Here is a 381,700-nt window from a genome sequence, read left to right as displayed (position 1 = left end):
TGGCTCTGGCTCTGGCTCTGGCTCTGGCTCTGGCTCTGGCTCTGGCTCTGGAATTGTGTTCGTTTGCTCGGGTTCTGTCTGGTCTTCGGGCTCATTTTTCTGTTCAAGAACGGCTTCAGGCAGCATCATTTCGGCGACTTCATCGCCAAGCTGCAGCGCTGCGATCTCTTGAGCCTGCGTAACCTCAACCGGCAGCGGAGGCTCTACGACCTGCTCGACGGGCTGCTCGATCTCAACCTTCTCTGCCTTTTCCACCGGCTCTGGCTCGGGTCTGTCAAGTTCGACTGGAGCTTCCCGTTCGGCCTGCTCAACCGGATCTTGCTGAACCTCTTTTTCAACGGGTTCGGGCTTCGGATCAGGCTCCGACTGGCCATCTAAAGGGGCCACTGTCTCATCCTGGCCAGCGATCAGGTCCTCCAGCGAACCGGCAAGCGCGATGGTGATGCCGGATCCCCCGCGCATCAAGACTTCATCACTCTCAACTTTCCAGCGCGAAAGAAGGAGCGCATGCGCACCAACAGACACCATCAGACTTACGGTCAGCACACCCCAGCCGAGCCCACTCCCCTTTTTGTTCATTGGGTTGCTCTCACCGTCACCAGTTCAATCTTCTGAATGCCCGCGGCCTTTAAATCTTTGAGCATCGCTGTGAGTTCAGTGCCCTTGAGTTTTTTATCCGCAATGATCAGAAGAGATTGCTCCTCTCCCTGATCCACGACGGCTGCAAGGTCCTCCGGCGCGATCACCGCGTCCTGAAAATGAAAAATGCCCTCTTCATCAATCACCAGAGCGTTGGCCACACGGTCTCGCTCATCCTCACCAGATACCTGAGGCGGATGAATATCGCGGGCGACATCCGTATCAATGGTGCCTGCCACCATGAAGAAGATGAGCATGAGGAAGACAATATTTATAAGCGGGATGGTGCTCTCAAAGGCACTTTTCTTCTTTGTGGTTTTGAGCCTCATTTCGCCGCCTCCGACGTGCTGGAGCTTCCGACCAGCGTCGGCTTGAAGCCTGCATTTGTAACCAGCTCAAGAACGCTAACGACGTCCTGAACAACCGACTCGCTTTCCGGCAGAACGGCAATCAACTGCGTCTTGGCAAGGTCCATCTCGGCCAGATGCGCGCCAAGACCTTCGGCGGAGACTTCTATGCCATCAACAACTACGAGCTCTGCATTTTGCACCCTGATGATCACCGGTTTTTGCGCTTGTTCACTCTCGCCCGAGGCACCGGAAGACACATCCATCCGCTGATAGATGGAGAATGTTGAGGCCAACATGAAAAACATGAGGAGCAGAAAAATGACGTCAATGAGCGATGTGAGCGACGGCGCACGACTGCGGCGACGGGTGTTTCCGAGCTGCATCTAGGCGACCTCAAGCTTCGCCTTACGTTCGCGCACAGAAACAACCGCATGATCGTCTTCCGTTGCGGCTCCAGTAAACAGGTGTGTCACAACCAATTCCATTGCAGCCTGTTCCCGCTCGACCCGGCTTTCAAAAAAGGTGAGCAAGACAGAAGACGGAATTGCAACAGCCAGGCCAACCGCCGTGGTCAAAAGCGCAACCCAAATACCACTGGCAAGGTCGGCGGGGTTTACCTGCGCTCCGGCATCTGCCATGGCCTGAAATGCATTGATCATGCCGAGCACCGTACCGAACAGGCCAAGAAGAGGTGCGATTTGTGCAATCATTTCCAGCGCACGAAAGTGACTGCGCAGGCTGTTCAAATGCGTCAGGCAAATACGCTCAACATCTTCGCGGATGAGAGCCTTATCGAGCGAAGGGTTGCGGAGACCGCGCATGGTGTGAGCAGCGGCATCAGACACCGGAGACCGGTGGAGCGCTACCATACGATACGCATCATCCATGTATCCCTTGCGCCAAAGCTCTACCGCCGTCTTCGCGCGAGCGTGCCGACCGATACCGGCCCGGACGAACTGAATGAGTTTCGCCACAACGAGAGTCGAGGCGGCCAGACTGAGCACAAGCAATAATCCGACAACCGAGCCACCTTTCTCCAGCAAGGAAACCAGAGGCCCCAAAAACTCGCCGTACCCCGACGCAGCGACAGATGACAGCACGGAATATTCCTTTTCCAATCCCCAGGAAGCGGATGCTTCAACCACCCGCTGATCAACTATCCAAAATTGTCTAGCCCCTGCCAGACGCAGCTAGAGCAGCGCAAGACCTCACGTTCAACACCAAGATGCCCGCAGACAACACCCCTATCATTTATTGGGGTTTTGTGCAGGCCTCTACGGAGATGACCCCGACATTCAGAAAAGTGTAGCTGGCTTGCCGACGAGGGAGGAGCGGGTGGCTGGCTACTGAGTTCGGGCATGACTTTGCCTGCCAGTGTCAGACGCGAATGACACTCATTGGCAAACAGTCGTTGCTTTCTTACTTAAATATGAGTATGAAAGTCAAGTTATAAATATCCGGCAACAACCGGAGGATGCTAACTTGTCGAAGAAACGGGGCTGAGAAATGACTAGGATCGCTCATCAAGGAACTGATAGCGAAAGCACTCAGAAGATTGATAGTAAGGCACTTTTCAAAGGCACGCGTGAGATCAAGATCTCGCACAACGATGATGAGTACCGCCTTACCATCACCAAACTCGGCAAATTGATTCTGACCAAGTAGGCATAAAAACGCCGGCCCTGTGTATCAGGACCGGCGCGCGTTCTTCCACAGCGTAGGACTGCTTACTTCATCTCACCAATAGATTCGAAAGTGTCATTTGAAACCTTGAACATGGCGTAGGCACCGGGGACATCTCCGTTTTCGTCAAAGTCCAGGTCACCTGAGGCACCCTTGTAATCAATTGCCTTACCTTCTGCGATGAGGCCTGTTGCCTTCTTCCATTCACCCGGAAGAATCGGTTCACCTTCACCATTTGAAACTTCACGCAGAGCTGCAGCGACTGCGGCCTTGTCGCCGCCAGCTTTCTCAATAGCCAACGCCATGAGGAAGGCTGCATCATATGACGTGGTCACAAAAATTGCGTTCGGGTCTCCGCCGATACCGGCAAAAGCATCATTGAACAGATCGAGACTGCTGGATGCTGTACCTACCGGTGAGGACGCAACAAATGTCGTCAGGTTCTCGGCCCCAAGTTCGTTGATGATGGCTTCAGACTTCATGCCGTCGCCGCCAACAAAGTTTTCAAAGAAGCCATTCTCAAGCGCTTGGCGCAGAATGGTTAGACCTGTGCCGTCACCATAGTCAAAAATTACAAGGGTGTCGGCGCCATCACGTGTCAACGCTGCAAGGTTTGAGCGGTAGGACGCCTTGCCTTCCTCGTGCGCGGCATATCCAGCAAGCTCGCCACCATTGGCTTCAAACTCAGCCTTAAAAGATTCAGCCAGGCCAGTACCATAGTCGTTGTTCAAATAGGCGACAGCAACCTTCTTGGTTCCCCGCTCCAAAAGCGCCCGCGCAAGCGCCCGGCCCTGATAGTCATCAGATGGCACGGTACGCATAACGGTGTCTTTGTCCTCGATGCTGGTGATTTCCGGAGATGTGCCAGATGGCGTCAACAAAGCAATGCCAGCAGGCACGGAAACAGAGTTGGCGACCGCAATAACCGCGCCGGAGCACTGCGGACCAACCAGGCCAACAACCTGCTCTACGTTTACCAGCTTGGTTGCGCTGTCCACGCCGTTTTGCGGATTACAGCCACTATCGCCAACGACAGCCTCAATCATCTGGCCACCAGCAACGCCACCTTGTTCATTGACCTGCTGGAAGGCAAGCTGCGCGGCATCAAGCATTGGCGGAGCCATTGCTGCAATCGGCCCCGAAACACCGCCAAGCAGGCCAACTTTAACGTCTGCCAGTGCAGTGTGTGACGTAAGGGCGGTAGCTCCTGCAAGAGCTGCCGTGAATGCAAGTGAAGTAAGCTTCATGTTCACAAACCTCCGGTTGGATCTTGTTGTTTTGGCCAGAATCGGGCCACTCGATCGCTAAGTGGTGGGTGCATCGGAAGCTGGGCTTCCCCTTTGCACCTTCTCCTTGTTTGTTTCATCGGTGTATTGCGGTTCCGGCAAAATCCCCTCCGGACGGAACCGCAGCACAAGCTGCAACATCAAGCCAATGATGAACACTCGCATGTACTTGGCTTTGATGGCGTATTCCTGCGGCAGCTGATCGGTAATCATCTCCGACATGGACCAGATGATCCAGACCACTGCAACGCCGAGGATCGCACCGCGATTATTCCCCGACCCACCGAGGATCAGCATGATCCAGATAAGGAATGTGGCGACCATTGGATCAACCGCCTCGGGTGTGATGGACCGGTTGAAGTGGGCGAACAAGGCACCGCCCAGCCCCATGATGGCAGCACCGAAAATGAAGGCTTCGAGGCGACGGCGCTCGATGTTTTTACCCATGGCCGCAGCGGCGGCTTCATTGTCCCTGATAGCGCGCATCATGCGGCCCCATGGCGCATGGATCTGCCGCTCGACGAGGAAGTAAACGATGCCGAGGATTAAGAAGACCATGAGCATGTAGGCGAGCTGAGATTGAAAATACTCCAGGTCTCCAAATGGGCGCGGCACATTGTTGACGCCACGGGCACCGCCCGTCATCCAGCCTTCTGACTTCACGACCAATCGAATGATTTCGGCGATACCGATGGTGGCGATGGCCAGATAGTCCGAGCGAAAACGCAAACAAATTTTGCCAATGGGCCAGGCAATCAGGCCTGCGGCAACCATGGCGCCGATCCATCCCACAACGATGGGCAGATCAAATCCACCAATTCGGTTTGCAACATCGGCCGACGTCAGGATTGCCGAAACGTAAGCGCCGACAGCGAAGAAACCCGCGATACCCGCGTTGAACAAACCTGTGAAGCCCCACTGGATGTTCAGGCCCAGCGCAAGAATGGCGTAGATGCCAATGAAAATCGCCATGTAAACAGCATAGTTGGCAAGTCCGATAAGTTCCATGAGCGACCTCCTTACAGAACCTTGCCCTTGAGCAGCCCGGTAGGACGTACAAGCAGGATGATCAACAAAATGGCGAAGGCGAGCGCGGCCTTGTATTCTGTCGGGATGAACAGCACAGACATCTCTTCAACGATGCCGATGATCAACCCGCCAATGACAGCCCCTTCGACGCGGCCCACGCCGCCCAGAATGGCTGCAGCGAACATGGGCAACAGCATGGTCCAACCCATAAGCGCCTTGAGCTCGGTGTTGAGTCCGAGGAAGAAACCAGCGGCAGCACACAGCATGCCAACGATCATCCAGGTGAGCATGGTAACCTTGCGGTTGTCGACGCCAGAAAGCAAAGCCAGATCAGGGTTGTCAGACATCGCCCGCATGGCCTTGCCCCATTTGGTGTTCTTCAAGAAGAACCAGAGCACTGCCACAATGCCGAGCATGGCAATAACCGTATAAAGCTCTCGATCGCGAATACGGATACCCCAGTAAGTCTCCGGGCGCACAATTCCGCGGGTGTATGTTTCCGTATCAACGCCCCACACCACCTGCACTATGGCACGCAGCATCAAGGCAATGCCGAGAGAGGCCATCACGGTCAGAATCTTCGGCCGTTCTTTGAGGTAGTCGTAGAAATACTTGTCGATGCCAATCGCCGCCGCGCCGCAGATGGCCATGGCAAGTGGCAAGGCAACCCAGACATTGACGCCCCCTACGGCAACCAATGCCAACGCGGCAAACGCCCCGAAAGTCGCAAGGTCCCCGTGGGCCAGGTGCGCGAACCGCAAAATGCCGAAGACCAATGTGATGCCAACAGCGCCCAGTGCGTAAATTGAACCGAGCACAACACCCGGTATGAGATAAAAGTTTATCAGTTCCAGCAGTGTCATTGCCCTACCCGCCCAAGAACATTTCAGCGACCTCCTGATCTGCAAGCAGATCAGCGGCCCGACCCTCATGGCGGTTTTGCCCCGCAGCCAACACATAACCACGGTCCGCAAACGCCAGGGCCTGTTTGGCGTGCTGTTCAACCAGCAAAATGGATACGCCGGAATCCCGCACACCGCGGGTGATCTCGAAAATCTGCTCCATGTACTTTGGCGACAAGCCCGCAGTCGGCTCGTCCAGCAGCAACAGTTTGGGGCTCAGCATCAAGGCTCGCCCCATGGCGACCATTTGACGTTGGCCGCCGGACAGGTTCCCAGCTAGGGCACGGCGGCGCTCTCTAAGATCTGGAAACAAAGCGTAGACACGATCACACGCCTCGGTGAAGTCGCCCTTGTTTAGAAACGCCCCCATCTCAAGGTTTTCATGCACAGTCATCTCGCGAAAGACGTTGTTGACCTGCGGCACGTAACAAACTCCGTGCTGAACAATGCGGTTTGGCGTCCATCCGGCGATGTCTGTGCCATCAACCATGATGGAGCCCCCACGGACTTTCAACAGGCCAAAAATGGCTTTCATGGCCGTTGATTTGCCCGCCCCATTCGGGCCGACAATGACAACAATTTCTTTTTCGGCCACCTCAATGGAAACACCATGGAGAATGTCCGCATCTCCATAGCCTCCGCGAACTTCTTGCATGGCAAGCACGTGGCTCGTCGCCTTTTGCAGCATCAGGCTGTCTCCCCGTAGGCGACTTCGCCAAGATAAGCTTCAAGGACGCGCGGATCAGAACGTACTGTCTGGAAATCTCCCTCAATCAGAACCGAACCTTCAGCCATGCAGATGACTGGAGAACAGAGCTTCTCGATCATCTCCATGTCGTGTTCGATGAGCATGAAAGTAAATCCACGCTCCTTATTTAGGATTTCTATCTTCTCTTCCAGTTTGCGCAGCAGCGTTCTGTTTACACCGGCTGCAGGCTCATCAAGCAGCACCAGCTTGGCATCCGTCATCATGGTACGCCCGAGCTCAAGTAGCTTCTTTTGACCACCGGACAGGTTGCCCGCGCGTTCAAAGGCCACCTGAGTGAGTTCCAAGAACTCAAGCGTTTCCCATGCACGTGCGCGCACCTCTTTTTCCTGCGCTTTCACGGCACCAAATTGCAACCAGTTTGACAGCAGGGTCTCCCCTTTCTGCGCTGGCGGCACCATCATCAGGTTTTCAAGGGCGGAGAGCCGGTGAAACTCGTGAGGGATCTGGAACGTCCGCACCAGCCCCTGGTGGAACAATTGATCCGTCGAAAGCTTCGTTACATCTTTGCCTTGAAAGCGGATTTTGCCTGACGTGGGCTGAAACGCCCCGGCAATCAGGTTGAACAGAGTGGTTTTGCCCGCGCCATTGGGCCCAACAAGACCTGTTATTGTTCCAGCACCAATCGAAAACGAGCACTTGTTGACGGCAGTAAAGCCGCCGAAGTTCATTGTCAGCCCCTCGACCTGAAGCATTCTCTCTCCCCAATAGGGGGCAGGTCAGCTTATGGCGCCAACTCTGCCCCCGTTCCCCATCTGGAGTAAACGCTATGGGCCCGCTTTTTCGCGAACCAAATCGTTTTGTATGCCTGATAAAATCTCTGGTTTTGTTTTTCTTTTTAAAGATCTAGCAGCTTTTCGCAGGATGAACCAGTAAAACCACCTAACCAAACACCCGACAATTTCTCAGCAAGTAGATGACTTTTTTTCGCGCATACGTCGGATATTTAGGTTACGGCAGCTTTCACTTTAAATTCAGGCCGATCCCAACGCCGTTCCTTGAGAATTCTTTCCAAAGCCTCTGCTGCCCCAACGACGTCCTCTGGGCCGATGTAAAGAGGTGTGAAACCGAAGCGAATAATATCAGGCGCTCGAAAATCGCCGATCACGCCATCAGCAATGAGCGCCTGCATGATGGCATAACCTTCTTCAGCATGGAACGAGACCTGAGATCCTCGGTCTTCGGCGTTTCGAGGACTGGCAAGTGTCAACTCCGGGCAGCGGCGTTCCACCTCGGCAATGAACAGCTCGCACAGGTCGACAGAGCGTATGCGTACATCGTCAAGGCTCACCAAATCCCAAAGATCCAGAGCGGCCTCCATGGCCGCCATGGCCAGTACGGAAGGCGTTCCAACCCGCATTTGGTTGATGCCAGAAGCCGGACGATAGTCCAGATCAAATGAGAAAGGGGTTTCGTGTCCCCACCACCCGGCAAGAGGCGTGGTCATGGCTTCGTGATGACGCTTTGCAGCATATACGAAGGCTGGAGCCCCTGGGCCACCGTTGAGGTATTTGTACCCGCAGCCAACTGCGAAATCGGCTTCACATGCATCGAGGTGTACCGGGAATGCACCTGCAGAGTGCGCAAGATCCCAAAGCGTCAACGCGCCCGCTTCATGCGCTTTTGCTGTGAGGCTCTTCATGTTGTGACGGCGACCTGTGCGGTAGTCCACCTCGGTGAGCATCATCACCGCGATCGTCTCATCCAAAGCCGCTTCCACGTCCTCCGGCTCGACGAGCCGCAACTCATGCCCTTGCTCCAACAAGCTTGAAAGGCCTTGAGCCATGTACAAGTCCGTTGGGAAGTTGCCCGTATCAGACAATATGATGTGCCGGTCCGGCCGCATTTTCACAGCCGTGGCGAGCGCTTTAAACACGTTGATGGACGTATTGTCGCCACAAAGCACAGTCCCGTTTTCGGCCCCGATGAGTTTTCCAATGCGATCCCCAATGCTTGAGGGTTTATGAACCCAACCATGGTCATTCCAGCCTCGGATAAGACTCACGCCCCATTGTTCATCCACTGTTTTTTGAACCCGTTCGGAGACGTTTTTCGGCATTGCGCCCAAAGAATTACCGTCGAGGTATATCAAAGAACCCGGAAGCTTGAAGAGGCGTTTCGTTGCCTCAAAGTCTGTGTGTGTTTTTCGCACCATTCCCCCTGAATAACTTCTGCCAGATGCGTTACCTTACGCAATATTACCAATTAGGAACTCAATAAGTTCACCCCGAGATTTGCACTGCTAAGCAATTTCCCGGTATAAGGGAGGTGATACAAGGGATTTTTATGCGCTGATCCGAGAGAAATTTTCACCTTGCCCTTCGGCATTTTTGGATTTATGCGCCTACGAAATTAATCTTTGGCCCATATAGCCGTTGCGGCAGATAGGCCCTTGGTCGACAAAAGCAGTGTTTCACCGCACTTGAGAATTATAATAATAGAGCAAATATCTAGACAAATATCACTGAATGAAATGAAAGGATGGGCTCTTTCGAGCCCAGCACTAGGAATTCACCAGGATGAGCAAACCTATCGTCCATTCCAAACACCCATTCTTTGAGGAGGGCGTGCAATGCGCGGCTCTACCTTTCCGCTTGGGCAAAAAAGGACGTCCGGAGGTCATGCTTATCACTTCGCGCGAAACAAGGCGCTGGGTTATCCCAAAGGGCTGGCCCATGAAGGGCAAAACTGACGCCGAAGCTGCAAAACAAGAAGCTTACGAAGAAGCTGGCATAAAAGGTAACATTGGGTCCAAGAAAATTGGAAAATACCATTATGTGAAGCTGCGCGGTGACAAGGCCCCTGTGCTTTGCGAGGTAAGCGTATACCCCCTCAAGGTCAAAGATGAGATGAAGCGCTGGCCGGAAAAGGATGAAAGAAACCGCAAATGGTTCTCCTTCTCTGATGCTGCTGATCTCGTTGATGAGGACGGCCTGAAAAAGCTTCTCATAGAATGGGAAGCGGAATTGGAACATGCCTGAGGTGAAACTTCACCTCAGGCTCCTAACCACTCTATGAGTTTCCCCATTACACTGCCCTTTGTGACCGGTTTGGAGAGATAATCATCCATACCCGCTTGCAGGCACTTACGTTTGTGCTCTTCCGTTGCGTTGGCGGTCAGCGCTACGATGCAGGTACGCTCGGCACCCGTTTGCAATTCGTTGGTACGGATCATTTCGGTCGCTTCGTAGCCATCCATTTCCGGCATTGAAACATCCATGAAGATGAGGTCTGGCTTTTGTCTCTTGAACTCTTCCACTGCTGAGCGACCATCTTTGGCAAGAACGACATCAAGCGGCTCTGTTTCCAGATAGGCCTTCATCACCATCTGGTTGGTTAACGTATCTTCCACGATCAAAATGCGCATGCCCTCAGGCAGTTTCTTTTCCGGCCCTTTGCGAGCCTCATGTAAACCAGCGTCCAACACACTGTGGTCCCCCTCTGCCGCGCTCAGAGGTAGCTCGACCACAAATGTGGTGCCGACATCCTTCTGCGATGTCACGATGATCTGCCCACCTAGTAACTCAACCAATGACTTTGTGATGGTCAGGCCCAACCCGGTGCCAGCATATTTGCGGCTTGCTCCGCTTTCTACCTGCCGGAACTTTTCAAAGATCGTTGTCAGGTCTTCATTGGCAAGCCCGATACCTGTGTCTGCAACCTCCACTCGAATACCATCCGGAACGAGTTGAGCTTTATCAGAGACGGTAATGTTTACACTGCCCACTTCAGTAAATTTCACCGCGTTGCTCACCAGATTGGAGAAAATCTGACGCACCATCGCCTGATCTGAGATGAAAGTCCGAGGTAGCACGGGGGAGTAGCGGAGCTCCAATTTCAGTTTTTTCCGCATGGCGCGATGGTAGTTGATGCTGAAAACAGCCTGCAGCACGCTTTCGAGGTTGAAGTAGCCGGTGTGTACATTCATATGACCGGCTTCAATCTTGGAAAAATCTAGGATGTCATTGATAATCTCAAGCAATGCGTTGGAGGAGTCCTGAATCATACCGGCGAGCTGACCTTGCTTTTCATCGAGTTCGGTATCGAGAAGCAGTTCACTTATGCCGATGATGCCGTTAAGTGGCGTTCTGATTTCGTGGCTCATGTTGGCAAGGAACTCGGATTTTGCCCGGTTTGCCTCTTCAGCCATGCGGGTTGCTTGCCTCAACTCTTGGGTACGCAAGGAAATGCGTTCTTCAAGGTCTTCCAGCGTCTGTGAAAGGGCCTGGTTGGCCATGTACAGCTCACGCGCCTTGTTTTCCAATAGGCGCTCAGCCTCTTTGCGGGCTTTTCGCTCGCGCTCTAAACGCCTTTGCAGTCGGAAAGCATCCATCGGTCATCACGTCCGCCTGAGGGTAAATGTTGCGGCGCTGCCAGCCTTCTCCTCCGGCATGTCCATATGAACCACAATTTCCTGTCCAAAGTGATCGATACAGCCATGAATAAGGCCATGTGCCAATGGCGCAAATGGGCGTTTGGACTCGTAATGCATGATAAGAACTGCGTCGCTCGGTCGATCGCAATCGAAGCTTGGAAGCTCTGCATGCGGATACAATTTCCGCACTTCGCGGTGGATGTAGTCTTCAATTGTACCGAGGAAGGTGAATGCATCGTCCGCGCCTTGGAAGAACTCTGGGTAGAGCACGGCGAACCGGGCAAAGAGATATCGCCCAAATTTTTCGACCAAGTCCTCGACAGGCACCCCGGTGTCTGCACTGAGTTGACCGATCAACGTTAGAATTTCGCTGTGATGGTACTCCCCTACAGCCGTGTAAGCACCGCCGCTGGGCAACATGTCCTCGACTTGCTCCATGACCCTATCGGCCACGTCAGGCGAAAACTCTTCTTCCACCATTTCCATGAATTCTGAAAAAACGACACCAAGCATGTTCGCCCCTGTTCTTGTTGTTTTAAGGCGTTGCTGCAATCCAATTTCCTACCTTAGGTAAAGAATGAAAAGAAGTGATTAACACGCAAGAAACTGGCACACCCGTTTGAAGCTATAGGCGCTTGGCCGTCGTCAGATCTGCCTTGAAGATCAACAGATCATCGCGGCGCTCTATTTCGCCTTCAAGGGATATGAACAGGGCCGTGAGGTCATACAGATCCTCAGGCACTGGATTGCCCTGCGCATCGGCAAGCAAAAAGAAGCTGCTGCCATCGACGGGACTGGTGCTGACGAAGACAGGCGGAACCCCGCCGATGAGACACAGGTTGGCACAGGCCTTGTGCGCAAGCCCCACGCCGGGGCGCATGGCGCCAACATAGCATTTGCCATCGCAAACCTCACCAGAAAGACGCCACCTTCCAAGATCTTCGGCGGGCTGCGGTTCAAAGCTATTGAGAGGGGTCTCTGCCGCGCGTAACTTCACTTGGCCGCCGACCTGCAGCATTTCGATTGTGCCGCGCTTGAGCAGCACCCCGCCTGCATCGACTTGTTTTCCATCGAGGGGCCCGGCCAATCCCTGAACGCCTCGCTTGCCGACCCCGGACAAAAGAAGTGCCCGCGGTTCGCCTCCCGGTTCACTCGGCGGCAAGCGCAAGACCGGATAGGGTTTGGCTTCAACAACACCGGTCATGGTCTGATAGCCGGCACTCCACAAGAACGTGCCGTTGCCAGGATCAGGGACAGACGCGCCAATGCTGAAAGCAACACCAGCCGCCCCGCCCACGAGAACAGCGGAGACAAAGAATAAAAAGCCCTGCAATAGCTTGGGAGGCTTTTTGGCCCACCCGATAAAAAACGGGTCCGGTTTACCCTTAGGCTTTTTCTGCTGCATGAACGCCTCCCACAACAACTGGCTCAATGTAGGTTCCCGCTGGCAAGGCAATGGGGTCCAATAAAAGGAGATTGCCTTTCAGCTTCAGGCGATATGTGGGGACCTTTTCAGTAAAAGGCGGCGGCGAACAGCCGTCTTCAACCCGATACTGATAGCCATGCCAAGGGCAGGTTACGCAGCCATAGACTATCTTCCCTTCCCCAAGCGGTCCGTTCTGGTGAGCGCACACGTTGGATATGGCGGAGACTTTGTCGCCGTCGCGGAACACGGCAACCCTTTCATCTTCCTTCAGCGCAACGATTTGTGCTCGCTTGTTGGGGATCTGCATTGGATCTCCCACAACCACCCACGGTGTGTCGTCAGCTTCAAGCGGCACGTCGTTTTCCGTTGACCGTTCTTTGCGTGCGGCTAGCAAATGCAACGTGATCACAAGGGACGCTGACGCACCAACCACCAGGGGTATAACCGGACCGGCAGCGCTTTGCAGCGCCCCAAGCGCAACATGGAAGACGACAAGCGCGTAGGCAAAATAGATGCCCATATGAAGCGTCTTCCAAAGGGGAGGCCCCAGAAAATGGAGCCAGAAGTCATGGCTTGTGGTGGCCAGCACCAAGAGGATCAACAGTGCTGCAAGTCCCAACACTTCGAAGGGAAAACCAAGGAACTGAAAATAGCTGGTGTTTGAAGCCAGAACCGCCACGTACCGATCTGTCGGAGAGAAGGCGTAGTACCAATCCAGGATGTACTTTACATGCACTACCGCGAGGCACGCAGTCATCACTCCGAGGTGACGCCTGTTGTAAAGCAGAGGCAAAAAACGCGTGTCTAAGCGGGACAGCGGGCCAATGCACAAAATGACTGTGAGCAGAAAAAAAACACAGGTGCCATAAGCTTGAGCTCGATAAATGAGCGCGTCTATGGGAAGGGTCACGGTCTGAAAAAGCGGTGCTACATACAAGTAGACTCCTAGGTAAGCTGCGATGCAAGCCACCGCGACAATGTCATAGACAATCTTGGTTCGGTTCCAAATGACCGGAATGTACTTGTGGCTCACCCTTGGCCTCCCTCAACCTGTTTGGCTCGGTCATCCAGCGGCTCCGCAGGCTGCTGAGAATTGCCAGTCGGATTACTGAATACTGCGATCGCAACCACCACAGGGATAAGGATGGCTAGGAACCACCAGATGACTTGATGGGCGCGACGTTGTCTGCGTTGCATGGCTAACCCTCCTGCTCAGGTGACTGGGCCAGCTTTCGCCAGCGATAAATCACCACTGGCCACAACAACATGATGCCGGGGATCAATTGTGGCCGGAAGAAGTATGCGCCCTTGGCGGCCCGTTCCACCTTGCCGATGCCAAAGATCAGAAAGACGATGGCAACCATGAAGCCTAAGAGAGCGTAGTAGATCAATATTTCCAACAGCATCTCAGCAACGGCCATTCCACTCCCTCCCCATGTCATCAAAACTCACGCCACTGAATGAAATCCCGGAAAGTTTGGTGATTTCCTCTTTCCAAGTGCAAAGGTCGTCGATGTTGAACTCTGACAAGCGGTGATGCCCGCGCGCCTGGGCAAGTGCCGGAATGGTGGGAACGGAGATGTTATCTCGAAACAAACTTGGTGCTGCCCAAGTACCGCCGCCGCGTTCGTCCAGAATGATGTAGTCCACGCCTACCGCCAACGCCGCATCACTGTCCTTTTCGATGTGCTGAGCTGAGAGTTTGCAACCAATGGGGATCCCTTCGGTTTCCTCACGTACTTCCTCGGCGAACTCGGCAAACTGTTGCGGTTCTATCGCACCTCGGTGCAGGCACCGGCCATACATGACGGAGATCTCATCATCATATTTGACAAGGACAAGATCCACATTTGCAACAAGGGCATGGGAGGGTTTACGATCTTCCAATTCGCTGAACGCGGCTATTTTTTTCTTTTGCATTGGCGGACCTTTTGTTGACGTAACGTCATTGAAGACCGTAGGCCAGCTTTCCGGCAAGGTCAGGCTCTTATTTTTTTGGAAGATACAAATCTAAGTTACTAATTTGTGTTTTGACCAACCCACGTCGGATGCTACGCAACAGGAAAGGTTCTTTTGCAGCAGGAGGGCAGAGGCGTGAAGATTGCAGCCGTTACAATTTCAGACCGGGCGACTTCGGGAGAGTATGTAGATAAAAGCGGCCCAGCAATCATGGCCTATATGCGAGATGCACTCTCCATGCCGTGGGAGCCGGTTACACGCATCATTCCTGACGGTATTGAGAGCGTGAAGGACTGCCTGATCGAGCTTTGTGACGATGTTTGCGCCGACCTGATCCTTACAACAGGCGGCACTGGGCCAGCTCCTAGAGATCTGACGCCGGAAGCCATGGCACTCGTCATGGAAAAAGAATTGGCTGGCTTTGGAGAGCTGATGCGCAAGGTGAGCTTGGAGGAAGTGCCAACCGCCATTCTTTCACGTCAGACCGCAGGTATTCGGGGCAGAAGCTTGATCATCAATTTGCCGGGCAAGCCAGCCGCCATCAAGACATGCCTTGATGCCGTGTTCCCGGCTGTACCCTATTGCCTTGATCTTATTGGCGCTGGACGAATTGACACCAACCCTGACGTGATCAAGGTGTTTCGCCCCAAGAACAAATAGGCCGTTAGAACTCGGAGAGCAGACTTGAAGGTTCAGGTCTGCCTTTCGCTGTCCTTGGCAGCGCCACGTGGCCGAGAGAAACAAAACAGAGAAAGCGCTCGTTCTCCTGTAGCCCCAACCCTTTGTGAAACAAAGGAGATCTGGCGCCCCGCCCACTGGTGACCCGGCTGGCATATCCCATCGCAGTGGCAGCAACCAACAGGTTCTGCAGGGCTGCACCCGCTGTTACAAGCTGCTCATCCTCCGGAATACCCGTTTCCAACTCACTTCGAATACAGCCGATCAGGACGAGGAGACATGGCCCGCGGTAGGCCTTTTGCCGGGCCCGTTCCAACGTCTCCGGCGAGGCATGAAGGTTGCGTTCCTTTTGGGCAGCTTCAAAGAGATCTCCTAAACGCCGACGTCCCTCCATGCTTACCTTCATGAAGCGATAGGGCGTGAGACGTCCATGATCCGGCGCAGTAGCAGCTGCAGCAATCAGCTGCTCCACTTCCTCGTCAGATGGCCCGCTACCGTCCATTGCCTTTAAAGAAGCCGAAACACGGCTTTCCAGGAGTTCGATAAGGTTTTCAGGAGTAACCGCAGTCCGGGACATATGATGGTTTCTCAATGCGTTGCACGAACCACAAGTTACGGCTGAGCGCTTAAAAACACAACAAAAGGGCAGCAAACCGATACGGCCAGCCTGCTTTGAGAATATAGCTTTTTTTGGGGGGAAATGGCGCACCGGGGAAGATTCGAACTCCCGACCCCCAGATTCGTAGTCTGGTGCTCTATCCAGCTGAGCTACCGGTGCATATGAGGCATCGCCTGCATTGAACCATAGAGGCTATGCAATGCTTCAACAAGACGTCTTGAATACTCAAGGAAGGCTTGAAGAAATGGCGCACCGGGGAAGATTCGAACTCCCGACCCCCAGATTCGTAGTCTGGTGCTCTATCCAGCTGAGCTACCGGTGCGTGCCGTGTGTTCCGTTCGGAACGGGGCTCTATCTATCCCTGATGCTGACACTTGGCAAGCGCTTTTGTATCTTTTTTTTGTCAGTCCCTATGTTTTGGGGAAAAAGATATGCAGATGCAATTTAACGTGGACAAAAACAGTAAGCCAGCACCGTTCGTTCAGGGCTTATTCTCTGTTTTTTAAAGTGAATTACGTAACCTCTCTCAGTCGCCACCAGCCGAAATCTGCGTATCCTTCGGGAAAAGGCGAGTGATTGTGCCCCTCTTTTTCGGCTGCTCGCGGTGCGGCAGAGAAATAACGAAGCAGGCTCCTGGGCAACCGTCTTCTTTCAAGGAAAGTGTTCCCTGGTGGGCCTTTACGATTTCAGCGGCGATAGCCAGCCCCAGCCCCGTGCCTCCGGCCTTGCCCGAAGTATGGAAAGCGCGGAACAGGTTTTCGCGCATCTTTTCCGGCACACCCGGCCCCGTATCTGAGATAAGAAGCTCTATCCTGTCACCACGCACTTCGGCATCGACCGTGATGCGCTTGATGACAGATGCATCAACTGTCTTGTCTTCCTGCATGGCCTGAACCGCATTCCGACACAAGTTCATGATCACACGAAAGATCTGCTCAGGGTCTGCGTTGACTTCCAGATCCTCAGAGATATGGCTCTCAAAGCAGATGTCATCATTGCCGCTAAGGCCGAGCACCTCTTCCACATCCGACACAACGTCTGCCAAACGGATTACCCTGATGTTTGGCTCCGCCTCTTGAGCCTTCCCATAGGACATTACGGCCTTGGTGTAGCTTGTGGCGCGATCCAGTGTTGCCAGCAGCTTTGGCGCAATGCGCTGCACGGTTGGGTCCGGCAACCCTTCCAGACGCTCGATGAACAGCTGCGCAGAGGACAAGATGTTTCTCAGGTCATGGTTTATCTTGGAAACAGCAAGGCCCAGATCTGCCAGCTTGCGTTGCTGCTTCAAGGCCTGATTTAGCTTCGTTTCCATTGCCGCGAGCTGTCGCTCCGCCTCTCCAATTTCATCGGCGCGGTTGGAGGGCGATATGATTTCACCCTTGTTTTCGGGGTCGCGGGCAAATCGGTCCATAGAACTGGTGAGGCGCTGCATGGGGCGAAGAAAGAGCCAGCGCAGGGAGGAATACACCAGCGTTGCGGTTATTATCGAGATAACCAGCGACAACTGGAGAATATTCAGGGAGTAAGCCAGCAAGTCCGCACGCATCTTGGCAACCGGGATCACCATGTCCACCTGCCCCGCCCCCATGCGCACATCTCCGATCACACGGATGTTGCCAGCTTTGAGGCCGAGCAGTGTTTCAAAACTGCAGGCGATTGCAGACCATGGCGTTTCTTGTTCCATGCGTATTGTCGCGGCAAACCCATCCGGCTTTTCGCTCATGGCAATCAGGCGCCGCATACCGTCGTGGCTATATGAGATGGCCAGCGCGCCTGTTGCCTCTAGCAGCTCATGCTGCACACTCTCTGAAACGGACCCTGCATCCTCAATGAGGGATGCCGCAACACCAGCAACGGCCAAGTTGTCTTGAAGCCAGTTGTTGCGGTAGTTCGCGATTGAGGGAACAAAGATCAAGACCTCGCTGATCATCACAAAAAGAATGGTCAGAACCAACAGCTTACTGGACAGCCCAAAGCCAGTGCGCCGCCCGCTTGGGCGCTCTGCCCCCTGTTGTGCTTCACCAGTGTTTGAGTTCTTCTTTAGATCCTGCACGCTGCCAACTTTAATTGATCGCCGAAGTCACCTTAGTTTTATCAGATCACCAAGGCACTGCAACGTGCCATATCCTTGTCATTCAACCGAACTTTCGCAAGAATGCCAGAAGACGGCGTACCCATGGGTTTTCGGCCGCGCCAGCGTAGTAAGACAGCGCCGCTCGTTTCAAGACCTCAGTCAATGTCGGGTACGGAAGCATCAGGTCCAAAAGGGCCTTCACATGCATCTTTTTTGAAATCATCAACGCTAACGGGGCCAACAGCTCACCCGCCTGAGGGCCAACGATATCCGCCCCTACGAGCCTGCCGCCCTTTCCCACGATGAGCTTCACCTTGCCGACGGTTTTGCCCTCCGCAAGCGCCCGGTCATTTCCTGAGAAATCCGCCGTGAGCACCTTGAGACCATCACCGTAAACCTGGCGTGCTTCCTGCTCGGTCATGCCGATATGCGCAAGTTCCGGCTCTGTGTAGGTGACAAAGGGAATCACCAGTTTGTGATGGTTTACCGGCATTCGAAACAGCAAGGTACGCACCAGTAACGACGCATGCGCTCCGGCGAGATGGGTGAACTGCAGCCCGCCGATAACATCGCCAATTGCATAGACTTTCTTGTTGCTTGTGCGCAACCCCTTGTCGACTTCTATGCCTTTGCTGTGGGTCTTGATGCCTGCTTCATCCAAACCAAGATTGGTGATGTTGGCCGAGCGACCAGCGGCAACAAGCAGGTGCGTTCCATCAACGTAGTCAATTGTGCCATTGGCCTGCTTGAGCGTCAGTCGAACACCGCTTTCACTCTTCTCGACCTTTTCGACGTTTGCGCCCTCCCTGATCTCAACCCCTTCGGCCCTGAGACGCTCGATAACTATCGCCGCGAACTCGGGATCAGAGTTGGACAGTGCTTTTGACGCCTCAATAACCGTAACTTTGGAGCCCAAACGTTGATGCGCCTGCGCCATCTCCATGCCAATTGGACCACCGCCAATAATCAGCAGATGATCGGGGCGATTGGTTTGATCAAACAACGTCTCGTTGGTCAGATACCGGACTTCATTCAGCCCGGCAATGGGCGGCACGAAGGCTGAAGAGCCGGTCGCGACGACGAAACGGCGTGCCTTGATCAGATAGTGGCCAGCTTGAACGGTTTCAGCATCAACAAAGCGCGCCGCGGATTGGATTACGTTGACACCAAGCCCCTCAAAGCGCTCAACCGAGTCGTGCGGCTCAATTGCTGCAATTACGTTGCGTACATGCGCGTTTGCAGCGGCAAAATCAATTGAGGGTTCGTTTGCTTTCACGCCATACTTGGCAGAATTCCTGTGAGCCTGTGCAGCCTTGCCTGCGGCGATGAGCGCCTTTGAAGGAACACAGCCGTAGTTCAGGCAGTCTCCGCCCATCTTGTCTTTCTCTATGAGCACAACTTCAACACCGAATGCGGCCGCAGCTGCTGCGACAGTCAATCCAGCGGAACCCGCGCCAATCACACAAATGTCGGGCGTTAAAATTGTTTTTTGCATGGATCCCACCTTCAAACGCAGCAACGACTAAAAGCTTAAATTGATAATTGGATTTGGAACTATTTTGCACCGTTTGCGGATCTACGGCGCTTTCTCACGAGCCCAACAACCGGAGCGATCAACGCCACTGCACCGAGTGCGACAAGCGCCCAGATGAGTTCCGGTGTAATGAGCGCACTTAGCTCCACCTCGCAGGTGCCCGCAGCACCGCATCCGGGATTGAGTGCTTCCTGCGCCTCAATCACACTGCCCAAGCCAGCACCCACAAAGGCATAGGCGAAGGTGCCGGGTATGATGCCGATCAATGTCGCCCCCAGATACACTGGCAAGGAGACGTTAAACAATGCGGGCGCGATGTTCACGAGCCAGAACGGAAACACAGGCGTGAGACGCAAGAACAGCAGATAGCTGAACGCATTTTCTCTAAAACCTGACGCCATCTTGTCAACGAAAGGACCAGCCCGCTCTTTCAACGCCGCACCAACCGAAGTGCGCGCGGCCAGAAACAATATGGTGGCTCCAGTTGCTGCTCCCACAACCGCGATCAGCCCACCAGCAAGCCAGCCGAACATGAAGCCGCCGGCGATGGTGATGAAGGATGCCCCGGGAAAGGACACCGCGACAGCACCCACATAGATCACCAAAAAAGCGAGCCCTACCAAAACCGGGTTTGATGCAACCCAGCCCTGCAGCACTTGTTGATTGCGAATGATTTCGCTCAACGACAGATGCTCATGCCAGCCAAAGGACAACCCGACCAGCATGACAACGACAAGCACGAGGATCGGCGCCCAGCGTTTCAGCTTTGCTCCGATGCTGGTGCTTTTCGGCGATGCGTGTTCTTGTTCGTCTCGTGTCACCACGAACCTGCCTTTTGCCCCTGGCTCTAACATGTGCCTTCCGCGTTGCGAGAACCTCGCCAGTGAGACTCAGCGAATCCTTTGCGCCGCTCCATACCCTTCTAAGACCTACAGGTTTTCTGTGATCCGGGATAATCACAGGTTCGTGGGCTTTTGTGAAACGCCAGAGTCCTGAAGAACCTTGGAGGTGGCTTAGGTTTTCTTGAGAGTTAAAGTGCCTTGGAATGGCATTTTCCGGCCCGCCTTATATTGACTTGCCCCGCTGCGGCTAATATAAGCGCCCCCGACTAGGATGCGCATCCCTCGCCGTCATATTTCTATGACCTGACCTGAAAAGGTTCACTTGGGCAGTGCGGTCCAACTTAAAATTCCTTCAAAGCTTAAGCTTTGAACATTGGGTAGAATAAAATGAAGCGTACTTTTCAACCAAGCCGCCTCGTTCGCAAGCGGCGTCACGGGTTCCGCGCACGCATGGCCACCAAGAGCGGTCGCCAGGTGCTTTCACGTCGTCGCGCCAAGGGTCGTAAGCGTCTGAGCGCATAATTACGACGACGCTGTGCGGCGGCGAGACAGTTTTTCACATTTTGTCACAACCGCCGCAGTTAAAATTATGAAAACACTCAAAAAGCGCTCCGAGTTTCTGACCGTCGCCAAAGGCGGAAGGACATCTCGGCGTGCTTTTGTGCTTCAGGCAGCCAAAACACGCGGCTGCGGAGACCCTCGGGTCGGTTACACGGTTACCAAAAAAACCGGAAATGCTGTTGAGCGGAATCGGATCAAACGCCGATTGCGAGCTGCGATTGCCATCGCAGGGGCCCGTGCGGCAGAGGATGGGGCGGACTATGTCCTCATTGGTCGGCGTGGTGCGTTGTCACAACCATTCGATAAATTGGTTCAAGACCTCACCGGCAGCATATATAACGCATTTAAGAAACCTAAACCGCGCAAAAGTGACAGCGAACGTAAAGCCTCAGGTGGGGGCCGTTCTCAAGAACAAACGCGGGTGCAAACATTCACCAGTTCAAACACGAGTGATCTAGTCGATGAACGATAATCGGAATATGATTCTGGCGATTGTGTTGTCGCTGGGCGTGCTGCTGGCATGGCAGTTCTTTTACGCCGGGCCACAACTGGAACGCCAGCAGGCCGAACAGCAGGCTCAGCTTGCACAACAAGAGCAGCAGAGCGGCTCCAACGCGCCGGTCGTTAATCCAGATGGCTCCGCCGCACCGGAAGGCCCGGGCGCGCAGACGGCAGCTCAGACACAGGTCAGCCGCCAAACTGCGATTGCCCAGTCTCCACGCATCGAGCTCAACACCCCTCGCCTCTCTGGCTCCATCAACCTGATTGGCGCCAAGTTTGACGACCTTCACTTGAAGGACTACCGCCAAACGACAGATCCCAACAGCGACACCGTCATCCTGCTGTCGCCGAAGGGCAGCCCAAAGCCATATTATGCTGAGTATGGCTGGGTATCTGATCCGGGCGCAGACGTAAACCTTCCGGGCACAGACACTGAGTGGAGCGTCGAAGGTTCCCGAGAGCTGACCCCATCAACCCCTTTGACCCTGACCTGGGACAACGGCGAAGGCCTGACGTTCAAACGCACTGTGAGCGTTGACGAGAACTACATGTTCACCGTCACACAGTCTGTAGAGAACGCGACTGATACGCCGGTCACCCTTTACCCCTACGGTCTTGTGGTACGCACAGGTGAACCGCAAACCACAGGTTACTTCGTTCTGCATGAAGGCCTCATCGGCGTCATCGGCGAAGAAGGCCTCAAGGAAATCGACTACTCGGATCTCGTTGAAGGTGGTGCGATCCGTCCTGCAAAGGCAAATCAGGGTTGGCTGGGCTTCACCGACAAGTATTGGGCGGCAACGCTGATCCCAACACCTGGCACGAGCTACCAGTCTAGCTTCTCTTACAGTCAGGCTAGTGACAACTTCCAAGCTGACTATCTGGGAGACGCGACCGTCGTTCCTGCAGGCGGCTCCGCAGAAATGACCGGTGACCTCTATGCGGGCGCAAAAGTCTCTAGCCTGATTGACGGCTATGAAGAAACAAAGGGCATCCAGAGTTTCGATCTCATGATCGACTGGGGCTGGTTCTACTTCATCACCAAGCCTATGTTCTGGGTTATCGACGCGCTGTATTCCGTGCTTGGCAACTTCGGCGTGGCTATTCTCGTCGTGACTGTGATCGTCAAGGCCATCTTCTTCCCGCTGGCGAACAAGTCCTACGTCTCCATGAGTAAAATGAAGCTCGTACAGCCGCAGATGAACGAGATCCGCGAGAAGTACAAGGACGACAAGCAAAAGCAGCAGCAGGCGCTGATGGAGCTTTACAAGACCGAGAAGATCAATCCGCTTGCAGGCTGTTTGCCGGTATTGATCCAGATCCCTGTCTTCTTTTCCCTCTACAAGGTGTTGTTTGTTACCATCGAAATGCGTCACGCACCATTCTTTGGCTGGATTCAGGACCTTTCTGCACCGGACCCAACCACCATCTTCAATCTGTTTGGTTTGATCCCTTGGGATCCGCCAGCAATGTTGATGATTGGCATCTGGCCGCTGATCATGGGTGTAACCATGTTCCTGCAAATGAAGATGAACCCGGCACCTGCCGAACCGGCGCAACAGATGATCTTCAACTGGATGCCAGTTCTGTTCACCTTCATGCTGGCGACGTTCCCTGCAGGCTTGGTGATCTACTGGGCATGGAACAACTTCCTCTCTATCCTTCAGCAGGGCGTGATCATGCGCCGTCAAGGAGTGAAGCTGGAGCTCTTCGACAACTTGAAGGGCATGTTCGGTAAGAAGTCTTCTGAAGGTGGCGACGCAAAGTAACGCGAGCCTTTCAGGCAACCCATAGAAGCGCGGCCGCTGAGCCGCGCTTTTTTTGTGCGCCAACGACTTGCGCAAGCAGCTCAAGCGTGCGACACGTGAAGCCACCACCACAACAGGAGTAGGTTCAGTGGACAAGTAAGCTGACAATCGAGAATGATGCATCTCTGTCGAGACGCATTTCCCGCAACTGCAGCTTATTTATGGAGGCACCATGCCTGGTCCGAACCCTACGACGCGGCTTCCGCTTAATGGCGAGCCACATACTGTTTTTCTGAAGAACGTCATCAGCCGGTCAACCATCAAGGTTGGCGACTTCACCTACTACAATGATGATGACAACGCCTCTGACTTTGAGAACAGAAACGTACTCTATCATTTTGACTTTATTGGCGATGAGTTGGTGATTGGCAAGTTCTGCGCGCTGGCAACCGGAACGCAGTTCATCATGAACGGGGCGACCCATGCTCTTGGCGGCTTTTCGACTTATCCCTTCAACATTTTCGGACACGGATGGGAAGAGGGTGTCGATTTTTCAACTTTTACATCCTCCCAGAAGGGCGACACCGTTGTCGGCAATGATGTCTGGATTGGACGTAGGGCCACAATCATGCCGGGCGTTTCCATCGGAAGCGGGGCTATTATTGGCGCTTATGCCGTGGTCACGAAAGATGTACCGCCCTACTGCATTGCAGCAGGTAACCCCGCGCAGGTGATGAAGAAGCGTTTTTGTGACAAAACCATCGAGCAGCTTCTGGAGATTGCGTGGTGGGACTGGCCCATTGATAAAATTTCGCGAAACCTCGCCGCAATTCGTGGTGCAGACCTTGCGGCTTTGGAGAACGCAGTGTAACAGCACTCCAACCAACGCTTTTGCTGTAAGATGACCACGGACCGAACCGGAAGACCTCTCATGACACCTGAAGAAGAAAAACAAAAAGAACTGCTGGAAGCAGGCCGCCTTCTCTTTGCGCGTGAGTGGGATTTCTTGACTTCCGTTGCCCAACTGGAGCAATTGCCACCGCTGAACTTGCCTGAAATCGCCTTCGCAGGGCGATCAAACGTTGGCAAGTCCAGCCTTATCAACGCACTTACCGGGCGCAAGGGTTTGGCGCGCACGTCAAACACGCCCGGTCGCACACAGATGCTGAACTTCTTCACGGCTCCTGAAAGTCCAATCAATCTGGTTGATATGCCGGGCTATGGCTACGCGCAGGCTCCTAAGGGCCTCGTCGATGCTTGGACTGATCTTGTCTTCGACTATCTTCGGGGCCGGGCGACACTGCGCCGCGTGTTTACGCTTATTGATAGCCGGCATGGCCTCAAGAAGAACGACCTCGATGCAATGGAAGTGCTAGACAAGGCGGCTGTACCCTATCAAGTCATCCTGACCAAGGGCGACAAGCTGAAGCCGGGCCAGCTCAAGCGCGTTGAAGAAGAAACCTTGCAAAAGCTGTCGCGCCGCCCTGCCGCTTATCCGGAAGTTATTTCGACATCCTCCGAGAAGGGCTGGGGTCTTCCGGAAGTGCGGGCCGAGGTTTACAAACTCGCTAATCAGTAAGGCTTCCTGATCACGGGGATTTGATTGTCATCTGCTCCACGCATGCGAGCCGAGGCAACCCACTGCGCCGTATGAACCTCTATATTTGCCAATGCTAAATTAAGACCCCGCAAATCTGGCGGGCCAATCGTTACTCCTTGACGGCGAGAGACTAGGCGTGCCCTTATCCTAACGTTATTGATGATATTCCATCACCGGTGTGGCATCGGTGATTTTTTCAAACCGTTACTTTCTGGAAGGCATGGGGGATGCATCCGTATGATTTGCGTCGGAAAACTGATACACCACCTTTCATGAGAAACCATGTGACCGCGAAGAGAGCGAAACCGCGTGGTCTCCTCAGGCTTTTTCAATTCATTCGCAGCACCTGCCATAACGGTGTGCCTTATGCCTCGATTGAAAACGTATCGCCGGCTCATGAAGAACTTCAGGAAGCTTTCCAACACGAGCAGTTTGAGGTCTACTATCAGCCCATCGTGCGGCTAGCGGACAACCGGATCATTGGCGCAGAAGCTCTTACGCGCTGGAACCATCCAACACGGGGCTTGATACCACCCGCCGGTTTCGCCAACATCCTCTATCGAAGCTCACTTGGCCGAGCTGTGAGCTACTGGTGCCTTGATCGCGCCTGCGAGGCGGCTGCGCGTTGGCGGCGCGGCTTTGAGAAAGATTTCAAAATTGCCGTGAACACTTGTGCGCCCCAGCTCGCGGAATCGGAAATGCCACAGTTTGTTTCCGCCATACTGGAACGTCATGCACTGCCGGCCTCCGCACTTGAGCTGGAAATTACCGAGGATGTGGAGCTGGACCGCATCCCCTACCTCAAGTCCACTCTCGAGAATCTCAAGGCTGCCGCGATTTCCGTCGCCGTTGACGATTTTGGAACGGGATTTGCTTCCCTCAAGCACCTGCTGAACTACCCGATCTCACGCATCAAGATCGACCGCGCGTTCGTAAGCTGCTTGGACAAGCCCAGTCATCACATGAGAACATGTACCTCAATTGTTGAGATGGCTATCAAACTTGGTTTGAAAGTGACCGTTGAGGGAGTGGAAACAGAGGGGCAGCTGAAGGTACTGAAAGAACTGGGATGCAGTGAAGCTCAGGGTTTTTTGTTCTCCAAACCAGTTACGCGCACCGAGTTTGAGCGCCTGTTGCAGCATGGTTTCAACGTGATACCGGCATGATGCTCGCCCAAAGTGGTGTGCTGAACTGTTTGAGGTGCCTCAAGAAACACGCTATAAGCGCAAGCTCAGCAGTGCGCCCGTGATTTGCGACACTGCATGTGATGATGAGTGATGCTCATCTCAACAAGGTGATGTTTGCGATGAATTCTGTTGAGTCTGCGACCCGCGCACGGGTTATTGCCCAAGCCCTTCCCTACATGCAACGCTACGACAACACCCGCGTCGTTGTTAAGTACGGCGGCAATGCCATGGGAGATGACGAACTATCCCATGCCTTTGCCAGAGACATCACACTCCTGCGACAATCAGGCGTGCATCCGGTTGTCGTGCATGGTGGTGGCCCGCAGATTGGCGGCATGCTGAAGCGACTTAACATCGAAAGCGAGTTCAAGGGCGGCTTGCGCGTGACAGACCGCGCCACTGTTGAAATCGTCGAGATGGTTCTTTGCGGCTCAATCAACAAGAGCATCGTTCAGAACATCAATGCCGAGGGAGGCCGCGCTATCGGGCTGAGCGGCAAGGATGGCGATATGGTGTTGGCGCGGAAGCTACACCGCAGACACCGCGATCCTGACTCCAAGATTGAGGAAATTCTCGATCTAGGCTTCGTTGGCGAGCCGGATGTCGTCAAGCCGAAGGTTTTGGAACTGATCCTTGAAAAGGACCTCATCCCCGTGGTGGCGCCTGTAGCACCTGGCCGCGACGGTGAGACATATAACATCAACGCCGACACCTTCGCGGGGGCCGTAGCAGGCTCACTGCAGGCAAAACGTCTGCTTTTCCTGACCGATGTTCCTGGTGTTCTGGACAAGGACGGCAAGCTCATCAAGCAGCTTACTGCAGCGGGCGCCCGCGCCTTGATTGCAGATGGCACAATTTCGGGCGGCATGATCCCGAAGGTGGAAACCTGCATGGAAGCGCTGGAGCGCGGCGTGGAGGGCGTTGTGATTGTTGATGGGAAGGTGCCTCACGCAGTGCTTCTGGAGCTCTTCACAGACCACGGGGCAGGCACATTGATCGTGCCATAATTCTTCACAGCCCCAAGAACAAGGTCCTGTTTAGGGCCTTTTTCTTTTGCCACTGCTTCAAACTGTCATCCCACTCTCCTATCTTTCCAATCATGATTAAGCAAAACGGTCGATTAGACTTTTCTTCGTTTGACGAGGTCGATGCATGGATTTTCGATCTCGACAACACGCTGTATCCAGCTCATTCGGATCTGTTCCCGCAGATTATCCAGAAGATCAACACCTATGTTCAGCGGCTGACCGGCAAGCCAAGCGAAGAGGCGCACGAGCTGCAGCGCGAGTACTACAAGACATACGGAACAACCTTGCGCGGGTTGATGACCGAGCATGACATTTCTCCCGATGAGTTTTTGGAGTATGTGCACGACATCGATCATTCCTGCCTTGAGCCAGATGAGCGTCTTGGACAGGCCATACAGAGCCTTCCGGGTCGGCGGTTCATTCTGACTAATGGGACCAAGAAGCATGCTGAAGCCGTGGCAAGCAAGCTCGGCATCACCCATCATTTTGAAGATATCTTCGGGATTGTGGAAGCGGATCTGGTTCCAAAACCAGCTCATGAAACCTACAACAAGTTCATCACGCAAAATAGGATCGATCCTGCCTCTGCAGTGATGTTTGAGGACCTCGCGAGAAATCTGGAAGTACCGCATCTCCTCGGCATGCGAACCGTGTTGGTCGTTCCAGAAGGGACACGTGAAGTTTTCCGCGAGGACTGGGAGCTGGAGGGTGCCGCTGATCCTCATGTGGAATTTGTCACCGACAACCTTGGCGAGTTCCTCGCTCACATACTTTCATTGAAAAGCAGCGGAGGCTAAGTGCCTCTGCGGAAATTATTAATTTCCACCGGACATTTCCAGAATCAGGCCAGATATGCATGAGAACAAAGCAAACTTGGCTGGGTTTTGATCGATGTAGTAGACGAGAAAAAAACAATAGTTTATTGAGGTGAGTTCAATAGCTAACGAAAACTTGTCTGGGTGATAACTAATGGTTTCCTTGCGGGCGTTGCATGCCTTCTCCCTTTTGGCGAAACATGGCCGGGCTGCCCGCGCGGCTGAAGATCTGGGCGTTACGCCGTCAGCGCTAACGCACCTCCTTCGTTCTCTCGAAAGCGAACTTGGCGCTGCGCTTGTCATTCGGGACGGGCGTGGACTGGTATTGACCGAAGAAGGCCAGCGCCTTTCGTCGAACCTTGGCAACTCTTTTGACCAGATTGAACACGCCGTGGAGGCGTTCAGGCGGCGAAGCCGGACCGAGCTGCGCATCTCAACGCTATCGACTGTAGCAACTCGCTGGCTCATTCCACGGCTGCCCGACTTTCAGCAAAAGCACCCAGATATCGAACTGCTCATATCCACGAGCATGCGGGTTGTGGACCTTGACCGGGAGGCTTACGACTGCGCCATTCGCCTTGGAAAAGGCGGCTGGCCGCAGGTAGAGCACCAAAAGCTATGGCAGGAAGACCTTGTGGTCGCTTTTGCCCCACAGCTGAGCCCGGGAAATCCCAATCCGGACATTAGCCTCCTCGACGAGCTCAAGATGCTTCACACCTCCTCCCGCCGCGATGACTGGCCGCTCTGGCTGAAGGCTGCGGGCATCGACCACCTTGACCCTTCTGCAGGCGCGATGTTTGAAAGCCGTAACATGGCAATTCAGGGTGCGGTTGCGGGTATGGGCGCCATTGCCATCGACACCCACTTTGTGGATCAGGAAGTGCAAGCTGGCCATCTTATGGTTCCCGACTGGCCAACAACTTCTCTTGAGACCGGGTACTGGTTCGTCCGCAATGCAAACCGCCCTCTGACCCGTCCGGTAGCTGCGTTCCGTGACTGGCTGCTCGAACAGTCCAGTGAAACACTCAAATCGGAAGCTGCCGAATAAATTAGCAGAGCTAAAGCGCGGGGTTGGTTTGTATTGACTTGCCCTGCCCTTCTGGGTACCTCCTCTAGCGAGCGTTATAACTCGCTATTCATTCGACGAGAGGACCCTCCCGGCATGAGCCAACCAGAACTTTCCGCTCTTGAAGCAACCATCAACGCGGCCTTCGACGACCGCGATGCGATCAACACCGAAACCACTGGCGATATTCGTGAAGCAGTAGAGAAAACACTCGATCTGCTAGACAAAGGTGTTTTGCGTGTTGCTGAAAAATCATCCGGTGACTGGGTCGTCAATCAGTGGGCGAAGAAGGCCGTTCTTCTGTCATTCCGCTTGAACCCGATGGAAATCATCAAGGGTGGCCCTGACGGCGCGACATGGTGGGACAAGGTTCCCTCCAAGTTCCTTGGCTGGGGACCAGAACAGTTCACGGAAGCAGGCTTCCGCGCCGTTCCCGGCAGCATTGTTCGTCGCTCAGCTTTCATTGGCAAATCCGCAGTTCTGATGCCATCCTTTGTCAACCTTGGCGCATATGTTGATGAAGGAACCATGGTCGACACTTGGGTGACCGTTGGCTCCTGCGCGCAGATTGGCAAGAACGTTCACCTTTCAGGCGGCGTCGGCATTGGCGGTGTTCTGGAGCCACTTCAGGCTGGCCCGGTTATCATTGAAGACAACTGCTTCATTGGTGCACGTTCTGAAGTTGTTGAGGGCGTTGTGGTCCGCGAAGGCGCCGTGCTTGCAATGGGCGTGTTCATCTCAGCAACCACGAAGATCGTTGACCGAACAACTGGCGAAGTTTTCGTCGGCGAAGTGCCAGCATACTCCGTGGTTGTTCCAGGAACTCTGCCAGGCAAGCCTCTACCAGATGGCACACCGGGTCCAAACCTAGCCTGTGCCGTTATCGTAAAACGCGTGGACGCCCAGACCCGAGAAAAGACCTCTGTAAACGATCTTCTGCGCGATTGATCGATCAGATCTTACAATGAAAAGCCGGGGCTTCAACGCTCCGGCTTTCTAGTTTGCCGGATAGGTAATGCTAAAAGAACCCGGCTCGAAGTACGCACCAATATTGTCTGCCTGCGCGCTTTCCTGCTCACCAATGGGAATGGTGATGCTGGTGACGTTTTGCGGCTCGCGATCCCGAAGCCTTACGAAAACATCGTAGCTGCCTGCAGCAATGTTTGCTGTCGATCCGAAGCTTGTGATGCCAAACCTTGTCCAGATGATTGAATGACCTTCTTGCGGGGTCAGCCACACCTCTTCAATGGCGTCAGCCTGCTGTCCGTTGATGGTGCAACTCAAATTGGCCATGCGACCTCCTCTCAATACCCATCGCTTTTGCGCGGTATCATAAGGACGCTTGACGACTTGGAGGGTGAAAGTGTTTGCTTCCAAGGGGCAAACAAGCTGTTACTTTGAACCTGAAATTCTTCAGAATTTCATGCTGCGTATTGCACTGCTGTTTCTCACAGTTATAGTGCCGCCACACTAAAACACTTTGCGCCGGATCTCGCTTACCCATGAAGAACAATCATCCCATTACAAAAATGGAAATCAAGCTCAACCCAGATGACTGGCATGGGTTGGTACGAGAGACATTGTTCGTCACTGAACTGGGCAGCAACAGATATCGGCTTGAAAACACACCATTTCTGGCCAAGGGCGTCAGCAACGGGGACGAGGTTGCCGCAGTTCACAGCAAACGTGGCCTCGTTTTTTCAAAGGTGCTAAAGCATTCCGGACACTCGACCTTCCGCATTTTGGTGGAGGAGAGCGTGACGCCAACTGAGTTCCAGCAACAGTGGCTCAAACTTGAGCGTCTTGGTTGCACCTGTGAGGACGTAGAGGGCGACATTCCACTGTTCAGCGTGGATGTGCCGCCGAGCGTCATGCTGGAAAAAGTTCTTTCCATTCTGGATGAAGGCCATGAACGCGGCATCTGGACCTATGAGGAAGGCCACATTGGCCACCCACAGTCAGCCGCGAAGTAACGGAACTCGGCCTTACCACCTCAGCCCAAGCATCTTCAGGTCAGAGCGCAGCTTCTCTGCACCTTCAAAGTGGAGGGCTTGCATGCCAACGGCTTGCGCCCCCAAAACATTTTTGTAGCTATCGTCTATAAAGACGAGGCTTTCTGGCTGTAGCCCGTTCCGCTGTATCAGGGTCTGATAGATCTGCCGATCAGGCTTGATCAGCCCTTCATCTGCAGAGACAACGGTGTCCAGAAAGGATGTAGCCAGAAACGGAAACAGCTGCTTTGCAACTTCAAACTTCTCGGAAGAGAAGTTTGTTATTGCGTAAAGAGGCGCGCCGCTAGCTTTAAGCTCTTCAAGAAGCTGAACTGTCCCGTCAATTTGACCGTCCAACATCTCTTCCCATCGTTCATAGTAGGCACGAATATGCTCTTCATGGTGCGGAAAGGCGGCAATACGCTCGTCCAACGCATCCGACCACGATCGACCCCGGTCTTGCTCGATGTTCCAATCCATCGTGCAAACGGTTGAAAGGAAGTGTTCCCGTTCGGCATCCTCAGGTATCAACTTGCGATACAGATTGTTTGGATCCCAGCGAATGAGCACATTGCCAATATCAAAAACAACAGCATTGATCTGTGAAACCATGAACACGCCTACAGGAATAGCTGATTAAAGAACAATCGGAACCAGATCGGTTCCGCCATGGTACTATGCAGCCGTTTTTAGGCTCATCTTTGTTCGCGCTGAGGCTGCATTTACACAGGCTACACCGCCTCAATGGCGATAGCATGTCAAAGACCAACTACCAGCCAATTTTTTAGCGCAAAACAAAAAAGCCGCCCTCATCTGAGAGCGGCTTTTCCTAAAGTGCATTCAACTGCGGCTTAGAGAGCTTCGCAGATGTCGCGTGTCTGACGCGCAATCATGGCTTCTTCGTTCGTCGGAATTGCCATGACCTTCACGCGGGAACCCGGCTTGGAGATGGTGATTGCTTCCTTCGCACGTGCCTTGTTCGCTTCTTCGTCCAGTTCAACGCCAAGGAATTCCAGACCCTTACACACGCCGGAACGTGTCTTGCTGGAGTTCTCGCCGATGCCGCCGGTGAAGACGATCGCATCAAGGCCACCCATTACAGCAACCAGAGCGCCAAGTTCACGCTTTACGCGGTTGTCGTAGTACTCGAGGGCGCGCTGTGCGTCTGGGCTGTCAGACTGCTCAAGGTCACGCATATCCTGAGAGATCCCGGAAAGACCCTTCATGCCGGACTCTTTGTTCAGCATGTGGGCAACTTCCTGAACCGTCATTCCCTTCTGTTCAACCAGATAGAAGATGACGCCCGGATCAATCAGACCACTACGGGTACCCATCGCAAGACCATCCAGAGGGGTAAAGCCCATGGTGGTGGTCACGCACTTGCCATTTTCGATGGCGCACATGGAGGCACCATTGCCCAGATGGGCAACAACAATCTTGCCGTTAGCAACTTCTGGGGCAACGTTGTGAAGCTCCTCAGAAATGTAATGGAAAGACTGGCCATGCATGCCGTAGCGACGGATGCCTTCCTCATAGTATTTGAGAGGAATGGCGTATGCTTCGTTCTTGAATTCCTGCGTACGGTGGAATGCTGTGTCAAAGCACGCGACGTTTGGCTTGCCTGGGAAGGCTGCCTTTGCGCCGTCGATACCTGCAAGGTTGTGCGGGTTATGCAGTGGAGCGAGGTTGCTGAAGGTTTCCATTTCCTTCCCAACTTCGTCGGTAACCAGCACAGGCGCAGAGTACTTTGCAGAACCATGAACCACGCGGTGGCCAATGGCATCCACTTCCAGGTTTGCGTCAAACTCTTTCAGAAGTGCCAGAATCACCTGCAGTGCAGTGTTGTGGTTCTTGGCTTCTTCTTCAGACAGAGCGCGGTCCATCAGAACCTTGCCCTCAGCGGTCTTGCCTTTAACCCATGCGGAGGCACCCAAACCGTCGATCTGACCAGACAGGACAGACTCGTCCCCCTGGAACAGCTGGAACTTGATGGAGGAAGAACCAGCATTCAGTACGAGAATTGTTTCAATTGTCATTATTCAGCAGCCTCAGCAGATTTTTCGCCGGTAAATGCAACCTTGTTCAGGTTGTAGTAGTCGTACATGCTTGCCAGAGCACAGGAAACGAGACGTGCACGATCGTTGTCGGCACGGCTGGTCAGGATCACTGGTACGCGCGCACCCACGACGAGGCCGGCTGTTTCTGCATGAGCAACGAAGGTCAGTTCTTTCGCGATCATGTTACCTGCTTCCAGGTTCGGCACGATGAGAACTTCTGCGCGACCAGCAACGAGAGAATCGATGCCCTTGGTGCGTGCAGCTTCGAGATCGATAGCGTTATCCATCGCCAAAGGACCGTCAACGATACCACCCTTGATCTGACCGCGGTCAGCCATCTTGGACAGCACAGCTGCGTCGATGGTGGATGGGATTGCTGGGTTTACGGTTTCCAGCGCGGAGAGAATACCAACCTTTGGAGGTTCGATACCGATGGAACGCGCAACGTTGATGGCGTTTTGCGTGATGTCCACCTTGGTTGGCAGATCCGGTGCAATGTTGATTGCAGCATCGGAAATGATAACTGGTGTGGAGCGGCCTGGAACATCCATTACGAAAGCGTGAGAGATGCGGCGCTTGGTGCGCAGACCACCTTCGCGCTTCACCACATGGCGAAGCAAGTCGTCCGTGTGAAGGTGGCCCTTCATTACAGAGCGAACGCGGCCTTCGTGAACCAGCGCAACAGCGCGTGAAGCAGAAGCGTTTTCATCTTCACAGTCGATGAGTTCGTAGCTGGAGATATCAACGCCGATCTTCTCAGCAGCAGCCTGAATACGTGCAGCGGGACCGCACAGGATCGGCACGATAAGACCAGCTTCAGCTGCGAGGACAGTACCACCCAAAGAGTTTGCATCGTCAGGGCAAACAACAGAGGTTGGAATTGCTGGCAGCTGCTTTGCAAGGGCAACCAGACGGTCAAAGTGCTGATGGCGCTTCATCAGAAGGCTTGGCAGCTTTTCAGGATCGTAGCTGATGGTGTTGTCAGGCGCGATAACGACAGCCTCACCTTCAGCAACGAGTGTACCATCGTCAAGCTTTACAACAGTGGACAGACGCACGTGGCGCTCTGGCATCTTTTCCAGAACAGTCACTGTAACATCCAGAACCTGATCAACCTTGACCTTGCTGTGGAACTTCAGCGTCTGGTCGCGGTAAACGGTACCTGGGCCAGGAAGTACGTTGCCAATTACTGCAGAAATCAGCGTGCCACCCCACATGAATGGAGCGGATGGACCTTCACCGGTCTTCTCACCTTCCCACTCAGCGTTTGGCAGGTGCAGAGGGTTGATATTGCCGGAAGCATGAGCAAAGACGAAAAGGTCATTTGCTGTACAAATACGAGAACGGGTTGCAGTATCGCCAACCTGAATTTGGTCGTATGTCCGGTTAGTTGCCATTGGGGCCTCTTGGTTGTGAGGTGCTTCATTCTGAAGAGTCTCAACGCTCCGTCAGGGGAGGAATTGACGTCACGTTTTCATCTCTAGAATTCGGCACTCGAGTGTATACATATCGCCGGGCTTGGAAGTCTTATTCTACTTTTTGGGTAGCCCTGCCATTGATCCTTGTCATTTACAAACTGATTTTTGCTTTTAATTCCCGCTCTGCGGGATTATGCCACACTCGACCAATCTGCCCTACCGGAATGTTACGTATCTCAGCGCTCAAAATCGACTGTATTTGACTGCCTTGATCGGGTGAAATACAGACCGCCCAACTCCATTTTACCGGCGCTGAACGAGTCGCCTGAGCTGAGCCGATGCAGCAAGGTTCCAGTCAAAAAGCGATAGTCAAACTTGGTTTTCGTCACAATCAGGTTGCTGGAAGAACTGGCGAGCTCGTCGGGAATATCTATACCCGATGGCGCCTGCCCAACCGGCCACGGCTGTTGATCAAGATTGGTGTCTTCGCCAAGTGTTTTACCGACACTCCAGACCACTGCCGGATCGAGGTTCGTGCCCACGAACTTAACGACACCGACTTCAATTCTCATACCGTTCCCATCGAACGGTTTCATCAGCTGTTCTGCTGCTGAGAACAAGTCCTCAAGCTGCTTTGCTGTAAGGGTGCTCTCACGGGCAATAAGGTCAGCCAGAGTGATGGACACCTGGTCCACCTTTCGATCGTAGTTCAGCGATGTGGTCATTTCCGTCATAGCGACGAATAGAAACAGCAAGAATGGAAACACGATCGCAAATTCCAGTGCCGCAACTGCTGAACGATCGCGAAGGAACCTTGCGAACATGGCTGGGAGATGCGTGAGGCTCTTAAACATCGAAAGGCTCCCGAGGAATTGCTTTAAAACGGCTCATTCTTGAAAATCACCGTAGAGACCAACAGGCGATCACCATCAGCGGTGTCCTGAAAAGCATCCTTCATCCAGTTTGTCAGCATCGGCCATTCATAGATGACGCGTACCATAACCACCGATGAACTTGACCCCATCTGGAAGTTGCTCGGCGGCGTAAACGTCTTGTCATCTGGATCAATAAGAGGAGGCGTTTCCGAGATCTTTGCGAATGAGTCGTAGGTCCGAACATCAATGTGAAGCTGCTCCGGCTTGCTACACAACAGCCCAGCAGTTCCATCACAGATCATGTTCCTGAAGTCATCCGCCCCTATATTCATTGTTTGGGCTTGGCCGGTTCGGATCATGCGGGCTGCATTCATCGTGGCGTTGTTTAACGCCTGTTCTGCAAAGAACAACAAGCCCAGCTCGACAATTGCGAAAATTATCATGAACAGCGGCACCGCAATCAACGCGAACTCAACTGCTGTCACGCCATCTTTCGCACGCTTGAACCGCACGACCTGATACAGAAACCCAACCAATGCCCGCGTTACCATAAGATGCCCCTCTCAGGTACCGTTCACTTTTACTCCTGAGGAGCATCCTGTGGAAGCGAGCCACCTTTACCAAGTGTATTTCTTGCTTCAATCTGCTTGGTGTACTCATCGAAATGGTCTGTGCCATCGCCAAGTCTGACAACGGGATCACAGTCCGGTTTGCACGAGTAGCTTGAGCGAATGGCGTTTCTTTGAACGGAAACAACCTCTTCAACTGCGGCCCGAACAACAATCTGGTCATCCACGATCGGCTCGGAGTCTTCGTTGAGCACGATGATATTTGTGACCCCACTGGACTTGCCTGTGACAACAATCGTCATGCGGTCATGGAGAGTGACGTCCGCGATGGCGGGGTTCCCGAGGATTATCGTGGAGGCAGGTTCGTCAATCCGAAAAACCTTCGCCTGATCAAGATAGACGGAGACCTCTTTTGCATAGACAGCAGAGGAAACGGAAAGACTTCCCACCGCTAGCGCGGCAGGAATCACGAGCGCAGAAAACAGACGCTTTACAAACTCTTCGAGATGCATGGATCCCTCACGAACCTAAAATCCCGTGTATTCTATTAGGTATTTAGTGAAGGAACCGCTAACGTCAGGCGACGCCGCCTTCTAGGTAGCGGGGGCTTGCAAGCGCCTAACAGCAGTCAGCGCGCCAAACTCATTCTTTGCGATCCGTTCCAACGCAACGTTGAGCGGCTCATAGGCAACTGTCATCGTGTAACCATTGGCATGCAAGAGAGTTTCCGGGTCAGACATAAGTCCAACATGGCCCTTCCAAAACAGCAAGTCGCCTCGCTGCAACGCGGGCAGGCCATCTTCCAATGACAAGGCTTCTCCCGCTGTCGCCTCTTGCATATCGGCATCGCGACGCAACTGATAGCCACCGGACTGCGTGCTAAGCTGAACAAGTCCGGAGCAATCGGTGCCCATGGTTGAGCGGCCACCCCACAAGTAGGGCGTTCCCAGCATGGCCTCTGCCGTTGTTACCCAATCCTCAACACGATGTTCCAAGGGTGCAAGATGCTCGGCAACAACAAAGCTGCCATCCGCCAACTCGGCATAGGTCAGACCTCTGGTCTCCGCATGGCACACTACGTGAACCATTGCCCCCAGAGAAATCAGGCCCTTTGGAGGGCGCTTTAGCTCTGCCTCAGGATACCGATAGGTCCGAAGCACTTTCACGCGATGTGTCGGCGTGAAGTGGGCACCCAAGGTCTCCGTCGGAAGCCAACCAACATATCCATCGGTGTCGTTCTGCCCCCAAGACCAGCCGTCCCTTTCATCAAAAACGGTGAAAGTTTCGCCGTAGAGGAGCTCTGTATCGATGCCAGCAAACTCTGAAGGCTCGCCGCGAAGAGGAACAATGTCGGCTGCAATCGCCATACGGCGACCATCTACAAACCGGTCTGCACTGCATTTCCCCTCATATGCACGAGCGGCGAGATCCGGACGAACGGGATGGAGACGGCGATCAAATTGGGTCATGGCACCTATCCGAATATTGTTTCTTCATCTCGGCAAGGCTGCGGCTTTCTCGACAACCAGATCACCCAGCTTTTCAAGATAGAGCGCGCCTTCCAAGGTCCTTGTGATGATCACGTTTCTTCGATCTGCTTCATCGCGGCGCCGAGACAGTAACTTCTTTTGCCCCAAAGTATCCAGTGCACGGGTGATTGCGGGTTTGGTCACACCGAGCTTGTCCGCAAGACCTCTAACAGTATGCGGCGGCGGTTCCATGTACACGCTCAAAAGCACGGCCATTTGCCGCGCAGACAAGTCCTCGCCCTCGTTGCGCACCAGCGAAAGCGTAACGTCTTGCCACAATCTCAGCGCATGCGAAGGGCGCATCTCTACTGGCATGCTAACGATCCCTGTTTGATTCCAAAGCGAAACCTTAAGATTGACTCGTTTCGGAACCGTTATTGCAAAATGAAGCCGGTTCAACAACCGGCTTCACACCACAATGTTGTTTCTATTGGCTGAAACGGGCCTGCAGCATGTCAAAGAGCGCACGAATGCCCTGAGCTTCTCCTCCTTGGGGCTTGATGTCTTTCTCCATCGGCGTCCAGCCATAGATATCGAAATGTACCCAGGACTCGCTGTTCTCGACAAACTCCTGAAGGAACAGAGCTGCGGTCATGGATCCCGCGAACCCCGATCCAATGGTGTTCATGTTGCAAATGTCTGCCGTCTTCGACCCAATGTACTCGCGATAGGGCTTCCATAACGGCATACGCCACAGAGGGTCCTGAACCGCTTCACTATGAACCGCAATCGTCTCAGCCAGTTCTTCATCATCCGTATAATACGGAGGCAGATCTGGCCCAAGCGCAACACGGGCAGCTCCGGTCAATGTGGCCATGTCGATCAAGAGTTCAGGTTTTTCATCATCTGCATAAGTCAACGCATCGGCCAGAACCAAGCGCCCTTCTGCATCCGTGTTGCCGACCTCTACCGTGAGTCCTTTGCGACTGCGCAACACATCTGATGGTCGGAAGCTACTGCCCGAAATCGCGTTCTCTACAGCTGGGATAAGAACCCTCAGCCTGATTGGCAGTTTGGCCGCCATGATCATTGCCGCCAGCCCTAATACGTTGGCTGCTCCGCCCATGTCTTTCTTCATGAGCAACATGCCGTTGGCTGGCTTGATGTTCAGGCCTCCGCTATCAAACACGACGCCCTTGCCAACAAGCGTAACTTTTGGATGACTCTCATCGCCCCATCGAGCGTCTATGAGACGGGGAGCCCGATCACTCGCCTTGCCCACGGCGTGGATCAGCGGAAAGCCCTCTTCCAGTTGCTTGCCCTCAGTTACTTCAATACTGCCGCCGTGGTTGGTGAACAGTACCTTCGCTTCGTCCGCAAGCTCCGCTGGACCCATATCATTGGCGGGCGCGTTGATCAGGTCACGGGCGATCTGCACTCCGCTCAGAATCGGCGCAAGGGCCTCCTGAACACTACCCTCTGAAACCTTGAGCTGTGATGCGGATTTCTTGTTCTGCTGGTAGCTGGAAAAGCGATAGGACGCCAGAGCAAAGCCAAGAGCAAAGCTGACCGCGTCTTCAATCCCGCTCTCCAGCTCGTATGTTGCCACCGGGGCATTCCGAGCCACTGAGGCACCAAGGTGCATGGCATTCGGTTCCGTGTCACCCAAGCCCAGTAACAGGACGGCTTTTCTGCCCTGCGTGCTGGGAACCAAACACAACATCCCCTCTGCTGCGTTGAAGCCGTTTAGAGCAACCCAATCTTCGGCACCATCACCTAGCTGCTTTACCCGGTCTGCAAGCTGGACCGTTGAAACGGCAACGACTGCAACGGTGTCGTCATTTGCACTGGGAGGCAATATGGCGTTCTGCACTTTCTTACTCCTGAATTGAAGGATTTGACCGCATAACGGGCCATGGAATGGAGGGTTTGCCAGAACCTATCGCTCTGCGCCGACCGTAGCAAGATCGAAGCAAGGCACACCCTGTATTACCCTCATATGAGCAACGCTGCTCCGGGGTGTTAACCGCTAATTAGGGTTAATGCTTCACTAATTATCTGCAGTTCTCACAATCTTGAATTCAGGGGCGAACATGATGGCGCAGCCACTTTCGACAGCACGCACCAAGAGTGCATCTTCAAAGGTGAAGTTTGGCTGCGCGCTGGCTGTAGCCGTTGTTAGCCTTGCGCTTTTGGGTGGTTGCAATACGACACGGAGCGGGCCGGTTGCAGCCAGTCACTCGACGAAAAGCCTTGCTGCTGGGTCTCCTGAACTGGAACGTGCTTTGTCTTATTGGGGCAATAGCTACAAGCGAAACCCCAAGGACAAGCAGTCCGCTATGAACTATGCGGCGGCGCTTCGCATTAACAATCAAGGCGGGCAGGCGGAAGCGATCCTACGAAAAGCTGTTATTGATAACAGCGGGGATCCGACTGTCGCCTCTGCCTACGGAAAAGTGCTGGCGGAAAACGGAAAGCTTCAAGAAGCCTTGGGTGTTCTGGACAATGCCATTGATCCCACCAATCCTGACTGGCGCATGCTGTCCGCCAAAGGCGCGATCTATGATCAGCTGGGCCAACCACAACAAGCGCGGGAGCTCTACAAACAGGCTCTCACGATCGTCCCCAATGAGCCAAGTGTGTTGAACAATCTTGGCATGTCCTACATCCTGACGGATGAGCTGCCCGCTGCTGAGCAGGCATTGAAGCTGGCCATGAACCACCCAAATGCCACCAGTCGTGTGCGCCAAAACCTGGCTCTTGCCATGGGATTGCAGGGCAAATTCGACCAGGCACGATCAGTGGCTGAAGCAGAGCTTGATCCAAAACAGGCAGAAGCCAACATCGCCTATCTGCAATCGATGCTCCAACAGCGCATTTCGAGCCGCCAGTCCGGCTAGAAAGTATCAAGTACCTGTATCACTGCAGGCCCCATGATCACAAAAAAGAGCACTGGCAAGAAAAACACAATCATCGGAACTGTGAGCTTTGGCGGCAATGACGCGGCTTTTTTCTCGGCTGCCTGCATGCGTTGAAGCCGATTTTCATCCGCCATGACGCGCAAGGCAAAGCCAAGCGACGTACCGTATTTTTCCGCCTGATTGAGGGCCAATACCACGTTCTTCACGCCGTCCAAGCCCGTACGCTCCGCCAAGTTGTTGTAGGCGACGGACCGATCCTGAAGAAATGACAACTCCGCATTGGCGAGGGCCAGCTCTTCTGACAGCTCGATGGATTGAATGCCAATCTCTTCGGAGACACGTTTGAAGGCCGCTTCAATTGACATGCCTGATTCAACGCAGATCAGCATCAAATCCAGTGCGTCTGGCCAAGCTTTGCGGATTGATGTTTGGCGTTTTGATATTTTGTTTTGAACATAGATGTTTGGCGCATAAAAGCCGATGGCTCCGATTGCAGCGGATATGCCCAGTCCCATCATTGAGCTTAGCGAACCGCCCAAAAGAACCAACGTATACAATAGAGACGCCAAAGCGAGCACGATTGGCATAACAATGCGCATGAACAGAAATGTATAGAGTGGTCCTGTTCCTCGAAAGCCGGCCATCTTCAGCTTTGCGGAGGTTTGCTCGTTCGACAGAAGTTCTCGCAAGTTGTACTTGTCGACAAAGTCTTTGACGTTTTGCTTCGGCTTGTTTCGTATGTTTGCTCGCTGGGCTTCTTTTTCTGCCGCCAGCCGCGCACGTTCTTTCGCCCGAATGTTTTCGCGCTCGAGCGCGACGGTTTTCATGCGGGACTTCAGGTGATCGCGCTCCAATAAAGGCAATGCAATGGTGATAATCGTGCCAGCAACTGCAACCGCCACACAAAGTGCAATCAACGTTTCCTGATTGAGTAACGAATGAAGTGACACTTGCTTGCTCCTAAGCCTCGAAATTGATCATGTTGCGCATGACAAGAACACCGACAAGCATCCAGAACAAACTACCAGCGAGAATGACGTTTCCCGCGAAAGTATTGAAAAGAATTTTGATATAGTCCGGACTGAGCAGAAAGATTGCCCCACTGACAAATAACGGAAGCGAACCGATGATTGCAGCCGATGATTTGGCCTCTGCGCTCATGGTCTTGATTTTCCCTTTGAGGGCTTTTCGTTCTCTGAGCACCTTGGAGAGATTGCCCAATGCCTCAGATAAACCGCCACCGGCCTGAGACTGGATCGTGATCACGATAGCGAAGAAATTTGCTTCAGCTACTGGCACGCGCTTGGCCAAACCGTGAACCGCTTCAGAAATCGGCACTCCCAGCTGCTGGGCATCAACCATCCGCCCAAACTCCGTTTTCACCGGTTCCTGACCTTCGGCTGCAACCAATCGAATGCAATCTCCAAGAGGCAAGCCGGCTTTTACGCCGCGCACAATTACATCCACGGCATTAGGAAACTCATCTAGAAACATGCGCAAGCGGCGTTTCCGCAAAAATCCAATGTACCAGCGAGGCATACCAAACGTGCCGATAAAACCCAAAGCCAAGACCACAAGAAGGCTCTGCCCCAACATATAGGTGAATGCGGAGAGACCTAGGCCAAACACGATACTGTAGATGTAAAACTTCTTCTTGCTGAGGCTCAGCCCAGCCTGAGCCATCCAGTCGCTAAACGCTGGCTTGTTCGCGTTCTTTTTCTTCTGCTGCAGTTTCTCTTCGTGAACCTTTAGCTGATCCTGAATGGACTTGCGCCGCTGAGCTCCCTCGACCTTGGCCTGTGCCGCGACAGCAGAACGTCCATCTGTCGACATGACGCTTTTTAACCGCTGCTCTCTGCGTTTTTCGCTCCCAAACAACGGGAGCAGCACGACATAAAGCACCCCGCCGACAGCCAAAGTCACCAACAAGGCGATTGTGAAACCAAATACTGCGGGTTGAGCCAGAAGGTCAGCCATTCATTGCCTCTCCCACATCTGAGGCATCAAGACACTGGGCGAGACGCTGCTCTTCGTTGAAGTAGCGTGCACGCTCCCATAGCTGTGGTCGGCCGATGCCAGTGGAACGATGGCGTCCCGCGATCCTGCCATTGGCGTCTTCACCGAGAATGTCGTAGACAAAGATGTCTTGGGTCGTAATCACATCCCCTTCCATGCCCACGACTTCTGTGACGTGCGTAATGCGACGTGAACCATCGCGCAAACGCGCCGCCTGCACGATGACATCAACGGACCCGACGATCATCTCGCGGACAGTGCGCGCGGGGAGTGTATACCCTCCCATAGCGATCATGGATTCCATACGCTTTAAGCATTCGCGCGGCGAGTTGGAGTGGATCGTACCCATCGACCCATCGTGGCCTGTGTTCATGGCCTGCAGCAGGTCGAATACCTCTGGGCCACGGACCTCACCAACAATGATGCGTTCAGGTCGCATACGAAGACAGTTCTTTACCAGATCCGTCATCGTGATCTGCCCTTCACCTTCCAGGTTGGGAGGGCGTGTTTCCAGACGAACCACGTGAGGCTGTTGCAGCTGGAGTTCCGCACTATCTTCGCAGGTGATAATGCGCTCAGTGCTGTCGATATAGCGCGTCAAACAGTTCAGAAGCGTTGTCTTACCCGAACCGGTACCGCCGGAAATGATAACGTTACACCTGACGCGCCCAATAATCTCCAGAAGCCGGGCGCCTTCAGGCGAAATCGATCCAAACTGAACAAGCTGGTCGAGAGTAAGCTTGTCTTTTTTGAACTTACGAATTGTGAGAGATGGCCCATCAAGCGACAATGGCGGAGCGATGACATTGACGCGTGACCCATCTGGCAAGCGCGCATCGCAGATCGGGCTGGATTCATCAACACGCCGCCCAACCTGTGACACGATGCGCTGACAGATGTTCATCAACTGCTTGTTGTCGCGAAACTGAATGCCCGTTTTCTCAACCATACCATTGGTTTCGATAAAGACGGTTTCCGCGCCATTGACCATGATATCTGCAATATCATCCCGAGCCAGCAACGGTTCCAAAGGCCCGTAACCCAAGACATCATTACAAATGTCATCCAGCAAATCTTCCTGCTCGGAGATCGACATAACCACGTTTTTCAGCGCGATAATGTCGTTCACGACATCCCGGATCTCATCGCGTGCGTCTTCCGGACCAAGCCGCGACAGCTGCGAAAGGTCAATGGCCTCAACCAACGCGTTGAAGATGGAAGACTTGGTCGCGTAATACTCGGGCGATCTTCTGGAGCTGTTCTGCTTCGGCGGCTCTGGGGTTGGCTCAGGCTTCTTGACTGGCTCAACTTTTGCCGGAGAAGCTTGTGGCGCTGCATACGCAGGCTTTGGCGGCGCAACAGTCGGACTTGGGGTCACACTGGGCGCGGCCTCGGGTGCGCCCGACATCTGTGACGGTGCTTTGCGAGGCTGATCACCATTGTTACCGCGGCGTCCGAACATTTATACGCGCTCCCTACACTGCCTAGGCTTTGGATTTCTTGAGTTTCGAGAAAATTGAAGACAGGGCAGATTGTTTTTTTCTTCCAACTTCTCCCCTGCCCGTCACAACCCGTGCCATGTCTTCAAACAGGCCGCCAACTGCGTGTTTTTGATCGAACTCGCCGATCATTTGTCCGTTATTGGAAGCTGTGCCAAACAGGCCCGGATCAAACGGAATAGATGCAAGGTTTTGAACATCCAAAGCTTTGCTGAACTCGTCTGGCTTGATCTCCGGGCGTTTTGGAATAGTCACCTTGTTCAGAACCAGATACGGACGAATGTCATTTGGTCGAAGCTGCACCAGCGCATCCACCAAGTTCTTTGCATTGCGCAGATTTGCGAGATCCGGCTCAGCGACAACAATCACGATATCCACGGTTTCCAGCAGGTGCCGAACCCAAGCGTTCCAGGTGTGCGGAAGGTCCAATACCACGGTGGGCGTGCTGGATCGCATGGTCTCGACAAGCTGATCGAAATGCTCCTCTGAGAAGTCGTAGGGCTTGTCCAGTGAAGCAGGTGCAGCAAGGAAACTTAGCCGTTCATTGCACTTGGAAAGCAAGCGATCAAGAAACGTCTGGTCAAGACGTTCTGGCGCGGAAACGGCCTCCCACATTCCTTGAAGCGGGTCTTGATTGAAATCCAGACCCGCAGTCCCAAACGGCAAATCACAATCGGCAAGTGCAACATCCGTTTCGAGCCGCTTGGAAATAACCCAAGACAGATTGTGGGCGATGGTGGACGCTCCACAGCCACCTTTGGCTCCGATAACAGCAATCGTCTTACCGAGGGGCTCGGCTCCGGGCTCTGCATAAAAGCCGCTGATTGTCGCGATGAGCTGGTGGATGCCTATGGGGCCGAGCAGATATTCACTTATGCCACGGGCCATCAACGCGCGGTACAGTTCCACATCGTTGATTTGACCTATCACCATGACACGCGTGCCAGGATCACACACATCTGCAAGCGTATCCAGCTCGCGAAGCAGCGCTTGGCCGTCCAGCGTCGTTTCAATGATCAACAGGTTCGGTGTTGGTGCGTTCTCATACAACGCAACGCATTCCGACAAGGAGCCTTGATTTACACTGGTGTGCGCTTTGGACATCCGCCGATCGGAGGACGCTTTTATCAGCGTTTCATAAGCCGCCTCGGTTTCACAAAACGCGGCGATTGACACGCGAGGAACTGCGGCAGTTTCGTAGCTTTGGTTTGGCTCAAACGCCGGAGTTGAACCAACCTCTGACATATGCAGCTGATCTGATGCATTACTGTTCATTGCGTTGCCTTTTTAGAGACTTTCGCTAACTTGTGCGCCTACGCCCTCTTTGTACTGAGAGGGCGTTTGCTGTCCGGTGCGATACTTGCCGAACATGTCGCGACGCTGCTGGACATCAACTGGTGTCTCAGCCCGCGGCTGCACCAGATCGGCGGGGTTATCAATCATTGCGGCTAGGTTCGCTTGATAGGAGCAGCCGAAGTTGTCGGGTGTGGTGTTCTCCATATCTCCGACCAGGTTTTCCGGCCACTCGCCGCATTTGTGAGGAACCACTGCTTTGGTGCGCGCAAAGGACAACCGGATTGGGGCTGAAGCATAGCTGTCATCTACCGGGTAGGCCCTTGTCACAATCCGAGAGGGTTCAACCCCACCCATTTTTAAGGCGCTACGGATTTGCGGGGTGACTGCTTTTGCAGCCGCCTCATTAGCCGAACCCGAAGGCACAAGCACCTCAACGTACCCATTTCCCTCAGCCTTCGCTTGTTGGCCGAAAGCCATAATCGTGGAACTGAGTTGTCGGTTGATGTTGCGGGTATTCCCGCCCAACGGGATGTCGAAGTTCTCGGAGGCCTCTGTCAAAATTATTGGGTGCTTCTGACGATAGTCAAAATCGGCGAGTGAGACTGGCTGTTGCGGCTGCGCGCTCTGGCAGCCAACAAGCAACGCCGACACCAAGCCAACTACACTAAGTCGTGTCGCCATGGAACTCAGGTTGGAGCCATCTCGTCTCTGTTTATTGAAACTCATCTCTCCGACCCCTACTCGTAAATGTAGCCAATGTCACCGTGGTAGCTGCCTTTGAGGGGCACCTCTCGGTTGTTGTAGATGCGATTGAGTTGATTGAGGAAAATCGTCGAGCTATCATCCGGCTGCACCAGATTGTCAGTAGGACGGGAGAGCTGCGCGCTCGCCACAGGCCGGACCACATAGGGCGTTACAAACACAACAAGTTCGGTCTGCTGGTTGCGGAAGTCACGGCTCTTGAAGAGTGTCCCCAAGATCGGCAGAGCTCTGAGGCCGGGAACTCCATCAATCTCCTGCGCGTAATCCTCTTTCAGCAAGCCTGCCATGACCAGCGTGCCACCTGATGGCAGCTCCACAGTAGACTCGGCACGGCGCACCTTTAGCGCCGAGACGGCAATGCCGCCCGTAATGCTCACTGCACCTTCATTTGACAGCTCGCTCACCTCGGTCTTAACCCGGAGACGGATACGGCCTTCGGACAAAACAACCGGCGTGAAGTCCAACCCGACACCGTAGGGCTTAAACTCCAAGCTCACCTCGTTGTCGTCATAGGCCACTGGAATTGGGAACTCACCACCAGCAAGGAAGCTTGCGTTTTCGCCAGACACAGCAACAAGTGTGGGCTCCGCCAGTGTTTTGGCAACGCCGTCTTTCTGCAAGGCACGGACTTGGGCGGTGACGCTCGCATCACCGGAAATGAAAGACCCGATTGTAGTGGATTGATTTACTACAGATGGATTTACGTTAAAGCCGGGCTGCGAGTTGAAACCGGCACCAAAGTTCCCGGAGGAGACACTCGCTGTCAGGTTAACGCCCAACTGCTTGACCACACTGCGCTCTACTTCTGCAACGGTCACTTTGAGCTGAACCTGATCTCGTTCAGCAACGTTGATCGCGGAAACAAGCTTGTCGTCATCTGAGACGAATTTTGATGCGATATCTGCCGCCATCTGAGCGTCTTGAGCAGATACAGCCAAGCCGGACAGAACAACTGTCCCATTCAACATTTCGACTTCAATGTCCGAGTTGGGCAAGAGGCGATCAATCAAGCTTGCAAGGTCGGAGGCATCCTGCTCTACCCGAATCTTGAAGGACGCAATCTGCCGACCACCAGAACCGAAAAGTACCAAAGTTGCCTGTCCAACCTCGTTACCGAACACGTAGATCTTCTTGTTGGTTCGCACGACAGCGTCGGCAATGCCCGGATTGGAGACGAGGACGTCTCGAACCTCTTCGCTGGAGTTAAGGATGACGGACCGGCCCAAGCCAACAGCCAAGCGCTGTGTCTGGTGGGCCGCTGCTACATCAATGTTAACTTCCGCAGGAAACGCCGTTTGCGCAAAGCTTGCACCACCTTGGGTGCCAGTTAAAACCAGCATCGCGCAGATCAGCACCAACCCGAACTTAGCAGCGGCGACTCTGACGCGGTCGATTGCAGGAAACTTTTTAATCAAATGATTCATGTGACTACTGCCCGCTGGAAGATTGGGAGGAAACACCAAACTTCACGAAATTGATGGCACCACGTTTTTGGGGCGGTTCCTCGCCCTCGCCATAAACGTCACGTGCACTGCGCAGCGCGAGTGACAAGGTTCCAGCCTGCTGCGCCCGCGTGACAATTTCTGCCTGATAGGGCGAAAGCTCCAAGGTCGCTGTGTTATCCGGCGTCATTGCCTTATCATCACGCTCGCCTTCGGTGGTCGTGTCGATCGCCAGAACGCGAATATTCTCCAGAATGGTTTCGCTGAGATACCCATCCGCGCCTTCAGTGGAGCGCGTCAGGATGAGGTCCACCTTGTCACCGGGAAGAATGAAACCGCCCGCGGTGTTGACCGCATCCACGGAGACGGCGACAGCACGCTTTCCTTTGGGCAGGATTGCAGAGAGGAACCCGCTATCGGTATCAATGATCCGCTCTGAGCGGATAGGCTCACCGGCAAAAATCGCGGATCGCGTGATTTGCCCAACCAGCTCCGACGCCGCTTCCGGGCGCGCATCGCGGCGAATAGCGCCATCAGCAATCGCCTCTTCCGGCCATTTGACCCACTCAATGTTTTCGGAGGCTATACGTTGGCCCAGCTGCAAGTCGGCTGTCGCAACAAGTATCTCGCCAGTTTCAATTGGCTCAGCTTCTACAACGACAGGAGCCGGTGGCTCTGAAGACGTCATGCTCAAGACAAGCATGGACGCAATCAAGCCCGCTCCCAACGCGATACCAAGAACAACAACTCGCGCCATATTCATTTTGAGACCAGCCCTCTCGATCAGGGAAATTTCGCAATTGGTTAACCTTAACCTGCTGCAAAATGGTCAAGACATGGTTAATTGTGACTAGTATTTATTTGTAATTGGTGCAGCCAAGATTTCAGAAAACCATAAAACAACTCCACCAACACATGTAAGCCACATGCGTTTTGAGGAATTTACTTTCTGTTAACAAACAAAGTGGATTGGATTAGAGAGCAGACAGTGCGGCGATCTGATCAAACCACGCACTTGTGCCGTAGACCTGCAAAGCCGCAAATGCGATTGCGATTCCATATGGCACACCCGTCTTCTTGTTGTGCAACCGTGAGATCCAAGTTTGCTTTTCCATAAAAAGCGGCAGGACCGGGAAGCTTCTGAAGAGCAGAACTGCGATTGTCAGCACACCGCCGTAAATCGCCATAAGCAGCAAAAACTCAACGGACGCGACAGAAAAACCAAGCCACAAGGCAACGCAGGCCGCAAACTTCGCGTCCCCGCCTCCCATCACACCAAGCGCGAACAGACCGAAGCCCGCACCAAGCACAATGAGTGCCGTTGCGAAGTGAATACCCACGGTTTCGAATGACATGCCGGCAAGCGGAGCCAGAACAGCAAAGCCTGCTATCAAGGCAAGAGAAATGTAGTTGGGGATGGTCATCGTGAAGAGATCACTGATGGCGGCATAAATCATAATGAAAGGAAAGAAAACAAGAAGCGCTGTAGCAAGCATAGAATCCACCGGAGCCGAAAGCATCTCCAATCGCTTATTGGATAAAATTGCAAAGATCGAATTAACGTACCGCCACTTTAAACTGGTTAATCCTGCTAATAGCTCTCATTCGGTTGCCAGTGATTGGGTCGGCATCAACATGGCATCAATGCCGTCTGCCGTAGTGCTTTGAACTTGCTCATTCTCAGGTGCTGCGGGCGCATAGACCTGATTGAGGCCACAGATCGTTATCATGGCCAACGCGACGATGCCGCCTATCAATCCATATTCAACTGAGGTTGTGCCGGAATCTGCTGCAAGAAATCTGGAGAAACGTTGGCCCATACCGCACCTTTTTAGCGTGAAGCATGGGCCAGAGAATTTTCGAAGGTGTAAATCTGCCTCAGACAAAAGCAGAAACTTGCCACTTTGGCTAATAACCGGTTCTTGGATCAACCACATTTTGAAGCGGTCTTCCGGCTTCAAATGCCTTGATCTGTTCCGCAACGTAATCTGACAGAGCTTCTGGATCACTTTCAGCGGCCACATGAGGCGTGATCACGCACCCCGGCGCGTCCCAGAGGGGGCTTTCCGTTGCCAAGGGTTCGTCGGCAAACACATCCAGACTCGCGCCTTTCAATGTTCCCTCCTGCAACATCTTTGCAATGTCAGCTTCAACCTGTGTGGCACCGCGACCCGCGTTGATGTAGACCGGCCCGCCCAGCGCGCCGTCCTGCGCAAGTTTTGAGAGGAGTTCTCCGTCTACCAGCCCGGTTGTTGCCGTTGTGTGGGGCAGGAGATTCACAAGGATATCGGTGTTTGCAAGGAAGGCATCAAGACGCTCGTCACCCGCATAGGACTTTACGCCCTCAATGACTTTTGACCTTCGCGACCATCCTGAGACTTTAAATCCGAGACGGGACAAAGCACGTGCTGCATCTCCGCCCAGCTCACCAAGCCCGAGCAAGCCGACACGAACGTGCTTCGCGGCAGGTTGGCGATGCCCCTTCCAAAGCCGGTCTGCTTGCTGTGCATCATATGTCAGATGACTTCGATGGTGCAAAAGCACTTGCAACACAACCCATTCAGTCATTCGCGCTGTGAGATCAGGATCAACGATGCGCACGACTGGAGCCTCTGGAAGGTTATCGAGTTTCATCAGATGGTCGACACCAGCGCCAAGCGAGAAGATGGCTTTCGGCGCTTTGATCGTTTCAAAAACGGCTTCTTCCGGCTTCCAAGCCAGCACATACTCAACATCTTCAGGGAGGACCGCACCTTCTTGCCAGATGACGACTTCTTTACCCGGCAGACGCTTTCTCATGCGCTCTGCCCATTCTTCTGCATCAAAGTTCCGCACTGCTATGACTAAAGTCATTCACCAATCCCTGTTCCTAGTACTAAATCTGATCAGTCTTCGAATTCGGCCAGCGCTTGCCGCTTTCGATTGACATGGAGCCGTGTCACATCTGGGCGGCTGTAGTGGCCAGCTGGATCAAAATTCTGCCGCTCACCTCGAACCAGAGAGTGGTCCAGAACGGCGGTGATCAGCACCTCATCGCCCACTTGCGGCGGCACAACCCAGCTGCCATCCGGAGCGGCAATACAGGAACCCCCGTTAGCCAGATAAGGCTCGCCTTCAGAGAGGATTTCATCGCGTGCGGGCGTTTTCTCCGGACAATCTTCTGGGCGCATCAGCCCGGACGCCGAAAGGACATAGCTGCGGCTTTCCTTGGCAATGAAACGAGTCGTGTCTTCCGTGTTGTGGAGCCCTCCTGGCCACACTGCCACATGCAGGTCTTCGCCTTGCGCATAGAGCGCTGCACGGGATAACGGCATCCAGTTTTCAAAGCAGTTCAAACCACCCACCTTGAACGGTTCAAGCCCGTGGACGCGCAGACCGTGCCCGTCTCCGGGCGCCCATGCCAAGCGTTCTTCATAGGTGGGCTGGAGCTTGCGGTGAACGGACCCGAATTCACCCTGATTGTTTATGTAAACCAAAGAGCAATAAAGGCTATGTCCGCTTCGATCCGGAGCCCGCTCCATCACACCGAGATACACAGCCATGTCGCCCGCCTTGGCTGCTTCGCAAACACCATCCAGATCACCTCTCTCGATGGTGACGCTTTGATCGACATAGTGTGCATACAACGCTTTTTGCTTGGCATCATTGAACCGCGCACCATCAGTGCGCTCAAGCCAAAATGGATAACCCGGCACCATTGCTTCGCCGAACACCACCAGCTTACATGCCTGCTCAGCCGCCTGATCTATGCAGTCGATCACCTTGTCCAGCGTTTCCGCTCGGTCCAACCAGATGGGCGCAATTTGCGCTATGCCAACCTTGAGGTGTTCTTGCTTGTTGGGAGAGAGGACCGTTCCAGTTGCTTCTACGAGTTTCATAGCCAAGCCCTTCAAACTGCGAATATCTGTTCGTCGCTCTGAAAGCCTTTGAACTCAAGAGCGTTGCCAGATGGGTCGGAAATGAAGAATGTACCCTGTTCGCCCGGCTCTCCTTGGAAGCGTACCTTTGGCTCAAGGATCCAGCTCACCTCGGGAAACTGCTTCAGTCGCTCCGCAAGCGCGTGCCATTGTTCCATGGTCAAAACAACGCCAAAATGGGGAATGGGCACAGCATCTCCATCAACCGCACCAGAGCCCGCATTCAACGCGAAGGATTGAGGCCGCAGATGCGCGGACATTTGATGCCCAAAAAGGTCGAAGTCCACCCATTTTCCGGGACTTTCACGACCCACGGTGCAGCCCAGCACATCGTGGTAAAAACGCTTCGTACTGTCCAAATCGGTAACTGGAAATGCAAGATGAAATGGCCGGCGCATGAGAATCTCCTCTCAACTATGGGTAATACCCTACCCGTTAGATGGCCAAGCCGTCAGCAGCTAATTGCATTATGCGGTTAAGAAAAAACTCGTCGCACCTGAGGTTCACCGACCGGAAAAGAGCGGCGGCAGTTCGTCATCTTCAAGTGTTGTTTGGAGCGGCTCGGGCGGCCTTGTCCCCTCATGGTGCTCAGCACCCAATCCCAAATCAACGATGCGTTGCCCTCTGCGCTGTATCTTGCCGCTGGACGTCTGGATCTGTTCAAGGTCGCGGGCCGTTTGGCTGAAGTGGCTTTGCAGCTTTCCCGTTCGTTCCGTTAGCCGCGCTACATCTTCCATCAGATGCGCTACTTCTTTTTGAATGACGTGGGCCTGCTCACGCATGCGTGCATCTCGCAGGACGGATTGCACGACCTGGACCGACAGCATCAGGAGCGAGGGAGAAACAATCACCACACGGGCCCGATAGGCACGCTGGACGAGGTCTTCGAAATGCTCATAAATGTGCGCAAAAACGCTCTCGGAGGGAACAAACATGAGAGCGGTTTCCTGCGTTTCGCCATTCAGCAGATACTTACTGCTGATGTCGTCAATGTGCCGTGCAATGTCCCGGCGGAAACGCGTCGCTGCCTGTTTCTTTTCATCCGCAGTTTCTGCGGACCGCATGGCCTCAAAAGCTTCCAATGGAAACTTGGCGTCTACAACCAGTGGCGGCGCGCCTGAAGGCATATGGATCAGGCAATCAGGTCGCGAGTTATTGCTCAGCACCGCCTGAAAGGCATAGTTGGACGGAGCCAACGCATCCTCGATAATGGCTTCCATCCGCCCCTGTCCGAACGCACCTCGCGACTGCTTGTCAGAGAGTACCTGTCGCAGGTTCACCACCTCGCCAGCCAAAACTCCCATGGACTTTTGGGCCTGATCCAAAGTTGCGAGCCGCTCATGCACAGCGCGCAAGCTGTCGTGCGTATGCTTTGTGGACTGCATCATTGACGAGCTCAGCGATTTGCCGACGCCCTCAAGCCGCTCGTTCACCACGCGCAGGAGATCCGATTGCCGAGAACCGAAGATCTCTGCCATCGTCTGCATGCGACCTGTCATCTCAGACTGGCTCTTGGCCAGCTGAGACATCATGTGTTCCATCTCTTCGGCCCGGCGCTCTGCCAAAGCTCTTTGTCTTTCAGCAGTTCGCGCATTTTGGCGCATGCGAACACCAAACCAGAGCGTCACCATTCCAGCGAAAAACACAAGTATGGCAACGGCTTGCTGCAACGAGAAGCTGAGAGATCCAAGAGTAATGAGTGGTTCTTGCGACATGAAACAAACATAGAACGATTCTGACGCAAGAACCATTCACTGATCTCGGCAAGCCCTCGCTCGCGCACAGCTCAGAGCACCTTCAAGCTGGCGAGACGCCTAGCGACCGCCAGACACATCGAGAATTGCACCAACACAGTATGAGGATTGATCTGACAGGAACCACATGATGGCCTCTGCAATCTCATGGGGTTCCGCCACGCGCTTGATGGGAACATACGGCGCCAGGTTCACAATGCGCTCTGGATCACCGGTGCTTTCGTGCAGCTCTGTAGCCGTTAGGCCCGGACGCACACAGTTTACACGGATGCCATCTGCCGCCACTTCCTTGGCGAGGCCCTTGGTGAAGGAATCAATGGCGCCCTTGCTGGCTGCATAGTCCACGTTTTCTCCGGGGGCTCCGTGCTGAGAGGCAACTGAGCTGAGGTTCACGATCGCCCCACCATGGCCGCCGTTGGTACGCGACATGCGCCGCACAGCTTCCTTGGCGCACAGAATTGAACCCAGCACGTTGATGCGGAACACGCGCTCAAGCCGTGCGAAGTCCATGGTTTCCAGCCGCATGTTCGGGCTCATGATACCGGCGGAGTTTACCAGCCCGCTGAGATGGCCCAGCTCTTGCTCGCACCGATCGAACATGCGGGCAACTTCATCCTCGCGGCTCACATCCGCTTGAACCTTTATGGCCATGCCGCCATTTTCGGTTACTTTAGCAAGTACTTGGTCAGCAGCCTCTTCATTGGATGTGTAATTCACACACACACTAAATCCACGCTTTGCCGCAAGAACGGCCGTGGCGGCGCCGATTCCCCGACTTGCACCCGTAATGACGACAGATCCTAAAGACATTTGTATCTTTCCTCCTGTATTATTGATTGGGAGCCCTTCGGGCCGCGGCAGTGTGCGTCAACCATATGGTGCATGTCCATGCTTGGAGGGAAGATTTATCCGCTGAGCACCTCCAAATGTCTCGTTGACGTGGGCAAGGTAATCCCATATCTGAAAGCTATGACGACACGCGAGATTGTAATCCTGCCAGACGCAGTTCTGCGCCAAAAGTGCCTCCCGATCACGGAGGTAAACGACGAAATTCGCCAGCTTGCCGATGACATGCTGGAGACCATGTATGCAGCGCCGGGTATTGGCTTGGCAGCCAGCCAGATTGGTGTGCTAAAGCGCATCTTTGTGGTTGATGTTGCAGAGCGTGGCGAGGGTGAAGAAGACAAGAAAGAACCTCGTGTCTTTATCAATCCGGAGATCACTTGGAGCTCAGAGGAAACAGCGCCATACCAGGAAGGCTGTTTGTCTATCCCGGAGATTTACGAGGAAGTTCAGCGTCCAATAGCCATCAAAGTAAGCTACCTGAACCGGGATGGTGAAGCCTGCGAACTGGAAGCTGACGGTTTGCTTGCGACGTGCATTCAGCACGAGCTGGATCACCTCGATGGTGTGCTCTTCATTGATTACTTGTCACGTCTCAAGCGGGACCGCATCATGAAGAAGTTCCAAAAAGCCGCGAAAATGCGGGCCTAGAGAACCTATTTGAAATCCAAGCACGAGCAGTGTGGCGCCTTCGGGCGCCATTTTTGTTTGTTGCCGTTTTTGGGTACTCTTCCAAATTCATAGGTCTGGTTGGTTCCCTTGAACGGCATATGCTTATAAGAGTGCTGCAACATCCATTCAGCCGAGATCAGGATCATCATGTCACTTCGTATCGTTTTCATGGGCACCCCGGAGTTTTCAGTTCCAACCCTGATGGACATCGTCGGGCAAGGGTGGGACGTGGTCGCGTGCTACAGCCAGCCGCCACGAAAGGCTGGACGCGGCATGGAACTGCACAAGACCGCTGTACATGAAGCTGCGGAAAGCCTTGGCATTCCGGTCTACACACCCACGTCCCTCAAGAGCGCTGAAGAACAAGAGTTTTTTCGCTCGCATCAAGCGGACGTTGCAGTGGTTGTGGCCTATGGACTGATCCTTCCGAAGGCCATTCTTGAAGCACCAGAATACGGCTGCCTGAACGGCCATGCTTCCTTGCTGCCACGTTGGCGCGGCGCGGCCCCGATCAACCGCGCCATTATGGCTGGTGACACGGAAACAGGCGTACAGGTGATGAAGATGGAAGCTGGTCTTGATACTGGCCCCGTCTGCATGAGCGAGAGCATCGCCATTACCCCAGACATGACAACGGGCGAGCTCCATGATCGCTTGTCTCCATTGTGCGGTGATGTGATGGTACGCGCACTTTCTGCGTTGTCCCGCGGCGGGCTAACCGAGACCGTTCAGAGCGAGGAAGGCGTCACTTACGCCTCTAAGATCGACAAGGCAGAAACCCGCATTGACTGGAGGAAGCCAGCTGCGGAAGTTCATAATCACATTCGCGGCCTCTCACCTTTCCCAGGGGCGTGGACTGAAATGACTTTCGGCACAAAGAAAGAGCGTGTGAAGGTTCTGCGCTCCTCTGCTGCAGAAGGTTCAGGGACCTCTGGCACGATCTTAAAGGCTGAAGGAGATGAGTTTATTGTCGCCTGCGCTGAGGGTGCCGTAAAACTTGCCTTGCTTCAGCGCGCTGGCAAGAAAAGCATGAGCGCAGAGGAGTTTCTGCGTGGCGGCCATTTGGATACAGCAGTGCCTCTGGTCTGACACGGTGCTTTTTGGGAGACCAGCATGACCTTGGACAGCCCGCAGGCTTGGAGGCCCGCTCTGCAGCGCATCTTTGCGATCACCCAACGCGATCCCAAAACGCTTCAGGAACGCACGCTGAAGCTGAGCGAAGAAGTTGGAGAGGTTGCCCAAGCGGTCCTGAGTGCCACAAAGGCTCCCGGCACTGAATACAAGTCGCTGGATACCTCGGATGTGCGCGAAGAAAGCGTTGATGCGCTCATTGTCTCACTGGCGATACTCGCGCACACTTGTGAATCCGATGCCCAGTTTTTATCTGAGCTGGAACGGCTGATTGCGCTAAAGTGCGCAAAATGGGAAGCAACACTGCAGAAAGACAGGACATGACCGACGCACCTTTTAGTTCCGAGCACGTTGCAACGCTGCGCACCGTTCAGCCAGAGGATCACAGCGCTGTTCGCGCGCTCGTTGAAAAGTGCTTCAAGCGGGATCTGGAAGCAGATCTTGTCGACGACTTGCGTAACTGTGGGATGCTTGTCGTTGAGAAAGTCGCCGTTGACCCGTCTGGCGAGATCGTCGCTCACGTGGCCTATTCGCGCGTGACAGGTGCCGGTCCTGGTCATCGCCTCAACATCACCTGTCTCGCACCTGTCTGCGTGGAACCTGGCATTCAAGGTCGCGGGATCGGTGCCTATCTCATTCGCGAGAGCATTGATGACCTGCAAGGGATGGGTGAAGATCTTGTTCTCGTTCTGGGTGATCCGAACTACTACCCACGCTTCGGGTTTGATGCTGAGGTGGCCAAGAAAGTCAGCGGGCCATTCGCAGGTCCAGTGTTCATGGCGCTGCCTTTGACAGCTCAAGGGCGCGATGGCTTGCCAATTGAAGTCAGCTACGCAACACCTTTTCAAAAGCTTGGTTAGCCAAAGCTGCGCTATAGCGCCTACACCAATGGGAACTACTCGGCTTCGTCTGCACAGCGGGTTGCGCTCGCACACGATTGAGGGTAACAGGCCTCAATCAAAAACGCGCTCCTACTGAAAATACAAAAACGGTTCACCAGCACTCATGCCTCGCTACAAGATTACAGTTGAATATGACGGACGCCCTTTCGTTGGTTGGCAACGGCAGGACAATGGACCGACTGTTCAAGGTGTCATCGAGCGGGCCATCAAGTCTTTCTGTGGTGAAACGGTGACCATTGGCGGAGCGGGGCGCACAGATTCAGGTGTCCATGCTACCGGTCAGGTGGCGCATCTGGACCTTGAAAAAGATTGGCCGGCGGAAACAGTCATGAATGCGCTGAACTTTCATGCGCAGCCGGACCCTGTTGCCATACTTGCCTGCGAAAAAACCGGCGTGGGGTTTGACGCCCGCTTCTCAGCAATACGCCGTTACTACCGCTACCGCATTGTGAACCGGCCCTACCCTTTGACCTACGACAAAGGCTTGGCGTGGCATGTGAAGCCTGAGCTGGATGCAGACGCCATGCATGAGGCAGCGCAAGTGCTCGTTGGCCATCACGATTTCACCACCTTCCGCCATACGCGCTGTCAGGCCAAGAGCCCGTGGAAAACCATGGAACGGATGGCGGTGTACCGCCGAGAAGAAAACGTATTTCTTGAATGCTCGTCACGCTCGTTCTTGCACAATCAGGTGCGCTCCATGGTGGGTACGCTAAAACTGGTTGGCGAAGGGCGATGGACAAAGGAAGATGTAGCACAGGCCCTTGAGGCACGTGACCGCAAAGCCTGCGGTCCTGTCGCCGTAGCGGAAGGCCTTTACCTCACTCAAGTTGACTACCGGTCTCCAGAGGAGGACGCTGCATCGCTGGCCGAGTATCAGGCTAGCCTTGCTGCAAGCGCCACTCCTGCTTCTGAAGAAAAAGCCTAGTTCAGTTTAGGCTTGTCCTCGAACCGAACAGCCTTTCGATAAAGGTGCCAAGTGGTATGACCCAGTATTGGCAATGTCACGATCAAACCGATGAACGCTGGGGCCATTGATGCCAGCAGAATGAGAGTGATGGCCCACCCCCAACCGATCATGACAACGGGGCTTGCGAGCACCACTTTAACGCTCGTAATCATGGCGGTAATGAAATCGTAACTCCGGTCCAGCAACAGGGGAAATGACACCACTGTTAGTGAGAACAGGATCAGGGAGATCAACGCCCCCACAACATTTCCGACCACAAGGAACATGAAACCCTGGGGCGTTGTGAACATTACTTGCAAGAACTCTCCGAAGGTCGAAAAACCGCTAAATCCCAAGAAAAGCGCCAGCAAAAGCCGCACTTCAAACATCCACATGAGCAGAATGAAGATGACTACAAAGGCCATCCAGGCAAGCTCTCGGCGATGTTGGTCCCACATGATGCCCAGTACACCGCGCCATGACAGTTCTTCATTCTTCTCAAGACGCCGGGAGACTTCGTAAAGGCCGACTGCAATGAAGGGACCGATCAGCCAGAAACCAACGGCGAGCGGATAACTCAAGTGGCTTTGATTGTAAAAGAAGCTCATCAGCACGATCATGTTGCCGCCAATGGCAAAAAAGCATCCAAAAAACAAACCGTAGAGCGGTTGCCTTCTGAAGTCTTTCATACCCAACTTAAGCGCATCAACAATATCGGCTATCTCGATCTTGTTAACGACTGGTATTTGTCGCTCAGCGGCATCGTCCAGATGCGTCGCCTGGCCAATATGATCTCTGACCATGTTTAACTCCCTCTACGTTTCTCCCAAACATAGAGTGCCGTTAAACGCGGCCATTTTCCAGCTTACTTAAGGTAAATTTCTTAGTTATTTAGTCACAAGGAAAACAGTTGGTCGACAATCTGCACGATAAACAGGCTCAAGATAAAGTCTAGGACCACAAGGCCAATTGCCAAGCCCGCCCCTACCGAAAGCGCAATACGCGCCACAGTAAAATGGACCCAGAGAACCCAACCCACCACGAACAGGCTGAGTGTCAGCAGCATGTCGGCATTCAGAACACCCGCCAAATAGAGAAGGTTCAGAGCCGCATGGGGGATCACGACCACCAGGGTCGTCCAATTGCGTACAGTCACATAGGCGCCGTAGGTATTTCGAACGGCCAATAGGGAGGCCAGAAACGCGAGGATGATTGGAAAGCCGATCCAATCCAACACTAATGTGAAAAGCTTTGGCAGCGGCAACAAGCCGCCGCCGTTGGCCGATAAAGGCTCACCCAGCTCTTTTCCGAGCTGAGCCTCTGTTACGTTGCCAAGCATGTAGAAAGGCAATACGTACAGCAATACCGTGAACGAACGCCAGAAGCCATCAGCCGACAAGTCGAAATAGCTCATCCCCTCAGAGCGGCCTTTAACAAGCAGCCAGGAGCCTTGGACAGAGTGTCTGACTTCAGTCAGTGATGGCAACATGCAGCAAACCCCCTAAGGCGTTCTAAAATCAGGATGCGAAGTAGTCATTGAGGAACCGGCCATAGATCACGGCCAGCTCTTCCAGATCCTTCACGGCCACTTGCTCATCCACCTTGTGCATGGTCTTGCCTACCAAACCGAATTCGACCACAGCGCAGTAGTTTTTGATGAACCTTGCGTCAGAAGTACCGCCACCTGTCGAAAGCTCCGGACGACGCCCCGTAACCGCCTCAACCGAGGAGGACAGCTTCTCAATCAGAGCCGTATCATGTGTGAGGAAACTATCGCTATTGTCTTGCTTGAACTGCAGTTCCCAGTCCAGCCCACGCGGAGCCACTTCTTTCAGCAAGTCTTGCAGGTGGGTTTGCAGGCTCGCTACAGACCAGGTGTCATTGAAACGAACGTTAAACTTTGCTTCCACCTTGGCCGGAATAATGTTGGAAGCAGCATTGCCCACATCAACGCTTGTGATTTCGAGATTGGAAGGCTGGAAGCGCTCGTTACCACGATCCAGCTCTATGTTGGCAAGTGCGCTCAGCAACTTGAGCATGCCGGGGATCGGGTTCTCCGCAAGATGCTGGTAGGCCACATGACCTTGCACGCCGCGAACGGTGATTGCCCCTGAAAGCGAACCACGGCGGCCAACTTTTATGGCATCTCCCAGCGCGTCCGGATTGGTCGGTTCGCCCACGATACACGCATCGAACTCATACCCCTGTTCTTTGGCCCACTCCAGCAGCTTCACGGTGCCGTTGATGGCAGGGCCTTCTTCATCACCCGTTATGAGGAATGAGATTTGACCGGGAATGCCTTCCGGATGAGCCTTTACATAGGCCAGTGCAGCTGCAGCGAAGGCAGCAACGCCACCCTTCATATCTGCAGTGCCACGACCATGGAGCATGCCATCAACAATCGCCCCCTCAAACGGGCCATGGGACCAAGCAGCTTCATCCCCAACCGGCACAACATCCGTGTGACCGGCAAAAACGAAATGCGGTTTACCGCTGCCAATGGTTGCAAACAGGTTCTCGACGTCAGGAGTACCTTCCTGCGAAAATATTGGGCGGTGCACTTCGAAACCCGCAGGCTTCAGCAAGTCTTCAAGAACTTGCAATGCACCAGCTTCAGCAGGCGTTACAGAGGGACAACGGATAAGGTCGCGGCAGATTTCAACCGCTGGGGAAAGCTGTTCAGTCATACGCCTTCATGTAGACCCAGCCCTACCCGCGGTCAATCTATAGTTCACTGGTCAGAATGAACAATTCTCAACTGCCACAGTATGCTTGCCTATGTTGAGCTCTTGCGCTCCGGCACACTGTTTGGTCTCGGGCCAAATCGGTTGGCGCCGGGCTGGCTTGGTTGCAAGCCCACGAACAGCACTACGGGAATGCTGAGCAGCGGCAAAAACACCAGCAGCGCGAACAGCCCACTCCATCCACGGTCATGCAGGCGCTTTACAACCAAAGCCACCTCAAACCATTTGGAGAGCATCACCATGATCGGCAATATGCCGTTGGAGGCCATGACCATATTGATCAGATCAGCAGTTGGTGTCTGCGCGTCTGCCTGATTGAGCACTGTGCCCGCGCTGACATAAAACGCGAGAAACATAACGCACCACATGAGCGCCATCGCCAGCCAGAACGGCTCGCGAGACACGCGCCCAACCGGGCTGAAAAAAAGCCAAAGAATTCCAAGTTTCCGGCCTGCCGCCTTCGCCATTGCCACTTCACTTACTGTTGGATCACCATGGGCAGTGATGTACGCGCTCTGCCCATGGTATTCAAGAGGCATGAATTAAAGAAACGCAGCATTTTGCGGCATTTTTCAATAGGTTAGCCTAAGAAACATTCGCCCCTACCCGCGGGCATTTGCCTTTGCCTCCAACGCGTTAGCCCTGCTCGAAGCCGGTAAGCACATTCACGCAGTTGATGCCGAGGTCCTCAACCGCATATCCACCTTCCATGACAAACAAACAAGGTAGTTTCAGTTGAGCCAATCTCTCACCGATCCGATTGAACTCGTCGGTCTTCAGCTTGAACTGTGAAATTGGGTCCTTCTCATAGGTATCCATGCCGAGCGACACCACCAGCACGTCTGGCCCATAAGCCTCGATCTTGGAACATGCGGTGTTCAATGCGTCCGACCACGCGTCCCAAGGCGTTCCATGAGGCAAAGGATAGTTGTGGTTGAAGCCTTCACCCGCTCCAACGCCACTTTCATCTGCATAGCCAAGGAAATAGGGAAACTCGACCTTGGGGTCTGCGTGGATTGAAAGAAACTGCACGTCTTGGCGGTCATAAAACAGCGCTTGCGTGCCATTGCCATGGTGATAATCCACGTCGAGCACCGATACTTTTTGGGCTCCGTTGTCCCTTAAGTACTGAGCTGCGACGGCTGCGTTGTTGACGAAACAGTAACCACCGAAAAAACGATGGTGGGCGTGGTGCCCGGGCGGGCGGCACAACGCAAAAGCACTCTTTTCGCCGCCGGATATCATTTTTGCACCAGTAAGAGCCGTTTCAGCGCTTTTGCGGACAGAGGTCCAAGTGTATGGGCCGATCGGAGTACCGGCATCGAAAGAATAGAAACCTAACTTGCCATCAATCTGGTCAGGGACAATATCGGCCCGCAATTGTCGTACTGGCCAAACAAATGGAAATGCTTCTTCTTCGGTGCGGCCTTCGGCTTGCCACATGGACCAGAAGTCACTCAGGAACTCGATATAGTCCGCCGCGTGTACCTTCAAAATCGGGTCCAGGCTGAACGCGTCGGGCTCGCGGATCTCACCAAAAGATACGTCCTTCAAACGGTCCACCACCATTTGCGCGCGCGAGGGAATTTCCTTTGCGGGCTCGAGCTTACCGTCAGAAACCTCGAAGCGCGGCGCATGGAGCATTTGGTCCGGAGAAAAAATTGTCTTCAAATCGGGCTCCCACTAATGACCAGCCACCCCGGCGAGCCGGTCATCGCTCTGAAGCAGCCTTATGAAAATCTGAACTCGGTTCTTTGCTTGTATATCTCACCGGGTCTGAGAATTACATTGGAAAAATCATGCTTCTCAGTACCTTCCGGCCAACCCTGAGGTTCAATGGAAAACCCCTGACGTGTGCGTCGCGACAGAGCATTACCTTTAGATCCTTCGAAAACCTCGCGCCCTTCTTCGTAGAACAGGCCGGGCTCCGTAGACCAGACTTCCATTTTGGTTCCAGTTGTTTCCTCATGCACCACGGCGGACAGTTCCGGCACCTGCAAGCGGTTCAGACGCATGTAGTAATTGGCGTTCAACTGCGTTGCTCTGTGAGGGCGCATTTTATGGATGTCCCTCAGATCATACGGCGTGCCAGCTACATCAGCGATTTGAATGAATGGAACCCGCCCAGATGACAGGGAGGTGTACCCACAGGCCGGGATGGAGATTTCGTGAGCACTGAGTTCATTGTCAGGGTTGAGGTTGAAAACACCATGAAAGCGCGGATTAAAGACGACTTCATGCTCGCATGCCCCCTCCAACTCGATCTGAAGCGTGTTGTTGGGTGTGATCGTGTAACGGCAGGAGATTTCAAGAAAACCTGTATGAGGCACATGTTGAGAGGGGATATTCAGTGACAGTTGAACGCTGTCTGCACTTGCCTCATCAAGCGTCCAGAGGTGACGCGCAAAGCTGGTGGCCTCACTTCTTTTGCCGCTTGCCTCATTCGCTCGTTGCAGCTTTGGCCCATCAGGGCCGATGATGGCTCCAAGCTCAGGCGCATGATGAAGGTAGTCCTCAATGCTATCGAAGCCCACTGCCACGTCTCGGCCTTCAAACCTCAAACGTCGCAACACGGCCCCATAAGTGAGGATGTTTGCCGACAGCTCGCCGCGCCGGATCTTGATCTCCTGTACTTCCTGCTGATCCGCAAGTCGCCCGAAAGACCTGATTGTCATGACCCTACTCCCAGCTTTGAGACCTGCCCTCCTCTCAAGTCTGTTTCAAGTCATGAAAATGGTCGCTCGATTTCTGCACCAAGGCAAGCTGGACATAAGCATAGCCCCTAGTAGAGCAAAAAAGCCAAGGGCTTACCGAGGGTGCCTGATTACAAGACTTCCGTCTTTCAGCTCCACAGTCCCTAGGCGGCTAACAGCTGACATGCCCAGCAATACGGTCGACAGCGCATCATCCGGAACCACACCCGCTTGAACGTTGCGAATGCGCACACCAGCCACGTCCAGCCGATCGATTGTAACAGGTGCGAACTTTATTCGGCCGTTGGCCGTTTCAGCGTCTGCGGTGAAGTCATTCGGCGCCACATTGATGCCTGAGCGCCGAGCGAGCTTCATTGGCATCGCGACAAATGTGGCACCGGTGTCCACCAACGCTTCTGACGGCTTTCCGTTGATGCGAATGGACGCCACAAAATGACCCCGACCATCGGCCTTCAACACGATGGTCTTGCTCATCTGTTTTTGGGGTTTGTCCGCATCGGTTGTCGAAGCTGTTCTGTCTTCAGACCCACGCTCGTTCAGTCCGAGATGCCTCTGCAATAAATCAGGGCCAAAGACTGCGGCAACAACCGCCAACGCAAGGACAATCAGATAGCGTTGCATGTCTTCCTCCCTTAAGCCAAAAACAGCTCCGCAAGAAGTCAGAACTCAGTGGTTGCTTCCAACTGATCTGCAACACGCTTGATCTCTGACCCCGTTGGGGCGCTGGTCTGAGCGCCGGTCCGCGTGCACGCAAGCCCGCCTGCAGCGCTTGCTTCAAACAGCGCGCGCTTCAGATCAGACCCGCGGTCGAGGGCTGCCACCAGCGCGCCAACAAACGCATCTCCAGCACCGGTTGTATCGATTGGCTCTACGGGTGCAGGCGGGATGTGACCAATAAACTTTTCGCCGTCATGGGCAATCGCACCGTCGTTGCCAAGGGTCACAATGATTGCCCGGCCGGGCTGAGCCAGCGCGTTGATGAACTCCTCGGGCTCTTCCGGATAGCCGTTCAAGCGAGACAGTGCCGCTGCTTCCTTGCGGCTCGCCACGATTACGTCAGAGGCTTCCACAAGCTCGGAGACAGCCGGATTGGTCGCGGGGTCTGGGTTCAAGACTACACGCGCGCCTTTCAGCTTTGCAATTTCGATGGCCTTGGCGGTTACATGGGAAGGAACTTCCATCTGCAGAAGCAGCGTATCGCCTTCATGCAGAACATCATCAAGCCATTCAGCTTGTACACGGTTGTTCACGCCGCTTGCCACAATAATCTGGTTCTCACCGGCCGCATCAACACCGATCATGGCAAGACCTGTGGCTCCGTCCAGAACCCGCACGCCGCGCACATCCACACCAGCAGACTTGAGGTTCACCAGTGCGGGCTCGCCAAACAGATCAGACCCAACTGCTCCGACCATACGGGTTTCTGAGCCTGCCATGCGAGCGGCAAAGGCCTGATTTCCGCCCTTTCCGCCGGCAAAATATTGATGATCCGGGCCAACAACCGTTTCACTAGCCACTGGCAAGCGCTCTACAGCAACGACAAGATCAAGATTGATTGAACCCAGAACAACGATCATTCGAATACGCCTTTAAGAGCTTGCATGGCAGAAAACCGCCCCGCACTCCAAAGAGTTGGGGCAGCATTCAGTCTTATTTAAATGATGTGCCGTCCGTTGCAAGCGGCACCTTTCGAATGGGCGCTCGCAGTCAAGCGACAGAGAGGGCCTGATAGAACGCCGCCAGCTTTTCTGGATCCAGCTTGCCGTTGGTACGCACGCCCGAACACACATCGACCGCGAACGGCCCAACCGTTTTGACGGCTTCACCCACGTTCTCGGGCGTCAAACCGCCTGCCAAGAATACAGGGGCTGCTGCGCTCTCCACAATGGCTTTGCTATGGGTCCAGTCATGGATGCGACCTGTTCCGCCTAGCTCATTTTCAGAGGGGTTGCCTGAGTCCAGAAGCAGCGCATCCACATAGGGCGCATAATCTTGGGCCAGCTCCACAGCGTACTCGTCTTCCACATGCACGACCTGAACCACCTTGAGGCCACGCGGCAGCTTCTTGCGCAACCGTTCATGCTCAGAGGGATCGACATGGCTTACGATCTGCACCGTGTTCGCACCAGAATGCACCAGATGATCAGCAATAGAGTCGGCTTTTTCCTCGCTGGTGAGCAGAAACGTTGCGACTGGCGGCGAGATAATCTGCGCTATTTCGTAGATCAGGCTATCGCTGATCACGCCTGGCCCGCTAGGCATCTTTGATACCAAGCCAACAGCATCTGCACCGCAAGCCACGGCCATCTGCGCCTCTTCGAACGACGAAATACAGCAGACCTTCATGCGGGTCCGCCCGGCGTTGGAAATCATGGTTCGCCCCATAAGGTTATCGGAGAGAAGAAGGTACTGCTATGCACCAGGCATGAAAAGCCTAAAAGAAAGCCCGACACTAAGGCCGGGCTTCCATTTCATGATGTTATTTTGTGCCGTACATGCGGTCGCCAGCATCGCCAAGACCTGGAACGATGTAGCCCTTTTCGTCGAGCTTTTCGTCCACTGCAGCCGTATAGATTGGTACATCTGGATGGGCTTCGTTGAACCGCTGAACACCTTCAGGTGCGGCCAGAAGACACACAAAACACATCTTGTTCGCACCGCGCTGCTTCAAGCGCTCAACAGCAGCGATGGCAGAGTTCGCGGTTGCCAGCATCGGGTCAACAACGATCACCAGACGCTCGTCCATATCCGCCGGTGCCTTGAAGTAGTATTCGACCGCATTCAGGGTCTTGGGGTCACGGTAAAGACCAATGTGCGCAACGCGGGCAGACGGGATGAGTTCCAGCATGCCTTCAAGCAGGCCGTTACCTGCACGCAGGATTGACGCAAACACGAGCTTCTTGCCCGCCAGAACTGGCGCGCTCATTTCGGAGACTGGCGTATCGATGGATGCATTGACCAGCTCAAGGTCACGGGTCACTTCATAGCACAGCAGCAGGGAAATCTCACGCAGCAGACGGCGGAAGCCCTGCGTGGAAGTTTCCTTCATGCGCATGTGGGTGAGTTTGTGCTGAACGAGCGGGTGGTCAATTACGGTTGCGCCAGGCATCTTTACCTCATTGTTTTATTCTGCAGGGCGGCGGTGACTTATGAAAGCAGCACATGCAGACTGAATTCTCTTCATTTAGACAGGCTTGTGACTCACCATCACGCCTCTGTCCAGTGCCGTGCCATTAAAAAACGGTGGCATCACTGATTATGGTCAATGGAGGTTCCCCTCCGGGACGTTTTTCCCGAGCAATCTGCCGACCGGCAGCCCACGTGCCACCCTCAAGTACACAGGCCAGGGGCAGTTGCTCAGCGTTGACGCCAAGGTCGGTACGGATCCAGTCGGCCAACTTGTCCAGAAGCGCAACCGTGAGAGCACGCCACTCCACGATGAGCTCACTGTCCACCCCATGGCTCTTCAGAAGGTTGCTTTCATCCTTCAGCTTGAGCACACCGGTATCGATGAACAAACCGCCATTGCGGTATTCTGCAAGGCCGGTCAGTCCATCCAGATCAACCACCTCAACCCCAGCCCAAACCAGCGGCTCCACCAACGAATACGCCATCCATTGGCTCAGCTTGTGGAACGGCATGAGATTATTGGTCTTGTCTTCGGTTACAATTTTGGAATGTCGCCATGTGTCGCCCAAGCCAACTCCGTCGATCTCCTCCCGGCCCGGCCAGATAGGCCCAAGACCATCCAGCAGGACTTCAAGGATACGGGGTGCTGGCAATGGTTTGGCCTGCCCCTCATCAAACAGGACATCAAACAAACCACCCGGGCGGGGCTCGTCCATTGTCCCGAACAAGTCGGGCCTCAGGGATACCGCCTCTCCAAGGCTTTTAAGAAGGGCTGCCCGCTCCTTCAGCCCCACGATCGGGTTCGTTTCAGAGACCTGCAGACCTTCGCGCACTTCATCTTCATCAACACGGAATAACTCACCTGCATCTGCCCGCAACGGATCCAGCGGACTGCCGGAGAACATGCCGCCGGAGAACATCAACAGGGAAGCTATGGCCAAGCCTTCCGAGCGACTATAGTTTTCGTCGGTAACGGCTTCGTGGAAAGACCAATCAGGTCCGGCCCCCGCATCCATCAGAACGGACAGTATCGCCAGATCAAACGCGGCTCTGCCCATGCCCCGCACGTCGGAGAAGCGACGCGCGCCTGCCAGCATCGCCCAGCGGTCAACCCCGCCTGCCTCGAAGTGACGCCACCGAGCGTGAAACGGGATTTGCATATCGGGGTAAGCATTTTCAGTGGCTGCCATCGTGCGTCTGGCCGCTTCTGCCAAGCGGCTCATGTCCACTGTGAAATGCTCCAGCTCCCCCTTTATGCCAAGATCGAAAAGCGTGTGTGCGCGTTGACGTACTGCTCCCGCATTCAACAGGGACAGAGCATCAGACTCTTTACTATCAATAGTCATCGATTGACCGACCGTGGATCTGTTTGAGTTCATCACCAGAAGGTGCAGGCGCATTACTGAAGTAACCTGCGGCCTTCTTGGCCTCCATTTCCACCTGAGCATCGGCTGGAATCAGCTCATCTGGCAATGCGACACGCTCATCGATAGAAATACCGGATTCTATCAGAGCATTGTATTTCATGTCTGACATTGAAATGAACCGGCCAATGCGAGTTATCCCGAGCCAGTGCAACACATCGGGCATCAATTCCTGAAAGCGCGCATCCTGAACGCCTGCCACACACTCCGTGCGAGCGAAATAGGTTGCAGCGGAATCTCCGCCTTCCTGCCGCTTGCGAGCGTTGTAGACGAGGAATTTGGTCACCTCGCCCAGTGCTCTGCCTTCTTTCCGATTGTAGATGATCAGACCCGTACCACCAGCTTGGGCGGTTTGAATGGATTCAACAAGACCGTGCAGCAGATACGGGCGACAGGTGCAAATGTCAGACCCAAAAACGTCTGATCCATTGCATTCGTCATGCACTCTACAGGTGACGGAACCGTCCGTTGCGGTCAGCCCTTCGACATCGCCAATCACATAGAGTGTGGTGCCCCCGATGGGCGGAAGGAACACCTCCAGATCAGAGCGCGTGATGAGGTCGGGATACATGCCGCCTGTCTGCTCAAACAGCGTGCGGCGCAGTACATCTTCTTCAACACCAAACCGCGCTGCAATTCCCGGAAGGTGCCAGACCGGATCAATGGCCGCTTTGGTGACACTCACCTCTCCTCGAGCGTTGACGATAGCGCCATCAACCTTCAAGGCTCCCGCAGCAATCGCTGTTTTCAGCTCCGGCATATCCAGCTTTGCTTTGGTGATGGCGATGGTCGGCCGAATGTCCACACCCTTTGCAATCAGATCGCCGAACAGGTCGGCTGTCATCGCGCCAAACGGATCGAGAGACACGATCTTTCCCGGCTCCGACCATTGCGGGTATGGACCGATTTCGACCATTGGATGGGTGTTGTTGTAGTCCGGCCGACGGTCTGGATCGAGACTCCCGGAGGAAACGGCGAGCGCTTTGTAAAGGGAATACGAGCCCCCGTGAACACCAATGGTGTTTCGGTTTTCCGGCTGGTTTGGGCTGGCGATCACTGGCCCGCGCTGTTGGGGATCAACCTCACCCCACTTAAGCTTGTAGGGCGAAGGATCCTGCGCACCCGGATGGGTTGAGAGCCGAATGTGTGTTGGTCGTTTAACTCCACTTTCCATTTTTGCGCGGCGACAAACCGCTCCCTAACGTTGCGTAAGAGACCAGTTTGCGCCTTTTGCCCACAAATGAAAAGCGTTTTCTAGGTGTTAGTTCGTATCCCGTGTCGCCTCTTCAAGCTGCTGGAACAAACGTGCCTTTGTGTCGTCGTCGCAGAAGGCGGCTTTGATGGCGTTGGCTGTCAGCTCTTTCTGAATGGCGCGATCCCAGCCAAACACCCGTGAGGTCTCAGAGTACTCGTGACCCAGGGTTGTCCGGAAGAACGGCGGATCATCAGAACTCAGCGTGATCTTGACCCCTGCCTGACGCAGAATGTTGACCGGATGGAAGCGCAGGTTCGAGTACACACCAAGCGCAATGTTGGAACCGGGGCATACTTCAAGCGTTACGCCCTCTTCCACGATGCGCTGCACCAACGCCGGATCTTCGACAGAGCGCACGCCATGCCCAATGCGCGTCACATGGAGGAAGTCCAGGACTCCCTTAACGCTTTCAGGACCACCAAACTCACCAGCGTGGGCGGTCAGACCCAAGCCTGCCTCTTGAGCAATCTTGAAGGCCTTCTGGTAATTGGAAGGGTGACCTTCTCTCTCATCACCCGCCAAGCCAAAGCCGGTCAGAAGCGGATGCGGGTTGTTGACGGTCGTCAAAGCCGCCATTTCCACCGCCTTCACCCCGTAATGGCGAACGCCAGTGGAGATCATGCGGCCTTCAATGCCAGTGGCTTCATTGGCCCGCATGATGCCTTCGCCGATCGCGTCCATATAGGCTTTGTAGGTCAAACCCGATTGAACCGCGTGATCGGGAGAGATGAAGACCTCGCCGTATATGGCCCCTTCTGCTGCCAGCATGCCGAAGTATGTCTCGGCAAGAAGGGTGAAGTCTTCAGGCGAGCGAAACAAGGCGCTTGCCACATCATATGTTTTCAAGAAGGTCGTAAAATCATGCCAGCTGTAGTTGCCATTTGCGTCCAGTAGGCCGTCCAGCGCAACGCCATAGCGCTCCGCCAGTTGTATCACCAATGATGGTGGCGCCGCCCCTTCCATATGGCAGTGCAACTCGGCGCGTGGCACAACAGGTGGCTTCGGTATCATTGCTTAAAACCTCTCATCGGGTCTGCCATACGCGGAAACGAAGCCATTTCCTTCGGAATAGGGCTTCGGTTTCAAACGCGGGTAGCGGGCAGCACGGGCACACCCCGGATCAAAATGGAAATGGTGAGCAGAGGGGGTTCCGCGTTCCCCTCCACTCGCTTGTGGGCGGCCTTAAAGGAAGGAGACGCCGACCTTGCCCTGCTCAACGCCAAGGAACTTGGCAATGGTTTCACCAATATCGGCAAAAGAATTGCGCACACCGATCGCGCCGCCCTTTTGACCTTTGACCAACGCCAACAACGGCACGTGTTCACGTGTGTGATCCGTGCCGCGCCAGGTTGGGTCACAGCCATGATCCGCGGTGAGGACAAGCAGGTCGCCCTCTTTCATTGCCTCGATCATTTCCGGCAGACGTCTATCGAAGTGCTCCAGAGCAGCGGCATAACCAGGCACATCACGGCGGTGCCCGTAGAGCATGTCGAAATCAACGAAGTTGGAGAACACCAAGTCACCATCCTTGGCCAGTTCCATGGCTTCCAGTGTCTTTTCGAAGAGTTGATCGTTACCGGCGCCCTTAAGGAGCTTCGTCACACCCTGGTGGGCGAAAATGTCAGAGATCTTGCCAACGCCAATGACTTCGCGGCCAGCGTCTTTCAGACGATCCAGAACGGTTGGAGCCGGTGGCAGAACAGAATAGTCACGGCGGTTCGCGGTACGCTCAAAGCCGCTCTCAACCGAGCCAACGAATGGGCGAGCAATCACACGGCCGATGTTGTAGTCATCCAGCAGCTGACGGACGTCTTCGCACAGTTTCAGCAAACGCTCGAGGCCAAAGGTCTCTTCATGCGCTGCGATCTGGAAAACACTGTCTGCGGATGTATAGAAGATCGGCATGCCGGTCTTGATGTGTTCTTCTGCAAACTCATCAATAACAACCGTTCCGGACCCATGTGCCAAGCACAGAGCCCCCTCAAGGTTGTTGCGCTCGTAAATCTTGTCGAGCAGTTCCTGTGGGAAGCATGGCACTTCATTCGGAAAGTAGCCCCACTCGAACTCTACTGGCACACCGGCGATTTCCCAGTGGCCGGAAGGGGTATCCTTGCCCTTTGAGAGTTCCTGAGCATAGCCCCAGAGCCCCTCTGGCTCTCCGGCAAAATCAAGGCCAGCAACATCTTTGCCGGTGGAGAGCTTGGCTGCGGCTCCCAGACCCATGCGGTCCAGATTTGGCAGTGCTAGCGGCCCTTTGCGAAGGCCCTCCTTGTCGCCCTTGCCTTCCGCACATGCGTCCGCAATATGGCCTAGAGTATCAGAGCCAACATCACCAAATTTCTCTGCATCGTCTGCAGCGCCGATACCAAAGCTGTCTAGTACACACAGTATTGCGCGGGGCATGAGTTTTCCTTCAAATTTCTTATTGCTGTCTGCTGGCAGGCCCCGTTTTTGGGTGGGTGCGGACCCCGCCAGCCACAGCTATTGCCTCTATAAAGCGAACATCATCGACTACTTGGCGATGCGGTCTCGAACAGTGTCAAACTCGGCAACCTCAGAAGCCTCACCGACAGTGTAAGCACTGAGCAGCACTTCTTGCGCACGGCGCACCTGATCTTCGTTTTGCGCGTGGATGATGCCAATCGGGTTGTCGCTGTCGACGGTGGTACCAACGCCTGCGATGTGGATGATGCCAACAGCTGGATCGACTTCATCTTCAGGTGCGGTGCGGCCACCCCCAAGTTCAACAACTGCAACACCTACGGTGCGTGCATCGACCTTGGTCACGATGCCTGCTTCTGGAGCATAAACAGGCACCTCAAGAGGGGCCTTCGGCAGGTACACTTCAGGCTTGTCCATGAAGTCTGCCGGGCCACCAAGGGCGGTTACCATGCGGCCAAACACCTCTGCGGCTTCGCCACTTTCGAAGGCACGAGACATGTTCGCGCGGCCTTCTTCCGGATTGGCTGCAAGACCCGCAGTTGCCAGAGCTTCACCACCGATGGCGACAGTTACATCCCATAGACGGTTGTCGATGTGTGTGCCCTTCAGGAAGTCCACCGCGTTTTGGACTTCAACGGCGTTACCAGCTGCGGAAGCCAGAGACTCGTTCATGTCCGTCAGAAGCGCGGTTGTCTTGAGACCGGCACCGTTAGCCACCAATACGAGGCTTTCAGCCAACGCTTTGGCTTCCTCATAAGAGCCCATGAACGCACCTGTTCCCCACTTCACGTCGAGAACCAGTGTTTCAAGGCCGGCAGCCAGCTTCTTTGACAGAATGGACGCGGTGATGAGGTCAATACTCTCAACTGTCGCGGTCACATCACGGATGCCGTAGAAGCGCTTGTCTGCTGGGGCGAGATTGGCGGTCTGGCCGATGATGGCGCAGCCGACTTCCTTCACCACTTTGCGGAACAGCGTGTTGTCAGGCTTTGCGGTGTAGCCTGGAATGCTCTCCAGCTTGTCGAGGGTGCCACCGGTATGACCAAGGCCGCGGCCGGAGATCATTGGAACTGCGGCACCGCAAACAGCAAGTGCCGGAGCGAGCATCAGGGAAACGTTGTCGCCCACCCCGCCGGTGGAGTGCTTGTCAACGATTGGCGCTTCGATGTCGGACCAGTCCAGAACATCACCGCTGTCTCGCATGGCAAGGGTCAGCGCTACACGCTCGTCAATGCTCAGTCCACGAAAGAAGATGGCCATGGCCAGAGCCGCAACCTGTCCTTCAGTCACACCACCATCGGTGATGCCGTTCACGAACAGCTGAATGTGATCTGGATTGAGAGTTCCACCATCACGTTTTAGGCGGACGATTTCCTGGGGCAGCATACTAGTAGGTCTCCGTGCTCAGATTTGTACGACCTTCGATTTCCGCCAATACAGCATCCAGCAGGCCGCTGGCACCAAAGCGGAAACTTGCAGCAGACACCCAATTTTGACCCATGAGTTTATCTGCCAGATCGAGATAGTTTTTCGCGTCTTCCACGCTGCGAATGCCGCCTGCTGGCTTGAAGCCAACCGGGCGGTGGTTTTCCTTGCCCATTTCGCGGATCACGTTGAGCATGATTTCCGCAGCTTCGAGCGTCGCGTTCACTTTAACCTTGCCGGTGGACGTCTTGATGAAGTCAGCACCCTGCGCGATCGCGATTTCCGACGCGACGTGGATCAGACGGGGATCCTGCATTTCGCCGGTTTCCAGAATGACTTTCAACAAGGCTGGCTCGCCAATCACCTTGCGCACTTCGGAGATCTGGGTTTCAGCAAAACCCCGGCGACCGTCCATGAAGGCGCGATAAGGCATGACCAGATCAATTTCATCAGCGCCATCGGCCAATGCCGCTTCTGTTTCCTTAACCACCGCCAGTGTGTCTTCACCGCCATGAGGGAAGTTTACCACGGTTGCGATGCGAACCGGAGAGCCCTTCAGCAGCTCGGCAGCCTGTTTGATGAATGGCGCATAAATGCAGATTGCAGCAACATGCCCATGTGGTGTGCTCGAGCGCTCAATCAGCTTCTCGATGTCCGCTGGTGTGCAGTCATCATTCAGATTGGTCAGATCAATCAGACCAAGGGCGCGCTTGGCAGCCACTTGCAGTTCTGTCTCACTCATAGGTCCGCTTCCTTTACGCGATGGACTTCATGTAGGCGCGAAGGATCTTCTTGATCTTCGCCGCACCCAGTGGGGCCATTTCCTTGGTTTCATCATGCGACAAACCATGTGCCTGAAGCCCTGCACCCATGTTGGTGATGGTAGAGATGGCAGCAACCTTCATACCGAGGAAGCGCGCCAGAATGACTTCAGGAACAGTGGACATGCCAACGGCGTCGGCACCCAGAACCTGAGACATGCGGATTTCCGCAGGTGTTTCGAAAGAGGGGCCTGAGAACCACATGTAAACGCCCTCTTCCAGATCTTCGCCAACATCCTTGGCAGCGGCCTTCAATGCTTCGCGGATCTCTGGATCGTAGGCGGTGGACATGTCGAGGAAGCGGCTTTCGTCTTCCTCTCCAATCAGAGGGTTAAGGCCGGACCAGTTGATGTGATCGTTGATCAGCATTGGAGAACCGGGCTTGATGTGGTCCCGCAAAGACCCTGCTGCGTTCGTTGCGATGAGAGTATCGCAGCCCAGCTCCTTCAGGGTTTCCAGTGGCGTGCGCATGATGGAAGGGTTGCCACTCTCATAGTAGTGCGCACGGCCGGACAGGATCACCACCGGCACGCCTTCCAGCATACCTGCAACCAATTCACTGGCATGTGCCGTTACGGAGGAAACCGGGAATTCAGGCAACTTTGTATAAGGAATACGGGTTGCATCTTCCACTTCGCTGGCCAGAGAACCAAGGCCGGAACCCAGGATGAGGCCTACCTTATAGGTGCCAGAACGGGCTGCGCGAACAACATCCGCACATTCTTTACCAAATCCGCTCATTTCTTTTCCTTTACTCGCTGCTCACAAGCTCAAACCCGGCAGGCAAAAGCTCACTTACTTTGAACGTCTTTCGCAGGCCCTCGAGGTTGGCCACGTGCACTTGAACATCCCCATCAGCAAATTCTTTGAGTTTTTGGCGGCAGCCGCCACAGGGGGTGCAAAGAGCGGCATCAGCCAGAACAACCACTTCCTTGATGCGGGTGCTCCCGCCTCGGATCATGGCCGCAATAGCCCCAGCCTCGGCGCAGGTTCCTTCCGGGTAGGCCGCGTTTTCTACGTTGCAACCGGAAACAACCTTGCCGTCTTCGGTGAGGAGCGCGGCCCCCACCTTGAAATTTGAGTAGGGTGCATAGGCGGTCGCGTGGGCCGCCTTAGCTTCGTCGAAGAGTTTCTCAAAAGCGCTCATCAGGTCCGCTCCTTCACATAAGGAATACCAGAAGCTTTGGGCGGAATTGCGCGGCCAATGAAGCCTGCCAGCAGTACAACGGTCAGGATGTATGGCAGAGCCTGGAAGAACTGGACCGGCACTTCACCAACGCCCGGAATGGACTGGCCCTGCATCAGGTTGGCAACCGCATCAAGGAAGCCAAAGAGCAAGCATGCGAACATGGCGTTCACGGGTTTCCACTTGGCAAAGATCAGCGCAGCCAGTGCGATAAAGCCTTTACCTGCACTCATGTCCTTGATGAAGCCAGCGGACTGTGCAATCGCCAGATAGGCACCGGCAAAACCACAGAGCGCACCGCAAATGATAACCGCCCGGTAACGCAGCCATGCAACGGAGATACCTGCTGTATCAACCGCTTGAGGGCTCTCACCCACCGCGCGCAGGCGCAGGCCAAAGCGTGTGCGGAACACAACCCACCAGGTCAGAGGCACAGCCACGAAAGCGGCGTAGACCAGAATGTTGTGACCAGAAAGAAGGTCGGCATAGATTGGGCCAATGAATGGCACATTCTGAATGCTCTCCGCAAATGGCAGCGTGATTGGGCTAAAGCGCCAGTCCATATCCAGCTGCGGGGTACGGCCGCCCTGAGCAAACCAGGCCTGTCCCAAAAGAACGGTCAAGCCAGCTGCGAGGAAGTTGATGGCCACACCGGCAACAACCTGGTTGCCGCGGTTTGTGATGGAAGCAAAGCCATGGATCAGCGCCAGCAGAACGGATACGAAAATCGCAGCCAGCAGGCCGAGCCAAGGGTCTTGGGTCCAGTAAGCCACGGCACCTGCAGCGAACGCGCCGCCGAGCATCTTACCTTCCAGACCGATATCAACAATACCGGAGCGTTCGGAGAACAAGCCAGCCAGACATGCAAACAGAAGTGGCGTGGACAGGCGAAGAGTACTATCGAGTACGAGAATGATAACGTCTAACATCTTCGCCTCCTTACGCTACAGCTTTTGCACCGGCGAACCGGTCAAAAAAGGCCACCACAGCCGGACGGAACATGTGCTCCAGAGCCCCCGCAAACAGGATCACCAGAGCCTGAATGACAACGATCATGTCACGGGTGATGGTTGGGATTTCGAAGGCCAGTTCCGCGCCGCCCTGGTAGAGCATGCCGAACAGAATGGAGGCGAGGATGATCCCGATTGGGTGACCGCGCCCCATAAGCGCCACAGCAATGCCCACAAAGCCATAACCGGCGGTGAAGTCGAGCAGCAAACGTGCCTGCGCGCCCATCACTTCGTTGATACCCATGAGACCTGCCAGAGCACCGGAAATCAGCATGGTGACCACGGTGATGCGCACGGGAGAGATCCCTGCGTAAACCGCAGCATTTGGGTTGGCACCGAATGTGCGAATTTCATAGCCCAGCTTGGTGCGCCAGATCAAAACCCAGACCAGCACACAGGCAATGAGGGCAACGAACAGCGCAAGGTTTACTGGAGACTGTCCCAGATCAAAGGCCGGGAACAAGTGACGCAGCAGTGGCAGCTGTCCGCCCTCTTCAAAGCCACGGGTCGATGGCTGCATGGATCCGGTTGGGCGCAAAACGTTGGCCAACAGATACACCATCAAGGATGAGGCGATGAAGTTGAACATGATCGTTGTGATAACGATGTGGGAGCCGCGCTTAGCCTGAAGGTAGGCTGGGATGAAGGCCCAACCGGCACCAAAGGCAGCACCGCCGATAATGGCCATGGGCAGCGTGACGTACCAAGGCACGAACTGGTCCATGGCCAGACAGGCGAGCGCAACGCCGAGGCCGCCCACGTAGGCCTGACCTTCACCACCAATGTTGAAGAGACCCGCATGGAATGCGACCGCCACGGCCAGACCGGTGAAGATGAAGTTTGTTGCATAGAACAGGGTAAAGCCAACGCCTTCCCCATATCCAAGAGCGCCCCAGACAAGCCACTTAACGGCTTCAAGTGGATTCTCCCCGATGAGAATAACCACGAGACCTGAGACCAAAAACGCAGCAATCAAGTTGATCGCGGGAAGAAGACCGAAGTCTACCCAGCGAGGTAGTTGCCCCTTGCTCATTGCTTGCCCCCCTTGAATGGGGCAGGCGCCCCACTGTCACAGTCAATAATTGGCGAGTTCACTTGCTGAACGTCGTAACGAATAGCGATGGTCATGATTACTCTGCCGCCTCGTCCGTTACGCCGGCCATCAGCAGACCCAGCTCTTGTTCAGTTGCGTCTGGTCCGCGTTCGCCGACAACGTTGCCGTCGAACATCACCAGAATCCGGTCGGCCAGTGAGCGAATTTCATCCAGCTCCACGGACACCAGCAGCACGGCCTTTCCGGCGTCCCGCATCTCGATGATCCGCTTGTGAATGTATTCGATCGCGCCAATGTCCACACCGCGTGTTGGCTGGCCAATCAGCAGCACGTCCGGGTCGCATTCGATTTCGCGCGCCAGAACGATTTTCTGCTGGTTACCACCAGAGAACTTGGCGGCCTTGAGCTCAGTGTCACGCGGACGAATGTCATACTTCTCCATCCGCTCCTTGGCTTCCTCGCGGATGCCAGAGACGTTGAGCAACATGCCGTTTGAGTACTTCTGTTCGCGGTGGTAGCCGAGAATTGAGTTTTCGTACTCTGAGAAAGCGTTTACCAAGCCCATGCGGTGGCGATCTTCCGGCACGTGGCTCATGCCCAGCTCGCGAAAGTCGCTGGAGCTGTGGTTCTTGGTCAGGTCGATGGTGTTGCCAACCAACTCCATGGAGCCGGTTTCGGCGCGTGTAATACCGGAAAGCGCCTTGAGCAGCTCAGACTGACCATTGCCGGACACACCTGCAATACCGAGAATTTCCCCTGCCTTGACCTCAAGTGACACGTTCTTGACGCGCATAACGCCACGATCGTCTTTCACGTTCAGGTTTGCAACTTTGAGGAGTGCGTCCTTCGGCTGAGCAGGTTGCTTGTTCACTTCCAGAAGAACGCTGCGGCCAACCATCAGCTCTGCGAGCTCAGACATGGAGGTTTCAGCGGTCTTTCGGCTTGCCACCATTTCACCGCGACGCATGACGGAAACCTGATCGGTCACGTCCATGATTTCGCGCAGTTTATGAGTGATGAGCAGGATGGTCTTGCCCTCATCGCGCAGCACACGGAGAATACGGAACAGGTGATCCGCTTCTGCTGGTGTCAAAACGCCGGTAGGCTCATCCAGAATGAGAATGTCGGCACCGCGATACAGCGCTTTCAGGATTTCGACGCGCTGCTGCAAGCCAACTGGCAGCTCACCGACCACGGCGTCGAGATCAATCTTCATGTCATACTCGTCTGCCAGTCGGCCGAGTTCCTTTCGAACCCGCGCGATGCCTTCCGACAGCATCGCACCGCCTTCGGCGCCAAGCATGACGTTCTCAACGACGGTGAATGGATCAACCAGCATGAAGTGCTGGTGCACCATGCCGATACCCACTTCAATGGCCGTCTTGGAATCCGGAATTTTGACCGTTTTCCCATCGACGATGATGTCACCGGTATCCGCCGTATAGAAACCGTAGAGAATGGACATCAATGTTGATTTGCCAGCACCATTCTCCCCCACGATACCGTGAATGGACCCCTTGCCGACTACCAGATCAATGTCCTTGTTAGCGTGAACCGGGCCAAAGCTCTTGTTGATGCCTTTAAGCTCGATTGCCGCAACGCCATGCGTTGAAGCTTCCCTCACACTTTGATTGTCCAAGCTGATGGTCACCTGCGCAACTCCGCGTTAGTGTTCCTCGTCGAGACTCAGCCCTGCCGCGCAGGTCTGTGGCCAGTGGCCGTCTCTCCCCCTTGACCCCGCGAACCTGACTACTGCCTGGATGAACTTGGAAAAGCGCTGGGTCATGGAATAGCCTCTGCCCGCAAGAGACCCCCGCGGGCAGAGAAGCGTTCTTAGAATGGGCAGGTGTTGTCGACCATGAAGTCGTGCACTTCCACCTTACCGGAAACGATGTCCTGCTTGGCGGCTTCAACAGCTGCCTTCATCTCATCGTTGATCAGATCTGCGTTGTTGTCGTCCAGCGCCCAGGACACACCGTTTTCGGCGAGACCCATAACCTGCACACCAGTTGACCAGTTGCCTTCCTGCGCATCGGTCAGGGTTGCATCAACTGCAACGTCTACCGCCTTCACCATGGAGGTCAGGATCTGACCCGGGTGCAGGTGGTTCTGGTTTGAATCCACGCCAATGCCGAGTTTCCCTTCGTCGGCGGCAGCCTGAAGCACGCCCATGCCAGTAGCGCCAGCAGCGTGGAAGACAACATCGGAGTCACGTGCAAACTGAGAACGTGCCAGTTCGCCGCCCTTTACTGGGTCGGTCCATGCGGCACCGGTGGTGCCGGTCATGTTCTCAATGATTTCGATGTCTGGGTTAACGGCCTTTGCACCCTGCTTGTAACCACAAGAGAATTTGCGGATCAGCGGGATATCCATACCACCCACAAAGCTGATGGTATCGGTTTCAGAAGCCATCGCTGCCAGCATGCCAACGAGGTAGGAGCCCTGCTCTTCGCGGAACACGATTGAGCGCACGTTTGGCAGATCGACAACGGAATCTACAATTGCAAAGCGCGTGTCAGGGAACTCTTTCGCGACTTTCTCAAGAGCGGCTGCCTGCGCAAAGCCGATGGTGATGATTGGGTCCATGCCACGACGCGCAAAGTTACGCAGAGCCTGTTCACGCTGGGATGGGTTCTGAATCTCGAAGTCGCGGTAGTTGATACCGGTGCGCTCCTTGAACTCCTGCGCGCCATTGAACGCAGCTTCGTTGAAGGATCGGTCATTTCGGCCGCCAAAGTCGTAGACAACGGCTGGCTTGATGGTTTCAGCAAGGGCTGCAGTAGACATCAAGCCTGCTAGCAGGGTTGCACAGATCGCAGTTGTTTTCTTCACAGATCAGTCCTCCGCTTTAGGACACTCTTGGTTGGTACAGTTTACTGGCCGCTGACTACTTCGCGACTTCGGCCAGCTCTTTTGATTGGGCGAGAACAAGCAGATCACGCGCCAAGACTTCGTCCATAATCAGATCAGTAATAACGCCGGTGCGCACCGCACCTAACGTGGCTTCGGCCTTGTCTGCCCCACCCACTACGGCCACAACGCGCGAACCACGCGCTTTTTCCGGGTGCAGACCAACGGCCTTGTCGTTCAGGCTCACATCAACTTCGTCGCCATTGCGATCGTAGAAGCGCCCCATCATATCGGTGCAAGCGTCGCTCGCAGCCAGCTCATCAGCCTCTTGCTTGGTCACAAGCTTTCGCTGGAGAAGGTGCCCCTCGGCGCTAACCGAGCCAATCCCGATGACGAAAAGGTCCGCCTGTTCAGCACGGCCGATCAGATCCTGCACAGATCGCTGTGCATGGAACATCTCTTTTTCCTCAACAGTTTCGGCAAGATAGGGAACTGGCAAATAGAAACCCTCCCCCCCGGTTGCGGCCTGCAGTGGCTGTACAACATCATAAGGGTTGGCAGAGAGACGGCGCGTCAGAGAACCGGTAATGGAGACGATTGCCAAATCGGAGCGTTGCAGCTTTGGCATGGCCTCAACAGTGGCGGTCAGCGTCCGCCCCATACCAACGCCCATGCAGGAAACGGATCCATTAGACAGAAGTCCGTGGAGAAACTGGCCTGCGAAAGAAGCCGTTGCGCCAAATGCGTCGCGGTTACCTTGATAACTCAGGTCTGGCGCAATAAAGCAGTTCTTCAGACCAAGGAGTTCACAAAGCTTGCTTTCCAGCTCGATACAATCGATCGGGCGCATCTCGACGAAAAACTTGATCAGCCCTTCACGCTGAGCCTGTGCGATCAGGCGATGCACTTTTGCTGCAGAAACGCCCAGAATCTCAGCAATTTCGCCCTGCGTACGGCGGCCTATGAATGAAAGCCACGCCGCGCGGATCGCTAGAGATGTTGTCCAATCTTCTGCCGCCATTGCTCACCTCGAAGGTATATTCCAGTTTCCTCCCACCCTGCGTCAGCGAATAATTATTCAGGGCGCGTGAAATATTTCACCTTCATGCCTCAGTGGGGCCGCGCGGTCAAGATTTTTCGCGCGCTTTCATAAAATATTTTTGACCATTCCGTGACGTTGAAAACGAGTTTCTGGCGAAAACACTTGAGTCATAAGAAAAAATCGATCTTCTAGAAAAACTATAAAAAACGGCGCACAACAAGAAAAAACTAGAACCAAGAATCAAAAAACTGCGTGATTTCAGCGAATTAGAGTAGATTTACTTATGGTCAGATTGCAACCAAACCGCAACATCACTGGCAAATTCTGCAACTACTTGTAAGCTGAGTTGCTTGAGCCCTCCGGCTCGCACTCATGAAAACCTCCCCCACCAAAACAAATTCTCTACAAATAAATTCAGAGACTTGACCCCAATTACTCTAGGTTAAGTTAGCAAATAAATTGCAGGCCTCGTCTTTAATGCTCTAATATCTACACCAATGATATTGCTAGAGAGCTTATAAACCGCCCTTCAAACTCCCCCAAAAGTTAAAAACCAAGAAGGCAAAAGAGGGGAACATGGGGCGCCAATAAGAAGCAACAGGAGCACATCAACACGTGCTGCCTGCAAAAGGAGGCTCGCCCCATGCGATTTACCCGCTTGTTTAACCGTATTACGTCCCTCGCCATCGGCTCACTTTTCTTGGCCGGCGCCACTTCCTTCGGCTATGCGCAAAGCACCTCAGAGCAGCCTTTCCAACGCGCCAACGTCGATTTGGAGCTTGTGCTGGCGGTAGACATTTCCCAATCGATGGATACGGATGAACAACGGGTACAGCGCGAAGGTTATGTAGCCGCCCTCACCTCCGATGAGGTCATCGAGGCGGTAAAGTATGGCCCGAAAGGACGCATCGCCGTCGCCTATCTGGAATGGGGCGGAAAGGATGAGCATTTCATCGTTGCAGACTGGGCCATCATCTCGGACTTGAAGTCCGCACAGGTTTTTGCCTCCAAGATTGCCGAAGCGCCGTTGCGCCGCGTCCAGCGCACTTCGATCTCCTCCGCCCTTGGCCAAGCCGTCGCGATGGTCATGGAAAATCCATATCATGGCACACGCAGGGTCATTGATATTTCCGGAGACGGCCCCAACAACCAAGGCGGAGCTGTTACCCGTGCGCGCGACGCGGCCTTGTCCTCGGGCGTGACCATCAACGGTCTGCCGCTCATGCTCAAGGCCGAGAGCATTTCATGGCAGTCCATGCTGCATCTCGATCACTACTATGAGGACTGCGTTATTGGCGGCCCTGGTGCGTTTTCGATTCCGGTCCGCTCCAAAAAAACCTTTGGCGACGCTGTCCGCATGAAGCTTGTGCTAGAAATTGCCGGCCTGACTCAGGAAAAACCCCGAGTTGTTCGCGCAAAAACACGTCAACCGGTGAAGTGCTCATTATTCGACTAGCGTCTAATGGGAAGCTCCCTGTAAAGTAATGGGCATCTGGTTCGCGCCTTACCATCGCGGGCCATGCTCACGTCGAGCCGATCCGCTCGCGATCAGGCCGGCACACCGCAATGCCTCATCGGGAGCTATGTATGAGCGCGCGTAAGAAATTAGCACTGATTGCACATGACGCTAAAAAGGACGAGATGGTGGACTTTGCCTTGGCCCACCGAGAAAAGCTCGCCAACTACGACCTTTACACCACGGGCACCACAGGGGGGCGCATTCTTCAGGCCTGCCCTGAGCTCAAGATTCACCGGTTGAAAAGCGGCCCCTTGGGCGGTGATCAGCAAATCGGCGCACTCATTGCTGAGCAAGAACTTAGCGGCCTGTTTTTCTTTGTAGACCCCCTATCTCCAATGCCGCACGATGTCGACGTGAAGGCGCTTATGCGTTTGGCCTTGGTTTATGATCTCCCGATGGCCCTGAACCGCTCTACAGCGCACATCGTGCTGCGTTCATCGAGATTGCAAGGCCTTAGCACCACCTCCGAAACACCAGAATCTCTCGCCTAACTCCGCAGGTACACCTGTCACATGTCACTTTCAGATTTTGAATTTCCCGTCCTGATTGCGGATATCGGCGGCACAAACGCGCGCTTTGCCAGTGTTGCCGATGCCGCAAGCGCGCCACTGTTGCTGGGGCAAGTGGCAACCGCCGACTACCCAAGCCTTGAAGCTGCGGCTCAAGCCTGTATTGAAGCCAGCGGCACCAGCGCAGCACCGCGGTCTGCCGTCATTGCACTTGCCGGTCCTGTTGTTGGCGAAGAGATTGCTCTGACCAACGCACCATGGGTGGTCAAAGCAAAGGATATCATCACCGCGCTGAAGCTGTCTTCGGTTGCGCTGGTCAATGACTTTGAAGCGCAGGCCTTTGCCCTGCCAACCCTGACCGCTGCTCATCTTGACCGGATCGGACCAGAGCTGGCACCGGCGGATGCGGGCAAGTTCGTTCTTGGGCCGGGCACTGGCCTTGGCGCAGCAACGCTGGCCCGTGCCAACCAGACATGGATTCCGCTTCCCGGCGAAGGCGGCCACGTTGAGATTGGCCCCGTATCAGAGGAAGATTACAAAGTCTGGCCTCACATTCAACGGCAAGGTGGGCGCATCGGCGCAGAGCAAATTCTGTCGGGTACGGGCCTACCCAATCTAGGCAACGCCGTTGCAGCCGCAGAAGGCATCGATCGCACATTCAGCAAAGCCTCTGAAATCACTCAGGGCGCCGATGACGGGGATGAGATCTGCATCAAGGCCATCCGCCTATTCTGCCGCGCCCTTGGACGTGTTGCGGGCGACTATGCATTGATCACATTGGCCCGCGGGGGTGTTTATCTGGCAGGCGGCATTCCACCACGCATTGCGGGCTGGCTGAAGGAAGGCGGTTTCCGCGAGAGCTTTGAGGCCAAAGCCCCGCACACTGCCATGATGGCGACCATCCCGACTTACATTGTGACACACGAGAACCCGGCCTTCGAAGGGCTTGCAGCCTTCGCCAAAGCGCCGAAGTCGTATCTGGTCGATCTGACCGGACGCTACTGGACCGCGTAAGCCTGCTGAAGGCATGAAAACGCGATTGCAAATCAGATGGGAAGACCAGTAAACAGCTCTCATGAGCGCATCTGATCTTCCCATTGATGAAATCCTGCCTGAGCTGCTTCAGCATTTGGAGCGCACCGCCAATGCCGTCGTCGTGGCGGAACCGGGCGCGGGCAAGACCACCCGAATTCCGCTTGCTTTGCTCGATGCCCCGTGGCGTGGAGACGGGAAGATCATTGTTCTGGAACCACGCCGTCTTGCTGCTCGTGCAGCGGCTCGGCGCATGGCAGAAACCCTTGGCGAAAAGCCCGGCGAGACCGTGGGATATCGAGTGAGAATGGACTCCGCCGTCTCGAAAAAGACGCGCGTGGAGGTTGTCACAGAAGGCGTCTTTACCCGCCAAATCCTCGATGACCCGGAGCTAGATGACGTTGCTGCCGTTCTGTTTGATGAATACCACGAGCGTTCTCTCGAAGCCGATCTGGGGCTCGCGCTCGCCCTGGATTGCCAACAAGCTCTCCGCGAAGATCTGCGCCTCATCCCTATGTCTGCCACGTTGGATCATGCTGGCGTGTCCGATCTTCTGGGCGGGGCTCCAATCGTCTCCAGCAAAGGGCGGCAATATCCGGTAGAGACACGCTACCTTGGGCGGGACGGCTCCAAGCCACTGGAAGATCAGATGGCCCGCGCCATTCGTCAGGCGATTGCAGAGGAAGAGGGCTCTATCCTCGCCTTTTTGCCCGGGCAAGGCGAAATCTTGCGCACCCTATCCAAACTGGAAGGACGCCTGCCCGCAAACGTAGCACTGTGCCCGCTTTACGGCGCTCTGGGTCCCAGGGAGCAGGATGCCGCGATCAAACCGGCCAAGGACGGCATGCGGAAAGTGGTGTTGGCGACCTCCATTGCGCAGACATCTCTGACCATCGACGGAGTTCGCATCGTCATCGACAGCGGGCTTTCGCGGGTTTCGCAATTTGATCCGCAATTCGGCCTCAGCCGCCTTGTCACGGTGCGCTGTGCACGTTCCACCGCGGATCAGCGGCGGGGTCGAGCGGGGCGAACCGAGCCAGGCATCTGCTATCGGCTTTGGGAAGAAGCACAGACCAAAGCGTTGCCACAGGACGAGAAACCGCAGATCCTTGAAAGTGACCTTTCCGGTCTTGTTCTCGATGTGGCCAATTGGGGCGTCACGGATCCTGCAGAGCTGTCATTCATGACACCACCGCCAAAGGCGGCTTGGAAGGAAGCCCGCGAGCTGCTCATCTCACTTGATGCGCTCAACGCTGATGGCACCCTGACAAAGGACGGCGCGGCGCTGGCCACTCTGCCCCTGCATCCGCGCCTTGGGCACATGCTCCGGGAAGCGGCAAAAGAAGGCAAAGAGGCTTTGGCCGCTCAAATTGCCGCCATCATATCCGAGCCCGGCCTTGGCGGGCGCAGCCCGGACCTTCGTGACCGCCTCGCAGGCTTGAAGCGAGACGGCAGCCCTCGTGCCAAAGCCGCCAAGGCTCAGGCAAAGCGCTGGCGCGCCATGGTTGGCTCCGGCGAAAACATCGACATCAACACTGAAGAAGCTGGCGACATTCTCTCACTGGCCTATCCGGATCGTATTGCTCAGCAACGCGGTGCAACTGGGCGCTACCGCCTTGCCAATGGTCGGGGGGCAGAGCTTTCCAGCGAAGAAGCGCTTTCCACCAACGCCTTTCTTGTGGTTGCCGAGATGCAGGGCAGCGCCGCACGCAGTCGCATTCTATTGGCAGCCCCCTATTCCCGTAGTGAGCTTGAGGCGCGCTATGCAGCACACATCGTGGAAGCGGATCACGCCATCATAACCCCTGAAGGCGCGGTCAAGGCCACACGCCAACGGCGTTTGGACAAACTGGTGCTTGATGAAAAGAAGGTCGCCCACCCTGATCCGGAAGTGGTCACGGATGCGCTGTTGGAGCTTGTGGCTTCCCGAGGTATCGGCCGCCTGAACTGGACGAAGGATCAGATACGGCTCAGGGACCGGGTTGGCTATCTGCGCCGCACCGATGGGCCGGACTGGCCCGATCTTTCAGATGCTGCCCTTTCAGAAGATCTCAGCTGGCTGCGCCCCTTCACTCTTGGCCTCACCTCGCTGGATCAGATATCGGCCAAGGTCCTGGGAGATGCTCTTTCGACGCTGGTGCCGTGGGACAGGACGACCCAGCTTGATGAGCTTGCACCTTCGCATTTTCAAGCACCGACCGGCTCCCGCGTACCAATCGACTACAGTCGCCCAGAGCAGCCCATGCTGTCTATCCGTGTTCAAGAGCTGTTTGGCCTTGCAGAACACCCCTGTGTGTGTGGCGGCAAAATCTCATTGCTTTTGGAGCTGTTGTCGCCTGCGCAGCGCCCCATTCAGGTAACAGGGGACCTGCCCGGTTTCTGGCAAGGGTCTTGGGCGGATGTGAAGGCAGATATGCGCGGGCGCTATCCCAAGCATCATTGGCCAGACAACCCGCTCGAAGCAGAAGCCACCCGCCGGGCAAAGTCACGCCCAGCCAAATAAAAAAGCCGGCCCAAGGACCGGCTTTTCGAAAGGCTTTTTAAAACGCGCTTACTCAGCTTCGTCAGCAGAACCCGCCTGCAGCATGCCGTATTTCTCGATGCCGATCTTCTCGACCAGCTCCAGCTGGGTTTCCAGATAGTCGATGTGGCCTTCTTCGTCAGCCATCAGATCCTGGAAGAGCTGCATGGTCACGTAGTCACCATGGTCGCGGCAGATTTCACGCGCTTCTTTGTAGAGGGTGCGTGCGGAGTACTCGCCAGCGAGATCGCATTCCAGAACTTCTTTCAAAGACTGGCCGATGCGCAGTGCGTCGAGGCTCTGAAGGTTCGGGTGACCTTCAAGGAAAATGATGCGCTCGATAATCTTGTCAGCGTGCTGCATCTCTTCGATGGACTCTTCGCGCTCTTTCTTGGCGAGTTTGGTGAACCCCCAGTCGTCCAACAGGCGATAGTGAAGCCAGTATTGGTTTACGGCGGTGAGCTCATGGCGCAGCGCCTTGTTGAGATACTCAATGACTTTAGGTTCGCCCTTCATGCGGCTTACTCCTTTAGGATAATCGCGTCCTGCACTTATTTAGAACAGTTCTAATTTACTGTCCAGACTCAACGTCCTCTTTATTTTCAAGTGCATATACAACGTCGATTACACGTGGAAAGCAACCACCACAGTTAGGTCTGTGCCCCAGTTTTCGGAAAAGTGCACCGGGCGTTGGCAAGCTGCCGTTGGGTCCGCCTTGCAGTTCTTCTGCGGCTTGGCGGAGATCATCGTCATTGATAACATTGCAGTGGCATACGATCATGGGGAGGCCGCCGAGACTCTTCTTTTTAACTTGAATGATTATGTATATTCTGATGCATATAAAAACTAGACTCAAAAATTCCAGTTTCTTTTCTGACAATCACGGACATGCTTCATGACATCCCCTTCAGTTGCCACTGATGAAAGAAAGACAATTGTCCTGACAGGTGCCAGCCGCGGCATCGGCCACGCAACCGTCAAGAAGTTTTCGTCTGCTGGATATCGCGTCATCACGTGCTCCCGGCACCCGTTCTCCGTGAAGTGCCCGTGGCCATCCGGGCCCGAAGATCATATCGAGGTCGACCTTGGTAACCCGGAGAACTTAGAACAGGCTGTGCTGCAAATCAAAGACCGGTTGATTGCGAATGGGTCGCAGTTGCATGCCCTTGTTAACAACGCCGGAATCAGCCCCAAGGATGAAGAGGGCCAACGCCTTGATTCCCTGACCACTCCCATGGACACGTGGCGGTCGGTTTTTCAGGTGAATTTCTTTGCCCCCATCATGTTGGCACGCGGCTTGTTTGACGAGCTGCGCAACGCACGCGGATCGGTGGTGAATGTCACTTCCATTGCTGGGAGCCGTGTTCATCCGTTTGCAGGAACCGCTTATGCCACCTCCAAGGCCGCGCTCGCGGCCCTCACCCGCGAGATGGCAGCCGACTTTGGCCCTCACGGGATTCGCGTCAATGCGATTGCTCCGGGAGAGATTGATACCTCCATCCTGTCGCCGGGCACAGAGAAGCTGATCGAGAACATTCCGCTTCGCCGATTGGGAACCACCACAGAAGTTGCAGAAACGATCTATTTCCTCTGTTCTTCCCCTTCCACTTACGTAAGCGGCGCGGAGATCCATATTAACGGCGGCCAGCACGTATAGTTGGCTAAAGAAAAAATACCAGGGGTAGTGTTTTACATGCACTTCCCCTGAGATAATTTTAACTATTCTCGTTTTGATACGCCGTTGATGTCCCACAGAAAACCATGGAAAACAGCGGAGTTTCATGGTTTCAGGACACAATTTTAAACACCCTCTTTACGTTTGCTTATGAAAATAACCCCTAGGATCTGACCAGTTCATTTCGGGGGAATTTTAGATGGGCGCTTTAAGCTTCCTCACTAATTTAAAGCTGTCGGTCAAGATTGGCGGCGGCTTTTTCGTGGTACTGTTATTGTCCTTGGCCATCGGCGCCATGGGCATCTTCTCCATCTTCCAGCTTTCCAAGCAGACTGAGATCACAAGCGCAACGACCGGCCTTACTCAGCAGCTGCAGGCGGCATCTTCCGCCCGTGAAGCGTTTCTTCGCGATCTCGACCCGGAAAAGGGTGACATTGCAGCGGCCGCCATCGCCAAGTTGGGCGAAGATGTCGGAGCGGCCATCGCAAAGATGGAAGCTGCAGACCGCGACACCGCGGAGTTTGCAGAAACTCTGACACTGGTTCAGGATTTCTCCGCCACCTTTGATGAAGTTCGTGGCTCGATCAAGCTTCAACAGGGCGCACTGGACGACATGATCACCACGACGGCTGACCTCCTGTTTGCTGGTGATAGTGTTCAGGGCCAGGTGACGCAGATCATGCGCATCGCGGACAACATGGCCAACGAAGCCAACGCCGAGCTGGTACAGGCCGACAAGGCAGGCCGTATTGTTGCCGACCTGCAAAAGCTAGGCCTGACCCTTCAGAACGAATTCCAGATGGCCTACAACTCCTCCAATGAGCAGTTGATGGCAAACGTGCGCATCAACGCCGCAAATGCTGGCGAGCAGATCGAAAAACTCAAGTCCATCTCACTTCAACATCTCGATCGGGAAACCGTTGACAAGCTGGCAGAGGTGAACAGCAACCTCATCGCACAGCTCACCGAGATGGACGGGACGGAAGACTTTACCAAGATCTACACGCTGCGCAGCGACATTCGCACCAGCATCAAGACGCTGAATGATATGACCCGTTTCGTGACGGGCCTTGCCTATCGCTCCATCGACGATGCACGCCTTGTTCAGGAAGAGGCCAGCCAACGTCGCGCAAACCTCGAACAGTTCTCCGAGGCAGCGAACAAGCTCTCCAAGCATGCACTCAACACATCCAATCAGACGCTGGATTTCATTCGCCCTGGCAGCGAAAAGACAGCCAAGGAAGTGGATGATCAGTTCGCATGGCTGCTTGAGGAAGCACAGGCCTTCTCTTCACGCGTTGCGGATCTGGACGGCATCAATCAGGATGCAGCCGTCATGGTGGAACTGATTGCTTCTGCTCAGGCCATCTTCAACACCATGGCCAATGCGACAGACAATCTGGCGGCCCAGCTCACGACCTTGAGCGCGGAAAGCACCGCCGTTCAGAACGCCATCGGTGCCTTTGCTGCGTCTGAAGCGGCCAAGGTCACTGCGGAGAGCGAGGTTGCCATGGTGACCATCGCGACCACTCTTGGCGTCTGTGTTCTCATTGGCGCGATCCTCGCGATTGCCCTTTCCATCGCGATCACCGCACCAACCAATCGCCTTAACGGCATCATGGCACGCCTTGCCGATGGCGATCTGGACGTTGAAGTGACGGGCACCAATCGCAAAGACGAAATCGGCGAAATGAGCCGCACCGTTCAGGTGTTCCGTGACAACGCGCTCGAGCGTCTTGCCTTGCGCCGCGAACAGGAACAGGCCCAGGCCGAGAACCTTGAAAAGCAGCAGGAAGTTGAGCGCCTCATCGCGAACTTCCGTGACACGTCTCAGTCGCTTCTGAACTCTGTTAACAGCAGCATGAGCCAGATGGTGACGACGGCAAATGCCATGTCTGAGACCGCTCAGGCGACCGCAGACGAAACCACAATGGCGCGAGACTCCTCAAACGAGGCAGCCTCCAACGTCCAGATGGTGTCTTCTGCCGCTGAAGAGCTTTCCAGCTCCATTGAAGAGATTGCACGTCAGCTCAGCGCCGCTTCTGAAGTGGTCAGTAAAGCAACCCATGGCGCGCACCAGTCAAACCAGCGCATTACTGAGCTGGCCAGCGCAACCACCAAGATCGGTGAGGTTGTAGGTCTCATTCAGGCGATTGCCGAACAGACCAACCTGCTTGCCCTCAACGCCACCATTGAGGCGGCACGCGCTGGGGAGGCCGGCAAGGGCTTCGCTGTTGTTGCGGCAGAAGTTAAGGAACTGGCGAACCAAACCTCAAAGGCAACTGAAGAGATCAGCGCCCAAATTAGCGCAATTCAGTCATCTACGGACGAGGCGGTAGAAACGATCTCCGGCATCACCCAGACGATGGATGAAGTCTCTCAATACACCTCTGCCATTGCTACCGCAGTTGAGCAGCAGGGCGCGGCAACCACAGAGATCAGCCGTAACGTACAGGAAGCAGCAACTGGCTCCGCAAACGTAAATCAAAACATCTCACGGGTAGCGGATTCCGTACAACAGACGAGCGCGGCCTCCAGTCAGGTACTCAGCTCTTCTTCGGAAGTGATCCAGAAATCTGAAGAACTTCGCAACGAAGTTGATCAGTTCCTTTCAGCGGTCGCCAAGACAGGCTAAGAAAACCATAAGCAAGCTTTGAATAAAGGGCGGTCTCCGCCCTTTATTTATTTCATTAAATAATTTCACTTATCTTTACGTCAAACATATCACTAAATGAAAATCGATAATTCAAAGGACGTGAAGTAAGTTAACCTCATATTGTCATCTAAATTTCATCAATAATTTAACGATTGTTAATCATTGCGGCAGACCATCCCGCCTATCAAACGGGGTGGGTTTTAACTATGTTGCGTGGCGCTTTACAAAAGTCCAATACGCTCAAGACTCAAGTGAGTCTGGGTTTGGTATTGATCATTGTACTAACCGCCGCAATTTCAGCGATTGCCTATTATCAGTCGCAGAAGATTGCAGGCGATATTCAACACATCTCCGTCCAGGAGGACGGAGTGATGCGGGTCAATTATCTTGCAGAAGCTTATGGGCAGCTTGGCGGCGACGTGGCAGCGCTGGAAGCATCCGAGTATGCAAGTGAAGACGACAGCATCATCAACGAAGTTCTGCGAAACACCATCGATGGCACCAATTCTCTCGCCGAGTGGTTGATCGCACGCGGGAACACAGAAACCGCAGAGCAGGTTCAAGCCTTTGCTGCAGAACTTCCGGAAAAGCTTCGTACACTGCTTGCAGCGCACCGCGCCCGTGATGTGGCTCAGGGCTTTCTGGCAGAGAATTCGGCTGCGGTCGCTGGCACAACTTCCGAGCTGCGCCGCCTGCTTTCAACCATGGGACCAGAGCAGACAAAAGCCGCTCAGGAACTGACAGCCATCTCCAATACCACATTGGCAGCCTCATTGAAGTTCGCCCTGTCTCCAACAGAAGAGGCACGCGAAACCTTCCAGGCCAGCGTTAGCGAGATGGGCGCCAAGCTGGACGAGATCAAGGATCTCATGAAGGGCATGAGCCGCAATGATCGCAAAGCGCACCGTTTTGCGGCCCGCGATCGTGATCAGCTTGTACAGAACGCCAACCAGTTTTTCGGCGCACTAAACGGTGCCATTCGAGAAGAAGAGCGTTTTCAGGAAGGCCTGGGCTCTGCCCATGAGGCTGTTCTGGCGCTTCGCGGCGATATCATTACCCAGCAGGACCATCTGATTGAAACGATCCAGCATCGCAGCGCGCAGACTTCCCAATCTGCGATCTTTGCGGGTATCGCCTCACTTGTTCTGGGTAGCGTCATCGCTTTCTGGCTGTCTTGGGGCGTGGTTCGCCCACTGCGCTACGCCATCATGGCCGTGGAGGCACTGGCATCAGGCAAAGATGTTGAAGTCAAGGACTCGCGGTTTGCGACCAGTGAAGTGAAGCATCTGAATCACGCCATCGTTGTGTTCGAAGAGAACGCAGCAGAGCGCGATCGTCTGACGGAAGAACAGGCGCAGGTTCAGGCTGAACAGTCGCGCAAGCAAAAAGAGGTCGAGCAGCTGATCGCAGAGTTCCGCGGCACTGCGCAGTCTCTGTTGAACTCGGTCAACGACAGCATGCAAGACATGCGTTCCACCGCCACAACAATGGCGGAAATGGCAACGGATACGGCTACTCAGACAGATCAGGCCTCTGCGGCCTTCGATGAAGCAACCAACAACGTTCAGGAAGCCTCTGCAGCTGCCGAACAGCTGGCCAAGTCCATCGAGGAAATTGCCGTGCAGGTGGATACAACAACTCAGGTTGTTGACCGCGCTTCCGTCGATGCGACCCGTTCCAACGAGCGCATTGATGAACTCGCACAGTCCATAAGCAAGATCGGCGAAGTGGTAAGCCTTATTCAGGCAATCGCGGAGCAGACCAACCTGCTTGCCTTGAACGCCACCATTGAGGCGGCGCGCGCCGGGGAAGCGGGCAAGGGGTTTGCCGTTGTTGCCGCGGAAGTGAAAGGTCTGGCGAACCAGACCTCCAAGGCAACTGAGGAAATCAGCGCCCAGATCAGCGCAATCCAGAACTCTACCCATGACGCAGTTGAGTCCATTCAGGAAATCACCCGCACCATGGAAGAGGTCACGTCCTACGCCACCGCAATCTCCGCAGCGGTACAGGAGCAAGGCGCTGCGACAACGCAGATCAGCCGAAACGTGCATCTGGCAGCGGAAGGGTCTGCCAGCGCCAACCAGAACATGGCGCAGGTATCCAAGTCCGCACAGAACACCACGGTGGTGTCCAACAGCGTGCTGACCTCTGCCTCTGCAGTAACGGAAAAGTCAGATGCGTTGCGCCGGGAAGTCGACGGCTTCCTGCAATCCGTATCCCGTGTCGGCTAGCACAGACACTTCCAAACGCACTAAAAGGCCGCCGCGTTTGGCGGCCTTTTGTTGTTTCAGGTGCTAGCTGAGTGAGGCAACGGCGCGTTTGGCCATCACCTTCACCAGATTAGCCCGGTATTCAGCCGAACCATGGATGTCTGAAAGCATGTTGTCCGCAGGCACCTCGATACCGGCAATCGCATCGGCAGACCAATTCGCTCCTAACGCCTGCTCCATATCGCCAGCCCTGAACACGCCGTCCTGCCCAGCGCCGGTCACGGCAACGCGAACGCCGTCGTCATCTTTGGCAACAAAGACACCTGCCATGGCATAGCGTGAGGCCGGGTTTGGGAACTTGGCATAAGCCGACTTGGCACAAGCAGGGAACGTGACTGCGATCACGATTTCATCATCCTCCAGAGCAGTTTCAAACATGCCCGTGAAGAAGTCTTCCGCCGCAAGCGTCCGCTTGTTGGTCTCAATGCTGGCACCGAGCGCCATCAAGGCCGCCGGGTAGTCCGCAGCTGGATCATTGTTGGCAATTGAGCCGCCAATGGTGCCCATGTAGCGCACATGCGGATCGCCGATCATGCCTGCGAGCGCCGCAAGCCCCGGCACTGCCGCCTGCACTTCCGGACTTCCCGCCACATCGGCGTGACAGGTTCCCGCACCGATACGAATGGAGCCATCACCCTGCTTGGATATGCCCTTCAGCTCACCAAGGTGGCGCAGGTCCACAAGGTCGGTTGGGGCAGCAAGGCGTTGCTTCATGGTTGGGATCAAGGTCTGACCACCGGCGAGAAACTTTCCGTCCTCAGCCGCTGCGATCGCGCTCTCTGCTTCTGCGAGCGAGCCTGCGCGATGATAGTTGGTTTCGTACATTCAAAGCCCTCCACTTTTCTGTGCTGGGTGGCATCTATCAAACTCGTGAACCGGGAGAACGCAGGTGCGCTCCCCCAGCTTGCTCATCTCACTCGGCAGCTTGCTTCATGCCGCCCTTCTGAAGCGCCGACCAGACCTTGGCGGGTGACGCTGGCATGCTCATGCTGTTGTCGCCAATGGCATCGGTCACTGCATTGATCACCGCAGGCGGCGCGCCGATAGCACCGGCCTCACCGCACCCCTTCATGCCCAGCGGATTGCCCGGACATAGTGTTGTGGTGGTATCGACGATATACGAGGGAACGTCGTCTGCACGCGGCATGGTGTAGTCCATGTAAGACGCCGACAGCAGCTGCCCTTCATCGTCATAGACGGCATTTTCCAGCAATGCCTGACCAATGCCCTGTGTAAGTCCGCCATGCACCTGACCTTCCACGATCATCGGGTTGATGATCTGGCCAAAGTCATCGGCCGCAACGAAGTTCACAACGGTGACCTGGCCGGTTTCGGGATCCACTTCCACTTCGCAGATGTGTGTACCCGCCGGGAAGGTGAAGTTGGTAGGGTCGTAGAATGCCCCTTCCTTGAGGCCCGGTTCCATGCCCTCCGGCAGATTGTGGCCGGTGTACGCGGCCAGCGCCACTTCCGTAAAGCTTAGCTTCTTGTCAGTGCCCGCAACCTTCACTTCGCCATCCTCGATGACAATGTCGCCTTCTGCGGCTTCCATCAGGTGCGCTGCAATGCGCTTCGCCTTGGCCTCCACCTTGTCCAGTGCCTTTACAATGGCCGACATGCCCACAGCCCCTGATCGGGAGCCGTAGGTGCCCATGCCAAACTGCACCTTGTCGGTATCGCCATGTACGATGGACACATTGGCCGTTGGCAGGCCAAACCGATCGGCGATCAGCTGCGCAAAGGTCGTCTCGTGACCCTGACCGTGACTGTGGGACCCGGTCAGCACCTCAACGGTTCCAACGGGGTTTACCCGCACCTCAGCGGACTCCCAAAGCCCGACACCCGCACCCAGGGAGCCCACCGCCTTTGACGGTGCGATCCCACAGGCCTCGATGTAACAGGACATGCCAATGCCGCGCAGCTTGCCCTCTGCCTCAGACTGCGCCCGGCGCGCCGGAAAGCCGTCATAGTCAATTGCTTTCATGGCCAGCTCCAAGGAGGCCTCGTAATCACCAGCGTCGTAACACATGATCACCGGCGTCTGGTGCGGAAACTCGCACACAAAGTTCTTGCGGCGGAACTCTGCTGGCGACAATCCGCGCTCACGGGCCGCGGTCTCGATGATACGTTCAACCAGATAGGTTGCTTCCGGTCGCCCTGCGCCCCGATAGGCATCCACGGGCGTGGTGTTGGTATAAACCGCCTTCACGTTGGCATAGATCGCAGGGATGTTGTACTGCCCGGAAAGCAGCGTGGCATAGAGGTAAGTCGGAACCGAAGAAGAGAACAACGACATGTAAGCGCCAAGGTTCGCCGCCGTGCTGACACGGAACCCGATGATCTTGTCATCTGCATCCAGAGCCAGTTCCGCCGTTGAGTGGTGATCGCGGCCATGGGCGTCGGTCAAAAACGCTTCGGTGCGATCGCTGGTCCACTTCACGGGGCGCCCAACGCGCTTTGACGCCCACAGGCAGACAATCTCTTCCGGGTAGATGTAGATCTTGGAGCCAAAGCCGCCACCCACATCCGGCGCGACCACGCGCAGCTTGTGCTCCGGTGCCACGTTGTAAAACGCGGAAAGAACAAGGCGCGCCACATGCGGGTTCTGCGATGTGGTGTAGAGGGTGTAGTGCTCCTCTGCCTTGTCATAGCTGGCAAGAGCCGAGCGCGGCTCCATTGGGTTTGGCACCAGACGGTTGTTGTCGATCTCAAGACGGGTGATGTGTTTGGCCTTAGCAAAGGCGTCGTTGGTGGCTGCCTCATCTCCGATCTCCCAATCAAAGATAAGATTGCCTTCCGCCTCCGGGTGGATCTGCGGCGCGCCGTCCGCCAGCGCATCCAGACTGTCCACCACTGCTGGCAGCTCTTCGTAGTCCACCATCACCGCCTCGGCGGCGTCACGGGCTTGTTGCTGCGTATCGGCCACAACAACGGCCACGGCCTGCCCAACGTGGCGAACCACCTCGGATTCAAGTGCGCGCCATGCACCCATTTTCATGGGCGTTCCGTCTTTGGAGTGGATCATCCATCCGCAGATGATGTTGCCAATTCCATCGCCCACCAGCTGGTGGCCATCAAGTACCGCGTCCACGCCGGGCATTTCCAGCGCCGCAGAAGCATCAATGCTTTTCACTTTGGCATGCGCATGAGGTGACCGGACAAAGGCCGCATATCCCATGCGCGGCAGTGCCATATCATCGGTGTAGCGGCCGGCACCGGTAATGAACCGCTTGTCTTCCTTGCGTAAAACGCGTGCGCCAATTCCTTCACTGGACATAGGCTTTCCTCCCAGAAAGTCTGTAGCCTGCGCTCCTTGACCCTGTTCCCCTGTTTTTCTGTGTTAGGGCAAGAAACGAAAGGGCTTGTGGTGCGTTACTCGGCCGCTTGTGGCAGGGCAGCCATTTCATCTGCTGCAGCTTTGATCGCCTTCACGATGTTGTGGTAGCCGGTGCAACGACAGATGTTGCCTTCCAGCTCGTGGCGAATGGTTGCCTCATCCAGATTGGGCCCAAGGCGGTCAATCATATCGACGGCTGCCATCACCATACCAGGCGTGCAGAACCCACACTGCAATCCGTGGTGCTCGCGGAATGCCTTCTGCACAGGGTGCAGTTCATCCCCGGGAGCAAGACCCTCGATGGTTGTCAGAGTAGAACCAGAGGCCTGAACGGCCAGCGTGGTACATGACTTGATGGCCTTGCCATCCATGTGAATGACACAGACGCCGCATTGCGAAGTATCGCAGCCCACGTGCGTGCCAGTGAGTTCAAGATTTTCCCGCAAAAACTGTACGAGTAGGGTGCGGTCTTCCACCTCACCAGAGACAGTCTTACCGTTGACTGTCATGGAGACAGTTGTCATAGATTTCTTCCTCCCTCTGAAACTTTCAGCCATCGCGTCATGGCGTCAAGCAAAGGTTACAGTGCCCCATAACCGGGCTTCACCGTAACCTATAACTTAGATTACCTCTAGGTCATTTCCAGAAGGAGCCACGTGCACATTCCCAATTACTCTGCAGCGCAAGTTTAGAACATGAGATAGAGCGCAATAAGGATTAGAAGCGCGCCAAACCCCCACATCATGGGGCCTCCCAAAACGTTCTTCGCGGCTGCAACTTCGACTTTTTCTTCTACGTTCTTAACAACTTCCTCGACTTCATGGACCGCTTCCTCCACCACATGCTCGGTGGCAATGGTCTTGGCTTCTTCCATTACGCCCGCATCCAGTTCCACGTCCTGAACAGCTGGCCCGGTCGTCGGGGTGGCCGGTCCGGCCACGATCTCCGTGAACTTGGAGAAGAACTCTTCTGCCATTTTCTTTGCGGTCGAATCGACAAGTCGGCTGCCGAGCTGAGCCAGCTTGCCGCCCACCTTGGCATCCACGTTGTAAGACAGCAGCGTGCCGCCTTCGGCCTCGCTGAGGGTTACGTGCGCGCCCCCTTTGGCAAAGCCCGCGACACCGCCCTTGCCTTCCCCAACAATTTTGTAGGAGTTGGGCGGATCCAGATCCTGAAGCTTTACCTCACCGTTGAACTTGGCTTTGACAGGGCCGACCTTGGCCATAACAACGGCGCTAAGCTCGGTTTCGGATTTCTTCTCCAGCGTCTCGCAGCCCGGAATGCACTGCTTGAGAACTTCTGGATCGTTCAACGCCTCCCACACCTTCTCGCGGCTGGCAGGAATGTGCTGTTCACCCGTCATTTCCATTGTTGTTGTCCTCTCCTCGCCGTTGGGTCCATGCCTCGCCTGAGGCGTGCAAGGCCCAAACCCCATAAACAAGAGATTGTCAGAGATATCACAGAGTTGGCAAGCGGCCGTTGCGTAAAAACTGAAAATTTGCAGCAACCTGCCTGCCTTCCCCCCGCATGAGACCGTCAATTTCCGCTGCTGGCCGTTCTTTGCCGCAGAAAATGTTGACCCCAAGCCCGACCCGCCTTAATCCGGTGGCCAACAGATGCCGCAACCAGCGCAGGAGAACGCCTGCTGCAGGTGCGGCCACACAAAGAACTGCCAAAGGCGAAAAAGCGTGACACGTCCAACACCCGCAAGCCCGCGATCAGACGGGCGAACACCACACTCTATCCTGCCCACCCTGTTGGAAATGAATGGCTGGGAGGATTACGCCCTTCTGGACATGGGCAACGGCCTCAAGCTGGAACGCTACGGCCGGTTCACCATTGTCCGTCCTGAGCCACAGGCCATGGGCCAGCCACGCCTTCCTCAAGCGCAATGGGACCGCGCCGACGCCATCTTCACTGGCGACGTTGAAGAAGAGGGGCCGGGCCGCTGGCGTTTCAACAAACAACTGCCTGAGACCTGGCAGATGAAGTATGGTCCGGTCACCTTCAACGGCCGATTCATGTCCTTCCGCCATGTGGGCGTTTTCCCGGAGCAAGCCGCGCATTGGGATTGGGTTCAGGAACAAATCAAGCAGTCCAGCCGTCAGCTCAAGATCCTCAATCTTTTTGGCTACACCGGCATGGCCTCCCTTTTGCCAGCAGCTGCAGGGGCGCAGGTCACCCATGTGGATGCTTCCAAAAAGGCCATAGGCTGGGCCCGTGAGAACCAGGAGATGTCGGGCCTTGGCGACAAGCCGGTTCGCTGGATTTGCGAGGACGCGCTCAAGTTCGTCCAGCGCGAGGTTCGCCGCGGCAACACCTATGACGGCATCATCCTTGACCCGCCCAAATACGGGCGCGGCACAAAAGGCGAGGTCTGGGACTTTTTCACCAGCATGCCCGAGATGATGGCCTGTCTGCGTCAGTTGCTTACCGAGGAATCCCGCTTTCTCATCCTGACCTCTTACGCCATTCGCGCCTCTTTCCTTGCTTCCCACGAGTTGATGCAGGAGCATCTGGACGGACTGCCGGGCACCATTGAGTCTGGCGAGTTGGCAATCCGCGAGAAGGACAGCCCACGCTTCCTCTCCACATCACTATTCAGCCGTTGGTGCAATCCTGAAGGGGCTTCAAAGTAATGAGCACAGATTTCAAGCCTCAGCGTCAGGGCTCCGTCAAGCAGATCACCTCGCATTCGAACCCGATCGTCAAAGAAATCAAAGGGCTTGTCGCGCAGCGCAAACATCGCCGTGATAGCGGCCTGTTTGTGGCTGAGGGGTTGAAGCTGGCCACCGACGCCATGGAAGCGGGCTGGGGTGTGCGCTACCTTGCCATTGGCCCTGAAGGCCGTGAGAACAAGATGGCGCTGGAAGCTGCGGCCAAGGCCAAGGCACGCGGCGCTCTCATTCTGGAAGTGAACAACGCGATCCTGTCCGGCCTCACCCGCCGCGACAACCCACAGATGGTTGTTGGTGTTTACGAGCAGAAGACCTTGCCCCTGCGGGCGGTTGATCCAGACCAGTCCAAGACGTGGGTGTGCCTTGACCGGGTCCGAGATCCGGGCAACCTCGGCACCATCATCCGCACCGCCGATGCAGTTGGCGCAAGCGGCATCATCCTGATTGGCGAGACCACCGACCCGTTCGCCGTTGAAGCCGTGCGCGCCACAATGGGCTCCCTGTTTCACATGCCGCTGGTGCGCTGTTCAGAGCAGGAGTTCATCTCCTTCCGCAAGAGCTGGCCGGGGCCGGTTGTGGGCACCCACCTGCGCGGCGACAAGGATTATCGCGACGTGGACTACAAGGAACCCGTGCTCCTGATGATGGGCAACGAGCAGGCTGGCCTTTCCGACGAACTGGCGGATGCATGTTCCGATCTTGTTAAAATTCCTCAGGAAGGTCAGGCGGACAGCTTGAATCTCGCCATTGCAACCGCAGTTATGTTGTTTGAGGTGCGGCGCGCGCACCTAAAGCTCTAAACCACAAAATCAGACGGGGTTTCCATGCGGCTCTTCATCTTCGGAGTGGGTTTTTCCTCCAAAGCCTTTGTCGAGGCAGCACGCGATCAGTTCGACTGGATCGGCGGCACCACGCGCTCCGAAGAAAAGGCCGCGCAGTTGAAGGAGATGGGCGTTGAGCCGTTTCTGTTCGATGGAGAGGCCGCAACAGATGCCATTCGCGAAGCCTTGCGCACGGCAACCCATGTCCTTGTTTCCATTGCGCCCAATGACGGCGGCGACCCGGTTCTGAATGCCTTTCTGGCCGACCTAGCCAAGGCTCAGCCCCAATGGATCGCCTACCTTTCCACGGTCGGCGTCTATGGCGATCATGATGGCGCATGGGTTACTGAAGAGACCGAGTGCAAGCCTGTGTCGCTGCGCTCTCGTCAGCGTGTTGCAGCTGAAAGCCAGTGGCTTCAGTTTGCGCACGACACCGACACCCGCCTTTTGATCCTGCGCCTTTCAGGCATCTACGGCAAAGGGCGCAACGGCTTCGTCAATCTGGAACGCGGCACCGCCAAGCGCGTCATCAAGCCGGGGCAGGTATTCAACCGCATTCACGCAGAGGACATTGCGGGCGTCCTGAAGGCATCCCTTAGCACCTCTGCAGCGGGCATCTACAACGTCAGCGATGATGAACCGGCCCCGCCGCAGGACGTGGTCACCTACGCAGCAGAGCTGATGGGTGTTGCCCCGCCGCCGGAAATTCCTTTCGAAGAGGCCAACATGTCGCCCATGGGCCGATCCTTTTACGGCGAGACCAAACGCGTGGACAATGCCAAGGTCAAACGCGACATGAACTACACGTTCGCCTACCCCACCTACCGGGTGGCGCTGGATGCGCTTTGGCGCGATGGCTACAAGTAGCCACTTTCATCGTGCCTATCCGTCCTCTGGAAATTGCGTCAGATCATCGGTGATTTCGTAGTAGTCGCCGTTGTGCGCGCAAAAAATGTGTTTGGTTAGCACGGTGTTGGTAGGTTCATCCAGCGTGCCCGCTGAAACGGCAATGAACTGCGACCATTCCGGATGCCGGTCCGCCTGCCAAAACAGATTGGTCCCGCACTCCTGACAGAACCCGCGACGGGCGACATCAGAGGACAAATACCATTTGATCAGCTCTTCACCACTGGTGATGGTGAGGTTCGCGTGCTTCAGCCCCAGTGAATCGAAGGCACCACCCCACTGGCGGCACTGCTTGCAATGGCATCGGCTCAGGTCCTGCCGATCCGTATTGGCGGTGTAGCGCACTTTTCCGCAGAGGCATCCCCCTTGATAAGCCATCTCTCCTCCTCTTAAACTGCTTGCCTGTCTAACATGACCAACCCGTTCAGGTTGAGTTCATCCACTCCCCGCTAGGTTGCCGTCAACCTAACCCACCGCCGCATGTTTCAAAACTCTCGCTTCTTCTCAGGTCATTTTACCATGTCTACACTTCGCGTGCTTTCCGCCACCTTTGTGCTCTCTGTGCTTCTTGCAGGGTGCGCGTCCCTCTCCAAAGACGAATGCACGGCGGGCGACTGGAAGGGCATTGGCGTGCAGGACGGCATGGCGGGCAAGCCTGCCAGCCGCATTGAAGACCACAAGAAGGCTTGCAGCAAATACGGTGTATCGCCGGACCTTGCCTCCTATCAGGCCGGGCGTTCCATTGGCCTGAAATCCTACTGCACCATTCCCTCGGGTTTCCAACAGGGGCGCATGGGCCGCTCCTATTCCGATGCCTGCCCCAGCGCGACGGCCCCCGCATTCCAGAAGGGTTATTCCCTCGGTTTCGAGCTGCGCAACGCCCACAGTAAGCTGGATGATGTGGAAAGCCGCATTTCCTATGCCGAAAATCGCATTGATGACCTGCGCTACGAAATTGCCAGCACCAGCTGCGCCTCCGGAAAGGAGGGCAAGAACTGCCGCCGCGTTCTCAGGGACAAACGCGATGAAATCAGAGACCTGCGCTCGGACGTCACCTTCGCCCGGCTCGAAATTCTTCAGGCGCAAGCAAATTTAGAACTTGTTCGAGAACGTGTTATATCCGAAATGAGTTACATCGCACCGGGCTTTGTGATTGAAGCCCAGTACCAATAATTCAAGCGGGTATTCACCCATGGAACGACCTATGAAGACTTGGAAAATCTATCTGTCTGGTGAAATTCACACGGATTGGCGTGAACAGATCGAAGAAGGCGCAAAGGCCGCGAACCTGCCGGTACACTTTGATGCTCCGGTCACGGACCACGATGCCAGTGATGATTGCGGCGCTGTCATTCTGGGCCACGAGGACAACAAGTTCTGGTATGACCACAAGGGCGCCAAGGTCAACGCCATCCGCACCCGTACCCTGATCAGCGAAGCAGACATTGTGGTCGTGCGCTTCGGCGACAAGTACAAGCAGTGGAACGCCGCCTTTGATGCGGGCATTGCCTCCGCGTTGGGCAAGTCCCTGATCGTGCAGCATGACCCTGCGCTCAATCACCCTTTGAAGGAAATCGACGCCGCAGCGCTCGCCACCGCCGAGACGCCCGCTCAGGTCGTTGAAATCCTGCGCTATGTCATCACCGGCAACCTGAAGCGCTAAGCCTCTTGGCGAAAAGGGTGCCCACTGGACACCCTTTCCCGGAGAAAGTCATCATGGTGCGCTGTCAGCGCGCGCCGTGATAGGCTAGGCGTACAGCCCCCCAATGGCGGCCGTTCACCCAGATTGGCACCGAAATTTCCTTGATCACCACGTAGTTGCCACCGCCCATATCGCGGCGGTTGGTCTGCAGCAGGAAGTCCTTGGTGGATTTGCTTGCCTTGAGCCCCACCTTGTCGTCGAAAATCCGGCGATTGCGGCAGTGAGACGCGTTCCAGACCGGATCATGCCCTTGCGGCTTGGAGAAGGCCTCATTGTGGGTTGGCAAGTAGCCCTGCGTATCCACCGCGGCACAGGTATAAACGGCTTTGTCCTTGCGCAGTACCGGGTTCAGGATCGCCGGAAAGACGCGGTCTGTCACCTTAGTGAACTTGGCCATGTATTGCTGCGGGTTGGTGCCCGAAATGGGCGCGTAGTCATGGTCAAACAGATCCTTTTCAGAAAGGCGTCCGCCCACCATTTCCGCTTCCAGAGCTGCGCCCAGCTCGGCGGCCACCACCTTGGCCTCATTGATCATGCGCGCGGTCACATCACTGTTCAGCTTGCTGGCCATGTCTCCCAGCAGGTGATCGGCCTGACCTACCGCCCTTTCCATTTGAGAGGCGGCTTCATTCATCATGCTGGCGTTGCTGCTGACAATACCTTCCAGATCGCGGGCACTCTCCAACAGCTGCTCCGTGTCCGCATCATTGGAAGCACAGGCCGCCTTGATAGCTGACGTGTTGTGAGCAATGCTGTCGAAGGAACTTTCCAGCTGGTAAAAAACCGTGTTGATGGAGGCTGTCGCTTGCTCTGCATCGCCAACCGTCTCCAACGCATCATTGCCAAGCGTCACCAACGTATCAGCCTCTATGCCCAGTTGGGCGATGGTCTGGTCAATCTGTTCGGTGGCCTTGGTGGTCTGCGTTGCCAGTGCCTTGACTTCGTTGGCCACAACGGCAAAGCCCTTGCCTGCTTCTCCAGCACGCGCGGCCTCAATGGTGGCGTTCAGGGCAAGCAGGTTGGTCTGCCGGGCGATGGCGTCAATCGAGCTTGAGAACTGCCTCACATTGGCAAAGGACGCCTGCAGGCCTTCAAGCTGTTTGTTGATGTTGTTGATCGCGCTGGTCAGAGAGTTGATGCTCGCCACTGCAGCATTGATGGTTTCTCGCGACTGCTGAACCGAGTGCCGGGCCTCATCAGTTTGTTCTGCGGTCGCATCAACCGCCTGAGACACCTCCGCGTTGCTGGTCTCCACGCTGCGTGAAGATTGCAGCAGCATTTCGGTGGCTTGGTTGAGCTCATCCACGGTGGAGCTGACGTTGGTCACGCGGCCCGCTGCCTCGGCAATATCGAGGCCCAATGTGTCCAGATCCGTCAGCAACTCACCCTGATCGATCGCGACGGTTTCAGCATCGGCAGCCAATTCATGCACGGACGCTGTTTGTACGGCCTCCCCTGCCGCCACCGCTTGTTCAGCAGGATCAGCGGCAGGCCGTTTAAAGAGAGTTCTCATAGACTTCCTCCTGTCCAGAAGACGGTCAAACAGGAACCCTTAATAAACTTTAAGCATAACTCTTGGTTAAGTTGCTTTATCTCTACAACCCGGTCTTTTTCCTCAGAGTATTTGGCGAAGTAATTGAAAATACTTAACGCTTCGCATTGTTGCGCTTGTTGCCGCCCCCAAGAGAAGCCGCAACAAAAAAGGGCGCTCCCGAACGGGAACACCCTTTTTAAAAGTATCAGCCGTAAAGCAGCGCTACTTAAGCAACTGCAGCCTGAGCCTTGTCAACCAGAGCCTTGAAGGCTTCTGGCTGGTTGATGGCCAGGTCAGACAGAACTTTACGGTCAACTTCGATGCCAGCCTTGTTCAGACCGTCGATGAAACGACCGTAGGTCATGCCATGTTCACGGGTTGCAGCGTTGATACGCTGGATCCACAGAGCACGGAAATTACGCTTGCGAGCCTTGCGGTCGCGGTAAGCGTACTGTGCTGCCTTTTCGACAGCCTGTTTAGCGGTGCGGATCGTATTCTTGCGACGGCCGTAGTAACCTTTGGCGGCCTTAAGAACTTTCTTGTGACGAGCGTGGGCGGTAACGCCTCTTTTTACACGCGACATAGGTAACTCCTAATTCTCAGTTGCTTAGGCTTAGCCGTAAGGCAGGAACTTCTTCACGATACGTGCATCCTGATCACACAGCGTGGTTGTGCCACGTGCGTTACGGATGAACTTGTTCGTGCGCTTGATCATACCGTGGCGCTTGCCGGCCTGAGCGGTCTTTACCTTGCCAGTCGCAGTCAGCTTGAAGCGCTTCTTCGCTCCAGACTTCGTCTTCAACTTGGGCATTTTGCGTCCTTTCTTTTCATGATTGGTGACCCAATCAAAAATTACATCTGGGATGCATCATAAGCCGCCACGGCATGCCCTATGGAAAACGGGGATGCTTCACTCTTTTAAAGAGTTGGGAATCTGCCCGTTTATAGCCGGGCGACTTTGAACCGCGGTGGTATAGGCTCCACGCGCGTAAAATGCAAGTCCTGTTCGCGCCAAATCAGTGAAACAGGCGCAACCCTTACAAAAAATTACCCGACGCGGGTGCGCCGGGTAACAAAACTGGTCAAAAGCTTATCGGCTGATTGGTGCCAGTACCATCATCATCTGCCGGCCTTCGAGCTTTGGATGGGACTCCACCTTTGCGATATCGGCGGTCTCATCCTTCACTTTCATCAGCAGCTTCATGCCAAGGTCCTGGTGCGCCATTTCACGTCCGCGAAAACGGAGAGTGACCTTCACCTTGTCGCCTGCCTCGAAGAAGCGCAGCATGTTCTTCATCTTCACTTCATAATCATGAGTGTCGATGTTCGGGCGCATCTTGATCTCTTTGATCTCGACGACCTTCTGCTTCTTGCGCGCTTCTGCGGCTTTCTTTTGCGCTTGGTACTTGTAGCGACCGTAATCCAGAATCTTACAGACCGGTGGGCTGGAGTTCGGCGCGATCTCTACAAGGTCCAACCCCTGCTCTTGGGCCATGGCCAGAGCTTCTTCGGTTGGTGTGGGGCCGAGGTTTTCACCTTCGGCATCAATCAACTGGACTTCGCGAACACGAATTTCTTTGTTGGTACGCGGCCCCTCCTTTGTGGGGGGCGGTGCGCGAAATGGACGGCGAATGGTAAAAGTCTCCTCTATAGATGCCGATCATTGTGAAAGTAGCTGGCAGCTCCATGACTCACAACAAGCGCTACGTCTACCGAATAAACGTCGCGGCTGCCTTAAATCGCGGATGCTCCACTAGAAGATCTTGAAAAACACGGGATAAGTCAACATTTCTTTTGCCCTGACATCGCGGCAGAACTGCCGTTTATCAGGAAGTTTTGAGGTGTTGCTCATAAAAATCCAGCGTTGCGTCACACATTGCCTGCTTGGAGAACTTGTAGGCCACATGAGAACGAGCGCGTTCTGCCATGGACACCCGAGCTTCCTGAGGCATACATAGGGCTTCCTCCAGTCGGCTTGCAAGAGCTGACACATCTCTATTTGGAAAATGCCACCCGGTCCGCTCGTTTTCCGACACAACTGGCGGCACCAAAACCGTCTCCGGAACAGCGCCAATATCGCTTACGATCACTGGCACGCCAGCCGCTTGCGCTTCCACCGCCGCCCGCCCAAAGGCCTCCGGCTCGATGGATGCCACGACGGATACATCCGAGATCGCCAGTGCTGCACCCACATCAGCACAGTGGCCTACAAGACGAACCCGCCCTTCCAGACCTGCGTTGGCGATGTGATGCTCCAATGTCTCCTTGTATTCGTCACGGCCCTGATGATCGCCCGCCAGAATGACCACTACATCCTGCATAGCGCTATCCCGTGCCAGAGCGCGGAAGGCATCAATGAGCACAGCGTGGCCTTTCCAGGCAGTGAGCCGGGCAAGGTTCAGCACCACCCGTTCTTTGCCCGTCAGCCCCCATGCAGCGCGGAGCGCTGAGCGGCGTTCCTCAGAAACGTTTTCTGGCGCAAGGGCTTCAAGGTCAGACCCACGGTAGATCACCGTAATGCGCTGCTTCGCCGCAGGGTCTCGCTCTGCAATCAGATCGGCGGTGTACCGCGAATTAGCGATCACCCCATCTGCTCTCGTCATCACAGAGTTGTAAAAGGCTTTGAAGCGGTTACCTTGTTTGTAGATGCCGTGATATGTAGTAATGAAAGGTAAGTTGAGACGGCGCGCAGCCCACAACCCGGACCATGCCGGGGCTCTGCTGCGTCCGTGAATGAGGGAAACATTGTATTCCCGGCAAATCTTGGCGATGGCATAAGAGTTTCGCCACATTTTCCAGGGGTTCTTGGTCCCTGCAGGAAATTCGATGTGATCAGAACCTGTTGCTTTAAGCTCATCAAGGAGGCGTCCGCCTTCAGACAAAACAAGAGAGCGCCAACCGCGTTTTACGATGGCTTCAGCAACATCAACCGTTGTTCTTTCCGCGCCGCCGGTGCGCAAGTCTGGAACGAGTTGCAAAATGGTTGGATGGTCGCTATTCGATAATCGATTAATCGGGGCAACAATTGTGTTCGAGGCAGTGTGAGGCACAGGGGGTGTCGCTTTCTCTCGCCGGCAGAACCGCACATTAGGAATTTGGAGGCAGTAAATTATGAGCGCTGCAATACCGCAATTCATTAGTGTTGGCAAAGGGGATCAGGCGCGCAAAATCGCTGTGCGGCACGATCAACGGTCCGACCTTGGTGTTTTGTGGCTCTCCGGCTTTAAATCAGACATGCTTGGCACGAAGGCCGAGGTGATAGCCGACTGGGCCAAAGACAAAGGCCTTACCTGCACACGAATGGATTACTCTGGCCACGGTGAATCTGAGGGAGAGTTCACTGAGGGCACCATTTCCAAATGGCTGGAAGAGGTACTGGCGGTCTTTACGGAGTACTGCAAGGGCCCGACCATCGTTATCGGCTCTTCCATGGGCGGGTGGATGGCGCTTTTGCTGGCCAAGGCCCTGATCGAGCGCAAGACCGAGGTCTCCGGCTTCCTCGCTGGCATGGTGTTGATCGCGCCTGCGCCAGACTTTACCGAGGAACTCATGTGGAAACAGGAGTTCACGGAGGAGATCAAGCAGGAAATCATGCAGACCGGCCGCTTTGAGCGTCCTTCTGAATATGACGACAGCCCCTACATCATCACCCGTGATCTGATCGAGGATGGCCGTCGGAACCTGCTGCTTGGCGGCACTGTTGAAACCGGCTGCAAGACCATCATCTTGCAAGGCCAGAACGACGATTCCGTGCCGTGGGATCACGCACTGCGTATCGTCGAGGCCATGGCCAGTGACGATGTCATCCTGACGCTGATCAAGGATGGAGACCATCGCCTGTCCCGCCCGGAAGATTTGCAGCGTCTCATCAAAGCTCTTGAGGAGCTGGTCGAGAGCAACAGCTGACACCCATGAAAAAGCCCCGCCGAGTGCGGGGCTTTTTGCTTCTGTTTCCGATTGCAGGCGGCTGTTATCCAGCCCGGCCACGGGAAGACTTGACCGAATAGTTCTGCGCATCAAGTTTCGGAAGGACGCCGCCTTCCAGCTCATCTCGCAGGTACTCGATCAGCGGAATGGTGTAGGCAACATCGGACTCCACCAGCGCCTCAGGATTGGCAGCAATCACGTCCGCGAAGGTCTGATAGCCATCCTTGCCGGTTGCCGTGAACGAGTTTGTGGCGACCGAGTACACAGCCTCCAAGTCGATGTCCGACCACTCGCCTGAGTTTCTGTCCTTCACCTCCACATTGCGAATGCCGGTACCCGGTTCGGCGCCAAACACAACGTCATACCGAATGTGAGAGCCATAAGGGAACGCGCCCGTTGAGCCGGAAAGGCCCTGCGAGTAGTCCAGCGCCTCATTAAGCACCTTGACGACTTCCGCCCCTGTCATGTCCACCGTGACAACCGTGTTGGAGAACGGCAGAACCGTGTAGGCATCGCCAACGGTGAATGCGCCGCTGTTGATTTCCGCGCGCACGCCGCCAGCATTCTGAATGGAAATGTCTGCCTGCGGAAGGTAGGTGAGGAAGGCATCGGACACCACTTGCGCCGCATAGCTTCCGGTCGGCACTTCACCCGCTTCAAAGTCTGCAGGGAAGCGTTCAAATGGCATGGTCTGCTCAACAGAACCAATGGTCTGGCTGCGGTAGTTCTCGATCTCTTCGCGGTAAGGCTTGATGATCTCGTCAACTTTAGCGCTGGTCTCGATCTCACGAATGCTCTCAAGACCTGCGATCACCTCTTGGATTGCGGCAACTTGTGCATCCGTTGCTGGCTGATACTGGCCGTCCTGATCCTGCACTTGGTAGGGTTGACCAACAAGAAGCTCAAGCTTGCCCTTCACATCGGTCACTTTGCCATTTGCATCAAAAGCCAAGTTCAATTGGCCCAAGCCCTTGGCATACTCCCAAGCCTGCGTGATGTAGACCGGCTCACCACTTGGGTTCCGCACCATGGTTGGATTGAAGCCTGCAACATCAATGCCCATCGACGCCAGTTCATCCGAGGAATCGAGCGCTTCGTGTGTGTCTCCGCCAACGATTGCATCAATGCCGTCGACGCGCGCTGCAAGGGTCTGATCAAAATTGTAGCCCAGGTGGCTGAGAACGATGATCTTGTTGATGCCCTGAGCTTCCAGAGAACCGACAACACTGCGAACCGTCTCGATTTCGTCGCTGAACTCCACTGCATCACTGACCATTGAGGATGCCTGTGTTTTTTCGACCTTCAGCACCCCAACAACAGCAACCTTTTCGCCCTCGATCTCCTTGATGATGTAGGGCTTGATAGGGGCCCCATAGAGCGGGCTGTCCTCGGTAGGATGCACATTGCTGCTCAGGATCGGGAATTCAGCCATTTCGATCAGCGATGCAAGATGCTCGTCACCTTCGTCGAACTCATGATTTCCCAACTGATAGGCATCAAGGCCCAGCGCATTGAAAACCTTGAAATCTGCTTCGCCCTTAAAGAGGCTGAAATAGAGCGTCCCGTTCAGCTCACCGCTGTTCAACACAAGACTGTTCGGCCCGCGATATTCACCGATCGCCGTCGCGATGCGGGAGAACCCACCAAGTTGAACCCGGAGGCTTTCCGCCCCTTCACGCTCGGCATCAATATCAAGCTTAAGCGTGTAGGTGGAGCTGTCCAGATAGGAATGGTGGTCGTTCGTATGCAGCACGCTTACATTTATTGCCTTGCCAGCAGCGGGCAGATCAGCTGCCACGCTAGCGCCGACAGCAGTCGTGAATGCCAATAGGGAGCACGTGACAAATAGGGTTTTCTTTTTCATGATCGTCATGGGTTTGCCTCAATCTAAGATTGCATAATCTTAGATTGATATTATGAAGCGCGAGTTACACAGGGTAAGCGCCGCCGAAAACATGGGCAAAACGCCTTTGCCCTTTCTCCCCCCGGCGGCCGCCAGCGCAACCCCAGCGCGTTGCAAGGACCATTCGCCGCAGACATCATTCCCGCTTTTTATTAGCCTGATATTTGACAGGTATTGGACACTTACCATTTACTAATCAGGCGAAATTTTCAGTGGTTTTTCTGAGGGTTCCGCCATCTGTTGTCCTTATTTATCATTCAGAAAATAAGATAGCGCACTGAACAATTCTCTTTGATCATCTGGCCCCGGGAAGACATATGACTAAAAGAAAACGCTTGATCCTCTCTATCGATGGTGGCGGAGCGCACGGGCTCATCCCCATTCGTCTTCTTGAAGCACTGGAAAGCAGACTGAAGCAGAACGGCAAGGACAAACCGCTGCATCAGTACTTCGATCTTGTCTGCGGCACAGCCAGTGGCGGCATCATTGCGGCGGGCCTTACAGCGCCCAAGCCTGAGGGCGAGTACCGCGGCCACCACGCCATGACCATCAAGGAGCTTCGCTCGTTTTTTGAAGACGATTTGCGGGAGTACTACAACACCAACCGCATCAACCGCATCAGCCGTGCCGTCTTCTCCCCTTTCGGCCAGTACAACAAGGGTGTGCACGAGCGCCCCTTTGAAAAGATCCTGAAAGACACGTTGGGCTGGACCTCAATGGCCAGCAGCCTTACAGGCATCATGCTTTCCGCCTACGACCTGAACACCCGCAAGCTTGTGCTCATGACCGACAACATGCCCACAGCGGACCGGACGCATGACGACTATTATTTCTGGCAGGCCGTCCGCGCCACCATCTCGGCTCCCGGCTGGCTGGAGCCTGCCCGCGTTGAGAACCTGCGCACGGGCGAGGAGCAGATCATGATTGATGCCGGGGCGTTCATGACGAACCCGGTTCTCAGTGCTTATTCTGAAGGCCGCCGCCGGGGCTGGGCGCCTGAAGACATGATCATCCTTTCCATTGGCACAGGTCGTCTGTCCAAACACAAACGCAAGTTTGAAGAAGTGGCAGCCTGGGGCGCGAGCACATGGATGTCTCCCGACAAGGGCACGCCTTTGCTCACCGAGTTTTCTAATGGCCAGAGCCAAGCCACCTCTCATCAGGCAAATGCCATCTTCAAGGACATCAAGGGTCTCACCTATCTGCGACTCAATGCGGACCTCCCCCTTGGTCTGGAAGATGCGACCAATACCCGTCCAAAGACCATGACGCAGCTGAACTCGGTTGCCGATAGCATCATCACCACTCACAACGACGACTTGAATACTTTGGCGGCGTTAATAGAGGAACGCGTGGACGGACCGGGCTTCTGATCATTTTTCTATAGCGCCTTTATTCAATTCGTGTTGCGGACCGACTATCATGCGACGCAACACGAATTGACGAGGGCCCTGCATGCGCGCGCGCCGCCTTATCACTGTTTTCACAATTGGTCTGGGCGTTGCTTTGGCAGCAACCAGCGGCCATGCCATGCCATTTCCCAAGGCCAAGCCCGAGAGTTTTGAAGTCAACACCACTGCTGTGCCTTCCGTTGCGCTGACCGAGCCAGCCAAGCAGCTCTTTGGCGCCAAAGCGACCCCGGCTCAGCTCCCGCCTGCAAGCTATGGCAGCTACAGCAAGGGTTGTATTGCCGGGGCAGAAGCCATGCCCATTAATGGGCCGACCTGGCAAGTAATGCGCCTGTCTCGCAACCGCAACTGGGGCCATCCGAACCTTATCACCTACCTGAAAGATCTGGCCAAAGACGCCCCGGATCTGGGCTGGAACGGCCTGCTGGTGGGCGACCTTGCTCAGCCGCGCGGCGGCCCAATGAGGTCCGGCCATGCCTCTCACCAGATTGGGCTTGATGCAGACATCTGGCTGCGGCCAATGCCCAACAAGCGCTACAGCAATTGGGAGCGTGAGAACGTCAGCGCAATCTCCATGCTAAAGGGGAACATGGAGCTTCCCGGCGCGGACCGCTCCGTGCATCCAGACCGCTGGACAGACGCACATGCGCGCCTCATTCGCCGTGCAGCACAAGACCCACGAGTGGCCCGCATTTTCGTCAGCCCTGCCATCAAGAAAGCCTTGTGCGAGTTTGAGACGGAAGACAGAAGCTGGCTGCGTACCGTTCGTGCTTGGTGGGGTCACCATTATCACTTCCACGTTCGGCTAAAATGCCCAGAAGGCAACACCGCGTGCACGAACCAAGCCGCCCCTCCACGTGGCGACGGGTGCGGCGCAGAGCTGGCCTGGTGGCTTTCAGACGAACCTTGGGTACCGAAAAAGCCTCAGCCCGGCGAGCCGCCAAAACCGGTGAAACCGAAGCCACAACTCACGCTTCAAGACCTGCCCGCTGCCTGCCGCACGGTACTTGCACAGCCTTAACCCACTCAAGGTTTAGGCGCACATATCACCAGAAGCGACCTCAAAAACAGGCCTGACGCAGTAAGCGCGGCATTTAATGCAATAAAGCAGTATTATTTTCGTAAAATTATAATGACTTATAACTTATAATCAATGCAGCCTCAATCTGAGGTTGCATTTATATTCTTTATTTACTATTAGATTACTTGAAAGTACGTTCTCAATAAATTTCCTATGCTCTTCGGCGCTTCCGCAGCCTCGCTTAGGGACAGACTTGCACCTAATGAATGGAACACCAAAATGGATCCCTATGGCGCACGCCTCTCCTTTTCGTTCACAAACCTGGCCGGAAATTACGACCCCGCACCAATCAAGACACAGCGTGCCACTTCCGTAGCTCTGATTAATGAAGTCCTCGAAAACACCGCCAATAACGAGATCATTCGGGCTCGGGCCGCACATGAAAATGCAGGCCCCTCCACTGCGTCAAAGGAAGCAGTGAGCAAAATCTTCGACATTCTTGTTGGTGTAGAGCTTGGCAAGTCCGCACATTACGCGGGACAAATCGCCGAGGGCCTTAAAAACTTTGACATAGCGGTCGAGCGTTTCTTCAACGTCGCAGAAGACTGGACTGACCCAAACAGCGCAGCCGTCCAAGACGAGGTGGCTCGGATGCTAACTGAGGGAGCAGAGGCGGGCTCCGAGCTCTTTAAGGAGATGCTGGAAGCCCAGAAAGCTGGACTTCTGAAGATCGAAGATATGGCCGACTACGGCCTCGAAACGAAGTCCAACTACATTACATACATCGATGGGTTTGGAGGTTACGCATTCGGCCTATCCAACATTTCCTACGTTGGCGACTATTTTAACGCGCATGATTTGTTCAACGACCTTACGGTTGCCGGTGCAGACGGCAGGCGCACTGACAAGTACACAGGCCAACAGGCGACCTATCTTAGTCTCGCCAAGAACTTGAATTTTTACATCACCTGGCAACTCCCAGAAGAAGCCCCGGAGCAATAAGCACCGCGGGCTTCGGATTGTGCCTTTCCAAACTTGGTTCAGGGCTGGACGTAGTTGTGCACGGGAGGCTTTGCTGTCTCATCGAGAATGAGACTCATGATCACGAGATCGAGCCAGCGGTTGTACTTGAAGCCGACCTCTCGCACGACGCCCGACGTGTGAAAGCCAAAACGCTCGTGAAAGCGGATCGAACCGGTGTTCTCGCTGTCGATGCCAGCGATCATCACATGGTACCCATCGACCTTTGCTTTTTCGATCAGCGCGTTGAGCAAAGCTGACCCCGCGCCGCTTCCTTGCGCTTCCGCCATCACATAAACGGAATGCTCGACCGTCAGGTCATAGCCAGACTTTTCCTTGTACGGCCCGAAGGACGCGTAACCAAGGAAAGTACCGTCATCGCTTTCAGCCACATACACCGGATATCCTTTGGCCCAGCGCCCCTCTAGCCAAGCCTTGCGCTCCTCCAGTGTATCTTCCTGTACCAGCCAGATTGCGGCCGAGTTGCGAACCGCATCGTTATGGATCATCAACAGCGCTGGCAGGTCGTCATATGTTGCTGAGCGAATTTTCATTGCATCCCCTTCGTGTTTTTCTTCTCTTACCGCGAGACACAATTGGCATGCAAGCAGGGGAGGAACTTCAGCACACTCTGCGGATGCTGCTCGCTCTCGATAGATTTCGAGATCAAGGCCCCAGCAAGCAATGGTGGCTCTGCAAGCAGCATTTCGGGCAGCCCCGATCTCGAAGATCACACAGTTGGGAAGGCACTATGCGACGACTTCTGATCGCGGCTTGTGTAGACGTGACGACGGGTGGCATCCTTGCCGCCCTTTTTCGTTTGCCCGAAGACGAAGAACTCGTATACAGAGCTCTTGAAAAACTGCCAAAAAAACGCAGCTTCCTCCTATTATCCGCTTTGCCTTCCTGCCAAGCGGTGGTAATTGAGCGGCCATGACGACGAAAACCCTGTCCAATATTCGAAATTTCTCTATTGTCGCGCACATCGACCACGGTAAATCTACCTTGGCTGATCGCCTCATCCAGTCCACCGGCACTCTCACCCAGCGTGAGATGAAGGAGCAGGTGCTCGATTCCATGGATATCGAGCGTGAGCGCGGCATCACCATCAAAGCTCAGACCGTTCGCCTGATCTACAAGGCAAATGACGGCATTGAATACACGTTGAACCTGATCGACACACCAGGTCACGTGGACTTTGCCTATGAAGTTTCTCGCTCCCTCGCTGCGGTTGAAGGCTCCCTGCTCGTGGTTGATGCCTCCCAGGGCGTGGAAGCGCAGACCCTCGCTAACGTTTATCAGGCAATCGACAACGATCACGAGATCGTCACGGTGCTGAACAAGGTAGACCTTCCTGCCGCTGAACCAGAGCGCATCAAGGAACAGGTTGAGGACGTCATCGGCCTCGATACGTCCAGCGCCGTTGAGATTTCTGCGAAGACGGGCCTTGGCATTCCTGATGTTCTGGAAGCAATCGTCACCCAGCTTCCAGCACCGCAGGGTGATCCGGATGCACCGCTCAAGGCCATGCTGGTGGACAGCTGGTACGACACCTATCTCGGCGTCATGGTGCTCGTTCGCATCATTGATGGCGAGCTGAAAAAGGGCGACACCATCAAGATGATGGGCACCGGTGCCGTGTACCCGGTTGATCGGGTCGGTGTCATGACCCCGGCCTTCGTGGCAACGGACCGCCTCGGTCCGGGTGAAATCGGCGTGCTCACAGCTTCCATCAAGGAAGTGGCAGATACGCGCGTGGGTGACACCATCACCACGGACAAAAAGGGATGCACCGAAGCTCTGCCAGGTTTCAAACCTGCCCAGCCGGTGGTGTTCTGCGGCTTGTTCCCGGTGGACGCCAACGACTTTGAAGACCTGCGCGCTGCCATGGGCAAGCTGCGCCTGAACGATGCCTCGTTCTCTTTCGAAATGGAAACCTCGGCTGCGCTTGGCTTTGGTTTCCGTTGTGGCTTCCTCGGTCTCCTGCACCTTGAGATCATTCAGGAGCGCCTGTCTCGTGAGTTCAATCTGGACCTGATTGCGACCGCGCCTTCGGTGGTCTACCAGATGACGCTGACCGACGGCACGGATGTTGAGCTTCACAACCCGGCAGACATGCCTGACATTGTGAAGATCCGCGACATCAGTGAGCCCTGGATCCGCGCCAACATCATGACGCCGGACGAGTATCTCGGCCCGATCCTGAAACTTTGTCAGGAACGTCGTGGTTTGCAGATTGATCTGTCCTATGTGGGCAGCCGCGCCATGGTTGTTTACGACCTGCCGCTCAACGAAGTGGTCTTCGACTTCTATGACCGCCTCAAGTCAATCTCCAAGGGCTACGCTTCCTTTGACTACACCATCAGCGATTATCGCGAAGGTGATCTGGTCAAGATGTCCATTTTGGTCAACGAAGAGCCGGTGGATGCGCTCTCCGTTCTGGTTCACCGCTCTCAGGCAGAGCGTCGTGGCCGTGCCATGGTGGAGAAGCTGAAGGATCTGATCCCACGTCACATGTTCAAGATCCCTATTCAGGCAGCCATTGGCGGCCGGGTGATCGCCCGTGAAACCATTGCGGCTCTGCGTAAGGACGTGACGGCCAAGTGTTATGGCGGTGACGCCACCCGTAAACGCAAACTTCTGGAAAAACAGAAGGCGGGTAAAAAGAAAATGCGCCAGTTCGGCAAGGTGGAAATCCCTCAGGAAGCCTTCATTCAGGCCCTGAAGATGGATGACTGAGCAACAGCCGTTGCGCCGCTAACAGCATTAAAGAGACCGGCCTGCAAAGAGGCCGGTCTTTTCGTTTCAAGCCCAGAGAGATCGGGAAAGGTACCTAGACCATGTCATTGGAAACAGACCTGCGCGCCCGCGCCGGAGACAAGTGTGAATTGTGTGGCGCCAGCGAAAACCTGAGCGTGTTTCCGGTTGGACCGGACGCAGACGACACGGCAGACCGTGCGCTTCTTGCCTGCCAAACCTGCAGTGATCAGATGACGGGTGCAGCAGAGCTGGACGGCACTCATTGGCGTTGCCTCAACGAAAGCGCTTGGAGCACAGAGGCACCGGTTCAGGTCACCGCATGGCGCATGCTGAAAAAGCTGTCCGCAGAGACTTGGGCACAGGATCTTCTTGAGATGATCTACTTGGATGAAGAAACCCAGAGCTGGGCGGAAGCAGGTCTTGAGCCCGCAGGTGACGACGAAGACGCCATCGTTCACAAGGACACCCATGGTGCCGTTTTGAGCGCTGGTGACACCGTCACTCTCATCAAGGATCTGAAAGTAAAGGGCGCAGGTTTTACAGCCAAGCGCGGCACCGCAGTGCGCAATATTGCCCTCGTGCCAGACAACGCAAGCCACATTGAAGGCCGTGTCAACGACCAACGCATTGTCATCCTCACCGAGTTTGTGAAGAAGAACTAAGAACAGAGCTGGCGGCCCCTGCGGCCGCCGCTATATTTGGACTACAAACGTAGTTTTCGTTGCAACGCTTACCCAGCCGAGAGCGAAACACTGTGCAAGCGCAGTATGGATTTTAGAACACCTGGGGCGCGTTGGGCAGAACCTCTATGAGCAACAGCAAGAGCATTCCAGACACGCACAGCCGCTTGCTTCATGACGGGGCCACCGACACCCTCACGCTGATTTACGACGGGGCCTGCCCGTTTTGCCAGCGCTACACCACTTTGCTTGAGCTACGAGAGGAAGGGCGCACGGTCACACTGATTGATGCCCGCGCTCATCCGCAGATCGTCGCAGACCTCATGTCCAGAGGCATCGATATTGATCAAACCATGGTCGCTCACTATCAGGGCCGGGAGTATGCGGGCAGCGACGCGCTCCATCTCATCGCGCTTTTGGCCACCGGCTCTACTGGTTTCAACCGCCTGAACCGCTGGTTGTTTCGCTCGCAGCAGCGCGCACGACTGGCCTACCCGGTGCTGCGTGCACTTCGCAATGGAACCTTGAAACTGCTTGGGCACCGCAAGATCCGCAGTTAATGCTGGGTTTGTTCCCGCCTCGTTCTGAAACTGTAACAGACACAGCTTTGCTTGATGCACTTTCTTACAAGGTTTCGATAGGATCGGCCCAGCGCCTTCCTTAGGGTTTGCCTCAGGAATTGGCGGCATCACCTTTGATTTGCTCTGAACCAACGGTGGTGGCGCTTCCTTTTATCCCAAGGAGGACCCCTTATGCCCGCCCCTATTCGGCCCTTGCTACCCTACAGCCGACCGAAGCCTCGCTCGAAGCCCCGCGCATGGCTCATCAACAACCTTCTTGCCGCCAGCCTTTCGCTAACGCTGTTTCCCGTTGAAGCCGCAGAGGCCACGCAAGGCTCGCTGTCCTACCCAATCGTGGACACCGGTGCCTCACTGTGTTTCGGGACAAACGGTGAGTTGCCGTCGTGCCCTAGCGCGGGCAAAACCGCCTTTGGTCAAGATGCGCAGTATCAAGGCAACGCCCCGAGCTACGCCAAAGGCAGCGGCACGGTGACCGACAACGTGACCCAACTGATGTGGAGCCAAACAACAGACCTGAATGGCGACGGCGCGATCAACGCCTCCGACAAGCTCACTGTTGCGGAGGCCAAACGCTATGCTGATGCCGCAACGATTGGCGGTCACTCAGACTGGCGCTTGCCCACCATCAAAGAGCTATACTCTCTCATTCAGTTTGATGGTCAGGATGTGAGCGGCCCCAGCCGGTCCCGCACCCTTTCCGCAATTCCCTTCATCGACAGCCGCGTGTTCGGTTTCGGGCCCGGTGATACGAAGTCGGGAGAACGCCTCATCGACAGCCAGTTCATCACCTCCAGCCGCTATGTCTCCACCACCATGCGCGGCGACACCACCTACTTTGGTGTGAACTTCATCGACGGTCGCATCAAGGGCTATGGCACCTCATCCCCGCACGGTGAAAAGACATTCTATGTGCTGCTGGTGCGGGGTAAGACGACCTATGGCCGCAACGCCTTCAGGGATCAGAAAGATGGTACGGTACTGGATCGCGCCACCGGCCTCACGTGGCAACAGCAAGACAGCACCAAAGCCTTGAGGTGGACTGAAGCACTGGCCTACTGCGAAAGCTTGCGCCTTGGAGGTCGCAACGACTGGCGGCTTCCCAACGTCAAAGAGCTTCAATCAATCGTTGACTATTCCCGCTCTCCGGATACCAGCCGCAGTGCTGCCATCAATCCCGTTTTTGACGCAACGCCTATCCGCAATGAAGCCGGGCAGCAGGACTTTGCTCAATATTGGTCCAGCACCATTCACCGCACCACGTCACGCAAATTCGGTGGGGCGTATGTTGCCTTTGGCCGTTCCCTTGGAAACATGCGCGGCAGCTGGCTGGATGTACATGGGGCAGGTTCGCAGCGCAGCGACCCGATCACCGGAAACGCCACGGACTACGCTCAGGGCTTTGGCCCGCAAGGGGATGCCATTCGCATTGAAAACTTTGCCCGCTGCGTCGCAGGTGGCGCAATCCTTGTTGCCCAGCTCAAACAGACGCGGCGTCCTGCAGAAACCTATGAGGTCTCACAGAGCGCTCAGAGGCAACGGCCCCAGAATGCAGGTGAGGGACAACGCCCTCCACCCCCGGGCCATAAGCGGCCAGATGCGCCAAGAGGTAAGCGCCCACTTTGGCACTGACCTGCGCCGCCCATGAGGCCTGGATACCTTGAGGCCCGGTAGTCACGCCGCTTACTTGGCGGTTATCGGGCCTCTTTTCCCTGTCTCTTACTCGGCTGCTTTCCGCTTTGGCAGCACCCAGTCTTTGCGCGGATAGTGGCAGGTATACCCGTTCGGGATGCGCTCAAGATAATCCTGATGCTCCGGTTCGGCTTCCCAGAAGTCGCCCACCGGCTCCAGCTCTGTCACAACATTGCCCGGCCACAAGCCTGATGCATTCACATCCGCGATGGTGTCGAGGGCGATTTTTTTCTGCTCCTCGTCCACATAGTAGATCGCAGAGCGGTAGGACATGCCGATGTCATTACCCTGCCGGTTCAGCGTGGTCGGGTCGTGAATCTGGAAGAAGAATTCCAGCAATTGCCGGTAGCTGATTTTCTCCGGATCATAAACGATCTCAATTCCTTCAGCGTGGGTGCCGTGGTTGCGATAGGTCGCGTTTGGCACATCGCCGCCCGTATACCCCACGCGGGTCTTCTCAACGCCCGGCAGCTTGCGGATCAGGTCCTGCATTCCCCAGAAACACCCGCCTGCCAGAACTGCACGCTCACTCATTTTACGTCCTCCACTTGATCGAGATAGGCCCCGTAGCCCTCGGCCTCCATGTCATCCCGGTGGATGAACCGCAACGCGGCCGAATTGATGCAGTAGCGCAGACCGCCATGCTCTCGCGGCCCGTCTGGAAACACGTGCCCCAAGTGGCTGTCCCCATGCGTGGAGCGCACTTCAGTACGGATCATCCCGTGGCTGGTGTCGGAAAGCTCTTGAACATGGGCGGGCTCGATTGGCTTGGTAAAGCTTGGCCAGCCGCACCCACTTTCAAACTTGTGGGCAGAGGCAAACAGCGGTTCGCCAGAGACGATATCCACGTAAATGCCCGGCTCCTTATGGTCGTTATATTGGCCCGTGAACGGCCGTTCCGTGCCGTTCTGCTGGGTTACATAATGCTGCTCGGGCGTCAGATTGTTCAGTGCTTCCGGTGACTTTTTATAGGTCATCCCCTCTCATCCTCCACTCGGCGAAATCTCAAGAGTTTGGTTCCTTACCATATGGGGAAGCGTCTCGAAGAAACAATGTTGTGAGGGGGATGTGAAACCCTCCCAAACTTCTTACCCGTCAAATATGCGGTACGCATAAAATATAAATAACTATGATCAAATCGACTGTATTCATAAGAATAAATTAAATCATAATCCAACAAGCAACTATTGAATGTAAGCGTTACATATGCAACTCATCCAATGTCTCCATACGTAAGGGGATTTATATTTTAATTTTATTCAACAACCCCCTGCGTTAACTCATTACTTGAGGAGGAATTGGATGTCTCTAATTGATGCTGGATTTGATAGCGGCTTTATCAACGTAGGCCTTGCAAGCATACCGGGTGGCAACGGGCGACTGAAGACATTTGAAGACGGCTTTGACAGCCGTGATCGGGTCTGGACCGGCACCACTGGCAGCGTTGACCAGTTTTATTCAAAGGATGCCATTGATAAGGGCATAGATCAGAGCAACATCGCCTACGTTACCGTCGATTTCGACTTTTATGAGTATGGCAAAACATATGGCAACGGCCTCGACATCACGATTTTCGGCGGGCCAGCCAATTTTGAAGAGACATTTCGTCTCGGAACTTTTTCCTACACGCGCACCGATCGTGACGGCTCAGGTTCTGGAGAGAATTATTCATGGGATCGCAAACTGCTCGATTCCAACATTGATATCGACGGCAGCGGCGGCTCCGAGGTTTGGGCTGATCGCGACCAGAAGTACCATTACAGCATCAAACTCGACCGAGACTTCTTCAGCCCCGACACCATTTACACGGCGCTGGATGACCCATTCTACATGGCGCTGCGATACAACAAGGGCTCCAACAACAACGGCAAGGACGCAGCTTGGGGCCTCGACGATTTGGAGGTGAACGTCTTCACCTATGCCGACCGATCAGATCTGAACGCGGCCAACGCCGTGGGTCGGATCCAGGGCTCGAACATCACTCAAAGAGAGTTTTCAAGCTACCACGAGCTTTTTGACCAGATAGACGTTCGACTGGCAACCCTGCAAGGAAACGCAGACGCTTTTATCTCAACGCTCGACGACAAGGCGTTCAAGTACAGCAATTACAAGGCTGGCCACGACGCTCTGATCAACAACCTTAAAGTGACCTTTGACAACTGGACGAACAGCTTTGAACAGTGGCAAACGAAGGTTTGGGATCAAGCCGACGATCAACATGATGCTGGGGAAGGGAGCCCAAACGCTGCGGCCTTCCTGACACTGGTCAGCTCTTTGACATCCATCGGCACCAGCCTCATGTCGAGCGATGTCCTGTCTCTTGCAGGGGCAATCGAGAGCACAGCGGCAGCCTCGCTTCGCATGAGGAAAGAGGGCTTGGGCGATAACGGCGTCGATCCTGACACAATTCAACGCATCGAGCATCTGGAGCGCATTGAAGATGTTTTCGAAATCGGAAAACGCGTGATTGAGGACCTGGAGGGCAGCGGTGCCGATACACGCAATCTCAAGGTATCCCTCAACAAAGCCTTCGATGAATACACGGACCTTGCCAACTCCATTGCGCTTCGCGCGCACATTGAGGCGGTAGCGGACCGGAAGACCCATTTCGACCCGGGCCTTGTGGAAGACCTCGGATTTGACGTCTACAATATGACGTATTTCGAGCAAGGCTGGATCGGTAACACAGACCGCGAGTTCATCACTTGGCACGTCAGAGGGGAGCGCAACAACGATTTTAATGGAACTGACTTCAACTTCGATCGTTTCACGGTCAGAGAAGTCATTCACAGTATCGATAGTACAGATGTTGCCGAAAACCTGAACTGGCAGCGCGGCCAAGGCCTCGGTGATGTTGAAGGCTCATTCTGGAACTATAACGTCGACCAGATTGACTTTCACAACTACTCGACAGGCTTCTTGGCAGACTTTGTCTAAAGCCTCACCCATTCGGGCCGTCACACCGTGGCGGCCCTTCTTCTTTGTCCCGCAACGCCCAAACCGCGAGGGCTGTTTACCAACGCCCCGCACCAAGTTGACAGAGAAACGCCCCCTCCATCCGTTATCCCGGAGAAGCGAAGCGCGGGACAAAGCACGCGACCTATGGTGCGAGCACTCCACCTGGCGGAACCAGAACCCCGCACCACCCCCGGTGTGACCACAGAACCTCGACCACTCCCCCTGCCCGTCATCCCGGCCTCCGAGCCGGGATCCAACCGGAAGGCGCGAATTGCACAGGTTCACGCTTGTGGTCAACACTGGCGGTGAAACCCATGGCACGCTCTTCCGAACGACTCTGGATCCCGCATCAAGCGCGGGATGACGCCTGAGATAAAGGCACAGCCGTACCTCACACTAGGTTTAAGGTCCGCGCGTGCCCCACACTAGATTGATGGCCCCAGCCCTGCCTCACATCAGGTTGAAGGCCCAGCACTGCCCCACACACCCTGCGTCATCCCGGAGAAGCGAAGCGCACATCCGGGATCCAGAGCAAGGGGCTGACAGCTCAACTGCAGCACTACACAATAGGCTATCAGCACGGCACACGTCACACGGCGAGTGAGCTATGGTGCGAGCACTCCACCTGATAGAACCACGCACCAACCCCGCTGTGACCGCAGGACCTCGACCACTCCCTCTGCCCGTCATCCCGTCCACCGAGCCGGGATCCACCAGACACCCCGACCCGGACAAAGTCATGCTTGCGGCAACGACTGATGGTGAACTCCTTCGCACGCCTTCACCTGCGACTCTGGATCCCGCGTCAAGCGCGGGATGACGCCTGAGATAAAGGCACAGCCATACCTCACACTAGGTTGAAGGCTAGGACCTCGACCACTCCCCTTCCTGTCATCCCGGCCACCGAGCCGGGATCCAACCGGAAGGCGCGAATTGCACAGGTTCACGCTTCTGGCAGCGACTGATGGTGAACTCCTTCGCACGCTTTTCCGCGCGACACTGGATCCCGCGTCAAGCGCCGGATGACGCCTGAGATAAAAGCTCGACCATGCCCCACACTAGGTTTAAGGTCCGCGCGTGCCCCACACTAGATTGATGGCCCCAGCCCTGCCTCACATCAGGTTGAAGGCCCAGAACTGCCCCACACTAGGTTTAAGGCTAGAACCTCGACCACTCCCCCGCGTCATCCCGGAGAAGCGAAGCGCACATCCGGGATCCTGAGCAAGGGGCTGACAGCTCAACTGCAGCACTACACAATAGGCTATCAGCACGAAGCACGGCACGCGAGCTATGGTGCGAGCACTTCACCTAGCAGAACCACGCACCAACCCCGGTGTGACCGCAGAACCTCGACCACTCCCCTGCCCGTCATCCCGGCCCCCGAGCCGGGATCCACCAGCCGCCCCGACCCGCACAAGGTCACGCTTTTGGTCAACACTGGCGGTGAAACCCATGGCATGCTTTTCCGCGGCTCTGGATCCCGCGTCAAGCGCGGGATGACGCCTGAGATAAAAGTACAGCCGTACCACACACTAGGTTTAAGGTCCGCGCGTGCCCCACACTAGATTGATGGCCCCAGCCCTGCCCCTCACACCCTGCGTCATCCCGGAGAAGCGAAGCGCACATCCGGGATCCACAAAGACGTGCCCCTTTGCCCGCCGTCATCCCGGCCTCCGAGCCGGGATCCAGAAAACATCTTGCCCCAGCGCCCGAAGCTCTGCTAGGTTTCGCGCATCTGCAACCACTCAAGGCGCATGACATGTCCCTGCACGTGATCATCTTCAAAGATGTTCAGGCCCGGCTCAATTCTGGACCGGCATGCGGGCGATTTATGACCCGGTGTGGCTGAGGCAGCGACCGCGCCCACCACGCCGCAGGCATGCCGCCTAATACCTCTCCCTTGCCTCTCCCTGATCGCATGGCATGATCCGTATTTTGCAACGGGTTACACCGGCTATTTCGCTTTGCGGCAAAAACTGCCAAAAGCTGGGGGTGTGGCACTGGAAAGCGCTGGCATTTCTGCTAAAACACACTCCACGATTTTCATATGATGATCGCCCGCAATGGGCGAAGCTGCAAACCTTTGAGGGATTATGTCCGACCTTCAAACTCTCGAAGCCGAGATCTCCGCCGCCATTGACGCGGCCACCACCGAGGCTGCGCTGGAAGATGTGCGCGTTGCTGCCCTTGGCAAGAAGGGGTCTGTCTCTGAAAAGATGAAGACTCTTGGCAAGATGTCTCCCGAAGAGCGCAAGGAAATGGGTCCGGCCCTGAACGGGCTCAAGACCCGTGTGGGCGATGCCATTGCCGCGCGCAAGGAAGTCTTGAAAAAAGAAGCCCTTGAGGCCCGCCTTGCCAGCGAGACCATTGATGTGACCCAGCCGCTGCGCGTTGCGCCAGCGGAGAGCGGCCGCATTCACCCGGTCTCTCAGGTGACCGAAGAGCTCACCGCGATTTTTTCCGATATGGGCTTTTCCGTTGCCGAAGGCCCGGACATCGAAACCGATGAGCTGAACTTCACTGCGCTGAACTTCCCGGAGGGCCACCCGGCCCGCGAGATGCATGACACCTTCTTCTTTAATCCGAAGGAAGACGGCGAGCGCCTGTTGCTGCGCACCCACACGTCTCCGGTTCAGATTCGCACCATGCGCAATCAGGAGCCACCGCTGCGCATCATCATTCCGGGTCGGACCTATCGCTGTGACAGCGACCAGACCCACACACCCATGTTCCACCAGATGGAAGGCCTTGTGATCGACAAGACCACCCATATTGGTCACCTGAAGGGCACATTGGAAGAGTTCCTCAAGGCGTTCTTCGAGGTGGAGAATGTGGAGCTGCGCTTCCGCCCAAGTTTCTTCCCGTTCACCGAACCGTCCATGGAAGTGGACGTGAAGTGCGACCGCTCCGGCGCTGAGGTGAAGATCGGCGAAGGCGAAGACTGGATGGAAATTCTGGGCTGCGGCATGGTTCACCCGAATGTGCTGCGCAACTGCGGTCTGGATCCTGATGTTTATCAGGGCTTTGCGTGGGGAATGGGCATCGACCGTCTGGCCATGCTCAAGTACGGCATGGCGGATCTGCGTGCCTTCTTTGACGCGGATGTGCGCTGGCTGAAGCATTACGGCTTCCGTCCGCTCGACATGCCAAGCCTGATGGCTGGCCTCTCCCGATAACCCCGCGGTCCTGATCGCACGCTATTAAAGAGAAGAGACATGAAATTCACTCTTTCCTGGCTCAAGGACCATCTTGAGACCGACGCTAGCCTTGAAGAGATCCTTGAACGGTTGACCATGATTGGTCTGGAGGTTGAGGAAGTCACCAACCCGGCCGATCGTCTTGGCAGTTTCCGCATTGCCCATGTTCTGGAAGCGGTGCAGCACCCGAATGCAGACCGTCTGCGCGTTCTGAAAGTAGACACTGGCGAGGGCGAACCTGTGCAGGTGGTATGCGGCGCGCCAAACGCCCGCACCGGTCTGAAGGGCGTGTTCGCCAAGCCGGGCGATTATGTTCCCGGTCTTGATGTCACCCTGTCCGTTGGCAAGATTCGCGACGTGGAAAGCTTCGGCATGATGGCTTCCGAGCGCGAGCTGGAATTGTCTGACGAGCATGATGGCATCATCGACTTGCCAGAGGACGCACCTGTGGGTGTTCCCTATGTTCAGTATGCAGGTCTGGATGACCCTGTCATCGAGATTGGTCTGACGCCAAACCGCCCTGACTGCGCGGGTGTTCATGGCATTGCACGCGACCTTGCAGCTTCTGGCCTTGGCACGCTCAAAAATACGGAAAAAACGCAATTCAACGCAAACTTCGACGCAAACGTGAATGTGCGCATTGAGCTGGGCGAAACCACCGAGGATTGCCCGGCGTTTGGTTACCGCGTTGTGCGCGGCGTCAAGAATGGCCCGTCTCCGAAGTGGCTGCAAAAGCGCCTGGTTGCCATTGGCCTGCGTCCGATTAATGCCCTCGTGGACATCACCAACTACATCACTTTCGATCAGGGACGCCCGCTCCATGTGTTTGATGCGGATAAGGTTTCTGGCGATCTGGTAGTACGTTACGGCAAACAGGGCGAAGAACTTGTTGGCCTTGATGGCAAGACCTACCAGGTAGACGAAAGTGTTGTTGTGATTGCTGACGACAACGGCGTTGAGTCTCTTGGTGGCATCATGGGCGGCGAAGTGAGCGGCTGTGATGAGAACACCACCAACGTGATCATCGAATCGGCGCTCTGGAACCCATTGACCATCGCACGCACAGGACGCAAGCTGGGCATATCTACCGATGCGCGCTACCGCTTTGAGCGCGGCGTTGACCCAACCTACACAATGGAAGGCCTTGATCTTGCAACGAAACTCGCTGTGGAGTTTTGTGGCGGCGAGCCAAGCGCGCCAAAGCTGACCGGGGAAATCCCGCAGGAAGAGCGCATGATCGACTTCCCGTATTCGGAAGTGAAGCGCCTTTCCGGACTCGAAGTTTCCCATGCAGAAATCAAGGCCGTTCTGACCATGCTCGGCTTCTGGGTCTCCGGAACTGGCGATGTTGTGAAGGTTTCCCCGCCAAGCTGGCGTCCAGATGTTCACGGCAAAGCAGATCTGGTGGAAGAAGTTATGCGCATCGTCGGCATCGACAAGGTGCCGTCCGCTACGCTGCCACGCATGGAGCCTGTCTCCCAGAAGGTACTGACAACCAGTCAGATTCGCCGCTCAAACGCCCGCCGTGCCCTTGCTGCGCGCGGTCTGGATGAGGCGGTGACCTGGTCCTTTATCCCCGCTGCACACGCGGAAGTTTTCGGTGGTGGCCAGCCGGAACTGAAGCTGGCGAACCCGATTTCCGCAGACATGTCCGACATGCGCCCTTCCCTTCTGCCAGGTCTTTTGGCAGCAGCACAGCGCAACGCGGACCGCGGTTTCCCGGATGTTGCGCTCTTCGAAGTTGGGCAGGTTTTCCTCGGAGATTCCGAGAAAGATCAAAAGGTTATGGTCTCCGGCGTACGCCGCGGCACCGCCGTTCTGGATGGCGCAGGTCGTCACTGGTCTGGCAACTCCGAGGCGGTTCATGTGTTCGATGCCAAAGCCGATGCGGAAGCAGCCCTGAGCGCCATTGGTGTTGCAACAGACAAGCTGATGGTCTTCACCGATGCACCGTCCTATTACCATCCGGGCCGCTCCGGCGCGCTGAAGATGGGACCAAAGAACACCTTGGCGTATTTCGGTGAAATTCACCCGCAAACGCTGGAAGACCTTGATATTGAAGGTCCTTTGGTGGCCTTCGAGATCTTTGTGGACGCAGCTCCAGAGCCAAAGAAGAAGCCGACCAAGTCCAAGGGCGCGTTTGTGGCCCCTGATCTTATGCCCGTTCGCCGCGACTATGCTTTCGTGGTCGACAAGGGTGTGCCGGTTGAGAAGCTGCTGCGAGCTGCACGCGGTGCAGACAAGGCGCTGATCGTGGATGTGACGCTCTTCGATATCTACGAAGGCCAAGGCGTTCCAGAAGGCCAGCGTTCGCTCGCCATTGACGTGATGCTGCAGCCAACCAAGAAGACCCTCACCGATGAGGATATCGAGGCTGTCTCTGCAAAGATCGTACAGGCAGTTGCGAAATCCACCGGCGGCGCGCTTCGCAGTTAAAAGACTGATTTTAAAAGACTAAAAGGACGCGGCGTCATTTGATGCCGCGTTTTTTGTTGCGTTACTGAGGGCTCTCGGCAGCGCCGGATGCAAGATAGCCTTGTTGCACCAGATGCACGGTGAGACCTGCGGGGAATGGCAGAACGACGGATTGTTCATAGGAGCAGTTTTCAATGTTGCTTCCATCTGGGCAGACACGAACACCAAAACCATCGGAAGGACCATGGCTTTCGGTCACACGGGCAAGAGCGGGGATAAAGTCACCGAGGCGGGTCTTCACCGCCGCCCAGGCTGCTAAAAAGCCGTTTGCATTCCAGAGGTCTGCACGCTCATTGGCATACTCCTCCAAACTATTGAGTTCGCTTATGAATTCACCACGATATGCAGGATCGGCACTTACGTTGACGAGCTTCGTACCTTCAAGGCGCTGTATCTCCAGCGGCGCAAAACTACCAGCATAAGGGGCGAACAAGTAGAAGAAACTCTGATCGACAGTCAGGAGCTCAAGCGTCCCATCGCCGTCAAGATCAAACACCCGATAGTCAGCGCCAGCGTCAAAGGTCCCGGCGCGCACGGTCACCCAGTTGTTCTCCTCGTCCATGGTCAGAATGGACGTGTCGATACAGCAGTGTGCCCCGCCGGTGTAGCGGCGCACAATCACCTGAGGATAGGGCGTGTCTGGTAATATTCTCATCATTTCCAATGAGTTACCGAAGGACGAATACACATCCGTATCCGTTTTTAGCGCATAAAGTGGCGCCCCGTTTGCGTCATGGAGCGTGATATCGAGGAAGGTTTCAACGAAGTCTTCCCCGTCGCTCGGGTTGCCTTCCGCATCTTTTCGAACCACCTCCACCTTCAGGTTTTCAAGTTGGGCTGAGGCGCTGGCGTTGCCATCAAGCTCCACACGCACCATCTCAGGCGAGGACCAAATCAACTCACGATAATTGCTTCCTTTGGAAAGGTACGCATCTTCAGGCACAGCGTTGGCGTAGTCAGCTTTGCGAATTTGCTCCATAGTCTGCGCCTGAACAGGCCCTGAGAGAATGGCATACCAGCCGTTTTTTGCGCGCACCACAAAGGTTCTAGGCAGAAAATAGCTGCTTTCCCGTGCTTCCATGATAGCGTCTTGCCGGTCTTCCCGCGCCGCCAATACCAACCAGCGCGCATCACCGGAAAGCTGTAGCTGACTAGCGTTAGAAAAAGCTGGCCAGCCAATTGCGCAAACGAGAGTGATGAAAAACAACTTCAGAATGCGGCTCATGTTTCTACTCTGACTAATTTAAGGATACTGAGACAAGTGTATCTGCCATTTTGCATCGCCAGCACCCCGAAAACGCGCCATGGTTAAAAATGGCTGGGGACCGCCGCTTTGATGCTTCGGTTATGGTCCGCAAAGCTCCGCAGGTGAAACTGCGAGTGTTTTGCCTAGAATATGTCCAAAGGTAACTCCCAGAGGACGCACAACATGAGCCCAGCTCCCCGCATTGCAACAGTCACACTGAACCCGGCTGTTGACCAGACCGTCCTGGCCCCCGGCTTTTCACTTGATACGGTCAATCGTGCCATCAGCTCCCGAACGGATGCCGGTGGCAAAGGCGTGAACGTCGCCTCCTTTCTGGCGCACTACAAGCACAAAGTGACCGTTCTCGGCCTATTGGGAGAGGACAACGACAAGCTTTTCACGCGTCATTTTAGCGAGTTAGGCATCGTCGACGATTTCAGTCGTGTTAGCGGCGCAACGCGCACAAACATCAAAATCGTCGATCACGACACCAACCGAATTACCGACCTGAACTTCCCGGGGCCGGCGGCGACGGCAGCAGACCTTGAAGCAGTGGAACGACAACTCATTGTCTCTGCAGCAGAAGGGCTTGATTGGTTGGTGCTTGCTGGCAGCTTGCCCAAAGGCTTGCCGGAAGACAGCTATCTGCGCTTTATCAAATGGGCCAGAATGGCCGGCTGCAAAACGGTGGTAGACACAAGCGGTTTGCCTTTGCGGGTTGCCCTGTCTGCAAAACCTTACGTCGTCAAACCCAACGTGGAGGAGCTGCGTTACATCCTCGGTGGAAGGTTGGAGACATCCGTTGAGGTCGCTGCTGCTGGGCGTGAGTTGGTGCAGGAAGGCATTGGTCTTGCCGTCATTTCAATGGGCGGCGACGGTGCCGTGTTTGTAAGTGAGGAAGGGGCAGTGCATGCCATTGCTGCTGCGCCCTATGTCGCCAGTACGGTGGGGGCTGGGGATGCCATGGTAGCTGGCCTTGTGCACGCCCATGTGCGCGGCTTCGACCTGAGGGAGATGGCACGGATCTCAACGGGCTTCTCACTCGGCGCACTCGGCGAGGTAGGACCGCGCTTGCCGGAGGTGGCGCGCGTTGAGGAACTGGCGCAGACGGTGTGCCTCGCACCTGTATGATGCACTCAAAGCAAAACAGTTTAACTCAGCACCGCTGGCCATTTCAGGTGATGACAAAACCCAATGGCCCGCAGTGCAACCTCAACTGTGGCTACTGTTTTTACCTCGAGAAGAACGAGCTTTATGCGGATAGCAAGCGCTTTGCCATGAGCGACGGGGTGTTGGAGCACTATGTCTCGGGCTTCATTGCATCACAAGCTGCGCTCGGTCTCCGTGAGATCTGGTTCAACTGGCAAGGTGGCGAGCCTGCTCTTTCAGGATTGGCTTTCTATCGAAAGGTAGTGGCGTTGCAGATGCGCTACGCGCCGGACCACGTAACTATTCAGAATGCATTTCAAACCAATGGCACGCTTCTGGATGATGACTGGACTCGATTCTTTGCCGAGCACCGCTTCCTGATTGGTCTCAGCATTGATGGACCAGAGCCCATCCATGACGCCTACCGCGTTGACCGCGCCAAACGCCCCAGCTTCAAGCGCGTCATGGAAGCGGCAGAACGCCTTGCCCGCCATGAAGTGGCGGTTAACGCACTGACCGTGGTACACCAAGGCAATGTGCGACGCCCACGGGAAGTTTATCGCTTCTTGAAAGATGCAGGGTTTCGTCACTTGCAGTTCATCCCTGCCGTTGAAGAAGCGGCATCGCTTGCCCTTCCAAGCCACAGAACAGCCAAGAACCTGGCAAAATGGAGCGCCTCGCCAAAGGCTTATGGCCGCTTCCTGTGTGCCATCTTTGATGACTGGGCCACCAACGACATTGGTGAGGTTTCTGTCCAGATGTTTGACGTGCATATGGGCACAATGATTGGCATGCCTTCATGGCTTTGCACGTTTGCTCCCACCTGCGGCCAGGCACTGGCCATGGAACACAATGGCGACCTCTATTCCTGCGATCACTTCGTCTACCCGACGCACCTGTTGGGCAACATTCTTGAAACACCGCTGGACGCTCTGGCGACCAGCGCACCACAAGTCAGATTTGGGGAGAACAAGCAAACCGGGTTGCCCACTGATTGCCGAATCTGCTCTTTCGTCTCGGCGTGTAACGGGGGATGCCCCAAGCATCGTTTCATGCCTGACAGAGACGGTGGTTATGCTCTGAACTACTTTTGTCCAAGCTTCAAAATGTTTTTCAAACATGCGGGAGCAAGGCTCAGAACAATTGCGATGCTTCAGGCACAGGGTGCGTCAGCCCCGCAGATTCGTGAGCTGCTGAGGCGGCAGCCCAACAAAACCAAGGGCTAACCAAATTGGTGACCCGGCGCTACTGCCTGTGCCCGCAGGAGCGACCCCCCAGTTTGCACTGAGTGTAAATAGCCCACTCTTCTTGCAAATTAGAATTCCACAAAATTGGCATGTGGGTATACCCATACAGGATGTTGACCATTCGCGCGCACCAAGCACAATATGCAGTGTCTTTGGTCTTGCGATTCAATCGGAAGCTAAGAGGGAAGCCGGTGCAACTCCGGCACTGCCCCCGCAACTGTAAGCGGCGAGCTTTTCGCCCAATTTGCCACTGTAGTGAGTTCACTTCGGGAAGGCGGGCGGATGGCGCTTGAGCTGTGAAGTCAGGAGACCTGCCAAAAGACACCAACTGACGACCACGGGCGGAGGGTCCGGGATGCGTTTCGTGCACGAGCCGCGAGGGTGCGTTGCTCGTCCATGCGTATCTGCTCCTCCCCCAATGCTACGGGGACGAAAGCATGAGCATTACCGTATACTCCAAGCCTGCATGTGTGCAGTGCACCGCAACAACCCGCGCACTCGATAGCGCTGGTATTGCCTATGATGTGATTGACCTCACACAGGACAATGATGCTCTGGCTGAAGTGGAAGCGATGGGTTACCGACAGGTTCCTGTTGTTGTTGCAGGAGACCAGCACTGGGCTGGCTTCCGTCCAGACAAAATCGGCGGCCTCGCCTGAGTTGGTGAGCGGGCTCGTCTACTTCTCAAGCCCATCAGGAAATACCCACCGCTTTGTCGAGCGCCTCGGCTTGCCGGCCGAGCGCATTCCGCCGCGCGCGTCCGAACCAATGCTGAAGGCAACTCAGCCATTTGTTCTGATTACCCCCACCTACGCGGATGGTGAGGGGCGCGGCGCAGTCCACAAACAGGTGATCCGTTTCCTCAACGATGCGGCAAACCGAACTCTGCTTCGAGGCGTCATCGCCTCTGGCAATCGAAATTTTGGGGCCTTTTTTGCCTACGCAGGCACAATTATCGCCGCCAAATGTAACTGTCCATGCCTTTACAAGTTTGAACTTGCAGGCACCGACAGTGACATCGCGCGGGTACGTCAGGGACTAGATTTATTTTGGAAGCAACAACTCTCGATAAGTCAGTAGTCGCCCAACAAGGGCTGGACTACCACGCGCTGAACGCCATGCTGAACCTCTATGATGCGGAGGGGAAGATCCAGTTTGAAGCGGATCGTCAAGCGGCACGTCAGTATTTCCTGGAACACGTGAACCAGAACACGGTTTTCTTCCATTCTCTGGAGGAGAAACTCTCCTATCTGGTGCGCGAGAACTACTACGAAGCTGAGGTCCTGGACCAGTACGATCCGGCGTTCGTGAAGTCCATTTTTGTGGCGGCTTACGAGCGCAAGTTCCGGTTCCCGACGTTCCTTGGTGCATTTAAATTCTACACCAGCTATGCGCTGAAGACGTTCGATGGCAAACGCTATCTGGAACGCTACGAGGACCGCGTGGTGATGGTGGCCCTGGCCCTGTCGCGCGGTGATGAAGACCTCGCCATGCGCATGATGGACGAGATCATCTCCAGCCGGTTTCAGCCAGCGACGCCGACGTTCCTGAACGCGGGCAAAAAGCAGCGCGGCGAACTGATCTCTTGCTTCCTCCTTCGCCTTGAAGACAACATGGAATCCATTGGCCGCTCCATAAACTCCGCCCTGCAGCTTTCCAAGCGCGGCGGTGGCGTGGCCTTGATGCTGACCAACCTGCGCGAGGCAGGTGCGCCAATCAAAGGCGTTGAGAACCAGTCGTCCGGCGTTGTGCCAGTGATGAAGCTTCTGGAAGACAGCTTCAGCTACGCCAATCAGCTGGGGGCCCGTCAAGGTGCCGGAGCAGTGTACCTCAACGCCCACCACCCGGATATTTTGAGTTTCCTCGACACCAAGCGTGAGAATGCGGATGAGAAGGTCCGCATCAAGACCCTTTCCCTAGGCGTCGTCATTCCGGACATCACCTTCCAGCTCGCCAAGCAGAACGAGGAAATGTACCTGTTCTCACCGCACGACGTTGAGAAAGTCTATGGGGTGCCATTCTCCGAAATCTCCGTGACGGAAAAGTACCGGGAGATGGTGGACAACCCGCAGATCCGCAAGAAGAAGATGCGGGCTCGAGACTTCTTCCAGCTGCTCGCCGAAATTCAGTTCGAAAGCGGCTATCCTTACATCATGTTCGAAGACACGGTGAACGCTGCAAATCCTGTGGCAGGCCGCATCACCATGTCCAACCTTTGCTCTGAGATTCTGCAGGTGAATGAGGCCAGTACGTTCAACGACGATCTGTCCTACGACCACCTTGGTACTGACATCTCCTGCAATCTGGGTTCCTTGAACATTGCAAAGGCCATGGACGGCGGCAATCTGGGGGCAACGGTCGAAACCGCAATCCGCTCGCTGACAGCCGTTTCCGAGATGAGCGCCATCGACTCCGTGCCATCCGTTCGCCGCGGAAACGATGAAAGCCACGCCATTGGCCTTGGCCAAATGAACCTGCACGGCTTCCTTGCCCGTGAGCACATTCACTATGGCAGCCCGGAAGGCATAGACTTCACAAACATCTACTTCTGCACGGTGCTGTTCCACTGCATCCGCGCTTCCAATGAGTTGGCGAAGGAACGCGGTTCCAGCTTCAAGGGGTTTGAAGACAGCCAGTACGCGTCCGGTGTTTTCTTCGACAAATACATCGAGAAGGACTGGGTGCCAGAAACAGACCGTGCCGCAGCGCTTTTTGAGAAATTTGGCGTTCACATTCCGACCCGCGAAGAATGGGCCGCGCTTAAAGACGCCGTGATGAAGGACGGGCTATTCAACCGCAACCTTCAGGCGGTGCCCCCAACCGGCTCCATCAGCTACATCAACAACTCCACCTCGTCGATCCACCCGATCGTGTCCAAGATCGAAATCCGCAAAGAAGGCAAGATTGGCCGCGTGTACTATCCAGCACCGTTCATGAACAACGACAATCTGGAATACTATCGCGATGCCTACGAGATCGGTCCGGAAGCGCTGATCGACACCTATGCGGCGGCCACCCAGCATGTGGATCAGGGACTGTCACTGACGCTGTTTTTCCCCGACACCGCGACGACACGCGACATCAACAAGGCCCAGATCTACGCTTGGAAAAAGGGCATCAAGACAATTTATTACGTGCGCCTGCGCCAGATGGCACTGGAAGGCACTGAGGTCGAAGGCTGCGTGGCCTGTACCCTTTAACGCTTTGAGGACTAACCATGACCATTCACAGTGCCATCAAGCCAGTCGCCAAGGCGGTTAACTGGAACCGCCTTCAGGACGAAAAAGATCTTGAGATCTGGAACCGTCTGACGGCCAATTTCTGGCTGCCGGAGAAAGTGCCGCTGTCCAACGACATTCAAAGTTGGGCCTCTCTGAAGCCGGAAGAACAACAGCTGACAATCCGCGTGTTCACCGGTTTGACGCTGCTCGACACCATTCAGAACACTGTTGGTGCGCCTGCTCTCATGGCGGACGCGGTGACGCCTCACGAAGAAGCGGTTCTGACCAACATCGCCTTCATGGAGGCGGTTCATGCACGTTCCTACTCCTCCGTTTTTTCCACCCTGTGCCGTACTGCAGAGGTGGATGACGCCTTCCGCTGGTCGGAGGAAAACGAGCATCTTCAGGCCAAGTCGCGTTTGATCCTGGAAGAGTACAACGCAACAAGCAGCCCGCTGAAGAAGAAGATCGCCAGCGTGTTCCTGGAGAGCTTCCTGTTCTACTCCGGGTTCTACCTGCCCATGCATTGGTCCAGCCGTGCCAAGCTGACCAACACCGCGGATCTTATCCGTCTCATCATTCGCGATGAAGCGGTGCATGGCTACTACATCGGCTATAAGTTCCAACGCGCTCTGGAGCGACTGCCAGAAGCGGAGCGAGCCGAGATCAAGGACTTTGCCTTCTCGTTGCTGCTGGACCTTTACGGACTGGAGACCCACTACACCGAGGAACTCTATGATCCGCTGGGCCTGACTGAGGACGTGAAGCACTTTTTGCACTACAACGCCAACAAGGCGTTGCAAAATTTGGGCTTTGAAGGACTGTTCCCAGAGGCGATCTGTCAGGTAAATCCGGCAATCATGGCCTCCCTGTCTCCAAACGCGGATGAGAACCACGACTTCTTCTCTGGCTCTGGCTCATCCTATGTGATCGGCAAGGCCGTTGCGACGGAAGATGAAGACTGGGATTTCTGACAAATCCCTTCGACAAGATCCAATAGATAAAGGGCGCCACGAGCGCCCTTTATCTTAGACTGTGCCGACGGATCAGGCGATGTTGTATCCATCATCCGAAGTGAGCGCCGGACTGGTAAGAACTTCATCGATTACGTCTTCAACGTTTGTGAAGAGGATTGTGTCGACCATCTTGTTCCAACCACGGTCTTCAGAGCGCTGATCAAAGCCCCAGCCGTTGATCTGGATTGAGAAGCTGTCTTCATCCAGTCCGAGGAGCTTTACTCCCTTGATGCCATCGCCGTTGATGAGCTCATCAAGGATTTCGGCAACTTCATCGCCATCCCGGCCCGTGGTCTTGATGGAGTGCCCCACCAGTTCACGCAGTTCCCCCCAAGTGCCGCCGAGGTTCATGGACTTGGTGGACTCATAATCGAAGATCGCAAATTCGGAGTTCCAGCCCTTCACGTCAATGCGGTTCTTGAAACCAGCCTCAGCAAAGAAGTCGGCGTCTAGATTGGAGAACGTGATTGTATCAGACATGGCATTGATGCCGTTGTCCCATCCATCAATTTTGATTGTGTATCCATCGTCGGTTAGGCTTAAAAGCTCAACCCCATTGATGCCTGCGATCTTGCTGGCATCTTTGGTCGTGCGACCGGAGCCGGTGACCAACTCCTGAAACAGCTCAACAACTTCGTTGCCATCGCGTCCACCGACAGAGATGTTGTGCCCAACAACGTTTTTCAGCTCGCCCCAAGTGCCGCCCAAGTTCATTGAGTTTTCGTTCTGGTAGTCAAAAACTGCAAACTCGGAGTTCCAACCTTTTACATCGATGCGGCTGCCAGCAACATCCTCAATGATGGCCTCAACACCAGACCCCTGGAAAATCACGGTGTCTTTAGTGCCATCCCAGCCACGAATTGAGACCGTCATGCTGTCCCCATCAAGGCTGACCAACTCGACACCTTCAATACCTACTTGATCCAGTGGGTCTGTTGTCGTCCGGCCAGAACCTGTAACCAGTTCAGCCAGCAGTGGCTGCAAATCAACACGGAAATTAAAGGTGCCACCAACGACTTTGTGCAGTTCTGTATTGAAATGAAGCCCGCCAAAGCTGCCTGAGGTGAAGTCCACAATGTTCCCATCTGAATCAATTTCGTAAATAAATTCAGCAGTTTCTACGGATCTATTCCTACTGTTAATAATATGAGCCATCTCACCCTCTCCTAAAACGGCCAGTTTCAAAGATGCGTTTTGCATATTTACTAACACGCTCCAAAGGTAAAGCATTCAAAATACCTAGTTCGCGCCTTAGCGACTTCGAAACAACTTCCGAAACCTTTGTGTCAGATGATTAAAATTTTAGTGAAATTATTCGAATTTGTTAAATCAATTTTTTCGTCTAATGGCAGTTGAAAGTGTACAAGGCGCAATCACTCCTAATTAGTGCAGTCATACAATCATTTAGGCATATTTCGGATGAACTCACCTACCGCCCGTGCCCGCGCAAAACAGCGGTCATAGAGATGTCGAGAGCAAGTAGGCCAGCCCCATGCGGCCTGGCACGCAATCAGTGCCTATCAAGGCCTGAGACAAAAATGAGCTGATTTCCCAAGAGGCAACCCAACCTGCCGTCACCATATCCGGTATCTTGTGTCAAATAGTAAGTCGGAGGTGACGACTGACGATCGCGGGCGTCCTTTTCCCCGCCCTTGTCGCAGGGGAGAACCCTGCAAGTGCCGCGGCAACCACAAAAACTCCCAGTCGCCCGGCCGGGAATGATGCGGACGACCGATGACTTAAACGCTTCGCCCGGCAGGCCATCAAGCACCACGCGAGAACGACAAAACTCCAATGGTTTCGCTTGATTACGCGCCGCATCTTACCAGATGAGGGTGTACTGACGCCCGTAAACCGATAGTTTCGGGCCGTTGCCCAAGCCCCTGATGCAAGCTATCATTGTCGCGACGAGGACGGAGCAATCATCGATGGCGCGAAAGACCTTCACACCGGATGATCCGGCTTTGCCAATGAACTATCCGGGTTTCATCTTCCGAGAACTTCGGGAAGAAGGCTATGCCGCAAGCGATTTGCTTACAGGAACTTGGCTTGATGAAAGCCATTTGAGCGATCCACATTTTCGATGTGGTTTTCAGCCGCTTCGACGGCTTCTCCTAAATGCTATTGAGCGAACCGGGGAACCAGATCTTGGGATCAGGCTGGCTTTAAAGTTTCAACCTACGTATATCGGACTGCCGGCATATACAGCCATGAATGCGGCACGTTTCGAGGACGGGCTCGACGTTCTGAAGAGATTCTTCTTTTTGAACTTCCCCGCACTAGACGTCAGCATCATAAAAGCACTCTCTGGCCTGCAAGGGCCCGAAGCAGCCGTTCGCCTGAGATCCAAATTTCATTTCGAAGACTTGGAGTATTTCGGGTTCAGCAGCGCCATTGTAGCCATAAATGGTTTGCTGAAGGCGATGCTGCGTACCGACCAGGTTGCGACCCGTGCCGAAATGACAATCAGTGCGCCTGAGCGCTGGCCAGCTATCGAAGCCGAAATCGGCTTTCCTATTGTGTTTGAGGCATCTGAGAACCAGATTATCTTTCCAGAAACCCTGTTGGACCGCCCCCTCCCCGGCGCTGATCCGATCAATCATGCGCGGCTGCTGGGCCTTTGCGAACAATTCGCGCAGGAGATGGCGTTCGAGACGACCCCGGTCACTCAGGTAACGGCGTTTCTTGAAAGCGCGCCGTCTCTGGCGGTGTCGCTCTCGTATGTTGCGGCCGAGTTAGGATATTCCGAGCGCGGTCTGCGTAGGCAGTTGGATCGGTCCGGAACCTCCTATCGCAAACTGGTGGATCAGGTCCGAGAACAGCGCGCCCGCACCCTCCTATCCGGCAGTACGTTACCCATCAAGGCGATCGCGGGTGTACTCGGCTTTGAGACGTCCTCGAACTTCGCTCGAAGCTTCAAGCGATGGACCGGCTTTACCCCAAAAGCATTCCGGGATCAGCTCGCCCTAACGTTGGATAAGGCTGACCGAAAATGAATAGTCTCTGGCCGTAGGTGATCCTGACCTGCGGTCGAACGACGCACCCTTCGGAGTATATTCTGCGTAAGCATAATATTCCGAGGGACTCATGCCACGCATTTCGCCAGTTGTTATCCAGAACAGAAGCCGCATCCATCGTGCATTTATTGGGCGCATGGTCGCGGCGTTGTCCTGCGTGATGATGAGTGTGTCACCCACCTTGGCCGATGTCACCAGCTCTGACCTGATCGACACAACCGAAAATGCCAGTTTACCAAGCGAAAACGGCGATCGATCCGCCGAACTTCTCTCGGCCTTCTTCGGGCTCGACAACGGCTTGCCTATTCTTTCCCGGCTAATCTGCCGGGGCGCGCCCGGCAAGGATGGCATGCCGGTGATCTTCTCGAGTGAAATTGACCACACAACGATGCAGGCGGGAGATTTCAAGGTCACCACCGCGTCCGGTGCGACGGGCGAAACACTCTGCGTCACCCTCCTCCCTGCGACTGACCCCGGCGAGTTGCGCACGGTGTTGCTGGTGGGGGAATTCGGGGACGCAGTGTCTGATCCGCCGGTGTCGGTTGAGGTTGTCGGGCATCTTCACTCAATCGACGGCGTGTTGGATTTCCGCGGCGCACAGGTCGACGTCACGCCACTGGCGCCCGGTCCGAGCCTCGTGATGGCCGAAATCGTTGACCCTTTGGCCGCGGATCAAGGTCTCGGCCAGCGGCGCACAGATGGCACAGACTGCCCGTCAGAGGGCATTGAACAAGCTGTGCGGGTGGTCTGGGCTGGGGGCGTTACGCTTGAAAATGGCGATGAGCCAGGCGATGCGGAGCGAGATCTCTACCGTGTGACCGTACGCGCCGAAGACGGAACAGAGCGGACTGTCACGCCAACTGTACTGGCCGATCTGGGAGATGGCGACAACAATCATCTGCTGTGCCTCGATACAGCTGACATGCCCCTCTCCGTTTCGTTTCCCGAAGGGATTTTTGCCGATCCGAATGGTGATTTGAACCCTAACACCGAAATCACGGTGTCTCTCCGCCGCCAATGAGACGTAGTCGCCCCATCAATCAGCGCATCGCCGCCCCAAGCTCGGAGACATAAAGATAATGAGATCTGTCGACGTATTCTGGTCCTTCAGAAGCCCCTATTCCTACCTTGTCACGCCCGATCTGTTGAAGCTGCGCGACGACTTCGATGTGAACCTGCGTTTTCGCCCGGTGCTGCCAATTGCAGTGCGCGCGAAAGACGCGCTGTTTTCCGATGATCCGCGCCGGGTGCGCTACATCATGTTAGACATGGTACGGCGCGCCGAGTTCCTCGGACTGCCTTTTGGACGGCCCGTGCCGGATCCGGTCGTGCAGGATCTTGAAACGTTCGAAGTCGCAAGCGAGCAACCTTACATCCATCGCTTGACCGGCCTTGGCGTAGAAGCCGAACGGCGTGGCAAGGGGCTGGAATTTGCCTATCACGTCTCCGCATTGATCTGGGGCGGCACACCGGGTTGGAACGAGGGCGACAGGCTCGCCCGCGCAGCCGCCAAGGCCAACCTTGATCTTGCGGAAATGGACGCCGCAATAGCCGCGAATGACCCAACGACCGAGATCGAAGCCAACCAAGCTGCGCTGGATGCCTCCGGCCATTGGGGCGTGCCGACCATGGTGTTCGAGGGCGAGCCATTCTTTGGTCAGGACCGCATCGACACGCTGCGCTGGCGTCTTGGTAAGGCAGGATTGGCCAAACCATGACCATTACCCGCGCCAACAGGGCGCGGCTCTTTGCTGTGAACGCAATAAAACGAGAAGCTTACATGACGAACTTTACCCGCGCCGTGCTCGGTGCGCTGAGTCTTTGCCTCGCAACGGCACTCCCGGCATTTGGCCAGGATGCGCGACCGAATATCTTAGTCGTTCTGTTTGACGATGTCGGTTTTACCGGTTTCGGTGCCTATGGCAGCGATGCGCGTACCCCAAACATCGACAGGTTGGCGCAGTCGGGCACACTCTTTTCGCGCTATTACTCCTCCCCGTTCTGCGGGCCAAGCCGGGCCATGCTGATGACCGGCCAAGACAATCACCAGACGGGCATGGGCACGCTGGTTGAAACGGTGACGCCCGAGCAGCGAGAGCTGCCCGGCTATTCCATGGTTTGGGACAAAGATCAGGCGACCATTGCGACGATCTTGTCAGAAGCTGGATACCAAACTTACGTGACCGGGAAATGGGGCATCGGAGCAAAGGGCAAGAACCTGCCCAACCATTTCGGCTTTGACCGATCTTACGTGATGGACTCGACGGGCGGCAGCAATTACGACCACCGCCACTATCTGCCAGGTTACCCGGAGGTCCCTTGGTTCGAGGACGGCAAACCCGTCCGTCTGCCCGAGGATTTCTATTCCTCCCGCAATCTCGTTGACCAGATGATCCGCTACATCGACGAAGGCGATGCGGATCAACCGTTCTTCGGCTTCCTGTCTCTTCAGGCCGCTCACATCCCGATTCAGGCCCCGCTCGAGTTCATCGAACGTTATGACGGAGTGTTCGACGCCGGATGGGACGTGATGCGCAAAGAACGTCTGGAACGGGTCATCGATCTCGGCCTCGTGCCAGAAACCACGACCTTGGCCCCGGTTCATGAGGACCACCGCGCCTGGAATGACCTCTCTGCAGCAGAAAAGGCAGAGGCCGCGCGCGCCATGCAGGTCCATGCCGCCATGATCGAGTCAGCCGATTTCCATATCGGGCGCCTGCTGGATCATCTGGAGGCCAACGGACAGCTGGACAACACAATTGTCGTCATCACGTCTGACAACGGGGCTGAATCGGGGGTGACGTCCCTTGAGAACCCAGTGTTCGATCTTCTGTTGAACGGGATCCATCGTCTTGAAGGCTATGACACCTCCCCCGAAAACATGGGCCTTCCGGGCAGCCTGACCGCGATCGGGCCCGAATGGGCCTCTGTTGAGGCCTCACCGTTCAACCTGTACAAGTTCTACTCCTCAGAAGGCGGACTTCGTGTGCCGCTTGTCATTGCGGGCGCCGGTGTTGCGGCAAGCGGAATCCAGCAAGCCCCTGTGCACGTGTCCGACCTGATGCCGACCCTACTTGAAGCTGCAGGTGTGGCGTATGACCCAGGCACTCTTTACGGCAAGAGCATCCTTCCGGTGCTTTCCGGTCAGACGACCGAAACCCGCGGCGCCGATGAAAGCTTCGCAGGAGAGGTAAGCGGGAATGCCGCGCTTTATCGCGGCAACTGGAAGCTGGTGCGCACCGCGTTGCCGCGTGGCGATTTTACCTGGCGACTTTTCGATTTATCCGTCGATCCGGGTGAAACCACCGACCTGTCCGGCGAGAACCCGGAACTCTTCGCGGAGCTTAAGTCCGAATACGAAGCCTACGTGGCAGATGTTGGCGTGTTCGAGCTGGGACAAGAGGACTATGCCGAGGCGCAGCTCTTCTCGAACCTCCTGGAAAAGACCGTCAGCAAATACTGGCCGTATCTAGCCGGGCTGGTGTTGATGCTGTTGATCAGCGTTTACGCGCTCTTCCGCCTTGTCCGGATGCTTGTCCGCCGTTCAGCCCACTAATCCAACTTACAATCAGTGCGCCAGCCCAAGAGGCGCACTTTCAAACACCGCAATTCGGAGAACTGGCATGACCTTCATCGTTGTCGCCCTTGTTGTCTTGGCCCTGCTGGCCATTCTCACGTATCTCTATCTGCCCGCATTCCTGCGTCTTCTGGGCATTCATAGGCACTATACCATCCCGGATTTTGACATGCAGGGCCGCCGAGCGCTCGTGATCTGCACCAACCACAACCGCCTGGATCCAACCACAAAGCCCACCGGGGCCTTCGGATCCGAGTTCACGGTGCCATACTATGCGTTCGTCAATGCAGGCATGGAGGTCGATATGGCCTCGCCCAAAGGCGGTGAAATCCCGATCCAGCCCTGGTCCTGGACGTGGCCACTTGCCTGTCACGACGACAAGCGTTTCATGGCCGACAGCAAGGCGATGCACGACCTCAAGAACTCCAAAGCCGTCGCCGATCTGGATCCAAATGACTACGACGTAATCTTCATGGCCGGAGGCTGGGGTGCGGCCTATGACTTGATGCAAAGCGAGGAACTGGCTGATTTCATCACCCGCGCCAATGCCGCAGGCAAGATCCTTGGCTCTGTCTGCCACGGCGCCCTTGGTCTGTGCGGCGCTAAAGGTCTCGATGGCGAACCGTTGGTCAAAGGCCGCCGCGTCACCGGCGTAACGAACGGTCAGATCAATACCTTCGGCATCGCAGTCACACCCAAGCACCCCGAGGAAGAGCTGCGTAAACTTGGCGCGATCTTCGAATGCCAGCACGCATTCCGTGACCCTTTTGCCACGCACACCTCGATCGACGGCAATCTGGTGACCGGCCAAAACCAGAACAGTGGTTATGAGACTGCGCACCGTATCCTCGAAAAGATGGCTACGCAACGCAACGTCTGATCCCGAGCAGGTCTGGCACAGGAGCCAAGAAATGCGCATCGCTCACGCAGCCCATTTGGGCTGGCAGCCGTTAGAAAAAAGAGCCTTTGGCCTCATCTACGGTGCCATTTTGGTGCTTAGCCTGCTCATGGCATTGGGTGATACGCCCGAGGCTCCTTTTGAGCCAGCCTTGGTCCTGTTTGGATCTGTTCTTGCAGTCACACTCGTCCGCTCCTTCGCAGCACTTCTGTCTCATGCGATGGAGACAGGCGAACGGATGCTGACTCTGAAGGCTGTGCAATCCGCGTGGTCGAACAACCACCCGATGCTGATCGTCGCGAATGCGCCGACGGCGCTGTTCATCGCAGGAGGACTGGAGTGGCTGACAATGCAAACTGCGACAATGCTGTCCCAAGCGTTTTGCGTGGCCATCCTTATCGTACTCGGCGCACGGGTTGGCTGGGTGATAAATCATAGTTGTTGGCTTGCGTTCGGTGGGGCACTGTTCGCAGGCGGTTTGGGCTCCGGGCTGGCAGCCCTGAAATACGCCATTCAATGACGCGCGAATGTCGCGACATTCGTGTGAGTGGGATTGGAGAGGGCCGCCCCTTCGTCCCCCAAAATTGTTAGTAGATCGTTCACTTGGAGTAAATCTGAATGTCTTGGCTTCGATATTCCCTTGGCATCATCGCCCTGTTAGCTGTCGCCATCTATTTCGGCTTGCCGCCGACGCTTAAAGCGATGGGCTTTCACCCTCACCACGAAATCCCTGAGTTTGATCTGGCGGGACATCGCGCACTGATCGTCACGACCAGCCATGACACACTTGGCGAAACGGGCCGAGCCACCGGGGTGTTCGGATCGGAAATGACGGTTCCCTACTACGTCTTTCTCGAAGCCGGGCTGGATGTCGACATCGCCTCAATAAAGGGCGGGGAGATCCCGGTCGAGCCGTGGTCGATGAGTTGGCCGCTGGCAACACCCGAAGACCTGCGTTTCAAGAAGGATCCTGCGGCAATGGCGATGCTACGGGACTCTCTTCCCATCACCGAAGTCGATCCCAGTGCCTACGACGTGATCTTCCTGGCTGGTGGCTGGGGCGCGGCCTATGACCTTGCGCAAAGCGATGAGCTTGCACAAGTCATTACCAAGGCTAACGCCCAAGGTGCCGTCCTTGGGTCGGTTTGCCATGGGGCGCTCGGTCTGGTGAACGCTCAAAATACAGAGGGCTCACCCCTCATCGAAGGCCGCCGGGTGACAGGCGTCACCGACAAACAGATAAAGGAGCTGGGCATCGAAATCACGCCTTTGCACCCTGAGAGCGAAATGCGTTCCATGAACGCTGTGTTTGAGGCCGAAACCGCCTGGCGCGACTTCTTTGCGACGCACACCGTAGTCGACGGCAATCTGGTGACTGGCCAGAACCAGAACAGCGGCTATGAGACTGCTCACCGCATCCTCGAACTGCTCGCGGAGCGCTGAGTTGCCCAATAAACGTCCTCTATCGCTCGGCGCAGGTGCGTTGGCAGTGACCGTTGTCGCGGTCGCTGCCGTGGGACTTTCGCAGCATGTCATTTCATCACCTCAAACAGAACTGGCGTGTTCCCTGAACGAGGCCGACCTTGGTGAGTTCGTCGAAATCCCCGGCGGCGGATTCGTCATGGGCGTTGATCCTGTGTTTCCCGAGGAGGGCCCGCCCCGGAAGGTGCTTGTTTCGCCTTTCCGCCTGCAGGCCCACGAGGTCACGAACAGCCAGTTCGCAGCGTTTGTCGCTGAGACAGGCTATGTCACCGAGGCTGAACGCAATGGCGGTTCTGCACAGTTCAGCGAAAGTGATACGCCCGAAGTATTCCTTTCCTGGTGGTCGCTGGACGCCGACGCAACGTGGCGCACGCCAGATGGTGCAGGATCCGACCTGGTGGGTCGCGACCTGCACCCTGTCGTGCATGTCACACTGAATGACGCCAAGGCTTATGCGGCTTGGGTGGGCGGGCGTATTCCGACTGAGGTGGAATGGGAATACGCGGCCAGCATGGGTTTGTTCGATCCGATGGACCCGCATTCGGGCATCCGCGCGCCCGATGGCAGCGCCCGTGCCAATATCTGGACGGGCCTTTTTCCGGTGCTCAACTCCCGGCGGGACGGTTTCGCGGGGACAGCGCCGGTCGGTTGTTATGAGCCGGGACTGACAGGTGCCTACGACATGATTGGGAATGTCTGGGAATGGACCGACAGTCCATTCGCACCCGCCGTGCCGCGTTTCACGATCAAGGGCGGCTCGTTTCTTTGTAGCGAGGACTACTGCCAAAGATACAGGGTCGCCGCGCGCGAGAGCCTGGAGCGCGATTTCAGTACCGCGCACATTGGCTTTCGTGTCGTAAAAAGCATTGGGGACACTGATGGATAAGGCTCAGAGGCTGTTCCTGCTGGCAATGGGCATCGGCCTTGTGCCTGTGGCGCTCTCCTACGGTGCGCTGCCGGACAAGAGCCTGCCTTGGCTCTACGGCCTCAGCGACCCAGATTTAACCATGCAGCACCTCTTCCGTGCGATCATGGGACTGTACCTCGGCATGATCATCTTTTGGCTGGCCGGTGCCGTACGCGCCGACCTGCGGATGCCTGCGCTGTGGAGTGTCTTCGTGTTTGTCACTGGCATTGCATTAGGCAGAGTGTTGAGCCTTTTTCTCGACGGCTGGCCCCAGCCACTACTGATCTTCTACCTGCTCGCGGAAATCATTCTCGCGGGAACAAGCTTTTATCTCATCACCAGAGCACCCAACAGCAAGAATGCAAGAAACGCGTGATCCGTGGCGTTCGGAGCTTAACGACGTTCGCCGGGAAACAAGTGACGGAACAACACCTTGCTTATGCAAGCCCCTACTAAGAAACACACTGGAAAGATAATTTAAATGAACCTTCGTGTGACGCTTCTTCTGTGCCTGTCCCTCTCCACGCTGGCCGCTTGCGCGGGCAAGCCTAAAGATTTTGTTGCGCCGAGCGCCCAGATCGGTGCGGCTGACGTTCAGAGCATATACCTTGCCACCAACAGAACCGTTGCTTCTGACCTTTCTGGAACCACGCAGCGCGGTGACGCACTTACTTTCGCGCAGTACGACATCACGATCCCGCCAACCCATAAGCCGGGTAAAGTGGAGTTCTCTGCGGCAAATCCTGATCCCTCGATGAGTTTCACCGTTGCCAACGCGCGGGCGGTTCCGTCTCTTGCAGCCCTTGGAAAGGCCGTTCGAACCGAAGCCGGGCCCCGCGGCCGCCCTATCGACAGCGCGGTCGTCTACGTTCACGGGTTCAACACCTCGATGGAGTCGGCCGTCTACCGTCATGCGCAGATTGCCCATGATTACGGCCTTCAAGGGCCGCAAGTCACCTTCTCATGGCCGTCGATCGAACGCCCCTTAGGCTATGTGCGCGACAAGGACAGCATCCTGATCGCGCGCGACCATCTTGAGGCTCTTCTGGTGGAACTGACCCGCAACAATCAGAAAGTCTTTGTCTTTGGTCATTCCATGGGCACACAGCTTGTCGTGGAAACCTTGAGGCAATTGTCTATCACCGGGAAGAAGAAGGTCCTGAGCCGGATCGGGGGCGTAATTTTGGTCTCGCCAGATATCGATCTGGATCTCTTCGAATCCCAACATGAACGCATCGATCCTTTGCCGAACCCATTCGTCGTGATGACCTCCGAAAGCGATTATGCACTGCGCTTTTCTTCGCTCCTGACAGCGCAGCCGGAGCGGCTCGGATCAGCGCGGGACCGCGACCGTCTTGTCGCACTCGATCTGCTGGTTCTTGATCTCTCTGGGCTACCTGATGCGCGAAACCACTTTCTCGCAGCAACATCACCAGTCGTTATTGATGTTGTGACCAGTGCTCGCGAAGAGGTTCTGGCGGACAGGTTTCCAAGAAGCGGGGTGATTGATGTCGCTGCAATGCAGGAGAAGAGAATTAACTGAGCGATGCAGACAGGCACCTGGGCGATGACCTTTGCCATGAAACGATGAAGCAACGCCAGAGTTGAAGCTGCAACGGCTTGAGCTGTTAAACCGCGGGCCGCGCCAACAGCGCACTCGCCAGACAAAGACTGTTGGGCACGACTGCTCCGCAACTCGCGTAGCCGTGCCCAACAGTGGAAGCTTGCCATAGGGCAGGACCGAGAGACCTCTTTAGGGCGTGCGGCAAACGACTACTGAGCTCCTCCCACACAAGTTTTAGTCGGGGGAGCGGCAGCAACAAAATGAAGCGAGCAAGCACTTCTCCAACGCCAACTACGAGAAAGAGCTGATAAGGGGCAATAGAAACGGAACACCTAAAGGTCCCGTCACCCGCGAAAGATTAGAGAATGGGGTCACCTTAATGGCTTGGGTGGTCTTGGAGTATGGCGATGTCTACGCCCCTATCTTCTACCGCCTCAAAGCCGAACTCGAAGCTTGGAAATGTCCGAAGGAAGAAGCAGAGAAGTACCTGCAGGATCGACTTGCCGAGGGAAAGCCACCACACCTCCCGAAGCCGCCCAAACAAATTCGAAATACCAAACTGTGACCCAATTTGTGACCCAATTTGTAGCCCAAATTTGGATCGGATCGAAAAAACTCAATGATTTCAAGGGAAACTGGCGGTGTATTGAACCCCTTTGAGTTCGAATCCTCTACACTCACCATTGTGTTGCAACAAATAATCGCCCTGAAAACAATAGAAAGCAAGTTTTATGTTGCAACGCCTTGTGCGGGTTTGATTTCCGCTCTTGGCATGACTTCAATAATACTGATGAAAGTACCGTACCAACCGCGAGTTCGAATCCCTGTTTGGGATTCATTGGAAACGCTATCTTTGAGCATACTCATCCAGCCAGCAGAATGTGTTGACCAGTTTCATCTGCTCTACAGTACCGCATGGGATTTCCAGCAGCTTGGGATTGGCGACCACCACTGCCAAACATTGTGCGCGTGAGACGGCAACATTCAAACGGTTCTTGCTGTACAGAAACTCAATATTGCGCGGCAGATCTTCGGCGCTGGATGTCACCATGGAAATCAGCACGATGGGCGCTTCTTGGCCTTGGAATTTATCAACGGTGCCGACCTTGGCATTGTCCGGCAGGATGGAGCGCAGATAATTCACCTGCACATTGTAAGGCGTGACCACCAGAATATCATCTTCGGTGATCGGGCGTGTGCTGCCATCACGGTCGGTAAATTCTTGGCCGAGCAACGCATCATATTTGGCTTTGATGATCTCACCTTCCTCGACACTCTTTTGCGAGCAGCCTTCATGCTCTGCCGGGATCATAACAATCCCTTCATTAGGCAGATCAACGCCTTGCAGGCTCAGGCTGCGCTCGGCAGTGCTTTCATGGGCTGTCAGGCGGCCATCATAAAAGGCATCAGAAATAAATTGGCAGATGCTGGGACGCATGCGTCTGGTTTGACCAAGGAAGATACCACGCTCTGCCGGGATGGTGGAATGATCACCCAGCAAGAATTCCAGCACTGACAATCCAGCTTCGCCCGGATGGGTGCCTTGGATGGGTTGCCCCAGCTGCATCTGGTCACCGACCAGAATGATATTCTTGGTCGCCGTAGCCATCGCCACCACATTAGCCGTAGCAACTTGTCCGGCCTCATCAATGAAAAGATAATCCAGTTGGCCATCAAAGTGCGGGCTGGCAAAGGTCCATGCGGTGCCTGCAAAGAGATCAGCGCCAAGGCGCATATTCTCGGTCTTGATTTCTGAGCGGATGAACTGCCCATCAAAGATGGTCTCGTCATTCCCGCCGCTGGCTTTTTTGATGCCATGGAAATGCACATCTTTTTCAGCGGCAACGCTTTCCACTTTTTCAAGCAAGTTATGAATGGCTTTGTGCGAGTTTGATGTAACACCGATTTTCTTGCCGCGCTTGATTAGGTCCACAATGATATGGCTGCTGGTGTAAGTCTTACCTGCGCCCGGAGGGCCTTGGATAAAGAGATAGCTGTTGTCTAACGCAGCAATGGCTTCCAGAGCATCCCCTTGCAGATCATCGCTTGTGATGACGGCTTCACCCAGCTGCTTACCTTGGATGCGAGGAACATTTCGCGCCAGCAGTTCGGTTGCGGCATGTGTGCCTTCCGGCGCTTCCAGCACATGATCGGCATAGCGGTAAATGGCCGAGCGGATGATCTTGCTATCAATGGGTCCCGGTGGGCCAATCGATAGGCTTTCTGGCAATGGTTCTTTGCTGGCTCCGCGTTTGATTTTAACAATGCAAGCATCCTCATCAATCTCAACAATGGTGCCTGCATTTTCCATGACAGCAATATCAACCGCCTGTGCGCCAACCTTCAGCTTGTATTCTTGCGATGGGAAACGGTAGCTGTATATCAGGGAGCGCTTTTCAGGCTCGGGGCTACCAATTTGTTGTAGGCCGCCAAGGCACTCCGTATCGTCAATCAGCTCATCTTCAAACTTGTTCTGACGTTCAAAGCTGCTCCACCATTGCGGCTTAGCTTCCCGGTTATGAAACTCTAGCAGATGCGATAGCCGTTCATTGGTGGGCGGCGGGTTATCCTCTGTCACGCCAAGGCGGGTTTGATAATCCTCATATTCAATTTCCCAGTCCTTGCGCTGTAACTCTTCTTCCTCGCCATATTCAGGCAATCCCTTAAACCACGGCGCGTCTTCCGGCTTAAGTGTCAGCAGCCAATCACGCAGCAAGTGCGTGGAAACGCAATCCACCTCGTTATAATCAGAAATCTCCTGCAGCAACTCATCGGCACCTGTTTCGCGCCATTCGTTGTAAACGATAATGCTGTCGGCAGCGGTCGCCACGGCATTGGCCCGCTTATCCATATAGAAGGTTTCCATGTTTTTGATGGAATAGCCGGGTTCAGAAGTGCGGATGCTTTCACGCACCACCAGATACAGATCAATGAATTTCTGATTACGAAGCAGATTATCCAGCTGCTCTTCACACACAGCGTAACGGCAGGCCAGGCGTTTTAGGGCTGTGGTTTCATAATGGTTGTAATGATAGATATGGGCATGCGGATATTCAGCCAAGTGATCTGCCAGAAAGCCCATAAAGCGCTTGAAGGTCTCTTTTTCTTCTTCGTGATCATGCGCCCAAAACGGCAGGAAAAGCTCCTTGCCATCTTTGAAATAATAGACCCCAAACAAATACTCCAAGCCATTCGGGTAAAGCGGATCGCCCTCCATATCAAAGAACAGATCACCATTATCTGGCACTGGCATACGGGTAAAGCCCTTGCCCGGAGGAAACGCAATGATCTCGCATTTATTCTCGCCCGTGGTGGCTTTGTGATGTTGCAGAACCGCTTGTGAGCGCAGGCGTAAAAACACATCACGGCTTAGGTCAGGGACTTTGGTATCGGGTTCTGTAGCTGCAAGCTCCGCAGCGTTGCGGATGCCAGCCTTCCGCAGCTTATCCATCTGTGAGCGCTGAATGTTGGCCACGAGGCTTAAATGGTCATCTTGTTCCCACTGCGCTTTGCATCCCTCACGCCATGGGCAGAAATTACAATGACCGCAAGGTTCAGGATATGAATCCGCAGGCAGGCTTCGCAGATAGGTTTCAAAGCGGCCTTTGGCGCGGGTGTAGTAATAGAAAAAGTCAGCTACACGGAAGCTGTGTTTTTCATGGTCGCCCAGAAACAGATGCATATCAGCCGGGCGTAACCCCTGCAGATCGGTCAGCAACTCGGAATAGACACAAAGCTGCATGATATGTTTGGGCTCGGCTGTTCGTGCCAGTTTGGTATCCAGCACCTCATAGCTGAAATCACCTAAGCTGGATGGCGTATCACACTTGATCAGAAAATCAGCATCACCCCGCCAAGGCGGCGCAAAGAAAACGGCCTGATAAATGACGTCCGCACCAGACTGCATGGCTTCCAATGTCAACTGGGCGCGGTCTTGCAAATTGCGGTCTTTGGGGATTTCAACGACAGACTTACCGTCGTCTTTGAGCTGTTGGAGATATGCTGCTTCGTGCTCCAAACCTTTTTGCTGCAGCAGCTGACCTGTGGTGCTGGCCTCGGCCTTGTCCATGCTCTCGCTCAGCGCCTTCACATCAAGGAAGCTCGCATGGTGACACCCTAAAAAGGTGACCAAGTCCGATGGTGAATAGAGAATCTGATCGTTACCGTATTGCTGCATGACCCTGTCTTATAACTTGATTTCCTCGATAACTTACTTGATTATTCATCCATTTTCTACTATTTTCAATCCATATATCCCGAGAAGGACATTAAAGCTATGCCCAATGATGACATTATGACCGTGAAGGAACTCGCCGATTACCTCAAGATTGCTGAGAAGACGGCCTATCGATTTGCATCTGAGGGCAAGGTTCCGGGCTTCAAAGTGGGAAGCGCGTGGCGGTTTCGCAAAAGCGAGATAGACCGCTGGATCAGTGAGCAAGAACAAAAAGGCGAGGACAAAAACGATGGCAATTAAAAAATCAGCACTATACAGCTCACTCTGGAAAAGTTGCGACGAACTGCGTGGCGGGATGGATGCCTCACAGTACAAAGACTATGTACTGACATTGCTCTTCGTAAAATATGTGTCTGACAAATACGCAGGCAAGCCAAATTCATTGATTGAAATTCCTTCAGGCGGCGGCTTCGCTGATTTGGTTGCCCTCAAAGGCGACAAAGAGATTGGTGATAAAATCAACAAAGCCATCGGCAAGCTCGCCGAAGCCAATGGCCTAAAGGGTGTGATTGATGTTGCCGACTTCAACGATGAAGACAAGCTCGGCAAAGGTAAAGAAATGCAAGACCGGCTATCAAAGCTGGTATCGATTTTTAATGATCTGGATTTCCGAAGCAATCGCGCAGAAGGCGACGACCTCCTCGGGGATGCCTACGAATATCTTATGCGCCACTTCGCAACGGAAAGCGGTAAAAGTAAAGGGCAGTTTTATACGCCTGCCGAGGTTTCCCGTATCATGGCCAAAGTCATCGGCATCGGTAAAGAAACGCGCCAAGACCAAACAGTTTACGACCCCACATGTGGTTCTGGCTCATTGTTGCTGAAAGCAGCTGATGAATCACCAAGCGGTATGTCTATTTACGGTCAGGAAAAAGATGTTGCCACCACGGCGCTGGCAAAAATGAACATGATCTTGCATGACAACCCGACCGCTGAAATTGCAGCTGGTGGCAGCAGCACTCTATCTGCCCCAGCATTTGCACCATCTGCATCTGAGCTGAAAACATTTGATTTTGTGGTCGCCAACCCTCCATTCTCAACCAAATCATGGCAAAACGGCTTTGCCAAGGACGAGAAGAAAAAGACCATCACCGACTTATATGGCCGTTTTGATTATGGCGTGCCCCCATCGAAGAATGGTGACTATGCCTTTTTACTGCACATTGTCCGTTCTCTGAAAAGCACTGGTAAAGGTGCGGTCATTCTTCCACATGGCGTCTTATTCCGTGGAAACGCTGAGGCAACCATCCGTAAGGAAGTAGTAAAGCGTGGTTATATCAAAGGTGTGATTGGCCTGCCCGCAAACTTGTTTTACGGCACAGGTATTCCGGCCTGTATTATTGTGCTGGACAAAGAACATGCCGCATCTCGCAAAGGCATCTTTATGATTGATGCCAGCAAGGGCTTTATCAAAGACGGTAATAAGAACCGCCTTCGCTCCCAAGACATTCACAAAATTGTTGATGTTTTCAATAAGGGGTTAGAAATCGAAGGTTTCTCCCGCTTGGTACCTGTCTCAGAAATATCAGATCCGAAAAATGACTATAACCTCAACCTCCCGCGTTATATTGATAGCGGTGATGAAGCCGACATCCATGATCTAACAGCGCATTTAAAGGGTGGTATTCCAAAACGTGATGTCGATGAGCTGCAGCGTTACTGGAATGTATTTACAGCAACCCGCGAAGCGCTCTTTAAACAAAATGGCAGTCCAGATTATCTCATTGCTCGCGTACCAAGCGATCAAGTCAAATCTACTATACTGGATTCTGCTGAATATCAGGCATACGCCAAAAAAGCCGAAGCAACCCTGACGGGATGGAAGGATAAGTACGAGCCGTATCTAAAATCACTCGAACAAGGCTGCAAGCCAAAAGATGTGATCTGGGAAATTTCAGAGGACTTACTGTCTACATTCTCAAATATTCCACTGATCGATAAATACGATGTGTACCAGCATTTAATGAATTACTGGTCTGAGGTCATGCAGGATGATGTTTATCAAATTTCCGGTGAAGGCTGGAAAGACGCGGCGCAAATACGCCTGATCATTGATGAAAAAGACAAGGACAAGAAGGTCAAAGAAACACCGGATATCGTTGTCGGCACAGGCAAAAAGGCTCAAAAATTCAAAGCTGAACTGATCCCGCCTGCTTTAATCGTGCAGCGCTATTTCGCGGATGAGAAGCATGCCATTGACGAGCTGGAAGCGCAGCGTGAGGCCATTGCCCAAGAAATTGAAGAACTCACCGAAGAGCACAGTGGCGAAGAAGGTCTGCTGGAAGATGCGAAAAATGATAAAGGCAAGCTCACCAAAACCAGCCTCAAGGATCGTATGAAAGAAATTAAAGGCGATGAAGACTTTGAGGATGAAATGGTCGTCCTGAAACAAGCGCAGAAACTGCTGGATCAAGAAAGTGCGCTAGCCTCGAAGATCAAGGCGCAGCAGCTTGAACTCGATAAAAAAACCGTATCGCATTACGCCAAACTTGATGTTGATGAGATTAAGGAATTGGTCGTCATCGACAAATGGTTTGATCGCCTAAGTGCTGATGTGGCGGCAGAGGTTGAACGTGTCACGCAGGTTTTAGCGAACCGTGTGAAAGAGCTTGAAGAACGCTATGCCCACCCCATGCCGGAACTGACCAAACAGGTTTCAGATTATTCCAATCGCGTGGAAGAGCATTTGAAAAAGATGGGGCTAAGCTGGTGATGGCAGAGATGAGAGCAGGATATAAACAAACAGACATCGGCGTTATCCCAGAGGATTGGGATATTAAAAGCTATGGTGAAATTTTTGATTTCTTAAGTACCATATCTAATTCGAGAGCAGATCTCTGTTTTAAAGGTGACTTTGGATACATTCATTACGGCGATATTCACACTCGCTGGGAAAATACCCTCGATTTATCAAAGAATGAGCTGCCTGAGCTTCGTAGGGAAAAGATTAAAAAACTTCCTGCCTCTTTGAGGGATGGTGATCTTGTAATGGCGGATGCATCAGAGGACTACGAAGGCATCGCTAAAACCGTCGAAGTGAAAAATATTGGTGAAAAGAAGGTGTTTTCAGGTCTCCATACGTTTTTGATGCGCGACCGGAATGCTGTATTTTCAGATGGTATTCGCGGCTACATCCAAGAAATGCCTGTTGTGCGCCAGCAAATACAAAAAGTTGCTACAGGGCTTAAAGTATTTGGTGTTTCAAAAAATACTCTCAAGAACGTTCAAATCCCTGTTCCCAAACCAGAAGAGCAAAAGCAGATCGCGGCGGCGCTGTCGGATGTAGATGGGCTGATTGAATCGCTTTCCCATCTAATTGCCAAAAAGCGCGACATGAAAACTGCCGCCATGCAGCAGCTCCTGACGGGCAAAAAACGCCTCCCGGGCTTTGATGGTGAGTGGAAAAAAAGAACCCTTGGAGAACTTGGCGATTGCATCATCGGATTAACATACTCTCCCTCTCAAATCGATGAATCAGGGACTCTCGTATTGCGCTCATCAAATATCCAAAATGGAGTCCTAAAATTTGAGGATAATGTTAGGGTTATATCAAAAATTCCTGAAAAGCTGATGGTTAGACAGAATGACATTTTGGTATGCGTCAGGAATGGCAGCAGAGCATTAATCGGAAAATGTGCCCTTATTAACCAAAATGCGATTGGCATGACGTTCGGTGCTTTTATGTCTGTTTACCGCTCCGAATTTGGATCTTTTATTTTCTACCAGTTCCAATCTGATGTGATTCAAGAGCAAATTAATAAGAACCTCGGCGCGACAATTAATCAAATTACAAACAAAACAATGCGTTCATTTGAAATTGACTTTCCCGAAGATGAAAATGAGAGACACGCCATCGTTTCAATACTCTCTGACATGGATAGCGAAATTGATACCCTCGAACAACGTCTAGACAAAGCCCGCAGCCTTAAAACGGGCATGATGCAGGAACTTTTGACGGGTAAAACACGATTGATCAAAACCAATAAAAAGCAGGAGGCGGCATGAGCAAGGTAGGAGCCATAGAGCGCGTTACGCAAGACCGCATCGTTAAGCTGTTCAAGGATCAACTTGGGTACGATTATCTGGGGGATTGGAAAGACCGCGAAAATAAGAACATTGAGCCAAGCCTGCTAAAGCCTTTCCTGAAAAAACAAGGCTACAGCGATAAGCTAATTGAACGTGCTTTGCGTGAGTTAGATCAGGCTGCAGCACTGGGCGATGGGCGTAGCCTGTATGACGCCAATAAAGACGTTTACCGTCTGCTGCGCTACGGCATCAAGGTGAAGGAAGGTGCTGGCGAGCAAAACCAGACCGTTTGGCTTATCAACTGGGCTGAACCAGAAAACAATGATTTTGCAATTGCTGAGGAAGTCACCGTCAAAGGGAACAATACCAAACGCCCGGATGTTGTGTTGTATCTTAACGGTATAGCCGTTGGTGTGATTGAGTTAAAACGCTCCATCATTGGCCTGACGGAAGGCATTCGCCAGAATTTGCTTAATCAGCGGAAAGACTTCATCCGTCCATTCTTTACCACCATGCAATTGGTGATGGCTGGAAATGATACACAAGGTTTGCGCTACGGCACGATTGAAACCAGTGAAAAATATTACCTTGAATGGAAAGAAGAAGGTGGCATTGGCGACTATAAGCTGGATCGGCACATTTCACTTATGTGCGAAAAGCATCGTTTGCTTGAGCTGATACATGATTTCATTGTTTTTGATGCAGGCGTTAAGAAGACTTGCCGCCAGAACCAATATTTTGGAATTAAAGAAGCACAGGATTATATCCGCCGCCGTCAGGGCGGGATCATCTGGCACACGCAGGGCTCTGGCAAAAGCCTGACCATGGTGTGGCTCACTAAATGGATACGTGAGAATGTCAAAGATTCCCGTGTTCTGATCATTACCGACAGGACCGAACTGGATGAGCAAATTGAGAAGGTTTATCGCGGCGTAGATGAAGATATCTACCGCACCACCAGTGGCTCTGATCTTGTTCACACGCTAAATGGCACCGATCAGTGGCTGATGTGTTCGCTTGTCCATAAATTTGGCGGCTCTGATAATGATGAATTGTCTGATGAAGATGTCGATAAGTTCTTGGCTGAAATTCAGAAGAATATGATGTCCAACTTTGAGGCAAAGGGTGACATCTATGTGTTTGTGGACGAGTGTCACCGCACTCAATCAGGAAAACTTCACACAGCGATGAAGAAGATCTTGCCAAATGCCCTATTCATCGGTTTTACAGGCACACCTTTGCTCAAGGATGATAAGCAAACTAGCCTCGAAGTTTTCGGGCCTTATATTCATACATACAAATTTGATGAAGCGGTTAAGGACGGCGTTGTACTCGATTTGCGCTATGAGGCACGCGACATTGACCAGAACATTACCTCTCAGGACAAGATTGATCTGTGGTTTGAGGCAAAAACAAAAGGTCTCAACGATTTCGCCCGGGCGCAATTGAAAAAGAAATGGGGAACCATGCAAAAGGTTCTCAGCTCTCAATCAAGGCTAGAAAATATAGTCGCGGATATTTTGCTGGATATGGAAACACGAGATCGACTGGCAGATGGTCGCGGTAATGCGATTTTGGTTTCTGGCAGCATCTATCAAGCATGCAAATTCTTTGAGCTCTTTGATAAGACAGACCTCTCCGGCAAATGCGCGATTGTAACCTCATACAAACCATCGCCTCAAGACATCAAAAATGAAGAAAGTGGAGCTGGGTATACTGAAAGACTGCACCAGTACGATATTTATCGAAAAATGCTGGCTAACTTCTTTGACGAGCCTGCTGATCAAGCGGTCAATCGTGCAGAAGAATTTGAAAAGAAAGTGAAAGAAAAGTTTGTCGATGAGCCCGGCCAGATGCGCCTTCTAATCGTCGTTGATAAATTGCTTACAGGGTTCGATGCACCTTCGGCCACATATCTTTATATTGATAAAAAGATGCAAGATCATGGCCTTTTCCAAGCTATTTGCCGCGTAAACCGCTTGGATGGTGAGGATAAAGAATACGGCTATATCATTGACTACAAGGATTTGTTCAACAGCTTGGAAAGCTCTATTCAAGATTATACTTGCGGTGCATTTGATAAATACGACAAAGAGGATGTTGCTGGCCTGCTTGAAGATCGCCTTACTAAAGCCAGAGAGCGGTTGGATGAAACACGCGAAACGGTAAAAGCTCTTTGTGAAAATGTTGGCACACCAAAAGACACTGCTGCGTATATTCAATATTTCTGTGCACTGGATACATCTGACAAAGATGCTTTGAAGGACAACGAACCGCGTAGGCTTGCTTTATACAAAGAAAGTGGCTCATTTATTCGTGCATATGCTGCGCTAGCAAATGAAATGATTGATGCTGGCTATTCTCCAGAAGAGATTGAAGCGATTAAGGCCGAGGTTCAACACTATGAGGCTGTTCGAACTGAAGTTAAAATGGCCAGCGGTGATTATATCGACATGAAGGTCTACGAGCCTTCAATGCGTCATTTGATTGATTCATATATTCGAGCAGAAGAAAGCCAAAAGATATCAGCTTTCGATGACCTCAGCCTTATCCAGCTTATTGTTGAGCGCGGAGAAGACGCAATCCAAGAGCTACCCGAAGGAATTCGTAACAACGAGGAAGCGGTTGCAGAAACCATCGAAAATAACATTCGAAAAGTCATTATTGATGAACAGCCAGTTAACCCAAAATACTATGAGAAGATGTCCGAGCTCCTTGATGCGCTTATTCAGGAGCGTAAAGAACAGGCACTTAAGTATAAGGATTATTTGAAGAAGATAATTGACTTGTCGGGAAAGGTTTCGAAGTCAGAAACGAACAGTTCTTATCCCAAATCCTTAAACTCTGCGGCGAAAAGAGCTCTCTACGACAATTTAGGAAAAGATGAAAATCTTGCCATTGAGGTGGATAAAATTGTCAGAGCCACCAAGAAGGATGGCTTTCGTGGAAATAGGTTCAAGGAACGCGAAATAGAACTGGCTATTCGTTCTGTTCTGAGCGTTACTGACTATGACGCGAAACAAATACTTGAACTGGTGAAAAATCAAAGTGAGTACTAATGAAAGCACAATTACTGTAAATGAACTGCCTGTGAAGGTTATCCGAAAGAGAATAAAAAACCTTCACTTGGCTGTTTATCCGCCTGATGGATGGGTCAGAATTGCCGTTCCAGAAATTATTGATGATGAGGCCGTTAGATTGGCCGTTATTTCAAAACTCGGGTGGATTAAGCGCCAAATTAAATCTTTTGAAGATCAACCTCGCCAAAGTGCCAGAGAGCTCATTACTGGGGAGAGCCATTATTATCTTGGCCGCAGATATTTATTAGACATTGCTGAGACCGAAAAACGCCCCTTTATTGAAATCCGGAATAAAAAAACGTTGGTGTTAAATATTAATAGAGACACCGAACTCGAGGATCGTGAAAAACTGCTTACGGATTGGTACCGTAAAGAAATGAAAAGAATTCTGCCGGGTATTGTTCGAAAATGGGAAATTAAATCTGGCTTAGAGGTAACATCCTTCGGAATTAAAAGAATGAAAACAAAATGGGGAAGCTGCAACCCTTACCATAAAAGAATATGGCTTAACTTAGAGCTTATCAAAAAACCAATTAACTGCCTTGAGTATATTGTTGTCCATGAAATGGTCCATTTTCTAGAGCGCACACACAATGATAACTTTATAGCTCATATGGATCGCATTATGCCCCAATGGAGAACTTTCAGAGATGATTTGAACAGGTCTCCTTTAGCTCATGAAAACTGGGAATACTGATATAACTCACTTTCAGCAACCCGTCGCCGAACCAGTCCTTTGAGCTTACGGCCACCAGCCCAGACCCAGCGCATAAATTGTTCTGGAACTTCAGCGTGCTCCTCGCGGTTGATTTTACGGCGCAGTGTTGAACGCTGGAGCGCCCCGCCGCCAAGATTGTAGGTGAATGACACCAGCGCATCGAACTGACCATCTGTCAGTGGTACGTTAATCAGGCGCAAAACAGCACGTTCTGCTATCTGGGCATCTTGGCGCAATAATTCTTCGGCCTGTGATTCATCAATGCCTGCTGAAAAGTCCTCGTCGTCTTTGACAACGTGACCATAGCCGATGGTCGGATAACCAGCCGGACAAAAATATAAGGTCCGAGAGAAGCCCTCAAACCGTTTGATCAGGTCCAGTCCATTTTGCGTTATGTTCCTCATGTTTCTCCTCTTTTCTTGTAATTTCAATCGTTGCTGATAATATGTTCTGGTACGAAAACCAGAGGGATCGAAGCATGGCGCTAAACTTGGCGAATACTGTTGTTGAATTTTTACAGCAAAATCCGGAGCAAAAATTTACTGCTCGGGAGATCGCTAATTGGATATTTGAAACCTATCCAGATGAATGTCGCCAAAAACAAAAGCGCTCAACTGCTACCGTTAATCCGCTCGACAATGAAACAGCATTGCTGCAGCAAATCGTTGCTGAAATTGGTTCACAACGCCCGCGACTGCAGAAGCGTCATCCGGAAGTAAAAACCACAGAAGGTCGCCCTCGAAAGTATTATTTCACTGAATCAACTGACAGTGCTGAGATTGACCATGCTGAAAGTCATGAGCCTTCACCCGCCACAAAAGCGAACGGGGCTGTTGTAAAAGAGCATGACCTTTACCCCATCCTGTCAGAATTTCTCTGGTCAGAGCTTGAGCTGTACAGCAAACGAATTGATGAAAAGCGATCTCGTAATTCTAAAGGCGCAGGCGGTAATAAGTGGCTCTACCCTGATCTTGTTGGTATGGAAGATCTCAGCTCTGATTGGCACCGTGAAATCAAAGACTGCGTGCAGCAGTATGCTGATAAGAAAACCAAACTTTGGTCGTTTGAAGTTAAGATATTAATTAACCGATCAAATGTACGGGAAGTCTTTTTCCAAGCTGTAAGCAACTCTTCATGGGCAAACTTCGGCTATTTGGTTGCCAGCGAAATTGAAGGTGCTGATACCTTGAAAGAACTTCGCATGCTCTCCAGCCTTCATGGTATTGGATTTATACGTCTGGACGCTGAGAACCCATCTGAAAGCCAAATCATGATTCCGGCCAAGGAGCGCACTGAAATTGATTGGGATACGGCGAATAGGTTGACGGAAGAAAACAAAGACTTCTTGCAATATATAAAGTTAATCCGTCAGTTTTATCAAACAGGTGAGATACGCCAGTCTGACTGGGATATGAATGCAGAGCAGGATTAATCCTTTTCCAGTGTTCCTATAACTTTCAGGTTCTTGCTTCCACATTCAAAAACGCCATGCCATTGCTCTTGCCCGAGGACTTCTTTGCGCTCGATCATTAGCGTAAAGCGGTCAATGCCGTATTGTTTGGCAGTGGCGTAATCTTCCAGCGCGTACCAAGATTTTCGTGCCAGCGTGGTGGCCATTTTCTTGACGGTGTATTCAAAAGCATTGAGCAGTGCTTCCAGCTCTGCATCGGTGCATTTTTCGTTTTGAACATCCTCAATCATGGCTTTGTAAAATAGTTTGCTCATGGCGTTATCTCCTTGTTTTCAATTGCTTTTTACACTTACAGTAACGCTTCATTCCGGGCGCTTATCAAGTGAATAAGATCATGTTTTTCAAGGGTTTGAGCGGAACTTGGCCAAGGCGCGTTGCCCGAACCAGAAGGACATGACAGCGGCAAATAACGCCTGCGTTTCAGCGTCCCATACGGCGATCAGTCCGTCGGTAATTCCGACACCCTGATCCAATAACTTGAACAGTGCAGCAGTTTTGACCGTGGCAAACAGGATGAAGAATGCATAGGTGATAATCGGGCGCACAGAAGCTCTCAGAGCCTCCACCCATTTCACACCGCTGGGCTGGCTGGCATGAGCATAGAGCGCCTTGCTTTCAGCCACATCGGCCTGCACCTGTATTTCTTCAAGGCGCTGTGTATGGCCTTGGCGTTGCGCTTCCATCTGGCGATCCAGAATGGCCAGCTCATGTTTACGGTCGGCATGGTCACGCCAGAGTTTCAAAAAATCCGGGAATGCGGATGATAAAAAGCCCAGCAGGCTTCTAAGTAATGTCAGCATAGTTTTTCTCCTGTTTATTTGGGGGTGAAGGGTCCAAGTTTTGCAGCCACGCCTGCGACCAAGAGCGCCAGAACACCAATGGTGATCCAGCGCACAACGGTTTGCAGAAAAGTGCGTTGCATGGTTTTGATTGAGCCTGCCAGATCGCGCAGCGTGCGGATGTCGTTGGCAGCCTCTTCATCTGCCAAGCCAACTTCTTTGAGGGCTTTTCTGGCCCCTCGGCAGGCAGCTTGCTCCAGCAGAGACTCAAATTCTGTACGCGGCAGGCACACCATATCGTCCTGCCGCTGATGGTTATCAGCGGTCATGATTACTCTTCCTGTTTTTAAGGGTTATTGGTCGGCTGTATGTACGATCGGGTTTTCAGCAACGGCGCTGATTTCAACCAGCTCGCCCCGAGGCCGAACAGCCGTCACGCGGGCCAGCGTGCTCCATTTCTCACCAGCACCAAAGGCAATATGCGTGCGCTCTTGCAGCTCTCCGGTGTAGGGCGTGAAGTCCAGTTCATCCTGCAAAACCACCTGACCGGGTGTCTCACCGGGCAAAACAAGCCACGGACCAGAAACGCTGCCATCAGCTTTACGCAAACTGATGAAATGATCCCCAAGCTCCTCAGACCATTCCAATGGCTCAGACAGGCTCAGAACATTGTCATCAACCGCAATAACCTCGGCACCTTGCCCCCAGCTCGGCATATCGTGGGCAATTGCAATCAGATCACCGTAAGTGGGGATCAAGCCTTCCAACTCCGTTTGAAAGGTCACTAAACGCCTACGGTAGCGATTGGCGGCAGCCATATATTTACCTTCACGGATGGCTTGGTCTTTTTCAGTGCAGCCAAACAATCGCACCCGGGCGGGTTGATCGCTGGTGCTGTCCGGCAGGCTGACGGTTTCTTCTGCCGTTTGCCATGTCTCTTTTGAAAAATACTCCACCGTGACGCTGTCAGCCGTATCATCACTGGCTAGCAGATATTGGATTTTGAGGCTGTTCTTCACGATGTTGCGCGGGCTGAACAAGGCAACCGGGATCGAGCGTTGTTCATCTCTGACAAAGCGAACAGTACCGCTTTGCATGAAACTCACAGCGCGGCCACAACGTGCTGTTCGGCTCAACGCCTCCCAGACCGTGACTGTTTGATCAAACACGGCATCGAAATAATCACCGCGAGATTGCCAATTGACATCCAGCGCCTTAAGCTGTGTAAGATCAATCCGGCTATCATCCAGTTTTCCACCATATTGACTGCGGGCAATATCTGCGAGAGCCCATGCAATGGAGCGTGTGGTTTGTGGAGCTGACCATCCTGTGGCTTCATCCCATATAGGCAATTTGCGCGTGACAAGGCAGTTTACCATCCGTGATGAGCGTTGAGACAAATTATCTGTGGCCCGCATTTTCATGGCGATGAGCGTGACATCCCCAAAATCAGGTGTTTGATCCAAGACAGCTTTTAAACCGCCCCAACGCAATTCATGTCCGGCTCTAGCAGATGTATCTTTGGCATCGGTTCTCAAAGCCCGCACTTCATAACGCCCCACCGCCACCGCATAATCAAACGTCATGCGTTGCGGTGTATTGGTGGCTGCTGTGAGGGTTTCACTTCCCAATGTTTGCCATGCGCCAATGGCTGTGCCGTCATCATCGATCTGACGCGCTTCAAATTGCCATGTAATCGTTCGGTTGTTCAGGCCACCACTGTCATTGGCGTAATAGACCCCACGCGGCATGACAATATCGATACTGATCTGGTGGCAATTGGTTTGTGAGGGGTTGGCCACAAAAGGCCCGACCCAATCACCGCCATCACCTGTGCTGAGCAACTCCTGTCCTGCGACCTCGGGTGCAGTGACCACATCCGTATCAAATAGCGTAACGGCATCGCCGGGCTGTACAATTTCATAGTCAATTTCTTCAAAGGAGCTGATCGGCGTATCCTCAATACGGATCTGCTCCAGATCATAATCACCCTGACCAATGCAGTGCAGCTGATGCAAATATTGCTCGTTATTCTGATAGAGCGAATATGGCGTTGCGGCCAGATCGGGATAGACAATGTGCCGACCGTAAACCACTGGGATGGGTTGACTTAAGCGTGCCTGATTGCCTTGTGACTGCAATGAATAGGTTGGGCTGGCTGCGGGTGTATTACCAAAGCCACTGTTCAAACTCGTTGATGGCACAGGTGGCGGTACTAAGACATTCAACAGCGCACTTCCGGCCAGTGCTACACCAGCGGTAACCAAGGCCACTCCAACAGTACTGGTGACACCAATCGCCCCCGCAAGCGCAGCTCCGGCATAAGGAGCCGCAACCATCACAGCAATGGTCAAAACGGATCGTAAAATCTTGCCACCCCCACCGCCGCCACCTTGGGGTAGCGTGATAAAGGTGACGATGTCAGACAGACCAATGGTGATCTTGTTCCATTGATCTCGTAACACGGCTTCGCCATTGAATAGGCAGATAGTAGGACGTTCAAATTCTATGATGCCTGCCTCATTCAGCCATTCTCGAATAGTGATGGGATGATCGACCGCAAAAATATCGCGTCCGCGTACTGGCATAAAAGGATTGTGAAGCATGTGGACGCAAGCAAACATGGGAACCTCTTTATTTGTTAGTCTGGTTTAGCGGCATTCCCCTGAAACCGATAAAACCCTTCAATTTGCCAGCCTGCGAGTTTGAGACTGGCCATATTCTGAAACACCACACCATTGCCCTTCACGCAGTGAAGAACACCTTGTTCGCTAGGGCTGATGGTGATCCATATGCCCACATGGATGGGGTGGCGGGATTGGCGCATCAACACTGCATCACCTTGTTCTGGTGTATCGGTAAGTTGCCAGCGTTTGCGCTCTGGGTGATCTCGAAAGGTCAAAGCCAAGCGCTTTAAATTTCCCTCGGCAACAGGAATATCGGGCAAGTTTCGGCCAAAATGATGCTTTTGCACCCAAACCACGAGACTCCAGCAATCAAAAACATCTGGGCCTTTCGCTCCAGCCTGCCAAGGCAAGCCGATATAGCGACACGCCCAGTGCAGCCCATCTGGCTGCCGGGTCAATTCATTCATAATATGTCCTTTATTTGGGTTAGCGGGTCAGGCCGGGAAAGCGCGTGGCCGTGTAGGTTTCTGACGGAAAGCTCTTATTGCCGATATCCAGCATACGGGCGCGACCAACAACGCGGCTGACATCCGCTTCGACCTCGCTCAAGATCAACGTGATCGGCGGGTCCATCTGCGGCCCGGATAGATCATTGCTCAAATATGGGCGATAGGTGATCTCAATTTTTTCTGCGCTCTCAACGGCAGCATCCAGATGCTTGATCAGCTCGCGGCTGACATTATCGATAGTGACCGTGATTTCCGGCACTGGTGATGTGTCAACAGGTGGCAGCTCCAGATCAAATCCCATGGCAATGAAGGTGACATATTCATCCGGGTTTAAGGGCGCGGTATCTTCCAGCTTGGCTGATAAGTCTTGATGGTCACGCACCAAACGCACAGCAATGGGCTGGCCTTCATCATCCCTGAAATCAGGATGGCGAAGCTCCAGCGTGTGTAAAATCACGATGTCACTGGGCGCAGAAGCATAGGCTTCGGCAATCGCCGTATTCAAGGTGGGATCAGGCATCTTCATCCTCCCACGCAATATCGGTGATGTAATCCACCGCCACGCCATCCAAGAAAGAAGCTTCAATGGCATCGGATCGTGATCGCAACCGTGAAATTTCAGTCAATAACCCTTGCGCTTTTGTCAGCTTTTCTTGTTCATCGTCCGTCAGATCAGACCGCCCACCCAAAAGATACAAATCAGCCAGTGCATTTTGCTGTTTCCACGCAGGGGCAATATTGGTGATGCGCCGTCCGGCTTCTTCCTTGATCTGTCGAATAAGCTGACTGCTTGAAAGAACATCAGCCAGCTCATCGTCACTCACAGCTTTACCGCCTGATGGCGGAGTAACCTCCGCAGCAAAAGCGTAATAATGCCGTCCATTCAGGTCAGCTAAATGGATGGGAGCAGTTTCACTTCCAGCGAAGCTCGGCGCACGATCATGCAAATAGGATTTGAGATTCATAAAAGCCTCCTAAAAAATCACATTTGTTAGTTTTTGAATGTCATGCAGATTGCCGGGCCGTGTTCCGGTCTCACCGTAGGAGTTGTTTTCCCCACAGGCATCAACGCGGCCATCATCATATAAAACGCCAAGCCCCCATGGGCTTGTGCCGTGGCCAAAGGGGCTCCAGTCAGCAATCGTCCCGGATACACCTAGAACCTCTTTGAAGGTGTCGTTGGTCGTATTTGAGTTTCCAAAGCCGAGGTTTCCATTACCGTTATAACCTGCCGCCCACAGCGCATTCCCAGCCTGCACAATGCAGCCGATATAGCTGGAGCTACCAGCGATCTGAACGCGGGTGATATTGCCCTGAAAAGGACTGTTGGGTTTAAAAGGTGTGTTTTGCTGAGTGGTATTGCCCGTTCCCAGTTGGCCATAGCCGTTATAGCCCCAGAAATAGACCTCATTCTGATCGTTCAAAGCGCCAACGGTGCAGTAACGCCCATCCGAAGCAAAAATGTCAGTAAACACATCTGGCCTAGAGATTTGCGTAAAGCTATTGCGCTGTGTGGTATCACCCTGACCAAGCTGTCCATGACCGTTATAGCCCGTCGCCCATATTGAACCGTCAGCCCTTAAGACAAAACCACTACCCGTTGGCGTGTTACCATCTGTTTGATACCCACTCACAGGTAGCGCTTTGACGGCGTTAGAAATTGCAGCGTTCAGGATTGGCGTGCTGCGTTGGGTGGTATCACCAAGCCCCAATTGACCATAGGCATTCCAACCCCAAACCCAGAGCGAACCGTCATCCTCAACCGCATAAATGGTATATGGGAGGCCAGAAACACCGACATCGACAATGTTTTCCAACGCTCCGCAACGCACAGGTGTGTATTGGTGCGATGTGGTGCCTGCTCCCATGTTTCCATTGCCTCCATAACCACAGGCATATAAGCGCCCATCCGTGGTTAAGAAATATGCAGCACCATAATCATGGTAGTTTGGCCGCCCCGGAATAACCCGAGCGATTTGAATGTTATTATTGACGAAATAATCAATCCGCTTGGCAATGGATCGGTTGGCTGTATCTCCATGGCCAAGCTGACCATAATTGTTGTAGCCCCATGACCAAACCACGCCAGTAGCTGTTAACCCGTAGTGCTGTTGCCCGCCTGTGAAAACATCCACGAAACGCACGTCTGGGTCTTCGGTTGCCACACTGCTGGGAATATAGATATGGCTGCCTGTTGGATTACCATTGGAGTAATTACCGCCATAACCACAGGCTTTAATAATGCCGTTGGCCATAAGATATGTGCGTGTGTACCAACCGCCATGACGGTTGACTTTGCCAAGCTTCCACACACGGCGTGACGGATCGAGCGATTGATCGCGCCAAGCAGGTTGGTTGCCTACCATTTGCAAGACTTGAGCGTTATCGCCACGAGAAAGACGCGCAGGAATTGCACCGTTATGAATAAGCAAATCACCTTCTTGGTTGAGCTGATCTGTGCCCGCCGCCATCAAATCCCAATCATCACCCTGAACGGGCGTAACGGCAGATACGGTGTGCTTGGCGATGAAGCTGGAACCTTGATAGGAAACGGCATCATGGCGCACATAATTGGTGGCACTATTATAGGCTCCGCGCCAGTTAATGCGGATATTGCCCAAATCAATCTGTGTCATGTTTTCACTTCCTTCTTAAATATTGATGATGAGGTGGCCATCCTCGTTGATGTTGAAATCCACCCCCGGCAGCGTGATGAACCATGTGTCAAAATCATTGGCGTTATAGGTGCCTTGGCCTGTAATGGCTGTGAGTTTTGAACCATCGGCACGCAGGCCGTAAAACACGCCCACGGATTCAATCACCTCAAACCCGTCTTCAGCTTGCTTGACCGCCAGAAGTTTTCCCGCCTGACCATTGATATTGGTTGGTAGATTCAGGGCATTGGCTGTTTGCAAAGCTGATTGGGCAGAGGATTGCGCTTCGTCACGATAGGTTTCGGTTTGTGATACAGCGTTGTTAAGCTGATCTGCTGACGCGCCAAGATCTGTTAATCCTGCCTGTATGCCATCCTCAATATCCTTAATGGCTTTGGCGGCGCTTTTGACATTACCGCCGTCAGTTGGCACTTCTGTCTGATCATCGCCATGGACGATGGTGTGCAGGAGCTGGCTGTCCGTTTGGACACGCGCCACCGCATCCTGCAGATCGGTCTGCAAGGTCATAAGAGTTTCCTTTGTTTATGGGTTAATAAAGGCGCTGCGGCAGGGTTTGATGCATCAGCACATAAAGGCTGTTGGAGACGGTAATAATCCCTTGAGCATCTTCACTAAGCAGCAGGTTCAGCAAGCCTTCATCCAGAACAGGCCGTTCACGGATTTCCAGCTCAGAGCGGATTTCCCAAAGTGTGCCGCCAAGCAGCTGGGCCTGAAACTGCCTTGTGAAACGGGCTTCCTGCGTCAGCAACCCAAGCCCGCCCAACAACTCAATTTCAAACCATGCGCCACCTTCCTTGGCTTGCCAGCGATACCATGCTTCAAACAGGGCAAACTGATCGCGCCGCATAATCCAGCGCACTGATACGCGGCTGGGTACTTGCGTAAATCGCCTGCGTTGCCTTGCCGGACCCGCTTCCATTTCTGTGCGAAGGATGGCATCGCCGGGCTGGATGCCATATCCCTCGACCGTTGGTAACGGTAATGTTTCTGGCCATGCGATCATCGGTAACTCCCCGCTGCTGGATTAAGTCCATAACGCCGCTCCAAAGTTGGGGCCAATCCTTCCCCTCGAGCGACATTGCGGGTCATTTGGCCTTCGATCTGTTCAACAATAATATCGAGCCTGCTACCACCGCCCGGCAGGGGTGACGTCTCGGTTCTGGTTTGAACACCAGCGGCATTATTGTGAACATTGACCTCGACTTTCACGGGCTCGCGCCCAGAAAGGCCAGCGCCAAGCAGTCGCATCTGTCCTGGTGTGAACACCGTCTCACCGCGCTTGGCGATAATCGGCACTTCATTGCCAATCACACCGCCGCTATGAAATTTGTGCGCCCCGGCAAAGACGGCAGGATTAACATGGCGGCTGGCGAGAACATCACCACCGATGACACCACCTGTATGTGCCGCTCCAAACAAGGAACCAAAATCAATCGATCCCAGTGCATTGGCCAATGGCTGCGTAATGCTTTGGCGAATTTGTATCCGCACCAAATCAGCAATAATGGAATCCGCTAGGGATTTGAAATCCAGCTTGCCCGTGGTCACAAATTCAACCAGCGCATCTTCCATGCCTTTGAAAGCATTTTTAACCAGCCGCTCAGTTTGTGAAGCCATGTCTTCGGCTTCATTCAAAACATCACGAAAACCGCGTTTGAGACCATCTTCCCAATGCTTTGAGCTTTGCAGATCTTTTTCACGCGCCTCACGCAGCATGTTTTGATAAACATCTTCGACCTGAGCGCGGAATTCATCATAGCCAACACGGGTTTTATCCAGTCCTGCCAAGGCTTCTTCACGCCATTCAATGGCTTTGAGCGTGGCCTGTTCAGTTTCAGATTTCAGGGCATTAAAAGCCCGGGTGATATCTTCCACCGTATCTTCATGGCGTTCTGCAGCTTCCCGCGCACGTGTATCAGCTTCCTCCAGCTCATATTTGCGGCTGATCAGATTACGAATACGCTGCTCATATTCTTGAGCGCCAGCGCTTTGATTGTTACTGAGATCAATACCCAAACGGCGCAATGCTTGTTCCTGCTCATTCAAAACAAGTGCGTTTTCAACTGCTGTGCCTTCGCTGGAACGGGCCGCAATAACGCGCCGCAAGGCCGCTTCTTCTGCTTCCAACTCCTGAATGTAGGAGCGGATTTTCTCTTCCTCCTTATCGCCCAACTGTTGTGGTGCTGCGGGCTGGGTCGGTGCTTGCGGCGTTTGTGGATTTGCCTGCGCGGCTGCCGTTTGTGTGACGCCAGAGCGCAATCGATCCAATTGATCGCCTGCACGCTGTGCAGCCAATTCTGCAGCCTGTAAGGCCAAAACCTGTTCTTGGATTTCCTTGGCATTTTCCGTGAAGTCCGGATATTTGACCGCCAAAGCCCATAAGGCATCCTGATATTCTTCAACAGTGATCCGGCCTGTTTGAAAGGCGCGGCGAACCTGAAACAGGTCGGCTTGTAAATCACTGCCAAAGCGCGAGAACTGATCCCAAAAACCACCGATTGCACCGTATTTTAGTTGCTTGGTGACTTCGCGGATATTCTCTTGGGCAATGTTGAGTTTTTCAGTCCACCGCGCCAAGGCTTCATTGCGTGAAGCGGCATTCAACTCCTCAATATCATCCGTTGTTTTTTGAACGGTTTCGCGCAATTCCTCCATTTCGGCGGCATGATCTTTGGCAGCTTTTCCGGCTGCGTCATGACCTTGTGCCAATTTATAGAGGGCCAACCCTGCAATAATGGCAATCCCGGCGGGACCGCCCAATAGAAGCATGACATTGCGAAGCCCAACCATCGCCAAGGTGGCCAATTTAGCGGCTCCTTCGGCAATCACCATTTTGGCCGCTGCTGCAACAGAAACTTGCGCCATTAAACGAAAGCCGACAATGGCTCCGGCATTACCCAGCATAGCTGCGTTCATGGCCGTAATTGCACCACCGACCGTTCTGGCAATCAGCAATGCCGTCAAACCTTCAACCGCCAGATCGGCATTGCGAACCAAAAACCCGAGCCCATCAGCAGCAACGCGCACAACGCCGCCCAAGGTTTCACCCAAAGCCCGCGCTACCTGCTTGCCGCTATCGGTTGTTTCTTTCAAACTGATGGCAACATCACGAATGGCATCATTCAGACCGCCCGCACCAACCTCACGGGCCAGCTTGGAAAAATTATCCTGAATATTGCTGAATATCCCGCCGAGCGTGTTCATTTGCTCAGACATAGCTCCGGCAAACTGGACATTCCCAATCTGGCGAAGGTAACTCTCAATTTCAGCGGCATTTTTACCAACCGTGGTGGTCACACCCTGAAAGGTGAAGGATACTTGCTCACCTTGGGTTCTGGCTTTAATCCCAAACTCTTTCAGGCGCTCAAACTCACCCGTGGCGGCATCGGCAATGGCCTCCACAAACTGCATTAGGTTTTTACCCATCGCAGAAGCCGTATTACCGTATGACATCAGCGCTTCTTGAGAGGGATCAAGCCCCAAGGCTTTTAGCTTGATAAAGGCTTCGGTGATCTGCTCCACATTAAACGGTGTGGAAGAGGCAAAATCCTCAATCATTTTGAAGGCGCGATCTGCCCCTTGCGCCGAGCCTGTCACGGTTTTCAAGCTGGCATGTAAACGCTCAAACTCACGGTTGGTCGAAACAATAAACCCAAGCGAACGGCTAATACCTTGAATACCTGCGTATGCGCCAATCAATCCGGCAGCCTGACGCAAGACGCCATTTAATGCCCGGGCGGATGCATCAACGGCTTTTAAACCAGCACTGGCGGGAGCGGTCGCATGGCTGATTTTATGAAAGGCTTGTTGGCCTTCCTTGCCCAGTTTGCCAAACTCACGGCGCAACTGCTCTCCACCCGTCGCTGACAAGCGGATCGATAGTTTTTTAGTTGCTGCCATTATTGTCGCCCATATCTTTTATTGCCAACAGCGTTCCCATCGCGATTTCTGGCAATAGTTCAGCCATCGCTTGAGGCTCATAGCCAAGCGAGGCACTGAGCTGCAGAGCGGTCTCTAGGGGAAAGCGTTCATGTGATTGTGTGATTAATTTGCAAGCCACATCCCAAGCCTGCCAGCCTTCCAAGGTTTTTAGGCTGTGCTCGTGATAGGGGCATCGCTCGCCTGTTTCGCCTTTTTGCCCTTGGGCGCAGGCTCGGCCTTGTTCGGCGCAGTTGCCGCAATATCTTGGCCCGTCTCCGAAGTGCCACCGGATACGAGCCCGCGTGCGTTTTTTTCCGCTTCCAACAACTCCCGCATGCCTGTGTATTGTTGACGGAAAGTCTCGGCGATAACCCAGTAGGCTCCGAAAAGTTCATCGATCTTTTCATCTGTCACTGGAGCGGGCTGATCCGCATCGGCTTCGAAAATACCTTCCCACTCGATGATCCCAGCACGAGCCAGACCAACGGTGAGATATTGTTCAGCCAAGGCTTCACGCACATTGCTGTCTTCAAGGTCAGGTAATTCTGAACGCTCCACACCAACATCTTTTTCAGCGCGGTAGGCATCACCGAGTTTCTGCAGCTTTTGATTCATAAAGGCTCGCGCCTGATAAAACACAGCACTTGTGCAGGGCCGAACTTTCAGACGGACATCCAGTCCGACATCAATCCAATACGGTTCTTTGGGCAGGGATAATTTAAGCATTAGAGATAATCCTCCACATCATTGGTTAGCGTTATGGTCAGCATTTTGCCGAGGCTGGCGTCTTTTGCGCCTTGGAAGTCGTATGAGGCTTCAATCCCGCCCGGGCCATTAATACTGCGTTTTGGTTTGGGCAGATAAACTTCATGCGCGATGATCTGCAGCTTTCGATCTGCATCGATGGTGTAAGCCAGCTCAATATCAATCGGCGTTCCGGCTCTGGCTAAATCCATCAGCGTGTTATCGCCATAACGCACAGAAATAGACCCCGAAAGCGAACTCATACCGGGATCAATGCCCTCGACCTTGCCGTCATCACGGATAGTCTCAATCTTCTCCAGATTATTGCTGTAGGTCAGCGAGGCGGCCGTCACATCGGCAAGGTTTGAACCTGCACGTTTGATCGAGCCTTGGAATTGAGAAAAACGGCTATAAACCGCCTCCAATGGGCTGGCATCGCGTGTGCTGCTGGCTGGCGTTTCCCCCTGACCAATCAGGCCAATGGTCACTTGCGCTTCGCCTGATCGTTGAAAGTTAAAAGCACAGCTATTGGCGCGAACACCTGTAAAAAGCGGATAATCTGGCACATCAGGCAGACCAACTTCCAAGCTCAGGCTCGGTAAATTGACTTCGCTCGAAACAAAATCATGGGCGTAAGGGCCAGAGCCGTTGGTCGCAGGCGTACCAAAGAGTGCTTTCAGCCAATAGCCGATATTGCGAAGATCGACAGGCACAACAATATCGCCGTCCACATTGATCACGTCCTGAAAAGGAGCCGTAGGATCACGCCCTAAACCCAAAACGCTTGATTCAATCAAGCCTTGCTCAGAATCCAATGAGCTTGAGATGAACGGAACCACGTTATAATCGCCGCTTACTGGCGGCTGTCCGTATGCTGTTTCAAAGCCAAGCAAAAGCCGGGCATTCCAACCATAAGCGCGAGCCATATGTTTTCTCCTGTTTGTTTGGTTAAATGAGTGGGTTTGCCGTCACATACTCCAGCGTGACAGGCAGTGTGGCAGCCTTGATTGCAGCGGCACCTTCAATCGGTTCCGTCAGTAATTCAGGGCTTCCGGGGTTTAAAATGTCGATGACACCATCAAGCGTGCCTGCCGTTTCCAGCGCAGCGCCAATTTGTGTGATCAGTTGATCCAGATCAGTCTCACGCTGAGCGGCATCGGCGTTTTGTACAAACACCTCAATATCGGCGCGGTGCTTGTAAATGTAGCGCGGCGGTGAAAGCAGAATATCCGGCTCTCCGGGGTCACCATCACGCAGCATGACAAGCCCGGTTTCAGGAATAGCCGTGGTCAGCACTTCATTGCGAAGCACGCTGATACCGGGCAAACCTGTTTGCAGGCATAAAAAAAGGCCCTGCAGGGCCTGTTCGCGTTTCGATGTCATTTCTAATCTTTCCAATATTTGACGATCAGCTCAGGAATACGCCTGTGCCATTTTGCAGCTTCCGGCTCAAAACGGATGAGCTTTGGCATTTTGACTTGTGGCACCATCCAAAACATCACAACCGATGTGAGACCACGACCGGATTTCAGTGCTGATTGACTGGCCTTTCTAAAACCTCGCAGATCACCTGTTTTGCGGCTGTAAGAGGCTCGCATGTTTTCAGCAACAAGCAGCGATGGGCCATTTTTGCGGTAAACAAACCGCAGCCTGATCCCACGCGCCTTTTCAAGATTACCGGGCGTAACACGTTTGCCCAGAACCTTCTTTGGCGCATTCGGAGTTGGAATAGCCAGCCAAAAGCCATCTTTGCCTTTGATCACTTGGCCTTCTTCAAAACCCTCCATGATCTTGGCGGCTTTGGTATAAACCATGCCAGCGGCTTTCAGGCTTTTACCCTGCTTGGGATAAACATCACCGCGCCATGACTTTGCCAAACGTGGGCCAAGCCCTGCGGCTGTCACCTGAGCACGCATGCTGTTTTTAAGACCTGTTGTCGCTGTGCGGATGGCCCCAGTCACAGCTTGCTCGGCTTCCAGCAATTCAGCTTTTAGGTATTTGTCCAGATCACCACTTATGGCCGCACGCAACCTCATTTCAGAACCTCCATTTTCCACACCAGATGATGTGTGTCTTGGACAGGCTCGCCCTGAACACGGTAGCTTGCATCATCAAGGATGATTTCATCTCCGGCCTTTGGCTTGGCGATGTCCATTACGCGCACCTCCATCATGTTGGTGGGGGTGTGGATTTGCGCTTCCCGAAAATCAACGATCTGATCCGGTGATTTCATGATGATTTTGACAGGTATATCTTCGCCATTTACCCGGTAGAGCGCATCCAGCCCCAAGCGATCAAACAGCCGATCTACCGCCTGTTTGAAACTTGGGATCATGAGGCATTGTCCTGTTCATAGCGTTTCCAAGCCTGATCGCGTTGCTCTTGGCTGATATCACGATCCAGCACATCTTCCAGTGCTTTCACCAAGGGCTTGCCGTCCTTGCCAAAGCCGCTTTCATCCAGAACTGCGATGGCATCAATGATTGCCAAAATATCAGCATCAGGATCATCGGTTTTGGTTTCAGGGGTTTTGACCGCCGTTGATTTTCCAGCAGGCTCGGCAAAGCCACGCACAATCAGCGCTTTGGCTTCCGCATCGTCCAGCTTGATTGTCTCACCCGGCTGCACAGTGCCATCGGGCGTTTGAAGGGAGATTTTTACAATAATATTCATGTTTCTAACCTCCCTTAAGCGACTGTTGCACACAAAGATGCGTTAGGACGATACGGAACCACCAACGGCGCAGACTGCATTAGCAGCCAGCGAACCGCAGGGTCTTCTTCCAGCCAAGACTTGGAGAAATAGCGCAGAGCTTTGAAAGCCGCTTTTTCATCCATGATCATGCCGTAGCAGCGCGTTCCTTCAAGCTGACCTTGGCTGACCAGCAAGACCGTGTAATCCGGAAGCAAGTTTTGTGTTGTGCCATCATCGGCGACATAGACATCGTTATAGACATGGAAATCAAAATCCCCGATGGAGCCGACATAACGTGCTTTCTCATTGCCTTGACCACGCACGATAGGATCGGTGGAAATCGTCGCATTGGTACCGCGACGGATTTCAAGTTGGCCGACAACCTGCTTGTTCTTGCGGAAATGTCGCCATGCTTTCGGGTCCATAATCACAACACGCGCCACGGCACCGGATTTTTCCTGCACCAAACTGGCCCAGTCTTCCAGATGATCCAAAGCAGGCGCGTCCACGCTATCCCATTTGGCAGCACCTGTAAGTGCCAGTGTCAAAGCCGGGTCGCGTTTAAAATCAACGATCTTGGTCGGGTAATCTTCACCTGCAACGGTAACAGTGCCTTTAATCAAAGCTTCTGCTGCCATCACTTCTTCACGGCGTGTGAGATTTTCCAGCTGATTACGCAGCGAGCGACTGACGGCTGCTTCCAAACGCCGACTTGCGGGAAGAGAGCCACCAATCTTTTCACCAATGCTGCGTTTAAGCGGTGTATTGGCATCAAAGCGGCGCTTGTCCTTCACGTAAGCAGGCTTAAAGCTCTGGGTCGTGAAACCTTCATTGGCCACAACACGGCCCGCGACCAATGGCGAGACAAATGGTGCAAGGCGCGGCTTGGACTGATCAATGTCAAAGTGGATTTCTTCGGACTCTTCCGTCTGGATCGAGCCAAAGAAGGTGTCCAGCAAGAAGGAGGCTGGTCGCTCCAGATGCTCAACGGTGCGGTTCAGCACAAATGTAGAAAAAATATCAACCATGATTATACCTCCTGATTTTTGCGTAGAAAGATGGTGCAAGGGCCAACATTACGGAAGCTGTTCCAGACGCTCGTTGCATCATGGCCAGCACCGTAGGTCAGTGCATTGCTGTTAAATTCGCCTGAGTGATAGACAACGGCTTCGGCATCACCCGATGTGGTATCAATCGGCTCAGCCAGAATAGCGGCGGGCTTTTGTGATCCATCGGTCGCACTGGCGTCACTCAAGACATAAAGACCGGATGCCGTGATACGGCCCAAGACAGCACCGCGTGGATAGGCTGCACCACCTGTGATCGTCTCAATGCGTTGGACCGCAGGAAATTCACCTGCAACCAGATTATCCGGGGTATAGCCACCTTGATCGGTAAAGCCTCCAGCATGATTAGAATATGCGTTCATATCGATTTCTCCTTATCGTTAGTAAGTTGCCAGACGCTTGGCGACAGCTTCCTCGCTATCATCCTCTGTCTCGGGTGATGGGGTGATTTCAGGATTGGGCGTTGCTTCCATCGCTGCACTAAAGCCCGACACATCATCGCGTGTGGGCGTTTCAAGTGGAGCTTTGGATAAAACAGATACAGCAGCTTCCACTTCCATATCGGTTTCAAAAGCCAGGTGCTGTGCCAGCAATGTTCGGGCATTTGCCTCATCATGAGACAAGATGCCTTGCACACGACTGCGCTCTTTCGTGACACCTTGTTTGACCGCATCTTGTTCAAGACTGGCCGTTAAATCGGGATAAGCCTCCCGCAGGCTTTGGATATCATCCATGCTTTTCTCCTGTTGGTTTGGATTGATAGAATGCGGGGAAGGCTCTGAGACCGGATTGCCGCTGATTTCACTGAGGAGTTTCTCAAAGGAGCCGATACGGTCGGCCAGACCTTGCTTTACAGCAGCATCCCCAATGAACACATCGCCACTGCCGTAATGGTTTTGCACATGGCTGGAGGCCACGCCGCGATACTTGGCAACGGCATCCACAAAGACATCTGCCATCGCATCAATGCGCTTTTGCAAACGGGCACGACCATCATCCGTATCCGGATCAAGCCGCTTATAAGGGCTTTGTGAAGACACGACTTCCACCGCATCCTCGCCCTTATTGCCGCGATAAACGCCGACCACGCCAATGGAGCCAAGAGCACTGGTTTTTGACACCACGATCTCGTCAGCTGCGGCTGCGATCCAGTAGGCACCGGAGGCCGCATCGCCAGAAGCATAGGCAATGATGGGTTTAACCCCGCGTGCCTCATGGATCATGTCAGCAAATTCGGCGCAGCCATTCACTTCACCGCCCGGTGAATCGATGTTCAAGACAATGGCTTTCACATCCGGGTTCTCGACCGCTTGTGTGAAATCCTTGGCCAGCAATTCATATGAAGATGCGCCGCTCACCTGCGTAAACAGGTTGGCGTAACGAAAAAGCGGCCCAACCACTGGCAGGACCGCTATTCCATCTCGCATCTCAAGGCGATAACTGTTTTGCAGCTCTCGCCCCAGCTTGGCTGCAACCGCTTCAGGCGGTGCATTTTGCCTTGCGGCGATATCTAAAATTGTTGTCAGCGCCGATGATGTAATCGCCCATGGCTCATCAGCGGCTTTATTCCATACTCTCATCTTTATCATCCTGTTTTAGTGTTGCGGCCATGGCCGGGGTGCTCAGACCAAGCTCTTTCATCTTGGCTTGTTCACGCGCACGCTGTTCCAATACTTCTTCCCAGTCCAAGCCTTGTGAGGCACATTCTTCTTCCAAAGTGGAGAGGCCATTTTCCATGCGGATGCGTGAGGCTTCAGCTTCTTTGACCGGATCAATCCAGCCGCGACCGGGGCCAATCCATTTAGAGCGTGTCCATGCAGCGCGGTTTTGATAAAAGCCGGGCGCTTCGATCAGACCTTTGCCAATCGCTTCTTCCAGCCACAATTCATAGACCGGGCGTGCCCAGTAGGTTGCAAGCCATTGCCTGCGCCCCATGAAAAACCGCCATGCTTCCATAAGCGCGGCTCGCGCACTGGAATAGTTGGTTTTGGAAAAGTCCTTCATCAGCAATTCAAACGGAATGTTTAAGCCCGTTCCGATATGCCGCAGTACATTTTCAACAAACTGGCCGTATCCGCTATTGGGGCGGCTTGGCGTGAAAGGTGAGACCTTATCGCCCGGAAAGACCGGGATAATGGCACCGCCTTGCAAACGGACTTTCCATTCATTGCGGGCGGCGATGTAATCATCCACACTGCCACCAAACATTTCACCGATGGCCTCACTATCAAGCGGGGTTTCAATGAATGCCGCGATCATGGCGTTGACCACAGCTGCTTGCAGTTCGCTACGCTCATAATGATCAAGCATTTTGAACAACGGCATGATACTGGTCAGAAGCGGCTTGCCTCGGCTTTGTCCACTGCGTTCCAGATCGGCGATGTGCAGCACACGACGGCGACCGAATAGCGTTTCCACCGGGATGCGTTGCCAATCTTTTTCTGATCCCGCCGATAACAAATAATCACCGGGATGGTTTTTTCTGATCCAATAGGCTTTCGCGGCCCCATAGCTATCAATCTCAATACCACCGCGCAGCGACTTGGAATCAGGCTTGCCATCAGGATTACTGAGGCGATCTGGCTCTACCAGCTGCAGGACTGTTGAAAACCGACGCTCTTTCAACCAAAGCGGCAAGGCCAAGGCTTCACCATTGAGCATAGATGAGCGAAACACCTGAGATGTTAGTCCAGCAAAAGTCAGGGACTTTGCCGCATCACATTCCGTGGTTTCGGCCCAGCTGCGCCATAATGATTCCACATGGCGTGACCATTCATCAGCCCACGCTTTATCCTTTCCCAATGACTTATAATCTGGCTGTGCTGCCAATCGCAGCTCAGTGCCAACAACATTATCCGTCAGGGTCTGAAATGCACCGGAGGCCACGCCGTGATTGCGAACAAGGTCGCGTGAGCGTGATACCAAGGTGCCAAGTTCTGGTATTAAATCACTATCGGCAGATCCAGCAGGTGGCAGCCATGATGCCAACTCTCTGGCAGACAGGGATGCTGCCCGATGTGCTGTATCTGGCTGACCATTGCTTTTTGTCATGTTTAAAACTCCACATAAATTGCCTTGCGACCGGAACCTCCCTGTTTGCGTCTGATTTCCAGCTTCAAATGGGCAATGTATTTTTCCAGCTTGGGTGCATCTGCTGTCTGATAAGTGACCGCGCCATACCCGCCGATATTGACCGAGACTTCCTTGCCGCCTGTCATCAGCAGGTGATAGGCGTTTTCAGCTTCACCAAGACGGCTTTGTAATGTGGCCAAATCTGTCATTACGGTTCCTTACAAATACGGATCGTCAGCCATCTGAACAGGCCGCTGTTTCAAGCGCTCGTTCAAAGCCGTTGATTCCTTTTTTTCTGTTGGTTGGGTTTGACTCTGTGCCGCTGGCACAGGCTTGCCCAAGACTTCCTCCAGCTGCAGCCAATGGCGCTCGGAGAAACGATCCAATCCATAAATACTGGCGGCAGCGCGGGCATACACCCGGCAATCCAGTGCCTCATTATTGCGGGTGGGGTCTTTCTCCCACACAGCGCGGGGATAACCGCGATGCACCCGGATAATGCGTTTCTCAGCCGTCAGCTGTTTGAAATATTCTTCCGCATATTGCGGAAAGTGACAGCTTCCTGCCGGATATGGCATGCCGTCTTTCAATTCAGCCTCTGAGGGCCAGTCCAGTTTCAGCCAGCGGTAAAGTTCAACCTTGGCCACCGGTCCGGAAACATTCCACACCCGAAGACCGCGCCTGCGACCGCCAACATCGGCTTTTGAGACGCTCAAAATAAGCGCTGTATCCCGATCTTGACCTTTGATCGCCACGACAGTGCGCGGCTGGCTGGCTCTAGCACCACCAGCACCCCAAACAGCTTGGGGATGGCCTTTGGCCCATGCATAGACATCCTGCGTGGCATAACCAGAATCCACCGCCATCACGCGGATGGGCATGGTGTGTCCGGTTTCATGCGGCCAGTCGCGGCGCAAAACATCTTCGAGCTTTTGCCACACATCGCGGCGGGCGGTATCACCATCCAGCACGATGTAATCAACGGACCAGCTTTGTTTATCGCGGCCCCAAGCAACCACCTCACATTCAAGACGGTCTTTTTGCACATCCACGCCAGCGGTTAGAAACAACCCTGTCTTGGGCACAACGCCTTGCGCGTAAGTTTCCCGCCGCGCATAAAGTCGCTCCCAGTCTGGTGCTTCATGTTCTTCTTCAAACGGCTCACCCAGAACCGTGTTGACGAAACTCTTCATCAACTCCGGATGTTCCTTGGCTTGCTCAAACATCGCCGCTGCATCTGACCAGCTGAACCAGCCCACCGGGCTATAAAGGGAAGACAGGTGATAACCAACAGTCTGTCCATCACCTTTGGCTGTTGCCATCCACTGGCCTTTGGCAAGCATCTCTGTTTTGTGATGCTCTGCGATCAATTCCTCGCAAGATTCACATTCATACATGACATCTGAAGGCTTGCCTTCAGCCCAGCGGAGCTGTGAAAACCTTAAGGGCTGCTCATGACCGCAATGAGGACAAGGAACATGGAAATAACGTTGGTCTGAATTGTCAAATTCTCGGGCAATGCGCGATAATCCTTTCAATGTTGGTGTGCTCACAAGAAAAACCTTACGTCGCCCCTGAAATGTGGCGCTTCGGCGTTCTGCCAGTAAAATCGGATCGCCTTCACCCTCGACATCGCCGGGATAGCCATCCACTTCATCCATAAACAGATACCGCGCAGGCATAGACCGCAGTCCCACAGCCGAATTCGCACCTGTCATGACCAGAACACCGCCCGGAAACTCTTTCGACAACACGGTGTTGCCGGAATCTCTTGAGCGGGCGGGCTTCACCCGCGCTTTTAATTCCTTGGAATCTTCCAAAAGCGGGTCAATTCGCTGTTTGGAATTCCGTTTGGCCATTTCCACGGTTGGTGCCACAGCCATCATCGGACCGGGTGCCATGTGAATGACATAGCCAATCCAGTTATTGCCAGCTTCGGTCCCACCGATCTGGGCACCTTTCATAAACACAACCCGTTGCGCCCGTTTATGGGGCGAGAGCTGATCCATGATTTCGCGCAAATACGGTGTGCGTTCTGTGCGCCAGCGGCCGGGTTCGGCGGCGGCCTTGGGGGAAAGAAAGCGATATTCATCCGACCATTCAGAAATGGTCATAAAAGCATCTGGCTTTAATCCTTCAAACCAAGCCTGTTCAAGTGTTTGCGATCCATCGTACAAAGTGCCGTCATATCCATTATTGTTTGAAGTTTGCTTTGATCCCTCCAAGTTCTTCCAAGTGTTCACGGACATAACGCTCCAACGTCACATGTAATTGGTGGGCATCGGTCTCGAGTTCTGCTGCCATCTGGCTTGAAATCCTTGCAGGCCATGTTTGCCATGCATCGCGTTCCTGACGCGCAAGCCGAAACACATGGGCAATGGCCTCGTTGCGGTCGATAAGCTCACCTTTTAATTGCTTGAGGCGTACCCGGTTGGTTTGCGCCTTTAAAACCTCATTGGCGGTTTTGGCCTGCATGTAGGTCGTGCCGCCCGATGAAAATGGGGTGCCGCTTTCCTTCAAGGTTTCTTCAACGGCTTCCACCGCAGCCGCAGGAACTGGCTTGGTCTTTGCCGTCTGTTTTGTTTGTGGCTTCGCCGTGTTGGATGACCATTCCCGATCAGCGCGTTCTACATCAATAGTGCCATCAGGCTCAGCAGTAATGCGGCCTTGTTTCAGTGCCTTTCTGACGGCGGTATCACTGACACCGCGCTGCCTTGCATATTCTCGGATCGATACGCCCATATTCTTCGATTAATCCCTTGAATTGACTTGATAAGCCTTGGTTTCCAAGCGTTCATGAACACGTCAACAAGCAAAGGAGCAACCATGACAAACAACATAAAACACACCCAAAAAGACCAAATACTGGCGCAGATCGCCAAAGACGAACTGCACCTTGAAACCCTTGAGACCCGCAAGAGCGATAGCCTCGATTTTCACGACTGTGCTGTCTGGTCCATCAAAGCCGCATTAGAAGCCGCTTATGAAGCGGGCCAACAATCTGCCACCAAAGGAGGTAAGTAATGAGTAAGACCACCAAACAAGCCAAGATCATTGAAACGCTCAGCACCAAGGAAGGAGCCAGCATCGATGAGATGATGAAACTGACGGGCTGGCAAAAACATACGGTGCGCGGCGTTTTATCCCGAGTCATCAAAAAGCTCGAAGGATTTGAGTTGAGCTCAGAAAAACAAGACGCTGACCGCCGTTATTACCTTAAACCAACCAAGAAAAAGGAAACCCAAGCATGAGCAACCAAAATCCCATTATCAATAACGCCATCCAAGCCAACATGAACGCCATGCGTGACATGCTGGAAAAAGCGGCCACCCTCGCACAAGAGGGCTGCGGTTACATGGATGACGGCAATCGCAACGCTGCCATCGGTTCCATCATTGACCTTGATCGGCTGCTTGGCGATGCCAAAGCCTTACACGAAGCGTCACTCGCCCTCCACAGGCAGTGAGGCTTCGGCCTTGCTCCCAAGGCGGTCTTTTTCAACAGCCTTAAAGTCCTGACCGGTACCAGATAGCGTTGCTTGTAATCCGGTCATTTCCTGCCAGCGCCGCACAATCACATCCACATATTTAGGATCAAGCTCAATCAGTCGTGCCTGTCGCCCGGTATGTTCTGCAGCAATCAGTGTTGAACCAGAACCGCCAAAGGGATCGAGCACAATATCCAGCGTCTTGCTGGAATTTTTAATCCCGCGTACTACCAAATCAACAGGCTTCATGGTCGGGTGCAGATCGTTCTTCTGCGGTTTGTTATAAAACCAGACATCACCCTGATCACGTGCACCGCACCAGTAGCGGTCATTGCCATCTTTCCAGCCATATAGGATGGGCTCATATTGGCGCTGATAATCAGAACGGCCAAGGGTGAAGGTGTTTTTCGCCCAGATAATAAAGGTTGACCATTTACCGCCCGCATGGCGGAAGGCGCTTTGCAGCGTATCCAGCTCGCTGGAACTCATACAGATGTAAAGAGCACCCTTGGTATAATCCAGCATGTTTTTACAGGCTGCGGTTAAAAACGCCTCAAAGTCATCGCCCAGATTATCATTCATAATCTTGCGTCCGGCTTTAGCTCCACCTTTGGAGCGCAGCTTGTCTTTGGCTGTATCGCCGTAATTCACATTATAGGGCGGGTCGGTAAAGACCATATCGGCCAGCTCACCACCCATCAGTTTTTTCATGTCGGCTTCACTTGTGGAGTCGCCGCAGAGCAAACGGTGCTCACCCATAATCCAGATATCGCCTGTGCGGCTGACAGGATTTTCCTGTACTTCCGGAATGTTTTCATCAAGCGCGGCTGCTTCATCGTCATCCAGTGATGCCAATAAATCATCCAACTCCACATCGTCAAAGCCCAGCAGATCAAGATCGAAATCCTCATCGGCAAGATTTTGTAATTCTAATCGCAGTAATTCTTCATCCCATCCGGCATTCTCGGCGATTTTGTTATCGGCAATCACCAAGGCGCGGCGCTGATTTTCTGTCAGGTGATCCAGCTTGATGGTCGGAACGGTTTGCAGGCCGAGCTTCTTGGCTGCCATCACACGACCATGGCCTGCGATGATGATATTATCGCCGCCAACCAGAACAGGATTTACAAAGCCGAATTCAGCAATCGAGCCTGCAATCTGTGCGACCTGTGAGTCGCTGTGTGTGCGGGCGTTGCGGGCATAAGGAACCAGCTGCTCCAGCTCAATTTGCTGAACATTTAAATCCATTGTTAAACCTTTTTATATGTTAGTGACGTGCGAACCCGGGTGCGAACTGCGAACCTCTTTTACCGCCCTGACGCTAGCGAAATACTGCGCCCAGCCCGCCCGCATACGTTCCAGCCGCAGTAAGGACCCGTGGCTTGGTATGTGAGAGGAGCATCGATAAATGAGCGGTGTGAGGAAACAAAAAAGCCGCAATCAGACTGATGGCGGCTCGCTTGAATTCTTGACGGCTGCCTGTGCGTACACCGCTGCCGATTATGGTTCTTATAGTAGCCAAAAATGTTGCAAGTGTCGAATACTAAAGTGTTGCAACACTTTACTTCTGTCCTGCGTTCAAGCGAGCAGCAATTTTTGCCAGCGCAATACTCCATTTACGCCATGCTGTACTGCGATCACAGCCCAGCTCCCAGCAAATTGTTTTCCAGCGTCTGCGTGCAGCGCGATGCCAGATCAAGCGACGCTCTTCAACATCAACCCATGTGATCCAGCGCAGTGTTTGCTCCATGCGCGAGATGGCATCTGGTGTTGCCCGTAAGCGAAGCGGCATGGGTTCACCTGCCGCAATCTCTTCTGGGGTGCGGACAATCTCAGGCCATGCATTGAAATAGCCTTGCGCCCGCACAGGCGGTAGCTTTTTCAAAGTTGAAATAGATTCTTCAAATTGACCTGCCACGTCCTTTTCTGTCCAGTTATGCTCCATAAGCGCCTCCGTTGTTATTGATAATTTCGTTTAAAATTGCTGCATACCCGGCAACGTCGAGAATGCTGTCGTGATGCCCGGGGGTGCTGTTCAGTCGCGCCAGCTTCAGATCAATCAAACAAGTGATGACCTGTTCAGCACTCACATCCACGCCCAACGTCAGTGACCAGCGTTTGGCCACGTTTTCGAATAGCGGCTGGGGTGATCCGTAGCTTTCACCACGCTCTGCCAGTATTCGTGACGCTTCCTCCAAAAGTCGGTTGGCGTGTCTCATGACTGACCTCCGATCATCTGCTCACGGGCAAAATGCAGGAGAGCCAGAGCATCGGCTTCGTTGTCATCTTCGGGCAAATGGCCGAGGGCTTTGACGGCAGTGATAACAGCCTGCTTGCCAGCATTACCTTTGCCAGTGATGAACTTCTTGATCGTGCCGACCGGAACGCCTTCGTAAGGGATGCTGTGCTCCTCACACCATGCGGTGAGTGAAGCAAGAAAACCGCCATAAGCATGGGCTGCGTCGACACCAAGGTGTCTGCGGACTTCTTCAAAATAGACTGCGTTGATCGCACCAGACACATCGCGGGTCTCATTTAGCCAGCGTTCAAAGCGCAGGTAACGCATACCGCCACCCTCAAAACGACGGGGACGAAAATGCGCTGTGCCGCTCATGATGCGTCCATGTTTGTTGGAGAACGCCCATCCGGTAGCTGTACCCAGATCGAGACTGAGCAAAATGGGTTGATTAGTTTTTTCCATGGAGACCTCCTGTTTGGTTGTTGGGAAAGATGAATGAGCACCCTTGGGAACCCTCGACCGGGGAGAGTTGCGCCCATAGGGGCACTCTCTCCCGTAGGGAGAGGGAGTCTTTTTCCTAAACACTTCCAAACTGGCTAAGCCTTGAAATAAAAGGCTTTCCCGCCAGTTTGGGCAGTTTGGAACGAAACTGGATGACCAAAACTGGAATCTGGCCCGAAACTGCGCTGAAACCGTTGATATGGCTGGCGTTTTCCAGTTTTGGCAGATTTGCTGCAGTTTCAGATTCGGCCGAAACTGCTCCAGTTTGGGAGCGTGGCAGACCATTTTTCCCGGGTGGGAAAATTGGTTTTTGCGGGTGTTTTGGGGCTGGTTTTTCATGCCTGATCCTCCTCGTCATAAATCCACACACGAGGGTTCTCGACAGGCAGGACAGCGGCTGTCTGGCGGCATTTGTAATGGGTTGGATAGACCGCTTGCAGCTTGGTAGAGACTTCGCCTGTGTGCGGATCGACCATCTCTTCACCAGTGCCAAGATGCATATCTTCAACGCACAAAAAGCCGTATTTGGTGCGAGAGGGGCTGCTCAGGCCGTAATTGTCTGCATCCTTGAAAAACTTGACGTAGCCCTTGGTGGAGAGCACATCCAAGCGTCCACGAATGGTGTCTTTACCGCCAAGTCCGGCGCGGTTTTCAAACGCCTGACAAAACTGGTTCATGGTGTAGACACGACCAGCGCGAGATTCTGCATAGATGATTTCAAGGATCACATCGCGCTTGCGACGACGCTCCGCATCCAGCTTCTGGCCATAGTCACGATTGACCAAACGATCCGAACTGTATTCCATCTCTTGCCACGCACCATCGACCTTATCGATCACTTTTGAGCGCAGGCGCGGGCCATTTCGCAGCTCAAAAATCAGCTGGCGATAGGACTGATTTTCATCCGGCTGGAACATGATCAGCCCGGTGGTGTAATAACCGCGCAGGCTGCTGGCACCGGAGAGCGCCTGAAACGGGTCTTCCTCAAGCTGCTTTTTTTGGATTTTGCGTGTGTGGTGGGCAAGGATAATCCCAGCATCGGGATTAACGGCATCACGTAAGGCATCGAGCCGTTGCTGCAGGAAGAACAGCATCGCGGCGTTATCATTCTCACCGGCATCGCTATCGCCGCCGTCAAACACATTGCGCAGCGGATCAACGACGATAATATCAACCCCAAGATCGGCAAAATGGCTGCGAATGGCCTCACAGGTGGCCGCCACGCCATGCTCATTGAGCAGCATCTTGAATTGCGGTGTGACAACCAGATTTTTGCGGACCAGTGGAAGCAGGTTTTTATCAAACGCCATGTTTTGCAAGCGCTCGCGCAAATAGTGATAGCCAATCTCTGCCTGCAGATAAAATATCCGCAAAGGGCGTGGTGGCTTCATGCCAAGAAATGGAACGCCTGCCGCCATATGAGCCAGCAGCGAGAGTAGAAAATCACTCTTGCCGACCTTTGGCGCACCACCAAAGACCATAAGTCCGCCCGGCGTTAACACACGCGGTAGGATCAAATCTTCTGGCATGGGCGATGTGTCATCCAGAAAATGCCCAACCGTGAAGGCAGGCACAGCGGTGACAGCGGCTTTTTCGGTTTTAATGCACGCAGCAATAAAAGCGCGTATGTCCAAACCCTCAGACACAGCATCGGCTGCGTCCCATTTCTCAGGCTTATCACTTGGTACATCCAAAATGGTGAGCGAAGCGGTTACGCCTTGTGCGCCAAGATATGCGCTAACGGCTTCGGCATAAGCGCGACCAGCCTCATCATGATCCGGCCAGATCAGTAGGTGTTTGCCTTTGAGCGGTGACCAGTCAGTTTTTTCGGGCGGGGCTTTCGCGCCATTCATTGCAGTTGTGGCAGTGATGCCATGAGCCATCAAAGCTTCGGCAGCTTTTTCACCTTCGACCAGAACCACATGCTGGTTTTCCATGAGGCCCGGCTGATTAAAGAGAGGTCTTGGTGTGGGAGCGCGATGTTTTTTTGCCAGCACATCCCATGGCCTGAATTCCTTGCCGTCGGCTGTGTCATAGCGATAGACGCAGGCAATCAGCTTGCCATCGCCATCCAGATAGTCCCATTTGGCCGTGTAAGGGCCAAGTTCATCCTCGGGGATATGTTTGGCAGGTTTGGCTTGATTAGCAGGTATCGGCGCGGGCGAAGACAATCCCAGCCATTCACTGGCTGAACTGACCACCTGTGGGAACTGATGTTTGGTATCCAGATTGTGACAAGCAGCCCACAGATCAAAGATGTCTCCACCTTCGCCCGTGGCAAAATCATGCCACATGCCAGCCTTGCCGCTATTCAGCTCAATCTTGAGGCTATCACCTTTATTACCTTGAATATCACCGATCTCATACACGCCTCGCTTGATGCGGCCTGCAGGCAGCAAATAAGACAAGACTTGATCCAGACGTCCAATCAGTTGCTGACGGATATCATCCGTAGGGACAGCAGTGTCTTTAAATTCCGGATATTGGCTTGGCGCATCGTTGAAATCGGACCAGCTTGTCGTCATGCAGGTACCTCCCAACAACGGTTGCGGTAGGCACAGAAACGACATTCAAAATGTTCGGGATCAGCGGTATGACGCGGCAATAATTCACCAGAATCGGCTGCTTTTAAGATGGTAACCGCACGATCACTGACCTTTTGAGCAAGGCTCGCATCAAAAGCAACAAGCTCAAAATGCAGCTCTGCCGTATCTTTATTAATGGCCGTGAATAGCGCCGGGCTCTTACTAATGCCCGGCACACTGCCTTCCATATAGGCTTGGTAGGTGGCCATCTGCGCGGCATAGACAGGCTTTGATTTAGCAACGCCGCGTTTGACGGTATCTTTCCATGACTTGGCATTGAGCGACTTGCACTCCCAAAGCATCGGGAATGTCAGGCCTAGCGCCTCGGGTGCGCCATTAATAATGCCGTCAACATGACCACGGATGCGGCCATCAGCGACAGAAAATCCAAACTGATAGCCATTCGGCTTTTCAGTGAAGAGCTCAAACCCGGCAAGGCGCAGCCAGCGAATGGCCAGATCTTCAAACACATGGCCTGCGGCAAATATCCGCAATGTCTGCCCGGAAAAACCTTCGTCTTTGGGCGTGTTGGTATATTCGTACTGTAATTTGCGGCTGCAGTTTTCCCCGAGGCGGGAAGCCCCCAGATAATCGCGTTCTGGCTGGGTTTTATGTTCCGCGCACAGTGCCTGATCAATCAATTCAGACACACGCTCGGTAAAACTGGGCCTGTGATTAAAATCAAGCATCTAAAACGGAATCTCCTCCGAGCCTTTGGAAAGCTCGTCCATGTAAGCAGTCACAACGACTTCGATCAGCGTCAGGACTTGCTCACGGGTTAAATCTTGGAAGGCTTTGTCAGTGCCAATCTCGGCGACATATTCGCCAAGGGGACGCAGAGCCTTATTCATGCAGTCACGTTCGAAATCGGTGGGATCAATCATGCGGCGACCCTCCCGTTTTCAATGACCTGACGGATGGCCGTGTTGTTAAACCGCATGGTCATCAGCGCGGATGCCTTGTAACGGGTCAGGCTGTAATCATTGCGATATTCAGGAGGGAGGTGACGCAGCTGTTTTTCGGTGGCAGGCTGGTGCAACCAGTTCTTGGTTTTGTGAGCAGCGCTCTCGGTTTCAAACAGGTTGATCCAGTCATCGGCTGCGGCGAAGCACACAATACGCTCACCGGCAGCCAAGAGCTTAACCGCGTGGTTTTTGCGACCACCAACGGCGTACCATTCGCCATCACGGTAAAAGACGCCGCCCCAAGCCTCAAAGCCAGTCGCAATGAAATACTGATCATCGCCGCGCAAATCGCACCAAAGGAAGCTGGAGCGTTTGAGAATGTCGATCTCCGTCATGTGGAAATCGGCGGTCTGTGTGGTGTCAGCCTCGGGCTGGCCTTCCCAGATATAGCCACATAACAGACATTCCTTACTGGCGAGCGGCACATCAGCACCGCATTCCGGGCAGTCTTTATAGGGCGCATCGCCTTCAATAAACTGGTCGTCCAGCTGGACTTCCTGTTCCAGCGAGCCATGCATCAGTGTCGATGTGCCGAAGTCCAGCACAACGCAGTCTTTTTTGATGATGCCGGGGAACTCAGCCGGGTCGACTGTTCGCAACCCACGCCCAATCATCTGGATCATTGTGGATTTGTAGGAACTTGGTCGCAGTAAAACGATGCAGGATGTTGGCGGGTGATCCCAGCCTTCAGTCAGTACCGCGACATTCACGATGACTTGCAGATCGCCTTTGCCGTAAGCTGCCAAGGTATCAGCGCGATCTGTTTCACTCATATCACCCCAGATCATTCCTGTGGCGAAGCCCGCGCTGATAAAGCTGGCCATGACATCCCGCGCATGCTCAACGGTCGAGCAAAATACAACGGTTTGACGGTCTCCGGCTTTTTCTTTCCAGTGCTGAACCACCGCATCATTGATGGGGCGCGTGTTCATGATGTCGGCAACCGCGCCCATATCATAATCAAGAGCGGTTTTACGGACTTTACTCAGTTCTTCCTGAACACCAACATTCATGACAAAGGTGCGTGGCGGCACAAGGTGACCGGACGCGATCAGCTCTTTGACCGTGATTTGGTCCGACACATTGGAGAAGATCGGGCGCAGACCTTTTTTATCACCACGGTTCGGCGTGGCGGTCATGCCCAGCAGCTTCATGTTTGGATTGATGTTTTGAGCGTGCTCAATCACCCGCATATAGCTGTCAGCCCGGGCGTGATGTGCTTCATCAATCACCAATGCGTCAAGTGGTGGCAATGAGTGTAGATTGCTCTCCCGCGAGAGGGTTTGCACCATGGCAAAAGCCACTTGGCCATCCCAGCTTTTCTCATTCGCATTAAAAATGCTGGTGGAGAGCGATGGATTTACGCGCTTGAACTTCCCTTCATTTTGAAAGGTCAACTCATCACGGTGAGCAAGCACGCAGGCACGCTCAATATCGCGATCAAACATGCGCCCCAGCACTGCTGAGAGCATGATTGTCTTGCCTGCACCTGTTGGCGCGACTGCAAGTGTATTGCCGTGGGTATAAAGCGCATCAACGGTCTTAGAGACGAGCTCCTTTTGTCTTGGTCTGAGTAACATGCCGCCCCCTTATCATTGCGCCCATGACGGCAGGTTGCTGGCAGAACTCGCAGATGCGGGCTGATCACTATTGGACTGAGGCGCAGAAGCTGTACCGGATACAGCGCCCATTAGAGAGGCGTATTCCTTGTTGTCTGGTGTGATAGCCAGTTTGATGACGTTCTTGTCGTCACCGTTTTGGTCTTTCTCAATATCGATACGGGCAGCAAACTCGACACCATCCAGATCACCAAGGCCGTTGATACGGCGGGCATTCTGGGCAGCTGGCGAATTATCCTTGTTGGACACGCCGCGAGAGGAATTCAAAATCCCTTTGATAAAGGCGCGACCAATATTGGCCCAGTCCGGTCCCTTTGCGCTGTAAAGGCCAATCAGGCTCCAGATTTTGCGGCGGGCATATTTGCCTTCCAGCACCACAAACTCGCAGTTCAAATAGACCGCACCTGTGGTGTTGCTACGCGTGGCCCAGCCACCCGTCCAGCCTTGTGATGCATCATCATGACCACCGGGCTTAATGGTCATACGGACCTTAGCCAGTGTTCCTTTGGGGATGACATCAAATCCGCTTTGATCATCTGCACTATTAAAATCGTTCCAACTCATTCTTGGCCTCCTTGTGTTTCGTTGTTTTCTTGGGAATCCGGGGTGCTGCTGGCAGGCGCGTCTTGTTCAATTGAGAACGTGAGGCGTTCGGCAGCAGGCTTGGCTTTGCCCGCAATCTTCTGCATGAGGCGGCCAAGATGGGGTTCTTCCATCAGATCAAGACGACCGGAACGATCCTTGGCCGGATATCCGGCATCATTGATGGTGTGGCAGATAAAGGCGCGAAATGACTTGCCTTCGGGGCTTGTCATCTCGGTCATAGTGATGACCTGATCGACAATGCCGGGAAGCTCTAATGCAGTTTTGCTGCCTTCAATTTGTGGCTGGAAGAAACGGCGATTAAAGTCGTCGATCTTTTCGTCCAAGATGCCGACAAACCAGATATTCTTGCCGCGTGTGTGTTGGAGATGCGTAAGCCACGCGATCATTTCCTGACCATGCAGGCCGTATGCACCACGCGTGTCGGGTTTGCCTGTTTTGTCAGAAAATGCCTGTGGCTGGCCCTTGCACCAATTGAAACACAAGCGTCCAGCAACGGTGATGCTGTCGATGAAGATCGTGTCGTATTTATCCAGCGCTCCGGCATCACCATATTTGGCGGTGACGGCATCATAATGGGCTTGGCTGTAAGGCTGCTCATCACGCAGAGCCGGATTCGGACCGCCAATAAAGGCTGCAATATCACGGCAGTCCTGCCATGTGCGCGGACGGATGGTGTCGCCTTGCCAACCTTCGATAGCCAGATCACCAGCTTCCAGATCAAAGAACAGCGTCTTTTCAGCGGGAAGCGTCCAGAGCAGTGATGTTTTGCCAATACCGCTTTTACCGAAGATGCATCCTTTAATGCCCTTGGTTTCTTTCAAGCGTTCATCGGCTGAGATGATAGGAAGGCTCATTGGGCACCTCCTTTGCGGGAGAGTGCGTCCACAATGTTTTCAGCGCCTAATGCGCCTTTGGAACGTGCTTCCGTATAAAGCTCACGGATGGCAGACAAGCGCTTGTAAATGGCGCTTTGTTCTTTATCCAAAGCCTGCGCGGCAAAGGCCAAATCATCCAGAGTTGCCTCATGGATAGGTTTGGTGGTGTCTTCAGGAATAGCACCAAGTTCTGGAATTTGAATAAATGCCGGAACATGTTTGGCGTAGTAGCTGTCTTTAATCAGCTTTTGTAACGATGGCTTAAACATAAAACCTCCTTGATTTCGTGGGTTAAAATTTGCTCTTTGGTCATGTCGTTTCGGCTGCCGGGTTCTGACGCCGCCCAAAGAGCAAAGCGGTCGCGGTATTTCCTGATTCAGGTCTTGTATTTCCGCGAGAACCCGGCATGTTTTCTTGCCTTCAAGGAGTTACTTACCGAGAGGGCTCAAAAACTGTCGGCGGCTCAGTGCAGGTATTCCGCAAAGCCACGCTCCTTCAGCGATCCGCGTAGTTCGGACAGCGTCCCGTAAAGGGTTGATCGTGGGGTTTTGGTTTTGCGTGAGATTTCACTGATGCTGAGCGTCCGCAGATCAACGAGCAGCAACACCAGATGCGGCGGCATCTGCTGAACGGCCTGTTCAAGGTCAATTTGAAGGTCGCGGCTGGTCAGGTCTTCGGTTGCGGGATCAGGCAAGGCGTTGTCTTCGCCATCCTTATCCTCAAGCCATGCATCAAGTGAGAAATCACTGATGCCGGACCCACGTTTTTGTGCGCGGGCGGCCTCAATCAGGCTGGCGCATTTGTGGTTGAGGATGCGGTCAACAAAGGTCGACCATTTTGCTTTTTCGGGATCATAAGCCTGCTTGCGGGATAGATAATCCAGCATTAGCTCTTGCTCGAGGTCCTCGACTTCTACGCCATGAATGGCGGAGTGCCGCATCAGGCTGCGTGCGTGATAACGGACTTGGTTTACGACATAAGGATGGATTCCTTCATAGTTGTTTTTGCTCATGGTTTTCGTCTCCAGTTGCGGTTAGCCGCCACGCGGGCGGGTCAACTGGGACTGGCGAAAACTCACCGGAGGCCCGGTGAGACGCGCTACTCAAAGCGCTGCAAAAACAAAAAAAGCCCCGACATGCGGGGCTTTGGTGGGTGCGAATTTTTTTGAAAAAAATTTCAGAGTGTTCGGTGAAATTTCACCGAAGCGGGATTAAGCAAATCCAAAATGCTTTAATTGCTCATCCCAAATATCGGGAAATGGGGTTTGCATATCTTGTAGGCTTAACTGGCGCGGCTGCGTACCATCCAAGATGGCTTTTTTAATCTGGGGGGCGAGTTGATTGAGGCGCAGTATCCGCGACATATAAGAGGAATTGATCTGGCGTTGGCGCGACATGTCATCGATGGATTTATAGCGCCCTGTATCAATCAGGTTCTGCCAGTAATAGGCTTTGGCCAAGGCTCTAACGAGCGTCTCGTCGGGTTTCGAAGCTTCTTGCGGTGCAGTCATATGAGCACCTTCAGGAAGTAAAATCAGTTTTTTGCCGCCGTAGCGTTTGATTTTTATCGGAACCCGAACCGAGATCACATTGCCTTCCATCATTTTTATGCGTGCATCCATGCTTGCTCCTCCAATTGTTTGGTTGAAATTCCTTGGAGGCGCTTTTCTTGTTCGTCCAATTCTCGTGCAAGGCTAAGCATGCCATCTGCCCGGATACGGACATCGACATATTCATAATTGACGATGACTTTCTCAATCATCAGCTCAAGAATACGTTGCTGCTCTGCCGGAAAAAGCTCCTTCCAGATCGGTACAATATTGCCAAGCGCGTCCCGGACTTCCGTTTCAGTCACGCTTTCATCTTCTTTGTATGCCTCGCGCCATGTCTCAACGATCATTTCAGGTGAGGCAAAAACGGCTTGCAGCTGTGTCAGGATCAAAGCTTCCATCTCACTGGCACTGACATTACGAACTTTGCAATCAGGTTTGATACCTTTGCGATAGTGTTCGCAGGTGTAATAGCGATAAAGCCTGCCGCCTTTTTTACGGGTATGGCTTGGCACCAAAGAGCATCCACATTCACCGCATTTCAAAAGCCCCATCAAAATGGCCTTGGTTTTCTTGCGTGTGATTGCGCCTCTATTGATGGTGTTTTCTTTCATGATGGCGCGGACTTTATTCCACGTATCCATATCAATGATGGCTGGATGGCGGCCTTCGTAGATTTTGTCTTTATGCTTGATCTTGCCGATATAGATGGGGTTTTGCAGAATCTTATAGAGACCGCCTTTATCCAGTGCCTTGCCTCCAATAACCCGTCCGTTCTTGGTTGTACGCTTCTTGCTTAACACTCCCATGCGCGGCAACATTTTCGCCATTTCCGTTGGTGACTTGGTCATCAAAAACAGATCAAATATTTTGCGGATGCCCTCAGCCTCATCAGGCTCGATCACAAGCTCGCGGTTTTTGACCACATAGCCCATGGGCGTGACACCGCCCATCCACATGCCTTTGCGTTTGGAGGCGGCTAATTTATCGCGGATGCGTTCGCCAATCACCTCACGCTCAAACTGGGCGAAACTCAGCAGAATATTCAGCGTCAGTCGGCCCATTGATGTGGTGGTGTTGAATTGCTGGGTCACAGAGACAAAGGACACTTTGTGCTCATCGAACAGATCAATTAGTTTGGCAAAATCAGCCAAGGAGCGCGACAAACGGTCAACCTTGTACACGACAACCGTATCAATCAGCCCGCTTTTGATATCGTCCATCAGGCGCTTCAAAGCCGGACGATCCATATTGCCGCCTGTGAAGCCGCCATCATCATATTCATCAGGAAGCTGAAACCAGCCTTCATGTTTTTGTGAGGCAATGTAGGACTCACAAGCCTCGCGCTGAGCATCAAGGCTGTTGAATTCCATGTCCAAGCCTTCTTCAGTAGATTTGCGCGTATAAATCGCGCAGCGTTTTTTCGGTGTAGTTGCGCTCAATGTTTGCCTCCTTGTGCTTTGTTGTTTAATCCGAAGAAGGCAGGTCCTGACCAGCTGCTGCCCGTTATGGCCAGCGCAACTTTCGACAGGCTTTTGTATAAACAGCCTGCATATTCGTAGCCTTCTTCTAAAATGGTGACCTGATATTCAATGCCCTTATATTCCCGAACAAGTTTGGTGCCGGGGATGGGCCGCTGATATTGTGTCTTGCGCTTCGGCTTGGATTTCTTGCCCGATCCGAATAAATCATTGGCCTGCTGTTCGATCCGGTTCTCAATCTGCGGATCAACGCCATATGCAAGCTCCTGCAGGCGATAAGCCAGTCTGCGGACAATGTGGCTTTTATGGCCGCCGGGTGGTTCGTCCTGATACACATCCCGCCATAATGCTTTCAGGTCTGATAGCGGCATGTTTGGGAGTGCCGCCACACGCGCCAGAAGTGTTTTATCCATCTGTTTCTCCTTGGTTTTTTGGTTCTTCGTCATGGGCATGAACGCTTGGAAAAACTTGTAAGTCCAATGAATTAGAGGGATGTGTTGGCTCGAACTGACGGTTCAGACGGATCTTGCGGCGCAGAATGCCAAGTGCCAGTAAACGGGCCACTTCGGTGCGGCGATCTCGTTCATTTATTAGGTTTGGGGAAAGTGAAGACATAGGCGAACCTCCTTGAGAATTATTGCGTCGTTCAAGGAGTTACTTACTGAAATGACTTGAAAACTGTCGGCTCAGTCAATGCTGTGCATTGAATCAAATTAGGCTTGTGAAAATCAAAAGCCTAATTTATATTAGGTCATTAGCCAAAATTGAAAGGATGCTATGGAGCAACTGACAAACGCACAGAATACGCTATTACAGGCCATTGAGCGCCTGAAACGTGCCATGGGGATGTCGCCCACGGTACAAGAGCTTGCTGTGGAATTGGGTGTGAAAGCGCCCAGTGTGTTTGAAGGGCTCAAGCGGCTGGAAGATAAAGGCTATATTCGCAGGCAAGCGCGAAAAGCGCGTTCCATCGAAGTCCTCCACGCACAAACACCGGATAAAACCAATCTGACGGCTGTTCCTGTTTTAGGGATGGTTGCGGCTGGCCAACCGATTCTCGCCCTTGAGAATCAGATTGGTCAGGTCATGGTGCCGGATAATGTGCTGCGCGGGAAATGCTTTGCGCTCAAAGTGCAAGGTGACAGCATGATCAATGCTGATATTTTCGAGGGAGATTACGTTGTTGTGCGCCAGCAGCCGATTGCTGAAAACAGCGATATTGTGGTGGCCATGGTCGGCGAAGAGACCACTGTAAAGCGGCTGAGCATTGAAGGGGAGCATATTGAACTGCGCCCTGAAAATCAGAAACTAAAACCCATCATCATAGGACAACAAGATGAACTTAAAATAATTGGGAAGGTCTTACACGTCTGCTCGGGTGTTGACACCGAGGCCAACCCTGTAACGACGAAACAGGAGATTGGCGATGTCGAGATATAATCCAAAGGTATTCACAAATGTAGATGTTTTAGGCGGTCTGGATGCAGAGCTGCTTATTCAGCTATTCAGAAAGTTTCCAAAATTCTTTGAAGAGCATGAGATTCATCTCGAAAACGGCACATTGAATTTTGAAGATATTACAAAAGCGCTTATCCGCCCAAACGACAGCGTTCAAGATTCGGATGAAACGCACGAGTTGATGGAAGCTCTGCAATTAATTACAGAAATGTCCAGTCAAGAAGCGATGGACTCGCTGATATCAGCAGCCAAAGACCAAGGTATCGAGTTACACTATATACCCGGATCACATGAAGATTTAGCCCTGTTTTGCTTTTTAAATCAGCCTGATCTTTTCCATACGGAATATGCGCGATCATTAGTCCGAAACTATCGGGGCTTTAGTTTTTATTGGGGCTCTCACGCTCAAAAAAGATCTTTTCCAGAGATTTCAGATGGAACAATCACAGCACTGCAATCAGAGCTTGATGACTGGTTTGCCAGTAATAACCGATTGCGAAATTGCCGAGTTTATTTGTTCCCTCAAGGGCACCGAGTTAGCATCGTTATAAAATACGGCAAGCCATTAAAGCGTGAATTTAAAATGAAAGATGGCGAGACAGGGAGCGTATTTTACAACCCTCAATGCCACGATCTTTTGATTTACAATTGCGACAGCGATGATGTCAGCGTCAGAATATCTAGCAAGAAAAAAGGTCAGATAGAAGAATTCTTGCGCTGCGTGGGAAAACATATTTTTGGTAACGAGGAGTACTTCTCTGAGCAAAAGAAGTTTTCGTTAGAGAAATTGAGAGATGTTGATAATGCCGCCCATAATTTTGCCACTACTGATGGTGTTGAAGATGTGAAGCTGGTTGAAATTCATTATGATTGGGGCGGCGAAACTGAAATCAGAAAATCAGGCAATCTTCTCAACACGCTTATACGGAAAAACGGACAGGAATCGACAAAGCGTGCGGCCATTAATTTTGCCAAGTTCAGCGTAAAGTTTGAAGGGGTGAAAAAGGCAAGGCCAATTGATATCCGGGCTGGCAATCGTGCCACGTTCAGTCGTGACGAAGATTTTCTGGTTGTGGAAGATTGGATCACCGACCAAGGGCTAGTTGAACCTAGATCATCAAAACAGGAGGCAGCGCAATATGTGGAATATGCTCGCGAAGCTGCCTCGGCATGAACATAACCATGCATTTTTAATCAAACACTTTGGTGATGCTGAGTTAATCAAGTCTTGGTTCGATAGCACAACTGCTTTTGATGAACAGTTGCATTGTGATCATGGGCATTGCGGTGGAAGGCGTGTGTGTGAAATGCCTAATGGGAAAATGCTGGCAGTTTGTAATGATGACACCACATCCTGCCCAGACTTACATATTTCGAATAATGACAGACGGCTGCATACTCTAAGTCTAAAAAAAATTGCTGGCTTAATCGCCGACTCTACGAATGAGATTTCAGTTTCAAAGGATATACAAACCATTGATGGCACCTCAAGCTGTATAAGGGTTGGGCATTACATACCTCGCGGCACCATCCGTTATCCAGTTTTCTTTGGAATAGACATTCACGATGGAGATCTGGAAGGCATAATCAACCATGTGATTGGTCTTGATGGATCAGCCATTTTGCTGATGCCGTCTGTCGACAACATCAGCCAATCCAAGATAAATGCTATCCGAGCTAAAAGCTCTGCTTTAATTGGTCTGCAAGATTTGACTAATGCAGACATGCTCATTGATACCAAAAAAGCCTCAGAAGCATTTTCTGCCTTTCATGAGGCTCAAGAAGACCCAATGCCAGAAGTGAGCTGTGTCTTATTTCCAACCCCAGCCGATGCAGAGTGGTCGAATATTACGGTTAAGTTCACCGATGGGCATACGGTTCGTGTCACTTGCAATACTGGTAACAATAGGGTTTCCCAAGTTTACAATTTTACCCAGATGGGCATGGCTGATGGCCGAACAGCATCTCCCAACAAACAATGGAATCTGCTGGAAGGCTTTGCAGATGAGCGAGGCCAATTCACGTGGGATAACCCGAAAGCCAACCGAAACCAGAAAAAGCAAAAACAAGAACTGAAGAAGGTCTTTCAAAAGTTCTTCGGCATATATGACAGTGACCCATTTGAGGATTACAAAGATCACAAAAACCGCGTTTGCTATCGCTCCAAATTTCATATCTCACCTGATGAATAGTCAATGATAGGCATAGACTGCTGCGAACTGGTCAATTGCCAAACCATTGATTTCCCATGACTAAAAGCTCCGTACTTCGCTTTTCCAAGTACGGTGTTTTTCAGGAAAGGGGCATATATAGGAGGAAAATTAGAGAAAAACGGGGTGTTTTTATAGAGAGGAAGTCAATTGCAAATAGCGAAAAAGCCCGCAAATGCTGGGCTTTTGAGGCTATGCCATCTCGGGCATAGACAAGTTCGTTTTAGGTTAATGGCGGAGAGACAGGGATTCGAACCCTGGAGACGGTTTCCCGCCTACACGCGTTCCAGGCGTGCGCCTTCGACCGCTCGGCCACCTCTCCGCTTGCTGCGTCGGCTTGGCACCGACGGCGTGAGTGGGGGTATAGTCAAAGCACCCGGAGGGCGCAAGGACTTATTTTGAAAAAACCTTCAGCTTTCCCCAACCTGTGAACTTAGCCGGCACGAAACGCACAACAGCTTCGGATTCCACGTATTTTCAAGAGCATCACTAATCATTCACCGGATGTTGAGTTTCAATGATCATGATATGGCGTAAGGATCCCAATACGCAGACACGTCAAGGCGTCTGCACGTCCTTACAACCCAGATAAACGGGGGCACAGGTGTTCAGTTTTTTGGCGAGAGTATTCGGCCTTTGGTTTGTTGCCGTGGCATTGGTCGCGTTTGTGGTTGACTGCACACGCAGCATCGCCGCCTCGGCATGGGTGGTGACGCCGATGGGGCAAGTCTGGTTTGACTTGTCGCCGGAAAGTCTGAACGCGGCTCAGGCGGGAATCCAACGGAATGTTTCTCCATTCCTTTGGGATCCGATCCTCCAAGGCCTCCTGCAATATCCGGCGTGGGTTGTTTTTACCCCTCTGGGCCTTTTGCTGCTCTGGTACGGCGACCGCCGGAAAAGACTGCGCGCCTCGCTTTTGTAAGTCGCCAGCCTGCCTCGCCGCCCGCCAGTTGACGCCTTGATTTATCTCAGACTTACTCCAGTTTGATATCAAGTCGTTTCAGGGGAGGTTATGATGTCATTCATGAACATGCTGTCCAACAAGTTCAGCGGCAAATCCAATGAAGGAACGCTGCCGGGGCGGCATGACCCCATAAACCTTCCAGGTACCCATCATGTAAACGGGCAGCCTCTGGCGGGCCCTTACCCAGCAGGCTTCAAACGGCTCGTCATCGGCATGGGATGTTTTTGGGGGGCAGAGCGCCTGTTCTGGAACAAAGAAGGCGTCTACGTCACTGGCGTTGGCTATGCGGGCGGAGGCACGCCCAACCCCACCTATAATGAGGTATGTACGGGGCGAACTGGCCATGCCGAAGTTGTGTTTGTTGTGTTTGATCCCACCGAGGCATCCCTTGATCAGCTCTTGAAGCTCTTTTGGGAAAATCACGACCCAACTCAGGGAATGCGGCAGGGTAACGATATTGGCAGTCAATATCGGTCAGTGATATACACTTTTGATTCGAGTGACCTTTCCACCGCAAGAGAATCAAAGGAGGTTTATCAGAGAAATCTAAGAGAATCCGATTTGGGACGAAGCATAACGACAGAAATTCGAACAGCCCCTGCCTTTTATTGGGCTGAGGACTACCATCAGCAATATCTTGCCAAAAACCCCGAGGGTTATTGCGGCATTTGTGGCCTGGATGTCCGTTACACAACCTAAATTCATCAATTCAAGAATCGATTCTTTTAGACAGTCAGGTTATCCCTCACCCCATTCCACCACCCTTAATTGAATGAGTGAGTTGATTAATATAAAATTTTAAATTAATTTTATCTCACCGAACTTAAGGGCAACACTTTTCAAGAAATGTTTTCAAATGTTAGTTGATCAAGTAGCGAACAAATTGACAGCGGTCAGCACGTTGCTGGAAGATACAAGCGTCGAAGCCTATGGCGACCTTTCCTCAAGTGCTGTCGCTGCTCTTCTAACCATCCAACGCAACTCCACTGTTTCCATTGGAGGCATTGCGACAGAGGTTCGTCTTAGCCACTCTGCGACGGTCCGCCTGATCGACCGGCTGGAAAAAGACTGGCTCGTGCGCCGGCAGCGTCGCCGTGGCAGAGAAGTTATGGTTGAGCTGACAGCACGCGGTAAACGCAGGGCTTCGGACCTGGCAAAGAGCCGTTGGGACACAGCCACCGCTCTGCTCAAAGAGATCGACGAAAAAGATCTGGAGCGCCTGGATGCTGTCTTCCAAAGCATTCTTGAAAAGGCTGAGAACTCGACCTGCATGCGATACTGCTTCACGGACATGGAGCCAGTGGCTGAACCAGCCTAATCGACAGGCAGGTATCTCAGCTTTAATAGAGAATTAAGTAAAATAACTGCAGAAATGACCCCTCAAATTAATGAGGGAAATTCATGCAGTCAGATCATCAAAACGAGAGCGAAGTGGGCATGTCATTCTACATGCTTGTCTTTGCTCTCGTTTTTTTATGCATGAGCCTTGCCACACTGGTTCCCAGCAGCGCCTCAAGGGTCGCTGTACTCTCGGCCCCATGGTCCACTGCAGCAATTGACAGCGCTGTCGCTGCAGAAGGGGCGCTCCTTGGAACCATCGGCAACGGACGATATCTGGTAGTGGCAGCTTCGGATAAGCCTGACTTCATAGAACAACTCTACAACCACGGAGCACTGCTTGTGCTTTCACCCTTGATTTTTGACGCGTGCCGGTCGGGCCTGAACGCTTTTGGAGAATGAAACGATGAGTGGGCAGAGGCTTTCCTCGCAAAGCATGCACGAGATGCGTGAGGCTGTAACACGGCTGATTATCGGCCTCATGTGGATCAACGTTTTGTTGGCCATGACAGCCGCGTTTTTGAATGAGCACGCCTCGGTGGCAATCATCTCTGGCATTGCTGTCTTGCTGGCTGTGGTTCCCACAGCCGTCTGGATGCAGTTTGGCTCTGCAACTCCTACCCGGATTGTGACAGCGCTTTGCATGGCCGCCATTGTGTCCGTCATTGTGGCGGCCAGCGCCTCACCAGATGCGGCCACTTCCTATCAGATTGACATGCACATGTACTTTTTTGCGGTGCTTGCCATTCTGATAGGCTGGTTTGACATCCGCCCTCTGCTGGCCTTTGCCGCCGTTGTGGCGCTCCATCACCTGACCTTCAACTTTCTTCTTCCGGAACTTGTGTTTCCGGGCGACGGCAGCATCGGCCGTGTAGCCCTTCATGCAGCTATTCTGATTTTGGAAACGGCGGCGTTGGTCTTGACCTGCCAAAAGGTGAATGAGCTATTCAGCACGTCAGAAAAGGCCCGCGAAGACGCAGTCGCGGCAGAAGAACGGGCCCTTGCACTGCAGGCATCTGAAAGCGAGCGCCAGTCAAACGAGCATGAGCAATCCATCCGCGTCCAAGAGCATATTGCCGCGTTCAAAGCCGAAGCCGATGAACTGGTCACTGAGCTGTCAAACCGCGCCCAAACCATATTGCAAGCCACAGAGGCCCTGACCCAGCTGGCTCATGACAGCAACAGCCGCGCAGATCGTGCAGAGCACTCTTCAAACGTTGCCTCGGGCAATGTGCAAACCGTCTCAGCAGCTGCTGAAGAGCTGTCTTCCTCCATTGGCGAGATTGCACGCCAGATTGCTCAGACCAACGAGAAGATCAACGACGCCAACTCAAGTGCGCGTGCAGCTGATGAGACAATGAACGGGTTGTCCGATGCCGCCAATCGCATTGGCGAAGTGATCACCCTCATTCAAGCGATTGCGGAACAGACAAACCTTCTGGCTTTGAACGCCACAATCGAAGCCGCGCGGGCGGGTGAAGCGGGCAAAGGCTTTGCCGTTGTGGCTGCGGAAGTCAAGGATCTGGCGACCCAGACCTCCAAGGCCACAGAGGAGATCAGCGGCCAAATCTCCGAGATTCAGGGACAGACACGCCAAGCTGCCGAAGCGATCGGAAACATTTCCGCGCGAATTGACGACGTAAACAGCAACGCCAGCGCCATTTCCGCAGCTGTTAGCCAACAGGGTGAAGCTACCAACGAAATCTCCATGAACATCACCTCTGCTGCGCAAGGCACCCAGGCTGTTGCTGAGAACGTGCAGGGCCTCGGCGAGGCGGTTGAGCAAACCTCACGTGCCGCCGGTGAGGTGAACAATGACACACGCGTCATGGAGGAGCGCATTGTTCAGTTGGGCAACCGGATCACACAGTTCCTGCAGGATGTGGCCTGACGTCTTGCATCAGCACCGGACGAGATAAGAGGGCCGTCTCTTGGCGGCCTTTTCCCGTTCTTATAGCGGACTGAAACGCGGCGCATGTTGCCAGCAACTCCATCTGACTGGTATACCCGCGCGCATTGTTTTGCACGTTGAGGTGTTACGCTTGTTCACAATGAGAATTGCAGCAAATGTCGCGATTTGAGGATGGCACGGTTCTGCTGCTCGACCGCAAATCGCGGTTTGAAGCACGTCTCCTTTCCAAACCATTGGATGTGATTGAGTGCTGGTCGCTGGACGATGTGCGTGCAACACTTGCTGCACTGGAAGAAGCGCGAAAGAACGGCGCCTACCTTGCTGGCTATTTTTCGTATGAATTCGGTTTTGCCTTTGAAGAAAAGCTGATCCCGCGCTTTCGCGGCACTGGCGGGATGCCTCTCTCATGGTTCGGGATCTATGAGGCACCTGAACACCTTACTGCAACGCAGGTCCGATCATGGCTTCATCAAGCCCGGGACCCGAGCGAAACGTCCGCCAAGATTGACCTCAAAGAGTTCGATCTGAGCCGCGATGCCTATGATGCTGCTTTCCAAAAGACACAGCAGCACCTGGCGGAAGGTGACATCTATCAAATCAACCTGACCATGCGCGCTGCACTACAGTTTGAGGGCGACCCGGTTCATCTGTTTGAACGGCTGTTGTTTCAGCAACCCGTCGACTATGCAGCGTTGATGCATATGAATGGGCACCGTGTGCTTTCCATTTCACCTGAGTTATTTCTCTCTCGTCGTGGAGACCTACTCACCTGCAAGCCGATGAAAGGCACAGCCGCACGAGGGCGCACGCGAGCAGAAGATCAGCGCATCGCACGCTGGCTTGCGAGCGATACCAAATCCCGGGCCGAAAACACCATGATCCTAGACTTGATGCGCAACGACCTGTCGCGCATCGCCGAGCCGGGCAGTGTTGCGGTACCGTCCCATTGCGAGGTGGAGACCTATCGCAGCATCTTCCAGATGACCTCTACAACCACGGCAAAGCTTGAGCCGGGCGCGGAGCTTCCTGAGATCATGGAGAGGTTGTTTCCGTGTGGCTCCATCACCGGAGCCCCTAAACTGCGGGCCATGGAGATTATTGACGATCTAGAAGCCAGTCCGCGCGGCATCTACACCGGCTCCATTGGTGCAATCGAACCAAATGGTGACTTTTGCTTCAATGTGGCCATACGCACGCTTGTGCTTGATGAGGCCGGTAACGGCAGTCTTGGAACGGGCTCGGGCGTGGTCTTCGATTCCGGAGCCTCCCCTGAGTATGAAGAATGCTTGCTGAAGCTCGAAGTCTTCACTGATCCGATTGAACCGTTTGGCCTCATTGAGACCATGAAGTGGACACCTGAAGACGGCTTCTTCCTTCTTGAGCGCCATATGGCCCGCTTGCTGGAGAGCGCTTCGTATTTTGGCTTCAAGATCGATGGCGAGGCTGTGCGTGCGGCATTAGCGGCTCACGCAAATGCGTGGGACCCGAGCGCCCAACGGGTACGTTTGGAGCTGCACGAGGATGGGAGCTTCCAAATAGAAAATACGCCCCTGCCCTCAGCGTCAGACAGCGCGTGGTCTGTTTGCCTTGCACGGGAACCGCTCCTTTCAAACAACCGGTTTCTCTTTCACAAGACAACGCACCGGGCATTTTATGACGACGCCCGCAAGCGATATCAGGAACGGTTCGACTGTCAGGAAACCATCTTCACCAACGAGGACGGCTTTCTGACGGAAGGCAGTTTCACAACGCTCTTCATCAGGAACCCCGGAAAGCTGCTCACGCCTCATCTGCGCCACGGCCTGCTTCCCGGAACGCTCCGAGCGGGTCTGCTGGAACGAGGCATCGCGGAAGAAGCCGACCTGCGGCCAGAGGACTTGGTGAAGGCAGAGGCCGTTTATGTGGGAAACAGCGTTCGCGGTCTGGTGAAAGTGGAGCTGTCCAAACTATTTGCGGCTTTTGAAGGGGAGAGAGAACATCAGCCGTGAATCTGATCGGGCCAAAGACTCGAGAAATAGCGCATTTCCTGTTTGACAGCCGCCTCATCAGGATGAACCGGATTTTCAATGAACTTCATCGCAAACAGGCAGGCCAGCCCATAGGGCGCAAATATTGAGAGCCTGTTTTTTGCCTCAAGGCGCACCCCAACAGCCAACGCCTGAACGGGGCTCCGAAGTATGGCTTCATCCGTGCACGAGGGCGGAGGTTGGTTGGGGCCGCTTTCCAGAAGCGGCACGCTTTGCAGTGGCCCAACATTCTCGACCGCTATGCTGAACGGACTCTCTTCCAGCACCAGCTGAAGATTGCGCAGCAATGCCAAATCCCCGCCTGAAGACGATTTATCGCCCTCAAAATACGACAGATGCAGCGGCAGCTTACTGCCCAGTTGCTCAGGCTTGCCAAACAAAGCACTGCCAACAATCAACCCGATGGTGCGCCCGGAAATGCGCCAGTCCGCCACCCCAAGAGAACGTATGCCTTTCATGGCTGACAGCAATCCGGGATGAGTGAGCAGCAGCAATGAGAGCACACGTCGCCGCTCGTCCTCTGATGACTTCAGAGGATCTGCAAGTATCTGCTGATCGAGCAATGTCAGCTCTTGACTGACTGCGTCGGCACCTTGCTGCGGCACGGGCATGGCTGTCCTAATTTCGAGAGGTCTCGCGCCCCTTATACTGGGGAACTAGCGGAGGAACAAACCCGCATCTTGTCTTTGATGGCGCAGAAACTCGTCATCCTCCCAATCAATGATCGTAACTGGGGACCAGACGGATTGTAGACGCGCCGCCTTATCCTGATGTGTCTTTTTATTATCAAGCGCATAGTTCGGCACAACAAGCATGTCGAAGATGTTGCGCAGGCCAAACGGCGCATGAACTTTTATGTTCTCTGTTCCTGCCTCCAGTCCGACAGCGACCGCGTGGGTCTTTGAGGCATAATAGTCCAGAGAGTGGGTGGCATGCTGCAGCTTCGGATAAGCCGCCCCGAACCGGTCCGGATACCACAAATGAACGCGGGCTTGATTGCGCACTTCAACGGGAACACCAAGGTCGACCGATCGGGAATCAATACGCTTGATAATGCGGTCCTCAGCCTGCCAAGAAAGATCGGCACCATCGAAATAGACCAAATCATAGTCCTTGATCCCGTGGCCCTGAGGCAAGCCCAACATCGCGTTCCAGAGGTTTTGGTAGATGGCCCCTGAAACGATCCAGGCGTCGGGCAGCTTCTCCGCCTCCGCCAACTTCAGCAGCGACCAGATAACTGAATTGTTGCGTACCATCTCTCGAACCAGCGCTTGCAACTCTGGCTCGCTTGCCTGGTTTATCCTGTCACTACCGAAGGTTGGGAATTGGAGCCCATGTTCTTTCTTCATGCTGATTTCGCGTCCTCGTTGTCCTTGCCCAGAAAACAGGCCTAATGGCCTGTACGCTCCCTTCCGCTCTCAGAGAACGGAAACCACTCTGACCCTCACGCTCTTGATACTAACAGAAACCAGCAGCCTATCTTGTGCCGCAAGCTTTAGATCTGTTTTATTGCCTTGCCAAATGCCAGAGCGAAGAGCTGCTCGAGCTACCTGCAAGCAGCATTTAAATAAGGACGATTCATTGTTGAGCAAAATTCAACGTGGATAAGAAGTGCTTGATGCCAGCATGGCGCTTGCACACCCTTAGCAGCGAAAGTATATTGATCGCTTATTCCGATAAAAACAGCACATTTTAGCAAGGCTTTGCTTTTGTTTTCAGCCCAGCCAAGCGACGCAAAATAAGTGAATTGACGTATCTCCCGTATGGTGAGGTGAGCGAAATTAGCTCAATTCTACTCAACTATGTTGACAGGCTTCGCTGTTCGTGTAGATGTTCGTCCGTTTGAACACTTTTATCGGGGAAATCATGACGCACCTTTACAAAGTTGCTCGGGCAGCGGTTGCATGCGCAATCACTTCCGGGGCGTTTTTTGCTGCCGTATCGACTGCTTCCGCCGCTGACTTCACAGCTCAGATCGGACACCTTGAGTCAACGGCTCAGTCCCGTCACATCATGCTCGAAAAGGTTGCAGAGCTTGTAAAGGAGCGCACAGACGGTGCTGTGGAGTTCCAGATTTACCCGCAAGGTCAGCTTGGGAACCAACGCGAAATGACTGAAGGTGTTCAGCTGGGCATCATTCAGGGCACTGTTTCTCCGGCCGGTTTCCTTGGCGGCTTCAACCCGGCGGTTTCCGTTCTCGACATCCCTTACCTGATGCCAACGGATGCCGAGAAGGCTCAGAAAATCCGCGGCGGTGAGTTTGGTGAAGCGCTGCTTGCGACTTTCGACAGCCGCGGCGTGAAGGGTGTTGCCTTGTGGCCAAATGGCTGGAAGCACATGACCTCCAACAAACCGCTTGAAAGCGTTGATGACTTTGAGGGCCAAAAGTTCCGCGTGATGGACTCCAAAATCCTCATCGGTCAGTTTACCGCATTGGGCGCTTCCGCAATCGTGCTGCCATTCAATGAGGTATACACCTCTCTGCAAACGGGCATCGTAGATGGTCAGGAAAACCCGCTTGATACCATCCAGCGCATGAAGTTCTTTGAGGTGCAGGACAACCTTGTTCTGACCAACCATGGCGCTTTCGAGGATGTTGTTTTGTTCAATCAGGCTTGGTGGGCTGCTCTGCCTGCTGAGTATCAGACCGTCATTACGGAAGCTTTCGAAGAAGTGATCCCCGAGCTTGTTGCGCACAAGACTGCTGCTGCCGAAGACGCTCTCAAAGTGATCAAGGACAGCGGGACGACCGTCCGCGAACTAGACGATGCAAAACGGGCGAAGATGCGCGAAGTGATGTACCCAACCGCTCGGGATGCCTATCTCTCCGCAACGGGCGAGGAAGGCCAGAAGCTGATCGCTATCTACGAAAAAGCATTTGCGGACGTCTCCGCAAACTGATTACCAAGCAAACGAGAGGGCGCGCCTGAAGTGGCCGCGCCCTTTTCTGTTTTATATCAGCGGGCCAGCGAACTGTTTGGGGAAACCATGAGAAAAGCGCTCAATCTGTTACGCCTCGTGGAGCGGACATCGATCGTCACCATCTTCTTGGTGATGGTGTTTCTGTTCTTCTTCAACGTTCTGGTGCGCGAGCTGGCAAGCTCCTATTCCGCACAGTTTGCATGGATTGAAGAAGCGGTTCGCCTGCTCAATCTGTTTCTTGTGTTCGGCGGTCTGGGCCTTGCCCTGGAACGCGGGCGCCATGTGAGCATCGATACCATTCGAAACAAGCTGCCCGAACACCAACGCAAATGGCTGATCCGCGCGATTGACCTTAGCGGCGCTATCATTTCGTTCTATGTGGCACTGCTGGGCTACCGCCTCATGGTGTTCGTGCTGGGTACAGGCCAGAAAAGCCCGACGCTGGATCTGCCTATGGGTTGGATTTATCTGGCACCCCTTCTGGGTTTCTCGCTCTTGGGCCTGCGCTATCTCCTGAACCTTTTCGGCATAATCAATCGATTTGAAAACGCCCCACGAACCGCAGAAGAAGGCGAGAACGCATCATGATTGCCATCCCCATTCTCCTTGCCGCAGCTCTGCTGATCCTTGGCTTTGAAATGCTGCTCGTGCTTGGCCTGCCTACGCTTGCAGTCAAGGAAATGTTCTACGGCCACATTCCGGAGGCTGTGTTCGTTCAAAAGCTGGTTGGCGGCATCAACCATACCACGCTGCTCGCAATCCCGTTCTTCATCTTTGCGGCGCAGCTCATGGGCGCAGGTCAGATAGCGCGGCGGCTGACCGACTTCATTCAAACGCTGGTGGGTCATACGCGCGGTGGCATGGGCCACACCACCATTGGCGCCTCCATGATGTTTGGCTCCGTCTCCGGTTCAGCGCCGGCAACGGTGGCTGCCATGGGCCGCATGGTGTATCCGCGCCTGCGTGAAACTGGGTTTTCCGATCGCTTCAGCACGGGCCTTATCGTCTCCAGTGCCGAAACGGCCCTCCTCATTCCACCATCCATCACCATGATCATCTATGGCTGGATGACTGGCACCTCAGTTGCAAAGCTGTTCGCGGGCGGCCTTGCCATTGGTGTGATCCTTGGTCTGGCATTTGCCCTGATGGTGATGTGGGAAGCCCGCCGCTCGCCAATCAAAACCTATGAGCGCACGTCATGGAAAGAGCGCTGGGTCAGCTTCCGTCGTGCGGGCTGGGCACTTGGCATGCCGGTGATTATTCTCGGTGGCATCTATTCTGGTTTTGTAACGCCAACCGAAGCGGCCGTAACCAGCGTGGTCTACGCCATCATTGTGGAGATGGTGGTGTATCGACACCTGACGTTGAAGGATCTGTTCCGTCTTACAGAGCAGAGCGCTATACAAACATCGGTGATTTTCATCCTGTTGGCGTTCGGCGGCATTTTGGCGTTCTTCGTCACACTGGCGCAGGTCCCGGCCTTCATTACCGGCTTTTTGACTGACATTGAGGCCGGGCCAATCATGTTCCTCATGATCATCAATCTGGCATTCCTGATCGCTGGCATGTTCATTGATCCGAACTCAGCCTTGATCCTGCTAGTTCCGCCGCTGTTCCCCGTTGCAACCAGCCTGGGCATTGATCCGGTCCACTTCGGCATGATTGTCACGCTCAACATCAGCCTCGGCATGATCACACCGCCGTTCGGGCTGGATATATTCGTTGCTTCATCTACTTTGAACAAACCGGTGGCAACGATCATCAGCGGGGTCTGGCCTTTCGTTGTCATGAACCTCGTTGTCTTGGGGATCGTTACCTACGTACCGGATCTTTCCTTATTCATCCCACGCCTCATCTTCGGCTAGGACTTAACAATGATACATCAGGACATGGATCCGGCTTCAGCTCGACCTGAAGCCGGACTTAAGGCATTTGAAGCACTGTGTACGGTCAAGTCCAACACCTCGGCCAACGATGACTACCGGCTGCTGGTACTGGAAGCCCCAAAGCACATCCTGAACTGCCAACCAGGGCAGTTTTTCCATTTGTTGTGTCCAGTGACGGACCAACAGCAGCCTTATCTGCGCCGCCCCATGAGCATCTATCGCTTTGATGCCGACAAAGGTGAGCTTGCTTTTCTTTACAAGGTCGCTGGAGAGGGAACCGCGGCCATGGCGACACTCAAGCCGGGGGAGCTGTTCAATGTGCTCGGCCCGCTGGGTGTTGGCTACACCATCAAACCGGAGTGGCAGAACCTGCTGCTGGTGGCTCGCGGCGTTGGACTTGCCACTCTTGCGCCCCTTGCGCAAGAAGCTGCTCGGCTTGGACGCAAGCTGACAGCCATTTGCAGCGCACGCTCTGAGGCCGCCCTGCTTTCCACGGAGCACTTCCGCTCTCTTGGCGCGCAAGTGATCAGCGTGACAGATGAAGATGGCTCCTCCTCCGTTGAGAACCTGCAAACGCTGATTGAAGGACTCATAGGCAGCCAAGGCGTTGATGCGTTCTACACCTGTGGCTCCAATCGCCTCTTGAAGCTGCTTCAAGAGCTGGGCGCCAAGCATAACATCCCCGGCGAAATCGCACTGGAACAGCAAATGGCCTGTGGGCTCGGCATGTGCCAATGCTGCGTGCGCCCATTCTCGCAGAATGGAGAGGTTGTGCACCTGCGCGTGTGCAAAGAGGGCCCAGTGTTTGACCTTCAGGAGGCAATGGGATGGTAGATCTTTCCGTGAAACTGGGCCAACTGACCCTGAAAAACCCGATCATGCCAGCCTCAGGCACTTTTTCTGAAGACCTTTCGGAAGTGCTGGATCTGAACAAGCTTGGTGCGTTGGTTGCAAAAACAATTACGCGCGAGGTGCGGACTGGCAACCCAACACCGCGCGTATGTGAGGTGCGTGGTTCCATGCTGAACTCCATCGGGATTCCCAGCAAGGGGCTTGCTTACTTCCTTGAAAACACCCTTCCGTTCTTCAGGCACTATGACAGTCCGTTTGTGGCGTCCATTTCTGCCGGAACAGTCGATGAGTTCGCGAAGCTTTGCGAAGACATCAGTGTGCCCGGTGTTGCTGCCATTGAGGTGAACATCTCGTGCCCAAACATTGAGGAGGATGGCAAGGCATTTGCCATGCGCCCATCCTCAACGCTCGCCGTCATGGAGAAGCTGCGCTCAGCGACCGACCTGCCGCTGTGGGCGAAACTGTCGCCAAATACCGGAGAAACAGCGGAAGTCGCGCAAGCCGCTGAAGAAGGCGGCGCGGATGCACTGGTTGTTGCCAATACACTGCTCTCTATGGCTATCGATGTCCGCACCCGCAAACCGAAGCTCGGCAACCTGATGGGCGGGCTGTCCGGCCCCGCTCTGAAGCCGATTACCCTGCGCATGACCTATCAATGCGCAAAGGCGGTCTCGATTCCTGTGATCGGTTGTGGTGGCATCGCAAATCTGGAAGACATTCTGGAGTACCTCATCGCGGGCGCAACCGCCGTGCAAGTTGGTACGTCTACATTCATCAATCCGACAATCATGACCACACTCGTGGACGAACTGGCGGCCTATGCCGAAGCGGAGGGTCTTGCGGACCTGAGCAGCCTGATCGGTTCAGTGCGCGATGGTGAGGCTGCTGATCAGCAGTTTCTGGAGGCTCTCTCATGAACCGCAGTAACTCGCGCTTCACGGAAGCGGATGCAACTCTCGCGAAGAACCTTTTCGAGCACTTCAAGTTTCACACCCGCGATACGGAGGGCGTAAGCCGCCCTGCTTACTCGGAGATCGAAACAGAAAGCCTGAAGTACCTTGCAGATTTTGCACGCGGCAATGGCTTGCATGTGGAGTATGATGCGTTGGAGAACGCCATCTTCTCGCTGCCGCAAGATGCCAAGGCAACGCAATATGTCCTTATCGGCTCCCACATTGACAGCGTACCTCAAGGCGGAAACTTTGATGGCCTTGCAGGCATTCTTGCTGGACTGCTGTGCCTTCTGAAAGCCAAGCAGGTGGGCCTGCGCTTCAAGCGCCCTGTCAAAGTGATTGCATTGCGCGGCGAGGAAAGCGCCTGGTTCGGCCCTTGCTACATCAGCTCGAAAGCATTGCTTGGCCATTTGCACCTTGATGAGCTTGCTGCACGCCATAAGGAGGACGGGCGCACGCTCGCCGAACACATGCATGACATCGGCATTGATATGGAGCCCATCGAGCGCGGCGATCAATTTCTGTCTCCGTCAAGCGTGCTTGAGTATTTGGAGCTCCACATCGAGCAAGGCCCCCTGCTTGTCGAGAAGAAACTTCCAGCAGGCATTGTCACTGGCATTAGGGGCAACTTCCGCCATCGCAACATTCGCTGCATTGGTGAACCCGGTCACTCTGGAGCCGTACCACGTGCTTACCGTCATGACCCGGTGTTTGCTCTTGCAGACCTGCTGACGCGCCTTGATGAGAGCTGGCTCACGCTTCTGCAGAAAGGTAATGATCTTGTTCTTACCAGCGGCATTGTGGGCACTGACCCGAACCGCCATGCCATGACACGCATCCCCGATGAAGTAGGTTTCTCACTGGATGTCCGCAGCCAGAGCAAAGCCGTTCTAAACGGCATGCGCGAGATGCTGGCTCAGGAAATGGCAACCATCGAAGCCGACCGTGGCGTACGCTTCATTTTGGATGACGAGCACCGGGTTGAACCCGCGCTCTGTGATTCCCGGATCGTCCATGGCCTGTCCCGCGCAATGAACGAAATTGGCTATGAGCCGTTTCACATGGCCAGTGGCGCGGGCCATGACGCTGCTGTTTTCGCCAATTCCGGCATTTCCACGGGGATGGTGTTTGTACGTAACCGAAATGGATCACACAATCCTCTTGAAGCCATGGACATTTCGGACTTTATGGTCGGAACAGAGATATTCTACAGCTACTTGATGGAGACCTAGGATGACTGAGATCAGCCGACTGACCATTCGCCAACCCGATGATTGGCACCTGCATTTGCGCGATGGCAGCATGCTGAGATCTGTCCTCCCGAGCACCAGTGAAACTTTCGCCCGCGCCATCGTGATGCCAAATCTGGTGCCGCCCGTGGTGACAGCCAAGGATGCCGCCGCCTACAAGGGCCGCATTCTTGCGGCCATTCCAGAAGAGCATGGGTTCACGCCGCTGATGACCCTCTATCTGACTGAGGATACGGACGCAGACGATCTGGCGCACGCCTACACGTCTGGCCTCGTCACAGCGGTCAAGCTCTACCCGGCCGGTGCAACAACAAATTCCAACAGCGGCGTTCGCAACATCGAGAACGTCATCCCGGTGCTGGAGCGCATGGCCGAGATCGGCATGCCGCTTTTGGTCCACGGCGAGGTCACCACCCATGAGGTCGACATTTTTGACCGCGAGGCGGTGTTCATAGACACGATTCTTGATCCACTGCGCCGTCGCATCCCCTCTCTTCGTGTTGTGATGGAGCACATCACCACCAAACAAGGTGTCGACTATGCCAAATCAGGCGATGACAATCTGGCCGCCACGATCACGACCCATCACCTGATCCTGAACCGCAACCACCTTTTGGTCGGAGGCATCAGGCCCGACTATTACTGTCTTCCGATCGTGAAGAGTGAAGATCATCGTTTAGCCCTTCGTGAAGCGGCCACGTCCGGCACCCCCAAGTTCTTTCTGGGCACGGACAGCGCCCCCCACACGGAAGCCAATAAAATCTGTGCATGTGGCTGTGCGGGCATTTTTACGGCTATCAATACGATGAGTTGTCTGGCACATGTGTTCGCAGAAGAAGGTGCGCTCGACAAGCTTGAAGCGTTTACCTCCTTGAACGGACCGGCCTTCTATGGCATGGCTCCGAACGAAAACACAATTGACCTGGTCAAGAGCGATGATCCTATCAAGTTTCCGCGGCAAATCTGGAGTGAGGACGGCCCGGTAACCGTTTTTGATCCCGGGTTTGAACTTTTCTGGAAAGTCGAAAAATAAAGATAGGCACTCTGGCCAGAACTGCTGACTAGAGGGAGCCTCATGTTTTCCAATTCATTCCCAGAACCAGAGTTGATGGCGGAAATCACAGCGAACATGCTGCTGGAGATCAAAGCCGTTCATTTTCGCCCTGAGGAGCCTTACACCTTCACCTCTGGTCTGGCGAGCCCGGTTTACATCGACTGCCGCAAGCTGATCTCATATCCGCGCATCCGCAACACCCTGATGGATTTCGCAACTGCGACCATCCTGCGAAACGTCGGCTTTGAGCAGTTTGACGCTGTCGCAGGCGGCGAAACCGCTGGCATTCCGTTCGCTGCGTGGATTGCGGACAAGATGAACGCGCCAATGCAGTACGTTCGCAAGAAGCCAAAAGGGTTTGGCCGCGACGCGCAAATCGAGGGCCACGTTGAAGAAGGTAGCCGCATTCTACTGGTGGAAGACCTGACAACAGACGGCGGCTCCAAAATCAAGTTCTGCGAAGCCCTGCGTCGTGCCGGTGCCGAAGTGAGCGACACTCTGGTGGTGTTCTACTACGACATTTTTCCAGAAACCAAGGTGAAGCTGGCCGATCATGGCCTCAATCTGCATTACCTATGCACTTGGTGGGATGTGCTGCGCGTGTGCCAGAAAAACGGCTATTTCGACCCGCAGACCCTGAAGGAAGTGGAAAGCTTCCTGAACAATCCGCTCGAGTGGTCTGGCAACCACGGCGGCGTTACAGAAATTTCCATCTGAGTTCGGTTTGGAGAGAAACTTTTCAATGCGCGGGCACTGTCCCGCGCATTGGTGTTTTTGCCTCCCTTAACGGGGCATGGGGATAATGAGCAGGGATTCCATGAGGCTTTTCTGAAGGGCACCGATCTGTAGGCTGCTGATGCAGTTGGAGGGTCGCGTCTATGCTTGGAGTTCTGCGTCTAACTTTTTTATGTCTTCTTGTGAGTGCCAGCATGGCCTTTGCAACGGGACTAAAGCCACCAAGTGCACTTGAGCAACCCAGCGGCGCTCCTCTGCCCAGCCTCACCGGCTTTTGGACAGCAGTTAAACTTGAAGCACTTTATTGGCACCGAGATCAGACCAACGAAGAAACCGCCCATTTCTCTCTGGAGATTGAAGAACAAAACGGCGCTCTGCTGGAAGGCATGGTGCATTGGGACAACGACGCGACCAAGGGCCCGGGGCATGACGGGTCCAGCGAGACACGCAAGGCGCGTCAACCGTTCATAGGCGTGCTCGGTTACGATGGGCGCAGTTTGACCTTGGTACAACACCCAGACAGCGGACGGCTGGAAGGTCGTTTCCTAAATGCCGATAGTCTTGAGCTCGTCTATTCAGAGGCTGGGCGCCATGCCGTTGTGGCCCGCTATCTTCTTGTGCGACAGGCAAGCCTCAAAGGCCAGTGAACCACCGGATCATCATTGAGTTTGCGATGTCGATGAAAAAGCCGCAGGTCAGTGGCACGATCAGAAATGCCTTGTGGGACGCGCCATACCGCTGAGCAACCGAGGTCATGTTCAGGACCGCGGTTGCCGTCGAGCCCAAAGCGATGCCGCCAAACCCTGCGGAAATCACTGCTGCGTCATAGTCTCGCCCCATCGCCCAGAACACCACGTAGAGCGCGAAAACGACCGCAAAGAGGATTTGCAAGGTCATCACAAAGGCGACGTAGTTGATTGAGGACCAAAGACTGATCAAGTCCATGCTCATCAGGGTGATGCTCAGAAAAATGCCAAGGCACATATCAGAGACCAGTGCGATGCCTTTGTTGCGGCCATCCCGATCGAACTTAGGGGCAAACAGCATGCCGATGTTGTTCATCAAGATGCCAGCGACAAGCACGGGCACAAACATGGGCATGGTTACGCCCACCTCTTCCAGAAAGAGATGCATGAAGTAGCCAATAACCACGGCGACATTGATGAGAAAGATACCAGCCAGCACATCGTAGTAGCTAAGCGTCGTCTGGTTGATCTCTCCCTGAAGCTCCCCCACTTCCAGATCCGCATCCGCTGAGCCGGAAAGATTGTGTTTATGGATCAAGCGCTGCGCGATCGGACCGCCAATGACACAAGCCCCAATAATGCCAACCGTATTGCAGGCCACACCAATGGCTTCTGCATTGGTAATGCCCAGCCTTTCCGAAAAGATCGGGGCCCATGCCACTGTTGTACCAACGCCACCCACCAAAGACATGGAGCCTGAGGCAACGCCCAGCAGCGGATCGTAGCCATAAAGCGTCGCTGCGGCCATGCCGATCACATTTTGCGCGGCAAGAAAAACCGAAGAAACGGCTATCAATATGAGAAGCGGTAGTCCGCCCTGGACCAAGTCCTTGATGTTGGCCCTCAGACCAATGGCTGCGAAAAAGAGGATCAGCAGGAAGTCACGCGGCTCACTGGCGAAAGTGACGGCGAAGTCAGCAAAAGCAGCGGCAATCGCGAGCACAACGGCGCACAACAGTCCTCCCACAAGTGGATCAGGGATGGTAAAGCGCCGCAGCAATGCGAACCTGTCGGTCGCGTACTTCCCTACAAACAGAACGAGAATGGCAAAAGTGACAGTCAAAAACCCATCAAAATGCATGGGTATAGCTCCCTCAAGTGTTGTTCTGTTGTCGTGTATGGGTCGCAGTTCAGAGTTGGGTGCTGATTGTGCCCGATCGGTGTGCGAAGCGTTGGTTCCTTAAAATCCAGCTAGCCCTACCAAATATGACGCTGCGTAACAAGGCATACCATGGCTTAGGATTTACGCTGGCCAGCCACGGCAACCCGGGCCCTTGTCAGGCAGCATTTGCATTCATCATAGCCATCGCCTATAGCCGGACCACTGACCACTCAAAGAACGCTGCCCCCATCGGAGCAGAGGCAAAGGACCCCATGAGCGATATCGAGAACGATGCTCTTGCAGAAGCCTATAATCGGGCATTGGAACTGGAAAAGGCTGGCAAGCTTGATGAAGCGGCAGCGGCGTACGCCGAAGTCCTTCGCCTTGATCCCGCTGATCATGGGGGCGCAGCGGTTCGTCTTGCAAGCATGGGACGCGGTAGCACCCCGCCCAAAGCTCCAGATGCCTATGTAAGCACTCTGTTTGATCAACATGCAGAAGTGTTCGACAGCGTTTTGGTCGATCAGCTCGGCTACTCGGTTCCCCTGCAGGTTCGAGACCGCCTCGACAAGATCGCACCGGGCCCATACCAGCGCATGCTGGATCTGGGCTGCGGCACCGGCCTTACAGCCGAAGCTGTTGAGGACATTACCGAGGATCGCACGGGTGTAGATATCTCCGAAGGCATGATTGAAATTGCCGATGAAAAAGAAGTCTATGACGCGCTCTATGTCTCCGAACTCGTTGCCTTTCTTCAGGGCATTGAAGCCCCGCAGTGGCACCTGGTTGTCGCAACAGACGTTTTGCCCTACATGGGCGCGCTGGAAGAGTTCTTTGCGGGCGTGAGCGAACATTGTGCAGCACAGGGTATGTTCGCATTCTCAAGTGAAACCTTGCCCGATGAGATGTTTGAGGGTGCGGACTACAAGGTTGGCGGCTTCCAGCGTTTTGCTCATGCAGAAACCTATGTGCGCAAACTCTTGGATCAAAATGGATTCGAGACGCTTGAGAGCAACCCGATTATCGTGCGCTATGAGCAAGGGCAGCCGGTTCCGGGACATCTCTACATGGCGAAGAAACGCGGATAACCTTTAAAATTTAAAATAAATGGCGTGGCTGGTCGGATCACCTGTTTTTAACCATGGCGCTGCATGGTATAGCAGCCTGTAATTGCTGAACGATAGCACTTGCTTGATTGTTTTGGGCCAAAACGGGGATTTTAATGGCCACGCCCGAGTATACTTTAAAGCTAAACGGTAAACTTCATAGTGCCCGTGACGGCCAAACCATCCTTGAAGCCGCTCAAGAGGCGGATGTCGCGCTTCCACATGACTGCGACGATGGCATTTGCGAGGCCTGCCGCGTCAAGCTGATGAGTGGCAGCATCGATGATGCAGGAACTCTGCAAAAACATAGTGTTCTGGCATGCAAGGCGAAGATAACCGGTGACTGCGAAGTGGCATGGGATGGCCTTGCCGAGCCCGTTGAATGGCGTGGTCGCGTGTGCCATTTCCAACCTCTGGCCAACGATCTCGTGGAGCTGGATGTGCGATTTCAAGGCTCCCCAGCCTGGATGACCGGCCAGTATTTTCGTGCTCAATGGAAGTCAGGGCTAGAGGTACAGTTTTTCCCCTGTTTCTCGCTGGATCGACCCCCAGAGTTTAATACGATCACCTTTCATCTATGGCCTGAAACGCTGTTCGACGGCCTGCACCGCCCGCGCAACCCGCTCAAAGACGGAAAAGCCATAAAGCTTTTTGGCCCATTCGGCACTTCGTTCCTTCGCTTTGAAGATGAGCGGCTCATTTTGATCGCAGACGCACAAGGTTTCACGCCAATCTGGTCGATCGCCATGGCAGCTTGCCGTGGGCAACCCTTGCGCCCAAAGGTGATGCTCGTTGAACGAAGCCTTGCTTCACGAAACGAACTTCAACCCGCTTTCTCATTGCTCAACGAACGCGGAGTCCGCATTGAGGTGTTTGATGCATCCGCTTCTGATCTCACTGCGCATTTGCAGCAAATGCTGCCTGATTTGACGGAGTATGATGTCCTTCATGCCGCCGGCACCCATCCAGTCTTGAAGGCAACGAAAGCGCTGGCAAACGGCGTCCGTGCGACGCTGCACCCAATACCATTGCTAGACCCGGTACCGTGTACCTGATTGAGAAAATATGCTTTTCTGCACTTGTGCACGCAAACCGCATATGTAACCAGCGCACACGAACCTAGTATTTTCCATAAAAACAATTATAGATGCGCAGACAAGCGCCCTGCAACCGCTGCACTGCAAATATTAATATTTGCAAAAATCACACCTCATCCAAGAAATATTCCAGAACACAAATACCTTCAAATAGAATTGTTCTTTCGTATAGATCCATAAGTCCAATTGCGAACAGTTTTTCTTAATCGATAATTTCGACCCTACGTCACCTGTCGTAGCGTTCGCAATTTACCCCTGCGTTCGCCTCGACGTCGATTGGAGGAACTCGGCAGCCGTGACGTGTCGACAATAGGCATAACCAGCCTTCCTGGGAGGACTTCATGAGCGGATTTCGCGGGACCATCAGCCGCCGCAACCTACTTAAAACGACCGCAGCAAGCGGTATCGTGCTCGCCACCCCAACTATTTTTACCAGTAAAGCTTGGTCACAGGGCGCGTTCCTGAATGACCCGGCCAAGTCTGGTAAACTGATATTGGGTTTCAATGTGCCACAAACCGGACCTTATGCAGATGAGGGCGCGGATGAGCTGCGTGCCTACCGACTGGCCGTTGAACACCTGAACGGTGAAGGTGACGGCGGCATGCTCGGCACCTTTAGTTCCAAGGCACTGCAGGGCACCGGTATTCTTGGCAACAAGGTGGGATACGTTACCGGGGACACACAGACCAAGTCGGATGCTGCACGCGCCTCCGCCAAATCCATGATTGAGAAAGACGGTGCGATCATGATCACCGGCGGTTCTTCGTCTGGTGTGGCCGTGGCGGTTCAAGCGCTGTGTCAGGAAGCAGGCGTGATCTTCATGGCAGGCCTTACCCACTCAAACGATACGACGGGTAAAGACAGGCGTGCCAACGGGTTCCGTCACTTCTTCAACAGCTACATGTCTGGTGCGGCGCTCGCGCCGGTGCTCAACAACGCCTATGGCTCCGACCGTAAGGCTTATCACCTGACAGCGGACTACAACTGGGGCTACACGACTGAAGAAGCAATTACTTCAGCGACCGAAGCCATGGGTTGGGAAACGGTAGAGACCGTAAAAACGCCTCTCGCTGCTACCGACTTCTCCGCTTACATCACACCGGTTCTGCAGTCAGACGCTGACGTGTTGGTTCTGAACCACTACGGCGGTAACATGGTGAACTCACTCACCAACGCCGTGCAGTTTGGCCTGCGTGACCGTGTAGTCAACGGCAAGAACTTCGAGATCATCGTACCCCTGTACTCTCGACTGATGGCAAAGGGCGCGGGTGCCAACGTTAAGGGCATCTTCGGCTCGACCAACTGGCACTGGTCCCTGGAGGACGAAGGCTCGAAGGCATTCGTAAAGTCCTTCGGCACGAAGTACGGCTTCCCGCCTAGCCAGGCTGCTCATACCTGCTACGTCCAGACCTTGCTTTACGCAGATGCTGTGGAGCGCGCTGGCAGCTTTAACCCATGTGCCGTTGTTGAAGCTCTTGAAGACTTCGAGTTTGACGGTTTGGGCAATGGCAAGACGCTCTACCGGGGCGCTGACCACCAGTGCTTCAAGGATGTGCTGGTTGTGCGCGGTAAGGAGAACCCAAGCTCTGAGTTCGACCTTCTGGAGATCGTCGAAGTTACCCCAGTCGATCAGGTGACATACGACCCAGATCACCCGCAGTTCGCTGGTGGCGCTCTGGGGACATGTAACCCGGGTGCATAAGACCTGAAACTTGCGAGAGCAGATCCGGCTCTTCTGAAATGCCAATTGGCAGCAAGAAGAGCCGGGCCATTCAGTCGTCCCTTTGAGTGAGGGACGAAATCCAATCACGACGAATGGTCGGACACATGGACGCGATATTCCTGCAAATTCTGAATGGTCTCGACAAAGGGTCGGCATACGCGCTCATCGCGCTTGGCTTGACGCTCATTTTCGGGACACTGGGCGTGGTGAACTTTGCTCACGGTGCTCTGTTTATGCTTGGGGCGTTTTGTGCTGTAACGTTGAACGGCATCCTATCCCTCTCCTTCACCACTATTGACGACAGCCGAACGGACTTCCTCGGCAACCCTCTGCGCGTCGAAACACCCTATGTGGAGTCCTGGTTCGGCCCAGAGATCGGCGCGGCAATCATTCAATGGTCCGTTCCGCTTTCCATATTGTTCGCCATCCCGGTGATGGTGCTTGTGGGCCTGATCATGGAACGCGGGCTCATAAAACACTTTTACAGACGCCCACATGCCGACCAGATTCTGGTGACATTCGGTCTGGCGATCGTCCTTCAGGAAATCATCAAGTATTTCTTTGGCGCGAACCCGATCCCAACGCCCGCGCCGCCATCGTTTGCGGGCAGTTTTGACTTCGGGGTCTGGCTGGGCTTCTCTCCGGGCAGCATCATTTATCCCTACTGGCGTATGGTCTATTTCGCGTTTGCCATTGGGATTATCGGCGCCGTGTTTGCCTTCCTCAGATACACGACATTCGGCATGGTGGTGCGCGCCGGAATGGCCGACCGCGAAACTGTCGGCTTTCTGGGCATCAACATCGACCGCCGCTTCACCATCATGTTTGCGATCGCCGCGGTTGTCGCGGGCCTCGCTGGTGTGATGTATGCGCCAATCAATTCCCCCAATTACCACATGGGCATGGACTTTCTGGTTCTGAGTTTTGTCGTTGTTGTGGTTGGCGGAATGGGCTCGCTTGCCGGCGCGGTTTTGGCAGGCTTCCTGCTTGGCATCCTAGAGAGCTTTGCCTCTATGGCCCAAGTGGTGGCGCTGTTCCCCGGGATCAATCAGATCGTGATTTATCTGGTAGCCATCATTGTGCTGTTGACCCGGCCTCGTGGCCTGATGGGTCGCAAGGGTGTGATGGAGGATTAAGCTCATGCTTGGACTGAACAAGAAAGACACCACACTCTTGATTATCGTCGTTATCATGACGATGTTTGCCCCCTTCATTCTGAACCCATTTCCTGAAACCTCGCAGCTGGCCCAATTCAACGCCGGTTATCCGGACTTGATGCAGCGCTTTGTGATCTTCGGGATCTTCGCCATCGGCTTCAACATCCTGTTCGGCCTGACCGGCTACCTTTCATTTGGCCATGCTGCATTTCTTGGTGTGGGCTCATATGCAGGCGTATGGATGATGAAGCTCCTCACCATGAATGTGATCCCTGCGATCCTCATGTCGATGATTGTGGCAGGTCTGTTTTCAATACTGGTGGGTTACATCTCGTTGCGCCGATCCGGGATCTACTTCTCAATCCTGACACTGGCCTTCGCCCAGATGTCGTTCAGCCTTGCCTATTCCGTGCTAACACCAATCACAAATGGGGAGACCGGGCTCCAACTCGCATTGGATGACCCGCGTATTCTCGGTGTTTCACAGGTAGCTGGCTCCATTCCGCCCGCAAGTCTGTTTGGGCTTGCCATGCGCGACAGCTACGAAATGACACTCGGCGGATGGGCCTTTACGTTCAACGTGGGCTACTATCTTTGCGCGGTCGTAATGATCGTGGCCTTCTACATAGCGATCCGCATCTTTCGGTCCCCCTTCGGACTGATGCTCAAGGCGGTCAAGTCCAACCAACAGCGTTTGAACTACACCGGCGTGAACTCCAAGCCCTACACCTTCGCGGCCTTCGTGATTTCCGGCATGTACGCCGGCCTGGCCGGGGGGCTGATGGTCGCCATGGACCCTCTCGCCGGTGCAGAACGCATGCAATGGACGGCAAGTGGTGAAGTGGTCTTGATGACCATTCTTGGTGGGGCTGGGACACTCTTCGGGCCGGTCCTGGGTGCAGGTTTCATCAAGTACTTCGAGAACATCTTCTCGAAGATCAATGACACCATCTTGCATCAATGGTTCGCGGCACTGCCGGATGGCATCGAGGATACACTGGTCTTCCTCATCCACCCGTTCATCGGCAAAGGCTGGCACCTTACGCTCGGCATCGTGTTCATGCTGGTTGTCATCTTCCTGCCAGGCGGAATCATGGAAGGCATTCGCCGCATCGTTGACTTGTTCAAACGGCGCTCGCCCAAAGACGAAGTGTCCGGTGGCGCGGTCCCAAGCGCAAAAGCTGCAGAATAGGAGAGCCCCATGGAAATTTTAAAAGTTGAAGGGGTGAACAAGAGCTTCGGCGGCCTTAAAGCCCTTAATGAGGTGAACCTGTCTGTCGAGCAAGGCAATGTTCATGCGATTATCGGCCCAAATGGGGCTGGTAAATCAACTCTGCTGAACTGCTTCGTGGGAAGGCTGACACCTGACACAGGCACCGTGACCTTCATGGGCAAGAACCTGATCGGGATCAAGCCGCACGAAATCAATCAGGCTGGGGTTTCGCGCGTGTTTCAAACTCCGGAGATCTTCGGCGACCTTTCCATTCTGGACAACGTGGTCATTCCGGCCTTGGCTTCGAGCGATGGCTCTTTCACCTTCAATGCTTGGCGTGGTGTTCGCAAACGCGCCGAAATTCAGGAGAAGGCAGAGAGCATTCTGGAGGACATTGGGCTGGCCGAAAAGAAAGACGTTCTGGCTGCCTCTTTGTCACGGGGCGACAAGCGGCGACTGGAACTCGCCATGTGTCTGGTGCAAGACCCGAAACTGGTGTTGTTGGATGAGCCGACCGCAGGCATGTCCCGCGCTGACACCAACAACACCATTGATCTGTTGAAGCGCATTGGTGAGCGCGGCATCACCAAGATCGTCATCGAACACGATATGCATGTGGTGTTCTCGCTTGCGAATAAGGTGAGCGTGCTTGCTCAGGGCACCGTCATTGTCGAAGGCAAGCCGGAGGACATCAAAGGTGACCCACGGGTGCAGGAAGCCTATCTTGGAGGGGCGCACATATGACCTTGTTTGAAGACCAATTCGAGGGTCGCAAGGCCCCAGCCGTTGCACCCTCGAAAGCTCATGGCGGCGCGCATGCCTATTTCTCCGCCTGGAACCTTCATGCCTATTATGGCGAAAGCTATATTGTGCAGGGTGTAACCTTCGAGGTGCGTGAGGGCGAGATTCTCGCACTCTTGGGCCGCAACGGCGCAGGCAAGACATCCACCTTACGCGCTATTGCGCGCGCAGGCGATCCGCAGCTGCGCCGCGGGGAAATCTGGCTTGATCACCAAGCGGTTCATGAGATGGAAAGCTATCAGGCCGCACGCAGCGGTATCCAACTCGTTCCGGAAGATCGGCGCATCATTCAGGGTCTGACTGTCGAGGAGAACCTGCAGCTTTCCCAAATCGCCGAGCCTCGTGGTTGGTCGCTTGATCGCATTTACGATCATTTCCCGCGCCTTGCTGAGCGGGCCAAGCAAGATGCGGTAACCATGTCCGGCGGCGAGCAGCAAATGCTGGCGGTTGCCCGCGCGCTGGCTCGCGATGTTAAACTCTTGCTGTTGGATGAGCCTTATGAAGGTTTGGCTCCTGTGATCGTTCAGGAAATCGAACGTATCCTTGTGAACGTGAAGGAGCTTGGCATCACCACCATTATCGTGGAGCAGAATGCAGTAGCAGCTTTGCACCTTGCAGACCGTGCGGTCATTCTGGACATGGGTGAAGTTGTGTTCGACGGCACAGCACAGGAAGTGCTCGACAATGAAGAGCTCCGTCACACCTATCTAGCGATCTAGTCGAACCTGAACGTCAAAAGTCTGAAGCGCCCGGCCCTCGTCGTGATCGGGCGTCTCAGCTCTGGCTCAGAAACTCGCTGAAAGTCATCATGGGGCGAGCCAAGGGGATGCGTCCTGAGATGCGGGCACGCCAGTAGTCCAGATAGAGCGGCGAGAAGTCATACCTTTGGGACAAGATACGCCGCTTTTCTTCAGCAAGAAATGTGGGTTTGAGCTGGCGCCAGTCCTCCACGATTACGACAGGCAACCGTTTAAACATTGGCTTCAAGGGCGAAGCCGGTATGATCGGCACAGAGCCAAGCAGCAATGCCTCCCATGTGCGATGACAATCCATCCCCTCTCCAAAAGGGCTGATGGTAAAGAAGAAGTCTGCATTTTTGAGCCAGCTCTTCTTACGAGGCACGCGGTGGTGCTCCAGATAGATCGCAGAGCAGTCCAGAAGTTGCAGCACCTCGGCTCGGTCGCCATTTCCCAACGAATGATGCCAATTACAGTAGCCGAATGGCTTCTTTTCTTCCAAAGCGGCCGCCCCATTTCGAATATCCTTAAGGGACTGCTCTTGATCCAACGGCGCCTCGAAGCCGCCCCACGGGTGCTTCGCTTTGGCTGCCACCGTGTGATAGTCCATCCCGATCGGAAGGTGGTTGATCTTGGGATGGGAGAAGGCAAGGTTTTGTGCGAACCAGCGTGTCAGGTAAGGATTGTCCAGCAAGGCGCGCAGGGTATCGCGCCCGAGCCCCTCAAGAGAGACTGACAGATCGCTGTCGCCTGACACCAATGCAAAAGGCATGGAGATTTTGGGCAGCATGGTTGCCGCGAACACCGGCAGAGCGTCTGTACACACATAGATGGTGTCGCCGGGCTCTAGCGCCCGTATCAAATCCAAATCAAGCGACGTCGAAGACGACCGCACTTCTCGGTTTCGCACCGCGCAGCTCTTCAACAGACCGCGGCTCGAGACAAACTCGCAAAAGGGCTCCGCCTTGCGGCCCGGCGCAAATCTGTAAGAGGTATGTCGAAGCGCGTTTAACATGGGATCGAGTGTAATCTTGGCCTACTCTCCTGTCGTGCACTGGAAAATTGCCCTGAAATTGGTGCGGCTTGACTGCCATAAAAAGGCCCGGAGCAGTTTCCTGCGCCGGGCCCGTTTTAACTGCTGCTGGAGATCTTTCCTAGCTCTTCTCGTGTGGGTTCTCACCCATCGCAGCCAAGCCCATTTCTGGGGTCCAGCCGGCCTTCTCACGCATCCATTGGAACACGGTGTAAAGGGTTGGAATGAGGAAGATACCCACGGTGAACGAGGTCACCATCCCCGCCAAAACCGGAATACCCACAGCCACCATGGCACCTGCACCCGGACCAGAGGTCAGAGCCAGAGGCACGAGGCCTGCAGAAAACGCCAGCGAGGTCATCATTACCGGACGGAAACGCAGTCGAGCACCTTCCACCGCAGACTCGTAGATCGACATGCCATGAATACGTTTCTCCAGTGAGAACTCGTTCATGAGAATGGCGTTCTTACCCGCAAGCGCGATCAGGATCACCAAACCAATCTGAGCATACATGTCGAAGCTCAGGTTGAAGATCCAGAGGCTGGCAAGTGCGCCCACAATCGCCGGTGCCACAGACAAGAGAACCGGAATTGGCGTGTTCCAACTTTCATAAAGCGCCACCAGGAACAGGTAGGCAAACAGGAACGCAAGACCAAGCACCAAGCCGGTTTGGCCTGCAGCCTGCTTCTGCTCCAGAGCAATACCCGTCCATTCATAGGCAAAGCCGTCGGGAAGCGTGTCAGCTGAGACCTCTTCCATCGCGGCCATGGACTCACCCAGACCAAAGCCCGGTGAGGCATTGCCGTTGTAGCTGATCGCCCGATAGTTGTTGTAACGAGTGATAGACTTCGGACCGCGTGTCAGCTCCGTGTTGACCACCGCAGAAAGCTCAACCATCTCGCCTGTATTGGAGCGAACGTTGACCTTGCGAATATCGTCAATCTCGTTGCGGGCATCGGTCTCAGCCTGCAGACGAACAGACCACGTACGGCCGTAGAGGTTGAAGTCGTTCACATAGTAGCCACCAAGTGTGGCCTGCAACGCGCCATAAACGTTGGCGATGTTGAGGCCGAGCACCATGGCGCGGTCACGATCCAAGACCACCCGCACCTGCGGCGTTTCCGCGTCGAACGTTGTGAAGAAGCCCGTTATGGCCGGATGCTGGTTGGCAGCGACCTGCAACGAACGACCCACCGCGGCCATGTCCGCAGGGTCCTGACCTTCCAATGCTTCAAGCACATACTCGAAACCGCCCACGGAACCCAGACCGTCAATCGCCGGAGGGTTCACCGGGAAGAACGTTGCTTCTGGGATGCCAAGTAGTGCCGGGTACATTCGGTTTACAAAGGCGAAAGACGTCAGATCGGCACTCGGGCGATCGGCATAATCCTTCAGCTTCACGAAGATCACACCGGCGTTCGGGCTCGTGCCACCGCCGCCCAGGAAGTCAAAGCCTGAGACGAGAGTGGTCGCGAACACTGCTGGGTCCTGCTGGATGATATCATCCGCCTGTTTCATGGCCGCTTCAGTACGGTTCAACGACGCACCCGGAGGCAGGTTGACCAGAACAAGCGCGTAGCCCTTATCTTCGGCGGGCACGAAACCATCTGGTGTGTTGCTCACGATGAAATAACCCAGCCCCGCAAAGATCGCGACCGCTGGCAACGAAGCCACAGACAGGTGCACCATGCGGCGGATGAGATTTGCGTAGCCCTCCCCCATGCGGTCGATGAAGCCCGTGATTTTTGCCATGACACCAGTCAGCTCACCTGGGCGCATCATGATTGCGCAAAGGGCGGGAGACAGCGTCAACGCATTGATCGCAGACAACACCATGGCCGCGGAGATGGACACCGCAAACTCTCGGAACAGCACACCTGACGATCCGGGCAAGAAGGCCACCGGTACGAACACAGACAGCAACACGAAGGTGATTGCCAGCACCGGGCCCGCAATCTCACTCACCGCTTTGGACGTGGCTTGCGCCGGTGTCAGATGCGGATCCTCGTGCATCACGCGTTCCACATTCTCCACCACGATGATCGCGTCATCGACCACGATACCGATGGCAAGCACCATGGCCAGAAGGGAAATCGTGTTGGCCGAGAACCCGAGGATGTAGGCAACCGCAATTGCACCAATGATGGACACCGGCACTGCGATCAACGGAATAAGGGTTGCTCGGAAACGGCCAAGGAAGATGAACACCACAACAGTCACCAGCACAAAAGCTTCGATGAGGGTGTGAATCACCTTGGAGATCATCTCGTTCACGAATAGGGACGTATCGAAAACGGATAGATAGGTGAGGTCTTCAGGAAAACGTTCTGCCAAGACTTCGAGGCGTTGGTTCACCAGCTCGGACACCGCCACCGCGTTTGCACCGGGCGTCAGGTAAACACCAAGCATGGTGGACTGGCGCTGCTGGAATTCCACGTTCCAGTCATATGAGGCAGAGCTCAACTCAACGCGCGCTACATCAGACAGGCGCACGAGCGAACCATCCTGATTGGCGCGCAGTACAATCGCACCGAACTCTTCTGGAGTCTCCAGACGCCCTTTTGCGGTAACGGTCAACTGAAGTTGCTGATCTGTAGAAACAGGCGCAGCCCCCACGCGGCCAACTGCCGCCTGCTTGTTCTGAGAGCGAATGGCACCGATGACATCATCAGTCGTCAGGTTCAAGGCACGCAGTTTGTCCGGGTCGACCCAGATGCGCATGGAGTAATCCAGAGCGCCCAGAGCCTGCGCATCACCCACACCAGGAAGACGTTTCAACTCGTCCAGAATATTGATGGTGACATAGTTCGAAATGAACAGACCATCATGGGTGCCGTTTGGCGAGTAGAACGTATAGGCTTGCAGCATGTCACCGGCTTTTTTCTGCACGGTAACACCTTGGTCCCGAACTTCCTGAGGAAGCTTGGACTCAATGGCACTCACACGGTTCTGCACGTTTACCGCGGCAATGTCCGGGTCAGTTGTCAGGTCAAAGTAGACCGTCAGGCTGTAGGTGCCATCACTTGAAGAGTTGGACTTCATGTAGCGCATGCCGTCCACGCCGTTCACCGAGCTTTCGATGGGCTGGCCTACACTCTGCTCCACCGTCAAGGCATCTGCCCCGATGTATGTAGCGTTCACCTGTACGGTCGGCGGGGCAATGGTTGGATATTGAGAAACCGGAATAGCATTCATCGAGATGATACCGACCACCACAATGAGGATCGATATCACAAACGCCAGTCGAGGCCGGCGAATAAAGACGTCATAAATCATTAGGACTGACCCGCCAGACGAGCGTCAACAACCTGACCAGGACGCACCTTCTGAATACCAGAGGTGATGACCTGATCGCCTTCTTCCAAACCACTTCTTACAATCACCAAACCGCTTACCTGCTCGCCGATTGTGATGCGCTTCTGCTCAACCTCACCCTTGTCGTTGACGACCAGAACAAATGAACCTTCCTGATCCAACAGCATGGCCGCCTGAGAAATAACCAGCTGAGGCTCTGCATCTTTAGGCGATGCCACGACGTCCACTAGCTGCCGGTCAAACAGCATCCGGTCCGGGTTTGGGAACTGCGCACGGGCGGTCACAGTGTCTGTACCCGGGTTCGCGGTTGCTTCCAGAAACTCCAGTCGGCCTTCGTGTTCGTAGAACTCACCGTCACTCAAGCGGATGCGCAGAACCAGATTCTCGGTGCTCTCGTAGTTGTTCCGTTGCGAACGGATGATCAAATCTTGCGGCACAGGGAAAGTGACACGGATAGGGTCCATGCTGGTAACGGTTGCCAGCGTACCGCTCGCTGCGGTGACGTAGGCCCCTTCTTTAAAGGTTGCCGACCCGATGATGCCATCTGTAGGCGCTAGAATCTCTGTGTAGCTCAGATCCAACTTGGCAAGTTCCAGATCTGCTTCACGCAAGGAGCGCGCAGCTTCAGCCTCTTTCAGATTGGCGCGGGCAACATCCAGCTCGGAGACTGCAACGGTATCGCGGTCCACCAAGCGCTGCTTCCGATCGAAGTCCAGCTTTGCCAGATCAACTTGTGCCTGCGCGCTTTCCAGATTGGCCTGCGCCTGTTCTACCGCAAACTGATAAGGGTCCTGACGGATAACAAAGAGCACGTCGCCTTTTTTGACTGACTGCCCCTCTTTAAATTTCAGTGGTTCCAGGAAACCGCCTACACGCGCGATAAGATCCACGCGGCTGATCGCTTCTGTGCGCCCGGCAAAAATACGTTCCTCCTCCACAACCTGAGTCGTTACTGGCTCAACAACGACAGCCGGTTTGGGAGCTTCGCCTTGCTGAGCGGCGACGGGTGAGGACATAACGCCGAGGCCAATCACGGTGGCAAATGCCAGTGAAACCAAGTTCTGTCTAATGGAAAATTTTGGAGAGACTTGTTTAAGCTCTGTAGTTTTCATAGTGGCACTCGCACTTATGGTCGACGCTGAACTGTGAGCCAACAATTGGCTTTGAAGTGAATGTTTGTCAGTAAAAACAGCTGCCTGAGGAGATGGCTGCACAAAACAGCCAGCCTTATGGTTGGATCGAAGGTCTAAGGCGACGTACTACATCAACAAGAACAGCTGCCGCGTGACGAACATCACATGAGCAGTTGTCTTGTACACTATTCCTCAAAGATCGATCGATAAACCCCTTAGACGGTGTAAATATACCTAAGTACAACAACGAAAAACCTAGTAGCATTTCAGTTCGTTTACAGCTGTAACTGGTGCATTCATCGTTTGGATGACATTATGACAGCAATTATGGCGTGTGAAGCAAAAAATGAGGCTTTCGAGTGAACCGAGAACGCAACGGCACAGCAGAAGAGAAAAAGGAAAGCTCACTTGCAACGCTGCGCGCCCGATTGAGGACACTGTATTACGGAAGTGAATCCTATTCCCATTACTGGCGGATTGCTCTCATAATATTTGATGTAATCACAATCGGATACTTCATGTTCGCCGCCACAATCGGCGTTGAAATGCAGAACCATACGCTGGACTACGCTATCGGCATCGTGCTGCTGACCGACTATCTAGTCAGGCTGTTTATCGCCATGCGACCATGGCGGGAGGCCAGCAGCATTACATCGATCACAGACGTGATTGTCATTTTTTCCCTTTTTGCCTCGGCATTCATCGATAACCTCGGCTTCCTCAGAGTCATGCGCATGCTGCGATTGCTGCGCTCCTATCATGTACTGCGGGAACTGCGTGATGCTTCGAAATGGTTCAGACGCAACGAGGAGATCATCCATTCCGGGATCAATCTGATTGTGTTCGTGTTCGTGGTATCCGCAGTTGTTTATGTACTCGAAGGACACCTGAACCCGTCCATAAACAATTTCATGGATGCCCTGTACTTCACCGTTACCACACTTACGACCACAGGCTTTGGCGACATAACCATGTCAGATACCATGGGCAGGTTCCTGACGATCCTGATCATGATCTTCGGAGTGGCCCTGTTCCTGCGGTTGGTGCAGACGATTTTTCGCCCCGCGAAGGTAAAGTTCACATGCACCACGTGCGGCCTGAGCCGCCATGACCCGGACGCGGTCCACTGCAAGCACTGCGGCACCACACTGAACATCCCAACCGAGGGAACTTGGTATTAGTCATTTGAAAACGTTAGGTCAGGTATAAAGGGAAGCTGCTCCAGCGCCAGTTGGTCCCCAAGAATGCCGATTGGTCTAAAAATTTCATCCGCTAAGAAGATGAGCTGGAGCAGCACCCTATCTCGCACCTCCCGAAATTGTGATCAGAAGCGATCACATCCGCCGCGGATTTTTTGTAGCGTTGCCGCGGTGAGTGTTCTGGAGATCTTCATGCGTGTAGCCCGATTGCTGCTTGGTTTATCCGCCCTTGGACTTGTCGTGGCAAGCCCCGGCAATTTGAGGGGCGCATATGCCTCCTCAACGGAAGCTTGCGGTCAGAGTGCTCCTTGCACCGTTCCTTCCGGCGCGTATTGGTTCAAGTTACCCCAACTCTCCCCTGGTGAAGAGCCGAAGGGTACTTTGTTCTATCTTCACGGCTGGAAAGGCAAGGCTTCCAAGGCCATTGAAAACCCCGGCCTTGTTGCCATGGCAGACACGCATGGTCTCGCGCTTGTTGTTCCCCAAGGCCTTGGGGAGACTTGGTCCTACCCCAGTTCTCCTTCTCAACACCGAGACGAGTTCCAGTTCTTTGATGAGGTCCTCAGTGACTTGAAAAAAAGGCCAGAACTCAATCTTGAACGCACCTTGGTTACAGGCTTTTCCATGGGAGGCTCCATGGTCTGGTATCTGGCATGCTACCGGGGCGAGGCGTTTGATGGCTTTGCGCCTATTGCCGGGGCCTTCTGGGATCCCATGCCGCAAACCTGCCCTTCGGACCTGACGTTCCTGACCCATATCCACGGGACCAAAGACAGGACAGTGCCATTGGAAGGGCGAAGGATTGGCGGCAAGTGGCATCAATCCGATGTGTTCAAGAGCCTTGATCTATGGAAGGCCCGAGCGCAGTTGCCAAAATCTCCCATGAACGAACAGCAGGACGGGCGCTTGACCTGCAACGATTGGCAACAGCACGAGGCCTATTTGGAGCTCTGCCTTCATGACGGTGGCCACACCTTCCGCGCGGAGTGGGTGGAGCGCGCCTGGCAAAAACTTGCAGTTGCCAATGGTTGGTAGCCCCTTCCGCTCTCCTTCACTTCAGCTAGTATGTTCACCTAGAGGCTGCGCAAGACGCGCCGCCCCCTGCCAAAGACGGAACCGATCGCGTTGACTGCCACCACTGACACTCCTCAGGGCAAAGGCCCTCTTAACGGATTGATTGTTCTCGATCTCTCGCGCATCCTTGCTGGCCCAACTTGCACGCAAATACTGGGCGATCTTGGCGCAACCATTATCAAAATCGAGCGTGTTGACCGGGGAGATGACACCCGCGGCTGGGGACCTCCTTTTCTGAAGGACAAGGAGGGAAAAGAGACCCGCGAGAGCGCCTACTACTTGTCCGCCAACCGGAACAAGCATTCGGTTGCCATAGACCTTTCGCAGCCGGCAGGGGCCGCGCTTATCAAACGGCTTGCGGAAAAAGCAGATGTCCTGATTGAGAACTTCAAGGTTGGTGATCTTGACCGCAAAGGTCTTGGCTATGAAGAGCTCAGCGCCCTGAACCCCCGCCTGATCTACTGCTCCATTACCGGCTTCGGACAAACCGGTCCATATGCCCAGCGTGCAGGCTATGATTTCATTGTGCAAGGGATGGGTGGCATCATGTCTCTCACCGGTGAAACAGCTGAAAATGGCGGCATTCCAACAAAGGTTGGCGTTGGCGTGTCTGATGTCATTTGCGGCATGTACGCGGCAAATGCCATCTTGGCAGCCACCGTGGAGCGCACCAGTTCCGGCAAGGGGCAGTACATCGACATTTCGCTTCTGGACGCGCAAGTGGCTTGGCTGATCAATCAAGGCGTTGCGTATCTTGTCTCAGGTGAAGTGCCGGGCCGCCTTGGCAATGCACACCCAACCATCGTACCCTACGAGACGTTTCCGGCTTCCGATGGCCAGTTCATTCTGGCCGTGGGCAATGATGCGCAGTTTCAGCGCTTTTGTAAGGTGGCAAACGCGCCGGAATTGGCTGAGGATCCGCGCTTTGTCACAAACGCGGACAGAGTGCGTAATCGCAAAGAGCTGATCCCTCTTATTCGGCAGCAGACTGTATTCAAAAGCTGCGAAGACTGGATTACGGAGCTAGAGGCCGTCGGCGTTCCGTGTGGGCCTGTTAATGACCTCAAGCAGGTTTTCGACAATCCGCAGGTCCAACACCGCGAGATGAAAGTCACGCTGGAACACCCCACCTCCAACACCGGCACTGTGGATCTTATCGGCAGCCCAATGAAGCTGAGCCGCACTCCCGTGACCTACCGCCAGGCACCACCGATGCTTGGCGCGCATACCGGAGAAATCCTTGCCGGTTTCCTTGATCTGGACGACGACACAATCAGCAAGCTTGCAGAAGACAACATTATAGACTTGGGGGCATCCACCTGATGCGGGGCGCAGAAGTTATCGCACACAAACTGGCAGCAGCAGGCTGCAAATTCGCCTTCGGCATTCCGGGGGGCGAGGTTCTCGCCCTTATGGACGGCCTCGACAAGGCTGGCATTCAGTTCGCGCTCGTCAAGCATGAAAATGCGGGCGGCTTCATGGCAGAAGGCGCATGGCACGCCCTTGCAAACCAAGGGCACGACGCCCCGGTTGTTCTGCTCGCAACACTTGGTCCCGGCGTCGCCAACGCGGTGAACACCGTGGCCAATGCGTTTCAGGATCGCGTGCCCTTGGTGTTCCTGACTGGCCGAGTTGATGGCGCGGAGGCAGAAACCTACACCCATCAGGTGTTTGATCATCAAGCGATGCTGCGCCCCATCGTGAAAGCCAGCTTCCGCGCCGAACCCGGCGCGTTGAATGCCATGATGGACAAGGCCCTTGCCGTTGCCATGTCAGGCCAGCCCGGCCCGGTCCATATTGACGTCCCAATTTCTGTTGCCGAGAAAGAACAGGACGAAAGGCTGGAGCCAACCCGCATCCCGCTTCCAGCACCCAGTATTCCAACCCCTGCCGCCCTCGCAGAAGTGGCAGAAATCATCGCAAACGCCAGACAACCAGTTGCCATCGCTGGCGTAGATGCGGTGAACGCACACGCCGCGCCAGAAATCCAGGCTCTTTGCGCTAAGCTCCAGGTCCCGCTGATCACTTCATACAAGGGCAAGGGCTTGATTGATGAGGCCAGTGAAAACTCATGGGGCGGGGCAGGCCTATCCCCAAAAGCTGATGAGGTGTTATTGCCTGCACTGAAGGCCGCTGATGTGGTCCTTCTGCTTGGCTATGACCCCATTGAAATGCGGGTGAACTGGCGAATGCCATGGAATGACGCCGCTCACTGCATCGACATCTCGCCGGTCCTGCGCGATCACGCAATGCATCGGATCACTCACAGCTTGGTTGGTGACGTAAAGGCGACAATCGCGGCGCTGACGGATGTGTTGGAGCCGCAGCGCAAATGGTCTTCAGAAGCGCTTTTGACCGCCAAGGCAAAGCTCTCAACTCTGTTTGCCGCGGAAGCTGAAGGTTGGGGGCCGGCCTCAGTGTTTCATGGTCTTCGAAAAGCGCTACCTGCTTCTACCGTTGCCACTGCAGACAGTGGGGCCCACCGCATTTTGGTCAGCCAGATCTGGGAAAGCCCGTTGCCGCGGCGCATGCTTCAAAGCTCAGCGCTGTGCACGATGGCTTGCGCCCTTCCCCTTGGGGCGGGCTACAAGTTCGCCTCCCCAACGACACCCGTGGTCGTCTTTGTTGGTGACGCTGGGCTGGAAATGGGCCTTGGCGAACTCTCAACCTTGCGTGATCAAAAGATACCCGTGATCATCTGCGTTCTGGTCGACCGCAGCCTTGCTCTCATCGAGCTGAAACAACGCAACACACAGCGCCCAAACCTTGGCGTAGACTTTGAAGAGACCGATTTTCCAGCAATTGCCAAAGCCTATGGTGGTCATGGCGTTTGGGTGGAAGACACCCAAAGTCTGGAGCGTGAGGCAAAAGCGGCTCTCGACCGCGACACCTTCACGATCCTTGCTTGCCGGATTGATCGCCGGGCTTACGATGGCAAGATCTGATCTATAAATTACCCGTTGCACGATCCGCGATGCGCTGGAAAATGGCGTCGAGTTCCTCGGCAAGGCCGATCAGCGCATCGCCACCGTCGTCAAAGTACGGTTCAAACACAAAGCTTGGCGTCTTCCATGAGAGCGTCGCGGTCTTGTCTGTGTTTTCGGTCACATAAAACCGGATGGGCGCTTCGATGCCCGCCGGAATGGAGGCCTCCAGCATCCGCCGTGCAAAGTCATTTCGATAAACGCCAATGACCGTATTGCCCGGGATTGTGATGCCTTGGCTCTTTGCGCCTACTGTTGCGCTCGCCTGAGTGACCAACCCCATTTCTTCCTTTTTGACCGCCGCACGCAGTGCGGCTACCAGATCCGGATAGCTCTTCTCAGTCCCGATGACACGCCAGCCTTCCGGCGCCTCAAAGCCCTCTGAGGCATGAGCTACAAAAGCGCTCAGCATCAGTGCGAGCCCAAACGAAATCAGTCTTTTCATGAACATCAACTTCCTCCCTGTCGGAATCTCATCGCAAGTAACTCAACAATCGACTTCGGCTGACCACCCACGCACCAGAGAATGCGAAGACAAGCCATAGCCAACCATGAATAGAGCCGCTGGTCACTCCACCCAAAAACGCACCAATATTGCACCCGAAAGCCAGTCTGGCCCCGTAGCCAAGCAGAAGGCCGCCAATGATGGCCGAAGTGACTTCTTTGGCACTCAGCCGATAAACAGGTGCAAAAAGACCAGCAAGCCCCGAGGCAACAAGTGCCCCGAGCATGATGCTGAAGTTCATCACCGACGTAGTGTCCTGAAAGATCGAACTGTTTACCGCGCCCATTTGGTGCTGCCAATAACTCCAGGTATCAATTGGAACACCTAGGGCATAAAACAGCTTCGCGCCCCACAGCGCAAAGCCGGAGGTCACACCCCACGGCCTTCCCACTATGATGAAGGTCGCAATACACACGAACGCCAGCATTCCTGCGCCAAACGACTTGGACCAAGGCCCGCGCAGCAGCGACAAGTCTCGCGGATCGTCCTCAAGGAAACCATGGTGCCTGCGTTCTCGCAGCACGGAGACCAAGGTGAGCGCCGCAAGAAGGAGAGTGGTCAGAATGAGCGCCCAGGCTGCCCCAAGCACTTCTACCAGTGAAATTGCAGGGAGCGCGGGCAGATCGCTCCACGCGGGCAAGTGAGCGGTAGCGAGAACAGAGCCCACGATGAAGAACGTGAGAGTGATGATCATACGCGTGGATCCGCCCCCAACCGTAAACAACGTGCCAGAAGCGCACCCGCCCGCGATCTGCATGCCAACCCCGAACATGAAAGCGCCAAAGGCAGCTGCAACGCCGAACGGAAACACAAATCCTGACGTGCCCAGACCAATGTAGTTGCCATATTCAAGCAACGGGTAGCTCACAACACAGACAGAAAACAGGAGCAAGAACTGCGCCCTCAGACCAGCCCCGCGCCGCTCTTCAATGGCGCGCCGCCAGGCCCCGGTAAAACCAAAACTGGCATGGTAGAGGGACACGCCTGCGATGCCGCCAATAAGTGTCACCCAGAACAGTCGGGAGCCGCCATGCATAGCAGAAGCGAGGCCGACAAGAAGTATTCCGATGAGGCCCGCCCCAACAACAGCCCACTGGGCCTGAGGTTTCTTTTGGGAAGACTTTCCCGTTTGCGCAAGTGCCATTCAGCTTTCCGCTGCTTTATATTTCTTGAAAGCAGTTCAGCACAGTAAAAGCTTCAGTAACAGGCCAAATGAATTCTTGGTCAAAAAAGTGATCACGCCAAGTGGCAGCTTGACAAAAAGGGCACCTTGATGCGCGGGTTCACAAACAACTTTTCACTAGCAATATCAGCAATTTGCTCCAGAAGTCACCGTTCTTGTACAGGAGATTTCAGAGTTGTCAGGAACCTTGAATTAGGCTCAGATAAAACACGAAACCAACAACAATTTGTGTTTTGCTTGTCATAGGCGGTTCCGAGAAAGTTATCCTCGTACGTAATCCGTAGTCGCAGGCGTGCCCGGTTTTTGCAGGAACTGGGATGGCTGCTGCTACCCCTTTTCCTGTTTGATTGAGGGCACTCATGCGCATGACAGATCAATTCGGTTACGATGTGACCCTCTCTAATGCTGCCGCACTGGAACCGTGGAACAAGACCATTATCGCCTTCTTGGCTCACGGGGCCCATACGCCGGTTCATCTGACAGCAACCTTGAACGCCGCGCCGGATTTCGCAATGGCGCAGGCTTCCCGCGGGTTGTTCAACTTGCTTCTGGGGCGCAAGGAACTTGTATCAGTTGCACAGGACGCCCTGAGCATCGCTGAGAAAAGCAGCCTTGAAACCCCCGTCACCGCACGCGAGGCGGCCTACATCAAGGGCTTGCGGCTGTGGTGTGAGGGATGGCCCAGCCGCGCGGCTGATTTAATGGATGCCGCCTTGAAAGAGTGGCCGGAGGATGCGTTACTCCTGAAGCTGGTTCATGCCCTTCGCTTCGTGCTTGGACAGGGCGTGGAAATGCGACGGTCCATAGAGGCCGTTTTTGATGCTTACAGTGAACAGCATGTGGCCCTTGGTTACATCAAGGGGTGCTATGCTTTTTCACTTGAGGAAACCGGCGACTACAAGCTGGCGGAAACACATGGCAGGCAGGCTGTGGAGCTACGTCCTGATGATGCGTGGGGCCTTCATGCAGTCGCCCACGTCTACGATATGTGCGGTGAAAGCGATACGGGCATTCGCTGGCTCGACACCCAGCCCCAAAGCTGGTCTCACTGCAACAACTTTGGCTTTCATGTCTGGTGGCATCTGGCATTGATGCATCTGGACAAAGGCAATGTTGACCGGGTTCTTGAACTTTACGACGACAAGATCCGCAAGGAACGCTCAGATGATTACCGCGATATCTCCAATGCAGCCTCAATGCTGATGCGCCTTGAGCTTGAGGGGATAAATGTGGGTGGCCGCTGGGAGGAGCTTGCCAACCTTTCGAGTAATCGTATAGACGACGGCTGCAACGTCTTTGCAGACCTTCATTACATGATGTCCCTTTTGCAGGGGAACCGTTGGCGTGAAGCTGAAAGCATGGTCGCCCGCATGCGTGAAACCGCATCTGCACTTTCCGGAGACATCTCACTGATCACCAACAACAGCGGCGTCGCTGCTGCCGAAGGCCTTTCTGAATTCAGAAAAGGCAACTACTTCTCTGCCTTGAAGCATCTGCAACAGGCGCGACCAAACCTCAACGAGATCGGTGGCAGCCATGCTCAGCGGGATGTATTCGAGCGGCTTACAATTGAAGCAGCGCTGCGTGCCGGGATGCCTGAGGACGCCCAGCGCATGATAACGGAACGAACCACCTTACGCAGCGCACCTGATGCCTTTGCAAAGGTCCGTGCACAACAGGTGGAAAAGATGACAGCCGCTGCGACTGTCATGCAGAACGAGGCATTACGTGCAAACCTCGGTTAACCTCGGGTTTATTTAGCCGATGACTTGGCGTAGCCTGTAAGTGTATTTCCATATACCCAAATTGAAGATTTAGGCCCTTGAACAAGCACCAACCTAGCCCTGTGATCGCTGCCGGTGCGCTGCGACCACGCGATCCGCGTCTCGACTTCTTTCGTGGCATCGCCATGTTCATCATTTTCGTGTCCCATACACCGGGTAACACGTGGACACTCTGGATTCCTGCCCGATTTGGTTTTTCCGATGCTACAGAAATATTCGTTTTCTGTTCCGGCATGGCCTCTGCAATTGCCTTTGGCAAAATCTTTGAGGACCGAGGCTGGTGGATGGGAACCGCTCGCGTTTCCTTTCGGGTCTGGCAAGTCTATTGGGCCCACGTCACACTGCTTCTGTTTCTCGCGGGGTGGCTCGCCTTTTTGCAAATTCATGGCATGGTTGAACGCGACTATGTTGGCGGTCTGAATCTCTGGCACTTGTTTGAAGATCCGATCTTCAACATTCCGGGCATCTTGACGCTCACCTACGTGCCGAACTACTTCGACATTCTGCCCATGTATCTGGTCATACTGGCCCTCATGCCGGTAATGCTCTTGGCCTACAAAACTGGCGGACGCACCGCCGTTGCCGGTCTGGCAATCGCTTTATGGTTGGCTGCAAACTTCCGTTATCTGGACTTGCCAGCGGAACCTTGGTCTGACCGTCGATGGTTCTTCAATCCTTTCGGCTGGCAGCTTCTGTTTTTTACTGGATTTGCCTTGATGCGTGGCTGGATTCCTCGCCCGCCCGTAAAAAAGTCGCTTCTTGTTGTAGCGGCCATTATCGTGCTGGCGTCTGTGCCGTTCTCGTACTTCCGCGTGTTTCAGGTTGCGCCGGTGTTCCTTGAGATGGCACGGGACATCAAGGTTCTGACCGCTAAAACCGAGTTCGGCATTTTCCGCTACCTGCACTTCCTGGCTTTGGCGTATCTGGCGTGGACCGCAGTAGGTGAAGGCGGCAAATACCTGCTTTCTTCAGGCCTCTGGGGTAAGGTCGTGACTGTTATTCAGAAGGTCGGCCAGCAATCACTTGCCGTTTTCCTCGCCAGCCTCGTGATTGCGCAGACTTTGGCAATCGTTCGAAACGAAGTCCTGGGTGGAAAGACAGCCCTGACGGAACTCTTTATCAATCTAGCAGGCTTTGCAGGCCTCATTGCCGTAGCCTACACGGTGAGTTGGTACAAGAAGCATCCGTGGCGGGCGCCTGCGCACAACGCGAAGTAGGCCACACGCTATCCGACAAGCAATACAAAGGCCCTGCTTTGCTGCCTACCGTGGCAAGACAGCAGGGTCTGTTGCTGTGAGCTCGCGAGTAGCCAAAGCGCCGTCTTCCAAGAAAAGAAACTCCTTTGGCGCCTGCCTTTCTTCCGGTAGGCGCCAAAAACCATAGTGATCGGCGACCTGCCCCAGATATGGCAGTGAAGTCATCACCGTGAACGGAATAACCATCAGCGGTCCAGCGACAAGCGGCGCAAACAGCCACCACATGCTCAACGGAAATAGGCTCGCCCACCATAGCCCCAAGCACCCGAACACGAATTGCGGCCAGTATTTGCGGATCGCCATTTCCCAGCTCACACCTTTTGGCAGGCGTTCCTGACGCCGCCACCCTACCTTCGCGCCCATGAACAGCATGGCAATGAAGAGCGTGTGGGTGATTGCCATGATTGGCGCCAGCAAAACTGTGAAGAGGATCTCGCATATGGCACTGACAAAGATGCGCAGCGTTCCGCCAAATCCCGCACGCCGTTGGCTGCTAAGCAGCACATAAGCGAGCGACGACAGCTTCGGAGAAAACACCATGGTCATCACCGTCAAGAACAACGGGAAGCCGTAGTTGGCATCAAACTGAATTGCGCCTGGATCGGCCAGCAATGAGGCATAGACTGATACGCCAATGAAAGCCATCCACGCCACTGAGCCAACAAACATCAGAATTGCGAGCACCAACTGAATGCGGCTGATGAAATGCAGTCCCGGCGTTGCAAGCAGTTTCAGATACTGCAGATTGCCGTGGCACCAGCGCAAATCGCGCCTAACAAACTCGATGAGGTTAGGTGGGTTTTCCTCGTAGCTGCCATCTTCAACAGGCCAGACGCGGACTTCAAACCCTGCGCGGCGCATGAAAGCGGCCTCGACCTGATCGTGGCTCAGGATATGACCCGAAAGAGGCCCTTTTCCAGAGAGCTGGGGCAGCATGCAGTGCTCCCGAAAGGGCAGCAACCGCAGGATTGCGTTGTGTCCCCAGTAGGGGCCCGTATCTGCCTGCCACCAAGCTGCAGCCAAGGTGTAGGAGCGCATGCCCAAGCGCATGCCCCACTGAAACACGCGGGCAAACAGCGCCTTGCTGGGAAGTCCCACTGCTAGGGTCTGCAAGATGCCAAGTTGCGGGTTTGCTTCCATCTTCCGCACGAGAGCAACCAGCGTTTCGGCTGAGAGATAGCTGTCAGCATCCAGTGTGATGCCATAGGTATGGCTTGCACCCCACCGCGCGCAAAAGTCCGCAATGTTTCCGGACTTGTAACCCACATTGTTCTCGCGACGGCGGTAAATGACCTCGACTTCGTGTTGCCAACGCGCCCTCAGTGCGGAAAAGGCCTGTTCTTCCTCCTGAGCAATTTCGGCGTCGTTGGTATCGCTCAAAACATACAGCTGAAAGCCGTCTAGGGCCTTCAGGCTGGCCAACCCGGAGAGCATGGCGTCAAGTTTGCGCTCGACCTCACCAACGTTCTCATTGCGAATGCAGGAGAGCAGCGCTGTCGCTCGCTTGGGGAGCGGGTCCCTGTCGTTGTCCGGGTCGAGAGGGCACGTCAGTGCTGCTGCATCTCGCGAAAACAGCATGATGGCGAGCCCGATGATGGCGTGCCAAAACCCAACCACCAACCATGGAAGTGTGATCGAAAAGAAGATCAGCAACAGTACCTTAAGGAAGTTGAAGCCCCCAGGTGACAAAGCAAGCACCATAAGGCTCACCAGCCCAATCAAGCTGAGGATCACTAAAAGGCCAAAAGAAATACGACGATACGTCAACGCAGGCGAAGAACTGAGATGCACAGTCAAACTTCCTCGATTGAGAGCGGGAGAGAAAACTCCATCTGCTGTGTTAGGTCTTTATTCGACCGACGATTCCCTGTTTATTGGAGATGTCGATCTTATATGATGTTTCTATAGTTTGGCTTTCTTAGGTTTCTCTAGGGTATATTTTTGAAAAACCAATGGCACAGAAAGTGCGTTCATGGCAACGACAGCGCAAGCTCTTTGGTATACGGCACCGCAAACAATTGAGATTAGGGAGGAATTTCTCTCTAAACCAAAGGAACCTGAAGTGCGCGTCATGACACTTTTTAGTGGCATAAGCCGCGGCACAGAAGCTTTGGTGTTCTCTGGCGCTGTTCCACCCTCCGAATTTTTTAGGATGCGGGCACCCCATCAACACGGGGAGTTTCCGTTCCCGGTCAAGTATGGCTACAGCACCGTGGTGCGCCGCGAAACAGACGACCGGCTCTGCTTCGCGCTTCATCCGCATCAAGATGCCTTCAACATTGACCCGAAAGATCTCGTGGAGCTGCCCAATGGGCTTGATCCGCAGCGTGCCATTTTGGCTGCGAACATGGAAACCGCGTTAAATGCCATTTGGGATGGGGGCGTTTTGCCAGCCCATCGTGTTTGCGTGGTCGGCGCCGGTACCCTCGGCTGCCTGATTGGTTACCTGTGTGCGCGCATTCCTGAAGTGGACGTAACCTTGATCGACCCTCAGCCGAATCGACGTGAGATTGCAGAACAGCTTGGGTGCACGTTTTCGCAGACGCCGCCCCCTGCGACCGAATTTGATATTGTCTTTCATTGCAGCGCGACACCAGAGGGCCTCGACACAGCCTTTGCCCTTGCCCGCCATGAAGGGCGAGTGATTGAAGTTTCCTGGTACGGCAACCGCCAAGTTGGCATCGGCCTTGGCGGCGGGTTTCATTCCAAGCGGTTGCAGCTGATCAGTTCTCAAGTTGGCACCGTCGCGCCCTCGATGCGGCAAAGCCACACACACCGCCAACGTCTGGAGGCCGCTCTGCGCCTACTGCGCGATCCTGCTTTGGATTGCTTGTTGGCGCGCGCAATTCCTTTCAAACAAGCCGCAGAAGCGCTTCCCGAGATTTTTACAGGGAAGCAATCCGGCCTTTGCCAACCCCTTTCCTACTGAGCCCGCAGGAGACACACGCCATGTATTCAGTTGAAGTGAAGAACCGCATCATGATCGCGCACAGTTTGCCGCGAGAGGTCTTTGGAAAAGCGCAAGGGCTTCACGGCGCCACCTATGGTGTTTCGGTGTCCTTTTTCGCCGAAAAGCTAGATGAAAACGGGCTCGTGGTCGACATGGGGCGCGCAATGGAAGTTCTGGATAGCGTTCTGGAGCCAATCAACTACCAAAATCTTGATGACTTGCCGCAGTTTCAAGGACTTGTCACAACAACCGAATACATGTGCGGCTACATTTTCCAGCGCGTTTGTGATGCAGTCTACTTGCACAAGCTGGCGCGCGGCCCGGAAGAGCTTGACCGTATCCGTGTCACCCTAACAGAATCTGATGTGGCAAGCGCCAGCTTCGAAGCTCCGCTAACCGCTTCCGAAGTGCATAATGAGTAAAAATCGCAGGCTAAGCTTCGTCATACCCGGCAATCTGGAGCGCCCTACCGGCGGATATCGTTATGATCGACGTATCATCAGCGAGCTGAGACAGCTTGGCTGGACAGTGGACGTGGTGAGCCTTTCGGACGAGTTCCCACTGTGTGGCGGCATTGCCAGACTGGATGCCCAAGCGCAATTTCGCGCCTTTCCTGATGGCGAGCTTGTTGTTTGTGACGGGTTGGCGTTCGGCGTCCTGCCAGAAGTCGCAAAAGAGCAAAAAGACCGTCTGAAACTTGTCGCACTGGTGCATCACCCTTTGTTCAAAGAGGATGGGCTGTCTGAAGATGTTTCGGCAGCTTTCTTCCAGCGCGAACGTGAGGCGCTTCAATATGTGAGCAGGATCATTACCACCAGCCCGGCAACACTGGTGCAGCTCCGCGAAGAGTTTGACCTGCCCGCTGCGCTCATGCGGTCCATTTTGCCCGGAACCGAGCGCCTCCTCGACGTTGCGCCGACGGGCGCAGAGCAGCACGGCACTGATGTGGTTCGCATACTCAGCGTTGGCTCCATCATCCCGAGAAAGGGGCAGGATGTTCTTGTCTGCGCGCTTGCACAGCTCAAGGAGCTGAAATGGCATTTGGATTTGGTCGGCGATACGCGTTGCGATCTTGCCTACGCAGCGCAACTCAAACAGATAATCGAAAGGGAGGGGCTGGAGAAACGCGTTACATTGCATGGCGCCGTATCAGAAACTGCCCTTGCCCAGATATACGCGCATGCTGATGTGTTTGCACTTGCCAGTTACTACGAGGGATATGGCATGGCATTCGCTGAAGCGTTGATGACCGGCCTTCCTATCATCGCGAGTGGTCGCGGGGCTGTTCGAGATACAGTTCCAGAAAAAGCAGCGTTGTTTTGCAAAGAAGCTGACGTGGAAAGCTTTGGTCAAGCTCTGTCTCTTATGATAAACGACCCGTCTACGCGCAAGGTTACTGCAAAATACTCGGCGGAGGCCGGTCGCAATCTACCCACGTGGCCAACGCAGGGCGCATTGTTCTCTAACACGCTGGAGGCGCTTTTATGACAGCCTTTGCTGCCGATTGGCTGGATTTAAGACGAGAAGCTGATCGCTCCGCACGAGACACAAAGATTGAAAAGATCTTTCTGGACTACCTTGAAGGGGTGCGAGAGGGAAGCTCACCGGTTCGACTGGTCGATATAGCAACGGGTACCGGCGCTAATCTTGCGTTACTCTACGACAAGTTGGAGGGGCCTCAGCACTGGACCCTGCTGGATCACGACCAAGATCTGCTCAATGAAATTCGCCCCCCGAACACACCCAGCGAAATTACAATCGTGCCGCAGTTGGCCGATCTCAGCGCTCAGCGTTCTTTCGCGCATTTCGATGGCGCGCACGGCATTGTCACGACAGCATTTTTGGATCTGGTGAGCCGCAATTGGGTGACGCGATTTGTGAAGGCGGTAGCAGATGGGCGGCAGCCCTTTTTAGCAACGCTCACCTACAACGGCGAAGTATCCTTTTCGCATCCACATCGCCACGATGGGGTAATCATGGATGCGGTGAACATGCATCAAAAGACCGACAAGGGATTTGGTCTGGCATTGGGCCCCGCAGCTGCGCAAGTGTGTGCCCAAGTTTTCCGAGATGCTGGGTATGAGGTTCACACTGCCCCCTCTAACTGGGTTTTGGGCAACAGATACAGCAGTTTGCTGCGTGACCTCATTCGTGGCTGGGCACAGGCGGCGGTGGAGATTGGCATTCCAAAGGCGCTGGCAGACGACTGGAAACAGGAACGGCTGTCTCTCAGCCAAAATTCCTCAGCGCAAGTGACCGTTGGGCATACGGATTTTGTTGCACTGCCTTGTGACTAGTGAGGCAGCTCTTGCTTTAAATCCAAATCCAGCAGCCAATCCGTCCCCAGCTGGTGCATTGCAGCCATTGGCCGATGAGCCTCTGACAACTTGTTAAGTGGGGGCAACTGAATACCCGTTGGCCCGGCACCAATGATAAGCGGCGCGACCATCACATGAAGACGGTCCAGCAAACCGCAGTCGATAAACCTGGACACCGTGCACGCGCCCCCCTCAATCAGTATTCTCTTGAAGTCGGAAAGAGCTTCCGCAATAGCATGACAGCATAGGCGGCCATCATCTGCCTCTGGAAGGCGGCGCACTTCCACATGGGCTGGCAAGTCCAGCGTCACGCGATCGCGGGTTAGAACAATTGTTGGCGCGGCCTCATCGTGTAAAAGGCGGGCATCTTTTGGGATGCGCCCGTTTGGGTCAATAATCACACGGCTTGCGCTATCACCCGGCACCCTGCGCACCGTGAGCTGCGGGTTATCCGCAACAACGGTGCCCACGCCGACAACCACGGCATCGCACAGCGCCCGCAAGCAATGTAGATGATCGAGCGCTTCCTGACAGTTGATGTAAAAGGAGTCGCCAGTAGCTGTGGCGATCCGGCCATCTATTGACTGACCAAGCTGGCCAACGAAAGTTTGTCTCTCAGGTGCGCACAAGGGTGAGAATGCCTGCACATAGCCTTCGGCGTCGGGCGCGGCTCCGCGTTTCCAAGCATCAAGAACAGCTTGCCATTCAGCGCAGTTCATCAAGCCGGCGATTGTCTTGGGCACCGACGGTTCAATATTCATCGCTCGTTCCCTTGATAAACCTGAATACACAAGTCCAATGACGTTACGATACCGTAGTGGTATATGATCATGCAATTACTGTCGAGTTTCATAAACCCGGTAGATCAGTAGCCACTCAATATCAGGGGAGCCAAATGCAGCCACCACAGGTTTATTCTGTTACAGCACGGGCGTTTCATTGGATCACTGCTGCGGGTATGCTTACCATGGTGCCCGCGGGCATTGTGATGATCAACATTGGGCCGGGAAATCTGCAAAACACCTTGTTCGACTACCACCGTTCCATGGGTGTTGTGCTGTTTGTAATCACCGCGATGCGCCTGCTTTATCGATACAAGGTACCTCCGCCGCCGCTTCCCTCCTCCATAGCGATCTGGCAGCGTACTCTTGCCCATGCCACCCAATGGTTTTTGTATATGGTGCTTCTTGTCAGTCCGCTGCTGGGCTGGGTTGCCACGTCAGCGTTCGGTGCGCCGATATCGGTGTTCAATCTGTTTATACTGCCGCCAATTGTGGCCAAGGATCAGGCTCTGGCGGAGATCTTGTTCTCATTCCACACGGCACTAGGCATCATGGTGTCCGTTGCAATCGTCCTGCACATTGCAGGCGCGCTCTACCACAAGTATGTGTTGAAAGACGGCGTATTTGAGCGCATGACCACTGGCACTGGTGCCGTTAAGAACACACCCGCATCACCCAGTTGAACGCTTCGGAAGTGCTCGCCGCTTCCTCAACTGGTGGCAAAGTGGGCTGGTTTACAAGGTAGACCGGCAGCCCGCCGTTACGCGCCGCTTCAATCTTGGCATAAGCTGCGGAGCCCCCGCTGTTTTTGGCAAGAAGGCATTGAATGCCATAGGCCGTTAGAAGCTCGGCCTCTTGCTGAACCGAACAGCTTGGATACCCCAAAACAGTCTCCCCCGTGAACGGCATTGAGCCTTGGGTTGGTGCCTCAACCATGCGCGTGAGCAGCCAAAGGTCCGGCCGCGCTTGAAGAAGCTGAAGCTCTTTCCGGCCGATGGCCGCGAAAACGCGCGCTGCCTGCGGCAGAGCTGCAACGGCCTTTTCAAGCTGGTCAAAGCACCGCCAGTCATCACCGGGCTTCTTTTGCCAAGCAGGCCGCCTCACCCGAAGCAGCGGAACCTGCGCCAGATCGGCGGCCTTCACCGCGTTGGCGCTTATCACCCGCGCAAATGGATGCGTTGCATCAACGATGCAGGTGATCTGCTCCAGCCGTAGGAACTCTGCAAGGCCTTCCGCTCCCCCAAAGCCGCCGCGCCGAACGGGCACCGCATAAGACTTCGGTTTGCTGGTCACGCCTGCCAAGGAAGCGATCACCTCCAGACCGTCAACCTCCGCCAGTTTCTCGGCGAGCACGCGGGCATCCCGGGTGCCTGCAAGAAGGAGCAGTCTGTTTTTACCAGTCTTCATGGAGCGTCATCCCAACCGGCAAAGCCCAACCGAGTGCCGTCCCGGTCCACCACAATGACTTCCACGCTCACATGGTCACTGCGCAAAACGTGATGCACCGCCCGCTTTGCCTGACGCGCAATCACAGCGCCTAACTCAACACCATTTTGATGCGCAAAGTCGCTGACTTCCTTTACCGTGTTGGCATCCTGCGTCCGGGCCACCAGCTCCGCAGAGGCCCCAGATGCAGCGATCAGCTGCGCCAGCGCTCGAAAATCCACCTGACTGCGTGCAGAATGCAGATCAAGCGCGCCTTGGGCCAGCTTGGTCAGCTTGGCAACGCCGCCCGCAAGGCTGAGCCGTTCCACCGGATGATGGCGCAAATACTTGAGCAGCCCGCCAGCAAAGTCTCCCATGTCCAGATAAGCGCTTTCGGGCAAAGCAGGATAGATTGAACGCAGAACATTTTCTGAAGTGGCACCTGTCGCGGCTGCAACATGGGTCAGGCCTTGGGCCCGAGCGACATCCACGCCACGATGGATTGAGGCAATCCACGCTGCGCAGGAGAACGGTCGCACAATACCCGTCGTGCCAAGGACAGAGAGGCCACCAACAATCCCCAAGCGACCATTGAGCGTCTTTTCCGCCAAGAGCTCGCCGCCGGGAATGGAGATTTCCACCTCCACATCTGCCGAAACGCCAGCCGCAGCGGCCACCTCTTGAAGCGCCTCACTGATAATCTGCCTTGGCTTTGGATTAATCGCAGGTTCACCCGGAGGGAGCGGCAGGCCCGGCTTGGTGATGGTGCCCACCCCTTTGCCAGCTTTAAAACTGACGCCCGCGCCAAATGAGGCTTTGCGCACACTGGCAATCACCAGTGCCCCGTGGGTGACATCGGGATCATCCCCCGCATCCTTGACAATTCCGCAGGAGGCTTGATCGGGTTGCAATGCTTCCTCTGCCAGAGGGAAAGCGGGCGTTTCTCCCCGCGGCAGCGTGATCACCACCGGATCCAGAAACTCACCATGGAGCAAAGCATGATAGGCCGACTTAGCCGCTGCTGCCGCGCAGGCACCGGTTGTCCATCCTCGCCGCAATGTCTTGGGCCCGTGCTCTGCCATCTTCCCCTTAGAAAAACAGGTGTCTGTGCGTTTATGCTAGTTGGCTAAAAGTGACGCAAGGTCTAATCTTCCACGCATGAACAGCGAGACCCCGCTCCCCCTGCCCAGCTACGAGTTTCCAGAGTTTCAGCATGGCACTGTTTGGCTCACGGGTGCTGGACCGGGTGATCCTGGCCTGTTGTCGCTGTTGGCGCTCCATGCGCTCAGGCATGCGGACGTCATCGTATATGACGCATTGGTGGACGAGCGCATTCTCTCCTTCGCAAGACCGGGAACCATGGCGGAGTACGCTGGGAAACGCGGCGGCAAGCCCTCCCCCCAACAGCGCGACATTTCCTTGCGACTGATCGAGCTTGCCCGTGCAGGCAAACGCGTTTTGCGCCTTAAAGGCGGAGATCCATTTGTGTTTGGTCGTGGAGGTGAGGAAGCCCTAACGCTGGTAGGGGCGGGTATTCAGTTTCGGATTGTGCCTGGCATTACCGCCGGTGTTGGCGGTTTGGCCTATGCAGGCATTCCAACCACCCACCGGGATGTGAACCAAACCGTTACATTCCTGACTGGGCACGACCAGACGGGGCTCACCCCTGACGCCATTGACTGGACCTCGCTTGCAAAAAGCTCTCCGGTCATCGTGATGTACATGGCGATGAAACACTTGCAGGCTATATCTCAGAAGTTGCTAGCAGCCGGTCGACACCCGGACGAACCTGTGGCCTTGGTCAGCAATGCCACGCTGAACACACAGCAGGTTCTGGAGACGACCCTTGCTAACTGCAAGCGAGATGCCGACGCCCACGACCTCAAGCCGCCGGCACTGGTGGTGATTGGTGACGTGGTACGGCTTCGCGCTGGACTTGACTGGCTGGGTCAAGCCCATGGACGCATTCTTTGTGAAGACCCTCTGGGGCTTCGCAGCACTTTTGAGGCAAGCAAGAAGGCTTAGCATCCCATGACCATCGCTCGCGGTTTTGTTGTCGCTGCCCCCTCCTCTGGCGCAGGCAAGACGACCATCACCCTGGCTCTGTTGCGCGCATTTCGTGACCGAGGCGTTTCCGTTGTTTCCGCCAAGTCTGGCCCGGACTACATCGATCCGGCATTTCACAGCGCCGCTTCCGGTGCAGAGTGCATCAACCTGGATGCGTGGGGCATGACGCCGGTGCGCATTTCTTCGCTGGTTGCTCAACACACCCATGGCAAGGAACTGCTGATCGTTGAAGCTGCGATGGGTTTGTTTGATGGCGCGGCAGACGACACAGGTTCTGCTGCTGACCTAGCCGCGCAGCTCGGCCTGCCAGTGGTGCTGGTCGTCGACTGTGCCAAGCAGGCCCAATCAGTTGCAGCGCTCGTGCATGGCTTCTGCACCTTCCGAAAGTCTCCGAAAATTGCGGGGGTCATACTTAATCGGGTTGGCTCCCCGCGCCATGCAACACTCCTACGCCGGGCATTGCAGATCAACTCCGTGCCTGTGCTCGGTGTTGTCTACCGGGATGCAGAAATCAAACTGGAAGACCGTCACCTTGGCCTCGTTCAGGCGCAGGAACGGACTGATCTTGAGGATTTTCTCGTCGCAGCGGGGCGGGTTGCAGAGGAACAGATGGACCTTTCAGTTCTTCAACGCATTGGCCGCCCGCTTTGCATTCCAGAGCAGGAACACAAGAAGGCCAGCGTTTCAAACAAGCTTGCGCCCTTGGGGCAGCGCATTGCCGTTGCTCATGATCTCGCCTTTGCTTTCAGCTATCCGCACATGTTGCAGGACTGGCAGGATTTGGGCGCGGAAATACAGCTATTCTCCCCTTTGAACAACGAGGGCCCGGCAGCGGACGCCGATGCGGTTTTCCTGCCCGGCGGTTATCCGGAACTGCATCTGGAGACACTTTCACAAGCGGCTGAATTCAAAGCCAAAATGACTGCTGCAAAAGACCGCAATGCCCTGATTTACGGCGAGTGCGGCGGCTACATGGTTCTGGGAGACGCTGTAACAGGTGCTGATGGCATCAGCCATCCCATGCTTGGGTTCCTGCCGCTTGAAACAAGCTTTGCTGAACGCAAGCTGCATCTTGGCTATCGCAGGCTGCACCTGCTGCCTGCTGCTGATGCGCTGTTGCCATGGAAAACACATCTGTCTGCCCACGAGTTTCACTATGCCACTATTTTGCGTGAAGGAGAGGCCGCCCCTCTGTTTTCTTCTGCCGACTCTGAGCGTCATCCACTTGGAAACATCGGGCTTGTCAGAAACCGTGTTGCAGGGTCCTTCGCGCATGTGATCAGCGAGCGCGGGGCCGACTGGTAGTCGGCAAGCCACTGGCAACAAAGCCAGCTCAGCCCTCAGCGACCTTGCGCTTTGGGCGGAGCACATGCACATGCTCGGCGTCATATAGCGCGCTGTCCCTGAAGTCCTGCGCCTTGCTTAGAGCCGGGCCGACGAAGATCAGGGCCGTTCGGGTAATCTTCTGTTTGCGGACCTGGTCCCGGATGGTGGCCAGTGTACCGCGCACGAAGGTTTCGTCTGGCCAGCCCACGCGATAGGCCACGACCACCGGGCAGTCCTCACCATAAAGCGGGGACAGTGTACGCTGAATTTCCGAGATGTTCCTGATACTTAGATGGATCGCAAGCGTTGCGCCGCTTCTCCCGAGCGTCTCCAGATCCTCCCCCTCAGGCATGCCTGAGGATTTCATGGAGGTGCGCGTGACAATCACCGTCTGCGCGACCTCTGGAAGTGTGAGCTCGGTTTTCAGTGCTGCCGCTGCTGCCGCAAATGCCGGAACGCCGGGCACGACTTCATAGGGGATGTTCAACTGATCCAAACGGCGCATCTGCTCCGCCGTCGCGCCATAGATTGACGGGTCTCCCGAATGTACGCGCGCTACATCTTTTTTTTGCGCATGGGCCTCCACAATGTGCGCAATGATTTCATCCAGTGTCAGTGAAGCTGTGTCGATCACCAGCGCATCAGGCGGGGCTGCAGCCACGATTGCCGCTGGCACCAAAGACCCGGCATAGAGGTTTACTGGACATTGCTTGATGAGCCGCAGCCCCTTTACCGTGATGAGATCAGGATCACCGGGCCCTGCGCCGATAAAGTAAACCGTCACACCGCATCCTCCGAGTTCGGCAGCTTGCCCGCATCAATCTTTTTTGAATAGCCCCGTGGCGTGTAGACAAAGTCTCTGGACACACCATCTCCGCCTCTACGGGTCTGACTGCTTCCCACCAGCACCGTTGTGAGCATGTCGACGTCATCGACCTCAAGTGCTCCGAGGGTGGTCGTGATGATCTTCTCTTCCGTGCGGCCAATGTTGGCGCCCAAAACGACAGGCGTATCCGCTGGTCGATGCTTCAACAGAACATCTTTGGCATAGGCGAGCTGGGTTCGACGCCGCTTTGACACCGGATTGTAAAAACCGATTGTGAAGTCGGCGAGGGCGGCCCCTTCGATACGCTGTACGATGGTTTCCCAAGGCGTCAGCAAATCCGATAGGGAAATGGCGCAGAAATCATGGCCGAGCGGTGCACCACAGCGGTTGCTGAGTGCGACCATGGCAGATACACCGGGCGAAGATGTGACCTCAACCCGCCGCGCGGCATCACTAACTCCGCCGTTTTTCTCTTCACGATCAATAAGTTCGTAGACCAGTGCTCCCATAGCGTAGATGCCACTATCTCCGGAGCATACCAACGCGACTGTCTTTCCCGCCGCTGCCCTTTCCAAAGCAAAACGCACCCGGTCTTCTTCTGCACCAAGCGGAAATGCGTAACGCGTTTTGCTGGTGATGAGCGATGCGACCAAGTCAAGGTAGAGGCTGTAACCCACTACTTCTTCCGCTTCTTGCAGGAACCTGCTGACTTCCGGCGTGCGCCACTCCTCGCAGCCGGGGCCAATCCCTACAACCAAAAGGCGGCCTCGGGCGCGACCGAAGCTGTTTGGGTCCAATGTCTCTGGGGCTTCAGCGATGGCGACCGTGGCATTTGCAGATTTGCGCTTCGCTACAACAAGGCGGCCTTCTGTTCCAACAGCGGCCAGTGCGGCCCCTTCGCAAACACCCGGCACCCCCACTTCATCCCGCACCACGTCGGAGGGATTTTGCAAACGCCCTGCCTGAGCCAGCAGTTCCTCCTTCGAAAAGACACGGAATGGCTTGCCGTAGTGGGCGGCCAATTGGTTCATGGCCGGTTCGTCGGCCTTTAGGTCCAGACTGGTAAAGGCGGCAACGGCTCCGATAGCAATTCCTGCCTCTTTCAAAGTGTCATCAACCAGCTTTTTCAGTTCATCAAAGCTGCAACCGCGGGCACTTCCAAGCCCCACCACATGAGTTTTCCTATGATACACAAGGGTTTGAGGCGTCGCTACGCACGGTGCACTACCAACTATGATGCTGAGATCCGCATTGCTGCTGAACGCAATCGCGCTGTCCGCCAGCCAGTCAGCTTCGCCTTCAAGGCGCGTCGCCTGTCCTGCCAGAAGTTTCGCCATGAAGCCCTTGGCATGTTGTGGGTTGGCCAGCTCCCATCCCGGAGGTGGTTCATCCAGTGCAACGCCCAGCGCAGTTTCACCAGCGGTGGTGATGGCGGCATGCCCGCCCGTGAGACCCGCAATTGTGCGCGCTAACCGATTGGCACCCCTGTGGCCGCCAAGAAGCGGAACAACGCTGGCACCATCTTCGGAGACGGCAAGTACGGGCGGCTCCTCGGCTTTTTGGCCCAAAACAGGCGCAAGCAAGCGGATTAAAATGCCTGAAGCACACACACCGATAATGGGAGTGCCCGCTGCGAACAGAGTACGCAGGTGCTTGCCCACATCGCTGAACTCCATGCTCGCAATCCCCTTGGTCGGGCTGCATTTTTCAGCAAGGATATGGAGCTGTGCTCCGGTCAAACTCGCCTGAATTTTTTGGGCGCATTTGAGACCGATCGGATTGATCAGGACGATTGCCGGGGAAGCATCCACGCCTCTTCTCCCTTATAAACCAACACCATAGAGAAATAGGGTGCATTGTCTTCGTCTTGCTCAGTCAACGGCATCACCTTTTGCTCAGCAAGGCTGGCACGTTCTACATAACCGGCATGATCGACCAGATTGTTCTTTTCCAGCAACGCTTTAATTCTGCTCAGATGACGTCCTACCTTCATGATAGCGAGCGAACTGCTGTTCAGCAGGTGTTGTTCCAACTCTTCATCCGAAAGCGTTGCGGGCAAGACCGTGAGGGTGTCGTTGCGGGCAGACAGCGGGCGTCCCAAAGCGGCTGCGCATGCGGTGACCGAGGAAACGCCCGGCACCACAACAACCTGAAACTCAGCGCTAAGGCGTTCATACAAATACATGAAGGAGCCAAACAGGAATGGGTCTCCCTCACACAAAACCACCACATCTCTGCCCCCGCGAAGCACCTCGCTGATTTGCGCTGAGGCCCTGTCATAGACCTCCCTTGCTGGGACGCGATCTGCACGCATGGGCATTTCAATCGGTATTTCCATTGTGTTTTCAGCAATGTAGCCTTCAGCGATTGCGCGTGCGAAGCTAGGCGCGCCCTCCGCTTTCGGGTAGGCGATGACGCGGGCCTGCGTGATAAGGCGATGGGCTTTCAGGGTGACGAGCTCCGGGTCACCGGGCCCGAGGCCGACGCCATAAAGGGTTCCGCTCATGCCTTCACCATGCTCCATTGTGTAACTTGCATCATTGGCTTCCAGCCTGAGAAAGCACCGACCGGCGCTATTCTTGAAACTGCCATTCGGGTCAGGTCACCGCCGTACTTCTGCCAAGACGCCATAAGCACGGCCTCCCCCTCCAAGGTTACAGCATTGGCAACCAAACGCCCGCCAGACTTCAGCCTTTCATGGCAGGTTTGCACCATGCCAGGCGCTGTGAGGCCACCGCCAATAAAGATTGCGTCTGGGTCGGGAAGGTCGGAAAGTCCTTCTGGCGCAGTAACTTGACGGAGATCGAGCTGAGGAACGCCCAAGCTGGCGGCGTTTGCCATCATCATCATGGCACGTTGGTCATTCGGCTCGATGGCGATGGCCTTTGTATTGTGTGCTGCACGCAACCACTCAATGGCGACAGAGCCACAGCCCGCACCAACATCCCACAGCAATTGTCCCGGAATTACACATAGTTTTGAAAGGGTTACGGACCGGACTTCCCGCTTTGTCAGTTTGCCATCATGACGAAACGCCTCATCTGGAAGACCCGGTGTGCGCGGTCGTAGCGGTGTGTTGGCAATCGGCAAGACTTCAATTGCAACTGTGTTCAGATCGCCAACCTGCATGTTGAACTGTTCCGCCTCTCCTCCGATCACCCGCTCTCCGGGAGATCCCAAATTTTCGAGCACTATCAATCTGCTAGCGCCATACCCTTCATCAGCAAGAATGTCGGCGATCTGGTTCGGTGTGGTGCCGTCGCTGGTCAGGGCCAAGATTTTTGCGCCCGGATAAAGGAACAGTCGAAGGGTATCCAGGGGGCGGCCGTGCAAGCTGATGGTCTCCACCTTCTGCAGGGGCCAGCCCATACGGGCCGCGGCAAGTGCGAAAGCAGAAAGACCGGGCAGGAGGATAACTTCTTCGCGCGCAAACCGAGACAGCAGCGTGGACCCCGCGCCAAACCACATGGGGTCACCCGAGGCCAGCACCACAACCGAACGGCCTCGCAAGGCCTCAAGCTCTTCAAAACTCTTGGAAAATGGTGAAGGCCAAACTCGCCGCTCCCCCATGCCCGAGGGGGTCAGCACGTGATGGCGCTCTCCGCCGTAAATAACATCGGCCTGGCGCAATGCAGCCTTTGCGAGAGGGGATAACCCGTCCTCGCCGTCTTCACCAATGCCGATGATGGTGAGCCAAGGGGCGCTGAGTGCTTCAGCCATCTTCTTCCTCGCGCAGGCCTGCAGCCAAGCCATTTACAGCGGCGGCTGCCAAGGCCGAGCCCCCTTTTCGGCCTTTGAGTGTTAAAAACGGAAGGCCCATTTCCTGCTCAATCAAGGCCTGTTTGGATTCACTTGCCCCCACGAAGCCAACGGGAAACCCGAGGATTACTGCGGGTTTCGGCCATCCCTCCTCCAATAAATCCAACAAATGGAACAAGGCGGTCGGCGCATTACCAATGGCGACGACGGCTCCTTCCAGATGGTCTTTCCAAAGCTCGACTGCGGCAGCTGATCGGGTGTTGCAGATCCGCTCGGCAAGCTCTGGCACACGCGGATCAGACAAGGTGCACAACACCTTGTTTTCTTTAGGTAAATGACGACGGATAACGCCGTGAGCCACCATCTCCACATCCGTGAGAATTGGCGCACCTGCCACCAGCGCGGCTGCAGCACGCTGCGCCACATCCGGGGAGGCCTCCAGATCCTTCACAATCTCCAGCATGCCACAGGCATGAACCAACCGGATAGCCGTTTTGTGGAGGCTCTCCGGGAGGTGATCCAGTTGCGTTTCCCGACGCACGATTTTGAAAGAATCCCGGTATATTTGCGTTGGATCGCTCACATAGGTGCGCTTGCCAGACCCGGCCATGCTACCGCGGGCCCTTCAACATGGATTTCGGCCCCAATGGGTGGTCCCGATGGGGATAAGGGTGATGGTGATGCCCGTGATCGTGGCTGTGATCATGGCCGTGGTGGTGGTCGTGATCGTGTGCATGGTGATGATGATGACCGTGCCCATCTCCGTGAGGATGTCCGTGCCCTTGAGCATGATCGTGACCATGGCCATGGCCGACCTTGTCGGCGCCCTTCCTGTCACAGGCACCTGTGCAGATTTCATCACAGAGCTTGCACTCAGCCTCTTCCCCCAGACCTTCCACGTGGTGGTGATGGCTTTCCTGAGGCTGGCCGATTTCTGCCTCAAAGCCCAGTACCTGCTCACGGTACTTGCAGAGCTGGCAGTTCATGGTGTTCTTGCCTTCAAGAATCTCCATGACCCGCTCCTGCATGGTATCGATGACCAGCGGATGATCGTTCAGGTATCCGGCCTTCAGAAACTCGATCTCCGGATAGCGGTCGGCAACTTCATCTGTGTAGTTGTAGATGCGCTGCACCAAAACGCCGTTGAAAAGGAAATACGGGAACACGACGATGCGCTTGTAGCCAAGCTTGACGGCGTGCTCCAAAGCAGGCTCCACCAGCGGGAACGTAACGCCAGAATAAGCTGTTTCCGCCCAACCAAAGCCCATGCCCTCCCATAACAGACGGGTGATCTTTGCGACATTGGAGTTGGCATCCGGGTCAGAAGCTCCACGGCCAACGACGACCAAGAGGGTTTCTTCGCGCGGAACTTCGGTTTCTGCGGTTTCCAGCGCCTCGGTAACACGCGCCCCTGCGGCACGAACCATACGGGTGTCCACGGCGAGTTCACGGCCATATTCGATCGTGATTTCAGGGTGTTGCGCCTGATAGGTATTCAAGACGGAGGGAATGTCGTTCTTGGCATGACCAGCAGCAAACAACATGCCGGGCACAGCCAGAATGCGCGTGGCGCCTGCCTGACGCAGATTGTCCAGCCCGCTGTGAATGACCGGGTTGGCAAACTCCAGATAGCCATAGTCAACAGGCCAATCAGTGAAGCGTGTGCGCAAACCCTCGGCCAGCCGTGCAAACTCGCCCACAGCGGCGCGATTGCGACTGCCATGACCGCAGATCATCACACCAATTTTCGCGTCGGTCTTGGCCATCATGCCTTCTCCGCCACATCTGCGTCGGCGGCTTCAGCGTCTTGAGGCTGTTGCTGTTCCTCGGTTTTCTTCTTCTTGGTCTTCATTGCAATGGCCGCCACAAGACCGGCCAGAACAAGGGCACCAACGCCAACCCAATGACTGTGGCCCGCAAGTTCCCCCAGATGTCCGGGGTGAGCAAGGGCTGAGGAAGCAGAAAAGCATGAGGCCAGAATGGCACCACAAAGAAATCTCATAGTTTCTCCCCGAATTGGCAAGGCTGGATAGGGGCCCGCTGATCCAATGGAGACGCCAGAGTGATTGTTCGAAAAAGATCTGGGAACGCACGCCAAGGCCAGCGCACGCAGCTCAGACAGCTCTGGCGTTGGCCCCCGAGGTGGGTCGGCCGCAATCAGATTCTCTTTCAGTCCATCACGGGACGCCGTCCTTCAAAGGTTACGCTAGTGGAGATTGGTTAAGCAGGCAAGGAACAATTCTTGCCATATCCGGTGAGGATACTGCCCCCCGGATTTCTTTAAGCAGCTTACAAGAATGCTGCTATAGTCATGACAATTCAAAGCATTGCGCAGCGCTGCTGCACCAATCTGCTGGGAGGTAATTTATGACAAAGGAATTGATCCTCACCATTATCGCTGATGATCGCCCCGGCCTGGTGGGCCTGCTATCCGGCAAAATCGCAAATCATGGAGCAAGCTGGATCGACAGCTCCCTGTCGCGGCTGGGAGGGCACTTTGCCGGCATCCTGCGCGTTGCGGTGGCTGGCGACAAAGAAAAGGCGCTGATCGACGATATTGCGTCACTCGCCGACCAAGGGCTCACCATCACATTTCACGATGCGACGGCAGGAACAAAGCCTGACGGAACACATGCGGTGGTCTCGCTGATCGGGCAGGAACAGCCCGGCATGGTGAGCCGGGTTTCGGCGGTGTTTGCGGAACTTGGCGTGAACATTGAGACGCTGGAATCCATTGTGGAGCCCGGCTCCATGAGTGGAGAGCTGATGTTCAAGGCTACGGCTGAGGTCATCCTGCCGCCCCACGTCGATGCGGGACAGCTTTCCTCTGCGCTGGAGAACATTGCCGGTGATCTCATGATCGAGATTTCACTGGAGCCAACAGCCTGAGCCGAATTCAGGCCAGATTTTGCAGGATCCAGTCTCGCATAAAGTGGATGGGTCACCGGGACTCAGAAATACATGGTCTGTAAAGTGCTTATCCTAATCGTTGGCTCAGCTTCTTAAACCTGCAAACTAGTCGGCAAGCTCTAGCTGTCGATTTGGTTTTTGTGTTGTAGAAAAATCCGGAATTGCCCGCTCTAGGGCAATTCTTAGGGGTTCATATTCTTGATAGGTCTCAATATCAATCTGCGATATGGCAGTTCTATCTCCACGCCAACTGGTGTTGACGGACCTAAAGTGACAGACGTAAGCGGCATCGGCAAACTTCCAAAAGCGTGTGTATATTGGATGAAGCCAAGCGTTATACTTCGGCTCAGGACGCACGGCATGCACTTTGAATTGCAGGCCAATTGGTATTTTGGATGGCTTTGCTACCCACTTCCTGTGAGTTTTAGTTGGCGGCTTTTTCGTCCAACGAAACAAATGGTGCCTGCGTTTGGATAAATCCGTCAAACTCGTGATTGCAACGTCAGTTACCGGCTCAATCCAAATACCAGCGATTAGGCAATAACCAAGCGCGCTATCTTTCACCTTGTCGAAAATGCTGATGTCATCTTCGCAGACGATCAATTCATCAATATCGCATGATAGGTACCCTTCCGACGCATATGCATATTGCCAACGCACATACTGCCACAAAGATTGCTGTAAAAACTTGTAATCGGAAACTTTAGGAGGTCCGTATTTTAGCGGAGTGTGAACGACCTCGACCTCGAGGTCCAAATTCAAAGCAAGCAATGCGGAGTGTACGCACGCAGCGTGTTCAGGAGTGGAACTGTTCTCAAAAATGACAACTGCATTTGCACCATGATTGACAACGTGAAAGCGCACCCAGTCTTCAATCCACCGTACCGGCGTGTCTTTACACAATGTTGCAATGACACGACGTCCTCTAAAACGGTTGCATTCGTTGGATTGCACATCAAGTTTGACACGCTTTCCGTTCATCTCTACTTCGATGCGCTCTAAATCCTCTCCCTCTGGGACGGGAACCCATATCTCATAGGATCTACTTAAGTATCGATGTTTGGCCCTGATACGTTTGTCATAAAGATAGAACTTAGCTTTCTTTAGCACGCTTTCGAAGCCGTAGGGTGGTGGTCCAATAAAAACGACATGTTTTCTATCCACAGAGCGAAAAACTGCATAAAACAATGTTGTTCTATCACAGTCGTCAATGAATTCTTCATATGCTTTTTTTGGAACGTCAGGTATTACGCGCTCTAGATTAAAAGTAGACAAGGCTACCACACTATCTCTAAGCGTCTTTAACATTGGATACCGTTTTTCTATGAGAATCTCAGGGGCACGAGACCCCAGTGAATAAAATTGTATGAGAGATAAAGGCAAACTAAACTTTAATTCAAGCGCCCGTTGACAGACATAACAACTTCCGGATTTGGCAATGCCCAAATTAAATACAAGCCAGAATTTGTCGACACTGTATGTCGGCGCATTTGCGATGCGCCAAACAAGTCGAATTTTCCAACTCGCTTTAAAATCTATTCATCAGAAAGTCTAGAAGCCCCTTCAAATTGCCTGAGCCGAATTCAGGCTTGGGCGCACAAAATTTATCGTGACTGAACCTGTTTCTGCAGCAAATTGAGGCGGTTGTCTCTGGTGCTTGAATGTGCCCGTGGGCTACTGTATTGCCCACTAAGCACAATAAAACGAAGGACACCTCATGACCGGCTCCCCCAGCACGGTGCGCGCCTTGCGCGGCCATGTCTTGCAGTTCAGCGGCGATCCCTTTACCGACGCCCCCGAGGCCGCAATTACCGACTGGTCTGACGGCCTTGTGGTGATTGTTGACGGCATTATTCATAGTGTTGTCCAAGCCGAAGACATGATCTCTGCCCTGCCAGAAGGAGCAGTTATCGAAGACTATCGCGGCAAGTTCATCCTGCCCGGCTTCATCGACTGCCATGCCCATTATCCGCAGTCGGAGGTCATTTCTTCCTACGGCACACAGCTTATCGAGTGGCTGAACAAATACACCTTCCCGGCTGAATCCAAGTTTCACGACAAGGACTATGCCCTGAACGCCGCAGAGGTCTACCTCAACGAGAGCTTCAGAAACGGCATCACCAGTGCATCGGTTTACTGCACGGTGCATCCTGAATCTGCCGAAGCGCTGTTTGAACGCGCGTCCGCGTATGACATGCGGATTGTGGCGGGCAAGGTGCTGATGGACCGGCACGCCCCTGATACGCTGCGGGATACTGCACAAAAGGGCTACGACGATTCCAAAAAACTGATCGAGACCTGGCATGGCAAGGGCCGCGCCCTCTACTCGATCACGCCGCGGTTTGCACCGACCTCTACCCCCGAGCAGCTGGAAGCGGCGGGCGTACTTTGGAAAGAGCATCCGGGCACACTGGTGCAGACCCACACTTCAGAAAACCTGAAGGAAATTGCGTGGGTGAAGGAACTCTACCCAGAACATCCCGACTATGTTGGGGTTTATGAGCACTACGGCCTGCTGGGCAAAGGCAGCGTACTGGGGCACGGCATTCATTTGAATGACCGGGAGCGCGCGATCATCAGCGAGACCGGCACGGCAGTGGCCCATTGCCCAACCTCCAACACCTTCATTGGCTCAGGGCTCTTTGATGTTGAAGAAGCCCACTTTGGCAAGCTGCCGTTCCGTGTTGGCCTTGCGACGGATGTTGGCGGCGGGTCCAGCTTCTCCATGCTGTCCACCATGCGCACGGCCTATGAGATTGCCCAGTTGCGCGGCTACTCCCTGCACCCGGCGCAGGCCTACTATCTGGCAACGGTGGGTTCAGCCAAAACGCTCTATCTGGAAGACAAGATCGGCAACATTTTGCCGGGCCTTGAGGCGGACATCACCATTGTGGATCCGCAGTCCACACCACTCATCCAGCATCGCATGAGCTATGCCAACGACCTGACAGAAGCGCTGTTCATCCAGATGATTCTGGGCGATGACCGCGCGATTGAAGCAACCTACGTGGGTGGCAAAAAAGTCTACCAAAAACCGTCATGACGGTTTTTGAATGCTGACGCAGGTTGCTGCACAGCGAAAAAATCCGATTTGCGCATAAAAAAGCGTCGGGGGTGATGCAATCCCCGACGCTTTTTTCTCGTTCCAGCGCTTACTTGCCGAGCACAATGCCTTCACGGCGCGGGTCAGCGCCACCCTGCAATCCGTCCTCGGTCAACACGATGGCATGAAGACCAGAGTTCAGATCACGCAGATTGACCTTGAAGCCGAGCGCTTCCAACTGCGGCGCCAGTTCTTCGGCAGCGGTGCCTTGCTCAAAGTCATAGGTGCCAAAGCGGTTCAGCGCATGGGGCATCTCTATGGCCTGTTGCACGTTCAAGCCCCAGTCCACATGGGCGATGATGGTCTTGGCCACATAGCCGATGATGCGGCTGCCGCCTGGCGAACCGATGACCATGTATGGCTCCCCATCCTGCATGACGATGGTCGGCGACATGGAGGAGCGTGGCCGCTTGCCCGGCTCAACCCGGTTTGCAATCGGGACACCATCCTGATGAGTGCGGAAGGAGAAATCCGTCAGCTGGTTGTTGAGGATGAACCCACCGGCCATAAGCCGGGAACCAAACCCGTTCTCGACAGAAGATGTCATGGAAACAGCGTTGCCTTCGCCATCCACAATGGAAAAGTGGGTGGTGGAAGGAAGTTCAATGCTTTCATCATCTGCCAGAAGCAAGGCGTGATCCCAACTTGGCGTGCCCGGCATCACCTCGTTGTCTGGCAGAGCGCTGTCACGATCCAGCAGTTCTGCCCGCTGAGCAAGATAGGCCGGATCCACCAATCCCTTTGACGGGACAGGCACAAAATCGCTGTCGGCCATGTAACGACCACGGTCGGCGAATGCGAGACGAGACGCATCGCCAATGATGCGCCAGGCCTCTGGATCAGACGGATCAAGATTGGAAAAGTCGAAGGTGTTGACCATTCCAAGGATCTGGCCAACCGTGAGCGCGCCAGAAGACGGTGGCCCCATGCCGCACACTTCATAGGCCCGATATTCCGCGCAGACCGGGGCACGCTCCTTGACCTGATAGGTTGCAAAGTCTTCCAGCGAAAGCAGACCCGGATTGCCTTCCGCGTTCTGGACAGTCTCAACGATGGTTGCTGCAATTGGGCCGGAATAGAACGCGTCCGCCCCGCCTTCAGCTATTGCGGTGAGCGTTTGCGCATATTCCGGGTTCTTCAACAATGTGCCCACCTCAAGCGGCGCGCCACCGGGTAGAAAGTAATCTCGGGTTTCCTCAAAGCGGCTCAAGCGCTCCTGATCGCGGGTGATCAATGCATTGAGACGCGCAGAAACCTCAAAGCCTTCGGTGGCGAGCTTGATGGCTGGCGCAACAAGATCGGCCCAAGGCAGCTTGCCATATTGCTGGTGGCTGTCAAAAAGAAGGCGCACTGTGCCCGGCGTGCCAACCGAACGCCCACCTACCACGGCATCATAAAAACGAAGTGGTTCCCCTTCTTCCGTTTGGAAGAGCTGCGGGGTCGCGGCACGCGGCGCGGTTTCGCGGCCATCAAAAGTGGTCAGGCGTTTGTTTTCACCATCAAAATAGACCAGAAAACCGCCGCCGCCGATGCCGGAAGACTGAGGCTCAACCAAGCCCAGAACCAACTGAACAGCGACCATGGCGTCAATGGCGTTGCCACCGGCGGCGAGCACATCATAGCCAGCCTGAACCGCATAGGGGTTGGCAGCTGCGACCATGAACTCGTCTGCCCGAACCAAGGGCTTTTCAGTGGTGCCACTGGCGGCTTCCGGCGCAACAGCATCTGCTGCTTGCTGCGCATTGAGGCCAGATGTGGCCGTAAAACCAAGCGCCGTCGCAACGGACAAAGCTAGAATGAGTTTCTTCAAAATATTCTCCCCCTCTTGGACTTTTGGTATCAACTTAAAGCAAAATCGAGTGCGGCTTGCGCGTGAAGCACCGTGGTGTCGAACGCGCGAAGATTGAGGTGGTGCTGCGACAGCAGAAGACCAACCTCCGTACAGCCAAAAATGACAGAATCTGCGCCCTGTTGTTCGGCTTCTGCGACCACACCAAGATAAGCCTGACGCGAGGCGTCAGAGACAATGCCCCGGCACAGCTCCTCGTAGATGATGGTGTGGACCAAATCTCGCCCAGCTTGGTCGGGCACCATGGGCTGCAGATCGAAGTGGGTTTCCAAACGCCCACGATAGAACGCCTGCTCCATGGTGTAGCGGGTGGCCAACAGCAAAGGGCGCTTGCAGCCCGCCTCAGACAAAGCCGCTCCGGTTGCCTCTGCAATATGGATCAAGGGAATTGAGAGGGCGGCCTGAACATCATCGGCCATCTTGTGCATGGTGTTGGTGCAAATGACGAGGCCTTCTGCCCCGCCGTCTTCCAGCCGCTTGGCGGCATCCACCATCATTGCGGTGGCCGCGGCCCAATCACCTGAGGCCTGATGGGCCTCGATTTCGGCAAAGTCGAAGGACCAGAGCAGCAGACGGGCGGAGTGAAGGCCGCCGAGGCGCTCTCGTGTCATTCGGTTGAGCAGTTGGTAGTAGGTGACAGTGCTTTCCCAGCTCATGCCACCCAGAAGACCAAGCGTTTTCATAGGGATGCCTGTGACGTGATTTCCTGAACAGAACGGAGATCATGTCACAGGACAGGGCCGCAGAAAAGCCTGATGCAAGGTCGAAACCAACCAAAATGGGTTGCCGTAAACCGCGCTTACGGCACGAGGCACTCGCCCTCTTCGCCTTCGGCGGCCTCACAGCATTTCCACTCGGAGTACTCGCCACACGTGTCCTCGCCCACGGTGCGGCGCACACACAGCTTGTTGGTTTCAAAGGTACGGCGCTCATCAGAATCCATCTGGCCAAGGGTCTCGATGGTTCCCTCCGGCGCATTGGGGCCAACAACCACCTGAATTTCGCAGATGCTTCGCTGCAGGTTCATTACGGTGATGTTGGCGTGGCTGGCGGATGCGGCAACGATCAGGGCAGTGCAGAAAGTTGCGGATGCTAGAAGGGACTTGAGCATGGGGCCTCCGGTTTGGATGCGCTTCTGATGGCGCGAATTGGCACGCAGTCCAATCTACCCTGCTCCTGTTAACGAGTGCTGAGAGGGACCATTCGAAATGAATTGAATGATCCCAGCTCCTCTTAGGGTTACTCGCCGTCCCAGCTTTTGAGCACGGGCACCCGGTCGAGACCAAGTGTCGATACCGCGCGGGCGGCAATTTGCGTGTACATGCTCTCTAACGACTCTGGCATGGAATAGAACGGAGGTACGGGCGGGCAGATGATGCCGCCCATGCGCGTGACCTTTTCCATGGCTTCAATGTGGCCCAGGTGAAGCGGGGCTTCACGGGTGACCAGCACCAAAGGCCTGCGCTCCTTGAGGGTTACATCCGCTGCACGGGTGAGCAGACTGTCCCCCAAGCCATAAGCAACCGCCGACAAGGTGCGCATGGAACACGGCACGATGATCATGCCATTGCCCGGCGAAGAACCGCTGGCCATGGGAGCCATCATCTGGTCCGCATCATAAGAGGCTCTGGCGTGCTCTTTGAGACGCTCCACACCTTCCTCGCCAAGCTCATGCCTGATCGTCAGGTCTGCGCCTTTACTGATCACAAGGCGCGAATCCACGCCCATGCTCTCCAAGATCTTGAGCGTTTCAAGCGCTAAAACGGCGCCGGACGCGCCGGTGACCCCCACTACAATTCTACGGGCCAAGTTATTCTCTCCCTTTTTTTACGCCCGGCAGGCCGTCAGGGAACAATTCGTCCCAACGTTTCTCCACCGCCCGGGCCATTTCTTCTGGCATGATGATACGCTGTGCCCAGTCACGCGTTGTCTCAGTGCCAATCTTTTTTGTGGCATCAATGCCAAGTTTTCCGCCTAATCCTTCGAGCGGCGATGAAAAATCGAGGGTGTCTACTGCAGTGCGGTCAATAACGGTCAGATCGCGGGATGGATCCATGCGCGTTGCCACTGCCCACATGACATCGCTCCAGCTGCGGCAGTCGATGTCCTCATCTACCGTGATGATCATCTTGGTCATGGTGAACTGTGGCAGCAAGGACCACATGCCCATCATCACCCGCTTGGCCTGACCGGCGTAGCTCTTTTTGATCTTGAGCACCGCAATGCGATAGGACGCCGCTTCCGGCGGCAGCCACAGATCCACGACCTCCGGCAGCTGTTGCTTCAAAAGGGGCAGGAACACATCGTTCATGGTTTCGGATAGGACGGCGGGTTCATCTGGCGCGCGCCCTGTGAAGGTGCTCATGTAAACTGCGTCCTTTCGCGCTCGGATCTTGGTGATGGTGTAGAGCGGAAACTCTTCGGATTCATTGTAATAGCCGGTGTGATCGCCAAACGGACCTTCAGGGGCTGTCTCTGTTGCCGCTGCAAAGCCTTCGATCACAACTTCACTGCTGGCCGGAACGTGCAGCGGGATGGTGCTGCAGGGCACCAGCTCGGGGCGCTTGCCAGACAGAAGGCCTGCAATGGTGAGTTCCGTAACATCGGAAGGTGTCGGCAAGACGGCTGCAAGGATTGTTGCAGGGTCTGCGCCGATGACTGTGGCAACCGGCATGGGCTCGCCGCGTTCCGCCCACAAACGATGGTGGGCCGCGCCGCCGCGCATGGCGAGCCAGCGCAGGATGGCATTGTCTCCATCAATCACCTGAACACGGTAGATGCCGAGATTGTAGGTTGACGGATCATCCTCTCCCGGTGGACGGGTGATGACGATGCCCCACGTGATCAGCGGTCCTGCATCGTCCGGCCAGCAGGTCTGCACAGGCAGTTCTTCCAGATCCAGCGGCAGATCATGAAGCTGCCGGGACGGGCCGACCTTCTTCGGCCGTGAAGCAAGGGCAGCCTTTGCAACGGGCAGAGCATCCCACATGCCGCGCAGCCCCTTGGGCGGCTTAGGCGACCGCAGGAAAGCCATCAGCTCGCCCAGCGCCGAGAGGTCTTCCGGCATGCATCCGAGCCCGGCGGCGACGCGTTCCTTGGTGCCAAACACGTTGGTGACCAGCGGAAGCGAAGGGCGAGCACCGTTCACGGCGACCGGGCTGGTGAACTTGAGCACGGGCCCGCCCTGCTCGATTACACGGCGATGGATTTCGGTTGCCTCAACATTCAAAGAAACGTCGGGGGTGACGGTGCACACCTGACCTTGTTCTTCAAAGTGACGCAGAAAAGCTCCGAGCGTGTCGAAGGGGGGCTTGGTGCGTTTGTACATACATGATCCGGGCCGCTGTGCAACTGTGCGGCAATTTTGACTTTTATTAGTCTCAATAGATGCCAGATGACGTACCGGTCCTTGACTTCCATCAATGAAGGTAATCACAACCGCTTTTACGGATGGAGGGCTTAAGGAGGCCCTCTTCATGACACTTCAGCCTGAACGCGGCATGTTTCCGCCAATCCTGCAACGCGCGCTGCGATTTGTGCCGCCGCCTCCGTTGGGATTTGTGCTCACCCGTGCGGTGAGAAGATTGGCGCATCAGCGCCCGGATCTTTTCGACCGACTGGACGCGTACCGCCACGCCCACTTCATTATCAACCCAATTGACCTGCCCCATGTGTTTCGACTGATTCCAAATGGCGAACATGCGAGCGTGGAAATGCTGCCCCGCAAGGATATGCCTGAAGGCACGGCACGCATTTCCGGACCGCTGATCGTTCTGCTGGGACTGGTGGACGGTACCTATGACGGTGACGCTGTGTTCTTTACGCGCGATCTGGTGATCGATGGCGACACGGACGCGGTACTGGCCCTGCGCAACACCATGGAAGAAGCAGACCTGACCCCCGCAGAACTGTTGGGTTTCAAGGGCGAGGTGCGAAAGCATCTGGACGCCACGGCGGATAAGACCTTTGCCAAAATGCGCGCATACCTGAACGCACCACAGGCAAGCACCTAAGAACAGAAAACCATAACCTTTCTCGGGCCCCATCATTTAAGGACCAGATCCATGTCATTGGAAACCACGCAGGACTCTCATCTTCTGGAGCTTGTATGCCCGGCCGGGACGCCAGCGGCGTTGAAAGCGGCTGCTGAAGCGGGCGCGCACAGCATCTATTGCGGGTTCCGCAATGAGACCAATGCGCGTAATTTTCCCGGTCTCAATTTCTCCGAAAAAGAACTGAACGCGGGCGTTAAAACCGCTGCCCGCCATGGCGCCAATGTGCTGGTTGCCGTGAACACATTTGCCCGCGCAGGCGACACCGAGCTATGGACCCGCGCAGTGGACGCTGTGGCCGCCTCTGGCGCGCACGCCATGATTGTTGCGGATCTGGCAGTGCTGGACTACGCGGCAACCCACCACCCGAACCTGCGGCTGCACCTTTCTGTGCAGGCAGCTGCAGCGACGCCTGAGTCCGTCAATTTTTATGCTGAAACCTTTGGCGTTCAGCGTGTGGTCCTGCCACGGGTAATGTCCGTGGAAGAGATTGTGCGCCTCAACAAGGAAATTGACACAGAGACGGAAGTGTTCGTGTTCGGCGGCCTCTGCGTGATGACAGAGGGACGCTGCTCGCTGTCCTCCTACGCCACGGGCAAATCGCCAAACCTGACAGGTGTGTGCTCTCCTCCGGGCGACGTGGACTATCAAGAAAATGGCGGCACGCTGTCGGCACGCCTGGGCGGCTTTACCATCGACTGCTTTACACAAGGCGAGACGGCCGGTTACCCAACCTTGTGCAAGGGCCGCTTCCAAGCGGAAGGGGAAACAAGCTACCTCTTTGAAGACCCGGTGAGCCTGAATGCGGCGAGCTTGTTGCCGAAGCTGCACAAAGCCGGGGTGACTGCCATCAAGATTGAAGGCCGCCAACGGGGCAAGGCCTACATCTCTCAAGTGGTGAAGGCCTTCCGCACAGCCGTGGACGGTCTTCGGGAAGGCAAGACTTCCGAAGAAGAAGTTTCCGCAATGCTGGCCTCCATGACCGAAGGTGGCCGCGAAACAACTGGCGCATACAAGAAAATCTGGCGGTAAGACCCATGAGCACTGTTGAACTATCCCTCGGCCCCAACTTCTTCAATTGGCCCAATGAGCAACTGGTCGACTTTTATGCCCGTATTGCGGATGAAGCTCAGATTGAGCGCGTTTATGTGGGTGAAGTGATCTGCGGCAAGCGCATGCCGTTTTCTGACAAGGTGTTTCCGGAAATCATCGAGCGTTTGCAGGCTGCAGGCAAGACCGTTGTGGTTTCCACGCTGGCGCTGCCTGTCACCGTGCGTGATCGCAAGTCGATTGTGGAACTGTGTGAGTGGGACGGCCTTGTTGAAGTAAACGACTTTGCGGGCGTTGCAAAGCGCAAGGGCAAACCGTTTGCAGCGGGGCCATTCCTGAACGTTTACAATGAAGGCGCTGCACAAACACTGGTAAACATGGGCATGGAAAGCGTATGCCCGCCGGTGGAGCTGCCGATGACGTCCATAGAAACGATCGCCAAGGCTGTGCCGGATCTGGATATGGAGCTGTTTGCATTTGGTCGATTGCCACTGGCGGTTTCCGGACGTTGCTACCACGCCCGCGCCCACAAGCTGCACAAGGACAGTTGCCAGTTCATCTGCGACCGTGACCCTGACGGCATGGATGTGACCACTCTTGATGACGAGAATTTTTTGGCTGCCAACGGCATTCAGACCTTGTCAAACACCGTGCATGCCACGGCCCTGACCAAGGATGAACTGATCGAGAAGGGCGTAAAACGCCTGCGCCTGTCCCCGCATTCGCTGGACATGGTGGCCGTGATCAACATCTTCCGCGACTTGGCTGAGGGGCGGATTGACGGCGAAGAATGCGCTGCACGTCTGCGCGCATTGCCGCTGCCAGGGCAGCTGGCAAACGGCTATCTTACCGGCAAGCCGGGTCACCTGTGGCTGGTCGATTAAAGTGAGTTGAGAGCAACGCCGGGGTTATGCCTCGGCGTTTTCCTTTGGCAGCTCAATGCCTGCGATGATCTGCATGATGCGAGCGCACTCGTTTTCCAGATGCGCCTGATGACGCTCGAATGCGAGCTCACCATGCCCGAACCGGATAGCCTCGAAAATTTCGATGTGCTCGGCGGTAGACGCGGTCTTACTGGCCGGGTCGCGCAACAGGGCAATACGGGCACGATGGCTTTGGTCCCACAACTGGGTGAGAACAGCACTCATGCGGTTATGCCCGCTGAGGGAAACGATGTTTTCGTGGAATTTTCTGTCTGCTGCCGCCCAGATGTCCATCTGGTTTTGAGCTGTGGCCAGCTCCATCATTTCAAGGGCATCTTCAAGCGGCTTGATGTGGCTGGGGAAATGGTCTCCCTGCGCCAAAGCGCGGGCCGCTATGGGCTCCAGCGCTGCAATCATCTGATAAATCTCGCGAATATCTTCTCTCGAAAGATCCAGAACCTGCATGCCATGGCGCGGGCGAAGCTGAATAAGCCCGTCCTTTTCTAACAAAAGCATGGCTTCACGAACTGGCGTGCGGCTCATTTTCAAAAAGTCAGCCGCTTCTTGCTCAAGCATACGCTGATTGGGCGCGAACTTCCCTTTCAGGATCGCATCCTTCAAACGCGTATAGGCAAGAAATACATTGGAGCTTAGGGCTGGCATGATTATGCATGAACTCGGATTGGTTTTGCGTTTAAGCAATATACGACATGCATGTTTACCTGCAGATCGTCTAAACCCGTAGCGAGACGCGGCACACTATAAGTAATTCAGCCCAGACTAAAATAAGTTTCTCAGATCTATATTTTTCTCATCCCGGCCTCAGCCCCCAGTCACCTAGCGCCTTCAACAAGTTATCTGGATTTTGCGCTTTGATCAGGGTGACACCGGCGTCAACCAAGCTCTGCCAGATCACACGTGCATGCTGTAAATCCAGCACGCTGAAGTTTGCCGCGCATTTTGTCACATCAACACTGAGGCGGGCCTGTTTGGCGCGGGTTATGAAGAGCGCTTTGTTCAACTCTTCAAAACTTTTGAAGTCTACTTCGTGAGCAGGAACATGCAGTTGGCGCATATTCGGCTCGGTGGTGAGCACTTCCAGTGGCGTTTCGATGATGACTGCCACGCTGTGGAAGAACGGCTCTTTCACCAGAGCGGCGAGCGGGCAGCGAGCTGACAAGCGCACCTGAAGGATGGTTTGCTGCGCTGCGCCATGGTCATGCAGCTGCGCGGCAATGGCGGCGTAGTCCTGAAGGCCTGCGTCCTGCAACTTCAGACAAAGGAGGGTTGTCTCGCCCAGCTTGTCCAGAATGTCTTCCAGAACAAGTGCCTGGGTGCCCTGGCCCAAACGCCAGTCCAGCCCGTCATGTCGGCCAAGGCTGATTTCCAACCCATCGGCATTTGAAGCAAGAGCCGCGTCCAGATCTTCTTCGAGAGTAGGCACAGCCGGGTCCACCTGAGCAAAGACAAGCACGCCGCCGTCCTTGTAGCTTCTGAAGCGATGCCACAACCTTTCGGCACGACACGACTTTACAGCGGAAAACGCGTTCATGCGGAACCTCTCCCAAGTTACGCCAGGAACTCCCGATCAGGGCGCCGAGCCGTTGCCAGCCCCCTCTGATTCCTTGGTAACTTTAGGGGAGTTATTGCCAGTAGATCAATGCCAGATAGATAGAGAGATAGCGTGCGGCCTTACCAATGCTGACCAATACAAGGAACTGCAGCAGCGGGACACGGAGCGCGCCCGCGACAACAGTGAGCGGATCACCCACCACCGGTGCCCATGAAAACAACAGGGATGCCTTGCCGTAGGCAGCGAACCAGCCCACCGCCTTGTCGTAGTGCTGCTGCGAGACCGGAAACCAGCGCCTGCCAATGAACTGCATGAGAAAGCCGCCGCAGTACCAATTGAACAGGGAGCCCAGCACGTTGCCTGTTGTGGCCGCGATCAGCAACAGCACGGGATCGGACTTGCCGATCAGGACAAGCGCTGCCAACGCGGCTTCGGACGAGCCGGGCAACAGGGTTGCAGAGAGGAACGAGGTGGTGAACAGGCCAAAGTACAGCCCAAGGTCTGCGAGCATTCAGGTTTCCGTTCAAGGACCGAAAGCGCGATGACTAGCACAGCCCGGGCGATTGAAGGTCTGAAATCGCCGTGAACGAGGGATCTTTCACAAGAACCGTCGGTCTTGTGGCACAGCGAAAGCCCCAGCTATCGTTTCCGGGGCTTTCACTTGGAGGATCACATCTGGCGGTCCGGCTACATGGCGCCGGTGAGCCAGAGTGACAGGGATGGCACGGCAATCAACAGCAAGAGGCGCACGATATCTGAAAGCCAGAACGGCAGAACGCCCTTGAAGATGGTGGCCAGCGGCACATCCCGCAGCACATTGCGCAGAACGAACACGTTGAGCCCCACGGGCGGTGAGATGAGGCTGATCTCCGTGACGACGACCACGATGACAGCGAACCAGATGAGCACGGCCTCCGGATCGCTCAAGGCTTCAACGCCAAAGTCCAGTTCCATGATGAGCGGGTAGAACACCGGTACGGTGAGCAAGATCATAGAAAGGCTTTCCAGCACACAACCGAGCGCAATGTAGATGAGCACAATCGCGAAGATGACCATGTAGGCGTTCAGCTCAAGATCCAGCACCCATTCGGCTAGATAATCTGGCAGGCCTGCGAAGTTCACAAAGTTGGAGAAGACTTCCGCCCCGATGATGATGACGAAGATCATCGCCGTGGTGCGCGCGCTCTCCAGCCCGGCACTGAACAGACGCTCTTTCGTGAGGCCGCCCATGCCCAGCGCAATGAAGAACGCTGCGCCCGCGCCAATGCCGGCAGCTTCTGTCGGCGTGAAGAACCCGCCATAGATGCCGGTCATGATGAGGATGAAAAGCCCCAGAACCGCAAGAACGCCGTACTTTTCCTTGGTGCTGAAAGGCTCGTTGTTTTCAGCCTTGGGGGCAAGTTCAGGTTTGATGAGCGTGGCGATGTAAACGGCGGCGATGTAGAGCAGCACACCGAGAATGCCGGGAATGACGCCCGCAATGAACAGCTTGCCAATATCGGACTCTGTCAAGAGGCCGTAGATGATCATGATGACACTGGGCGGGATCAGGATGCCCAGTGTTCCCCCGGCAGCAATGGAACCCGCTGCGAGACTGTCCGCATAGCCATACTTGCGCATGGACGGCATGGCGACCTTGGACATGGTGGCCGCTGTTGCCAGCGAAGACCCGCAGACCGCGCTGAAGCCGCCACATGCCACGACCGAAGCCATGGCCAGACCGCCACGGGCACCGCCGAGCAGGTGGTTTGCCGCTGCATAAAGACCATGACTGACACCGGAAATGGTGAGCAGATTGCCCATGAGGATGAACAGGGGCACCACCGAGAGCGAGTAGGACAAGCCGGTTTCAAACCCGATGGAGCTGATCATGGCCCACGTGGCATCCCATCCGCGCATGCTGGCAAACCCGAAGGCGCCTACGGCGATCATGGCAAAGGCTATGGGCACCCGAAGAAAGATCAGGGTCAGGAGGGCGGCAAAGCCGATGAGAGATTCAAACATGGATCAGTACCCTCTGCGCAGCGCAGTAAGGAGGTGTTGCAGGGCATAAAGGCCGCTCAGCAGCGCGCAGACAGCGGCAAACCAGGCCAGCGGCGCAAAAGGAATATTGAGGGCGTTGGTGATTGTGCCGTCCTCTGCCAATTGCTCGGCGTGATGGGCCAGACGCCAAGCGAGAACGCCCAACACAATGGTCGACACGGCAGCGGATGTGAAACGCATGACACCCTGCATGACAGGCGGCACCATGCCGTAGATCAAATCCACCTCCACATGCTCCTTGGCCTGTGTTGTGAGCGGCAGCGCAGCGAAAACCAGCGCACAGAGCAGAAGCTGGGTGATTTCAAATGCACCGCGCAGCGGGGCATTGAACCAATAGCGACCAACTACATCCACGAGGGTGAGCGACGTCAAGCAGATGAGCAGGAGAACACAGCAAAGCCCCAACAGATTGAGGAGCAGTTGGGAGACAGAGCGCGCAGAAAGCGCGCTCCGACCGTTTGCTGTGGCGCGGGTCACTGAGCCACTCCGGTCATCTCACGCATCTTCGTGAGGGCGGCAGCGCCATCATAACCGTCTTCGGAAACGGCTTCCGCCCAAGCGGCCTCATAACCGGCGGCCTTTTCACGGATAGCAGTGACCATGCCCTCAGGAGCGTCGTAGATTTCAATGCCTGCTGCATTGATCTCTTCGATGGCCTTGGCGTCAGCATCGTTCCATGCCTGCCCGACCATTTCAGCAAAGGCTTCCCCGGAAATGGCTTCAATGGCAGCCTGATCTTCCGGCGACAGCTCGGCCCACTTGTCGTCGTTCATGACGAGGAACCAAGTGGTGTTGTAGATTCCGCCGGGCACCTTCATGGAGTATTTCACGTGATCCAGAAGCTTGAACGCGGTGAGCGCTTCATAGGTGAAGGTGACGCCGTCGATGATGCCGCGAGACAGCTTCTCATAGACTTCGCCGGAAGACATGAAGATGCTGTTGGAGCCCATGTCGCCCATGAGGTCTGCGATGTAGCCACCAGGGACGCGGATCTTCAGACCTTCCAGATCAGATGGCTGCTCGATCTTGCGCACGTTGTTGTGCAGAACGCCGGGGCCATGAACGAACAGGCCAAGCAGCTTGGTGCCTTCATGCTCTTTCTGAGCTTCAAGATCGCCCGCGTAGACTGTCCAGAACGCCTTGGAACCGGACACAGCATCATCCCCAATGAAGGAGAACTGGCCTATGCGCGAACGCTCAAAGCGATTGTCCTTGGTGAAGGAGTGCAGGCCATAGGTGATGTCGGCGATGCCATCGACTGCCATGTCGTAGTGGGCTGGGGGCGCGCCTGCTGGCTTGGCCAGAACGCGAACGCTCACGCGGCCATCAGTTACTTCTTTCACCTGCTTGGCCCAAGGCTTGATGGCATTGACCACGATTGGGTGCTTTGGTGGCAGCCAGGAAGACAGCACCAGACGGGTTTCTGCGGAAGCGGAGCTGGACAGGGCAAATGGTGCCAGCATGCCAGCGAGCGCAAATGCGGCGGCGGTTTTCTTGAAGAACATGTTTTCTCCTCCCATTGAACAGCGGCGCAAGCGGCCAAACTGAAGTGCCCTTTGCGGGCAGGTGAAGGACGGCGTTCCCGGCACCGCCCTTGCGTGAACGGGCTTTAGTCGCCGCTCAGTTCTTTTTTATGCATCCAGTCTGCATGCTTTGGCGCACGCTTGGTCTGGCTCCACTCTTCCAGCATGTCCCACTTCACTGCATCCAGCTTGGCGAGCATTTCTTCTTCTTTTGGATCCGGACAGGCCAGCTCAATGCGGTGACCATTGGGATCGAAGAAATAGATGCTGTGGAAGATGGAGTGGTCCGTGACGCCGAGAACTTCGATGCCGTTGTTCTCAAGGTTTTCCTTGAACTGAAGCAGGGTGTCGCGGTCTTTCACTTTGAAGGCGATGTGCTGCACCCAAATCGGGGTGTTGGGATCGCGGCCCATTTCCGGCTTGGTTGGCAGCTCGAAGAACGCCAGCACGTTGCCCTGCCCTGCATCGAGGAAGATGTGCATGTAAGGGTCCGGCTCATGTGTGGAAGGGACCTTGTCCTCCGCAATGGCCAGCATGAAATCCATGTTGAGGTTTTTGGTGTACCACTCCACGGTTTCCTTCGCGTCCTTACAGCGGTACGCAACGTGGTGGATGTGCTCGATTTTCATAGGTTCGTCTCCCTTGTCTCGTCACCCTGTCGGAACGCGGTGGTCCGATGGTTGATCAGGCATCACTGGCAAGCTTGAAAGCTTCGCGCAGGACGTCGCGGTCGCCAATGTGGTTGGCGAGTATCAGGATCAGCTTGGCGTTAAGGGCCTGGCTTTCCTCCATGGACTTCTCGGCATGCAAGGCCAGCAGCTCCTCGTAGAAGCCGTCGGGATCCTTGATGTTCGCCTTTGTATTTAGCGTAGCCATCACAAATCTCTCCCTCAGTGACCAATGGCGCGCAGCAGCGCCTGTTCGACTTCCGCCGCATTGTAGGTCTCCCAACGTGCTGCTACGTGCTGGTCCGGGCGCATAAGATAGACCGCCGTTGGCGCCTCACCCAGATAGCGGTTCGCAAGTGCAGAACCGGGCTCTGCGTTGTAGGCCAACCGCGTTATCTGGAGGCCGCCAAACTCGGCCACTTCCGGCACATCGGTATTGACAGCCAGCAGTTGGAAGCCGTTGCCGAGCTGGTCCATGAGCCAATCATTTTCTACCGGTGCATCGCTTGCCGGCGCGCCCGGACGGGACCGCTCGGGCATGTCCGGATGATCCGGGCCGTTCAATGAGGAGCCATCGTAGATGCTTGGCAGGGACAAGCGGCCTGAGTTGACCAGCGGACGGGCAAAGGCTGCGTGCTCGGAAAGGTCCAGCACCGCATCGCGGAACACGCGGCTCATATCGGACTTGGGTGTGATGAAGTCCGTTGAACGCGAGGAGTTCAGAATGTTCTCATCCGCTGCGAAGGTACGCTCCTGATCGTAGCTGTCGAGCAGGCTTTCCGGTGCCTTGCCATCAATGACCAGCTTCAGCTTCCAGCACAGATTGTCAGTGTCTTGCAGGCCGCTGTTGGCCCCGCGTGCCCCGAACGGGGAAACCTGATGGGCGCTGTCGCCCGCGAAGATGACTGAGCCGTGGCGAAACTGTTCCATGCGGCGGCACTGGAAGGTGTAGATGGACACCCACTCCAGCTCGAACTCCACCTCATCGCCGAGCATGGCCTTGAGGCGCGGAATGACGTTTTCCGGCTTCTGCTCTTCTTCCTTGTCGATGTCCCAGCCAAGCTGGAGATCGATGCGCCAAACGTTGTCGGGCTGTTTGTGAAGCAGAGCGGACTGCCCCTTGTTGAAGGGCGGGTCAAACCAGAACCAGCGTTCTGTCGGGAAGTCCGCATTCATGACCACATCGGCGATGAGAAAGTTGTCCTCAAAGACGCGGCCACGGAAGTCCAGATCCAGCATCTGACGCACTGGCGAACTTGCGCCATCACAAGCGATGACCCAATCAGCTTCAACCGTATAAGCACCCTCAGGTGTTTCCAGGGTCACCAGCGCATAGCCGTCTTTCTGCTCTACTTGCGTGACCTTGTTGTTGCCGCGAATTTCAATGGGCTTGCCTTCGGCCTTGAGCGCCTGCACGCGCTCAACCAGATACTCTTCCAGATAGTATTGCTGAAGGTTGATGAAGGCTGGCCGCTTGTGGCCATCCTCTGGCAGCAAATCGAACTGGTAGACCTGACGCTCATCAAAAAACACCTTGCCGATGTTCCACTGCACGCCCTTGTCCACGAACTTGTCACCGCACTGCATGCGGTCCAGAATCTCCAGCGGGCGCTTGGCATAGCAAACGGCGCGGGACCCCCAACTGACCTTGTCGTTGTCATCCACCACCACAACAGGCACGTCCTGCATGGCCAGATCAATGGCGGCGGCAAGACCAATTGGCCCTGCGCCGACAACAACGACCTTATGGCGTACAGGAGCAGCTGCATCCTGATCCGCAGAGCGGACATAAGGGTAAAGTGGCACTTCAAAAATCTTGGTCATGATTGCTGCCTCCCAACAGCGCTCATCGCGTTAGCCCTGAAGCTGTGCCCACATCTCGCGGTCCCGTTCTGCGGTCCAGATGCGCGGTGTGTCGATGCCGCGCGCTTCATCGAAAGCACGGGCCACATTGAACGGCAGGCAATGCTCGTAGATTGCGTAGTCCTTGAACTTGGGATCGCATTCGGCGCGGCAGGCGTCCCATGCTTCCTTCAAGGTGCCCCCACGGGCCGCAATGCGCTCGATCGGGCGGTAAGTGCTCTCAACAAAGTCACGTGTGTTCTCGATGGCTGCGTTCACCATCTTCTCACCAACCAGCGCATCACCGCGACCGGGCGCGATGGCGTCCGGGTTGAAGGACTTGATGGCGTCCAGCGTGTTGCCCCAGTCCTTGAAGTGGCCATCGCCGCAGTAGCACGCGGAGTGGTACTCAACGATATCCCCGGTAAACATGACGCCTTCGTCCGGCACCCACGCCACAATGTCGCCAGCGGTGTGCGCACGACCCAGATGCATGAGTTCCACACGGCGGCTGCCCATGTTGATGGTCATGCGATCCTTGAAGGTCATGGTGGGCCAGGTGAGGCCCGGAATGCTGTCGGCAGCGTCGAACAGGCGTGGGAAACGACCGTATTCCGAATCCCAGTCTTCCTGACCGCGCTCATAGATCATGGCCTGACACTTTTCTGAGGCAATGATTTCTGAAGCGTTGTAGGCGGACGCGCCGAGCACGCGAACAGCATGGTAATGGCTGAGCGTGACGTACTTGATCGGCTTGTCGGTGACTTCGCGGATCTTGTCGATTACCAGCTGGGCCATGACGGGGGTGGCCTGCGCGTCCATGACCATAACGCTGTCGTCGCCGATGATGACGCCGGTGTTCGGGTCACCTTCCGCAGTGAAGGCGTAAAGGTCGCGACCGATCTCCGTGAAGGAGATGGTCTTTTGTTCCATGTCGCCCGTTGATGCAAATGCTTTTGTCATTTGGTCTCCCTCCCCCTTTAGCGAGGGTCGTAATCAGGTGCTGGCTTGATGGTTCCCACGCATTCGCCAAAGCCAATGCGGTAACCGTCGCCTTGCGCCCAACCTGTTAGAGTGAGTGTGTCGCCATCCTCGATGAAGCGGCGGGATTCGCCGGTTTCCAGCTCAAGAGGCTCTTTGCCGCCCCATGTGAGCTCAAGGAGTGAACCGTATTGGGTCTTCTCAGGTCCGGAGATGGTGCCGGAACCGAGCAGATCACCCGTGTTCATCTTGCAGCCGCTGATGGCATGGTGCGCCAGCTGCTGGGCGGAGGAGTAGTACATGTTGTTGTAATTGGTCTTGGCGATGCGGGTCGCCTTTTCAGCACCTTTCGGCTGCATGAGGACCTCCAGCTCGATATCGTAGAGCATGGGGCCCGGTTCACGCAGGTAAGGCAGCAGCTCTTTTTCACGTGTCGGCGTGGATGTGCGGAACGGCTCAAGTGCGGCCTTGGTGACCACCCAAGGACTGATGGAGGTGGCGAACGCCTTGGCCTGAAACGGCCCGAGCGGCTGATATTCCCAAGCCTGAATGTCGCGCGCCGACCAGTCATTGAGCAGCACATAACCGAAGATCATATCATCGGCTTCCTGCACGGAGATAGGACGCCCCATCTCACTGGGCATGCCAACGACCGCGCCCATCTCAAGCTCAATGTCGAGACGTTCACAGGCCCCAAAGCGCGGCACCTCGTCTGTTGGCGCCTTTTTCTGGCCGAGCGGGCGGGTAATGTCTGTGCCGCTTACGATGACGGTGGATGCGCGGCCATTGTAGCCGATCGGAATGTGGAGCCAGTTCGGTGGCAGCGCGTTTTCCGGACCACGGAACATGGTGCCCACGTTGAACGCATGCTGGCGACCGGCATAAAAGTCGGTGTACTCGCCTACGGTGAACGGCATGTGCATTTGTGCATCTGCCATGGAAACAAGCGCCTTCGTCTTGAGGCCCTCATCGTCCTTGAGCGCGCTGTCGCCGTCTTCCTTCAGCAGCGCAATGAGGCGTTCACGTACCTGATCCCAGGATGTCTTGCCCAAACCCATGAACAGGTTCAAAGCAGGCTGGTCAAACACGTGCTGCGCCCCACCTGCTGAGATCAGCCCAGCCTCTTCCAACAGCGCCAGATCCAAAACAAACTCACCGATCGCAACGCCGCAACGTGGCGCAGAGCCGCCCGTTGAGAAAACGCCGTAGGGCAGGTTTTGGAGAGGAAAGTGGCAGTCACTCTGGTTGGCGCTTTCAACCCAGCTTTTCATGAAGAAACTCGCTCTTGGTTTTTAAAGGGCACCTACGAACTGGCCCTGAACGTAAATCTGCTCATCAGGATAGTTACAAATGAAACTTTGTCAATTACCAACCCGTCAGTGAGATATTAGATATTGGTCTACATTCCGCAGAAGCGGCTGATTTTGGCAAATAATATTGCCGAACGCCTCGGGCGCATCAGCGAAACGTATAAGAATCGACCAAATTGACATTTAGTTTCACTTGTTACTATTATAAGTATCAGATGCGGCGCAGTGCCGTTTGGAACAAGAGAAACGCCGCGCCAAGCGACCGGCACAACAGCTAGGCAACTGACCCCTATGCACGATTTTGACCTTCGCGATTTCTTTCCGTACCGCGTGCGCGTGTTTGCTGCCGCGGTGAGCGCAGCCGTCACCCGCGTTTACACCGAGCGGCATGGGCTTGCGGTTTCAGAGTGGCGCACAATGGCCATTTTGGGCAGCAACCGGGCGCTTTCGGCAACCGAGATTGTCGAGAAATCCAGCATGGACAAGGTGAACGTGTCCCGCGCCGTGCAATCGCTGCGCAAAAAGGGTTTGTTGAAACGCGATATCGATGGGGATGACCGCCGACGCTCTGTGCTTCGACTGACGGAAGAAGGCAACCGCATTTTTCAAGATCTGGTGCCGCTTGTGCGGGAAGTTGAGCAGGAGCTGATTGCTGATCTGACGGAGGAGGAACTCACCCTTCTGGAAGGATTGATGGACCGGGTTCGCAAACGAGCGGATGCGACCATGGCGCTGACAGAACCGAGCGTCTGAGGCATGGCATTTGGGGAGGGAACAATGTCTGAGATCAAGCTTTACGACTACTGGCGTTCGTCGGCCAGCTACCGGGTACGAATCGCGCTCAACCTAAAAGGCCTGCGGTTTGAAACCGAGGAAGTTAACCTTCTGAACAAAGAACAAAATAGTGATGCCTATAAAGCACTCAACCCGCAGGGACTGGTGCCTACTCTTGTGCTCGACGGGCAGCGCTTCACCCAGTCGCTTGCCATTATCGAGTACCTGGAGGAGCAGTATCCCGAACCAAAGCTGATGCCGGAGGATGCACTGGGACGCGCCCGCGTGCGCCAACTCTCCTATGCCATCGCAATGGACATCCATCCCATATGCAACTTAGGCGTCGTACAGAGCATTGTGCACGTAAGTGGCGGTAATGAAACAATAAAAGCTCAGTGGATGAAAGAGAAAATCCGCGGTGGCCTGGTCGCATTCGAAGGCCTGCTGGAGCAGCTGGGCACCACAGGCGCTACGTGTTACGGAGAGACTGTTTCATTAGCCGACATTTGTTTGATGCCTCAAGTTTACAACGCCGACCGTTGGGGCGCGGACCGCAGTGATCTTCCCCGGATCAACACCATTGTTTCAGCCCTTGAACACCATCCTGCCTTCGCAGCCGCCTATCCTAAAAGTAGTTAACTTGAGGAAATGCACCATGGGCGCGATGGTCCCCCTTGATCATTTGGGAACTAGTTGTAAATAGTGGCCTGTTGCGGCACAATATAAGTGCTGATCCATAATAAGAGTATGGGGCAAAAGCTCCCAAATGGTGCATCGTCAGTAGGAATATAGAACCGGGCGACAATGGATCGCCATGACTTACTGATGAGAAGGAGGACGGTGACCTTGAACGCAAGGACGCCCCCTGTGAGCGAGAACGATTTGCCCAGCGAGGGCAGGCCTGTTCGTTGGTTCTATAAGGTAAACGGTGAAAATGTCGGCCCTCTTGAGGAGCCGGAATTTCTGGAGCTCTTGACCTCCGGAAAGCTCAGCCGTTCAACGAAGGTTTGGTCACGTGAACTCGGCCCCGTCTGGCGCCGCGTTTATGAGGTAGATCGCCTCATCGATATGCTGCACGAAGCAGATGAAGAGGCTAAAGCAGAGAAAGAGGCGAACCGCCCCCCGCGGCACGTCGCGCCTTCGCTCGCCTGGATCATGGTGTTTGCCCCGGTCATTTCCGCTCTGGGTGCCTTGATGCTTGGCGGCATCATCCCGGCAGCGGCTGAGGACTTCCGGGTTTACCTGCTGCCAGCCTATTTCCTTATGGCCTACCCTGTTGTCTGCGCGTGTTTCCATCGCATTGACAGCAAGGCCCTGAAAGCGAGCTACGAAGAGAGTGTGAAGGTTGGCATTGTCTTGTTTCTGCTGATCCCACCCGCCTACTTCCTGCTGCGCAAGAACATCGCGAAAAATCAGCACTTCATTTTGCCGCTGCTGTCGTTCGCGGTGTACCCGACACCATTCCTGATCTACTGGGCTGCGTTCTAGAGGCCGCAAGGTCGTTCGGACCGCACCGCAGAACGCGCCCAGTCTCTTGCTTCCTACTCTCCACCCGTAAGATGAAAGCCGTCAGACTTAAGCGATGACGCTTTCAACGAACTGCGCCGCGTGGTCAGCAGCAAGTTGGTCTCACTGGACGCCACACCATCAATCGAGCGAATGCGCTTCAACACATCGTCCAAAATGGTCAATGTCTTGGTGTTGATCTCCAAAATGAGATCCCAATTGCCGTTGGTGGTGTGAACGGCGGAGATTTCCGGCATTGTGTTGAGACGGGCGACGATCTTGTCCATGCCCTTGCCTTCGATCTGCACCGCCATGATGCCACGAACTGGCTGATCGTAAACGTCATTCTTCAAAACGACAGTAAAGCCAAGGATCTCGCCCGATTCTTGCAGCTTTTCCATGCGGCTGCGAACGGTTGCACGCGCAAGCTTTAACTCCATAGCCAGATCGGACACGCTTGCCCGCCCATTTCTACGTAGTAACGCTATCAAGTGGCGATCTATCTCATCCATAATGCGTAAAAAGCCTTATCAATTTGGCAATATTTGCCATCACTGTGATCATTATGATCTCTTTTTACCGCCGTTGGAAGGCGCATAATTGGCGCAACGATAAAATATCCAGAGGACCCTGAATGTCTGAGAAGATCCTTTTGATAGGCGCCCCCATTCAGACCGGCACCCATTTGGGCGGCTGCCTCATGGGCCCCGATGCCTTTCGGACCGCGCAGCTGCCCAACCATTTGCAGGCGCTGGGTTTTGATGTTGAGGACCTTGGAAACCTCCGTGTTTCCGTTCAGGAACCACTCTCGCACACGAACCCGAAAGTGCACCATCTAGCAGAATATCGCGCCTGGACCCAAGTGCTTTACGAAGCAGCGTACAACGCCATGAGTGAAGGGGCCCTCCCGATTTTCTTGGGTGGGGACCACTCCATGGCCGCCGGTACGGTGTCAGGTGTGGCGCAGCACACGGCTGAACAGGGGCAGGAGCAGTTCGTGCTCTGGCTGGATGCTCACCCGGATTTTCACAGTCTGGACAGCACCGAGAGCGGCAACCTGCACGGCACGCCAGCGGCCTACTACACGGGAAGCAAGGATTTCACGCCCTATCTGCCGAAACTGGCAAACCCGGTGAAGCCTCAGAACGTGTGCATGATGGGCCTGCGCTCTGTTGACCGCGCCGAGCGCGATACCCTGCGAGAGGTTGGCGTTCTGGCCCATGACATGCGCAGCATTGACGAGAATGGCGTCATCAAGCCGCTCCGCACGTTCCTTGACCGCGTGAAAGCCAGCAACGGCAAACTGCATCTGAGCCTGGACGTGGACTTCCTCGATCCGGCGATTGCACCGGCAGTGGGCACCACTGTGCCCGGGGGAGCGACCTTCCGCGAGGCGCACCTGATCATGGAACTGCTGCATGATTACAAACTGGTCTCATCACTGGACCTTGTAGAGCTCAACCCGTTTCTCGACCATAGCGGCACCACGGCCCGCTTGATGGTTGATCTGGTGAGCAGCTTGTTCGGCAAGAGCATTCTTGACCGGCAAACGCGCGCCGCAGAAAATTTCTAATAAGAAGGGACAACCGCACATGGTGAAATTCGTAAGCGTCGACAACATTCTGGAGATTGTGCGCGGTCAGGGAATTGAAGACTTCCTGCACGGGCTGGCCGATTATGTTGAAGAAGACTTCAAGCGCTGGGAACTGTTCGACAAGATCCCGCGTGTTGCTAGCCACTCCAAGGTCGGCGTGATCGAACTGATGCCAACAAGCGATGGTGAGCTTTACACCTTCAAGTATGTGAACGGCCATCCCAAGAACACCAAGGAAGGCCTACAGACCGTTACCGCTTTCGGCTTGCTCGCCGATGTCGATACGGGCTATCCGGTGATGCTTTCCGAGATGACCGTGCTGACAGCCCTGCGGACGGCGGCAACTTCCGCGGTGGCTGCAAAACATCTGGCGCGTCCGGGCTCCAAGAGCATGGCGATGATCGGCAACGGCGCGCAGTCCGAGTTTCAGGCGATTGCATTCAAGGAGCTGCTCGGCATCACCGAACTGCGCCTTTATGACGTTGACCCGAAAGCCACCGAAAAGCTGATCCGCAACCTGAATGGACGGGGTTTCACCCTTACTGCCTGCAGCAGTCCAGAAGAAGCTGTGACAGGGGTGGACATCATCACCACTGTGACCGCAGACAAACAGAACGCAACCATCTTGACCGACAACATGGTTGGCAGCGGCCTGCACATTAACGCCATCGGCGGGGACTGCCCGGGCAAGACGGAACTGCACAAAGACGTTCTGCTGAAGTCCAAGATCTTCGTTGAATACCCACCACAGACCCGCATTGAGGGTGAAATTCAGCAGCTTGACGAGGACTACCCTGTCAACGAACTTTGGCAGGTCATTCGTGGCGAGGCACAAGGCCGCGACGATGAGCGTCAAATCACCCTGTTCGATTCCGTAGGCTTTGCAACCGAAGACTTCTCCGCACTGCGCTACCTGCATGATCGGGCGATCGCGACCGGCCTGTTCGACACACTGGACATGGTGGCCGACCCTGCCGATCCCCGTGACTTGTTTGGCCTACTGACGAAACCCGTAGGCCCAAAACTGGCCGTTGAAAACGGCGGTTGATCTCAACACTCAACGAGGCGCTTCGTTCCCTTCCGAAGCGCCTCCGTTCTTAAGGTGAGCTCACGGCTTGCCAGTAAAAATCGCAAGCGCCGGCGGCTTGCGATTTTCTTTGCCCTTCTTTACAGCTAGGCATCCTTCCTTAGGTCATCTCCAGCCGGATGCTTACCCATGAACGATTTCATTTTCACCGCCTTCAAGCTCGGCAAGGATGCCATTCGCCTGTTCATCGATATGGTGAAGGTAATGGTGCCAATCATGATCCTTGTACGCATTGCGATCGAGTTTGGCGCTGTTGAGCATCTGGCAAGCTTTCTCAGCCCCGTGATGGGCATAGCCGGTCTGCCAGCAGAAACGGGTCTTGTGTTCGCCACGGGCCTTCTGGTGAACAACTATGGTGCGCTGGCAGCCATGGTGGGCCTGCTGCCCGGAATGGAGCTGACCGTTGCGCAGGTGACAGTGCTGTTGTCCATGGTGCTGATTGCTCACGCACTTCCCCTTGAACAAGGCATCTCGCGCAAAGCAGGCGTAAGCTTTATCTTTTCTTCCGGCCTGAGACTGGTGGTGGGCATGGCCTACGGCGTGGTGCTGAACCTTATCTACGCTTGGGGCGACTGGCTGCAACAGCCCCTGGACCTGAGCTGGTTGCCAGTGGTGCCGCAGGCAGACGAGACGTGGTTGCAGTGGGCATGGTCCAGCGCTTCTTTGCTGTTCTCCCTGTTCTGGATCATTCTGGCGTTGATCATCTTCCTGAAGCTACTGGAAGTAACAGGCATCACCGGCCTATTGACCCGCTTGTTTGCACCGCTTTTGAGCTTGATGGGCATCAGCCCAAAGGCGACCAACGTCACCATGATTGGTGTATTGCTCGGCCTTTCTTACGGTGGCGGCCTGATCATTCGGGAAGCGCAAGCTGGCAATTTAAGCTCTCGGGACGTTGTGCTTTCCGTCAGCTTCATGGGGCTGTGCCACGGCCTGATTGAGGATCCGTTGGTGATGATGGCGTTTGGCGGCCACTATTCCGGTGTCTTGATCGGCCGGTTTGTGTTTACCGTGATTGCGATGATCCTCATCAGCCGCTTGATGCTGTTGCTGCCTGAGCAGCTGTTCGAGCGCTTCTTCTACCGCCCAGCACGGGCCTGAAGCGCAGCCTCTATTCGCCAATTCCAAGGGCAAAAGCTTCTTCTCGGATCAACCGGTCCGAGAGCACGAGCAGGATGAGCCCCGGCAAGGACGCCACCAGCGCGATGCCTGCCGCCGTTGCGCCCATGGCCCCGCCAGATATCTGCGAGAACAAAAGGGTTGGCAGAGTGACGATGCTGCCCTGCCCGATGAAGAATGTGAGCAAAAACAGATTCGTTGACACAAGGAAAGTAAAGAGCGCCCCGGCAAGCACCCCAGGCATAAGCATGGGCAAGGTGACACGGGTGAGCACTTGCCAATCGTTGGCGCCGAGGACGCGGGCATTGTCCTCAAAGCCTTGATCCAGCCCCTGATACACGGCGGTGAGCATGCGCACCATGTAAGGCACGGTGGGAATGAGGTGGACGATGATGACCCCCACATACGTGCCTGATAGGCCCAACCCCGTAAAGATCATCAAAAGCGCAATGCCGATGGCGGCTTCCGGCACCAGCAACGGAAGTGACAGAAAAAACTCCAGACGCTTCTTGCCGCGGAAGTTTGCTCTTGCCAGAACCCGCGCCGCGGGCAGGCAAATGAGCAGGCAGAGCAACGATACGGCAACACCGATGCCGATGGTGTTTACTGTTGCTTCAAGCACCTTTGAGGTGGGCGACAGCACATAATCCCACGCCAAGGGGAACGGCGAAATCTGCCGTTGTTCGAGCCACCAGACGGAGGGCAGCAGGTCCGGCCATGCCCAGCGGAACGCAAGGCTCTGGATGATGAGCGGTGCGAACGGGCCAATGGTAAAGGCAAGCACGGCGAGAATGAGCAGCTTCTGCCCGAACGTGAGAGAGCGAAGGCTTGCGCTGGCCATCAAAGGCGCCCCCGTTTGCGTTCAAAGCGGCGATAGGCAAACAGGTAACCTGCCAAGATGACCCCGGAAACCAGCGTGAGCGAGACAATTACCGCCATGCCCTGAAGCTGATAGACGTAGTTGGCGTCGTTGAAGTAACGCCATGCCAACACGGGAAGTGTTTCCGGATAGCCACCCCCAAGGATGAACGGGGCCTCGAACGCGCCGACATTGAAGGCAAAACAGATGAGAGAGGCGGAGACGATGCCGGGCATGAGCTGAGGGAGCGTTACTCGCCAGAATACCTGATGCGTGCGGGCCCCAAGGACCATGGCTGCTTCCCGTGTGCCCTGACCGAGCCCTAAAAGGACAGCCAGAATGGCCATGGTCATGAACGGCACCTGCTTCCAGACATAAACGGCAATGATGCCCCAGCCCCAATGACTGTGCAGGATGGCCGGGAACGCGCCGGGATCTGAAATAAGGCCCAAGCTGGCCGCAAGACGGGAAATGATGCCGCCGTTCCCCAGCATGATCAACGCAAGAGCGATCCCAACACTGTACGGAACCATAAGCGGCAAACGCGAGACGGCCAAAAGCACCTTTGAGCCGCAAAAGCGACGCTCAAACGCCAACGCCAGCGGCACAGAGATGATCAGCCCCAACAGCGTTGAAACGACGCCGTAGTAGAGCGTGAGCCCAAGGGAAAGCCAGAAATCCGGCGAAGACCATAGTGCCACGAAGTAATCGGGGTTGGGAAACTCGTTGATGCCGAACCAAGGCGCAAAACCGAAGCTTTGAAGCAGACCAAGCACAAGCGCACCGCCAAACAAACCCAGCATGACCAGAAGCAACGGGGCAAGCTGGAGCTTTTCCCGAAGGCTTAAAGGTTGGCGGTGTGAACTGGGGCGGTCGTGCTGGATCATCTCAGGGAATGAAGGGGCGAGGCCAATGCTCGCCCTCTCCTCTTGTTTACTTCAGATTGGCGACCACTTCGGCCACCACATCCTTGATTGGCTTGTCCGAACCGCGCTCGATCACCTCAAGCCATGTGCCTTCAATGACGTCCACGAGGCTGGCGTTGGTGTCTGGCGCGATGTTGGCGTCAAACTCTGCCTGCGTCACACCGTAGTGCGGCGGCGCGGCTTCATTGATGATGGCTTGATCCGCTTCTGCAAGCTTCCAGGTATCCAGCCCAGCCGGCATGCCTGCCTGTTTCATCATGGCAGCTTGAGAGGCAACGGAAGAGAAGTAGTTGATTGCAACCAAGGCCGCAGCCGAGTTCGGACTGTTAAGCGGAATGGCAAGATAGCTCTTGTTCTTGATCATGTTGCCCGCTGGGAAAATCATTTCCTCCGCTGTTTCCGGGTATGTGCCGGTAATCAAACCCGCATAGACACCATAAAGGCCGAACTTGCAGTTGAAGTGCACCTCAGAGTTCAGAAACAGATTGTCCAGCTCGGAGGGGCCCTCTGGATAGCGTGGGTTGCCCTGCGGCCCACCCAACAGGAGTGGTTCGATTTCCTTCAGGTATGCGAAGCCCGGCTCGATCAGCGCTGCAAGCTTGTCTGCACCAAGCTCCTCAAGCGAGAGCTGGAACGGCTCGGCACCCGTGCCTTCCGGATTGTGCGCATAAAGCACGGACTGCACAAATGTGTTGCCCAGATAATGCGGCGGCTTCACGTAGGCGAACTTGCCCGGGTTCTGTTCCAGATACGCCTTCAGATCTTCGAAGGTGGCTGGGGTTTCCTCTTGAGATACATGAGCGCGGTCGACCGCACAGACATACTGCTCGCCGGACCATGGCATCTCCATGCGGTCAGTGGCCGTGCCAAAATCGCTGAGGTTGAGCTGCGCGCGCGGGTCAGCGTTGTCCCATTCGAAGTTCACGGAGTTTGGAAGCTTGTCTGCAAAGCTGCCCCAAAGCGCACCTTGTTGCTTGAGCGTGAAGAAATTCTCGCCGTTGACCCAGAGCATGTCCACGGAGCCCTCTCCCTCGCCTTTGCCAGAAGCAAGCTGAGCAAGGATCACGTCAACAGTATCCTTGGTGGCGGTGATGCGCACCGGGTTGAGGGTGACGCCTTCTTCGGCCAGTGCGGGCTTGGCTACCTGATCAATCCAGAGATTGATGATATCGCTGCCACCCCAATAGTAGAAGTTTACGGTGCCTTCGTCCTGCGCCCGCTTGGTCACCTCGCTCCAGTCCATCGAGCCGGAGAGAAACTGAGACCGGAACTCGGCGTCATCCATTGCGTGCGCGGTCGTGGTGCCCAGCAGCGCGGTCAGAAGCACGGCGCTCCATCCGATTTTCTTCAAGTTCTTCATTGATACTCCCCATGATTGTTGTCTGAAGGTGTCCCAAGCACCCTTACCTAGACAAAACTCCAATGTGATCCCGATGAATTTGCAAATTGACGGGTTGCCCCACTTCCAGAACACTGGTGGAGGGCTGGTCCATGACAAGACGGTGAGCGCCAACTTGTACGGCGCAGCGTGTCACAGCCCCCAAGAATTCGACGGCCTCTACGGTGCCGGACAGCCTGTTGATCTGGCATTGCGCCGAAGAGTGGTCTGAAGGCTCCACCAGTTCAATGGCTTCATAGCGCACCATGGCTCTGCTCCGCCCGGCTGCAGCCCCATTTGTGCTGGCGTCCAGAGGGCCGAATGGCGTTTCAATCTTTTCTTCCGCGAGAACAGTGCATTCAAAGATATTCGAATGCCCCATGAAGCGCGCGACGCGCTCCGATTTCGGGTGATGGTAAACCTGTTGCGGCGTGCCGAGCTGGGCCAGCTCGCCGTCAAACATCACGGCGATCCGGTCTGCCAAATCCATGGCCTCCACTTGATCATGGGTCACCAGCACCGTGGTCATGCCCATGTCGCGCTGCAGCTGCTTTAAAAAGCTGCGCATCTCGGTGCGCAAGGACGTGTCCAAGCTGGCAAAGGGCTCATCCAAAAGGAGCACCTTGGGACAAGTGACCAAAGTACGCGCAATGGCCACACGCTGCATTTGTCCGCCCGAAAGTTGGGAGGGAAAACGGTCCGCATACTCTGAAAGCTGCACGGCCTCCAGCATGTCGTGAACTTGAGCCTTGATCTTTGAGGCGGGGATACCGCGCACCGACAAGCCAAAGGCAACATTGTCGTAAACACGCATGTGCGGGAACAAGTTGAAGCGCTGCGACACCAGCCCCACGTGGCGGTGCTGCACCGGGACGCTGGTCATGTCTTCCCCATCAAACAGGATGGCACCTGCGCTCGGCGTTTCGAGGCCGCTGATCATGCGCAAGGTGGTGGTCTTGCCACAACCAGAGGGGCCGAGGAGCACAATGAACTCTGCCGCTTCAATGGAGAGGTTCACGGCGCGAACGGCAACTTGGTCGGAAAATTCCTTGGAAAGGTCGGTGAGCCGTAGCTGCGTCACACGCACCTCCCGAGCCCTGAGCTCTGTCGTTCAAACTGGCGACACGCGAACACCTGCACCGATCCTCTTTGCACCCCGTTTCATGGCAAAACCCCTATGGGTGCCCAGACTATTTTAGAGTGCTTCAATGGGTACAGTAAAACCAGTGTGATTAAAAGGTGAAGAGCGCCAAATGGTTGACGCTCTTCACCTAATCCATACATCACTAGGTATTATCCATCAAGCCCGGGAAAGCCAACAGCCATGCGGCCTTCATTGGTCTTCAACGAAAAGTCGCTGCCGAGATACTCATCACCGCCCGGCCCCATGAGGAAGGCAATTGTCTTGGCCACCCACTCCGCTGGAATGTGGACCGAGAAGTCGAGCTTGCTCACCGGATTGATGCCGGAGGACTTGATGGCCACCTGCATTTCCGTTGCAACAGTTCCCGGCGACAGACCCACGACGCGGATGCCCTTGTCGCCCAATTCCTTGTGACCAGAGCGGGTCAGCATGAGCGCGCCTGCCTTGGTTGTGCAGTATTGGCTCCAGCCATCTAGTGGCGCATAGGCTGCCCCTGAGCTGATATTGATGATTGTGCCTCCGCCGACTTTCAGCATTTCTGGGGCCGCTGCGCGCATGCCGTAGTAAACACCCTTGATGTTGATATCGACAACCTTTGCCCACTCTTCCGGATCACTTTCAATGAGAGGTGCAATCGGCTCAATGACGCCCGCATTGTTCACCAGAACATCGACACCGCCGAAGGTGTCTACCGTATGCTTAACGAGCGCAGCAACGGCGGTGTAGGAGCTGACATCGCATGGAAATGCTGAGGCTTCGCCCCCAGCTGCCACGATCTCTTCCGCAATTTTCTTGATCGCTTCACCACCGCGCGCGGCCAGCACGACCTTTGCGCCCTGCTCCGCCAAAAGGCGGGCCGCTGCTTCACCAATTCCCCGGCTGGCGCCAGTAATGATAACGCGCTTGCCTTCAACTGCACTCATTTCACACTCCGTTGTTCATCCTGCGAGACAATGCCAACACGGCCTAGTTGTAGTACTTAGACAAACCGTGCGTCGCTTTCGAGGTTTTATTTCATGCGCAGACTGCTAAAAACCTCTAGTCATGCATTACATTCCTGCGTAGTTTGCACGAATGGACCTTGATGCTTTGAAGATCGCTGCGCTTGTCGCAACACATGGCAGTTTTGCGCGCGTTGCTCGACTGAAGAATGTAGACCCCTCCTCCATCTCTCGCAGTGTGGCGGGTATCGAGGAACAGCTTGCTTTGCGCTTGTTTCAACGTTCCACCCGTCGCCTGACACTCACGGAAGAAGGGGCGCGCTACCTGGAACGCATCGGGCCCTTGCTGGATGAAATGGAGCTGGCCCACGAGGAGGCGGCGGCATTCCGACAAAATCCGACGGGAACATTGCGTCTTACAGCGAGCATTGCGTTTGGGAGCGAATGTATTGTGCCGTTGCTACACAAGCTGCAGGCGCAACTGCCCAACCTGATCGTTGAACTGCAATTATCCGACAGCAATCTGGACTTGGTAGAGAACGGAATTGACCTTGCAATCCGTCTTACGCCTGCCCCAGAGGGGGAGCTGATCAGCACCAGACTGCGTACAACCCGTTATTATATTTGTGTTTCTCCAGATTTCCTGAAAACCAGCCCTCCCCTTGCGACCCCAGAGGATCTCAAGGAGGCCAATTGCTTGAGATATGCGTTGCCACGCGTACCGCATGTTTGGCGCTTTAGAGGTAAGGATGGCAATTTGAGGGAAATTTCCGTCGATGGAAGCTGCTCATTTCAAGCCCTCTGGCCGTACGTGAAGCAGCGCGACATGGGTTGGGGCCAGCTCTGCTCGCTGACTGGTTGGTCGACGGCGATTTGAAATCCGGAAGTCTGGTGCGTCTTTTTGAAGACCATGAAGTAACGGCGACGGAGTTCGATACAGCGGCCTACGCACTCTATCCTAGCCGCGCCTACCTGCCCGCCAAGACGCGGGCTGTTCTGGATTTCCTCAAGGCTCACCTCTGAGACAGGCCAACTGGTACTATAATTTATGTTGAATTGGATATTTTAGAGATCCACATTTTCGCTAGGCTGCCAGCATCAACCTTACTCAGCAGGATAGCAGAATGCAGCTGAACGAACATGGCCAACCCATTGGCGCGCACTTGCCTGACTGGAAAGGCACCCAAAAGCCAGAGGCCAGTACACTTGAAGGGCCCCGTGTCACCCTTAACCGCTTGGACCCCGCCCTGCACGGTGACGATCTTTTGGCCGCGCTTTGCGCAAAAGGCAGCGAGGCCAACTGGACGTACCTTGCCATCGGCCCCTTTGACGGACGGGAGGCGTTTGATCGCTGGCTCGCAGCAGCAACCCGGGATCAAAACGCGCTGTTTTATGCCATCCTTGATCGCCGTAGCGGGGCAGCCGTGGGCGTTGCAAGTTATCTGCGCATAGATCCAGCCCACGGCTCCATTGAGGTTGGGAACCTGCACTTTTCCAGCCAACTCCAGCGAACGGCACTGGCGACGGAAGCCATGTACCTGATGATGCGGCACGTTTTTGAAGATCTGAAGTACCGGCGATATGAATGGAAGTGCCACGCCCTCAACGAGAAGTCTCGCGCCGCTGCAGAACGCCTTGGCTTCACATTCGAGGGCATTTTCCGGCAAGACAGGGTGGTGAAGGGATGCAATCGCGACACGGCCTGGTTCTCTATACTGGATGGAGAATGGCCGCACATAAAAGCCGGATTGGAGATATGGCTTCGGGAGGAGAACTTTGACGCCGATGGCCGCCAGATCAATCCTTTGCGACTTGCTAGGTAAATGGAGAGCTTTGCGCCCCCTCGTACAGGCGAACGAACGAGGGAGCGCTGGCTATGAAAGGCCCTCTTAGTCGGTCAGAGCCTTTTCATCCTCATCAAGGAACTCAAAGAGCACGTCTACAATGAGTTGGTGATCTTGTTCCTGTGGTAGACCGGAAACCGTGATTGATCCAACTACCCCTACATCACGAATGATCAAAGGGAAACTGCCACCATGGGATGCAAAATCTTTTGGATCGACGCCAGAGTCGTCGTACATGCTCTTTCCCTTGGCCTTATAATAGTTGCCAAGGTACCAGGTGCTGTGATGATAACGGTCCACTGAGTGCTTCTTGCGCCGCACCCATTCAAGATTGTCACCACGCGCACCAGACATGACAAATGAGAACAGGGTCAAGCCGTTCATCGTGATATCGATTGCCACACTCGCCCCGCGTTCTTCCGCAGCGGCTTTAAGGGCACAGCCCAGATCCCAAGCCCGATCATGAGAAAACCAGGTGAACTGAAGTCGGCTTTCCTGTTCAAGCAGGGTGTGCAGAAGTTCTGACATGTCGCGCCTCGATAGACTACAGAAATACGGTTCTGTTTGCGGCGCTGCTTTCGTAGGCAGCCTCGATGATCTTGATGGTGGCTATGGCTTGTCTTGGCTCCACAGGCACCGGGGCATCGCTGCGAATTGCCGCAGCCATTTCCAGATAGAACTGTTCATAGCCGCCACGCTCCGTTGGCACGGATACTGTTTTGCCTTCAGAATCAGTGAACTCTCCCCACCGAGCTTGCGGGTCTTCGCCCCACCCGTCCGACCCCGGACCTTTAAGCTCCCGCAACAAGTCTTCTTGCGTGTCCATGCCGTATTTGATGAAGGCCCCTTTGGTGCCAAACACCTGAAAGCGCGGGCCCTCGGCGGTGCTGAGGTTATTGCCGTGGACGATTACATCACAGCCCTCATAAGCAAGGCAGATGTGAAAGTGATCAACGGCCTGAGCACCCGGACGCTGCTGGCGCAGCTTGGCCGTAACCGCTTGCGGCACGCCAAAGAGGGATACAGCCTGATCGATCAAATGAGATCCAAGATCATAAAGAATTCCAGCGCCTGGTATGTCCTGCTCGCGCCAACGTACCTTCACCTCTGGGCGAAACCGGTTGTAGCTTGAAAACAAGGTATGAACGGTGCCCAGCTGGCCCTCATTCATCAACCTCTTGATGGTGAGGTAGTCTCCATCAAAACGGCGGCTGTGATAGATGCTAAGCTTCTGGCCAAACTCCTGCGCCAGAGCCGCAATGCGTTCGCCCTCGGCACTTTCAATGGTGAACGGCTTTTCCACCACCACATGCTTGCCTGCGCGCAAGGCCTTTTCTGCAAACGGGCCATGGAGTTCATTCGGGGTTGCGATAACCACCAGCTCCTCATCACCCTTTTCAAGCAGCTCCTCAAGGGAAGCGTAGACAGCCGCATCCGGCAACTGGCCCTTTACCTTTGCCGGGTTGCTGGAGACGACGCTTGTCAGTTCAAACTCTTTCAGAGCCTCGATAATCGGTGCCTGAAATGACTGCCCGGAAATACCAAAGCCCACTAGTGCTGTCTTTATCGCGGTCATAGCGTTCCCTGCTGCTCCCAAAAAGAAAAGCGGCAACCCGGCGCGGAGGAGCCGGGCTGCCAGGGAGGAATGGTGCCCTGTGGGAGGTGCAGGGTCACCATCAGAGTGTCGCGGTCAGGAAAGTTCCAATTCTTTCTTCAAGGTTGCTTCCACGTCGGCGACAGATCCCGCGTTCATGAGCTTTTTGCGGAACTCTTCCTGCATGATCCGGCGGGCCAGCTTTGAGAAGATCTTCATGTGCTGGTCACCGGCGGCATGCTTGTTCAGCGTCAACATGATGATGAACTGAGCTTCCTCATCACCCCACTGGATTGGCTGTGCCAGACGGGAAACGCTGATCGCTGACTGTTCGATATGTTCAGACTTGGTATGCGGGATCGCGAAACCGAAGCCAAGGCCAGTTGAGAACACATCTTCGCGCGCCCACAAATCATCTGCCAGCTTGTCGCGGTATCGGCAGCGTCCAGCGAGGAAGAGGTTATCAGATAGCGTCTTGATAACCTCTTCCTTGGAGCGCAGGTCGACATCCAGCGTGATGCACTCTTGGGAGACGAGAGGCGCATCAGACTGTTCCATGCGGAACTGGGCAAGAAGATGTTCCACCTCCAGGGAGGTCCGGCATTCCATGGCCTTGTTGAGCAGGATGCGACATTCGCGACTGTCGAGCTTGGAGACACGCTCTTTGGTTGCCGGAATGCTGGGAGCACTCATGCTGATTTCATCAAGACCCATGCCGATGAGCAGAGGCAGAACAGAGCCTTTCGCACCAAGTTCACCGCAGAGGCCAACCCACTTGCCGTGGCGGTGGACGGAACTGACGATGTGATCAAGGGTACGCAAGAACGCAGGGTTCAAGCTGTTGTAGTGCTTGGTCACCTTTGCATTATCCCGGTCAACGGCCATCAGGTACTGAGTGAGGTCGTTGCTACCGATGCTGAAAAAATCCACTTCTTCGCAGCACTGATCGATGATGAAGGCCACGGATGGGACTTCGACCATGATGCCCAACGGAATTTTCTCGTCGAACGGAATGTGTTCTTTGCGAAGATCCTGACGAATTTCTGCCAGAACGTCCTTGACCCAAAGGATTTCTTCCAAGGAAGAGATCATCGGGATCATGATCTTCAAGGAACCATGAGCAGAAGCGCGGAGGATCGAGCGCAGCTGTTCCTTAAACAAGTCGCTGAACTCTTCGTAGATACGAACGGCACGGTAACCGAGGAACGGGTTGTTTTCCGCAGGGATCTTCAGATAGTCGACAGGCTTATCGCCACCGATGTCGATGGTTCGAATGATGATGGACTTGCCTTCTGCCGCTTCAATAGCCTGACAGTAGATGTTGTAGAGCTCATCTTCATCCGGGGCGGACGTGCGGTCCATATACAGCATCTCGGTTCGGAACAGACCGATGGCTTCCGCGCCGTTTTTGAAAGCCGGGAAGGCTTCGATGGAGTGGGCGATGTTTGCCGCCAATTCCACCGGCTTGCCATCTGCCGTCATACCCTTCTGATCTCTGAACGCGGCCTGACGGTCTTTTACGGCGTCTTGAACACGCTGCTCCTGCTCGTAATAGCGCGCTACCGGCTCAGTGATGTCGGTTACGACCAGGCCGAGATCACCATCGACAAGAACCTGCGCGCCGAGTTTGTCGCCGAGCTTGGCTTCATCGACGCCAACCAGAGTTGGGATCGCAAAAGAGCGCGCCAAAATGACGGTGTGTGACGTGCTGCCGCCGCGGGTCAGGATCAGCCCCTTCAGCAGGCTTTTGTCCAGCTCAAGGAATTGGCTTGGGGTCAGATCGTCCGCCACACAAACCGTTGGCCCTTTGAGCGTCAGCTGATTGGAGAACTTTTCTTCGCCATAGATTGCCTGAAGCAACTGGAAGCATACATCGCGAATATCCAACTCACGCTCGCGCATGTAAGCGCTGGCGGAGTTTTGAAGCTGCGCGCTGTAGTGCTTTGCCGTTGCAATGACTGCCTCAGCTGCGCTTGCGCCATCCGCCAGATTTCCGTCAAGAGTGGCCTTGAACTCCACATCCCGTACAATAGCCAGGTGGGCCTTGACCACATCGGCCTCGGTTGCCGCCGCACTTGCCAACTGAACTTTGAAGGTGCGCGCGAGCGTTTCAAAACCAACTTGAAGCTGGGCTTCCTCCTCCTTGGCTGACTTGGCTGCGGGCAAATCGGTCAGGCTGTCGAAGTTGACCGCACCTACGCGAACCAGCAGGCCTTGTCCGAAACCGCCACTTACAGCGCGCCCCCGAACATGTTCTGCCTGCAAGTTGGAAAAGTTGCGCGGCAACGGCAGGAACTCGCCCGCGTCTTCGCCGCCGGTCTCCAGAGGCGCGTCGCAATGCTCGAACTCGGTATCAATGAATTGCTTGACCTTTTCATAGGCCTCGCCCTCGTCAGCGCCCTCGATGGAGATGGTGCAGCTGTCTTTGTAAAGGGTGTCGGTACCAATCAAGGAGAGGACACTCTTGGCGTTGCCAGTGATACCGGTGCGTTCGTTGGTCCACTTTATTTCAGAGGTGAAGTTGTTGCACAGCGTCTCTACGTGGTTTGCCGGGCGGGCATGAACGCCATTTGGCAACTCGCAAGTAAAGGTGAAGGTTTTCATTTTGTGTCCCTCAGAATCAATAGGGTAGCTCTGGGTCAAGCTGTTGAACGAACTGTAGCGAGGAACAGCGCGCAGCTCCATTGGACAAAACTTCGTTTTACTGGACAAACGTTAGAATACCACACCTCATTCACCTTCATCAGAAATACTACATATATCAGATATGTTCCCGAGGGCAAAATCGCACATCAACAATATCCATATTATTTATAGTTATTTATCAGATACTTAAAACGACAAATGTAATATATACATTTTCACATAAGGTCTTTTTCGTATATTTCTCCGCGGCATATATCTAACATTTATCCAGTAAATAGTATTTTTGTCCTCTACTTGGATAGCACAAAATTTCTCATACTGACGACGATTTCCAAAGGCCTCATCGAGGTCGGGCCCATTGGAAGCATCCGATCGTTATTCGTTCTTATTCTCTGGGGAGGATTATCAGATGAATGATCTTATCTTGATCCTGAAAAATACAAGGCAGCACCTGATGACAGGTGTGTCATACATGATTCCATTCGTGGTAGCAGGCGGCATTTTGCTTGCAGCATCTGTCATGCTGTACGGTGAAGGTGCTGTTCCTGCTGAAGGGACATGGCTTCATGACCTGTTCTTTATTGGTGTTGCCGGCTTTCAGCTGATGGTGCCAATCTTGGCGGCTTACATCGGCTATTCAATTGCCGACCGCTCGGCCCTTGCTCCGGCCGCAATCGCTGCCTTCATTGGCGCGAACATGTACAACACCGGCTTCTTCGGCGCGATCTTCGCCGGTCTGCTCGCTGGTATCATTGTGCACTATCTCAAGAAGATCAAAGTGCCAGCGTTTGCGCGCTCCATCATGCCGATCTTCGTCATCCCAATCGTGGGCACTTTCATCACGGCTGGTGTCATGGTGTGGGGTATCGGTGAGCCCATCGGCATGGCCACGGCATCCTTGACCGAATTCCTCCGCGGCATGCAGGATTCCAGCATCGTGGTTCTTGCAATCGTGATGGGCCTGATGATCGCTTTCGACATGGGCGGACCGGTCAACAAGGTGGCCTATGCCTTCGTGATCATGTGCGTGGGTGAAGGCATCTACAACGTTGCTGGTATCAGCGCTGTGTCTGTGGCCGTTCCTTCTATTGGCATGGGCCTTGCCACGTTCATCAACAAGAAGCTTTATGAACCTACTGAGCAGGAAGCTGGCCGCGCCTCCTTCCTGATGGGCACCGTGGGCATCACCGAAGGCGCAATTCCTTTCGCCGCAGCGGACCCACTCCGCGTTCTGCCATCCATCATGATTGGTACTGCATGCGGTGCTGTAACCGCAGCTCTGCTGGGCGTTGAGTGTTTCGCAGCCTGGGGCGGCCTCATCGTGCTCCCTGTTGTTGATGGTCGCTTCGGCTTCATTGTTGCCCTGGCTGTTGGCGCTGTCGTCACCGCCCTGATGGTGAACACCCTCAAGGCAATGCGCAAGGAAGCACCGTCGAAAAAGGAAGCCGAGGACGATAGCGAACTCGACATCTCCTTCGGCTGATTTAACAGCGCACAGACCCAAACACGACATTTAAAAACAAAAGGCGAAAATCATGACCAACGTTGTAGCAGTAACTGCATGCCCATCTGGCGTAGCCCACACCTACATGGCCGCTGAAGCAATCGAACAAGCTGCAAAGGCAAAGGGCTGGGGGTGTAAAGTTGAAACCCAGGGCTCCATTGGCACCGAAAACGAGCTGACCGCTGAAGACGTATCAGCAGCAGATGTTGTCATCCTCACCAAGGACATCGACATCAAAGGTCAAGAGCGCTTTGAAGGTAAGCTGATTGTCCGCATCGGTGTAAGCGATGCAGTAAAACGCGCTGCTGCGGTGATGGACAAGATTGAAGCCCACATCAACCAGGCTGCCTGATCCCAAGACGGCCCGCAGGGAGCTAAGGCTCCCTGCTTCCCCCGAAAAATACTCAAAAAATTTCCCGAACGCGAAGCCACCACGGAGCTTTTGATGAGCACTCCAAGAATTGAACGCCTAAAGGCAGACCTCTTCAAAGACAAGCGCGAGATTTCTCTTGAACGCGCCCTGCTCTACACAGAAAGCCACAAACAGACTGAAGGCCAACACACGCTCGTGCGCCGGGCTCTCGCGACCGCACATATTCTCGACAATGTAGCAATCTCCATCCGCAGTGACGAGCTGATCGCGGGCAATCGCACCGTGAAGCCGCGCGCGGGTATCATGTCCCCCGAGATGGATCCTTACTGGCTCGACAAGGAACTGGATATCTTTGATACCCGCCCCCAAGACCAGTTCCACATCAGCGAGGAAGACAAGAAGATCTACCGTGAAGAGCTGCTGCCCTATTGGACCAAGCGCTCCATGAAGGACTTCATCAACAGCCAGTTTCCTGAAGAGATCAAGGCTGCGACTGCGCAGAAGATCTTCAGCGTGAACCAAACCGACAAAGGGCAAGGGCACATCATCATCGACTTTGAACGTCTTTTGGGCAATGGCTTGGGGGCGTTGCTAGACGAGTTGAAAGACCACAGCGTCAAGAACCCTGACAATGCCTTCTTTTCGGCAGTCGTGATCCTGCTCGAAGCCTCTATCCGTCACATTCGTCGTTATGAAACGCTGGCGCGCGAAATGGCAAAGACCTGCGGCGACGACGGGCGCGCGAAGGAGCTGTTACAAATCGCGGCGCTCTCCGCGAAGATCGCAACAGAAAAGCCTGAGGACTTTTTCGAAGCCATTCAGCTGTTCTGGTACATGAATGTGATCTTGCAATACGAATCCAACGCAAGCTCTCTGTCTCTGGGCCGCTTTGACCAATACATGCTGCCCTTCTACCGCGCATCTGTTGCAAAAGGTGAGAGCCCCGAGGCATTGAAGGAGTATCTTGAAAGCCTCTGGGTAAAGACCAACGATGTTGTGCTGCTGCGCTCAACAGGCAGTGCGAAATTCTTCGCCGGGTTCCCGACGGGTTATACCATTCTACTCGGCGGTTTGACCGCCAATGGTCGAAGCGCGGTGAACGAGCTGTCCACGCTTTGCCTCGACGCCTATCAGAGCATTCGCCTGCCCCAGCCAAACCTTGGCGTTCGGGTGAACGAGTTGATCGATCGCGAGTTCCTGCGCAAGACCGCAGAGACCGTGCGCATGGGTACGGGCATTCCGCAAATCTTCAATGACGAAGTGGTCGTTCCTGCCTTTTTGAACCGAGGCGTCTCGCTGGAAGATGCACGGGACTACTCTGTCGTCGGCTGCGTGGAGCTTTCAATCCCCGGCAAGACCTACGGTCTGCACGACATTGCCATGTTCAATCTGCTGAAGGTGATGGAACTTGTGCTGGATCGCAACAAGGACAACACCGAGGTTACTTTCGAGCAGCTGCTGAGCGAAATTCGCCAGGACATTCGCCACTATGTGAAGCTGATGGCGGAAGGCTCAAACATCTGTGACATCGGGCACCGGGACTGGGCCCCCGTGCCATTGCTGTCCTCCTTCATCAGCGACTGCATCGACAACGGCAAGGACATCACCTACGGCGGTGCACGCTACAACTTCTCGGGTGTTCAGGGCATCGGCATTGCCAACCTTTCAGACTCACTTGCATCGCTGAAGGCATTCGTGTTCGACGAAAAGCGTGCCACCTTCAAGGAGTTCATCGAAGTTCTGGAAAGCAATTTCGAGGGAGAAAAGGGCGAGCAGATCCGCGCCCGCCTGATGAACCGCTACGACAAGTACGGAAACGACATTGACGGTGTCGACACATACGGATCGGACATCCTGCGCTTCTACTGCAAGGAAGTGGAGCAATATGCGAACCCGCGCGGCGGTATTTTCACCCCCGGCTCGTACACCGTGTCAGCCCACGTACCGCTGGGCGCCGTGGTTGGCGCAACGCCAGACGGGCGCCACAGCGGTGATCAGCTGGCCGACGGCGGCTTGTCGCCAATGGTGGGCAAGGACCAAAAAGGCCCAACAGCGGTTCTGAAGTCCGTCAGCAAGCTTGACAACTACCTTCTGTCGAACGGCAGCTTGCTGAACGTGAAGTTCACGCCCTCCACACTGGAAGGCGAGCAGGGCCTGAACAAGCTTGCCGACTTCCTGCGAGCGTTCATGAAGCTGAAGCTGCAGCATATCCAGTTCAACGTACTCAATGCGGACACTCTCAGGGAAGCGCAGCAGCGCCCGGAGGACTTTGCAGGCCTTGTGGTGCGCGTGGCAGGCTACAGCGCCTTCTTCGTCGAGCTCTCCAAGGAAATCCAAGATGACATCATTCGCAGAACGGCCCATGAGCTCTAAGCCAAATGACTGTCTGGAGGGCGGCGGCGATGGTGCTGCCCCTTCCACGGGACGGGTGTTTAACATCCAGCGTTATTCGCTGAATGATGGCGAAGGCATTCGCACGGTTGTTTTCCTCAAGGGGTGCCCGCTGAGCTGCCCCTGGTGCTCCAACCCGGAATCCAGATCGTCCAAGCCGCAAGTCATACGTCGGGAGACCAAGTGCATTCATTGCGAAGTGTGTTCCTGGGATGTTGCTGAATGCCCCAGCGGCGCTTTGGAGCTGGTGGGCACCGACATGACGATGGACGAGCTGCTGAAGGAAATTGAAAAGGATGACGTGTTCTACCGCTCGTCTGGCGGCGGCGTCACCCTGTCTGGCGGCGAAGTTCTGACACAGGCCCGCTTTGCCATAGAGCTTCTCAAGCGCTTGAAGCGCCTTGGCTACAACACGGCAATTGAAACGACGGGCCATGGGAATACAGCCCTGTTGATGGAGATGGGCAAGTACTGCGATGAGGTTCTTTATGACTTAAAGATCATGGACCCGGAAACGGCAAAGAAGACGACTGGCATCAATCTCCAGCGCTCTCTCGATAACTTCCGCGGCCTGATTGCGCAGGGAACCCATGTCGTGCCCCGCATTCCGCTTATTCCGGGATACACGATGCATGCTGCAAACATTCAGGCCATTCTCGATTACCTGAGTGAATTTGATTTGAAAGAGGTCCACCTGCTGCCGTTCCACCAGTTCGGAGCCAACAAGTACGAGACCTTTGAGATGGAATACGAGCTCAAGGATGTGCCGGTTCCGACAGACAATGAAGTAGAGGCCATAAAGGCGCTGGTTGAAGCGCGTGGCTACAAAGTAAACGTTGGTGGGTGACCATGAAAAAGAAAATCTTGATTACAGGCGCAAACGGCTTTTTTGGAACCCGTTTCATCAAGAAGTATCAGGAGCAGTTCGATATCACCGCGACCGATGTTGAGCAGCTGGACATCACAAACGCAGACATGGTGGACGCCATGTTCAGCTCCGTGAAGCCTGACTACGTAATCCATGCCGCTGCAATTGCCGTGACCGACTTTTGCAACAAACATCCTGAGATCGCATGGAAGGTGAACGTTGAAGGTGCCATGAACGTTGCCAAGGCGTGTAAGGCGGTCGGCGCGAAGCTGGTTTTCATCAGCACTGAGCAGGTGTTCAACGGCAACGAAGAAGCTGGCCCTTATACAGAAGAGCACGAGCCAGTGCCGGACACTGTTTACGGCCAAAACAAGCTGGAGGCCGAAGGCAAGCTCAGGGAAATCCTCGATGAAATGTTGATCCTGCGTTTCACTTGGCTGTTTGGTCTCCCTGAGCGCCAGACCAGCATCAACCCGAATGTTCTATGGAATGCAATGCAGGCCCTGATCAACGGCACCAAGATGGCGGAGCGTCCCAACGAATTCCGCGGCCTGACCTATGCGCATGAACTGATCGACCAGTTCCCGAAAATCTTCGAGATCCCTTATGGCACCTACCATACCGGGGCTCACAACCCCGCCAGCCGCCATGAGATTGCGGAGCATATCCTGCGCGAGCTAGGGCAGGAAAAACGCCTTGCAGAGCTGCTTGAAGCAGCGCCCGCACCAAAGACCCGCGATGTGCGCCTGGACACATCCAAACTTGCAGCCCATGGCATCCGCTTCACTGAAAGCAAGGCTGCCTTGACAAAATGCCTGAGAGAATTCGGCTACTAAGAGACTAAATGAGGCTCCCATGATTTACATGCTCGACACTGCAGACATCGAAGCGATCAAGAAGGCCGTTGACCTCTACCCGCTTGCTGGTGTGACCACAAACCCTTCAATCATCGCGAAGGCCAACCGTCCATTTTCTGATATCATCCGCGATATTCGGGCGGCCATCGGCCCCGACCGCATGCTGCACGCACAAGTGATGGGCAAGACCGCTGAAGTCATGATTGAGGAAGCGCAAGCCATGCGTGAACTCGACGCGGACATTATCATCAAGGTCCCGGTAACACCGCAGGGTATCAAAGCCATGAAGGCGTTGAAGGAACGGGGCATTCGCATCACCGCAACCGCAATTTTGACCCCTCAGCAGGCGTTGATGGCGGCTGTCGCAGGTGCTGAGTTCCTGGCACCTTACGTAAATCGCCTCGACAACATTTGTGCGGATGGGACCCAAGTGGCCGCAGAGATCGCACATCTGATCGATGTTTATAAGCTGGACGCCAAGGTGCTGGCTGCATCGTTTAAAAATGTTCAGCAAGTGCACGAAATTGCCAAGGCTGGCGCGCAGTCCGTCACGATCGCTCCGGACGTTTTTGATCAGCTTCTGGTTCACCCCCTTACAGATTCCGGCGTTGCTGGCTTTGTAAGTGATTGGGAGGGCGTTTACGGGGAAGGCACAACAGTACTTGACGTCATCTAAATCAGAGTTGCGCCGGTTTGATTTAGCGCATATTACAGAGGCCCTACGAGATGATATCTCTAGGGTTTCTGTGGTGTGTGGGCGCAACTATGAGAATTGTCGGTGTTACAGCTTGTTTGAGTGGCGTAGCTCATACTTACATGGCTGCTGAACTCCTTGAAAAAAAAGCTAAAAAAGCCGGTCACTCGATCACCGTTGAGACCCAGGGTGCGCTTGGCTCAGAAAACACGCTGACAGCGGGCGTGATTGCAGACGCTGAGGCCGTTGTGATTGTCGCCGATATCAACATCGAAGGCTACGAGCGCTTCGAAAACGCGCGTGTGCTGCGCTCAACAATCAGTGCTTTTTTGAAAGACCCAAGTCATGTGCTTGATGCGCTGGAGAAGCTGCGGATCGCGCCTCCCGGCACCAAAATCAGCCTGTAGCTTCTGCCTTCATCCGGCTGCGGTACTGCGTTCTGTATTCTGAAGGTGAGCGTGCGGTTTGAGCCCGAAAGATCCGGCAGAAATAATTGCTGTCCGCGAACCCGCAGCGGTGGGCCACCTCCTTCACCTTCATGTCGTATTCTTTGAGCAAGTATTTGGCCCGCTCCAAGCGAATGTGGTTCAGATACTCATTGAACTTGACCTTGCCCTCCTTGGCGAACAGCTGGGACAGGTAGTTCGATGAAATGTAGAAGTGTTTAGCCACAGACTCCCGTGTGAGCTGCTCATGGTAGTGCTGCTCAAGATAGCCGCGAACCGCTTCAAACAGAGCCTTGCTCTTTGACGGGATTTCAGGCGCCTTGTGTGTGAGCTCACTAATGTGGCTCAGCAACGAAGCCACCAGCAACCGTGCGGTCTGCTGATCCTCAACATGCCAGCTCAGTTCTTCAAGCGCTTGCACAACAAACGTGCCGGTTCTTGGCCCTCGGCGCATGATGTTGTGCTTCAGTGCCGCATCAAAACTCTCACCATTCCACTTCAAGATGCTGAGACCGAAACTTTGTTTTCCGATCAAGATACTCAACGTTTCCACGGGCTGCGTGAGGATTGGCTTGTTCCAACTCTCCGCGGGAATGTACAGCGCGCTTCCGCGCGTCATCAAATGTTGGGTGTCGTCGCCGGTCGTGTTGCCCACCTCCATGAGCAACTGCCCGTCCAACACCATTTCAAGCCGCGGAAAGTGAACCTGATAGGCAAGCGGGGGCGGGGCAGGAAGATTGCCCGCATAAAAAACGCGTCTGATGCTGTGCGGCTCTTGCGCATAGCCCTCAAAGCGCTCAGTCAGGTTGGCATCACCAGAGGATAGCTCTGTTCGCACCATTGGTCCCCACTCACTCTAATATCTTAGAGATGTTCTACCAGAGACGCAGCCTCAGATGAAAGCGGGCTGAATGCGTATCTTCTGATTGCACCAGAAGTTAATCAGGTCGATGCCCGTCCAACATCGACCTGACTCTGATGACATGAAGTCAGCGCGGCACCGCATCTTCGGCGTATTGTGAAAGAAACGCGTCACTCGGTGGGATCGGCTTGATCACATCTAACAGAACACCATTGGGATCTTGGGTGATGAAATGGCGCTGACCGAATGCCTCATCGCGCAGGCTGCGGAGAATCGGGAGGCCTGCGGCCTGCAGCCGATCATGCACGGCATCAACATCCTCCACTTCAAAATTTAGCAGCAAGCCAGAGGCTTTGCCCGGCCCCTTTTCTGGAATGGTTTCGTGGCTGCCGTCGAGGATTGCCAAATTCACCTTGTCATCCTCTTTTGATTGCAGGTGAACATACCAATCAGCCTCAAACTTTCTTTCAAAGCCAAAATGAGCGCAATAGAACTGCGCCGTCTCTGAAACCTGGTCGGTCATGATGACCGGATAGTATTGGGTGCATCGCATGATTGCCCTCCTTCGACAAACGACATACAGTGTGTATGTATTTTTGAATTAACATACAGGCTGTATGTATGCAAGAGAAAGTTACGCTGCGTCGCAGTAACAAGGCGCGCTCGCAAGACACCACTCGCAAGCTGCTGGATGCGGCCCGCTCTCTGTTTGTCGAAAAGGGATATGCAGAGACAGGCACCCCGGAGATCGTAAAGGCGGCAGAGGTCACCCGCGGCGCGCTTTATCATCACTATACGGACAAGGCGGATCTCTTCCGGGCCGTTGTTACCCATGAGGCCGAAGCGATTGCCCACGAGATCAACGCCACCGCCCTCGAGGCAACGGACCCTATCGACGGGCTGATTTCCGGGGCGCGTGGCTATTTTACTGCGATGCAGGTACCCGGCCGGGCCCGTTTGATGCTGGTGGACGGTCCTGCTGTGCTTGGCGCCGATGGCATGAGCGAGATTGATCGCAAAGCGGGCGGTGAAAGCCTGAAGGAAGGCCTGGCCGCTGCAGCTGCAATGGCGAACAAGACAGATCTTCCGCTTGATGAGCTTTCCGTGGTGCTGTCCGCCGGATTTGATCGGGCGGCGCTGGAAATCACACAAGGGGGCGATGCCAACCGTTTTATAAGCTCCCTTGAGGTGCTGCTGCGCGGTCTGATGCGGTGAGTTGCCTCTTCCCTGCTGGTGAGGGCTTTTCCTCGGTGCAACCAAGTCCCGCCGCATCAACAATGGAACCGGGCAATGCGCTTGCCCAGGGCCAATTCGCCAGCACCAAGTCAGCACTGCCTCAATCAATAATGTTCATTTGATAATCTTCATTGTTCATATGAGTGTCACCTATTGCAGATAGGCGTAGCACTGCACAAATACCCCGTTTGGCCCCTGCTGCGCAGCCTTGCAGCCTGACCTTTGAGCCGCACATGACCAACGTCGACCAGACAAAGATTTATGCCCACCGTGGCGCGCCGTGCCTTTTGCCTGAAAACACACTGGAAGGGTTCGCCTATTCCTTGGAGCTTGGCGTTGATGGCATCGAGCTAGACGTGCTCTTGACCAAAGACAATGTGCCGGTTGTTACGCACAATCACACCTTGTTGCCGGATACGACGCGCGATGCCAACGGCAAGTGGCTGAGCGAGGAAGGCCCATTGGTGCGCGACCTCACGCTTGCGGAGCTGCGCCAGTTCGACATGGGGGCGATCCGCCCCGACACGAAGTATGCCGCCAAGTTCCCGAACCAAAAACAGCTCTCTGGCGTTCCCGTTCCAACACTAGATGAGTTTTTGGCACTGGTGCGTGACAGCGGCAAACCTGTTGAGCTTCTGGTGGAACTCAAACACCGGCCAGAAGACGACGCCATCACCAATCCGGCCGAGTTTGCCGATTTGGTTGGTAGGGCAATCAAGGCCAAGGGCCTTGAGAAGCAAAGCTTCATGCATTCCTTCCATTGGGGGCTGTTGGATGCTGCTCACAAGGCGCACCCAGAAATCCGTTGTTCCTACCTGACGGCCCTGCCGAAGAACGGCGACGCCGGAACGCTTTATGAGGGGTCACCATGGCTGCCCCCCATTGGCTTTGACGGACGAACCACCAACCTTTTGCAGCAACTTAAAGCTGTTGGCGCGGCTGTTTGGAGCCCGTATCACGCCAACCTGACGACCGAGGCGCGGCTGGCGGCTCAAGCGCTTGGGCTCGAAGTGATCACCTGGACAGCGACAACGCCGGAGGATATCTCCCGAGACCTGCAAAGCGGCGTTGACGGCATGATTACCGACGATCCGGCCACAGCTTTGGCCCTTCGCGAACGCCTGAAAAACCTTGAAAGTTAGTCATATGAAGCCGGAAACCGCGTTCGAACGTTATGAAGAAATCCGCAGCCGCCTGCCGAACGCCACTGGATCTGGAAGCGCCACGCCCATTAATGGCCTCCATGAGTTGATGGATCAAATTGATCTGTTTGTGTTTGACGCTTTTGGCGTGCTGAACGTGGGCAACACGGCGATTTCCGGGGCGCGGGAACGCATCGATCAATTGCGCCGGGCTGGCAAGCACGTCATCGTTCTCACCAATGCCGCCAGCCATCCGCTGCAAGGAGCCGTTCAGAAATTCGAGCGCCTCGGCTTTGACTTTTCAAAGGACGAGATCATCTCCAGCAGGTTGGTTTGCGAGAGCCATCTTGAACAAGCAGAAGACATCGGCCTTTGGGGCGTGATCGCACCCGACGGGTTTGCCAGCAGCGAGCTTTCCCTGCCAAACATCCACCTTAAATCCGAGTGCTCGGACTATGACCGGGTGGATGGCTTCTTGTTTTTGAGTGCAGACAACTGGGGAACAGAAGACCAACAGAGGCTGCATGAAAGCCTGCGCAAATCCACCCGCCCGCTGGTGGTGGCCAACCCCGATCTGGTGGCACCCCGCGAAACGGGCCTCAGTCTGGAGCCCGGCTTCTTTGGCCATGCCCTTCAAGATGCTTTCGACATTCCAACACGTTACTACGGCAAGCCGTTTGCCAATGTGTTTGAGGCCGTGGAAAGCCGTTTTCCGACAGTGGAGCGCAGCCGCATTGCGATGATGGGCGACACCCTGCATACCGATGTTCTTGGCGCGAAGGCCAAGGGCTGGAAGGCCGTTCTGGTAACCGGTCATGGCCTTTATGCTGGGCTGGACATCCACGCCCTCATGAAAAAAAGCGGCATCTGGCCGGACTGGATGACCCACTCCATCTGATGCCCCGCCAGAGACAGACAGCCTGATTGCCGATCGCTTGGCACAGGCTGTTTTTTGGGGGAACTACACCTAACGGCTATCTTCGGCATTCTTCTCAGCTCGTGTTAGCATCTGCAGCATAGTATTTTGCGCAGTCGCACACAAACCTACCGCGCCGCACCATACCCCATCGAAGGCGGCGATAGCTGGAGTTGAGCATGCCCGCAGTATTGACGTTGAACTCAGGTTCCAGCTCCATCAAGTTTGCCGTGTATGTGCCAGGCAGCGGCGGGCTTGATGAAATCGCCAGCGGGCAGGTTGATGCGCTCGGCCCCGCAGCAAAGCTCATTTTAGAGACCCAGAATGAAAAGACCTCCACCGAGATTGGCGAGGCAGACCATGTTGCGGGCCTGCGCGCCGTGCTGGATGCCCTGAGGCCGGTTCTGGGCGAAACGCATATTACCGGCGTCGGGCACCGGATCGTGCATGGCGGCACGAAGTATGCGGAGCCCATTCGGCTTGATGAAACCCTGCTGGAAGAGCTGGACGAGCTGTCTCACCTTGCTCCTCTGCACCAGCCGCCGAACCTCACCGGCGTGCGTGCGGCCATGACAGCGTTTCCCGATGCCATTCAAGTGGGCTGCTTTGATACGGGCTTTCACCGCGGACACCCATTTGAAAACGACACCTACGCCCTGCCCAAACGTTTTTATGAGGAAGGCATCCGGCGCTATGGCTTTCATGGTCTGAGCTACGACTATGTGAGCGGCTATGTGGAAGGGCACCACCCAGACCTGAAAGACGCGCGCATCATAATCGCGCACCTTGGCAACGGCTGCTCCATGTGCTGCGTGAAGGGCCGCGCCCCCATTGCCTCCACACTCGGGTTCTCCTCCATGGACGGCCTGCCCATGGGAACGCGCTGTGGCCAGCTCGATCCCGGCGTCGTTTTTCATCTGATGGCGCAAGGCATGACGGCCGATGAAGTCCACATGCTCTTGATCAAGGAAGCGGGGCTCAAAGGCATGTCCGGCATTTCAAACGACATGCGAGAGCTGCTTGCCTCTGACAGCCCGGATGCAGCCAACGCGCTGTCCTATTACGTTTCGCGCATCCGCCGGGAAATCGGCTCTCTGACGGCAGCCAATGGCGGGCTCGATGCGCTCGTTTTCACCGGCGGCATTGGCGAGAACGCATGGCAAATTCGCGAGCGTGTTTGCGAGGGAATGGCGTTCTTCGGCATTGCCATCGACCCGGCAGCCAACGAGGCCAACCGCGAAATCATCAGCACGAGCCGCACTAAGGTTCTTGTGGTCAACACCAACGAGCAACTCGTAATTGCACGCGCCATCATCAACCTGCTTTGAGTGAAAGGCGCACTGCTGCTGACGCCCGCAACTCGCACCACTCCTCGGGCGAGAGGCCAAATGCCGCCTAAAACCGCCGAGTCATGCTGGATGACGTCCACAAACCTTCAGGACAATGTGGCCTGTCTGCCCTGCAGGGTGAACCGCTCATACGGGCAGTTATGAAAAGCATTTCTATGGCCCAACGCACCAAGGCATCTTCATCCTGCTCGTCAAAGCGTTGCTTCCAACACTCGGTCAGTACAATCAATTTTTGACAAAGGCACGCTATAACATTCTATAGAGCTTTGATTGGTTGCTCCCCGCGCCACACCAGATGGCCTACGATTATTGGAGGCAGAAAGGCCATTCCGTACAACAATCGGCTGGATAATGGCGGAGAGTGAGGGATTCGAACCCTCGGAACGCTTGCGCGCTCAACGGTTTTCGAGACCGCCCCGTTCGACCACTCCGGCAACTCTCCGCGCGAAGGTACGGGCCTTCAGAATGGCGGGACCATATAGAAGCGCTTTTGCTTCGACAAGGCCTCGGGACCGTCTTGTCGCAGGTAAACCACAGGCTGGTGAGCGGGCTTTCCATCTGGCAGGCATTCCATGGCGGCAAAGCTTTAAACCGCTCTAAACTCACGCCTTATTCGCCAAGCGCTGCCATTGGGTTATCAAGGGCAGCTGCTCGGGTTGATGGCGGCCCCTTCCCCAGCTCATATTCCCGCCCATCAGGGTTTCGGCATCTTGCCGTGCTCTTAACAAGGGCGCATCTTTTTGACGGCTCATTTGTCGTGTGGCCGGGCGAGGCGTTTACTCCCCCTTTTTGTGCGTGGGTCACTTTTTCTGGTTTTTTCGCCAAATCCCTTCAAAAACTCAAGAAAACCCTGTTATTTCGCGTTGACTTTCAGCCTCGCATCCGTATATTGCGCCTGCTCTAAATAGGTGGGCTTGCCCACTATTCCGCGCTGTCCGAGGCCAGACGTCGCCACCGCCTTTCAGCAGATTTGCTGGAGTTTGCGGTCGATCTCCTCACGAACTGGATGGTTCCCTGAGCTGAAAAAGTGGAATCAGTCGCCAAAGTCCGCATTCGTGCGGCGCCACAGGGCGCGCTAAATTTTAAAAAGAAGGACGTGCTAGACATGTTCGCAGTCATTAAGACCGGTGGTAAACAGTACCGTGTCGCTACTGACGATCTTTTGAAGATCGAAAAAGTTTCTGCAGAAGCAGGCGAGACCGTCACTTTTGACGAAGTTCTCATTGTTGGCAACGAAACTGATACCACTATCGGTGCGCCAACTGTTGAAGGTGCTTCTGTTGTAGGTGAAGTTGTAGAACAGGGCCGTGATCGCAAGATCATCATCTTCAAGAAGCGTCGTCGTCAGAACTCTCGTCGTCGCAACGGTCACCGTCAGTCCTTCACGACCGTGAAGATCACTGATATCCTGACCGGTGGTGCAAAGCCTGCAAAGAAGGCTGCTGCTCCTAAGGCTGCTGAAGCTGCTCCTGCAGTTGAAGGCGCTGATGACCTGAAGAAGCTGAGCGGCCTTGGCCCTGCAATTGAAAAGAAGCTGAACGCTGCTGGCGTAACCACTTACGCTCAGATCGCAGCATTCACAGCTGAAGACATCGCCCGCGTTGAAGAAGAAGCAGGCCTTAAGGGTCGTTTCGAACGCGATAACTGGGTTGAACAGGCTAAGGAACTCGCAGGCAAGTAATTGCCAGTGAACCTGTCCTAAGAGATTAAACGAGGAGTACTTCGTTATGGCTCATAAAAAAGCTGGCGGTTCATCCCGCAACGGTCGCGACTCAGCTGGTCGTCGTCTTGGCATCAAGAAGTTCGGTGGTGAAACCGTAATCCCTGGCAACATCATTGCTCGTCAGCGTGGCACAACGTGGCACCCAGGCGCAGGTGTAGACATGGGCAAAGACCACACTATTTTTGCGACTGTCGAAGGCAAAGTAGCATTCGAAACAAAGCGTAATGGCCGAACATTTATTAATGTGATGCCAGTGGCGCTAGCCGCAGAGTAAAGCCGACGTGAGTTTCCAAACCGTCGGCGTCTCATCGACCCGGCGGGATGGAAATCCGGCCTCCGATCTGAAAAAGATCAGAAAAAGGGAAGATGGGACACCATCTTCCCTTTTTTATTTTGCCCTGTAGTCAGGGTTCGTGCCGGAGAAAAGAAATGGTTGTCGAATACGAGGAAAGCTTAGAGGAAAGCAGTTACAGCGCGGCCGCATTCGGGCCGCAGGACACAGCGCGTCTGGCCATCAACGCCGCGCGCAAAGACGATCTGGCTGACATCATGTTCCTGGCGAACAACCGCCGAATTGCCGAAATGCTGTCCAGCATGCCGCACCCGTTCACCCTGGACGATGCCAAGGCATTGGTGAAGCGCAGCGAAGCGACACGCATGGGACAGGCCCTCTTTGCCATACGCATGAAGAATACAGGCCGGCTGATCGGTGCCATCGGTTATGGCCCGCTGGCGGAAGACGGCGGCACCTTGCATCTGGGTTACTGGATCGGTGAACCGTTCTGGGGTCAAGGCTACGCGACAGAGGCCGCCCACGCGGTGGTGGATTTTGCGTTCTCCAATGGCGGTGTGAATGAGCTGACCGCCGCGTGCCGTGTGAACAATCCGGGCTCTCGCCGGGTGCTGGAAAAGAGCGGCTTCCAATTCCGGGAGCAGTCCAAGATGCGCATGTCCGGCAACAGCGGTCTTGTGAACGTGGACCGTTTTTCGCTGACACGCAGCACATGGAAGGCGCTCAAGGCCTGGGGCCAAGCCGCCTGATTAGAAGGCGGCGTTCTGTCCGTGCCACCAATAGAGATCCGGGTCCTGCCGCTGCGCTGAGGAAATTGACAACCACCCTTTGGCGCAGGGGCAGACCGGCTCCCTGTTTCGTGACACCGGCTTGCTGCTCTCCTTCTGCCTCTCCACTTCTTGTCTACCTTGCCACCTCTGGGCCAGTCGAGAACGACATGCGGCCTCCTGCCAAGGCATTCCCCTTACTCAAACCAATCCACTTTTGGCGAAAGACCATCGCTACCGACTATCGCGATTTTACTTTTATCATTTGATCTGAACAGGATGAGACACATGACCAAAGAGCTTGTCACACAGAGGCTCCGTCTTCGTGCACCTAGCATGGATGATGCTCCGGCTTTTGCCAAGTATCTAAAAAACTTCGAGGTTTCCGGAAATTTGGCAAGAGTTCCTCATCCCTACACCCTTGAGGATGCGCAGCTGTGGCTTTCCCTGAAGAAGCCAGAGGACAGCTTTGCCTGGTGCCTTGAGAGAGACGGTGAGGCCATTGGCTGCGTTATAATTCGTAATCTGGGAGATCGCCCTACCATCGGTTACTGGCTCGCTCAGCCTTTCTGGGGCAAGGGGTTCATGAGTGAGGCCGTTCATGCAGTACTCACGCATGCCTTTGAAGATCTTGGAGTTTATTCCTTTAATGCAGGTGCTTACACCTTCAATAAGGGGTCCATTGGCACGTTGACCAAGCAAGGCTTCGTCTATGGCGGGCGCGGTTTTCAATCCTGCGCAGCGCGAGGTGGCGAAGAAATGCCAGAGTACCGCTATTACCTCACCAAGGCCGCCTTTATGGCCAAGAAGAAGCAATTGGAACCCGCATAGGCAGTCACATGTTCCCAGTTTTGAAAGGTGAGCGCGTGACTTTGCGCGCGTTCACCAAGGAAGATATCCCTAATCTTGTCAACTACTTAGATAATTTCAAAGTTTCCAGCATGCTGAACCCTGTTCCACATCCCTATTCAATTGCGGATGCAGAAGACTGGGTCGCCTTCACCGCAAGCTCGGATATGGACGACACGATCAATTGGGCCATCGACGATGGAACAGGACTGATTGGAGCCATTGGCCTGAGTGGCTTGAGGGGGGATAACAGCTTTGGTTACTGGTTGGGGCAACCCTTTTGGGGACGGGGATATGCCAGCGAAGCCGGACGTGCAGTCCTCAAGTTTTGCTTTGCGCATTACCCCGAGCTGCATGAACTGAATTCATATGCCTTCCGCGAAAACCAGGCGTCGCAGAATGTGCTTGGCAAACTCGGTTTCCTGCGCACAGGTGAGGCAACAAGAACGAGCAAGGCGAGGCCCGACGAGCAAATTCCAAGCGTCACTTTCGCATTGACGCGCAAGAGATATTTGGCGGAAAAGCTTGACATTTAGGCCATCAAACCGTTTAAACACGGTCTTCGGCATTCGGGTTTCAACCCCAATATGAATAGTATCGTTCTTTGGCCCTTTTTTCTCAAGCATTGTGCTAGTGCCACCGGCTTTTAAGAGGTACTACAAAGACGTCTGCACACGGTCTTAAAGAGATAGAAAATGAAGTTCCTCGATCAGGCAAAAATCTTTGTTAAATCCGGCGATGGCGGCGCAGGCAGCGTCAGTTTCCGCCGTGAAAAATACGTGGCAGAGGGCGGCCCAGACGGCGGCGACGGTGGTCGCGGCGGCGATGTTTGGGTTGAGTGCGTTGATGGTCTCAACACGTTGATCGACTACCGCTACGCCCAGCACTACAAGGCCAAGGTCGGCATGCACGGCATGGGCCGCAACCGAACCGGCGCTCGGGGTGCCGACGTCGTTTTGCGCGTGCCCAAAGGCACCCAGATTCTTGAGGAAGACAACGAAACTGTCATCGCGGATCTGACCGAAGTTGGTGAAAAGCTGCTGCTCTTGCGTGGCGGCAACGGCGGCTTTGGCAATGCTCACTTCAAGACCTCCACCAACCAGGCACCGCGCCATGCCAATCCCGGTCAGGATGGTCAGGAGAAGTGGGTTTGGCTGCGCCTTAAACTGATTGCAGATACAGGCCTTGTTGGCTTGCCCAACGCTGGCAAGTCCACCTTCCTGGCCGCTGTTTCTGCCGCCAAGCCGAAGATTGCGGACTACCCCTTCACCACGTTGCACCCAAACCTCGGCGTTTGCGAAATCGACGGCCGCGGCTTTGTGCTGGCTGACATTCCAGGTCTCATTGAAGGGGCCCACGAGGGCACCGGCCTTGGTGATCGCTTCCTTGGCCACGTTGAGCGCACCCGTGTTCTGCTGCATCTCGTAGATGGCTCTAGCGAAGACCCAGCGGAGTCCTACCGGATCATTCGTGGAGAGCTGGAAGCCTACGGAAACGGCCTTGCTGAAAAGCCAGAGATCGTCTGCCTGTCGAAGGCGGATGCGTTGTCGGAAGAACTGCGTGATGAGAAAGTTGCAGCACTGGAAGCGGCCTGCGGTCAAAAGCCGTTGATCCTGTCCTCCGCCAGTGGCGAGAACGTGGACACGGTTCAACGCATGATCATTCGCGCCATCGACAAGGACAAACAGGACGAAGCCAATGCCGTTCCTTCCAACAAGGAAGAGGAATGGCGTCCGTAAATGTCTCGAAAGCTGAGCGAGTTCAATCGCATAACCATCAAGATCGGCTCGGCGCTTCTGGTTGATGAAAACGGCCTGAAGCGCAAATGGCTTGAATCGTTGGCTGACGACATGAAGACACTGGCCGATTTGGGCAAAGAGCTTCTGGTCGTGTCTTCGGGCTCCATTGCGCTGGGTCGTCGTGTGCTTGGACTTCCAGCTGGGGCTCTAAAGCTGGAACAGGCTCAGGCTGCTGCATCTGTTGGCCAAATTGCGCTTGCCCAAGCATATTCCGAAATCTTGAAGGACCGAGGCCTGACCGCAGGCCAGATTCTCCTGACCCTTCGGGATACGGAGGAGCGCCGCCGCTATCTCAACGCGCGCGAAACCATCGGAACCCTGATCAAAATGGGTGCGGTGCCAATCATCAACGAGAACGACACCGTGGCCACGAGCGAAATCCGCTATGGCGACAATGACCGTCTTGGCGCCCGTGTGGCAACGATGGCAAGTGCCGACTGTCTTGTGCTGCTTTCAGACGTGGATGGTCTCTACACTGCTGCCCCGCAAAAAGACCCTGATGCTGTGTTCCTGCCTGAAGTGGTTTCAATTACCCCGGCCATTGAAGCGATGGCTGGTGCAGCTGGTTCTGCGTTCTCTTCAGGGGGAATGAAGACCAAGATTGACGCTGCCAAGATCGCTGTTGGCGCGGGGACAACCATGGTCATTTCATCCGGCAAAAAGATGAACCCACTGAGCGCGATCTGCAACGGAGAGCGCGCGACCTGGTTTCCAGCAGCTTCAACTCCCCAATCCTCGCGCAAAGCATGGATCGGAGGTCATTTAGAGCTGATGGGTGTTGTGCAGCTGGATGAAGGCGCACTGACCGCCGTGAAACGGGGAAAAAGTTTGCTGCCAGCGGGAGTAAAGCGCGTGGACGGCCGCTTTCAACGGGGCGATGCCGTGCGCCTGGTGGACGCCGAGGGCCGCGCCGTGGGCCGGGGCCTTGTGGCCTATGATTATGCCGAGGCGAGCCTTATCATTGGCCGCAACAGCCAAGAGATCGAAAACATCCTTGGCTATGCAGGCCGCTCTGAAATGATCCATCATGACGACCTTGTGCTGGAAGCGTCTGAACGAACTTAGTATTGAGATGGCAGGGCACGGGCCCCTGCAAGTTTTTGAGGTACCCATGGTCACTGAGGCTGATATCAAAATCCCTGAACTGATGGATGAAATGGGCCGCAATGCGCGCGCCGCAGCCCGTACGCTTTCCATGGTTCCGGGAGCGAAAAAGGATGCTGCTCTCATTGCCATGGCTGGCGCGGTACGCGCTGCGACCGCCGATATCTTGGCTGCGAACGCGCTCGACATTCAAAAAATGACCGAAAACGGCCAAAGTGAAGCCTACATCGATCGGGGCACCTTGAGTGAAGAGCGCATTGAGGGCATTGCCAAGGCGCTGGAAGATGTGGCGAAACTGGACGATCCCGTTGGCAGTGTGATCGCCACTTGGGAGCGCCCGAACGGCCTTGAAATCTCTCGCGTGCGCACGCCACTGGGCGTGATTGGCGTAATCTACGAGAGCCGCCCGAATGTGACTGCCGATGCCGGCGCGCTCTGCCTGAAGGCAGGGAACGCGGTGATCCTGCGCGGTGGTTCAGACACCATCCAGTCCAATCTTGCACTCCACAAGGCCCTGCAAACCGGACTTGAAACCGCTGGCTTGCCAAAACACGCAATCCAGCTGGTGCCGGTGACCGATCGTGATGCCGTTGGCGAGATGCTGAAGGGCCTTGATGGCAACGTGGATGTGATCGTTCCGCGCGGGGGTAAAAGTCTCGTGGCACGGGTACAACAGGACGCGCGAGTGCCGGTGTTTGCGCACCTTGAGGGGCTGGTGCACATTTACGTTGATGAACGCGCTGATTTGAATAAAACCGTCGATATCGTCGTTAATTCGAAGATGCGACGCACTGGTATCTGCGGTGCCTTGGAAACACTGCTGGTGGACGAGGCCGTCGCCACCACCCACCTGCGTCCGATCGTCGATGCCCTTCAAGCGAAGGGCTGTGAGATCCGTGGTGACGAAGAAGTGGCCATGCTGTGCTCGGGTGTACAACCTGTGAGCGAAGAAGACTGGTCTACCGAATATCTGGCACCCATTCTCTCTGTGAAGCTGGTAAGCGGTCTGGATGACGCCATCGAGCACATCGCGACTTACAGCTCCAGCCATACCGACTGCATCATCACCGAGGATGCTGCGGCCGCACGTCGGTTCCAGAATGAGGTGGATTCAGCAATCGTGCTGCACAACGCCTCCACCCAGTTTGCGGATGGCGGCGAGTTCGGCATGGGCGCAGAAATTGGCATTGCCACCGGACGTATGCACGCGCGCGGTCCGGTTGGCGTTGAACAGCTCACCAGCTTCAAATACGTGGTGCGCGGGAACGGTCAAACGCGTCCATGAACACGAACCCCGAGACCAGCTTCATCACGCGTGAAGAAACAAGCTTCGCCGATTGGCTGCGGCTGCCCTACGCGGCCCCGGGCAACAAGATCGGGCTTTTTGGCGGCTCCTTCAACCCGCCGCACAGCGGGCACCTTCTGGTGGCTGAAACTGCGCTGAAGCGCCTCGGCCTGGACCAGATCTGGTGGCTGGTCACGCCCGGCAACCCTTTGAAACAACACAATGAGCTGGCGCCGTTAGAAGCCCGCGTTGAGGCGGTGAAAGACCTTGCTCAGCACCCAAAGATGCGGGTAACCGCCCACGAGGTGATGTTGGGCACGCCCTATACCGCCAAGACCCTCGCGGCGCTGCAAGCCAAACAGCCGCTCGTAAAATTCGTCTGGGTGATGGGCGCGGACAATCTCGCCGGGTTCCATCGCTGGCAGGACTGGCGCGGCATCGTGAACCGTGTCCCGATTGCCATTGTGAACCGTCCGGGCGCAACTTTATCCCCCTTGTCTGCGCCGATGAGCGTGACCTATGCGCAGGCGCGCCTGCCGGAACACAAGGCACCGCTGCTTAGCGACATAAAAGCACCTGCATGGACATTTCTGACGGGACCACTTGACGCCTCGTCCTCAACGAATATAAGGGCGGGCCGAAATAACAAATGAAGCCCATCCAAAAGCTTCAGATAATAGTGTCTTGAAAATGCCATGTCGGTGACGCTATCCTTCCTCTTGGGAAGGCTTGGTGGCCGATGGTTTTCTGGACTTTCCCCGCGGCATGGCCGCGTAACATACCAACCATGGCGAAAGGCTACACAGCTGACCATGACAGCAACACATGAAGGGACGGATACCAACGCTCCTCTTCTGCCGCAGGACTCTTCTATTGAAGACGCACTGCTTCAATGCATCCTCAAAAGCCTCGACGATTCAAAGGCTGAGGAGATCGTTTCCCTAGACCTAGCGGGTAAAACCTCTGTCGCGGACTTTATGGTCGTGGCCTCTGGTCGTTCACATCGTCATGTGGGCGCGGTCACCGATCACCTGCTCCGCGATCTGAAGGAAGCTGGTTACGGCAATGCCCGTGTTGAAGGGTTGCCTCACTGCGACTGGGTTCTGGTCGATATCGGTGATGCGATCATTCACATTTTCCGTCCGGAAGTCCGTGGCTTCTACAATGTCGAGAAAATGTGGTCCACTGAGACAACAGAGCCGACCCAGTACATCGGCTAATAGACCGCGTTTTTTAGGTCTATAAAACGGTCCATGGTGGCTGCCTCATTCGCCAGAAGAGGCAGCGCAAGACTGTTTGGCTTCAAGTTCAGAGCGTACCTATGAAATTTAGTGTGGCCTGCGTCGGCAAAATGAAAGCTGGCGCAGAAAAAGAGCTTTGTGACCGGTATCTTGACCGGGCGCGCAAGGCTGGAAAGTCTCTTGGCATAACGGCAGTCAATGTGATTGAGCTGCCGGAAAGCAAAGCAGGCCGCACAGCAGACCGCAAAGCGGAGGAGGCCGGTGCATTGCTCAAGGCAATCCCGAGCGGCGCGGTGATTATTGCTCTGGACGAACACGGCAAAGCGCTGACGAGTGAAGCGTTTTCCGACAAGGTGCGTGGCTGGACCGACAGCGGCGTTTCTGATGTGGTGCTTGTGATCGGCGGCGCAGATGGTCATGGACCAGAGCTGCTGAGCCGAGCCGACCTGAAGCTGGCTCTGGGCACCATGACATGGCCGCACCAAATCGTGCGCATATTATGTGCCGAACAGATTTACCGGGCCATCACCATCATGAGCGGGCACCCGTATCACCGGGTCTGAGCCTGACGCTCACGCAGATCTTACGAAACTTTAAGAAGAGCCGGGCTTGCCGAGCCCCGCCGGTTCTGCTTGGATGCGTGCCAGCTTTATAGTTAACAGTGTGCTGTAATTGACACTTAATTAACGCTGGTCATTCAAAGTTCATCGACATTCCGTTTAAGGATATGGCGTTGCAAAGGAACCGTTAATCGCATGCGCAGGGCGAGCCCGTCGCACCTTTTTTCAGCAGGTTTGGCACTGGTTGTTGCAGCAGGTCTTCTGTTCGGCACCGGTGTGAGTTCCCGTGCGCAAGATACAGCAGACGCCGCCCCCTTGACCGCAGAGGAAAAGGCGCAGCAAAAACGCCACGATCGGGAGCGGGAACTGCGCGATGTGACCCGTGACATCTCCATCTCCGAAGAACGCCTTGAGCAGATCAACCGCACCATGCGGGCGCTTGACCGGGACCGCAAGAGCCTGAACGAGGAGTTGATCCGTACAGGCGAACGGATGAAAACCCTAGAATCTCAATTGAATGCAACTGAACGCCGGTTGGCGCGGCACCAAGTGAATGAAGACGCCGTGCGTGCCTCGCTCAACGAGCGCCGCGGCACCCTTGCGGAAGTGCTGGCCGCTCTGCAGCGGATTGGGCACCGCCCTCCTCCGGCGATGGCCGTGCGCCCCCGAGACGCCTTGGCCGCTGTGCGCAGCGCCATTCTTCTCAACGCGGTGATGCCGGATGTGCGCATTGAAGCCGAGGCGCTGGCAAGCGACCTGGCCGAGCTGACACGGCTGCGTTCCAGCATTCAGGAAGAATACGACCGGATCCGCGCGGGCGCGACCAAGCTGGCAGAAGAGCAGCACAAGGTGGAACTGCTCTTGGCGGAAAAGCAGCAACAACGCACCCAAAGCGCGCAAATGCTGGATGCTGAGCGCAAACGTGCCGAGGAACTGGCCGCCAAGGCAACCTCGCTGAAGCAACTGCTGGCGAACCTCGAAAACGAAGTGAGCAGCGCACGCAACGCGGCCGAAGCGGCACGGCGGTCCGACCGCCAGCACGCGGAAGGGCGGCGCGGTTATGCCGATCCTTTTTCCGACCCCGGTCGTTTAAGCCCTCAAATTCCGTTTGCTGATGCAAAAGGATTTTTGCCTCGCCCGGTTTCTGGCACATTGCTGCAGGATTATGGTGTAGCTGACGGGTTCGGAAACAAGACAAACGGCCAGTCCTATGTAACCCGTGCGAACGCCCAGATCACCGCCCCGGCGGATGGCTGGGTAGCGTACGCAGGGGATTTCAGGTCTTATGGTCAGCTGATTATCCTCAACGCCGGAAATGGTCACCACATTTTGCTGGCGGGTATGGATCAAATTAACGTGGAATTGGGACAGTTCGTTCTTGCTGGTGAACCAGTGGCAAGAATGGGCGACACCCGAGTAGCCAGTGTTGCAAATCTAAATTTTGGATCTGAGCAGCCAGTGCTATATGTAGAATTTAGAAAAGACGGTACTGCCATTGACCCCAAACCATGGTGGTCTAACGCCGACAACGAAAAGGTTCGCGGATGATACGGAAAGCTTCGCTATTACTGGTAGGTGTGGTCATGGGGGCCGCTGCGGTAGTGACCTACAAGGAGGCGCCATTCAGGTTCACCGAGCCTGCGCATGCTGCTTCCCCAGACACGTACAATCAGCTGAACCTGTTTGGTGATGTGTTTGAGCGGGTACGCTCGGATTACGTAGAAGAGCCAGTCGATTCCGACCTGATTGAAGCTGCCATCAACGGCATGCTGACAGATCTGGATCCGCACTCCAGTTATCTTTCTCCAAAAAACTTCCGCGACATGCAGGTGCAAACCCGCGGTGAGTTTGGCGGGCTGGGTATTGAAGTGACCATGGAAGATGGGCTGGTCAAGGTCGTTGCGCCAATCGACGACACGCCTGCTTTCAAGGCGGGTGTGCTGGCAGGCGATCTGATTACCCACCTTGATGGCGAGCAGGTCTTCGGCCTGACCCTTAACGAAGCCGTTGAGAAAATGCGTGGGCCTGTCGACACCGACATCACCATTACCATTCGTCGCGATAACTTCGATGAGCCGCTGGAACTCGTCATCAAGCGGGACGTGATCCGCATTCGCTCCGTGCGCTGGAACGAAGAGGATGACGTTGGGTATGTGCGCATCACGCAGTTCAACGAACAGACCTACGACGGTTTGGAGCGCGCTGTTGAAGAACTGACCGAAAGCATTGGCGAAGATAAGCTGAAGGGCTTTGTCATTGACCTGCGCAACAACCCGGGCGGTCTTCTGGACCAAGCAATTTCGGTTTCCGACGCGTTCCTGAACCGCGGCGAGATCGTTTCTACCCGTGGTCGCCATGCGGATGAGATCCAGCGCTACAACGCGCGTCCCGGCGATCTGTTGGACGGCATGCCCGTGATCGTGCTCGTGAACGGTGGCTCGGCCTCCGCATCAGAGATTGTCGCCGGTGCGCTGCAGGATCATCGCCGCGCAACGGTTCTGGGTACTCGCTCCTTCGGTAAAGGCTCTGTGCAGACCATCATTCCGCTTGGGGCAAATGGTGCGATCCGTCTGACAACGGCACGGTATTACACCCCTTCCGGCACCTCTATTCAGGCGAAGGGCATCCGCCCAGACATCGTGATGCTCCAAGAGCTGCCAGAAGAACTGAAGGGCCGTGTTGAAACCAAGGGCGAGGCAGGGCTTCGCGGTCACCTTTCTGCTGAAGAAGGTGACGAGGATTCCGGAAGTCAGGCCTATGTGCCGCAGGACAAGACCAAGGACACCCAGCTGAACCTGGCCCTTGACCTCTTGCGCGGTAACGCCGCCAATGATGCCTTCCCACCAAAGGGTGGCGATCAGGCCTCGAAGTAACACATGCGATAACCGCAGCGGATAAACCGCTGCGGTTTCTTTCTCACCTGAGCTGACGTTTTAAATTGCATTGGGACTGGTATGCCCGGAGATGATCTAACGGCCCCCCTCGGGCTGAAACAACGACGGTTTTACCATCTGCCATTTGGCTTGTTCGGCATTTCGCTGATGATCCTTCTGGCGACCACTGCATTTATCTGGATTGGCGTGGTGGATGATCCGTTTGGTGGAGAGCCCACAGCCTCCGTCAAGCTGTCAACGGATTTGAAAGGGGTGACCCAGCACGACTTCACGGTTGTGGAGCTGCCCCAAGCGCTGGACAATGTGCTGGGACCAGAAGACGAGCCCGATGTGGCTCCCCCCCTTGAGGGGGTCACAGGCCCGCGCCACGAACTGGCGCAAAAGTTGGCCGGGGCACCAATGCAAGCCCATGTTCCCTTGCAGAGCCTTCTTGAAAACGGTCCCTATGGTGCCATCCCGAAAGTTTCCGAGAACGGGTTGCGGCCTCTTGATGCTTATGCAGAGCCTGCGCCGAACGTTGCCACTGCACAGGCACGCATTGCGCTGGTGCTTAATGGCATTGGCTTGAACGAGACCATGTCCGCCATGGCTTTGGACAACCTGCCCAACGAAGTGGCTCTGGCGATTTCGCCTTATGGCACGGATCTGGACAACTGGATGAGCAAGGCGCGGCGCAATGACAATGAAGTGCTGCTGCAAATTCCCATGGAACCGTTTGACTATCCGGACAACGATGCAGGACCACACAGCTTGCTGACCAAAGCTGCAAGCGCGCAAAACGCGGACAAGCTGAGCTGGCTGATGGCGCGAACCACAAATTACATTGGCCTTGTCAATTTCATGGGCCAACGTTTCCTTTCCGACAACGCAGCCCTGTCCTTGTTCATGAGCGAAGTCAATGATCGCGGGCTGATGTTCGTGGACGCCGCAGGCTCCGCACGCAGCGCCTCCAAAGATGTGGCGACACAAACGGACACCCCGTTTGTGCAGGTGGATGTGGTCATTGATGAGGACTTGGATAAGTCCTCCATCGAAAGCCGCCTGTTGCAGGTCGAGTCCCTTGCCCGCTCCAACGGGCTGGCGATCGCCTCAGCAACAACCTACCCAGTGACATTGCGGGAGCTGGAGCGGTGGACCCGCTCCCTTGAAGACCGCGGCTTGACACTGATCCCCATCAGCGCTGCGATTGCTGCTGAACACGCCCAGTAAGTGGAGGCTTGCCGCGCGCAAGCCTTCTCAGAGACATTCAATGACACAACACGACCTTCTTCCCTACCGCCCCTGCGTGGGCATCATGCTGATCAATCATGCGGGCCTTGTGTGGGTTGGCAAACGCTTTGGTGACAAGAACCCAGTGCCCGACGAAACCGCCTGGCAGATGCCGCAGGGCGGTCTGGACAAGGGCGAGGACCCGCTTGAGGCCGCAAAACGGGAACTTTATGAGGAAACCTCGGTTTCCAACGTCTCCCTGCTGGCTGAGGCACCAGAATGGTATGCCTACGACTTTCCAGAGGAAGTGCTTCAAAGTACCCGGCGCGGAAAGTATCGCGGCCAGACCCAGAAGTGGTTCGCCATGCGCTTTGAAGGGGTGGATAGCGAAATCAACATTCTGACCCCACCGGAAGGCCATGGACAGGAGTTTTGTGAGTGGCGCTGGGAGCGTGCCGAGAACCTGCCGGGCCTGATCGTGCCTTTCAAGCGCGAGGTCTATGCGCAGGTGGTTGGTGCATTCAAGCACCTTACAGTGTGAGCTGCGCCCACTCTTCAAGCACTGTTTCATCCGGCTCTTGAGGGACATGTCGCTCCTTGAGAGCCGCAACCTCGGCGCTTTGGGCCAGCTGGCCCAGCGCCCAAACCGCTGCGCCGCGCACAACCGGTGCCGGATCTTCCAGCAGCCCCACAACGAGTTCCAGCAAATCGGGTTGGCCAGAGTTGCCCGCAGCGATCAGCGTGTTGCGGATAAAGCGGTCCCGGCCGATGCGCTTGATTGGTGAGCCACTAAAGAACTTGCGGAAGGTGGGATCGTCCAACTGGAGGAGATCTCTGATCTCCGGTTCCTTCAGATCCTCTCGGGCTTGCAGCTTTGCCTCTGAGGCTTCCTGTGCAAACTTGTTCCAAGGACACACGCCAAGACAGTCATCACAGCCGTATATGCGGTTGGCCATTGGCTTTCGAAACTCATGGGGAATGGGTCCATGATGTTCGATGGTGAGATAGGAAATGCAGCGGTTGGCGTCGATCTTGTAAGGGCTTGGGAAGGCATTGGTCGGACAGGCATCCAAACAGCGCCTACAGCGGCCGCAATGATCGACCTCCGCCTCGTCGGCGGGAAGCTCCAAGGTGGAGAAGATTGAGCCGAGGAAGAACCAGGAGCCAAGCTCGCGCGACACCAGATTGGTGTGCTTGCCCTGCCAGCCAAGGCCGGCAGCATGCGCCAGCGGTTTTTCCATGACAGGAGCCGTGTCCACGAACACCTTCACATCGCCGCCTCCACGGGACACCACCAAACTAGCCAGCTCCTTGAGCTTGCCCTTGATGATGTCGTGATAGTCGCGGTTGCGCGCGTAAACGGAGATGGCCGCCTTCTCCGGCTTCTCGAGGAGATAAAGGGGGTTCTCCTCCGGGCCGTAGTTCATGGCGAGCATGATGACGCTGTTCACCTCAGGCCACAACGCGCGCGGATCTGCCCGTCGTTCTTCTGTTTCAGGCATCCAGTCCATGGATGCGTGATACCCAGCCTCAATGAAGCTGCGCAGCCGCTCCGGTGCCAGCGGAATGGAATCCGGCCGGGTGATGCGCACTTCGGAAAAGCCCAGCGCTTTGGCACGGCTGATGAGATCGGCTTTTACCCGATTCAATTGCCGGTCTGTCAGCATGGTCGTATCCGTTGATGGGTCAGAAGTCCAGATCTGCGTAGGTCGCCGATGGCGGCATGCCGAGCATCTTGTCGCTCAAGAGCGGACGGAAGCTTGGCCGGGATTTCACCCGCGCGTACCAGCTTTTTGTGTTCTCGTCCCGTGCCCATGGCACCTCGCCAAGATAATCTGCCGTGGACAGCATAGCGGCTGCCGCCAAATCAGCAAAACTCAGCTCATCGCCAGCCAGCCATTTTCGCGTGGCAGCAAGGTAGCCGATGTATTGCAGATGGTGCCCCATGTTGGTGCGGGCAACACGAAGAATGGCAGAATCCGGCTGGCCACCGCCGTATTTCGGGGCCATTTCCTGCTTGTAGATGCGCTCATGGACCAGATAGCCCAGCACCTCGACGTGAAATTTGTTCAAAAACCAATCGACCAGACGGCGCACTTCCGCGCGCTTGACCGGATGGTCTGGAAGCAGGCGGCGGTCCGGTTTTGAATAGCCGCGCGTCTCATCCAGATATTCGAGGATAACCGTCGTGCCACACACAGGACCGCCATCATTTTCATGTAGCACCGGGATCGTTCCCGCCGGATTCAACATCAAAAACTCTTGACGTCGAACCCAAGGGTATTCCGTGGTGCACTCAAACTGGACCCCGTACTCGCCCAGCGCAAGACGAACGGCGCGGGAGTGGGGGCAAAATGGATGGTGGTATAGCTTCAGCATGGGTTTCTTTTCGGGGCAAACCGTTAACCAGTTAAATCTGCTTTAACCGAATTTTCTTCCTTATGTGTTTATCTTAGCCATCGATCCCGAAAATTAGCGGGGGACAACTCCGTGCCTGCCGAGAAGTGTTTATCTGGAGAAGAATCTATCAATGACAACTGAGACCATCATCGGTGCGCTGATCCTTGGGATCATCGAGGGACTCACAGAATTTTTGCCCGTCTCCTCTACGGGTCACCTGCTTCTAGTGGGGCACTTTATCGGGTTTGAAAGCGAAGGGCGGATGTTCGAAGTGCTGATCCAGCTCGGCGCCATCCTTGCTATTCTGTCGGTTTATTTCAAAAGATTGTGGCAACTTGCGTCCACGATCCCAACAGATCCGCGTTCCAGGCACTTTGTCACCGGGATTGTCATTGCCTTTTTGCCCGCCGTGTTTATTGGCGTCCTCGCCCATGGGTTCATCAAACAAGTGCTGTTCGAAACACCTGTGCTTGTCTGCGTCACGCTCATCTTCGGCGGCATCATCATGCTTTTGGTGGACAAGATGCCTCTTGAGGTGAAGTACCGTGAGATTACCGAGTATCCGTTAGGGCTTTGCCTGAAGATAGGCCTGTGTCAGTGCGTGGCGATGATACCCGGCGTTTCACGCAGCGGCGCGACCATTGTTGGTTCGCTCTTGATGGGAACCGACAAGCGCTCGGCTGCGGAGTTCTCCTTCTTCCTTGCCATGCCAACCATGACCGGCGCGTTTGCCTACGATCTCTTCAAGAACCGTGATCTGATCACCGTGGACAATGCAACCATCATCGGCATTGGCTTTGTAGCCTCATTCATCGCCGGTTACTTTGTGGTGCGCACCTTCCTTGACTTCGTGAGCAAACACGGGTTTGCGCCGTTCGGCTGGTGGCGTATCGGCGTTGGAGGACTGGGCCTGTTCGGCCTCATCCTGCAAAACGCTTTTTGAGCAGAATCGGTAGAACGCAAAAAGGCGGGCCAAACGGACCCGCCTTTTTTATGCGTTGGTTTTTAAGGATCAGTTCTGCACTGGCCGACGCGCGTCGTACTGGCCGTGTGGCATGTACTGTTCCATGTAGCTTGGGAGGATGGCTTCCATGCTGTGCGCATTGATGCCCAACCCTTCCAAAGTGCGGCCCTCAGCGATTGCTTGTGCGCTGACCACATTGTCCGTGCGCAACAACTCGACCTGATCCACCGTGAGCGGCGGGTTTGGCAAAATCTGTAGGACACGGGCCTTGAAGCGCGCCAGACCGAAAGACAAGCTCGCCAACATGCGGCGACGGCGAATGATCTTGAGCATCAGCTCCAAACATTCGCGGAAGCTGGCCACTTCCGGTCCACCAAGTTCATAGGTGGTTCCTCGCGCAACCTCACCCTCAACAGCCTTTGCAATCGCCTCAGCAACATCGCCCACAAACACGGGCTGGAATTTCGTTTTGCCGCCGCCCACGAGAGGCAGAGCTGGTGCGATGCGGGACATGGCCCCAAAGCGATTGAAAAAGTCGTCTTCCGGACCAAAAACCACAGAGGGACGGAAAATAATCGTATCCGGCACCGCGGCGCGGAACGCATTTTCCCCAGCAGCTTTCGACCGGGCATAGGCAGATTTGCTGTTTGCATCTGCGCCAATTGCAGACACATGGATCACGCGATTCATGTCCAACGCAGCACAGGCATCGGCAATGTTCTTTGCGCCTGAGGCTTGAATGGCCTCGAATGTCTGCTTTCCGCTTTCGTGCAAAATGCCGACCAGATTGATCACGGCATCTGAACCACGCATGGCGTTTTCGACTGATTCACGATTGCGAATGTTTGCCTGAACCGACATGATTTGACCAACAACGCCAAGGGGTTGCAGGTGTTCAGCGTTTTCGGGCCGACGAACTGCGGCGCGCACGCGGTATCCGCGCAACGCAAGTGCGCGAATGATGTGCCGCCCAAGAAAGCCGGAGCCTCCGAATACCGTAACAAGTTTTCCGTTGAGTGCCGTAGCCATCTTTTTCCTACCCCGCACGGACATGCGTATCTGAGACGATCAGTATTCCCATGGACCTCAATAGTCCCTCGTCTGGCATCTGTGAAGGCTGTCTGTGGATGAAAATAATTTCTTCACAAAAGCCTGATTGACAACCCGCCTAATGACCCTTAAACACCGCCTCCACAGACACGGCGCTGTCGGAAACGAGAGCGCAACGTGGAAGTGCCCAGGTGGCGGAATTGGTAGACGCGCTAGCTTCAGGTGCTAGTGCTCGCAAGGGCGTGGAGGTTCGAGTCCTCTCCTGGGCACCATCTTTTCTCTCCAAAAAATCAAAAATAATTCAGAGAGTTAGAGCAACTATCCGGTTGCATCAGGCGCTTGCCTTAAACGCTTTTTCCAATCAGATTTCGACCAGATCGCCTTCGGTGCTTATCTTAGTTTAGCGCGTTTATTTGGTTCTGGATCACTTTGCTGGCCACAAGGGTTAACAGCCTGGCTCTTGCCACGCTGCGAGAGGGCGCCACGGCGTGTGCAAAAAAAGCTTTGCATGGTCAGGCAGGTGGTGGCATCTAGGCCTTTATGCCATGAGCGCCTGCGCGCTCTATCAAGCCAGACGAATTGAGATGCGGCCATGACAATCAGATTCCACCGGAATGACCTTCCTTCACTTGAGCACTATGAGAGCGCGGAGGCCGTTGCTGTTGACACGGAAACGCTGGGCTTGAACCCGCACCGTGATCGCCTCTGCGTTGTACAGCTCTCTCCGGGTGATGGGTCGGCAGATGTGGTACAGATTGACCGTGGTCAGACCGATGCCCCGTTGCTGAAGCAGCTGTTCACCGATGCAAGCAAACCGAAAATCTTCCACTTTGCGCGCTTCGATGTGGCTGTGCTCTATGCTTATCTGGGCATTGAGGTGTCTCCAGTTTGGTGCACCAAGATCGCATCCAAGCTCACACGGACCTACACAGATCGTCATGGACTGAAAGACCTGTCCAAAGAGCTTATCGGCGTGGACATTTCCAAGCAGCAGCAAAGCTCTGACTGGGCTGCTGAAAAGCTGACAGATGCGCAACTGGCCTACGCAGCCTCTGACGTTTTGCACCTGCACCAGCTTAAAGAGCGCCTTGAGTTCATGCTGGACCGCGAAGAGCGCCGCGAAATTGCGCTGGAGTGCTTCAAGTTTCTGCCGACACGGGCAAAACTCGATCTGGCGGGATGGCCTGAAACGGATATTTTTGCCCACTCTTAAGAAGCCAATGACCGGCTTTGGGAGGTGAAAATGCGCGGCGCCACCTTGTTTATTGAACTTGGGCTGCTTCCTCATTAGTTTGTGCAGGGTGAAAGCCCCTGCTCAGTGACAGGGCGACGGCCCATGTGAACGCCGTTCAAATGGTCGGCGTATTGAACTAAAAGACAACAAGAACAACCAAGGACGGTGCAGTGCAACCAGCTCCACAGGCGCCTCGGGGCTTTGTTTGGTCCGATGAAGCGAAGAAGAAACAGGAAGCTGCCAGACGGGCTGCCAAGCGGCACACCCGACTGGTAAAGTTTCTGCGCTTCACGCTGCCAGCGCTCGGCACCTTGATTGCTGCTGGCATCATTGGTGCCGTCATTCTGCGCAACATTCTTGCAGGCATGGGCCTTGGTGACATCAGCCTCACAGTAGACGGGCTTGTGATGTCCAACCCGCATCTGACGGGTAGTGATGGCGAGCGCTCCTACTCCGTATCGGCTGACAAGGCGATCCAGCGCATCTCCAATCCGAAGATTATCGACCTGGAAACTCTCCGCGCCAAAATTGTTCTTGGAAAAGACGAAAATGCTGAGGTTGTAGCAACAAAAGGCACTTACAATGCCGATGTTGAGACATTAAAGCTGAGAGAAGGTATCACCGTTACCTATAGTGGTGGATACACGGGCGAGTTTGACTATCTGGACATCGACATGACGACCGGAATGATTGTCACAAACAGCTCGGTAACGGTGCAGGCCGAAGGCGGTTACATTCACGCAGGCTCCATGGACTACGATCAAAACGGTGGCGTCATGCGGTTTAGCGACGGTGTTTCCTTGCGGATTAACCCGTCATCACTGGAGAACAGTCAATGACAGCATGGTTGCGGACCCTTTGGATCTTGATGGCCTTGCCAGTGCTGGCAGCAACTGGCGTGGGCGCACAAACCTTTGACGATGCTTTCGCAGGCTTTGGCGCGAACAGCGACGAGCCCATTCAGATTGAAGCGGAAAACCTTGAGGTGCAGGACAACCAGAAAAGTGCCGTCTTCAGCGGCAGTGTTGTTGTGTCTCAAGGCGATGCCACGCTGAAAACCGAGCGCCTGAAAGTTTTTTATGGCGGCTCGCTTGCCTCCTCGGGCGAAAGCGGCTTGCAGCAATCCATTTCACGCCTTGAAGCAGCAGGCGGCGTGTTCATCTCCTCGAAGGACCAGACGGCAACCGGCGACGATGCCAACTTCGACATGGAGAAAAACGTGATGGTGATGACCGGTGAGCGCGTGGTTCTGAGCCAAGGGCCCAACGTTGTTGTTGGCAGTAAGCTGACCGTTAACCTTGAGACCGGTAAAGTGGACCTAGTTTCACAGAACACAGGTCGCGTGAAGATGTTGTTGCAGCCTAACAGCCTTCAAAACAACAACTAGCAGGACGGCCAAGGGCAGAACGACTTGAGACCCCATTCCCACCAAGGGGCCGAACCGGCTCAGACATTCAGCGCAGTCCCTTTAAACAGCGAGGTAGAAAACACCAAGCTGGAGGTAGAGGGCATTGGCAAGAGCTATCGCCGCCGTCAGGTGGTGAAGCACGTGAGCCTGAACGTGCGCCGTGGCGAAGCCGTTGGCCTGCTGGGGCCAAACGGTGCCGGCAAGACCACCTGCTTTTACATGATCACCGGCTTGATCCGCCCGGATCACGGCACGATCTCTCTGGACGGCTTTGACATCACCAAGCTGCCCATGTACCAGCGCGCCCGCCTTGGCATTGGCTACCTGCCTCAGGAAGCCTCCATTTTCCGCGGACTGAGCGTTGAAGAGAACATTCGCGCGGTGCTGGAAGTGGTGGAGCCAAAGCGCAAGAAGCGCGAGGAAGAACTGGACTCACTGCTGGCAGAATTTGGCGTGACCCATTTGCGCAAATCCCCAAGTATTGCGCTTTCCGGCGGTGAACGACGCCGCGTGGAAATTGCCCGTGCTCTGGCCAGTCGCCCCTCTTTCATGCTGCTTGATGAGCCGTTTGCAGGCATTGACCCAATTGCGGTTGGCGACATTCAGCAGCTTGTGCGCCATTTGACCCAGCGCGGCATCGGCGTTCTGATCACCGACCATAACGTGCGCGAAACACTGGGCCTGATTGACCGGGCCTACATCATCGCCGCTGGTGAAGTGTTGACCGAAGGCAAACCTCACACAATTGTAGCGGATCCTGACGTACGCCGTTTATATCTTGGTGAACAATTTACGCTTTAGCCGTAAAGATGGACTAGATTGCTAAGCATGTTTCGTGCCAAATAGCCGGCGAAACAAGAGGACGCGACTTAGCATGGCCCTGACACCCAAGCTAGAGATAAGGCAAAGCCAGCAGCTGGTGATGACACCCCAGCTGATGCAGGCTATCAAATTGCTGCAACTCTCCAGTCTGGACCTTGTTTCCTATGTTGAAAATGAGCTGGAGAGCAACCCCTTTTTAGAGCGAGCTGAGGAGGAGTATCCTTCTTCGGGCGAGGGCAACGAAGCCCCTTCCCTTGACGCAGGCGAGGCCGCCTCAACGCCCTCTGATGACGAAGGCGCTGGCGACTGGATGGAAAGCCAGCTGGAGACCAACCCCGGCGAAATCGCAAGCCGCATGGATGCGGACTTGCAGAACGTCTTCCCCGATGACAATGGCACCCCGCAGACCGTGGACCCCTCGGTGCAAAAGGGCGAACAGTGGCAACCGCCTTCCAACGGCGCAATTTCTTCTGGCGACTACAATCTGGAAGCGTTTGTGGCTGCTGACGTGTCTCTCAAGGATTTTCTGGTTGAACAGATGTCACTTGTGGTCACTTCTGCGGCCGATCAGCTGATCGCCAAGGACCTGATCGATAGCCTGGACGACAGTGGTTACCTTTACATCGATGAGGCGGAAACGGCCGAACGTTTGGGTATCGAACCGGAGCATCTGGACCGCATCATCAAGGCGCTGCAAGCGCTGGAGCCGAGCGGCGTTTTTGCGCGCTCCCTGAACGAATGCCTTGCAATTCAGCTGCGCGAGAAAGACCGCTTTGACCCGGCGATGGAAAAGCTTGTCGAGAACATCGACCTTCTTGCCAAGTATGACATGGCTAGCCTGAAGCGCCTTTGCGAGGTTGACGACGAAGACCTGACGGAGATGATCTACGAGATCAAAGCTCTGAACCCGAAGCCGGGGTCTTCGTTTGGCAGCGAAGCCGTGCAGCCTGTGGTACCAGATGCCATTGTGCGCCCTGGGAATGACGGCGGCTGGGTTGTTGAGCTGAACTCCGAAACCTTGCCTCGGGTGCTGGTGAACCAGAGCTATTATTCGGAAATCAGTACATCCGCCAAAAGTGACGGTGATCTGGCGTATTTCACGGACTGCATTCAGACGGCGAACTGGCTGGTGAAGAGCCTGGACCAACGCGCCAAGACGATCCTGAAGGTGGCCTCTGAGATCGTGCGCCAGCAGGACGGGTTCCTTACCTATGGCGTGCAGCACCTGCGCCCCATGAACCTTAAAACGATCGCGGACGCCATCTCCATGCACGAGTCCACGGTGAGCCGTGTGACCTCAAACAAGTACATCGCCACACCACGCGGTATTTTCGAGCTGAAGTACTTTTTCTCCTCCTCCATCAACGCCACGGAAGGGGGCGACGCGCTCTCTGGAGAAGCGGTGCGTTACAAGATCAAGCAATTGATTGATAACGAAGATCCAAAGGCCATCCTCTCCGACGATACGCTGGTGAAGCTGCTTAAAGAGGACGGTGTGGATATTGCGCGGCGCACAGTGGCAAAATATCGCGAGGCAATGAAAATCCCAAGTTCTGTGCAACGCAGGCGGGAAAAGAAGGCGAAAAGTTAGTTTTTTGGCGGCAAAGCAATCTTTGCTTGCACAAAATGCCCACTAGCGGGCTTGGTTGACTTTTCCTATCCCCCAGATTAGAAGGCCACCGTTAGCCGAATGGCTCGAAAAAGGTGGCACTTTGTTTTTAGCTGGTCCATTGTGTAAGTGTCGGAAGGTTTTCCGTTATTGGATTTGCTTTTCGCCGCTTTGAGTCGTTCCTAACAAATGAGGTTCCCATGACATTGCGTATTTCGGGAAGAAACGTGGACATTGGTGACGCAACGCGCACCCACGTCGAAAACCGGATTGCAGAGGCGCTGGAGAAGTATTACCCGGGCGCATATTCAGGTCATGTGACAATTTCGCGAGAGGGTTCCGGTTTCCGGTCCGAGTGCACATTGAGCCTGAGTACAGGGGTGGTGCTGCAAGTCTCGGGCGAAAGCCAGGATGCTCGACAGAGTTTTGACATAGCGGCAGAACGGATTGAAAAACGTCTGCGGCGCTACAACAGAAAGCTGAAAGCGCATAAAAACGGCGCCCATGCCGACAAGGGCATCTTTGACGCAACTTCGTATGTTCTGGCGGACCCAGAAAGCGAAGAAGAGGTTCCAGAGGATTACAATCCAATTGTAGTCGCCGAGACCTCCGCAAAGGTAAAGACCATGACGGTTGGTATGGCAGTGATGGAACTCGACCTGACTGAAGCACCAGTGGTTATGTTCCGCAACGCCGGCAATGGCGGTGTTAATGTTGTATTCCGCCGCGCTGACGGCAACATCGGCTGGATTGATCCAGGATTGGTGTCCACAGCGGAAGCGGGATAAAACATAGACGCTATTTGCAAAGCCGGAAATTCCGGCTTTGCAGCTTTTCAGGTTCACGGATCGTGAGATGGAGCTGATAGAACTACTCAGTCCAGAGGCAGTTGTTGCAAGCCTCAAGGCCAACAGCAAGAAGCACGCCCTGCAGGAGATAGCCGCTAAAGCCGCTCCAGTTTGCGGGCTCCCAGAACGGGATATCTTTGACACGCTTTTGCAACGCGAGCGCCTAGGCTCAACCGGCGTTGGCAACGGCGTGGCCATTCCGCATGGCAAGTTGCCACAACTTGACAGGCTCTATGGCTTTTTTGCACGTCTGGACAAACCAATTGAATTTGACAGCTTGGATGACCAGCCTGTTGATCTGATCTTTGCTCTGCTGGCCCCAGAAGGTGCCGGTGCAGATCACCTGAAGGCATTGGCACGTGTGGCGCGCATTTTGCGCGATCAGGAAACGGCCGCCAAGCTGAGGGCCACGAAGGACGCGGCGGCGCTGTATTCAATACTGACGCAACCGATCGGCTCTACGAGCTCCGCATAAAACAAAGCCCCGATAACCAACGTTATCGGGGCTTTTCTTTTCCCAAAACTGATAGGACGGGCCCAACCGCGGGCGCCATAACCGCTTTAGTGAAGGCTGACAGTCTTCAGGTCCTGCTCCATTGCATTCGCAATGGCTGCGTCACGGCTGTCGGCCAGAAGAATTGGCGAGCCATTTGCCGACAACAGCGCCCAGACCGGACCGTCCATGCCTTCAATCTCGGCACCCGGGAACATGCGGTGCAGATCTGCTTCGGTTACTTTTTTCACGTAAGCCACTTTGCCGGTGCCCAGTTCTGCCAGAACATCTTTGGCCATGGCAGCGTCATTCGCGAAGGGATCGGTAATCATCGCCTTCTCCTTTGTCTGTCGTCTCGATGGGTACAAAAAGCGTCTGGCTTGCGATCTCAATCGCCAGCTGAAATTTCGATCCTGCGGACAATGCGCTCGGGTTCTGGGCGAGCCAGATCGATGGAAAGCAAGCCATCCCGAAGCTCTGCTCCAAGAATTTCGATGCCTTCCGCAAGCACAAATGTGCGCTGAAACTGACGAGCGGCAATGCCGCGATGCAGATATTGTTTGGTCTTGTCTTCCTGCTGCCGACCGCGGATCACCAATTGGCTTTCTTCCACGGAGACTTCCAACTGGTCGCGCGTGAAACCGGCAACCGCAATTGTGATGCGGATGACATCACTTTTTTCGTCTGAAACTGAAAGACGTTCAATATTGTAGGGCGGGTAGCCGTCGTTGCCACCTTTGCTAACCCGATCAAGCACTCGCTCAATATCGTCGAAGCCCAAAAGAAACGGGCTCGAAAACGCCGACATACGCGTCATCGTCAAAGTCCTTTCTAAAGCGACCTTGGTCCGGACCCACTCTTGGCATCCGGATGTGCAGGACAGCAGCACTGTCTCTGTTCTTTTGGAATATGGCGATAACGGCGGGAGGATTCAAGTTGTGACCACCATTCGCTTGTTTGGCGGCTCAAATCTCTTCAGATCTCCCCGTTTGTTTTGGCCAGCGTGTGGAAAGCTCAGTGCCCGCCCCCCTGCTCATGCCCAATCCGATAGCGCGTGGAACTTCTCCAACTGGTCTGCGCGCAATTTCCCCTCCTCATCACGGCCGAGGAAGATTTTCAGATAGCAATCCCCGTCGGCATTGATGAAATTGATGGAGGCTGATAGCTTGGAGAAGAATGGACGCTTCAAAAACAGGATCGCATGGCAGGCATCTTCCTTGATATGGCCGGAGAACCCGCCCTCGGTTTTCTTCAGATTGTAGTAGCCCCGTGCAAAGGTGCCTCGTGGAAACACCCCCGAGACCTCGAAGATCATGTCGCCCGTGTTGGCTATTGTGGTCACAGCCCCCCACTCCGGGATTTCCTTGATGATCTGCTCGAAATGAGACCCGTCCAGCTCGCGCCACATGTCCTCCGGCAGGCACCTGATGGTATCTGCCACAGACACTTGATGCTCTTTTGCAATGTTCTCCAAGATCCCTGCGGGGTTCTCAGCCAGCTGCTTTTTCAGTTGGTCCAAAACTGTTGTCATGTTGTCTATCCTTGTGTTGGGAAATGTGGCTCAAGTTGGCTGATGGCTGGCGCACCAGAGCCGCAGGGCTGCCTTCAGATTGGTCAAGAGGGTCTGGTGCCAAAAACGGCCAGCGGTGGTGAGCGTAAGTACGGCCTCTCCCTCAACCAGCTGCGCCGCGCGCCAGTTGTCCAGAAGCGGTGTCATGAATTGAAGGAAGCCTTGATCAAGGTGTTCGTTGCTTTCCAGCGCAGCCAGATCGATGCGCATAGACTCCACGCCCGCAGCCAAATGGTTGAGCGGCGTTGCAAGCGCATCGTTTTTTGACAGGGATGCCAAGGGCTTCACACCCCGGTTCACTTGCTCATAGTAGGCCGCCAAGTCCGCATGGTTGGTGTAGCTGAAATTGTTCAAGCCACCCCCGGCACCTGCGCCAAAAGCCAGGCACTGAGCACCGGATTTCAACAAACTGTTGTAGAGGTTCCGCTCTCTGGTGCCGCGCGCCCAATGGCTTGAAGACAATTGCCGCCAGCCACGCGCGGCCAGATACTCTAGCCCGGTTTGGTACATGAGACCCTGCTCCGGGAGGGGCGCAGATGGGCTGATCCTGCCCTTTTTGATGGCCAAGGACAGCGGCGAGCCCGGAAACACGGCCAAGGTGTAAAGATCCACGCCATCCAGCCCCAAGTCCGTTACAGTTTGAAGGTCATGCAGCCACACGTCTGCTGACTGGTCAGGCAAGCCGAGGATGAGGTCACAAATTATGGCAGCGCGGTTTCGGTCCCGCAGGCCTTCGAAGAAGCGAATGGCCTCCTCGCCGGTTGCTTTCCGTCCCTGCCGCCTGCGGACTTGCGTGTTGAAGGACTGGACGCCCGTTGAAAAGCGATTGGCCCCGGCATCCAGACAGGTCTCGATCTTGTCATCATCAAAGTGGTAGATCCGGCCTTCAACAGTGATCTCACAGTCCGCTGCGAGCGGGAAAAGGTCCGTTATGCGACGGATGAGGCGCTGCAAATCCTTTGCGTGCAATGCAGTTGGCGTTCCGCCTCCAAAATAGACGGCATTGATGGGGCCCGACGTGGATGCAAGGGACGAGGCGTCGCGCTCCAACTCCTTGATCAAGGCATTGGTATAAGGGGCGGAATGCGCCTCCTGCCACTTGTTACGATAGAAGCCGCAAAACAGGCAGTGATTGGCGCAGAACGGAACGTGCAGATACATGACCGTTGGCCCAGACCGCCGCTTGGCCTGAAGCTGGGACCAAACATCCTGATGGTCCTCTACAGGGATGTCTGTTCCGGCTGCGCCCGGCATATGCCCGCCGCGACGGGTGAATGCATGCTGAATCGGGTTGCCGGATGTGTTGGCAAATAGCTGCTCAAGCTCGCTTACGCTCATGAATACCTACTGATCAGTTCGGGTTTCACTAGCGGCGGCTGGCTAAATATGAGTTTTTATATCAAGTTATTTCATTTAAAATCCGAAAGCGTAGCGATGCGTTCAAATGACACAGATTTTGTTGACCAGAGACGAGAAAGCCCGGCGCAAAGGCCGGGCTTAGCCACCTCAGGAAGGGCTTGGCTCGCAGATTACGCTGGCTGAAGATTGCCTTCCAGCGCAATGGCCTTACCGGTTTCCGAAGAAAAGAAATGCAGCTTTTCTTTCTTCGCAGCCACTTTGAGGACCGATCCAACCTCAAAGTGTTGTTTACCGGGTGCCCGGACGATGATTTCCTGCCCCGTTTCTCCCAGAGTGGCATGAACATAACTCTCAGCGCCGACTGGCTCGACGGCTGTGACGACGACAGAGAGCATGAGAGGGTCGTTGATAGCACCGTCGCCCTCAATGATGTGAAGGTCTTCCGGGCGAAGACCGAGTATGGCGCTTGTCTCGTTGAGGCTGCAGGTCAGCGACAGGCCCTCCCCGCGGCTCAAGGCCCAGCCTTCTCCGGAGCGCTCGATCTCCATGAGGTTCATGGCGGGAGACCCAATGAAGCTCGCCACGAAGGTGGATGCTGGGTTCTCGTAGACATCGATCGGCGTGCCGATCTGCTCCACCTGGCCGCCGTTGAGCACCACAAGACGGTCCGCAAGCGTCATGGCTTCCAACTGATCGTGGGTGACATAGAGGCTGGTAGTGCCGAGTGACTTTTGCAGCTTCTTGATTTCGATGCGCATCTGAACGCGCAGTTTGGCATCCAGATTTGACAAGGGCTCATCAAACAGGAAGGCAGCAGGCTCACGCACGATGGCCCGGCCCATGGCCACACGTTGACGCTGACCACCAGAAAGGGCCCGTGGCTTTCGGTCCAGATAATCGGCAATCTCCAGGATCCGCGCAGCCTCGCGCACGCGGCGATCTATTTCGGCCTTGCCGATGCCTCGGTTTTTCAGACCATACGCAAGGTTGTTGTAAACCGACATATGCGGGTAGAGCGCATAGTTCTGGAACACCATGGCAATGTCGCGGTCTGCTGGCTCGATTTTGTTGACGACGCGATCGCCAATGGTGACCTCACCATCTGTGATGGTTTCCAGACCTGCAACCATGCGCAACAAGGTGGATTTGCCGCAGCCGGACGGGCCGACGAGCACGATGAACTCGCCATCCTCGATATCGAGCGAGACGCCCTTCACGGCAGAGACCCCGCCAGCGTAGGTTTTGCGAACGTTGTTGAGTGAGATGCCTGCCATTTTATTTCTCGCTTTCCACCAGCCCCTTGACGAACCAGGACTGGAACACGACCACAATGATCACCGGCGGGAGCATGGCCAGCACGGCCAAAGCCATGGCCTGGTTGGTGTCCGGGATCTGCGCCCCGATCCAAACCTGAAGGATTTGCTTCATGCCACGTACAAGGGTGAAGAACGTTTCGTCGGTCGTAATTAGAGTTGGCCAGAGATACTGGTTCCAGCCGTAAACGAACATGATGATGAAGATCGCCGCAATCATGGTCTTGGACAGCGGCACAAGAATATCGATGAAGAACTTGACCGGCCCAGCGCCATCAATTCGCGCCGCCTCCACCAACTCATCCGGTACAGACTTGAAGAACTGCCGGAAGTAGAACGTGCCAGTGGCTGAAGCAATCAGAGGCACGATGAGACCGGAGTAGGAGTTCATCATGCCAAGGCCCTGCACAATTTCGTAGCTTGGCAGAATGCGCACTTCCAGCGGCAGCAGCAGCGTGGAAAAAATGATCCAGAAGAAGAAGGTGCCAAGGGGAAAGCGGAAATACACGATGGCATAGGCCGCCAGCATGGAGATCACGATTTTGCCGATGGCAAAGCCTAGGCCCAGGATCAGAGAGTTCTGGAGCATCGTGAGACCGGTGACGCTCTTGGTAAAGCCACCTGCTTCCGTAAGCACGGCGCGATAGGTCTCTTCGAAGTGACCGCCCCATGTGAGCTGAAGGCCATTCTTGTAGATCGAAACCGCATCATGGGTAGAGGTCATGAAGGCTACGACGACAGGAACAATCATGAACAGCGCGCCGATGATGAGGATCAGGTGATCAAAGATATGTTCACGTTTCATGGAGGCGCTCCTCAATTGTAATGAACGCGGCGTTCGATCATGCGGAACTGCACAACCGTGAGCACGAATACAAGGATCATGAGAATGACCGACTGGGCGGAGGAGCCCCCAAGGTCATTGCCGCGAAAGCCATCAAGGAACACCTTGTAGACCAGTGTGACCGGATTGTTGCCCGGCTCCCCTTTTAGCACGAGATCAATGATGCCGAAGGTGTCAAACAGGGCGTAGGTGATGTTGATGATCAGCAGGAAGAAGCCCGTCGGTGCCAGCAGTGGGAACGTAACGGTCCAGAAGCGGCGTGTGCCGGAGCGGCAATCAATGGCCGCAGCTTCCTGAACGGACTTGGGGACGCTCTGCAAACCAGAGAGAAAGAAGATGAAGTTGATCGGCACCTGCTTCCACACCGAAATGACCACCATTGCAAAGGCTGTATCGTAGTAGTTCACGCCGATCTGCATGTCCCAGCCCAAAAAGCGAGCCATTTCCGAAAGCGGGCCGATGTGCTGGTCAAACAACATGACGCCGATGAGACCGGCAACCGGCGGCGCAATGGCGTAGACCCACATGAGAAGCGTGCGATAGCTGGAGGCCCCACGGATGACGCTGTCGGCTTTCACCGCGAGCAAGAGAGCGATGGCAAGTGAGAAAAATGCCGTAACAGCAGTAAACCCAAGAGTGAAACGCGCCGTTCTTCCATAATCGCTGCTAGAGAGCGCATCAGTGAAGTTGTCGAACCCCACAAAGGTGGCCCCGAAACCAAACGGGTCTTCAAGATAAAACGAGGCGCGGACCGCTTCGGCAGCGGGCCAAAGGAAGAAAACCGCCACGATGACCAACTGCGGCAACAGCAGCATGTATGGCATCAGCGGATTGGCGAACTGTACTCTTTTCATGGGCCTGCCCGGTGTAACTGGGAATTGGCAGCAGAGCCGAGCGGCGGCGGCGCGCTGGCTCTGTTTACCAGAAAACCGAAGGCACACATGGGTGCCTTCGGCCTTGGCTTAAGACGCTGGAACTAAACTTAGCCAGAGGTCTTTGCGAAACGGCCAAGCAGCTTGTTGGACTCTTCTTCGATGGTGTCGAATGCTTCCTCAACAGAAGCTTCGCCGGAGAAGATCTTGCCGTATTCGCGGTTCATTACATCGCGGATCTGGACGTAGAAGCCCATGCGGTAACCCTTGGTGTTCTCACCGCCCGGCAGGGTCAGCTGCTGGATGCCGATTTCGGCCGCTGGGAAACGCTCGTAGTGACCATCCTGCTGAGCCAGCTCGTATGCAGCGTTGGTGATCGGCACGTAGCCGGTTTCCTTGTGCCAGAAGTACTGTACTTCCGGGGATGTCAGGTAGCTGTAGAAGTTCGCAACACAATCGTTTTCAGCCTTTGGCTTGCCGGACATGGCGAACAGAGCCGCGCCACCGATGAAGGTGTTGGTGCCGGTCTCATGCACAGAAGCCCAATATGGCAGGTAAGTTGCGGAGAAGTCGAATTCTGTCGCCTTCATGAGACCACCGAAGGAACCGGAAGAACCGAGCCACATTGCAGCTTCACCTTCCTGGAAAGGCTTCTGGTTGTCAGCCCAACCGGTGCCGTACCAAGCGAACAGGTCTTGATCGAGCCATTCCTTGACCTTTGAGAAGTGAGCCTTGATCGCATCGTTGTTTACGAGGATCTCGGTGCCTTCTGCGCCTTCATAACCGTTTGCATTGGTTGCAAATGGCAGGTCGTGACGAGACATGAAGTTCTCGGTGAAGATCCATGGCAGGTGCGACTGAGTGAGCGGAATGTAACCAGCTTCCTTCAGCTTTGGCGCGATGGCTTCGAACTCTTCCCAAGTCTTTGGAGGCTGAACGCCAGCCTTGTTAAGAGCTTCCTCGTTGTAGTAGAGGATTGGCGTGGAAGAGTTGAACGGCATGCCGATCATCTTGCCGTTGGTGTCGGCGTAGAAGTAGCGAACACCTGCGATGTAGTCGTTGATGTCGAAGTCTGCACCGGCGTCTTTCAGCAGGTCTTCTGCTGGCGTGACAGCGCCTTTCGCGCCGATGATGGTTGCTGCACCAGCATCGAACACCTGAATGATGTTTGGCTGCTCGCCTGCACGGAATGCAGCGATACCAGCGGTCAGGGTCTCCTCGTAGGTGCCCTTGTAAACTGGAGTCAGCTGACAAACGTCCTGAGAGGCGTTGTAGTTTGCAGAGATTTCATTGACGACTTCGCCAAGACGGCCGCCCATGGCATGCCACCAAGAAACTTCGGTTGCTGCGAAAGACGCGGTGGATGTGGTTGCAAGCGCTGCAAAGGCAACAATGCGGGCGGCTGTAGTGCGGTACGACATAACTGAACTCCAGACAGGTAAAATGAAACGCGATCTGTTTCCATCCGCACCCTGAAGATCACCCCTGTCTTCCAATGGATACGGAATGCAGAGGATCTTACCCACCAGGGAAACAACTGAATGACAGTTATTTGAACTTTCAATGAAAATTATCTCCCATTTTTAATAGTACAATATTTACAATATCTTATATGAATATAGCATCGGTCTTGAACCAACTATTCACGATGTATAAAAATGAAACGAATTCATCAAAATGCAATTTGTGCATTTAGTGAAAACAAAAATGTCACCAGCTGTCACATTGCATGACGCCAACGGAACAGAGAGCATGATGATCCGCCCGCCATGCCAGCTCCCGAAAAGGAGTGGTTTGCCTTGCATTTTCCGCTGGTTAGCGGGCAAATGGTTGCCGTGCGCCCCCAGCGCACTATGTTCCCGCTGCACCAAGCACGCTAACCTGCGGACATCATTGGAATTTTCATAGGAATGAAAAGGAAGGTTCACTTGAGCACAAAAACAGCCCTGATGTGGTTCAGGCAAGATCTGCGCCTCAGCGACAACCCTGCGCTGTCAGCGGCGGCTGAAACGGGTGCGGTGCTTCCTGTTTTTATTCTGGAGACTGAAGACGCTGAAGAACATGCGCTTGGCGGCGCTTCAAAAGTGTGGCTTCACCACTCCCTCGCGGCGCTCAACCAATCACTTGATGGTCACCTGATCATTAGAAGCGGCAAGGCAGAGGATGTGCTGGACGAACTCATAGACGAGTTCGGTGCAGACGCGGTGCTCTGGAACCGCTGCTACGAACCGTGGCGCATGGAGCGGGACAAGAGGATCAAGGCCGACCTGAGAGCACGGGACCTTCATTGCGAGAGCTTCAACGCGTCCTTGCTGTGGGAACCTTGGGACATCTTGAAGGCAGACGGAAAGCCCTATCAAGTCTTCACTCCATTTTACCGGAAAGGTTGCCTGCAAAGTCTACCGCCAAGATCGCCGATGAAGGCGCCCGAAGGCTTGAAGTTCGCCGCTGCCCCCGGCGCCGCAACTCAATTGGATGACCTGAACCTTCTGCCCCGGCGGGAGTGGGGGAAGACCATTGCCAGCCATTGGGCGATCGGGGAGAAGGCGGCGCAGTCTCGCCTTGCCGCGTTTTTGGAAAGCGGCATCAACGGCTATAAGGAAGAGCGCAACATCCCGTCCAAGCCGAAAGTTTCGCGCCTGTCGCCGCATTTGCATTTTGGCGAAATTTCCCCGCACCAAGTCTGGGCGGCGGTGCACCACAGAGAAATCGACCGCGATGCAGATCATTTCCTGAGCGAACTTGGCTGGCGGGAGTTTTCCTACAACCTGCTTTACAACAACCCGCAGCTTCCGGAAGAAAACCTGCAGGAAAAGTTCGATGCCTTTCCTTGGCGCACCGACGCAGAAGCGCTTCGCCGCTGGAAGAAGGGCATGACTGGATACCCCCTTGTCGATGCAGGTATGCGGGAACTCTGGCAGACCGGATACATGCACAACCGAATTCGCATGGTTGTTGGGTCATTTCTGGTGAAGAACCTGCTTATGGACTGGCGAGAAGGTGAAAAGCACTTCTGGAATTGCCTGTTTGACGCAGATCTTGCCAATAACAGCGCCAGCTGGCAGTGGATTGCGGGCTGCGGGGCCGATGCTGCGCCATACTTCCGTGTGTTCAATCCGGTTTTGCAAGGGGAAAAGTTCGATCCGGATGGCAGCTACACGCGCCACTATGTGCCGGAGCTGGCAAACTTGCCTGACAAGTTCCTGTTCAAGCCTTGGGATGCACCCGAGCTGGTGCTCAAGGAAGCAGGCATTTCCCTGGGCGAGACCTACCCTCGACCAATCGTTGATGTGAAAGCCTCTCGGGATCGGGCACTGGCGGCGTTCAAAAGCCTTTCAGAAGCGGCGGCTTAGAGCTTCGATCAAGCTGCCGGGCCGGGCAAAAAACAAAAAACCACGCTGCGAATTTCGCTAGCGTGGTTTTTTTGAAATGGTGGAGCTAAGCGGGATCGAACCGCTGACCTCGTGAATGCCATTCACGCGCTCTCCCAACTGAGCTATAGCCCCATTCCACAGGTCGTTCACAGGCTATCACTAGCTTATGAACATCTTCAAGCAGGAGGCTGGTGGAGCTAAGCGGGATCGAACCGCTGACCTCGTGAATGCCATTCACGCGCTCTCCCAACTGAGCTATAGCCCCAGTCGCCTGCCGAACCTCGGGAGGTCCGATGGAGGCGGAACATAGTCGCGCCGCCCCCGATGATCAAGCAGAATAAGTGGCGAAAGCCAAGTTCCTGCACAGTCTGTGGAAATTTTAGCTTTCGTCGTCGTCGCGGCTGACTACGATGCCCGGCACGGCGTTTTCGTCGTCGTCTTCTTCAAGGAAAACATCTTCGTCATCGCCAGTGCTGATTTCCTCATCGTCGATACCAGCATCTTCAAGATCCGGCACATCATCGTCACCAGACACTTCAGCGTCAGCGTCCTCAAGGCTCACAATTTCGGCGCCTTGTGGCTCGAGTACATCTTCTTCTTCCTCGATCTGAACTGCCTGAGCTGCCTTTGCAGTCTTTACTGCAATACCAAGATCAAACACCTCACCACACTTAGGACAGGTGATAGGATCACGGTTCAAGTCGTAGTATTTCGCGCCACATGCTGCACACAGGCGCTTGGTGCCGAGTTCCGGTCTTGCCACGGTTGTCACCTTCGTTTCATTCACTTTGACGAGCCCCATAGCCTTAGCATGCCCGTTCTGTCAAAGATTAATCGCGGAATTGTGCCGAATAAGGTTTATTCAGCATTGAATAATCTCAAGAGTCTCACCCCGAATACAGGGTGACTGCCCTTTTGCGACGTGCTAGGAGGGACTACTTTTTTTCTAGTCGCAACCCCGGAATTGAACATGTCCCACAATTCGTCACCACAAACAGTGACAACAACAAAAAGTGAGGCTCTCAAGGGAAGCATTCGCGTCCCTGGCGACAAATCCATTTCACACCGCTCGCTCATGTTTGGCGCTCTGGCTGTGGGGCAGACCAAAATTGAAGGCCTGCTCGAATCAGAAGACATTCTGGGCACAGCAGGTGCCATGAACGCCGTTGGCGCTGTGTGCAAAAAGCACGATGATGGCACTTGGACCGTTGACGGCGTTGGGCTGGGCAGCCTGATGGAGCCGGAAGCTCCAATCGATTTTGGCAATGCGGGCACCGGCGTGCGCTTGTGCATGGGCATTTTCGCAAGTCACCCAATTGCTGTCACCATGGTTGGCGATGCATCCCTTTCCCGCCGCCCGATGGGCCGGGTGCTGGACCCGCTGCGCGAGATGGGCACGGAAGTGATCGCCCGGCGCGGAGATCGTCTGCCTGCCACCATTCGCGGCGCGCAAACACCACTGCCAACCACCTATCGCGTGCCCATGGCTTCTGCTCAGGTCAAGTCTGCGGTTTTGCTTGCCGGGCTAAACACCCCGGGCACAACGACGGTGATTGAACCTGTCGCAACACGCGACCACACTGAAAAGATGCTGGTCGGCTTTGGCGCGGACCTTAAGGTTGAGATCAACGATGCGGGTGAGCGCGTGATTACGCTGCAGGGCCAGCCTGAACTGAAGCCACAGAACATCACTGTTCCCGGTGACCCCTCTTCTGCGGCGTTTCCGATTGTCGCGGCACTGATCACACCCGGCTCAGACGTGTTGGTTGAAGGCGTGCTGTTGAACGAGCAGCGCATCGGTTTGATCACAACGCTTTTGGAAATGGGCGCTGACATCACCGTTGAAAACGAACGGGAAAGCGGCGGCGAGAAGATTGGCGACATTCGCGCCAAACACTCTGCGCTGAAGGGCGTTACGGTGCCAGCCGAGCGCGCGCCCTCAATGATTGATGAGTACCCAATTCTGTCGATTGCTGCGGCATTTGCGGAAGGGGAAACCCACATGCTGGGCCTTGAGGAACTGCGCGTGAAGGAATCCGACCGCCTTGCAGCGGTTGCCCGCGGCCTTGAGGCAAACAATATCCCATGTGTTGAAGGTGAAGACACGCTGACCGTCACGGGCGGCGCAGCCGGCATCGGCGGCGGCACTGTCGAGACCCATCTCGACCACCGTATCGCCATGAGCTTTCTCGTTCTGGGACTGGCTGCAGACAAGCCCGTCACCGTCGATGACGCAGCGCCGATTGCGACGAGCTTTCCAACGTTCCTACCACTCTTGAAGGAACTCGGCGGCAAGCTGTCTGTACAGGGAGAGAATGCGTTATGATCATTGCTCTTGATGGACCGGCCGCGTCAGGCAAAGGCACGCTGGCACGGCAAATTGCTTCCCACTACGGCTTGCGCCATTTGGACACCGGCCTGACTTACCGCGCTGTTGCAGCTGCTTTGCTGGCCCGTGGCTTGCCACTGGGGGATGAAGAGGTTGCCATTTCCGTGGCGCGAAATCTGGATCTTGGCCATCTGGATCGCGGTCAGCTTTCAGCGCACGAGATCGGCGAAGCGGCCTCTCGTATTGCCGTTTTGAGCGGCCTGCGCGAGGAGCTTGTCGTCCTGCAACGCAAGTTTGCCGAGGATGGCGAAGGCGCCGTTCTTGATGGCCGCGACATTGGCACCGTTGTATGTCCAAACGCTACGGCGAAACTGTTCATCACCGCCTCTGCGGAAGCGCGCGCGCGCCGACGTACAGACGAGATGCTGGGCAAAGGTTTCGAAGTTGATTTTGATGAAATTCTTGTTGACTTGAAGCGCCGGGATGAGCGCGACGAGACCCGCAAGGACTCTCCATTGAAGCCAGCTGCAGATGCCCACTTGCTTGATACGACAGAAATGGATATAGAGTCGGCGTTCAATGCGGCTGTGGATATCATAGAAACCGCGCGGAAATCCTAAGCTTTTTCTGGAAAGCAGAAGTTTGAGCGTTTGTTTGGTCGCCCGACCGCATTACAGACAATTGGAGTCTTGCATCCCGCCCTCGCCGGCCCGCTTTTTATAAGCGGTTGTTTCCCAACACCTTTTGGGAAGCCGGGCTACTTGACTCCCTTTACATCAACACTAACCCGCCGGCGACGCCATAGCTTATGGCACCAGGAGTTTTTATGGAAAACATGAACGCAGCTGCTGAAGATTTTGCGGCCCTGTTGGAAGAATCATTTGCCACTTCCGACGTTTATGAAGGTACCGTGGTCAAGGGCACAGTTGTTGCCATTGAAAAAGATCTCGCAGTTATCGACGTAGGTCTCAAAGTAGAAGGCCGCGTCCCACTCAAGGAATTCGGCGCTAAGGCTCGCGACAGCGAAATGAGCGTTGGCGACGAAGTTGAAGTTTACCTTGAGCGCGTTGAAAACGCTCTCGGCGAAGCTGTTCTGTCCCGTGACAAAGCGCGCCGTGAAGAAAGCTGGGTTCGTCTGGAAGTTGCTTTCGAAGCAGGCGAAAAGGTTACCGGTCAGATCTTCAACCAGGTCAAGGGTGGTTTCACCGTGGATCTGGATGGCGCCGTTGCCTTCCTTCCACGCTCTCAGGTGGACATCCGTCCAGTGCGCGACGTGACTCCGCTGATGCACAACGCTCAGCCATTCCAGATCCTGAAGATGGACAAGCGTCGTGGCAACATCGTCGTTTCCCGTCGTACTGTTCTGGAAGAGACCCGCGCAGAGCAGCGTTCTGAGCTGGTACAGAGCCTTGAAGAAGGTCAGACCGTTGAGGGTGTTGTTAAGAACATCACCGATTACGGTGCATTCGTTGACCTCGGCGGTATCGACGGCCTGCTGCACGTTACCGACATTGCATGGCGCCGCATTAACCACCCAAGCGAAGTTCTGACAATCGGTCAGACCGTGAAGGTTCAGGTTATCCGCGTGAACCAGGAAACCCATCGCATCAGCCTCGGCATGAAGCAGCTCGAGACCGATCCATGGGAAGGCATCGACGCAAAGTACCCGCTGAACGCAAAGTTCTCCGGTCGCGTGACCAACATCACCGACTACGGCGCATTCGTCGAGCTGGAACCAGGCATCGAAGGTCTGATCCACGTTTCCGAAATGTCTTGGACCAAGAAGAACGTACACCCAGGCAAGATCGTTTCTACTTCTCAGGAAGTGGAAGTGGTTGTTCTGGAAGTGGACGCTTCCAAGCGCCGCATTTCTCTGGGCCTCAAGCAGACCCTTCAGAACCCATGGGAAGCCTTCGCTGAGAAGTTCCCTGTCAACGCTGAAGTCGAAGGCGAAGTCAAGAACAAGACTGAATTCGGTCTGTTCATCGGCCTCGAAGGCGACGTTGACGGCATGGTTCACCTCTCCGACCTCGACTGGAACCGTCCAGGCGAACAGGTTATCGAAGAGTACAAGAAGGGTGATGTTGTCAAGGCGATCGTTCTCGACGTTGACGTTGAAAAAGAACGCATCTCCCTCGGCATCAAGCAGCTCGGCTCCGATCCGTTTGAAGCAGCAGCTGGCGACGTCCGTAAGGGCGCGGTTGTGAACTGTGAAGTAATCGAGATCAAGGACGGCGGTCTGGAAGTCAAGATTGCAGACAGCGACCTGACTGCATTCGTACGCCGCGCCGACCTGTCCCGTGAACGCAACGAACAGGATCCAGCACGCTTCAACGTTGGTGACAAGTTTGAAGCTCGCATTACCCAGTTCGACAAGAAGACCCGCCGCGTAGGCGTTTCCATCAAGGCGCTCGAAATCGCCGAAGAAAAGGAAGCGGTTGCACAGTACGGTTCTTCCGAAGCTGGCTCTTCTCTCGGCGACATCCTCGCTGCAGCGATGAAGGCACGCGACGAAGACTAATAGGATCCTTTAGTGATCTGAGAGAAAGCCCGGCCGTCTGGCCGGGCTTTTTTTGTGGCACATTGGACCGCTCGGCACAGATTGCATCGCGACCTGTGACGCCCGGCCAGAGCCCACGCCCGCAGCGCAAATGATCCGGTGCAACTTAGCCGCAGGATACCCACTAGATTTATTTCAATTCATCTATTACCCCTAGGATCAAACGCTACGTTGCTTACAAGAACAGAACACTTGCGGGGAAGTCACTGTCATGTTGGGGGAAGTGAAGCACGTTCCATTTGGTGAACGGGGCTTGGACAAAGCTGCGCACTCTGAAAAAACTCAGATCAATTCATCTATCGCGAGGCAAATTGTAGAACGGGCCATGAAGATCATCCCGTTTTCAGTGAACGTGATGGACGGGAATGGCCTGATCATCGGGTCCGGCGATCCGAGCCGCCTACACCAGCGCCATGAGGGCGCGCTGCTGGCCATTAACGACAACCGCACGGTTGATATTGATGCAGCAACTGCGCAGCACCTGACAGGCGTGCGCCCGGGCGTAAACATCCCCATTCTGTTTCAAGAAGCCCCCATCGGCGTGGTTGGTATTTCCGGACCGCCGGAGCAGGTTCGCCGCTACGCCGAGCTGGTGAAGATGGCCGCCGAACTGATCATCGAGCAAGCGTCGCTGTTGAACCATGTTGAATGGGACAAGCGTCACCGCGAAGAGCTGGTCCTGCAACTGGTGCAAGGCCCAGACCTGCATGAAATGCACTTGCGCACCATAGCCGAGCGGCTGGGCATAGATCTATCCCAACCCCGGATCGCCAGCATTGTGCGCGTCCTTCCGGCCCCAGGTCAGGAGCTTTCTCTGGACCACTTGCAAAGGCTTGTGCATTTGCTGGAGTTTCCTGAGCGCAACAATCTGGTTGGCATTTCTTCAGTTGCGCGCAACGAAGTCATCGTTCTCAAGCCGATTACGTTGAATCGAACCGGATGGTCTCAGGAACTGGAGCGCGAGCGGGTCGCCAAGCTGATGGAGCGCGTCCGGCGCGAGACGGACTTTGAAATCCGCATTGCGCTTGGAGGGTTCTTTCAAGGCCTTTCCGGACTGTCTCGGTCCTATGAAACCGCCAAGGCAACGCTTGAGGCGGTTTCAGACGCAGATGCCCACAATGCAGGGCATATGCTGTTTTATCATGATCACACCCTTGCGGTTCTGATCAATGGCTTGTCCGGGCGCAACTGGCGTGGTGCGGAGCTGTGTCGCCCCATCCGTGCTCTGGAAGGCAAGGACGTGTTGCTTGAGACGCTGGCCTGCTTTTTCCGCAACAACGAAGACCACATCAGCGTCTGCGCGGAACTTGGGATACACCGCAACTCATTGCGTTATCGCCTGAAGCGCATTGAAGAGGAAACCGGGCTCAACCTCTACAATATTGCTGACAAGACAAGGCTTTACTTGGCCATGCTGCATCAAGGCTAAGCAAAAGCACGTCGTGCACTTGCACAAGAATTCCTCTGAAATCTTACAGATTCTCTGTGTGCGCGCCTAAAGCAATGGGTGGCAGCCGAGCGTAGATTTTGCCCTGCATTCTTAAAAACTGGGAGCAGATTATGGTGGAGGTTTCTACCCTTGGGGCATTGGTCGCGCTGACGATCGCAATTGTCCTGATCCTCAAACGCGTGTCACCGGCTTACGGCATGATCATTGGCGCGCTTGTCGGCGGTCTCGTGGGCGGCGTCGACCTGTCCGGCACTGTGTCGTTGATGATTGGCGGTGCACAGGGCATCACAACATCCGTACTGCGTATTCTGGCCGCTGGCGTACTGGCCGGTGTGCTGATTGAATCTGGCGCAGCCACATCCATCGCGGAAACAATTGTAAAACGAGTCGGCGAGACCCGTGCCCTGCTGGCACTGGCGATTGCCACCATGATCCTGACTGCCGTGGGCGTTTTCGTCGACGTGGCCGTGATCACGGTTTCCCCGATTGCTCTGGCAGTGGCCCGGCGCGCTGACCTGTCCAAGATGGCGGTTCTTCTTGCCATGATCGGCGGCGGCAAGGCGGGTAACGTGATGTCTCCAAACCCGAACGCCATTGCGGCTGCAGATGCCTTCAACGTGCCGCTGACCACTGTCATGGCAGCTGGCGTCATCCCGGGCCTTTGCGGTCTGGTGGCAGCCTATTTCATTGCTCAAAGCCTGCGCACCAAGGGTGGCATGGTGCAAGAGCATGAAGTTGTGTCCGTAGACTACAGCGAACTGCCGAGCTTCAGTGCTTCACTTGTGGCCCCGCTTGTTGCGATCGTGCTTCTGGCGCTGCGTCCGTTCGCCGGTATCAGCGTTGACCCGCTGATTGCGTTGCCTCTGGGTGGTGTGCTTGGTGCCGTTGCCATGGGCCGTGCCCGCGAAACAAATGCCTTTGCCGTTTCCGGATTGTCTCGCATGGCGCCTGTGGCCATCATGCTGCTGGGTACCGGTACGCTGGCTGGCATCATCGCCAACTCCGGTCTCAAGACCGGCCTGATTGACGTGCTTGCCGCCTCTGGCTTGCCTTCCTACCTTCTTGCCCCGATTTCCGGTGCAACCATGTCACTTGCGACGGCATCCACCACGGCTGGTACGGCAGTTGCCTCCAACGTCTTCGGGCCAACCATCATGGAACTGGGCGTTGCCTCGCTTGCAGGTGCAGCCATGATGCATGCAGGTGCGACGGTTCTGGACCACATGCCTCACGGCAGTTTCTTCCATGCCACCGGCGGTGCTGTGTACATGGACATCAAAGAACGCCTTAAGCTGTTGCCATACGAATCTGCCGTTGGTCTGACGATTGCGGTCATCTCAACCCTGATCTTCGGCGTCTTTGGTTTCTTTGTGTGAGTTTCAAATCATGAAAATTGTAATCGCACCCGATTCCTTCAAAGAAAGCCTGACGGCGATGGAAGTCGCCGAGGCCATTGAAGAGGGCTTTCGGGAGATTTTCCCGGATGTCGACTACCTCAAGCTACCTGTGGCTGACGGCGGCGAAGGCACTGTTCAGTCCATGGTTGACGCATCCAACGGCCGGATAGTCGAAAAAACCGTCACGGGCCCGTTGGGAACACCTGTCAAAGCCTTCTTTGGCCTGATGGGCAACGGCAAGACAGCGGTAGTCGAAATGGCCGCCGCCTCCGGCCTGCACCTTGTTCCCCAAGATCAGAGGGACCCATTGGTCACATCGACCTTTGGGACAGGCGAACTGGTCAAGACTGCTCTCGATGAGGGCGTGGAACACATCATTGTTGGCATTGGTGGCAGTGCCACCAATGACGGCGGATTGGGCATGGCGCAGGCTCTGGGCGTGCGGATGCTTGATGATGATGGCGTCGAGTTACCTGCTGGCGGTGGCGCACTGCGAAGTCTGGCGCGCATAGACATCTCTGGTGTGGATCCGCGACTGGCAGGTGTGCGGCTGGAGGTGGCATGTGATGTCACCAACCCTCTGTGCGGTCCAAACGGTGCCTCACATGTCTTTGGCCCGCAAAAAGGGGCCTCACCGCAAGTCGCGCAAGAACTCGACGGCTACCTCGCGCACTATGCCGCCGTCATGAAAGACCAGCTGGGCCAAGACGTGAAAGACGTTCCTGGTGCTGGCGCTGCGGGCGGCCTTGGTGCGGCGTTCATGGGTCTGTTCAATGCTGTGCTGCGACCTGGCATTGACATTGTGATGGATGCGGTGCGCTTGGCTGAGGCTGTGAAGGATGCGGATCTAGTAATCACCGGAGAAGGCCGCATCGACAGCCAGACCATCAACGGCAAAACGCCCATGGGCGTGGCCCGTATCGCCAAAGCAGCCAACAAGCCGGTCATTGGCATTGCTGGCTGCCTGACCACAGACAGCCATGTGGTCCATGATCATGGTATCGACGCGATCTTCAGCGTCGTGCCCCGTTCTGTCTCACTACAAGAGGCCTTGACGGAAGCGAAGTTCAACGTGACTCAGACCGCGCGCAACGTTGCCGCAGTGATGGCTCTCTCCCAAGGCCATTCCTAAGTCGGCATTTCCCGTCAAGACTCGCTCGCGAAAACCCGGCTTCACGCCGGGTTATCCATTTCAGACACCCGTCGCCTCCAAGCTTCCGCTGGCATTTGGCCCACTGCCCCCTTTTCGAGCATAGAGGCCAGCGCCCCAAAGTCTCAGCAATGCCTGGCTATGATGCAGATGAAGAAGACGCGCGCCTTGGCAGCTTTCGAAATCCAACGGCAAGCAGCTTGCGCCCCTTGCGCACAAGCCACTTCAAGGCAGGCTTAAGAGCAGCGCGCCAACCATAGAGATAGAGATACCCCTTTGGCGTCAGAGCTCGATAAACATCGAACACCGGAGTCAGGTTGTTGGTCCAAGCGATGGCTTCTGTTTTAAGGTGTGCGCCAAAGTCCATGCTCTTCAGTTTGTTCTCAAAGCACATGCGGATGTTTTCGGCGTTATGAAGCGCATGCGTATGAAACTTGTCATAGGCCGGATCGCGGCAGATCGCATAGGCCGTGTATCCTTTGCGGTGAATGACCCCCCACTCGCGCGAAATCATCCGATCGCCGTGCTTTATGACTGTAAGAACGACCCGACAGGCTTCACTTGGGGCCGATGCCAACGCCCGAATGAAGCTTAGCTTCCGCACGCGCGCTTCATCCATGGAGGCGAGCGGGCCAAACTCGGGCATTGTTTGCTCTATAAGCTGCTGATGATCTGTGATGATCTTGTGTTCGATCGGAGCGACTTTTTCCAGTTGTCGACGACCCGTATGCATGCGTTGGCGCAGTTCTTCGCCGATATCGACAAAATAGTCCTCGAAGCTTGAGCTGCTTTGCAAGTCCAGCTGCGCCGTCGTGCCCTTGAACTTGTGCGCATGACCGGCCCATTCCAGGAACTGCATGAGCGCCTGGTTCATCTTCAACTCGCGCAGTTCCAACAAGTCGGCCTTAGCAGCCTTGAAAGCCGGCGCAAGAACCGCCAGAAGGTCGGACCGCGAGACAGCTTCATCGGCCATAAGGTCGAGCGTTGAATGCCCCTCCGAGATGAGATTGGTCAGTTTGGCAAGGCCACGCCGCGCGACACGCTTCAACGGCAACACCGCAACGAGCTTCTCTCCATCCCAGACTGTAAAAATGCAGCCGCGCTCATGATCACTCAGGTTTTGCAAAGCAGCGAAGCACAGAGGCCAGCTTGTAAAGACCGAATGAGGTGCGCACCGCTCTTCCAGCGCATGCCACTGGTGCTTGCTGCGCTCCATTCCGTCAGGTGAATCAAGAACAGCAAGGGACAGATTCTTGGATCTGTCCTTCTCTTTTCTTTCAGGAAGCTCTACTTCCCCTCGGGCTATTTGGGTTTGGCTGCCCATTCTAAATTCTGAATCACTACCTGAGACATGCATCGGAGGAACTGTGCGCCACCTCCAGTAGAACTGTCGAGTTAATCATCAGTCGAATGGGTAAGAAGCATCCAAAAATTGCCTTAGCGGCAGAACCTCATGCCTCAAAAAATCATATTATTAAAAAACCATTCCGAGGAAAACCTTTCGCAAGGCAACATGTTCTAAAAGATGAACACACTGTTCACTGTTTTTTCGTTGCGCGAGGAGTATCGAATACCTGTCAAAATTTCAAAAACACTGCAGAAACTACTAAATTCTCTGCACTTTTGCGCCACAATCACTTGAAAGTTGACGGATATTAAGTAGCCGGGAAAGGTCGCACATATTATTGAAAAAAACCTTCGGCGCAACATGCCATGTTACGCAGAGTTATCTTTTAACAAGATATACCCAAGAAATGCCAGTGATCCGGGGATAGCTATCAAACGTTGTACGCCTTGTTTCGGGCACAATTGCATATTGCTTAGCCATACCTGTCATTTCTATCACCCCAAGTTGCAGATTGCTACTTCACGGCTGCAAACTGGCAAAAATTCCCGTTTTTATCGCTATTCCAAACTGGCATGCTTTGTGTAAATTACCCTTACGTAAAAAATAAAAAGAACGGAGGGTCGCTGTGAGCACAAACCCAGCAGAGCTGATCATGATCTTTCCAGTATTCATGTCTCTAGCGCTCGCAGCATCTGCGGTGATTACCGCTCCACGATATTTTGCGTTGGAAGCAACGCAGCACCGTGATCATCCTACGGTCCGCCCGAAGCCGTAGTGATGAGCGGGAGCTCTTCTTAGAACGCCGTCCTTGCAGCAACCGGCTACGGAGCTCCCAAACAAAGCGCGATCGATTATGCCCCTAGTCTATCGCGCCAAGTAAGAACGATCACTGGACACGCCGGATTTTCAGAGCAGCCGGTAAACACAGTGACCTGAATAAGGACGAAAGTCCAACTGGTCCCATAGACCACTCATAATGCCGCCTTGTTCCCAGCTCCCCCCCACCTCCTGAGGAACTTGGCGGCACTCTTTTTTCCAAATTCCCCAAATGTTCCTTAGTAGTTGCCAAGCAACGGCCCGCGCTTGCACATCTTTATGCGTTCTCCTAAGCATGACGCACAAAAAAAGAGGCAAGGAATGAATCGCTTAGCACAAGACTGCGCAGACATGACCCAACTGCGGCAGGAGATTGACCGTCTGGACAAAGAACTGATTTCGCTTTTTGCGGAACGGTGGAGCTACATCAACCGCGCTGCCGAAATCAAGAAGCCAATGGGGCTGCCAGCCCGAATCAATGAACGCGTAGAAGAGGTTGCGCGCAACGTCCGCGCCCATGCTGACGCAGAAAACTTGAACCCGGACTTCTATGAGGGGCTGTGGCGACAGCTCATGGAACAGGCAATTGCCCGCGAAGAAGCGGAATTAGGTACATCCTGACCCGAATACAACCACTGATAGATGTAACCTGCCGAATTCGGCAGGTGCAACTTCGCCAGATTCGTCTAAAAGACGCAGATGGTTGTTTTCAAGCGACTTTTTCTGGTTCATACTAACATTTGAATTTTGAATGGATCGTCGTTTGCAACCGCGATCGGCACATCTGCGTCAGGCTGAGGCGTAAACAGGGAGCCCACCACCCCTATGAGTTTGGACAGCGACATCGTAATAGATCGCCGCCGATTGAGGCGGAAAGTATCGTTCTGGCGCATCCTTTGTTTCCTTATCGTCGTTTTAGGCATTGGTACGTTCATTCTGATGAACTCCAGCGTTGCTGACTTTTCGAAGTCCCGCCAACACATTGCGCGCATCACCGTGAATGGTGCCATTCTTGACGATCGCGAACGGTTGGAGATGATTTCCCGAATAGCGGAGAGCGATTCGGTACGCGGCGTCATTGTTTCCATCAATTCTCCTGGCGGAACGACGACAGGCGGAGAGGCCCTCTATGGCGCTCTGCGCAAGCTGGCGGAGGAAAAGCCGGTTGTAGCCACAATCGGAACCATTGGTGCATCGGCAGGCTACATGACGGCGATTGCCGCAGACCATGTGGTTGCTCGATACAACTCTCTAACGGGTTCAATCGGGGTTCTTTTTCAGTTCGGGAACGCCAAGGGCTTGCTGGACATGATCGGGCTGGAAATGGACACCGTGAAGAGTTCTCCCTTGAAGGCCGAACCCAACTTCTATGAGCCCGCCTCGCCAGAGGCCAAGGCGGTTTTGGAGAGTCTGGTCACGGATTCCTACGAATGGTTCGTTGGGCTGGTAGCCGAGCGGCGTGGATTTACATCTGAAGAAGCACACGCACTGGCCAATGGGCAGGTGTACAGCGGCCATCAGGCCGTTGAAAACAAGCTTGTTGATGCCATCGGCGGCGAAGAAGTTGCCATCACGTGGCTTGAAGAAGAACGCAATGTGCCATCCGATCTCAAGGTTATCGATTGGAAGATACCGAAAGAAACGGAACTTGGCCTTTTTGCAAACGCCAGCTCTGGCAATTCCTTGCCAGCTAATCTGGATTATCTTTTGAACGCATTGATCTATTCCGCAAAGAACCTCGGTGATCAGGCTTCGTCGCTTGACGGTCTGGTGTCTGTTTGGCACGCTCCGGGTGCGGCAACTCGCTCTATGCAAGGGGGGGCAGAACATGATTAAATCAGAATTGGTTCAAACGATCGCCGAACAGAATCCGCATCTCTATCAACGGGACGTGGAGAACATCGTGAATGCAATTCTCGATGAGATAACCTCAGCCCTCATGCGCGGGGATCGCGTGGAGTTACGCGGTTTTGGGGCTTTTTCGGTGAAAAACCGTCCGGCCCGCACGGGACGCAACCCTCGCACCGGCCAAAAGGTCGAGGTAAGCGAGAAGTACGTTCCGTTCTTCAAGACCGGCAAGGAAATGAGAGAACGGCTGAACGGTGGCGTTGATCACGGTGAAGACGACTGATCTTGGAGAGAAATGGTGACACGGTTCCTTAGGAATCTTCTGCTGATACCCATCGCAGTGGTTTTGATTGCACTGGCAATCGCCAACAGGCACTCGGTGACGGTGTCACTCAATCCGTTCAACCCGACAGACACGGCTCTGGCCTTTAACATTCCGGTGTTCTGGTTGTTGTTTGCAGCCGTCGCCGTAGGCGTGCTCATTGGCGGCATCGCCTCTTGGGCCAAACAGGGTCGCTATCGCAAGGAAGCGCGGGTAAAGCGCCGTGAAGCGGCGGAGCTGAAGAACGAGGCGGAGCGCCTGAAACAAGTGGCGACCGTGGGTACGGCACCAAGCCTGCCGATGCCGGACAAGAAGAAGGCCGCCTAACACATCTTGAGTTGAGGAGTTCGCGATGAGGGTAATCACAGCGCAGGAAATCAATGCTGTGATGACCATTCGCGAACTCGCAGAAACCCTGCGCCGTGCCTTCCGGACTGGCTGCATTACGCCGCCAGCGCATCATCTGCGGATAGAACGGCCTAACAACGAGGCGACAGCTTCACTGGTCCTTATGCCGTCGTGGAACGATTTTCGGGCGCAGGGCACCAGCGACCGGGGTTTTATCGGCACAAAAATTTCCTCCGTGATTCCGGAAAACCGCAGAGACAACCTTCCAACGGTCATGGGCGTCTATCTTCTGCAATCCGGGAAGACCGGCCAGCCCCTTGCAGTTCTTGATGGCAGGGAGCTGACGTTGTGGCGGGCCTCTGCGACCTCTGCGCTTGCCTCCTCCTATCTTTCCAGAGAGGATTCAAAACGCCTGCTGATGATAGGTGCGGGCGGCCTTGCACCTTTCCTCATTCGCGCGCATTGCGCCGTCAGGCCCATATCTGAGGTTCTGATCTGGAACCGGACCAACAAGACTGCGGAGTCGCTCGCCGCCCGCGTCAAGATACCTGGCGTGAAGATCAGCGCGACGGCGGATCTGGAGGGCGCTGTGCGGGGCGCAGACATCATTTCCTGCGCTACCCTGTCAACTGACCCTCTTGTGCACGGAGCATGGCTGTCAGCAGGCTGTCACCTCGACTTGATGGGCGCCTACTTGCCACACATGCGCGAATGTGATGACCAGGCGGTGCAAGATTGCCGCCTGTTTGTAGACAGCTATGAGGGTGCCTTGAGCCGTGCTGGAGATCTGGTCCGCCCCTTGGAAGACAATTTGATCACCCGCGCCGATATCGCTGCCGATCTCACCGAGCTGTGCCAAGGCACCAAGGCCGGACGCCGGTTTTACGATCAAAAGACACTTTTCAAATCCGTCGGCACCGCAATTGAAGATCTTGCGGCAGCAAGCCATGTCTTCATGCGGGTTTAGTCCGCCTTCTGCTTTTTCTTTTTCCGGTCTGCAGGAGGCAAGTAGGTTGGCAAAGACCAACCAAAGGTCAGTGCCCCGCCCCGCAGAAGCATGGCCACGGAGAAGCCGGCCAGCGCGGCCCAATTGTCTCCAAGCGCAAAGGCATGCACGACCACATAGGCCGTTGCGCCAGCAAAAGTGGCAGCCACATAGACCTCACGCTGGCTAATGGCCGACGGTTGACCAGCAACGATGTCCCGGATGATGCCGCCACAGGTCGCCGTGGCGACGCCCATGAGAATGGCCACAAAGTAGGCCTCCCCAAACGTGAGGGCTTTTGCAGCCCCCATCACGCAGTAGGCCGCGATTCCGAGCGCATCCATCCAGCGGATCGGCTTGTCGAGGCGCTCCCAAATGTGCGCTGTAAACCACATGAGGACAGCCACTGCGCCACAGATGATCAGGTAGGACTCATTCTGGGTCCAGAACACGGGCGCGTCGAGCAGCACATCTCGAAGAGTTCCGCCGCCAATGCCCGTCAGCGTGCAGAAGAACAAAAAAGCGATCAAATCCTGCCGCAAACGCGCGGCAACAAGGCCGCCTGTGATAGCGAAAACGGCCACGCCAAGATAATCGAGATACTGCCAAGCGATCATTGCGGTCTGCTCTGCCAGATGGGCCTGAACTCAGTGCCATTGTTGTATGAGGATCAGCTCGCTTTCAGCCAACAAAAAAGCGGAGCTGTAAGGCCCCGCTTTACTTAACATCGCCGCAAAGTCAATGGTCAGGCGCTTTTATCGACAGTTGAACCCGGCTCTGCAGGCTTGTCTGCCGGATTTGTCGCAGCTTTTGGGCCGCCCTTGGACACGCCAACCATGGCTGGACGCAAAACCCGGTCGCCGATCACATAGCCTGCCTGAACCACCTGAACCACCGTGCCGTTTGGCACTTCTGGGTTTGGAACTTCAAACATGGCCTGATGGAAGTTCGGGTCGAACTTGTCGCCTTCTGGGCTGATGCGCTTCACGCCATGCTTTTCCAGCTGGTTCAGCATGTCGCGCTCCACCATTTCAACGCCTTCAATCAGAGAAGCCAGAGAGCTGTCTCCATTTGAACGCGCTTCCTCAGGCAGGGCTTCAATCGCACGGCCGAGGTTGTCGTTGACGACCAGCATGTCACGCGCGAAGGAAGCAACCGCGTAGGCTTTCGCGTCACGTACTTCCTTTTCGGTGCGACGACGAAGGTTCTCCATCTCAGCCATCAGGCGCAGAGCGCGCTCTTTAAGCTCAGCGTTTTCTGCTGCCAGAACAGCTGATGGGTCTTCAAACTCGAGCACCCCTTCCTCTAGCGGAGTTTCCAGAGCTTCAGCACTCTCAGTAGCCTCAGGGGTTACGTTGCTGAGTTCCTCTTCAGGGTTCTTGCTTTCGTTTGTCATCCTTATCCCACTCGTTACAGGCTCATCAAAGAGCTCATGCAGACAGATTGCCTGCCAAGTGCAGGCCCAGCGTCTTATTTAGGCGAAGATTGCTTAAAACAAAAGGCCTCCGGCCACATGTGTGACCGGAGTTCCGCTAAACAAACAGGTTTCTCAGCGGCTTTTCAGTGGGCCTACGAGTACTGCTTGATCCAATCTGCAATCTTGCCTTTTGGATGTGCGCCAACGAGCGTGGCTGCAGGCTCACCGTCCTTGAACAGGATCATCGTCGGGATCGAACGCACACCATAGTTCATTGCGGCCTGCTGATTGGAATCGATGTCCAGCTTGGCAATCTTCACAGCGCCACTCATCTCGTCAGAAATTTCTTCAAGAGACGGAGCGATCATCTTACAAGGGCCGCACCATGTCGCCCAGAAGTCCACCAGCACAGGTGTGGAGCTTTTCAGGACTTCGGTTTCAAATGTGTCGTCGCTGACGTTTACAGTCGCCATTTCGTGCCTCGTTTCTGTTTTCTCGAGTCACCCGACAGGGCGGCTCCGTTGTGTCGAAGGTAGGAAGCCGAACCTTAAGCGTCAAGCAAACCGATTTCCAAGATCCTCTTAGAAATTGAAATGATCCAGTCGCTCCTGCGGCACCTCAAAGAGGACCGGGCCACCGGTGTAGAGCAGAAAACCTCGGATTTTCTTAGTGGGATAGAGGTTTATGAGCAATTTCTTATAAACCGCAAGCTGCGCTGCATACTCTTCACTCACCGCTGACGGATGATCAGGAAGCTGTGAATTGGTTTTATAGTCGACAATCCAAAGCTCATCCCCTTGCAAAACGAGCCGGTCGATGATGCCTGACACCTCCACATCCTGCCCGGCTTCATCTTTGAGCAGCCCCTGAATGGGGACTTCAGCCTGCCCTTCAACGGTGAACAGCGCGCTGTATTCTGGGTGATGCAAGACGCCGAGCACATCCTTGCGCAAGTCTTCCTCGCGGTCGCGGAACGCCTCCGGCAAGGCAATGGCGATGTAGCGTTCCATGGCTGCGTGACGCTCCGTCTCGGGCAGCTCCGGCAGAATTTCCAAAAGGCGGTGAACCATACGCCCCCGGACCAACGGCCAGCTTTCGGGCTGGCGTGCAGCTTCAAGGGCCTGTATCGGAGAGGGAGGCTCGATGCCTTGCTTGGTTTCCATTTCCTCAAACGCAGCGGATGGCTTCAAGCGCCGCAAACGGTCTGGTGCCGACACATTGCGCGTAACCCACGCAGGCAAACTTACCGCCGCATTCACGGGCTCCGCTTTTGTTCCGCCAAGCTTTGGCTCTTCTTTTTCAACGCCGTCCCGGGTCCAGCGCAGGCCGATGGTATTGCCGAGTTGATCAAGCTGCGGGCGGCTTTCAGCAGCCAAACCGCGATCAATGATCGAATACCAGCAATTGGCATGAGGCCCGCGCTTTGGCGACCAACCACATACGACAAGGCGGTCCTTGGCACGGGTCATGGCAACGTAAAGCAGGCGACGATACTCTTCCTCCTGCCCGTCCCGCATGGCTTGCAGGGCCTCCTTGTGCCACGGCGTCCGCAGTGCAGAAGTGGGCAGCCATACGAGTGCATTCGCGGCTTTTTCGTCGTTTTGCCGTGCCTTTTCCAGCATCACCGGATCGTGATGCGCCGATACGGGCGCAGAACAGTTGTCCGCCAGAATGACAAACGGCGCTTCCAGCCCCTTGGAGCCGTGAACGGTCATAATGCGCACCATGCCTTTGGCGTTGTTCAGCTCGCGCTTGATCTCGGTTGGCGCGGCGGCAAGCCAAGCAAGGAAGCCTTCAAGACCCGGTGTCCCGGTCTGCTCAAATGTGATTGTCAGGGCAAGGAACTCGTCAAGCACATCATCCACTTCCGAGCCAAGACGGCGGCGGAAGTTGAGACGATGCCCATCGCCCCCCAGAATGCGCGCATAAAACTCGAAAGGCGGCACAAAGTCGGCGCGATCACGCCAGTCTTCCAGTTGACTGCGGATTGCCGCCCACTTTTCGGAGCTGTCCGCCTTTCTCACCAGCATCTGCCAGAGCGTGCCGGGGCGAGGACGGCCCGGCGTTTCATGAGCAATCTCGAATAGGTCATCGTCGGACAGGCCAAACAAAGGGCTTTTCAATGTGCAGGCAAGAGACATGTCGTCTTCCGCCAACAGAATGAACCGGCCCAGCGCGACCAAGTCCTGCACGGCGATATGGTCTGTCAGGGTCAGCCGGTCCGCACCGGCAGCAGGTACGTCAAGACGCTTCAACTCGCGGTTCAGCGCATCCACAAACGGGCCACGCTTGCGCACCAACACCAGCACATCTCCCGGCGATGCCACGCCATTCTCATCCCAGTCACGGATTTGCCCTGCAATCCGGCGTGCCAGCCGCATCATTGGATTTGAGCTGCCGATCCGGTCGACAGGCTCAGTCCAATCCTCTGGTTCCTCTATGTCCGCGTGCTCTTCCAGGGGCCAAATCTCAACGAGACCGGGATCATTCCGGCGAATGGCCTCATGCACCGGCGCAAGATTGTCCTGCGACAGGCCCGCATAGGCCTCAGGAACCTCGAACACCTTGTCGACGGCACCCAGTACGTCCGGAGTGGAGCGGAACGAAAGGTTCAGCTCAATGGCCTCAAAGGTTTTCTGAGCTTCACCGGCGCGTCGTTTAAAGAAGTCACGCATCTGCGCAAAATACGCAGGCACTGCGCCTTGAAATGAGTAGATCGATTGCTTTTCATCGCCGACGGCAAAAATGGTTCGAACGCCCGCCCGCGCGCCCTCGCCTGCAAAGAATTCCTCTGCCAGCGCGCCAATCACTTCCCACTGACGCGGGCTCGTGTCCTGCGCTTCATCCACGAGGATATGGTCAAGCCCCTGATCCAGCTTGTATTGAACCCACCGGGCCGCATCCGAGCGAGAGAGCAGGTTCGCGGCGCGTACTACCAGATCTTCAAAGTCGAGAAACCCGCGTTGAATCTTGTCCTTCTCGTAGTGCTGAAGCACTGCGTCAGACAGATGCAATATCGCCTTGGTGCCCGCAACGGTGATTGCAGCAGCACGCTTTTCCAAGAGGCTCAGCAAACGTTGCTGCTCCTCCATCATGTGCTCAATCACATGCGGAAAGCCCTCCTGAATCTTCTTGGTGCCGAGGCTTTTGCGAGGTTCCATCTTCTGAGTGAGGAACACATCCAGCCAGCTTCTCCGCCAGACCTCATCTGTGGGAGCCGCCAAGGTTGCCAGCATGGCATCGGCGCGCCCTTGATCTGTTTTCGTGCCTGTGCGCAGCGCTTCGGCATAGGCTTTCACCTCTTGCGATGACAGCAGGCACTCACTCTTGAAGGCGGCATCAATTGCTTCAGGGGTGTCGTTGGCCGTCAATCCAAAGCTTGCGATCAGTTCGCCCAGCGCATTTTCCAGAGAACCTGCAGCGACAATCCAACGGTAGAAGGCATCGCGCTTGCCAATAAGCTCGGAAAGGGCGCTCTCAACACCTGCATCGGGCAGCAGCTCAATGAGCAGCGCAAGGGCCCGGCCAAGATCCGTATCCGGGTCCACCTCTGCCCGGTGCAACACGCGGGCCCGCGCTTCTGAAAGCAGCTCGTCGGCAATGCGGTCATCGAGCACGGAAAAGTGCCCGGCCACGTTTGCCTCCAGCGGGAACTGATGCAACAGAGCTTCGCAGAAGGCATGAATCGTTTGAATTTTCAGGCCACCCGGTGTTTCCAGTGCTCTTGCGAACAGCCTGCGCGCTTCAGAAACCTTTTTCGGTTCTGGCGGGCGACCTTCAATCACCTCAAGTTCCTTTGCCAGTTCAGCATCGGACAGACTGGTCCAGAAGGCAAGAATATCGAAAACGCGCGTTGCCATTTCGGCGGCCGCGGCCTTGGTAAAGGTCAGGCAGAGAATGCGCGATGGATCAGTGCCGTTCAACAGCAAGCGAATGACACGCCGCGCCAGAACGAAGGTCTTGCCGGAGCCTGCATTGGCACTTACCCAAGCCGAGTTGAGGGGGTGGGCGGCCTTCGCCTGACTTTCCAGTGTCTTTGCCGGGATCTGCATCAGTCGTCCTCCCCTTCGCCGCCAAGGGACCATTCCTGCACGCGGGCGAGGTGGTCATAGGCCGAGGCCCATTGACGCTCTTTCAAAACACGGGCACGGGACAAGTATCCCTTCGCCGGGTTTTCATAGGCCGCAACCAACTGTTCCAGTCGGCTCCATGCTTCTTCGGCAAGTTCTTCCACGCTCTGATCTTCCGGGTCGCGCTTGTGGACTTTCAAAGCCTCACGTCCGCCCTTCAACTGTACATAGAGGATTGAGCTGACTGGAGCTTCTGCCGGTATGCCCTCAAACCCACCTCGGCGGATCATGGCCACTTCAAGCGGCAGCTGGGGCGAGAGCAGCGCCTCCACCTGCTTTTGCGAGGGCGGAACGCCGGTCTTGTAGTCAATCACTTGAAGCTGATTGCCTTTCATCAGATCAATGCGGTCCGCCCGGCCAGTCAGCTTGAACGTACTGCCATCTGGCCGTTTCATCTCCGCTCCCCCAGACACTTCCAGAAAACGCCTTTCAATATCGGCGGCACGGCCATATTCAAAGCCAACGAAGCTTTCTGCGATCTTCTCGAAACGGGGCCACCACAGCGCTCGAATGGCCGGGAACGCGTCTAGTGGGCGGAACAACCGCCCCCCTTCATCCAACAGGGCTCGAATGGCCTTGTCATCAAAAGCCGCATCCCACTGGCTCAAGAAGTTTGCCAGCGCATCATGGATGATGGTGCCCTTGTCGGCAGCATTTGGCTCGCCGCCAATAGGGTCAACTTCCTCCAGTCTCAGAATGTTGCGGGCGTAAATCTCGTAGGGGTCGCGTATCAGGGTTTCGATGCGCGTGACCGACAGCTGCTTGGGCCGCGCATTGAGCGGCGGCTTGGGTTCCGGGCGTTCAGCTGGCATCACCGGCACTTCCAAGCGGTCCAGTGTTCGCGCCATTTCCACGTAGGGCGTGCCACGCTGCTTCATGGCGGTTGTCACTTCGTCCCCGGCCAGCGTCAAAATCCGTTGCAGCCAGCGGGAGGCTACAGCCGGGGCACCATCCACCCGCGCTGAGCGGGACAAGACCACTTCTTCCGCCCCCATGGCGCACAAAAAGTCATGGGCTGAGGACCCAATGCGCCGTTCCGGCGGGTCGAGGCCGATCTGGCCTTTCATGGGACGGTTGAGCCAAGGGTCGTTACGTGTTCTTTGCGGCCAGATACCTTCGTTCAATCCGCCGAGCACCACCCGGTCGAAATGCTGAAGCCGCGCCTCCATCGGTCCAAGCAGGTGCACTCTAGGGTCTGCGGGCAGCTTGGAGCGCACCGCATTGCCAGACACAAGGGCGGCAAAGACGCCGGGCCATTCCGCGGCCGGAATGGCGAGACTGCTGGTCTCAGCGTCCAGAAGAGAGGTCAGCGTGTCTGCAAGGGCAGCACCGGTTTCTCCCTTGAAAAGTTCGGTGGTGGAGCCGTCTTCTTCCTCGGCAACTTTTATCACCGCATCAGTATGCAGTTGGGCAATGTGTTTGACATCCACATCGGACGCTGCACCCAGAAGCGCCTCGAGAGGACCAATCGCCTCCTCCAGCCGCATAACGAGCTGATCGATCGATTGCCAGTCTGCCTCTACCAGCTTTTTCCAGCGTGGGGTGTGCCTGTCTTCCACGGCGGATCGGGCTGCGAGAATGGCTTCTTTCAGACCTGATATGCCGGGCCGGGGTGACGGCCCGCGCAACACACCACGTTCAAGCGCACGCGCGGCGGCGCGCACTTCCTTTACCGGCAAACCGAACCGAGCCAACGGGTGCTTCAACAGCGCCAGAAGTTGAACAGGGTCGAGGCCGCCCAAGGCAAGCTTGGCGGTCAGCATGGCGAGGATGGTAGGCGGCGTCTGATCTTGCGGACGGCCAGCGGTATCATCAACGGCAATGTTCCAACGCGCCAACTCCGAGGCCACGCGGCGGGACAGTGTTCTGTCTGGCGTGATGAGCGCCACCTTCTTGTCCGCTTCTATGCCTTCACGCAACACCAAGGCGACGGCCAGCGCCTCTTCCGCTTCACTGCCCGCTGAAAGCACCGCGACATTCTGGAAGGCTTCGGGCCGCTTGGTTGCCAGCTCGCTTGCAAAAAAGCCCTGCCAGGCATCCGTGGTGTCTGCCGGACGCAGCGCCTCGTTTACGATTGCGCTTCGATGGCTCAAGGAAGGGCTCGAAACAGTCCCCAGCGCCACCACGTCGTCACGGGTGCGCCCCAAGGTGGCGAGAAGTTTCTGCAGGCTGTATTGCGGGTGACCGGGCACAGCCATGCCCTCATCCGTTCCGCCCAAGGCTTTCCAGCTTTCATTGTCCATGCGCTGGTCAAGAGCTGGAAGGACAATGGCTCCATGCTCCAAGGAAAGCACGGCTTTTAAAAGCTCCGCTGTCGCTGGCACGGAGCCCGTCGCGCCTGCGACAATCACCGGCCCTTTGGGTGGCTGATCTCGCAGCAGCTGCGCGGCGCGGCGGATCAACGCCGACCGGCGGGCCTTGGGGTCCATGAACCCGGCTTCTTTCAGGAAGGCGGGCCACTGCTCACTCACAATGCGCAGGAACTCCAGCGTGATCTGCCAGTATTGGGCGTGATTGTCCGGCACAAGGCCCGTCAGGTCGGTCCAGTTGGCTTCTTCCGTCTGCACCTCATCCATCAAGGTCAGCAAATCACCGGCAAGCCATGCCGCATCTGCTGAGGATGCCGGGAACGCCGATGTATCGCCCTCGCCCAGGCCCAACAGTTCGCGGCGCAAATGGCCCTTCCACGCCCACACGAGCTGTGTCATGGCCAGCTTGCGCTCCATCAACGACATGGCAGGAGGCAGAGGCTCCGCATCCGGCTCTTGCCGCAGAACCTGCTCGTCTTCCTCCACGTCGCCAAGGGGCAGAATTTTGGGCAGCAGGATGGACCGCTGGCCCATCGCCTCTCGCAGGAGGGTGGGCAAGGACCGCGCCGCACGTCGCGTGGGCACATATATGGTTACCTTGCTGAGCGCGAGCGGGCTTGAGTTGGCATCAAACCCGGGAACCAGTTCACCTGTGAGGAGGTTCTCCACCAACGTCTGAAGGAAAGGCGTTGGTGGTGCGATGGTGAAAAGCTTGTTCTGGCTCAAAACAGACCGCCTGCAAAAGAATCAAGAGATGATCCTTTTTAGGCGTCAGTTCACGCTTTCTGCAATGGCTCTTTCGGCATCAACCAAAGCTTCCGGGGTTCCCACGTGAAGCCACAGGCCATCCCCTTCCACGCCATAAAGACGCCCCTGTTCGATCGCGCGATCAAACAGCAAGTTCAGGGAAAACGGCCCGTCTGGGGTATCCTCAAACACCTCTGGCTTGAAGATGGCAGTGCCGGAATAGACATAGGGCGCCACGGTTCGCTCCACGCGACGCTTCAAAACACCTTCAACGTCCATGGTGAAGTCGCCCTTGCCGGTGTAGCCAACGGAATTCACACTTGGCACCATCAGCAACAGGATGTCCATTTTCTCAGGATTCCACGCCTCGGCCATGGTCTCCAGATTTGGGCGCACGCCCTCAATCCAGAGGCTGTCGGAGTTGGTCACCAGAAACGGCTGGTTTCCCAGGTGTGGCAGAGCCTTCTTTACGCCGCCGCCGGTCTCCAGCAGCTCATCGCGTTCGTCAGAAATGGCAACGGCCATACCCTGAAACTTCTTGGCATGAACTTCCACCAAGTCAGCCAGATAGTGCACGTTCACCACCGCTTCCTGAACGCCGCCCTTTTGCAGGCGCTGCAAGGTGTAGTCCAGCATGGATCTGCCGGCCACTTCGATCAGAGGCTTCGGGGTGGTGGCGGTCAACGGGCGCATGCGCTTGCCCATGCCAGCCGATAGCACTATGGCACGCTCTGGGTGAGCGATTGGGTTCTTATTCATTCCTTTATTCTTTCAAGTAAATTGGAAGAACTATTTGCTCGCACTGTGCAGCAGAGGATTTGACGGCAGTATGACGTCATACACCGTCTTGAGCTCTTCCAGCTCAGGATGTGAAAGAGCCTGTACAAGATACTCTCTGATCCGGGGCAGATGCTCAAGATACGCCGGCTTACCAAATACGGTATTTAACCGGACAAAGCCCCCCAAAATCTTAGTGTTACGATGGGCTGCAAGTGTAGCAACTCCGTACCTAAACAGGCCTTCATCAAAATCACTTAGGTATTTAAGCGCTTTTTCGCAATAGTGCGCCAGCAGCTCTTCCTGAAGGTCACGAGGGATCGTCAGGCGGGCATCCATCACAAGGGACGCAACGTCATAAGCAATTGGTCCAATAAGGGCGTCCTGAAAATCGATCTGCGCAATCTGGTCCAGCCCTTCAGCCCGGTCGAGCCAAAGCAGATTGGGGCTGTGAAAGTCCCGCATCACCCAAGTCTTTGGCAGGGCCTCAAGCGGTGCGAGTGCCTTTTGCCAAGCCTCTTTGAACAGGGTCCGGTCCTTGCTGGAAGCCTCTTTGCCCTCCGCGTGCGGGCGATAGAACTCCATGAAGAGTTCGGCCTCGGTCATGTAGGAGGCCAGATCATAGCGGCCAAGGGCATGGGTTGCATCGCCCGAACGGGCCGTCTCCGGCCACGCCTGCTGGTGCATGTGAAGCAGCACATCCAGCGCGCGTTTGTATCGGTCTGCGATGGGCGCACCGTCCTGCACGATGAACTGAGTGCCGAGGTCCTCCATTAGCGCAAGACCATTGGGCCGATCCAGCGCATAGATCTCAGGCACGCGCAAACCGCGATGGCGCAGCTCTTCCGCTATGGCGAGAAAATCATCGATGGAATGCGCCAGATGTACGGACTGTGCATAGGTCTTGCCGGAGGGCAGCGTTGCCTCCCCCGCCCTTGGCGGATAATCCATCAGAACCGCGCCGCCAGCCTCGCCATTTAGGCGCAGATAACTACGGGTGGAGGCGTCGCCCTTGAGGTGATCCCGAGGCCGCTCCATCCACGTTGTGCCGAGCAGCAGCTCACGGCGTGCCTGCAGACGCTTCAGCCGCGCGTCCCAATCGCTGCTCTGCGGCGTTAGGGTGAAGATCCGGCTGTCCGGCTCAGGCCCTTCCTCAATCTTCACCAGAAGCGCTTCGGGCCAATACCGGGCATCTCCCATCTCTGGCCACTCAACAAGGGCTGCGCCGCGCTCCAGCGTGTCCTCAAGGCCAAGCTCTTCCAGCTCTTCTGGCTCTTCGAGGCGATAAAGGTCCATATGCGCCAGAAACAGACGCTCCAGATCATAGGTCTGAACGAGCGTAAAGGTTGGGCTAGGCACTTCCAACTCTGGCTCTCCGGCCAGATAGCGCAGCAATGCGCGGGAGAACGTGGACTTGCCCGTGCCCAAATCACCGGAAAGGGCGATCACATCGCCCGGCTTCAAAAATTCCGCAAAGTCTTCCGCAAAACGCTCGGTTTCGGCTTGAGAATATAACGTGACAATCATTGTGCGCTGATGAGCCCCATCCAGCCTTGTGCCGGTTTAAATCTGGCAGTTATTCCGCAGCTTGAAGATCCAGAACACGCGGCTCCAGCGGGAATGTACAGGTGACGGTGGTGCCTTCGCCTTCCTTGGAAGAGATGTCAACGGTGCCGCCGTGCAGCTCAACAAAACTCTTTACAATGGCAAGTCCAAGGCCAACCCCGTGTCGGCTTCCAGCCGCTCCCCTGCCCACGAAGCGGGAGAACACCTGTTCCAGCAGTTCCTCGGGAATGCCAACCCCATGATCTTCCACGGTAAACTTGATGGAATTTGCATCACGAACACACCTGACATCCACCTGTCCGCCCGCTTCAGAATAGCGTACGGCGTTGGACAAAAGATTGTACAAAACCTGCCGGAGGCGGCGTTCGTCTGCGCGAATGGTGCCAATGTTATCGGGCAGGTTGGTGTTCAGGCTGATGTTGGATTCGGTCAAGCGATCCTGAAGACCAACGATGGCTTCGGACACGGTCTCGGCCACATCCACATCGGAGATGTTGAGCTCCATAATACCGGCATCCACCGTCGCCAGATCCAGAATGTCATTGATGATGGCCAGCAGTGACGACGAGGACGACAGGATGTACTGCATGTACTCGGTCTGCTTGGTGGACAGATCGCCGAACTTTTGGTCGGAAAGCAACTGCGCAAAGCCGATAATCGTGGTGAGCGGCGAGCGCAGCTCGTAAGACACATGCTGAATGAAGGTGTTCTTCAGCTGGTCCGCCTCTTCCAGTGCCTCGTTCTTTTCCACCAGCGCCCGTTCAACATTCACGCTGTCGGTCACGTTGACGAAGGTCAGCAACGTCCCGCCATCGGGCAGCGGGACAGTTACGTAATTGATGATCATTCCATCAATACGCTCCATGCGCCCCGTGAGGTTGGTACGGCTGTCAGACAGGCCCGTGATGCCGCCAGCAAGTTCCTTGAGCACGGTCGAATCCGGCAAGAGATGCTTACACTTCTCCACCAAACCAGAAACATGCGGCTCGTTTTGCAACTCGGCTTCTGTAAAGCGCCAGATGTCGGCAAACGCCGGGTTCCAGAGGCGCAGACGGCCATTGGAGCCAAACACAGCCACAGCTTCGGACAGGTGATCCAGCGTTTCGCCCTGAACGCGAATGAGGGAGTTGTAGCGGCTTTCCAGATCGAGGCGCTCGGTTACATTCTCGTAGATGTACGTCACGCCGCCTTGAGGATGCGGGTTCGCGATCACACGCAGGGTACGCCCGTCCGGCAGGTGCCACCAGAACTCACGCGCTTCCAGCGATTGGTAGCTCTCCAGATGCTTGGCGCGCCATGAGCGGTAGTCCGCCTGCTCCGGCAGCTTGCGTGCTGCACGCATGGCATCAAGAACTGCGCCTTCTTCAGGCGACGATTCCAGCAGGGATGGATCCAGTTCCCAAAGCGTGCGGTATGCAGCATTGTGGAACTTCAAACGGCGGTCGGCACCGTAGATGGCGACAGCGGTTTGGAGTTCATCCAGCGTACGGGTGTGGAAGTCCAACGTACGGCGCAGTTCGTTCTGAACGCGCTCCAGCTCGCTGATGTCCTGCGCAAGGCCCGCGCTTGACTTGTCACTCAAAACATCGGTGATTTGGTAGACACACCGCTCTCCAGCAGCAACAACCGGCATTGGTGCGCTGTAAACGCCGTTGGTCTCGCGCATTGTGCTGAGCTTCATACGGCCCTTGGCGTCCAAAAGCTCTGCCCCCTTGGAAAGCACATCGGCAAGGGTGCTGGCTTCAACCGCATCCAGATATGCCGTGTTCACCCAAACGAGCTTACCCGCATCATCTCTCTGCCAGGCAGGGCCCGGCAACGCGTCCAGCAGACTGCGGATGCCTTCAAGCTGATTTTGCAGTTTCTCGTTCTGCTCTGACAGGCGCGCGCTGGCTTGACGGTCGCCCGTCAGGTCACGCAGGCGCAGCACTGCGGCCCCACCTGCGGTGCGCCCTGTTGCCTCCAGATAAACACCATTGGTGGTGCTCAAAGTGAGCCGGAACGGCTCACCATGGGTGCGCAGATGATCAAGATAGGCGCGAAGAGCCTCAGCAGACTTGGTCTCCAGCCATGCCTCGTATTCCAGAAGCTGGTTGATGCCCTCCGGGAAATTGAGCGAGTCCGGCAAATGACCTGCGACCGCAGGAATGCGCTCAGCCCCTTCCCAGACCAGCATCAGGGAATCTTCTGTTTCAAGGATGTTCTCGAGCCGATCAATCCGTGCAACGGCGCTTGCCCGCGCCTGACGCAGTTGGGCAATCGTGCCTTCAAGGCGACGACGACTGCGCACCATCATGAGAGCTGTTGCCACGGCAAACATGATCGCGCCGGCAATCGCAGCCAGCCATACCACTTTCAGTGCGTCGACAGACGTCCCTGAGAATTGCGGCAGAAAATCCATTGCTTGAGAGAAACCGGCAGCACCAACTAGAGCGAACGCGCCAACACCAAATAGATTTGCAAATTGCCGAATCCTTGTTCGCCACAGCACGTTGGAACGTGCGTGTTGTTGCCAGCCTGCTGGCATGTAGTGCCCCCTTTTTCGCCGCCAAGGTCCGAAAACCGGACCGCGAATAAGTCGCTCAACTGGCTACACTCACGACTGATTCGTTAACCAAGATAACTCGATACGGAAACGCGAAGAAGAGGTTCTTTACAAATAGTAAACAAATATTCCGGGCCTGCGACCCATCCACTACAATTAGTGGTGACGTGGCCCGCCCCGCATACCATATATGGAAGCGGGGCGTGCGATTCTGTTAATTAGTACTTGTAGTGCTCGGCCTTGAACGGGCCTGTCTTTTCAATTCCCAAGTAGTTCGCCTGATCGTCGGTCAGCTCCTGCAACGTCACGCCGAGCTTCTTCAGGTGAAGCCGCGCAACCTTCTCGTCCAGGTGCTTAGGCAGAACATAAACTTCGTTCTTGTACGCGTCGCCCTTGGTGAACAACTCGATCTGCGCCAGAACCTGGTTAGCGAAGCTGGCGGACATTACGAAGCTTGGGTGGCCGGTCGCATTGCCAAGGTTAACCAGACGACCTTCAGAGAGAAGGATAAGGCGCTTGCCGTTCGGGTACTCGATCATGTCGACCTGTGGCTTCACATTGCGCCACTTGAAGTTACGCAGAGCCGCAACCTGGATCTCGTTGTCGAAGTGACCGATGTTGCAGACAATGGCCATGTCCTTCATCTCACGCATGTGGTCTGCGGTGATGACGTCTTTGTTGCCCGTTGCTGTAACGAAGATGTCGCCTTCCTTGACAGCTTCTTCCATGGTCTTGACTTCAAACCCATCCATCGCGGCCTGAAGCGCGCAGATCGGATCGATTTCGGTCACGATCACACGTGCGCCAGCTCCGGTCAAAGACTGTGCTGAGCCCTTGCCCACGTCGCCGTAGCCTGCCACAACAGCAACCTTGCCAGCCATCATCACGTCGGTACCACGGCGAATGCCGTCCACGAGGGACTCACGGCAGCCATAACGGTTGTCAAACTTGGACTTGGTTACGGAGTCATTCACGTTGATCGCAGGGAATGGCAGCTCGCCCTTCTTCTGCATTTCGTAAAGACGCAGAACGCCAGTGGTGGTTTCTTCGGAAACACCCTTGATGTTCGCCTTCACCTTGGAGAAGTAACCTGGGTCACGCTCAAGACGGCGCTTGATGGTTGCGAACAGGGCAACTTCTTCTTCGTTGGAAGGGTTGTCGAGAACGGATGGGTCCGTCTCTGCCTTGGCACCCAGAAGGATCATCAGGGTTGCGTCGCCGCCATCGTCCAGAATCATGTTGGCGGTTTCGCCGTTGCCCCAGTCGAAGATCTGGTCAGCATAGTTCCAATACTCTTCCAGCGTCTCGCCTTTTTCAGCGAAAACCGGAATGCCAGCCGCCGCGATTGCAGCAGCAGCCTGATCTTGCGTGGAGAAGATGTTGCAGGATGCCCAACGAACTTCTGCGCCCAGCGCCACGAGGGTCTCAATCAGAACAGCGGTCTGAATGGTCATATGCAGGGAACCTGCAATGCGGGCGCCCTTGAGAGGCTTGCTCTCGCCGAACTCTTCGCGACAAGCCATCAGGCCTGGCATTTCTGTTTCAGCGATTTCGATCTCAGTCCGGCCCCATTCAGCCAGAGAGATGTCCTTTACTTTGTAATCGGTAAATCCGGTCATCCAACTTTTCCCGCATGACGCGGCGCAGGTACGCCGCAGTTCCAACTCTCAAGGCCCATTGACCCTGATGCTTGGCACGGGTTATAGCGTAGTTGGAAGGGAGAAAGCAATAAAGATATAAAGGTTCCTTTATATCATTTGCGTAACAATGGTAGGGGGCCGACTCAAATCGCCGGTCCACAAACAAAAAAGGCGACTAATCCCTAGTCGCGCTCGCCAAAACCGTCTTCGATGAGGGCCACAATGGCCGCCATGGCTTCCTGATGTTGCTGGCCTGTAACCCTTACATGGATGCAACATCCCGGTGCCGCAGCAAGCATCATCAAGCCCATAATCGACGTTCCACCCACGCTTTGGCCATCTTTGGAGACGACAACCTCAGCATCGAAGGTCTCAACCAGCTTTACAAGCTTGGCCGAGGCGCGCGCATGAAGGCCGCGCTGGTTGACGATTTCAAGCTCGCGCTCAAGCACATGAACCGTATTCATTCTTTGTTTCAACCCTGACCGGATAACACCTGACTGGCGACAGAAATGTATTTCTGACCGGCGTTTCTTGCTTCTTCTACGGCTTGCGCCAGTGACAGATCATTGCGCACACTTGCCAGCTTGATCAGCATGGGCAGGTTTACACCAGCTACCACCTCTATTGAGGTTCCGTTCATGACAGAGATCGCCAAGTTTGATGGCGTACCACCGAACATGTCGGTTAGCAGCACCACACCCGATCCGTCATTTACCTGCTCAACTGACTTCAAAATGTCCTGACGACGTTGCTCCATGTCGTCATCCGGACCGATGCAAATTGTCGACACCCCTGATTGCGGCCCAACCACATGTTCGAGGGCCGATTTGAACTCTTCGGCCAAACGGCCGTGGGTGACTAGAACAAGACCTATCATTCAATTCCTGCGAGATTTGAGAGGTAACACTTTGACGTGTCACTTGCCCCACTTTCTAAGAGCCTGCGCCGCAGTGCAAGAAAAATCGGCAAAGTGTCACCACATCGCCAATCCGATAGGCAACTACAGGGTTCTTAGCGCTGCGTAAGCCAGCCTCACCGATGCATCAAAGCTTTCCAAAGGCACCGGTTGACGACGAACCTTTATGCCAAGGACCTCTGTTTCAAGCTCATGAGACTCAGGCAGCCGTTCTATGTGAGAAAGCCCCTCAATATCAATAATCAATCGCAGCACCGCACGGTTTAGGTGGGGCATTTTCACAATCCCGTGACCGCGAAGCTCCATTAAACCCCTGGTTGGCTCTGGGCAACGCGCGACAAGACGTCCGTTGATAGCGTCAATGTAGACCTGATCATCGGCCACCAGACAGGCGAATCTGCCCGCTGACCGCTCTCGCTGGATCAGTTCGAATGCTAGGCCAGACTTGCCGGAACCGGACGCACCACGAATCAAAACCCCTTTGTTGCCAATGACGACGCAGGTACCGTGGTGGGATGGAGCCATGGTCAGCTCACGCGCTTTGCGGGCAGTGTGACGATGAACCGGGCACCAAGCACCTTGCCGTCATCGCCTTTTTGCTCTCGGTTTTCTGCCGTGATGGTTCCGCCGTGGGCTTCCACGATCTGTCGGCAAATGGAAAGACCAAGGCCCGAATTGTTGCCGAAGCCTTCGTTGGCAGGCCGGTCTGTGTAGAAGCGCTCAAAAATGCGCTCCATGACATCCGCATTGATGCCCGGACCGCAGTCATCCACCGTAATGAGCACCTTGTTGCCTTGGCGTGTGGCGGTAATGTCGATGGCCTCATCGTTTGGCGAGAACGAGCGCGCGTTATCAATGAGATTGTTGAAGACCTGCGACAGGCGCTCGGCCTTGCCAAACACCTCGTAGGGGTGGTCCAGCTTGGACGCGGTCACGGTCAGCTTGACCCGCGGCACATCCTCACCCCAGCGCTCGTTGGCAATGTCCGTCACGGTGCGCAGCAGCACGGCGATGTCGAAGATCTCGGAGTCCGCGCGTGCAAGCTCCGCGTCGATCCGCGAGGCCTCGGAGATATCCGAGATCAGCCGATCCAGACGGCGCACGTCATGCTGGATGACTTCCATCAAGCGTTCGCGGGAGGCTTCGTTCTTGGCCAGAGGCAAGGTTTCGATGGCGCTCCTCAAGGAGGTCAGCGGATTCTTGAGTTCGTGCGCCACATCAGCGGCGAAGTTCTCAATGGCATCCATACGATTATAGAGCGCATTGGTCATCTCGCGCAGCACCCGTGCCAAGTGGCCAATCTCGTCATAACGCCCCGGGAACTCCGGGATTTCCTCACGAGATTTGCTGGAGTACCGCACACGCTGGGCCGCGTCGGACAAACGCCGCACCGGGCCTGCGATGGTTCCTGCCAGCAGGACAGAGAGCACCATCACCACAACGGCCGCGACAACGAAGATCTTGATGATCGCGCTGCGCTCAGCAGCAATGATGTCGTCGATGTCGCCCCCTTGCGTCGACAGAAGCAAGGTGCCCAGAACCGCACGGAACCGCTGCACCGGAATAGCCACGGAAACGATCATCTCCCCACGTGGTGACAAGCGCACCACACTGGCGGGCGAGCCGGCCATGGCTGCTGCCACCTCGGGATAGTCAAGGCCGCTGCTGTCGTCCAGTTCCTTGTAGAGCGGGTATTCACCGCGCCGCATCCAGAACTTCACCTCTTGCCAGAGGTTCTGGAAGTACGGCTCTTCCTCCTGATTGGGAGGGGGCAGATCAAACCTGAAAATCTGGGTCTGGGCGTAGATATGGGAACTGTCGAGGAGCAGCGTCCCATCCGGATCATAGATCCGCGCGCGCGTCTTGGTCGGCGAAATCAACCGGCGCAGGATTGGCCCCACCAGCTCCGGGTTGATCGGGAAATCCAGACTGGACAGCGAGGAGCCGGGATCAATGCTTTCTCCGGCCTGCAGGCGCAGCAGCTGTTCCGGATCCACCATCACCTGGTTGCTGTCTGCCGTTGCAGAAGCGGCAATGGCGCCCGCGATAATCTCGCCCTGCGTGAGCAGCGATTGTACACGCGCATCAATCAGGCCCGCACGAAACTGGTTCAGGTACAAGATACCCACCACCATTGCGAAGAGGCCCACAAGGTTCAGAACCAGAATGCGGCGTGTCAGGGAGGAAAACACATAGGTGCCAAGCACGGACGCCCATCGGGTCAGGATGCGTCGGCGTACTTGACGGCGGCGCACCCAGCCAAACGCGTTGTTCCGTCCGCCGTCCGTTTCCGGACGCCGTGGCTGCGCGGTCTTGTCCACGTGATCTTTTGATACCTGCTCAGAAGCCATAAAGCGCTGAGATCCAATCAGCCTTCGCGGAAGCGATAACCGACGCCGTAAAGGGTTTCGATCATATCAAAGTCGTCATCGACAACCTTGAACTTCTTGCGGAGGCGCTTGATGTGACTGTCGATGGTTCGGTCATCGACATAAACCTGATCATCGTAGGCGGCGTCCATGAGTGCATTGCGGCTTTTCACAACGCCCGGACGCTGAGCCAACGCGAACAGGATAAGAAACTCTGTGACGGTAAGCGTTACGGGCTTGCCCATCCATGTGCAGGTGTGACGCTCCTGATCCATTGTCAGGTGGCCACGCTCCAGAAGCTTGTCGCCTTCGCTTGCCGCAGCGGACGCATCGCGAGGCTGCACGCGGCGCAGCACGGCCTTTACGCGCTCTACCATCAAACGCTGTGAGAACGGCTTCCGAATGAAGTCGTCCGCACCCATTTTTAGGCCGAACAGTTCATCAATCTCGTCGTCCTTCGACGTCAGAAAGATAACCGGCAGATCCGAGCGCTGGCGCAACCGGCGCAGCAGCTCCATGCCATCCATGCGCGGCATCTTGATATCGAAAATAGCAAGATCCGGCGGATCATTTTGAAGACCTTCCAGTGCAGAAGCACCGTCCGTATAGGTCTGAACGCGGTAACCTTCGGACTCCAGAGCGATCGAGACAGAGGTTAGAATGTTGCGGTCGTCATCAACCAGAGCAATGGTCGGCATGGTCGGGGCCCGATCCTCTCACAAAACTTACTTTCGATAATGATTACCCGATTTAGGCACGAGGGACAAATAGTCGTGAAATAAGGCAAAACCCGGCCTGAAGAATGGGTTAATCCACAGCCGCCTCAGCATCCAAGCCCACGCCATAACCCAGTGCGCGGCAATACTCCATCAGTTTTTGGGGTTATTTCCACGCATCCCCCAGCTAAATCCATTTAAAAGAAAAGTATTATACTCGAAGTTTACAGAACTCGAATTTCAATCGGTTTAACGACTTTCTCTGGTCTTGTTGTTTCCCAAATACTCATTTACCGTCCACCCTGTCGCAAGAGGCATAAACCAGATTCACCTGAACGATCTCTAGGAGAGATGCAAGTAAACAGGTGAGCGACTGAGGAAATCAGAATAATGGTAGAGTTCGGATTACGTAATTCCGATTGTGGGAGTGAGGCATTTGGTTTGAAGAACCTTAAGAGCCTCAGCTGGAACCTAAGCGAGCCTGAACTTTACGAATATGCGCTGAAGCGCGGCGAAGCCAGCCTGGCAGCAGGTGGCGCACTGGTCGCCGACACGGGGGACCACACAGGCCGATCCCCCAAGGACAAGTTCGTCTTGAAGGACGAAAAGACCGAAAATCAGGTCTGGTGGGAGAACAACTCCGCCATCAGCCCGGCGCACTTTGATGTGCTTTTGGCCGATATGCTTTCTCACGCGGAAGGCATGGAGCTGTTCGCGCAGGATCTTTATGGCGGAGCCGACCCCGCGCAGCGTTTGAACGTGCGGGTGTTCACAGAGTTTGCCTGGCACTCTCTTTTCATTCGCAACATGCTGCTGCGCCCGGAACGGTCGGCGCTGGCCTCCTTCGTGCCGGAAATGACCATCATCGATCTGCCAAGCTTCAAGGCTGACCCGAGCAAGCATGGCTGCCGCAGCGAAACCGTTATTGCCTGCGACTTGTCTCGCAAGATCGTGCTTATTGGCGGCACCGCGTATGCTGGCGAGATGAAGAAGTCGGTCTTTACGATGCTGAACTACCTGCTGCCTGATGCGGGCGTGATGCCAATGCATTGTTCCGCCAATGTGGGCGATGCAGGCAACACTGCCGTGTTCTTCGGCCTGTCAGGCACCGGAAAGACCACCCTTTCCGCTGACCCGTCGCGCACACTGGTGGGCGATGACGAGCACGGCTGGGGTCCAGAAGGCATCTTTAATTTTGAAGGCGGCTGCTACGCAAAGACCATCAAGCTTTCTCGTGAAGCGGAGCCTGAGATTTTCTCGACCACAGAGCGCTTCGGCACGGTGCTCGAAAATGTCGTTCTGGATGAGCAGCGCGTTCCAGACTTTGACGACGGCTCAAAGACGGAGAACACCCGCTGCGCGTACCCAATCCACTTCATTCCAAATGCAAGTGACAGTGGCCGCGCGCCGCACCCAAAGAACATCATCATGCTGACAGCCGATGCCTTTGGGGTTCTGCCCCCAATCGCAAAATTGACCGGCTCTCAGGCCATGTACCATTTCCTTTCCGGTTACACCGCCAAGGTTGCCGGCACAGAGCGCGGCGTGACGGAACCACAAGCAACGTTCTCCACCTGCTTTGGTGCTCCCTTCATGCCTCGTCATCCCTCCGAGTATGGCGCTCTGCTGAAAAAGCTCATTCAGGAGCACGGCGTAAACTGCTGGCTGGTGAACACCGGCTGGACCAGCGGGGCCTATGGCGTCGGTCATCGCATGCCGATCAAGGAAACACGGGCTCTGCTTCGCGCAGCACTGGATGGCTCTTTGAACGATGTGGCCTATCGCACGGACAGCAACTTCGGCTTTGCCGTTCCGTTGGCCGTGGAAGGCGTTGACACAACCATCCTGAACCCACGCGGCACTTGGGCGGATCCAAACGCCTATGACGCTCAGGCGGCCAAGTTGGTGTCCATGTTCATCGAGAACTTCACTCAGTTTGCAGATGCAGTGGATGGAGACATTTTGAGCGCGGGACCGGGTTTGCGGGCAGCTGCCGAGTAAGCCCCCTCCTTTCGACCAATTACTAAGCGCCGGGCTTCTGTCCGGCGCTTTTTGTTGGTTTCCTGCCTCCCTGCAACTACTTATAGTAAACCAGGATGACATGGCAGGAGCCGATTATGGCCGACCTTTCGGCACCGCAAAATCGAGCGACTTCAAACGACGTGCTGGCCGTTGCTGAGCAGTGGCTACAGCAAGGCCGCGCCTGTGCGCTGGCCACGGTCATCGAAACCTGGGGCTCGGCCCCGCGCCCGATTGGCAGTCACCTGCTCATTGATGCCGACGGAAACTTTGAAGGCTCCGTCTCAGGTGGCTGCGTTGAAGGGGAAGTCGTCACCGAGGCCATGGACACCATCGAGGATGGCACGGCGCGCCTCTTGGAGTTCGGCGTTGCTGATGAAACGGCTTGGCGGGTTGGTTTGTCTTGCGGGGGGCGCATAACCGTTCGCGTGGAAGCACTTTCCAGCCCTGATTGGCTGGCTCAGATGAACGCCGCCCGCACTTCCCGGCGGGGCGCGGTGCTGGCCACAGACATTGCTAGCGGCACCACGACCCTTTTCACGGAAGACGCGCTTCCTTTAGATGTGGCGCTTCAAGACGAGATCGGCGTGCGCTTACGGACCGGCAAATCGGGCCGCTTTCAGCCCGATGATGGGCGCGACCTGTTCCTGAACGTCCATGTCCCCGCCCTCCGCATCATCGCTGTTGGGGCCGTTCACATCACACAAGCGCTCGCGCCGATGGCGAAGATCGCCGGGTACGATCTTACGGTCATTGACCCGCGCACCGCATTCGCAACGCCGGAACGTTTTGCTGATGTAGACTTGCGGGCGCAGTGGCCAGAAGAAGCGCTGGACAAGCAGCCACTTGATGCGCACAGCGCCGTGATTGCTGTTACTCACGACCCAAAGATCGACGACCCGGCGCTTGAAGCCGCGTTGAAGGCGCACTGCTTTTACATTGGCGCCCTTGGAAGCAAGAAGACCCATGGCCGCCGTGTGGAGCGTCTCCTCGAACAGGGCTTCTCGCGGGAGAGCATTGATCGCATCCACGCCCCCATCGGCTTGAACATTGGTGCCGCCAGTCCGGCGGAAATCGCAGTTGCCATCATGGCGGAGATTATACTCGCCCGACGTGGTGCGAAAGCTTAGGAGAGGCAGTGCATGTATTTCGGAGAGCTTCCCACTTCTCAGGCAACCGGGTGCTATCTCGCCCACTCCTTGAAAGCAGCTGGCCTGCATCTGAAAAAGGGGCACAGGCTTTCCGAAGGGGAGGTTGCCACCCTTGAAGCAGCCGGTGTTGCCAGTCTTACTGTCGCTCGGCTTGATGCTGGTGACATTCATGAGGATGAAGCAGCACAACGCTTTGCAGCAAGCGCGGCCGGGGCCGGAACCATTGTAGCGCCGCCTTTTACCGGCCGTGTCAATCTCTACGCGGAGCACGCAGGGATTCTCCAGCTGGACGAAGATGCCATCTTGAGCGCCAACATGATCGACCCTGCGATCACCATGGCGACGTTGGAACCGTTCGCTCCCGTCGAAAAAGGGCGGATGCTCGCTACAGCCAAGATCATTCCGCTTGCAGCCGAAGAACGTCATCTGGGCGCGGCGGCGGCAGCCATTCAGGGCGCCATTCGCGTTGCCCCTTACACGGCAAAACGCGTTGCCGTGGTCTCCACCACCCTGCCCCATTTGAAGGGCCAGGTGATCGGCAAGACACTTGCCGCACTGCAGGACCGCCTCAGACCCTCTGGATCTGTAATCTCAGCCCATCTTGAGGTGCCGCACACCTACCCTGACCTGAAAGAGGCCCTTGGCACCCTCGATCCCGCTGGCTTTGATCTGCTCATTATCTTTGGTGCTTCAGCCGTCGTTGATGTCAACGACATTATTCCCAGCGCGCTTCGCAGTGCAGGCGGCAACATCGAGCATTTCGGTATGCCCGTTGATCCGGGCAACCTTTTGGTATTGGGTTCATTCGCCGGAAAGCCCGCCATTGGCGCACCGGGGTGCGCGCGCAGCCCTCAAGAAAATGGCTTTGACTGGGTGCTAAACCGCCTGCTGGCGGATCTTCCAATCACCGCCGGTCAGATCAAGGCCATGGGCGTTGGTGGCCTTTTGAAGGAGATCTACTCCCGGCCCCAGCCACGAGAGGAAGAAGTTGACGAGGCACACCGTAAGCGTCAATCCGCGGCGATCATTCTTGCTGCGGGTCAATCCCGCCGGACGGGCGACCACAACAAGCTTCTCGCCCGCGTGCATGGGGTTCCCATTATCCGGCAAGTCGCGCTCAGTGCCATTGAAAGCAAGGTGGACAGGGTTCATGTGGTGGTCGGAAAAGAAGGCGACGCGATCCAAAAGGCGCTCCAAGGCCTGTCCGTACAAGTGGTCCACAACGAACGCGCCGAGGCAGGGCTTTCGACCTCAGTTGCAGCAGGCATCAATAGCCTGCCCGACAGCATTGAAATTGCCGTCATGCTGCTTGGCGACATGCCTGAGATTGCGGCAACCCATGTGAACGAACTGCTGGCAGGCTATGAGCCCAATGCCGGGAAGCTTATTGGTGTTGCCACGTGCGAAGGCAAACGCGGCAACCCGGTGCTGTGGGATCGCCGTTTCTTCAGCCCGCTCACCCGCCTTCACGGTGACATTGGTGGCAAACCGGTGATGGAAGAGAACGCAGAAGCGATCTACACCATTGAACTTGGGCGCACGGCCCGGCTTGATCTGGATGACCCCACAGCACTCGATCACTTCGGTGCCAAGATGGGTAGTTTTTCCCTCAAAAGCGACGCGTGATTCTGCTGAGATTCGAGTTTTCGCGACAGTTAAATGACAGTTCGCATCCCTTAAATGAATTAATTGAAAATATATGAGATCGGAAGAAAAGCCTTTCTTCAGTGACTTATCTGGAATCTTCCCCTAGAGCCGCCTCAATACTGGCAATACCCCTCTAGAAATCTGTGGGCAAACTGATTAGGTTTCATTCCAGCAACGGCGGAACGCTTCGGGCGTTTCAGCCGTTTATTCAATTCCGAAAATCGAGACAGCTTACCGACGGCATCGTGCTCCGGCCGCGCATTGACGTGGCGACTGGCCTTTTCAATAAGCTGAAAGAAAATAAGAAGGCTCGCAACCATGACTGCCATGACCATGCCGCGTCCAGGGCAATGCAAATGGACCGAAGGTGATAGCGGAAACTACAGCTTCCCTTGCACCAACAAAGCGGAAAACGGCTCTTATTGTGCCCATCACCGCACGATTGTTTATGAGACCCCAGAACAGCGCAAGTCGCGTTCGGCTCAGACCAAGTTTGTTCCATTCAGCCGCCGCATGGCTGCTTAAGAACACGAAGAAGAAGAGACCTCTTTCTACTTGGTGCAGCACAGGGCACCAATCTCCCTAGAAAGAAAAGACAGCGTCAAGCTGCAACAAAAAACCCCGGCTTTTGGCCGGGGTTTTTAATTTCTTGGACTAGCCTTTTCTGCTCACAGCGCGGCTTTGATTTCCTGCAGCTGTGACAACACCAGCGCGGCCTTTTGGCGCTCGATGTCGTCCTTGGCATCCGCCAGATCTTCCTCAGCATTTTGGATCTGCTGGTCTAGATAGGCAGCGTCAATTTCGCTCATCGGGATCGCTTGCTCCGCCAGAACAGTCATGCCTGATGCAGATACATCGGCAAAACCACCCCGTACGAAGTACGCGTGCTGATCACCATTTGCCCCGGTTGCGCGAACAACGCCCGGGCGCATGGTCGACAGAAACGGCGAGTGACCGGCACCGACGCCAAATTCACCTTCAGAGCCAGGTACTACAGCTGCAGTCACTGCTTCTGAAAGCAGAAGGCGGTCTGGTGAAACCAGTTCAAACTGGAAAGTCTCAGCCATTTAGCTCTTCCTCTGTCCGTTTCAAGAAGCAGCGGCTTTTGCAAACCGCTGCCTTTCACTTTCGATCGCCAGATCGAGCTTAAGCAGCTTCAGCAGCCAGCTTAGCAGCCTTTTCAACCGCTTCGTCCATGGAACCAACCATGTAGAATGCAGCTTCTGGCAGATGGTCATAGTCACCGTTTACCAGACCCTTGAAGCCTTTGATGGTGTCTTCAAGAGCAACCAGCTTGCCTGGGGAACCGGTGAACACCTCAGCCACGAAGAACGGCTGGGACAGGAAGCGCTCGATCTTACGAGCACGTGCAACAACCAGCTTATCTTCTTCA

At 54.9% G+C, this 381,700-nt stretch carries 377 protein-coding genes, 7 tRNA genes, 2 pseudogenes and 1 riboswitch (1 of these 387 cut by a window edge); of the genes and pseudogenes, 174 read left to right on the top strand and 212 right to left on the bottom strand.

Annotated elements, in window-relative coordinates; genetic code table 11:
* From PUV47_RS09440 to PUV47_RS09425, 4 genes and pseudogenes are all read right to left on the bottom strand, one after another.
* Window positions 1–579 (bottom strand): annotated as a pseudogene (locus tag PUV47_RS09440) (hypothetical protein); the annotation flags it as partial.
* Entirely contained in the window at window positions 576–968 is a 393-nt protein-coding gene (locus tag PUV47_RS09435) for an ExbD/TolR family protein (RefSeq protein ID WP_274218277.1), read from the bottom strand. The gene PUV47_RS09435 and the pseudogene PUV47_RS09440, both read right to left, overlap by 4 nt.
* Window positions 965–1,372: an ExbD/TolR family protein gene (locus PUV47_RS09430; protein ID WP_274218276.1), complete on the bottom strand. Its 408-nt coding sequence runs from the start codon at window positions 1,370–1,372 to the stop codon at window positions 965–967. The genes PUV47_RS09435 and PUV47_RS09430 overlap by 4 nt, the downstream gene beginning before the upstream one ends.
* Window positions 1,373–2,089 carry a MotA/TolQ/ExbB proton channel family protein gene (locus PUV47_RS09425; protein WP_274218275.1) on the bottom strand — a complete coding sequence of 239 codons (717 nt, stop codon included), beginning with the start codon at window positions 2,087–2,089 and terminating at the stop codon, window positions 1,373–1,375.
* A 406-nt stretch (window positions 2,090–2,495) separates the two neighbouring features.
* Between PUV47_RS09425 and hemP the strand changes: the two genes are divergently transcribed.
* Entirely contained in the window at window positions 2,496–2,654 is a 159-nt protein-coding gene (hemP, locus tag PUV47_RS09420) for a hemin uptake protein HemP (RefSeq protein ID WP_274218274.1), read from the top strand.
* Window positions 2,655–2,716: 62 nt separating this feature from the next.
* Here hemP and PUV47_RS09415 read toward each other — a convergent pair whose 3' ends face one another.
* From PUV47_RS09415 to kynU, 6 genes are all read right to left on the bottom strand, one after another.
* On the bottom strand, window positions 2,717–3,919 hold the full coding sequence (locus PUV47_RS09415) for an ABC transporter substrate-binding protein (RefSeq protein WP_274218273.1): 1,203 nt from the start codon (window positions 3,917–3,919) through the stop codon (window positions 2,717–2,719).
* A 57-nt stretch (window positions 3,920–3,976) separates the two neighbouring features.
* Window positions 3,977–4,966 (bottom strand): branched-chain amino acid ABC transporter permease, encoded by a 990-nt coding sequence (locus PUV47_RS09410; RefSeq protein WP_274218272.1) that lies wholly within the window; start codon window positions 4,964–4,966, stop codon window positions 3,977–3,979.
* Between the two features lie 11 nt (window positions 4,967–4,977).
* Entirely contained in the window at window positions 4,978–5,850 is an 873-nt protein-coding gene (locus PUV47_RS09405; protein WP_274218271.1) for a branched-chain amino acid ABC transporter permease, read from the bottom strand.
* A 4-nt stretch (window positions 5,851–5,854) separates the two neighbouring features.
* Window positions 5,855–6,577, bottom strand: coding sequence for an ABC transporter ATP-binding protein (locus tag PUV47_RS09400; RefSeq protein WP_274218270.1), 723 nt, complete (start codon window positions 6,575–6,577; stop codon window positions 5,855–5,857).
* Window positions 6,577–7,350: an ABC transporter ATP-binding protein gene (locus PUV47_RS09395; protein WP_274218269.1), complete on the bottom strand. Its 774-nt coding sequence runs from the start codon at window positions 7,348–7,350 to the stop codon at window positions 6,577–6,579. The genes PUV47_RS09400 and PUV47_RS09395 overlap by 1 nt, the downstream gene beginning before the upstream one ends.
* Before the next feature lie 251 nt (window positions 7,351–7,601).
* Window positions 7,602–8,810: a kynureninase gene (kynU, locus tag PUV47_RS09390; protein ID WP_274218268.1), complete on the bottom strand. Its 1,209-nt coding sequence runs from the start codon at window positions 8,808–8,810 to the stop codon at window positions 7,602–7,604.
* 364 nt (window positions 8,811–9,174) lie between these two features.
* Here kynU and PUV47_RS09385 point away from each other — a divergent pair, with 364 nt between their 5' ends.
* Complete coding sequence (locus PUV47_RS09385) at window positions 9,175–9,636, top strand: NUDIX hydrolase (RefSeq protein ID WP_274218267.1); 462 nt, start codon at window positions 9,175–9,177, stop codon at window positions 9,634–9,636.
* Window positions 9,637–9,650: 14 nt separating this feature from the next.
* On the opposite strand, the gene PUV47_RS09380 is transcribed toward PUV47_RS09385, so the two are convergent.
* From PUV47_RS09380 to PUV47_RS09350, 7 genes are all read right to left on the bottom strand, one after another.
* Window positions 9,651–10,988 carry an ATP-binding protein gene (locus PUV47_RS09380; protein WP_274218266.1) on the bottom strand — a complete coding sequence of 446 codons (1,338 nt, stop codon included), beginning with the start codon at window positions 10,986–10,988 and terminating at the stop codon, window positions 9,651–9,653.
* A gap of 6 nt (window positions 10,989–10,994) precedes the next feature.
* On the bottom strand, window positions 10,995–11,543 hold the full coding sequence (locus PUV47_RS09375) for a heme NO-binding domain-containing protein (RefSeq protein ID WP_274218265.1): 549 nt from the start codon (window positions 11,541–11,543) through the stop codon (window positions 10,995–10,997).
* A gap of 112 nt (window positions 11,544–11,655) precedes the next feature.
* Entirely contained in the window at window positions 11,656–12,435 is a 780-nt protein-coding gene (locus PUV47_RS09370; protein WP_274218264.1) for a hypothetical protein, read from the bottom strand.
* Window positions 12,416–13,366: a Rieske (2Fe-2S) protein gene (locus PUV47_RS09365; protein ID WP_337994498.1), complete on the bottom strand. Its 951-nt coding sequence runs from the start codon at window positions 13,364–13,366 to the stop codon at window positions 12,416–12,418. The genes PUV47_RS09370 and PUV47_RS09365 overlap by 20 nt, the downstream gene beginning before the upstream one ends.
* Before the next feature lie 119 nt (window positions 13,367–13,485).
* Window positions 13,486–13,653, bottom strand: a complete 168-nt coding sequence (locus PUV47_RS09360; RefSeq protein ID WP_274218262.1) for a hypothetical protein — start codon at window positions 13,651–13,653, stop codon at window positions 13,486–13,488.
* 2 nt (window positions 13,654–13,655) lie between these two features.
* Window positions 13,656–13,877, bottom strand: coding sequence for a hypothetical protein (locus PUV47_RS09355; RefSeq protein WP_274218261.1), 222 nt, complete (start codon window positions 13,875–13,877; stop codon window positions 13,656–13,658).
* On the bottom strand, window positions 13,864–14,376 hold the full coding sequence (locus PUV47_RS09350) for a glutamate synthase-related protein (protein ID WP_274218260.1): 513 nt from the start codon (window positions 14,374–14,376) through the stop codon (window positions 13,864–13,866). Before PUV47_RS09350 ends, PUV47_RS09355 begins: the two co-directional genes overlap by 14 nt.
* 174 nt (window positions 14,377–14,550) lie before the next feature.
* On the opposite strand from PUV47_RS09350, the gene mog reads away from it, so the two are divergent.
* Window positions 14,551–15,075 (top strand): molybdopterin adenylyltransferase, encoded by a 525-nt coding sequence (gene mog, locus PUV47_RS09345; RefSeq protein WP_274218259.1) that lies wholly within the window; start codon window positions 14,551–14,553, stop codon window positions 15,073–15,075.
* A gap of 4 nt (window positions 15,076–15,079) precedes the next feature.
* On the opposite strand, the gene PUV47_RS09340 is transcribed toward mog, so the two are convergent.
* The 6 genes from PUV47_RS09340 to PUV47_RS09315 form a co-directional block, all read right to left on the bottom strand.
* Window positions 15,080–15,670 carry a nitroreductase family protein gene (locus tag PUV47_RS09340; protein WP_274218258.1) on the bottom strand — a complete coding sequence of 197 codons (591 nt, stop codon included), beginning with the start codon at window positions 15,668–15,670 and terminating at the stop codon, window positions 15,080–15,082.
* A 124-nt stretch (window positions 15,671–15,794) separates the two neighbouring features.
* Window positions 15,795–15,871 (bottom strand) — tRNA-Arg (locus PUV47_RS09335).
* An 86-nt stretch (window positions 15,872–15,957) separates the two neighbouring features.
* Window positions 15,958–16,034, bottom strand: a tRNA-Arg gene (locus tag PUV47_RS09330).
* Between the two features lie 204 nt (window positions 16,035–16,238).
* Entirely contained in the window at window positions 16,239–17,765 is a 1,527-nt protein-coding gene (locus PUV47_RS09325) for a sensor histidine kinase (RefSeq protein WP_274218257.1), read from the bottom strand.
* Between the two features lie 82 nt (window positions 17,766–17,847).
* On the bottom strand, window positions 17,848–19,281 hold the full coding sequence (locus PUV47_RS09320) for a dihydrolipoyl dehydrogenase family protein (protein WP_274218256.1): 1,434 nt from the start codon (window positions 19,279–19,281) through the stop codon (window positions 17,848–17,850).
* Between the two features lie 59 nt (window positions 19,282–19,340).
* Complete coding sequence (locus PUV47_RS09315; RefSeq protein ID WP_274218255.1) at window positions 19,341–20,174, bottom strand: TVP38/TMEM64 family protein; 834 nt, start codon at window positions 20,172–20,174, stop codon at window positions 19,341–19,343.
* Window positions 20,175–20,549: 375 nt separating this feature from the next.
* On the opposite strand from PUV47_RS09315, the gene rpmH reads away from it, so the two are divergent.
* The 10 genes from rpmH (at window position 20,550) to dapD (ending at window position 29,616) form a co-directional block, all read left to right on the top strand.
* Window positions 20,550–20,684 carry a 50S ribosomal protein L34 gene (gene rpmH, locus PUV47_RS09310; RefSeq protein WP_274218254.1) on the top strand — a complete coding sequence of 45 codons (135 nt, stop codon included), beginning with the start codon at window positions 20,550–20,552 and terminating at the stop codon, window positions 20,682–20,684.
* A 67-nt stretch (window positions 20,685–20,751) separates the two neighbouring features.
* Window positions 20,752–21,195, top strand: coding sequence for a ribonuclease P protein component (rnpA, locus tag PUV47_RS09305; protein ID WP_274218253.1), 444 nt, complete (start codon window positions 20,752–20,754; stop codon window positions 21,193–21,195).
* Window positions 21,185–22,993 carry a membrane protein insertase YidC gene (gene yidC / locus PUV47_RS09300; RefSeq protein WP_274218252.1) on the top strand — a complete coding sequence of 603 codons (1,809 nt, stop codon included), beginning with the start codon at window positions 21,185–21,187 and terminating at the stop codon, window positions 22,991–22,993. Before rnpA ends, yidC begins: the two co-directional genes overlap by 11 nt.
* Before the next feature lie 211 nt (window positions 22,994–23,204).
* Window positions 23,205–23,843 carry a CatB-related O-acetyltransferase gene (locus PUV47_RS09295; RefSeq protein WP_274218251.1) on the top strand — a complete coding sequence of 213 codons (639 nt, stop codon included), beginning with the start codon at window positions 23,205–23,207 and terminating at the stop codon, window positions 23,841–23,843.
* A gap of 60 nt (window positions 23,844–23,903) precedes the next feature.
* Window positions 23,904–24,551 carry a ribosome biogenesis GTP-binding protein YihA/YsxC gene (gene yihA, locus PUV47_RS09290; protein WP_274218250.1) on the top strand — a complete coding sequence of 216 codons (648 nt, stop codon included), beginning with the start codon at window positions 23,904–23,906 and terminating at the stop codon, window positions 24,549–24,551.
* A 305-nt stretch (window positions 24,552–24,856) separates the two neighbouring features.
* Complete coding sequence (locus PUV47_RS09285) at window positions 24,857–25,738, top strand: EAL domain-containing protein (RefSeq protein WP_274218249.1); 882 nt, start codon at window positions 24,857–24,859, stop codon at window positions 25,736–25,738.
* Window positions 25,739–25,935: 197 nt separating this feature from the next.
* Window positions 25,936–26,766, top strand: coding sequence for an acetylglutamate kinase (gene argB, locus PUV47_RS09280; RefSeq protein ID WP_413697775.1), 831 nt, complete (start codon window positions 25,936–25,938; stop codon window positions 26,764–26,766).
* 92 nt (window positions 26,767–26,858) lie between these two features.
* Complete coding sequence (locus PUV47_RS09275; RefSeq protein WP_274218247.1) at window positions 26,859–27,584, top strand: pyrimidine 5'-nucleotidase; 726 nt, start codon at window positions 26,859–26,861, stop codon at window positions 27,582–27,584.
* Window positions 27,585–27,756: 172 nt separating this feature from the next.
* Window positions 27,757–28,650: a LysR substrate-binding domain-containing protein gene (locus tag PUV47_RS09270; protein WP_274218246.1), complete on the top strand. Its 894-nt coding sequence runs from the start codon at window positions 27,757–27,759 to the stop codon at window positions 28,648–28,650.
* 114 nt (window positions 28,651–28,764) lie between these two features.
* Window positions 28,765–29,616 (top strand): 2,3,4,5-tetrahydropyridine-2,6-dicarboxylate N-succinyltransferase, encoded by an 852-nt coding sequence (dapD, locus tag PUV47_RS09265; protein WP_274218245.1) that lies wholly within the window; start codon window positions 28,765–28,767, stop codon window positions 29,614–29,616.
* A gap of 48 nt (window positions 29,617–29,664) precedes the next feature.
* Here dapD and PUV47_RS09260 read toward each other — a convergent pair whose 3' ends face one another.
* Window positions 29,665–29,961: a hypothetical protein gene (locus PUV47_RS09260; RefSeq protein ID WP_274218244.1), complete on the bottom strand. Its 297-nt coding sequence runs from the start codon at window positions 29,959–29,961 to the stop codon at window positions 29,665–29,667.
* Between the two features lie 209 nt (window positions 29,962–30,170).
* Here PUV47_RS09260 and PUV47_RS09255 point away from each other — a divergent pair, with 209 nt between their 5' ends.
* Window positions 30,171–30,641, top strand: coding sequence for a DUF4265 domain-containing protein (locus PUV47_RS09255; RefSeq protein WP_274218243.1), 471 nt, complete (start codon window positions 30,171–30,173; stop codon window positions 30,639–30,641).
* 12 nt (window positions 30,642–30,653) lie between these two features.
* Here the strand turns inward: PUV47_RS09255 and PUV47_RS09250 are convergent, their stop codons facing one another.
* From PUV47_RS09250 to PUV47_RS09210, 9 genes are all read right to left on the bottom strand, one after another.
* Window positions 30,654–31,271: an HAD family hydrolase gene (locus tag PUV47_RS09250; RefSeq protein ID WP_274218242.1), complete on the bottom strand. Its 618-nt coding sequence runs from the start codon at window positions 31,269–31,271 to the stop codon at window positions 30,654–30,656.
* A gap of 239 nt (window positions 31,272–31,510) precedes the next feature.
* Entirely contained in the window at window positions 31,511–32,695 is a 1,185-nt protein-coding gene (locus PUV47_RS09245) for an acetate/propionate family kinase (protein WP_274218241.1), read from the bottom strand.
* A complete protein-coding gene (locus PUV47_RS09240) occupies window positions 32,695–34,113 on the bottom strand; it encodes a bifunctional enoyl-CoA hydratase/phosphate acetyltransferase (RefSeq protein WP_274218240.1) in 1,419 nt (472 codons plus the stop codon). Before PUV47_RS09240 ends, PUV47_RS09245 begins: the two co-directional genes overlap by 1 nt.
* A 257-nt stretch (window positions 34,114–34,370) precedes the next feature.
* Window positions 34,371–34,988, bottom strand: a complete 618-nt coding sequence (locus PUV47_RS09235; RefSeq protein WP_274218239.1) for a TadE/TadG family type IV pilus assembly protein — start codon at window positions 34,986–34,988, stop codon at window positions 34,371–34,373.
* 23 nt (window positions 34,989–35,011) lie between these two features.
* Window positions 35,012–35,560 (bottom strand): TadE/TadG family type IV pilus assembly protein, encoded by a 549-nt coding sequence (locus PUV47_RS09230; protein WP_274218238.1) that lies wholly within the window; start codon window positions 35,558–35,560, stop codon window positions 35,012–35,014.
* A gap of 29 nt (window positions 35,561–35,589) precedes the next feature.
* Window positions 35,590–36,090, bottom strand: a complete 501-nt coding sequence (locus tag PUV47_RS09225) for a pilus assembly protein N-terminal domain-containing protein (protein WP_274218237.1) — start codon at window positions 36,088–36,090, stop codon at window positions 35,590–35,592.
* Between the two features lie 81 nt (window positions 36,091–36,171).
* Window positions 36,172–37,047, bottom strand: coding sequence for an NlpC/P60 family protein (locus PUV47_RS09220; protein WP_274218236.1), 876 nt, complete (start codon window positions 37,045–37,047; stop codon window positions 36,172–36,174).
* 24 nt (window positions 37,048–37,071) lie between these two features.
* Window positions 37,072–37,422, bottom strand: a complete 351-nt coding sequence (locus tag PUV47_RS09215; protein WP_274218235.1) for a MarR family transcriptional regulator — start codon at window positions 37,420–37,422, stop codon at window positions 37,072–37,074.
* Window positions 37,423–37,534: 112 nt separating this feature from the next.
* Complete coding sequence (locus tag PUV47_RS09210; RefSeq protein ID WP_274218234.1) at window positions 37,535–38,920, bottom strand: leucyl aminopeptidase family protein; 1,386 nt, start codon at window positions 38,918–38,920, stop codon at window positions 37,535–37,537.
* 223 nt (window positions 38,921–39,143) lie between these two features.
* Between PUV47_RS09210 and PUV47_RS09205 the strand changes: the two genes are divergently transcribed.
* Window positions 39,144–39,947 (top strand): tetratricopeptide repeat protein, encoded by an 804-nt coding sequence (locus PUV47_RS09205; protein ID WP_274218233.1) that lies wholly within the window; start codon window positions 39,144–39,146, stop codon window positions 39,945–39,947.
* Here PUV47_RS09205 and PUV47_RS09200 read toward each other — a convergent pair.
* The 14 genes from PUV47_RS09200 to PUV47_RS09135 form a co-directional block, all read right to left on the bottom strand.
* Window positions 39,944–40,918, bottom strand: coding sequence for a type II secretion system F family protein (locus PUV47_RS09200; protein ID WP_274218232.1), 975 nt, complete (start codon window positions 40,916–40,918; stop codon window positions 39,944–39,946). The two genes, PUV47_RS09205 and PUV47_RS09200, sit on opposite strands and share 4 nt — an antisense overlap.
* A gap of 10 nt (window positions 40,919–40,928) precedes the next feature.
* Window positions 40,929–41,945: a type II secretion system F family protein gene (locus PUV47_RS09195; protein ID WP_274218231.1), complete on the bottom strand. Its 1,017-nt coding sequence runs from the start codon at window positions 41,943–41,945 to the stop codon at window positions 40,929–40,931.
* Window positions 41,938–43,446 (bottom strand): CpaF family protein, encoded by a 1,509-nt coding sequence (locus PUV47_RS09190; RefSeq protein WP_274218230.1) that lies wholly within the window; start codon window positions 43,444–43,446, stop codon window positions 41,938–41,940. The genes PUV47_RS09195 and PUV47_RS09190 overlap by 8 nt, the downstream gene beginning before the upstream one ends.
* Window positions 43,447–43,468: 22 nt before the next feature.
* On the bottom strand, window positions 43,469–44,758 hold the full coding sequence (locus tag PUV47_RS09185; RefSeq protein WP_274218229.1) for an AAA family ATPase: 1,290 nt from the start codon (window positions 44,756–44,758) through the stop codon (window positions 43,469–43,471).
* A gap of 12 nt (window positions 44,759–44,770) precedes the next feature.
* A complete protein-coding gene (locus PUV47_RS09180) occupies window positions 44,771–45,505 on the bottom strand; it encodes a CpaD family pilus assembly protein (RefSeq protein WP_274218228.1) in 735 nt (244 codons plus the stop codon).
* A gap of 11 nt (window positions 45,506–45,516) precedes the next feature.
* The gene (locus PUV47_RS09175) at window positions 45,517–46,965 is read right to left on the bottom strand and encodes a type II and III secretion system protein family protein (RefSeq protein ID WP_274218227.1); all 1,449 of its coding nucleotides are present in this window, start codon (window positions 46,963–46,965) and stop codon (window positions 45,517–45,519) included.
* A gap of 4 nt (window positions 46,966–46,969) precedes the next feature.
* Entirely contained in the window at window positions 46,970–47,746 is a 777-nt protein-coding gene (cpaB, locus tag PUV47_RS09170; RefSeq protein ID WP_274218226.1) for a Flp pilus assembly protein CpaB, read from the bottom strand.
* Between the two features lie 211 nt (window positions 47,747–47,957).
* Window positions 47,958–48,479 carry an A24 family peptidase gene (locus PUV47_RS09165; protein WP_274218225.1) on the bottom strand — a complete coding sequence of 174 codons (522 nt, stop codon included), beginning with the start codon at window positions 48,477–48,479 and terminating at the stop codon, window positions 47,958–47,960.
* A gap of 105 nt (window positions 48,480–48,584) precedes the next feature.
* Entirely contained in the window at window positions 48,585–48,803 is a 219-nt protein-coding gene (locus PUV47_RS09160; protein WP_274218224.1) for a Flp family type IVb pilin, read from the bottom strand.
* 88 nt (window positions 48,804–48,891) lie between these two features.
* Window positions 48,892–49,836, bottom strand: coding sequence for a 2-hydroxyacid dehydrogenase (locus PUV47_RS09155; RefSeq protein WP_274218223.1), 945 nt, complete (start codon window positions 49,834–49,836; stop codon window positions 48,892–48,894).
* A 32-nt stretch (window positions 49,837–49,868) separates the two neighbouring features.
* On the bottom strand, window positions 49,869–50,861 hold the full coding sequence (locus tag PUV47_RS09150) for a carbon-nitrogen hydrolase family protein (RefSeq protein ID WP_274218222.1): 993 nt from the start codon (window positions 50,859–50,861) through the stop codon (window positions 49,869–49,871).
* Window positions 50,862–50,872: 11 nt separating this feature from the next.
* Window positions 50,873–51,298: a VOC family protein gene (locus tag PUV47_RS09145; protein WP_274218221.1), complete on the bottom strand. Its 426-nt coding sequence runs from the start codon at window positions 51,296–51,298 to the stop codon at window positions 50,873–50,875.
* A 105-nt stretch (window positions 51,299–51,403) separates the two neighbouring features.
* Window positions 51,404–52,615, bottom strand: coding sequence for a DNA recombination protein RmuC (locus tag PUV47_RS09140; protein ID WP_274218220.1), 1,212 nt, complete (start codon window positions 52,613–52,615; stop codon window positions 51,404–51,406).
* Between the two features lie 99 nt (window positions 52,616–52,714).
* A complete protein-coding gene (locus tag PUV47_RS09135) occupies window positions 52,715–53,464 on the bottom strand; it encodes an SDR family oxidoreductase (RefSeq protein WP_274218218.1) in 750 nt (249 codons plus the stop codon).
* Between the two features lie 159 nt (window positions 53,465–53,623).
* Here PUV47_RS09135 and def point away from each other — a divergent pair, with 159 nt between their 5' ends.
* The 5 genes from def to truA all read left to right on the top strand — a co-directional run bounded on the left by def (window position 53,624) and on the right by truA (window position 57,130).
* Window positions 53,624–54,148 (top strand): peptide deformylase, encoded by a 525-nt coding sequence (def, locus tag PUV47_RS09130; protein WP_274218311.1) that lies wholly within the window; start codon window positions 53,624–53,626, stop codon window positions 54,146–54,148.
* 168 nt (window positions 54,149–54,316) lie between these two features.
* Window positions 54,317–55,258 (top strand): methionyl-tRNA formyltransferase, encoded by a 942-nt coding sequence (gene fmt, locus PUV47_RS09125; RefSeq protein WP_274218217.1) that lies wholly within the window; start codon window positions 54,317–54,319, stop codon window positions 55,256–55,258.
* Window positions 55,259–55,282: 24 nt separating this feature from the next.
* A complete protein-coding gene (locus PUV47_RS09120; RefSeq protein ID WP_274218216.1) occupies window positions 55,283–55,624 on the top strand; it encodes a MazG-like family protein in 342 nt (113 codons plus the stop codon).
* Window positions 55,621–56,160 (top strand): GNAT family N-acetyltransferase, encoded by a 540-nt coding sequence (locus tag PUV47_RS09115; RefSeq protein WP_274218215.1) that lies wholly within the window; start codon window positions 55,621–55,623, stop codon window positions 56,158–56,160. The genes PUV47_RS09120 and PUV47_RS09115 overlap by 4 nt, the downstream gene beginning before the upstream one ends.
* A gap of 145 nt (window positions 56,161–56,305) precedes the next feature.
* On the top strand, window positions 56,306–57,130 hold the full coding sequence (gene truA / locus PUV47_RS09110; RefSeq protein ID WP_274218214.1) for a tRNA pseudouridine(38-40) synthase TruA: 825 nt from the start codon (window positions 56,306–56,308) through the stop codon (window positions 57,128–57,130).
* On the opposite strand, the gene PUV47_RS09105 is transcribed toward truA, so the two are convergent.
* The 23 genes from PUV47_RS09105 to PUV47_RS08995 form a co-directional block, all read right to left on the bottom strand.
* The gene (locus tag PUV47_RS09105) at window positions 57,127–57,954 is read right to left on the bottom strand and encodes a DUF2189 domain-containing protein (protein WP_274218213.1); all 828 of its coding nucleotides are present in this window, start codon (window positions 57,952–57,954) and stop codon (window positions 57,127–57,129) included. The genes truA and PUV47_RS09105 overlap by 4 nt on opposite strands.
* A gap of 92 nt (window positions 57,955–58,046) precedes the next feature.
* On the bottom strand, window positions 58,047–58,640 hold the full coding sequence (locus tag PUV47_RS09100; protein WP_274218212.1) for a hypothetical protein: 594 nt from the start codon (window positions 58,638–58,640) through the stop codon (window positions 58,047–58,049).
* A 28-nt stretch (window positions 58,641–58,668) separates the two neighbouring features.
* The gene (gene dapE, locus PUV47_RS09095; protein WP_274218211.1) at window positions 58,669–59,838 is read right to left on the bottom strand and encodes a succinyl-diaminopimelate desuccinylase; all 1,170 of its coding nucleotides are present in this window, start codon (window positions 59,836–59,838) and stop codon (window positions 58,669–58,671) included.
* A gap of 89 nt (window positions 59,839–59,927) precedes the next feature.
* Window positions 59,928–60,362 (bottom strand): DUF805 domain-containing protein, encoded by a 435-nt coding sequence (locus PUV47_RS09090; protein WP_274218210.1) that lies wholly within the window; start codon window positions 60,360–60,362, stop codon window positions 59,928–59,930.
* Between the two features lie 169 nt (window positions 60,363–60,531).
* Window positions 60,532–61,566, bottom strand: coding sequence for a histone deacetylase family protein (locus PUV47_RS09085; RefSeq protein WP_274218209.1), 1,035 nt, complete (start codon window positions 61,564–61,566; stop codon window positions 60,532–60,534).
* A 59-nt stretch (window positions 61,567–61,625) separates the two neighbouring features.
* Window positions 61,626–62,570, bottom strand: coding sequence for a hypothetical protein (locus PUV47_RS09080; protein WP_274218208.1), 945 nt, complete (start codon window positions 62,568–62,570; stop codon window positions 61,626–61,628).
* A 132-nt stretch (window positions 62,571–62,702) separates the two neighbouring features.
* Window positions 62,703–63,230: a retropepsin-like aspartic protease family protein gene (locus tag PUV47_RS09075; RefSeq protein ID WP_274218207.1), complete on the bottom strand. Its 528-nt coding sequence runs from the start codon at window positions 63,228–63,230 to the stop codon at window positions 62,703–62,705.
* A 38-nt stretch (window positions 63,231–63,268) separates the two neighbouring features.
* Entirely contained in the window at window positions 63,269–64,186 is a 918-nt protein-coding gene (locus tag PUV47_RS09070) for a ribokinase (protein WP_274218206.1), read from the bottom strand.
* Window positions 64,187–64,316: 130 nt separating this feature from the next.
* Window positions 64,317–64,982, bottom strand: coding sequence for a phosphoribosylanthranilate isomerase (locus PUV47_RS09065; protein ID WP_274218205.1), 666 nt, complete (start codon window positions 64,980–64,982; stop codon window positions 64,317–64,319).
* Window positions 64,983–65,088: 106 nt separating this feature from the next.
* Window positions 65,089–65,718: a uracil phosphoribosyltransferase gene (gene upp, locus PUV47_RS09060; RefSeq protein WP_274218204.1), complete on the bottom strand. Its 630-nt coding sequence runs from the start codon at window positions 65,716–65,718 to the stop codon at window positions 65,089–65,091.
* Between the two features lie 124 nt (window positions 65,719–65,842).
* Window positions 65,843–67,084, bottom strand: coding sequence for a URC4/urg3 family protein (locus PUV47_RS09055; protein WP_274218203.1), 1,242 nt, complete (start codon window positions 67,082–67,084; stop codon window positions 65,843–65,845).
* On the bottom strand, window positions 67,074–68,336 hold the full coding sequence (locus tag PUV47_RS09050) for a GTP cyclohydrolase II (RefSeq protein WP_274218202.1): 1,263 nt from the start codon (window positions 68,334–68,336) through the stop codon (window positions 67,074–67,076). The genes PUV47_RS09055 and PUV47_RS09050 overlap by 11 nt, the downstream gene beginning before the upstream one ends.
* Before the next feature lie 87 nt (window positions 68,337–68,423).
* Complete coding sequence (locus PUV47_RS09045) at window positions 68,424–69,428, bottom strand: adenosine deaminase (protein WP_274218201.1); 1,005 nt, start codon at window positions 69,426–69,428, stop codon at window positions 68,424–68,426.
* A gap of 171 nt (window positions 69,429–69,599) precedes the next feature.
* Window positions 69,600–70,820, bottom strand: coding sequence for a phosphopentomutase (locus PUV47_RS09040; RefSeq protein WP_274218200.1), 1,221 nt, complete (start codon window positions 70,818–70,820; stop codon window positions 69,600–69,602).
* A 108-nt stretch (window positions 70,821–70,928) separates the two neighbouring features.
* A complete protein-coding gene (gene deoA, locus PUV47_RS09035; protein ID WP_274218199.1) occupies window positions 70,929–72,245 on the bottom strand; it encodes a thymidine phosphorylase in 1,317 nt (438 codons plus the stop codon).
* A 1-nt stretch (window position 72,246) separates the two neighbouring features.
* Window positions 72,247–73,026 (bottom strand): deoxyribose-phosphate aldolase, encoded by a 780-nt coding sequence (gene deoC, locus PUV47_RS09030; RefSeq protein ID WP_274218198.1) that lies wholly within the window; start codon window positions 73,024–73,026, stop codon window positions 72,247–72,249.
* Between the two features lie 13 nt (window positions 73,027–73,039).
* Complete coding sequence (locus PUV47_RS09025; RefSeq protein ID WP_274218197.1) at window positions 73,040–73,846, bottom strand: purine-nucleoside phosphorylase; 807 nt, start codon at window positions 73,844–73,846, stop codon at window positions 73,040–73,042.
* A gap of 10 nt (window positions 73,847–73,856) precedes the next feature.
* Window positions 73,857–74,252: a cytidine deaminase gene (cdd, locus tag PUV47_RS09020; RefSeq protein ID WP_274218196.1), complete on the bottom strand. Its 396-nt coding sequence runs from the start codon at window positions 74,250–74,252 to the stop codon at window positions 73,857–73,859.
* The gene (locus tag PUV47_RS09015) at window positions 74,252–75,220 is read right to left on the bottom strand and encodes an ABC transporter permease (protein WP_274218195.1); all 969 of its coding nucleotides are present in this window, start codon (window positions 75,218–75,220) and stop codon (window positions 74,252–74,254) included. Before PUV47_RS09015 ends, cdd begins: the two co-directional genes overlap by 1 nt.
* 10 nt (window positions 75,221–75,230) lie before the next feature.
* Window positions 75,231–76,334 carry an ABC transporter permease gene (locus PUV47_RS09010; RefSeq protein ID WP_274218194.1) on the bottom strand — a complete coding sequence of 368 codons (1,104 nt, stop codon included), beginning with the start codon at window positions 76,332–76,334 and terminating at the stop codon, window positions 75,231–75,233.
* 97 nt (window positions 76,335–76,431) lie between these two features.
* The gene (locus PUV47_RS09005; protein ID WP_274218193.1) at window positions 76,432–78,006 is read right to left on the bottom strand and encodes an ABC transporter ATP-binding protein; all 1,575 of its coding nucleotides are present in this window, start codon (window positions 78,004–78,006) and stop codon (window positions 76,432–76,434) included.
* A gap of 182 nt (window positions 78,007–78,188) precedes the next feature.
* Window positions 78,189–79,142 carry a BMP family lipoprotein gene (locus PUV47_RS09000; RefSeq protein ID WP_413697774.1) on the bottom strand — a complete coding sequence of 318 codons (954 nt, stop codon included), beginning with the start codon at window positions 79,140–79,142 and terminating at the stop codon, window positions 78,189–78,191.
* A gap of 100 nt (window positions 79,143–79,242) precedes the next feature.
* Window positions 79,243–80,226, bottom strand: coding sequence for a sugar-binding transcriptional regulator (locus tag PUV47_RS08995; RefSeq protein WP_274218191.1), 984 nt, complete (start codon window positions 80,224–80,226; stop codon window positions 79,243–79,245).
* Between the two features lie 664 nt (window positions 80,227–80,890).
* Between PUV47_RS08995 and PUV47_RS08990 the strand changes: the two genes are divergently transcribed.
* From PUV47_RS08990 to hrpB, 4 genes are all read left to right on the top strand, one after another.
* Entirely contained in the window at window positions 80,891–81,703 is an 813-nt protein-coding gene (locus PUV47_RS08990) for a DUF1194 domain-containing protein (protein ID WP_274218190.1), read from the top strand.
* 131 nt (window positions 81,704–81,834) lie between these two features.
* Window positions 81,835–82,257: a methylglyoxal synthase gene (locus tag PUV47_RS08985; protein ID WP_274218189.1), complete on the top strand. Its 423-nt coding sequence runs from the start codon at window positions 81,835–81,837 to the stop codon at window positions 82,255–82,257.
* A gap of 21 nt (window positions 82,258–82,278) precedes the next feature.
* Window positions 82,279–83,289: a glucokinase gene (glk, locus tag PUV47_RS08980; RefSeq protein WP_274218188.1), complete on the top strand. Its 1,011-nt coding sequence runs from the start codon at window positions 82,279–82,281 to the stop codon at window positions 83,287–83,289.
* A 61-nt stretch (window positions 83,290–83,350) separates the two neighbouring features.
* Complete coding sequence (gene hrpB, locus PUV47_RS08975) at window positions 83,351–85,810, top strand: ATP-dependent helicase HrpB (protein ID WP_274218187.1); 2,460 nt, start codon at window positions 83,351–83,353, stop codon at window positions 85,808–85,810.
* A gap of 48 nt (window positions 85,811–85,858) precedes the next feature.
* Here hrpB and bfr read toward each other — a convergent pair whose 3' ends face one another.
* A complete protein-coding gene (gene bfr, locus PUV47_RS08970) occupies window positions 85,859–86,344 on the bottom strand; it encodes a bacterioferritin (protein ID WP_274218186.1) in 486 nt (161 codons plus the stop codon).
* Between the two features lie 55 nt (window positions 86,345–86,399).
* Entirely contained in the window at window positions 86,400–86,609 is a 210-nt protein-coding gene (locus PUV47_RS08965) for a (2Fe-2S)-binding protein (RefSeq protein WP_274218310.1), read from the bottom strand.
* A gap of 114 nt (window positions 86,610–86,723) precedes the next feature.
* On the opposite strand from PUV47_RS08965, the gene PUV47_RS08960 reads away from it, so the two are divergent.
* The 3 genes from PUV47_RS08960 (at window position 86,724) to PUV47_RS08950 (ending at window position 92,390) form a co-directional block, all read left to right on the top strand.
* Window positions 86,724–87,485, top strand: a complete 762-nt coding sequence (locus tag PUV47_RS08960; protein WP_274218185.1) for an SDR family NAD(P)-dependent oxidoreductase — start codon at window positions 86,724–86,726, stop codon at window positions 87,483–87,485.
* Between the two features lie 217 nt (window positions 87,486–87,702).
* The gene (locus PUV47_RS08955) at window positions 87,703–90,138 is read left to right on the top strand and encodes a methyl-accepting chemotaxis protein (protein ID WP_274218184.1); all 2,436 of its coding nucleotides are present in this window, start codon (window positions 87,703–87,705) and stop codon (window positions 90,136–90,138) included.
* A gap of 290 nt (window positions 90,139–90,428) precedes the next feature.
* Window positions 90,429–92,390 (top strand): methyl-accepting chemotaxis protein, encoded by a 1,962-nt coding sequence (locus PUV47_RS08950; protein ID WP_274218183.1) that lies wholly within the window; start codon window positions 90,429–90,431, stop codon window positions 92,388–92,390.
* A gap of 63 nt (window positions 92,391–92,453) precedes the next feature.
* Here PUV47_RS08950 and PUV47_RS08945 read toward each other — a convergent pair whose 3' ends face one another.
* The 4 genes from PUV47_RS08945 to PUV47_RS08930 form a co-directional block, all read right to left on the bottom strand.
* Window positions 92,454–93,254 carry an FAD binding domain-containing protein gene (locus PUV47_RS08945; protein ID WP_274218182.1) on the bottom strand — a complete coding sequence of 267 codons (801 nt, stop codon included), beginning with the start codon at window positions 93,252–93,254 and terminating at the stop codon, window positions 92,454–92,456.
* 88 nt (window positions 93,255–93,342) lie between these two features.
* The gene (locus PUV47_RS08940) at window positions 93,343–95,706 is read right to left on the bottom strand and encodes a xanthine dehydrogenase family protein molybdopterin-binding subunit (RefSeq protein ID WP_274218181.1); all 2,364 of its coding nucleotides are present in this window, start codon (window positions 95,704–95,706) and stop codon (window positions 93,343–93,345) included.
* 95 nt (window positions 95,707–95,801) lie between these two features.
* Window positions 95,802–96,290, bottom strand: a complete 489-nt coding sequence (locus tag PUV47_RS08935) for a (2Fe-2S)-binding protein (protein ID WP_274218180.1) — start codon at window positions 96,288–96,290, stop codon at window positions 95,802–95,804.
* A gap of 164 nt (window positions 96,291–96,454) precedes the next feature.
* On the bottom strand, window positions 96,455–97,135 hold the full coding sequence (locus tag PUV47_RS08930; RefSeq protein ID WP_274218179.1) for an SRPBCC family protein: 681 nt from the start codon (window positions 97,133–97,135) through the stop codon (window positions 96,455–96,457).
* A 319-nt stretch (window positions 97,136–97,454) separates the two neighbouring features.
* Between PUV47_RS08930 and PUV47_RS08925 the strand changes: the two genes are divergently transcribed.
* From PUV47_RS08925 to PUV47_RS08915, 3 genes are read left to right on the top strand one after another with little or no spacing between them, the layout of a single operon-like run.
* Complete coding sequence (locus tag PUV47_RS08925) at window positions 97,455–98,405, top strand: class I SAM-dependent methyltransferase (protein WP_274218178.1); 951 nt, start codon at window positions 97,455–97,457, stop codon at window positions 98,403–98,405.
* Window positions 98,405–99,244: a TrmH family RNA methyltransferase gene (locus tag PUV47_RS08920; protein ID WP_274218177.1), complete on the top strand. Its 840-nt coding sequence runs from the start codon at window positions 98,405–98,407 to the stop codon at window positions 99,242–99,244. The genes PUV47_RS08925 and PUV47_RS08920 overlap by 1 nt, the downstream gene beginning before the upstream one ends.
* A 24-nt stretch (window positions 99,245–99,268) precedes the next feature.
* Complete coding sequence (locus PUV47_RS08915; RefSeq protein ID WP_274218176.1) at window positions 99,269–100,132, top strand: SDR family oxidoreductase; 864 nt, start codon at window positions 99,269–99,271, stop codon at window positions 100,130–100,132.
* 15 nt (window positions 100,133–100,147) lie between these two features.
* On the opposite strand, the gene PUV47_RS08910 is transcribed toward PUV47_RS08915, so the two are convergent.
* Window positions 100,148–100,549: a GFA family protein gene (locus tag PUV47_RS08910; protein ID WP_274218175.1), complete on the bottom strand. Its 402-nt coding sequence runs from the start codon at window positions 100,547–100,549 to the stop codon at window positions 100,148–100,150.
* Window positions 100,550–100,690: 141 nt separating this feature from the next.
* On the opposite strand from PUV47_RS08910, the gene PUV47_RS08905 reads away from it, so the two are divergent.
* Entirely contained in the window at window positions 100,691–101,344 is a 654-nt protein-coding gene (locus PUV47_RS08905; RefSeq protein WP_274218174.1) for a DUF2799 domain-containing protein, read from the top strand.
* Between the two features lie 31 nt (window positions 101,345–101,375).
* Window positions 101,376–101,834 (top strand): YtoQ family protein, encoded by a 459-nt coding sequence (locus PUV47_RS08900; RefSeq protein WP_274218173.1) that lies wholly within the window; start codon window positions 101,376–101,378, stop codon window positions 101,832–101,834.
* Between the two features lie 64 nt (window positions 101,835–101,898).
* Here the strand turns inward: PUV47_RS08900 and PUV47_RS08895 are convergent, their stop codons facing one another.
* From PUV47_RS08895 to PUV47_RS08875, 5 genes are all read right to left on the bottom strand, one after another.
* The gene (locus PUV47_RS08895) at window positions 101,899–103,386 is read right to left on the bottom strand and encodes a methyl-accepting chemotaxis protein (RefSeq protein ID WP_274218172.1); all 1,488 of its coding nucleotides are present in this window, start codon (window positions 103,384–103,386) and stop codon (window positions 101,899–101,901) included.
* Between the two features lie 247 nt (window positions 103,387–103,633).
* The gene (rplT, locus tag PUV47_RS08890; RefSeq protein ID WP_274218171.1) at window positions 103,634–103,990 is read right to left on the bottom strand and encodes a 50S ribosomal protein L20; all 357 of its coding nucleotides are present in this window, start codon (window positions 103,988–103,990) and stop codon (window positions 103,634–103,636) included.
* 30 nt (window positions 103,991–104,020) lie between these two features.
* Window positions 104,021–104,218: a 50S ribosomal protein L35 gene (gene rpmI / locus PUV47_RS08885; protein WP_274218170.1), complete on the bottom strand. Its 198-nt coding sequence runs from the start codon at window positions 104,216–104,218 to the stop codon at window positions 104,021–104,023.
* Window positions 104,219–104,497: 279 nt separating this feature from the next.
* Window positions 104,498–105,040 (bottom strand): translation initiation factor IF-3, encoded by a 543-nt coding sequence (gene infC / locus PUV47_RS08880; RefSeq protein ID WP_274218309.1) that lies wholly within the window; start codon window positions 105,038–105,040, stop codon window positions 104,498–104,500.
* Window positions 105,041–105,233: 193 nt separating this feature from the next.
* Window positions 105,234–106,385: a glycosyltransferase family 4 protein gene (locus PUV47_RS08875; RefSeq protein ID WP_274218169.1), complete on the bottom strand. Its 1,152-nt coding sequence runs from the start codon at window positions 106,383–106,385 to the stop codon at window positions 105,234–105,236.
* A gap of 133 nt (window positions 106,386–106,518) precedes the next feature.
* Here PUV47_RS08875 and PUV47_RS08870 point away from each other — a divergent pair, with 133 nt between their 5' ends.
* Window positions 106,519–107,313, top strand: a complete 795-nt coding sequence (locus tag PUV47_RS08870) for an alpha/beta hydrolase (protein ID WP_274218168.1) — start codon at window positions 106,519–106,521, stop codon at window positions 107,311–107,313.
* Between the two features lie 64 nt (window positions 107,314–107,377).
* Here PUV47_RS08870 and PUV47_RS08865 read toward each other — a convergent pair whose 3' ends face one another.
* On the bottom strand, window positions 107,378–109,207 hold the full coding sequence (locus tag PUV47_RS08865; protein ID WP_274218167.1) for a bifunctional metallophosphatase/5'-nucleotidase: 1,830 nt from the start codon (window positions 109,205–109,207) through the stop codon (window positions 107,378–107,380).
* Window positions 109,208–109,554: 347 nt separating this feature from the next.
* On the opposite strand from PUV47_RS08865, the gene PUV47_RS08860 reads away from it, so the two are divergent.
* The 3 genes from PUV47_RS08860 to PUV47_RS08850 all read left to right on the top strand — a co-directional run bounded on the left by PUV47_RS08860 (window position 109,555) and on the right by PUV47_RS08850 (window position 112,669).
* Complete coding sequence (locus PUV47_RS08860) at window positions 109,555–110,610, top strand: patatin-like phospholipase family protein (protein ID WP_274218166.1); 1,056 nt, start codon at window positions 109,555–109,557, stop codon at window positions 110,608–110,610.
* Window positions 110,611–110,692: 82 nt separating this feature from the next.
* Window positions 110,693–111,667: a penicillin-insensitive murein endopeptidase gene (gene mepA, locus PUV47_RS08855; protein WP_274218165.1), complete on the top strand. Its 975-nt coding sequence runs from the start codon at window positions 110,693–110,695 to the stop codon at window positions 111,665–111,667.
* 279 nt (window positions 111,668–111,946) lie between these two features.
* Window positions 111,947–112,669 carry a hypothetical protein gene (locus tag PUV47_RS08850; protein WP_274218164.1) on the top strand — a complete coding sequence of 241 codons (723 nt, stop codon included), beginning with the start codon at window positions 111,947–111,949 and terminating at the stop codon, window positions 112,667–112,669.
* Between the two features lie 38 nt (window positions 112,670–112,707).
* On the opposite strand, the gene PUV47_RS08845 is transcribed toward PUV47_RS08850, so the two are convergent.
* The gene (locus PUV47_RS08845) at window positions 112,708–113,241 is read right to left on the bottom strand and encodes a GNAT family N-acetyltransferase (protein WP_274218163.1); all 534 of its coding nucleotides are present in this window, start codon (window positions 113,239–113,241) and stop codon (window positions 112,708–112,710) included.
* Window positions 113,242–113,620: 379 nt separating this feature from the next.
* Between PUV47_RS08845 and lepA the strand changes: the two genes are divergently transcribed.
* The 4 genes from lepA (at window position 113,621) to PUV47_RS08825 (ending at window position 118,337) form a co-directional block, all read left to right on the top strand.
* Complete coding sequence (gene lepA, locus PUV47_RS08840) at window positions 113,621–115,426, top strand: translation elongation factor 4 (protein WP_274218162.1); 1,806 nt, start codon at window positions 113,621–113,623, stop codon at window positions 115,424–115,426.
* Between the two features lie 101 nt (window positions 115,427–115,527).
* On the top strand, window positions 115,528–116,109 hold the full coding sequence (locus tag PUV47_RS08835) for a PhnA domain-containing protein (RefSeq protein WP_274218161.1): 582 nt from the start codon (window positions 115,528–115,530) through the stop codon (window positions 116,107–116,109).
* 146 nt (window positions 116,110–116,255) lie between these two features.
* Window positions 116,256–116,687 carry a DCC1-like thiol-disulfide oxidoreductase family protein gene (locus PUV47_RS08830; protein ID WP_274218160.1) on the top strand — a complete coding sequence of 144 codons (432 nt, stop codon included), beginning with the start codon at window positions 116,256–116,258 and terminating at the stop codon, window positions 116,685–116,687.
* A gap of 192 nt (window positions 116,688–116,879) precedes the next feature.
* The gene (locus PUV47_RS08825) at window positions 116,880–118,337 is read left to right on the top strand and encodes a DUF1566 domain-containing protein (RefSeq protein WP_274218159.1); all 1,458 of its coding nucleotides are present in this window, start codon (window positions 116,880–116,882) and stop codon (window positions 118,335–118,337) included.
* Window positions 118,338–118,424: 87 nt separating this feature from the next.
* Here PUV47_RS08825 and msrA (PUV47_RS08820) read toward each other — a convergent pair whose 3' ends face one another.
* Both msrA (PUV47_RS08820) and msrB read right to left on the bottom strand, forming a co-directional pair.
* The gene (gene msrA / locus PUV47_RS08820) at window positions 118,425–118,931 is read right to left on the bottom strand and encodes a peptide-methionine (S)-S-oxide reductase MsrA (RefSeq protein ID WP_274218158.1); all 507 of its coding nucleotides are present in this window, start codon (window positions 118,929–118,931) and stop codon (window positions 118,425–118,427) included.
* Window positions 118,928–119,374 (bottom strand): peptide-methionine (R)-S-oxide reductase MsrB, encoded by a 447-nt coding sequence (gene msrB / locus PUV47_RS08815; RefSeq protein WP_274218157.1) that lies wholly within the window; start codon window positions 119,372–119,374, stop codon window positions 118,928–118,930. The genes msrA (PUV47_RS08820) and msrB overlap by 4 nt, the downstream gene beginning before the upstream one ends.
* A gap of 325 nt (window positions 119,375–119,699) precedes the next feature.
* Between msrB and PUV47_RS08810 the strand changes: the two genes are divergently transcribed.
* From PUV47_RS08810 to pheT, 3 genes are all read left to right on the top strand, one after another.
* On the top strand, window positions 119,700–121,334 hold the full coding sequence (locus PUV47_RS08810; RefSeq protein ID WP_274218155.1) for a hypothetical protein: 1,635 nt from the start codon (window positions 119,700–119,702) through the stop codon (window positions 121,332–121,334).
* 2,114 nt (window positions 121,335–123,448) lie between these two features.
* Window positions 123,449–124,531 (top strand): phenylalanine--tRNA ligase subunit alpha, encoded by a 1,083-nt coding sequence (gene pheS, locus PUV47_RS08805; RefSeq protein WP_274218154.1) that lies wholly within the window; start codon window positions 123,449–123,451, stop codon window positions 124,529–124,531.
* Between the two features lie 39 nt (window positions 124,532–124,570).
* Window positions 124,571–126,988, top strand: coding sequence for a phenylalanine--tRNA ligase subunit beta (gene pheT, locus PUV47_RS08800; protein WP_274218153.1), 2,418 nt, complete (start codon window positions 124,571–124,573; stop codon window positions 126,986–126,988).
* Window positions 126,989–127,049: 61 nt separating this feature from the next.
* Here the strand turns inward: pheT and PUV47_RS08795 are convergent, their stop codons facing one another.
* Window positions 127,050–128,252: a hypothetical protein gene (locus PUV47_RS08795; protein WP_274218152.1), complete on the bottom strand. Its 1,203-nt coding sequence runs from the start codon at window positions 128,250–128,252 to the stop codon at window positions 127,050–127,052.
* Between the two features lie 204 nt (window positions 128,253–128,456).
* Between PUV47_RS08795 and pfkB the strand changes: the two genes are divergently transcribed.
* From pfkB to nrdF, 6 genes are all read left to right on the top strand, one after another.
* Window positions 128,457–129,404, top strand: coding sequence for a 1-phosphofructokinase (pfkB, locus tag PUV47_RS08790; protein ID WP_274218150.1), 948 nt, complete (start codon window positions 128,457–128,459; stop codon window positions 129,402–129,404).
* Between the two features lie 50 nt (window positions 129,405–129,454).
* The gene (locus PUV47_RS08785) at window positions 129,455–130,648 is read left to right on the top strand and encodes an anaerobic sulfatase maturase (RefSeq protein WP_274218149.1); all 1,194 of its coding nucleotides are present in this window, start codon (window positions 129,455–129,457) and stop codon (window positions 130,646–130,648) included.
* A 158-nt stretch (window positions 130,649–130,806) separates the two neighbouring features.
* Window positions 130,807–131,002, top strand: a riboswitch (cobalamin riboswitch).
* 104 nt (window positions 131,003–131,106) lie between these two features.
* Entirely contained in the window at window positions 131,107–131,328 is a 222-nt protein-coding gene (gene nrdH, locus PUV47_RS08780) for a glutaredoxin-like protein NrdH (protein ID WP_274218148.1), read from the top strand.
* 4 nt (window positions 131,329–131,332) lie between these two features.
* Complete coding sequence (gene nrdI / locus PUV47_RS08775) at window positions 131,333–131,749, top strand: class Ib ribonucleoside-diphosphate reductase assembly flavoprotein NrdI (protein WP_274218146.1); 417 nt, start codon at window positions 131,333–131,335, stop codon at window positions 131,747–131,749.
* Window positions 131,719–133,869, top strand: coding sequence for a class 1b ribonucleoside-diphosphate reductase subunit alpha (gene nrdE, locus PUV47_RS08770; RefSeq protein WP_274218145.1), 2,151 nt, complete (start codon window positions 131,719–131,721; stop codon window positions 133,867–133,869). Before nrdI ends, nrdE begins: the two co-directional genes overlap by 31 nt.
* A 23-nt stretch (window positions 133,870–133,892) precedes the next feature.
* The gene (gene nrdF, locus PUV47_RS08765; RefSeq protein ID WP_274218308.1) at window positions 133,893–134,864 is read left to right on the top strand and encodes a class 1b ribonucleoside-diphosphate reductase subunit beta; all 972 of its coding nucleotides are present in this window, start codon (window positions 133,893–133,895) and stop codon (window positions 134,862–134,864) included.
* Window positions 134,865–134,936: 72 nt separating this feature from the next.
* Here nrdF and PUV47_RS08760 read toward each other — a convergent pair whose 3' ends face one another.
* Window positions 134,937–136,061: a hypothetical protein gene (locus PUV47_RS08760; protein ID WP_274218144.1), complete on the bottom strand. Its 1,125-nt coding sequence runs from the start codon at window positions 136,059–136,061 to the stop codon at window positions 134,937–134,939.
* A 773-nt stretch (window positions 136,062–136,834) separates the two neighbouring features.
* Between PUV47_RS08760 and PUV47_RS08755 the strand changes: the two genes are divergently transcribed.
* From PUV47_RS08755 to PUV47_RS08705, 11 genes are all read left to right on the top strand, one after another.
* Window positions 136,835–137,902 carry an AraC family transcriptional regulator gene (locus tag PUV47_RS08755; RefSeq protein ID WP_274218143.1) on the top strand — a complete coding sequence of 356 codons (1,068 nt, stop codon included), beginning with the start codon at window positions 136,835–136,837 and terminating at the stop codon, window positions 137,900–137,902.
* A gap of 91 nt (window positions 137,903–137,993) precedes the next feature.
* Complete coding sequence (locus PUV47_RS08750) at window positions 137,994–138,944, top strand: hypothetical protein (RefSeq protein WP_274218142.1); 951 nt, start codon at window positions 137,994–137,996, stop codon at window positions 138,942–138,944.
* 58 nt (window positions 138,945–139,002) lie between these two features.
* A complete protein-coding gene (locus PUV47_RS08745; protein WP_319620757.1) occupies window positions 139,003–139,641 on the top strand; it encodes a 2-hydroxychromene-2-carboxylate isomerase in 639 nt (212 codons plus the stop codon).
* A 35-nt stretch (window positions 139,642–139,676) separates the two neighbouring features.
* The gene (locus tag PUV47_RS08740; RefSeq protein WP_274218141.1) at window positions 139,677–141,479 is read left to right on the top strand and encodes an arylsulfatase; all 1,803 of its coding nucleotides are present in this window, start codon (window positions 139,677–139,679) and stop codon (window positions 141,477–141,479) included.
* 67 nt (window positions 141,480–141,546) lie between these two features.
* A complete protein-coding gene (locus PUV47_RS08735) occupies window positions 141,547–142,380 on the top strand; it encodes a type 1 glutamine amidotransferase domain-containing protein (protein WP_274218140.1) in 834 nt (277 codons plus the stop codon).
* A gap of 31 nt (window positions 142,381–142,411) precedes the next feature.
* Window positions 142,412–142,918: a hypothetical protein gene (locus PUV47_RS08730; protein ID WP_274218139.1), complete on the top strand. Its 507-nt coding sequence runs from the start codon at window positions 142,412–142,414 to the stop codon at window positions 142,916–142,918.
* Between the two features lie 98 nt (window positions 142,919–143,016).
* The gene (locus PUV47_RS08725; RefSeq protein WP_274218138.1) at window positions 143,017–143,841 is read left to right on the top strand and encodes a type 1 glutamine amidotransferase domain-containing protein; all 825 of its coding nucleotides are present in this window, start codon (window positions 143,017–143,019) and stop codon (window positions 143,839–143,841) included.
* A 1-nt stretch (window position 143,842) separates the two neighbouring features.
* Window positions 143,843–144,766 carry a formylglycine-generating enzyme family protein gene (locus PUV47_RS08720; protein ID WP_274218137.1) on the top strand — a complete coding sequence of 308 codons (924 nt, stop codon included), beginning with the start codon at window positions 143,843–143,845 and terminating at the stop codon, window positions 144,764–144,766.
* A complete protein-coding gene (locus PUV47_RS08715; protein ID WP_274218136.1) occupies window positions 144,759–145,163 on the top strand; it encodes a DUF4345 domain-containing protein in 405 nt (134 codons plus the stop codon). Before PUV47_RS08720 ends, PUV47_RS08715 begins: the two co-directional genes overlap by 8 nt.
* Window positions 145,164–145,268: 105 nt before the next feature.
* Window positions 145,269–146,330 carry an alpha/beta hydrolase gene (locus PUV47_RS08710; RefSeq protein WP_274218135.1) on the top strand — a complete coding sequence of 354 codons (1,062 nt, stop codon included), beginning with the start codon at window positions 145,269–145,271 and terminating at the stop codon, window positions 146,328–146,330.
* A 400-nt stretch (window positions 146,331–146,730) separates the two neighbouring features.
* Window positions 146,731–146,916 carry a hypothetical protein gene (locus PUV47_RS08705; protein WP_274218133.1) on the top strand — a complete coding sequence of 62 codons (186 nt, stop codon included), beginning with the start codon at window positions 146,731–146,733 and terminating at the stop codon, window positions 146,914–146,916.
* Between the two features lie 282 nt (window positions 146,917–147,198).
* On the opposite strand, the gene PUV47_RS08700 is transcribed toward PUV47_RS08705, so the two are convergent.
* A complete protein-coding gene (locus tag PUV47_RS08700; protein ID WP_274218132.1) occupies window positions 147,199–150,528 on the bottom strand; it encodes a TM0106 family RecB-like putative nuclease in 3,330 nt (1,109 codons plus the stop codon).
* A 99-nt stretch (window positions 150,529–150,627) separates the two neighbouring features.
* On the opposite strand from PUV47_RS08700, the gene mads1 reads away from it, so the two are divergent.
* The 5 genes from mads1 to PUV47_RS08675 are packed head-to-tail and all read left to right on the top strand — an operon-like array spanning window position 150,628 to window position 158,391.
* Window positions 150,628–150,828 (top strand): methylation-associated defense system helix-turn-helix domain-containing protein MAD1, encoded by a 201-nt coding sequence (mads1, locus tag PUV47_RS08695; protein WP_274218131.1) that lies wholly within the window; start codon window positions 150,628–150,630, stop codon window positions 150,826–150,828.
* Window positions 150,818–153,301, top strand: a complete 2,484-nt coding sequence (locus PUV47_RS08690) for a type I restriction-modification system subunit M (RefSeq protein WP_274218130.1) — start codon at window positions 150,818–150,820, stop codon at window positions 153,299–153,301. The genes mads1 and PUV47_RS08690 overlap by 11 nt, the downstream gene beginning before the upstream one ends.
* Complete coding sequence (locus PUV47_RS08685) at window positions 153,301–154,593, top strand: restriction endonuclease subunit S (protein ID WP_274218129.1); 1,293 nt, start codon at window positions 153,301–153,303, stop codon at window positions 154,591–154,593. The genes PUV47_RS08690 and PUV47_RS08685 overlap by 1 nt, the downstream gene beginning before the upstream one ends.
* Window positions 154,590–157,673: a type I restriction endonuclease subunit R gene (locus tag PUV47_RS08680; protein WP_274218128.1), complete on the top strand. Its 3,084-nt coding sequence runs from the start codon at window positions 154,590–154,592 to the stop codon at window positions 157,671–157,673. Before PUV47_RS08685 ends, PUV47_RS08680 begins: the two co-directional genes overlap by 4 nt.
* Window positions 157,663–158,391: a M48 family metallopeptidase gene (locus PUV47_RS08675; RefSeq protein WP_274218127.1), complete on the top strand. Its 729-nt coding sequence runs from the start codon at window positions 157,663–157,665 to the stop codon at window positions 158,389–158,391. Before PUV47_RS08680 ends, PUV47_RS08675 begins: the two co-directional genes overlap by 11 nt.
* On the opposite strand, the gene PUV47_RS08670 is transcribed toward PUV47_RS08675, so the two are convergent.
* Window positions 158,370–158,816: a lysozyme gene (locus PUV47_RS08670; protein WP_274218126.1), complete on the bottom strand. Its 447-nt coding sequence runs from the start codon at window positions 158,814–158,816 to the stop codon at window positions 158,370–158,372. The two genes, PUV47_RS08675 and PUV47_RS08670, sit on opposite strands and share 22 nt — an antisense overlap.
* A gap of 74 nt (window positions 158,817–158,890) precedes the next feature.
* Between PUV47_RS08670 and PUV47_RS08665 the strand changes: the two genes are divergently transcribed.
* Window positions 158,891–159,844 carry a COG2958 family protein gene (locus tag PUV47_RS08665; protein WP_274218125.1) on the top strand — a complete coding sequence of 318 codons (954 nt, stop codon included), beginning with the start codon at window positions 158,891–158,893 and terminating at the stop codon, window positions 159,842–159,844.
* Here PUV47_RS08665 and PUV47_RS08660 read toward each other — a convergent pair.
* The 25 genes from PUV47_RS08660 to PUV47_RS08540 form a co-directional block, all read right to left on the bottom strand.
* On the bottom strand, window positions 159,841–160,137 hold the full coding sequence (locus PUV47_RS08660) for a hypothetical protein (protein ID WP_274218124.1): 297 nt from the start codon (window positions 160,135–160,137) through the stop codon (window positions 159,841–159,843). The two genes, PUV47_RS08665 and PUV47_RS08660, sit on opposite strands and share 4 nt — an antisense overlap.
* An 87-nt stretch (window positions 160,138–160,224) precedes the next feature.
* Window positions 160,225–160,683 carry a hypothetical protein gene (locus PUV47_RS08655; RefSeq protein WP_274218123.1) on the bottom strand — a complete coding sequence of 153 codons (459 nt, stop codon included), beginning with the start codon at window positions 160,681–160,683 and terminating at the stop codon, window positions 160,225–160,227.
* A gap of 14 nt (window positions 160,684–160,697) precedes the next feature.
* Complete coding sequence (locus PUV47_RS08650) at window positions 160,698–160,991, bottom strand: DUF6127 family protein (RefSeq protein ID WP_007347405.1); 294 nt, start codon at window positions 160,989–160,991, stop codon at window positions 160,698–160,700.
* 24 nt (window positions 160,992–161,015) lie between these two features.
* Window positions 161,016–163,286 carry a phage tail protein gene (locus PUV47_RS08645; protein ID WP_274218122.1) on the bottom strand — a complete coding sequence of 757 codons (2,271 nt, stop codon included), beginning with the start codon at window positions 163,284–163,286 and terminating at the stop codon, window positions 161,016–161,018.
* A gap of 17 nt (window positions 163,287–163,303) precedes the next feature.
* Window positions 163,304–163,756, bottom strand: coding sequence for an NlpC/P60 family protein (locus PUV47_RS08640; protein ID WP_274218121.1), 453 nt, complete (start codon window positions 163,754–163,756; stop codon window positions 163,304–163,306).
* 19 nt (window positions 163,757–163,775) lie between these two features.
* Window positions 163,776–164,318 (bottom strand): DUF1833 family protein, encoded by a 543-nt coding sequence (locus PUV47_RS08635; RefSeq protein WP_274218120.1) that lies wholly within the window; start codon window positions 164,316–164,318, stop codon window positions 163,776–163,778.
* On the bottom strand, window positions 164,311–164,763 hold the full coding sequence (locus PUV47_RS08630; RefSeq protein ID WP_274218119.1) for a hypothetical protein: 453 nt from the start codon (window positions 164,761–164,763) through the stop codon (window positions 164,311–164,313). The genes PUV47_RS08635 and PUV47_RS08630 overlap by 8 nt, the downstream gene beginning before the upstream one ends.
* Before the next feature lie 9 nt (window positions 164,764–164,772).
* Window positions 164,773–166,434, bottom strand: a complete 1,662-nt coding sequence (locus tag PUV47_RS08625; protein WP_274218118.1) for an RCC1-like domain-containing protein — start codon at window positions 166,432–166,434, stop codon at window positions 164,773–164,775.
* Between the two features lie 15 nt (window positions 166,435–166,449).
* The gene (locus PUV47_RS08620) at window positions 166,450–166,980 is read right to left on the bottom strand and encodes a hypothetical protein (protein ID WP_274218117.1); all 531 of its coding nucleotides are present in this window, start codon (window positions 166,978–166,980) and stop codon (window positions 166,450–166,452) included.
* Window positions 166,981–167,002: 22 nt separating this feature from the next.
* Window positions 167,003–167,476 carry a hypothetical protein gene (locus PUV47_RS08615; RefSeq protein WP_274218115.1) on the bottom strand — a complete coding sequence of 158 codons (474 nt, stop codon included), beginning with the start codon at window positions 167,474–167,476 and terminating at the stop codon, window positions 167,003–167,005.
* Entirely contained in the window at window positions 167,473–170,373 is a 2,901-nt protein-coding gene (locus tag PUV47_RS08610) for a phage tail tape measure C-terminal domain-containing protein (RefSeq protein ID WP_274218114.1), read from the bottom strand. Before PUV47_RS08610 ends, PUV47_RS08615 begins: the two co-directional genes overlap by 4 nt.
* Complete coding sequence (locus tag PUV47_RS08605) at window positions 170,360–170,557, bottom strand: hypothetical protein (protein ID WP_274218113.1); 198 nt, start codon at window positions 170,555–170,557, stop codon at window positions 170,360–170,362. The genes PUV47_RS08610 and PUV47_RS08605 overlap by 14 nt, the downstream gene beginning before the upstream one ends.
* A 5-nt stretch (window positions 170,558–170,562) precedes the next feature.
* Entirely contained in the window at window positions 170,563–171,009 is a 447-nt protein-coding gene (locus PUV47_RS08600) for a hypothetical protein (RefSeq protein WP_274218112.1), read from the bottom strand.
* 110 nt (window positions 171,010–171,119) lie between these two features.
* Window positions 171,120–172,064 (bottom strand): phage tail tube protein, encoded by a 945-nt coding sequence (locus PUV47_RS08595; protein ID WP_274218111.1) that lies wholly within the window; start codon window positions 172,062–172,064, stop codon window positions 171,120–171,122.
* Between the two features lie 22 nt (window positions 172,065–172,086).
* Complete coding sequence (locus PUV47_RS08590; protein WP_274218110.1) at window positions 172,087–172,521, bottom strand: hypothetical protein; 435 nt, start codon at window positions 172,519–172,521, stop codon at window positions 172,087–172,089.
* A 2-nt stretch (window positions 172,522–172,523) separates the two neighbouring features.
* The gene (locus PUV47_RS08585) at window positions 172,524–173,174 is read right to left on the bottom strand and encodes a DUF6441 family protein (RefSeq protein ID WP_274218109.1); all 651 of its coding nucleotides are present in this window, start codon (window positions 173,172–173,174) and stop codon (window positions 172,524–172,526) included.
* The gene (locus PUV47_RS08580) at window positions 173,171–173,473 is read right to left on the bottom strand and encodes a head-tail joining protein (protein WP_274218108.1); all 303 of its coding nucleotides are present in this window, start codon (window positions 173,471–173,473) and stop codon (window positions 173,171–173,173) included. Before PUV47_RS08580 ends, PUV47_RS08585 begins: the two co-directional genes overlap by 4 nt.
* Window positions 173,470–173,811: a hypothetical protein gene (locus PUV47_RS08575; protein WP_274218107.1), complete on the bottom strand. Its 342-nt coding sequence runs from the start codon at window positions 173,809–173,811 to the stop codon at window positions 173,470–173,472. The genes PUV47_RS08580 and PUV47_RS08575 overlap by 4 nt, the downstream gene beginning before the upstream one ends.
* Before the next feature lie 14 nt (window positions 173,812–173,825).
* A complete protein-coding gene (locus PUV47_RS08570) occupies window positions 173,826–174,860 on the bottom strand; it encodes a major capsid protein (protein WP_274218106.1) in 1,035 nt (344 codons plus the stop codon).
* 2 nt (window positions 174,861–174,862) lie between these two features.
* Complete coding sequence (locus tag PUV47_RS08565) at window positions 174,863–175,261, bottom strand: head decoration protein (protein WP_274218105.1); 399 nt, start codon at window positions 175,259–175,261, stop codon at window positions 174,863–174,865.
* 18 nt (window positions 175,262–175,279) lie between these two features.
* Complete coding sequence (locus PUV47_RS08560) at window positions 175,280–176,479, bottom strand: S49 family peptidase (RefSeq protein WP_274218104.1); 1,200 nt, start codon at window positions 176,477–176,479, stop codon at window positions 175,280–175,282.
* Window positions 176,463–177,950 (bottom strand): phage portal protein, encoded by a 1,488-nt coding sequence (locus tag PUV47_RS08555; protein WP_274218103.1) that lies wholly within the window; start codon window positions 177,948–177,950, stop codon window positions 176,463–176,465. Before PUV47_RS08555 ends, PUV47_RS08560 begins: the two co-directional genes overlap by 17 nt.
* A 2-nt stretch (window positions 177,951–177,952) precedes the next feature.
* Entirely contained in the window at window positions 177,953–178,180 is a 228-nt protein-coding gene (gene gpW, locus PUV47_RS08550; protein ID WP_274218101.1) for a gpW family head-tail joining protein, read from the bottom strand.
* A gap of 9 nt (window positions 178,181–178,189) precedes the next feature.
* The gene (locus PUV47_RS08545; RefSeq protein ID WP_274218100.1) at window positions 178,190–180,085 is read right to left on the bottom strand and encodes a phage terminase large subunit family protein; all 1,896 of its coding nucleotides are present in this window, start codon (window positions 180,083–180,085) and stop codon (window positions 178,190–178,192) included.
* Window positions 180,086–180,164: 79 nt separating this feature from the next.
* Window positions 180,165–180,713: an elements of external origin gene (locus tag PUV47_RS08540; protein WP_274218099.1), complete on the bottom strand. Its 549-nt coding sequence runs from the start codon at window positions 180,711–180,713 to the stop codon at window positions 180,165–180,167.
* Between the two features lie 84 nt (window positions 180,714–180,797).
* Here PUV47_RS08540 and PUV47_RS08535 point away from each other — a divergent pair, with 84 nt between their 5' ends.
* The 3 genes from PUV47_RS08535 to PUV47_RS08525 are packed head-to-tail and all read left to right on the top strand — an operon-like array spanning window position 180,798 to window position 181,437.
* Entirely contained in the window at window positions 180,798–180,995 is a 198-nt protein-coding gene (locus PUV47_RS08535) for a DUF6900 domain-containing protein (RefSeq protein WP_274218098.1), read from the top strand.
* Window positions 180,995–181,222, top strand: a complete 228-nt coding sequence (locus PUV47_RS08530; protein WP_274218097.1) for a DUF3489 domain-containing protein — start codon at window positions 180,995–180,997, stop codon at window positions 181,220–181,222. The genes PUV47_RS08535 and PUV47_RS08530 overlap by 1 nt, the downstream gene beginning before the upstream one ends.
* Window positions 181,219–181,437, top strand: a complete 219-nt coding sequence (locus PUV47_RS08525) for a hypothetical protein (RefSeq protein ID WP_274218096.1) — start codon at window positions 181,219–181,221, stop codon at window positions 181,435–181,437. The genes PUV47_RS08530 and PUV47_RS08525 overlap by 4 nt, the downstream gene beginning before the upstream one ends.
* Here PUV47_RS08525 and PUV47_RS08520 read toward each other — a convergent pair.
* The 16 genes from PUV47_RS08520 to PUV47_RS08445 all read right to left on the bottom strand — a co-directional run bounded on the left by PUV47_RS08520 (window position 181,414) and on the right by PUV47_RS08445 (window position 194,493).
* On the bottom strand, window positions 181,414–182,706 hold the full coding sequence (locus PUV47_RS08520) for a site-specific DNA-methyltransferase (protein WP_274218095.1): 1,293 nt from the start codon (window positions 182,704–182,706) through the stop codon (window positions 181,414–181,416). The two genes, PUV47_RS08525 and PUV47_RS08520, sit on opposite strands and share 24 nt — an antisense overlap.
* A gap of 313 nt (window positions 182,707–183,019) precedes the next feature.
* The gene (locus PUV47_RS08515; protein WP_274218094.1) at window positions 183,020–183,403 is read right to left on the bottom strand and encodes a DUF6362 family protein; all 384 of its coding nucleotides are present in this window, start codon (window positions 183,401–183,403) and stop codon (window positions 183,020–183,022) included.
* The gene (locus PUV47_RS08510; protein WP_274218093.1) at window positions 183,393–183,677 is read right to left on the bottom strand and encodes a DUF6378 domain-containing protein; all 285 of its coding nucleotides are present in this window, start codon (window positions 183,675–183,677) and stop codon (window positions 183,393–183,395) included. Before PUV47_RS08510 ends, PUV47_RS08515 begins: the two co-directional genes overlap by 11 nt.
* On the bottom strand, window positions 183,674–184,159 hold the full coding sequence (locus PUV47_RS08505; RefSeq protein WP_274218092.1) for a crossover junction endodeoxyribonuclease RuvC: 486 nt from the start codon (window positions 184,157–184,159) through the stop codon (window positions 183,674–183,676). Before PUV47_RS08505 ends, PUV47_RS08510 begins: the two co-directional genes overlap by 4 nt.
* A 374-nt stretch (window positions 184,160–184,533) precedes the next feature.
* Window positions 184,534–186,723 (bottom strand): AAA family ATPase, encoded by a 2,190-nt coding sequence (locus PUV47_RS08500; protein ID WP_274218090.1) that lies wholly within the window; start codon window positions 186,721–186,723, stop codon window positions 184,534–184,536.
* The gene (locus PUV47_RS08495; protein WP_274218089.1) at window positions 186,720–187,472 is read right to left on the bottom strand and encodes a PD-(D/E)XK nuclease family protein; all 753 of its coding nucleotides are present in this window, start codon (window positions 187,470–187,472) and stop codon (window positions 186,720–186,722) included. Before PUV47_RS08495 ends, PUV47_RS08500 begins: the two co-directional genes overlap by 4 nt.
* Window positions 187,473–187,667 (bottom strand): DUF6511 domain-containing protein, encoded by a 195-nt coding sequence (locus tag PUV47_RS08490; protein WP_274218088.1) that lies wholly within the window; start codon window positions 187,665–187,667, stop codon window positions 187,473–187,475.
* Window positions 187,664–189,328 carry a DEAD/DEAH box helicase gene (locus tag PUV47_RS08485; RefSeq protein WP_274218087.1) on the bottom strand — a complete coding sequence of 555 codons (1,665 nt, stop codon included), beginning with the start codon at window positions 189,326–189,328 and terminating at the stop codon, window positions 187,664–187,666. Before PUV47_RS08485 ends, PUV47_RS08490 begins: the two co-directional genes overlap by 4 nt.
* A gap of 12 nt (window positions 189,329–189,340) precedes the next feature.
* On the bottom strand, window positions 189,341–189,931 hold the full coding sequence (locus PUV47_RS08480; RefSeq protein ID WP_274218086.1) for a hypothetical protein: 591 nt from the start codon (window positions 189,929–189,931) through the stop codon (window positions 189,341–189,343).
* A complete protein-coding gene (locus PUV47_RS08475) occupies window positions 189,928–190,827 on the bottom strand; it encodes an ATP-binding protein (protein WP_274218085.1) in 900 nt (299 codons plus the stop codon). The genes PUV47_RS08480 and PUV47_RS08475 overlap by 4 nt, the downstream gene beginning before the upstream one ends.
* A complete protein-coding gene (locus PUV47_RS08470) occupies window positions 190,824–191,117 on the bottom strand; it encodes a hypothetical protein (RefSeq protein ID WP_274218084.1) in 294 nt (97 codons plus the stop codon). The genes PUV47_RS08475 and PUV47_RS08470 overlap by 4 nt, the downstream gene beginning before the upstream one ends.
* Before the next feature lie 194 nt (window positions 191,118–191,311).
* A complete protein-coding gene (locus PUV47_RS08465) occupies window positions 191,312–191,860 on the bottom strand; it encodes an RNA polymerase sigma factor (protein ID WP_274218083.1) in 549 nt (182 codons plus the stop codon).
* Between the two features lie 198 nt (window positions 191,861–192,058).
* Window positions 192,059–192,469 carry a hypothetical protein gene (locus PUV47_RS08460; protein ID WP_274218082.1) on the bottom strand — a complete coding sequence of 137 codons (411 nt, stop codon included), beginning with the start codon at window positions 192,467–192,469 and terminating at the stop codon, window positions 192,059–192,061.
* Window positions 192,454–193,839: a recombinase family protein gene (locus tag PUV47_RS08455; RefSeq protein ID WP_274218081.1), complete on the bottom strand. Its 1,386-nt coding sequence runs from the start codon at window positions 193,837–193,839 to the stop codon at window positions 192,454–192,456. The genes PUV47_RS08460 and PUV47_RS08455 overlap by 16 nt, the downstream gene beginning before the upstream one ends.
* Window positions 193,836–194,291 (bottom strand): DUF2924 domain-containing protein, encoded by a 456-nt coding sequence (locus tag PUV47_RS08450; protein WP_274218080.1) that lies wholly within the window; start codon window positions 194,289–194,291, stop codon window positions 193,836–193,838. The genes PUV47_RS08455 and PUV47_RS08450 overlap by 4 nt, the downstream gene beginning before the upstream one ends.
* Entirely contained in the window at window positions 194,284–194,493 is a 210-nt protein-coding gene (locus PUV47_RS08445; protein ID WP_274218079.1) for a hypothetical protein, read from the bottom strand. The genes PUV47_RS08450 and PUV47_RS08445 overlap by 8 nt, the downstream gene beginning before the upstream one ends.
* Window positions 194,494–194,655: 162 nt before the next feature.
* On the opposite strand from PUV47_RS08445, the gene lexA reads away from it, so the two are divergent.
* The 3 genes from lexA to PUV47_RS08430 are packed head-to-tail and all read left to right on the top strand — an operon-like array spanning window position 194,656 to window position 197,528.
* Window positions 194,656–195,318 carry a transcriptional repressor LexA gene (lexA, locus tag PUV47_RS08440; protein ID WP_274218078.1) on the top strand — a complete coding sequence of 221 codons (663 nt, stop codon included), beginning with the start codon at window positions 194,656–194,658 and terminating at the stop codon, window positions 195,316–195,318.
* Window positions 195,305–196,510 (top strand): hypothetical protein, encoded by a 1,206-nt coding sequence (locus PUV47_RS08435; RefSeq protein WP_274218077.1) that lies wholly within the window; start codon window positions 195,305–195,307, stop codon window positions 196,508–196,510. Before lexA ends, PUV47_RS08435 begins: the two co-directional genes overlap by 14 nt.
* A complete protein-coding gene (locus PUV47_RS08430; RefSeq protein WP_274218076.1) occupies window positions 196,476–197,528 on the top strand; it encodes a hypothetical protein in 1,053 nt (350 codons plus the stop codon). The genes PUV47_RS08435 and PUV47_RS08430 overlap by 35 nt, the downstream gene beginning before the upstream one ends.
* Window positions 197,529–197,778: 250 nt before the next feature.
* On the opposite strand, the gene PUV47_RS08425 is transcribed toward PUV47_RS08430, so the two are convergent.
* A tRNA-Ser gene (locus PUV47_RS08425) sits at window positions 197,779–197,868 on the bottom strand.
* A 294-nt stretch (window positions 197,869–198,162) separates the two neighbouring features.
* Between PUV47_RS08425 and PUV47_RS08420 the strand changes: the two genes are divergently transcribed.
* The 6 genes from PUV47_RS08420 to pabB all read left to right on the top strand — a co-directional run bounded on the left by PUV47_RS08420 (window position 198,163) and on the right by pabB (window position 203,748).
* Window positions 198,163–198,468: a hypothetical protein gene (locus PUV47_RS08420; protein ID WP_274218075.1), complete on the top strand. Its 306-nt coding sequence runs from the start codon at window positions 198,163–198,165 to the stop codon at window positions 198,466–198,468.
* A 93-nt stretch (window positions 198,469–198,561) separates the two neighbouring features.
* Window positions 198,562–199,209, top strand: a complete 648-nt coding sequence (gene msrA, locus PUV47_RS08415; RefSeq protein ID WP_274218074.1) for a peptide-methionine (S)-S-oxide reductase MsrA — start codon at window positions 198,562–198,564, stop codon at window positions 199,207–199,209.
* A gap of 157 nt (window positions 199,210–199,366) precedes the next feature.
* On the top strand, window positions 199,367–199,828 hold the full coding sequence (locus tag PUV47_RS08410) for a MarR family winged helix-turn-helix transcriptional regulator (RefSeq protein WP_274218073.1): 462 nt from the start codon (window positions 199,367–199,369) through the stop codon (window positions 199,826–199,828).
* A gap of 83 nt (window positions 199,829–199,911) precedes the next feature.
* On the top strand, window positions 199,912–200,250 hold the full coding sequence (locus PUV47_RS08405) for a hypothetical protein (protein ID WP_274218072.1): 339 nt from the start codon (window positions 199,912–199,914) through the stop codon (window positions 200,248–200,250).
* Window positions 200,251–200,254: 4 nt separating this feature from the next.
* Complete coding sequence (locus PUV47_RS08400) at window positions 200,255–201,739, top strand: methyl-accepting chemotaxis protein (protein ID WP_274218071.1); 1,485 nt, start codon at window positions 200,255–200,257, stop codon at window positions 201,737–201,739.
* 176 nt (window positions 201,740–201,915) lie between these two features.
* Window positions 201,916–203,748, top strand: a complete 1,833-nt coding sequence (gene pabB / locus PUV47_RS08395) for an aminodeoxychorismate synthase component I (protein ID WP_274218070.1) — start codon at window positions 201,916–201,918, stop codon at window positions 203,746–203,748.
* Here pabB and PUV47_RS08390 read toward each other — a convergent pair.
* Together PUV47_RS08390 and PUV47_RS08385 are read right to left on the bottom strand one after the other, a co-directional pair.
* Complete coding sequence (locus PUV47_RS08390) at window positions 203,739–204,398, bottom strand: nucleotidyltransferase family protein (RefSeq protein WP_274218069.1); 660 nt, start codon at window positions 204,396–204,398, stop codon at window positions 203,739–203,741. The two genes, pabB and PUV47_RS08390, sit on opposite strands and share 10 nt — an antisense overlap.
* 45 nt (window positions 204,399–204,443) lie before the next feature.
* Window positions 204,444–205,136: a nucleotidyltransferase family protein gene (locus tag PUV47_RS08385; RefSeq protein ID WP_274218068.1), complete on the bottom strand. Its 693-nt coding sequence runs from the start codon at window positions 205,134–205,136 to the stop codon at window positions 204,444–204,446.
* A 517-nt stretch (window positions 205,137–205,653) separates the two neighbouring features.
* Here PUV47_RS08385 and PUV47_RS08380 point away from each other — a divergent pair.
* The 9 genes from PUV47_RS08380 (at window position 205,654) to PUV47_RS08340 (ending at window position 214,086) form a co-directional block, all read left to right on the top strand.
* Complete coding sequence (locus tag PUV47_RS08380) at window positions 205,654–206,688, top strand: TRAP transporter substrate-binding protein (RefSeq protein ID WP_274218067.1); 1,035 nt, start codon at window positions 205,654–205,656, stop codon at window positions 206,686–206,688.
* Between the two features lie 87 nt (window positions 206,689–206,775).
* Window positions 206,776–207,297: a TRAP transporter small permease gene (locus tag PUV47_RS08375; RefSeq protein ID WP_274218066.1), complete on the top strand. Its 522-nt coding sequence runs from the start codon at window positions 206,776–206,778 to the stop codon at window positions 207,295–207,297.
* The gene (locus PUV47_RS08370) at window positions 207,294–208,574 is read left to right on the top strand and encodes a TRAP transporter large permease (protein WP_274218065.1); all 1,281 of its coding nucleotides are present in this window, start codon (window positions 207,294–207,296) and stop codon (window positions 208,572–208,574) included. The genes PUV47_RS08375 and PUV47_RS08370 overlap by 4 nt, the downstream gene beginning before the upstream one ends.
* Before the next feature lie 9 nt (window positions 208,575–208,583).
* Entirely contained in the window at window positions 208,584–209,429 is an 846-nt protein-coding gene (locus PUV47_RS08365) for a dihydroorotate dehydrogenase electron transfer subunit (protein ID WP_274218064.1), read from the top strand.
* Window positions 209,423–210,364, top strand: a complete 942-nt coding sequence (locus tag PUV47_RS08360; RefSeq protein WP_274218063.1) for a dihydroorotate dehydrogenase — start codon at window positions 209,423–209,425, stop codon at window positions 210,362–210,364. Before PUV47_RS08365 ends, PUV47_RS08360 begins: the two co-directional genes overlap by 7 nt.
* On the top strand, window positions 210,361–211,632 hold the full coding sequence (locus tag PUV47_RS08355) for a Zn-dependent hydrolase (protein ID WP_274218062.1): 1,272 nt from the start codon (window positions 210,361–210,363) through the stop codon (window positions 211,630–211,632). Before PUV47_RS08360 ends, PUV47_RS08355 begins: the two co-directional genes overlap by 4 nt.
* Before the next feature lie 10 nt (window positions 211,633–211,642).
* Window positions 211,643–212,683, top strand: a complete 1,041-nt coding sequence (gene pyrC, locus PUV47_RS08350; protein ID WP_274218306.1) for a dihydroorotase — start codon at window positions 211,643–211,645, stop codon at window positions 212,681–212,683.
* Between the two features lie 42 nt (window positions 212,684–212,725).
* Window positions 212,726–213,421, top strand: a complete 696-nt coding sequence (locus PUV47_RS08345) for an orotate phosphoribosyltransferase (RefSeq protein WP_274218061.1) — start codon at window positions 212,726–212,728, stop codon at window positions 213,419–213,421.
* Window positions 213,422–213,633: 212 nt separating this feature from the next.
* The gene (locus PUV47_RS08340) at window positions 213,634–214,086 is read left to right on the top strand and encodes a hypothetical protein (RefSeq protein WP_274218060.1); all 453 of its coding nucleotides are present in this window, start codon (window positions 213,634–213,636) and stop codon (window positions 214,084–214,086) included.
* Here PUV47_RS08340 and gltS read toward each other — a convergent pair.
* Window positions 214,073–215,266 carry a sodium/glutamate symporter gene (gene gltS, locus PUV47_RS08335; protein WP_274218059.1) on the bottom strand — a complete coding sequence of 398 codons (1,194 nt, stop codon included), beginning with the start codon at window positions 215,264–215,266 and terminating at the stop codon, window positions 214,073–214,075. The genes PUV47_RS08340 and gltS overlap by 14 nt on opposite strands.
* Before the next feature lie 293 nt (window positions 215,267–215,559).
* Here gltS and PUV47_RS08330 point away from each other — a divergent pair, with 293 nt between their 5' ends.
* The 7 genes from PUV47_RS08330 to PUV47_RS08300 all read left to right on the top strand — a co-directional run bounded on the left by PUV47_RS08330 (window position 215,560) and on the right by PUV47_RS08300 (window position 223,104).
* A complete protein-coding gene (locus PUV47_RS08330; protein ID WP_274218305.1) occupies window positions 215,560–216,375 on the top strand; it encodes a methyltransferase in 816 nt (271 codons plus the stop codon).
* A 134-nt stretch (window positions 216,376–216,509) separates the two neighbouring features.
* The gene (locus tag PUV47_RS08325; protein ID WP_274218058.1) at window positions 216,510–217,448 is read left to right on the top strand and encodes a 2Fe-2S iron-sulfur cluster-binding protein; all 939 of its coding nucleotides are present in this window, start codon (window positions 216,510–216,512) and stop codon (window positions 217,446–217,448) included.
* Window positions 217,449–217,831: 383 nt separating this feature from the next.
* Window positions 217,832–219,193 (top strand): substrate-binding protein, encoded by a 1,362-nt coding sequence (locus tag PUV47_RS08320; protein WP_274218057.1) that lies wholly within the window; start codon window positions 217,832–217,834, stop codon window positions 219,191–219,193.
* 125 nt (window positions 219,194–219,318) lie between these two features.
* A complete protein-coding gene (locus tag PUV47_RS08315) occupies window positions 219,319–220,350 on the top strand; it encodes a branched-chain amino acid ABC transporter permease (RefSeq protein ID WP_274218056.1) in 1,032 nt (343 codons plus the stop codon).
* Window positions 220,351–220,354: 4 nt separating this feature from the next.
* Window positions 220,355–221,563: a branched-chain amino acid ABC transporter permease gene (locus PUV47_RS08310; protein WP_274218055.1), complete on the top strand. Its 1,209-nt coding sequence runs from the start codon at window positions 220,355–220,357 to the stop codon at window positions 221,561–221,563.
* 9 nt (window positions 221,564–221,572) lie between these two features.
* The gene (locus PUV47_RS08305; RefSeq protein ID WP_274218054.1) at window positions 221,573–222,328 is read left to right on the top strand and encodes an ABC transporter ATP-binding protein; all 756 of its coding nucleotides are present in this window, start codon (window positions 221,573–221,575) and stop codon (window positions 222,326–222,328) included.
* Window positions 222,325–223,104: an ABC transporter ATP-binding protein gene (locus PUV47_RS08300; RefSeq protein WP_274218053.1), complete on the top strand. Its 780-nt coding sequence runs from the start codon at window positions 222,325–222,327 to the stop codon at window positions 223,102–223,104. The genes PUV47_RS08305 and PUV47_RS08300 overlap by 4 nt, the downstream gene beginning before the upstream one ends.
* 55 nt (window positions 223,105–223,159) lie before the next feature.
* Here the strand turns inward: PUV47_RS08300 and PUV47_RS08295 are convergent, their stop codons facing one another.
* The 3 genes from PUV47_RS08295 to PUV47_RS08285 form a co-directional block, all read right to left on the bottom strand.
* Window positions 223,160–224,032 (bottom strand): hypothetical protein, encoded by an 873-nt coding sequence (locus PUV47_RS08295; protein ID WP_274218052.1) that lies wholly within the window; start codon window positions 224,030–224,032, stop codon window positions 223,160–223,162.
* A gap of 244 nt (window positions 224,033–224,276) precedes the next feature.
* Entirely contained in the window at window positions 224,277–227,432 is a 3,156-nt protein-coding gene (locus tag PUV47_RS08290) for an efflux RND transporter permease subunit (protein ID WP_274218051.1), read from the bottom strand.
* Window positions 227,432–228,583, bottom strand: a complete 1,152-nt coding sequence (locus tag PUV47_RS08285; RefSeq protein WP_274218050.1) for an efflux RND transporter periplasmic adaptor subunit — start codon at window positions 228,581–228,583, stop codon at window positions 227,432–227,434. Before PUV47_RS08285 ends, PUV47_RS08290 begins: the two co-directional genes overlap by 1 nt.
* Window positions 228,584–228,963: 380 nt before the next feature.
* Between PUV47_RS08285 and PUV47_RS08280 the strand changes: the two genes are divergently transcribed.
* The 4 genes from PUV47_RS08280 to PUV47_RS08265 all read left to right on the top strand — a co-directional run bounded on the left by PUV47_RS08280 (window position 228,964) and on the right by PUV47_RS08265 (window position 233,822).
* The gene (locus PUV47_RS08280; RefSeq protein WP_274218049.1) at window positions 228,964–229,785 is read left to right on the top strand and encodes a potassium channel family protein; all 822 of its coding nucleotides are present in this window, start codon (window positions 228,964–228,966) and stop codon (window positions 229,783–229,785) included.
* A 210-nt stretch (window positions 229,786–229,995) separates the two neighbouring features.
* Window positions 229,996–230,838: an alpha/beta hydrolase family esterase gene (locus tag PUV47_RS08275; protein ID WP_274218048.1), complete on the top strand. Its 843-nt coding sequence runs from the start codon at window positions 229,996–229,998 to the stop codon at window positions 230,836–230,838.
* A gap of 90 nt (window positions 230,839–230,928) precedes the next feature.
* Entirely contained in the window at window positions 230,929–232,200 is a 1,272-nt protein-coding gene (locus PUV47_RS08270) for a CaiB/BaiF CoA transferase family protein (RefSeq protein ID WP_274218047.1), read from the top strand.
* Window positions 232,200–233,822 (top strand): thiamine pyrophosphate-binding protein, encoded by a 1,623-nt coding sequence (locus tag PUV47_RS08265; RefSeq protein ID WP_274218046.1) that lies wholly within the window; start codon window positions 232,200–232,202, stop codon window positions 233,820–233,822. The genes PUV47_RS08270 and PUV47_RS08265 overlap by 1 nt, the downstream gene beginning before the upstream one ends.
* A gap of 1 nt (window position 233,823) precedes the next feature.
* On the opposite strand, the gene PUV47_RS08260 is transcribed toward PUV47_RS08265, so the two are convergent.
* Both PUV47_RS08260 and PUV47_RS08255 read right to left on the bottom strand, forming a co-directional pair.
* Window positions 233,824–234,312: a DUF302 domain-containing protein gene (locus tag PUV47_RS08260; protein WP_274218045.1), complete on the bottom strand. Its 489-nt coding sequence runs from the start codon at window positions 234,310–234,312 to the stop codon at window positions 233,824–233,826.
* A gap of 22 nt (window positions 234,313–234,334) precedes the next feature.
* A complete protein-coding gene (locus PUV47_RS08255; RefSeq protein WP_274218044.1) occupies window positions 234,335–235,510 on the bottom strand; it encodes a YeeE/YedE family protein in 1,176 nt (391 codons plus the stop codon).
* 398 nt (window positions 235,511–235,908) lie between these two features.
* Here PUV47_RS08255 and PUV47_RS08250 point away from each other — a divergent pair, with 398 nt between their 5' ends.
* Window positions 235,909–237,294 (top strand): tetratricopeptide repeat protein, encoded by a 1,386-nt coding sequence (locus PUV47_RS08250; protein ID WP_274218043.1) that lies wholly within the window; start codon window positions 235,909–235,911, stop codon window positions 237,292–237,294.
* 77 nt (window positions 237,295–237,371) lie between these two features.
* A complete protein-coding gene (locus tag PUV47_RS08245; protein ID WP_274218042.1) occupies window positions 237,372–238,550 on the top strand; it encodes an OpgC family protein in 1,179 nt (392 codons plus the stop codon).
* A 45-nt stretch (window positions 238,551–238,595) separates the two neighbouring features.
* Here PUV47_RS08245 and mdoH read toward each other — a convergent pair whose 3' ends face one another.
* Window positions 238,596–240,380, bottom strand: a complete 1,785-nt coding sequence (gene mdoH, locus PUV47_RS08240) for a glucans biosynthesis glucosyltransferase MdoH (protein WP_274218041.1) — start codon at window positions 240,378–240,380, stop codon at window positions 238,596–238,598.
* A 280-nt stretch (window positions 240,381–240,660) separates the two neighbouring features.
* Between mdoH and PUV47_RS08235 the strand changes: the two genes are divergently transcribed.
* The 4 genes from PUV47_RS08235 to PUV47_RS08220 are packed head-to-tail and all read left to right on the top strand — an operon-like array spanning window position 240,661 to window position 243,836.
* Window positions 240,661–241,518: a zinc-dependent alcohol dehydrogenase gene (locus PUV47_RS08235; protein ID WP_274218040.1), complete on the top strand. Its 858-nt coding sequence runs from the start codon at window positions 240,661–240,663 to the stop codon at window positions 241,516–241,518.
* 20 nt (window positions 241,519–241,538) lie between these two features.
* Window positions 241,539–241,961 carry a 6-pyruvoyl trahydropterin synthase family protein gene (locus PUV47_RS08230; protein ID WP_274218039.1) on the top strand — a complete coding sequence of 141 codons (423 nt, stop codon included), beginning with the start codon at window positions 241,539–241,541 and terminating at the stop codon, window positions 241,959–241,961.
* The gene (locus tag PUV47_RS08225; protein ID WP_274218038.1) at window positions 241,954–243,027 is read left to right on the top strand and encodes a glycosyltransferase family 4 protein; all 1,074 of its coding nucleotides are present in this window, start codon (window positions 241,954–241,956) and stop codon (window positions 243,025–243,027) included. The genes PUV47_RS08230 and PUV47_RS08225 overlap by 8 nt, the downstream gene beginning before the upstream one ends.
* Window positions 243,024–243,836 (top strand): glycosyl transferase family 1, encoded by an 813-nt coding sequence (locus PUV47_RS08220; protein WP_274218037.1) that lies wholly within the window; start codon window positions 243,024–243,026, stop codon window positions 243,834–243,836. Before PUV47_RS08225 ends, PUV47_RS08220 begins: the two co-directional genes overlap by 4 nt.
* On the opposite strand, the gene PUV47_RS08215 is transcribed toward PUV47_RS08220, so the two are convergent.
* Window positions 243,833–244,618 carry a RibD family protein gene (locus PUV47_RS08215; protein WP_274218036.1) on the bottom strand — a complete coding sequence of 262 codons (786 nt, stop codon included), beginning with the start codon at window positions 244,616–244,618 and terminating at the stop codon, window positions 243,833–243,835. The two genes, PUV47_RS08220 and PUV47_RS08215, sit on opposite strands and share 4 nt — an antisense overlap.
* Window positions 244,619–244,752: 134 nt before the next feature.
* On the opposite strand from PUV47_RS08215, the gene PUV47_RS08210 reads away from it, so the two are divergent.
* On the top strand, window positions 244,753–245,322 hold the full coding sequence (locus tag PUV47_RS08210) for a cytochrome b (protein WP_274218035.1): 570 nt from the start codon (window positions 244,753–244,755) through the stop codon (window positions 245,320–245,322).
* Here the strand turns inward: PUV47_RS08210 and PUV47_RS08205 are convergent.
* Both PUV47_RS08205 and PUV47_RS08200 read right to left on the bottom strand, forming a co-directional pair.
* Entirely contained in the window at window positions 245,294–246,046 is a 753-nt protein-coding gene (locus tag PUV47_RS08205) for a cobalt-precorrin-6A reductase (protein WP_274218034.1), read from the bottom strand. The genes PUV47_RS08210 and PUV47_RS08205 overlap by 29 nt on opposite strands.
* On the bottom strand, window positions 246,043–247,146 hold the full coding sequence (locus PUV47_RS08200) for a cobalt-precorrin-5B (C(1))-methyltransferase (protein WP_274218033.1): 1,104 nt from the start codon (window positions 247,144–247,146) through the stop codon (window positions 246,043–246,045). Before PUV47_RS08200 ends, PUV47_RS08205 begins: the two co-directional genes overlap by 4 nt.
* A gap of 76 nt (window positions 247,147–247,222) precedes the next feature.
* On the opposite strand from PUV47_RS08200, the gene cobA reads away from it, so the two are divergent.
* Window positions 247,223–248,089: a uroporphyrinogen-III C-methyltransferase gene (gene cobA, locus PUV47_RS08195; protein ID WP_274218032.1), complete on the top strand. Its 867-nt coding sequence runs from the start codon at window positions 247,223–247,225 to the stop codon at window positions 248,087–248,089.
* A gap of 6 nt (window positions 248,090–248,095) precedes the next feature.
* Window positions 248,096–249,436, top strand: coding sequence for a cobyrinate a,c-diamide synthase (locus PUV47_RS08190; protein ID WP_274218031.1), 1,341 nt, complete (start codon window positions 248,096–248,098; stop codon window positions 249,434–249,436).
* A 28-nt stretch (window positions 249,437–249,464) separates the two neighbouring features.
* Here PUV47_RS08190 and cobM read toward each other — a convergent pair whose 3' ends face one another.
* The 7 genes from cobM to PUV47_RS08155 are packed head-to-tail and all read right to left on the bottom strand — an operon-like array spanning window position 249,465 to window position 256,044.
* On the bottom strand, window positions 249,465–250,241 hold the full coding sequence (gene cobM, locus PUV47_RS08185; protein ID WP_274218030.1) for a precorrin-4 C(11)-methyltransferase: 777 nt from the start codon (window positions 250,239–250,241) through the stop codon (window positions 249,465–249,467).
* A complete protein-coding gene (cobJ, locus tag PUV47_RS08180) occupies window positions 250,238–252,094 on the bottom strand; it encodes a precorrin-3B C(17)-methyltransferase (protein WP_274218029.1) in 1,857 nt (618 codons plus the stop codon). The genes cobM and cobJ overlap by 4 nt, the downstream gene beginning before the upstream one ends.
* Window positions 252,067–252,789: a precorrin-2 C(20)-methyltransferase gene (cobI, locus tag PUV47_RS08175; protein ID WP_274218028.1), complete on the bottom strand. Its 723-nt coding sequence runs from the start codon at window positions 252,787–252,789 to the stop codon at window positions 252,067–252,069. Before cobI ends, cobJ begins: the two co-directional genes overlap by 28 nt.
* Window positions 252,786–254,003: a precorrin-6y C5,15-methyltransferase (decarboxylating) subunit CbiE gene (cbiE, locus tag PUV47_RS08170; RefSeq protein WP_274218027.1), complete on the bottom strand. Its 1,218-nt coding sequence runs from the start codon at window positions 254,001–254,003 to the stop codon at window positions 252,786–252,788. Before cbiE ends, cobI begins: the two co-directional genes overlap by 4 nt.
* On the bottom strand, window positions 253,996–254,652 hold the full coding sequence (locus tag PUV47_RS08165) for a precorrin-8X methylmutase (RefSeq protein WP_274218026.1): 657 nt from the start codon (window positions 254,650–254,652) through the stop codon (window positions 253,996–253,998). Before PUV47_RS08165 ends, cbiE begins: the two co-directional genes overlap by 8 nt.
* Window position 254,653: 1 nt before the next feature.
* A complete protein-coding gene (locus PUV47_RS08160; RefSeq protein WP_274218025.1) occupies window positions 254,654–255,811 on the bottom strand; it encodes a sirohydrochlorin chelatase in 1,158 nt (385 codons plus the stop codon).
* Window positions 255,808–256,044 (bottom strand): DUF6732 family protein, encoded by a 237-nt coding sequence (locus PUV47_RS08155; RefSeq protein ID WP_274218024.1) that lies wholly within the window; start codon window positions 256,042–256,044, stop codon window positions 255,808–255,810. The genes PUV47_RS08160 and PUV47_RS08155 overlap by 4 nt, the downstream gene beginning before the upstream one ends.
* Window positions 256,045–256,409: 365 nt before the next feature.
* Here PUV47_RS08155 and PUV47_RS08150 point away from each other — a divergent pair, with 365 nt between their 5' ends.
* On the top strand, window positions 256,410–256,931 hold the full coding sequence (locus PUV47_RS08150; RefSeq protein ID WP_274218023.1) for a glycine cleavage system protein R: 522 nt from the start codon (window positions 256,410–256,412) through the stop codon (window positions 256,929–256,931).
* Window positions 256,932–257,057: 126 nt separating this feature from the next.
* Here the strand turns inward: PUV47_RS08150 and PUV47_RS08145 are convergent, their stop codons facing one another.
* Window positions 257,058–258,260 (bottom strand): hypothetical protein, encoded by a 1,203-nt coding sequence (locus PUV47_RS08145; protein ID WP_274218022.1) that lies wholly within the window; start codon window positions 258,258–258,260, stop codon window positions 257,058–257,060.
* Between the two features lie 409 nt (window positions 258,261–258,669).
* On the opposite strand from PUV47_RS08145, the gene guaD reads away from it, so the two are divergent.
* Window positions 258,670–259,995 (top strand): guanine deaminase, encoded by a 1,326-nt coding sequence (gene guaD, locus PUV47_RS08140; RefSeq protein WP_274218021.1) that lies wholly within the window; start codon window positions 258,670–258,672, stop codon window positions 259,993–259,995.
* 109 nt (window positions 259,996–260,104) lie between these two features.
* On the opposite strand, the gene ggt is transcribed toward guaD, so the two are convergent.
* The 5 genes from ggt to PUV47_RS08115 all read right to left on the bottom strand — a co-directional run bounded on the left by ggt (window position 260,105) and on the right by PUV47_RS08115 (window position 265,232).
* On the bottom strand, window positions 260,105–261,865 hold the full coding sequence (ggt, locus tag PUV47_RS08135; protein ID WP_425313743.1) for a gamma-glutamyltransferase: 1,761 nt from the start codon (window positions 261,863–261,865) through the stop codon (window positions 260,105–260,107).
* Window positions 261,866–261,894: 29 nt separating this feature from the next.
* Window positions 261,895–262,587 (bottom strand): aspartate/glutamate racemase family protein, encoded by a 693-nt coding sequence (locus PUV47_RS08130; RefSeq protein ID WP_274218020.1) that lies wholly within the window; start codon window positions 262,585–262,587, stop codon window positions 261,895–261,897.
* Window positions 262,588–262,703: 116 nt separating this feature from the next.
* A complete protein-coding gene (locus PUV47_RS08125) occupies window positions 262,704–263,015 on the bottom strand; it encodes a hypothetical protein (protein ID WP_274218019.1) in 312 nt (103 codons plus the stop codon).
* A gap of 128 nt (window positions 263,016–263,143) precedes the next feature.
* Window positions 263,144–263,713, bottom strand: coding sequence for a UbiX family flavin prenyltransferase (locus PUV47_RS08120; protein ID WP_274218018.1), 570 nt, complete (start codon window positions 263,711–263,713; stop codon window positions 263,144–263,146).
* Window position 263,714: 1 nt separating this feature from the next.
* Complete coding sequence (locus PUV47_RS08115) at window positions 263,715–265,232, bottom strand: UbiD family decarboxylase (protein ID WP_274218017.1); 1,518 nt, start codon at window positions 265,230–265,232, stop codon at window positions 263,715–263,717.
* A gap of 148 nt (window positions 265,233–265,380) precedes the next feature.
* Here PUV47_RS08115 and ubiT point away from each other — a divergent pair, with 148 nt between their 5' ends.
* The 3 genes from ubiT to ubiV are packed head-to-tail and all read left to right on the top strand — an operon-like array spanning window position 265,381 to window position 267,890.
* Entirely contained in the window at window positions 265,381–265,917 is a 537-nt protein-coding gene (ubiT, locus tag PUV47_RS08110) for a ubiquinone anaerobic biosynthesis accessory factor UbiT (RefSeq protein WP_274218016.1), read from the top strand.
* Window positions 265,918–265,968: 51 nt separating this feature from the next.
* On the top strand, window positions 265,969–266,988 hold the full coding sequence (ubiU, locus tag PUV47_RS08105) for a ubiquinone anaerobic biosynthesis protein UbiU (RefSeq protein WP_274218015.1): 1,020 nt from the start codon (window positions 265,969–265,971) through the stop codon (window positions 266,986–266,988).
* 5 nt (window positions 266,989–266,993) lie between these two features.
* The gene (gene ubiV / locus PUV47_RS08100; RefSeq protein ID WP_274218014.1) at window positions 266,994–267,890 is read left to right on the top strand and encodes a ubiquinone anaerobic biosynthesis protein UbiV; all 897 of its coding nucleotides are present in this window, start codon (window positions 266,994–266,996) and stop codon (window positions 267,888–267,890) included.
* A 24-nt stretch (window positions 267,891–267,914) separates the two neighbouring features.
* Here ubiV and PUV47_RS08095 read toward each other — a convergent pair whose 3' ends face one another.
* From PUV47_RS08095 to fahA, 11 genes are all read right to left on the bottom strand, one after another.
* Window positions 267,915–268,592: a GntR family transcriptional regulator gene (locus PUV47_RS08095; protein WP_274218013.1), complete on the bottom strand. Its 678-nt coding sequence runs from the start codon at window positions 268,590–268,592 to the stop codon at window positions 267,915–267,917.
* 148 nt (window positions 268,593–268,740) lie between these two features.
* A complete protein-coding gene (locus PUV47_RS08090) occupies window positions 268,741–269,481 on the bottom strand; it encodes a hypothetical protein (protein ID WP_274218012.1) in 741 nt (246 codons plus the stop codon).
* A 91-nt stretch (window positions 269,482–269,572) separates the two neighbouring features.
* Window positions 269,573–270,013: a YqaA family protein gene (locus tag PUV47_RS08085; protein ID WP_274218011.1), complete on the bottom strand. Its 441-nt coding sequence runs from the start codon at window positions 270,011–270,013 to the stop codon at window positions 269,573–269,575.
* 176 nt (window positions 270,014–270,189) lie between these two features.
* Entirely contained in the window at window positions 270,190–271,506 is a 1,317-nt protein-coding gene (locus tag PUV47_RS08080) for a TRAP transporter large permease (RefSeq protein WP_274218010.1), read from the bottom strand.
* Window positions 271,507–271,509: 3 nt separating this feature from the next.
* A complete protein-coding gene (locus PUV47_RS08075; RefSeq protein ID WP_274218009.1) occupies window positions 271,510–272,022 on the bottom strand; it encodes a TRAP transporter small permease in 513 nt (170 codons plus the stop codon).
* Window positions 272,019–273,050 (bottom strand): TRAP transporter substrate-binding protein, encoded by a 1,032-nt coding sequence (locus PUV47_RS08070; RefSeq protein WP_274218008.1) that lies wholly within the window; start codon window positions 273,048–273,050, stop codon window positions 272,019–272,021. Before PUV47_RS08070 ends, PUV47_RS08075 begins: the two co-directional genes overlap by 4 nt.
* A gap of 104 nt (window positions 273,051–273,154) precedes the next feature.
* Window positions 273,155–273,697 carry a VOC family protein gene (locus tag PUV47_RS08065; RefSeq protein WP_274218007.1) on the bottom strand — a complete coding sequence of 181 codons (543 nt, stop codon included), beginning with the start codon at window positions 273,695–273,697 and terminating at the stop codon, window positions 273,155–273,157.
* Window positions 273,698–273,752: 55 nt separating this feature from the next.
* The gene (locus PUV47_RS08060; RefSeq protein ID WP_274218006.1) at window positions 273,753–273,944 is read right to left on the bottom strand and encodes a DUF2783 domain-containing protein; all 192 of its coding nucleotides are present in this window, start codon (window positions 273,942–273,944) and stop codon (window positions 273,753–273,755) included.
* A gap of 14 nt (window positions 273,945–273,958) precedes the next feature.
* Entirely contained in the window at window positions 273,959–275,560 is a 1,602-nt protein-coding gene (locus tag PUV47_RS08055; RefSeq protein WP_274218005.1) for an FAD-dependent oxidoreductase, read from the bottom strand.
* 30 nt (window positions 275,561–275,590) lie between these two features.
* Window positions 275,591–276,541, bottom strand: a complete 951-nt coding sequence (locus PUV47_RS08050; protein ID WP_274218004.1) for an MBL fold metallo-hydrolase — start codon at window positions 276,539–276,541, stop codon at window positions 275,591–275,593.
* 17 nt (window positions 276,542–276,558) lie between these two features.
* Window positions 276,559–277,830 carry a fumarylacetoacetase gene (fahA, locus tag PUV47_RS08045; protein ID WP_274218003.1) on the bottom strand — a complete coding sequence of 424 codons (1,272 nt, stop codon included), beginning with the start codon at window positions 277,828–277,830 and terminating at the stop codon, window positions 276,559–276,561.
* Between the two features lie 330 nt (window positions 277,831–278,160).
* Between fahA and PUV47_RS08040 the strand changes: the two genes are divergently transcribed.
* The 3 genes from PUV47_RS08040 to PUV47_RS08030 all read left to right on the top strand — a co-directional run bounded on the left by PUV47_RS08040 (window position 278,161) and on the right by PUV47_RS08030 (window position 280,131).
* A complete protein-coding gene (locus PUV47_RS08040; RefSeq protein WP_274218002.1) occupies window positions 278,161–278,622 on the top strand; it encodes a MarR family winged helix-turn-helix transcriptional regulator in 462 nt (153 codons plus the stop codon).
* A gap of 24 nt (window positions 278,623–278,646) precedes the next feature.
* Window positions 278,647–279,282, top strand: coding sequence for a maleylacetoacetate isomerase (gene maiA, locus PUV47_RS08035; RefSeq protein WP_274218001.1), 636 nt, complete (start codon window positions 278,647–278,649; stop codon window positions 279,280–279,282).
* Window positions 279,283–279,510: 228 nt separating this feature from the next.
* A complete protein-coding gene (locus PUV47_RS08030) occupies window positions 279,511–280,131 on the top strand; it encodes a GYF domain-containing protein (protein ID WP_274218000.1) in 621 nt (206 codons plus the stop codon).
* 53 nt (window positions 280,132–280,184) lie between these two features.
* On the opposite strand, the gene PUV47_RS08025 is transcribed toward PUV47_RS08030, so the two are convergent.
* The gene (locus PUV47_RS08025; RefSeq protein ID WP_274217999.1) at window positions 280,185–280,661 is read right to left on the bottom strand and encodes an Lrp/AsnC family transcriptional regulator; all 477 of its coding nucleotides are present in this window, start codon (window positions 280,659–280,661) and stop codon (window positions 280,185–280,187) included.
* Window positions 280,662–280,783: 122 nt separating this feature from the next.
* Between PUV47_RS08025 and rocF the strand changes: the two genes are divergently transcribed.
* The 3 genes from rocF (at window position 280,784) to PUV47_RS08010 (ending at window position 283,931) form a co-directional block, all read left to right on the top strand.
* Complete coding sequence (rocF, locus tag PUV47_RS08020) at window positions 280,784–281,722, top strand: arginase (protein ID WP_274217998.1); 939 nt, start codon at window positions 280,784–280,786, stop codon at window positions 281,720–281,722.
* Window positions 281,723–281,741: 19 nt separating this feature from the next.
* Window positions 281,742–282,791, top strand: a complete 1,050-nt coding sequence (locus PUV47_RS08015) for an ornithine cyclodeaminase (RefSeq protein WP_274217997.1) — start codon at window positions 281,742–281,744, stop codon at window positions 282,789–282,791.
* A 168-nt stretch (window positions 282,792–282,959) separates the two neighbouring features.
* Window positions 282,960–283,931, top strand: coding sequence for a nucleoside recognition protein (locus tag PUV47_RS08010; protein WP_274217996.1), 972 nt, complete (start codon window positions 282,960–282,962; stop codon window positions 283,929–283,931).
* Window positions 283,932–283,941: 10 nt separating this feature from the next.
* On the opposite strand, the gene PUV47_RS08005 is transcribed toward PUV47_RS08010, so the two are convergent.
* From PUV47_RS08005 to PUV47_RS07985, 5 genes are all read right to left on the bottom strand, one after another.
* Complete coding sequence (locus PUV47_RS08005; RefSeq protein WP_274217995.1) at window positions 283,942–284,790, bottom strand: ABC transporter permease; 849 nt, start codon at window positions 284,788–284,790, stop codon at window positions 283,942–283,944.
* On the bottom strand, window positions 284,790–285,695 hold the full coding sequence (locus PUV47_RS08000; protein WP_274217994.1) for an ABC transporter permease: 906 nt from the start codon (window positions 285,693–285,695) through the stop codon (window positions 284,790–284,792). The genes PUV47_RS08005 and PUV47_RS08000 overlap by 1 nt, the downstream gene beginning before the upstream one ends.
* Window positions 285,696–285,741: 46 nt before the next feature.
* Complete coding sequence (locus PUV47_RS07995) at window positions 285,742–287,094, bottom strand: ABC transporter substrate-binding protein (RefSeq protein WP_274217993.1); 1,353 nt, start codon at window positions 287,092–287,094, stop codon at window positions 285,742–285,744.
* Between the two features lie 43 nt (window positions 287,095–287,137).
* Window positions 287,138–288,193, bottom strand: coding sequence for an ABC transporter ATP-binding protein (locus PUV47_RS07990; RefSeq protein WP_274217992.1), 1,056 nt, complete (start codon window positions 288,191–288,193; stop codon window positions 287,138–287,140).
* A gap of 212 nt (window positions 288,194–288,405) precedes the next feature.
* Window positions 288,406–289,179 (bottom strand): SDR family oxidoreductase, encoded by a 774-nt coding sequence (locus tag PUV47_RS07985; RefSeq protein WP_274217991.1) that lies wholly within the window; start codon window positions 289,177–289,179, stop codon window positions 288,406–288,408.
* A 151-nt stretch (window positions 289,180–289,330) separates the two neighbouring features.
* On the opposite strand from PUV47_RS07985, the gene PUV47_RS07980 reads away from it, so the two are divergent.
* From PUV47_RS07980 to PUV47_RS07970, 3 genes are all read left to right on the top strand, one after another.
* Window positions 289,331–290,074 (top strand): LysR family transcriptional regulator, encoded by a 744-nt coding sequence (locus PUV47_RS07980; RefSeq protein WP_274217990.1) that lies wholly within the window; start codon window positions 289,331–289,333, stop codon window positions 290,072–290,074.
* The gene (locus tag PUV47_RS07975) at window positions 290,029–290,220 is read left to right on the top strand and encodes a LysR substrate-binding domain-containing protein (protein ID WP_274217989.1); all 192 of its coding nucleotides are present in this window, start codon (window positions 290,029–290,031) and stop codon (window positions 290,218–290,220) included. The genes PUV47_RS07980 and PUV47_RS07975 overlap by 46 nt, the downstream gene beginning before the upstream one ends.
* A gap of 101 nt (window positions 290,221–290,321) precedes the next feature.
* Complete coding sequence (locus tag PUV47_RS07970; RefSeq protein WP_274217988.1) at window positions 290,322–291,020, top strand: GNAT family N-acetyltransferase; 699 nt, start codon at window positions 290,322–290,324, stop codon at window positions 291,018–291,020.
* A 66-nt stretch (window positions 291,021–291,086) separates the two neighbouring features.
* Here the strand turns inward: PUV47_RS07970 and PUV47_RS07965 are convergent, their stop codons facing one another.
* The 3 genes from PUV47_RS07965 to ptsP form a co-directional block, all read right to left on the bottom strand.
* Window positions 291,087–291,569 (bottom strand): heme-degrading domain-containing protein, encoded by a 483-nt coding sequence (locus tag PUV47_RS07965; RefSeq protein ID WP_274217987.1) that lies wholly within the window; start codon window positions 291,567–291,569, stop codon window positions 291,087–291,089.
* Window positions 291,570–291,585: 16 nt separating this feature from the next.
* Window positions 291,586–292,617 carry an oxidoreductase gene (locus PUV47_RS07960; RefSeq protein WP_274217986.1) on the bottom strand — a complete coding sequence of 344 codons (1,032 nt, stop codon included), beginning with the start codon at window positions 292,615–292,617 and terminating at the stop codon, window positions 291,586–291,588.
* Window positions 292,618–292,731: 114 nt separating this feature from the next.
* Window positions 292,732–295,239: a phosphoenolpyruvate--protein phosphotransferase gene (ptsP, locus tag PUV47_RS07955; RefSeq protein ID WP_274217985.1), complete on the bottom strand. Its 2,508-nt coding sequence runs from the start codon at window positions 295,237–295,239 to the stop codon at window positions 292,732–292,734.
* Between the two features lie 451 nt (window positions 295,240–295,690).
* Between ptsP and PUV47_RS07950 the strand changes: the two genes are divergently transcribed.
* The 7 genes from PUV47_RS07950 (at window position 295,691) to PUV47_RS07920 (ending at window position 302,375) form a co-directional block, all read left to right on the top strand.
* A complete protein-coding gene (locus PUV47_RS07950) occupies window positions 295,691–296,764 on the top strand; it encodes a PTS fructose transporter subunit EIIC (protein ID WP_274217984.1) in 1,074 nt (357 codons plus the stop codon).
* Window positions 296,765–296,816: 52 nt separating this feature from the next.
* Window positions 296,817–297,137, top strand: a complete 321-nt coding sequence (locus tag PUV47_RS07945; RefSeq protein WP_274217983.1) for a PTS fructose-like transporter subunit IIB — start codon at window positions 296,817–296,819, stop codon at window positions 297,135–297,137.
* A 93-nt stretch (window positions 297,138–297,230) separates the two neighbouring features.
* Window positions 297,231–299,531, top strand: coding sequence for a formate C-acetyltransferase (locus PUV47_RS07940; RefSeq protein WP_274217982.1), 2,301 nt, complete (start codon window positions 297,231–297,233; stop codon window positions 299,529–299,531).
* Complete coding sequence (locus tag PUV47_RS07935; RefSeq protein ID WP_274217981.1) at window positions 299,497–300,396, top strand: [formate-C-acetyltransferase]-activating enzyme; 900 nt, start codon at window positions 299,497–299,499, stop codon at window positions 300,394–300,396. The genes PUV47_RS07940 and PUV47_RS07935 overlap by 35 nt, the downstream gene beginning before the upstream one ends.
* Window positions 300,397–300,398: 2 nt before the next feature.
* Entirely contained in the window at window positions 300,399–301,253 is an 855-nt protein-coding gene (locus PUV47_RS07930) for an SDR family oxidoreductase (protein WP_274217980.1), read from the top strand.
* Between the two features lie 19 nt (window positions 301,254–301,272).
* The gene (locus PUV47_RS07925; protein ID WP_274217979.1) at window positions 301,273–301,950 is read left to right on the top strand and encodes a fructose-6-phosphate aldolase; all 678 of its coding nucleotides are present in this window, start codon (window positions 301,273–301,275) and stop codon (window positions 301,948–301,950) included.
* 89 nt (window positions 301,951–302,039) lie between these two features.
* A complete protein-coding gene (locus PUV47_RS07920; protein ID WP_274217978.1) occupies window positions 302,040–302,375 on the top strand; it encodes a PTS fructose transporter subunit IIB in 336 nt (111 codons plus the stop codon).
* Here the strand turns inward: PUV47_RS07920 and PUV47_RS07915 are convergent.
* Window positions 302,365–303,255, bottom strand: a complete 891-nt coding sequence (locus PUV47_RS07915; RefSeq protein ID WP_274217977.1) for an AraC family transcriptional regulator — start codon at window positions 303,253–303,255, stop codon at window positions 302,365–302,367. The two genes, PUV47_RS07920 and PUV47_RS07915, sit on opposite strands and share 11 nt — an antisense overlap.
* A 148-nt stretch (window positions 303,256–303,403) precedes the next feature.
* The gene (locus tag PUV47_RS07910; protein ID WP_274217976.1) at window positions 303,404–303,829 is read right to left on the bottom strand and encodes a VOC family protein; all 426 of its coding nucleotides are present in this window, start codon (window positions 303,827–303,829) and stop codon (window positions 303,404–303,406) included.
* A gap of 68 nt (window positions 303,830–303,897) precedes the next feature.
* On the opposite strand from PUV47_RS07910, the gene PUV47_RS07905 reads away from it, so the two are divergent.
* The 4 genes from PUV47_RS07905 to PUV47_RS07890 all read left to right on the top strand — a co-directional run bounded on the left by PUV47_RS07905 (window position 303,898) and on the right by PUV47_RS07890 (window position 307,898).
* Window positions 303,898–304,491, top strand: a complete 594-nt coding sequence (locus PUV47_RS07905) for a TetR/AcrR family transcriptional regulator (protein WP_274217975.1) — start codon at window positions 303,898–303,900, stop codon at window positions 304,489–304,491.
* Between the two features lie 254 nt (window positions 304,492–304,745).
* Window positions 304,746–305,654, top strand: a complete 909-nt coding sequence (locus PUV47_RS07900; RefSeq protein WP_274217974.1) for a glycerophosphodiester phosphodiesterase family protein — start codon at window positions 304,746–304,748, stop codon at window positions 305,652–305,654.
* A 4-nt stretch (window positions 305,655–305,658) separates the two neighbouring features.
* Window positions 305,659–306,552 (top strand): HAD-IIA family hydrolase, encoded by an 894-nt coding sequence (locus PUV47_RS07895; RefSeq protein ID WP_274217973.1) that lies wholly within the window; start codon window positions 305,659–305,661, stop codon window positions 306,550–306,552.
* 197 nt (window positions 306,553–306,749) lie between these two features.
* Window positions 306,750–307,898 carry an acetate/propionate family kinase gene (locus tag PUV47_RS07890; protein WP_274217972.1) on the top strand — a complete coding sequence of 383 codons (1,149 nt, stop codon included), beginning with the start codon at window positions 306,750–306,752 and terminating at the stop codon, window positions 307,896–307,898.
* 373 nt (window positions 307,899–308,271) lie between these two features.
* On the opposite strand, the gene PUV47_RS07885 is transcribed toward PUV47_RS07890, so the two are convergent.
* Window positions 308,272–308,361, bottom strand: a tRNA-Ser gene (locus tag PUV47_RS07885).
* A 75-nt stretch (window positions 308,362–308,436) separates the two neighbouring features.
* On the opposite strand from PUV47_RS07885, the gene PUV47_RS07880 reads away from it, so the two are divergent.
* The 16 genes from PUV47_RS07880 to PUV47_RS07805 all read left to right on the top strand — a co-directional run bounded on the left by PUV47_RS07880 (window position 308,437) and on the right by PUV47_RS07805 (window position 322,183).
* Window positions 308,437–308,823 carry a hypothetical protein gene (locus PUV47_RS07880; RefSeq protein ID WP_274217971.1) on the top strand — a complete coding sequence of 129 codons (387 nt, stop codon included), beginning with the start codon at window positions 308,437–308,439 and terminating at the stop codon, window positions 308,821–308,823.
* A 201-nt stretch (window positions 308,824–309,024) separates the two neighbouring features.
* Window positions 309,025–309,600 (top strand): 50S ribosomal protein L21, encoded by a 576-nt coding sequence (rplU, locus tag PUV47_RS07875; protein ID WP_274217970.1) that lies wholly within the window; start codon window positions 309,025–309,027, stop codon window positions 309,598–309,600.
* A gap of 46 nt (window positions 309,601–309,646) precedes the next feature.
* Window positions 309,647–309,916, top strand: coding sequence for a 50S ribosomal protein L27 (gene rpmA / locus PUV47_RS07870; protein ID WP_274217969.1), 270 nt, complete (start codon window positions 309,647–309,649; stop codon window positions 309,914–309,916).
* 155 nt (window positions 309,917–310,071) lie between these two features.
* Complete coding sequence (locus tag PUV47_RS07865) at window positions 310,072–310,683, top strand: GNAT family N-acetyltransferase (RefSeq protein ID WP_274217968.1); 612 nt, start codon at window positions 310,072–310,074, stop codon at window positions 310,681–310,683.
* Between the two features lie 306 nt (window positions 310,684–310,989).
* Window positions 310,990–311,532 (top strand): GNAT family N-acetyltransferase, encoded by a 543-nt coding sequence (locus PUV47_RS07860; RefSeq protein ID WP_274217967.1) that lies wholly within the window; start codon window positions 310,990–310,992, stop codon window positions 311,530–311,532.
* 8 nt (window positions 311,533–311,540) lie between these two features.
* Window positions 311,541–312,086, top strand: coding sequence for a GNAT family N-acetyltransferase (locus tag PUV47_RS07855; RefSeq protein ID WP_274217966.1), 546 nt, complete (start codon window positions 311,541–311,543; stop codon window positions 312,084–312,086).
* 159 nt (window positions 312,087–312,245) lie between these two features.
* Window positions 312,246–313,289, top strand: coding sequence for a GTPase ObgE (gene obgE / locus PUV47_RS07850; RefSeq protein WP_274217965.1), 1,044 nt, complete (start codon window positions 312,246–312,248; stop codon window positions 313,287–313,289).
* On the top strand, window positions 313,290–314,414 hold the full coding sequence (gene proB / locus PUV47_RS07845) for a glutamate 5-kinase (RefSeq protein ID WP_274217964.1): 1,125 nt from the start codon (window positions 313,290–313,292) through the stop codon (window positions 314,412–314,414).
* 46 nt (window positions 314,415–314,460) lie between these two features.
* The gene (locus PUV47_RS07840) at window positions 314,461–315,738 is read left to right on the top strand and encodes a glutamate-5-semialdehyde dehydrogenase (protein WP_274217963.1); all 1,278 of its coding nucleotides are present in this window, start codon (window positions 314,461–314,463) and stop codon (window positions 315,736–315,738) included.
* On the top strand, window positions 315,735–316,391 hold the full coding sequence (locus PUV47_RS07835; protein ID WP_274217961.1) for a nicotinate-nucleotide adenylyltransferase: 657 nt from the start codon (window positions 315,735–315,737) through the stop codon (window positions 316,389–316,391). The genes PUV47_RS07840 and PUV47_RS07835 overlap by 4 nt, the downstream gene beginning before the upstream one ends.
* Before the next feature lie 159 nt (window positions 316,392–316,550).
* The gene (rsfS, locus tag PUV47_RS07830; RefSeq protein WP_274217960.1) at window positions 316,551–316,958 is read left to right on the top strand and encodes a ribosome silencing factor; all 408 of its coding nucleotides are present in this window, start codon (window positions 316,551–316,553) and stop codon (window positions 316,956–316,958) included.
* Window positions 316,959–317,059: 101 nt separating this feature from the next.
* Entirely contained in the window at window positions 317,060–317,542 is a 483-nt protein-coding gene (rlmH, locus tag PUV47_RS07825) for a 23S rRNA (pseudouridine(1915)-N(3))-methyltransferase RlmH (protein WP_274217959.1), read from the top strand.
* Between the two features lie 192 nt (window positions 317,543–317,734).
* Window positions 317,735–319,087: a murein hydrolase activator EnvC family protein gene (locus tag PUV47_RS07820; protein ID WP_274217958.1), complete on the top strand. Its 1,353-nt coding sequence runs from the start codon at window positions 317,735–317,737 to the stop codon at window positions 319,085–319,087.
* Window positions 319,084–320,412, top strand: a complete 1,329-nt coding sequence (locus PUV47_RS07815; RefSeq protein ID WP_274217957.1) for a S41 family peptidase — start codon at window positions 319,084–319,086, stop codon at window positions 320,410–320,412. Before PUV47_RS07820 ends, PUV47_RS07815 begins: the two co-directional genes overlap by 4 nt.
* Window positions 320,413–320,493: 81 nt before the next feature.
* The gene (locus PUV47_RS07810; protein WP_274217956.1) at window positions 320,494–321,642 is read left to right on the top strand and encodes a divergent polysaccharide deacetylase family protein; all 1,149 of its coding nucleotides are present in this window, start codon (window positions 320,494–320,496) and stop codon (window positions 321,640–321,642) included.
* Window positions 321,643–321,682: 40 nt separating this feature from the next.
* On the top strand, window positions 321,683–322,183 hold the full coding sequence (locus tag PUV47_RS07805) for an RNA pyrophosphohydrolase (protein ID WP_274217955.1): 501 nt from the start codon (window positions 321,683–321,685) through the stop codon (window positions 322,181–322,183).
* On the opposite strand, the gene queG is transcribed toward PUV47_RS07805, so the two are convergent.
* Window positions 322,173–323,309, bottom strand: coding sequence for a tRNA epoxyqueuosine(34) reductase QueG (queG, locus tag PUV47_RS07800; RefSeq protein ID WP_274217954.1), 1,137 nt, complete (start codon window positions 323,307–323,309; stop codon window positions 322,173–322,175). The two genes, PUV47_RS07805 and queG, sit on opposite strands and share 11 nt — an antisense overlap.
* 19 nt (window positions 323,310–323,328) lie before the next feature.
* Window positions 323,329–324,021, bottom strand: coding sequence for a glutathione S-transferase family protein (locus tag PUV47_RS07795; RefSeq protein ID WP_274217953.1), 693 nt, complete (start codon window positions 324,019–324,021; stop codon window positions 323,329–323,331).
* A gap of 151 nt (window positions 324,022–324,172) precedes the next feature.
* On the opposite strand from PUV47_RS07795, the gene PUV47_RS07790 reads away from it, so the two are divergent.
* Window positions 324,173–324,985 carry an undecaprenyl-diphosphate phosphatase gene (locus PUV47_RS07790; protein WP_274217952.1) on the top strand — a complete coding sequence of 271 codons (813 nt, stop codon included), beginning with the start codon at window positions 324,173–324,175 and terminating at the stop codon, window positions 324,983–324,985.
* Window positions 324,986–325,054: 69 nt separating this feature from the next.
* Here the strand turns inward: PUV47_RS07790 and PUV47_RS07785 are convergent, their stop codons facing one another.
* Entirely contained in the window at window positions 325,055–326,035 is a 981-nt protein-coding gene (locus PUV47_RS07785) for a complex I NDUFA9 subunit family protein (RefSeq protein ID WP_274217951.1), read from the bottom strand.
* Window positions 326,036–326,241: 206 nt separating this feature from the next.
* Between PUV47_RS07785 and PUV47_RS07780 the strand changes: the two genes are divergently transcribed.
* From PUV47_RS07780 to ptsN, 8 genes are all read left to right on the top strand, one after another.
* A tRNA-Leu gene (locus PUV47_RS07780) sits at window positions 326,242–326,328 on the top strand.
* Between the two features lie 320 nt (window positions 326,329–326,648).
* Window positions 326,649–327,269 (top strand): ribonuclease D, encoded by a 621-nt coding sequence (locus tag PUV47_RS07775; protein ID WP_274217950.1) that lies wholly within the window; start codon window positions 326,649–326,651, stop codon window positions 327,267–327,269.
* 191 nt (window positions 327,270–327,460) lie between these two features.
* A complete protein-coding gene (gene lptC / locus PUV47_RS07770; RefSeq protein ID WP_274217949.1) occupies window positions 327,461–328,129 on the top strand; it encodes an LPS export ABC transporter periplasmic protein LptC in 669 nt (222 codons plus the stop codon).
* Window positions 328,126–328,677 carry an LptA/OstA family protein gene (locus PUV47_RS07765; protein WP_274217948.1) on the top strand — a complete coding sequence of 184 codons (552 nt, stop codon included), beginning with the start codon at window positions 328,126–328,128 and terminating at the stop codon, window positions 328,675–328,677. Before lptC ends, PUV47_RS07765 begins: the two co-directional genes overlap by 4 nt.
* Window positions 328,678–328,701: 24 nt before the next feature.
* Window positions 328,702–329,499: an LPS export ABC transporter ATP-binding protein gene (gene lptB, locus PUV47_RS07760; protein ID WP_274217947.1), complete on the top strand. Its 798-nt coding sequence runs from the start codon at window positions 328,702–328,704 to the stop codon at window positions 329,497–329,499.
* Between the two features lie 73 nt (window positions 329,500–329,572).
* Window positions 329,573–331,111 (top strand): RNA polymerase factor sigma-54, encoded by a 1,539-nt coding sequence (rpoN, locus tag PUV47_RS07755; RefSeq protein ID WP_274217946.1) that lies wholly within the window; start codon window positions 329,573–329,575, stop codon window positions 331,109–331,111.
* 218 nt (window positions 331,112–331,329) lie between these two features.
* Window positions 331,330–331,917 (top strand): ribosome hibernation-promoting factor, HPF/YfiA family, encoded by a 588-nt coding sequence (gene hpf / locus PUV47_RS07750; protein WP_274217945.1) that lies wholly within the window; start codon window positions 331,330–331,332, stop codon window positions 331,915–331,917.
* Between the two features lie 67 nt (window positions 331,918–331,984).
* Complete coding sequence (gene ptsN, locus PUV47_RS07745) at window positions 331,985–332,452, top strand: PTS IIA-like nitrogen regulatory protein PtsN (RefSeq protein WP_274217944.1); 468 nt, start codon at window positions 331,985–331,987, stop codon at window positions 332,450–332,452.
* Between the two features lie 86 nt (window positions 332,453–332,538).
* Here the strand turns inward: ptsN and PUV47_RS07740 are convergent, their stop codons facing one another.
* The 8 genes from PUV47_RS07740 to PUV47_RS07705 form a co-directional block, all read right to left on the bottom strand.
* Window positions 332,539–332,802: a DUF1150 domain-containing protein gene (locus PUV47_RS07740; RefSeq protein WP_274217943.1), complete on the bottom strand. Its 264-nt coding sequence runs from the start codon at window positions 332,800–332,802 to the stop codon at window positions 332,539–332,541.
* Window positions 332,803–332,858: 56 nt separating this feature from the next.
* On the bottom strand, window positions 332,859–333,287 hold the full coding sequence (locus PUV47_RS07735) for an Hsp20 family protein (RefSeq protein ID WP_274217942.1): 429 nt from the start codon (window positions 333,285–333,287) through the stop codon (window positions 332,859–332,861).
* A gap of 216 nt (window positions 333,288–333,503) precedes the next feature.
* Window positions 333,504–334,001: a heme utilization cystosolic carrier protein HutX gene (hutX, locus tag PUV47_RS07730; RefSeq protein WP_274217941.1), complete on the bottom strand. Its 498-nt coding sequence runs from the start codon at window positions 333,999–334,001 to the stop codon at window positions 333,504–333,506.
* Window positions 334,002–334,031: 30 nt separating this feature from the next.
* A complete protein-coding gene (gene hutW, locus PUV47_RS07725; protein WP_274217940.1) occupies window positions 334,032–335,378 on the bottom strand; it encodes a heme anaerobic degradation radical SAM methyltransferase ChuW/HutW in 1,347 nt (448 codons plus the stop codon).
* A gap of 191 nt (window positions 335,379–335,569) precedes the next feature.
* Window positions 335,570–336,673, bottom strand: a complete 1,104-nt coding sequence (locus PUV47_RS07720) for a sn-glycerol-3-phosphate import ATP-binding protein UgpC (protein ID WP_274217939.1) — start codon at window positions 336,671–336,673, stop codon at window positions 335,570–335,572.
* Window position 336,674: 1 nt separating this feature from the next.
* A complete protein-coding gene (gene ugpE / locus PUV47_RS07715; RefSeq protein WP_274217938.1) occupies window positions 336,675–337,517 on the bottom strand; it encodes a sn-glycerol-3-phosphate ABC transporter permease UgpE in 843 nt (280 codons plus the stop codon).
* An 11-nt stretch (window positions 337,518–337,528) separates the two neighbouring features.
* On the bottom strand, window positions 337,529–338,410 hold the full coding sequence (locus PUV47_RS07710) for an ABC transporter permease subunit (protein ID WP_274217937.1): 882 nt from the start codon (window positions 338,408–338,410) through the stop codon (window positions 337,529–337,531).
* Between the two features lie 128 nt (window positions 338,411–338,538).
* The gene (locus tag PUV47_RS07705; protein ID WP_274217936.1) at window positions 338,539–339,849 is read right to left on the bottom strand and encodes an extracellular solute-binding protein; all 1,311 of its coding nucleotides are present in this window, start codon (window positions 339,847–339,849) and stop codon (window positions 338,539–338,541) included.
* A gap of 507 nt (window positions 339,850–340,356) precedes the next feature.
* Between PUV47_RS07705 and PUV47_RS07700 the strand changes: the two genes are divergently transcribed.
* Window positions 340,357–341,781 carry a deoxyribodipyrimidine photo-lyase gene (locus PUV47_RS07700; RefSeq protein ID WP_337994497.1) on the top strand — a complete coding sequence of 475 codons (1,425 nt, stop codon included), beginning with the start codon at window positions 340,357–340,359 and terminating at the stop codon, window positions 341,779–341,781.
* 77 nt (window positions 341,782–341,858) lie between these two features.
* Here the strand turns inward: PUV47_RS07700 and PUV47_RS07695 are convergent.
* The 3 genes from PUV47_RS07695 to PUV47_RS07685 all read right to left on the bottom strand — a co-directional run bounded on the left by PUV47_RS07695 (window position 341,859) and on the right by PUV47_RS07685 (window position 342,589).
* Window positions 341,859–341,934, bottom strand: a tRNA-Ala gene (locus tag PUV47_RS07695).
* Between the two features lie 57 nt (window positions 341,935–341,991).
* Window positions 341,992–342,067 (bottom strand) — tRNA-Ala (locus PUV47_RS07690).
* Between the two features lie 114 nt (window positions 342,068–342,181).
* Window positions 342,182–342,589, bottom strand: coding sequence for a TIGR02300 family protein (locus PUV47_RS07685; RefSeq protein WP_274217935.1), 408 nt, complete (start codon window positions 342,587–342,589; stop codon window positions 342,182–342,184).
* Between the two features lie 183 nt (window positions 342,590–342,772).
* On the opposite strand from PUV47_RS07685, the gene aroA reads away from it, so the two are divergent.
* The 6 genes from aroA (at window position 342,773) to PUV47_RS07655 (ending at window position 350,670) form a co-directional block, all read left to right on the top strand.
* Window positions 342,773–344,128, top strand: coding sequence for a 3-phosphoshikimate 1-carboxyvinyltransferase (aroA, locus tag PUV47_RS07680; RefSeq protein WP_274217934.1), 1,356 nt, complete (start codon window positions 342,773–342,775; stop codon window positions 344,126–344,128).
* Window positions 344,125–344,751: a (d)CMP kinase gene (gene cmk / locus PUV47_RS07675; protein ID WP_274217933.1), complete on the top strand. Its 627-nt coding sequence runs from the start codon at window positions 344,125–344,127 to the stop codon at window positions 344,749–344,751. Before aroA ends, cmk begins: the two co-directional genes overlap by 4 nt.
* Before the next feature lie 206 nt (window positions 344,752–344,957).
* Window positions 344,958–346,652, top strand: a complete 1,695-nt coding sequence (rpsA, locus tag PUV47_RS07670; protein WP_274217932.1) for a 30S ribosomal protein S1 — start codon at window positions 344,958–344,960, stop codon at window positions 346,650–346,652.
* A gap of 250 nt (window positions 346,653–346,902) precedes the next feature.
* Window positions 346,903–348,120, top strand: a complete 1,218-nt coding sequence (locus tag PUV47_RS07665) for a sugar diacid recognition domain-containing protein (RefSeq protein WP_274217931.1) — start codon at window positions 346,903–346,905, stop codon at window positions 348,118–348,120.
* Window positions 348,121–348,251: 131 nt separating this feature from the next.
* Complete coding sequence (locus PUV47_RS07660) at window positions 348,252–349,517, top strand: GntP family permease (protein WP_274217930.1); 1,266 nt, start codon at window positions 348,252–348,254, stop codon at window positions 349,515–349,517.
* A 10-nt stretch (window positions 349,518–349,527) separates the two neighbouring features.
* The gene (locus PUV47_RS07655) at window positions 349,528–350,670 is read left to right on the top strand and encodes a glycerate kinase (RefSeq protein ID WP_274217929.1); all 1,143 of its coding nucleotides are present in this window, start codon (window positions 349,528–349,530) and stop codon (window positions 350,668–350,670) included.
* Window positions 350,671–350,827: 157 nt separating this feature from the next.
* On the opposite strand, the gene PUV47_RS07650 is transcribed toward PUV47_RS07655, so the two are convergent.
* Window positions 350,828–352,012 carry a GNAT family N-acetyltransferase gene (locus PUV47_RS07650; protein WP_274217928.1) on the bottom strand — a complete coding sequence of 395 codons (1,185 nt, stop codon included), beginning with the start codon at window positions 352,010–352,012 and terminating at the stop codon, window positions 350,828–350,830.
* A 649-nt stretch (window positions 352,013–352,661) separates the two neighbouring features.
* Between PUV47_RS07650 and PUV47_RS07645 the strand changes: the two genes are divergently transcribed.
* From PUV47_RS07645 to PUV47_RS07620, 6 genes are all read left to right on the top strand, one after another.
* The gene (locus tag PUV47_RS07645) at window positions 352,662–352,811 is read left to right on the top strand and encodes a hypothetical protein (protein WP_274217927.1); all 150 of its coding nucleotides are present in this window, start codon (window positions 352,662–352,664) and stop codon (window positions 352,809–352,811) included.
* Window positions 352,812–353,173: 362 nt separating this feature from the next.
* Window positions 353,174–353,473 carry a chorismate mutase gene (locus tag PUV47_RS07640; RefSeq protein WP_274217926.1) on the top strand — a complete coding sequence of 100 codons (300 nt, stop codon included), beginning with the start codon at window positions 353,174–353,176 and terminating at the stop codon, window positions 353,471–353,473.
* Window positions 353,474–353,677: 204 nt separating this feature from the next.
* Entirely contained in the window at window positions 353,678–354,688 is a 1,011-nt protein-coding gene (sppA, locus tag PUV47_RS07635; RefSeq protein ID WP_274217924.1) for a signal peptide peptidase SppA, read from the top strand.
* Window positions 354,681–354,983, top strand: a complete 303-nt coding sequence (locus PUV47_RS07630; protein WP_028480621.1) for an integration host factor subunit beta — start codon at window positions 354,681–354,683, stop codon at window positions 354,981–354,983. Before sppA ends, PUV47_RS07630 begins: the two co-directional genes overlap by 8 nt.
* 12 nt (window positions 354,984–354,995) lie before the next feature.
* Window positions 354,996–355,349, top strand: a complete 354-nt coding sequence (locus PUV47_RS07625) for a LapA family protein (protein WP_274217923.1) — start codon at window positions 354,996–354,998, stop codon at window positions 355,347–355,349.
* Window positions 355,350–355,374: 25 nt separating this feature from the next.
* Entirely contained in the window at window positions 355,375–356,337 is a 963-nt protein-coding gene (locus PUV47_RS07620) for an ornithine cyclodeaminase family protein (protein WP_274217922.1), read from the top strand.
* Here PUV47_RS07620 and PUV47_RS07615 read toward each other — a convergent pair.
* The 14 genes and pseudogenes from PUV47_RS07615 to PUV47_RS07550 form a co-directional block, all read right to left on the bottom strand.
* Window positions 356,334–356,972: a trimeric intracellular cation channel family protein gene (locus PUV47_RS07615; protein WP_274217921.1), complete on the bottom strand. Its 639-nt coding sequence runs from the start codon at window positions 356,970–356,972 to the stop codon at window positions 356,334–356,336. The genes PUV47_RS07620 and PUV47_RS07615 overlap by 4 nt on opposite strands.
* A gap of 128 nt (window positions 356,973–357,100) precedes the next feature.
* The gene (grpE, locus tag PUV47_RS07610) at window positions 357,101–357,751 is read right to left on the bottom strand and encodes a nucleotide exchange factor GrpE (protein ID WP_274217920.1); all 651 of its coding nucleotides are present in this window, start codon (window positions 357,749–357,751) and stop codon (window positions 357,101–357,103) included.
* A 173-nt stretch (window positions 357,752–357,924) separates the two neighbouring features.
* Window positions 357,925–358,254, bottom strand: a pseudogene (gene trxA / locus PUV47_RS07605) (thioredoxin); the annotation flags it as partial.
* A gap of 99 nt (window positions 358,255–358,353) precedes the next feature.
* Window positions 358,354–361,824, bottom strand: coding sequence for a double-strand break repair helicase AddA (gene addA, locus PUV47_RS07600; protein WP_274217918.1), 3,471 nt, complete (start codon window positions 361,822–361,824; stop codon window positions 358,354–358,356).
* Window positions 361,824–364,937 (bottom strand): double-strand break repair protein AddB, encoded by a 3,114-nt coding sequence (gene addB / locus PUV47_RS07595; protein ID WP_274217917.1) that lies wholly within the window; start codon window positions 364,935–364,937, stop codon window positions 361,824–361,826. The genes addA and addB overlap by 1 nt, the downstream gene beginning before the upstream one ends.
* Before the next feature lie 45 nt (window positions 364,938–364,982).
* Window positions 364,983–365,717, bottom strand: a complete 735-nt coding sequence (locus PUV47_RS07590; RefSeq protein WP_274217916.1) for a nucleotidyltransferase family protein — start codon at window positions 365,715–365,717, stop codon at window positions 364,983–364,985.
* A gap of 30 nt (window positions 365,718–365,747) precedes the next feature.
* Window positions 365,748–367,262: a tRNA (adenosine(37)-N6)-threonylcarbamoyltransferase complex ATPase subunit type 1 TsaE gene (tsaE, locus tag PUV47_RS07585; protein WP_274217915.1), complete on the bottom strand. Its 1,515-nt coding sequence runs from the start codon at window positions 367,260–367,262 to the stop codon at window positions 365,748–365,750.
* Window positions 367,263–367,311: 49 nt separating this feature from the next.
* Window positions 367,312–369,828, bottom strand: a complete 2,517-nt coding sequence (locus tag PUV47_RS07580) for an ATP-binding protein (RefSeq protein WP_274217914.1) — start codon at window positions 369,826–369,828, stop codon at window positions 367,312–367,314.
* 236 nt (window positions 369,829–370,064) lie between these two features.
* A complete protein-coding gene (ahcY, locus tag PUV47_RS07575; protein WP_274217913.1) occupies window positions 370,065–371,465 on the bottom strand; it encodes an adenosylhomocysteinase in 1,401 nt (466 codons plus the stop codon).
* Window positions 371,466–371,668: 203 nt separating this feature from the next.
* A complete protein-coding gene (locus PUV47_RS07570) occupies window positions 371,669–371,953 on the bottom strand; it encodes an HPr family phosphocarrier protein (protein ID WP_274217912.1) in 285 nt (94 codons plus the stop codon).
* An 8-nt stretch (window positions 371,954–371,961) separates the two neighbouring features.
* Window positions 371,962–372,366, bottom strand: coding sequence for a PTS sugar transporter subunit IIA (locus PUV47_RS07565; protein WP_274217911.1), 405 nt, complete (start codon window positions 372,364–372,366; stop codon window positions 371,962–371,964).
* A 123-nt stretch (window positions 372,367–372,489) separates the two neighbouring features.
* Window positions 372,490–372,930, bottom strand: coding sequence for an HPr kinase/phosphorylase (locus PUV47_RS07560; RefSeq protein ID WP_274217910.1), 441 nt, complete (start codon window positions 372,928–372,930; stop codon window positions 372,490–372,492).
* A 2-nt stretch (window positions 372,931–372,932) separates the two neighbouring features.
* The gene (locus PUV47_RS07555; protein ID WP_274217909.1) at window positions 372,933–374,756 is read right to left on the bottom strand and encodes a sensor histidine kinase; all 1,824 of its coding nucleotides are present in this window, start codon (window positions 374,754–374,756) and stop codon (window positions 372,933–372,935) included.
* A 17-nt stretch (window positions 374,757–374,773) separates the two neighbouring features.
* On the bottom strand, window positions 374,774–375,472 hold the full coding sequence (locus PUV47_RS07550) for a response regulator transcription factor (RefSeq protein WP_274217908.1): 699 nt from the start codon (window positions 375,470–375,472) through the stop codon (window positions 374,774–374,776).
* Between the two features lie 408 nt (window positions 375,473–375,880).
* Between PUV47_RS07550 and PUV47_RS07545 the strand changes: the two genes are divergently transcribed.
* The 3 genes from PUV47_RS07545 (at window position 375,881) to PUV47_RS07535 (ending at window position 380,286) form a co-directional block, all read left to right on the top strand.
* Window positions 375,881–377,491, top strand: coding sequence for a phosphoenolpyruvate carboxykinase (locus tag PUV47_RS07545; protein WP_274217906.1), 1,611 nt, complete (start codon window positions 375,881–375,883; stop codon window positions 377,489–377,491).
* 116 nt (window positions 377,492–377,607) lie between these two features.
* A complete protein-coding gene (locus PUV47_RS07540; RefSeq protein WP_274217905.1) occupies window positions 377,608–378,639 on the top strand; it encodes an XdhC family protein in 1,032 nt (343 codons plus the stop codon).
* Between the two features lie 12 nt (window positions 378,640–378,651).
* Complete coding sequence (locus PUV47_RS07535; RefSeq protein ID WP_274217904.1) at window positions 378,652–380,286, top strand: molybdopterin-binding/glycosyltransferase family 2 protein; 1,635 nt, start codon at window positions 378,652–378,654, stop codon at window positions 380,284–380,286.
* Window positions 380,287–380,420: 134 nt separating this feature from the next.
* Here PUV47_RS07535 and PUV47_RS07530 read toward each other — a convergent pair whose 3' ends face one another.
* Complete coding sequence (locus PUV47_RS07530) at window positions 380,421–380,636, bottom strand: hypothetical protein (RefSeq protein ID WP_274217903.1); 216 nt, start codon at window positions 380,634–380,636, stop codon at window positions 380,421–380,423.
* On the opposite strand from PUV47_RS07530, the gene PUV47_RS07525 reads away from it, so the two are divergent.
* On the top strand, window positions 380,626–380,832 hold the full coding sequence (locus tag PUV47_RS07525) for a hypothetical protein (RefSeq protein ID WP_274217902.1): 207 nt from the start codon (window positions 380,626–380,628) through the stop codon (window positions 380,830–380,832). The genes PUV47_RS07530 and PUV47_RS07525 overlap by 11 nt on opposite strands.
* Window positions 380,833–380,975: 143 nt before the next feature.
* On the opposite strand, the gene PUV47_RS07520 is transcribed toward PUV47_RS07525, so the two are convergent.
* Window positions 380,976–381,374: a F0F1 ATP synthase subunit epsilon gene (locus PUV47_RS07520; protein ID WP_274217900.1), complete on the bottom strand. Its 399-nt coding sequence runs from the start codon at window positions 381,372–381,374 to the stop codon at window positions 380,976–380,978.
* Between the two features lie 79 nt (window positions 381,375–381,453).
* Window positions 381,454–381,700, bottom strand: the 3' end of a protein-coding gene (gene atpD / locus PUV47_RS07515) for a F0F1 ATP synthase subunit beta (RefSeq protein ID WP_274217899.1). The gene runs 1,181 nt beyond the window's last position; only the last 247 of its 1,428 coding nucleotides appear in the window; the start codon falls outside the window, past its right edge — the gene reads right to left on this strand; it ends in the stop codon at window positions 381,454–381,456.

Origin of the sequence: Pseudovibrio exalbescens (genome assembly GCF_028737195.1) — a bacterium.
Taxonomy (GTDB): Bacteria; Pseudomonadota; Alphaproteobacteria; order Rhizobiales; family Stappiaceae; genus Pseudovibrio; species Pseudovibrio zosterae.
This window is presented reverse-complemented; position numbering and strand designations above follow the sequence as displayed.

What these genes read in the sequence shown, in the direction of transcription:
- PUV47_RS09435 (WP_274218277.1), bottom strand. Translation starts at nt 968, where the DNA reads ATGAGGCTCAAAACCACAAAGAAGAAAAGTGCCTTTGAGAGCACCATC.
- PUV47_RS09430 (WP_274218276.1), bottom strand. Translation starts at nt 1,372, where the DNA reads ATGCAGCTCGGAAACACCCGTCGCCGCAGTCGTGCGCCGTCGCTCACA.
- hemP (WP_274218274.1), top strand. Translation starts at nt 2,496, where the DNA reads ATGACTAGGATCGCTCATCAAGGAACTGATAGCGAAAGCACTCAGAAG.
- PUV47_RS09415 (WP_274218273.1), bottom strand. Translation starts at nt 3,919, where the DNA reads ATGAAGCTTACTTCACTTGCATTCACGGCAGCTCTTGCAGGAGCTACC.
- PUV47_RS09410 (WP_274218272.1), bottom strand. Translation starts at nt 4,966, where the DNA reads ATGGAACTTATCGGACTTGCCAACTATGCTGTTTACATGGCGATTTTC.
- PUV47_RS09405 (WP_274218271.1), bottom strand. Translation starts at nt 5,850, where the DNA reads ATGACACTGCTGGAACTGATAAACTTTTATCTCATACCGGGTGTTGTG.
- PUV47_RS09400 (WP_274218270.1), bottom strand. Translation starts at nt 6,577, where the DNA reads ATGCTGCAAAAGGCGACGAGCCACGTGCTTGCCATGCAAGAAGTTCGC.
- PUV47_RS09395 (WP_274218269.1), bottom strand. Translation starts at nt 7,350, where the DNA reads ATGCTTCAGGTCGAGGGGCTGACAATGAACTTCGGCGGCTTTACTGCC.
- kynU (WP_274218268.1), bottom strand. Translation starts at nt 8,810, where the DNA reads ATGGTGCGAAAAACACACACAGACTTTGAGGCAACGAAACGCCTCTTC.
- PUV47_RS09385 (WP_274218267.1), top strand. Translation starts at nt 9,175, where the DNA reads ATGAGCAAACCTATCGTCCATTCCAAACACCCATTCTTTGAGGAGGGC.
- PUV47_RS09380 (WP_274218266.1), bottom strand. Translation starts at nt 10,988, where the DNA reads ATGGATGCTTTCCGACTGCAAAGGCGTTTAGAGCGCGAGCGAAAAGCC.
- PUV47_RS09375 (WP_274218265.1), bottom strand. Translation starts at nt 11,543, where the DNA reads ATGCTTGGTGTCGTTTTTTCAGAATTCATGGAAATGGTGGAAGAAGAG.
- PUV47_RS09370 (WP_274218264.1), bottom strand. Translation starts at nt 12,435, where the DNA reads ATGCAGCAGAAAAAGCCTAAGGGTAAACCGGACCCGTTTTTTATCGGG.
- PUV47_RS09360 (WP_274218262.1), bottom strand. Translation starts at nt 13,653, where the DNA reads ATGCAACGCAGACAACGTCGCGCCCATCAAGTCATCTGGTGGTTCCTA.
- PUV47_RS09355 (WP_274218261.1), bottom strand. Translation starts at nt 13,877, where the DNA reads ATGGCCGTTGCTGAGATGCTGTTGGAAATATTGATCTACTACGCTCTC.
- PUV47_RS09350 (WP_274218260.1), bottom strand. Translation starts at nt 14,376, where the DNA reads ATGCAAAAGAAAAAAATAGCCGCGTTCAGCGAATTGGAAGATCGTAAA.
- PUV47_RS09340 (WP_274218258.1), bottom strand. Translation starts at nt 15,670, where the DNA reads ATGTCCCGGACTGCGGTTACTCCTGAAAACCTTATCGAACTCCTGGAA.
- PUV47_RS09320 (WP_274218256.1), bottom strand. Translation starts at nt 19,281, where the DNA reads ATGCAAAAAACAATTTTAACGCCCGACATTTGTGTGATTGGCGCGGGT.
- PUV47_RS09315 (WP_274218255.1), bottom strand. Translation starts at nt 20,174, where the DNA reads ATGTTAGAGCCAGGGGCAAAAGGCAGGTTCGTGGTGACACGAGACGAA.
- rpmH (WP_274218254.1), top strand. Translation starts at nt 20,550, where the DNA reads ATGAAGCGTACTTTTCAACCAAGCCGCCTCGTTCGCAAGCGGCGTCAC.
- rnpA (WP_274218253.1), top strand. Translation starts at nt 20,752, where the DNA reads ATGAAAACACTCAAAAAGCGCTCCGAGTTTCTGACCGTCGCCAAAGGC.
- yidC (WP_274218252.1), top strand. Translation starts at nt 21,185, where the DNA reads ATGAACGATAATCGGAATATGATTCTGGCGATTGTGTTGTCGCTGGGC.
- PUV47_RS09295 (WP_274218251.1), top strand. Translation starts at nt 23,205, where the DNA reads ATGCCTGGTCCGAACCCTACGACGCGGCTTCCGCTTAATGGCGAGCCA.
- yihA (WP_274218250.1), top strand. Translation starts at nt 23,904, where the DNA reads ATGACACCTGAAGAAGAAAAACAAAAAGAACTGCTGGAAGCAGGCCGC.
- argB (WP_413697775.1), top strand. Translation starts at nt 25,936, where the DNA reads ATGCAACGCTACGACAACACCCGCGTCGTTGTTAAGTACGGCGGCAAT.
- PUV47_RS09275 (WP_274218247.1), top strand. Translation starts at nt 26,859, where the DNA reads ATGATTAAGCAAAACGGTCGATTAGACTTTTCTTCGTTTGACGAGGTC.
- PUV47_RS09270 (WP_274218246.1), top strand. Translation starts at nt 27,757, where the DNA reads ATGGTTTCCTTGCGGGCGTTGCATGCCTTCTCCCTTTTGGCGAAACAT.
- dapD (WP_274218245.1), top strand. Translation starts at nt 28,765, where the DNA reads ATGAGCCAACCAGAACTTTCCGCTCTTGAAGCAACCATCAACGCGGCC.
- PUV47_RS09260 (WP_274218244.1), bottom strand. Translation starts at nt 29,961, where the DNA reads ATGGCCAATTTGAGTTGCACCATCAACGGACAGCAGGCTGACGCCATT.
- PUV47_RS09255 (WP_274218243.1), top strand. Translation starts at nt 30,171, where the DNA reads ATGAAGAACAATCATCCCATTACAAAAATGGAAATCAAGCTCAACCCA.
- PUV47_RS09250 (WP_274218242.1), bottom strand. Translation starts at nt 31,271, where the DNA reads ATGGTTTCACAGATCAATGCTGTTGTTTTTGATATTGGCAATGTGCTC.
- PUV47_RS09245 (WP_274218241.1), bottom strand. Translation starts at nt 32,695, where the DNA reads ATGACAATTGAAACAATTCTCGTACTGAATGCTGGTTCTTCCTCCATC.
- PUV47_RS09240 (WP_274218240.1), bottom strand. Translation starts at nt 34,113, where the DNA reads ATGGCAACTAACCGGACATACGACCAAATTCAGGTTGGCGATACTGCA.
- PUV47_RS09235 (WP_274218239.1), bottom strand. Translation starts at nt 34,988, where the DNA reads ATGTTTAAGAGCCTCACGCATCTCCCAGCCATGTTCGCAAGGTTCCTT.
- PUV47_RS09230 (WP_274218238.1), bottom strand. Translation starts at nt 35,560, where the DNA reads ATGGTAACGCGGGCATTGGTTGGGTTTCTGTATCAGGTCGTGCGGTTC.
- PUV47_RS09225 (WP_274218237.1), bottom strand. Translation starts at nt 36,090, where the DNA reads ATGCATCTCGAAGAGTTTGTAAAGCGTCTGTTTTCTGCGCTCGTGATT.
- PUV47_RS09220 (WP_274218236.1), bottom strand. Translation starts at nt 37,047, where the DNA reads ATGACCCAATTTGATCGCCGTCTCCATCCCGTTCGTCCGGATCTCGCC.
- PUV47_RS09215 (WP_274218235.1), bottom strand. Translation starts at nt 37,422, where the DNA reads ATGCCAGTAGAGATGCGCCCTTCGCATGCGCTGAGATTGTGGCAAGAC.
- PUV47_RS09205 (WP_274218233.1), top strand. Translation starts at nt 39,144, where the DNA reads ATGGCGCAGCCACTTTCGACAGCACGCACCAAGAGTGCATCTTCAAAG.
- PUV47_RS09195 (WP_274218231.1), bottom strand. Translation starts at nt 41,945, where the DNA reads ATGGCTGACCTTCTGGCTCAACCCGCAGTATTTGGTTTCACAATCGCC.
- PUV47_RS09190 (WP_274218230.1), bottom strand. Translation starts at nt 43,446, where the DNA reads ATGTTCGGACGCCGCGGTAACAATGGTGATCAGCCTCGCAAAGCACCG.
- PUV47_RS09185 (WP_274218229.1), bottom strand. Translation starts at nt 44,758, where the DNA reads ATGAACAGTAATGCATCAGATCAGCTGCATATGTCAGAGGTTGGTTCA.
- PUV47_RS09180 (WP_274218228.1), bottom strand. Translation starts at nt 45,505, where the DNA reads ATGAGTTTCAATAAACAGAGACGAGATGGCTCCAACCTGAGTTCCATG.
- PUV47_RS09175 (WP_274218227.1), bottom strand. Translation starts at nt 46,965, where the DNA reads ATGAATCATTTGATTAAAAAGTTTCCTGCAATCGACCGCGTCAGAGTC.
- cpaB (WP_274218226.1), bottom strand. Translation starts at nt 47,746, where the DNA reads ATGAATATGGCGCGAGTTGTTGTTCTTGGTATCGCGTTGGGAGCGGGC.
- PUV47_RS09165 (WP_274218225.1), bottom strand. Translation starts at nt 48,479, where the DNA reads ATGCTTGCTACAGCGCTTCTTGTTTTCTTTCCTTTCATTATGATTTAT.
- PUV47_RS09160 (WP_274218224.1), bottom strand. Translation starts at nt 48,803, where the DNA reads ATGGGCCAACGTTTCTCCAGATTTCTTGCAGCAGATTCCGGCACAACC.
- PUV47_RS09155 (WP_274218223.1), bottom strand. Translation starts at nt 49,836, where the DNA reads ATGACTTTAGTCATAGCAGTGCGGAACTTTGATGCAGAAGAATGGGCA.
- PUV47_RS09150 (WP_274218222.1), bottom strand. Translation starts at nt 50,861, where the DNA reads ATGAAACTCGTAGAAGCAACTGGAACGGTCCTCTCTCCCAACAAGCAA.
- PUV47_RS09145 (WP_274218221.1), bottom strand. Translation starts at nt 51,298, where the DNA reads ATGCGCCGGCCATTTCATCTTGCATTTCCAGTTACCGATTTGGACAGT.
- PUV47_RS09140 (WP_274218220.1), bottom strand. Translation starts at nt 52,615, where the DNA reads ATGTCGCAAGAACCACTCATTACTCTTGGATCTCTCAGCTTCTCGTTG.
- PUV47_RS09135 (WP_274218218.1), bottom strand. Translation starts at nt 53,464, where the DNA reads ATGTCTTTAGGATCTGTCGTCATTACGGGTGCAAGTCGGGGAATCGGC.
- def (WP_274218311.1), top strand. Translation starts at nt 53,624, where the DNA reads ATGACGACACGCGAGATTGTAATCCTGCCAGACGCAGTTCTGCGCCAA.
- fmt (WP_274218217.1), top strand. Translation starts at nt 54,317, where the DNA reads ATGTCACTTCGTATCGTTTTCATGGGCACCCCGGAGTTTTCAGTTCCA.
- PUV47_RS09120 (WP_274218216.1), top strand. Translation starts at nt 55,283, where the DNA reads ATGACCTTGGACAGCCCGCAGGCTTGGAGGCCCGCTCTGCAGCGCATC.
- PUV47_RS09115 (WP_274218215.1), top strand. Translation starts at nt 55,621, where the DNA reads ATGACCGACGCACCTTTTAGTTCCGAGCACGTTGCAACGCTGCGCACC.
- truA (WP_274218214.1), top strand. Translation starts at nt 56,306, where the DNA reads ATGCCTCGCTACAAGATTACAGTTGAATATGACGGACGCCCTTTCGTT.
- PUV47_RS09105 (WP_274218213.1), bottom strand. Translation starts at nt 57,954, where the DNA reads ATGGTCAGAGATCATATTGGCCAGGCGACGCATCTGGACGATGCCGCT.
- PUV47_RS09100 (WP_274218212.1), bottom strand. Translation starts at nt 58,640, where the DNA reads ATGTTGCCATCACTGACTGAAGTCAGACACTCTGTCCAAGGCTCCTGG.
- dapE (WP_274218211.1), bottom strand. Translation starts at nt 59,838, where the DNA reads ATGACTGAACAGCTTTCCCCAGCGGTTGAAATCTGCCGCGACCTTATC.
- PUV47_RS09090 (WP_274218210.1), bottom strand. Translation starts at nt 60,362, where the DNA reads ATGGCGAAGGCGGCAGGCCGGAAACTTGGAATTCTTTGGCTTTTTTTC.
- PUV47_RS09080 (WP_274218208.1), bottom strand. Translation starts at nt 62,570, where the DNA reads ATGACAATCAGGTCTTTCGGGCGACTTGCGGATCAGCAGGAAGTACAG.
- PUV47_RS09075 (WP_274218207.1), bottom strand. Translation starts at nt 63,230, where the DNA reads ATGCAACGCTATCTGATTGTCCTTGCGTTGGCGGTTGTTGCCGCAGTC.
- PUV47_RS09070 (WP_274218206.1), bottom strand. Translation starts at nt 64,186, where the DNA reads ATGATCGTTGTTCTGGGTTCAATCAATCTTGATCTTGTCGTTGCTGTA.
- PUV47_RS09065 (WP_274218205.1), bottom strand. Translation starts at nt 64,982, where the DNA reads ATGATTTCCAACGCCGGGCGGACCCGCATGAAGGTCTGCTGTATTTCG.
- upp (WP_274218204.1), bottom strand. Translation starts at nt 65,718, where the DNA reads ATGCCTGGCGCAACCGTAATTGACCACCCGCTCGTTCAGCACAAACTC.
- PUV47_RS09055 (WP_274218203.1), bottom strand. Translation starts at nt 67,084, where the DNA reads ATGACTATTGATAGTAAAGAGTCTGATGCTCTGTCCCTGTTGAATGCG.
- PUV47_RS09050 (WP_274218202.1), bottom strand. Translation starts at nt 68,336, where the DNA reads ATGGAAAGTGGAGTTAAACGACCAACACACATTCGGCTCTCAACCCAT.
- PUV47_RS09045 (WP_274218201.1), bottom strand. Translation starts at nt 69,428, where the DNA reads ATGATACCGAAGCCACCTGTTGTGCCACGCGCCGAGTTGCACTGCCAT.
- PUV47_RS09040 (WP_274218200.1), bottom strand. Translation starts at nt 70,820, where the DNA reads ATGCCCCGCGCAATACTGTGTGTACTAGACAGCTTTGGTATCGGCGCT.
- deoA (WP_274218199.1), bottom strand. Translation starts at nt 72,245, where the DNA reads ATGCTGCCCCAGGAAATCGTCCGCCTAAAACGTGATGGTGGAACTCTC.
- deoC (WP_274218198.1), bottom strand. Translation starts at nt 73,026, where the DNA reads ATGAGTGAGACAGAACTGCAAGTGGCTGCCAAGCGCGCCCTTGGTCTG.
- PUV47_RS09025 (WP_274218197.1), bottom strand. Translation starts at nt 73,846, where the DNA reads ATGAGCGGATTTGGTAAAGAATGTGCGGATGTTGTTCGCGCAGCCCGT.
- cdd (WP_274218196.1), bottom strand. Translation starts at nt 74,252, where the DNA reads ATGAGCGCTTTTGAGAAACTCTTCGACGAAGCTAAGGCGGCCCACGCG.
- PUV47_RS09015 (WP_274218195.1), bottom strand. Translation starts at nt 75,220, where the DNA reads ATGTTAGACGTTATCATTCTCGTACTCGATAGTACTCTTCGCCTGTCC.
- PUV47_RS09010 (WP_274218194.1), bottom strand. Translation starts at nt 76,334, where the DNA reads ATGAGCAAGGGGCAACTACCTCGCTGGGTAGACTTCGGTCTTCTTCCC.
- PUV47_RS09000 (WP_413697774.1), bottom strand. Translation starts at nt 79,142, where the DNA reads ATGTCTACTGCAGCCCTTGCTGAAACCATCAAGCCAGCCGTTGTCTAC.
- PUV47_RS08995 (WP_274218191.1), bottom strand. Translation starts at nt 80,226, where the DNA reads ATGGCGGCAGAAGATTGGACAACATCTCTAGCGATCCGCGCGGCGTGG.
- PUV47_RS08990 (WP_274218190.1), top strand. Translation starts at nt 80,891, where the DNA reads ATGCGATTTACCCGCTTGTTTAACCGTATTACGTCCCTCGCCATCGGC.
- PUV47_RS08985 (WP_274218189.1), top strand. Translation starts at nt 81,835, where the DNA reads ATGAGCGCGCGTAAGAAATTAGCACTGATTGCACATGACGCTAAAAAG.
- glk (WP_274218188.1), top strand. Translation starts at nt 82,279, where the DNA reads ATGTCACTTTCAGATTTTGAATTTCCCGTCCTGATTGCGGATATCGGC.
- hrpB (WP_274218187.1), top strand. Translation starts at nt 83,351, where the DNA reads ATGAGCGCATCTGATCTTCCCATTGATGAAATCCTGCCTGAGCTGCTT.
- bfr (WP_274218186.1), bottom strand. Translation starts at nt 86,344, where the DNA reads ATGAAGGGCGAACCTAAAGTCATTGAGTATCTCAACAAGGCGCTGCGC.
- PUV47_RS08965 (WP_274218310.1), bottom strand. Translation starts at nt 86,609, where the DNA reads ATGATCGTATGCCACTGCAATGTTATCAATGACGATGATCTCCGCCAA.
- PUV47_RS08960 (WP_274218185.1), top strand. Translation starts at nt 86,724, where the DNA reads ATGACATCCCCTTCAGTTGCCACTGATGAAAGAAAGACAATTGTCCTG.
- PUV47_RS08955 (WP_274218184.1), top strand. Translation starts at nt 87,703, where the DNA reads ATGGGCGCTTTAAGCTTCCTCACTAATTTAAAGCTGTCGGTCAAGATT.
- PUV47_RS08945 (WP_274218182.1), bottom strand. Translation starts at nt 93,254, where the DNA reads ATGTACGAAACCAACTATCATCGCGCAGGCTCGCTCGCAGAAGCAGAG.
- PUV47_RS08940 (WP_274218181.1), bottom strand. Translation starts at nt 95,706, where the DNA reads ATGTCCAGTGAAGGAATTGGCGCACGCGTTTTACGCAAGGAAGACAAG.
- PUV47_RS08935 (WP_274218180.1), bottom strand. Translation starts at nt 96,290, where the DNA reads ATGACAACTGTCTCCATGACAGTCAACGGTAAGACTGTCTCTGGTGAG.
- PUV47_RS08930 (WP_274218179.1), bottom strand. Translation starts at nt 97,135, where the DNA reads ATGGAAATGACGGGTGAACAGCACATTCCTGCCAGCCGCGAGAAGGTG.
- PUV47_RS08920 (WP_274218177.1), top strand. Translation starts at nt 98,405, where the DNA reads ATGAGCACAGATTTCAAGCCTCAGCGTCAGGGCTCCGTCAAGCAGATC.
- PUV47_RS08915 (WP_274218176.1), top strand. Translation starts at nt 99,269, where the DNA reads ATGCGGCTCTTCATCTTCGGAGTGGGTTTTTCCTCCAAAGCCTTTGTC.
- PUV47_RS08910 (WP_274218175.1), bottom strand. Translation starts at nt 100,549, where the DNA reads ATGGCTTATCAAGGGGGATGCCTCTGCGGAAAAGTGCGCTACACCGCC.
- PUV47_RS08905 (WP_274218174.1), top strand. Translation starts at nt 100,691, where the DNA reads ATGTCTACACTTCGCGTGCTTTCCGCCACCTTTGTGCTCTCTGTGCTT.
- PUV47_RS08900 (WP_274218173.1), top strand. Translation starts at nt 101,376, where the DNA reads ATGAAGACTTGGAAAATCTATCTGTCTGGTGAAATTCACACGGATTGG.
- PUV47_RS08895 (WP_274218172.1), bottom strand. Translation starts at nt 103,386, where the DNA reads ATGAGAACTCTCTTTAAACGGCCTGCCGCTGATCCTGCTGAACAAGCG.
- rplT (WP_274218171.1), bottom strand. Translation starts at nt 103,990, where the DNA reads ATGTCGCGTGTAAAAAGAGGCGTTACCGCCCACGCTCGTCACAAGAAA.
- rpmI (WP_274218170.1), bottom strand. Translation starts at nt 104,218, where the DNA reads ATGCCCAAGTTGAAGACGAAGTCTGGAGCGAAGAAGCGCTTCAAGCTG.
- PUV47_RS08870 (WP_274218168.1), top strand. Translation starts at nt 106,519, where the DNA reads ATGAGCGCTGCAATACCGCAATTCATTAGTGTTGGCAAAGGGGATCAG.
- PUV47_RS08865 (WP_274218167.1), bottom strand. Translation starts at nt 109,207, where the DNA reads ATGACGATCATGAAAAAGAAAACCCTATTTGTCACGTGCTCCCTATTG.
- PUV47_RS08860 (WP_274218166.1), top strand. Translation starts at nt 109,555, where the DNA reads ATGACTAAAAGAAAACGCTTGATCCTCTCTATCGATGGTGGCGGAGCG.
- mepA (WP_274218165.1), top strand. Translation starts at nt 110,693, where the DNA reads ATGCGCGCGCGCCGCCTTATCACTGTTTTCACAATTGGTCTGGGCGTT.
- PUV47_RS08850 (WP_274218164.1), top strand. Translation starts at nt 111,947, where the DNA reads ATGGATCCCTATGGCGCACGCCTCTCCTTTTCGTTCACAAACCTGGCC.
- PUV47_RS08845 (WP_274218163.1), bottom strand. Translation starts at nt 113,241, where the DNA reads ATGAAAATTCGCTCAGCAACATATGACGACCTGCCAGCGCTGTTGATG.
- lepA (WP_274218162.1), top strand. Translation starts at nt 113,621, where the DNA reads ATGACGACGAAAACCCTGTCCAATATTCGAAATTTCTCTATTGTCGCG.
- PUV47_RS08835 (WP_274218161.1), top strand. Translation starts at nt 115,528, where the DNA reads ATGTCATTGGAAACAGACCTGCGCGCCCGCGCCGGAGACAAGTGTGAA.
- PUV47_RS08830 (WP_274218160.1), top strand. Translation starts at nt 116,256, where the DNA reads ATGAGCAACAGCAAGAGCATTCCAGACACGCACAGCCGCTTGCTTCAT.
- PUV47_RS08825 (WP_274218159.1), top strand. Translation starts at nt 116,880, where the DNA reads ATGCCCGCCCCTATTCGGCCCTTGCTACCCTACAGCCGACCGAAGCCT.
- msrA (WP_274218158.1), bottom strand. Translation starts at nt 118,931, where the DNA reads ATGAGTGAGCGTGCAGTTCTGGCAGGCGGGTGTTTCTGGGGAATGCAG.
- msrB (WP_274218157.1), bottom strand. Translation starts at nt 119,374, where the DNA reads ATGACCTATAAAAAGTCACCGGAAGCACTGAACAATCTGACGCCCGAG.
- PUV47_RS08810 (WP_274218155.1), top strand. Translation starts at nt 119,700, where the DNA reads ATGTCTCTAATTGATGCTGGATTTGATAGCGGCTTTATCAACGTAGGC.
- pheS (WP_274218154.1), top strand. Translation starts at nt 123,449, where the DNA reads ATGTCCGACCTTCAAACTCTCGAAGCCGAGATCTCCGCCGCCATTGAC.
- pheT (WP_274218153.1), top strand. Translation starts at nt 124,571, where the DNA reads ATGAAATTCACTCTTTCCTGGCTCAAGGACCATCTTGAGACCGACGCT.
- PUV47_RS08795 (WP_274218152.1), bottom strand. Translation starts at nt 128,252, where the DNA reads ATGAGCCGCATTCTGAAGTTGTTTTTCATCACTCTCGTTTGCGCAATT.
- pfkB (WP_274218150.1), top strand. Translation starts at nt 128,457, where the DNA reads ATGAGCCCAGCTCCCCGCATTGCAACAGTCACACTGAACCCGGCTGTT.
- PUV47_RS08785 (WP_274218149.1), top strand. Translation starts at nt 129,455, where the DNA reads ATGACAAAACCCAATGGCCCGCAGTGCAACCTCAACTGTGGCTACTGT.
- nrdH (WP_274218148.1), top strand. Translation starts at nt 131,107, where the DNA reads ATGAGCATTACCGTATACTCCAAGCCTGCATGTGTGCAGTGCACCGCA.
- PUV47_RS08760 (WP_274218144.1), bottom strand. Translation starts at nt 136,061, where the DNA reads ATGGCTCATATTATTAACAGTAGGAATAGATCCGTAGAAACTGCTGAA.
- PUV47_RS08755 (WP_274218143.1), top strand. Translation starts at nt 136,835, where the DNA reads ATGGCGCGAAAGACCTTCACACCGGATGATCCGGCTTTGCCAATGAAC.
- PUV47_RS08750 (WP_274218142.1), top strand. Translation starts at nt 137,994, where the DNA reads ATGCCACGCATTTCGCCAGTTGTTATCCAGAACAGAAGCCGCATCCAT.
- PUV47_RS08745 (WP_319620757.1), top strand. Translation starts at nt 139,003, where the DNA reads ATGAGATCTGTCGACGTATTCTGGTCCTTCAGAAGCCCCTATTCCTAC.
- PUV47_RS08735 (WP_274218140.1), top strand. Translation starts at nt 141,547, where the DNA reads ATGACCTTCATCGTTGTCGCCCTTGTTGTCTTGGCCCTGCTGGCCATT.
- PUV47_RS08730 (WP_274218139.1), top strand. Translation starts at nt 142,412, where the DNA reads ATGCGCATCGCTCACGCAGCCCATTTGGGCTGGCAGCCGTTAGAAAAA.
- PUV47_RS08725 (WP_274218138.1), top strand. Translation starts at nt 143,017, where the DNA reads ATGTCTTGGCTTCGATATTCCCTTGGCATCATCGCCCTGTTAGCTGTC.
- PUV47_RS08715 (WP_274218136.1), top strand. Translation starts at nt 144,759, where the DNA reads ATGGATAAGGCTCAGAGGCTGTTCCTGCTGGCAATGGGCATCGGCCTT.
- PUV47_RS08710 (WP_274218135.1), top strand. Translation starts at nt 145,269, where the DNA reads ATGAACCTTCGTGTGACGCTTCTTCTGTGCCTGTCCCTCTCCACGCTG.
- PUV47_RS08705 (WP_274218133.1), top strand. Translation starts at nt 146,731, where the DNA reads ATGGCTTGGGTGGTCTTGGAGTATGGCGATGTCTACGCCCCTATCTTC.
- PUV47_RS08700 (WP_274218132.1), bottom strand. Translation starts at nt 150,528, where the DNA reads ATGCAGCAATACGGTAACGATCAGATTCTCTATTCACCATCGGACTTG.
- mads1 (WP_274218131.1), top strand. Translation starts at nt 150,628, where the DNA reads ATGCCCAATGATGACATTATGACCGTGAAGGAACTCGCCGATTACCTC.
- PUV47_RS08690 (WP_274218130.1), top strand. Translation starts at nt 150,818, where the DNA reads ATGGCAATTAAAAAATCAGCACTATACAGCTCACTCTGGAAAAGTTGC.
- PUV47_RS08685 (WP_274218129.1), top strand. Translation starts at nt 153,301, where the DNA reads ATGGCAGAGATGAGAGCAGGATATAAACAAACAGACATCGGCGTTATC.
- PUV47_RS08680 (WP_274218128.1), top strand. Translation starts at nt 154,590, where the DNA reads ATGAGCAAGGTAGGAGCCATAGAGCGCGTTACGCAAGACCGCATCGTT.
- PUV47_RS08670 (WP_274218126.1), bottom strand. Translation starts at nt 158,816, where the DNA reads ATGAGGAACATAACGCAAAATGGACTGGACCTGATCAAACGGTTTGAG.
- PUV47_RS08665 (WP_274218125.1), top strand. Translation starts at nt 158,891, where the DNA reads ATGGCGCTAAACTTGGCGAATACTGTTGTTGAATTTTTACAGCAAAAT.
- PUV47_RS08660 (WP_274218124.1), bottom strand. Translation starts at nt 160,137, where the DNA reads ATGAGCAAACTATTTTACAAAGCCATGATTGAGGATGTTCAAAACGAA.
- PUV47_RS08655 (WP_274218123.1), bottom strand. Translation starts at nt 160,683, where the DNA reads ATGCTGACATTACTTAGAAGCCTGCTGGGCTTTTTATCATCCGCATTC.
- PUV47_RS08650 (WP_007347405.1), bottom strand. Translation starts at nt 160,991, where the DNA reads ATGACCGCTGATAACCATCAGCGGCAGGACGATATGGTGTGCCTGCCG.
- PUV47_RS08645 (WP_274218122.1), bottom strand. Translation starts at nt 163,286, where the DNA reads ATGTTTGCTTGCGTCCACATGCTTCACAATCCTTTTATGCCAGTACGC.
- PUV47_RS08640 (WP_274218121.1), bottom strand. Translation starts at nt 163,756, where the DNA reads ATGAATGAATTGACCCGGCAGCCAGATGGGCTGCACTGGGCGTGTCGC.
- PUV47_RS08635 (WP_274218120.1), bottom strand. Translation starts at nt 164,318, where the DNA reads ATGCCTGATCCCACCTTGAATACGGCGATTGCCGAAGCCTATGCTTCT.
- PUV47_RS08630 (WP_274218119.1), bottom strand. Translation starts at nt 164,763, where the DNA reads ATGAATCTCAAATCCTATTTGCATGATCGTGCGCCGAGCTTCGCTGGA.
- PUV47_RS08625 (WP_274218118.1), bottom strand. Translation starts at nt 166,434, where the DNA reads ATGACACAGATTGATTTGGGCAATATCCGCATTAACTGGCGCGGAGCC.
- PUV47_RS08620 (WP_274218117.1), bottom strand. Translation starts at nt 166,980, where the DNA reads ATGACCTTGCAGACCGATCTGCAGGATGCGGTGGCGCGTGTCCAAACG.
- PUV47_RS08615 (WP_274218115.1), bottom strand. Translation starts at nt 167,476, where the DNA reads ATGATCGCATGGCCAGAAACATTACCGTTACCAACGGTCGAGGGATAT.
- PUV47_RS08610 (WP_274218114.1), bottom strand. Translation starts at nt 170,373, where the DNA reads ATGGCAGCAACTAAAAAACTATCGATCCGCTTGTCAGCGACGGGTGGA.
- PUV47_RS08600 (WP_274218112.1), bottom strand. Translation starts at nt 171,009, where the DNA reads ATGAATCAAAAGCTGCAGAAACTCGGTGATGCCTACCGCGCTGAAAAA.
- PUV47_RS08595 (WP_274218111.1), bottom strand. Translation starts at nt 172,064, where the DNA reads ATGGCTCGCGCTTATGGTTGGAATGCCCGGCTTTTGCTTGGCTTTGAA.
- PUV47_RS08590 (WP_274218110.1), bottom strand. Translation starts at nt 172,521, where the DNA reads ATGACATCGAAACGCGAACAGGCCCTGCAGGGCCTTTTTTTATGCCTG.
- PUV47_RS08585 (WP_274218109.1), bottom strand. Translation starts at nt 173,174, where the DNA reads ATGAGGTTGCGTGCGGCCATAAGTGGTGATCTGGACAAATACCTAAAA.
- PUV47_RS08580 (WP_274218108.1), bottom strand. Translation starts at nt 173,473, where the DNA reads ATGATCCCAAGTTTCAAACAGGCGGTAGATCGGCTGTTTGATCGCTTG.
- PUV47_RS08575 (WP_274218107.1), bottom strand. Translation starts at nt 173,811, where the DNA reads ATGAATATTATTGTAAAAATCTCCCTTCAAACGCCCGATGGCACTGTG.
- PUV47_RS08570 (WP_274218106.1), bottom strand. Translation starts at nt 174,860, where the DNA reads ATGGTTGATATTTTTTCTACATTTGTGCTGAACCGCACCGTTGAGCAT.
- PUV47_RS08565 (WP_274218105.1), bottom strand. Translation starts at nt 175,261, where the DNA reads ATGAACGCATATTCTAATCATGCTGGAGGCTTTACCGATCAAGGTGGC.
- PUV47_RS08560 (WP_274218104.1), bottom strand. Translation starts at nt 176,479, where the DNA reads ATGAGAGTATGGAATAAAGCCGCTGATGAGCCATGGGCGATTACATCA.
- PUV47_RS08555 (WP_274218103.1), bottom strand. Translation starts at nt 177,950, where the DNA reads ATGACAAAAAGCAATGGTCAGCCAGATACAGCACATCGGGCAGCATCC.
- gpW (WP_274218101.1), bottom strand. Translation starts at nt 178,180, where the DNA reads ATGACAGATTTGGCCACATTACAAAGCCGTCTTGGTGAAGCTGAAAAC.
- PUV47_RS08545 (WP_274218100.1), bottom strand. Translation starts at nt 180,085, where the DNA reads ATGACCATTTCTGAATGGTCGGATGAATATCGCTTTCTTTCCCCCAAG.
- PUV47_RS08540 (WP_274218099.1), bottom strand. Translation starts at nt 180,713, where the DNA reads ATGGGCGTATCGATCCGAGAATATGCAAGGCAGCGCGGTGTCAGTGAT.
- PUV47_RS08535 (WP_274218098.1), top strand. Translation starts at nt 180,798, where the DNA reads ATGACAAACAACATAAAACACACCCAAAAAGACCAAATACTGGCGCAG.
- PUV47_RS08530 (WP_274218097.1), top strand. Translation starts at nt 180,995, where the DNA reads ATGAGTAAGACCACCAAACAAGCCAAGATCATTGAAACGCTCAGCACC.
- PUV47_RS08525 (WP_274218096.1), top strand. Translation starts at nt 181,219, where the DNA reads ATGAGCAACCAAAATCCCATTATCAATAACGCCATCCAAGCCAACATG.
- PUV47_RS08520 (WP_274218095.1), bottom strand. Translation starts at nt 182,706, where the DNA reads ATGGATTTAAATGTTCAGCAAATTGAGCTGGAGCAGCTGGTTCCTTAT.
- PUV47_RS08515 (WP_274218094.1), bottom strand. Translation starts at nt 183,403, where the DNA reads ATGGAGCATAACTGGACAGAAAAGGACGTGGCAGGTCAATTTGAAGAA.
- PUV47_RS08510 (WP_274218093.1), bottom strand. Translation starts at nt 183,677, where the DNA reads ATGAGACACGCCAACCGACTTTTGGAGGAAGCGTCACGAATACTGGCA.
- PUV47_RS08505 (WP_274218092.1), bottom strand. Translation starts at nt 184,159, where the DNA reads ATGGAAAAAACTAATCAACCCATTTTGCTCAGTCTCGATCTGGGTACA.
- PUV47_RS08500 (WP_274218090.1), bottom strand. Translation starts at nt 186,723, where the DNA reads ATGACGACAAGCTGGTCCGATTTCAACGATGCGCCAAGCCAATATCCG.
- PUV47_RS08495 (WP_274218089.1), bottom strand. Translation starts at nt 187,472, where the DNA reads ATGCTTGATTTTAATCACAGGCCCAGTTTTACCGAGCGTGTGTCTGAA.
- PUV47_RS08490 (WP_274218088.1), bottom strand. Translation starts at nt 187,667, where the DNA reads ATGATTGATCCCACCGATTTCGAACGTGACTGCATGAATAAGGCTCTG.
- PUV47_RS08485 (WP_274218087.1), bottom strand. Translation starts at nt 189,328, where the DNA reads ATGTTACTCAGACCAAGACAAAAGGAGCTCGTCTCTAAGACCGTTGAT.
- PUV47_RS08480 (WP_274218086.1), bottom strand. Translation starts at nt 189,931, where the DNA reads ATGAGTTGGAACGATTTTAATAGTGCAGATGATCAAAGCGGATTTGAT.
- PUV47_RS08475 (WP_274218085.1), bottom strand. Translation starts at nt 190,827, where the DNA reads ATGAGCCTTCCTATCATCTCAGCCGATGAACGCTTGAAAGAAACCAAG.
- PUV47_RS08470 (WP_274218084.1), bottom strand. Translation starts at nt 191,117, where the DNA reads ATGTTTAAGCCATCGTTACAAAAGCTGATTAAAGACAGCTACTACGCC.
- PUV47_RS08465 (WP_274218083.1), bottom strand. Translation starts at nt 191,860, where the DNA reads ATGAGCAAAAACAACTATGAAGGAATCCATCCTTATGTCGTAAACCAA.
- PUV47_RS08460 (WP_274218082.1), bottom strand. Translation starts at nt 192,469, where the DNA reads ATGGATGCACGCATAAAAATGATGGAAGGCAATGTGATCTCGGTTCGG.
- PUV47_RS08450 (WP_274218080.1), bottom strand. Translation starts at nt 194,291, where the DNA reads ATGGATAAAACACTTCTGGCGCGTGTGGCGGCACTCCCAAACATGCCG.
- PUV47_RS08445 (WP_274218079.1), bottom strand. Translation starts at nt 194,493, where the DNA reads ATGTCTTCACTTTCCCCAAACCTAATAAATGAACGAGATCGCCGCACC.
- lexA (WP_274218078.1), top strand. Translation starts at nt 194,656, where the DNA reads ATGGAGCAACTGACAAACGCACAGAATACGCTATTACAGGCCATTGAG.
- PUV47_RS08435 (WP_274218077.1), top strand. Translation starts at nt 195,305, where the DNA reads ATGTCGAGATATAATCCAAAGGTATTCACAAATGTAGATGTTTTAGGC.
- PUV47_RS08430 (WP_274218076.1), top strand. Translation starts at nt 196,476, where the DNA reads ATGTGGAATATGCTCGCGAAGCTGCCTCGGCATGAACATAACCATGCA.
- msrA (WP_274218074.1), top strand. Translation starts at nt 198,562, where the DNA reads ATGTCATTCATGAACATGCTGTCCAACAAGTTCAGCGGCAAATCCAAT.
- PUV47_RS08410 (WP_274218073.1), top strand. Translation starts at nt 199,367, where the DNA reads ATGTTAGTTGATCAAGTAGCGAACAAATTGACAGCGGTCAGCACGTTG.
- PUV47_RS08405 (WP_274218072.1), top strand. Translation starts at nt 199,912, where the DNA reads ATGCAGTCAGATCATCAAAACGAGAGCGAAGTGGGCATGTCATTCTAC.
- PUV47_RS08400 (WP_274218071.1), top strand. Translation starts at nt 200,255, where the DNA reads ATGAGTGGGCAGAGGCTTTCCTCGCAAAGCATGCACGAGATGCGTGAG.
- pabB (WP_274218070.1), top strand. Translation starts at nt 201,916, where the DNA reads ATGTCGCGATTTGAGGATGGCACGGTTCTGCTGCTCGACCGCAAATCG.
- PUV47_RS08390 (WP_274218069.1), bottom strand. Translation starts at nt 204,398, where the DNA reads ATGCCCGTGCCGCAGCAAGGTGCCGACGCAGTCAGTCAAGAGCTGACA.
- PUV47_RS08385 (WP_274218068.1), bottom strand. Translation starts at nt 205,136, where the DNA reads ATGAAGAAAGAACATGGGCTCCAATTCCCAACCTTCGGTAGTGACAGG.
- PUV47_RS08380 (WP_274218067.1), top strand. Translation starts at nt 205,654, where the DNA reads ATGACGCACCTTTACAAAGTTGCTCGGGCAGCGGTTGCATGCGCAATC.
- PUV47_RS08375 (WP_274218066.1), top strand. Translation starts at nt 206,776, where the DNA reads ATGAGAAAAGCGCTCAATCTGTTACGCCTCGTGGAGCGGACATCGATC.
- PUV47_RS08370 (WP_274218065.1), top strand. Translation starts at nt 207,294, where the DNA reads ATGATTGCCATCCCCATTCTCCTTGCCGCAGCTCTGCTGATCCTTGGC.
- PUV47_RS08365 (WP_274218064.1), top strand. Translation starts at nt 208,584, where the DNA reads ATGATACATCAGGACATGGATCCGGCTTCAGCTCGACCTGAAGCCGGA.
- PUV47_RS08360 (WP_274218063.1), top strand. Translation starts at nt 209,423, where the DNA reads ATGGTAGATCTTTCCGTGAAACTGGGCCAACTGACCCTGAAAAACCCG.
- PUV47_RS08355 (WP_274218062.1), top strand. Translation starts at nt 210,361, where the DNA reads ATGAACCGCAGTAACTCGCGCTTCACGGAAGCGGATGCAACTCTCGCG.
- PUV47_RS08345 (WP_274218061.1), top strand. Translation starts at nt 212,726, where the DNA reads ATGTTTTCCAATTCATTCCCAGAACCAGAGTTGATGGCGGAAATCACA.
- PUV47_RS08340 (WP_274218060.1), top strand. Translation starts at nt 213,634, where the DNA reads ATGGCCTTTGCAACGGGACTAAAGCCACCAAGTGCACTTGAGCAACCC.
- gltS (WP_274218059.1), bottom strand. Translation starts at nt 215,266, where the DNA reads ATGCATTTTGATGGGTTTTTGACTGTCACTTTTGCCATTCTCGTTCTG.
- PUV47_RS08330 (WP_274218305.1), top strand. Translation starts at nt 215,560, where the DNA reads ATGAGCGATATCGAGAACGATGCTCTTGCAGAAGCCTATAATCGGGCA.
- PUV47_RS08325 (WP_274218058.1), top strand. Translation starts at nt 216,510, where the DNA reads ATGGCCACGCCCGAGTATACTTTAAAGCTAAACGGTAAACTTCATAGT.
- PUV47_RS08320 (WP_274218057.1), top strand. Translation starts at nt 217,832, where the DNA reads ATGAGCGGATTTCGCGGGACCATCAGCCGCCGCAACCTACTTAAAACG.
- PUV47_RS08315 (WP_274218056.1), top strand. Translation starts at nt 219,319, where the DNA reads ATGGACGCGATATTCCTGCAAATTCTGAATGGTCTCGACAAAGGGTCG.
- PUV47_RS08310 (WP_274218055.1), top strand. Translation starts at nt 220,355, where the DNA reads ATGCTTGGACTGAACAAGAAAGACACCACACTCTTGATTATCGTCGTT.
- PUV47_RS08305 (WP_274218054.1), top strand. Translation starts at nt 221,573, where the DNA reads ATGGAAATTTTAAAAGTTGAAGGGGTGAACAAGAGCTTCGGCGGCCTT.
- PUV47_RS08300 (WP_274218053.1), top strand. Translation starts at nt 222,325, where the DNA reads ATGACCTTGTTTGAAGACCAATTCGAGGGTCGCAAGGCCCCAGCCGTT.
- PUV47_RS08290 (WP_274218051.1), bottom strand. Translation starts at nt 227,432, where the DNA reads ATGATTTATGACGTCTTTATTCGCCGGCCTCGACTGGCGTTTGTGATA.
- PUV47_RS08285 (WP_274218050.1), bottom strand. Translation starts at nt 228,583, where the DNA reads ATGAAAACTACAGAGCTTAAACAAGTCTCTCCAAAATTTTCCATTAGA.
- PUV47_RS08275 (WP_274218048.1), top strand. Translation starts at nt 229,996, where the DNA reads ATGCGTGTAGCCCGATTGCTGCTTGGTTTATCCGCCCTTGGACTTGTC.
- PUV47_RS08265 (WP_274218046.1), top strand. Translation starts at nt 232,200, where the DNA reads ATGCGGGGCGCAGAAGTTATCGCACACAAACTGGCAGCAGCAGGCTGC.
- PUV47_RS08260 (WP_274218045.1), bottom strand. Translation starts at nt 234,312, where the DNA reads ATGTTCATGAAAAGACTGATTTCGTTTGGGCTCGCACTGATGCTGAGC.
- PUV47_RS08255 (WP_274218044.1), bottom strand. Translation starts at nt 235,510, where the DNA reads ATGGCACTTGCGCAAACGGGAAAGTCTTCCCAAAAGAAACCTCAGGCC.
- PUV47_RS08250 (WP_274218043.1), top strand. Translation starts at nt 235,909, where the DNA reads ATGCGCATGACAGATCAATTCGGTTACGATGTGACCCTCTCTAATGCT.
- PUV47_RS08235 (WP_274218040.1), top strand. Translation starts at nt 240,661, where the DNA reads ATGACACTTTTTAGTGGCATAAGCCGCGGCACAGAAGCTTTGGTGTTC.
- PUV47_RS08230 (WP_274218039.1), top strand. Translation starts at nt 241,539, where the DNA reads ATGTATTCAGTTGAAGTGAAGAACCGCATCATGATCGCGCACAGTTTG.
- PUV47_RS08225 (WP_274218038.1), top strand. Translation starts at nt 241,954, where the DNA reads ATGAGTAAAAATCGCAGGCTAAGCTTCGTCATACCCGGCAATCTGGAG.
- PUV47_RS08220 (WP_274218037.1), top strand. Translation starts at nt 243,024, where the DNA reads ATGACAGCCTTTGCTGCCGATTGGCTGGATTTAAGACGAGAAGCTGAT.
- PUV47_RS08215 (WP_274218036.1), bottom strand. Translation starts at nt 244,618, where the DNA reads ATGAATATTGAACCGTCGGTGCCCAAGACAATCGCCGGCTTGATGAAC.
- PUV47_RS08210 (WP_274218035.1), top strand. Translation starts at nt 244,753, where the DNA reads ATGCAGCCACCACAGGTTTATTCTGTTACAGCACGGGCGTTTCATTGG.
- PUV47_RS08205 (WP_274218034.1), bottom strand. Translation starts at nt 246,046, where the DNA reads ATGAAGACTGGTAAAAACAGACTGCTCCTTCTTGCAGGCACCCGGGAT.
- PUV47_RS08200 (WP_274218033.1), bottom strand. Translation starts at nt 247,146, where the DNA reads ATGGCAGAGCACGGGCCCAAGACATTGCGGCGAGGATGGACAACCGGT.
- cobA (WP_274218032.1), top strand. Translation starts at nt 247,223, where the DNA reads ATGAACAGCGAGACCCCGCTCCCCCTGCCCAGCTACGAGTTTCCAGAG.
- PUV47_RS08190 (WP_274218031.1), top strand. Translation starts at nt 248,096, where the DNA reads ATGACCATCGCTCGCGGTTTTGTTGTCGCTGCCCCCTCCTCTGGCGCA.
- cobI (WP_274218028.1), bottom strand. Translation starts at nt 252,789, where the DNA reads ATGAGCGGAACCCTTTATGGCGTCGGCCTCGGGCCCGGTGACCCGGAG.
- cbiE (WP_274218027.1), bottom strand. Translation starts at nt 254,003, where the DNA reads ATGGCTGAAGCACTCAGCGCCCCTTGGCTCACCATCATCGGCATTGGT.
- PUV47_RS08165 (WP_274218026.1), bottom strand. Translation starts at nt 254,652, where the DNA reads ATGGCCGGGTCTGGCAAGCGCACCTATGTGAGCGATCCAACGCAAATA.
- PUV47_RS08160 (WP_274218025.1), bottom strand. Translation starts at nt 255,811, where the DNA reads ATGATGGCCAAGACCGACGCGAAAATTGGTGTGATGATCTGCGGTCAT.
- PUV47_RS08155 (WP_274218024.1), bottom strand. Translation starts at nt 256,044, where the DNA reads ATGAGATTTCTTTGTGGTGCCATTCTGGCCTCATGCTTTTCTGCTTCC.
- PUV47_RS08150 (WP_274218023.1), top strand. Translation starts at nt 256,410, where the DNA reads ATGACAAAGGAATTGATCCTCACCATTATCGCTGATGATCGCCCCGGC.
- PUV47_RS08145 (WP_274218022.1), bottom strand. Translation starts at nt 258,260, where the DNA reads ATGTTAAAGACGCTTAGAGATAGTGTGGTAGCCTTGTCTACTTTTAAT.
- guaD (WP_274218021.1), top strand. Translation starts at nt 258,670, where the DNA reads ATGACCGGCTCCCCCAGCACGGTGCGCGCCTTGCGCGGCCATGTCTTG.
- PUV47_RS08130 (WP_274218020.1), bottom strand. Translation starts at nt 262,587, where the DNA reads ATGAAAACGCTTGGTCTTCTGGGTGGCATGAGCTGGGAAAGCACTGTC.
- PUV47_RS08125 (WP_274218019.1), bottom strand. Translation starts at nt 263,015, where the DNA reads ATGCTCAAGTCCCTTCTAGCATCCGCAACTTTCTGCACTGCCCTGATC.
- PUV47_RS08115 (WP_274218017.1), bottom strand. Translation starts at nt 265,232, where the DNA reads ATGTACAAACGCACCAAGCCCCCCTTCGACACGCTCGGAGCTTTTCTG.
- ubiT (WP_274218016.1), top strand. Translation starts at nt 265,381, where the DNA reads ATGACACTTCAGCCTGAACGCGGCATGTTTCCGCCAATCCTGCAACGC.
- ubiU (WP_274218015.1), top strand. Translation starts at nt 265,969, where the DNA reads ATGTCATTGGAAACCACGCAGGACTCTCATCTTCTGGAGCTTGTATGC.
- ubiV (WP_274218014.1), top strand. Translation starts at nt 266,994, where the DNA reads ATGAGCACTGTTGAACTATCCCTCGGCCCCAACTTCTTCAATTGGCCC.
- PUV47_RS08095 (WP_274218013.1), bottom strand. Translation starts at nt 268,592, where the DNA reads ATGCCAGCCCTAAGCTCCAATGTATTTCTTGCCTATACGCGTTTGAAG.
- PUV47_RS08090 (WP_274218012.1), bottom strand. Translation starts at nt 269,481, where the DNA reads ATGAACGCGTTTTCCGCTGTAAAGTCGTGTCGTGCCGAAAGGTTGTGG.
- PUV47_RS08085 (WP_274218011.1), bottom strand. Translation starts at nt 270,013, where the DNA reads ATGCTCGCAGACCTTGGGCTGTACTTTGGCCTGTTCACCACCTCGTTC.
- PUV47_RS08080 (WP_274218010.1), bottom strand. Translation starts at nt 271,506, where the DNA reads ATGTTTGAATCTCTCATCGGCTTTGCCGCCCTCCTGACCCTGATCTTT.
- PUV47_RS08070 (WP_274218008.1), bottom strand. Translation starts at nt 273,050, where the DNA reads ATGTTCTTCAAGAAAACCGCCGCCGCATTTGCGCTCGCTGGCATGCTG.
- PUV47_RS08065 (WP_274218007.1), bottom strand. Translation starts at nt 273,697, where the DNA reads ATGAAAATCGAGCACATCCACCACGTTGCGTACCGCTGTAAGGACGCG.
- PUV47_RS08060 (WP_274218006.1), bottom strand. Translation starts at nt 273,944, where the DNA reads ATGGCTACGCTAAATACAAAGGCGAACATCAAGGATCCCGACGGCTTC.
- PUV47_RS08055 (WP_274218005.1), bottom strand. Translation starts at nt 275,560, where the DNA reads ATGACCAAGATTTTTGAAGTGCCACTTTACCCTTATGTCCGCTCTGCG.
- PUV47_RS08050 (WP_274218004.1), bottom strand. Translation starts at nt 276,541, where the DNA reads ATGACAAAAGCATTTGCATCAACGGGCGACATGGAACAAAAGACCATC.
- fahA (WP_274218003.1), bottom strand. Translation starts at nt 277,830, where the DNA reads ATGAAAAGCTGGGTTGAAAGCGCCAACCAGAGTGACTGCCACTTTCCT.
- PUV47_RS08040 (WP_274218002.1), top strand. Translation starts at nt 278,161, where the DNA reads ATGCACGATTTTGACCTTCGCGATTTCTTTCCGTACCGCGTGCGCGTG.
- maiA (WP_274218001.1), top strand. Translation starts at nt 278,647, where the DNA reads ATGTCTGAGATCAAGCTTTACGACTACTGGCGTTCGTCGGCCAGCTAC.
- PUV47_RS08025 (WP_274217999.1), bottom strand. Translation starts at nt 280,661, where the DNA reads ATGGATGAGATAGATCGCCACTTGATAGCGTTACTACGTAGAAATGGG.
- rocF (WP_274217998.1), top strand. Translation starts at nt 280,784, where the DNA reads ATGTCTGAGAAGATCCTTTTGATAGGCGCCCCCATTCAGACCGGCACC.
- PUV47_RS08015 (WP_274217997.1), top strand. Translation starts at nt 281,742, where the DNA reads ATGGTGAAATTCGTAAGCGTCGACAACATTCTGGAGATTGTGCGCGGT.
- PUV47_RS08010 (WP_274217996.1), top strand. Translation starts at nt 282,960, where the DNA reads ATGAACGATTTCATTTTCACCGCCTTCAAGCTCGGCAAGGATGCCATT.
- PUV47_RS08005 (WP_274217995.1), bottom strand. Translation starts at nt 284,790, where the DNA reads ATGGCCAGCGCAAGCCTTCGCTCTCTCACGTTCGGGCAGAAGCTGCTC.
- PUV47_RS08000 (WP_274217994.1), bottom strand. Translation starts at nt 285,695, where the DNA reads ATGATCCAGCACGACCGCCCCAGTTCACACCGCCAACCTTTAAGCCTT.
- PUV47_RS07995 (WP_274217993.1), bottom strand. Translation starts at nt 287,094, where the DNA reads ATGAAGAACTTGAAGAAAATCGGATGGAGCGCCGTGCTTCTGACCGCG.
- PUV47_RS07985 (WP_274217991.1), bottom strand. Translation starts at nt 289,179, where the DNA reads ATGAGTGCAGTTGAAGGCAAGCGCGTTATCATTACTGGCGCCAGCCGG.
- PUV47_RS07980 (WP_274217990.1), top strand. Translation starts at nt 289,331, where the DNA reads ATGGACCTTGATGCTTTGAAGATCGCTGCGCTTGTCGCAACACATGGC.
- PUV47_RS07970 (WP_274217988.1), top strand. Translation starts at nt 290,322, where the DNA reads ATGCAGCTGAACGAACATGGCCAACCCATTGGCGCGCACTTGCCTGAC.
- PUV47_RS07965 (WP_274217987.1), bottom strand. Translation starts at nt 291,569, where the DNA reads ATGTCAGAACTTCTGCACACCCTGCTTGAACAGGAAAGCCGACTTCAG.
- PUV47_RS07960 (WP_274217986.1), bottom strand. Translation starts at nt 292,617, where the DNA reads ATGACCGCGATAAAGACAGCACTAGTGGGCTTTGGTATTTCCGGGCAG.
- ptsP (WP_274217985.1), bottom strand. Translation starts at nt 295,239, where the DNA reads ATGAAAACCTTCACCTTTACTTGCGAGTTGCCAAATGGCGTTCATGCC.
- PUV47_RS07950 (WP_274217984.1), top strand. Translation starts at nt 295,691, where the DNA reads ATGAATGATCTTATCTTGATCCTGAAAAATACAAGGCAGCACCTGATG.
- PUV47_RS07945 (WP_274217983.1), top strand. Translation starts at nt 296,817, where the DNA reads ATGACCAACGTTGTAGCAGTAACTGCATGCCCATCTGGCGTAGCCCAC.
- PUV47_RS07940 (WP_274217982.1), top strand. Translation starts at nt 297,231, where the DNA reads ATGAGCACTCCAAGAATTGAACGCCTAAAGGCAGACCTCTTCAAAGAC.
- PUV47_RS07935 (WP_274217981.1), top strand. Translation starts at nt 299,497, where the DNA reads ATGACATCATTCGCAGAACGGCCCATGAGCTCTAAGCCAAATGACTGT.
- PUV47_RS07930 (WP_274217980.1), top strand. Translation starts at nt 300,399, where the DNA reads ATGAAAAAGAAAATCTTGATTACAGGCGCAAACGGCTTTTTTGGAACC.
- PUV47_RS07925 (WP_274217979.1), top strand. Translation starts at nt 301,273, where the DNA reads ATGATTTACATGCTCGACACTGCAGACATCGAAGCGATCAAGAAGGCC.
- PUV47_RS07920 (WP_274217978.1), top strand. Translation starts at nt 302,040, where the DNA reads ATGAGAATTGTCGGTGTTACAGCTTGTTTGAGTGGCGTAGCTCATACT.
- PUV47_RS07915 (WP_274217977.1), bottom strand. Translation starts at nt 303,255, where the DNA reads ATGGTGCGAACAGAGCTATCCTCTGGTGATGCCAACCTGACTGAGCGC.
- PUV47_RS07910 (WP_274217976.1), bottom strand. Translation starts at nt 303,829, where the DNA reads ATGCGATGCACCCAATACTATCCGGTCATCATGACCGACCAGGTTTCA.
- PUV47_RS07905 (WP_274217975.1), top strand. Translation starts at nt 303,898, where the DNA reads ATGCAAGAGAAAGTTACGCTGCGTCGCAGTAACAAGGCGCGCTCGCAA.
- PUV47_RS07900 (WP_274217974.1), top strand. Translation starts at nt 304,746, where the DNA reads ATGACCAACGTCGACCAGACAAAGATTTATGCCCACCGTGGCGCGCCG.
- PUV47_RS07895 (WP_274217973.1), top strand. Translation starts at nt 305,659, where the DNA reads ATGAAGCCGGAAACCGCGTTCGAACGTTATGAAGAAATCCGCAGCCGC.
- PUV47_RS07890 (WP_274217972.1), top strand. Translation starts at nt 306,750, where the DNA reads ATGCCCGCAGTATTGACGTTGAACTCAGGTTCCAGCTCCATCAAGTTT.
- rplU (WP_274217970.1), top strand. Translation starts at nt 309,025, where the DNA reads ATGTTCGCAGTCATTAAGACCGGTGGTAAACAGTACCGTGTCGCTACT.
- rpmA (WP_274217969.1), top strand. Translation starts at nt 309,647, where the DNA reads ATGGCTCATAAAAAAGCTGGCGGTTCATCCCGCAACGGTCGCGACTCA.
- PUV47_RS07865 (WP_274217968.1), top strand. Translation starts at nt 310,072, where the DNA reads ATGGTTGTCGAATACGAGGAAAGCTTAGAGGAAAGCAGTTACAGCGCG.
- PUV47_RS07860 (WP_274217967.1), top strand. Translation starts at nt 310,990, where the DNA reads ATGACCAAAGAGCTTGTCACACAGAGGCTCCGTCTTCGTGCACCTAGC.
- PUV47_RS07855 (WP_274217966.1), top strand. Translation starts at nt 311,541, where the DNA reads ATGTTCCCAGTTTTGAAAGGTGAGCGCGTGACTTTGCGCGCGTTCACC.
- obgE (WP_274217965.1), top strand. Translation starts at nt 312,246, where the DNA reads ATGAAGTTCCTCGATCAGGCAAAAATCTTTGTTAAATCCGGCGATGGC.
- proB (WP_274217964.1), top strand. Translation starts at nt 313,290, where the DNA reads ATGTCTCGAAAGCTGAGCGAGTTCAATCGCATAACCATCAAGATCGGC.
- PUV47_RS07840 (WP_274217963.1), top strand. Translation starts at nt 314,461, where the DNA reads ATGGTCACTGAGGCTGATATCAAAATCCCTGAACTGATGGATGAAATG.
- PUV47_RS07835 (WP_274217961.1), top strand. Translation starts at nt 315,735, where the DNA reads ATGAACACGAACCCCGAGACCAGCTTCATCACGCGTGAAGAAACAAGC.
- rsfS (WP_274217960.1), top strand. Translation starts at nt 316,551, where the DNA reads ATGACAGCAACACATGAAGGGACGGATACCAACGCTCCTCTTCTGCCG.
- rlmH (WP_274217959.1), top strand. Translation starts at nt 317,060, where the DNA reads ATGAAATTTAGTGTGGCCTGCGTCGGCAAAATGAAAGCTGGCGCAGAA.
- PUV47_RS07820 (WP_274217958.1), top strand. Translation starts at nt 317,735, where the DNA reads ATGCGCAGGGCGAGCCCGTCGCACCTTTTTTCAGCAGGTTTGGCACTG.
- PUV47_RS07815 (WP_274217957.1), top strand. Translation starts at nt 319,084, where the DNA reads ATGATACGGAAAGCTTCGCTATTACTGGTAGGTGTGGTCATGGGGGCC.
- PUV47_RS07810 (WP_274217956.1), top strand. Translation starts at nt 320,494, where the DNA reads ATGCCCGGAGATGATCTAACGGCCCCCCTCGGGCTGAAACAACGACGG.
- PUV47_RS07805 (WP_274217955.1), top strand. Translation starts at nt 321,683, where the DNA reads ATGACACAACACGACCTTCTTCCCTACCGCCCCTGCGTGGGCATCATG.
- queG (WP_274217954.1), bottom strand. Translation starts at nt 323,309, where the DNA reads ATGCTGACAGACCGGCAATTGAATCGGGTAAAAGCCGATCTCATCAGC.
- PUV47_RS07795 (WP_274217953.1), bottom strand. Translation starts at nt 324,021, where the DNA reads ATGCTGAAGCTATACCACCATCCATTTTGCCCCCACTCCCGCGCCGTT.
- PUV47_RS07790 (WP_274217952.1), top strand. Translation starts at nt 324,173, where the DNA reads ATGACAACTGAGACCATCATCGGTGCGCTGATCCTTGGGATCATCGAG.
- PUV47_RS07785 (WP_274217951.1), bottom strand. Translation starts at nt 326,035, where the DNA reads ATGGCTACGGCACTCAACGGAAAACTTGTTACGGTATTCGGAGGCTCC.
- PUV47_RS07775 (WP_274217950.1), top strand. Translation starts at nt 326,649, where the DNA reads ATGACAATCAGATTCCACCGGAATGACCTTCCTTCACTTGAGCACTAT.
- PUV47_RS07765 (WP_274217948.1), top strand. Translation starts at nt 328,126, where the DNA reads ATGACAGCATGGTTGCGGACCCTTTGGATCTTGATGGCCTTGCCAGTG.
- rpoN (WP_274217946.1), top strand. Translation starts at nt 329,573, where the DNA reads ATGGCCCTGACACCCAAGCTAGAGATAAGGCAAAGCCAGCAGCTGGTG.
- hpf (WP_274217945.1), top strand. Translation starts at nt 331,330, where the DNA reads ATGACATTGCGTATTTCGGGAAGAAACGTGGACATTGGTGACGCAACG.
- ptsN (WP_274217944.1), top strand. Translation starts at nt 331,985, where the DNA reads ATGGAGCTGATAGAACTACTCAGTCCAGAGGCAGTTGTTGCAAGCCTC.
- PUV47_RS07740 (WP_274217943.1), bottom strand. Translation starts at nt 332,802, where the DNA reads ATGATTACCGATCCCTTCGCGAATGACGCTGCCATGGCCAAAGATGTT.
- PUV47_RS07735 (WP_274217942.1), bottom strand. Translation starts at nt 333,287, where the DNA reads ATGACGCGTATGTCGGCGTTTTCGAGCCCGTTTCTTTTGGGCTTCGAC.
- hutX (WP_274217941.1), bottom strand. Translation starts at nt 334,001, where the DNA reads ATGACAACAGTTTTGGACCAACTGAAAAAGCAGCTGGCTGAGAACCCC.
- hutW (WP_274217940.1), bottom strand. Translation starts at nt 335,378, where the DNA reads ATGAGCGTAAGCGAGCTTGAGCAGCTATTTGCCAACACATCCGGCAAC.
- PUV47_RS07720 (WP_274217939.1), bottom strand. Translation starts at nt 336,673, where the DNA reads ATGGCAGGCATCTCACTCAACAACGTTCGCAAAACCTACGCTGGCGGG.
- ugpE (WP_274217938.1), bottom strand. Translation starts at nt 337,517, where the DNA reads ATGAAACGTGAACATATCTTTGATCACCTGATCCTCATCATCGGCGCG.
- PUV47_RS07710 (WP_274217937.1), bottom strand. Translation starts at nt 338,410, where the DNA reads ATGAAAAGAGTACAGTTCGCCAATCCGCTGATGCCATACATGCTGCTG.
- PUV47_RS07705 (WP_274217936.1), bottom strand. Translation starts at nt 339,849, where the DNA reads ATGTCGTACCGCACTACAGCCGCCCGCATTGTTGCCTTTGCAGCGCTT.
- aroA (WP_274217934.1), top strand. Translation starts at nt 342,773, where the DNA reads ATGTCCCACAATTCGTCACCACAAACAGTGACAACAACAAAAAGTGAG.
- cmk (WP_274217933.1), top strand. Translation starts at nt 344,125, where the DNA reads ATGATCATTGCTCTTGATGGACCGGCCGCGTCAGGCAAAGGCACGCTG.
- rpsA (WP_274217932.1), top strand. Translation starts at nt 344,958, where the DNA reads ATGGAAAACATGAACGCAGCTGCTGAAGATTTTGCGGCCCTGTTGGAA.
- PUV47_RS07665 (WP_274217931.1), top strand. Translation starts at nt 346,903, where the DNA reads ATGTTGGGGGAAGTGAAGCACGTTCCATTTGGTGAACGGGGCTTGGAC.
- PUV47_RS07660 (WP_274217930.1), top strand. Translation starts at nt 348,252, where the DNA reads ATGGTGGAGGTTTCTACCCTTGGGGCATTGGTCGCGCTGACGATCGCA.
- PUV47_RS07655 (WP_274217929.1), top strand. Translation starts at nt 349,528, where the DNA reads ATGAAAATTGTAATCGCACCCGATTCCTTCAAAGAAAGCCTGACGGCG.
- PUV47_RS07650 (WP_274217928.1), bottom strand. Translation starts at nt 352,012, where the DNA reads ATGGGCAGCCAAACCCAAATAGCCCGAGGGGAAGTAGAGCTTCCTGAA.
- PUV47_RS07640 (WP_274217926.1), top strand. Translation starts at nt 353,174, where the DNA reads ATGAATCGCTTAGCACAAGACTGCGCAGACATGACCCAACTGCGGCAG.
- sppA (WP_274217924.1), top strand. Translation starts at nt 353,678, where the DNA reads ATGAGTTTGGACAGCGACATCGTAATAGATCGCCGCCGATTGAGGCGG.
- PUV47_RS07630 (WP_028480621.1), top strand. Translation starts at nt 354,681, where the DNA reads ATGATTAAATCAGAATTGGTTCAAACGATCGCCGAACAGAATCCGCAT.
- PUV47_RS07625 (WP_274217923.1), top strand. Translation starts at nt 354,996, where the DNA reads ATGGTGACACGGTTCCTTAGGAATCTTCTGCTGATACCCATCGCAGTG.
- PUV47_RS07620 (WP_274217922.1), top strand. Translation starts at nt 355,375, where the DNA reads ATGAGGGTAATCACAGCGCAGGAAATCAATGCTGTGATGACCATTCGC.
- PUV47_RS07615 (WP_274217921.1), bottom strand. Translation starts at nt 356,972, where the DNA reads ATGATCGCTTGGCAGTATCTCGATTATCTTGGCGTGGCCGTTTTCGCT.
- grpE (WP_274217920.1), bottom strand. Translation starts at nt 357,751, where the DNA reads ATGACAAACGAAAGCAAGAACCCTGAAGAGGAACTCAGCAACGTAACC.
- addA (WP_274217918.1), bottom strand. Translation starts at nt 361,824, where the DNA reads ATGCAGATCCCGGCAAAGACACTGGAAAGTCAGGCGAAGGCCGCCCAC.
- PUV47_RS07590 (WP_274217916.1), bottom strand. Translation starts at nt 365,717, where the DNA reads ATGAATAAGAACCCAATCGCTCACCCAGAGCGTGCCATAGTGCTATCG.
- tsaE (WP_274217915.1), bottom strand. Translation starts at nt 367,262, where the DNA reads ATGATTGTCACGTTATATTCTCAAGCCGAAACCGAGCGTTTTGCGGAA.
- PUV47_RS07580 (WP_274217914.1), bottom strand. Translation starts at nt 369,828, where the DNA reads ATGCCAGCAGGCTGGCAACAACACGCACGTTCCAACGTGCTGTGGCGA.
- ahcY (WP_274217913.1), bottom strand. Translation starts at nt 371,465, where the DNA reads ATGACCGGATTTACCGATTACAAAGTAAAGGACATCTCTCTGGCTGAA.
- PUV47_RS07570 (WP_274217912.1), bottom strand. Translation starts at nt 371,953, where the DNA reads ATGAATACGGTTCATGTGCTTGAGCGCGAGCTTGAAATCGTCAACCAG.
- PUV47_RS07565 (WP_274217911.1), bottom strand. Translation starts at nt 372,366, where the DNA reads ATGATAGGTCTTGTTCTAGTCACCCACGGCCGTTTGGCCGAAGAGTTC.
- PUV47_RS07560 (WP_274217910.1), bottom strand. Translation starts at nt 372,930, where the DNA reads ATGGCTCCATCCCACCACGGTACCTGCGTCGTCATTGGCAACAAAGGG.
- PUV47_RS07555 (WP_274217909.1), bottom strand. Translation starts at nt 374,756, where the DNA reads ATGGCTTCTGAGCAGGTATCAAAAGATCACGTGGACAAGACCGCGCAG.
- PUV47_RS07550 (WP_274217908.1), bottom strand. Translation starts at nt 375,472, where the DNA reads ATGCCGACCATTGCTCTGGTTGATGACGACCGCAACATTCTAACCTCT.
- PUV47_RS07545 (WP_274217906.1), top strand. Translation starts at nt 375,881, where the DNA reads ATGGTAGAGTTCGGATTACGTAATTCCGATTGTGGGAGTGAGGCATTT.
- PUV47_RS07540 (WP_274217905.1), top strand. Translation starts at nt 377,608, where the DNA reads ATGGCCGACCTTTCGGCACCGCAAAATCGAGCGACTTCAAACGACGTG.
- PUV47_RS07535 (WP_274217904.1), top strand. Translation starts at nt 378,652, where the DNA reads ATGTATTTCGGAGAGCTTCCCACTTCTCAGGCAACCGGGTGCTATCTC.
- PUV47_RS07525 (WP_274217902.1), top strand. Translation starts at nt 380,626, where the DNA reads ATGACTGCCATGACCATGCCGCGTCCAGGGCAATGCAAATGGACCGAA.
- PUV47_RS07530 (WP_274217903.1), bottom strand. Translation starts at nt 380,636, where the DNA reads ATGGCAGTCATGGTTGCGAGCCTTCTTATTTTCTTTCAGCTTATTGAA.
- PUV47_RS07520 (WP_274217900.1), bottom strand. Translation starts at nt 381,374, where the DNA reads ATGGCTGAGACTTTCCAGTTTGAACTGGTTTCACCAGACCGCCTTCTG.